We start from the raw sequence: 461,373 nt of genomic DNA on the forward strand, positions 1-461,373 counted from the left end.
TTGTTATCGATCTCCGCCCAGCCATCGCCGGCGTAGTAACACAACACCTGCCAGTGATTCATCAGATAGTTGGACGCCTTCGCCGTATCGGCCTGGCGCGACAGCGTGGTAAAGGCCCTATCAGTAACGATCGAGATCGTGCTTCGCACCCCTGCCTTCGTTACCCGGCCGGACGCCCCCGGATACAAATATCACCCGCACAGCGCATTGGGATACCGCCAGGCAAGGACAACGATGTCTTCAGCGGTATACCGGTATCAGGTATTGGCAATTCGATTGATGCAGCGTTGCTATCTCCTCTTTGCCTTGCGGATAAAAGCACTCTATATCCGGCCCCTGACGGCGCGTTAATTTCAGCTTTGGCAAATAAGTGTCATACAGCATCAAAATAAAATTCTGCAGGCCGCCCGTATCTCCGTTATAGGTAAATAGCGCGTATTCACCGCCCGCCAGTATTACCGGTTGACCTATGGGGGCATACTTTGGCTGAAGCGCAGTGGTGTAACGGAATATGACTTCCTGTCCCATTTCAGGGCTTTTATTCGGCAGTACATGATTTAGACCAAACAAGACGGACGGTAAGATCCGCGCTTGCTCCAAATAGTGAAACCAAAAATCCGTATGCAAATCGGCGCGAAAAAAAGTGCTATCCCGCCCAAGCGACCCGGTATAGCTGCTGGTGACGCCGTATAACTGCACATCCTGTAAGGTGACATAGGTGAGCGGCGGCATAGTCGCGGCGCCTGGTCGTATCGGAGGACAAATGCCAAACGACGGCCACTCCGTCGTATCGCGGTAAAAGGCGGGCGTTTGGCCAAACTGTTTTTTAAACGCCCGGGTGAAGCTCTGCCGGGAGTCAAAATGATATCTGATGGCAATATCAATAATGGGTAAATCGGTGACGCATAACGCCACCGCTGCCCGGGACAATCTGCGCGCCCGGGTATATGAACCCAGCGTCGTACCGGTTATTCTGGAAAACATACGTTGTAAATGCCATTTTGAATAACCTGATTTACTCGCAATCCGATCCATGATTAATGGCTGATCCAAGTTATTTTCCAACCAGCCCAGCAGGGCAAAAATGATGTGGGAGGGATCCATCGGCATTCCTCATAACACTCATGGGCATAAAAAAACACAAACCGGGTGTCGGACCGATAGCCCCAACCCCCAGGTGGCGCATAAACGATTTAAAAAGATGAGTGTTTATAATGGCTATAACCACCCTGCCAATAATTCTGCTCCAATGACCGGGCAAGGTCCTTTTCCGACATGACCGACGCCACGCCTTCTTCCTGGGCGGTTTTGGCCACCTTAACGGCGATCGCGCGCGATATTTGCTGAATATCATTCACCGGCGGCAGTAGCGGCCCCGCGCCGGTCATCGCCAAAGGCGAAGTGGCCGCCAATGCCTGGCTGGCCGCCATCAGCATGCCATCGGTGACGCGGCTGGCGCCCGATGCAAGAATGCCCAGCCCCAGGCCAGGGAAAATATACGCATTATTGCATTGGGGAATATCATAGCGTCGATCCTGGTAAATCACCGGCGCAAACGGGCTGCCCGTCGCCATCATTGCCGCGCCTTCGGTCCAGGCGAGCACGTCCTGTGGCCGGGCCTCCGCGCGCGATGTCGGATTGGACAGCGGCATAATAATCGGCCGCGGGCAGTGGCGCAGCATTTCGTGCACGATTTCCTCAGTAAACAGCCCTGTCTGGCCGGAGACGCCGATAAGCACACTCGGCTTGGCGTGACGCACCACGTCCAGCAGCGAGACGCTGGGTGTAGTCAGGCCCCAGCCGGCGAGCGAGGAGCGGGCGGTCACCAGCCGGCGCTGGAAATCAAGCAGGTTGGGCATATCGTCGGTCAACAGACCAAATCTATCGACCATAAAGACCTGGGCACGGGCTTCTTTTTCTCCGGCCCCTTCCGCCATCATTTGCGCGATGATATTTTCAGCAATGCCGCAGCCGGCGGAACCCGCCCCGAGGAATACGACCCGGTGATCGCGTAACCGGCCGCCCGCGGCATGGCTGGCGGCGATCAGGGTTCCCAGCGTTACCGCGGCGGTACCCTGGATATCGTCGTTAAAACAGCACAGCGTATGGCGATAACGTTCAAGCAGCGGCATGGCGTTCTTTTGGGCGAAATCCTCGAACTGCAACAAGACGCGGGGCCAGCGGGTATTGACCGCCACGATAAAGGCGTCGATGAAGGCCATATATTCGTCATCGTTTATGCGCGGGTGCCGCCAGCCCATATACAGCGGGTCGTCCAGGCACTGCATATTGTTGGTTCCGACGTCCAGCATGATCGGTAACGTTTGTGCCGGATTAATGCCGCCGCAGGCGGTATATAAAGAGAGCTTGCCGATAGGAATGCCCATGCCGCCAATGCCCTGATCGCCCAACCCGAGAATGCGCTCCCCGTCGGTAACCACAATGATTCTGATATCATGTTTAGAGAAATTCTGCAGCATGTCGTCAATACGATCCCGGTCCGGATAGGCAATAAACAACCCTCTGGCGCGGCGATAGATCGCCGAAAATTGCTCGCAGGCCTCGCCGACCGTTGGGGTGTAAATAATCGGCAGCATTTCGTCAAGATGATAACGCAACAAATTATAAAACAATGTCTCGTTGGTGTCCTGGATATTACGCAAATAGATATGTTTTGAAATATCCCGTTTAAATTGGCAGTATTGAGAATAAGCGCGCTCCGTTTGCTCGCCGATGGTTTCGACCTGATTCGGTAACAGTCCGCAGAGATTGAGGGCGCGACGCTCTTGTTCGGTGAAAGCCGATCCCTTATTCAGCAAGGGATTATCCAGCAGCAATGACCCGGTATAATGTGTGTACAACGTTTTGCACGATGCCATTTCACAACCCTCGCATATAACATCAATAAATACGCTTGTATTTATATTTTTCCACTCACAGCCGGCGAGCAGCTTGGCATAAAGCAGTTGTCCGCACCCGGCTAAAAAACCCATCAGTGGTGACTGTTATAGCATGTCAGGTTGCAACTCTCAGTTAAATTTAATTATTAATATGCATTTTTAACTATTTAAAGTTTTTTAATTAAACAAAGATTAATTAAATTACCAAAAAGATTGTGTGATGAGTAGCGCACACAAATTATACATCTGAGTATAAAATAAAACATTATAATTTTATAATACGTATTTAACGTCAGCTATTTAATCAATAAAACCCATTAACCTCTTATCAGCGCACCGCCAAAACAGCAAGGTGATTATAATGGAAAAAATCGACAAACCAATTGAGAATTATGAAAAAACAGCAACGTCGCCCTCATCGACATTCTTCAGGCAATGCAACGGCGCTGATATCAGTTCGGTGCCGTTGATTCTTTTCATTACCATCGCCAGCATCGTGTTTATTTCCGCCTATTCCAGCTACCTGCCTAAAAATATGATTGGTGGTTTGGCCGTCATTATGACCCTGGGATTTTTGCTGTCGCATATTGGCCGACGGATTCCCGTGCTGCGCGATATTGGCGGCCCAGCCATTCTTTGTCTAATGGTACCGTCGGTAATGGTTTTTTTTGGCGTTTTTAAAATTAATACCCTGGAGACGGTACACCTGTTAATGAAGGAGGCCAACCTGCTGTATTTTGTTATCGCCAGCCTGGTGGTCGGCAGTATCCTCGGCATGAACCGTATTGTCCTGGTGCAAGGCATGATCCGTATGTTTATACCCTTGCTGGCGGGAACCGCAACGGCGGCGATAAGCGGATTGGTGGTGGGTAAATTATTCGGGTATAGCGTTTACCATACTTTTTTCTTTATTATCGTCCCCATCCTGGGCGGCGGGATTGGCGAAGGTATTTTACCCCTTTCCCTGGCTTATTCCGCCATCCTGGGCGCCTCGCCGGATGTTTACGTGGCGCAGTTGGCTCCCGCCGCCGTCGTGGGCAATATTTTCGCTATCGTCTGCGCCGGCGTGCTGGCCCGTTTGGGCACCCGCCGCACTCACTGGAGTGGCGATGGCACATTAATCAGGTCGGCGGCGGAAAATGCCTTGTTTGCCCGAAAAGAAGAAGAACGTCCGGTGGATTTCGCGCTGATGGGCGGCGGTTTATTGATGATTTGCACCTTTTTCATCGTTGGGGGTTTAGTTGAAAAATGGGTTCATATTCCCGGACCGGTATTGATGATTCTGATTGCCGTACTGTGTAAATACGCGCGGGTGATCCCGGCAAAGATGGAGGAAGGAGCCCATAGTTTTTATAAATTTGTATCCACCACACTGGTATGGCCGCTTATGATTGGACTGGGCATGCTGTATGTCCCGCTGGAAAGCGTGGTCGCGGTGTTCTCCCTCGGCTATGTGATCGTCTGTGCCTCGGTGGTCATTTCCATGGGCGTCGTGAGTTTTCTGATTGCGCCTTATCTCAATATGTACCCGATCGAGGCCGCCATCGTCACATGCTGCCACAGCGGACTGGGCGGGACCGGCGACGTTGCCATTCTATCAGCGTCAAACCGCATGTCATTGATGCCGTTCGCCCAGATATCCACCCGGATCGGCGGAGCATCGACGGTCATCGGCGCCACATTACTCCTTGGATGGCTGATCTAGCATCCGCTACCGGGCCTATGCCAACGCCGTTCTCCGCGGGCTTAAAAATAACCTTGCCCACGTCTGATGCCAACATTTCCAAGGCAGGACTCGTTGTTTCTATTTACAAAACTTTAACGTATTTGACACGACTTAAATTGCTTTTTTATTTCAATCTGTTTTATTTGTTGACCAAGGGTAACGCAACCCACGAGGACGATGCCTTATGCGCTGGCGCAACTCAGCCGACAGTTTCGGCCATATCAGCATTGCTATCCACTGGCTGGTGGCGTTGGCCGTTTACGGTATGTTTGCGCTAGGCCTGTGGATGGTGACGCTTGGCTATTATGCGACCTGGTATCATCGCGCGCCCGAACTGCACAAAAGCATCGGCTGTCTCCTGTTCGCCATGATGATCTTACGCCTGATCTGGCGTTTTATTTCCCCGCCGCCCAAACCCCTCAGCCATTACTCGCCGCTGACCCGCGCCGGCGCGGTGCTGGCGCATTGGACTTTATATATCCTGCTCTTCGCCCTGCTTACCAGCGGGTATTTGATTTCCACCGCGGACGGGCAGCCGATAAATGTATTCGGCTGGTTTTCCGTTCCGGCCACCCTGAGCGGCCTGGCGGGGCAAGCCGATTTAGCGGGCGACATCCATTTGTACCTGGCGTGGTGCGTGGTGATCCTGTCGGTATTGCACGGCCTGGCCGCGTTAAAACATCATTTTATCGATGGCGACATCACGCTTAAGCGGATGCTTGGGTATCACCTTCATCAACCTGCGCAATATAAGGAAAAACACCATGCTGAAAAAGACTAGCCTGGGCCTGGCGACGGTCGCGTTATTTTTCGCCTCGGGCATAGCCGTTGCGGCGGAGTATAAAATTGATAAACAGGGCCAGCATGCTTTTATTCAATTCAAGATCAAACATCTTGGCTACAGCTGGCTCTACGGCGGTTTTAGGGATTTTGACGGCGGCTTCACATTCGACGCTGATAATCCCGCCGCCAGCAAGGTGAACGTGGTGATTAACACCGCAAGCGTCGATACCAATCATGCGGAACGCGATAAACATCTCAGGAGCGCGGAGTTCCTCAACGTAGCACAATATCCCCAGGCCACCTTCGCCTCCACGCAGGTGAAAAAAGACGGCGATGAATGGGATATCACCGGCAACCTGACGTTAAACGGCGTGACCAAACCCATTACCCTGGAAGCCAAATTGGTCGGCCAGGGCAACGATCCCTGGGGCGGCTATCGCGCGGGTTTCGAAGCTGAAGGAACCCTGGCGCTAAAAGATTTTAATATCACCACGGATCTGGGTCCGGCCTCGCAGCAGGTGGACGTGCTTATTTCAGTCGAAGGGATCAGGCAGTGACCTGCCGGCCATCCCCGTTTTTTCACCGCCGCCAGGGTTCTCTGCTTTCCAGCGGCGCAATATCCGTCAGAACGACGTGGTTAAGCCGGCATAATAGGCTCGTCCTGGTTCGTTATATGTTAATGCGCCTTCGTTTTCACGATAAATGCGTTTATCCAGCAGATTGCTGATACCGACATTGACCCGGACATTTTTTGTCACATCGTAATTCAGGCCGACGCCCAGCACGGAATAAGCACCCAGTTCTTTGCTGGACAGCGAGCCGACTTCGTTGCGTATGTCCGCGTATTCACGCGGTTTCTGCCGGCCGTACATGGTCCAGGCCGCATTGGCGGACAATTTATCGTTAACCTGCCAGTCCAGCAGGGTATTGATGGTGTATTTGGGAATCACTGATAGCGGATTGCCGGTTTCCTTATTCTCGGAGGTGATCATATAAGTGGCATTGGTACGCCAGTTCAGCGTATCGGGCAGCACCGGTATCGCCAGATTAGCCTCCAGCCCTTCCACCAGCGCCTTGCCGCCATTTTCCCAGCGCAGGATATTGCCGCCGTCCGACGCGGTGCCGATAACATCGGTGCCGGCCACGATTTTATTACGGTAATCGTTACGGAAATAAGTGATGCCGGCGTCATAGCCGTTGGCAGTAAATTCCAGGCCGATCTCTTTGTTGATACTGATTTCCGGGTTTAAGTCATCGTTGCCGAGCAGGTAGCAGGCGCCGGTGGCGACCCCCGCCGGGCAGCCGTTGCCATTGGTGCGCAATAAATACCCTTCGCTTGATTGATACAGATTAGGCGCCTTAAACACCCGGGCGATGCCCGCCTTGAGCTTGAAAAAATCGCCGAGCTCCTGGGACATATTCAGGCTGGGGCTCCAATTGGCGCCGAACTTGCTGTGATAATCGAAACGCAGTCCGGGGATAAGGTCGGTGCCGGGCAGGGCTTCGATATTATCTTCAAAATAGAGCGCGCTTAATTCCGCGCTATTTTTACTGCTGCGCAGCGCGGGATTGCCCGATACACCGCCGATGTTCGCATTGGTCTGGCTGGTGGCATGCATCGATGCCGGGTCGTTCAGCTCTTCGCGGTTCCATTCGGCGCCAAGGGTAGCGGTTTGATCCACCCATAACTTCAGCGGGATATTCAGCTCCGTATTGGCTTTGTAGTTCTCCAGCCGGCTGGTGGAGAAGGTGTCGCTATTGATCATGCCTTCTACGCGTCCCGTCGACCCCTCCATCAGGCGCGTATTATTGGTTTTTTCATAATAGAAGCCGGTGCGGGACTGGCCCCAGTCCCAGACGCCGTTATGGGTCACGCCATAATTCTGGCGGTACATGCGGTTGGTTTCCTCGCCATACAGCGTCGGCACCAGGCTGCTGACGTTACCATTGCTGTACTGGGTATCGCCGGTGTAGATATTGCCCTGGCGGCTGTAGCCGTATTCGAAGTCCATGCTTTGCCGGGGATCGATTTTCCATGATAGCAGCGTGTTGATGTCCTTGTTGCGCACCCCTTCGCGGCCGGCGGCATAGGAGCCATTTTGCTGGGTATTGATATCGGGGCTGTCGGCGTCGGTTTTATTGATATTGCCGTACAATCGCATGGTCAGCACATCGTCGATCAGCGGACCGCTCAGGCTGAAATTGGCCCGTTTGGTGGCGCCTTCCTTATCATCCTCCGGCTGGTTGGTATACAGGGATAACGACCCGTGCCAATCGTTGGTCGGCCGCTTGGTGATAATATTCACCACGCCGCCCGCAGCGCCGGAACCGTAGCGCGCGGCCGCAGGCCCTCTCAACACTTCGATCCGCTCGACCATCTCCACCGGCACCCAGTTGGTATCGCCGCGGGTATCGCGCTCCCCGCGCCAGCTGTAGCGCACCGCATTACGCGACGTGACCGGTTTGCCGTCTATCAGGATCAGCGTATTTTCCGGCCCCATGCCGCGGATATCGATTTGGCGGTTGTTGCCGCGGCTGCCCGAGGCGCTGTTGCCGGTCAAGTTGACGCCGGGCATTTTGCGGATGATATCCGACAGGTCATTTACCGGCGGTTCTTTTTTAATGTCGTCCGCGGTAATAATGGATACGCCGGGCTGCTGTTTCAGCTCCTCTTCGGCCGTGGCCTTGACGACCATCACGTCCTCGCTGTCGGTTTCCCCCGTCGTTTCGGCGCCGGCGCCGCTGCTGAAAATGGCGGTGAATAAAATGGCGAGCGGTCCCATAGTGAAATTTTTAGTTACACACATTTATTATGATCCTATTGCAATTTATATTTTCCCAAGAGAATACGAATAGTAATAAGAATCGTTATCATTGTATATGAATGCGGGAATTCTTCACATTTTCTCCTTAATGTGAAGAACGGTGGTTTTCTGAGCATACCAGTGCGTGAGCCAGGCCGCGCTTTCTGCGACGTCTTGAATGGGGAATGCAAAGCCGGTTGCCGGAGAATATCAGCAGTAATCGGGTAAGCGCCCAGAGCCTGCCACCGCCGCTGGGCAACCCGCAGCGGAAATGCCCCGCTTGCGCCGTGCCTCCGGCACGTCCAGTTCCGGGGCGGGCGGCATATCGGAAAGGGTCAGGCAGGACGCCGTCGCGCCCTGCCGGATATTACTGCAGCGCGATACGCATCACGTCATCCGGGCTGGTGGCTTCCTGCTGGCGGCTGGAAGCCTGCTTTACGCTGACATACAGCGTTTGGCCGTCGGGCGACAGGGCCAGGCTATTCGGGTGCACCGGGGTAGCGATGGTGCGCAGCACGTTATAGGTCTTGGCGTCGATCACGCTCACCTGCCCCGCCTGGCGGTGGGTCACATAGACTTCGTTGCGCACCGGGTTAAACAGCACCGCCAGCGATGCCGGCACGCCGATTTTCGCCAGGATATTACCGTTGCGGGTATCCGCCACCAGCACCTGCGGCTGTTTGGAATCGGTGATAAACGCGCGGTGCGTCGCCGGGTCCAGGCTGAGGTTGAGGAAAAAGTGTTCCGTCGCGGTTTCATCGAGCTTTTTGCGCAGCACCACGTTGTTGGTGACGGTGTCGATGGACAGCAGTTCGTTGTCGGCATTGGTCACGTACAGGCGTTTTGCCGCCGCGTCCAGCGCCAGCCCGGTGCCCATTTTGCCGATATCGTCCAGGGTGGCGCGCAGGGTCAGGGTAGCGCCGTCCACCACCCATATCACGCTGGACTCACCCAGTCCGGCGATATAGAGGGTATTGGTCTCCTGGTCCACCACCAGCTCACGCGGCGCCAGCGGTTTGACGGTGTCAGAACGCTGGCGCCCATCCAGCACCAGCCGGCCTGTTACCGCGCCGGTTTTGGCGTCGATGGCGGTGACGGCGCCGTCGACGGTGTTGCCGAAGTATAGGGTATCGGTCTTGGTATTGATGGCGGCGCCGAAGGGTTTGATATCGTTGTGGATAATCTGGGTGATATCAAGCGTGGCGGGGTCGAGGCGATATACCACCCCGCCTTTGTCCAGCTTGCGGCTTTGCGAGGTGGCCAGGTAAAGCGCGTCGCCTTGCGTGCTGTACGCCATCTCGTAAGCGCCTTTGCCGACGGGTTTGCGCAGCGGCTCCTGTGCCGCCCAGGCCTCCTGGGCCAGGGTAAACAACAGCGCGCCAGCCAGCAGCAGCGCATACGCCGCGCGTGGCCCCGGCCGTCCGCCGGTGGTCGTTATCACGTCCATACTATCTCCATTTCAATGAATTGAGGTTGCCGCCGGGCCAGCGCCAGGCAGCTAAAAGGGGTTTCACATTGCATCAAGAAGCAGCAAGAGCCGGAACGTCATGGCGTCCCGATCTTTATATGAGAATAATAATCATTATTTTTTGAAAAGCACAATGATTTTACCAACCCAATCAGGTGTTTCGTAACGCATTCTGACACCGCAAATGAATGTCACCCGACGCTAAACCGGGCCGTGGCCGCACCCCTTTTATCGCTACCGTCTGCTTTAGCGGCCGGCTTCATTTCACCGTCGGGCGGCCCTGTACGGCGGTGGAAGCCGCGCGGTTCGGCGGTATTCAGCCGGAGATTTTTTTAACGCCGGCGACGTTCCGCGGATATGGGGATTCCTCGGCCGTATCGTCCCGGATTCATCACCGCGATGAAAATGCTGCCGACAACCAGTACGGCGCCCAGCAGCTTGCCCTGATCCAGTTTTTCGCCCAGTATCGCCGCCCCCAACAACACCGCCAGCGCCGGGCTGAGTAGCGACCAGGGAAGGATTTGGTTTACCGGATACTTTTTCAATAACCAGTACCAGAGCGAATAGGATATCAGCGACGAACCCAGCGCGCTGTAGATTATCCCAAGCCAACCCCGCCAGCCCGCCGCCAGGAACAGCGTCAATTGGTGATGCTCCGTTAGGAAGGAACAAAGTGAAACCAGGGGAATGGCAAAAAGCGACAGCCAGCCGGTCATCGCCAGCGGCGGGATCGGCGGCGATCGCTTAATCACAATAGTGGTCACGGCCCATCCGCCGGCGCTTAACAGCAGCAAAGCCGGCCCATGCCATGAATTCAGCGCGGGGCTGCCGGAGAGCACCACCACGCCCGCCACAGCGCCGCAAACACCGATTATCTGCCGCAATGTGAGCCTTTCCTTCAGCCATACCGCCGCCAGCGCCATCGCCATCGGGGTCCCCATCTGTACCAGCACGGCCGCGCTGCCGGCATCGGTATAGCGCATACCGAGCAGCAGCAGTGAAAAGTGAACAAAACCAAAGGTAAATGCCAATAAACACAGTAGCGGGACCTGTTGCCACCGTATTGGATTGAACGGCACCAGTACTGCCGCCACAATCATAAAGCGAACCAACAACATCAGCAGAGGCGGCAGTTCCATCAGGCCGAATTTCATGGCGATCACGTTGAAGGCCCAGCCCGATGCTACCACCAGCAGAATCAGCACATCCTGGAACAGCAGTTTTTTCAACGGTTGACCATAACCGGCGTGCGCCGGTGGTAGTCGCTTTCCCGCTGGAAACAGGCGGCGATGCCCATCAGTCGCTGTTCGCCGCCATCCGGGCCAATCAGCTGCATGCCGATGGGTAAACCCGCACTGTCAAAACCGGCGGGAAGGTTCAGGGCGGGCAGCGCGGCCAGGCTGGCAAGCGCGTTAAAGCGCATATTGCCGGTGAGCACGCTCTCCTCATCATCGCCGATGCGTACCTGCGTCTGGCCTTTCAACGGCGCGGTAAACGGCAGCGTGGGTGCCAGTATCACGTCCACTTGGTTGAATTTTTCCACCATTTGCTGTCGTAATGCGGTGCGATAGCGCTGCGCCTGCAAATACTCCACCGCGCTGATGCCCAGGCCGGCCTGCAACAGCAGGCGGACATCTTCCCCGTACTCCCCGGCCCGGTCCGCCAGCCACGGTGCATGCAGCGCGGCCGGCTCGGCCAGATTGATTAACACCAGGGCATTAACCGCCTGCTCCAGTCCGCTGAACGACAGGGTTTCGCAGCGGCCCCCGGCGGCGCGGAACCAGTCCGTCAAATCATGATAGGCGCGCGCCACGTCCGGCTGTACTTTCTCGCTGTACTCCCCCAGCAGGCCAATGCGCAGGCCGTGCAGATCGGGTAAGGCGGCGGGTACGGTATCGCCGGTCAGCGCACTGAACATCAGCGCGCAGTCTTCGGCATAGCCGGCCAGCGGCCCGACGGTGTCGAGACTGGCGGCCAGCGGGAAAATGCCGTCGGTGGCGATCCGTCCCACGCCCGGGCGCAACCCGGTAACGCCATTCATGGCGGCGGGCAGCCGGATGGACCCGCCGGTATCGGTGCCCAGCGCGCCCAGCGCGCTGCGCACCGCCGCCGCCACGCCCGATCCACCGCTTGAGCCGGCTGGTATGCGGTTGCCATCCCAGGCGTTGCCGCTGGGGCCGTAATGGGGATTATCCGTCGTGCCGCCCCAGGCGAATTCATGCATATTGGTGCTGCCGATGATAATCGCGCCGGCCCGTTTTAACCGCCGCACGACCCCGGCATCGCGCTGCGCCAGCGATCCGGCCAGTATCCGGCTGCCGGCGTGCATCTCCTGCCCCGCCAGGGCGATATTGGCTTTAATGGCGATCGGCATCCCCTGGAGGGGACCGAGATCGTAGCCCTGCTCCAGCAGCGTCTGGCTGGCCTGCGCCACGTTGCGTGCCTGATCGCGATAAAGCGCGTTAAACGCATTCAGATCGCGGGTGGCGGCTTCGCGTGCCAGGCAGGCCTCCAGCAGCTCCGGGAAGCTGAACTGCCGGGCTCGCACCCGGCGTCCGGCTTCGCCCATGGAAAACTCCAACAGGTCGTCCATCAGCCCTCCTCCACGGCCATCGCCGTCGGCGGATGCAGCGGCGAGACCCAGGCGGTGGCCGGCAACAGGGCCGGCGGGAAATGGCACGCGCCGTAGGCGGCCACGCCGGCGGCCCGCTGCGCGCAGTCGCCAAGCAATGGGAGTAATAGCGCGGCATCCGCCGGGGTATAAAGGCTAATCAGCGCCAAACGCGCGGCGATTTCATCATTCATGGCCCAGCTCCTACTGTTTACCCATGGCATCTACCGCCTGCTTGGCTTTGCCGGCCAGTTCGGTATTCACATTGCTGTCGTAGGACGTGGCGGCCGAGGGATAGGCCTTGATGTTTTTGGCATACAGGGCAATGTTCATATTGTTGTCCCACGCTTTTTGCGAGACCAGCACATTCTCCGGATAGCCCTTGGCGTCGATTTCGCGCAGCACCGCGGTGCGCACCAGATCCTTGGGCACATTGGGGAAGTATTTGGCGGCAATCTCCACCGCCCGGTCGGTATTGCTGTAAATAAAGCGCGACGCCATTTCAAAGGCGGTCACCACGCCCTGCGCCTGCGCGGGGTTCTTGTCGATGTAGTCCTGGGTCGTGGTCAGGCTGGAGAACGCAAAGGGAAACCAGTCCTGGTTGGCGGAAAATGAATACACCACATGCAGGCCGTTCTGCTTTTCCGCCATCGAGGTCTGCGGCTCCACCGCCAGCGCATAGTCGGCACGATCGGCCACCACCGCCGGGATTTCATTGCCTATCGCCACATGCACCAGCTTCACATTGCTTAATTTTTGCTGCTTGATCAGATAGCTCATAAATGCCCAGGTGGTGTCGGGCTGCGGACTGGTCACCACCCGCTTATTGGACAAAAAGCTCAGGTTATTTTGCAGCGGCGTGGCGTCCTTGCCGAAGATAAACACCGTCGGCGCGTTTTGCACGCCGGCCACCACGACTCCGCCGCCGCCATTTTCATGGGATTTCGGCACAAACACCGGGTCCTGGATGGAAAAATCCGCCGAACCGCCGATCACCGCCGCCCAGGATTGGGAGCCGCCTCCGCCGGTGCTGATCTTGACCTCAAGGCCCTGCTGTTTAAAAAAGCCCTGTTCCTGCGCGACATACAGCGGCAGGTAGAGCAATGATTGAAAAGCCTGGTTGATGCGCACCGGCGTTTGCGCCGCCGACGCCGACCCCCACACCGCGCCGCACAGTACCGCAGCCAGGGTAAAACTACGTATACGCTTGCTTGTATTCATTTTTCAGGCCCTTTCCCATGAGAGAATCATACGTTCGAGTAAAGCAACTAACCCGTTGAAAATCAGCATCATAACCATCACCAGCACAATACCCGCCAGGACGATATTCATACCGAAATTGGAACTGCCCAGCAGGATCATATGGCCGACGCCGGCGTCGGAGGAGATGTATTCCCCGACGATGGCGCCCACCAGGGCGAAACCGACGTTCAGGCGCAGGCCGGACACGACCCACAGCATGGCGGACGGCACTACCAGCTTGACGAAAATCACCGTGCGCGAGGCATCGAAGGACCGCAGCAGGTTTATCAGGTCGGGGTCGGTGCGCAGGGCGCCCTTATAGGAGGTGGTCAGCGAAACCACCACGCAGGAGAAGGCGACGATAACCACTTTGGACAGCATTTCCGTGCCAAACCAGATGATAGTGATAGGCGCGATGGCCAATACCGGAATGGCGCCGATGGCGGCGATAAAGGGCGCGGCCAGATCGGAAATAAATTTGGAGTACCACAGCAACAATCCCAGGATAGACCCGCCTATCGCGCCGACGACAAAGCCTATCAGCGTCTCGTAGGTGGTGATTTGAATGTCGGCCAGCAGTTCGCCGGACTGGAAGCGCTGCACCAGCACCTCCCACACCATGCTGGGACTGGCGAACAGGAACTTGCTGATGCTGCCGTTGCGTACGCCGATTTCCCAGCCGGCCAGCAGGCCGGCCACTATCAGTATCTGCAACAGCAGCAACGTATAGCGCCTGACGGCCGGGGTACGGAAAAAGGACTCCAGCCGTTCGCTCTTGCGGGACGTGTTCACCCGGGTAGGTTGCGGAATACTGCTCATGATTGCGCCTCGCGAAAAACATTCATATATTGACCGGGGCGGCGCCGATGCTGCGCCAAATCATTTCGTAATACTCATTGAAGCGCGGCGAAAGCCGGCGCTCGGGAATGATCATGCTGTCGGTTTCCAAATCGACCCTTATCTCGTGTACGATTTCGCCCGGCCTGGCTTTCATGACATAGACCCGATCCGAGAGCGTGACCGCCTCCTCGATATCGTGGGTGATAAATATCACCGTCTTTTTCTGCTGTTTCACCACCGTCAGCAGTTCCGACTCCAGCGAGACTTTCAGCGGATAATCCAGCGCCTTATACGCTTCATCCATCAGGATGATTTCGGGCTCGGTAACCATGGTGCGCATTAACGCCACCCGTTGTTTCATGCCGCCGGACAGCTGGGCGGGATATTTATCCTCGTACCCTTCCATGTGGTAAGTACGCAATAAGTCGGCGGCGCGTTCACGGGCGATTTTTTTATTTATTCCCCGCACCTCCAGGCCCAGGATGATGTTCTCCAGCACGGTTCGCCAGGGGAACAGCAGGTCTTTTTGCAGGACATAGCCCAGATCCGGCGAGGGGCTGCCGGTGGTCTCGCGGTTTTTGATAATGATGTGGCCGTCGTCCGGCGCCAGCAGGCCGGTGATAATATTAAACAGCGTGGATTTACCGCAGCCGCTGGGGCCGACAAAGGAGATAAACTCATTTTCATCGGCATGAAAATCCAGGGCATTGAGCACCGCCACCGGCCCCGCGGCCGAGACATAGCTTTTGGAGATGTTAACTGCTTCCAGGGTATGCGGCATGGCGTTATTCCCCCACCTGTCTGGCATGGTAATGGCGGACGGTTAACGGCGGATCGGATGCCCGCACCGGCACATAATCTTTGAGGAAAAAGTACCCCATATACCCTACGCTGCGCGCGCGGGTGATATCCTGCCGGATGTTGACGCTCGCCAGGGCGATGCCCGCCGCATTGCCGGTATCGGCAATAATATTGCCACGCGGATCGATGATGCGGCTGTGGCCGTGATACAGCAGGTTGCCATGGGGACCGTGCAAATTGGATTCCACCATCCAGCATTGATTTTCCATCGCGCGCACCCGGCCGAACAGGGTATAGCTGTCGACCATGGAATCCTGCTCCGGGTCCCGGCTGTCGCCCGCCAGCCCCCAGGCGGTGGGCATGATCATGATATCCGCCCCGTTGAGGGCCAGTTCGCGGGTACTTTCAGGAAACACCTTGTCATAACAAATCAGCATGCCGATGCGGCCGAGCGCCGTATCGAATACCGGGAAACCCTCGCCGGGATAATAAACATGCTTCTCGTCCCCCGGCTGGTGCACTTTGCGATAGCGGCCCACCTCCCCGCCCGGTCCCAGCAGCACCACGGTGTTGAACAGGACTTCCGGGTAACGGGGATGGCGCTCGGTCATGCCCACTACCGCATAGACCTGATGCCGGATCACCGCCTCGCGGATCTGGCCGATGCCCTCCCCGCTTTCGATCACTTCGGCGTTGGCGAATTGCCAGGCCACGTTATCGAAATCCAGACTCAGGGTATCGGTCAGGTAGCCTTGCAAAATTTGCTCGGGAAACACCACCAGCCTGGCGCCGGCGGCGACGGCCTGCGCCAGTAGCGCGAGGATATTGCCGACATTACGCGGCTTGTCATAAAACGCCTGCATGGAAACGGTAGCAATAATGGTTTCGCTCACGTCCTTCTCCCGTAGCTTAATGAATCAACCGCCGCCGGTTTTCCCGGACCCGCGGGTTGCGCTGGTTTTCACATCATGCCGCCTATTTTTCATTTACACCAAAATGTTTTTCTTATAGTAAAAAATAAGCGATCCATGAGAAAATAACGTACACTTCAGCGCTAAGTAGGTACTCAGTATTCCGGAGCGGGCGATGGAGAATAATAGCTACAGTAAAACGGCAGGTATAAGGACCGCGTTGACCACCGAGCAGGATTTCGGCAAACGGATTAAGGCCATGCGGGTGGAACGGCGCTGGACGCTGGAACAGGTGGCGAAAAACTGCGGAGTGTCCATCTCGACGCTGTCAAAGATAGAAAATGGCCAGGTATCGGCCTCCTTCGACACCATCACCAAAATTGCCAACGCCTTCGATTTGTCCTTCAGCGATTTGTTCAGGCAGAACGCGTCGTCCGCAGCAAATGCCCGTCCGCCGGTGGCGGGCCGCCGGACCGTCACCCGCGCGGGAGAAGGATTGGTATTTACCAACGCGCATTACATCTACAATGTGCACGCCGAGGAACTGACCCATAAGGGCATGATCCCAATAGTCATGCAGATTACCGCACGCGAAGCGCCGCCGCAGGACCAATGGTCCTGCCATGAAGGCGAAGAATTTATCTACGCGATCAGCGGGACAACCATTTTGCATACCGCCTGGTATGCCCCGCTTTGCTTATTGCCCGGCGACAGCGCCTACATTGATAGTTCGATGCCGCACGCCTTTGTGACGCAGGGAGAACAAGATGCGTCCATTCTGTCCATTTGCCTTACCGATAAACTGGACTTTGAGCAACATGCAAGCGCCGCGCCGTTATAGCCATTGCGGAACAGCCCATTCCGCACCCGCAAGCCATTGCGCCTATTGGTTTGGCCAACGACGGGCCAGAACAGGTTCCTGCCGGTAAGCCCATCATGATTGCGGACCTTACGTCAGTTCACCAACCAGGACGGTTAGCAACCCGGCCAACGGTAATGAGCGCTTCTGTCGCTGTGTACCACGGGCCTGTCATTATCAGCGAGACACTGTTGAATAAATCGGAATGCAGGCATTTTGGTGTGCAATAAAAAATTAACGATTAAAATTAAATATAAAAACATTTCAAATATTGTCACAAAAAAAATTATTCAGTAATGACCATGTTATAAAGGAAGAAAATATAGCAGTCTGATATTTTAAAAATCCCGATATGTACTGGCGTGAATACTAAAAAAATAATACTTACTCAGGCCCTGAACATACCGAGAGATCGATTATGCTGTACGCCACCGAACTTATTCAAACAGGATTTTATCTCAGCGTTTAACTATCATCATTCAATTGACAGTGATTGTTTGCGAATGCACTATCCCGCGCCTACTTTTCTGCCCCGTCCTGCAACTCAGATCGCGCCACCATGTTGCGGGCGGAATCCGCTGCGGCCTGGACTTGCGAACGCTGGGTGATCAATGAGGACTCAGTCTGTGAGGCCCGTTCTGATGCATTGCTGCGGGCGGAGTCCGCTGCGGCCTGGACCTGCGAACGCTGGTTGCTCAATGAGGATTCAGCCTTTGAGGCGCGCTCTGATGCATTGCTGCGGGCGGAGTCCGCTGCGGCCTGGGCCTGCGAACGCTGACTGCCGAATGAGGACTCAGCCTTTGAGGCGCGTTCTGATGCATTGCTGCGGGCGGAGTCCGCTGCGACCTGGGCCTGCGAACGCTGGTTGCTCAATGAGGACTCAGCCTTTGAGGCGCGTTCTGATGCATTGCTGCGGGCGGAGTCCGCTGCGGCCTGGGCCTGCGAACGCTGACTGCCGAATGAGGACTCAGCCTTTGAGGCGCGTTCTGCGGCATTGCTGCGGGCGGAGTCCGCTGCACTGCGAGCCGAATTACGGGCAGAGTCCGCAGCGGCTCTGGCCGAGCTGGCATCATGCGCCATTGCGGTGCTGACACAACCCGTAACTAGGATAAAACTCAAAAAAAAATGTTTCATATTCATGATGTAATTCCTATGTTATTCGTTTCAGAAACGTCCATCGATAATATAATCCGTAACTGGATTTCTATTATTTATGGTTAGCGATCATGGCAAGGTCTTTATGCCATGGCAGCCATTAAAACAGCAAAAAATAATTTCTACATTTGGAATAATCCTAAATAGTAACCTAGGGTTACTATTTTTTAAAACAGTATTTATAAAATAAAAAATTAATTAAATTGTCATGAAACCGCAATCTGTTCTCCGGTATAGCAGGACTTTTCATCGTAAGCGATGAGATGGTCTTCCCCCTTCTTCACGACAGCATCCATTTCCGCCATGATGAATAAACTTCAATCAGAAGAAAAAGTAACAGGTTTACGAAAGCAAACCTGTCACTATCATTATGACTGCCGTCTTGCAATACGGGGGAAGACCCTATACGTACGCCCAGCGCCGTCTGTTGATTACCCGTCAAGTTGTTGAAAATGATGTCCAGGGTTCGGGGTTCAACCCAAAATCCCCGCGACGCAGAACGCTGAGCTGTTGGCTAACCGAGCTTCCTGCGTATTACCCAGGTACAGGCGATGATTTTCCGCATCAAACGCAGTGGCGAATAAATGCCCGGTCCCGGCGCCTGCCAGCACATTGATAAGCCGCATTCTTTTGGTGAATTGCTGCCGGCATCAGCCGGGTGGCGCACCGTTTTAAACGGCGCGGGGCGTGGCGGATTACCTTCGTCATGTTCCTGATTACCGTTGGCGTTTCTACCTTGGGCAAGGGGGAAGAGACCTTGGATTTTTATGCTATTCTTATCCCCCGGCTGTTCAGTCTGGGCTATAACAGTGGTCGCGTGCGCCGGAGCCGGTATTTCGCTAACCCAGGATATCGGTCTGCGGCTGGTGATGTGCGTGGTGCTGTCCGCCATTGGCCAGGTCAGGCCAGTGCGTTGAGACCCATAAGGGTCCTGAAAGGCATAGGCGCCGGGAAAACGGGCCGAATGGCAACATGCCCGGAACGGTTACCCGTTCCGGGCTAAGGAGTACCGTGATGGATGATAAAGACTGGCTGATTATTCGTACCGTTTATGAATTAAAAAACGTTACCCGCGCCGCCCAATTACTTAATACGTCCCAGCCGGCGCTCAGTTACCGTCTCAAGCAGATTGAGAAAAAGCTGGATGTGCAGCTTTTCGACATGAGCCACAAAAGCCTCACGTTTACTCTGCAAGGAGAACAAATCGCGCACTATGCGGTTAAGGTATTGCAGGACTACCGGGATATGAAAGAAAATTTGCAGCAATGCGGTGACCGGCTGCGCGGAGAAATACGCATTGGCGCTTCCAGCAATTATGCCGCCTACCGGCTGCCAAAGCTGCTGCAAGACTTCATCGCCCAGCATCCCCAGGTGGCGGTGAATGTCACCACCGGCCTGAGTCTGGAAATTTTCCACCAGCTTCAGCGCAATGACGTGCATCTGGCGCTGGTTAAAGACGATCTCAACTGGAAAGAGGGCAAACACATGGTGGATGAAAATTATTTTTTTATCGTTTACCATCGCCCGGTCGACCTGGCGGATCTGCCTCATCTGCCGCAGATCCGCATCAGCCACGGTCCCTATATCAGTACCCTGCTCGATCGCTGGTGGAACGCCAGTTTCTCTGCCCCGCCGCGGGTGGCCATGACGGTGGACAAACTGGAAGTCTGCCTGGAAATGGTCAAACACGGACTGGGTTATGCCATTTTATCCAACTACCTTCCCTTCGATGCCGCGTTGCACCCCTGCCCCATATTCGACGAAGATAATAAGCCGATCACCAATCACACCTGGCTGCTGTACCGGCATCATGCCCTGCACACGCCGCGCCTGGCGCGCTTTATCCAGCTGCTGTCCGCCCCGGCGCCCGCGGCTACAGGCTGCGCAACCTGGCAATTTGCGTCGGATGGTTCCTGAACTGCATATAAAGCGCAACCAGAGTGACCAGACCGATAGCGCCCAGTATCAGCCAGGGCAACGCAGGCGTGGCGGTACGCGTGCCGAAATCATACAGCCAGCCGCCGCCGCTATAGCCAAGGGCCCCGCCGACCGCCGCGCCCATGCGGCTAAAGCCCATGTAGCTGCCTCTGGCGCGATAATCAGACAGCTCCGCGCCCAGCGTTTCGCGCGCCGGTTCGGCGATAAGCGAGCCAAGATAAAACAAGATGACCAGGCTGAACAACACCATAAGCCGGTCCACATACCCGACCAATACCAGGCTGGCGGCCATTAATGCCAGGCCGAAGATCAGCCGTTGCTCCAGACGGAAACGGCGTTCGCTCCAGCGCGCCAATGGATAAAGCAGCAGGAGGGCCATCACCGCGTCAATGGAGTACATCCAGCCCACCGCCGCCGGCGAACCGGCCACCGCCTGTACTGCGATGGGCAACATCAGCATCACCTGCACGTTGAGCGTGTAATAACCGGTCAGGATCATGACATAACGGCGAAACGGCTTGTCGTTAAATGCCCGCGCCATGCCCGACAGAATGGGCGCACGGACGCTGGAAAGCTTGTAATCAGGTAGCTTCCAGGCATTCCAGCCGGCAGCCAGGATAAACATGGCCATACCCGCGAAACAAACGCTTTGGAAGTCATAGGCCATTAATAACCAGCTGCCCAACAGCGCGCCCAGCACCCGGAAAGCGCTGTCTTCAACCATCAGGATCGAGTAAAAGCGCCCGCGCTCGTTGGGGCGTACCAGTTTTATCACCAGCGCCGATCGGCAAGGAGAGAACAGCATGCCGCCAATGGCCGCAAGCGTACAGGCCATCATCAAAATCCAGCCACGATCGGCAAAACCCATCAGGCCCATGCCGGCGGCGCGCAGCAACATGCCGATCACCAGCATCGGTTTAGCGCCAAAATAGTCGGCAATGGCGCCGCCGAGAATACTGGTGCCCGACTGGATAAACTGCCAAATACCCAGCGACACCCCGACTATAACCGCCGGCCAGCCCAATTGTTCGACAAAATGCACCGATAACAGGGGAAAAACCGCCGAAAAGCCCAGTTCCAGCAGCATATTATCAAGGAGTAAAAAGCGCTTTCCTGCACGACGTGCCCGCGCGGTAACTGGAAGCATAAAGTGCCCGTATGAAAAAATCATCCCTATAACAGCCGGTAACCGCGCCTTAGCGTGCGGGAACCAGCCTCATTATTCTCAGCGTTTGGCCAGCGCGATAAGACAAAGCTCGGTGAACAGCACCTGAGCTGTGATTTGTGCGGTGTTCGAGGTGGCATCGTACTGAGGCGCCACTTCCACGACGTCTGCGCCGACGATATTCATGCCGGCCATCGAACGCAGGATTTGTTGTACCTCGCGCGGCGTCAGGCCGCCAACTTCGGGCGTCCCGGTGCCCGGGGCGTAACCGGGGTCAACCGAATCAATATCAAAGGAGATATACACCGGACGATCGCCTATCACTCCTTTGATTTTCTCGATGGCATAGGCGGTGCCTTTTTCCAGGATATCTTCACCATAAATTACGGTCATGCCGGACTCGAGGGAAAACTCGCCGTGGTAGGTGCCGCCGCCGCGGATACCGATTTGCACGCATCGCTCCGGGTCCAGCACGCCGTCCAGCACCGCCTGGCGGAACGGTCCGCCGTGGTGGTATTTCGTGCCGTAAGCACCGGACGTATCGCAGTGGGCATCAAAATGCACACAGGCTACCGGCTGCTTTTTACCTACCGCACGCAGAATGGAATAGGTAATGGAATGATCGCCGCCGACGGTAAGCGGAACCACTCCCGCATCCATCACGCGCAGATAATAGTTTTCAATATCCTGGTGACATTGTTCCAGGCTGCGCGGATTGGTGAAGGCCACATCCCCAACGTCCATCACCTTGAGTACGCCGGCCGGGGCAATATTCAGAATGCGATCGTAAGGCCCTACGCGGCTGACCGAGCGCACCGCCTGCGGACCAAAACGGCAGCCGGGACGGTCGCCGGCGCCCAGATCCATGGGAACGCCGATGATAGCGACATCCAGGCCGGCGAACTGTTGCTGGTAAGCGCCTGCGTCATAGGCCAGGTTGAGGAAGGTCGCCGGGTCGGCCAGCGGCCACCGGCTGTGGCCGGGAGCGCGACTGGCCTCCAGCACTTTTCCCGCGGCGGCGAAATCCGGATTATAAATTTTGCCGTCTTCAATATGATTGCCAAATTTTTCGATCAGTTGTGTCAATTTTTCCTGGTTCATAACAGCCTCTTTCGGGATATACCGACGCAGGGGTGTCGCCAGCCCTACGCCAAACAGATGTTTACACGCCCCGTGGGTGACGCGTTATTTCAAATTACCGCTGAGAAAACATTGCAGCCGTTCGCTTTGGGGATGGGTCAGCACTTCCTGTGGCCGTCCCTGCTCTTCAATTTTTCCCTGGTGCAGGAACAACACCTGGTTTGAGACATGCCGGGCAAAGCCCATCTCATGGGTGACGACGATCATGGTGCGGCCTTCCTCCGCCAACAGTTGCATGACCTTGAGCACCTCACCCACCAATTCCGGGTCCAGGGCGGAGGTTGGCTCGTCAAACAGCATAATGTCGGGTTCCATGGCCAGCGCCCGGGCAATGGCCACGCGCTGCTGTTGGCCGCCGGATAAATGCGAAGGATATTTGTTGGCCATTTGCATCGGTAAGCCCACTTTATCCAGATAAAGTTTAGCCCGTTCATAGGCATCCTTTTTTTGCATACCCAGAACATTGACGGGGGCGAGCATAATATTTTCCAGCGCGGTAAGATGGTTCCATAAATTAAAATGCTGGAATACCATGCTCAGGCGAGTACGGATCTTTTGCAGTATTTTGCCGTCGGCGACTTGCATCCGGCCTTGACGGTCTTTAATTGTTTTTATCAATTTACCGTCAAAAAATATCGCACCGTCATCCGGCCGCTCTAAAAAATTAATACAACGCAGTAGCGTACTTTTGCCCGAACCGCTGGCGCCGATCAGACTGACGACATCACCGGCCTTGGCGCGCAGTGATACGCCACGCAATACCAGATTATCGCCATAACTTTTACTAAAATTATCAACAAAGAGCTTTTCCAATGCCTTGTCCTGTCAAAATAAAAATGTTTTATGTATTCATCGGGCGCATAAATGCCAGCCAGCGACGCTCACCCAGGCGGAATAATGTAATCAGGGCGCATGAAGCCATTAAATAAATCAGTGCCGCAATGCCATAAGCCTGAAAGGACATATACGTCTCGGCATTGACATCCCCCGCCACTTTCAGCACATCAGGCACCGTGGCCGTAAAGGCTATGGCCGTCGCGTGTAACATCAGGATGACTTCATTACTGTAGTAAGGTAAAGCGCGCCGCAGCGCGGAGGGTAGAATAATGGTTCGGTACAGCATATGCCGGCTCATGCCGAATGCCCGCGCCGCTTCAATCTCACCTGGGGAGATAGAGCGGATGGCGCCGGCAAATACTTCTGTGGTAAATGCCGTGGTATTTAAGCCCAGCGCCAGTATGGCGCAATAAAAACCATTGCGGAAAAAGCCATTTAACAGCGGCTGATCGTGCACCCATTGCAAACTGTAGACGCCGGTGTAAATAATCAACAGTTGAATATACAGCGGCGTGCCACGAAAAACATAGGTAAAACACCATACCGGCACTGAGAAAAATTTTATTTTTGAGGCACGCATAATAGATAATGGTAGCGAAAATGAAAACCCCATCAGCAGCGAGGCAACCAATAACCAGAGGGTTATTACCAAACCGGAATATTGGTAGCCATCATGCCAGATATAGGCTTTCCAATAAGTTTGCAGAATTTCAATCATAATCCCGCCTCCCTCACGCCAAGCTCATAACGTTTACTCAAGAGCGCAATCACCACGCCGGATATGCTGGTGACCAGTAAATAGAACAACGCGGCAATCACCAGATAGAAAAAGAGTTGCCCGGATCCTTTACCGACCTCCTGGGCCGCTTTGGTAATATCCGACAGGCCGATTATCGATACCAATGCGGTGGCCTTGACCAGAATAAGCCAGTTATTGCTTAACCCGGGCAGGGCAAAACGCATCATCTGAGGAAACATAATCAAACGAAAACTCTGCCAGCCACCCATGCCGAATGCCTTGGCCGCCTCCATTTGGCCGGCAGGCACCGCCATAATGGAACCGCGAAAGGTCTCGGTGAAATAGGCGCCATAGATAAAACCCAGGGTAATCACGCCGGCGCCGAAGGGATTAATATCGATCTGTTGCCAGCCTAAGGCGTCGGTGGCGTTATTAAGCCCCATTTGCAGGCTGTAAAATACCAGCAGCATAATGGCCAAATCAGGGATACTACGAATGACCGTGGTGTAGAGAGTGGCAATACCGCGCAAGACCAGGCTACCGGATAACTTGGCTACCGCGCCCGCCAGTCCGAGCAGCATTGCCACCGCCAGTGAAGCCAGGGATAGACGGACGGTCATGCCGATACCGGCGAGCAACATATCGCTATAGCCCTGTGGGATCATAAATACCTCGTTTCGCCGGTAATGTTATTGGCCGTAAATATCGATGCTGGGCGGAAAGTATTTGCGGGCTATTTTCTGATAGGTGCCGTCGGCATGCAGTTCCTTTAACGCCTGGTTAATATTGTCGGCCAGCTGTTGGTTATTTTTGTCGACGGCGATAGCCGATTCACCGGTGCCCAGCAGCGGATCCTCGATGGCGTTGCCGGCAAAGCGATAGCCTTTTCCCTTATCCGTGGACAAGAAGCCCAGTTCCCCCTGCACTTCACCGGTAAGCACGGCATCCAGCCGGCCGGAACGAAGGTCGCTATAGGCCAGATCCTGATTGCTATAAGAGATCACTTTTACTCCCGCCGGCGCCCACACTTTTTTAGCAAAAGATTCTACGTTGGTGCCCTGCTCGACACCGACGCTTTTACCGGCCAGACTCGCGGTATCCGAACTGAATCCGGCATCGTCCCTGGCAATAAGACGCGAATGCCCGACATGGACTTTATCGGTGAATAAAAGCTGCTTTTTACGCGCTTCGGTAACGCCGATAGAAGCGAGAATTGCGTCAAATTTTCGCGATTTTAAGGCCGGGATCATGGTAGATATTTCCGTTTCCACCCACTGGCACTTTTTTTGCAATTTGGCGCAGATGGCATTGCCCAGCTCTATTTCGAAACCGGTCATCTGACCGTCGCTGCCGCGATACTCAAAGGGCGCGTAGCCTAATGCCGTGCCGAATCTCAGGATATTATTATCTTGCGCCCAGACAGAGGCGCTCAACAGCGAACACATTAATACTAGTAAAGCGCCTGTGTGTTTCTTACCCGAAAAATTCATAATGCCTCAACCTTTATATTTAATGAGTAATAAAAAACAGCATATAATTTAATTTACCATGCGCTTCGAGCACGGTTAAATATTGCAATCACTATGCCAGCTTTTTTATTTTATAAAATTAAACAAAAACGCTTACTTAACCCTATGAATTATCATTGATTTAAATTAATAAATTAAATTTTCCATGCAACCAATGTTACGATGAATAAAATCTTTTTATTACTGATTTCTTTTTACTATAAAAGAATTTTATTATAAAAATCACCTCCACGACCGCCTGCACTTAATATGTGCGCACCTGCACTTAAATAGCGCCGCTTTTGGTTAATTTCATTTTTAACTTTTTCAAATAACACCATTTCCTTAGCGTTGCGGTGGGTAGCTCACCGCTCGCGGCGCGGATACGCGCCTGGACCACAGTATCCTCAGGCAGTCGTGGCCGTCACATCGCGTTACCCTGGGTAAAAAAGCGCCGAAAACGAGATTTTGCTCACTGAAAACGGCTAACTAAACGTTTAGCTTAACAACATAAACGTTTAGGTCGGTGTGAAAACGGCCATTGAGACCAGAAAATGCCCATGCGAAAAGTCACTATGCGGGACATCAGCCAAGCCACGGGTTTATCCATGTTTACGGTATCCAAGGCGCTTAACGGCGGTGAAGGCGTGTCGGAGGAGAGCCGCAACATGATCCTGCGGACGGCGCGGGAACTGGGTTATGTTCCCAATCGGGCGGCGCAGGAATTGCGCCGGTCCAGCCGGGATTCGGTGGCGGTGATCACCGCCCACGCGTCAAACTCTTATTACCTCAACCTGATGTCCGGCATCCAGCAAACGCTGCGGCCCTCGAACTGGACGGTGGTGGTGGGCGATGTCGCGGTGGACGGCGTGTACGATCCCTGCCTTGAAGACCGGATGATCAAGCGGCTTATCGAGTCGCGCATGGCCGGCGTGATTGCCACGCTGACGCTGAGCCCCGACAACATCAGGCTGCTGGAAACATGGGGGATCCCCATTGTTTTTGTTGACTCGGCCCCCCTGGGTGAAAACAGCCATCCCAGCGTCACCACCGATAACTATAACGCCAGCCTGCTGGTGGGAGACCATCTGGCCGGGCACGGCTATCGCGAATGGCTGTTCCTGATCTATCCGGAAAAATGGACCACGCGCTTTGAGCGCGAACGCGGCATACGCGAAGCGGCCCGCCGCCATGACGCCCGGCTGGTGGTGCTGGAAACCGATAACGACACGCACTCGGCATATGCCATGCTCGGACAGTACCTGGAACAAACCGCGCGGCTGCCGGACGTGCTGATTGCCGGCAACAACCCCTTGCTGCTGGGGGCGTTAAAACTCCTGCAGGACCGCCGGATCGCCATTCCCGCCGACATGGCGCTGGTCGGCTATGACGAATTCGACTGGGCGCCGCTGCTTAACCCACCGCTTACCACCCTGAACGAACACAGCGAAGAGATCGGCCGGCGCGCGGCCGAAATGCTGGTGGCGCTGATCGGTGAGCAAACCGGGCCGCAAAACGCGACGCCCTTGCCCGTATTCCGGCGCGAGTATCAACAGCAGGTACCGGCGGAGCTTATCGTCCGCCAGTCCTGCGGCTGCGGTTTTCCCGCCGCGTCCAAAAAGAAAGAAGAGTCGTAACCGGGCAACGCCTTTGCAGGATGTCCCGGCGCGCTGTACCTACACCTGTGCTATCCAACAATACGTGAAGTGAAGGGGAATCGAATGAAAATAATCCATAAAACATGTCTGTCCGTGGCCGTCGCCGCCGTGGTCGCCGCCACGCTCAGCCTGGCGCCCGCGGTCCAGGCGCAGGCCGCGCCGAAAAAGATCGCCCGCATCGGGTTAATGGTCCAGGACATGTCGAATCCATTTTTTTCCGCCATGACCAAAGGCGGCAAAAAAATGGCCGGCGAGATCGGCGCGACGCTGAACGTCCAGGACGCCCAGCTGGATCTGTCCAACCAGAATACCCAGATCGACGCTTTTATTCAGCAGGGGGTGGATCTGATCGTGATTTCCGCTGTGGATGAATCCGGTATCGAGCCGGCTATCGAACGGGCCAAAGCCGCCGGCATCATTGTGATTGCAGTGGATACCCCGGCCAAAGGGGCGGACGCCGCCGTTATGACCAACGCCGTGCAGGCCGGGGAAAAGTCCTGTGACTACTTATTTACCCAAATGGGCGGCAAGGGGGAAGTACTACTGGTGGACGGTACGCCTATCCAGACCATTATAGATCGCATTAAGGGCTGTAAAAACGTCGCCCAAAAATACCCCGGCATCAAGATTGTCGGGCAACAGTCTTCCCGCAACGATCGGGCCTCCGGCCTGGCGGTGACCACCGATATGCTGACCGCCCACCCCGACGTCACCGGTATTTTCGGCATGAACGACCCCTCAGCCCTGGGCGCCGTGCTGGCGGTGGAACAGGCGGGCAAGGCGGGAGGTATTAAGGTCACAGGCGTCGACGGCAGCCCGGAGGCAGTGGACGAGCTCAAGCGATCAGGCTCGCCCTTTATCGGCACCGCCACGCAGAATCCGGGGGAAATGGTGCACCAGGCCATTAAGATTGCCCAGGATATCGCGGCTGGCAAACCGGTTGCCGCGCGCACCGTTCTTATTCCCAGCGTGCTGGTCACGCGCGACAACGTGGCCGGCTACCCGGGCTGGTAAGCGGCGAAACATCAACACGGGCGGGATGGGCGACGCGGCCTATTCCGCAGGGTGAGGACGATGGCTGACAGAACGGCACACCCCCTTTTACAGCTTGAGGGGATCTCGAAACGCTATGGCGCCACGCTGGCGCTAAATGATGTCCGCTTCGAATTGCGGGCCGGGGAAGTCCACGCCCTGATGGGCGAGAACGGCGCGGGCAAGTCGACGCTGATGAAGATCCTGGCCGGCAATGTGGCGCGCGATAGCGGTCGCATCCTGATCGACGGTAATGCTATCGCTATCCGATCGCCGCGCGATGCGCGCAGCAACGGCATCGCCATCATCCACCAGGAGCTTAACACGGTGCCGGATATGACGGTGGCCGAAAACCTGGCGCTGGGCCAGGAGCCACTGACCCGCCTGGGGTGGCTGGATCGGGAACGGATGTACCGGGAGGCACGGCAAAAACTGGAGCGCATCCAGGCGGATATTGATCCCCGCCAGCCGCTCGGTGCGCTGAGCATCGGCCGGCAGCAGATGGTGGAGATTGCCCGCGCCGTCAGCGAGGATGCGCGCGTCCTGGTGCTTGACGAGCCGACGGCCGCCCTGTCCCGCACTGAAGCGCAGGCGCTCTACGGTATCATTAACCAAATGAGCCGCGCGGGCGTGGGCATGATTTACATCTCGCATCGTATGGAGGAAGTCTGGCAGTTGGCGCATCGCGTCACGGTGTTTCGCGACGGCGGCTGGGTGGGCACCCGGGACATGCGCGATATCTCTCCCGCCGAGGTGGTGCGCATGATGGTGGGGCGGCAAATCATTGATCTTTATCAACATGACGCCCGCGTGCCCGGGGAGGTACTACTGGGTGTGACCGGCCTGGCGGGGGATAAGGTCGGTCCGGTGACTTTTCAGGTACGGGCCGGTGAGGTGGTGTGCATGGCCGGGCTTATCGGCTCGGGGCGGACCGAAATCGGCCGCCTGCTGTTCGGCGCCGACCCGCGCACGGCGGGTACGGTGCGTCTGGCGGGACAGGAAAGCGCCCCCGCCGATCCAACCGCCGCGATTGCCGATGGGATCGGCATGGTATCCGAGGATCGCAAGGCGCAGGGGCTGTTTCTGGACCATTCCGTTGAGCGCAATATCGCGCTCAGCTCGCTTGACCGCTACGTCACCGCCGGCGTGATCAGGCAGGGCGCCGTGCGCGCCGCCGTTACCCAACAGATGGCCCGGCTGCGGCTGCGGCTCAACGCACTCGACCTGCCGGTAAAGGACTTATCCGGCGGCAACCAGCAAAAGGCGGCGCTGGCGCGCTGGCTGCTGCGCGATTCCCGGCTGCTGATCCTTGACGAGCCCACCCGCGGGGTCGACATCGGGGCCAAGCGGGAAATTTATGAGCTTATCGATCAACTGGCCCGGGCCGGAAAAGCGGTGCTGGTGATTTCATCCGATTTACCCGAAGCCATCGGTATCAGCGATCGGCTTCTCGTGATGCGTAACGGACGCATCGTCCATGAAATGTCCTCGGCAACGGCGACGGAAGAGATCGTGATGCTTCACGCCACGGGGACGTTTGCCGGTCAGCCGGAAGAAAGTGAAGGTGGGTAATATGAACAAAGAGAATCCTGTTTCCGCAACGCCGGCCGCCCGGGCGCCGTTTGATTTTGCCCGCTGGTGGGATCGGGTGGGAATTCTGATGGTGTTGCTGGCGCTGGTGCTACTGATGTCGCTGTTCGCCCCGAATTTCAATCGGGTGGACAATCTGCTGAATATCGCCCGCTCCATATCCGTGAACGCGATCCTGGCGGCGGGACTGACTTTTGTGATCCTGACCGGCGGGATTGATTTGTCCGTCGGCTCTATTGTCGCCGTCTCAGGCGTAGTGTCCGTGGTGGCGGCCATGGCCGGCTGGCCGGCACCGGTGGCGATTCTCGCCGGCACCCTCGCCGGAGCCGCCTGCGGGCTTATCAACGGCACGCTGACGGCCTACCTGTCGCTGGCGCCGTTTATTGTTACCCTGGGCACCATGACATTTTTACGCGGACTGGCCTACACCATCACCGAAGGCCAGCCCATTGTGTCAAGCAGCCTGAGCTTTCGCGAACTTGGCAACGGCTACCTGGCCGGCATCCCGATCCCGGTGATCATCATGGCCGTGGTGTATGTGCTGGCGTGGTTTATCCTGGAGCGCACCCGCTACGGGCGCCACCTGTACGCGGTGGGCGGCAATGCCCAGGCGGCGCGCCTGGCCGGGGTGCGAGTCAATCGCATTACCACCTCCGTGTATGTTATTGCCGGCATCTGCTCGGGCCTGGCGGGTATTATCTTTGCGGCGCGGGTTATCTCGGCCCAGCCCACGGCGGGCACCGGTTATGAACTGGACGCCATCGCCGCGGTGGTGCTGGGGGGCACTAGCCTGTCGGGCGGACGCGGACGAATTATCGGCACGCTGATCGGCTCCATTATTCTTGGCGTGCTGAGCACCGGGCTTATCCTCCTCAGCGTCCCCTTCTTCACCCAGCTACTGATCAAAGGAATCGTTATTATCCTGGCGGTGGCCATCGACGGGCTTAAACAGCGCCCGGAGCTGTTCACCTTCTGGCGCCGGCAAAAAACCCCGCCGTCATAACGCCGCCTGGATGTTCCCTTACTCAGTCCGCTGTCGCGGCAGCGGACTCTATGCCTCTTGTTATGGAGACCCTGCATGTCAGATACCATTACCGTCACGGATCCGCTTTCCGGGCAGCGGGTGCATGAACCCGTGATATTCGCCATCGAACGGGATGTTGCCGGCGACCTGTGGCTGGCCGCCACCGACAGTGGCGAGCCGGTGCTCTGCCAGCGGCTCGCCGCCGGTTCAGGCCATGGCCGCACCCGCTTTATCGCTACCGTCAGCTTTACCGGCCGGCTTCGTTTCACCCTCGAGCGGCCCTGTACGGCGGTGGAAGCCGCGCGGTTCGGCGGTATTCAGCCGCTGCCCGGCAAAGAAATTGACTGTTTCGCGCGCCTCGATACCGGCGCCTTCGATCTTGAACTGTGCCGCGGCACCGCCCAGGGGGCGGGTTCATCGAAGTGGGGCATCCGCCATTTCCGCGCCGCCGGGGATGGTTTTGAGTTGCTGCCGTCCGGGAATAACGCCATCGGCGGGTTTTATGGCCCCTTTTTCACTCCGGAAAACGGGCTGATCAACCCCCCCGAACATACCACGGTGGCCATTGAAACCGTGGAATGCGGACCGGTACTGCATCATTACCGCATGCATGGGGTGATCCCCGACGGTCTGCTGCCGGAATTACGCGGCAAGCGCTTTAGCATCGACTGGCAATTTTTTTATAAAACACCCTTCTTTCAGCGCCGCTACCGGGTCGATAGCTTCCAGACCGAGATCAACGGCCGCTCGGTAACCGATAAAATCACTGTCGGCGATGAGTTTGAAGGCGGCCCGGGACAGCTGGTATTTGATCGCTTCGCCGCCTACGGTGGAACGCGCTATCGCGCCGGCGATCCCTACGCCGGGGAACTGGTGGCGATGGTGGCCGATACGGTGGCCAACTCAGCGAATCACAGCCCGAAATTTGAAGAGTTCCGCGCCCGGCTGGCGGATATGGCGTCGGCCCACTGGGATCTCTACTGGCGCCTGTTCTGCGCCTGGGAAAACGTGCTCGACGAAGACGAACTGCGGGACAGGCTGGCCCGGGTAAGAGCCCGCGCGCACGTCAGCGCCGATCTGAATGACCGCCCCTGGGTCTTGACGGACCAGGCGGTGGATGTCTCCGCCATGGCGCATGAAACGATTTTCCCGGGACCGGCCAGCAAAACGGTGGAATACCACCAGGACGCGTGCCGCGCCATGGTCTGGTGGACTTCACGCCCCTCCGGCGCCTTTCAAATTGTGCAGCGCCGCCAGTCCGGCTGGGTGAACTGGGGCAGCAACGGCGAGAATGAATGCCCGGAACTGCCGACCGGGGTGGCGATCAAAACCGCTTACGGTCATTTCGCCGCATGCTGGATGCAAGTTGCCGACCAGCTTGAAACACCGCCGGTGGTCACGGTGGGTGAAGGAGAACGCTGATGATTTTATGTTGCGGCGAAGCGCTGATAGATATGTTGCCCCGCGTTACCGCGGGCGGGGAAGCCGCCTTTCTTCCCTGCCCCGGCGGCGCGGCGTTCAATACCGCGATAGCCCTTGGGCGGCTCGGGGTGCCGACGGGGTTGTTCTCCGGTCTGTCATCCGATTTTATGGGCGGGATACTGCGCGACGCCCTGTCGCGCGCCAATGTCGATGGCACGCATGCGGCCTGCTCCGCGCTCCCGACCACGCTGGCGTTTGCGCAATTGGTTGAGGGCCAGGCGCGCTATACCTTCTATGACGAGAATACCGCGGGCCGCATGCTGACGGAAAGCGATCTGCCGGCCACGCAAGAGGCGACCGCCCTGCTGTTCGGTGGCATTAGCCTGATCGCCGAGCCTTGCGGCAGCGTCTATGAAGCCCTGATGGCGCGTGACGCGCCGCAACGGGTGATGTTCCTCGACCCGAATATCCGCGCCAACTTCATCGCCGACCGGGAGACCTATCTTGCCCGCCTGCAACGCATGATGGCCCTGGCGGATATCGTCAAACTCTCCGACGAGGATTTAGCCTGGTTCGGGGAAAGCGGCAGCGACGAGGAGATTGCCGGCCGCTGGCTGGCGCGCGGTCCAAGCCTGATGGTCATCACCCGCGGCGCTGCCGGCGCCGACGCCTATTCGGCCGCCGCCAGGGTGCATATTCCGGGGGTCAAGGTACCCGTGGTGGATACGGTGGGAGCCGGAGATACGGTAAATGCCGGGATACTGGCCAGCCTGCACGCCCAGGGGTTGCTGACCAAGGCGGCCATTGCCGGACTGAACGAGGAGCAGATGCGCGCCGCGCTGGCGCTCGGGGTTGGCGCGGCCGCGATTACCGTGTCGCGCGCGGGGGCGAATCCGCCTTGGGCTGATGAAGTTGTCGCGTGGTGACACGGCGCCGCGGGGAATGGCCCAGCGCGCGGGACGCATCGTGGCGCTGGCAGGAAAAGCCTCATCTTCGTTTCACCGACTTAGCATGCTGGCATGGCACGAAAAAATCATGCCCGGCCCCCTGATATGCCTGCTCCGCAAACGCTGATACCGCAATCCCTGTCATTGTGCTCCCGGATTTGGACTTCCGGGAGCATTAGCCTGGCGATTTACTCCTTCGCTATCGGCACGGCGTTTTCATCGATTTTGGTCTCGCCCTGAATAGCCGCAATCTTCTTCTCAACGTCTGCGACCTGCTCTTTGCCGTGCAGTAATGTATAGGTCAGATCAAACTGGGTGCTGGCTCCCGACTGCAGTTGCTTAACGCGTTTTTGCTCACGCTCGATGGTGACCGGGTAAGCATAGCTGGTGCCTGGTTCGATACCCGTTACATACCCCTGTTTTACCGTATCGGTATTCTTCCATAACGTCAGCACGGGTAACTGACGGGTATCGAACTGGATGGATGCGCCCTGATCTCCCTCTTTGTTCACGACTGCCGCCAGTGATTGGTGGTTCTGGTCGGATAGCGGCCTGATGTTAAAGACCATTTCATCAAACCCTTTGGTCGGACCGGCAAAGGTTTGCCATGTCTTCAGTCCGTCTTTGGCATAATCGTTAAACGGACTGATACTGGCCATCGGCGCCAGGAAGCGCGCGCCGTTTTCCAGAATCGGCGCGCCGAAATTGCTGTGATAGATAATCTGGTAATCGTGGGGATAATCCGCATGGTTGGTTAAGACGTCATGCAGGCTGAAACTGTTGCTACCGGGCACATAGCGCAGTTCGGTCATGGTCTGCAAATCGGCTTTCTTGAAGGTGCTTTCCTTGATCAGGCCACGAATATGAATTTCATAGGGCGCCGTATCCGCCACCTCCACTTCCACCTGTGAGGCCGGGGTGTTGCCCGCTTTACCATGCAGCGTGTAGATTTGACCGTCTGCGGTAACCGGATGACCGGTCCATTCATAGCCACAGCGGACTATCATTTCATTAAAACCTTCCAGCCAGCCCACCCCATTGCGGCTTTCCAGATTGATAAACGCCGGGTTGACCACCTCTTTGACGGGGGAATCCCAGCCCATTTTCGAACCGAAGCCTTCAACCCGCAGCAGGTTCATCCCGCGGGTTGGACTCAGGGTAATGGTGAGGCCATCTTTGCTGCTGATGACAATCACTTTGCTGCCTTCTTGTTTACCGCCATGCAGCACTTTCTGTTCAATGCTGAACGTCTTATCCTTTACCTTCAGCTCTGTGCTTGAAATCTTCCAGTTTCCCTTTTCAGCGCCCACTTCAGCACTTGTCAGCACCCAGGTTTTAGCCGCGGCATGACCCGAAATCATGACTGCAAGTACCGTTAAAGCCAGTTTAGTTTTCATTTCTCTTCCCTTTTGCTGAATCGATTATTGTTTTGCCTAAGAAAATCTACCGGCAAGCAGGTTAAAGAAATGTGATGAGCTTCACCTGATAGAAAAGTGAGCCAAAAACGCAATAAAAACGGGATTCACATCACAACATCAATGAAATAAGATCGATGCACTACTTTATATTTGCGTTATAAAACAACATTTGCTTTATCGTTTCAGCTATATTGTTACTGAAGTGACCCGGACGTGTGCCCCGGGTAGAAATGACGAGGCGTTAACCAAAAGCGGGTCAGGGATGGTTTAGACTGAACCTGACATACAGGTGTTTCTCTCCCCCCGGGAAAAGTGAACGGGCGCAAAGACTGAGAAGTCCAGCGCCTTTTTCCCCTGTCAGGTCCATTCTTTGTGCCGGCTGACGAATCGGACGTTGATTCGCCAAGCGTAAGCCTTGTAGGCACAGGAACTTCTGTGAGGTTTATCGGTAATGCGGAAAAACAAGGTGCCATTTCTGGTCAGCCGATAAACGTAGCGCCAGGCCGCAGGTCTTGTCAGCCAGCATAAGCCGGTTATTCTTCAGGCGCATGACAGGCACTCACCCGTCTTCCGGCCCGCTTACGGGCACAGGCTCTTTTCGCATCACCAGACATAGAAAAGCCCGCGTCAGTTCCCTGAAACGGGCTTTTTACCAGGCGATCTCTATCGTTGCTGCCGGTCAACAATTTTTATAAGTCGAATCGATCCAGATTCATCACCTTAGTCCAGGCCGCGACAAAGTCTTTAACAAACTTTTCTTTGGCATCACTGCTGGCGTAAACCTCTGCTGATGCACGTAATACGGCATTAGAGCCAAATACCAGGTCGGCGCGCGTTGCACTGTATTTGACCTCGCCACTGGCGCGATAGCGCCCCTCGAATCGTTCACCTGAGGAGTCGATGGCTCTCCATTCAATGGCCATATCCAGTAGATTTACAAAGAAGTCAGTATTAAGTTCACCCAGGTTATTTGTAAACACGCCAAGCTGGCTGCCATCGTAGTTTGTTCCAAGCGCCCGTAAACCCCCGATGAGCACCGTTAATTCCGGCACGGTGAGGGTAAGCTGCTGTGCCTTGTCGATCAGGAGATCCTCAGTCGATGTACTGTCGAAAACACCGCGATAGTTACGGAAACCATCCGCTTTTGGTTTAAGCAATTCGAACATGGCGATATCAGTCTGATCCTGGCGGGCATCCACACGACCTGGGGTGAAAGGCACATCAATCTCAACGCCGGCCGCTTTCGCCGCCCGTTCTACACCGACCACGCCGGCCAGCACGATCACATCCGCCAGGGAAGCTTTTTGCAATGACTGCTGAATGGCTTCCAGCGTGGGCAGGACGCGGGCGGCAATGACGTTCACGTCCCATTCTCTTTGCGGTAGCAGCGCCAGCCGTGCCCCGTTTGCGCCGCCCCGTTTGTCGCCGCCGCGGAAGGTTGATGCCGAAGCCCATGCCACCGAGGCCAGTTCACCGGCGCTCAGGCCGGATGCGGCAATTTTTTCTTTCAGCAGTGCGATATCGGCGCTGGTCGGGTGATATACCGGCAGCGGCAGCGGATCCTGCCAGATTAAGTCTTCTTTTGGCACCTCGGGCCCGATATAACGCGCCTTGGGTCCCATATCCCTGTGAGTCAGCTTGTACCACGCCCGGGCAAAGGCTTCGTTGAAAGCCTGGGGATCGTCATGGAAACGACGCGCTATCTTTTCAAACTCCGGATCGAAACGAAGCGTCAGATCGGTGACCAGCATGGTGGGTTTGCGTTTTTTTTCGGCATCAAAGGCATCAGGAATACTCTGCGGCGCATTGACCGCTTCAAACTGGATAGCGCCCGCCGGACTGCGCGTCTGTACCCACTCATATTTAAACAGATTTTCGAAGAAGTTATGGCTCCACTGCGTTGGCGTCTGCGACCAGATCACTTCCAGACCGGAGGTGATGGCATCAGCCCCGGCACCCGAGCCAAAACTGCTCGCCCAGCCCAGGCCTTGCGCTTCAATAGGCGCGGTTTCAGGGTCAACGCCGACATGGCTGGCGGGACCTGCGCCATGCGTTTTGCCCAGCGTATGGCCGCCGGCGATTAACGCAACGGTCTCTTCATCGTTCATCCCCATATTGCCGAAGGTGGCGCGGATAGCCGGGGCGGCCGAGGCGGGATCACCACTGTGGTTGGGGCCTTCGGGATTGACGTAAATCAGCCCCATTTCCGTTGCGCCCAGCGGCGATTGCGCCAGCGATTCAGGATGGCGGTGTTCAAGCCAGGTTGTCTCGCCGCCCCAGTTCACGTCCAGATCGGGTTCCCATACGTCTTCGCGCCCGGCACCAAAGCCAAAGGTACGGAAACCGGAGTTTTCCAGAGCGACGTTGCCCGCAAGGATATAGAGGTCGGCCCAGGAAATTTTTTGCCCGTATTTTTGCTTCACCGGCCACAGCAAACGGCGCGCCTTGTCGAGGCTGACATTATCTGGCCAGGAGTTCAACGGTGCGAAGCGCTGCTGGCCGCGTCCCGAGCCGCCGCGCCCGTCGACGGCGCGATAAGTCCCGGCGCTATGCCACGCCAAGCGGATGAAAAGACCGATATAACTGCCCCAGTCGGCGGGCCACCAGGGTTGCGACTCAGTGAGCAGCGCTTTCAGGTCGGCTTTGAGCGCGGAGTAATCTAATTTGGCGAATTCCTGGCGGTAATCAAAGGATTCGTCCAACGGGTTAGAGCGGGTTGAGTGCTGATTCAGGAGGTCGACTCTGAGCTGGTTAGGCCACCAGTCCCGATTATGTGTCCCTCCGCCGGATGCCTTATTGGAATTTCCTTCATGAAAAGGGCATTTACTCTCTGATGCTTCTCTTTCTGCTTCAACAATCGGCTTTGCGTCTTTTGCTTCTTCATCAATCGAATTGCTCATGACCATACTCCTTTTATGTATTCTCATTGCTACTCTATACGCGGACTTAACCCAGTCACACCTGTATTACCCTATGTATTTGATAGACCTCTCCATAGGATTACAGCGTTCATTCTTTGGTGTTAATCATGCAAGCGTTCTTTCCCTGCGCCTATATTGCCAGTTAATGGCAAAGGGATTCCCTGCCAGAGACGCAAAATAAGAAAAGCCCAGGCGGATTGATAAATATTGATCAGGGCGGCTTGTTGCCAATATGTTAAATTGCCAGTAAGTAGTATAAGTGTTAGGATATTATATATTTTGTATAATCCGTAGAGGCCCTATGCTGCAGCACGAGAGCATCAGCCATAAAGTTTATGAGCTGCTAAAGCAGGAGATCATTTCCAATCAGCTTAAATCCGGTGAGCGGCTTATCGTTAAAAATCTGAGCGTACGGTTTGGCGTCAGCGGCATACCCGTGAGGGAAGCGCTGTTTCGTCTCGCCGCAGAAAAACTCATTTTACTGGAGCATAACAAAGGATTCCGGGTGGCGGATAAACCCGACGCCCGGGATATTGCCCAGTGGCAGCAGGCGCGCCTGCTGATTGAGCCTGCCATAGCCGACATGGTCCTTATGAATATTACGCCGGATGAAATCGCTTATCTTCGCCAGCTCAATGATTCCATGCGTACCCACCATTATGGTCCCCGGTATGAACAGTACAGTTATTTCATTAATCTTAATGCCGAATTTCATAAGCACATTGTCATTGCGTCACGTAATGATTTAATTATCGAGATGTACGCCACCCTGAACTATGGACCGCAGGTGGGCCGCTTTCACGAGGAGCGCGGCGTGCCTGACCTGCAACTGTTGTGCGATGAGCATGATGAGATTATCGATGCCATAGAGCGGCGGGACGCGGAAATGTATCGCAGTAAATCAGCGGACCACATCATCCTGGGCTTTGACCGCCAAATCTCATACAGCACAGCCCGATAAAACGCGCCCTTTAGTTTCCCTAACGCCGCCGGGCGGGCGTAGGGATAAATCCGCATATTCCTCAGGGCAGGTAGCGCCCGTGGTTTTCCCGGATGGCGTCGAAGATATCCCCGGCCTGTTTTCCGCTAACCAGGCCATCGCGGACGATGGCGGATGAACTGTCTTGGAACGGGATGTAGCCGTGATACTTTGGCCGGACATAGGCATTGGCAACGGTTGAAAACGTGTTGCGGAAAAAGTTGCCCGTCAGTTCGTTGGCATGGTGATCATGCCATGCCCGGACATTGGCGGGCTGTCCGCCGTTTTCAACCACCAGCGTGGACTGTACGCGTTCTGACACATACCGCATGATGTGGTCGATAAGACCAGGCGTTAGCCCGCAATGCACGGAAATCGCCAGCCCGGTCCCGCCCAAAATGGATCCACGCATAGCCGGTTCGCCGCAGTGGGGAATGTCAACGAAGCTGACGGGCCTGCCGTCGTCAGGCGTGGCGTAATTGACATAACCGAAAATGGCGGGACACAGGTCAACACGTCCCTGAGCCATTTCATCCAGCAACCCGATGGGGTTAAGATCAACCAGCCCGGGCTGCTGAGAGGAATAAATCTCCCTCATAAATGTCAGCGCCTGGGCCGCCACCGCCTTATCCAGGACAAAATCATTGCCCAAAAAAAGCGTGCCCCCCAGCGACAGGCTAATGGCATAAAATGTCAAAAGCGCATGAGGTCCGCCCAACGACAGCGCCACCCGTCCCGGGTTTAACCGGCTCAAACGCAGGACTTCCTGCCAGGTGTCCGGCTGGGCCGAGGCGGCCTGCCCGGCCAGCGCGCAAACCTGGGCGGCGGCATCAATGGGAATGGCCCAGTGCCGGCCGTAATACTGGTAACTGTCAAAGGAGGGACCTACGCTGCTGTTACGCAGGAAGGATAACTGCGCCTCGCTTAGAAACGCCTCCAGGGGACGTAAACAGCCTTTCTCCGCCGCTTCACCGATGCCGGGATTATCGACAATCAGGAAATCATATCTCTCGGCGAGCTCATCAATGGGATGGGACTCAAAACCTTCCAGTTTCTGGACAGCCCAGTCCACCTTTACCGCACCGTCTTCTCGCGCCCACGCCTGAAGAGGCCGGTGGCCGCGCGGATGATCCCAGGTTAACCCTTTGAATGTTTTCATTATAATTCCTTTATTAATTAATAAGATACCAAACACTGACCCTGATTCTATCGGTTAGCACGCATAGAAATTTCGATCATCATCACACTTTTTTAAATATTATATATAATATCTAATAAATTTCGCCTAAATTATTTCCATCAATCATCCCCGCCCCGGATGGCGGCGTTTCTGAGAGCAAGAGGTCGTTTTATGTCAATTCTTAAAGGGTATCGGGTACTTGACTGTTCAATTGCGATGGCCGGGCCGTTTGCGGCGCTGCGCATGGGGGATATGGGCGCCGATGTGATTAAAGTCGAGCCGACCTCCGGCGAATGGCAACGCCACACGTCGGCCGGCGCCGCATTTGGAAACGTCATCAACACGTCGTTTCTGTCCCTGAACCGTAACAAGCGCAGCCTGGCCGTGAACCTGAAAGATGAAGAGGGCAAGGCGCTGTTGTATAAGCTGGTTAAAACAGCGGATGTCTTTATTCAAAACTATCGCCCGGGTGTCGCTGCGCGTCTGGGCGTGGACTATGAAACCCTGAAAAAAATAAAACCGGATTTAGTGTATGTTTCAATGTCCGGCTACGGGGAAACCGGTCCCTATTCAAAACGCCCGGGCCAGGATTTACTGTTGCAGTCGCTCAGCGGCGCCATGCTCAGTACCGGTGCGGCCGGTACCCCGCCCCAACCTTCCGGCCAGTACGTGGTCGACGCCATTACCGCGTATACCGCATTTGAAGGGGCGCTGGCGGCGCTCCTTCACCGTGAACGTACCGGCGAAGGCCAGTTGGTCCAGGTCAACATGCTGGATGCGATCATCGCCAACCAGATGCAGGAAATGACCGTATTCACGCAGGGCCGCAAACCGCAGCGCCGCAGCGAAGAACCGCACGGGCACTGTTATATCCGCGCGCCGTATGGTGTGTTTAAAACGGCCGACAGCTATATCACCCTGGTGACGCCGCACCTGCCCACGCTCGGCAAAATCCTCGACGTGCCTGAATTCGACACCATGGAAGATGAAGTCGACGGGCATACATTGCCTCAGCGCGATTTCATTTTCCGGGTGACCCGCGAAAAACTGCGGGAGCGCACCACCAAAGAATGGCGGGCCGCTTTTGATGCGGAAGGACTGTGGAGCAGTGAGGTCTACGGTTATGAAGACGTGGTGCAAGATCCGCAGGTCATTCACAACGAAACCTTCGTCGAATACGACCATCCGAGCGAAGGGAAAGTGAAGACGCCGGGCTTCGCCATTAAATTCAGCAAAACCCCCTCTTCCATCTATCGCCCGACGCCGTTTGTCGGCCAGCATACGGATGAAATCCTGGCCGAACTGGGCTTCACTGAGCAGCAAATCGCCGCCCTGAAGGAAACCGGCACGGTCATCCGCACCAATGGAGAGAAAATCGATGGCTGAGTTCGACTTTGAAATTGATCCCAACGTGCAGTTTACGTTGGCGGACAGCGTCGCCATTATCGCGCTGAATCGCCCGGAAAAACTGAACGCCGTCACCCCCGCCATGTCGGTCGCCATCACGAAACTTGCTTCATGGTGTAACGAAGCGCCTGACGTCCGCGTGGTGGTACTGACGGCAAACGGCCCTAAAGCCTTCTGCTGCGGCAGCGATATCAAAGAGCTGGATTCTTACCCGTCTCCGTGGATCCACCGTATGAAACACGATCACTGCGACGCGATGGCGGAAATCACCAAACCCTCGATCTGCGCGATTAACGGTTACGCCCTCGGGGGCGGCCTGGAGCTGGCTTTGTGCTGTGATATCCGCGTCAGCACCCGTAATGCCCTTTTTGGCGCGCCGGAAATCAAGTTGGGCTGGGTCGGCGGCGGCGGTATGGCGGTGTACCTGAATAAAACCATCGGCGCGTCCCGCGCGTCGCGCATGCTTTACACCGGCGATCCGGTTGACGCCGCCACCGGGCTGGCATGGGGCATCGTTGATGAATTGTTTGAATCGGCCGAAGCGATGATGGCGTCGGTGAAAGCGCTGGCCTCCACTATTGCGTCACGCCCGCCGATTGCGGCCCAGACGGCGAAGCTGAACATGCGCGCCGCGGTCAATATGCCGCTCGACCAGGCTGTTCGCTACGAGCGCGACCTGCGTACCCTATGCTTTTACACCGACGATGCACGGGAAGGTAAAGCCGCGTTTAAAGAAAAACGCACGCCGCATTTCAAAGGGGAATAACGCCTCACTATCCGGTGTCCGTGTTTAGCGGACCCCTTTTACAGCTGAACATCTTATTATCAAACACCCTAATCATCTTTGGTGATGAGGAATAACTATAGCCACAGAACAGGGGAAAACCCTATGAGTCACGCAAAACATCCATCTATGAAAGGGGTAGCAGCCGCCTCCCTGGTCGGCTCTGCGCTGGAATGGTTTGATTATTTCCTTTACGGCACGGCGGCAGCGCTGGTTTTTAATGAAATCATGTTCCCCAAGGGGCATGCAGTTGTGTCTACGTTATTGGCCTTCTCCACACTTGCCCTCGGATTTTTCGTCCGCCCCTTTGGCGCCGTCTATTTTGGCCAATTGGGGGATAAAATCGGCCGGAAAAAAGTGCTGGTGATTACATTATTAATAATGGGGATTGCGACCACGCTGATTGGTTTTGTGCCGACCTATGATTCCGTGGGCCTTTGGGCTCCGGCGATGCTCGTGACCTTGCGGCTGATTCAGGGTTTTGGCGCGGGAGCGGAGTTTGGCGGCGCGGCTATCCTCAGCGCGGAAAGCGCACCACCGCATCGCCGGGGATTTTATTCGTCTTTCCCGGGAGTGGGCGTATATATCGGTCTGTTGCTATCGGCAGGTACGTTTGCTGTACTCACCCAACTGCCAAAAGAGATATTTTTAGCCTGGGCATGGCGGGTGCCGTTTTTGTTCAGCTCTGTGCTGGTGGTCATTGCACTGTTAATTCGTATGAAGGTTTCCGAAACATCAGCGTTTGAGAAACTGTCGACAACCGAGGCCGTCAGCAAGAGCCCGCTGCGTGATCTTGTCCGCACTGAGCGCAGGAGCCTGCTTGTGGTCGCCGGCTCCCAGGTGGCGCAGAGCGGCGTAAGTTATGTCTATCAGACTTTTGTCATTACCTATATCGTCGGCACCCTGCATATGGCATCGTCCGTGGGGCCGATAGCGGTTGCCATCGCGGCAGGCGTAGCCATGTGCACCACGCCGATGTTCGGCGCGATGTCTGACCGGTTTGGGCGCCGCGCCATCTACATGTTCGGCGCCGTTTTTTCAGCTGTCTTCGCCTTCCCCTTTTTCTGGCTGGTGAATACCGGGACCACCTGGGGAGTCATCATCGCCATGACGCTCGGTGTCGGTGTCGGCGTTGCCGCCATGCTCGGCACCCAGGGATCGTTTTTCTCGGAAGTTTTCCCATCGAAAGTGCGCTTTAGCGGATTGTCCCTTGGTCGCGAAATCAGCGCATCCTTGTCAGGCGGCATTGCGCCTTTAGCCGCCGTCGTCCTGTCCAGCATGGCGGGTGGCGCGTCCTGGCCTGTCGCCTGCCTGGCCGTTGCCATGAGTTTGGTTACCGTTGTCGCCGTGGCCTGTGCGCCTGAAACGCATAAATTGGATCTCACTGAATTTACCGATAGTGGAAGCCATGCGCCAGATAATGAAGTCCACTCCGTGGACGCGCGCTATGAGCAGGCCCGGCATTGAAAAAAAATTCACATCCGGGTCTCTTCATTACGGCGCCTCACGGCGCCGTATTCATACTTATTAGCCAGCGGCATAGTGCCGGGCATAGTGCCGGCATAGTGCCGCCATTGAACTCCCTGGGCGCCGCTGGAATCCATCGGCCACTGACCGATCACCCCAGCCGTTGAAGCGCGAGTTCCACAAACCGGCGCAGCTTGGCCGTCATGCGCCGGTCGGCCAGATGAACGAGAGCCAGCGGCCATGCCGGCGTGGCGGTATCGCGCAGCAGCCTGACCAGACGCCCCGCGGCCAGGTCAGCGGCTATTTCGAAATCCGCCAGCAGCGCCACGCCTAAACCCTCCCGCGCCGCCGACAACAATGCGGCGCCGTTATCGGCGACCAAGCGGCCCGATACCTGGACTGGCGGCATGCCGGCGAATTGCCAGCGGTTGCGCGGCGCGCCCTCCCGGAACAGCAGACACGCATGTTGTGCCAGGTCAGCGGGGGTTAGCGGTACGCCATGCTTCGCCAGATAATCGGGCGCGGCACAAACCTGCCTGAAGCAAGGGCGCAGTGACCGCGCAATCAACCCGCTATCCGGCAGGTCGCCGAATCGGAATGCGGCCTCTATGCCCTCCTCGGTCAGGTCAACGATCCGGTCGGTTAGCCGCAGGTCGACCTCCACGTCCGGGTAGAGCCTGAGGTAATCGTGAATGAGCGGCGTGACGACATGGGTGCCGAACGACACAGTGGCGCTAACCCGCAAGCGCCCGGTGGGGCTGCCATGGCGTTCCCGCGCCGCATCTTCCGCCGTCTCGACGCGGGCGAGCACGTCTAAACAGTCGGCGAGGAAGGCCTGTCCCACCTCCGTCAGGTTTTGCCGGCGGGTGGTGCGCTGGATAAGCCTGGTTCCGAGCCGGCGTTCCAAATCCTGAATATGATTCGCCACCATGGTGGGGGACAACCCGCAGACCTTGGCTGCCGCGCTAAAGCTGCCCTTTTGCGCCACGCGGACAAACACGGCCATGCTCTCAAGTCGGTCCATTTCACACTCCTGGTTGGGTCTGTTCGCAGAATTAAGCGGATTATCCAAATGAAAGTGCTCAATTATAGTTCTTGTCTGGGGATTCCGGCGCGGTTGCGCCGATAAATCGTATGAGTAAGACAGCGCAAGGAGAAATGACATGGGCAGGCTTGAGCATAAGGTGGCGTTGATCACGGGCGGCGCGCGCGGACAAGGCGAGGCGGAAGCGCGTTTATTTGTTCAGGAGGGCGCGCGCGTATTCCTTTGCGACGTGCTGGAGGAGGAAGGCCAGGCGCGCGCCGCAGAGATGGGGGCGGGTGCCAGCTTTGCGCGCCTTGACGTGACTGATGCCGGCGCCTGGCAGCGGGTGGTGGCCGAGATCGAGGCACGGACAGGCCAGCTCGACATTCTTATTAACAACGCCGGCGCCAATGTTCGCCATGCCCTCACCCATACGACGCGGGAGGAATGGGAGCGCATGTTGAACGTCAACCTTACCGGGCAGTTTCTCGGCATACAGGCGTGCGCACCCCTGATGAAGCACGGCGGCGGCGGCAGTATTGTCAACCTGGGATCCACCGCCGGCATTATGGGCCATCCGGTCGCTGGCTATTCCACGTCAAAGTGGGGCGTGCGCGGCCTGACCAAATCGGCGGCGATCGAGCTCGCCCCCGCCAACATCCGTGTTAACGCGCTCCATCCCGGCGTCATAGCCACGCCGATGATGGACCCGGCCGGTCCGCTATTTCGCGCGCTGGTCGAGCTGACACCGCTGGGCCGCGCGGGCCGTCCCGAGGAGATGGCAGAAGTGGTTCTGTTTCTCGCCAGCGATGCCGCCAGCTTTATCACCGGCATCGATCTCGCCGCCGATGGCGGCTTCAGCGAACTGGGCACTTACGGCGCGGTGTGGAAGCACCTCCACGCCGCAACCTGACGGACTTTATGGCGCGTTCCATATCAAGCACCGCCGGCATATAGAGGAACGTCCAATGGCGATTGACCACCTACGCCGTTATTTGCTGGCGTGCGCAGACGCCGACCCGGGCCGCGCATCCGCCGCCATTAAGGACAGGTTATTTCCCTTAGCCGATATCGGTTGACTGCGACAGCGCCTGCCATTCGTGCGCGCTGCGGCGAAGCTCGTCTGCGCGCGCCATCAGCGTCTCGAAGGCGTTCGTCCCCGCAGCCCATCGCACCGGCGGCGTTTTATCTTCGGCAAGCCTGACCACGGCCTGGCCAAATTTAACCGGATCTCCGTCCTGGTTATGGTTCGTATTGGCGAGGGCCCCGCGCTTGGCTTGACTCGACTGTTGATAATCATCAACCACGCGATCGCCGAACCTGACCGAGGTTGACTCGAGAAAATCAGTGCGAAAAGGACCCGGATGGATGCAGGTTGCCCTGATCCCGAAAGGTTCAAGTTCGATGCTCAGGGATTCGGACCAGCCCGCGACGGCAAACTTCGTCGCGCAGTAAATGGATGCGCCGTCGAATCCGGTGATGCCGCAGGTCGAAGAGACGGTAATAACATGGCCGGAACGTTGTGCCCGCATTAAGGGCAGCACTGCCCGCGTGACATTGAACACACCGAACCAGCGAGGCGCGGAGGTGGCAAAGCTTGCGCATTTGCGGCAGCGGCCCTTGCCGTCCGCCATCACGCTGGGGGATGGCGGGGCCAAACCCGGCCGAGTCTACAGCCGGCGTTTAATTTTAACCAGCGCGTCAACCAGGCGGTGCCTATCCGCGTCGCTAAGATGGGGCGCATGCAGCAAATTATACATTTCCGCCTTATCCGCTTCACTGAAACCACCGGCGAGCAACCGCTGGCCGATCGAATTGAGTATCACCTTGTCCTGGTCGGCGATGGCCCCTCTGACCTCATCAAGGCTTCTCGGTTGCCATGACGGTTCAGGGCTGGATAACCAGTCAGCCAGATAACGGTATTGAATAGCCTTGGCCACATCCATCTGAGCCTGGATAAAGGGCAGCACAGACTGCGGATCCAGGCCCAGGGCCTTGGCATCTTCCTGGGCCGAAGCCACCACCTTCCGTTCCCGCGCCAGGTCTTCTACGGGCAAGTGATGCTCCGCCTTGTAACCGGCGACATCTTTCATCACCAACAGGCGCTGGTTTATGGCGGACGACAGATGAGGAACCGTCACAGTCGACACCGAGCTGGCGAATACCGCCCCGGCCATGAAAAATGATGATAAAAGCAAAACGATATGGTGCATTTCATTCCTCCCCTGCGACACTTAAGCAAAACAAAAGCATACAACAGAAACAATACCGTACAGTGACAATAGGGGATAATACCTTGACTTTATTGTCGTCTGGTTGCGCTTTGCCGCCAGGGCTGCCCCCGGACGGCGATCGCACGGCCCGTCGCGCCCCAAGATCAGCCCGTCCGCAGGCATTGCCCAAACAGCGTCAATGCGTCTACCTACTAGGGATTATGGCAACACGCTAAAAGATGCATGTATAATGCATCATAAATTTTCCCTCTCTCTAAGGTGTTACCATGCAGTATCGCGATCAGGCCCTTGGCTCTCTTGCTATAACCATTCCGCGCGCCACCCGGCTATTCCGTGAGTACGGTTTGGATTTTTGCTGTGGGGGCAAACAGACCCTGTTGCGGGCCGCCGAAAAACAACTCCTGGACATTGAACTGATTGAAACGCAACTGGCGGCGTTGATGGAGCAGCCCGGTGAAACCCGACCCTGTCAGGACAGCGCCTTGACTGAACTGATTGATCATATCCTGGCGCGCTATCATCAGCGCCACCGGGAACAATTGCCGGAACTGATTTTGATGGCGGAAAAAGTAGAACGGGTACATCAGGATAAACCGGCATGCCCGCGTGGGCTGGCCCGGCAATTGACCCTACTCTGCCGGGATTTGGGGGATCATATGATGAAAGAGGAGCAGGTGCTGTTCCCGATGATTAAGCAGGGAATGGGCGTCCATGCGGCCGGGCCGATTTCCGTCATGGAGCTTGAGCATGACGATGCCGGGCGGCAGCTTGAAATCATCAGTGAATTGACCCATAACGGGACGGCGCCGGCCATGGCTTGTACGACCTGGCGCGCGCTTTATGCAGGCATTAATGAATTTACCGATGATTTAATGGAACATGTTAACCTGGAAAATAATCTGCTGTTTCCCCGGGCGCTGCGCGGAGAATAACACCCTAATCCCGCTGAAGACGGCCACTAGCGGATCGGTAATTCCGGCGGGATAGCGGCTTTATCCGTCTTCACCCGGTTCGATAGCATGACGCCGGAAATGATCACCACAGCGCCGACCCACTGCGCCAGGCCGGCCGGTTCCTTCAGCACAAATACCGACAGGAATACTGTAATAAAGGGGACTAAATTGATAAAAGAGGCCGCTTTGGTCGCCCCGATTTCGTCGATACCTTGATTAAAGAATAAATAAGCCAGCACCGAGCCGCCGATCGACATAAAAATTATCGAGGCAATACTGATAAGGGTGATCCCCCGCCCGGGATAACAAAATGCCACCTGATGATACGCATCAATGAATACCCAAGGTAAAAAAGCCAGGCTGCCGTAGAAGAACAGGAAAAACATCCGCACCATGCCCGGGATGGGAATGTGCCATTTTTTGATTAACACATTATAAACGCCAAAACATAAGGTACTGATTAACAGCATAATATCGCCATAATTGTAGGATGAATCCTGCACACTATGCCAATTGCCGCCGCTGATGGTAATCGCCACCCCCAGGTAGGCAACAATCAATCCCAGCAGTTGCCAGGGTTTAACGCGCTCCATGCCGGATAAAGACGCCATCAGCAGCGTAATCAGCGGGATGGTCGCCTCGATAATGCCGGCATTGAATGCGCTGCTGATATTCAGGCCGTTAAAGTAAAAGTAATAACATAAGGTCACGCCAAAAACAGCCGTGACCAGCATGCGCATATGGGTCACCCAGTTGATATGCAGCAGCTGTTTTTTATTATCAATTAAAATAAAGATGATCGCCGCGGCCAGGAAAAAACGGACAAAGGTGACGAACGAAGGAATAAATACCGCCAGGGCATATTTACCCGCTATTGCCGAACCACCCCAAAAAAAGGCGGAAAGGGATAATGTAATATAGACTTTCATGCGCATGTTATTTGGTCCCATAAAACATGAACAGCTTCTTCATGTTCTCTTCCAGACGTGCAATATAGTTATATTCAGCCCGCAGCAAACGATCGGAGAGGGTGTCCTGGCAGGATAATTCGCTAATCAGGCCCATGACAAACTCCACCGTATCGCCCTGAATCGTGCTGACGTGCTGATCGAAGGCCTTCTCCAGATGGGAGTAACCGGTGATGCCGCAGTAAAATTGCGTCACTTTTATTGCATCGCGAATCTCGCGCAGCATACGGTCTTCCAGGCGAATAATCTCATAGCGGTCGATTATCCGGCGGATGAAAGCGTAGAGCGTGGCCACTTTGTCATCCTTGAAATGATAATTCTCCACATCCCAGGGCACGTGCCGTTCGTGTACCCGCGTCTGGTGATTAAGACGAATACCGGGCAGCGTTTCGGCGCGCGAGGCAATATTCCATAACGACGCCAGCCCGACGCCGTACAAAAACAGCACGCTATTTTGTATTTGCCGCAGCGTCACGTCCTGGAAAAAGGTAATGCAGCCGTTGGTAGACCCGGTCATGCCAAGGGATTTGAGGTAGTGGTAAACCTTACTTGATTCGGAGGGGACGATTTTTTTATTATACAAATCAAGCTGTTCATTATCACCGGCCTCCAGGCCCAAATAGGTGCTGATAAGACCGACGCTTCTTAGATGCAGCAGCAGATCCCGATCCCTGGGTTTGTTGATGTCAACGCTGTCGGCGCGGATAAAGGCGTCCAACGGCAAGGTTAACGATCGCCGCTCCATCTCGTCGCAAAATTCCTCGATCCAGGCGCGGTTTTCTCTGGCCGGCGTCACAAAGGTGGCATCAAAGATATGCAGGTATCCCCGGGTTTGCTTGACCAGCGGTTGCATTGCCGCCATTTCTTTGACGACATTGGCGGGCGAGCGCGCCCGGATGCCCGTAGACTCATTGCCCAGGAAACGCTGCGCGTTGCAAAATACGCACGGGTAAGGACAGCCGCGTTTCATTAAAATGCCGGTTTTGACCGGCCTGGCGGTACGCACGCTTTTCAGCGCAATATCATGGGCCGCGAAACACAGGCCATCGAGATGATTATTCGCCGCCCGGTTGGCGTTAATACGGCACTCGCCGGTCGCCCGGTCCCGCCAGGTGATGCCGGCGACATCGTTAAGCGGAAAGCCGTTGCTGAGGGCGTCGACCATGCGGTGGAAGGTAATCTCCCCTTCTCCCCGGCAAATGGCGTCGATGGACGGATAGGCCGACAGAATGCCGACATCCTCATACGAAACATGCTCGCCGCCCAGGACGATAAAAGGTTTGGGATCGGCAAACAGCGCCAGCCGCTGGCTTATCCTCAACGCCGAATGCAGGGTGGCGTAATTCACGCTAAAGCCGATCAGGGCAAATTTTTCCTGGGCGATCAGCTGGGCCATAGCGCTTTCCGTTAAACCGTCCACCCGCAAATCGTACAGCTCCACGCTATGCCCGCTCGGCCGTAGCTGGGCGGCAATCAGCGCCAGCGCCAGGTTTTCATATTGATCATACAGTTCGCGCATCCCCACGGTTTCCGTCTGCGGATTGATCAGAGCGATCCTCATGCCACCTCCCCTATGGAACAGCAATAAAATGCCATCAAGCCATACCCGCGCAAACGCATTACTCTTCTATACGGCTCACTAATAGGGATATTATGTAATGATATTTACCGGGCTTGATAGGACAGGAAGGGACAAGATGCGTATAAATCATGCCAAAAAAGGCCACCATGTCGTGGCGGTAGCCTACGACCGGCTGCGAACCTTCGAGTTTGGCTGCGTGGTGGAATTTTTTGCCGTGGCGCGCCCGGAACTGAACGTCGACTGGTACCGCTTTACGGTTTGTACCGCTGATAAGCACCTGATCCATGCCGTCGGCGGTATCCGCATGGAGATAGAAGCCGATCTCGATGTGCTGGCCACGGCGGATACGATCATCATACCGGCCTGGCGGGATATCAATGAAACCCCTTCGGAACGCCTGTTGCAAAGCCTGCGTGACGCCTACCGGCGCGGCGCGCGCATTTGCAGCATCTGTACCGGGGTATTTGTGCTGGCGGCGGCCGGCCTGCTGCACGGCAAAAGCGTCACCACCCATTGGCATCACGCCAGGCTGCTGGCGCAACGTTATCCCGATACCATCGTCTTGCCCTCGGCGCTGTATGTTGATCAGGGGCAAATCATGACTTCGGCCGGATCGGCGGCCGGGCTGGATATGCTGATGCATCTGGTCAAGAACGACTATGGCCACCGTGTCGCCAATATGGTGGCGCAGCGTCTGGTGATCCCTTTTCACCGGGAAGGGAGCCAACAGCAGTTAATCAAAACCAAAGTGGTGGAAAAAGGGGAAAACCGCATTGCCTCCCTGGTTGACTGGCTGCGGGGCAACCTGATACTGACCCATACGGTTTCCTCGCTGGCAAAACGCGCCATGATGTCCGAGCGGACGCTGCAACGCCATTTCCAGGAAGCCATGGGACTGCCCGTGATGCAATGGCTGGCGCAGTGCCGGTTGGATTATGCCAGGGAGCTGTTGAGCAGCGGGTCGCTGTCCATCGCGCGCATAGCCGAAGTCTCCGGCCACAGCTCGGAGGCCACGTTTCGCCATCAGTTCAGGCTGCATGAAACGATTTCGCCGACCCAGTTTCGCCGCCAATGCCGGCAAAAATACGGCGCGGCGTCCGCGCATCCCCCGCAATCAGGCGAAGATTTGCCGCGGTAAAACAGGCTGCGCCGGCAGCGATGGGGGGAATGTCGCTATTTCATCAGCCGGCGCCGCTTTACCTGAAGCCATTGAATCCTGCCGACACCGGCAATCTTGTCGCGTATTGCGCGGCGTGGGAAATCAGTAGATCATGCCCTCGCCGAATGCCCCTTCCACCATACATATCCGCGCGGCGAAACCGGCGCCCCGGCGCAGGCTTTCCGCCAGCGTGTCACCCGCGGCATGGGCCAGCAGGAACGCGGTGATAAAAGCGTCTCCGGCGCCAAGGGTATCCACCGGCGTGATCATCTCCGGCGCCTGGCTGAACCAGCGGCTGCCGTCGAACAGCAAAGCGCCCTCGGCTCCGCGGGTGGCGATCGGCAGGCGGCAGCCCGCATGCCGGGCCGCGGCAAGCACTTCCCGGGTTTCCTCCAGGCTGCGGTCCGCGCAGGAGAAAAAGCCGTAATCCAGCCAGCGACACAGCGGCAACGCCCGCTCAATTTCAAAATCATCTGAAAAATCATAGGATAAACGGCCAGGCAGCATGCCAAGCGCCGGCAACAGGGCGTCGGCATAGCTGTAGGCGCTGGTATGCACCAGTGTGAACTGGCCTAGCCAGGGCATATCCTCCAGGGCAAAATCCATGGCTATTTTTTGACGAATGCCGCCGGCGTTGGAGCCGAGAAAGCGGCGCTCCCCCTGTTCGATGGTCAGGCTGGCATGGCCATTTTCGCCGGCCGCCACCAGGCAGCGGGAAATGTCCACTCCCCTCGCCGCCAGCACGCGGCGGATATGCTCCGCCGCCCGATCGTCGCCAAAGACGCCCAGATAGGCGGCCTCGGCCGACAGCAGCCGGGCGTATACGCTGAAGTTAAGCGCGTTCCCCCCGGGATAACCGATGCCGGTATGGGTATAGCGGTCGATAACGTTATCGCCTAGTCCGAGTACTTTCATCATGTCGTCCCTCAGTAGGGCACCTGTCCCATATACCGCCGCGTCTCCAACGGATGCCGCCGCTCATTGGCCAACGCGGCACGGTATTCGCACATCACGCTGTAAAACAGTATCGGGTTAAAATAGTCCACCACGCTTACCGGCATCACGCCCAGGCCCAGTTCCCGGGCATCGATAATTTCCACCTTATCGCCATACCGGCCCAGGAAGGCATGCGCCCGTTCGTCCAGCGCCCGGGTGCGGCCTTCGTTCATCATCAAAATCCAAGGCGTATTGGCATCCGTCACTTCAAACGGACCGTGGAAATACTCGCCGCTGTGGATGGACGCCGCGTTAAGCCACTGCATTTCCATCAGCGAGCAGATGGCAAAGCCATAGGCATGGCCGTAGGACGCTCCGCTGGAAAGAATATAAAAAAGCGACTCCTGCGCATAGCGTTTGGCAAACGCTGCGCTGCGCGCCTGGACCTGACGACGGGCCCGGGCGATAACCCCGTCGATCTGCTCCATGCCGGCCAGGAAATCGGCATAGCCGTCGAAGCCTTCGGTCTGCTGCAACGCCTCGACGCACAGGCTCAGAATCAGCGCCATCGGATTATTGATAACCTGGCTGTCATCGCCCCAGGCATACAGCAGATTGCTGTCGGAGAAATCGATCAGGCCTGCCCGCTCGTTATGGGTCAGGGTGACGGTGGCGCTGCCCCGGCGCTGGGCCAGCTCCGCCGCCGCCACCGACTCGGGGGTATCGCCGCCGTGGGAGCAGACAATCGTCAGCGATTGCCTGCCCAGCGTCTTCGGCGCGGCATGGACAAACTCATTGGCGGTCATCATATAGCTGTGCAGGGTGGTGGATTCGCTATTAAGAAAATAATTAGCCGGGTACATATCCACCAGCGAACCGCCGCAGGCCACCAGGAACACCTGGCGCAGCCCACCCTGCGGGCGGAAACGCTGTTCAATAAGGGAAGAAATAATTGCTGCAGTATTCATAAATTAGTCGCCATACACATTGAAATTAAAATATTTTTTCGCCAGCTGATCATAGGTGCCGTCGCTGCGGATCGCCGCAATGGCGCCGTTGAGCTGTGCCAGCAGCTTGTCGTCCTGCTTACGCACGCCTATACCGGTGCCGGGGCCAAAAATGACATCGTCTTTTACCTGCGGATCGACCAGGCTGAAATTCTTGCCCTGGGGTTTGTTCAACAGCGCGTCGGTCACCACCGTCGCATCATCCAGGGTCGCGTCCAAACGTCCGACCACCAAATCGGCATAGACCGCTTCCGCGCTGGGGTAGGAAACCAGCTCGACCCCCTGATCCTGCCAATGTTTCTTGGCATAGGCCTCGAATACCGACCCCTGCTGCACGCCCAGGCGCTTGCCGCGCAGGGATTCGGCGGTCGGCTTGAGGCCGCTGTCTTTCGCGGCGATCAGATACGCCGGGGTATTGAATAATTTATCGGAGAAGTCGATGGCTTTTTTACGCTCATCGGTGATCGACAGCGAAGAAAGGATGGCGTCGAACTTGCGGGCATGCAGCGCCGGGATCAGGCCATCAAAGCTGTTTTCCACCCACACGCACTTAGCCTGGAGATGAGCGCAGATCGCATTGCCCAAATCAATGTCAAAGCCCTGCAGACTGCCATCCGCGGCTTTCGACTCAAACGGCGGAAAGGTGGCATCGGTGCCGAACCGGATTTGTTGCTGGGCTGATGCCTGGCAGGTGAGCCCCGCCAAAGCCAGGCCGAGGGATAACAGGGCAAGCGTTTTTTTCATCATTTACTCCTGATAAATATACCATAAAATAGACCATACAAGATATACGCCTGCGCCGTGAGATACGCAATTCATTTTTCTGTTTTATGCCGGCCTGACGGGTCGTGATGGCGTGATGGTCTGCTTAATGCCGGCCCTTTATCGCGCGGCGCCGATGAATTTCCGATGACGGAACAACGGCTGAGCGGCTATACTGGCCCCATTGCCCCAGTGTAATCCGGACTAAAAAACAGACCATGAGCGAGCCGAGCGAAGGTAAGCGCCGTCCACGCCGGGCCTATCTGCAGGCCAGGCAGGCATTGCTGAATTTATTGAGCACCCCTGAGTTCAACGATGGCGATCAGATCCCGGCGGAACGGGATCTGGCGGCCCAGTTGGGCATCAGCAGAATGACGCTGCGCAAAATCATTGATGAACTGGTCGCGAGCGGCGTGCTGGAGCGGCGCGGCAACCAGGGCACCTGGCTGACCCATACCACCATAGAGCGCCCGTTGACCCAGGCGATTGAACAGGGTATCAGCAAGATCACCGAGCTTAATGGCGCGGTGCCGGGAAGCAGGCTGATTTATTTCCAGGATACCCAGGCCAGTTCCCGCCTCGCCGCGCTGCTGAAAATCAGCGCCGGCGATCCGCTGGTGATGATTAAACGCCTGCGGCTGGCCGATAGCGAGCCGTTCTGCCTGGAAACCAGCTACCTGCCCCGCGCCATAATCCCGGATCTGACGGCGGAGATGCTGGAGCAGAATGGTTCGCTGTACCGGCTGCTGGCGGAGCGGTATCACATTTTCGGCGTGTCCGACGAGGGCACTATCCGGGTCGGCATCATGAATGAAGAAGAGCAGGCGTTACTGAACGCGCCGCCGGACAGCCCGGCGCTGGTATACCGGGGCGTGATCGCCGACCGTTTTCAGCAGCCGGTGGAATATCTGGTGTCGGTGAATCATCCTCAGCGGGTGTCGTTTCGCATTAGCCACCGCTAGGCCGCCGGGCGCTTGGAAAACGCTGATAACCGCTCCGTTGCCTCGGCTCCCCGCGCCGTTATAAGTGCCGCCGTCATGCCCATTTAGCGCTATGGGCGTTATTTCCTGGATTCCGCAGCCACGCGTTAACCCTGTTAAGTACGCCCCCCGCTGGCTTTAAGGGATTTTATAGCCAGTTTTTTTCCCATTCCGGTTGGCCGGAAAAGCGGTCGGCAAGAAAATCTATCAGCGCCCGGGACTTCTGAGCCAAATATTTTGCCGGGGGATAAACAGCGTAAAGGCCCAGGGGTGGCGCTTCATAATGTCCAAGTACGGGCATGACCTGCCCGTTTTGTAGCGCCTCGCCCGCCACGAAAGCGGGCAGACGGGCAATGCCCATTCCTTCGGTGGCCGCGCGCAGGCAAACTTCCGCATTTGAGAACTTCATTTTCCCTCTGACCGAATGAACGTGTAACTGTTGGTTATCATCCAGAAAAGGCCAGAGAAACGGATCGCGAAAATTGGTGTCCAGAATACAGTTATGATCGGCTAGTTCCCCCCAATGCGAGGGAATGCCGTGATCGTTGAGGTAGTCTCTTGATGCCACCATGACGATACGGATATCACAGAGCTTACGGGCGATGAGACTGCTGTCATCAAGGTTGCCTATACGTAAAGTCAGATCGAAGCCCTCATTGACAACATTCACCAGCCGGTCAGAAAAACTGACATCAAGCTCTATGTCGGGGTAACGGCGGGCAAAAGCGATCAGCGGCGCGGTAAGCTGAGTGGAGCCGAAAGTGACGGGGGCCGACAGCTTCAGCTGGCCGGAGAGACCTTTAGATGCGTTAAGTAAATCTTCATTCAGCGCATCATATTCCGTCAGCAAAGGGCGGATCCGCTCGTAATACGCCAGTCCTAATTCCGTCGGCTGCAGCGAGCGGGTGCTGCGCCTGAACAAAGTAACCGCAAGCGCCTTCTCAAGCCGTGAAATCAGTTTAGAGGCCTGCCCATGGCTGGTAGACAGCCGCTGTGCCGCGGCCGTAAAACTGCCCGTCTCGATCACCGCGATAAACATACGATCACAGTCCAGTCTTTCCATTTTGATTCCGGCAATAAGGCTATCGGTGCGTCACCATAGCAAACAAAGGCCGGCCAGGGGATAAGAACAGATAAAATGATGATGATATAAAGTGCTTTATCCAGGCCGTCGGTTCAGGTCATAAGGCGGGGATAAACCTGCCCCGCCTGCTTTATCTCCGCGTCTCATATCCGTCGAACATGAAAAAGCAGCCTGAGTCAACGCAATGGATAAACGCGCTGATGATCTGATAATTTCCATTTCGGAACAAAACTTGCTCTGAATAATGGGATAATATCCATAATGGAAATAAGGTATCTTCCTCGCATCAACCGACTGAGAGGAAATAACCATGACCGACACGCGTACCGCACCTTATGCCGCCCTGATCATGCGCCTGGCGCTGGGTATCTTGTTTCTGGCCCATTTTAGCCTGAAGTTTTTTGTGTTTACGCCCGCGGGTACGGCCAAATTTTTCGCCTCGCTCGGCCTGCCCGGCGGTCTTGCCTATATTACCATGGCGGTGGAACTGGTGGGAGCCATCGCACTGATTCTGGGCGTGTATACCCGCGTAGTGGCGGTGATCCTTATCCCTATACTACTGGGCGCGATTTTTACCGTTCACGGACCCGCCGGCTTTTTCTTCACCAACCCTAATGGCGGGTGGGAGTTTCCCGCCTTCTGGATTATCGGGCTGATCGTTCTGGCGCTCACTGGCGATGGTAAATATGCGCTTAAACCAACCTTGAGTCAGCGTTAAGGGGAACCCGCATGTTTGTTAATGGAAAATGGACCGCCGAATGGCATCCCGTACAGGCAAAAGATGAGAAAGGCGGATTTGTTCGTCAGGCTTCCAGTTTTCGTCATTGGGTCACCCCCGAGGGGTTGCCGGGCATTACGGGTGACGGCGGTTTCAAGGCCGAGCCGGGGCGCTACCATCTGTACGTGGCGCTGATTTGTCCGTGGGCGTCACGTACCTTAATAGCCAGAAAATTGAAAGGACTGGAGGATGTGGTTAGCCTATCAGTCGTTGAACCCTGGCTTCTTGACGAGGGCTGGCACTTTGGTGATTATCCGGGAGCCAACCGCGATGATCTCAATCAGGTGGAATGGCTGCATCAACTCTATACGCGTGCCGATGCTCACTATACTGGCCGCGCCACCGTGCCGGTGCTGTGGGATAAAAAGAGTCGAACCATTGTCAGTAATGAATCCGCTGATATCGTGCGTATGTTTAACAGCGGCTTCGGGACGCTGGCTCGTTCCGATATCGATCTCTATCCGCCTGAATTTCAGGCGGAGATCGATTTATTAAATGCGGAAATCTATCCGGCGCTGAATAATGGCGTTTACCGGGCTGGATTTGCCACCTCGCAAATCAGCTATCAGGAAGCCTGCAATGATGTTTTCGGTATGCTTGACACATTGGAGAAACGCCTGAGCGACGGGCGTGTTTATCTCACGGGGGATAGGATGACCGAGGCGGATATCCGTCTGTTCGTGACATTGATTCGATTCGACGCGGCTTACCACGGTTTATTTAAATGTAATATCCGCCAGCTTAGGCAATATCAATTTCTTTTCGCGTTTACCCGGCGCCTATTGCAGGTACCGGGCATAAACGAAACCGTTAACATGGATCATATCAAACAGGGATATTATTCCATTAAAGCACTGAATCCCAATGGCATCGTGCCGATGGGGCCAGACTTGCGCGATTATGGTTTTAACGAGGACAAGCTGAAATGAAAAAATTAGTTGTTCTGCTACATGGTGTCGGCAGCTCGGGGGCGGGTATGGAGGGAGTGGCACAGCTTTTACGCCAATTACTGCCTGACGTTATTGTCTCCACGCCCGATGGCACGTCTTCCTTTGCCGGTGGTAACGCCGGTTATCAATGGTTCAGCGTGCAAGACATTACAGAAAATTCCCGGCCACGTCGTATCGCGGAGGCGCGCAGCGCGTTTGACGGGGTTTTAAGGGAGATATTCAGGCAGCATGACTTCGTGCCGGGCGAGGACCAGCTTATTCTCCTCGGTTTTTCCCAGGGCGCTATTATGGCCCTGGACGCATTGGTCACAAACCGGCTGCCACTGATTGCGGTTGTGGCTTTTTCCGGACGCTTATCTTCCCCTGAGCCCTGGAGCGGGCAAATACACGCAAAAGCGCTTCTTATCCATGGGACGTCGGATGCCGTAATACCCTGGCGGGAAAGCGAAAATGCCTGCGTCCGGCTGAGAGATGCGGGTATCGAGGTCGAAACCCTTTTCGAACCCGGGATATCACATACCCTTTCTATATCGGGTATAAAAAAAGCGGCTGAGTATATCGCCCGGCGCTTCAATTTAAACGGGTGATTTGTATTCCCCCAGTGTGTCTGAAAACGTGCCGGACCCGCTCTTTTCTGCTAAGAAGCCTGTCAGAAAACGCAGTGTAGTTTGGCAATATTTTCAGGGAATATTGAGTTACAGGTAAGAAATCTTTAATGAAAATTCCGGTAAATAGCTTTATCAGAGACTAACGAGTTTGATGAAAACGCTTAGACTTGTTTGCCACGAACTTAACATTTAATCCTGTTTTCGCGCTATGCTCACTTAAGGGCCCAGGGGATGAATACTTTTGAGTTTTCCATTAAATCCGAATCGATAAGCTTTCTCTGGCAAGGAGGGGATCGCGCGATAAAAATCCCGGCAGGTTATGCTCATGCCGCCAAACACCTGTTTAAATCAGGAATGCTCACTGCCTATGACCTGGAAATGTTGATTTATCGCATTGAAGAGATGATTGAATCCGATAAAGGTCTATTTCCCGTGAACGGCGGCGCGTTGTGCCAAGATGAATTAATGAAAGAGGTGAGTAGTATTTACCTCGATGGGTCTAACGTCATTTTACCATCAGAGATTGAAGCGGCGTTCAACACGCTGGCTGATAGGTTGTCCTATTCTGCCATTGCTATCCCCCCGGAAAAAGTCCCCAGCCTTACGTATTTTGTCTTTATCAGGGAAATGACGCATCATTTCCACATAGACAAGATAACCATACTATAACCTCATTTAAAGCTCGCATTTAAGGCAACGCTTTTTAGCTGCTTTGGACGTATACACACCTTAATTCGACGGTATCGGCGTTTTGCCCGAATCCAGCGCTTGGGCCTACTATGCAGGTAGTATTTCGTTATTTCGCCAGCCGGATAGCGAGGAATAAGGACGCTATTTCTGCGTCCTTTCCGCAGGGTCTTATAGCGTCGCTATTACTTTAGATTTTCAGGAAAATGAGCCGGCAGTTCATCTGCCGCGCAATTTATTACCGTTTCGTTATCCGCGCCGCAATCGCGAATAAAGGTTATCGTCGCAAATTCGTCTATCACCTCCGTGGGATAGGCTGGGCCTTGTTCGCGTAGCAATGCCATTTCCTGGAGATGATCATTCTGAAAACAAACCGTTTTTTCGGGATGATCAATGACCCAGCGCGGGAAAAATATGGTGCCGTGAAAGATGTTATCTTCCAGATTGGCGATCAGGCTGACATCCGTGCCGGTGGGCTCTGTCCAGGATATTTTATAGACTTTATTGGCGACGCGAACGATAAACGCTTGCTGATCCCTCACCCAGCGATTCCCTACAATCCCGCTATGGATGCGATAGTCAAGAGTAGCGGCGTTTTTGACATAAATTTCATAATTCCAGCCATTATCATAGGTATACACTAAATGTTTGCCGACAAAACCGCTTAAATCGTTCTTATCAAAGGTATTCATACCCTTTTCCTCATCCGTTTTTTTATACTATAAACATTTTATTGTTAGATTAAAAAACGTATTATCAGAACATATTAAACGAAATTTTGGATTGGTTATGGCATTAAAAACCACCCTGGAGCAATGGGAATTATTACAATCCATTGTGCAAGAAGGCAGCTTTGCCAAGGCGGCCGAAAAATTCAACCGCAGCCAGTCGGCCATAAGTTATAAAGTCGGTTTATTGCAGGAACGCCTGGGGCTTCCCCTGTTGACCCTCAACGGGCGTAAGGCGGAGCTGACCAAGGAAGGCTTCTGCCTGCTTGAGCAGGCGAAACCCTTGTTGCGGTCGTTTTACGCGCTGGAAAAACGCGCCTTAATGCTAAAACAAGGCGACAAGATGCGCGTGCGCATGGCTGTTGACAGTATTTTCCCCAAACATCATCTCTTCGGGGCAATGCGCGCCTTTCAGCGCCAGTACCCGGCTATTTGCATCGACCTGATGGAAGTGCTTCGCAGCGAGACCACCGAGCAGCTGATAGCCCGCCAGGCGGATCTCTACCTGGTGACCTGGCGTGACGATCTGACGGCCACAGGTAACAAACTTATTGAACTCACCTTTATGGCGGTGGTCAATGCGTCCCATCCGTTACTGTCGCAGCCCTACCCGATCATGGACAACGCCCTGGCCTCATGGCCGCGTATTGAACTGACCCATATCAGTCAGGATGCGCCGCCAAAAGAAGCCGTTTCCGTGACGGACAGTTGGACATTCACCACCATTGAATCCGCCATAGACGCGGTAGTCCATGGCATCGGCTATGGCTGGTTACCCGTTGAGCATATTAAAAAACAGCTTCAGTCCGGTGAACTTGTCCCCTTACCGCTGATGTATGGCCAGACACGCTCAACCGCCCTTTATCTGGTCATTGACGAAAACAGCAAGGTTTTTGATAACGAGATCAACGCACTGGCCCGGCATCTCTCTTTTTATGCCTCGCAGTCATAGCCTATCCTGCCGCCCTACCTTAGCGGGTTATCGGGAGCAGGATTAAGCGCTGGCCCGTGCAATAAAATGCCAGTTCAACATCACGCGTTCCGCCGGGGCGTCCGGGTTATCAATTTTTTTAAGCAGCAGGGAAACGGCCTGGCGGCCTATTTCCCGCGACGGCTGCTCAATGGTGGTGAGCTGGGGCGACACCATCTCGGCCAGTTCAGAACCGTCAAAACCGACTACCGCGATATCGCGCGGAATGGACAGTCCGGCGGCTTCAATGGCGCGCATGGCGCCCGCCGCCAGCGTATCGGATACGGCAAACACCGCATCCGGGCGCGGATCCGCATCCAGCAATGTTTCCATCGCCGCCTTGCCCGCCCTGCTGCTCAGGTCGCTGGCATACGCAATGGCTTCATAACCGGGGGCCTGCCGGCGCAGTATCGTTTTATAGCCCCGCTCTCTGAGCTGGGCATATTTGTAGCTGAGATCGTGATTGATAAGCGCAATACGACGGCATCCGCGTTTCAGCAAATGCCGGACGGCATGCTCTGCCGCGTCGGTATCATTGATACCGACGCAGGAAACGTTGCCGGCATCGGCATACTCCGCGCACTGTACCCACGGCGTCTGGCCAATCATGGCGCTGAGCTCGGGCAAGGTTGAAAACGCATCCATGGTAATAATGCCATCGACCATTTTGCCCGAAAGCAATCCCAGGCTTGATTTTGACCGTTCGATGTCCGAATTCGAGTTGCATAGCAGGATACGATAGCCGTTTTTTTCCGCTTCTTCTTCAATCCCTTTCACCACCACGGCACAGAAGGGATTGGCGATATTCGAGACCATCACCAGGATCATGGAGCTTCTGGCGGTTCTCAGTTGACGGGCCAGCAGGTTGGGCTGGTAATTGCTGGCGCGGATAGCCGCCAAAACGCGCTCGCGGTTATGGACTTTCACGGTATCACTGTTATTCAGCACCCGGGACACCGTCGCCACCGAGACTCCCGCCAGTTTAGCTATTTTCTGAATCGACATTACGACAACACATCCTGCGGTCATCACCCTATTACCAGAGGCTACCACAGTTTACTTGCGGCATGAATCAAAGCCCGGCGTTTCTGTCTGCGCGCCGGGCGTCCGTTCTCAATCGGCGACGGTAACCCAGCCCTGCTGCCGGTGGCTTTGCACGATGGCATCGATAACGCGCATCACGCCGGCACCCTCATAAAAGGTGGCGAACGGGCTGCAGCCCTTCGCCGGCGCCCGGCCGTCGCGCACGGCGGTATAAAATTGCAGCATCATGTTCTTGAACGCATCCGGCCAGCCTTCAATGTGCCCTCCGGGGAAGTGCGCACTGCGCGCCACGTCGGCGTTCATCAGCCCCGGATCGTCGCAGAGCAACTGGTTGGCCGCCGTTCGATGCCCTATCCACAATTGCTGCGGCGTTTCCTGATCCCAGGCGACGGAAGCATCGCTGCCGTTCACCTCAAAACTCAGCCGGTTTTTTCTGCCCGCGCTGACCTGCGACACACTGAAACAGCCTTTGCTACCGTCGTCAAAGCGGAACAGGACAAACCCCATATCTTCCGTGGTAACCGGGCGGTCTTCGTAACGCGCGTCCTGTTGCCCGGCGGAAAACGTCGAATTGCCCCGCATATTGGCTTTACGTGTTGGCCAGACGGTGGATAAATCCGCCATGACCGCGGTAATCCGCCGGCCGGTGACAAACTGCACCGTGTCGCACCAGTGCGAGCCGATATCCGCCACGGCGCGGGAGCTGCCCCCAAGGGCGGCGTCCACGCGCCAGTTGTAATCGGTCTCCAGCAGCATCCAGTCCTGCAGGTAGCTGCCGTGCGCCGAAAACAACCGGCCCAAGCGCCCGTGGCGCAGCATACTGGCGGCCTGCTGCACCATGGCGAACTGCCGGTAGACGAAACTGACGCCGTGCACCACCCCTGCCTGCTCGGCCATGGCGACCAGTTCGCCCGCCTCAAGGGCGGTCAGGCACAAGGGTTTTTCCGAGAAAACATGTTTGCCGGCGCGCAGGATTTTGCGGTTGATGTCGGCATGCAAATGGTTGGGCGTACAGTTATGCACCACATCGAGTCCAGGATGGGCCAGCAAGTCATCAATGTCGCCGTAAGCATAAGGAACATTCAGCTGCGCCGCTTTGGCCTTGGCGGCGGCCAGCGGCGTATCGCACAGCGCCACCACCTCGACAAATCCCAGCCGGCGGATGGCTTCAATATGGGCAGGGCCGATAAAACCCGTGCCGGCGATACCGACTTTAATCATGAGTAGCATTCTCCCCCAGCCCCAGCATACGGCGCGCGTCTGCGCGGTCCTCATTGCCGGCGGCAAAATCATCAAAAGCCCGGGCGGCGACCGGAATAATATGGCGGCGGATAAAGTCGCCGCCTTCACGGGCGCCGGTTTCGCCGTCCTTCAGGCAGCATTCCCATTCCAACACCGCCCAGCCGTCGAAGTCATACTGGGACAGCTTGCTGAATATTGCTTTAAAATCAATCTGACCGTCGCCCGGAGAGCGGAAACGCCCCGGCCTGTCCATCCAGTTCTGATAGCCGCCGTAAACACCGCTGCGCCCGCTGGCCGCAAATTCCGCATCCTTGACATGGAAGGCTTTGATGCGCGAGTGATACCGATCGATAAATGCCAGATAGTCCATATGCTGCAGATGCAGATGGCTGGGATCGAACAGGATATTACAGCGCGGATGGTTATCCACCAGCGCCAGGAAACGTTCGAACGTGGCGCCGTCGTGCAGGTCCTCGCCCGGATGGATCTCAAAACATACATCAACCCCGTTCTGGTCAAAACAGTCCAGTATCGGCCGCCAGCGCAGCGCCAGTTCATTAAACGCCTCGTCCAGCAGCGTCTGGTTATGCGGCGGCCAGGGATAGAAATACGGCCAGGCCAGCGAGCCGGAAAAGGTGGCGTGCGCCGTTAATCCCAGCTTTGCGGACGCGGCGGCCGCCTGTTCCAACGCCTGGGTCGCCCATGCCCGGCGCGCCCCCGGGTTTCCCCTGACGGTAACAGGAGCAAAGCCATCGAACGCCAGGTCATAGGCGGGGTGGACGGCGATAAGCTGCCCCTCGAGGTGGGTGGAAAGCTCGCTAATGGTCAGTCCGTGGCCAGCCAGTGTTTCCAGGATTTCATCGCAATAGATCTGGCTGGCGGCGGCTTTTTCCAGGTCAAATATCGCCTTGTGATTACAAGGGATCTGCAAGGCGGTATATCCCAGCGAGGCGGCCCACTGCGCCAGCCCGTCAAGCGTATTAAACGGGGGTTGCTTCCCGATAAACTGGGACAAAAAAATGCCCGGACCTTTAATCGTTTTCATTACATCTCCCAAACTCAAACATGCTCTGGCTCTTTATATTTAAAGTAAAAGAAGAAAATTACCGCGATAACGGCGGCGGACACCGCCGGGATCCACCAAAAGGTGACCCACGCCTGCGGCACTGTCTGTCCCGCCACCAGGCGGTTGTAAAGCGCGCCGGAAATCTGCGAACCCAGCAGCATGCCGATGCCATAGGTAAACATGACGATCATGCTCTGCGCCTGCCCTTTGACCTTTGCGCCGGCGACGCGGTCGGTATAGATAAAACCGACGACAAAGAAAAAGTCGTAACACACGCCGTGCAGCAAAATGCCGAGATACAGCAGGAACCGGCCTTCCTCACTGACGCCCAGCGCGAAAAAGGCGTAGCGGACGAACCAGGCCAGCATGCCGATCAGCAGCATGTATTTGACGCCCAGCCGGCGGAACAGCAGGGGGATGACCAGCATAAAAAAGATTTCAGACATCTGGCCGAAGGACATGGCGGTGCTGACATCGCTGATGCCGACATCGGCAAGATATGACGCCGTATAGGCATAGTAGGTGCCCAGCGGTACGGAAATCAGCATGGCGCAGAGCGAGAAAACAAAGAAATGGCGGATTTTCAGCAGCGCGAACGCATCGGCGCAGAACAGATCGCGCAGCGCCAGCGGCTGCCCTTTGGCCGGTGCCGGCGTATGGGGCAACGTCAGGCTGTAAACCGCCAGCAATACCGAGCAGATGCCCGCCACCCAGAAAATATTCACGCTGGCCGACACGCCGGTAACACCAATGAATATGCCCGCGACTATCCAACCGATGGTGCCGAATACGCGCACCACCGGGAAGCTTTTATCGACATTTTTCAGGCTGTGGAAGGCAATATTGTTGCCCAACGCCAGCGTCGGCATAAAACAGAGCGTATAGCCGAACAGCAGGGCAATAAGCAGCGTGCCGTTGCCATCGATCAATGCCTGCGGCACGAACCAGAGGATCGCCGCGCCGGCCAGATTCATCACCGCCATGACTTTCTGGGAAGCAAAAAAGCGATCGACCAGCATGCCCAGCACAAACGGGGACAAAATCGAAGCGATGGGCCCCGCCGAGAACGCGTCGCCAATCAGCAATGACATATTGTGATGCGCCATCACCAGCCCCAGGGTAACCGACCAACTTCCCCAGATAAAAAATTGTAAAAACATCATCAGGGACAGCCGCGGTATCAGGAACCGATGCTGTACTTGGCTGACTTCACTGCTTTCCAGTGTTGACATCATGAGTTGCCTCGCCTTAAAAAGTAATCGATTACAAAACGTGTTTGCACAAAAGTAATCGATTACAAATTAATTTTCCCGCTCTTTATAACAAAATTGCGATTTGAATCACGCTAAAACCCGGTTAAAAACGCCCGGTTCAACGATGGCCAATCCCTTCGAGATAGGCGCAGAACATATCCGCCATGGCGTCGGAATAGGCGGTGATCTCGGCGGCGGTACGGGGACCCGCGGAAAAATGTTTCCCCACGGTACTGAGGGTCGTCATGATCAGGTCGCTTGCCAATGCCCGGGTTGTTAGCGACGCGTTGGGCAGCACCTCCCGCATAAAGGCTTGCACAGTCTGGTCGATCGCCGCCTGGGCCTCCTGCGCCTCGGGGACATCCCGATAGAGGGGTGCGGCATCATTGAGCGCCACGCGCATCTCGGCCTCCTCGCATTCGGAGCGAATAAAGGCGTGCGCTAATATGCGCAAACGCTCCAGCGGCGGTGTCCCGCCATCGTCAAGGATGCGCCGCAGTAATTCCGTAGTTTGCCGCCATTCATCGCTTTGGAGACGAAAAAGGATCGACGCCTTATTCGGGAAATACTGATACACCGATCCAATGCTCACACCGGCCCTTTCGGCAACCCGCGCGGTGGTGAACCGCGGCGCGCCCTCTTCCTTTAAAACCTGAGTAGCCGCTTCGAGAATCGCGGCCACAAGCTCTGCCGAACGCGCCTGCTGGGGTATTTTTCGTGAGGAAATCTGCGGGTTTCGGCGATGGGTCATGGGGGCCCTGGCAACGTGAAGGTGAATGCGAATAGGAAACATGACGAATTAGTCGTATTCTAAAACGCGAGTAATTACTCATATTATCCGGCCGCCGCAAGGCGGTCAACATCAGCCCTACACTATCGGACACTTTTATGATCACCACACTCTCCACCGCTCCGCTGGCTCCCCTGCTGGATCGCCTGTTCAAACAGGCGGACGAGGCGCGCAGTCCGGCCTGGGCGGCAATGGCGCACGAAGAACGCGAACGCTTTATGCACAGCAAGACTGACTATCTCGCGCTCTATGGGCACCTGAAAGACCTCTGGCTGCCGGTCTCGCGCGAAACCGGCACGCTTCTTTATATGCTGGCGCGCAGCGCCAATGCACGCACCATCGTGGAGTTCGGTACGTCGTTCGGCATCTCGACTTTATACCTGGCGGCGGCGCTGCGCGACAACGGCGGCGGCCGGCTTATCACCAGCGAGTTTGAACCGTCTAAGCTGGCGCAGGCGCGCGCGAATCTGACCGCCGGCGGGCTGATCGACCTGGTGGAGATCAGGGCCGGCGACGCGCTCAAAACGCTGGCCGCCGATCTGCCCCCGTCCATCGACCTGCTGTTGCTGGATGGCGCCAAGTCGCTCTATAGCGACATCCTTAACCTGGTCGAAAAGCGGCTGCGGCCGGGGGCGCTCATCGTCGCCGACAATACCGACTACAGCCCCGATTATCTGGCGCGCGTGCGCTCGCCCGCCGGGGGCTACCTGTCCACGCCATTCGCCCAAGACGTGGAATTGTCCATCAAACTCGGTTGAGCATGACTTCCCATGTTTTTCATTCAGGCGATGCCATTACGCCAATATTCATTACCGGCGCCACGGGGTGGCGCTTTGCGGGGATTAATGCATTATGACTGATACGCTTAAGCGGGATCCCGCGCAGAAACGCCTCATGCTGCTGATGGCGATCTTGTTTGTTTCCTATTTGTGCGTGGCCATTCCTCTCCCGGTCATTCCCATATTCGTGACCGGGAAGCTGGGATTCGGCAATGTTTACGCAGGTCTCGGCGTTGGCGTCGCCTTCCTGTCGACGGTATTGACCCGCGGCTATGCCGGCAACCTGGCCGACCGCCGTGGCGCCAGGTATGCGGTCAGGATGGGGCTGGGCTTTTATACGTGCGGGGCGCTCATTTCGTCGGGGGCGGGATTTTTGCCCTACGCCCCCTGGCTTGCGTATCTGGTTCTTATCGCGGGCCGGTTGCTGGTCGGCCTGGGCGAAAGCCTGGCCGGCGTCGGCATTATCCTATGGGGGGTGGGTTTGGTGGGGCCCGCGCGTTCAGGCCAGGTACTGGCCCTGGTCGGCGCCGCCATTTACGGCGCCCTGGCCGTCGGCGGCCCGGTGGGACTGGCGCTGCTGAAATGGTTTGGCTTTTCCAGCACCATGGCTGTGAGCGCGCTGCTCTGCGCCCTGGGCCTGCTGGCGATCTGGCGCGTGGCCGGCGTCGCCCCGTCTGCGCACGGCAAACGCCCCGCCTTTACGAACGTGCTCGGCAGAATCTGGATGCATGGGGTGGTCGTTTGCCTTCAAGGCATTGGATTTGCCGCTATCGGCGCGTTCTTCGCCCTCTATTTCCTGCATCAGGAATGGCATTACGCCGGGCTGGGCCTGACGGCTTTCGGCTGCGGATTCGTCCTGGTCCGCGTGCTATTTGGCCATCTGCCCGATCGCATGGGCGGCCTTCCCGTGGCGCTTGGATCGCTGGCAATCGAAGCCATCGGCCAGATTCTTATCTGGAGCGCGCACGATCCCTCCCTCGCCCTTGCCGGCGCATTCCTTACCGGACTCGGGTGCTCATTGGTCTTTCCGGCCATGGGGCGTGAAGTGGTCCATCTCGTGGAGCCGCATCTGCGCGGCAGCGCCATGGGCGGGTACGCGGCCTTCCAGGATCTCGCCTATGGCTTAACGGGGCCTGTGGCGGGATTTCTGGCGGACCGCGCCGGCTACGGCAGCCTATTTCTGGTCGGCGGGATTGCGGCGGCGATGGGCTTTTTCATCGCGCTTTATCTCTATCGCGCCAATACCGCCGTGGATGCGCGCAACTCCCGCGCGTCGGGAGATTGACCACGTCAGCGCGTGCGCGGGTTATCCCTGCGCATTCGCCTACGGGCCTCCCAGGCCCTGTTGCTTGCAAATGCATTACTCGGGAGCGGTTTCGGGCCTGGCGGGAAACACCGCCGAGAAGAGGTTCAGATAGATTTGCTGCAAACCCTTATGCGTGGTTTGCCGCTGCTGTGTCAAGATACGCAGCATGGTTCCCTCGGTGAGCACCGCCATCAGCTCCGCCAGACTGGCGGCGGCGTCATGGCTCATCTCCGGATAGGCCTGCATTAGCATCTTGCAGCCCTCCCGGAAGAGTACGGCATCAACATCCAGCAGAATGCGGGCAATACGCGGATTGCGCGTCGCTTCCGCCGAGACCTCCAGCATCAGCGCCTGGTTGATTTCCGTCTCATCGCCATCCAAAAGCCGGTGATCCGCCAGCGCTGAAGCCATATGTTCCAGGTTGTTATCGTTATCAAGCATGAGTTGCACCCGATGCTTGACGATACGATGCGCGATTTCTTCGATAATCGCCTCTTTATTGGTGAAATAGCGGTATATCTGGCCGACGCTCAACTGGGATTGCGCCGCGATTTCAGCCATACCGGCGCCATGGAAACCGTGTTTACGAAAGCATAGGCGGGCAGCGGCAATAATCTGATCGCGCCGATCCGCAATTTTCTGTTGCCTGTCGGGCACCAGGGGTTTGTTTTTAGTTGCCATCAGATCTTAATCCTTTACCGGGGCCAGCAATAAATCTAGCGGTAAGCCGGTCTAAAAGGCAATCGCCAGGCGCCGATGATAGCGGACCGGGGGCGGTAAGCGCCAGGGCTACTGTCGCCACCCGCCGCCCAGAACTTTGTACAGGGTAATCTGTTGCTGCAGTAAATCCAGCTGCGTCGTGATTTGCGACTGTTGCGCGCTATAAAGCGAACGCTGAGCCACCAGCACAGACAGATAATTATCCACACCCTGGCGATAACGCATATTCGACGCATCGTAGTTTCGCTGGTTGGCCGCGGTATTCAGCGAACGGGCGTCCAGTTCGTCCTGATAGGTCGACTGGCCGGCCAGGGCGTCCGAGACTTCTTTAAACGCGGTTTGGATGGATTTTTCATAATTCGCCACCTCGATTTTTTGCGAGGTTTTAGCGATATCCAGATTGGCCCGGTTCACGCCGCCATCAAAAATCGGCAGGGTGATTGTCGGCACAAACGACCAGGCCGCGGTCCCGCCTTCCAGCAAATGTCCCAGGCTGCTGCTTGAGGATCCGCCCGCCGCCGTCAGGCTGATGCTTGGGAAAAATGCCGCCCGCGCCGCGCCGATATTGGCGTTAGCCGCTTTCAGGGTATGTTCGGCGGCAATAATATCCGGCCGCCGCGTCAGCAAATCGGACGGCAGGCCGGCCGGTGTCGCCGGGAAACGCCACTCTTTATTCAGGCGGGCATGCTCGGCCAGACCGGCGGGCAGCCCGGTTCCGGCCAGCAGGCGCAGCGCATTGATATCCTGCCGTACCTGGCGGGTATATTGCGCCACATCGGCCTGGGCGCTGCGCACCGTGGTTTCCGCTTGCGCCAAATCCTGCGAGGTGCTGACGCCGGCATCATAGCTGCGTTTGGTCAAATCATAGGATTGTTGCTGGCTGGCGGCGGTCTGTTGCGCCAACAGTAATAATTCATTGTCCGAACACAATGTCAAATATCCCGTCGCCACTTCGGCAATCAGGCTGATTTGCGTCGCCTGCTGCGTCGCCTCGGTCGACAGATAGCTTTCCAGACTTTTGTCGCGCAGACTGCGCACCCGGCCGAAAAAATCCATCTCCCAGGAAGTGACGCCCAGGCTGGCATCGTATTGATGGTAGGTTACCGGCCCGGAGCTTTGGGTCGAATACAGGTTCCCCGGCAAATGTTCCGCCGTTTGACTGGCGGACAAATCTACCGTGGGCAGCAGCGCGGCCCGGTCGATATGGAATTGCGCGCGCGCCGTCTCGACATTCAGCGCCGCTACCCGCAAATCGCGGTTATTGGCTAACGCCAGGCCGATCAGCTGATGCATGGCCGGGTCGGTAAAGAATGTTTGCCAGCGGATATCCGCGCCGTCCGCCGCCTTGCCGCGCTGGCCGGCGGCGTCCCAGTCCGCGGCCACCGGCATTGCCGGCCGGTGGTACGCCGGCTGCAAGGTACAGCCGGCCAGCGCCAGGGAAATCATAACAGGCACAAGAGCCGGAACCAGATAACGTTTATTCATGAGAGGTCGCCTCGGACTGCGATGTTTTTTTGTTTTTACGGGTGAACAGGTTGACCACGACGACATAAAACATCGGCACAAAAAAGATGGCCAGGAAGGTAGCGGTAAGCATGCCGCCCACCACGGCGGTGCCAATGGAATGTTGACTGCCCGATCCGGCGCCATGGGAAATCGTCAATGGCAAAACGCCGAGGATAAACGCCATCGAGGTCATGATAATGGGGCGGATCCGCAGCCTGGCCGCGTCAATGGCAGACTCGACCAGATCTTTGCCCTGCTTTTCATGCAGCTCTTTGGCGAACTCCACAATCAGGATGGCGTTCTTCGCCGCCAGCCCGACCGTGGTCAGCAGCCCGACCTGGAAAAAGACATCGTTTTGTAATCCGCGCAGCAATACCGCGCCGATGGTGCCCAACACGCCAAGCGGTACCACCAGCAGCACCGAAAAAGGTATGGACCAGCTCTCATACAAGGCGGCGAGGCAAAGGAATACCACCAGCACCGAAAGGCTGTACAGGGCCGGCGTCTGCGAGCCGGACAATTGTTCTTCATAAGACAGTCCGTGCCACTGCACGCTGAAGCCCTGCGGCAATTTGGCGGCGATGTCATTGACCGCCTTAACCGCGGCGCCCGAACTCAACCCGCTTGCCGGCGATCCCATAATCTCCACCGCCGAGACGCCGTTGAAACGTTCATAGCGGGGTGAGCCATAGATCCATTTACCGCTGCCGAAAGCCGAGAACGGTACCATCTGGCCGCTGCCGTTGCGGAAATACCATTTATCCAGATCTTCCGGGGTCACGCGCGATGAGGCGTTGCCCTGGATGTAGACCTGCTTGACGCGGTCCTCATACATAAACTGGTTTACATAGGTGGAACCCCAGGCGGCGGACAGCGTATCGTTGATATCGTCCAGGTTCAGGCCCAGCGCGCTGGCGCGCTCGTCATCAATAAGCAGCTGGTACTGCGGTTCGTCCTCCATCCCGTTGGGACGTACCGCCGTCAGGCGTTTATCCTGCGCGGCCAGTTGCAGGAACTGATTACGCGCCGCCATCAAGGCGTCATGGCCTTTGCCGGCGTTATCCTGCAGGTAGAAGTCAAAACCGGTCGCGTTGCCCAGCTCCATCACCGCCGGTGGGATCAGCGCAAAGGCCTTACCGTCTTTTAACGTGGCGAAGTGCTGCATGGCGCGGCCGGCCAGCGCCTGCACCGACAGGTTGCTGCCGCCGCGCTCGCTCCAGTCCTTGAGTTTGACAAACGCCATGGCGCTGTTCTGCCCGCGGCCGGAAAAGCTGAAGCCGTTGGCGGCGAATACCGAACTCACCGAGGCGGATTCCTTGTCCAGCAGATAGTTTTCCATATCCATCAGGACCTGCTGGGTACGCAGCGCGGAGGCGTTGGCCGGCAGGGTCACCTGCATCATCATCACGCCCTGGTCTTCGTCCGGCAGAAAGGACCCGGGAACACGGGTAAACAAATAACCGGTGGCCGCCACAATAAGCAGGTAAACCAGCATAAATACCCCGCGCCGTGAGATAACGCCGCCGACATAGCGGGTGTAATGCACGGTGCCCGAATCAAATTTGCGGTTGAACCAGCCGGAGAAACCGCGCTGCGATCGCTCTCCCGCCGAGGCCCTGAGCAGGGTGGCGCATAATGCCGGCGTGAAAATCAGCGCCATCAGCACCGACAACGCCATGGCCGAAACAATGGTGATGGAGAACTGGCGATAAATAATCCCGGTGGAGCCGCTGAAAAAAGCCATCGGGACCAGCACCGCCGCCAGCACCAGGGCGATGCCAAACAACGCGCCCTGAATTTGCGCCATGGATTTGATGGTGGCGTCTTTCGGCCCGAGCTTTTCTTCGGACATGACCCGCTCGACGTTTTCCACCACCACGATGGCGTCATCCACCAGCAAGCCTATCGCCAGCACCATACCGAACATGGTCAGCGTATTGATCGAGTACCCAAAGGCCGCCAGTATGCCAAACGTACCAAGCAGGACCACGGGCACCACCATGGTGGTGATGAGCGTGGCACGCAGATTTTGTAAAAACAGCAGCATGACGCAGAACACCAGCACAATGGCTTCAAACAAGGTTTTGACCACCTCTTCTATCGAGGCGCTGACCACCGGCGAGGTTTCGTATGGGTATTCGATCCTGACGTTGTCCGGCAGGGAAGACTGCAGACCGGCGATGGTGGCTTTGACCGCTTTGGCGGTATCCAGCACATTGGCGCCGCTGGCCAGCCTTAACGCCATCCCGGATGAAGGCTTGCCGTTAAAAGTTGACGAAATGCTGTAATCTTCCGGCCCCAAATCAATATTGGCGACATCGCGTAAGCGCACCTGCGAGCCATCGGTATTCACCTTAAGCAGGATATCTTCAAACTGTTTCACGCTTTCCAGGCGGGTTTTACCGATAATCGTGGCGCTGAATTTGGCATTCTTTACCGAAGGCAGCCCCCCCAGTTTACCGGAAGAAATTTGCACGTTTTGCCGGGTAATGGCGGTACTGACGTCGCTTGGGATCAAGGAATATTGATACAATTTGGCCGGGTCCAGCCAGATACGCATGGCGTATTCGGAACCCATCACCATAAAGTCGCCCACCCCTTTGGTACGGGCGATGGGGTCTTCCAGTTTGGACACCAGGAGATTGGCCAGATCGGAATCGCTCAATTTGCCGTCTTGCGAAATCAGGCTCACCACCATCATGAAATTGGCCTGATATTTAGCGACCCTCAGCCCTTGGGTGGTCACCTCGGTGGGCAATTGCGACTCCGCCAGCGAAACCTTGTTTTGTACCTGTACCTGCGCGGTATCCGGATCGGTGCCTTGATCGAAGGTCGCGATAATGGTGGCGCTGCCGTCGCTGTTACTTTGCGATTCAAGGTAACGGAGGTTGTCCAGGCCGTTCATTTGCTGTTCGATAACCTGCACCACGGTTTTTTGCGTGGTTTCCGCGCTTGCGCCAGGATAGGTCACGGAAACCGAAATAGCCGGAGGCGCGATATTAGGGTATTGGTTGATCGATAAAGACAAGATGGACAAGCCGCCCGCCAGCATAATGACGATGGCGATGACCCAGGCAAAAATGGGACGTTCGATAAAAAACTTCGACATCTTGTTTCCCCTATTGTGCCGACGGATCGGTCATCGAAGAGTTGTTGCTGCCCGTTGAGGCGACGGCGTTCCGACGTTCGCTGGCGTTAACCTTGATACCGGCGCGGATATTCTGGAGCCCGTCGGTAACGACTTTTTCACCGGCCTGCAGCCCCTGCACCACCAGCCACTCCCCGTCGATCATTTCGCCGGTGGCGACAGTGCGTTGTTCGATGGTGTCATCGGTTTTCACCACATAGACGTAAGGTTTACCTTTGACGTCATGGCCGACCGCTTCCTGGGGAATAAGAATGCCCTGCTCCTGCACGCCCTGGCGCAGGACCGCATGCACAAACATCCCCGGCAGCAGTTCGTTATGCGGGTTGGGGAACGATGCCCGCAGGGTTACCGATCCCGTCCCCTCATCCACCGTCACTTCAGAAAACTCCAGCTTGCCCTCCTGTTGATAGATGCTGCCGTCCTCAAGGGTCAGTTGTACCGCCGCGGCGTTATCGCCGGCCGATTTCAGATGGCCCTGCGCCAGCGCCCGGCGCAAACGCAAAAGATCCTGAGAGGATTCGCTGATATCGACGTACATCGGATCCAGCTGTTGGATGGTGGTCAGATAGCTCGTCTGCCCGCTGGTCACCAAAGCGCCCTCGGTGTATATCGACCGGCCGATATGGCCGGAAATCGGCGCCTTGACCTGGGTGTAATTCAGATTGACCCGCGCGGTTTCCACATCAGCGGCCGCTTCTTTGGCGGCGGCGACCGCATCGTCGTAAACCTGGCCGCTGACGGCGTGGGCTTCCGACAGCGGCTTGTAGCGTTTGGCCAGCGCAGCGGCGTTGGTGAACGTCGCCTGCGCCTTATCATAGGCGGCCTGATACGTGGCGGGGTCGATCTGATATAACGGCTGGCCGGCCTTCACCTCGGCACCCTCGGTGAAAAGCCGCTTCAGGATAATGCCGTCGACCTGCGGCCGGACCTCCGCGCCCTTTACCGCCGTGGTCCTGCCGGGTAATTGGGTGGTAAGTGTTACCGGCTGGGTATGTAGCGTGACAATACTGACTTGCGGTATGGCGGCTGGTTGTCCGGCCGTTGGCGAGGTCGAGTCATCACAGCCGGCAATCAACAAAAACATACTGATAATCAGTAATTTTGGATGCGTCATCGGTTCACTCTTTCAATCGTTATGTTTTGAGAACAATCATTCTCAGAAAGAGTGGATATTACCCTAACGCCGGCCGCGATAACGTAAGGCTTGCGTTAACAATAATGTCAAATTGAATCGCAAAAACACCTTTTTTGCCGTTATGGTATGCCAGGAGGATTAATATCATGGCAAGGAGACGTTTATTTTCGCTGTTTGCCTTGGGGAATATTCAAGCGCACTCATCGAGGCAAAATCTGCCGCCGGCTGTATTAACGATCAACAAGAATAAAGCAGCCGGCATAACGTAACAAAACGGCCAATACCGATAACACGCGGGATGTGGCATTCATATGAGACGGGGTCACTTGCAATGACTTTATCTCATTCCCCGGCTGTTTTATGATGCCGAACCAGCGTCAATACTTTCGGGGGTGGAAACACGTGAGTAAAAGCAAACAGACCGCAAGAAGCGCCTTTTCCCGCCTTGACGCGGCGGATCGCAAGCTCCTCGCCCTGCTGTCGGAGGACGCAACGAGAAGTTACGCCGAGCTGGGCCAGTTAATGCATTTATCGCCGCCCGCCATCCACGAGCGGGCCAAGCGTCTAAGACAGGATGGCGTCATCAAAGGCACCGTCGCCCTCTTGGACGGCAAAAAGCTAGGCCGCCCCTTGCTTGCTTTCGTGCACGTTGACACCAAAAACTGGACAAGTACCCGCCGGATTCTAGAATTTCGCGCCTTTAATGAAGTCGAGGAAATCCACACGGTCACCGGGGAAAGCGCTATCCTGCTCAAGGTCCGCACGCAAGACACTCAGTCCCTGGAGGCATTGCTTGGCAAGATTCATGAAATAGAGGGCGTGTCTTCCACGCATAGCCATATCGCCCTCTCTACCTACCTGGAACGCGGCCCGAGCCCGTTAATGGATGGCGACGACGCGGATTGAAAAAATTGCGGCCGCATTTCCCTGCGTTTTTTTTCAGGCCTGTTCCCAAAGTGCATACAGGCTATTAGGGCTGAAGAATATTCAGGATTTCATGGTCCGGCAAGACACTTAAACAGATGTGCTGCGAACCGCGTTCGTATTTTCGCGCCTCTCGCCTTATACACTTCCTAGCGCCGAATATTATGTGAGAAAATTATATTACCGCAGAATAATGTTCAACCAGCGATAGTGAATGACGATATGGTACCTCTGACCAAGACCGCGATAATACTTTTGGATCCCCTCCCGCTCTGGAAAAAACTGAACGTCACGGCTTTTCTGGCGACAGGCATTGGCGATGCCTCCCCCGAGGCCATGAGCGCGATATATATCGATGCGGATGAGCGGCAATATACCCGACTGTTCGGGCAACCTATAGTCGTATTTTCGGCTTCGCAGGATACGCTGTTACGCGCGCTGCGGGTTGGTCAAGAGAGGGGCCTGACGTGTTCCGCCTATGTGAACGCCATGTTTGATCAATCCCATGGCGAGGAAGGGCGCAGGGTTTTTCGCGCCGAGCACGCGCACAGGCCGGATTTAGTGGGGCTTGCCGTGCGTGGCCCGCGCAAGGATGTCGATAAGGCAATCAAAGGCGCCCGGCTCCATCCGTAAGCACGGGTAAAAATACCGCCGGTGTCACGGGTTCGATGACCGCGTCAATTCCGCCGTGCGTCCCGCGCCCCGCAATGCGATAAAGATGACGATGGCGGTTATTGCCGCGATTGCCGAAAGCACGTCGAGCAGGAGGCTGAACACGCTCTGGTAAATTGCGGTCAGGGCCTCAGGGGAAGACGCGTTGAGGGCGGCATTCGCCCCTGCCAAATCGCCGCCTGCCAGGCGCTGCGCGGCTGCGCTGGCCGATGATGGCGCCTCCGGCAGTAAAGAATCAAACCGGGGGATAAGCAACGCCACAAGCAGCGCGTTTACCATCGCGAGCGCGATGCCTTCACCCGCCACGCGGGTCGTGTTGAAGATGCCCGTCGCCATGCCGGCGCGTTCGCGCGGCACGACGCTGAGGGCGAGCCCGTCCATCAGCCCCCAGGGAAGACTGATGCCGATGCCGATCAGCAGGAGCGGAGCAATCAGCGCCGGGCCGGCCTCGCCGCCCGCCCAGCGGCCCAGCCATAAGAGACCGCAGGCCGACAGCATCAGCCCTGTTCCGCACAGCGCAGCGGAGGATAACCATCGCGTGAGCAGGCCCGCGATGAGCGGCAGGACCAGGAGCGGACCGCAAAGCGCCATCATGATCCATCCGACCTTCAGTTCACTCATGCCATTGATGCCGACGAGCCGGATGGGAAGCAGCACCAGCAGGACCACAAAAGCGTAAGCCGGCGCCGCGGCCAGCAGTTGTACAGCGACGAAACGCGGAATACGGAACAGCGACAGGTCGAGCATCGGCCGCCGCGCGGAGGTTTCTACCAGGACAAAAACGGCGCCGAGGAGCAATGCGCCGGCCAAAGACACAATGACCGGCATAGCCAGCCAGCCGGCCGCCGGCGCGACCAAAATGCCGTTGGTAAGGAAAGCCAGCGCGGCGGTGAAGCTGACGGCGCCTTTCCAGTCGAGGCCTGCGGCGTCGGGATCGCGGGATTCCCGCACCACGCCGGTGCCAAGAAGGAACGCCGCGCCGGCAAGGACCGCCGCCAGGAAAAAGATTGAGCGCCAGCCGAAGATAGCAATCATAAGCCCTGAACTTATCGGCCCGAAGGCCAGGCCGATGCCGAAACTCGTGCCGACCACGCTGAAAGCCCTGATGGCGCCGGGACCGGTGAATTCTTGCGCCAGCGCCGCCATCACGCCGGAGAACGCTAACGCCGACGCGACGCCCTGGGCGGCGCGCAGCAAATCGGCGGTGAACAGGTTTGGCGAGAAGGCAAGCGCGGCCGAAACGATGCACAGGGCGCAGGACCCGCAAAGGAAGATCTTCTTTCGTCCAAAGGTGTCGGCGAGCGCTCCGGCAGCCATCAGGCAGCTGCCAAAGGCGAGCATGAAGGCATTGGAGATCCAGGCGAGTTCCAGCGAACTGCCTTCCAGCGCCCGGCCTAGCGTCGGAATGGCCACGGCCGGCCCGGTGAAGGCGAGCGGGTTCGCCACCGCGATAAGGCAGGCAGACAGGAGTACGCAGGCCTTGCGCAACGCGCCGCCTGAAGTCTGGTTAGTGTTCAAATAAACCTCATTGATGATTTCAGCGTGCCTTTCCGGCGGCGCTGCCGCATAAAATAATGCCATGGAGCTTACGCGATATATTGGCGAATGGGTGTCGCCACAGCGGCGACACCTATGATGCAAGGACGGGGGGCTGGCGAGGAAAGGGAATGTAGGACTGATATCACTTATGAGCATGATGAATAAGTCCTATGAATAATGGTCCCATTGTCATTAATCATCTTTGCCTTATGCTGGCGGTGGCATCCTCGAAAAAGGATTCTCGCTTTTCCCAGCCTTATTCACATCATAATGACCAGCAGGCTGGTCATTATCGTCGGGCATCTATGCTGGAGAAAATAGTCATAAATCGACTGATGATATCCGCCTTACCGTTGGCGCTACTTCCGTCGGCCACTTTTGCTGAGGAAACATCCATGATTGATATTACCAGACACGGCTCCACGCCCGCCGCCAGCGGTCCGGAGAGCTATTTTACCGGCACGGTAAGTATCGACGCGCCATTCCAGGCCACGCCGCCCGCGCGCGTGGGGGGCGCGACCGTCACGTTCCAGCCCGGGGCCCGCACGGCCTGGCATACGCATCCGCTGGGCCAGACGCTGATTGTCACCGCAGGCCAGGGGTGGGTGCAGGAATGGGGGAAGCCGGCCCAGGTCATGAATAAGGGCGATATCATCTGGATACGGCCCGGCGTTAAGCACTGGCACGGTGCGTCGGCCACCTCCGCCATGTCGCATCTCGCCATTGCCGAGTCCCTGGACGGCAAAGCCGTCGACTGGCTGGAAAAAGTCACCGACGAGCAGTATCAGCAGTAAGCCCCGCCATACTATGGCTCGCCTCCCGGCGCGCCATGGCAATACGCGCCCCACGCCTGCCTTGCGATTCTGCTGCGCGCTATCACGATAGTGCGCTTCCCGGGCTTTTCCGTATCACCATCAGGGCGCTGGCCGAGGTGAACAGCGCAATGATCCAGGCCATCGTCCAGGGCGTGCCGTCGCTCAGCCACGCCAGCAACAGGGATGAAATAATCCCGCTCCCGTACTGTAATGAACCCATTAATGCCGAGGCGGATCCCGCCATTCCCGGCACGTCATCCATTGCCGCGGCGGTAGACGTGGCGGCAATAACCCCGTTCATGGAAAAAAAGATAAACACGCTGATGACAATGAGCACGATACCGCCCACCTGCATTTTTGTCGCCAGCGCCAATATCACCGCGGCGGCGGCGGCAATCGAGGTGGCTATTTTCAGCAGCGTGTCCAGTTTGTGGCGCTGCACCAGCTTACGGTTGACGGCGCTGATGGCCATCAGGCCAATCACGTTTATGGCGAACAGCCAGCCATAATGCTGGGGATCAACCTGGTAATAACTGATATAGACAAACGGCGAACCGGTAATAAAGGCATACGCGGCAACATAATAGAAGGTCACGCACAGCGTATAGCGCATGAATGTCCTGTTCTTCAGCAAAGAAACATAATTAGCGAAAGCGCCAGCGAGTGAGGCGTTGATCCGCCGCGCCTGCGGCAGCGTTTCCGGCAGCCACCATAAGGAGATAAACATCAGCGTTCCTATAATGGCCAGTAACCAGAAAATGGCGTGCCAGGACGCCACCCTGATCATCTGTCCGCCGAGCAGCGGACCTGCTATGGGCGCGATGGCCATAATCATCATCAGCGTCGACAACATTTGCGCTGCGCGGGTGCGGGTAAATAAATCCCGGATCATCGCGCGCGCCAGCATCGGTCCAATACAGGCGCCCATCGCCTGGAATACCCGCCAGAAGACGATTTGAGTAATATCACGCGACATGGCGCAGCCTATGGACCCGAGGGTAAACAGCACCATCCCGATAAATAACGGCACCCGGCGCCCCAGGCGATCGCTTATTGGCCCCCAAATAAGCTGTGCTATGGTAAAGCCAATTAAAAAACCGGTGATGGTCAATTCCGCGCTCCCCCGAAGATCGGCTGACATGGCCGGCATCGCGGGTAAATAAATATCTGTCGACAACGAGGTGAATGCCATTAAAGCACTCAGGATGACGATAAATAACAGCCCGGTATTGTGACTTGTGGCGATAAGCACTCGTCTTTCTGTTTTCTTCATAATGTTCTTTTTAGCGTATACGGGAGGTGGCAGAAACCTCATCTTAGCCTTGAACCCTTCCCGGGTAACCTGATGAAAATATAATGTGGCTATGAGTCAGATTCATAAATGGCCGTTTTGGCGCCGAGGGCCGCCATTCGAGCGCTAGCGGCCGTCGCACCCCTGGCCGCCCTTGGCCGGTAAACGCGCCGTTTCAGGTTTACCGCGGTGTTGTTATAGCGCGTGACCCTGGGGACATAAATGATAACAAACGCAATTGCCGATATTCGCAACGGATATCACGCCGGGATAATTTTAAATCGGTTAATATATTAATTCTTTTTACCGCTTGAATTTTATGGTGTTTTTATTACTCTTTACTGAGAGTTTTCTCAAAGTAAAAAAATAACCGGATATGATAAAAGTGGCAATTGCACCTGCCCATTATGAACGGTAATTTGTAAGTGTATTGATAATGAATTAATCGGGAAAATATATCTCAACACTCAATTACGCGTGTTTATTCAGCGCTGAATTTATTGTAAGAATGGATTATTATTTTTTATTTACACATTAACGCAATGCAATAAAATTGACATCGCACGTTGCATCTGGACATATCGCTATTACGCGACATTTAATACACAGCTTATTCAGGTATCTGTTATGACAAAAACCACCCTTTCCATAATGTTGGCCGGTTTTATGCTGCTCGCTTCCGGGTGCGCCTATATTGCTAATTCGCCCGGCACCAAGCCTTCCGTGACGCCGCCAAAGCTGGTAAGCCCACCGGGGCAAAAGCAGTTTTGGAATAATGCTAAACTGTTCGGCCCCGTTCCGGAAATATACCAGAATGAGGGCGATAAAGAATGTGCCGCGCAGGGGAATGGCAAAGCCATCGGTTATCATCCCAATCCAAAAGATTATTATGGCAAGTATTTTGGCAAAAGGGGCTATCTGTGCGCGTTCCATTGACGCCGACCCAGGCCGGTATTCCGGGCCTTGCGGCATCGCGCGGCCCGGCGCGCCCATCTCAACAGCCAGGCCGTATGCTCACCCGCCGCGTGTTTTGCCGCCTTAATCGACAATCTCAATATTCACCAACCGGCTGTCGGCGCGTCCGCGATCGTCGATCGCCCGGATGCGGTAGCGCCCGCTGTTGATGGGCCGCCAATCAAGGGCCGTTTTGCTGGCGGAACTGCCGAGATAGATATCATCGGCAAACCAGTACACCCGGTTGCTGTCGGCATCCGTCACCGCATTAAACGAAATCCGGTCGCGCCCCGGCTGTGATTGCCTCAGGGTATAGGTCGTGTTCTTTAACGGCGACGTAATCCGCGGCGGATTACCGCTGACGTCCACGCCGCCATCCTGGCAGTGATTCGCCGGCGGTTTGCGCTTGGGCAGGCCGGCCTGGGCAAAGACGTTCGCCAGATCCGACGGCCAGAACTCAAACACCTCGGTGCGGGTCTTATCTTCATCGTAAGGCGGGCAGGCCACGTCGCCGGTCAGTTTATCCAGCCGCACCGGACGATACACCGTATCGACCTTGATTGGCGACTTGCCGGGAATAAACCAGGTTTTGCCTGTTTGCCGGCACCACGGCGTCGGTAAATCCCCGCTGGCGAGGCAGATATCGACCCGTTTCAGCTGCTTTGGAAAAGGCTGCTTCGGTTCCTGTAATGAGGGATAACTGGCGTTAATGCCGTCGATTATGTTGAAGAACAGCGGCGCGGCCGCTTGCGCGCCGACAAAGACATTATTGCCGGCGCCGTCGAAATTCCCTTCCCATACCACCAGGACGTAAGGGCCGAAAATCCCGACGCTCCACGCATCGCGAAAGCCCCAAGAGGTGCCGGTTTTCCAGTACACCGGTAACGATGCGGGTTGTTGAGCCAGCGTATCGCCGGGACGGCGGTGTTGGCGCAGCATGTCGAGGGTGATGAAGCTGGCTTGCGCGCTGAGTAACCTGACCGGGGCGGAACGCGGATCGGTTTTTTGCATCCGCAACGCTTGCAGCTCGCCGCGATTCGCCAGTAGCGCATACAGTTTTGCCAGTTCCTGCATCGTCACCTCGCCCCCGCCCAATACCAGCGCGAGGCCATAGTGGTTCTCGCTGTACATATCGGCAATGCCGGAGAGCCGCAGGAACTGATAAAACGACGGCTGCCGGAGCTGCGAAGCGACGAACACGGCGGGAATATTGCGGCTGAAGTTCAGGGCATCCGTCGCGGTGACCGGGCCGAGAAAGCGGCGGTCGAAATTCTCAGGGGCATAGGCGCCAAACGCCGAGGGCACATCCTTGAGGATAGTCATCGGATGCAGCACGCCCTGCTCCAAGCCCAGCGCATAAATAAAGGGTTTGAGCGCCGACCCCGGCGAGCGTTTGGCGTTGGTGCCATTCACCTGTCCCTGAATGCCGCGGTTGTAATAATCCGCCGACCCGGCCAGCGCGCGTATTCCCATATCGCGGGTATCCACCAGCAGCACGGCGGCATTATGGATGCCCCGGCGCTCGTTGCGGGTGATAAACGCGGTTACCTGCCGCTCGACGAGCCGCTGCAAGCCGGCGTCCAGCGTGGTGTCGATGCGGGTATCGGTGCCGATATACCGCTGGTTTTGCTGGCGCAGCTGCTCGATAAAATGCGGCGCGATAAACGGCAGCCGCTCGGGCTGGCGCAGCGCCAGCGGCAGCCTGAACAGCGCGCCCTGGCTGCCGTCGGTGGCGTAGTGCCGCTGCCAGCGCTGGAACAGCCGGTTGCGCGCCTGCGAGAGCAAGGCGCCCAGCACGCCGGCGCCGGCATCGATGCGATAACGCGGCGACTGCGGCAGCACCGCCAGCGTCAGCGCTTCCGGCAAGGTCAGATCTTGCGGCGCCTTGTCGAAATAAATCAGGCTGGCCGCCCCGATGCTCTCTATATTGCGGCCATAGGGGGCGCTGTTCAGGTAGGCTTCGAGAATATCGTGTTTGGAGTAACTCAGTTCCAGCTGCGCCGCGCGCAGGACCTGCATGATTTTGCCCGACGGCGCGCGGGTATTGAGATGCCAGCGCATGCGCGCCAGCTGCATGGTGATGGTCGAGCCGCCCTGCATTTTACCGCCCGCGACATAACTGCGCCAGAACCCCCGCGCCAGGCTGAACGGGTTGAAGCCGGGGTGGAGGTAAAACCAGCGGTCCTCATGCAGCAGCAGGCCTTTGACCGCCAGCGGGGAAACCCGCTCCAGCGGGGTCCATAAACGGTAGCGGTCGTCGCTGGCGAGGGCGATACGCATCAGCGTACCCTGCCGGTCATAGTAGACCGACGATAAAGGTTGCCCCCGGGAAAGCGGCGAATGAGGCCACAACCGGCATGCCAATACCAGCAGCGCCAGTAAAAAAACCGCCATGGCAATGTTTTGCAGCCGGCGTTGCAGGGCGGCGGATAACACGGGAAAGAGGTTCATCTCACTACCCAGGGCGGTTTACGCCCCGGTCCTCCATGGCGGGGCGCTGACCGCGGCATATTATTGTTTAGCCGCCGCGCCGACCAGCAGTTTTTGGCCGCCGACGGACAGCGCCTGGACGTCACGATCATACATGGCCTCGCCATAAGCCGGCGGGATGACAAAGCTGCCGGTGTTGGTGGCTTTGATCTGATAGACAAACTCCTGCGCAACGGGGCCGGCGCTGCCGTAAATAACGACACGATCTTCGCGGATATCGCTGTAATCCGGCGCCCAGGTGGACCCGGAGGCCGCCAGCGGCGATTGCCAGGACGGCGGCGCGTTGGCCTCGCCGTTCTCGTCGGCGTCCCCATCGCCCTGGCCGGACGCCGGTTCCGGCGGCGTTTGCTGCACCACTTCAAATCCGCCCGGCAGCAAATCGACAATCGCCAGATTGCTTTGCCCTTCTTTGGCGTTGGCGCGTATGTTCAGATGCACGCTTACCGTCTGTCCCAGCGTTACCCGGGTTACCGGCTTGCCCTGGTCATCGGTGTAACTGCGGGTGATTTCCAGGCCGCGCGCTATGGCTTTTTCCGGCGCGGCCAGATCGTAGCCGGCCTGCGTCACCACATACCAGGCCGGCGCGTCATGACCATTTTCAACGCGAATCGCTTGCGCATCGGCGGTAAAATCGCCTTTGGCCAGCCACCCCTGCATGCTGGAAATCAGCTTGGGCCCGACCTGTTTATCCGCGCTGATTTGCGTGATTTTCAGCGCGCCCGGTGCCGTGGCCTGTGCCGCCACCTGCGCGGAGTAACTCTCCAGCGCCAGAATACTCATCGCCGATGAATAGGTGGTGTAGCGCTCCTCCTTCAGCGCCCTGATCATATTTTCCAGCACCTGCGGCGGAATCGAGGACACTTTTTCCGGGAAGTGACGGGTGATGAGATACAGTCGCGTCGCGTCCTGTACCAACGGGTCGAAATAAGCCTGGGTCCACCAGGCTTTTCCATATGCGTTGCCCAGTTGCGTCCAGGTCGGCTGCAACAGCGCATTGGCTTCATCGTCCATTTTCAGCAGGCGATAAGCCGACGCCAGATACAGCGCGCCGAGGTCGGTTTTCCAGCTGTCGGGGTACCGCTGCTGTAAAGCGTCCTGTACCGACGCCAGCGAACTGGTGGTGATTTCCCCCTGCCGGGTCAGCAGATAGGACGCCCACGCGCGCAGGCGCAGAGTATACAAGTCGTCATGCTGGTTGGCGGCCAGCGCGCGCAGCGCCGCGTTCGCCTCGTCCAGCATACCGTCCGGCAAGGCATATCCCGCGTCTCTCGCTTCCAGCAGGGCTTGCACCACATACGGGGTTACGAACGGATCGGTTTCCGGCGACGAGCGCCACATGCCGATCGCGCCGCTGCCGTTTTGGCGCGAACGCAGCACCGCCAGCATGTTTTTCAACTGCTTACCGTTTTCCGCCTGGCTTTGATTGCCGTTGATTTCCGGGTGCGCGCCCGCGAGAATCAGCGGAATCGAGCGGCTGACGATCTGCTCGGAACAATAATACGGATAATCCGCCAGATATTGCGACAACCCGCTGGCCAGCACCAGCGGCGAATTGGAGACCGCCGCTTTACGCACCGCGTAAGCATCGAACATCCGGCGCAAACCGGCGATATCCTGGCTGCGGCCGCTCATGCGTCCCATGATGGACTGGGTGCGAAATGGCATGGCCGGACGCACCGAGATACTGAGCGTGCGGCGGCTGGCTTTGCCGGTACCGGCGTCATCCCGCACCTGGGCGTCAAACACCAGCGGCGCATCGCCCGGAACGGCATTGGCGCGCAGGCGGAAGCTGATGGCGCCTTCGTGTTTTTCGGCAAGCTGGAGGTCGCGATCCGCGCCGCCGACCACGCTCATCTGCGGCGGAACCGTGAGATGCACCGCAATCGCCGCAGTTTTGCCGTTCAGTCCTTCGAGGTTATTGCTGACGCCGACGCTGACATCAAATTCATCGCCCGGGGCCACCATCGCCGGGACATTCGGCGTCATGATGACGTTGTCGCGCACGACGGCCGAGGTTTGCGCTTTACCGATTTTATCCGGCGTTACGGAAATCGCCATTACGCGGATTTTGCCGTTGAAGTAATCCGGCACCTGATAATCAAATCGCTTCTCGCCGTTCACGTCGGTAATGCCGGACCAATACGCCACCGGCTTGTCGCGCTGACGTTTGAACGGATTGACGTTAAGATCCAGTCCTTCGCCGCCGTCACCGCCCGGCGCGGCCGCCAGTTGCATCAGCTTGCTGAACTCCGGCAGGATCAGGTCGAGGATTTGCGCGCTCTTAACGCCCAGCTCACGTTTGCTGAAGAAATACTCGAGCGGATCCTTCAGGCGATAACGCGCCACCTGCAAAATGCCCTCGTCGACGGCGAACAGCGCAACCTGCTGCGGGCCGTCGGTAGACACCGTCATCGCCAGGTTTTCGCCCGGTTTAATCACTGCCGGCACCGCGACACCGAGGCTGTTCTGACGCGCCTTGGTGCTGATTTTAAACGGCATGACGCCGTAGCTCAGCGGGCTCATAAAGATTTCATTGGAATTCACATCACGCACAAACTGCACGTTGATGTAGCCGTTACCCTCCATGCCCGCCGGAACGCGGATTTTCTGCACCGAACTGGTGGTATCGGTATGGAACCACTGCCAGCTGTAGACTTTGTCTTTTTCAATGGTTATCAGCCCGCTGCCGGTGTACGGCGCGTTAATCGACACCTCGATGTCCTCCCCCGCCGCGTATTCCGCCTGGTTCAGCTTCAGCGTCAGTTCCGCGTTGCGATCCAGGGCGCGGCTAAGGTTGGCGTTGCCGGCGACGCTATAGGCGATGCGGTTCAGCGCCTTGCCCCGCGCGTCTTCAATCACCAGCACAAAGTCGCCCGGCCGGCCGGTGGCAAGTTTGAGATCGGCGCCCTGCTCGGTCAGCGCCAGCGGCTGTTCAGACAGCCGCACTTCCTTCATTTTCGATTGATATTTATAGACGCCGGAATCCTGCCGGGTCAGCACGGAAATGTATTTCTGCTCGATCAGCGCGGCTTTCAACGCCGGCGGCGCGATCCGCCGGAGCGAAGGGTCGACGGCGATGATATTCAGATGACGGACGGCGTCACGATTGATGTAGCCCAAATCGCCGTCCGCCTTCACCCCGACCAGGTAATCGTACGGCGACACCAGAACGCGCGCCGTGGCCGCGACGGAACGGCCGCCGCCGGCCACAAAGGCTTCCGCTAGCAGTTGCAGTTGATAGGTCGCGTCGGCGTATGACGTTAGATCCAGCGGAATAGCCGCCGCGCCGTTTGCGTCGGTCTGGCGGTCCTCCAGCGCGGTCTCAAACCCATCGCTGTTCTGGCGATCTTCGTAGAACGCGTAGTCCGGGTATTGATCAAAGCTCGGATACATCGGGCGCAGCGTCAGTTTCGACGTGACGCGCCGATCCTGCGCCGGGGTCCCGAACAGGTTCTGCACATCGACATTGGCCCGCAGTTCCGAGGGTTTGACCCAGCCCTGCCGGCGATCCGGCGTCAGCTGTAGTTTCACTTGCAACTGATCCGGCTCGAACGCTTTCACGTTCACCGCGGTATGCCCCAGCAGCGTCGACGACGCGTCGTCTTTGCCGATCAGATACAGATAGACATTCCATTCGCCGGTCGGGGAATTATCGTCGGTGGTATAACTCAGCTCGTTGAAACCGCCGGCGCCCAGCGTCAGCGGAATGGTGCTCATCAGCTTGTCGCGCGGATCGTGGATTTCAGCGCGCACCGGCACGCCGGCCAAGCCGATGCCCCAGTCGGCGGCACGGGTAATCAGGCCGATATGAAAGGTCTCCCCCGGGCGATAAACGCCGCGATCGGAGAACAAATAGCTGTTCAGCGTACGCGGATCGGTCGGGGTTTCTTCCCCGTCGACGTCAAAGCGCGAGAAGTCGAGACCGCGGTCATTGTTGCTATCGGCCGGCAGGAAGGACACATCGCCCTCTTTTTCCACCAGAAACATGACCGGCGCGCGCTCGCTGGTGTAGACATCCAGCGCGGGAAAACGCACGTGGCCGTCGGCGCCGGTGGTCCGGCTCAGCAGCGTGACGCCGTTTTTGGCGATAACCGACACCTTGGCGTTGGCGACCGGCGTACCGCTATGAATCGACTGCACAAATACGTCGCGGGTTTTATCCTGCGCGCGCTTGGCGATAATGCCCAGATCGGTGACGACCACAAAGCGCGAATCCCCCGCCGCGGCCTCCTCTTCGTGCTGGTCATCGTCCTGGTACGGGTTGCCGTCGTCAGCGGCCGGCGTCGCCTGCTTTTTGTTGGGATCCCACTCCGTAAGCGTCAGCAGGAAGACGCCGCGATGCGAGCGCGGATCGGTGGAAAGATAACGGGAGAGATCAACGCCCTGATAATTTACCTCCCCCGGATGGCCGCTGTTCACCGCCGCCTGATAGGTAAAGCGCTCGGTAAAATACTCATCATTCAGGCGGTTGAAATCCGCCGATGAATACTGCCGGCTCTTGAACGACACAATGTGCTGTAGCTGGCTGGGAATCACCCGTTTGATATCGAGACGCAATCCCGGCACGTTACGCGCGGCTAAGCTGATTTGCCTGTCGCCGTTCACCGACAGCAGCGAGCCTTGCGACACAAATTGCAGGGATTTGGGATACTCCGGCACCGGTACGACACGGTAGACTTTTTCCGGCATTTTATAGCCGCCGGCAGAAACCAGAACGTTGTCGATTTCCACCAGCATGGCGCGGTGCGCCGGGGCATCGAAACGAAAGCTGAACTGCGGCTGGAACTCGTTTTCGGCGTCATTAAGCTGGACATCCACGGGCGAGGACTGCGCGAGCACGTTATTTTCAACGTTCCCGATCTCCCAGTTGGCGTAGTCATCCGGGCCGGCGGCGGCGTCTCGATCGTTTGGATTGTGCTGCGGCAGCAGCCAGACTTTCACCGCGCGGCGCAGGTCTTTATCCTTTACCGCATCGCTGAAGGCTAGAATCAACGCGCGCTGGCTGCTGGCGCCATCGGCATCAACGATCTGCGCGCTGGCCTCTTTAACCGCCAGGCTGTAGAGCGTCGGCACGGAAACCGTCGCGCCGCCGGGCTGCGCGGTGGCATTGGACGGCACCGCGGCTTTCACGCCCGCGCCGATGGCGATACGCACCGAACCGCCGTGATCCAGGGTTGCAGCGGTTCGGAGTGCACCCAGGCGTTGAGCTTTTTCTGGTCATAGACCACGGAATAACGCAGTTTCGACCCGGACTTGGCGTTACCTTCGAGCAGATCCAGGGCAATCCGTGTTTCGAAACTGGCGGCATCCACCGGCGCGTTGAACTGAACGTTAAAAATCGCGCTGCGTTTTTGCGCATCCTGCGGGTCCTGAAAATACTCGGCTTCGCCAAGCTGATAGCCGAACGCCGGCGCGCTGAAGGCGTACCGCCTGGTCGCCAGCGTGGTTTGCGGCGCGAGCAGGACGTCCGGGGTGAAATTCACTTCATATCCGGCGCCCATCGGCAGCGGATTTTTCGGCGTGAAGACTAACCTATGGTCGTTCACCCATCGCCACTCGCCGGCGACGGCCGGTTTGAGCGCAATGCCTTTTGCGACGACCTTGCCGACATCGCTCAGCGGCGCGGCGGCGTTGCTGAAATTGAAGATAGCCTGCTGCGGCGCGGCTTTTTGCGCCGCGTAATTCACCGCTTCCGGGCCGCTGACGCTGACGCTGGTTTGCTCAGGCACCATCGGCGCCGATTCGATGAGTTGCGGCCGGTTCAGCCACCAGTGCCAGCCGTAAACGGCCGCGCCCGCGGCGCACAGCAAGACCAGAATCGACAGGCTGACGGCGAGCGGGTGTCTATCCGCCCCGCGTTCCATATGCCCGACGCCGCGCTTGAGTCCACGGGACAGCGCCGTCCACCAGGCAGGGGCGCGCCAGTGGATATTGCCGACTAACGGTTTCATGATGCGGCCGAGCAGACCCAGGAGAAAAGTCAGCGCGCGCAACAGGCCCTTTATCAGTATAAAAGGCAGGCGCAGCAAGAATCTGAGTACATCCATTTGTAGCGATACTCCCCATCCCTATCAGTGTTACTGATACTTTAACTAAAGACAGGGGTAAAAAGTGATTTACGCAGAGTATTTTGGCGGCCGTTCACGTTGATTCTACAAATCGCGCTCTTTTTGTGCCCGCTGCCGGTCATAATATTCATATTCGGCGGCGATGATTTCATCAAGCAACGAATCGACGTCGGCTTTATGGGTATCTTCGGCGAACTGCCCGGTCAGGAGGGTTTCCGGGGTCAATTTACCGTCTTCATATAATGCCCAGATTTCCTTCGCATAGCGGGTTTCCAGCAACCGCGGCGCGAACCGTCCGTAGTATTCGGTCATATTATTTACATCGCGCCCGAACATCGCGGCGGCAAGATTGTTCGCCGCGGCATCGACGGCCTGGGGCAGATCGATAATCACCGGCCCGTCGGCATCCATCAGCACGTTAAATTCGGATAAATCCCCGTGGACGATACCCGCGCACAGCATCCGCACGATATTGCGGATCATGACGGCGAAATCGGCCACCGCCTCTTCTTCCGTCAGGATCACGTCGCTCAAACGCGGCGCGACCACGCCCTCGGCGTCGGTGATAAGCTCCATCAGCAGTACGCCGTCCAGGCAAATATAGGGCTGAGGTACGCGCACGCCGGCTTGCGCCAGGCGGAACAGCGCATTGACTTCCGCCGTCTGCCAGGAGTCTTCCTGCTGTTTGCGTCCGAACTTCGAGCCTTTTTGCATCGCGCGCGCGTTGCGGCTGTTACGGACTTTGCGCCCTTCCTGATATTGCACGGCCTGTTTAAAGCTGCGTTGCGTGGCTTCTTTGTAAACTTTGGCGCAACGAATCTCTTCACCGCATAACACGGTGTAAACGTCGGCCTCTTTGCCGCTGCGCAGGCGACGGACCACTGAGTCTATCAGACCGTCATCCACCAGCGGTTGGATTCTATTTGGAATTTTCATGCAGCCTTGTACCCTATTTCAGCGCTTGAGGGAATGACCGGCGCAATATTCTTGCGCAGCCCGATACCTTTTGCCGCACTGATTAGTAGCATTATCCATTATCTCTTTATGCCCAGATTGACGCCATTATGCCACATTATTTATCGATGCTGGGCGTTATGCGCGCATTCCCCCCACCTGCCGACAAATGTTTCGTCACAAAGCGCACATCGGCGGGACGCCGCGGCGGGGGAATTAACTCAAATCAACGTTTTTGCTGCCGCAGAGCCAGGTGATGATAAAGCCGGCGGCATAGGACACCAGCAGCCCGGCGCTATAGACCATCATCCCGGCATAGATGCCCTGCGCGGACGTCATCAGCGGGATGGTCAGGATACCGGAAGGACCAAAAACGGTATTGAGGCCGACCGGTAATCCCAGATAGGCGACGGCGCCCAGGAAGAACCCGCCGACGGCGCCGCCAAGACAGGCGGTGACAAAAGGTTTTACCCTGGGCAGCGTGACGCCGTAGATCAGGGGCTCGCCAACGCCGAGGATGCCCGGGATAATGGCGCCCTTGATCTGGGCGCGCAGCAGCGAACCCGTTTTCGCCCTGACGTACAGCGCCATTGCCGCCCCCACCTGTCCCCCGCCGGCCATGGCCAGGATTGGAAACAGCGAATTAAACCCCTGGGCATCCATCAGGGCGAAATAAACCGGGACAAAACCCTGGTGAATGCCGAACATCACCGCAAGCAGGAACAGGCCCGCCAGGACGGCGCTGCCGAACGGGTTGCCGTTCAGGTGCAGAAACAGCCATGACATGCCCTTATACAGCGCCCCGCCGGCCGGCATGATCACCACAAAGGTCACCGCCCCCATGATCAGCAGGGTGATGACGGGGGTCAGAATCATATCCAGATTATCGGGCATCACCCTGCGCACCCTGCGCTCGACCCAGGCGCCCATGATGGTGGCGATCAGCACGCCGATAATGCTGCCCCTGGGATCGATGGGCAGGCCAAAGAAGCTGTCGATACCGGAATAATACCCGACCCTGGCGTCCGGGACGTAGCCCAGGACAAACAGCGAGGCGATAATGGCGCCGTTCACTCCCGTGCCGCCAAACGCCTTTTGGGCGTTATGGCCTATCAGGATGCTCAAAAAAGCGAACAGGCCTTTACTGAATACTTTCATATAACCGATGATGCCGATAAGCCAGGCATTGGGCGACGCAACCCCGATAATCAGGCTTTGCTCCAGCAGGGTGGCGATCCCCAGCAGTAATCCGGCGGCGATAAAGCCGGGTATAAGCGGCGTGAAGATGGTGGCGAAGCGGGTGAAAAAGTGATGCAGGGCGCCGCTCTGGCGCGATTTGAGCTGCCTTTTATTCTGCGCGGCGATAGTGATGAGATCGCCTGCGCCCTCGTCGGCCTGCGGCTCCACGCGGCTTAGCGCAGCATTCATGATATCCGCCGCGGTTTGCGCCTTGCCGGGGCCGAGCACGATCTGTAACTGATCATCCCCCTCGATCACCCCCAGCACGCCGGCGATTTTTTTCAGCGCCGCGCCATCGACGCGCGCGCTGTCTTTCAACGTGAGCCGCAGCCGCGTCATGCAGTGGCCGCAAACCGCGATATTATTCCGGCCGCCGACCAGGGCCAGTATCTGTTCAATCATTGCTGTGTTGATTTTCGCCATGCGCATGGACACCTGTGCTGAAAGACCGCCCGGTTAACACCGGTGCCGGGCTTTAGCATCATGCCGCCGTCTGGTGATGCAATCAATTCACCTCATGAACATTTTTGTTCATGCCGCCGCCGCGGTCAGGACATGATCAGGCCGCCGTCGATATTAATGGTTTGCCCGGTCAGGTAGCGGGCGTCGTCGGAGGCTAAAAACGCCACCAATCCGGCGACGTCCGCCGGCTGCCCGGCCCGTTTCAATGGAATGCCGCGTACCCACTCCGCCATCAGTTCGCCTTTACCGTAGCGCTTTTGGTCGGTACTGAGGATTTCGCCCCAGACCCGGTCGTTATACTCCCACATCTCGCTTTCAATAATGCCGGGGCAAAACGCATTGACCGTAATATTATGCGGCGCCAGTTCATGGGCCAGGCTTTGGGTGATGCCGATGACCCCCATTTTGCTGGCGGCATAGTGCGGCGTATAGATAAACCCCTGCCGTCCCTGGCCGGAGGAGGTATTGATCAGGCTGCCGTACCGCTGTTTCACCATGATTTTCGCCGCCTCGCGGCAGCATAACCATACGCCGGTGGTATTTACTGCCAATATGCGCTCAAAATCGCTTTTCGGCATCGAATCAAAATAATCGATGGTGATGACGCCCGCGTTCTGGATGGACACCTCCACCGCGCCGAATTTCTCCAGCGCCTGCCGGTACAGATCCCGCACCTGCGCCTCGTCGGTCACGTCGACCCGCAACGGTAAAATGTCCGCGCCGTACTGTTGCCGCAGCCGATCGGCGGTGGCGAATATCCGTTCGGCGTCCGAGACCATCACCAGATTGGCGCCGTCGCGGGCGAAACGTTCGGCGATGCCGGCGCCGATGCCGCGACAGGCGCCGGTAATCACCACGGTTTTACCACTGAAATCTCGTTTCATCATGTTATCTCCACGTTGTTGGCGACGACATCCTCCGCGCGCCGGAATGGATCCGCGCGTTCAGCCGGCGCGGCGCTTAGCCATGGCTGGCCTCAGACATCGCCTGCTGCGCCGCCTGCTGCTTTTTTTCGTGGCGGCGCATCAGCGTGACCTTGCTTTGCAGCCGCTGCTGGAACTGATCGATTACCACGGCGGTGACGATCACCAGGCCCTTGATCACCATTTGCCAGAATTCGCTGACGCCCATCATCACCAGGCCGTCGGCAAGAAACACGATGACAAAAGCGCCGATAATGGAACCGAACACCCGCCCGCGTCCGCCGGATAGCGCCGTGCCGCCGAGCACCGTGGCGCCGATGGCGTCCATCTCGAACATGTTGCCGGTCATCGGATGGGCGGTTTGCAATTGCGAGGCCACCACCAGTCCCACCAGGGCGGCGCACAGGCCGGAGAAGGCATAGACGAAAATCTTCACTTTCACGATGGGCACGCCGGCCAGGCGCGCCGCCGGCTCGTTGCCGCCGATGGCGTAGATATAGCGTCCCAGCGGCGTTTTTTTAGTCAGGTACATGCCCAGCAATACGATGGCGATCATCAGCCAGATCGGGTTATACACACCCAGCAGGGTGCCGGAACCCAGCGTGGCGAAGCCGGTATTGCCCAGGGCCGCCAGGCCCGACAGGTTGGGAAAGGTTTTGCCGTCGGTGGTGAGCAGCGCCGCGCCACGCGCCACATACATCATGCCCAGGGTGCAGATAAAGGGCGCCACCCCCAGCCGGGTGATCACCACGCCGTTGATCGCGCCGATGACCGTACCGGCAAGCGCCACCACGATAATTGTCTCCACCACGTTTAAAAACAACAGGTTGTCGCCCCATAGCGGGATGCCGAGGGTGAGCAGCGCGCCGCCGATCATGCCGCACATCCCGGCCACCGCGCCGACCGACAGATCGATGCCGCCGGTGAGGATCACAAGCGTCATGCCCACCGCCAGCAGGCCGGTGATGGCGACATGCTGCGTCATAATCAGCAGGTTCGAGGTGGTGATAAAGTTCGGCACCATGGCGCTGAAAAAGCCGATGACGATTAGCAGGGCGATAAAGGTACGCGCCTTGAGCAAATACATATAAACGAGATATTTTCGGCTTTGCATAACCTGTCCTTAATCATGAGGCGTCGAAGCGCGGATAAGCGTTTCCCGGTTTACCCCGGCGCGCGGCAGGTCGGCGGTGATTTTACCGTCGGCCATGACAATGACCCGGTCCGCCAGTTGCATCACTTCGTCCAGTTCGGACGAGGAGAACATCACGGCCAGTCCCTGCTGCGCCATGGCGCCGATCAAATGATACACATCGGTTTTCGCCCCCACGTCGATGCCGCGGGTGGGTTCGTCGAGGAATACCACCTGCGGCTGGGTCAGCAAGGCTTTGCCCAGCACCACCTTTTGCTGGTTGCCCCCGCTCAGGGAGGTGACCGACAGATCGACATCGCTGACTTTGATGGCCAGCGTATCGATCATCCGCCGCACCGCACCGGACTCCTTGTCATTGCGGATCGGCAGCAGCGTTTGCCAAAAGCGTTTGCTGCGCAAACTGGAGAGGGTCATATTGGCTTTGATCGACAGCAACTGCACCAATCCTTCCGCCTGCCGGTCCTCGGGCACCAGCGCCATGCCCAGCGCCAGGCGCCGGCGGAACGAAAGGTGTTCGATGCGCCGGCCGCCGAGGGTTATCTCGCCGGCATCGGGTTTAAACACGCCGAGCAGCGTCTTGAACAGCTCAGTGCGCCCGGCGCCCAGCAGCCCATACACGCCCACCACTTCCCCCCGGTGCAGGGTCAAACCGACGCCGTTAAGGGCGTAGCCGCCATTTTGATGCAGCAGCGTCAGGCCGCGGGCCGCCAGGACCTCCTCCCCTTTCACCGCCGGGCTGTAATCAAAATGCTTGGCTTTTTCCCCCACCATGCTGGCGATGATCCAGGGGATGCTCGCCTGGGCGATTGCGCGCTCGGCGACGAATTTGCCGTCGCGCAAGACCGTAATGCGATCGCCGATGGCCATCAGTTCCTCCAGCCGATGGGAGATATAGATAATGGTGACGCCGCGGCGCTTAAGCTGTTCGATAACGTTGAACAGCACCTTGACCTCGGACTGGCTCAGCGCCGACGTCGGTTCGTCCATGATAAGCACCCGTGTGTCTTTTGACAGCGCGCGGGCGATCTCCACCAACTGCTGGTGGCCGATCGCCAGCTCCTCCAGCGGCGTGAGCGGATCGACATCCAGCTCCAGGCGTTCGAGCAGCGCCTTCGCCAACTGATACTGGTAAGCCACATTGATGCGGCCGCGCTGGAAAAACTCGTTGCCGATAAAAATATTGTCCATTACCGTCATGTTGGGAAACAGATTCAGTTCCTGGAAAATAATGCTGATGCCCAGTTTTTCCGCCTGATGGGTGGAGCCGAGCGCCACCGGCTGGCCGTCGAGCAGGATTTGACCGCTGGTGGGGGTTTCGACGCCGGCCAGCATTTTCATCATGGTGGATTTACCGGCGCCGTTTTCACCGATCAGCACGTTAACCTGGTTGCGGTAGACCCGATAATCAACATTATCGAGCGCCACCACGCCCGGATAGAGCCGCGATACGCCGCGGGTTTCGATAATGACCGGCGCGCCCTGGCGCAGGGAGGCGCGCGGCGTAACCCGATCGTTGACATAATGGGACCGGGGTTCGGCGGCGGCGGTGCGGGGGTTTGCCATGGCGCTCTCCTTATTGCGTAATCTTAACCGGCGTGATGAGCAGCGGCGGTTGCGGCGTATCAAAGGCGCTGAACACCCCGTACACCGTTACTTTGCCGCCGACGGCAAAGGTCTGTTTCGCCACGGTGTTGATGGCCTGCTGGTTAATGGCCTTGCTAAAATCACCAAACAGATTCTGATCGTTAAAGTCGGCATAACTCAGCCCGCGATAGCTGTCGCGCAAATCGGTGCCGCGAAAGGTCGGGCCAATCTGCACGTTGACTTCCCCGGCCGCGTCGTCGCTCTTTATCACTATCTGACCGTTGCGGGAGGCGGTATTCACCTCGCTGATGGCGCCGGTCACCGAGACGGCAAACACGCAGGGATTTTCTTCCTGGCTGCGGTAGCCGAACTGCTGGCAGGCGGCGTCAAAATCCTTGGCATGGCCGATTTGCGTCAGCAGGCTGCCCAACGGCCTGGCGGAGGCGATCACCTGGGGAGCGATTTTCTGGTCGAATAACTGTGCCGCCTTGGCTACATTGGCGTTCGGCGGGTTTTTCAGCTCCGCCAGCTGCCGCTCCGACACGATGCGGCAGCCGGATAACGCCACGGCAACCAGCACCGCCCATAGCATGCGCGTTGACATCCGTTTTATCTCCTTACGCGCCCCGCGCAGCCACGGGGCGCGATACACATCGGTGACGATCGCCGTCGTTATTGCTGATAATTAAAACCGTTCACTTTATCGGCGTTGTTCTGTTTAATCAGAATGCCGCGGAACATGATGCGTTCCTTACCGCTATAGCTGCCTTTTTGCAGATACTGGTCAAGGATTTCCACGCCCTGGGAGGCGATGGCCTGTGCCTGGAGCATGACGCTGGCATAAAGATCACCGGCCTTGATGGCGTCGCGTTCATCGTTGCTGCCGTCAATGCCGACCACGGTGACATCTTTACGGCCCGCGGCTTTGAGCGCCGCTATCGCCCCCAGCGCCACCGGACCGTTGCCGGATATCACGCCTTTGATATCGGGGTGGGCCTGTAAGATACTGTCCATGATACGTTTCCCTTCAAGCAGGTTGCCTTTGGCGTCCTGGCGGGCAATCATTTTCATCTCCGGATACTGGTCGATGACATTGTGAAAAGATTTTGAACGCGTCACGCAATTGTTGTCGGCCAGGTTGCAGGTCAATTCGGCATAACTGCCTTTTTCTCCCATTTTTTCGACGAATTCATTGGCCACATCGGAGCCGGCCTGGAAGTTATTGTGGGTGATCTGCGCCAGCGCCACGCCGTCCACCGGGATTTCCCGGTTGATAAGCACCACCGGCACGCCGGCGTCCTTAGCCTGTTTTACCGCCGCTACGCTTGCCTGCGAGTCGGCGTTATCCAGAATGATGCCCTGCACTTTACGCCCGATAACCAGGCTTATCAGTTCCCCCTGGCGTTTCACATCCTCGCCGTGGGACAGCACCAGGGTTTTGTAGCCCATCGCCTGCGCTTTGGCTTCGGCGCCTTTGGCCTCGGCGGAGTAATAGGGGTTATCAAGGGAATTGACCAAGATGGCGATGGTGCCTTTCTCGGCGGCGAGGGCGTGCGGCAGATAACAACCCGCCATGAGGGCGAACAGGGTAAGATATTTTTTCATGATAAGGTCTCTCGTGGTCATTGTTTTTTTTTACCGTGGGTACAACGGGTGCACAACGTGGTTGGCCTGAATTCGTCCTCCGGCGCGCCGATTACCAAATGGTAAACCCGCCGTCAATCATCAGATCCGCGCCGGTAATCATGTCGCTGCCGTTGCTGGCGAAAAACACGATGGCGGCGGCGATTTCGTCGGTATAGGCAAAGCGTCCCAGCGGGATTAATTTTTTCATCTGCTCCCCTTTCTCCCCGCGCCAGGCTTTCTCGCCCATGGGCGTCAATACGACGGTGGGCGACAGGGTATTGACGTTAATGCGGTGCGGCGCCCACTCTTTCGCCATCACCTTGGTCATGCCCAGCAGGCCGGCTTTGGCCGAGGTATAGGCGCAATGATTATCGATGGCGATGGAGGCGGCCTGGGAGGCGATATTGATGATCTTCCCGCCGCGGCCGCGGGCTATCATGCTGCGGGCGGCGGCCTGCGCGCACAGGAACGGACCGGTCAGGTTTACCGCCAGATGTTGTTGCCATTGGTCGAAGGCGGTGTCGATTGCCGGCTCCAGCTGTACGTAACCGGCGCAGTTCACCAGGATATCGATCTGGCCCCGGCGCTGCTCCACCTGGTCAAACGCCTGCGTGACCTGCGCCGGGTCGCCGACATCGCATTCGATATAGCTGACCCGGTCCTCGCCCAATTCCGCCACCGCCGCGGCTTTGCCCGCGCTGTCGAACGTCGGATAAAGCAGCGCCAGCGTCGCGCCTTTCGCCAGCATCATGCGATTGGCGGCCATGGCGATGCCGCCCAGGCCGCCGGCGACCACCGCCACCTTGCCGGCCAGCGATTGCGCTGGGTCCACGCCATAGCGCAGATTGACGTCATACTGATTATCGTTCATCACGGGTCTCCATGGGTGAAAGGCCGTCGTCACAGCCGGTAAATGATGGCGATTTTCGCGCGCGGGGGTGTTTTAATTCATTTTCGAATAAAACTATATATTGTCATTTTGATCATTTATGAGGCCAGGATCAGGTTTCAAACAAAAACTGAATATGATGACATAAGCTTGTTTTTCAGCGGGTTATAAATTTGATGGCAAAATTGACCCTGATTAACCTGCTGAAATGTAGGATTTTTTAGCTATCTTTTTCCTGTTCATTTTCGAATGAAAATCAAAAAAAAGACAACCGCCGCAACTCGCTTTCGCCTGCGCGCGACGTTACTATTTGCCGGTAAGCCTCGGGGGATGAAATACCGATAGGAGTATCATGATTGAAAAGCAAAAATGAGCAGTGGGCTGATATGCAGCATCGCCGCAGCAAAATACTGGAAATGATAAAAGAAGACGGCACCGTGTCGGTGAAAATGCTTACCGATACCTTTGACCTGACCGAAGCGACGATCCGTTCAGACTTACGCGTGCTGCAGCAGCAAGGCTATATTCAACGCTACCACGGCGGCGCGACGCTGCTGGACGGCAAGCAGAATACCCACGCGCTGCTGCTGGCGCGCCAGACCCAGCTTGGCGAAAAAGACGCCATCGGGCAATTGGCGGCCAGTTTTATCGAGCCGGGCGACACCATTATCCTGGATGCGGGCACCACCACCACGGCTATCGCCAATCATCTGAACCATATCAAAAAGCTGTCGGTCATCACCACCGCCGTCAATATCGCCCTGCAATTAGGCGGCGAGCCGGGGGTGAATATCCTGTTGACCGGCGGTACCTTTAAATTTCCCACCCTGTCGACTTCCGGCGAGAAAGCCGCCAGCTTTTTCGAAAATATGCTGGCGGAAAAACTGTTCCTGGCCACCGCCTGTATTTCACCGCGCGCCGGGCTGAGCTATCCCAGCGAAACGGACATCAAAGTGAAAACGGCGATGATCAATTCGGCCAATACGGTATTTGTGGTGGCGGACTCCACCAAGATCGATAAGGTCTCGATGTTCGCCCTGCCCTGTGAATGGCGCAAGATTCATTATCTGATTACCGACAGCGGCATTACCTCCGACGCAAAAGCCGCTTTCGAAGCCTTGGGCATCCAGGTACTGGTGGCGCAAACCGCCGGCGCGAGATCCTGATGCGCCGGGCGGCAAGCTTAAAGGCAGTCTCAGGTCTCAGGGGAGAATAAAACTGAGGAAAATTGAATGGCCTACGATCTTGGGCATCGTCATGTTATTGGCGTCTACTCGAGCGCTGTTTTTGATTTGACAGGGTCCGACGCGGTATTCAAAAGCCAGGGAGAGGAAGAATACCGGAAATTTCACGAGTTCCAAAGTCAAAAACGTCATGCAGCCGCACAATCCTAGCCCCTTAAAGGAATTTCTTGTCAGGATGGCGAAAATTCAATCCGTGGAAGAAAAGTATAAGATTCTACATCCGGGTTATGAAAATCGCCTGAGAATTTCCATAGTCACCGCCAGGAATGCGCCATCACATGAACGCGCCTTAAACACGTTGAAGAGCTGGGGCGTGATGGCAAATGACGCATTCTTTCTCGGCGGTATTGAAAAAGGCAAGGTATGAGGGGTACTGAAACCACACATTTTTTTCGATGATCGGTCTCCATATCTTCTGACCGCCAGCGCGGTTGTTCCCTCCGTGCATATCCCCTTCGGTGTTATCAATCAAGCAAATTGACGCGATAAGACCTGCCGTACAGGTAAAGACCACTATCACGCGTCCAGATACCTTTGCCGATTCCCGCTCGACGAACGTCCGTATGCGCGGGACCACGCCACTGTCCCGCAGGGTTTTCAATATCACCAGTCCCAAAGACGGTATAAGCGGATGAGATTGAAATTGATGCAAACCACCATTATTTAAACAGGTAGGGTCGCTCTTAGAAGTGTGTTTAGAGGCGCCTTGAAAAGCACCTTTAAAAGACTTAAAACAAGCGAAGCTAACAGGAGACTAAAAATGACCTTTACAATTTTGACCTCTACCGCCGCCAGTATTACTGAGCTAAAACGTAACCCGATGGGGACGGTCGCCGACGGCAGAGGCAACGCAGTGGCTATCCTAAACCATAATGAGCCCGCGTTTTACTGCGTCCCCCCCGAGCTTTACGCTTATTATCGGGAACTGGCGGAAGATGACGAGTTAAACCGGATTGCTGATGAGCGTTTGGTTGACCCTGAGTTTATCAGCGTAAAACTCGATGAATTATGAATTAAAATTTGAAAAGCGGGCGCTAAAGGAGTGGCACAAACTGGGTAATACCGTGCGGGATCAGTTTAAAAAGAAACTTGCCGAGCGCCTTATGCAGCCGCATGTACCTTCAGCTCAGCTGCATTGCAGCAGCAACCGTTATAAAATTAAACTCCGGGCCAGCGGCTACCGGCTGGTTTATGAAGTTAATGATAAGGAAATCCTGTTGCTGTCATCGCTATAGGCAAGCGCGATAACGATGATGTCTATGCTGCGGCCGACAATCGCTGAACATTTTTCTCTTAATGTATCTTCTCAATCCGGTGCAATCAAATTCATAAGGCGAACCGCTATGCGATCAGGTCATGAACCAGGCTGCCGCAGGCTGGAAGATGAGCTCGATAATCAATAGACGCAACTATCACCCGTGGTTCATATAGCTTGATGTTTTGTGCTCTTTACCTCATTTCCTTCGCCACGCCTCTGCCAGAATACCCGACAACAACCTCATGATTTTCCAGGGATGCGGCAATGAGCGATATAGCACTGACGGTCAGTATGCTGGCACTGGTGGCGGTGATAGGGTTATGGATAGGTAACTGGCGTATATACGGCGTGGGTTTGGGTATCGGCGGCGTGCTGTTCGGCGGCATTATCGTCGGCCATTTCGCCCATACGGCGGGACTGAGCCTGAACGGCGATATGCTGAATTTTATCCAGGAATTCGGGCTTATCCTATTTGTGTATACCATCGGCATCCAGGTCGGGCCGGGATTTTTCTCCTCATTACGCGTCTCCGGCCTGCGGCTCAATCTTTTCGCCATGCTGGTGGTGGTGTTGGGGATGCTGCTCGCGGCCCTGATCCATAAAGCGTTTAACGTCCCCCTGCCCGTGGTGCTCGGCGTGTTTGCCGGCGCGATAACCAATACGCCGGCCCTCGGCGCCGGTCAGCAAATTCTCACCGATCTCGGCACCGGTCCCGCCCAGATTAACCAGATGGGCATGGGCTACGCCATGGCCTACCCCTTCGGCATCTGCGGCATCCTGCTGACCATGTGGTTTATTCGCTTTGCATTGCGCATCAATGTCGAGCGCGAGGCGGAACAATTCGATAGCGCCAGCGGCGCCGGCCACGCCCAGCTGCAGACCATGAATATCCGTGTCGTCAACGCCAATCTCGAAGGGCTGGCGATGCAAGAGGTACCGGTGCTCAACAGCAGCGAAATCGTCTGTTCGCGCTTAAAGCGCGGCGAGAGCCTGATTGTCCCGCTGCCGACCACCCTGATTCAACAGGACGATTTGCTGCACCTGGTGGGGTTGAAAAGCGATCTGGAGAAAGCGCGCCTGGTGATCGGCCAGCAGGTGGACACGTCGCTGTCCATGCAGGGCACCGACCTGCGCATGGAGCGGGTGGTGGTCACCAACGAAAAAGTCCTGGGCAAAAAGATCCGCGACCTGAATTTTAAACAGAAATACGATGTGGTGGTTTCCCGCCTGAACCGCGCCGGGGTGGAACTGGTGGCCGGCAGCCATGCCAGTCTGCAGTTCGGCGATATCCTCAACCTGGTGGGCCGGGCGGAGGCAATCAATGCCGTGGCCGCGCTGGTGGGCAACGCACGGCAAAAATTGCAGCAGGTGCAGATGCTGCCGGTGTTTATCGGCATCGGTTTGGGCGTATTGCTGGGCTCGCTGCCGCTGTACGTACCGGGCTTTCCCGCCGCGCTGCGCCTCGGCCTGGCCGGGGGACCGCTGGTGGTGGCGATTATCCTGGGACGCATCGGCAGTATCGGCAAACTCTATTGGTTTATGCCGCCCAGCGCTAACCTGGCGCTGCGCGAGCTGGGCATCGTGCTGTTTCTCTCGGTGGTGGGCCTTAAATCCGGCGGCGGTTTCGTGCACACGCTGATCCAGGGCGACGGCCTGTCGTGGCTGGGCTACGGGATCATCATCACCGCCGTTCCGCTGCTAGGCGTCGGCCTGCTGGCGCGCGTGGTGTTCGGGATGAACTATCTCACCCTTTGCGGCATGCTTGCCGGCTCGATGACCGACCCGCCGGCGCTGGCTTTCGCCAACGCCCTGCATGGCACCAGCGGCGCGGCGGCGCTTTCCTATGCCACGGTTTACCCGATGGTGATGTTCCTGCGCATTCTGTCGCCGCAGCTGCTGGCGCTTATTTTCTGGGTCTGACGGCGCGCCGCCGGCCGGGAGGGACGGGCGTACGCGGCACCCGCGTACGCCTGGCGCGGAGGCTAAACGCGTTACTGATGCGCCTGTCCGGTATTCGGCTCATTGGCCTTATTGGGGTCCTTGCGCTCCACCGTCGACGTCGCGTGGCGCAGTTTTGCCACCGCGTTGGCACTCACCGCCGGCGCGTCATTGCCCCAGGCGCCGCGGATAAAGCTGAGCAGATCCGCCGCCTGTTTGTCGTCCAGGCGCCAGCCGAAGTCCGGCATGGTCAGGCCCGTCACGGCATCCCTGGTGACCGCCATTTTACCGCCATGCAAAACGATGCTGATTAACGACGACGGATCGTCGCTCAACACGACCGGATTGCGCGCCAGCGCCGGGAAAGTTTTGGCATAACCCCGGCCGTCGATACGGTGGCAGGCGGCGCAGTTGTCCATATATTCCTGCGCCCCCGGTTTGCTCATATCGCCCCGGATAAGCGCCGCGGAAGTGACATCATTCGCGTACGGCGCCGGCGCCGCGGCGGACGGCCGCAACGATTTAAGATAGACCGCCATCGCCCGCAAATCCGCGTCATTCAGGTATTGCGTACTGTGTTCCACCACATCCGTCATGGAGCCGAAGGCCGCGCTGGTATCGGTATGGCCGGTTTTCAGGAACATCGCCAGCTCATCCGCCGACCAGCGCCCCAGGCCGTCTTTGCCCGTACCGGTAAGATTGGGCGCATGCCAGCCCTCCAGCGTGCCGCCGGTCAGGTAGGCGTCGTCGGACTGATCCAGCGCCTTCTCCTGGAACGCGATGCCGCGCGGCGTATGGCAGGTGCCGCAATGCTCCAGCCCCTGCACCAGATAGGCGCCCCGGTTCCACTCTTCGCTTTGGCCGCGGTCCGGCTTGAACGCATCATCATCATGAAATACCCAGTTCCAGGCCGCCAGCGGCCAGCGCATATTCAGCGGCCAGGGGATATCGCTGTCGCGATTGGCCTGCTTCACCGCCGGCACCTGCTGCATAAAAAAATCATACAGCGCGTGCATATCTTCATCATTAATCCTGGCGAACGCGGTATAAGGCATGGCCGGGTAGAGGTGATGGCCGTCCTTCGCCACGCCTTCGCGCACCGCTTTGGCAAAATCCTCATAGCGGTAGTCGCCTATACCGGTGTCTTTGTCCGGCGTAATATTCGTGGAGTAAATCGCCCCCAGCGGCGTGGACATTTTCAGCCCGCCGGTAAACGGCTTGCCGCCGGCCGCGGTGTGGCAGGCCACGCAGTCGCCGGCGGTGGCCAGATATTGTCCTTTGCCGGCCGGCGGGCTAACTGCCGCGTTGACCGCGGCCGGCAACAGCGCCAGCGCCAGCAAGGGAAGCGCTGCATTCCATAGAGTGCTCATCTCAGTCCCTTCCCTGTTAAGCCTGGACCAGCGGTCCGGGGTTGGCCAAATACTGCGTGCGAATCGCATTGGCGGCAAATAGCGCGGTGGCGCCGACAATACCGGTGGGGTTATACGACAGGTTCTGCGGGAAACAGCAGGCGCCCAGCACAAACAGGTTGGGGACATCCCAGCTTTGCAGGTACTTGTTCACCACGCTGGTGGCGGGATTATCGCCCATCACCGCGCCGCCGGTGGTATGAGTGGACTGGTAGGGGCGCACGTCGTAGTGGGCGTTCATGCCTTTAAAACCCATTTCGTAATGCTCAGGCCCGATGGCCTTGGCGATTTCCTCCGCCTTGCCGCCGATAAAATGGGTCATTTTCAGCTCGTTCTGCTGCCAGTCAAAGGTCATGCGCAGCAGCGGCTGGCCGTGATGATCTTTATAGGTGGGGTCGAGATCGAGGTAGCACTGTTTATACGGCATCACCGATCCGGACGAACCGACGCTCATGGTGTGCAGGTAATTATCTTTGATCGCCTTCTTCCAGCCGGTTCCCCATTTTGGCGCCTGGTTGGAAATGCTCATCTGCTGGATGGGGCGCCCGCCGGTAATGGTGGCGGAAAGCGTGGCGCCGCCGATGAATCCCAGCCCGCCGTGGTCAAAGTTTTCCGCGTTGAAATCATCGATAAACGTGCCGGTGGCGCCGGTGGCGGCAAAGGGATTGAAATGGGTGTCCGGGTCGAAGAACAACGCGACGCCGCCGTTCATCTGGTAGGCATAGTTACGCCCGACCACGCCTTCGCCAGTGGCGGGATTGTAAGGCTTGCCGATTTTCGACAACAGCAGCAAACGTACGTTGTGCAATTGGAACGCGCTCAGCACCACCAGGCTGGCGGGCTGTTCCACTTCCTGGCCGTTGGCGTCGATATAGGTGACGCCGGTCGCCCGGGTGCCGGCGGCATCGGTATTGACGCGCAGCACATGGCACTGGGTGCGCAGCTCAACGTTTTTATGTTGATAAAGCGCCGGCAGCACGGTGCTTTGCGGCGACGCCTTAGCGTAATTAAAGCAGCCGAAGCGCTCGCAAAAACCGCAGTAGTTGCACACCCCCAACTGAACGCCATAGGGATTGGTATAAGGTTCGCTGCACAGCGCCGCCGGCAGCGGAAACGGATGATAGCCCAGTTCGGTCGTCGCTTTGCTAAACAGCATGCCGGAATACTGTTGCTTGAGCGGCTTGGTCGGATACGGGTTCTGGCGCGGCGCCTCGAAGGGGTTGCCGCCGGCGATTTTTTCGCCCTTGAGATTGCCGGCCTGTCCGGCGGTGCCGCAAATTTTTTCGAACTTATCGAAAAACGGCTCCATCTCCGCGTAGGTAAAGGGATAGTCCTGCACCGTCATATCCTGGGGGATAAAATCCGCGCCGTACCGCTCAATCACGGTGCTGCGCATGCGCAGATCAGCCTCCAGGGGGCGCCACAGCATGCCGTTCCAATGCACACCGGCGCCGCCGACGCCGTCACCCGGCAGGAAGGAGCCAAAACGCCGGTAAGGCAGCGCGGTTTCGCTGGTGGTATGCCGCACGGTTACCGTCTCTTTTGACGCATTCTGAAAGAGCTTTAACCGGATACCGTAGGTCAATTCATCCATTATGCGCGGGTAGGCGAAATCGGGATAGGTATCGCGCTGCTCGCCGCGCTCCAGGGCCAGGATATTCAGGCCGGTTTCCGCCAGTTCCATCGCCATCAGCGAACCGGTCCAGCCGAAACCGACGATAACGATATCGACCGGGTCTTGTTTTATCGCCACGTCAGACGCTCCTTTTCCCTGAAATACTGACCGGTCCCAATGGATAGGGCTTATTGGGGTTGTCCATCGTCTGCTGGTAATCGGCGCGCGCGCCCGGGAACCCAATCAGCTTCCATGACGCCAGCGTTTGATTGCCGCCGTGCATGGGATCGGCCAGGTAACCTTCTTTGGCGTTGTCCAGCAACTGGGCAAAAAACAGCGCGCCCGGCACGTTAGCAAACGTCAGCTTGCCGCTTTCCAATTCGCGCAGCACGGATTCCTGCTGTTGTTGGCTCAGGGCGGCGAATTCTTTGGCAAAGAACTGCCGGCAATGATCGTTGACGGCCTTGATGCCGCGGCGATAGGTATCGCGCGGCGCCAGCGGGGACTGATAACCCAATTCGGGCGCGGCGTCGGCAAAAGGAGGCTGCATATACCAGAGATGGCCGTAACCGTAGGGCAACTCCATTTGCTTATCGATATAAACCGGAACGCCTTCACTTACCGCGCCCGGCCCATATTCATCGGTGGGAATCAGCCGGTCGACGGCGGCCAGGATAAAGCGCCATTCATCATTATTAAAAAAGGTGGGAACGTAGTGGGCGGAAACGCCAGCGGATGTGGCGGTGGTTGCCTGGCCGGCGAAGGAAACAAGGCCGCCCCCCGCCGCGGCCAGGGGAATAATCGACAGCGTTTGTTGCAAAAAACGCCGCCGTGAGGGGATGTCCTCATCGTTTTGCTTGCTCATAGATCTTCCATTAAGGGTGTTAATCAATGTGCTGAGCGCCACCGTCACCAGCCGGTAACGTAGGGCGCTAATAATTATTTGTATGATAATTTTATCGCCAGAATAAGCGGATTTTTTGTCAGCACAAGTTATAAAAATGTTAACTTATGTAAACTTCAAACACAGTTACCGGTAACACTTTTACTTTTTGCAAAATTAATAGATTGATATAAATACTTATTTTTCCCAGCTATCGCTGTGCGGCATGGGTTATTACCAAAACGTGCTATTGGCAAAACCGGTAATCTTGATTTTGGCGACAGGAAGGTTGAGCGGCGAGGATAAGCAGAATAGGAAATCCTTCTTATGTTTCCCCGCGCGGGCTTCGGGAGAGCGCGTGACGTGTGATGCCGGCGGTCACCGCCGGGCTGATGGCGCTATTCGATGCGAAACGCCGTGACAATCATGTGCCGGAGCTGTGCCGGCGGGTAGTCCAGCAGCGCATTTTTGCTGGTGGATTTTTCCAGGCACACCGCCAGTTCTTCCGGGCTGAGCGGCAGGTCGTCCCGCCAGAAAGGGACAATGGCGTTGCGGGTGATAAATTCCAGCAGATAACGTTCCGGGTCGTCCCGACCTGCGGGAAGGACGCTGACGGCCAATGCGGCCATCAGCGCCCGCTGCCGGGGGTGGTCGCTGTCCGCCAGCAGTTGCAGAAACGGCAGCAGCAGCCTGCCGCAGACTTGGCCATGATGGTAGCTGCGCAAGGCGCCGACTTCACCGGCGATGCCGTGGATCACGCCCAGTCCCGCCATGCTCAGCGTCAGCCCGCCCAGGTAGGAGGCCTGCATGATAGCCTCGCGGGCATCGGCGCTGCGGTTTAACGCCGGCCAGGCCCGCAGGAAAAGACGGATACCGGTAAGCGACATTTCGCGCGACAGGCTGCTTGCCGTTTTGGACAGATACGCCTCGAACAGATGGGTGAACGCGTCGATGGCGCAGCAGGCCAGCACCGCATCCGGCGCGCCGGCCAGCAGTTGCGGGTCCAGGATGGCTACCTGCGGCACAAAGTTCGGGTGGCGCAGCGACGCCTTGACTTTATGGGTGCGGGTATCGGTGATCACGGCGTTTTGCGTCGCTTCGCTGCCGGTGCCGGCGGTGGTGGGAATGGCGATTAAGGGCAGCGTAGCGCCGCTCACCTTGGCGTCGCCCACCTTTTCCATATAGCGCAGCGCCGGCAAAGGATGCTCCGCCAGGGCGGCGAACGCCTTGGCGGCATCCAGTACGCTGCCGCCGCCGACGGCGACGATGCGCCGCGCTTTGCCGCGCCAGCGCGCCACCCACCCGTCAATATCCTGCGGCGACGCCTCATGGCCGACGATCTCGGTGCCGGCCAGCAGGGGCGCCAGCGCATCCGCCATCCCGGCATAGACCGCCCCGCCAAGGAACGAGCGGCAGCTGAACAACAGCGTCGGCTGCGGGTCGGCGTGCAGCAGGGGAAGCAGTTGGCTGATACTGCCGGCGCCGAACCAGGTTTGCCGGTTGGCGATCATCAGGCTGGTGGTCATAGAATCTCCTTGGCGGGGGCTAAAACCACAGCATAATCCAGTGCCGCCGGGCAAAACAACGCTTTTCGCCGCCGGGCCTGACAGCCAGGCACGGCGCCAGGCGCCGGCAAATCCGGCGTCAGGCATCCCCGGCGCGGCGGTTTTCCGCCAGGCAGATAAACGAGGCAGCCCGGATAATCTGCTGCGGCCCGCCCTTTGGCGGCCACAGTCCCGCGGCATAGTGTTCCGCGCGTAAACGGGCGCGCTCCTCCAGGCTGGCGAAGGTCCAGATATGCGTGATGCGCGGCGGCCCGTCCAGCGCGTACATATTGATGATCAGATGCGAGGTGTAAGCCTGCGCCGGCGCAAGCGCCTGCGCCCATCCCGCAAGCGTGGGAGACAATCCCCCGGGCTTCAGCCAATAGGTGCGGAATTCATAACAGGCCCCCGGCTGCGCCAGTTGGGACGGCGCGGGCGGCAGGAAAGGAAAAGGCTGATAGCTTTCCATGCTGAGGGCGGTTTGCGCATTTACGATATTAAACGGCGTGCTGTCCAGCTGCGCCCGCCGTCGCTCCCGCCACAATGCCTCTTCTGAGTGAAACTCGCGCAGCAGGAGTAACTGGAACAGCTCGCCAAGCTCGGTACGCCAGAAACCCACCACTCTTCCCCCGGCACCGGGCGCCGTCACCCATGCCCAGGCCCGGGCTGACGCCGTATCAAGTTCCAGCGCCGGCACGGACAGTGTCGTCAGCTCATATAACATAAGTTTTCCAATGGATGTAGTTGATATCCGCGCGGCTGAAAGGATCCTTCCCCACCCTCTCCTTTCCCTGCCGCCGATAGGCCGCCTTGCCGGGAAGGGTCGCGTGGGGAAAGTGTAACCGGCGCCTGGCCGCGGATAAATCCGCATTCGGTTGCGGGTATCGCTACCAGGCGTTGCCAATGCCCGCCCTCCCGCAGAGATCACACTTTCTTTACAAGAAGAATGTCTCCCGGCCGGCAAATTCCGCGGCAGATCGCCAGGCAATACTGCCAAAGGGCAGCGCTTATACCTAAAAGCCGGGCATTTATAAGCAGAGGATTTTTCCCTTTCGCCTGCCGCCGCTTATAATGGCAAGACGAACAACCACGGATTCATTTCCTATTAATCACCTTATTAAGGCAATAAAAATGGATTTACGCAAAACCTCTCTCGCACTGCTGATCGCCGCGATGCTGCCGGCGGGCGGCGCGCTGGCGGCGGCCAACGATGTGCTGGTCTATTGCTCAGAAGCCTCGCCTGAATCGTTCAACCCGCAGATTGCCAGCTCCGGCCCGTCATTTGTCGCCAGCTCGCAGGTGCTGTATAACCGGCTGATCACTTTCCGGGAAAGCGATAATCTGCCCATCCCTTCCCTGGCCGAGGCGTGGACCATCAGTCCCGACGGCAAAACCTATACGTTTACCCTGCGCCAGGGCGTTAAGTTCAACAGCAATAAATATTTCACCCCGACCCGCGACTTTAACGCCGACGACGTTATTTTCTCCGTACTGCGGCAAAAAGACGACAATCACCCTTATCATAACGTGTCCCACGCCGCCTATGAGTACTTTAACGACGTCGGCCTGGGTACCCTTATCCAGGAAGTGAAAAAACTGGACGATCGGCATGTCCAGTTTACCCTGAGCAAACCCGACGCCACGTTCCTGGCCGACTGGGGCATGGACTTTACCTCCATCCTCTCCGCGGAATATGCCGACGCCATGCTGAAGGCCGGCACGCCGGAGCGGGTGGACACCGATCCCATCGGCACCGGCCCGTATAACCTGAAAGACTATAAAGTCGACTCCCTGATCCGCTACGAGGCCAATCCGCATTACTGGCAGGGCGACGTGCCCACCAAACGCCTGATTTTCTCTATTACCCCCAACGTCAGCACGCGTCTGGCCAAGCTTGAGAAAAATGAATGCCAGATTATCCCCGCGCCGAACCCGGTCAATTTTGACCAAATCAAAAGCAATAAAGATCTGGTGCTGCACAGCGTGGACGGCATGAACGTTGGCTACCTGGCCTTTAATACCGCGAAAAAGCCGTTCGATAATGTTCTGGTGCGCCAGGCGTTAAACTATGCGGTGGATAAAAAAGCGATTGTCAACGCGGTATTTCTCGGTTCCGGCACGGTGGCGAAATCGCCCATTCCGCCCAATATGCTCGGTTACGATAAGGATCTCGCCGATTATCCTTATGACCCGGCCAAGGCCAAGGCCTTGCTGAAGCAGGCGGGTTTTGCCCAGGGCTTTACCACGGATTTATGGTCGATGCCGGTGCAGCGCCCGTATAATCCCAACTCCCGCCGCATCGCGGAAATGATCCAGAACGATTGGGCCAAGGTGGGCGTGACGGTAAAAATCATCACTTTCGAATGGGGTGAATACCTTGCCGGCATCCGCAAGGGCGAACACGCCTCCGCGCTGTTCGGCTGGATGTCGGATAACGGCGATCCGGATAATTTCGCCAATGTCCTGCTGGGATGCGACAGTATCAACAGCGGGTCCAACGCGGCGTTCTGGTGTGATAAACAGTATGACGCGCTGATAAAACAGGCCAAGGTCATCAGCGATCCGGCCCAGCGCGCCGCGCTGTATAAACAAGCGCAGGACGTGTTCCATCAACAGGCCCCGTGGGTGCCGCTGGCAAACGGTAAAACCTTTTATGCCACGCGCGCCAATGTCACCGGCTACAGCGTCAGCCTTAACGGCAGTGATTTTTCCAAGGCCAGGCTGAACTAAGAGCGACAGCAACGGCGCGGTCGGGGGCAGGATTCCGGCCGCGCCATGACGGCTAAGGGAACCGCGGCCGTCTTTACGGCAGCACCCGCTTGATGGCGGACTCCAAGTCGTTGATATCGAATTTTGCCACATACGCATCCGCCCCGACCTTGCGCACATGGTCCTCATTGGCGCTGCCCGACAAGGACGAATGGATAATAACGGGAATGTGTTTCAGGAACTCATCGCGTTTGATATTCAGCGTTAGGGTAAAACCGTCCATCTCGGGCATTTCCAGATCGGTTAACACAAACGCGATTTTATCCGTGACAGGTATGCCTTCCGCCCGCGCTTCTTCCGCCATTTTATTGATTTTTTTCCAGGCTTCCAGGCCGGTGACGTGCGTCAGGAAGGGGATGTTCATCATCGTCAGGCCCTGTTCCAGCATCGAACGGGCGACTTTGGAGTCCTCCGCCACAATGGCCACCGCCCCTGGTTTCAGGGTAAAGGTCTGCTTCTTTTCGCTTTCCAGGTGCGCCGTGCGATTGGCGGGAATGATGTCATACAAAATCTGCTCAACATCCAGCACCAGCGCCAGCGGGGTGTCGGTCTTATCATTGTTCAGGCGCGCGATGCTGGTGATATTGCGGCTTCTGACGCCCGCCTCGGCCGCCAGGACCTGGCTCCACTCAAGACGGACGATATCGTCGACGGATTCCACCGCGAAAGCCTGGGTGCTGCGGGCATATTCCGTTACCAGCAAGATATTCAACCCGGTCTTCGGCACGCAGCCGACGATGGCCGGCAAATCGATAACGGGCATAATCTCGCCGCGGATATTCGCCATGCCCATCAGCGGTGACGTCATGCCGGCGGCTTTGGTCAGCTTCGGCATCGGCACTATTTCACGCAGCTTAAACACGTTGATGCCGTACAATTCGGCGTGTTCTTCATCGGGGGGCGACCCCAGGCGGAATAACAGCAGTTCAAATCGGTTCGATGAGGTGAGATTGGTTCTCTCCTCTACCTCTTGTTGAAAATTATCCATACTTTCCCCAATAAAAATAGCGATTGATGCGTGGAAACAAGGCGGTTTGACTGATTCGGAAAATAAAGAATAATTCAACGTATAATGTTATCGGCCGGCGGGGGGAAATACTTAATATTACTGCGGCAGCATAGAAACGGGCGTCGGCGACCTGGCGGCCGTTTAACAGGAACTCGCCGCCAGGCTGGATAAACCCTACCACCATGCGCAGCGTGGTGGTTTTACCGCAGCCGCTGGGCACCAGCCGCTCGCCCGGTGCGATGGCGAGGTTAATGCCCTCCACGGCGCGGCGCCCGCCAGACGACCGGAAAGGATGGACAATCCAGCGCCCCGCCGTCTTGCGGGGCGTCCTGTAGCGGCGCCGGGGGCGACATTTTCCCGCTGCGGTAGCGGAAAACCGCGTCATCGCCGGTCCAGCGGGTGGATAACACCCGCCGCGGCGCGTCCTGGAAATTGCCGGCGGCGCCGTGCAGGGTCAGTCCATGGAACACCAGGCAGTCGCCGGGTTCCAGCGCCCAGCTGATAATCCGGTAGTCTTGCCGCCGCGCTTCAATATCCGGCAGGATGTCCCAGCTGTCGTCGTCGCCCTCGCGCAGTTGGCCGGTGGCGAACCACTGGGGACGGAACCATTTACCCCAGCGGTGCGAGCCGGCGACAAATTCCAGCGCCGTGGCGCGCGTCACGGCGCCGGTGGGCAGCCAAAGGGTGCAAAAGTCATTGCCGTCCACCGGGCTATACGGCTGATCCTGATGCCACAGGGTGCGCTGGGAGGCGCCGGGCATTTTAGCCAGCACATGATCATGCAGGAAATTGATTTTGCCGGACCCTAGAAGGCCGGCGGCGATTTCCTTGGCGGGCGATTCATACACAAATTGCCCGATGGCCGCAATGCGCCGCCAGTTATCGCTGTCCTGGAAAAACAGTTTAGTTTCGGGGTCGGTATAGCGGCCGTGATCGCTGGGCGCGGCGATATTAGCCATGATGCCCTGCTCCACTTTCTCAAGCCATTGGCGGGAAAAGGCCTGGCGGATAATAACGGCGCCATCGCGCTGAAACGCCGCTTTATCCTGGGGTGTGATAGTCAACATATTGCCTCCCGGCTGAATGCGGCGCGCAACCCGCCGCAGGCCGTTTGCGCCGGCAAAAGCGTTCCGGCGGGCTTAACGCGGGCGCGTGGCCATTATTCTCAGACTTTTTCAGGATTCCAACGGCCCGGAAATTCCTGGCCGCCGAGCTGGCGGTTATAGAACATGCCCAGATACCATGGGAAATAGTGATAAGACCAGGCGCACAGGCGATTGCCATATTTCAGAAAAGCGCGCAGCAATTCCTGAAGTTCTTCTTTGGTTTGCGCCGCGGCTACCGCCTCGCGCAAGATACCGGCGTATTCTTCCAACTGATATAACCCGCTGACGCCTAAATAGCTGGAGTAAGGCACGTCGAATTCCCGCAGCGTTTTATTAAAATCCTGCACCGAAAGCGTATTGGTCAGCGTCAGTAACGGGTACATGGTATACATAATATAATCACGCAGCATGCCGTTGGCGAAATCCCAGGCGGTAAAATACTGGCCGTAGGTGCCGGTGGACTCCACCTGTCCCAAACGGATGGCGCGCAGGTCCTCGGGCTCCGTCAACTGGATCCTGTCGGCTTCCGCCAGGAAGCGTTTGGCCGCGTCCGTGGTGGCCGCGGGCTGGCGCGGTACGCCCGGGTGGGCCTGCTTATCATGAGCGGAAACCTCGACAAAAATCTTATCCTTTTGCCAGAAGAGATTATTCCACACCGCCTTGCCCACATCGGGCAGTAAATGACAATATTCCGCCAGCACCTGTCCCAATACCGGCTGGGCCAAAGGCTCCAGGCCGACGCCATATTGAATCGACATTTTATTGCCCGTTGACTGGGAATAACGCAGCCGGCCCACCGGGCAATCGGTAATCATTTCGCGATGGTGCACCGGCGCGCTGCTGACGATGGGCGTCCAGGCATACATGGATGCGCCGGACACAACCGGATGCGCCTGCAGCACTTTAAACGGCAGGTGCTGCCAGAACTCTTCGCACAGCTCGGGGTTCTTTTCATCATTTAATTCAGCGACCACGGTAACGCCCAGGTCGGGCCAGCTTATATCAATTAAACGTCCCATCTTTATTCCTCGTTGGTAAAAATACGTTGTCTTATAATCCACCGCCGGGCGATGTTTATATTTTGTGTAATACCTTATTCAGAAAGGTCCTTGTTCTTGGATTCTCCGGCGCAATAAATATTTTTTGCGGCGGTCCCTGCTCGATAATTTCGCCGCCGTCCATGATGACCACCCGGTCGGCGACATTCCTGGCAAATTCCATCTCATGGGTCACCACGATCATGGTCATGCCCTGGCGCGCCAGGTCCTGCATTACGCTTAACACTTCGCCAATCATTTCGGGATCAAGGGCGCTGGTGGGTTCGTCAAACAGCATGACCTCCGGGTTCATCGCCAGCGCGCGCGCAATCGCTACGCGCTGCTGCTGCCCGCCGGATAATTGCGTGGGGTAATAGGCTAATTTATCCGCCAGGCCCACCCGGGCCAATAATTCCGCGGCGTTGTCGCGCGCCTGTTTTTTATTCATTCTCAGGACGCTTACCGGCGCTTCCATGACGTTTTGCAACGCGGTCATATGTGAAAACAAATTAAAGCGCTGAAAAACCATGCCGATGCGCTGGCGCAGCTTGGCGATATTTTTCTCGCTGTCTTCCTGCATCAGGCCGTTTTTCATGCGGTATCCCATCAGGGCGCCGCCGACGTGGATGGTGCCCTGCTGAATTTTCTCCAACCGGTTGATACAGCGGATAAGCGTGGTTTTTCCCGAACCGGACGGGCCGATAATCACCGTGGTTTCGCCGGTTTTCACCGTCAACGACACATTACGCAGTACCGGCAGTTCGCCATAGAATTTCATTACGTCACGGCAGACGACCGCATCCGGTAGGCTATCTGATTGATTAACGCTCATCGGCAAGCTCCGCTAAAAGGGATGAGGATTTTTTGGCGCGCCGCTTTATGCTCGCCCCTTTTAAATGCCGGTTGAGATTTTTTTCCAACAGCATTTGGATGGCGGTCCAGCACGCGGTCAGCAGCAAATAATAAATAGAGATGCCGAGATAAACCTCAAACGTCATAAAGGTGGCGGCCTGTAATTGCTCCGCGACACGAAACATTTCTGAAACACCGATAATACTGAGCAACGCCGTGGTCTTGAGCATATTATTAAATTGATTGCCTAGCGCGGGGACAATCACCGGGATGGTCTGCGGCAGAATAATGCGCCGCATCAGCAACCGCGGCGGCATGCCCAGCGCTTTGGCGGCCTCGGCCTGGCCGCTGTCGATGGATATAATGCCGGCGCGCGTAATTTCGCTCATATACGCCGCCTCGTGCAGGGCGAAAGACACAATACCCGCGACCACCGCCCCGGAAATCATGAACGGCCCCAACGGCATCACGGCGGGGAAAATATCAAAACCCAGTAAATAGGGCAGGCCAAAATAAATCAGTACCAATTGTACCAATACCGGCGTGCCGCGAAAAAACCAAATATAAAGCTGGTTAAACGCCTTTAATATCCATAAGCGGCTTATTCCTGCCATTGCCAATGTAATACCTAATACCGTGCCAATAAGCTGGGACAGTACAGCGGAAACAATCGTTAATATCAGCCCCTGAAATAAAACGGCTTGCGGATGAAACACAAAATTCAGGAAAAATGGCAGATTAAATTGCATATGAATTTGATTTAGCAAGGTACGCTCCTCACAGCATGGTCGCCCCGCCCCGTCAATCGCAGGGGTGCTCGCTGTCGCACAGGGCTACGCCATGTTCAATACCCCATTTCTGGACGATTTTCGTCATGGCGCCGGATGTATTCAGTTCATCCATTGCCGCCTGGATCGCCTGGCGCAGGTCGGTATTGTTTTTCACCATGGCCACCACCCACGTTTTGGCGGGCACCGGCATATCGACGGTCTGGAATTTATTTTTGGCCTTCGACATGTAAAAATTAATCACCACCGTATCGCCGACCATGGCATCGGCGCGGCCCAGCAGCAAATCATGGAACGCGGCGACGTTGGTGCCCAACGACACCAGGGTAATCGCCGGTTTACCTTCGCTCACCAGTTTGTCGCTTTCCTGCTTGACCACCGACTCATTGCGGCTGCCCATCAACGCCGCCACCCGGCGGCCCGAGAGATCCGCAAACGACGCCAGATGCAGGGGATTTCCCTTGACCACCAGCAGGCCGGACTTTACCCGCCAGTAATCCACCAGCCCATAGCGCTCCGCGCGTTCCGGGGTTTTCCCCAGGCTGGCCATGACCAGGTCGCACTTGCCGGTATCCAGCGCGGCAAAAATACCGGAAAATTGATAATTATCGATCTGGGTTTTCACCCCCAGGGTCTTGCCCAGCGCATTCATAATATCCACCGCGGCGCCGCTGGGTGTTTTGCCGTCCTCGGCCATGCCTTCCGCCGGGGGGTTTTCCAGGTCGGAGCAAAAGGTCAGTTGCCCTTTCGCCTTGATATCCGCCGGTGCGGCGACGGCGGCGTTTGCCCACCCCGGCGCGATGCCGAACGACAGGCTTAACACGGTACCGATAATCAATTGTTTTTTATTCACCCTGCTCTCCCGACACCTTGGTTGCTGTTGATAACGTCGTCACACGAGAATGATATCCAGGCCGTTAACATCTGTTTAACCCGATGAAATTGAACATACCGCCAGCAAAACGGGGCGTCAAGTTATGTATATACAAATAAGATAATTATATGGATGATTTTTGCGCTATTTTAGATAGATTTAAGTTAAATATTTGATTTTTATAAATATTATATTATTATTAGAGTATATACATAAGATATCAAATGTAGTGGCTTTTGACCGGATTGACTTCAGGACGGATAGATTTATATCGTTTGCGGGGGGATCTGCCGCGCCGGTGGGGGTTTGGTTTACGGCTGGTGGTAAGGACTATGTTGCGCCGGTGAAGGTTTCGCTTGCCGTGCGTTTGGTTGTTTTATGTAGTGCCGGGTGCCGGCAAGCGACAAAGAGGCCGTACCGCGACGGCCTCCTTGACCTCCGCGCGTCCGGCAGGTCGCGCGTCGCTGCGCGATGCCTTCCGCCGCCAGTTCCCCCGTTATGCACCGGCCCGGTTAGCGCTCCCGGCGCAACCGGGCCTTTCGCCGCTCCCGGCGGCTCATGCCGGGGTCACAGGCGCCGTCAGCGCGCTCTATGCCGGCCCGACTATCGCTGTCAGTAATAAATAGTAAGAAACAATAGCGCCGCTGTTGATAAGGAGAAGGAAGAGTGAGCCGGGAAGCTGACAATCATTGAGGTAAACAGCCGCAGCATGAAATTACAGCCCGCCAAACCCGGCCTATGCCCTAGTCCCCCGAATCTGTAAGCGTATTAGATACATCGCACCTGGCGCTTTTAATTTAAAGCCGGAAGCGAGCATATGGCATTAGACATTAGACATAGGGCTTTGGGCTTTGGGCTTTGGGCTTTGGGCTTTGGGCATTTAACGTTTAGCATTAGCCATTTGGCTTTGAGCATTTATCGTTTGGCATTAGCCATTAGCCATTAACCATCAGGCTGTAAACTTTATCGCAAAATGAATACTGATACCTTCCCGGTAAGTGCATGCCGCAAGAAACCCAAAAACGCTATTTTACTCACAGGCGATGGTGTTGACCTGGTGCCGGCATAGAGTGCGCCGGCGGCGCACATCGCGGCTGGATGAGCCGCCGGGAGCGGCGAAAGCTAAGGGCCGCGCCGGGAGCGCGTCCCGTGCGGTCCAAAAGCCGGGATGGGTGATGCCGGGAACCGCGCAGCGGCGCACGACCTGCCGGACGCGCGGAGGTCAAGGAGGCCGTCGCGGTACGGCCTCTTTGTCGCTTGCCGGTACCCGGCAACACATACGAACACCTCACGCACGGCAAGCGAAACCTTCGCGAGGCGACATATGCCCTAGCGCACCCTGACGCATGGCACCCTAACGCACGGCAAGCGAAACCTTCGCCGAGGCGATATATGCCCTAGCGCACCCTGACGCAGAGTACCTTAACGCACGGCAAACGAAACCTTCGCCGAGGCGATATATGCCCTAGCGCACCCTGACGCAGGGTACCTTAACGCACGGCAAACGGAACCTTCGCCGAGGCGATATATGCCCTAGCGCACCCTGACGCAGGGTACCTTAACGCACGGCAAGCGAAACCCGCGCCACGGCAACATAAAGCTTACCGCCAACCGCAAACCAAACCCCCACCGGCACAACCTAATCCTTGCCCCAAGGCTCTCCGCCGGCTCCGGCGCGAACTCATCCATAAAGCGGCCATAGCGTCGAAACCCCTTAGCGCAATACGCCAGTATTCAAAACGCGCCGGCGTGTTTAGCGGCAATCTCGTGCCCATACGGATGTGAGCCAAAAACACCGGGAGGGTTTCAGCCCGGGTTGGGCGTATCCCGCTGCAAATTCGCCGGGCTGGGCCCGAAACGCACTAAAAAGCGGTGGCGTTCCCCCGGATAAATCAAGCGCACAAAGGTGATCAGCTCCCCCGACAGCCAGGTGCGCCTGGCAATGGAAATGCACGCCGTGCCGGGCGATACCGATAATTGCCGCGCCAGCACATCGTCGGCGGAAATAGCGCGCAGGGAGTGCTCGCCTTCCGACCAGGGGATATTGCTTAACAACCAGCTGCCGGGCGGCATCTCGATAAACTCCTCCTGCGCCGCTTCCGGCACTACCGCCAGATTGATTTGGCGCGCCTCCAGGGCGAAAGGCAGGTTATCGGCGTAATGCATGACATCGATACATAGCATGCGTGCGTTAACGGGTATGCCGATATGTTCCGCTTCGACCGCGTCGGTAATAGTGCGGATGCCGCGCGACAGCAGCGAAAAACTGTACATGCTGTCGCTGGCCAGGACTTCGGCGCGAATATCCTGAATGGCCAGCAACGGCTCCTCGACACGCGGCATGGCGACGAAAGACCCTTTCCGGCGCTTGCGCACAATCATCCCGGCGGCCACCAGCGTCGACAGCGCTTTATTTACCGTCATTCGCGAGCATTGATAGACCGCCATCAATTCCTGTTCGGTGGGCACCCGATCGCCGGGATGCCACTCGTTGCTGAGGATTTTGTTTTTAATATCGTTCTGGATGCCCTGATGGATGGGCAGGGGTTTGACCCGCGAACGCTTAGGGATGAGCGGACTTGGCTCGGCGTGAGCGGGCGGGGCTTGGTGTAGCGGTGACTCGTTTTTGCTCATAATGGAGGTTTTCCCAAAGTATCAGCGATTAAGTATATACAAAACAAAAAGCAAATTCGCGCTATCATTTTTTCTTATTCATTTTTATCTTCGTTTTATGTATATACATAAAATAAGCCTATATGAACACGGCGTTTCCACCCCGATAAACACATTAATTTACTGTTTTAACGCTGCTTTATCATAGGATATTCGTATGAATATTGATCTGTTTTTCATCATAATGATATTTACATCCCAGTTCTTTATTATATTGTATATACCAATAGACTTCATCAGGGCGCCATTTTCGCCGGGACGCGGCGTCGGCGGCACAAGGGCAAATCGCATGATAAGAGTGGGAGTTGATATCGGCGGCACGTTCACCGACTTTGTCGTCTGGCGCAGCGACGCGCGGCAGGCGCCGTTATATTGTTTTAAAGTGCCCTCCACTCCGCCCCATTTTGCCGAGGGTTTTAAACAGGGCTTCGAGCGGTTATTGTCGGCATTGGCCGTGGGGCCGGAAGAACCGGTGGTGGTCATGCACGGCACCACTGTGAGCACCAACGCCGTGATCGAGCGTTCACAGCCGCCGGTCGCCCTGTTCGTCACCCAGGGATTTCGCGATATCCTGGAACTGCAGCGCCTGCGTCTGCTCGATCCCACCAATCTGCGCGGCACGCGCGGCCTGTCGTTGATCGAGCGTCACCAGGTTTTTGAAATACGCGAACGCATGGCGGCTGACGGCGGCGTTATCGACGCGCTGTCGGCGGAATCGGTGGCCGGCGCGGTGGCGCAGGTGGTGGCCGCCGGGCTCGACAGCATCGCCGTCGCCTATATCAACAGCTATCAGGATCCCCGCCATGAGCGGGAAACGCGCGCATTGATCCGGCGGCTCGCGCCGTCCCTGGATGTCTGCCTGTCCAGCGAGGTGTGGCCGCGCCCCGGCGAATACGAGCGGGCGGTCAATGCGTTGCTTAATGTCTATGTTAAGCCCCGGATGTCCTCATACCTGGGGCAGATTGAACACTACCTGACCAGCCGTCTGCGCCACGTCCAGCTGTTTATCACCCGCTCCAACGGCGGGGCCATGTCCGCGCGCGAGGCGCGCCATTTCCCGGTGCATACGCTCCTGTCAGGCCCCGCTTCCGGGGTAACGGCGGCGCAGCTGATTACCCGCGCGGCGCCGGAGCAGCATTTTCTGACAATGGATATGGGCGGCACCAGCACCGATATTTCCCTGATCCGCGCCGGCATGCCGACGGTGGTGGAGCAAACCGAGGTCGGCGAGTTCCCTCTGACCATGCCGGTTACCGGCATCGAGGCGATAGGCGCCGGCGGCGGTTCCATCGGCCGTTTCGACGGGCCGGTGTTCCGCGTCGGCCCCAAAAGCGCCGGCGCCTGGCCCGGCCCCGCCTGTTTTGCGCGCGGCGGCGCCGAGCCTACCGTGACCGACGCCTACTTATTATGCGGTTATCTGGACGCCGCCACTTTTCTCGGCGGCGAGATGCCCCTGGACACCGCTGCGGCCCGCGCCGCCTTCGCTCCCCTGGCCGCGCGCATGGCCGCGACGGAGACGGACGCGGCCGGCGCCGCCATCGCCATCGCCACCTCCAATATGGTCGCCAGCGTATTGCCTTATCTGGCCCGCCACGGTGTCGATCCGCAGGACGTGACCCTGGTGGCGTTCGGCGGCAACGGCGCCATCCACGGTCCGCTGCTGGCGGCGGAAATCGGCATCCCACGGGTTATCGTGCCCAACAATCCGTCGGTATTCTGCGCCGTGGGCGGCGTGGTCGCCGAACTGACCCATGACACCATCGCCATCGTACAGCAGGGCGCGATGGATACGGCGCGCTTGCAACAGACCTTTGCCGGGCTGGCGGACGCGGCCAGGGCCTGGCTGGCGCGGCAGACCGACCCCGGCAACGTGGTCGCGATCGCCCTGGAGTACTGGGCGGATATGCGCTATCGCGGCCAGTCGTTCCAGATCCCGGTGCGCATTGAGGCGGCCGCCCCAGACGGCATCAGCACCACGCTCGCCGTCGCCGCGTTTCACGCGGAGCATTTACGCTTGCATACCCATGCCGATACGGAGGCGTCCGTTGAATTTATCGAACTGCGGGTGCGGGTGCGCGGCGCGCTGGCCGCGCCGGAAGGCAATGCGGCGACGCGGCCGGCGGGCGGCGGCCGACCCCGCCCCCGCGGCTTCCGGCGGCTGCATATCGGCGCGGCGTTGCTGGAGGATTGCCCGGTTTATGACCGCACCGTATTGGGAGTGGATGCCCAGGTACCGGGGCCGTGCATTATCAGCCAGAGCGACGCCACCGTGCTGGTCCCGCCCTTTTTTACCGCCAGGGTGCATGCCGGCGGCGACATTATCCTGACGCAGGAGCATTGATTGTGGATCCCATCCAAACGGTCATCATGAATAATCGCTTTAACGCCATTGTCGAAGAAGCCTCCGTCACCCTGTATCGCACCGCCCATACCACCTTCGTCAAACTGGTACAGGATTTTCAATGCGGGCTGGCCACGCCGGCGGGCGAAATGTTCGCCTATCCCAGCCACAACGGCGTTAACGCCTTCATTGGCCTGCCGATAGCCGGCGGCCTGCACGGCATCGGCGTAGAACATCTTGAGCCGGGGGATTGCATTATCACCAACGACCCTTTCAGTACCGACGGAATGGTGACGCATATCATGGATGTTTCGATGGTGCGGCCGGTCTTTGTCGGCAACGAGCTGGTGGCCCTGGCCTGGTCGTTCGTGCATGCCTCCGATATCGGCGGCGCGGTGCCGGGCAGTATTTCGCCGGCGTTTACCGAGGTGTTCCAGGAAGGCCTGCGCGTCAGGCCGACCAAACTCTACAAACGTGGACAGCTCGATACCGCCATCCGCAATATCTTTATCGATAACAGCCGCATCGCCGATGAGCTGTGGGGCGACTTCCAGGCCATGATATCGGCGCTGGCCAGTATGGATAAGCGGCTGAATCAACTGTGCCAGCGCTATGGCGTGGCGGCGGTGCGCGCGGGCATGGAAGCGTCCATGGCCCTGGCCGATGCCAAGGCCCGCCAGGTTATACGCCGCATCCCCGACGGGGATTATCCCTTCGCCGATTATGTCGAAGGCATGAGCGAAGGAGATTTTATCCATATCCACGCCGTGATGCGCGTGCGCGACGAGCGCATCGTATTCGACTTCAGCGGCACCGACCCGCAGGTGGCGGCGGCCTTTAACTACGTCACCGGCGCGCGCGCCCACCCCTATACCCTGCAGGCGTTTATCTATTATATCCTGACCCGGGAGCCGGAAGCGCCGCGTAACGCGGGCCTGCTGCGCGCCCTTGAGGTCATCGCCCCGCGCGGCACGGTGATGAACGCCGAATTTCCGGCGGCCGGCGGTTCGCGGGTCACCACCAGCACCCGCGTTTACGACGTCATCCTGGGCTGTCTGAACGCCGCCCTGGCCGACGGTCTCACGGCGGCGGGTCCCGGCATGTCGGGAGTGATCGTGGTTTCCGCCAAAGATCCCCATGGCGAGGGCAATCGCGTCAGCGTGATCAATCCCTTGTGCGGCGGCGGCGGCGGACGTTTCGGCCTCGACGGCACCGACGGGGTGGACTCACGCTCCGGTTATCTGCGCACGGTGCCCGCCGAAACCATCGAGGCCGAAACGGTGATGCGGGTGAAACGGTATGGCCTGGTGACCGACAGCCAGGCGCCCGGCCGCTGGCAGAGCGGCGCCGCCATTGCCATGGAGCTGGAAAATACGGGTCCCGAGGCGGTGATGACGGTGCGCGGCATGAATCGTTTCTATTTTCAGTCCTGGGGCGCGCGGGGTGGGCAATGCGGCCATTTGGGATCCGTATTGCTCAATCCCGGCACCGATGATGAGCGCAATCTGGGCAAGATTGATGTCCTGAAGATGCAACGCCACGACGTGGTGCGCCTGACCTCGCCCTCGGGCGGCGGCTTTGGCGACCCTTTTCTGCGCGATCCGGGCCAGGTTGCCCGCGATGTGCGGCGCGGCCTGGTGTCCGTCTACAACGCCCGGGCCAGTTACGGCGTGGCGGTGGACGACAGCGGCCGGCTCGACCCCGATGCCACCGCGCGGCTGCGCGCCGGGCACAGCAGCGTCGCGCACGGCCTGTTTACGCTTGGGAGCGCGCGCGATCGCCTGGATCGGGTCTGGCCGCGCGAAATCCGGGCGGCGCTGGCCATGAGCCTGATGCGTGAGGAGCGCCGCCTGCGCCAGCCGCTGCGCCTGGCGGTCATTAAACGCCTGACGGCGGAAAACCGGCCGGTCAGCCTGACGATGATGGCCGCGGTTATCGCGGAAGAATTGCAGTACCTCAGGATGCACTGATTTTCCCCATCGCTCCGTTCTCTCATACTGGAGATCAACCATGTGTCATGTTCTCAGGCTTGCCTTGTCAGGCAAAGCGCGCCAATTACGACTGCTGGGCTGCGCCGCGTTATTATCCGTTGCCGGCGGCCTGCCGGCGGTCGCGCTGGCGGATACCGTCAATATTGCCTTTTCCGCCGCGGTGACGACGCTTGATCCGCAGCAGGCCACCGTGGTGCAGACGGATTTAAGCGTCATCAGCCATATCTACTCGCCGCTGGTGATACGCAATCCCGACCTCGGCATTACCGGCGTCGTGGCGCAATCATGGCAGGCTATCGACGACAACACCTGGGACTTCAAGCTGCGCCCGGGCATTACCTTTGCCAACGGCAAGCCGCTGGATGCCGCGGTGGTAAAGTGGAATTTCGATCATTTACTCGATCCCGCGCATAAAACCCGCGTCAAGGAATGGTATAGCCTGATCGATCATGTCGACGTCGTGGCGCCCGACGAGGTGAAAATCATTACGCGCATGCCCTTCCCCGGGCTGGTGGCGCAGCTGAGCATGCTGTTCATGATGGAGCCGTCTTGGACCGCGACGCACGATCCCAGCCGCGAGGCCATGGGCAGCGGCCCGTATCAGCTGGCGGAATACGTGCCGGGCGAACGGGTGGTGCTGACGCCCAACCCCACGTATTTCGGCACCCAGGTTTTCGGCACGCCGGCGCCGCATGACAAAGTCGTGCTGCGTATGATAAGCGAACCGGCGGTACGGGTGTCGGCGTTGCTGGCCGGCGAGCTGGATCTGGCGCTGGATATTCCGCCCACGGATATCGCGCGCATCAACAGCAGCGGCATCGCCCATGCCGGCTGGGGCGAAAGCAGCCGCGCGATGATCATTAAAATGAATAACCTCAAGCCGCCCTTCGCCAACAACCTCAAGCTGCGCCAGGCGATGAACTACGCCATCGATCGCCAGGGCATTATCGACGCCATTTATAACGGTCACGGCGCCATCAGCAAAGGCCAGCTGCTGTCGCCCATGTATTTCGGCTACAACGATAAACTGCAGCCCTACCCCTACGATCCGGACAAGGCGCGCCAGCTTATCGCCGAGTCGGGATTGCCGCAGCCCATTTCCTTTGAACTGCAGGTGCCGCTGGGACGTTATCTGTTAAGCCAGGAAATCGGCCAGGTGATCGCCGCCCAGCTGCAGGAAGTGGGTTTGAACGTCAGCATCAAGGAAATGGAATACGCCAACTGGTCCAACGCCTATACCCGCGGCGATATGGGGCAGGCAGCGTTTTTAGGCCAGGCCTGGCCGACCCTGGACGCCGACGGCCTATTGGGTCTGTATCTGCCCACCGACCCCGGCGCTTACTGGAAGGATGACGTTTTTGCCGGCCTGGTGATGAAAGGCCGCTCAACGGTTGATAAGCAAAAACGCGCCGCCTGGTACCAGCAGGCAACCGAACGGATGCGTGAACAGGCGCCGCTGGTGTTTTTATTTAACCAGCCGCTGACCTATGCCACATCGAAGCGATTCACCTGGCAAACGCGCGGCGACGACTGGGTGCGGGTTTTCGATTTAGTGGCGAAATAAACAGGCGGTGGCGCGTGGCGAAATATATTCTGTCCCGACTGCTGGAAGCCCTGGCGGCGGTATTCGGCCTGGTGACCCTTATTTTCCTGGTGTCGCGTTTACTGGGGGATCCGGTTTCTTTATTGCTTCCCCAGGGCGCCAGCGCCGCCGACCTGCAGGCCCTGCGCGAGCAGCTCGGCCTGCAGCGTCCCTTGCTGGAGCAATATCTGCGTTTTCTCGGCCATGCGCTGGCCGGCGATTTCGGCCAATCCTTTTTTTACCAGCATTCGGCGCTGGGGATTGTGCTGGAACGGATGCCGGCCACGCTGCTGCTGGCGGCGCTTTCCGCGGTGACCGGCATTCTGGCGGGCTGCCTGGCCGGTTTGATTGCCGCGCTTTACCGTAACTCGGTATGGGAGTTCCTGGTGCTGACCTTAGCGATGCTCGGACAGGCCACGCCGGCGTTCTGGCTGGCGATTATGCTGATCCTGGTGTTCTGCGTCGATCTTGGCTGGCTGCCCACCGGCGGCACCGGCAGCCCGCTGCATTTGATTTTACCCACCGCCGTGATGTCTATTTTCGTCGCCGCCAATATCACCCGCCTGTTCCGTTCCAGCCTGCTCGACGTCATGAGCGAGGATTATATCCGCACGGCGCACGCCAAGGGCCTGCCCCCGCGGGTGATCATGACCTGGCATATGGCGCGTAACGCCATGCTGCCGGTGGTCACCATGAGCGGGCTATTGGTGGGCGAAATGCTCGGCGGCTCGGTGGTGGTCGAAACCATTTTTTCCTGGCCGGGGGTCGGCAGGCTGATTGTCGAGGCGGTGGCGAACCGTGATTTTCCCGTGATCCAGGCGGGAGTCATGGTGGTGTCATGCCTGTTCCTGCTGGTCAGCCTGGGGGTGGATTTGCTCTATAGCCTGCTGGACCCGCGCGTGAGGCAAACGCGATGAGCCGCATGAACGTGATGCGCGCCGTGGGACGGCGTATTGGATCGAGCGCCATCGGCGCTGTCGGCTGGCTTATCATGGCGTTATTGCTGCTGGGCGTATTGGCCACCTTCGTGATCCCCCTGCCCAGCCCGGTACACGGCAATCTGGCCCTGCGGCTGGCGCCGCCCACGTACCGCTTTTTTGCGCCGGACGCCCATCCGCTGGGCACCGATCAGTTGGGCCGGGATATGTTGAGCCGGCTGCTGTACGGCAGCAGGGTCTCGATAATGGTGGGGTTTAACGCGGTGTTGATTGGCGGCCTCGTCGGCGTGGCGGTGGGGATGATTTCGGGGTACGCCGGCGGCCTCATCGATCGCCTGCTGATGCGTATTGTCGATATGCAGCTCTCGATACCGCTGATTCTGCTGGCGCTGATCATTATCGCCGCCACCGGTCCCAGCCTGGGCAACCTGATTATCGTCCTGGCCCTGACCAGTTGGATCCGTTATGCCCGCATGGTGCGCGGGCAGGTGCTGGCCCTGCGGCAGAGGGAATTCGTCCTGTCGGCGGTGGCCGTCGGCGCCCGGCCCTGGCATATCCTGCGCTATTACATTTTGCCGAATATCCTGACGCCCATTCTGGTGATCGCCACTCTGGAGTTTTCGCGCGTGATTCTCCTGGAGGCCAGCCTGAGTTTCCTCGGGCTGGGCGTGCAGCCGCCCTGGCCGAGCTGGGGCCGGATGCTGGCGGAGGGGCGCGCGTATATCGCCACCGCCTGGTGGGTCACCACCTTTCCGGGACTGGCGATAGTCGTGACGGTGATGGGCGCCAACTTTACCGGCGACTGGCTGCGCGATTATTTCGATCCCAAACTGAAGTCCGCCGGGGAGTAGCGCCATGCAGCCTTTGCTCGACGTGCGTAATTTAACCGTGGCTGTTCCGGCCGGACGCGGCGCGCCGCCGGTCAGGATTATCGACGATATCAGCTATAGCCTGGAGGATAACCAGACGCTGGGCATCGTCGGCGAAAGCGGCAGCGGCAAGAGCATGCAGGCGCTGGCGATGCTGGGATTATTGCCGCCGCGCAGCCGCGCCCTGGTCCACGGCGAGGTCATGTTCCAGGGGCACAACCTGCTGAGCCTGTCGGATAAAGCGCTGCGCGCCATCCGCGGCGCGCAGATCGGCATGATTTTCCAGGAGCCGATGACCTCGCTTAATCCGGTGCTGACCATTGGCCGGCAACTGGCGGAACCCCTGGTGCATCACCTGGGGATGAGCCATGCCAAGGCGCGCCGGCGCGCCGTCGACCTGCTCGGCCTGGTGGGCATCGCCGACCCCGCGCGGCGCGTCAGGCAGTATCCCTTTCAGTTTTCCGGCGGCATGCGCCAGCGGGTCATGATCGCCATGGCGATTGCCTGCAAACCCAAACTGCTGATTGGCGATGAGCCGACCACCGCCCTGGACGTGACTATCCAGGCGCAGATTATTGCGCTTATCCGCGATCTGCGCGACGAAATGAAGATGTCCATCATTTGGATTACCCATGACATGGGCGTGGTGGCCGCGATGGCGGACAGCATGCAGGTGCTGTATGCCGGCAAGATCATGGAGACGGGACCGGTGGAACGGGTGTTCAGCCAACCCCACAGCGCCTATACCTGGTCGCTGTTGCAATCGATCCCCGGCCGGGGACAGCGTCCCCGGCAACCGCTGTTCCAGATTGCCGGCCAGCCGGTGGATCCGGCGCGGCGACCGCCCGGCGACCCTTTTGCGCCGCGCAATCCGTTCGCCACCGCGCGGTGTTTTCTTGACGCGCCGCCGCTGCGTCCCGTCTCGCCCGATGAACCGCGCCATCGGGTGGCGGCCTGGTACGATTTGCCCCGCTGCCTGGCGGATCTTGATAAGGATAACGCGACATGAACGGCATGCCCCCGAGCGCCCCGCCGCTGCTGCAGGTGGAAGGATTATGCAAAGACTATCCCGCCGGCGCGTCTTTACTGGGCGCGCGCGCCGTGCTCAGGGCGGTTGACGGCGTCAGCTTTACCCTGGCGCGGGGGGAAACCCTCGGGCTGGTGGGCGAGTCCGGCTCGGGCAAAAGCACGGTGGCGCGCTGCGTGATGCAGCTGGAACGGCCGACCGGCGGCCAGGTATTGCTTAACGGCCGCGACCTGGTCGGTATGAGCCAGTCCGCGCTGCGGCCATTGCGCAAGGTGATGCAGATTATTTTCCAGGATCCCTATTCTTCCCTCAATCCACGGATGACGGTCGGCCGTTTTGTCGCGGATCCCATAGTGATCCATGAGGGCAAAATACCCCGTGAGGCGCTTATGCAGCGCGTGCGGGCCCTGTTTGCCAAAGTCGGCCTGGACGCCCGTCATCTCGGCCGCTATCCCCATGAATTTTCCGGCGGCCAGCGCCAGCGCGTCTGCATTGCACGGGCGCTGGCCATGTCGCCGCAGTTGATCGTGGCCGATGAGCCGATAACCGCCCTGGACGTCTCCATCCAGGCCCAAATCATAAACCTGCTGCAACAGCTGCAGGATGAACAGGGGCTGGCGTATCTGTTTATTTCGCACGACCTGGGCATGGTGCGCCATATCTGCCATCGGGTGGCCGTCATGCTGCGCGGTCTGATCGTGGAAACCGGCCCCGCCGAGGCCATTTTTCACGATGCCCGCCACCCTTATACCCAGGCGCTGCTGAGCGCCACCCTGGAAGCCGACCCCGCGCGGGAACGGAGTAAAGCGCGTCTGTTTTTCGACGCCGGCCAGCTTGACGGCAGGGCTCCCGGTTTTATGAAAGAGGTGACCCCGGGCCACTTTGTCAGGGAGTATGGCCACGGCCGCTGAAGAAAAGCCTCGTGCTTATTATTAATTGTATATACATAAATATTAATTGTATATACAATAAACCTGTCCGCGCCGCCGCGCCATAAGGGCCGCCAGCGCACGTTTTAGCGAAAACCATGACAGGAGAACGTAATGAGCTATACCAGCCTGGGGGATGTGATCGATCACGTTCGCAGCCAAACCGCGGCCATGGCCCGCGAGGAGCCCGCGGAGATTTACGCCTTTCGCACCGGAACCCTGGAGAACCAGGCGGGCAGCTACGGCCAGTATTTCGGTACCTGGGATATCGCGGCCGGTATGATGCGCGATTATTCCATGTATACCTATTATCCCTTGCTGCAAATCATTGAAAACCCGGATATCACGCTGCCGCAGTTCTGCTTTATCCTCGACAGTTTCGATCACCCGTACAGCAACTACCTGCGCTACAGCGGATTCCCGCAGCTGGGCAAACTGGCGCTGTCCCTGCGCGAATGGCTGCCGCGGGCGACATCGCGCCAGCAGGCGATAGAGGCGATCCGGGCGTTTTGCATCTATACCGATACGTTTGCCGCCTGGTCGTTCCATTATTTCCCGTGGGGACTGGGCAAGCAGTTTACCTACGCCAACCCCGAGGTGGCCGCGCCCGCCATTGCCGATGCATCCCGGCGAGTGCATATCAAGCCGGGCCGCAAGATCCGCCTGACCTGGCAACCGCTGGATATTACCGTGGATGCCTATCTGGCGGTCCATGAAAATCCGGAGTTATGCCAGGACCTGATGGCGGCCCTGCCTTTTACCGTCCTGCAAGATCACGCCGTGGTCACCGGCGAATCCATGTACGCCTGGTGCCCGCTGGTATCCACCGCGCCGATACAGGTGCGCGAGCGGATCTGCGACGCGCCCAAAGGGCGGCTGCGTTTTTCCCAATCCACCGGCCAGAAATTTATCGTGCAGTACGGACCGACCACCGAGGATCTGGCCCAACCGGTATTGGGAGAGGTCATTCCCGAGCATGCCGATCGCCTGGATAAGGTCGGCGCCGAGGTATGGAAAAGCACCTTTGACACCAAAACCCCCATCTGGCTGACCGTCGAGCTGGTCTGAGCAAGGGCCGACAGGGCGGCTTGCGCCGGCGTTTGCCGGCTGACCAGGCCGCCGCGCTTTGGCCGCGGCGCGGTTGATGTTTTTATTGGCAGGAAAAAACCATGACGATTATATTAAAACCCGGCGCCGTCACGCTGGCTGAACTTGAGTGTATTTACCGGACCGACGAGCCCGTACGGCTGGATCCCGCGATGGAGCCGGCCATTCGCAAGAGCGCGGCGCGCGTAGCGGAAATCGTGCAGGGCGAAGCGGCGGTCTACGGCATCAATACCGGCTTTGGCAAATTGGCCTCGGTGCGTATCCACGCCGACGATGTGGTAACGCTGCAGCGCAACCTGATTTTGTCGCACTGCTGCGGCGTGGGCGACGCGCTGGCCAAACCGGTGGTGCGTCTGATCATGGCGCTGAAACTGATTTCGCTGGGCCGGGGCGCCTCGGGCGTGCGTTATGAGGTTATCGGCCTGATTGAAGCCCTGCTGGCCCACGATATCATGCCCGTGATCCCAAGCCAGGGATCGGTTGGCGCGTCCGGGGATCTGGCGCCGCTGGCGCATATGGTGGCCGCCATGATGGGCGAAGGCGACGCGGAGCTGCGCGGTCAGCGCATGCCGGCGGCGCAGGCGCTGGAGCAGGCGGGCCTGCGGCCTATCATCCTGGCGGCCAAAGAAGGACTGGCCTTGATCAACGGCACCCAAGCGTCCACCGCGCTGGCGTTGAAAGGGCTGTTCGGGGCGCACCGGGCGCTACAGTCGGCGCTGATTTCCGGCGCGCTGGTCACCGATGCGGTCATGGGCTCCACCGCGCCGTTCCATGACGAGATTCACCAGCTGCGCGGCCATCCCGGTCAGATTGATACGGCGCGGGCCCTCAATTGGCTGCTGCGCGGGTCGGAAATCCGCTTAAGCCATCTGGCAAACGACGAGCGGGTGCAGGATCCTTATTGTATCCGCTGCCAGCCGCAGGTGGCCGGCGCGGCCCTGGACCTGATCCGCCAGGTCGCCGTCACGCTCGCGCGCGAAGCGAACGCCGTTACCGACAACCCGCTGCTGTTATCCGATAACAGCGTGGTGTCCGGCGGTAATTTCCACGCGGAGCCGGTGGCTTTCGCCGCCGATATCCTGGCGCTGGCCATTTCCGAGATAGGCGCTATCGCCCAGCGGCGCATCGCCCTGCTGGTCGACCCGGCCATGAGCTTTGGGTTGCCCGCCTTTCTGGTGGCCGCGCCCGGACTGAACTCCGGCATGATGATAGCCGAGGTCACCTCCGCCGCCCTGATGAGCGAAAACAAGCAGATGACGCATCCGGCATCGGTAGACTCCACCCCGACGTCAGCCAATCAGGAAGATCATGTTTCCATGGCCTGCCACGGCGCCATGCGGCTGGGCAGGATGCTGGATAATCTGTACGCCATCCTCGGCATTGAGGTGATGGCCGCCGTACAGGGCCTTGAATTCAGGCTGCCGCTGCGGACCAGCGCGCCATTGGCGATGGCGGCGCGCCGCGTCAGGGAGCAGATTGCGCCGTTGACGGTGGATCGGTATATGGCCGGCGATATCGCCGCCGCGGCGCAGCTGGTGGCCTCCGGCGCGTTGATTGACAGCGTGGGGGACCAGGGGATACTGCCGCCGCTGTGATCCTGCGGCCGTACCGTCATCCCGGCGCTGGGGAAGCCCCGCGCCGGGCGCAGGTTTCACTGCAACCCGCCGGTGTTGCGGCGCTACCCGCATCACTGCGGTTCGGCCGGCGGCACCGCCGCCAGCAGCGCCCGGGTATAGGGATGGGCCGGGGCGGAGAAAATCTGCTCCCGCCCGCCGGTTTCGACTATGCGCCCCTGGTACATCACGGCGATACGCGGCGCCATATAGCGCACCACGCGCAAATCATGGGAGATAAACAGGTAGGCCAGCCCATGCTCCCGCTGCAACTGCTTCAGTAAATTAAGGATCTGCGCCTGTATCGACACGTCCAGGGCCGAGACCGGCTCGTCCAGAATCAGCAGCCGCGGTCTCAGCGCCAGCGCGCGGGCGATGCCGATGCGCTGGCGCTGGCCGCCGGAAAACTCCGCCGGATAACGCTGCGCCAGCGCCGGATCCAGCCCCACCTGGCGCATCAGCGCATAAATCCGTTTTTGCCGCTCGGCGGCGTTGCCGATGCGATGCACGGTAAGCGGCTCGCCGATAATATCAAAAGCGGTCATGCGCCGGTTGAGGGATGCGTAAGGGTCCTGGAAGACGATTTGAAATTCCCGGCACAGCCTGGCGTTGCGCCGCCTGGGCAGGGCGGTAATATCCTCGCCGTCGAACCAGACGCGCCCGGCGGTCGGACGCGTCAGCCCCACCAGCACCGCGCTCAGGGTGGATTTGCCGCAGCCAGACTCGCCCACCAGGCCCAGGGTTTCACCGGCGTTCAGCGTCAAATCCACCCCACTCACCGCCATGACGGCGGCGGCGCGGCGCAAACCGCCGCCTGACGGCGGGTAATGTTTTTCGATGCCCTCCACCCGCAGCAGCGGCGGTGGCGCGGTGGGGCTTGCGAGCGGTATACCTGCGCTTGACATAGGCGATTAGTTCCTCTCCATGAGGACCGGCGCGGCCAGTTCATGGGCAAAATGACAGGCGCTGGCATGCGCGGGATCGGCCCCGTCCGCGCGCAGCGGCGGTATCTGGCCGGCGCAGATCGGGCGCTGCCGGCACAGCTGGCAGCGCGGGCGGAAGGCGCAGCCCGCGGGCAGGCGGGATATCAGCGGCGGCTCGCCCTTGATGGCCGCAAGTATCCGGTCCACGTCGTCGTCCAGGCGCGGAATGCTCTCCAGCAGCGCCCGGGTATAGGGATGGCGCGGCGCGCGGAATATCCGCCCCACCCGCCCTTGTTCGACGATACGGCCGGCATACATCACCAGCACCCGATCGGCGTACTGCGCCACCAGGCCCATATCGTGGGTGATAAGCAACAGCGCCGCGCCGGTCAGCCGGCAGGCGGCGCGCATGCTCGCCATGACCTGGGCCTGCACGGTAACATCCAGGGCGGTGGTCGGCTCGTCGGCGATAATCAGCCGCGGATGGTTTACCAGCGCGATGGCGATCAGGATGCGCTGGCACAGCCCGCCCGACATTTCGTGGGGATAACGTTTCATTTTGTCGGCGGCGTCGCGGATACCCACCAGCGCCAGCACCTCTTCCGCCCGGGCGGCGCGCTGCCGGCGGGTAAGCGAGGGCTGGTGGCGGCGGATGCTTTCGGTAATCTGCCGCCCGATGGTCAGCACCGGGTTAAGCGAGGACATCGGATCCTGGAATATCATGGCGATCTCATCGCCGTACGGCCCGGCGCCCCGCCCCGCCTCCGGCGCCGGTAAATCCCGGCCGTCAAAGCGCATCCTGCCGGCGGCCACCTCGATGCCCGCCGGCAACAGCGACATCAGCGCCAGCGCCGTCAGCGTCTTGCCCGAGCCGGATTCACCGACGATGCACAGGGTTTCGCCGCGTTCGACGCTAAAGGAGATATTATCGATCGCCCGGCAACGTTCCCGGCCGGTGGCGAGATCAACGCTTAGCCCCGTCACCTCCAGCAGCGGCGCCGGGAGTTCATGGCTTGTCATAAGGACCTTCCCAGCGGGTCGAGCGCCTTATGCAGCGCGTCGCCCAGTTGATTCAGCGCCAGTACCAGCACCAGTAACAGCAGGCCGGGTACCACGGCATACAGCGGCGCCGTCGCCAGGTAATCGCGGCTGCTGCTGAGCATCGTTCCCCACGAGGCGGCCGGGGGCTTGATGCCCAGGCCGATAAAAGATAAGGACGCCTCCAGCAAAATGGCGTGGCCTGCCGCCGACGCCAGCTGCGTTATCACCACGCCGATGCTGTTGGGCAGCACATGACGCAGCATGATGCGCCACGGGCCGCTGCCCTGCACCACCGCCGCCTTCACATAGTCAAGCTCGCGCTCGCGCAGCACCGACGCGCGCATCAGGCGCGCAAAAATAGGGATGTTCACCAGCGCCACCGCGATACAGATTTGCGCCAGCCCGGCGCCCAGGATGGCCACCGTCATGACCGCCAGCAAAATGCCGGGATAGGCCAGCAGGATATCGCAGCCCCGCATCAGCAGCGCGTCCAGCCAGCGCGGCCCCATGCCGGCAACCAGTCCCGCCACGATGCCCAGTCCCGCGCCCGCGCTCACGCTGATAAACCCCACCAGCAGGGAGATGCGCGATCCGAACAGCGCCCGGCTGAGCAGATCCCGCGACAGCTCGTCGGTGCCCAGCCAATGGCCGCCGGTACCGGCCGGCACCAGCCGCAGCCCGGCAAACTGGACATCCGGATCGCAAGGCGCCAGCCAGGGGGCCAGCAATGCCGCAAGCGTAATCATCGCCACGCCGCACAGGCCGAACAGGCCGGAGGGCGTGGCGAGCAGCGCCCTTAGCAACCGCAGCCGGCCGGGTCCGGCCGCCGCCGCGCCGCTCGTTTCCACGGCGTCTGCGCTCATCACGCCGCCCCCTTGACCAGGCGGATGCGCGGGTCAACGGCGCCATACAATACATCGACCGCCAGGTTCAGCAGCAGGAAAAACAGCACCAGCACGATCAGGATCCCCTGCACCATGCCGTAATCGCGATTGATAATGGACTGTACCAGCAGGCGCCCGATGCCCGGCCAGGCAAACACCGACTCGATAACCACCGCCCCGCCCAGCATGCGGCCCAGCAGAATGCCGGTCATGGTGACAATCGGCAGCAGCGAATTACGCAGCACATGCCAATAAATGATATGCCCGCGGCTCAGTCCCTTGGCCCGCGCGGTACGGATGTATCCCTCTCCCAGCGTGTCAACCACCGCGCCGCGGGTCGAGCGCACCAGCACCGCCGCGCCGTGCAGCCCAAGCGTCAGGGTAGGCAGCACCAGCGCCTGGGCAAAACCGGCGAACGATTCATCAAGGCTGACAAATCCCCCCGGCGGCAGCCAGCCCAGGGTGACGGCGAACAGCAGGATGGCGAGCATGCCGAACCAGAAATTAGGCGTGGCCACCGCCACGGAGGAAAAGACCGACGCCAGCCAGTCGACGGCTTTGCCCTGCCACAGGCCGGCGGCCAGGCCCAACGGCACCCCCACCGCCAGCGCGCTGAACAGGGCCGTGGCGGCCAGCAGCAGGGAATACGGCAGGCGGCTGAAAATCAGCTCGCTGTTATCGCGATGATAGATATAGGAGACGCCGAAATCGCCGCGCGCCATATGCCCCAGCCAGGCGGCATACTGTACCGGCAACGGCCGGTCGAGGCCATATTCCACCCGGATGCGCTGCACATCCTCCCGGCTTGCGTCCGGCCCGGCAATCAGTTCGGCCGGATCGCCCGGCATGGCGCGCACCACCGCGAACACGATAATGCTTGAGACCAGCAGCACCGGGATCCACTGCATCAGCCGGCGTAGCAGATAGGCGGTCATCGTCTGTTTCTCCTGGTCCGGCTCATGGCTGGAAGGACGCCGCGCTCAGGATCGGCATGCCGTCCAGATTAAAACGCACGCCCGTCAGCCCCTTGGCGGAGGCCCACAGCACCGGCAGCGTCGCCACCGGCAATACCCAGTTTTGCTCCAGCATAAAGCTGTCGATGCGCTGCCAGGCGCGATCGGTTTGTTCATCCGGCGGCCGCGAGGTCACCAGGGCCACATCGTCCTGGTACTGCTGGGATTTGACGCCCACCAGGTTATCGGTGGCGCGGAAAATCACCGCCGACATCAGGATGGTGGACGGACCGCGGCCGGCGCGGGCGTAGACATGGGCCGCCATTTGGAAATCCCCTTTGCGCAGGCGCGATATATAGGCGGCCTCGGACATTTCGACGATATTCACCTTCAGGCCGATGTCGCGCAGCGCGCTTTGCAGCATCTGCGCCATGGCGCCAATCTGCGGCTCGGACTGACTGCGCGACATCAGCGATATTTCCGCCCCGGCGGCGCCCGCCTGCTGGATCAGCTGTTTAGCCTGGGCCAGATCGAAAGTACAGGCGTTTTCATGCCCCGCCGCCTCGCGCTGGCTAAAATGCGGCCAGGGCAGGCATTTCACCCGGGCGTCCGGGCCGGCGATATCATGGGCGATACGCGCGCGATCCAGCGCCAGGCCGATGGCGCGCCGCACTTCGGGCTTATCCAGCGGCGGGGTTCGGGTATTCAGCGTAATATCCAGCACCCGTCCCTCCACGGTGGCGGCGCCGGTGGCGAAACCGGCCGCGGCCAGCTGTTCGGCGGCTTCCCGGTCCAAAGACGGCAAAAAATCCACCGTGCCGGCGCGCAGCTGCATCACCCCGGACTGCTGATCGGGAATCACTTTCAGGGTGATTTTCTTTAGCGCCGGACGCGGCCCCCAGTAGGCCTCGTTACGCACAAACACCGCGTCCTCGCCCGGCAGGTAGCGGCTCAGTTTAAACGGACCGGTGCCGTTGCCGCCGGTTTTGATTTTTTTAGGCGCGCTGCCGTCGATAATAAACGCCAGATCCAGTAAATCGAAGATTGCGTCCGAGGCGCCGGCAAAATGCAGTATCACGGTGCGATCGTCGGGCGTATCGATACTGCCGATCATTTTGGCCAGCGGCAGGATATTGGCGCCGTTAACCGGATCGCGGGCATAGTTCAGGCTGAACGCCACATCCCTGGCGGTAAACGGCCGGCCGTCATGGAACGTCACGCCGTCCGCCAGTTTAAGCGTCAGCGTTTTGCCGTCGTCGGAGCGGGTCCAGGACCGCGCCAGCTCCGGCTGCGGACGGCCGTCGGCATCCAGGCGGATCAGCGTGTTATACAGCAGGTGCGTCAGCACAAAGGTGCCCATGCGCAGTTCCGTCGGGTCAAAGGAGGTGATATCGGCGCTTTGTCCAATCACCAGGGTATCGCGCGCCGCCGCCAGGGCCTTGCCGCCCGCCAATGCCAAGCTTAACAGCAGCGCCAGCAGCAGGCCGCCGGCGCGGACACGGCCGCTGAACATCTTTAATGTCATACTATCCCTCATACTCGCTTCAACGATGGACCAACCAACGGCAATGCGTTATTTGATCAAATTATTGTCTGTTGTTGTCCGAATACTATTGAATAAAGCCGATTTATAACAGAAAATAAGTCCACAGCTCATATGATTTGATCAAATATCGTTATGCGAAAAATAGATAAGTCCCTCCACGACGGCGACCCGGACATTACCGACCGGCTCCGGGACGCCATCATCAACCGGCAGGAGTTCGACGCCGGGGCGCCGCTACGCATCGACGCGCTGGCCACGCGTTTCGGCGTGTCCCATATGCCGATACGGGCGGCGCTGCAGCGGCTGGAAAGCGAAGGGCTGATCGTCGCCCAGCCCAATAAGGGCGCGCGGGTGGCGGCGGTGGATGAGACCTTCGTGGCCGAATTGCTGGATGTGCGCATGTTGATTGAAAGCTACCTGGCGCGCCGCGCCGCCGGGCGCATGACGCCGCAGCGGCTGGAACAATTGGAAACGCTGCGGGCGCGGCACGAGGAGGCGGTTGCCCGCGGCGACGCCGCCGAGGCGCTTACGGCCAACCGCGATTTTCACGCCGCCATTCATCACATTGCCGCCAACCGCGACGCCAGCCTGATTCTCGAGCGGCATTGGCGGCTGATCCGCGCCCTGTGGAAACGCTACGGTTATCAAGCCGACCGTTTTGCCGGCGTGGTGGCCGATCACCGGCTACTGCTGGCGGCCTTCGCCGCCGGCGACGGTGAAGCGGCGGCGGCCGTAACCGCCGCCCATACCGCGCGCGCAAAGCTGGTGCTGCTCAACCGGATGCGTGAGCATGCCCCGCCCGCGGACGGGTCGCAAACCTTTGACGCCGCCACGAAGGAACCCCATGAATAATTCGCGCATCGCCGCGCTGGAACTGGTGCATTGTCCGGTCACGACCAAAACCACCTGGTCATTTATCCGCCTGGCGCGGGCGGACGGCGCATGCGGCTGGGGCGAGGCCAGCTGGGTGCGTGAGCCGGGCGCGCTCGACGCCTGCCATGACGCCGCCCGGCGATATCTGCTGGGACAGCCCTGGGAGGCGCTTGCCGCCTATATTGCCCGGGAAACCCACGGCGTACCCCAGGCGGCGATGGCCAGCGCCCTGGAACAGGCGATGTGGGATATCCGGGGCAAGGATAGGGGCGACTATGCGGCATCGCTGGCGGGCGGCGGCTACCGCACCCGCATCCCGTTGTATGCCAATATCAATCGCAGCATCGTCCAGCGCGACGGGGCGGGTTTCGCCCGGGCGGCGCAGCATGCGCGCGCGGCGGGGTTTAACCGTATCAAGATAGCGCCTTTCGACGGCCTGACCCCCGATATCCGCCTGACGCCGCTGGGCCGGCGGCGGCTGGAGGATGGGCTGGCGCGCGTGGCGGCCACCCGCGCGGCCATCGGTCCCGCCGCCGAGCTGTATGTGGATTGCCACTGGCGCTTCGACCCGCCGGGCGCGTCGGCGGTATTACCGGAACTGGCGGCGCTTGGCGTCAGCTGGTTCGAGTGCCCGCTGGCGGAAACGCCGGAAAATATCCCCGCCCTGAAACACCTGCGCGGCGCAGCCAATACCCTGGGCATGCGCCTGGCCGGCCTGGAGGAGCTGACGCATCCCGCCGCGTTTCTTCCCTGGCTCGCCGCCGGCGCTTACGATGTGGTGATGCCGGATGTCAAATATGCGCGCGGCATCACCGGCGTGCTGGAGGTGGCAACGCTTGCGGCCGCCCACGGCGCCGGCTGCGCGCCGCATAACCCCAGCGGACCGATTGCGCATGCCGCCAGCCTGGTGGCCTGCGCCATCAGCGAGGGCATTGAACAGTTGGAGCATCAATTTGATGAAACGCCGGCCTTCTGGCGCCTGGCGGCCGCCGATTTCCCGCGCCCGGCGAACGGGGCCAGCCTGACGCCCACGCTTGCGGGGCTGGGCACGGCGCTCAGGCGGTAAATGGCGGGCCGGGTGCCGTATCACCGGCGGCCCGCCCCGTTCAGGAGGCGATGCCCAGGCCGACGATATTGGCCGCCAGAATAATCACCATCGCGCCGAGGCTCAGCACCCGCACCGGTTTTTTGCCCACGGCCAGCCACTCTTTGAGCAGCAGGCCGACGATGCCGCCGCACAGCACATAAAAGCTCATATGCAGCATCCAGCTGACATAACGGTATTGTTCCGGAATATTGGCGTGTCCCCAGGCATAGAAGAAAAATTGCAGATACCACATGACGCCGCCGAGGATGGCGAACAGCGCATTGGCTATCAGCAGGGATTTCCCCACGGATAAATCCGCTTTTATCGACAGTTCGGGCCTGGTGGCCAACCGGAAAAAACAGTAGGCCAGATTGACGATGGCCCCGCCGCCCATGATGATCACATAGCTGGGCAGCGCCACGTACAGCGGGCTGATGCCGATATTTTTGGCGGCGATATGCATCGGCACCGCGGCATCCATGGCAAAGGACATGCCGGCGGAGAAGATCCCGCACAGCACGGCCAGGATCAGGCCCTTCTTAAGACTGAACTCCTGCGCGCTGACGCCGAGCGCTTTTTCCTTCATTACCCCGGCATAGCTGACGATGCCGACGCCTATCAGGGCGACGAACACGCCCAGCAAGGTGATCTGGCCGCCGGTCGAGCCGGCCATGGCGCCGAACTTCCCTTGCAGGATAGGCGTCATCAGCGTACCGACAATCAGGGTGATGCCGATGGCAATGCCGATCCCCATGGACATGCCGAGATAACGCATCGTCAGGCCGTAATTAACATTTCCCACGCCCCACATGGCGCCAAACAGAAATACCGGCAGCAATGTCGACCAGGAAAACGCGCCAAAATAGCCCCAGAAATCGGGGAGCAGGATGGCGCTGACGGTCCAGGGCAACACCACCCAGGAAAAGAACCCGCCCAGCGACCACATGGTCTCCCAGCTCCAGCGCCGGACCTGCTTGAACGGCGCGTAAAAACAGGCGGCGGAAGCGGCGCCGACGAAATGCCATAATATACCGAGGAAAATTGAGCTGCCCATTTACAATTCCTTAGAAAATAATTTGCATAAAGTGATAGGGACACATGCCGGAAAATGAATGCCAATGTAATTTTGTATTCTAAGCATCGGACTGAGCCTTACCTTCATATCCACGCCATTCAGATCGTCACCCTGGCACGCATATAAAGAGGGATGTGATGAGTATCACAAAAACATAATTGATTTATTTGCGGCAGGTTCTCATAAGCTTATTTTTTATCGCTCAAAAAACAATGTATTATTAATAAAAAAATCGGCACGACGTTTCATTTTTTTTATTATTCGCGCTCATTTATCGACAACAATCTTAATTATCGTAAAATAAAGTACATAATTTATGCCATGCTCATTTAAATTAATGTGTTGTTTTTAAATCTAAAAATAATAAAAGCGTTCTTTTTTAAGGCTGAATTTTTCACACCTATAACCGATTTTTACCCCTCCCGCGGCATCTTTACATGATTGCCATCTTTTGTCCGGTACTGGCAATGGGCGGAAGGTCCTGGGGCGGCGCTTGCGTTACGATACCGGCAAAGATCAATCCACAGGCGATATATCGCCTGTTATTACGCCATGCGCATAAAACAAGACGTGTTACTTCTTACTAACAATTCTGAAATCAACCGAAGGTTATCATTATGACTAATCGTATGATCCTAAATCAAACCGCCTATTTTGGCCGGGGCGCTATTTCGCATATTATCGATGAAGCAAAGGCCCACGGTTATAAAAAGGCGCTGATTGTTACCGACCAGGAGTTAATCCGCGTTAAGGTGGCCACCCGGGTATTCGCGTTACTTGATCAAGCGGGTTTTGCCTTCGACGTTTTTGATGAAGTGATGCCAAACCCCACGGTCTCCGTCGTCAAACGCGGCGTAAGCGCCTTTAAAGCGGCCCAGGCGGATTTCCTTATCGCCATCGGCGGCGGTTCGCCGCAGGATACCAGCAAGGCCATCGGCATTATCATCGCTAATCCCGGCTTCGCCGATGTGCTTAGCCTGGAAGGCGTGGCCGCCACCACCGCGGCCAGCGTACCGGTGATCGCCATACCCACCACGGCCGGCACCGCGGCCGAAGTAACGATTAACTACGTGATTACCGATGAGGACAAACGGCGTAAATTCGTCTGTGTCGATCCCCACGATATTCCTCTGGTGGCGATTATCGACCCGGACATGATGTCCAGCATGCCCGCGTCCCTGAAAGCCGCCACCGGCGTAGATGCCTTGACGCACGCCATTGAGGGCTACACCACCCGGGCGGCCTGGGAACTCACCGATATGTTTCACCTGAAGGCCATCGAAATCATCGCCCGCTCGCTGCGCGCGTCGGTTCAGGGCGATGCCAGGGGCGTGGACGACATGGCGTTGGGGCAATATATCGCCGGCATGGGATTTTCCAACGTCGGCCTGGGGCTGGTGCACGGCATGGCGCATCCGCTGGGGGCGTATTACAACACCCCGCACGGCGTCGCCAATGCCATTCTTCTGCCGCATATTATGGTATACAACGCGGCGCAAACCGGTGAAAAATTCCGGGCGATCGCCGTGGCGATGGGCGTTGAAAACGCGGCCGCCATGCCGCTTGAGCAGGCGAGGACGGCGGCCATCGACGCGGTGAAGGCGCTTTGCCGCGAGGTGGGCATTCCCGCGCGGCTGCGCGAAGTCGGCCTGAGGGAACAGGACATCCCGGCGCTGGCGCAGGCGGCGCTTGACGACGTCTGTACCGGCGGCAACCCCCGGCAAACCAGCCTGGAGGATATCAAGGCGTTATATCAGGCCATCTTCTAATCTCCCTCCGTCCCGGTAAAGACCTTGCCGGCGCGGCGGGAAGACATCCCCGCCGCCCGGTTTCCCCACTCCCCCGGGTCGTTTCTACCGGCTGAAAATCATTTTTGCGCCCTGGATCACAGTATGGTTTCGCAGTGAGAATCTAACATTAGGTAATCGATTACCTAATGCGAATAAACATGCAAAAACCCATAGCTATCCGTGATGTCGCCCAGGCGGCGGGCGTCTCCACCGCCACGGTATCACGTTATATGAACGGCAAGTTTCATGCGATGAGCGCGGACACCCGATTGCGCATTGAAAGCGTGATTGACGCTATGGGCTATAAACCGAACGATGTGGCGCGCACGCTGCGCAGCACCAAAAGCAACACCATCGCGGTGATCGTGTCCGATATCCTCAATCCCTATTCCATCGCCATCCTGCAAGGGATCGAGGAAGCCTGCGCGGCGTTCGGCTATACCATATTCGTCTGCAATTCCAGGGAACTGCCGGTAAAGGAGAAAGAATTTATCGAGATGATGCTGGCGAAACGGGTCGACGGTTTTGTGATAAATACCACCGGCGGCAATGATGGTCTTATCGCCAGCCTGGCCGAGCGGACCCCCGTGGTGCTGGTTGGACGTAAAATCAGCCAGGGGGCGGTGCAGGCCATTACCGTGAATAACGCGCAGGGCATGGCCCTGGCGGTGGATCATTTGCGGGCGCAGGGCTGCCGTTCCCTGGCATTGCTCAGCCCGCCCACCACCGGGATCAGCCCGCGCATGGAACGCGTTGAGGCTTTCCGCACGCACGCCGCCCGCGCCGGGGCCGACGGCATCATCAGCGATATCCAGATTATCGGCCGTGTCCAGGTCGAGCCGGTCGCCGACGCCCTGCAACATATCATGGCGCGGCGCGACCCGCGGCAACGGCTGGGCATTATCGCCACCAACGGCATGCTGGCGCTGGCGGTGCTCAAGGCCGCCAAGGTCCTGGGATATGCCATTCCCGCCGATTTCCTGTTTATCGGTTTTGACGATACCGAATGGGCCTCGGTCAGTGATCCCAGCCTGACGGTGGTCGCGCAACCGACCTACGAGGTCGGCGCCGCCGCGGCGAAAAGACTGATCGCCCATTTGATTAAAAAAGAACCGCAAAATGGACCGGACGCCATTGAATTACCGGTGAAACTGATCCCGAGAGACTCAACCCTGACTTAATTTTTACCGCCAGGGTAATCGATTACCCTGCTGGACCGGAGGCAGCGATGCACATTCAAGATATCAAGACTTACGTGGTGGTACAAAAACTGGATACACAGTTCGGCATGTCCCAGTGGTTATGGGATAGCCGGGCCAGCTGCCTGTTGGAAATCATCACCGACGAGGGCGTGATCGGCTGGGGCGAGTGTTTTGGCCCGGCCAGGGCCAACGCCGCGCTGATCAATGAATTATTCGCCCCGCTGCTGATCGGGCAGGATCCGCTGCAGCGCGCGCCGTTATGGGAAAACCTCTACAACCGCACCCGAGAATTCGGCCGCAAAGGCATCGCGGTTTCCGCGCTGTCCGGTATCGATATCGCCCTATGGGATATCGCCGGCAAAATCATGGGGCAGCCTATCGCGGCATTGCTGGGCGGCGGCGCCGCGGTGCCGGTCACCGCCTATGCGTCGTCTTTTTATTATTCCAGCGACGCGCGCTATACGCTGGAGAAAGACGCCGACGAGGCGCTGAACCAGGGATACCAGGCCTTCAAAATGAAAGTGGGCGGCCTGGGGCTTCGCCAGGATGCGCAACGGGTGGCGCGGGTGCGGCAGTTGATCGGCCCCGATGCCGGCCTGGCGGTGGATGCCAATCGCGCCTATACCGCGCGCGAGGCCATCCAGTTGGGCAGGATGATTGAAGAACAGGACATCTCCTGGTTCGAGGAGCCGGTGCTGCCGGATGATTTCACCGGCTATCGCGAGGTGAGAAGCGCGCTGCATATGCGCATCGCCGGCGGCGAATCGGAATTTACCCGCTTTGGCTTCCGGCCGTTCCTGGAACAACGCTGCGTGGACATCGCCCAGCCGGATGTCGCCGCCTGCGGCGGCCTGGGCGAAGCGTGGCATATCGCCGTGATGGCCACCGCCTTCGGCGTTGATTGTTATCCCCATCTATGGGGTTCCGCCATCTCCTTGGCCGCCACGCTGCATTTAATCTCCGCCATTCCGGTGGCGGTGCCATCGATGGTAAAGGCGCGGCCGCTGCTGGAGCTGGATCGGGCGCCCAACGTCTTTCGCGAACAGCTTTCCGACTTAGTCATCGGGCCGTCGATGCCGGTGCCGGATAAACCGGGGCTGGGCATTGAAATCGACCGGAGCCTTATCCGGCGCTACGCGCAATAACACGGCCGGCACGTTCGCCAGGCCACGTCACCCTACGATGGAATCATTAAAATAAACACAGAATGGGACAGGATATGAGTCATGCAAAATGGTACCGGATCGGCGGCACATTGATGATTGGGCTATTTGTCGCTTATCTCGATCGTTCAAACCTCTCCATTGCGCTGCCCGGCATGGAACGCGATCTGGGTTTTTCCGGCGCGGCGACCAAAAGCCTGGCATTAACCGGCTTTCTTATCGGCTATGCGGTGGCGAATTTTTTCGGCGGCTTCCTTACCTACAAACTGAACCCCAAAACCACCATTGTCAGCATGGTGCTGATCTGGTCGCTGGCCCAGGTGATGACCGCCTGGGTCACCTCGCCCACGCTGTTGATTATCTACCGCATTATTCTCGGCATCGCGGAAGGCATTTACTGGCCGCAGCAATTCCGTTTCGCCCGCGCCTGGTTTACCACAGATGAAATCACGCGCGGCACCAATCTTATCCAGTTTTACGGCCAGTTCCTGGCGCTGGCGCTGGGGTTTCTGATCCTGACGCCCATTTACGACGCCCTGGGCTGGGAATGGATTTTTTATATCACCGGCGGGCTGGGCCTGGCGATCGTGGTGCCGCTATTTTTGCTTTTCCTGAAAAACGCACCGGATGGCGGCAGCGGGGCGGCGGCCGAAGAGGCGCGTCCCGCCGGGAAACTGACTTTCCAGGCGCTCGGCGGTTATCCCTTCCTGTTATTGATATTCAGTTATTTCGCCAACGGCATGCTGTTTTGGGGCATTACGCTGTTTATTCCGATGCTGGTTCATTCGCTGGGCTTTACCGGCCTGTGGCAGGGGTTTGCCAGTTCCCTGCCCTATATGCTGGCGATTGTGTTCGCCATTCCGATGGCCTATATCAGCGATCGTACCCAGAAACGCGGGCTGATCGCCGCCTCGGGACTGGCCGTCGCCGGCATACTGCTGGTCATGTTGCCCGTTATTGATAATCCGGTGGCGAAAATGGCGTTGATTACCCTGGCCATCGCCTATTTCACCAGCAGCTACACCACCAATATCTGGTCGATTATCACCTCAAGCGTCCAGCCCGAAGCGGTAGGCCCGGCGGCCGGGGTGATTAACGGCATCGGCGCGGGCGGCGGCGGCACCACCGCCGGTTTTGTCGTCGGCGTGCTGTACAGCAACACCGGCTCCTATCTGGCGGGATTCAGCGTTATCGGCGCGGTAGCCATCCTGGGCGGGCTGGCCGTCTATCTTTATACCAAAATCCAGCGCACGGACGTGAGCGCGCAATAACGTGGCCACGCGCCCATCCGCCTTTGCCGCCGTCAATGCGCCGGGGGCGCCGCCGCCGGCTTGGTTATTTTCTTCATCAGCGGCACCATGGCGGTGGCGATGATAAAGCACCACATGATCGCCATAAACGTATCGCTGAAGGTTAACGTGCGCGCCTCGCGGTAAGCCAGCGACCACAGCTGGCGCAACGCGGCGGCGGCGGCGGAGGACGGATCGTAGCCGAGCCGGGTAAATTGCCCGGCCAGCGTATCCAGCATGGCGTTCATCGCCTCGTTGGACGCCGTCAGGGATTCCGCCAGGCGGGAATAATGCAGGTTGGTGCGATCGTTGAGCAACGTCGCGCACCAGGCAATGCCGATGGCGCCGCCCAGGTTGCGCATCAGGTTGAAGAGCCCCGAGGCCATTTTCAGTCGTTCCGGCGCCAGGCTGCCCAGGGTCAGCGTGACGACCGGGGCGACGGAAAACTGCTGCGCCATGCCGCGGAACGCCTGGGGTATCAGCAGTTCCCGCGCCCCCCAGTCATGGGTAATCGGCATAAAATTCCACATGGAGAAAGCAAAGCAGGCAAGGCCGAACATCAGCAGCCAGCGCAGATCGATACGGTTGGCTAAAAAGGAATAAACCGGAATGGACAGGACCTGGAAGATGCCGGTGGAAAATACCGCCATACCGATCTGCAGCGCGCTGAATCCCCGGACCTGGCCGAGGAACAGCGGCGTCAGGTAGATAGTGGCGAAGAGGCCGACGCCGGTGATAAAGGAGAAAAAACAGCCAAGGGCGAAGTTGCGCTCTTTTAACGCGCGCAGATCGACAATCGGCCGGGCAAAGGTTAGCGAGCGCCAGAGAAACAATACGCCCGCCACGGCGGAAATCCAGGCGGTGGCCAGGATAACGCCATCACTAAACCAATCCCAGCGCGGCCCCTCCTCCAAGGTGTACTCAAGGCAGCCCAGGCAGAGCGCCAGCAGCACAATGCCAAGGTAATCGGCGCCGCGCAGCAGCGCCAGGTTGGCGCGGTCAATCCTGACCATAAGCGGCACGGCGACGGCAACAAAAATCCCCGGCACTAAATTGATAAAAAAGAGCCAGTGCCAGGAATAGTTTTCGGTAATCCAGCCGCCCACCGTCGGCCCAAGCGTCGGCGCCAGCGACGCGATGCCGCCGACGGTGGCGGCGGCGAACACCCGCTGCGGCCCGGCAAAAAAGATAAAGGCGGTGGTAAACACCAGCGGGATCATCGAACCGCCGAGAAATCCCTGCATCGCCCGGAACAGAATCATGCTCTGGATATTCCACGCCCAGCCGCACAGCAGGCTCGATAAGGTAAAGCCAATGGCGGAAACGCAGAACAGCCAGCGGGTCGACATCACATGCGCCAGCCAGCCCGAAAGCGGTATGACGATGATCTCGGCGATCAGATAGGCGGTCTGGACCCAGACGGTTTCATCGGTGCCCGCCGACAGGCCGCCGCCGATATCCTTTAACGACGCCGAGACAATTTGTATATCCAGCAAGGCGATGAACATGCCGACGCACATGGTGGCAAAGGCGAAGATACGGGTGGGCAGCGTCATGCCGGCCGGCAGGGCCGCCACCGATGAATGCGCGGCCGGCGCGGCGGCGGCGCTCACGGGCGTTCCGCTTCGCGGCTGTCGATGGCGGCGGTTACCGACAGCCCCGGGCGCAGCAGGCCCAGCGTGCCGTCGTCGCGGTCAAGATTGATGCGCACCGGGACGCGCTGGACGATTTTGGTGAAATTGCCGGTGGCGTTTTCCGTCGGCAGCACGCTGAACTGCGCGCCGGTCGCCGGCGCCAGGCTGCTGACCGTACCGTGGAACACCCGCCCGGGCTGGATATCGGCCCGCACCGTGGCGCGCTGTCCCGGCCGCATATCCGCCAGCTGATCTTCTTTAAAATTGGCGTCCACCCACAAGCCCGTGGCCGGGATAATGACCAACAGCTGGCTGCCGGCGCCGGCCCAGGCGCCCAACCTGGCCCGCCGGTTGCCCACCACGCCGTTTATCGGCGCGCGGATCTGGCTGTACTCCACATTAAGCCGCGCGAGATCGCGGCCGGCAACGGCCTGATCCAGCGCGGCCTTGATCTGGCCTTTTTCGCTATCGGTGACCGCCAGCTGACGCTGTGCCGCCAGGAGCGCCGCGCGGGCCTGCTGGCCATCAGCCACCGCCTGCCGGTAGTCGGCCTCGGCTTTTTGCAGGCTTTGCACGGAGACGGCGGCGGACATCTGCAGTTTTTGGTAGCGATCCAGGTCATGGCGGGTGCGTTCCGTTTGCGCGTCGTAACCGGCGATGGCGGCCTTGGCCTGCTCGATCAGCGCTTCCTTTAAACTGCGCGTCGAGGCCAGATTGACCAGCGCGGCCTGCTGCGCGGCGATTTCGCTTTCCGTTTTCGCCAGTTCGGCCCGGTAATCCCGATCGTCAAGGCGCACCAGCACATCGCCGGCATGCACCGCCTGGTTATCGGTGACCTCGACGCTTGCGACATATCCCGCCACTTTGGCGCTGATGGTGGTGATGTCGCCGCCGATATACGCATCGTCGGTGGTCTGCACAAAGCGGCTTTGAGTCCACCAAAAATAGCCGTAACCGGTAAGTATCGCCGCACCGGCCGTCAAGGCCATAAGCATCAGGACGCGGCTTTTTTTCATGCCGCGCGGCGGCGCGTCGCTTGCGCTGAGAGGCGTGTTCATCGGGCTATCCTGTTAAGCACATTTTTTAGCGGGCGGGTTAAAACGCAGGTTGTCATCCCCGGTCGTTTTTTTTAGCTGCAAAAATGCCATGCGGTAGCGCATTTGCTCGCTGGCCACCGGTCCCGGGCCTACCCGATAGGCCGCGTCGGTCATTTTTTCACCGGTTACGGCATCCACCAGTATCGGCTGCGCCGGCACGTTGGTTTCCCGGTTGACCAGCTGTGTCGCGATGCCTTCGGGGGCGAAATGGGCGTTGCCCCAGGCCAGCAACGCCCATAATACCGGCCGGAAATCGCGTCCGGCCTCGGTCAGGTGATATTCGTGGCGGGGAGGCTTATCGCTGTACTGCCTGCGCTCCAGCAGGCCGTTTTCCACCAGTTCGGTTAACCGGCGCGTCAGCATATTGGGGGCGATCTTCAGACTGGCCTCGAATTCATAAAACCGCGTCAGGCCGTAGAAGGCGTCGCGCAGGATCAGCATGCTCCACCATTCCCCTACCCGTCCCAGGCTGCGGGCGATGGGACAGGGCATGGCGCTGAAATCGGTCTTGGTCATGGGCGGGTGCTCCGGCTGGTAACTATCAAGTTGAAAGTAGCATACCGCCAGTGACTATCATCATGCAAGTCTATGCCTAAAAAAAGGCCCATAGGGTATAGTCAAAGCGGGCACTCTCGCGCTGCATGCCGCGCGTAGGGTTTTTGACCGGCCGCCGGCGCGGCATTCTCAATCAAGGCAGGTGTTGCATGTCAGATCATCAGCATAGCGTTTCCCAAGCCGCCACCCTGCGCGTCTGCCGCCCCTGGCCCGGGATCATGGCCTTTTACGACGGGCGCATCCCCCATAAGAGACTTTACGGCGCGCAAGCTAACTGGCTCGATGACGGCGCCTTCTCTCTCGGCACCGCCACCTACGCCATCATCGCGGGCCACGAGGCGGCGGTGTACGATACCCACATGACGCTCGATCACGCCGCGGCGATCCGCGCCATCCTGGAAGAAGAGGGCGTCACCGCCATCAGGGTGATCATGAGCCATTGGCATACCGATCATGTCGCGGGCAACGCGGCGTTCGCCGATTGCGAAATCATCGCCTGCGACCTGACCCGGCAATTGCTGATAGAACACCGCGAAGAGCTGGAAAACGGCGCCCCGCCCATTACGCCGCTGGTCCTGCCCACCACCACCTTTACCGATAGCCTGGACCTGACCGTCGGCGCCCTCTCCCTGGAGCTGCGCCAGTTCGATATCCACAGCGCGGACGGCCTGGTGGTGCGCATCCCTTCGCTGGGGCTGCTGTTGGCCGGCGACACGCTGGAGGATACCCTGACCTATGTCGCCGAACCCGGACGGCTCGCGATACACCTGCGCGAGCTGGCCCGCCTCGGCCAGTGGGATTTCCAGCGGATCCTGCCGAACCACGGCCGCTTAGAGATGATTGCCGCCGGCGGCTACCCGCGCGACCTGATCGCCGCCACGCAGCGGTATGTGGAACAGCTGCTCCGGCTGCCGGCACACCCGGAATTAGCCGCTTTGCCGCTGGTGGAGTTTGCCGCCGCCTCGCTGGCGACCGGCGCGGTGGCCTGGTTCGAACCCTATGAGGCGGTGCACCGGCATAATATCGCCAGCGTGCTGAAGGCGGCCGGCGCCGATTGCCGGCCACAGCCTGGCTGAGTGAGGATCAGCCGCGCGGGAGTTCGCCGCGATTTTCGCGGCAAGGCGGCTGCGGCGCGCGGCTGGACTGCCGCGGGTGGACGTCACGCCGGTTTGCCCGCCGCCATCAGACCAGGGCGATCAGTTCGCGCCGCTGCCGCGGCGTCAGCGCCGGTCCGGTCGCCGCCGCCGCGTTTTCCGCCATGTACCTGGGATTGCCCGTGCCCGGTATGGCGCAGGTGACGGCGGGATTGGCGAGCACGAACTTCAGCGCCAGCTGCGCCCAGGACGCGGCGCCGGCGTCTGCGGCCCAGCCGGGCAGCGGCGTCGCCCCCAGGCGCCTGAGCAGCCCCCCGCCGCCAAACGGCGTGTTGCAGATAACGGCCACCCCTTTGTCACGCGCCAGGGGGAGCAGCCGTTGTTCGGCCGCGCGATCGTCCAGGGCATAGTTAATCTGCAGAAAATCCAGCGGCGTGGCGTTGATGACGCTCTCCAGCGCATCGTACGCCGCGGAGGTATAGTGCGTGACGCCGATATAGCGAATGCGTCCCGCCGCTTTCATCGCGCGCAGGGTGGGCAGGTGCGTTTGCCAGTCCAGCAGATTATGGATTTGCATCAGATCGATGCGATCGGTTTGCAGTAAACGGAACGACGCCTCCATTTGCCGGATGCCGGCCTCGCGTCCGGAGGTCCATACCTTGGTGGCGAGAAAGGCCCGGGGCCGCAGCCGCCGCGCCCCCAGCAGTTCGCCGGTGGTGCGCTCCGCCCGGCCGTACATGGGCGAACTGTCGATAACCGTGCCGCCGGCGGCAAACAACGCATCCAGCACCGCGGGAAGCCGCGCATACTGACTGTCGCCGGGCGCGACATCAAAGCCGCGATAGGTGCCAAGGCCGATAACCGGCAGCGCTTCGCGCGAGGAAGGGATAGGACGGGTCGGCATAGGCGATGCTCCTGGCGAAGGCGGCCGCGGGGATACCGGCGGCGCGCCGAATGAAACCCTTGCGCCCAGGGTGCTCCAGGCCGCCCATCCGGCGCCGAGGCGCAAGAGCCGGCGGCGGGATAACGGCGCCATCGTCAGCCCGCCAGGCCGGGATACCGCCCGGGCGCGATAGACGGCGCACGCCGCAAGGCGCGGCAGGCCCCGGCGTAGCCTGGTGATAGAGATTGACCGCCGATACCCAGGTCGAGCCGTTTTTGCATCCCACGATCCCCCCTACTGTTTGCCCGCCGTTATTACCGCATATAGCTTATCGTATTACTATAAGCCGGCGCCAGCCGACATAACGGCAATAGCGGGTGCATCATCCCTTTAGACTTACCGGCAATTGTAATATATTCAGCTAAGCTATTTGATAAAACGGTCAATATCCTATGTCGCTCACCCATATCCTCCATGCCGGTCAGCCGGTAAATCAGCAGATTTACCGTTTCCTGCGCCAGGAGATTGTCACCTGCATAATCCCGCCGGGTTCGCTGCTTTCCGAAAAAGAAATCTCCGCGCGGTTTAATGTCTCGCGCCAACCCGTGCGCGAAGCTTTTATTAAACTGGCGGAAACCGGGCTGGTCCAGGTATTGCCCCAGCGCGGCACCTTTGTGCGTAAAATCTCCGCCAGGCTGGTGGAGGACGGGCGTTTTATCCGTGAATCGCTGGAAAGCGCCGTGGTACGCCGCGCCGCCAGGCAGGCCCGCCCGGAGTATCTTGAGCGGCTGGAATATAATCTGGAGCTGCAATCGCGCTCGGCGCAAAAAAACGATAGCTTTGAGTTCCTGCGGCTTGATGATGATTTTCACCGGCTTATCGCCGGCAGCATTGATTGCGCCCTCGCCTGGGAAACGGTGGAAAATATCAAGGCGGCGATGGACCGGGTGCGTTTTCTGACCTTAAGCGAAGTCTCGCCGCCGGACCGGCTTATCGAACAGCATCATCATATTCTCCGCGCCATTAAAGCCAAAGACGCCGACGCCGCCGAACAGGCGATGCGCCTCCATTTGCAGGAAATGATTTTCTCCATTACGCCTATTAGCGAGCGCAACGGCGAATGGTTTGAGGATGACTGAATAGCGCGTCATGGGCGTACGGAACGCGGCCGGTGCTACCGGCCGCGGGGATGGCGGGATGAGAAACAGCGGCGCGCGGCGCCGGGAATCCGCCCGGCCGCCGCGGCGCATTAGCCCTTTACGCCGTCTCCGGCGCGGTCGCCGGCGCCACTTCCGGCACGGTATCAGGCCAGACCTTATCATAACTATAGCCGGTCAGGTCTTCGACGACGGCCCGGGTGCGCGGGTCGACCTGGCGTTTATCGCCGTTGTTCTTCAGCCGCTCGATGTCCTGCACCAGAATGGTATGGGTGCGTTTATTCAGTCTGAACGTCAGCGCGACGCACAGCGCCAGCACCAGCAGGCCGCCGGTGCCGATAAACAGCAGCATGGCGATGGTCGTTACCGCCTGCGGGGACTGCACGGCGCTGCCGGTAATAAACCCCCCTTCCTGCAAAATCACGCCGACAAAAAAGGTGGCGATGGCAACACTTGTCTTGCGGGAAAAGGTCATCACCGCGGCAAACAGCCCTTCGCGGCGTTTTTTGGTCACCATCTCGTCGATATCGGGAATAAACGGAAAGACGTTCCAGGGGGTAAATTCCAACAGGCAGCGTCCTATCTGGTAGGTGATGGCGATAGCGTAAAGCATCAGGACCTTGGCCGGCGGATTATTCAGGTACACCGCAAGCAGCGCCCCCAGGCAAACCAGCATAATGGTATAGCCGCAAATATACAGGCGGGAGGGACCGTATTTAATAATCGCCATGCCCGCCAATAACGTCACCGGCAGGCCGATAATACTCAGGGAAAGCAGGCCCGCGGCAAATGACGCGGAGACGCTCAGGCAATACACGCAGAAAAAGACAAAGACGGTATTAAAGATATCCTTGGCGGTAAAAGACAGCAGGTAAATGGCGATATGTTTACGAAAAGCGCGTATTTTCAGCGTCGAGCCATACTCTATCCATAGCCGGCCAAAGCGCTTTAATTGATCGCCAACGCTGTGTTTATCGGTGGATTTGGCGCGATCCAGATCCGCCAGCATGGCCGGCGTCAGCGCCCGCTCCCAGGTCACGCTATACGAGACCATGATGCATACCGCGAACAGCACGGCAAAAAACAGGCCGTTAACCAAATAGGCCGTAGGGTTGTTTTCCCCGAAATGGCCAATCAGCAATCCCGGAATGAAGGTTGCCAGGAACGTGCCCATCGCCGAGAGGAACATGCGGCAGGTCGATAATTTGGTGCGCTGGTTAAAGTCCTTGGTCATTTCCGACGGCAGGGTTTCCCAGGGGATCAGCACCATCGCGGCAATGATTTCAAATAATAAATACACCGACAGATAAAACCAATAATTCATGCCGTTAAGCCACAATAAGGCATAGACCAGCATGAGCGGCGAACCGATTAATAAAAAGAAGCGCCGGCGGCCAAATTTTTTACCAAAATAGTTTTTGTAAAAATGGTCGGTAAAACTTCCCATAAACAGGCTGACGATAGCATCGACAATACGCGCGATACCCACAATCGACGCCGCCTGTATCGGCGACAGGCCGACAAAGGTCGTATAGTAGAACAACAGCCAGGCGCCGATAACGGTAAACGCCCCCCCGCCCATGATATCGGTAAGGCCATAGCCGATACCGATAGGTATTGTGACTTTCCTCGACATAACGTTAAGCCTCTATTTTAAATTTTATGCGGCGAGACAATAGATAATTATTCGCTGCATTTAAAAAATGACGATAAAGTCAAAAATAATATTATGTCTCAAATATTAAATCTGACTCATGCAATAACAGCGATCGCTAAAAATCAAAATAAACCTTGGCATTCTGATAACAAATATTACCGATAAGTTTTTCCAGCAAGGCCTGGTCGGCGGGAATATGTCCCGCCGTGACCCACTCGCCAATCAGATCACATAAAATGCGGCGAAAATAATCATGCCGGGTGTAGGAAATAAAGCTGCGCGAGTCGGTAAGCATACCGACAAAATTCATTAACAGTCCGTGGTCGGCCAGCGTGGTCAGCTGGCGGATCATGCCGCGCCGGGTATCGTTAAACCACCAGCCGGCGCCGAACTGCATGTTCGATTTAACCCCGCCCCCGGTTTGGAAATTGGCCAGCGTGGAGGCCACCACGTCATTGAGCGACGGATCCAGGTTATAAACGATGATTTTCGGCAGGGCGTCCCGTTGCGCCATGGCGTCGAACAGCCGGTTAAGATGCGGCGCGATGTCGGACTGATCGCAAATGGAATCGTAACCGACATTCGCGCCGAGCTGCTGAAACATGCGGGTATTGGCGTTACGCAGCGCGCCAAAATGGATCTGCATGGTCCAGCCGCGTTTGGCGTAAAAGCCGGCCAGCGCCAGCAGCACCGCGGATTGGTAACGGACCTGGTCGTCGCCCGCGAGCGCGTCGCCCGCCCTTTTCCGCTGGAACAGCGCTTCCTGTTCCATTGGCGTGGACGGTAAATAGGCAATACGCGTCAGGCCGTGATCGGAAAGCCTGCCGCCATGCTGGTGGAAATAGCCGACGCGGGCATCCAGCGCCGCCAGGTAGTCGTCAAAACGGTGAATGGCGGCGCCGTTGAGTTGCTCAAGACGGGCGATAAAGCGCCGGAAGACGTCGCCGTCGGCCTCCAGCGCCTCGTCGGGCCTGAACGTCGGCAGCACCCGGGTGGCAAAATCCGCGTCATCGCGCAACGCCTGATGGTATTCCAGGGAATCGGTCGGGGCATCGGTGGTACAAATGACCTCGACATTGGATTGACGTATCAATCCGCGCGGTGAAAACGATGGCTGTTGCAATAGCGGATTGACCCGATCCCAAACGCCCCGCCAGTTTTGACCGTTCAGGGGCTCGGTGATACCGAAATAGAATTTAAGCTCCAGATGGGTCCAGTGGTAGAGCGGATTGCCGACACAAGCCTCGACGGTCTGCGCCCAGGCCTGGAATTTTTCCATCGCACAGGCGTTGCCGGTAATGAATTCCTCGGGTATGCCGTTGGCGCGCATGGCGCGCCATTTATAATGATCCCCGGCCAGCCAGAGTTCGGTCAGGTTGGCAAAAGAACGATCCTCGGCGATAACCCGGGGATCAAGATGGCAGTGGTAGTCGATAATAGGCGCAAGCGCGGCGACCTGATGATAAAGCTCGCGCGCGCAATCGCTCTTTAACAAAAAATCCCGGTCGATAAATGCCATTTCACACCTGCTGATGATAAACAATGCGCACTACCATACTAGATGGTTCAACATAGTGTTTTGAACGCAGTCACACTTCTTGGGCAGGCGGGAAAATATCCCTATCGCGGCTCCGGTTATGACGAAACCTCTCTTAGCGCGCGCATTACGATAAGCCCCCGCCGGCGCAGCGGCGCAGGCCGTCCCGGGGCTGTTTTGTTAGCCAAATGCCATTATTCAGGCGCTTTTTAAGCTAAAATAGCGTCATCAGGGCAGTGAATGCCCGGCTGGCCCTGCGCTGACATGGGCTGAATCTTGTGCCTTTCTCCTCCACCTCTCCAGGGAGTTTTCATCATGACCACAAAAAAGATTTTGCTGCTGGTCGGCGATTACGTCGAAGATTATGAAGCCATGGTGCCGTTCCAGGCATTGCAGATGCTGGGCCATCGCGTGGACGCCGTCTGCCCCGATAAAGGCAAGGGCGAATACGTGCTGACCGCGATCCATGATTTTGACGGCGCGCAGACCTATAGCGAGAAACCGGGCCATCGCTTTGTGCTTAACGCCGATTTTGCCGCCGCGCGGGCGCAGGACTATGACGCCCTGGTGATCCCGGGCGGCCGGGCGCCGGAATATCTGCGGCTCAATCCCGCGGTGATCGCCTTGGTGCAGGAATTTGACGCCGCCGATAAACCCATTGCCGCCGTATGCCACGGACCGCAGATCCTGGCGGCGGCCGGCGTGCTGAAGGGCCGCACCTGCAGCGCCTACCCGGCCTGCGCGCCCGAGATTCGCCTGGGGGGCGGCCAGTATGCCGATATCGGCGTCGATCAGGCCTGGGTGGACGATAACCTGGTCACCGCGCCGGCCTGGCCCGCCCACCCGCAATGGCTGGCAAAATTCGTCGAGCTGCTCGGCCGCTAGCCCTAGCCCCTGAGGCGCTACCGGCGCCATGCCGGCCGCGCCTCAGTCGATTTCTCCGCGGATAATTTCGGCCAGCAGCGCGGCCCGCAGCGGGATATCGGCGATAATGATATGTTCATGGCGGGCATGGATGCCGGCCCCGGTGGCGCCCAGGCCGTCAAGGGTGGCGATGCCCAGCGCGGAGGTGAAATTGCCGTCGCTGCCGCCGCCCACCGCCTTGCCCGCCAGCGCGACGCCCAGCCGTTGCGCGGCGCGTTGCGCCTGGCTAAACAAGGCCATGTTTTGCGGCGTTTGTTCCATCGGCGGCCGGGACATGCCGCCGGTTATCTCGATGCTGATCCCCGGCAGTGTCGCGCAGATGCCGTGAATCGCCGCCAGCAGGCGTTCCGCCTCCGCCATATGCGTGACGCGCAAATCCACGCCAAGGTAGGCCTGGTCGGCCACCACGTTGATTTTGCCGCCGCCCTGCGCCGCCCCGACGTTAACCGTGGTGCCCATCTGCGGCGCGTTCAGGCTGTGCAGATACAGGATTTGATGCGCCATTTCCTGGATGGCGCTGACGCCCTCCTCCGGATTATTGCCGGCATGGGCGGCGCGTCCAGTAATCCTGATATCAAAGCGGCCCACGCCCTTGCGGGCGATTTTCGCCTCATGGGTATGGGCGACGGCCGGTTCCGCCACCAGCACGCGATCGGCGCCGGCCGCCTGCCGCTCTATCCATTGACGCGAGCTGGGGCTGCCCAGCTCCTCATCCGACGGGCATATAAAGACGACCCGTTGGCCGTGCAGCAACCCGCATTGTTGCAAGGCGCGCACCGCCCAGATCGCCTGGACCAGTCCCGCTTTCATATCCAGCACGCCGGGACCGAAAAGCTTGCCGTCCCGTTCAGCCATCTCCAGTTCGTCGAGTTCCCACACGGTATCGAAGTGGCCGAGAATGCAGGTCAGCCCGGGCCCCTCGCCGACGGAAAAGGACAGGTGATCGCCCAGCGTCTCCTGCCGGTATACCTGCGCGTCCGCGCCCAGGCGCTCGACCGCCATGCTTTGCAGCACCGCGCCGCACCGGTCCACCGCGGCTTTATTTAACGACGGCGACTGCGCCTGTACCAGGCGCTTGATATCGCCAAGGAGTTCGCAAGCGTGTCGTTGCAGGTAGTCATAGGGGGTTGGCATGGGTCGGTTTCCTGTCCGGGAGAGCGGGTGGGTGATGACGGATATCTATAACGTACTCTGCATCACATTTCCATACCGGTGTGAGTGAGAACGGCGCAAGCGCCCGCGCGATGGCGGCGACGGCATGGCCAAGACCACCGCCGCTGACCCGTACGGCGTTGCCGCTGGGTTTTATCGTCCTCTTCTCCAGGGCTAATGATGGCGCAGGCCGCTGCGCAGGGTTTCGCCATAGGCCAGCGCGGCGATGAGCGACGCGCCGGCGGCGGCGATGACAAACCAGGCGGGCGACTGCAAATCCCCGGTGGCGCTCACCAGCCAGGTGGCGATAAAAGGCGCGGTACCCCCCAGCAGGGTGACGGGAATATTCAGGCTGACGGACAGCCCGGTATAGCGGATGCGGGTAGGCATGATTTCCGCCATGGCGCAGAGCGCGGTGGCCGAATGCGGGGCAAACGCCAGGCTCATCAGGCACAGCCCCAGCACCGTCTGGTTAAAATTGCCGGCGTTAAGCAGATGAAACGCCGGATAAGTGACCAGCGCAATGGCCAGCGAACTGGCGATCATCAGCGGGCGCCGGCCGATGATATCGCTCAGCCAGGCGAACCCGGGCAGCAGGCAGCAATAGAACGCCAGACTGTACAGATTGGCGCGCTGCGCCTGCGCCAGGGAGAACCCCAGCACCACCGACAGATAGGTGGGCGAATAAATATAATAGATATAAATACAGGCGGAAGGCGCCGCGATCAGCCCCATGCCGATCAGGATGGCGCGCCATTCCTGGCGTAATCCCGTCAGCAGCGGCGCTTTTTCCACCCCGGCGGATTTTTTCACCTTGGCGAAATGCGGCGTTTCCTCCAGCTTCAGGCGCAGATAAAGCCCGACGAATCCCAGGGGCAGCCCCGCCAGGAACGGCAGGCGCCAGCCCCAGGCATGCAGGTCTTCGGCGGACAGCAGGGCGGTCAGCGCCGTCGCCACCCCGCCGCCGGCCAGCAGCGCCAGGCCGATGGTGAAAGTCTGCCAGCCGGTATATAGCCCCCGCCGGTGCGGCGGCGCGTATTCGGAAATAAACGACGTGGCGCCGCCGTATTCGCCGCCCACCGAGATTCCCTGGATCAAGCGGGCCAGCGTCAGGATCACCGGCGCGGCCAGGCCGATGGTGTCGTAGGTCGGCATTAAACCGATGACCGTGGTGGAGCCGGCTATCAGCATAATCGCAATCGACAGCGGTATTTTGCGGCCGTAGCGATCGCCCAGATGGCCGAAGATAATACCGCCCAGGGGACGGGAGGCGTAGCTGATGGCAAACACCGCAAAGGTGAGCAGCAGGCTGGCGGCCTGGTTTTCCGCCGGGAAAAACAGCCGGGCGATCACCGAGGCGAAATAGCCGTAAATCACAAAGTCAAAATACTCGATGAAATTACCGATGCAGGCGGCGACCAGCGCCCGTTTATGCTGCGCGGTCACCCGCGGCGCATACTGCGCCGTGATAATTTTTGAACTCATGGTGCATCTCCTCCAGGGGGATGGGATCAGGCCACGGTGCCGCCGCCGTCTACGACCAGCGACGCGCCGTTAATATGACTGGACGCCGGTGACAGTAAAAACGACACCATCTGCGCCACATCGTCGGGGGTGCCGTACGGCGCCGTCGTCGCCCGTTTGATGCCGCCGCCCGGCGCCTGTTCGGCCGCCATGCGATCGATGGCCTCGATCATGGCGGTTTGCGTGGGACCGGGCAGTACGGCGTTGACCCGCACTTGGCTGCCGACGCATTCCAGCGCGCTGCTCCTGACCAGGCCCAGCACCGCGTGTTTACTGGCGACATAACCGGCCATATTGGCACGGCCGCGTATCGCCGACGTGGAGGCGATGGCCACGAAACTGCCGCCCTGCCGGCGCAGCAGCGGCAACGCGTACTTCAGGCAATAAAAGGTGCCGCAGGTATTTACCGCCAGCACCTGGCGAAACATGTCGCCGGGGTAGTCGCTTATCTCCCGCACGGCGCCCGCCATGCCCGCGCAGCTGACAAACCCCTGGCATCCGCCGTAGAGACGGGCGGCGGCGCCGGCCAGCGCCGCCACATCGCGCTCGCTGCCGATATCGCCGGCCACAGCCGTCGTTTCGGCGCCGAGCGACGCGCACGCGCGCCGGCACGCCTCAAGCGCCTGCGCCTCCTGTTCCGCCAGCACCAGGCGCCATCCCTGCCGCGCCAGGGTTAACGCCACCGCGCGGCCGATGCCGCCGCCCGCGCCGGTAATAATCGCCACCGGATCTGTCATCATGGTGCTCTCCGCGATCAGGGATAAAGACGCGCCAGCAGGCGGCGATCTTCCACGGCGAACCCGCCGCCATACACATCCGAGGTCATGAAATGCGCGCTCAGCACCTCAGGCTCCAGCGCCGCGATGGGATCAAACGGGCTGGCGTGCAATGTCCAGTCGATATGGCCGCGTACCGGCGCCGAATAGCGCAGCGGCGTGCGGCGATAGACCACATCGGCATAGGCGGTGGCCGGTTTTTCCGGATCGGGCAGGCGGCGCACATGGATTTCGCCCGCCGGCTGTTCCGCCTCGTCGGTGAGCAGCACCAGCGGCGCCGCGGCGTCGGGAGTAAAATGGAAATCCGCCAGCGGCACGTTGCGCCGCCGCACCCAGCCGCTGATTCGGCCGTCGTCGGTTTCACGGAAGGCGTAGTGGGTATCCTTTTTGGTGTAGCCGAACAGCTCGCGGCCGGCGCAGATGCCCATCGGGTCGCTGCAATACATGAAGATATGGGTTTGGGTAAACAACGACTGGTAACGCACCGGCACCGTGACCATCAAATCAAACATTTCCCCGCTGTGTAGTGCCAGGGTATGGCCGGGCGAAAGCATAAAACGGAACGCCACCCGGTCGTTGACCAGTTCGAAAGGGGTATCGCGCAGCAACGCCTCTACCTTGCGCCGTTCGACCCGGGTCACCACTTCCAGCGTGCGCAGCGGACATTCCCATTCCACGGGGTAGGCCGGCGCGTAGGGAGGATTGACGCCGCTGTCGGGATGCATTTTGTAATCGCCAAACATATAACACTCCTTTCCAGGATCCAGGGTTGATGTTCAGGGCGCCTCGGCGATGGACCGAAGCGCGGGGGTACGCGGCGCCGGCGCCGAGGCGACGGCAGGCCAGGGATAATCGACAATGGCGTCCGGACCAAGCTGCTCGAGGGCGGTGACGCCGCACAGCGCCATGGTCGCTTCCAGCTCCTTGCGCAGTATGTCAAGGCACAGGGCCACGCCCTGCTCGCCCAGGGCGCCGAGACCGTACAGAAAAGCGCGTCCGATCATCACGCTGTCCGCCCCCAATGCCAGGGCGCGCAGCATGTCCTGGCCGCTGCGGATGCCGCCGTCCATGATGATTTCGCCGGCTTCCCCGACGCTGTCGGCAATCGCCCGCAGCGCGCTGATGCTGGACGGCGCGCCGTCCAGTTGCCTGCCGCCGTGGTTGGAAACGACAATGGCGTCGGCGCCGGCGCCGAACGCCCGGCGGGCGTCGCCGGCGTCCATGATGCCTTTAACAATCAGCCTGCCGCCCCAGCGCTGCTTCACCCAGTCGATATCGTCCCAGGTAACGGTACGGTCGAACTGACGGCTGACCCACTCGGCAAAACCCAGGGTATCGGTGACTCCCCGCGCATGGCCGACGATATTGCCGAACGTCCGGCGCGGCGTTCTGAGCATGGCGGCGCACCAGCGCGGGCGCGACAGCATGGACAGGATGCCGGACGCGGTCAGCGCCGGCGGCACCGACAGGCCGTTGCGGATATCCTTATGGCGCTGCCCCTGGATCGGCAAATCCAGCGTCAGCACCAGGGCGGAACAGCTTGCCGCGCGGGCGCGGGCGATCAGATCGGCGATAAACCCCCGATCCTTCATCATATACAGCTGTAGCCAGAACGGCTGCGCGAGCCGGGCGGCCAGATCCTCGATGCTGCAGATGCTGACGGTGGACAGGGTGTAGGGCACGCCGGCCGCCGCCGCCGCGCGGGCGGCCAGAATTTCGCCATCCGGCCAGATCATGCCGGTCAGGCCGGCGGGCGCCAGCGCCAGCGGCAGCGCGGCCGGCTGACCCAAAATGGTGGCGCGGGTACTGATATCGGCGACATTGCGCCCGACCTGCTGGCGGAAATGCAGCCGCGCCAGATCGAGGCTATTGGCGCGGTAGGTGGACTCGGTCCAGGATCCGCTGTCGACATAATCGTAAAATAATCCCGGCACGCGCCGCCGTGCCAGGCGGCGGAGATCGTCCACGCAGGTGATGACCGGCTTCATAAGCCCGCCCCGGCCGCGACGACGGGATTATCCTGCTCGCCCAGCCCGCCGATGCCCGCCCTTACCCGCTGGCCGGGCGCCAGATAGACCGGCGGCCGTAATCCCATGCCCACGCCCGCCGGGGTGCCGGTGGCGATAATATCCCCCGCCTGCAGGCTCATAAACCGGCTGACATAGGCCAGCAGTTCCGCCACGCCGAAAATCATATCGCGGGTGGAGCCGTCTTGGCGGCGCACGCCGTCCACCTCCAGCCACAGCGGGAGATCCTGCACGTCGGTAATCTCATCCGGCGTCACCAGATACGGCCCGAGGGGCGCAAAAGTATCGGCGCATTTGCCTTTATCCCACTGGCCGCCGCGCTCCAGCTGATAGGCGCGCTCCGACACATCGTTGAACAGGCAGTAGCCCGCCACGTGTTCCATCACCCGCCCCGGCTCCAGGTAACGTCCGTCCTGGCCGATAACAATCCCCAGCTCCACTTCCCAGTCGACCTTGGCCGCCCCGGGAGGAATTTCGATCGCGTCAAAAGGACCGGTGATGGCGCTGGCCGCTTTTAAAAACAGGATAGGCTCGGTGGGCAACGCCATCCCGGCCTCCCGGGCGTGGTCGCGATAATTCAGTCCGACGCAAATGATTTTACCCACCCCGGCGATACAGGGCCCCAAACGCGCCTGCGCCGGAACCCGCGGCAATGTGCGCGCATCCAGGCCGTGCAGCCGCCGCAGCTGGCCGGAGGAAAGCGCGGCCCCGCGCCAGTCGTCGATTACGCCGCCCAGATCGCGCCGCTCTCCCTGACGGTCAATCATGCCGGGCCGTTCCCGCCCGGCGTCTCCCCACCGAAATATCTTCATCCGTCTTCCCCTTGCCCGGCCATCACCGGCTGGCGACGGCGCAGGCATTAATATGTACTTTGCATACAAAACACATTTACTTAAGGCGAAATGCATCAACATGTCAAAAAAAAGTTAACGAAATGATAAATCCGTCACTTTTTATGCCCTGGATGTGAGAGCGATCACGTAAGGAGTTTGATGCGTTGGGACGGCATAATGAAAAACGATGCCGCTAGCCGATGGCGGCGATTTGATTGTGATATGCTGATAAACAGGTACTCATTGAAATGATTAAGCTATGTCGGAATCTACGGATAAACACTCTATTCAGCATCGCGCCTATCAGCTGTTGAAATCCATGATCGACGACGGCCGGCTCTCTCCGGGCGAAAGACTGCTGGAGGTGCATGTGGCCAAGGCGTTCGGCATCAGCCGTTCCCCGGCGCGCCATGCGCTGAAAAGACTCTGCGAGCAACAGCTTATCCAGGAAGTCGAGGGGCGCGGTTATGAAGTGGCCGGCGCGCGCGCGACGGACGGCGTGGCGCACCATGCCAATCTGGATATGATCAAAATCCCGGCCGTAGCGCGCTGGGAAAGCATGTACGGCCAGCTGGAACAGGCGCTGTGCGCCAGTATTATTTTCACGTCCGTGCGTATTATCGAAGAACGCGTGGCGGAACATTTTAACGTTAGCCGCACGGTGGTAAGGGATGTGCTGGCCCGGATGCACAGCGTCGGGCTGGTCAGCAAAGACGCGCCCGGCCGCTGGATTGCGCCCCAGGTGACGCCGGAACGAACGCATCATCTCTACGAAATCCGCTGGCTGCTCGAGCCGCCGGCCCTGCTGCAGGCCGCGCCCCGGGCGCCAAGGCTTCATATGGAGCAGGCGCGCAACCGGGTAAAACAATCGCTGGGCGGCTTTCCGCGCGACGGGTTTAACATGGATGTGGTCGAAAACGATTTGCACGACATTTTATTGTCGTATTGCCCCAATAAAGAGATCCTGCAGACGCTGGCGCGCACACGGATTTTATTTGTTCCCACCCGCTATTTATTTGATCCGGTGCTGCAAATCCCGCTATCGTTAATCGAGGATGCCCTGCACGAGCACCTGCACATCTACGATCTGCTGCTGGCCCATGACCATCAGGGGGCGGCGGATACCCTGTGCCGCCATCTCCAGCGTGCGGATGAACGCTGGCTGCAGCGGTTCAGCAGCGCTTTCGGGCTGCCCAAGGTGCAAATTCCCGCCTATCTGGTGCCGCTGTGACGTCCGGGCCCCTTTTTCGCTGACCTCCCGGCCGCGTCGCCGGGACGTCGGTACGGGGATCTCTTTTTATCACGGCTTACACCGTGGCAACCGGCGTGACGGGCGAGCCTACCGCGCCCGGCAGCCGCAATGGCGGCGCGGTCAGCAAGAACGCGTGGCGTTGATGGGCGCAAAGCCAATCGGCGAGTTCGCTTAAATGCCACAGCTCGCCCAGGTAAACGCCCAGCCGGAACAGGCACAGATCGTGCAGGGGATGCGAGGGATAAAAATCCTGGTGCAACGGGCGCGCCGGCAATATTTCCACGGCCGGATTGTCGGCGATTAACGCTACCACGCCGCATTCTGCAACCCATTGGCGCAGCGCCGGATCGCCGCCGTCCAGGCCGGCAAAATGATGTGCGAGATAATCCGCGTCCGGGGCGCCGCCCATGGCAAATATAGCCTCATCCATACCGGTACGGAAACACACCATATCCCCGGGCCGGATGACGATATTGTCCGCCGCCAGGATCTGTTGCAGCTGCGCATAGCCAAAGGCAAAGCGCCGGATGCCGAAATGCTTTTTGATGTCGATCATCACCGCCCGGCCCTGGACGCCATGCCGCGCCATATTTTCAATACCCAGCCGCTTTGCGCCCTGGTGGCCGCCCTGGCCGCAGCCGCAGCCGCAGCCGGGCCGGAAATCACGCTCGCCGATGATATCCACACCGGCGCGGTAGCCGTTATAGAACACCATTTCGGGCGTGCCGTCGCCGCGCACGTCGAACCATTGGCCCATATGCGCCAGGCTGTCCCACTGCGTGGAATATTGCAGCGCCAGCGTCACGCTGTCGTCGCAGATAATATCGGTCAGGCGAGCGTCATCGCGCGACAGCGGATAGGTCATGTTGGGATGCTCGCCGCGCCGCGTGGCGTTAAGCCTGGGCGGCGGCCGCCTGGGATTCATCGCCGTGCCGCCGGGCAGATCCAGCGGCAGGCTCAGGCAAAAGGTGCGACCGGTTTTTACCTCGGCCACGCCCTCGCGCACTTTCTCAGGCGTCAGCAAATTAAGCCGGCCCAATTGATCGTCGGGGCCAAAATCGCCCCAGGTGGCGTATTCCGGACGCCGGGTCCAACGCGTTTGTTCGCTCATCGTCCTCTCCTTACGCCTGCGGGGTTAAGCGCATCGGCTCGACCCTGGGCAGCCACACGGCATAAATCAACGCGCCGAACAGCCCCACGATCCCCGCCAACACCAGGGGAATCACAAAAGAATGGGTAAACTGCATCAGCACGCCTATCAGTATCGGTGAAATAATGCCGGCGAGATTGGCCGCCATATTCTGGATGCCGCCGATGGTGGCGACATTGGCGCGGTTGGGGGCCACGTCCGAGGGCAGCGCCCATAGCGCCGCCGAGGCGAAGGTCGCGGCAAAGTTGGCGAAGCAGAGCGCGGACAGCGCCAGGGTGACGGTAGGTGAAAAAGCGGCCAGGCCAATCACCGAGCTGCCCAGCATACCGCCCACCAGCGGAATTTTACGCGCCACCGACAGCGAAACGCCGCGCCTTACCAGGCTGTCCGATAGCAGCCCCCCGCACCAGCCGCCGACAATGGCGGCGATACCGGGCAACATGCCCAGCAGGCCGAACTTCATCAGCGAAAGATGGAAGGTTTCCACCAGATAGGTGGGAAACCAGGTAAAAAAGAAATAGGAAACAAAGTTGATACAGAAAAAGCCGGCCATCATGGCCTGCACGGTACGCTGCGCCATGAGCTGGCGCACGCTCATCGGCGCGCCGGTGGCCTGCTCCTGGTTGGCCTCGATAAACGCCACCTCCTCCCGCGACACCGTGCCGTGCTGGCGGGGGTCGCGATACCACAGGTACCAGCCTGCCGCCCAGATGACGGCCACCAGGCCGGAAATGACAAAGGTCATGCGCCAGCCCACCCCGGCTATCAGGAACGAGATCAACGGGATAGCCAGGGTGCCGCCGATTTTGCTGCCGTTATTAAAGGTGGCGGCGGCAAAACTGCGCTCCTGGCGCGGAAACCAGCGGGTGACGGTCGCCGCGCTGGCGGGATAGCTGGGGGCCTCGACGGCGCCGAGCACAAAACGGAACCCCACCAGGGCGCCGATGCCGTGCGCCAGGCCGCAGGCGGCGGTGGCCAGGCCCCAGCCCAGGCTGCTGATGGCGAAGGTTACCCGCGGTCCCCACTTATCCACCAGCCAGCCGCCGGGCAGTTGAAATAACACATAGCTCCAGAAAAAGGCGGACAACAGCAGGCCGCTGTCGGTGCTGGATAAATGCAATTCCTCCGACATAAACGGCATCGCCACGCTCATGGCGGCGCGATCGATATAATTGATCGCGATGCCGACGGACAGTACGGTGAGAATAAGAAAGCGCATTTTTCCCATAGCCCTCGCGTTAACGACGGTCTCGGGCATAGCCGCGCTGTTATTGGAATCAAGCGACATAAAGCCTCCATAACATGATGGTTAACGGCAGGTATCCGAACACACATCATCGCGCCGGCGGCGGCCGGGCGATGATGTGCGGCAGGCTAGGCACGGCTGCCCAGGGACACCGGCCGTTTGCCCGCCGGGGCGTCTTCGACGATGGGCTCCACCTTCCCCATCAGGAACAGGTAGTTGATAATGCCGAGCACCACCAGCCCGGCGGAGAACACCAGCGCAAAGGTAAACGAGCCGGTGGCCGCCACGATGGCGCCGGTCACGATGGGACCGATGGCGCCCCCGAGGTTGGAGACGGTATTTTGCAGGCCGGCGACGATGGAGACGCTGTTTTTCGGCGCCACATCGCCGGGCAGCGCCCAGACCTGCGAAGCCGCGACGGTGGTGCCGGATTTCGCCACGCACAGCAGCAGCACGGTCATGAAAATGGAATCCGTAAACGGGGCGAAACCGATGCACAGCGCCATCAGCAGGCCGACTGTCAGGAACAGCTTGCGCGTGGCGGTCAATGACAGGCGCCCGCTCTCCACCACGCGATCCGAGGCCCAGCCGGCGACCACTTCAATCACCATGCCGCAGATCAGCGGCAGCGCGGCCACCATGCCCATCTTGATAAAATCCATGCCCTTTTCCTGCACCAGATAGGTCGGCAGCCAGGTGATAAAGAAATAGGAGGTATAGTTTATGGTGAAAAAGCCCAGGCACATGGCCCAGATATTGCGATAGCGCAGCAGCTTGTACCACCGCATCGGCAGCACGGATTTGTCGCCGTGTTTCTGCACCTGTCCGTCCAGGATATAGCTGACTTCCTGCGCGCTGATGCGTTTATGATCCGCCGGGTTTTCGGTATAGATGAAATACCAGGCGATCACCCACAGTATGCCGATGCCGCCGATGATCATAAACGTCAGCCGCCAGTCCACCATATAAATCATCCATACGATAAGCGGCATGGCCACGGCGCCGCCGAACTTCGAGGCGCTGTCGAACAGGCCGGAGACGGTGGCGCGTTCCTTATCGGGGAACCAGCGCGCGGTAATGCCGGCGTTGCTGGGATACGCCGCGGCCTCGCCGACGCCCAATGCCAGGCGCAGCGCCAGCAGGGATTTAAACCCGGTGGCCAGCCCCATGACCGAGGTGGCGATGGACCACCAGGCCACCGCCAGGCCGAGCCCCTTTTTCTGGCCGAAACGGTCGGCAAACCAGCCGGCCGGAATTTGCAGCAGCGAATAAGACCAGAAAAACGCAGCCATGATAAAGCCCATCATTTCCGCGTTCAGGCTGAGTTCTTTGATCAGGTGCGGCGCAGCGGCGGAGAGTACGGTGCGATCAATATAGTTAATGGCAATGGCCAGCCACATCAGTCCGGCGACCCACCAGCGAATGCGCGATTTAGCAGCTATTGTATTCATCGTCAACGAGCCTGTAGAGGAGAGGTTTAAGTCGCCGGATAACGTATTATCCGGCATTGCATACCAGGCGGCGGCCGCGCCCGTTATTTTTCGACGCCGTTATAGCGCGTTCATGATATTCACCGGCCGCTCATGCTGGCAGACGCACTGGATAATCTGCTGTACGCAGCGTTCGCCGATGGCGCTGATGGCGCCGTCGGTATAGCCGGCGATATGGGATGTCGGCAGGAAATTAGCCAGCGTAAACAGCGGATGGGCGGCCAGCGGCTCCTGGGTAAACACATCGGCGGCCGCGCCGGCGATGACCCCGTCGCTGAGCGCCGCATACAGGTCCTGTTCGTTAACCACGCCGCCGCGCGCCACGTTGATCAGGAACGCCGAGGACTTCATGCGCTTGATGCGCGCCGCGTCGAATAAATTGCGCGTCTCATCGGTCAGCGGCGTATGCAGGGTAATAAAATCGCTTTCGGCGGTCAGCCTGTCCAGCGTGACGAATTCGACGCCGTGTTCGGCGGCAAAACGTTCGTCCGGGTAAAAATCAAACGCCAGCACGCGCATAGCGAATCCCCGCGCCCGCAGGGCCACCTGCTTGCCGATATTGCCCAGGCCGACAATGCCTAAGGTCTTGCCGTAGACGTCGGTGGCAAAAATACGCGGCCAATCGCCCGCGCGCGTGCCGGCCACCGCCTGCGTCACCTGGCGCGCGCCGCTCAGCATCAGGGAAAAGGCAAAGTCGGCGACGGCATGCTTATTGGCGTCGGGTACGTTGGTGACGTAAATGCCGCGCGCGCGCGTGGCGTCCAGATCGATATTATCGACGCCGACGCCATGTTTGCAGACGATCTTCAGGCCGGGCGCCGCGTCGAGCAACGCGGCGTTGACCTCGGTAAAGGCGACGATCATCGCCACCGTGTCCGCCAGATGCGGCTCAAGGGCGGCAAGGGGCGCGTCCGCGGGTAACATTATCAGTTCAAAACCCTGTGCTAGCAGCCGGTCGATGGGGGAAGCATCGTATTTGGCAAACGAGGGCGAGGTGCAGATCACTTTCATCGTAGCGTCCTGGTAGGTCACAAGGCGGCACCCGGGTGCCGCGCCGCCATCACTGCAGATATTGATTCACGATCTGGCGAATCTTCTGCTCCTGTTCCGCGCTGAACCGGACGGCGTAACGGCTTTCGCCCACGTCATGGCCCATCAGCGCCACCGCTTTTTTCACCGCCGCCGGAGAAAAGGCCACGCTGTAAAGATCGGTGCGCAACCCTGTCACGTTTTCCTGCGCCCGGCGCGAACCCGCGATATCGCCGGTACGGAACAATGACCAGATGGCGTTGATTTCACGGGGCGCGACGTTGGCCAGCCCGGAAATACAGGCGGTGCAGCCGTCGACAAACCCCTGGTGAATCAGGGAGTCAGGGCCGTTCAGCACGTTAAAACCGTCGATGTCCGCGGCGACTGCCAGGAAACCACTCAGGCTTTCGTAGCTGCCCGCGCTGTCCTTGATACCGATAATATTGGGGTGCTGCGCCAGGGCGCGCACGGTATCCGGCTGTAACGTATTGCCGGTGCGCGCCGGAATATTGTAGAGGAATACCGGCACCTCGAGGGCGTCCGCCACCGCCCGGTAGTGAGACATTAATTCATCCTGTTTCAGCGGCACAAAATACGGCGTGATCACCGAAACCGCGTCGACCCCCAGTTTGGCCACCTGCCGGCCAAGGCGAATGGTATCGCGCGTGGATATTTCACCGATATGGGCCACCACCGCCGCCTGGCCCGCCGTTTCATCGACGCAGGTTTCGGTAACCGCCAGCTTTTCACGCTCGTTAAGCACGAAGAACTCGCCGTTGGTGCCGCCGCAGAAAATCCCGTTGCCGGCGTCCAGCTGGCGCCGGATCTGCGCGCGCATCGCCTTGGGATGGTATTCGCCTTGAGGGTCGAAGGTGGTGACGATGGCGGTCAGTACGCCTTGAATAGTGTGGTTCATAATATCCTCTTGATTAATCAATAATTCTTTTGCGGAAATAACGCCAGGTAGATGCCGCGGACATCCGCCGCGCTCACGGGCGCGGGGACATTTTTCATCAGCCGCTGTACATCCAGCGCCGCCGTCACCAGATAAGAGAGATTATCGGCGGCGATCCCCAGCTCATCCAGGCTGGCGGGAAGCCGCAGACGTTTTACCAGCGCGGCGAAATAGTCCACCAGCGCGTGTGATTTCTCTTCCTCGTTAAGCGACGTATCGGCCGTGGGCAGCAGATCGTAGGCCCGGACGAATTTCTTTACCGCCGCCGGCCGTACGAAGCGCATGCAGGGAGCGAGCAGGATAGCGTTGGCCACGCCGTGCGGAATATGGTACTTGCCGCCCAACGGGTAGGACATGGCGTGGACCAAATGGGTGCCGGCGTGGGCAATCGCCGCGCCGCCGTAATAGGATGCCCACAGCATATCCAGACGCGCTCCCAGGTTGGCGGGCTCGGCCACCGCGGTTTCCAGGCTGGCGAACAGTTTTTTCAGGCCGATCAGGGCATAGTTATCGCTGACCGGGTTGGCGACGGTGGCGGTAAAACATTCGATTAAGTGGCATAACGCATCGATGCCGGTGGAGGCGGCGATATGCGCGGGCATGCTGGTGGTGAGTTCCGGCGCCAGCGCCACGATATCGGGCAGCATGATCGGCGAAATGATGCCGACTTTGGTCTCTTGTTCCGGAATGGCCAGTATGGCGTTGGGCGTGGCTTCCGAGCCGGTGCCGGCGGTGGTGGGGATCAGCATCGAGGCGACGCGGGCGCGCGGTTTTTCGCCGGCCAGCAGCGCGTCAAGCGTCGGCGCGCCGGGCACGCACAGCACCGACAACAGTTTCGCCACATCCAGCACGCTGCCGCCGCCGATGCCGATAACCATATCGACGTCCCGCACCTCCAGCGACGCCAGGATGCGCGCGACGTCATGCTGACTCGGCTCCGGCGGCACGCTGTCGATAATATCCACCCGGCGGTCCGGGCTGCGCGCCTGTGCCATCACCGCGCGCACCGCGGGTATGGCGGCGATATTTTTATCCGTCACCAGCAGCACGCGCCGCTTATCCTTAATAATGTAGCCGATGTCGCTAAGCGCCTGGTAACCGCTGATAACGGTGCTATTGATATTCATTAATCCCGCCTCGCCTCCGACGCCCTGTTCTGATGTCGTTATATTGATTATATTTTGTCATTTTGACCGCATTACTCTTGCCTGTCTTGGCTATTTTATAGGTTATATGCGCCATGATTACCTTGATCATGCTCACATTTAATCAATTATGATTTTATATAATCACAAACAATCATTTTGTCGCCGGCGGGGTAAGCGCCGGGTCAATGGCCTGCGGAGGGTGGTAACGAAAAAGGCCAGCGGGAACGCTGGCGGGCGATATTGACGTGACAGGGTGTCACTTTTTAATCCGGCCCGGGGTCGGCCGGCGTTCAACGTCTATAAAGGAAAGATCCAGACCTGCCCGGCGGGCAATGACAGCCGGCACAGCCCGTCGCGCGCGGCGGTATCGCCATAGGCGCGCACCGGTATGCCCTCGGCGGCGGTGCGGAACAGGTATTCCCAGCGGTTGCCAAGGTACATGCGGGTCAGCAGCGGCAGTGAAAGCGTATTATCCCCGGCATCGGCGGCCCCGTCGGCAAAGCGTACCTGTTCCACCCGGATAACGGCCGCCGCCTCCTGCCCGACCGCCAGCCCCGCGCCGGCGCCGCCCCACAGCGACCAGTCCTGGCCGTCGATGCGCGCCCGCCCCTCGCGCAGTTCCATCACGCGGCCGTTCAGGCGGTTGTTGCTGCCCATAAACTCGGCGGTAAACAGGGTCGCCGGCGCGCCGTACATTTCCTGCGGGGTGCCCTGCTGCTCTATCCTGCCGTTATTGAGCAATAAAATCCGGTCTGAAATGGCCATCGCCTCGTGCTGGTCATGGGTGACCATCAGCGCCGACAGGCCGAGCCGGATAATCAGCTCGCGCAGGAACACCCGCGCCTCCTCGCGCAGTTTGGCGTCCAGGTTGGAGAGCGGTTCGTCGAGCAGGATAATGGGCGGGTTATAGACCAGCGCCCGGCCGATGGCCACCCGCTGTTGCTGTCCGCCCGAGAGCTGGTGGGGGTGGCGTTGGCCCAGATGCCCCAGGCCCAGCTGATCGAGTACCGCCTGCACGCGGCGGGTCAGCTCCGCGGACGGCACCTTACGCAGTTTAAGGGGGTAAGCGACGTTGTCGAATACCGTTTTGTGCGGCCAGAGCGCGTAGGACTGGAATACCAGCCCCAGGTTGCGTTCCTCCGCCGGCAGCTCGACGCCGGCGGCGCCGTCGTACAGCAGGGTATCGCCGATGGCGATGCGGCCCTCGGTGGGTTTTTCCAGCCCGGCCACCGCCCGCAGCAGGGTGGTCTTGCCGCTGCCTGAAGGCCCCAGCAGCGACACCACCTCCCCCTGCGCCAGCTGCATCGATACCCCGCGCAAAACCGAATTATCGCCGTACTTCAGGTGCAGGTTCTCCACCGACAGCTCAATCATACATTTTCACTCCAAAACGTAAGGCGACGCCCAGTCCGAGCACGACAATCAAAATATTGATAAACGACAGCGCCGCCACGATGTCGATGGCCCCCGCCGCCCACAACGACACCAGCATCGAACCGATGGTTTCGGTGCCGGGGGAGAGCAGGTATACGCCGGTGGAATATTCACGCTCGAAGATCAGGAACATCAGCAGCCAGGAGCCGATCAGGCCGTGGCGGGATAACGGAATGGTGACATGGCGGGTGACCTGGCCCTGGCTCGCGCCGGTGCTGCGCGCGGCTTCTTCCAGCTCCGGCCCCACCTGCAGCAGCGTCGAGGAGATCAGCCGCAGCCCGTACGCCATCCAAACCACCGTGTATGCCAGCCATACGCTGAAAATGGTGTTGCGCAAGGATCGCAGCCAGACGATAAAATGCTCGCGCAGCCCGTCGGCAAACGGCAGCGCCGACAATAATCCGTCTTTCAGGGAGCGATCCAGCCACATGGGAATAAACAGGAACACCCATAAAAACGCCAGCCCCGCGAGCAGGCCGGGCACGGCCCTGGGCACCAGCACGCTGTAATCCATAAAACGGGTGACGCCGTCCGGTTTGCGATGCAGCGCCAGGCCGATAAACAGATAACACATTACCGCGATGGCGCCGCCAATCACGCCGATGCTGATGGAATTGACAATGGCGCGCATCAGATTGGTCTGCCCGAGGATGAGGCGGAATGTCTTGAGCGACAGCTGCGCCCAAATATCCACCCCCACCCCCCAGTTGGTGATAAACGCGCGCAGCATGACGCCCGCCAGCGGTACGCCGATGGTGACCGTCAGCCACGCCACCACCACCACGCCCGCCACCCAGCGCCATTTACCCAACGGCAGCAGCCTGGCCTGCGCGGCTTTGCCTTTGACGGTGACAAAGCGGTTCGCGGTGCGCATCAGCCGCCGCTGCAGCATGACCAGGGGCACGGTGAGGCAAATCAGCACTACCGCCACCGCCGCCATCAGATGATAGGACGGCGTGCCGAGCTTATTGGTCAGTTGGAACAGATAGGTGGCCAGCACCAGGTTGCCTTCGGGATCGCCGAGCACCAGCATCAGGCCGAACACTTCCAGCCCGAGGAAAAACAGCAGCACGCAGGCGTAGAGGATCGCCGGGCGCACCATCGGCAGGCTGACCGAGAGCATCACCTGCAGCGGGGTGGCGCCCACCGTGCGCGCCGCCTCCTCCACATCCGATCCCACGCTCCTGAGCGCCGAGGAAATGTACAGATAGGCGTGCGGCACGTGGGTCAGACCGGCAATGACCACGATGCTGCTCATGGCGTAGATATCCCACGGAATAAAGCCCACCAGGCTTTGCGCCCAGAGCGAGAAAAAGCCTACCGGCCCCGCCGCCACCACGTATCCGAACGCCAGCACCATCGGCGAGACAAACACCGGCACCAGGATCAGCGGCTCGATAAACCGGCGGCCCGGCAGGTCGGTCCTGATCATCAGGAACGCCAGGATGCCGCCGAGCGGGATGGCGATGGCCACCAGGCCGAAGGCCAGGATAAAGCCGTTGCGCAGGGCTTTATAGAAGTCGGGATCGGTGAAGATAAAGCGGAACGCCCCCAGGCTGAACACCTTTGAGGGTGAAAAGAACGGGGCGGACAGGAAGCTTTGGATAATGATAAATGACAGCGGTACATAGATAACCAGCGCGGTTAACAGCACGACCACGCCTCTCGGCAAACGCCGCCAGGTAGTGCGCAATGTCTTCATAATGATCCCTGACGGCCGGTTATTTGTTCACCGCGGCGCGGAATTGTTTGATGAACTCCAGCCGTTTATTTTGTTCCAGGTATTCCAGCAGGGTTTCATCTACCGGGATCGGCTTGAGCGCGCCGCCCAATTTTTTGGTCATGCCGTCAAGATCGTTGTCGCCGGCGATATCATTGCGCAGCGAGGTAATATCGGCCTTATTGGCCAGTACGTCCTGCCCTTGCGGCGACAGGACATAATCCAGCCAGAGTTTGGCGGCATTTTTATTTTGCGCCTCGCTGCTGATGAACATGACCCGCGAGAGCACCAGGATATAGTCGTTGGGATAAGAAACGCCCATGGAGGGGTCGGTCTTGATGCGGGCGTCGGCATAGGATCCGAGGATGTTATAGCCGATCAGGTTTTCCCCGGAGGAGACCCGTTCCAGCATGGTGCCGGTGGACGACTGTACCGACAATCCTCCTTTGGCCGTCTGGGCCAGGGTGTCGAAGTAATGCGGGTCGGCCTTCATATCCTGTACCGACAGCATGAATCCGAGGGCGGATTTTTCGATGTCGTAGGTGGTGACCTTGTTTTTGAATCGATCCGGCTGGCTTTGGATTAATTTGGCCAGCGCGGCATGGGACGCGGGAACTTCATTGGCCGCAATCAGCCGTTTGTTGTAGATAAATACCAGCGGTTCGAAGGTGGTACCATAGGCCTTTTCCTTCCATACCGACCATTTGGGCAGGTTTTTCACTTCCGGCGAGGCGTATTGCAGCGCATAGTCGGTGGCCAGTTTGAGCGCGGTATCCATGGACGAGCTCCAGATAACGTCGCCGCTGTTGCCGCCCGCCGCCTGCTCGCTGATATACCGGTTATACAGTTCGGTGCTGTTCATATCGTTATATTCCACTTTTATTCCGGGATACGCCGCCTCGAATCCCTGGATCAGGGGCCCCGCGGCCTGGGTATCGGTTGTGGAATAGATAACAACCTTGCCTTCCTTTTTCGCGCCGTCCACCACTTGCTGGTAGCCGGCCGGGTAGCCCGCCGGCAGCGCCAGTGCCGGGGCGGCTGCGCCCAGTAAAACAGCCATACCGACCATAGGAATACTGAATTTCGTCGACATGCGTTATGTCCCATAACAATTATTGTAAGAAAAATTAACATATAGTTAAAGAATCCACCGGCGCAATAGCGCCTTTTCGTTATCTTCTTAATTTGTGAGTAGGCGCATATAAAAAAATTGCGCGGCGGTGAGGGGGGACTGCACCATTTTGAGGCGCGCCGGCGGGGCGTAGATCGCGGACGGAGGAGACCGCCGGCCAGGTGCGGGCCGGCGGGAAGCGTGGCTTAGAGGGCGGGGATCATGCCGCCGTCGACGCGGATTACGCCGCCGGTCATATAAGAGGCCTGGCGGCTGGCGAGGAATGCCGCCACCGCGCCGTATTCTTCGGGTTTGCCGTAGCGACCGGCCGGGATCGTCGCCGCGCTTTTAGCCGCTATCTGTTCGACGCTGAGGTCTTCCCGTGCGGCGCGGGCGGCGTCCAGCTGCCCTACCCGTCGGGTGGCGATGCGGCCCGGCACCATGACGTTTACCGTGATGCCGTCGCGGGCCACTTCAGCGGCGAGGGTTTTCGACCAGCCGGCCAGCGCGAGGCGTAGGGTGTTGGAGATGCCGAGATTGGCAATGGGCGCCACGATGCCGGACGAGGTGCTGGTGATAATGCGGCCCCAGCCCGCCGCGCGCATGTCCGGCAACACTTTGTCGGTCAGCAGGATGAGCGATCCGACCATGGCGGAAAACTGGGCGTTCCAGAGTTCCGGCGCCACGCCCGCGGCCCCGCTGGGCTGTGGGCCGCCGGAGTTATTGACCAGGATGGCTACCGGCCCGAGGGCGGCGCGGATATCGGCCAGGACGGCGTCAAAGGCGTCCTGGCGGGTGAGATCCAGTGTCCAGGCGCGGGCGCTGCCGCCCTGCGCGTTAATCAGCGCCACGGTTTCATCAAGCGTGTTTTGCGTGCGTCCGCAGACCGCCACCTTGGCGCCTTCCGCCGCCAATGCCAGCGCGATGGCGCGCCCGAGGCCGCCGCCCGCGCCGCTGACCAGCGCTACGCGCCCCTGAATGCCAAAATCCATTACCGACTCCTGTTTGATTGAAATAATGATTTAACAGCGGTGTATTCCGCCTGGTGTTAGCGCAATGTTGGCGTGCCATGGGGCGCTTGGTCGGGCGGGAATACCACGCCCGATTCGACCCCATTGGCACGGTCTCCCTTGAACACGTCTGCTTTGAGCCCGGTGTTGGCGGGCTTACCATGCCATGGGGCTCGGTTTGGCGGGAATACCACGCCCGATTCGACCCCATTGGCACGCTCTCCCTTGAACACGTCTGCTTTGAGCCCGGTGTTGGCGGGCCTACCGTGCCATGGGGTGCTCGGTCGGGCGGGAACACCACGCCCGATTCGACCCCATTGGCACGCTCTCCCTTGAACACGTCTGCTTTGAACCCGGTGTTGGCGGGCCTACCGTGCCATGGGGCTCGGTTTGGCGGGAACACCACGCCCGATTCGACCCCATTGGCACGGTCTCCCTTGAACACGTCTGCTTTGAGCCCTGCGTTGGCGGGCTTACCATGCCATGGGGCTCGGTTTGGCGGGAATACCACGCCCGATTCGGCCCCATTGGCACGCTCTCCCTTGAACACGTCTGCTTTGAGCCCGGTGTTGGCGGGCCTACCGTGCCATGGGGTGCTCGGTCGGGCGGGAACACCACGCCCGATTCGACCCCATTGGCACGCTCTCCCTTGAACACGTCTGCTTTGAGCCCGGTGTTGGCGGGCTTACCATGTCATGGGGCTCGGTTTGGCGGGAATACCACGCCTGATTCGACCCCATTGGCACGCTCTCCCTTGAACACGTCTGCTTTGAGCCCGGTGTTGGCGGGCCTACCGTGCCATGGGGTGCTCGGTCGGGCGGGAACACCACGCCCGATTCGACCCCATTGGCACGCTCTCCCTTGAACACGTCTGCTTTGAGCCCGCTGTTGGCGGGCCTACCATGCCATGGGACGCTCGGTCGGGCGGGAACACCACGCCCGATTCGACCCCATTGGCACGCTCTCCCTTGAACACGTCTGCTTTGAGCCCGGTGTTGGCAGGCCTACCGTGCCATGGGGCTCGGTTTGGCGGGAACACCACGCCCGATTCGACCCCATTGGCACGCTCTCCCTTGAACACGTCTGCTTTGAGCCCGGTGTTGGCGGGCCTACCGTGCCATGGGGCTCGGTTTGGCGGGAACACCACGCCCGATTCGACCCCATTGGCACGCTCTCCCTTGAACACGTCTGCTTTGAGCCCGGTGTTGGCGGGCCGCCTTAATCCGGCTTACTGCTTTTACTGACCTTGGTGCGTCCGTTTTCGTAGGCGGATTGCAGATGACGGCGCATGATTTCCGCGGCTTCGGCCATGTGTCCTTCCAGGACGGCGTCGATGATCGCCACATGTTCGCCGCACCATTCGCGCACCCGCTGCTTATTGGTATAGCTGCCAAATTCCAGCAGACGACGCAGACGGTTCTGCTGTACGATGGCCTGCAGGATAAAAATATTGCCGCTTAATTCCGCCAGCGTTTCATGGAAGCTGGCGTCGGTGTCGAAAATCTGCCGCCCGTCGACGCTTAAGATATCCGGGTGTGAAATCAGGAACATATGCTGCTGGCGCAGGCGCCTGAGCGTGTTTTTATCCGCCTGGAAGCCGGGGGACAGCAGCGCGCCCGGCTCAATCATCAGCCGGAACCGGTAACCGTTGCTGAACGCCACGTCGGTATTGAGCGTCGGCAGGAACGACCAGCCGTGGCCTTTATTGCGCGCAATCAGTCCGTCCTCGGACAAGCGCAGCAGCGTGCGCGCCAGGACATTGCGATCGACGTCATAGCGCTGCGAGATCTCGGTTTGGGTCAGGGATTCCGGCAGTTTGCCGGCGATACGGTCCCGGACCAGCTGTTCATACAGGTCTTGATCGCTGCTGGCGGGTACATCAATGCTGATGCGCTGGATTTCATCATAGGGCTTAACCAGGAAAAATCCCTGGTTGCGCCGCGTTTCGATGATGCCCAGTTCGCACAGCAGTTTCATGGCCGCGCGCACCGGGGTGCGGGAGACGCCCGCCATATCCGCCAGTTGCTGTTCGCGCAGGTGATGCCCCGGCTCGAATTTCGCCTCGCGTATCAGATCCAGGATTTGATTTGCCAGTCGCCGTCCGCTGGCCGTCGCCGTTTGAGTCATGGAGTGCCGCATCCAAAAAGTATTTGTTGCATACTATTATACAATAACCCATTAAACAATAACACCTTCAAATAGCGTGCAAGCCCTTATATAGTGCAGAATGTGCACCAAAAAAGAGCCTTGACAACCCCTTTCAATTGTATTTAATGATACACAAAGAGCAATTACGCTCATCACCCCCGGAGCCTGACATGTCTAAAAACCTGTTTTTGCGTCGCTATGCCGTCGTTACCCTGGCCGCGTTATGTCTGGGCGCCCCCCTGATGAGCCAGGCGGCGCCTGAGCTGGTCAGTAAGGGCGAGCTGACCTATGGCACCGCCGCCACCTTTATGCCGTTTGAATACATGAAGGACGGCAAGCTGACCGGCTTTGATATCGACCTGATCAACGCCCTGTCGGCCAAGCTGGCGTTGAAACCGCAGCCGATGTCCATGGAGTTCAAGGGATTGATCCCGGCATTGCAGGGTAAGCGTCTGGATATCATCAACTCGGCGATGTATATCAACCCGGTGCGTTCCGAGCAGGTGGAATTTGTGCCTTACCTGAAAATCGGCAGCCGGGTGGTGGTCGCCAAGGGCAATCCGGAGAAGATTACCGGCCGCGACCTGTCGCTGTGCGGCAAGAGCATCGCCGTGACCCTCGGCGGCATTGAGGAAAGCCAGGCGCGCGTGAGCAGCAAAGCGTGCCAGGACGGCGGCAAGGCGGCCATTAACGTCATGACCTTCCCGGCGGCCACCGACTCGGCGGTGGCGGTGGCGCAAAAGCGGGCCGATGCTGAATTTCTTTCCACCCCGGGCGCCGTGGCGCTGCTGAGCGAAAAAGGCGATACCTTCGAAACCACCGGCGATGAATTCGAGGCCGATACCCATATCGGCATTGCGCTGCGCAAAGGCGACGCGCAGATGAAAACCCTGATTGAAACCGGCCTGAAAGAACTTGTTGCCGACGGCACCTACCAGAAATTGATCGCGAAATGGCAGTTCCCGGCGTCGGTGGCTATTTTTTGATCATCACCACGTTTTCCGACCGGTCCCGGCGTTTAAGGAAAGTCCATGTCCCTTGATCTTGTTTGGCAGTACCTGCTCTCCCCGGCGTTCTTCCAGGGCGCGTTAATGACCCTGCTGTTGACGGTGTGCTCGTTGTTTTTCGGCATCATCATGGGATTGGTGCTGGCCCTGTTACAGGAATCCCGGTTACGTATCTGCACGGGGCTGGCCTTCTTTTATCTCTGGCTGTTTCGCGGCACGCCGGTGCTGTTCCAAATCATTTTTGTCTATAACGTCCTGCCCGGTTTCGGCGTGCGGTTCTCGGCGTTTACCTGCGCGATCCTGGCGCTGTCGCTGAACGAGGGCGCGTATATGGCCGAAATCCTGCGCTCCGGATTGCAGGCGGTACGCAGCGGACAGCGCACCGCGGGCATGGCGCTGGGCATGACCGGCGGGCAGATCATGCGCAAGATCGTGCTGCCGCAGGCGGCGCGGATTGTGTTGCCGCCGATGGGCAACCAGATGATCAGCATGCTCAAGTCCAGCGCCCTGGTCTCGGTGATTGCGGTGCAGGAACTGCTTCTTATCGCCAACCAGACCGCCAGCGCCAGCTTCCGCTATTTCGAGGCCCTGTGCGCCGCCGGTATCTATTATCTGGTGCTGACCACCCTCTTTATGTTGGGCCAGGCCTGGCTGGAGCGTTACCTCGACCCGAAAAAACGCAGAAAGCCGGCGTTGTCATTCACCGAACGCCTGCTGCGCGGCAGTACCGGCACGACACACTGAGGGAAAAATGATGAAAAGCACAAAACCGGTTCTGGAGATCATCGGCGTCGATAAACATTTCGGCGCGCAGCATGTGCTGAAAAACTGTTCGCTTAACGTGGCCGAGGGCGACACCGTGGTGCTGATAGGCCCCTCCGGCTCGGGCAAATCCACCCTGCTGCGCTGCGTCAACCTGCTGGAACCCATCGAAGGCGGCGCCATTTTTTTCCGCAACCAGGATATTACCCATGCCGATATCAAGCCGCACCGGCTGCGCCAGGACATCGGCATGGTGTTTCAAAGCTATGAGCTGTTTTCCCATCTCACCGCCGCGGAAAACATTATGCTCGCGCCGATGACGGTGCGCGGCGTCAGCCGCGCCGAGGCCCAGGCCCAGGCGCTGGAACTGCTGGGCAAGGTGCGCATACCGGACAAGGCCGACGCGTTTCCCGACGAGCTGTCCGGCGGCCAGCAGCAGCGGGTGGCCATTGCCCGCGCCCTGGCGATGAAACCCAAGCTGATGCTGTTCGACGAGCCGACCTCGGCGCTGGATCCGGAAATGATCCGCGAGGTGCTCGACGTCATGGCCGATCTGAGCGCCGAGGGCATGACCAGTATCGTGGTCACCCACGAGATGGGGTTTGCCCGGCGCGCCGCCAACCATATCGTTTTTATGGAAAACGGCGAAATCATTGAAAACGCCCCGAGCGGGAAGTTTTTCGGCGGCGATGTGAGCGAGCGGGCGCAGCGCTTCCTCGACCAGATATTGCACTGATAGTTAGTGCCAATCATGCATGCCCTCGTCAGGGCGTTTATTCACCTCAGGAGATGTCGATGAGTCTTTCATCGCCCGATATCGGCAGGATGAAACGCGATCTTGCCGCGCTGGTCGCAATCAATACCGAAAACCCGCCGGGGCGCGAGCGCGAAGCGGCGGAACATATCAGCCGGCTGCTGGCCGATGCCGGTTTTGACCTGACGCTTAGCGAATACCTCCCTGGCCGCACCAATGTCATTGCGCGCCTGGAAAATGGCGCCGGTCCCTGCTTCGCCTTTAACACCCATATCGATGTGGTGCCGGCGGGCGACGGCTGGAGCCAGGATCCGTTTACGCTTACCGAGCGCGACGGCAAATTGTATGGCCGCGGCTCCTGCGACGCCAAAGGGCCGCTGGTGGCGATGCTTGAGGCGATGCGCATGCTGGCGGCGCATCGCGACGGCTGGCGCGGCACCCTGATGGGGATTTTCGTCGCCGACGAGGAGGTGGCCAGCGAAGGCGCCAAATTCTACGTGCGCGAGGCGCCGGCGAAAATCGACTACGCGGTGATTGGCGAACCGACCTCTAACAGCACTTATTCCGCCCATAAAGGCAGCCTGCGTCCGCTGGTGCGGGTGCACGGCGTTACCGCGCACTCCGGCACGCCGGAGCTGGGCGAAAACGCCATCTTCCGCGCGGCGCAGCTGCTGGGTCTGGTGGAACATGCCCACGAACACAGCGTGCGCTGCCATTGCCACCCGCTGGTGGGATCCGCCAGCCTGACGGTGACGCGCATCAACGGCGGCCATGCGGATAACGTGCTGCCGGACAGCTGCGAGCTGCTGCTGGACCGGCGCATGGTGCCGGGGGAAGACGAAGAGCAGGTTAAACAAGAGATCCGCGATCTGCTTACGCTGGCGCGGGAAAAGTTCGGCGTGCGCAGCGACATCGTCACCTTTAAACCGACCACCGGCGGCGCGACGGAAACCGACTCCGGCGATCCCATCGTACTGGCGGGCCTGGATGCCTGTCGCGCCCACGGCAATGCGGAGCCGGGGCCGTTCGGCTTCCAGGGCGGCTGCGATCTGGTGCATTTTCGCAGTCTCGGCACCAAGGGCATCGTTATCGGCCCGGGATCCCTTGCCGACGCGCACAAACCCGATGAGTTCGTGCCCATCGATGAATTTATTGCCGCCAGCGAGATCTATCGCGACGTGGCGCTGGCGATGATGAGCCGCTAAGGAGCCCGGGTGAAAGCCACTTTGTATCGCGCCGCGCTGCGCTACCCGCATCTACGGCTGTATACCGCCTCCTCGGGCAGCGTGGCGGCGCTGGACGAGCTTTACCTGCTGCTGGAGGATCAGGCCTTCCAGGGCCTGGGCGAGGTGCGGGTGAATATCGCCTACCTGAACGGCTACAGCCCGCAGCAGGTGCTGGACGACGTCCTCCGCTGCCTGCGCCGGCTGGATCTTGCCCTGGACCCCGCGCAACTGCTGGCCGGGCTGGATACCTGGGCGGCAGGAATTCTGGCGCCGACGCGCATGCTGCTTGATGTGGCGCTGCATGACCTGCTTGCCCGGCGCCAAGGCATCAGCGTCGCCGGGTTGCTGGCGCGTCCCCGGGACGCGGGCGGCGCCGTGCCGCCATGCGGGGAAACGGCGCGGGAGCGGCACCCCGTGGCCATTGCGCCGGCGCAGGACGGCGCGTCTTCGCCGGTGGTGAGCTATCGCACTAACCAGACGCTGTTCTGGTCCTCGCGCGAGCAAATGCTGCAACAGGCCGAGGCGTATGTGGACCGGGGTTTCACCGAGTTGAAACTGCGGGTCGGCGTGGCCGGATTTGACCAGGACCTGGACCGCGTCGCCGCCCTGCGCCGCCGTTTTGGCGCCGGGATCAGCCTGGCGGCGGACGCCAACGGCCAGTGGCCGGCGCGCGAGGCCCTGGCGCGCCTGCGGGCCCTGGCCGCCTACGATTTACGTTATATGGAGCAGCCGATTGCCGATGGCGCGGCCGACGACCCGGAACACGGCTACGCGGCGCTGGCCGCCGCCAGCCCGATCCCGCTGATGCTCGACGAAAGCATGAGCAGCGAGGCGGATCTGGCCCGCGTCATCGGCCTGGGCGGCAAGGTTTGGGCGCACCTGAAGCTGGTGAAAATGGGCGGCATCGGCCCGGCCCTTGCCGCCGCGCGGCGGCTTAACGCCGCCGGCGTGCCTTTTATGATAGGCCAAATGAATGAAGGCGCGGCGGCCACCGCCGCCGCGCTGCATGTCGCCTGCGCCTCCCGCCCGGCCTATGCCGAACTGTATGGCGCCGACGGGCTGGGCAACGATCCGGTCGCCGGACTTATCTATCAGCAAGGGCTGGTCTGCAGCCCTTGCGCGTCCGGGTTGGGGGTCGGTTTTGACCCCGCCCGGGCGGAATTCATCCAGGAGTTCTGTAAATGACAAACCCAAGCGCAGTAAACAAGACCCCGTTGCCCGATCTGGGCCGCGTGACGCCGGGCGGCGAATCCGCCTTTGGTGAAGAGGAATACCGCGGACGCGTCGAGCGAGCGCGCGCCCTGCTCACCCAGGCCGGGCTGGACGTCATGGTCATCACCGGTCCGGAAAATATTTTCTATCTCACCGGCCAGCAGACGCCGGGATATTACACCTTTCAGGCCCTGGTGCTGCCGGTGGAGGGCGATCCGGTATTCGTTATCCGCCAGTTGGAATATTTTAACTTTATTTCCAACACCTTTATCCGCGACGCCGCCATTTATACCGACGGCGATAATCCGGTGAATTTTCTGCTGGGCGTGCTGAAGGACCGCGGCTGGACCCGGCGCCGCATCGGCATTGATAAACGCGGCTGGTTTCTGCCGATTGCCGTTTACGAAGCGTTGCAAGCCGAGCTGGGCGTTATCCACGACGCGGCGGGCGTGATTGAACAGCTGCGCGCGGTGAAATCCGCCGCCGAGCTGGAAAAAATGGCCCACGCCGCCCGCTATGTCGACGCGGGCATGCTGGCCGGGCGCGCGGCCATCCGGGCCGGCGCCACCGAGAACGACCTGGTCGCCGCCATGATGGGCGCGGCCATCGCCGCCGGATCCGAATATATGGGCATGGAACCGCTGGTCTCCTCCGGCCCGCGTACCGGCGTGCCGCACGGCACCTGGCGCCGGCGCAAAATCCAGGACGGCGATCCTATCTTCCTGGAAATGGCCGCCACCCACGATCGCTATCACGCGGCGCTGATGCGCTCGGCGTGGCTGGGCAAACCGCCCGCCGTGGCGCTGGAAATGGAAAAAACCTGTCAGGAAGCCCTGCAGGCGGCCCTTGACGCCATCCGCCCCGGCGCCACCTGCGAGGCCCCGCATCTCGCCTGCCAGAAAGTGATCGACCGCGCCGGGTATACCGATAACTTTAAAAAACGCACCGGCTATTCCATCGGCGTGTCGTTCGCGCCGGACTGGGGCGAAGGCGCAATCCTCAGTCTTTACAGCGGCATCACCACCGAACTGCAACCGGGCATGACCTTCCATATTCCGCCCGCGCTGAGAATCTACGGTGAATTCACCGTCGGCGTCAGCGAAACCATTGTGGTGACGGAAACCGGCTGCCGGGCCCTCGGGGCGGTGGACCGGCCGTTATACCGGCTTTAGCCGGGCGCTGTATGCGCCCGCCGGCCAGGCAGGCGCCCGCCAAGGCGGCCAGGCCGCGCCGGCAATGCTCCGCCCCGGCGGCGCAACCTCTCCCACGCGCCCGGCCCCATGGCCGGGCTGCGGTATCGGTTCTTCGTTATCAGGTCAGACAGGAAAGCATAGTTATGAAAGACATCAGTGAAAGCCAGGCACGCCTGCGCGGTATTTTTAATATCACCGTTACCCCGTTTACCGCCGACGGCGCATTTGATTTCGCGGGACTGGCGCGCAATATCGAGCGGGTCATCGGGCTGGGCTACGACGGCGTGCTGATCGGCGGCACCTACGGTGAATTCCCGGCGATGAGCGCCGATGAGCGCGCCCGGTTATTTCGCCACGTCATGGACGTGGTGGGCGACCGGGTGCCGGTGATGCTGTGCAGCGCCGGTTCCGACGCGCGCACGGTGCGCGATTTAACGGCGCTTGCCGGCGAACTGGGCGGCCTGCCGATGGTGACGCCGCCGTTTGTCTCCGAAGTGACCGACGCGCAGATCGTGAGTTTTTTTAAACAAATGGCCCCGCTTTCACGCACCGGCATCCTGGTGTATAACGCGCCGGGCATTGGCATCACGCTGCCGCCGGCGGTACTGGAACAGCTGGCGGATATCGGGGGCGTGGTGGGCATTAAGCAAGGCGATCTGAATCCGACCGCCATCGACCAGATCGCCAACCGCCTCTCCGGCCGCCTGCGGCTGTTCTGCGCCTCCGATCTGGCATTCCTCGGGCCGATGATGTGCGGCTTCGACGGCATCAGCAGCACCAACAGCTGCGCGCTGCCGGAAATCATTCTGGCCGCCTATCGCGCGCTTGAGCGCGGCGACGCCGCCACCGCCCGCGATCTGCATAGCCTGTGGTATCCCTACCGCGCCCTGGCCCGCCGCCACGGCCAGCCGCAACTGGTCAAGGCCGCCATGAACCTGCGCGGCTTCGACGGCGGCCATGTGCGCGCGCCGCTTCTCGATCTGGAAGCGGACGTCATCGCCCAGGTGGCGGCCGAACTGGCGCGCCTGGCCGCCGACCCGCGCGCCGGCGTATCGCCGGCGTTATAGCCGCGCCTCCCGCCGCCGCGCCGCCGCGGTTAAAAACGCCATCAGCAGCGGATGCGGCCGGCGGCGGGAAGACGAGAGCTCGGGGTGGCCCTGTACCCCCAGATAAAATACATGGCGGGTAAATTCTATACCGTCGGTAATGGCGCCGCTGGCATCGGTGGCGCTGAGGCGCAGGCCGGCGATGTCCAGATCCCGCTTCAGCGCCGGGTTAAGGTGGAAACGGTGGTTATAGCGCAGGGTTGACCGGTCGCCGAGCAACTGGTGCATACGGCTGCCGGGCTCGCTCACCATCATATGGTCGCCCAGGCGGTGCCGGGGAAGACCGGCCGTTTCCGCCAGCGGAACAAAGGATTTTACCGGCGCCAGGGGATCGGCCTCGGCCAGATTCACCCCGGTGGAGCCCAGCATGCGCTGGGCCACCGCCGTCGCCATGGTTTGCATGCCCAGGCATAAGCCCAGGGTGGGAACAGCGTTATCCAGGGTATAACGCGCCGCGGTTATCTGCCCGGCCACGTTGGCCATGGCGGCGCCGCCGGGCAACAGGACGCCGTGCGCGCGTTTGAGGATATCGCCGCAAGGCTCCTGCGGCGAGGCAAACAGGATATTAAGCCGCAGCGCCAGGGCGTCGGCGGCATCGCCGAGCGCGGCGACGGCGGCGGGATAGGCCTCCAGCTGATCCCGCCGCGCGCCGAGCAAAACGATGGCCAGCGGCGAAGCGGCGGCCCCGGCCAGGCTGTGGGGCGCGGCGACGGGAGCATCCCGCCCAATGCCCGGGCCGGGGTCGACGGCGGGTAACGCCCCGGTCGGGGCCACGCCAGGCACGATCGCGATAGCGTCGTCAGGGGAAGTTTCCCGCCAGCGGCCAAAGCCGTCGCGGCGCCATTGCCCCCAGGCGCTTTCGATGGCGCCGTTGCGGCGAAAAACCAGGCCCTGGGGCGACATATCCACCCGGATCAGCTGATAGTCCACGGCAAGACGGCTTAGGGCCCGCAGCCGGCCGGGCAACTCGGCCAGCTGCGCCGGACCGAGCGGGATCACCCAGTCCCGTCCGGCCGGCAGGGCGGCCAGTTCAGACCAGCGCTTCGGCGTATCTATGGTGTCGCCGCTCAGGCGTTCGTGCCATATCAGTCCGCTGGTGACCAGCGCGCCGGCGGCTATCGCGTGCTGGCAGGCGTCGGGATAGAGGGCGGTATCCCATGCAATGGCCAGGTGCGCCAGCGGCAGGCGCAGCCGACGCGCCAGGATGGCGGCCATGGCCCCATAGAGCGCCGGTTCCGGCGTGTCGTGCGCAACAAAGAGCAATGTCATGGCGATAAGTCCTTAATGGTCGGAACACGGCAAAAAAAGTCTGGGCAATCCGCCTGGAGACGTGATAGCTTAAATTGATTTTATTGTATCACATAATACAATTTTATTATTTCATAGATAGGGGAAATGATGTCAGCTGAATTACTTGCGCCTCGCTTACGCCGGGTGAGACCATCGCCGACCGCGGCGATTTCCGATCAGGTCCGCGCGCTAACCGCCGCCGGCGTGGATGTGATTAACCTCGGTGAAGGCGAGCTCGACTTCGATACACCGGCGCACATCAAACAGGCAGGCATAGATGCGATTGTACAAGGTGAAACAAAATACACAGCCGTTCCCGGCACGGCGGCCCTGAAAAAAGCCATCATCGCCAAATTCAGCCGCGAAAACGGCGTCGACTACGCGCCCCAGGAGGTCATCGCGGGCAGCGGCGCCAAGCAGCTGATCTTCAATGCCCTGCTGGCGACGGTCTCGGCCGGCGACGAAGTGATCATCCCCGCCCCTTATTGGGTATCCTATCCGGATATGGTGGCGCTGGCCGAAGGCGAAGCCCGCATCGTACCCTGCGCCGAGGCCCACGGCTGGAAACTGCGCCCGGCCGATCTCGCCGCCGCCATTACGGCCAGGACCCGCTGGCTGATACTGAACTCCCCCAACAACCCCACCGGCGCGGTCTACTCGCGCGCCGAGCTGAAGGCGCTGGCCGCGGTGCTGCTCGACAATCCGCAGGTGCTGATCATGGCCGATGATATCTACGAGCATATCTGCCATGCGGCGGGCGAATTCGTTACCCTGGCGCAGGTAGAGCCCCGGCTGAAAGATCGGGTGCTGACGGTAAACGGCGTATCGAAAGGCTATTCGATGACCGGCTGGCGGCTGGGCTATGCCGGCGGCCCGGACTGGCTGGTGGCGGCCATGCAGATATTGCAATCGCAAAGCACCTCCAATCCCAGCTCCATTTCACAGGCCGCGACGGTGGCGGCGCTGGAGCAGGGCCTGGGATTTATGGACGCCTGGATGGCGACCCTGGCCAGGCGCCGCGCCGTCATCATGGCCTGCGTCAATGCCATCGACGGCCTGGCGGCGGCGGTACCGCCGGGGGCATTCTATGTGTTCGCCAACTGCGCCGGCATGATCGGCAAAAAAACACCGGCGGGCGCCACCCTCGCCAGCGACAGCGATTTTGCCGCCTATCTCCTGGACGCCGGCCATGTCGCTACCCTGCAAGGCTCGGCCTTCGGCGCGTCGCCTTACCTGCGCATCGCCTACGCCATCGACGATAGCCGCCTGAGCGAGGCCTGCGAACGCATTACCCGCGCGTGCCGCGCCTTACGCTGAAGACACGGCGCGTCGTCCTCCTTGCCAGCGCCCCGTTGCGCCGGGCGCTGGCTTTATCCCCCGTCCCCGTCCCGGCAAAGGCCGGTTAACCCGCCGGCAGCCGGTCCAGTATCGCCTGGGCGGTGTTCACATCGGTCACCAGGGAATTGATCATGCCCGATCGCACCGCGCCGATAATGCCGGCGGCCTTTTCCGGCGTGGCGGCCACGCCGATGGTCAGCGGCGTGCGCCTGAGCTGTTCCGGCGAGGCGGCGATCATGCGCGCCTCCCCTTCCCAGTGCAGCACCTCGCCGGTCTCGGTCACGTAATGGCGCAGCACGTCGCCGGCGGCCCGGCTCAGCGTCTTTTCATCGGCGATGGCGGTGGTGGATTCGCCGGGTTTGGGCGCATGGGTCAGACCGATGCCGACAATCGCCACATCCAGCCGATCCCATAACGAAATAATATCCTGCACGCTGCGATCGGCGAGAAACGCGTCGCGCAGTTCGGCGGACGATATATAGGGCGCATGCAGGAAATAGGGCTTGCCTTCCATTTGCTCGGCGGCGCGCCGGACGAACTCCGTAATCTGGAAATGGGGGGCGGCCTGCTGCATACCGCCGTTCAGCGCCACGGTCAGGATGCCCGGCAACCGCGGCATGCCCGTCAGTGTCACCTCCCGCACCGCCCTGCCCCAGCCGATGCCCAGCACCGATCCGGCGCCCAGCCCCGCCTGTTCCAGCAGCGACGCCAGCGGCGCGGCCAGCGAGCCCAGGACGTTGGCCGGCGGCGCGTCGACGACAAAGGCCTTTTTTAATCCCAGGCGCTTAATCAGGTCCGCCGTCATATTCTCGGGCGAAGAGAGCGCCACCACCTCGATACGCACGATGCCGGCGGCGCGCGCCTTGTTCAGCAGCCGTGAAATGGTGGCGGTGGAGACATCGAACTTGCGCGCAATTTCCACCTGGGGCATGTCGGACTCGTAATGCAGCTTCGCCACCATATGCATCATGGCGCGAGTAGCTGCAAGATCTTGCAAAATTGGCTCTTTCAGCTTGAAATTCCTTTCTGTAATGTATTACACTCATCTCTGTCGATGGGGAATTATTGCGCAATATGCGGGAAATTGCAATCGTTCCCCAGGGAGAAACCCCTTATAAACCGCAGCATTGGGACCATTTTCTCCCATTTAATCAAGGACGATGATGACAAAGGGTAACAACGTATCACCGCGTTTTTTGTCTGTAATAAATTTCAGGTAAAGGAGAAATTCATGTCAAAAATGTCCACCTCAGAATTACGCAGCTATCAACAAATCTGTGGCAGCAACGGCGCCATGTTGGTTATCGCCTGCGATCAGCGAGGTGCCATGCGCAGCCTGCTATCCAACGATCCCGCCCGGCAGGCGCAGATTTCCGAACACGAACTGGGACTGATCAAGGCCGATATCACCCGTTACCTGGCAAGCAAGGCGTCATGCGTGCTGGTCGATCCGGTCTGCGCCGTGCCGCAGCTGGTGGACGACGGCATCATTGCGCGCGACACGGCGCTGCTGATAGGCCTCGACGCCTCCGGGTTCGACACCACGCCCGAAGGCTACCGGCTGTCGCGGCTGGTTGACCATATCAACGCCCGGCGGGTGCGCGAGCTCGGCGCCACCGGCGGCAAGATCATGGTGTATCTGCGCTCGGATCGCGCCGGGGCGAACCAGCACAATATCGCTATACTGCGCCGATGCATCGAGGATTTCACCCGCGAGGATTTATTGTTGGTGGTTGAGTTCCTGACGTATAAACTCGATGATGAAACGGACGAGGAATATAAGCAGAAAATCCCGGAGCTTATCTATGGCGGCACGAAAATCTGCCTGGAATGCGGGGCCAAGGTGCTGAAATTACCCTATCCCGGTTCGCCGCAGGCCTGTGCGGACATCACCCGGCTTGCCGGCGACGTGCCCTGGGCCGTGCTCTCGGCGGGCGTCGATCACGCCACCTTCCTGACCCAGGTGGCGGACGCCATGAGCAAGGGCGCCTCCGGCGTCATTGCGGGCCGTTCGTTATGGAAAGATTGTATTTCCCTGGACCGTGAGGCCACCCGGCAAAAACTGGAAACACTGGCTATTCCCCGGCTGAACGAAATTCAGGCTGTGATTAAACAATATTTTCACGCGACCCGGCCGACGAGAGACGCGTTAACGGAGCAGGTAAAACATGTCTGACAAGGGCGCGGCGACCGACAGCATCCGGTTTTCTCCTGCTAATGGCGCCCAGGCGTCGCATCAGGACCGGCCGGAAAGTGACAACGGCAAGCGGATTATCATGATCAACGGTATCCCCGCCTCCGGTAAAAGCACCCTCGCCGCAGGCCTCTCCCGGCAGTCCGGCTGGCTTTCGTTATCCCTGGACGGGATCAAAAACCCGTTTCTGCAGCATCTGGGCGGTGTCGACCGCACGATGAACCGTACCCTTGGCAAAGCCAGTTACCAGGCCGTCTGGTCCATCGTGGCGCAGGCCCCGGCGGGAAGCACCTTTATCATAGACGCCTGGTTTGGCTTCCAGCCCCGGGAGCTATTAGCGCATTATCTGGCGCACGCCGGCGTGACGCGCCTGGTCGAAGTGTGGTGCCGGATTTCCGCGCAACTGGCGGCCGCCCGCTATGCCGCGCGCCTGGCGGACAGATTGCCCGGCCATCCCGGCGCGGAATATCTACCCGAACTGCGGGCGCTGGCGGAACGCGCCGGACCGATGGCATTAGGGCCGGTCTTTAGCGTCGACCAGGACCAACCGCAGGATACCCGCGTTATTTACGACTGGATAATGCAAACATTGCCGCGCGCCGCGGTGATATAACCACAAACTGTAAGGAGATAACTCACACCTGACCGAATATAATAGAACATTGCTGCTTAAAAAGGCCTTCTTCATATATAAAGAAAGCCCGTAATAGTATTTGGCATTATTTTTCAAGACAACTCTTTATTATTATTTACAATATTGTAGAAATAGATAAAGATGGATCACAGTTTTTATAAGGAAACAGAAACATACTAGTATATATCTATACCTAGCTAAAAAGGGTCTTTATGTTAACGGACTGGATTAACGAAAGTAACGTTCGCTTAATTAATCAGGCGAAAGACTGGCAAAGCGCAGTGGCGTTATCGGTGCAGCCGCTTATCGATCAGCATGCGGTTGAGAGCCGTTATCTCCAGGCTATTTACGCCATGCATGAACAAATAGGCCCTTACTATGTCTTGGGCGAAGGCATTGCCATGCCCCATGCCCGGCCGGAGGAAGGGGTAATTAAAACCGCCTTGTCCTTGGTTATCGTTTCGCAAGGCGTGACCTTCGGCAGCGAAGATAACGATCCGGTGTACGTTATTTTTGCCCTGGCGGCCGTCGACAGCCATTCACATATTGAAATGATTGCGAGCCTGTCAAAATTATTTTGCGATGAGGAGGCGGTAAATACCTTAAAACATGCGCGGGATGAACAAGAGATTTTGGCCATACTGCGCCATTTTTAACGTATCACCCTAAGGGGCGATAACCATCAACCCAGGCGGCCATCAACGCCGGTGGGCCAGGCGCATGGCCGGTTAATGGCTATTCAGGATGGGCAGGCCGCAGGCTGTCCGCCGGAAGCGGTATTGAGCTATCGTCATCGGCGTCATGCCGGCCCGATGGCGGCGGTTACCCTACAGATGAATCACTTAAGGAACCTGTATTATGAAAAAATTATCAATTCTGGCGGTATGCGGGGCGGGACTGGGCAGCAGTTTTGCGTGCGAAATGAGTATTGAGGCCGCGTTGAAAGATCTGGGCGTGGATGCCGATTTGTCTCATTGTGATATTTCCAGCGCCACGTCAAGCAGGGCGGATATAATAATGACCGGCGAAAACTTCCGATCACAGTTCCAGCATTATACGATAAATGCCACTATTATTTACCTTAAAAGATTGGTTGATAAAAACGAAATAAAAGAAAAACTAACGCCAGTATTACAGGAAAAAGGCTACCTGGCTTGATATTGATTGATTGATAATCCGATTGTTGCAAACCCTACAGGGGACTTATTATGTCTTTCCTCCATTTTATTGTCAACGATGTGCTCGGCCAGGCGTCGATACTGATATCATTGATCGCCATGATTGGGCTTATCGCGCAAAAAAAGAGCCCCGGCCAGGTTATTACCGGCACGCTTAAAACGCTATTAGGTTTTTTAGTCCTGCTGTCCGGCGCCAATATTATCGTCACTGCGTTAAACTTCCTCGGCGATGTATTCCAGAAAGGATTCCATATGCGCGGGGTGGTCACCGACGTGGGTTCCATTGCCGGCATCGCCCAACAAACCCTGGGACGGGAAACCGCCCTGATCATGGTTCTGGCGTTTGTAATTAATATTCTTATCGCCCGTTTCACCCGTTATAAATATATTTTCCTCACCGGCCAGGCCTCGCTCTGGATGGCCACGGTATGCTCGGTTATCGGTTACATGGGCGGGCTGCGGGGGACGGAATTAATCCTTATCGGCGGCGTTATCGCCGGCGTCATGGCGGTCGGCATGCCGGTGCTGGCGCAGCCCATTGTGCGCAAGATAACGGGGTCGGACGATATTGCGCTGGGCCATTTCTGCACTATTGGTTATATCGTGCAGGCCGGCGTGGCGAAGCTCACCGGCGATGTCAGCAAAAGTACCGAGGATCTGGAGCTGCCCCAGTCGTTTTCCTTTCTCCAGGATACGTATCTCTCCATGATGGTGGTGATGATCCCGGTCTACCTGATTCCGTCCATCGCCGCGGGCCCCTTGGTGATCGCCCCTTATGCCCACGGCGTTAACTACCTGGTCTATGCCTTCCTGCAATCGGTACAGTTCGTGGTCGGGGTTTATGTCCTGCTGGCGGGCGTCAGGCTGCTGCTGGCGGAAATCGTACCGGCGTTTCGCGGCATCGCGCTGCGCATCGTGCCCAACGCCATTCCGGCGCTGGACTGCCCGGTGCTGTTCCCCTATGCCCCCAACGCGGTGATTATCGGTTTTATTTCCACCACCATCGGCTCGGTTATCGGCATGTTCCTGTTCCCAAGCATGGGACTGGCGATGATCCTGCCGGGCATGCTGACCAATTTTTTTGCCGGCGGCACCGCGGGTATTTTCGGCAATGCCGTCGGCGGACGGCGCGGCGCCATCATCGGCGGCGTGTTCCATGGGTTGTTTATTACCCTGCTGCCCGCGTTGCTATTGCCCCTGCTCGGGCAGTATGGGTTTTCCAACGTCACGTTCAGTGATTCGGATGTCATCAGCGTCGGACTGGTGTTCGGCCATATTCTTAACTTTTTCCATTAACCGTACGCGGAGGATCCATGGTCTCGTCTATTGATACTATCCTGGCGCAGGGGCTGGCGCCGAAAGAATGCGCCAAAGCGCTTAACGAACTGGGCAAGACGCTGTTTGAGCGGCAGGACACGGACGCCGCCATCGCCTGCTGGGAAAAGAGCGTCGCGTGCTACGGCAAGCCCGGCCCCGCCCAGGCGCATCTGATGAAAGCCTACAACCTGAAACGGCGCCAGTGCTCGGAGCGCGGCGACAGCGCGGGCATCGAGGCGTTTTCCCAGAAAATCGATGCGCTGATGCAGCAAAGCAAGGACGCCATCCGTTATGGTTTTTAACCGCCGGCGGCCCTGACGTCAAAATAACCCTGCCGGGACGGCGGCGCGTCCCGGCGGGCAGTTGCCGTTCCCTGTCCGCGCGCGACATCAATAGCTGAATGCCAATTATTCCGCTTTGCCGTCAATTTAACAAAATGATTTCACTTCTCTTTTTTTTTGTTGATCTACATCATACCTGTATTCATCCACACTCGCATTATTGCCCATACGGAATATATTATTATTATCTGAATGTATGGCATCATTAGAAGAATCAAATTAATTAGTGTGCTTAATTTAGTTAATTAAAAATTTTCAGTTATTTTAATTATTAAAGTCAATTAAATATCCCGCTGCGTTTTGTTGATTTTAATGCAATGTCCGATGAGCAGGAGAATAAAGTGCAAACCTTTAATGCCGATATCGTCATCGTCGGGGCGGGGGGCGCGGGTTTACGCGCCGCCATTGCCGCCGCGCAGGCCCATCCCAACCTGACTATCGCCCTGGTATCGAAAGTATACCCCATGCGCAGCCATACCGTGGCCGCCGAGGGCGGGTCCGCCGCCGTCACCCAGGATCATGACTCTTTTGACTCCCATTTCCACGATACCGTCTCCGGCGGCGACTGGCTGTGCGAGCAGGACGTGGTCGATCATTTTGTCCGCCACTGCCCGGAGGAGATGACCCAGCTTGAACTGTGGGGCTGCCCCTGGAGCCGCAAGCCCGACGGCCGGGTGAACGTCAGGCGTTTCGGCGGGATGAAAATCGAACGTACCTGGTTCGCCGCCGATAAAACCGGTTTCCATATTCTGCATACGCTGTTCCAGACCTCGCTGAAATATCCGCAGATCAAGCGCTTCGACGAGCACTTCGTGCTGGATATCCTGGTGGACGACGGCCAGGCGCGCGGACTGGTGGCCATCAATATGATGGAAGGCACGCGCATCTGCATCCGCGCCAACGCCGTGGTCATGGCCACCGGCGGCGCCGGCCGCGTTTATCGCTATAACACCAACGGCGGCATCGTCACCGGCGACGGTATGGGCATCGCCCTGCGTCACGGCGTGCCGCTGCGCGATATGGAGTTTGTTCAGTACCACCCCACCGGCCTGCCCGGCTCCGGCATCCTGATAACCGAAGGCTGCCGCGGCGAAGGCGGCATCATGGTTAATAAAGACGGCTATCGCTATTTGCAGGACTACGGCATGGGGCCCGAAACGCCGCTGGGCCATCCGGAAAACAAATATATGGAACTGGGTCCGCGCGATAAGCTGTCCCAGGCGTTCTGGCACGAATGGCGCGCCGGGCGCACCATCGCCACGCCGCGCGGCGACGTGGTCTATCTCGACCTGCGCCATTTGGGCGAGAAAAAGCTGTTGGAACGGCTGCCGTTTATCTGTGAACTGTCGAAAGCCTATGTCGGCGTCGATCCGGTGAAGGATCCCATCCCGGTACGCCCCACCGCCCATTACACCATGGGCGGCATTGAAACCGATCAGCAATGCGAAACGCGCATCCGCGGTCTGTTTGCCGTCGGCGAATGCTCCTCGGTGGGCCTGCACGGCGCCAACCGTCTCGGCTCCAATTCCCTGGCCGAGCTGGTGGTGTTCGGCCGCCTGGCGGGCGAACAGGCCGCGGCCAGCGCGGCGGCCGCGCCGGCCGCCAATAACGCCGTCCTCGACGCCCAGGCGCGGGACGTGGAAACCACCCTGCAACGCCTGATGGACCAGCGGGGCAATGAAAAATGGTCGGCCATCCGCGACGAGATGGGCCTGTCGATGGAAGAAGGCTGCGGCATCTACCGTACGCCGGAGCTGATGCAAAAAACCATGGATAAGCTGGCCGAGCTGAAAGAGCGGTTTAAACGGGTTACCATTACCGATACCTCCAGCGTGTTTAATACCGATCTGCTCTACACCATTGAGTTGGGCAACGGACTGGAGGTGGCCGACTGCATGGCGCATTCGGCGTTCCACCGCCGGGAATCGCGCGGCGCCCACCAGCGGCTCGATGAGGGCTGTACCGAGCGCGACGACGTGAATTTCCTCAAGCATACCCTGGCGTTTTATAATCCCGACGGCGCGCCGCGTCTGGAATACAGCGACGTGAAGATCACCACCCTGCCGCCGGCCAAACGGATGTACGGCGGCGAGGGCGCCGCGGCCGCGGTACAGGATAAAAAGGATAAGGAGCAGGCCAATGGCTGAGATGAACACGCTGAAGCTTGAGGTAATGCGTTATAACCCCGAGCAGGATCAGGCCCCCCATCCCGTGGTGTACGACGTGCCTTATGACGCGCAAACCTCGCTGCTGGACGCGCTGGGTTATATCAAGGATAACCTGGAGCCGGACCTGTCCTTCCGCTGGTCGTGCCGGATGGCCATTTGCGGGTCCTGCGGCATGATGGTGGACAATGTGCCGAAGCTGGCCTGTAAAACCTTTTTGCGCGAATATCCCCACGGCATGAAGGTCAAGGCCCTGGGCCACTTCCCCATCGAGCGCGATCTGGTGGTGGACATGACCCATTTTATCGAGAGCCTGGAGGCGATTAAGCCCTATATCATCGGCAATAACCGCCAGCCGTCGGAAGGCACCAACCTGCAGACCCCGGCGCAGATGGCCAAATACCATCAGTTCAGCGGCTGCATCAACTGCGGCTTATGTTATGCCGCCTGTCCGCAGTTCGGGCTGAATCCGGAGTTTATCGGCCCGGCGGCCATTACGCTTGCGCACCGGTACAATCTGGATAACCGCGACCACGGCAAAAAGGAGCGGATGGCGCAGCTGAACGGCGAAAACGGCGTCTGGAGCTGCACGTTCGTCGGCTACTGCTCGGAGGTGTGTCCCAAACATGTGGATCCCGCCGCCGCCATTCAGCAGGGCAAAGTGGCGAGCACCCAGGACTTTATGATCGCCATGCTGAAACCTCGCTAAGGGAGTGATTAACATGATAACAACCAAACGCAAGCCCTACGTTCGCAGCATGCCGGCCAACTGGTGGCAGAAGCTGGGGTTCTACCGTTTTTATATGCTGCGCGAAGGCACCGCCGTACCGGCGGTCTGGTTCAGCCTGGAACTGATCTACGGACTGTATGCGCTGAAGGCCGGCGAGGCGAACTGGGACGGGTTTGTGCATTTCCTGCAAAACCCGGTGGTGCTGGCGCTTAACCTGCTGACGCTGCTGGCGGCGCTGCTGCATACCAAAACCTGGTTTGAGCTGGCGCCCAAGGCCACTGTGCTGGTCGTCAAGGATGAAAAGGTCGGTCCGGCGCCGTTTATCGCCACGCTTTGGGGCGTTACGCTGGTGGTGACGGTGGTGATACTGGCCGTGGCCCTTGTCGTTTAATCAGGAGAACGCTATGAATCAAAATCCGAAACGCGCCGATGAACCGGTTTTCTGGAGCCTGTTCGGCGCCGGCGGCATGTGGAGCGCCATCGTCGCGCCGGTGATAATCCTGCTGGTGGCCTTTTTGCTGCCGCTGGGCTGGTATCCGGGCGAGGCGCTCAGCTATCCGCGGGTGCTCGCGTTCAGCCATACCCTGATAGGCCGCCTGTTCTGGCTGCTGATGATTGTCCTGCCGCTGTGGTGCGGGCTGCATCGCATTTATCACTGCACGCATGACCTGAAAATTCATGTGCCGGCCGGCAAATGGGTGTTTTACGGACTGGCCGCCATCCTGACCGTGGTGACTCTGGTGGGCATTTTTTAACCAGGGCAAGTTAACCTACCCCCTATCCGCACGTTAATCAGCAACGCCCCGCCACCCGTATCCCGGGTGGCGGGGCGTTGCCGTTATCGGGCGTTGTTTTTAGCCCACTACCCGCCGCTTCCCATCCTGTCTCATTTCGTCGAGCTCCAGGCCGACCATTTGCATGGACTGCAATGCCGCCAGCGTCTCGCGCGCCTCCTGCTCATCGAGCAGGCTCATGGCGAATCCCACATGGACCAATACCCACTGGCCGACCAGCGCGGCGGGTTCGCCTTCGCATACCAGGGCGATATTTACCGCGCGCTGCACGCCGCAGACCTCGATACAGGCCGGCTGGTGAATATCGGCCCCGACGGCCACGATCTTACCGGGAATGCCTATGCACATACTCTCTCCAAGGGATATTACTCCAGCTCCAGCTGCCTGACGCGCAGGCTGTCGCCGCCGTTAACCTGCAACGCGTGACCGCCGCAGCGCGGGCAGCCCGCGCCATGGTGCGTTATCTCGACGGCGGCGCCGCATGACCAGCACCAGGCCGGCGCCGGCCGCACGTCAAGGTGCAGCGCGCTGCCTTCGGCCAGCGTGCCGCGGCACACCGTGCCGAACGAAAAACGCAGGGCGCTTTCCTCGATGCACGACAGCGCGCCCAGTTCCAGCCAGACCCCGGTCACCCGCCGCGCCCCGTGCGAGCGGGCCTGCTGGTCAATCAGCGCCAGCGCCTCGTAGCACAGGGAAAGCTCATGCATCCGGGGCGCCGCCCCGGCCGCGGGTGAGCCAGGCGCGGCGATCGGCGTCCGGCGGGCTGTCGCCGTCACGCACCGGCAACGACAACGCCATTTTCACGCAGTGTTCCGCCAGGGCGACCGCCCCGGCGCCGGTCAGCCCGGCATCCAGCGGCGACATCAGGGAACAGGAGAGATAGGGCCTCCGGCCCGCCAGCTCGCCGCTGATAAAGGTGACATTGCCGCACGGCAACGCCAGCGCCCGCCGCGCGCCGTTTTCCATCGGCGGCCATTCCTGGCCCGGCCCCGGCAATACCCACAGGCTCAGCATCCAGGGGGTCAGCAGGCATCCCAGCCACTGCTGTTCAAACAGGGTGAAACCGCAGGCGCGCACCGGCACCGCCGGACGGAAAAACGGCAAATCGCGCATGCGCTCATCGGCGATGCGCCGGAACAGCGGCTCCAGCCACGACGCGGGCGCGTCGCCGACGGCAGCCGCGGCCTCATTAGCCCTTGTCCGGGCGGGAGGATCTTCATACCGCGGCATGGGTATCTCCCTTATCAGAAGGGTCATTATCGTCGGGCCGGGAAAAGGGGCCGGCGTCAGCGCCGGGGGGCGCGTCGCTGGCTTCCCGCGCCGACACGGTCACGCCGCTTTGCTCCAGCGCGGCAATCACCTGCCCCAGCGCCGGTTCCACCGCCCGCGCCACGCAATCGGTCAGGCCGATGCGCATGGTCAGCGCTTGCGGCTCCACGCCCACCAGGGTCAGGCGGCGCGGAAACGCGTCCAGCAGGCGCAGCGCCATCAGCGCATCGGCCAGTCCCAGCTGATGCGGCGACAGCTTTTGCGTCAGGAACGCGGGCACCTCATCGTCGCGCAGCACCACCACCGCGCCGGGGGCATGGCCGGCGAGCACCGCGTCGGCCACGATCAGATGATCGCGGCCGGACAGGGTTTCCAGCAGCTCCATGCCCGAGGTGCCGCCGTCCAGGATGTCGATGGCGGGCGTGAACCGGTAACGGCGCGCCAACGCTTCAACGATGCGCACCCCCACCGCTTCATCGCTCAGCAGCAGGTTGCCGATACCCAGCACCAGAATACGCATCACAGCACCTTTACCCGGTTCACTTCCCGGCCGGTCGCGTCCACCAGGTGCACGGCGCATGACATGCAGGGGTCGAAGGAATGGATGGTGCGCACCACTTCCAGCGGCCGGGCGGCGTCGGCCACCGGCGTGCCCACCAGCGACTGCTCGTAAGGCCCCGGCACGTCCTGCCCGTTGCGCGGGCCGGCGTTCCAGGTGGAGGGGACCACCGCCTGGTAATTGGCAATCTTGCCGTCCCTGATAACCACCCAGTGCGACAGCATGCCGCGCGGCATTTCGCCGAAGCCTACGCCGCGCAGTTCCTTATCCAGCGGAATGTCCGGCTTGATAAAGGTCTGGTGATCGCCCCGGCCGATATTGTCCACCAGCAGTTGCCACATCACGCTCAGCGAGTCTTTCAGCACGCAGCAGTGCACGGTGCGGCCGATGACCCGCCCCAGGGTGGAATGCAGATCGGCCTCGCGCAACGTGTTGCCGGTAAGATGGCGATAGGCGGCGCCAAGCTGCGAAAAGTGGGTTTGCGCGCCCTCGTGGCCCGCCGCCAGCCCGCACAGCAGCCAGGCCAGCGGACCGACCTCCACCGTCTGGCCGTAGAATATCGGTGATTTTACCCAGGAATATTTACCGTCCTCCTGCCAGCCGGTGTACTGCGGCCGGGTACGGCCCTCCCAGGGGGCCAGCGGCTCGTCGTCCTGGTACCAGGCATGTTTGGCGCTTTCCTGGATGCCGTCCATCAGGAACGGGTCGGTATGGCTGGCGATGGGGCGGAAGCGGGCGGCGTCGCCGTCCTCCAGATAACCGCCCGTCAGCCAAAAGGTCTCGCCCTTGCCATCCAGCGGCAGCTCCGGCACGCTCAGGTAATGCCGCGCCCCGCGCCCCAGCGTCAGCCACTGTGGATAGTGGGCGGCGATCACCACGCAGTCGACTTTATACACCTGCTCGATAAAGTCGCCCAGCCGGTCGATAAAGGTTTTGACATACATCAGCCGTTCCAGGTTCAGCACGCTGGGCATATCCGGGTTGATAGCGTTGGCGACGCCGCCGACGGCCAGGTTCTGGATATGCGGCGTTTTGCCGCCCAGCATGGCGACGATGCGGTTGGCGTCGCGCTGGCATTCCAGCGCCTGCAGGTAATGGGCCACCGCAATCAGGTTGACTTCCGGCGGCAGCGCCATGGCCGGATGCCCCCAATAACCGTTGGCGAAAATGCCCAGTTGACCGCTGGCCACCAGATCCTTGATCTTTTGCTGTACCCTGGCGAACTCCGCCGCGCTGTTCAGCGACCAGGTGGACAGGCCTTTGAGCAGCGTTTCGGCTTTCACCGGATCCGCCTTGAGCGCCGAGGTAATATCCACCCAGTCCAGGGCCGACAACTGGTAAAAATGCACGATATGATCGTGGATGCTGTGGGCCGCCAGGATCAGGTTGCGGATATACTGGGCGTTCACCGGCACGCTCATGCCCAGGGCGTGTTCCACCGCGCGAACCGAGGCGATGGCGTGCACCGTGGTGCACACCCCGCAGATACGCTGGACAATCATCCAGGCGTCGCGCGGATCGCGGCCCTGGAGAATTTCTTCCATGCCGCGCCACATGGTGCCCGACGACCAGGCCTTGACCACTTTTCCCTGTTCAATTTCGCAATCAATACGCAGGTGGCCCTCGATACGGGTAACAGGATCAATGGTGATGCGTTGGCTCATGCTCTACCTCAATCGGACGATCGTGATGGCGGTCCGCCGTCCCGGACAGGACCGGCAACAGGCGAATCAACATTATGTAAGCACAGACTTCGATAGCGACGAAGCCCACTGAAATCAGGATTTCACCCACGGCGGGGAAATAGCGGTAACCGCCGCCGGGATTGAAGGCGATCAGGGAATAATCCAGGCGCCACAGCGCCGCGCCCGACAGCATGCACAGCCCGCCGATAAACAGCGCGCGGGCGTCCCGGCGGCAGCGTCGCAGGCAGAGCATCAGCAACGGCGCCAGCATCAGGCCGATTTCCGCCCAGAACAGCGCGGCATAGCGATCGCCCGCCCATAAATAGCCGGTCTTGCCGCGCCAGATCACTTCCGCAAAGCGCAGCAGGATGAAGATCGTCAGGAAAACGGCGATAATGCGCGTCAGGCGCGTGAACAGCGGCGTTTCGTCCGCTCCGCGGCCCGCAAGCCCCGCCCGCACCAGCGAACCTTCAAACACCACCATCGAAAACCCCATGATAAAGGCGGTCAGCAGCGAAAACAGCGGCAGCATTTCGTAGCTTTGCCACAGGGGATGCACCTTGATGCCGGCGGCAATCATCAGCGACCCCATGGAGGATTGATGCATGGTGGGCAGCAGAACGCCCAGCGACAGGATCAGGAACATCCCTTTATCGAGCCATTTGCGCGGGGCGTGCCATCCCCACTTTTCACACAGTACCGGCGCGAACTCGAGCGCCATGATGCCGATGTAGATGGTCATGCATACCGCGGTTTCAAACAATACCGACGAGGTATTGAAATAGCCGGGAAGATAAAAGTACGGCAGGTTCCAGTAGCGGCCGACGTCGATGGTGATGGACAGCCCGCCCAGCGAATAGCCGAACAGGCTGGCCAGCAGCGCCGGACGCATCAGCGGGTGGAATTCGCCGCGGTTGAAGACGTAGACCGCCCAGGCCAGCGCCCACCCGCCGCAGGCCAGGCCGGTGCCCACCAGCAGGTCGAAGGCAATCCACAGGCCCCAGGGATAACCGCCGTTCAGGTTGGCCACCGAGCCGATGCCGAACAGCAGTCGCCTGAGGATAAGCCCCGCGCACAGTATCACCAGCGGCGCCAGGTACATAATGGGCCTGGCGAACAGACGTCCGCCCAGCGGGCTGGCCTTATGCATCGTCATGATTATTCTCTCCTGGTGGCGCTACGCGCGTCGTTTTGGCGCCTGACGCCTCCCGCCCGCCCGGCGCATCGTCGCCGGCCGCGCCGGATAGATCAGGCCCGGCGGCCTTATCGTCGCCGTCGTGTCCGTCGCGGGTATTGCGCCGCACCAGCAGCGCCAGCCCGGCAAATACCGCCAGCGGCAATACCATGCCTTTATACAGCGAATGCTGGATATGCTCCGAGCGCGCGCCGGTGGACAACTCCGCCAGCGCCGGCAGGTCGAGGTTTTGGTACGGCACCCCGGCCAGCACCAGCACCTGGGTGCCGCCGCCTTCTTTCTCGCCGTAGATATGCGGTTCATACCGCGGCAGGGCGCGCGCATAGCGATCCCCATCCCCAAGGGTCTGGCGGGGATACAGATATTCAACGCCCGGGGTCAGCGCCAGACGCTGGCGGGCTTCGGCCAGCAGCGCTTCCCTGGTGCCGAAAATCACCGCGCCGGTGGGACAGACCTCGACGCATCCGGGCAAGCCGCCGTTATCCAGCCGGGCGACGCCGGGCTGGTTGCACAGCTCGCATTTATGGATTTGGCCCAGCGGATTGTCATAATCGTATTTCGGCACGTTAAACGGACAGGCCACCATGCAATAACGGCAGCCGGTGCAAATATCGGCGTTGTAGTGCACCACGCCGGTCGTGGGGTGTTTTTTCAGCGCGGACACCGGACAGACCGATACGCAGTTCGGATCTACGCAGTGCATGCATTGCTTTTTGATATAGGCGTAGCCGTCCTGGGCCTGATCCTTATTTTTGCCGGTGCCGGAGGTCCACACCTGGATAATATTGTTGGTATACGGGCTGAGCTTGTCATTATCCGACCAGGTGGCCGCGCCGCCGGCATAGGTTTTCCCCGCGGCTGGCCTGGGAGAATGATTGACCTGCTGGCATTTTGTCACGCAGGCCTGGCAGCCCACGCAGAGCGTGGAATCGTACAGCATGCCCAGCGCGCCCGGAATGGGCGGTTTATTCTGCGCCTGCGCCAGCGCGGCGGCGGGTACGCCCGCCAGCAAGGCCCCGGCGCAGGTCAGTTTAAAAAAATGACGTCGGTTCACGGCTCACTCCTCCCGGGACGAAGCGTCGGTCCGATCCCGGCGCTGTTTATTCTGCGCCCGGCCCAGTTCACGCACCGTCATCAGGCCGACGCCCGCCACCACCCCCAGCACGCCGCCGATAAGGCCGGTGGCGGTGGCGGAGCGCGGCGCCCCTTCCGGCTGATGGACGGCGGGTTTTTCCGCCCTGGGGGTGGGGTTTTCCACATTCGCCAATTGGAAAATCCCCTTGGTAAAGCCGATGCCCTGCTCATTGCAGCCATAACAGGGATGGCCGATGCCCACCGGCCAGATACCGCCGCCCACATCGCAAAACTCTAGGGTCGGGCAGTTGCCGTAGGTCTCCGGTCCTTTACAGCCCAGATGGTACAGACACCACCCCTGGCGATGCCCCTCGTCGCCGAATTCCCGGGCAAAACGCCCCGCGTCGAAATGCGGCCGCCGTTCACAGTTTTCATGAATCAGACGGCCATAGGCAAAGGTGGGCCGCCCGGCGGCGTCAAGCGCCGGCGCGCGCCCCCAGGTAATGATATGGGCCACCGTCGCCAGGAAATTATGTGGATTGGGCGGGCAGCCCGGGATATTGATAATGGTTTTGCCCGGCAGGGCCTGCTGCAGGCTGACCGCCCCGGTGGGATTGCTGCCCGAGGCCGGCACGCCGCCCCAGGCGGAACAGGACCCGATGGCGATAATGGCGGCGGCGCCCTCGGCGCATTCACGGATATGCTCGACAATAGGTTTGCCGGCCACCATGCAGTACACGCCGCCGTCCTTGAGCGGGATGGAACCGTCCACCACCAGCACATATTTGCCGCGGTACCGCTCCACCGCGCGCTGCTTATTGTCCTCGGCCTGGGCGCCGAAGGCGGCGGAGAGCACCTCATGGTATTCCAGGGAAATATCGTTAAGCAGCAGGTGTTCCAGCGTCGGATGCGTCGCGCGCAGCAGGGACTCGGTGCAGCCGGTGCATTCCTGGGCGCCGATCCAGATAACCGGCGGCCGCGTCGGCTGCGCCAGGGAGCGGGCCATTTCGCCGGCCGCGCGGCTGCTCAGGCCCATGGTGGCGGCCAGGGCGGCGCACAGTTTTAAAAAGGTACGGCGATCAACCCCCGGGGGAGTAATGCGGGTATTCATAGTGGTTTTGGGCCTCTTACATGGCAACGCTGCTCAAGCACGGCTGCGTCATTGAGACCCTGAAATTATTATGAGAGGGTTAAATTGATCTCTATCAATTTAGGGCCAAATGACAATTTATATTTTTATTATTTGTGACCAAGAACATTTTTAACCAATATTATTTCAAAATGTTTACTCTAAAATTTTACTTTATTTGTTTTTTGTTAGGCTGGACCTCTATGCATTATATTTCCACGACGCACGCCATTAAATAACTATTCTGTTATTTTATTAAGTAAAATAATCCTCTACCGGAGATTATTTTCAGCCACGGCATAATCAGGCGCTGGTTTTATGCGCGCCCGCCGCTATTTTTGCCGGGAGTGTGAAGCAGACCCGCGTCAGAAGCAAGCAGAGTCTTTACCATCTTATTCATGGCGCGGCGTAATGATAACGGCAGCAAAATACCCCTCCTTCAGCCTTATTTTGTCGTATCATCCCGGGCAAGACGATTGGCGAACACGGAGAACACATGGCCAGAGACACCCGCAAAGCGCCGCTGACATTGAGCACCTCCGTCATTCTCATGGTATCGGGTGTCATCGTTTCCGTGCTGGTGGTGGTCCATATGCTGTTTTTCAGCCAGATAAGCGAACTGGCCGAGAACAACGTGCGGGATAAAGCCTTCGCCATCGCCCGCACCCTGGCGCAGGATCCCGAGGTGGTGCAGGGCCTGGGCGGCCAGGGCAATCCGGGCGCCATTCAGCAGGTGGCCGAAGCCGCGCGGATACGCAACGACCTGTTTTTTGTCGTGGTCACCGATATGAACCGGATACGTTATTCGCATCCGAATGCCGAACTGCTGGGTAAACTCTATGTCGGCGACGATATACTGCCGGCGCTCCAGGCGCGGGAACACCAGGCGATTAACCAGGGCACGCTGGGGCGGGCGCTGCGTATCTATACCCCGGTCTATAACGCCGCGCAGCGGCAAATCGGCGTGGTGGCGATTGGCATTTCACTGGATACGGTACAGACCATCGTCAACGGCAACCGCTGGAACCTGCTGTGGACCGCGCTTATCGGCGCCGCCGTGGGCGGTATCGGCACCTGGCTGCTGGTCAAGGCGCTCAAGCGCATCATGCTGGGATTCGAACCCCATGAAATCGCGCAACTGTTCGAGGAGCGCAACGCCATGCTGCAATCGGTCAAGGAAGGGGTGATTGCCGTCAACGCCGACGGCCAGATTACGCTTATCAACGACGAGGCCAAACGGCTGTTCAAACAGCACGGCCCCTGGGAAAACCTGCTGCTGGACGCGGCAAGCAAGAATTGGCCGGCGCAGCTCTATTTACGCAACGTGCTGCAAACCGGCAAGCCCCAGCGCGACCGGGAAAGCCATATCAACGGCAGCGTGCTGCTGACCAATACCGTGCCGGTGATCGTGGGCGAGGACATCGTCGGCGCTATTGCCACGTTTCGCGATAAAACCGAGGTGGCGCGCCTGCTCGAGCGTCTGGACGGCATGTCGGCCTATGCCGATACCCTGCGGGTGCAATCCCACGAATTTATGAACAAGCTGCATGTGATTCTCGGCATGCTGCATTTAAAAAGCTACCAGGCGCTGGAATCCTATATCCTGAAAACGGCCAATAATTATCAAAATGAAATCGGCACCCTGATTCGTATCGTCAAATCGCCGGTGATCGCCGGTTTCCTGCTCGGTAAGATTAACCGCGCCCGCGACCTTGATATCGGCCTGGTGATTACCGAGGACAGCTGGCTGCCCGATACCGATGATAACGACACCACCGCCTGCCTTATCACCGTATTGGGCAATGTGATTGAAAATGCCATGGATGCCCTGTCCGAGAGCGAAAAAGGCACGATCACCGTCAGTTTCCTCTATCGGGATGATATGCTGCTGCAGTGCACGGTGAGCGACGACGGCCCCGGTATCGACCCGGCCGTGGGGAACACGGTCTACCAGCGCGGTTTTTCCACCAAAGGCACCGGCCGCGGCATCGGCCTTTATCTTGCCCGGGAAGGCGTGGAACGGCTGGGCGGATGGATGGAATTTACGTCTGAACCGGGGGTGAGCACCCGCTTCGACATCACTTTGCCATATCGGATAAAAACGGGGTAACCCTATGATAAATACTCTGATTGTCGACGATGACGCCATGGTGGCCGAATTAAACAAATGCTACCTGAGCCAGGTCAGCGGGTTTCAATACCACGCCACCGCCTCCACCCTGCAGCAGGCGCGGTCGCTGCTGATGGCGGCCGGGGATAAAATTGATTTGGTGCTGCTGGATATTTATATGCAGCAGGATAACGGCTTGGATCTGCTGCCCATCATCCGTGAAATCAGCGAGCAAACCGATGTCTTGATTATTTCCTCGGCCACCGATGTCGGCACGGTGAAAAAAGCGTTCAAATACGGCGTGGTGGATTATCTTATCAAGCCCTTTCAGTTCGCCCGTTTTGAACAGGCGCTGGTCAGCTACCGCGAGGAGGTCAATTTACTCGACCTGCGCGAAAACTGCGCGCAGTCCGATATCGACCATTTAATTCACCATAAAACCGCCGACGCCGATCACGGCCATAAAAAATTGCCCAAAGGCCTGACCGTTATTACCCTGCGCACCATCGGCGAGTGGATTGAGCAAAGCAAGGATCGGGAATTTTCCACCGAGATGCTGGCCAACGCCATCAACATTTCCAAGGTCTCCTGCCGCAAATACCTGATATATTTGGCGGAGGCGGATATTCTTACCACCACCATTTTTTACGGCTCCATGGGGCGCCCGGTCTATTTTTATCGCTTATTGCCGGAAAAACTGGAGGCGCTGCGCCAGTGTTTCCAGTAAATGCCGCCCGCCGCATCATACCGGTGCGGCGGCGGCGGGTTTCGCCAGCAATAGTGTTTAATTCCCGCCCTTAAATCAAATTAATTATTTCACATCATAAGCATTAACATCTAAACAACAATATGATTTGCCTAAATAAGATTGGCTATAACATAAAAATATTAAATCATATTATTAACTAAAAAAAGCATCGGTATGTGATTCAGCACAATCATTGTGGTTTTAAACGGAGTTATTTGTTAAGCAGTGAATTTAAATAAAGTTATTAAACAAAGGAAAAGTACAAATGGCATTTTTTATTCAACTGGCCGTTATTCTGGCCTGTCTGTTATACGGCGCCAGAAAGGGCGGTATCGCCCTCGGCCTCCTGGGCGGTATCGGGCTGGTTATCCTGGTCTTCGTCTTCCATCTCGAACCCGGTAAACCCCCGGTCGACGTCATGCTGGTTATTATCGCCGTGGTCGCCGCCTCCGCCACCCTGCAAGCCTCCGGCGGCCTGGACGTCATGCTGCAAATCGCCGAGCGACTCCTGCGGCGCAACCCCAAATACGTCTCCATCGTCGCCCCCTTCGTCACCTGCTGCCTGACCATCCTCTGCGGCACCGGCCATGTGGTCTACACCATTTTGCCCATCATCTACGACGTGGCGATTAAAAATAATATCCGCCCCGAACGCCCCATGGCCGCCAGCTCCGTCGGCGCCCAGATGGGCATTATCGCCAGCCCCGTGTCGGTCGCGGTGGTCTCCCTGGTGGCCATGCTCGGCAATGTGTCTTTTAACGGCCGCCACCTCGACTTCCTCGACCTGCTGGCCATCACCGTTCCCTCCACCCTGTGCGGCATCCTGGCCATCGGCATTTTCAGCTGGTTTCGCGGCAAGGACCTGGATAAGGACGAGGTGTTCCAGAAATTTATCGCCGACCCCGAAAACCGCCACTATGTCTACGGCGATACCGCCACCCTGCTCAACCAGAAGCTGCCGCGCAGCAACTGGGTGGCGATGTGGATTTTCCTCGCCACCATCGCCGTCGTCGCGCTGCTCGGCGCGATGCCGCAGCTGCTGCCGGTGTTCGGCGGCAAACGGCTGTCGATGGTATTGGTTATCCAGATGTGCATGCTGTTTTCCGGCGCCCTGATTATCATCGCCACCAAGACCAACCCGGCGGCCATCTCGAAAAACGAAGTCTTCCGCTCCGGCATGATTGCCATCGTGGCGGTCTACGGCATCGCCTGGATGGCGGAAACCATCTTCGGCGCGCACCTGGCCGAAATCGAAGCCAGCCTCGGCGCCATTATCAAGGTCCATCCCTGGGCCTACGCGCTGGCGCTGCTGGTGGTCTCGAAGTTCGTCAACTCCCAGGCCGCGGCGCTGGCGGCGATTGTGCCCCTGGCCCTGGCCATCGGCGTCGACCCGGCCTATATCGTCGCCTCGGCGCCCGCCTGCTACGGCTATTATATCCTGCCGACCTATCCCAGCGACCTGGCGGCTATCCAGTTTGACCGTTCCGGCACCACCCATATCGGCAAGTATGTCATCAACCACAGCTTTATCCTGGTGGGCCTGCTTGGCGTGGGCGTCTCCAGCCTTGTCGGCTGGATCCTGGCCGCCGCCTACGGCTTTTTATAAACACGACTCGCATCGCGCGGCGCGGCGGATGGAACACCCGCCGCGCGATTTATTTTTGTTTATCGCATAAGGATCACATTATGGAAAATATCCGCACTGAAAAAGACTCCATGGGCGCCGTCGAAGTGCCCGCCGACCGGCTATGGGGGGCGCAGACCCAGCGCTCGCTGGAGCATTTCCGCATTTCGCAGGAAAAGATGCCGGCGGAGCTTATCGCTGCGCTGGCCATGACCAAACGCGCCGCCGCCCAGGTGAACCTGGACCTGGGCCTGCTGGCCCGCGACAAGGCGCAGGCCATTATCACCGCCGCCGACGAAGTGCTGGCGGGAAAGCATCCGCAGGAGTTTCCGCTGTCCATCTGGCAAACCGGCTCGGGGACCCAGACCAATATGAATATGAACGAGGTGCTGGCCAACCGCGCCAGCGAACTGTTGGGCGGGGAGCGCGGCGATACGCGCCTGGTGCATCCCAATGACGATGTCAATAAAAGCCAGAGCTCGAACGACGTGTTCCCCACCGCGCAGCATGTGGCGGCGGTGATTGCCCTGCGCACTCAATTATTGCCGCAGCTGGCTACGCTGCGGGCGTGCCTGGAACAAAAGGCCGAAGCATTCAGCGACGTGGTGAAAATCGGGCGCACCCATTTGCAGGACGCCACCCCGCTGACCCTGGGACAGGAAATTTCCGGATGGGCGGCAATGCTCGGCCACAGCGCGCGGCATATCGAGGCGACGGTACCGCATCTGAGCGAACTGGCGCTGGGCGGCACGGCGGTGGGCACCGGCCTTAACACCCATCCGGAATATGCCGTACGGGTGGCGAAGGCCCTGGCGGAGCTGACCGGGCAGCCGTTTGTCACCGCACCGAATAAGTTCGAGGCGCTCGGCTCTTGCGACGCCCTGGTACAAGGACACGGGGCGCTCAAAGGACTGGCCGCGTCGCTGTTCAAAATCGCCAACGACGTGCGCTGGCTCGCCTCCGGGCCGCGCTGCGGCATCGGCGAAATCGCCATCCCGGAAAACGAGCCCGGCAGCTCGATTATGCCCGGCAAGGTCAACCCCACCCAATGCGAGGCCATGACCATGCTGTGCGCCCAGGTTATGGCCAATGATGTGGCGGTGAACTTTGGCGGCGCGTCGGGCAATTTTGAACTGAACGTCTTCCGGCCGCTTATCTCGCATAATATGCTGCAATCCATCCGCCTGCTGGCCGACGGCATCAGCAGCTTTACCCGGCACTGCGCCGGCGGCATCGAACCCAATCGGGCACGCATCAGCCAACTGCTGAATGAATCGCTGATGCTGGTCACCGCGCTCAATACCCATATCGGGTATGACAAAGCGGCCGAGATTGCCAAAAAAGCCCATAAAGAGGGGCTGACGCTAAAAGCGTCGGCGCTGAAACTGGGCTATGTCTCAGAGACGGAGTTCGACCAATGGGTACGGCCCGAGGCGATGATCGGCAGCTCCGTTAAATAGGCCCGCGCGGCGCTTTCCCTGTAAAGCGTTTAAACTGATGTTCCCGCCGCCCGGCGTCCGGGTGGCGGATTTTTCCCCTGATAATGATTAAACCCGCGGAGGGTTGCGCTTGCGGCTTATGCTGTGGGGCGGGGTTTCGTTTGCCGTGCGTTAGGGGACCATGCGTCAGGGGGCGCTAGGGCATTCGCTTGCCGTGCGCTAGGGCATATGTCGCCTCGGCGAAGGTTTCGCTTGCCGTGCGTTCGGCGGTTATATGGAATGCCGGGTGCCGGCAAGCGACAAAGAGGCCGTACCGCGACGGCCTCCTTGACCTCCGCGCGCCCGGCAGATCGCGCGTCGCTGCGCGATACCTTCCGACGCCCGTTCCCCCGTTATGCACCGGCCCGTTATGCGCTCCCGGCGCAACGGGCCTTTCGCCGCTCCCAGCGGCTCATGCCGGGGGCACAGGCGCCGTCAGCGCGCTTTATGCCGGTCCACATGTCGCTGTTCGCACGGCATATTATGTAGCAATAGCGGCGCTGTTGTTTTGGATAAGGTCTGGCGTCGGAATGCGATTGACCGTTATGGAATACACCGGGTATGGAATGTATCTGACACAACGAAAAGTTGGACATATAGTCATACAGTCATGCAGTCATGCAGTAAGGCCATCATCATTCATCATTCAACTTTAAGCTTAAGTTTTAGCAATAAGCATTACGCTTTCAGCCATTAGCCATTAACCATCAGGCTGTAAACTTTAGCGCAAAATGAATACTGATACCTTTCCCGGTAAGTGCATGCCGCAAGAAACCCAAAAACGCTATTTTACTCACAGGCGATGGTGTTGACGTGGTGCCGGCATAGAGTGCGCCGGCGGCGCACATCGCGGCTGGATGAGCCGCCGGGAGCGGCGAAAGCTAAGGGCCGCGCCGGGAGCGCGTCCCGTGCGGTCCACAAAGCCGGGATGGGTGATGCCGGGCACCGCGCAGCGGCGCACGATCTGCCGGACGCGCGGAGGTCAAGGAGGCCGTCGCGGTACGGCCTCTTTGTCGCTTGCCGGCGCCCGGCACTGCATATAACCACCTCACGCACGGCAAGCGAAACCTTCGCCGAGGTGACATATGCCTAGCGCACCCTGACGCATGGCAAGCGAAACCCGCGCCACGGCAGCATAAAACGCCCCACAAGCCACAAGCGAAACCCCCACCGCAGCACCATAAACCACCCCCCAAGCCGCAAACGCCCCCCGCCGCATTGCCCCGCGTCCCTGCTTTCGGCCCGCGCTAAACGTCCGCCGACATTGCCCCGAGCCAACGAGCCAACGAGCCAACGAGCCAACGAGCCAATAAAGTAAGTAATCGCGCTTTTTATTTTCGTTTATTGTTCGTTATTGTTCTTTATCACACAAATCCTGTCCATTTTATGCGTTAATCCTACTATAACCATCCGCTCACTAGGGGATTAATCTATGGGAGAGAATATGAGCAACCGTTATTCCCATGAGGAGACGGACGTCATTATCATCGGCGGCGGCGCCACCGGGGCGGGGATCGCACGCGACTGCGCCCTGCGCGGGCTGCGGTGCCTGTTGCTCGAGCGCGACGATATCGCCGCCGGCGCCACCGGCCACAACCACGGCCTGCTGCACAGCGGCGCGCGTTACGCTGTCACAGACAGCGAATCCGCCCGCGAATGCATCGAAGAAAACCGCATCCTCAAACGTATCGCCCATCACTGCGTCGAGGCCACCGACGGCCTGTTTATCACCCTGCCGCAGGATTCGCTGGCGTATCAGCAACGATTTATCGCCGCCTGCCTGGATGCCGGCATCGAGGCGCAGGCCATCGATCCGCAGCTGGCCCTCAGGCAGGAACCGGCGGTCAATCCGGCGCTTATCGGCGCGGTGCGGGTGCCGGACGGCACCGTCGATCCGTTTCGCCTGACCACCGCCAATATGATCGACGCGCGCGAGCATGGCGCGCGTTTTTTAACCTACCACAGCGTCACGGGGCTTATCCGCCAGGGCGATCGGGTGCGCGGCGTGCGCGCGTTCGACCATGCCTGCGGCCAGACACATGATATTTACGCGCCGGTGGTCGTCAACGCCGCGGGGATCTGGGGACAGCATATCGCCGAATACGCCGACCTGCGCATCCGCATGTTCCCGGCCAAGGGCGCGCTGCTGATTCTCGGACACCGCATCAACAACCTGGTCATTAACCGCTGCCGCGCCCCGGCCGATGCCGATATCCTGGTGCCGGGCGATACCATTTCCCTCATCGGCACCACCTCCACCCGCGTCGATTACGGCGATATCGACCGGCTGACGGTCACCCCCGACGAGGTTGACCTGTTGCTGCGCGAAGGCGCGCTGCTGGCGCCGCGCCTGGCGCACACGCGCGTGCTGCGCGCCTATGCCGGCGTGCGGCCGCTGGTGGCCAGCGACGACGATCCTTCCGGGCGCAACGTCAGCCGCGGCATTGTCCTGCTGGACCATGCCAAACGCGACGGCTTGGAGGGCTTTATCACCATTACCGGCGGCAAGCTGATGACCTATCGCCTGATGGCCGAATGGGCGACGGATACGGTCTGCGCCAAGCTGGGCATCACCGTGCCCTGCACCACGGCGCAGCACGCCCTGCCCGGATCCAGGAAACCGGCGCAAGAGGCCGGGCGCGCCGCCGGCCCGCTGTCCGCCAGCATCTCCGGCTCCGCCGTTTATCGCCACGGCGATCGCGCCAACCAGGTACTGTGGGGCGACCGCCAGGCCAACAGCCTGGTCTGCGAATGCGAGGCGGTCACGGCGGGAGAAGTCCGCTACGCGGTGGAGGCCCTGAACGTCAATAACCTCACCGACCTGCGCCGCCGCACGCGCGTCGGCATGGGCACCTGCCAGGGCGAGCTGTGCGCCTGCCGCGCCGCCGGGCTGTTAACCCGTCTTAACGTCGCCACCCCGCGCCAGTCCATCGGCCAGCTGTCGGCGTTCCTGAATGAGCGCTGGAAAGGCATCAGGCCGGTGGCCTGGGGAGACGCGCTGCGCGAAAGCGAATTTACCAGTTGGGTCTATCGTGGCCTGTGCGGTTTGGACGGCGATGCCCGTCACGCCGCCCGGGACGATAGCCAAAAGAACACGGAGGCCGATGATGGAATTTGATGCCGTGGTAATTGGCGGCGGCCTGGCCGGGCTTAGCTGCGCCGTCAGTCTGGCGGAACAAGGCCACCGTACGGCGGTAGTCAGCGCCGGGCAAAGCGCGCTGTATTTCTCTTCCGGCTCGCTGGATCTGCTGTCGCGCCTGCCGGACGGCACGCCGGTGGCGTCCCCCCCCGACGCGCTGGCGGCGCTGGCGGAACAGGCGCCGCAGCATCCCTATAGCCTGCTGGGCGCGCGCGAGGTCATGGCCCGGGCCGCGGACGCGCAGGCGCTGCTGGCCCGTTGCGACATTGCGCTGACGGGCCGGGCGCAGCATAACCATCAGCGCATTACGCCGCTGGGCACCCGCAAGGCGAGCTGGCTCAGTCCCGAAGAGGTGCCGGTAACGCCCTGGGACGGCATCCTGCCCTGGCAAAGAGTGGCGGTGATAGACATCGAGGGTTTTCTGGATTTCGAGGCCAGCATCGCCGCCGCCTCCCTCGCGGCGGAGCAAGGCATACATGCCGTTGTGGCCTGCCTGCGCCTGCCCGCGCTCGACCGGCTGCGCGCCAATCCCAGTGAATTTCGCGCGGTTAATATCGCCAGGGTACTGGATTTGCCTGAGAATATCCCGGCCCTGGCCGCCGAGCTTGAACGCCTGGCGGGGGACGCGCAATGCCTTATTCTGCCGGCCTGTATCGGACTGGACTCGCCGCAGCCGCTTGAACGGCTGCGCGGACTCGTCAATCGGCCAATCTACCTGCTGCCGACCCTGCCGCCCTCGCTGTTAGGCATCCGGTTGTTCCAGGCGCTGCGCCGGCGCCTTAACCGGCTGGGCGGCGTCTTTATGCCGGGCGACAAGGTATTGAAGGCGCGGTTCGCGGGCCGGCGCATCATCAGCGTTTCCACCCGCAACCACGCCGATATCCCGGTGCGCGCGCGCCAGGTGGTGCTGGCCAGCGGCAGTTTTTTCAGCAATGGACTGGCGTCCACCCATGAGCGGGTCTATGAACCGGTGTTTGGTCTGGACATGTTTGGCGACGGGGAGCGGGATACCTGGAGCCGCGCCGATTTTTTCGCCCCCCAGCCCTATCTGCAGTTCGGGGTTAAAACCGATGACCGCCTGCGGGCGCTGCTTGGCGGTGAACCGCTGGAAAACCTGTATGCCGTCGGCGCGGTGCTTGGCGGCTATGACCCGTTAAGCCAGGGCTGCGGCGCGGGGGTTTCTTTGGTAAGCGCGCTGCACGCCGCGGGAAGGATCGCCGTTACGCTTGAGGAAAATCATGAGCCTGCCCTTTGATAACAGCTTTGAGAGCTGCCTGAAATGTACCGTTTGCACCACCTATTGCCCGGTATCACGGGTCAATCCGCTGTATCCCGGGCCGAAGCAGGCGGGGCCGGACGGCGAACGGCTGCGCCTGAAGGATCCGACGCTGTACGACGACGCGCTGAAATATTGCTCCAACTGCAAGCGCTGCGAGGTGGCCTGTCCGTCCGAGGTACGCATCGGCGATATTATCCAGCGGGCCAAGGCCCGCTACAGCACGCGCAAACCCAGCCTGCGCGACGCCATCCTCAGCCATACCGACATCATGGGATCCCTTTCCACCCCCCTGGCGCCGGTGGTGAATATGGCCACCGGACTGAAACCGGTGCGGCGGCTGCTGGATAAAACGTTAAAAATCGACCATCGCCGCCAGTTGCCGACATACTCATTCGGCACCTTCCGCCGCTGGTACCGCCAGGAGGCCGATATCCAGCGGCAGTATGCCGAACGGGTGGCTTTTTTCCACGGCTGTTTCGTCAATTACAACCACCCGCAGCTGGGCAAGGATTTGATCAGGGTGCTGAACGCCATGGATATCGGGGTGCAGCTGTTAAAACGCGAGAAATGCTGCGGCGTGCCGCTTATCGCCAACGGCTTTATCGCCCAGGCGCAAAAACAGGCGCGGGTCAACGCCGCCTCGCTTGAACACGCGGTGCTGGAGCACGGCATGGCGGTGGTGGGCACCTCGTCCAGCTGCATCCATGCCCTGCGCGAGGAGTATCCCCATCTGCTGGACGTGGATACGTCGGCGGTGCGCGAGCGTGTCGAGCTGGCCACCCGCTATATCTACCGCCGGCTCGAGGCGGGCAAAACGCTTGACCTGAAGCCGCTGCGGCTGCGGGTGGCCTACCACACCCCCTGCCATATGGAAAAAATGGGCTGGGCGCTGTATACCCTGGAACTGCTCAGGCGCATCCCCGGCCTCGACCTGGTGGTGCTGGACTCGCAGTGCTGCGGCATCGCCGGCACCTACGGTTTCAAATCGGAGAATTATGCCACCGCGCAGGATATCGGCGCCCCGTTGTTCCAGCAGATCGAACGCAGCGGCGTCGACCTGGTGATGACCGACTGCGAAACCTGCAAGTGGCAAATCGAGATGTCCACCGGCAAGCCCTGCGAGCATCCGATAACGCTGCTGGCCCGCGCGCTGGCCTGACCTCCCCGGCCGCGCCGGGGATCGGGGGGTTACCGATGGCCGCCCCAACCGATCGCCGCATGCCGGGCGGTTGCGGGCGGCGCCTTCCCGCCTCTGGGCCAGGCGCATATATTCCCGCACCCGGTTGCTGACAATGTCACCGCCGGCCGATTACCGCCGGCTTTGCATCCCATGATTTGATAACACAAGAATATATTCATTAAAAAAAATTGTTATTTAAAATTCATTGCTTGTTTCGGCTTAAGATACCCATGAATAAATGCGTTAAAATTATCCCCCCCGGACCAGGCAGCCTATATCGGCATGCCCGCCGTAAAGTTTTAATACCATTAATAGCGCAATTACAATTGATTACCCTATGGATACCAGTAACTACCTATTCAGTGAAAAAATCTGATTATTGCCGTAATATCCAATACCTTGCTGAATGCCGCTTAAGTTTTTTTTATTAATTTCCTTTAAAGCAGTGAATTATAATATTTATGACGAGATCACAAAACCTAATATTTAACGTTCCGTTTATTAAAAAAAAGGCGTTATTATTTTATCTCCCAATGGTGCTTCCTGTGTCTGCTTGATGCGCTTCCGCCCTGGCCGCGGGATGAAAAAGGCCAGGGCAACACACCCTTATCTCCGGTATGCAGGCAGTGGCGCGGGCTCACGTCCGTATTAAATAAAAATATTTTATAAGGTATCCCTCCGATGAAATATACCCTACTAGCAGTGATGATCCCGGCCCTGCTCGCGTCGGGGGCCGCAAGCGCGGCCGAAGTATTTAACAAAGACGGCAATAAACTGGATATGTACGGTAAAGTCGACGGCCTGCATTATTTCGCCGGTGATGACGGCTATGCATCCGATGGCGATCAGTCCTATGTGCGTTTCGGTTTTAAAGGCGAAACCCAAATCAATGATCAGGTCACCGGCTTTGGCCAATGGGAATATAATATACAAGCTAACAAAACCGAGGGCGGCAATGATGCCACCGACGGCACCAAAACCCGTTTGGGTTTTGCCGGCTTGAAATTTGCCGATTACGGTTCATTTGACTATGGCCGTAATTACGGCGTGGTGTACGATGCCCTGGGCTGGACGGATATGCTGCCGGAGTTCGGCGGCGAAACCGCTTACTCCGATAACTTCATGGTCGGCCGTACCACGGGTGTTGCCACCTACCGTAATACCAATTTCTTCGGCCTGGTCGACGGCCTGGGTTTTGCCCTGCAATACCAGGGTAAAAACGATCGGTCGGATATCGCCCGCGCGAACGGCGACGGCTACGGCGGTTCAATTTCGTATATGTCGCCCATCGGTGTCGGCATTGTCGGCGCCTACTCCTCCTCGGATCGCACCAATAGCCAGAATCTTGCTCCCTACGGCCAGGGCAAGCGCGCGGAACAGTGGGCGACGTCGCTGAAATATGACGCCAATAATATCTATCTTGCCGCCACCTATGGCGAAACGCGCAGGGCCACCTATATCAACGGCACAACCCCGGCCGGCGTCGGGGTGACGGGTTTTGCCAACCAGACTCAGGATATCCTGCTGGTGGCGCAATATCAGTTCGACTTCGGTCTGCGTCCGTCCATCGGCTATACCAAGTCCAAAGCGAAGGACGTCGAAGGCATCGGCAATGTTGACTTGATTAAATACTATGAAGTCGGCGCCACCTATTACTTCAACAAGAACATGTCGACCTATGTCGATTATATCATTAACCGTATTTACGAGGACAACCAGCTAAGCCGTAACCGCGGCAACGTCGTGGCGCTGGGCCTGGTATATCAGTTCTAGCCGGCCCGTAAGACACGCACATCCGGTTACGCCGCCGGTCCCTGTACTGGCATGACGTCGGCGGCGGCAGTCTGCAGAATGGGGATCAGGTAATCACAGTGGATTTCGCCGCTGCCGTCATCGTTACTGGATGACGGCCAGCGGTGGAAACGTTCGATATCATAGCCGTCGCGCCGCACCATGCGCATCAGCGGCAGGCAGACACTGTAGAGATCCATAATAAATCCCTGCAGCCCCCCGGCCGGCCCCAGGTAGGTAAACAAGGCATAATCGCCGGCGTTCAATGAAAGTTCCTGCAGATTATCGCTTTTGACCGGCAAAAACGCCGGTTCGGCGGCGGTGGTATAAAACACTTCGTTTTCACCGTTCTTATCAACGGCGGGACGCGAGTAGCACAGGCCGTAAACCACCGGCGGGCTGCTTTGCGCCTCTTCCAGGAAAGTGCGCCAGAACTGCGCGCGCAGCTCGGCACGGTGACGGCTTAACTGCTCCAGCGTGCAGGTGTAGCTGCGGGTAATGCCTTCCAGCCTCAGCGCCGGCAGCATAACGATTTCAGCCGGGGCATAGGCGCAGGAGGCGCGGCCTATCGGCGGCTGGATGCCGAAAAAATCCCAGCGCAACGAACGCCGGTAAAAGGCCGGCGTTTGCTGGAACTGCTTTTTAAACGCGCGGGTAAAGGTTTGCTGTGATTCAAAATGATATTGCAGCGCAATGTCCGCCAGCGACCGGCTGGTGAGACGCAGCGCCATGGCGGCATGGGACAGACGCCGGGCGCGGATATACGCGCCGAGCACCTGGCCCGTCGTCTCTTTGAATTTTCGCTGCAAATGCCATTTGGAATAACCCGACCTGGCGGCTACGTCGTCCAGCGATAGGGGTTTGTCCAACTGCTCTTCCAGCCAGGCCAGCAAATCGCCAATAATCCCGGATCGGTTCATAAAAAACCTTATGCCTCAAAATCTTTATATCGCGGTAGAATCCCCGATAAAAGAGAAATAACTAAAGCGATTATTCCCTGTTTAATCCCAAGATTCTATCTATTATTTTATTCATTAATCATGCTGTTATGACAGTTAATGCTTTTTTTGACGCGACATGCAGCGACTTTACATAAAATGACAATTCTCGCCTGAGATATAAGCAGTGTTAAATCTTTCGCGTGAACTATAAATGCTATTTTTGACCTTAAATGGCAATTGCCATACTATTAGGAATCTTTTTAACATATTGTGCCAAAATTATCCTCTGGTGCCTTTTTTAACGTTTGATGCTATTATCCACATAATAACAAATAGTTACTTTTAATAATATATTGAAAAACCATCCTGTATAAAAATGTCATTTTTAGCCGTAAGTGTTATTTTTGACATTTAGTGTCATATAACTTTTATATATTAATTGCAAACCAACGTCTTTGATTACAATAGTTAAACACCGATCACAAAATTTCATATTTTGCGTTTCGCTTTTTAAATAAATAGCGTTAATATTTCTTCTCCCATTGGTGCTTCCTGTGTCTACTCGATGCGCTTCCGCCTTGGCCACGGGATGAAAAAGGCCAAGGCAACAAATCCTTATCTCCAGTGTTCAGGCAGTGGCGCGGGCACAGGCCCGTATTAAATAAAAATACTTTATAAGGTATCATTTCGATGAAATATAGCATCCTTGCAGTGATGATCCCGGCTTTGTTAGCGTCGGGAGTAGCCAGCGCGGCTGAGGTGTATAATAAAGACGGCAATAAACTGGATTTGTACGGCAAAGTGGACGGTCTGCATTACTTTGCCGATGACGATGGCTACGCGTCCGACGGCGATCAGTCTTATGTGCGTTTCGGCTTCAAAGGCGAGACACAAATCAACGATCAGCTGACCGGTTATGGCCAATGGGAATATAACATCCAGGCTAACAAAACCGAGGGCGGCGACGATGCCACCGACGGCACCAAAACCCGTTTGGGTTTTGCCGGCTTGAAATTTGCCGATTACGGTTCATTTGACTACGGCCGTAATTACGGCGTGGTGTACGATGCCCTGGGCTGGACGGATATGCTGCCGGAGTTCGGTGGTGAAACCGCCTACACCGATAACTTTATGGTCGGCCGTACCACGGGTGTTGCCACCTACCGTAATACCAATTTCTTCGGCCTGGTCGACGGCCTGGGTTTTGCCCTGCAGTACCAGGGTAAAAACGATCGGTCGGATATCGCCCGCTCGAACGGCGACGGCTACGGCGGTTCAATTTCGTATATTTCGCCCATCGGTGTCGGCGTTGTCGGCGCTTACTCTTCCTCGGATCGCACCGATAGCCAGAACCTGGCCACCGTTGGCCAGGGCGACCGTGCCGAACAGTGGGCGACCTCACTGAAATATGACGCCAACAACCTTTATCTGGCCGCCACTTATGGCGAAACCCGTAACGCCACCTATATCGACGGCACGACCCCGGCCGGCGTCGACGTGGTGGGCTTTGCCAACAAAACCCAGGATTTCCTGCTGGTGGCGCAATATCAGTTCGACTTCGGTCTGCGTCCGTCCATCGGCTATACCCAGTCCAAGGCTAAGGACGTTGAAGGCATCGGCGACGTTGACTTGATTAAATACTACGAAGTCGGCGCCACCTATTACTTCAACAAGAACATGTCGACCTATGTTGATTACATTATCAACCGCATCGACGACGATAACTCCCTTGGCGTCAACAGCGGCGACGTTGTGGCCCTGGGCCTGGTTTATCAGTTCTGATTCAAGTGTCGCATTATCGACGGCCCGCAGCGATGCGGGCCGTTTTTTTTCCATTGTTGCGATCCCGCTATTCGTTTATCTCTAACCGTTTAAGCGGACCGACGATAAAAAGATAGGCGCAGGTGCCGGTGATGCCCATCAATCCGACGTACAAAATGGCGTAATCAAACGAACCGGTGGCCGACAGGATATAGCCAATCAGCAACGGCGTGATAATACTGGCGATATTACCGAAAAAATTAAACAATCCGCCGGCAATGCCCAGCACTTCCTTGGGGGATGTGTCGCTTAATATGCACCAGCCCAAATTGCCGAATCCCTTGGCAAAAAACGCCACGCTCATGACAAACACCACGACAATATCAGAACTCACAAAATTGGCGCCGACGATCGCGCTTGAAAGCACCATCCCTGCCATGATGGGCGTTTTACGCGCAAAAGTCAGGCTGCATCCTCTCCTGAGCAGGTAATCTGAAAACAATCCGCCCAGGATACCGCCGATAAAACCGGCCACGGCGGGAATGGACGCCACCATTCCCACTTTGATAATGGTCATACCCCGCGCCTGGTAAAGATAGGTGGGAAACCAGGTCAGAAAAAACCAGGTAATCGACGTGAGGCAGAACTGGCCGATATACACCCCCACCATCATTCGGTTGCAAACCAGCGCCTTGACATGCCGCATGTTGATTGCCGAGGCGTTACGCGCCGCGCTCAGATCGGGAATACCGCCGCCGGAACGGATATAGTCTATCTCGGCGGCGTTAACGTCCCGATGCCGCACCGGATCGCGCACATACCACAGCCAGGCGAGACCGATGGCGATGCCGGCGCTGCCAATATAATAAAAAATATAATGCCAACTCAGCGTTTGTAGGATCCAGGTCATCAGGGGCGTAAAAAGCGCCAGGGAAATATATTGCGCCGCGGAATAAATGGACGTGGCGAACGCGCGTTCCTTATTGGGAAACCATTGCACCGTCAGGCGACTATTGGCCGGAAACGCCGGTGCCTCCACCGCGCCCATCAGGAAGCGCAGGACAAACAGAATAATAAACGGCGAGGTAAACAAATAGACGTAACCCTGTAACACCGTAATCGCCGACCAGACGATCAGGGCAACGCCATAGACTAACCTCGCCCCCAGTTTATCCAGCACCCAGCCGCCCGGGATCTGCATCAGTACATACGCCCAGCCAAACGCCGAAAACGCCCACCCCATAGTGCTGGCGTCAAAACCCAGTTCCTTACTCATAAATGGAGCGGCAACGGACAGGGTGGCCCGATCGACATAATTAAACACCGTGGCCAGAAAGATAAAGCCCAGGATGATAAACCGAATATTGGATTTTTTTACCTTAGCGACTGCCTTGTTTTCCAATGACATGTGGGTATGCTCCCATGGTTATTTTTTTGCTGTAGGGTACGTTTCGGCGTGATTAACAATCCCTTTTATCGATGGTAGCCCGCGCGACAGTCCATGCGGCGGATTGCTCATGCAGCGTAAAACCCAGTCCAGGTCGGTCAGGTACCATCATATGGCCATCGCGGATGATAAAGCGTTCGTTAAATACAGGCTCAAGCCATTCGAAATGTTCGACCCAGGTTTCATGGGCGTAGGCGGCGGCCAGATGCAGGTGAATTTCCATGACAAAATGCGGCGCCATCATAAGGCCGCGGTTTTCGGCCAGCGCGGCTATTTTCAAAAAGGGGGTAATGCCGCCGATGCGCGGGGCATCGTGCATCAGTAAATCAACCGCACCGGTATTGATATACTCGGCCACTTCATTGACGCTGGTGAGCATTTCGCCGGTGCCGACAGGCGTAATCAACTGTGCCGACAGCGCTCCGTGTCCCTCGACGTCATAGGCGTCAAGCGGTTCTTCTATCCACTGCAGTTCGAACTGCTCCAGCGCCTTTCCCATGCGCAGGGCGGTGGCGCGATCCCATTGCTGATTGGCATCCACCATCAGCGGCACGTCATCCCCCAGCGCCTTGCGCACCTGCTCGACGCGACGCAGATCCAGCCTGCGGTCAGGATGCCCCACTTTCATTTTGATGCCGCCCATACCGCGCGCCAGGGACTGTGCCGACTTGTCGATGATTTCCTCCACCGAGGCCTGTAAATAGCCGCCTGAGGTGTTATAACACCGCACTTCATCGCGATGGGCGCCCAGGAGCTTGGCTAGCGTTAGTCCGGCCCGTTTAGCCTTCAGATCCCATAGCGCCGTGTCCATGGCCGCAATGGCTTGGGTCGCCACGCCGCTGCGCCCGACAGATGCCCCGGCCCAGATCAGCTTGCTCCACAGGCGGGCGATATCGTTGGGATCCTCGCCGATTAATGCCGGCGCCACCTCCCTGGCATGGGCAAACTGCGCCGGCGCGCCGGTACGTAGCGTATAGGTAAAGCCCAGTCCGCTGAAGCCCTGCTCGGTGTCGATTTGCGCAAACAGTAACGCCACGTCCTTTAAGGCTTTCTGCCGCCCGGTAAGGACTTTGGCATCGCTGACCGCAATGTTTAACGGCACGTTGACGGAGGATAATGTAATACTGCGGATATGATCGGATGAAGGGCGCTGGCCCCCGATGATGTGTTGCGCCATGGTTTTTCCTTGCTAGGTGGGTAAAAACACGCGCCGGCGTGGACGAATCACGGATGAGGCCATGACGGTCAAGAATAAAACTGACGTGACGTCATCAAAGTGTCCCGTATCGCACGTTTTTCCAGCGGCTCCAGCTGTTATCTTGTCCCGGGCGACTAATACTGTCTATTTCATTCAGGGCATGGATTAATACGGGAATTGAATCAATGTTTGAGTTAGGCCAGTTACGCTGCTTCACCACGGTGGCGATGGAATTGAGCTTCAGGCGGGCCGCGGAGCGGTTAAATATGACCCAGCCGCCGCTCAGCCGGCAGATACAATTGCTGGAACATCAGTTGGGAGTGCAACTCTTTGAACGCACTACCCGTTCCGTCATCCTGACACCGGCGGGAAGGGCCTTTTTTATCGAGGCCAATTATTTACTGGAACGTGCGCAAAGCGCCGTCGCCAATGTCAAACGGATCGCGCTGGGCGAGATCGGTGCTATTACTATCAGTTTCGTATCTTGCGCGGTATATGAATTCCTGCCGGGGGTGATCAACCGGGTGAAGTTAAGCCACCCGCAAATTGATATCAACCTGCGGGAGATGCCCACCACCGAGCAGCTGGAGGGAGTACGGTTACGTCAGGTCGATATCGGCATAGTACGCGCCGGCCACAGCCGGCACGGCTACCTATGCGAAAGCCTGCTAAAGGAACCCTTTGTCCTGGCCGTGCCGCGCGGCCATCCGCTGGCCTTGGCAGAGAAGATAGTACCGCGGGATCTGGATCGGCAACCTTTTATCACGTATGCGCTTTCGTCCTGGCAGCCTTTTTATGAACTCTTCGCCGGTGTATTCAGGGCAAACGACGTCCAGCCCCGCTACGTACACCAAATCGGCTCTACCGTCACCATTCTGTCACTGGTAAACGGGGGCATGGGGCTAGCGCTGGTTCCGGCCTGCGCCGCGCGTATTCGTTTTGAAAATGTGGTATTCAGGGAAATCGAGCTGGGTGAACGCATATTTAGCGAACTGTCGCTTATCTGGCGCGACGATAATGATAACCCGGTTTTGCCGGTGTTGCTGGACGCGCTGCGCCGCACGGTGGATGGCTCAGCGCCATGGCGAATGGCTAAGGCCGCCGCCGCGCATGGCCCTGGCGCCGAGGTTCATTACCGGGGCTAGCCTTTGATTTCCCGCTCGTTGTCCCCGTCCAATTGGCCGCTGCGGGAGATATCGCCAAGCAGTTGCTCCAGTTTTTCCTCCGACAGCGGTTTGGAAAATAAGAACCCCTGCAGCTGGGTACAGCCGGCGTCCACCAGAAATTGCTGCTGCTCGGGCGTCTCCACCCCTTCGGCAATCACCTCGAGGTTCAGTTTTACCCCCAGGTGGGAGACGGCGGTGACGATGGCGGCGGTGTCCTTTAACTGGGTGACGAACTGCACGAAGGAACGATCGATTTTTACGCTGTCGACGACGATATCTTTCAGCAGGCTGAGGCTGGAATAACCGGTGCCGAAATCATCCAGGGAAATCCGCACCCCCGCCTCGCGCAGCAGGACCAGTTGATGTTTGCTGTTGGCATCGGAATTCATGATGGCCGTTTCGGTAAGTTCCAGCTCCAGGCGTTCCGGCGGGAAACGCAGCTCGGCCAGCAGCGCCAGCACCATACGGGCGAATCCGCCGTCGCGCAGCTGAATAGGCGACACGTTGACCGACAGCGATAAATCGCCCCAGCGCAGCATCTCGCGGCACGCCTGGCGCAGAATAAACTTGCCCAGGGGAATAATCAGCCCGGTTTCCTCGGCCAGGGGCACGAACTGCACCGGGGAAATTTCGCCCAGCTCCTCGTCATGCCACCGCGCCAGCGCCTCTACGCCGATAATATGGTTGTCGGCGGCGCGAATCAGCGGTTGGTAGGCGCAGGTAATATCCCGGCCCGACGACAGGGCGTTGGCCAGCGCCTTTTCCATGCGCCGCTTGCTGCTCAGGCTGGCGTCGAGCGACTCGGAATAGAAACAGTGCACGTTTTTACCCTGCCGTTTCGCCTCATACAGGGCGGCGTCCGCCTTGCGCAGCAGTTCGCCGGCGGTGATAACCGCCTCGGTAATCACCGTCACGCCCACCGATACCGTGACAAAAGGCGACGCGCCGGTCAGCGTAAACGGCGTTTGCGTCAGGTTGACGATCCGGCGGCACAAGTCTTCCGCCTGGGCGCTCGCGAGGGGGTTATCGGTGAGCAGGGAAAACTCGTCGCCGCCCATCCTGGCGACCAAGCTTGCCTCCGGCGCCACGCCCTGCAGCCGGCGGGCAAATTCGCACAGCACAAAGTCCCCGGCCTGGTGGCCGTAGGTATCGTTAATATTTTTAAAACCGTCGAGATCCATCAGCAGCAGCAGGCCGCCGGCATGCTTGCCGACCCCGGGCACCACCACCTGGTTGAGCTGTTCATAAAGCGCGGTGCGGTTGTGCAGTCCGGTCAGGATATCATGGTAGGCCAGGTAACGGGTCTGGGCCTCGGATTCGCGCAGGATGGTAATATCATTGAGCGAGACCAGCACATAGGGCACGTCATGAAAGATAATGCGCGAGCAGCGCACCATCATCGACGTCTGCCCATTGTTCCGGTTCAGCATCTGATGTTCGTATTCCACGTCTTCACCGGTTTCCAGAACGTAACGATCCCGCTCGGTAATGATGTCCACCAGCTTATCGTCAAGGCCGGCCAGCGGAGAATGCCCCAGCATCTCCCCCGGCGATTTACCGAATAATTCGCAGGCTTTGCGATTCAGGAACACCACCCGCTGCTGTTCATCTTTCAGGAATGTGGCGTCAGGCAGCGCGTTCAATACCGCCTGGCAGACTGCAAGATTATTAAACATGGCATGGGCATCCCGTATGAATCGGTACCCCAAGATTAGCAGATTTGTCCCTGCCTGCGCACAAGTTTACCGCCGGTGTCCCCGCGCTCACGAGACGATATGATCGGACGCGCGGTGTCGCCGCCAGGAAAGCGGGCGGCGCTCCCGGCCTGAGCGCGCCCCGGCGACAAACAGCTCCGCCCGATCCGGACGCGTCCGCGTCAGGATGGCGCGGCGGTGGCGGCCGCGGACGGCGTTTCCCGCCCGTCGGCTTCCTCGTCCCACAGATCGCCCATGGCCAGCTCCAGGCGTTTAAACAACCGGTAGCGGGTGGAATGGAAAGCGTGCAAAGCCTCGTCCGGCAGGTAGCCGGTCGGGGTAAGGGTGACCGCGTGGGCCACGCCCGCCGACATATCGGCATAGACTCCCACCCCGACCCCGGCGCAAATCGCCGCGCCCAGCGCGCCGGTTTCGCTACAGTCCGCCACCCGAATCGGGATGCCCAGCACATTGGCGAACATTTGCGGCCAGATGCAGCTGCGCGCCGCGCCGCCCGAGAGGGTCGCCCGCGTAAAGGGGATACCCGCGGCGCGCAGCCGGTCGATATGAGCGCGATGGGCGAAGGTGACGCCTTCAAACAGCGCAAACAGCATATCGGCGCGGGTATGCCAGCCGTTCAGGCCGTAAAAACCGGCTTTCGCCGGGCCGTCCTTGCGCCCGGAGTAGAGATAGGGATGGTATAACGGCAACTGGACGCTGGGCTTGACCGCCGCGACGCTGGCGCTGCAGCGCGCCGCGCCGCCGCCGTCGCGGCCGTCGTCGAACTCGCGGATAAACCAGTCCAGGTTGGCGGCGGAGGTGGCGCTGGCTTCGATGGCCATATAGCGGTCCCGCTCAATAATGGAATTCATAAATACCGGGCGCCGGTAATTTGGCGCGTCCACGACCACCTGGTTGATGCTCCAGGTGCCGGCGACTATGGACGCCTCGCCGGTATGCACCACCCCAGAGCCGATGGCGCTGGCCACCACGTCGAAAATGCCCGCCACCACCGGGATGCCGCGCGGCAGGCCGGTAAGCCGCGCCGCCCGCGCGGTGACATGTCCCCTGATATCGCAGGATTCACGCAGCGCCGGCAGCAGCGGCAGCGCATCGGCCAGATCATAAAGCGCCATCAGTTCGGCATCATATTGGCGGGTGCGGTAATTGAGCAGGCCCGATCCCGCCGCGTCCGAGACCTCGCCCGACGCGACGCCGCTTAAGAAATGGCCGATCACGTCTTTGGCAAACAGCACCGTGCCGATGCGCCGGTACAGATCCGGGGCATGGCGCTTCAGCCAGCTGAGCAGCACCGGCGTGGCCGCGGCCCAGGGCTTTTGCAGGCAGCATTGATAAATGGCCCCGGCAAGGCCCGCCTGTTCCAGTTCCCGCACCAGGCCGGCGGCCCGGCTGTCGATGGACTGAATGCCGATAAGCGGCTCCCCTGCCTGATCGAGCGCATACAGGCCGTTGCCGTGACCCGCCGCGCCCACGGCGATAACCTTACGCGGATCAACGGCTGCGCGCGCCAGGCAATCGCGGATCGCCTGCGTTGCGCCCTGGTAGATATCCGCCAGCGGACGTTCGGCGTAGCCGGGGCGGGGTTGATGTGTGGCGCCGCCGCGCTCCGCCACCGCCAGCACCCGGCCGCGCAGGTCGAACAGCACGGCTTTGATCATGGTATTACCGGCATCTATACCTAACAGACATGCGTCCATATAACGTCTCCACAGAGAAGGGTACGATGGCGCACGGCTTAAGCGCCGGAACCGGCCTGGCCGCGCCGGTAGATCTCAAACGCGGTGGGACCGTCGGCGCCCTGGTGGATAATGGCCATCAGGGCCCTGACCACCTGGGCGGGATTACTGTGCTGGTACACGTTGCGGCCATAGACCATGCCGCTGGCGCCCTGGGCCATCAGGCCGGCGGTTTTTTCCAGCACCGTCTCCAGCCGGCCCTTGCCGCCGCCGCGAACCAGCGTCGGGCAGCGGGCGGCCTGCACCACGCGGTGGAAATCCTCCACCCGGTCGGTGGGATCGGCCTTGACGATATCGGCCCCCAGTTCCCGGGCCAGGCGCACCAGCGGCACGATTTTCTCCACATCGCCAATCGAGGCGTAGGCGGCGCCCTGCCCGGCCGGGGCCATCACCAGCGGCTCTATCATCAGCGGCATGGCGTATTTATCGCAGGCATGGCGCAGGCGGCCGATATTTTCCACGCACTGGCGGAAAATGCCCGGTTCGTCGGGGATCATATACAGGTTAACCACCACCGCCGCCGCGTCCAGTCGCAGCGCGGCCAGGATCGGCTCCTCCGGATTGTGCAACACCGCCCACATCTCGCGATGGCGCGCGCTGTTGTAGGCGTTGCCCACGTCGGCGCGCATCACCAGCGCCGGCTTGCCGGGCTGGTCGACCCCGGCCAGCAGATCGGCCTGGCCGTAATTAACCTGGATGGCGTCCGGCCCGGCGGCGACCAGGCTGGCCATCACGGCGGGCATATCCTCCAGGCCGACGAGGAAATCCGGCTCGTTGGCGATACCGTGATCGATGGCCACGTCCAGGCAACGCCCCTGGCGGAACAGACGGCTCATGCGGGCTTTAGGATTGAATGACATCGTGCGCTCCTTGGGCGGATGGATGGGGGATGGGTTGCGGCGCGGGCGCTGCCAGCCGCGCCAGGCCGTGACGCCCGGCAAGGCTCTCCAGGGCGGCGGCAAGGCTGGCGCGCCGTTCATCGTCGCTTAAGCCCAGCGCCTGCGCCACGATTTCCGTGACTTCGGCGACAAGCTCAGGGGTCAGTTCGCCGGCGATGGCCATGGCGGTGCGGCGCACCAGCACATCTTCCGGCCTCACCACCTGCTCGCGGGCGATCAGGAAGCGCAGCTCATTGACCGTATAGCCGGGATGATGGCGCAGCGGACGATCGGGCGTTCGGGTGACGAAATCCAGCAGCGCGGTCACGCGGCCGCCGTAACGGGATACCCATTGGGCCACCCGCGCCGCATCGCTATGATAATGCGCCGCCAGTTCCCCGATCCAGGCCGGTCGCTCCGCCTGGCCGGGTAAATCCCGGCCGCCGCCGATGGCCAGGTCTTCCGTCGTCACCCGGCGCCGCTCGCCCAGGTGGCGCAGCGCCAGATCCGCCGCCTGGGCGCCGAAGGCGCGGAAAGTGGTCCACTTCCCGCCCACCAGGCACAGGGTGGTAAACGGCCGCCCGGGCGCAGGGGGAATGACCTTAAGGGAGTGATTGCGGGAAATGCGGCCGTTCACGGTGGTATCGCTCACCGGCAGGGGACGGATGCCGCAAAAGGTATACAGGATCTCCTCGTCGGCGATGGCGATACGCGGAAAGACAAAGCGCAGCGAGTCGAGGATATAGCGCTTTTCATCCTCCGCGCAAATCACGTCGTCCGGATCGTCGGTGCGGATATCCGTAGACCCGACCAGCACATTGCCGAAGTAGGGAAACAGAATGCATACCCGCCCCTCCTGGTTTTCGTAATACACCATGCCGCCGTTTAACGCCGCCAGCAGCCGGGCGTTGCGCACGATAAGATGCGACCCCTTGGTGCCGCCGATAAGCCGCGGCGCCGGGGCCGCGGGGCTCAGCACCCCGTTAAGCCGGTCAATCCAGGCGCCGGTGGCGTTGATCACCAGTTCCGGCGCCAGGGTAAAGGTTTCGCCGCTCTGGCCGTCGCGCAGGGTCACCACGCCGTCGTCCATGCCCGCCAGGCTAAGATAATTGATCGCCAGCGCCTGCGGATTGGCCCGTTCGCTGTCCTCGATAAGTTCGATCCCCAGCCGCTCCGGATAGTTGATCCAGGCGTCATAATAGGTGGCGCTGCATTTGACCCAATCGTTGAATTCCGGCCATTGGCGACGGGTTTCGCCGCCGCCCGTCAGCCGATGGCGTGGCATGGCGCCCTGCGCGCGCGTATACAGATCGTAGAGCGAAAGGCCGGCCTTGATCACCATGGCCCCCCGGCGCGACGGCCGCTCGGTCAGGCCGACAAAGCGCTTGCCGGCGTTCACCAATCCGGAACAGTAGGAATCAATGGGCACAGTGGTGCGCAGCGGCATTACATAGTGCGGGGCGTTTTTCAGCAGCCGGTCGCGCTCGACCACCGATTCCTTGACCAGGGCAAACTCACCGGTCTCAAGATAACGCAGCCCACCGTGGATCATGCGCGACAGCGCTCCGCTGGCCGCCTGGCACCAGTCCCCCTGCTCCACCAGAATGGCGGGAATGCCCTGCAGCGCCAGTTCGCGGAAGGTACTGATGCCGTTAATGCCGCCGCCGACGATCAGCACCGGCGTCGCGCGGCGGCGGCGCAGCTCGGCCAGGCGCCCGGCGCGGTCGGACAGGGTCGCCGCCTGCGGGTCTTCCGTGGAATTCGTGCTGTTTAACATGCTGCCTCCTGTTGAGGATCCGGCGACGACAGTTCGATAATGCCCGCGGCGGTGGATTCATCGGTGACGATGCCCTTGAGATAGCGTCCGCGCAGCACGCTGCTGGCCGGTTCGATTTTATCGCTGCCCGCCGCCACGGCAAACGAAAAGGGAATATGCCGCAGTTCTTCCAGGGTCAGGCTCACCAGCCGCTGGTTATCGGCAAAACAGGCGGGCTGTCCCTGCGCGTCCAGCAGATGCGCCAGCACCTCGCTGCGCGCCCCGCTGGTCTCGACGCTGGCTTGAGCATGCCGCACCGATGGGTTTAAATCATAATAACTGGAGCTGGAGGCATGGATCGATCCCAGGCCGACGATGGCGATATCGGCTTCGCGCGCCTGCTGCAACACCTGATGCACCTGGCTGACCTCCATCAGCATTTGCCGCTGCGCAGGCGTATCGGCAAAGAGCGGCGCGTGGATTTGATACGCCTTGCCGCCAAGTTTGGCCGCCAGTTCGGACGCCACATGGTTGACGTCGGTATAGTGTTTGCCCTGCACACAGCCCAGGGCGGGCACCACGTCGACGCGAAACCGGCGCGGCGTGGACAGGGCGTCCACCATGGCGCTGACGCCCTTGCCGCCGGTGAGGGCAATGGTATCGCCGTCCTTGACGCGGCTGAGCAGGAAATCCGCCGCCGCCGCGCCCACCACGTGCAAATCGGCGTCGTCGCCGCCTGTCACGTTGGGCGCCACCACCACGTCCTGCAGTCCGCCGATGCGCGCCAGATCCCGCTCCAGCTGATGGGCGGAAAGAAACGGCGAGCGGATGGTAATCTCCACCATGCCTGTGTCCCTGCCCTGGCGGATCATCCGGTTAACGGTGGCCACCGATAAATGGGTGTGTTCCGCTATCTCCGACTGCTTTTTACCGTCCAGGTAATACATCACCAGTACCCGGTAGATCTGGCGCGTCAGGGTAAACGACGGCGGCTCGATAAAATTATCCATTAACATCACTCCCGGAATCGCGAAGTAGAGAAACGATCAGGCGCTGCGGTATTTATTCATAATATGATCCATTGACACCGCCGCCAGCAATATCAGGCCTTTAATCAAATCCTGCCAGTAAACCGAGACATTGATCAGGATTAACGAACTGGTGACGATGGACAGCAGGGCCACGCCCAACACCGCGCCGAGGATAGAGCCGGTGCCGCCCTTCAGGCTGGCGCCGCCGATCACCGCCGCCGCTATCACGTTCAGCTCCATGCCCACGCCAAAGGTCGGGGTCGCGGAACCCAGGCGCGCCATATAGATAATGCCGGCAAGACCCGCCAGGGTGGAGGTCAGCACCGTCACCAGCAGCTTGATTTTATTCACGCGGATACCGGAATACGCCGCGGCCCGCTCATTGCTGCCGGTATAAAACACCTTGCGGAACGCCGCGGCCTTGCGCAGCAGGAAATCGAACGCCACCACCAGGATAAAGAACAGGATAATCACAAACGGAACGCCCGATACCGTGCCCTGGCCGACAAACTTAAACGTGGCGGGCAAGGTAAACAGCGACAGCGGCGTGCCCTGGGTGATAATCATGCACAGCCCGCGCACGATAACCATGGCGGCCAGCGAGGCGATAAAATGGCTCAGCCCGATCCGCGTGACGGTCAGTCCCATCAGCAGGCCCACCAGCGCCGCCGCGGCGATGCCGGCCAGGCTTGCCGTCCAGGGGTCCAGCCCCGACAGGAACAACTGCCCCGCCACCACCATCGACAGGCAAACCACCGACCCCACGGACAAATCGATGCCGCCGACAATCAGCAGGATGGTCATGCCCACCACCACGATACCCTCGATGGAAAACGACAGCAGCATCGCCTTCATATTGGCCCAGGTCAGAAAATAGGGCGACGTGAAGCTCATAATCATGAAAATCAGCATGATGATTACCGTCAGGCCCACTTCCCGCTGCCGGAAAACCGCGCCGAACCAGCGCAGGGGCGCTTTGACGCCTTTTGCCGATAATAAAAACGTGTTAATGGTCATGGCGTTACCTCTTACGTTACCGCGCTACCCTGTCGTTAAGCCGCCGCGCCGGCGGCGAGACGCATGATATTCTCTTCCGTCAGCATATTGCCCGCGACCTCGCCGCCGATACGGCCCTCATGCACCACCAGCACCCGATCGCACAGCCCGATTAATTCCGGCAGTTCGGATGAAATCACCACCAGCGCCACCCCGCTTTCCGCCAGCAGATGCAAAATCTGGTAAATTTCCGCCTTGGCGCTGATATCCACCCCGCGCGTCGGTTCATCGAGAAACAGAATGGCGGGCTTGACCGACAGCACTTTGGCCAGCGCCACCTTTTGCTGGTTGCCGCCTGAAAGCGAGGACACCGGATCGCCGGGCCGGCCTTTTTTCAGCCACACCTCCCGCCCCAGCCTCTCTGCCTGCCGCCGTTCGGCGTCCCGGCTGAGCAGGCCATAGCGGCCGCAGACGGCGGCGATATCCAGCGATGAAATATTCCAATCGATAGGCATATCGACAAACAATCCCGCCGCTTTGCGGTCTTCCGACAGATAAGCCATGCCCAGGCGCACGGCATCGGCATAATGGCGCAGCCGAACCGCCCCGCCGTTTACCGACACCGTGCCGCGCTTGAGGGCATCGATGGCGCAAATAGCCTGGGCGATTTCGGTGCGCCCGGACCCCATCAGGCCGCCGATGCCCAGGATTTCCCCTGGCCGCAGCTGGAAGGAAATATCGAAGAACCGCCGATCGTCGGAGAGCCCCTCGACCGCCAGCACCGGCGCCAGATGCCGGCAGTCCGCGCGCTTGGGCGGGTACAGGCGGGTCAGTTCGCGCCCCACCAGCCGGGTAATCACCTGGTCCGGCGTCAGCGCGTCGAGGTTTTCACAGCCCACAGTCCGGCCGTCGCGCATAATGGTGACCCGCTGGCACAGCGAGAAGATTTCGGCCATGCGGTGGCTGATGTAAATCACCGCCATGCCCTGCGCGCGCAGTTGGCGAACGATGGCGAACAGCCGCTGCGCCTCGGGCTCGGTCAGCGCCGCGGTCGGTTCGTCCAGAATCAGAATGCGGCAGTCAAGCGTCAGCGCCTTGGCGATTTCCACCAGCTGCTGCTGCGATAAGGGCAGGCTACCGACACGGGCGGTTACCGGGATCGGCGCCAGCCTGTCCATCACCGCCTGGGCCTGGCGGCGCAATGCGCCATGATTGATCCAGGACTTTCCCGACCCGTTGATATGGGCCATATAAATATTTTCATAAATGGAAATATCAGGGCACAGGGCGATTTCCTGGTGAACCAGACCGATGCCCAGCTGCTGGGCGTCGGCGGGAGAGTGGATCGCAACCGGCCGCTCATTCACCCAGATGCGACCGGCATCGGGTTTGATGATGCCGTCGATGATATTCATCAGGGTGGATTTTCCCGCGCCGTTTTCTCCCGCCAGGGCGTGGATTTCCCCGGCCGCCAGGGCAAACTCGACGTTATCCAATGCCTTGACGGGGCCAAAGGATTTGCTGATGCCGCTAAGCCGTAAAGCTAGGGGTGCTGACATGGCCTCTCCCTCAGGGTTAAACGTAATGACATGGCGAACTTCCCGCGCGTGAACGCGTCGCAGACAACCGGCGCGCCACGCGCCGGCGTGGCGGGTACCCTACTCATTAATTCCTTTGGTGCCCCGGCGTTTCAAATAGCCGTCCCAGCGGAAATCATCGGCGTTATCTTTGGTGACCACGGCATAGCCGTTATCCAGCAAGGGGAAGGAAAAGGGGTTGGCGCCGGTGCGTTTGGCATCATTCATCGGATCGATCAGGTCAGGATGCGCCGCCAGGAACAGCGTCATAAATCCCATATAGCCCTGCACCCCCTGGTTGGGATCGATGGCGGCGAACACCTGGCCCGCCTTGATCATATCCAGCACCTTGGCGTTCACGTCCACCGTTATCACCTTAACCTTACCGCCGTTTTCCACCACCGCCTGGGCGGCGCCGATGGCGGAACTGGCTTCCGGCATAAACAGCACCGACAGGTTGGGATGCGCCTGCAGGATAGACAGTACGGCGTTGTAGGCTTTCGACGGATCCTGATTGGTCGCCGCGCGGCCCACCAGTTTGATATCCGGGTAATGGGTTTTCATTTCGTCGATAAAGGCGCTGACCCGCCGGTCGTGATTGTCCTGGCCGGGATTTTCCAGCACCGCGTACTCCCCTTTGCCGTTAATGGCTTTGCCCATCAGGTCGGCGGCGGCGCGGCCTTCGCGAAAGTTATCGGAGGTAATATACGCGACGCGTTTGCTGTTGGGCGAATCGGCGGCAAAGGTCACCACCGGGATGCCGGCCTCCGCCGCCCGGTTAATCGGCTCGATAAAGGGATCGGGGTTCATCGGATGCAAAAAAATGCCGGCCGGTTTTTGCGCCAGTACCTGTTCAAAGCTGGCCAACTGCTGGTTGACGTCATACGCCGGCGTGCCGCCATACACCGTTTTACAGCCCAGCTGGTGCGCCGCCTGTTTGAACATCTCATACACCGGAAACCAATACTCCACGCCGGTGACCATCACATTCATATAATAGGTTTCGCCCGGCTTGCAGCGAAACTGGGGGCCGTCGTCAGCCGCAGCCTGGGCGCCGCCGACCAGGGCGGCAAGAAAAAGGGTCAACGCAAGCAGGTGTTTTATCATGGTATTTCCCCGGAAAACGATGGGTTGGCCTGGCTCAGCCGCGACGGCGAAACAACAACGGAACCACGAGCCCGGGAATCGCTGTAATTTATTTCATAAGAAAGAAATAAATTACACCGCTATGTATAGATAATGTGAAAAAAATGTTCAAGAAAGGGTTGATTTCTGATGCGTGAAGCGTGAGAGAGGTCAAAAAGACGTGCGGAAATGTGATGTCACGCAAGTCTGCCGAGGGTGGCCGCGACCCTGGCGCCACACCGGAGCGGCCGCGCCGCGCACCATAAAGGCGCCCACGCACCTTAATGGTGCGGCGACGGCACGCTTATGGTGCCGCCGTCCGCGCAACCGATTACGTTTTTGCTGCGGCAAATTTAGAATTACCTATATAATGCGCCTGCTTCACCCATTGCCGCCTTTGGCATGCGGTTGCAATAGTGGCATAGCGATTGCTTTGGCTGTGCAGACAACTTCAATGAGAAAACTCCCATGTTAGAAAAACTATTTCAATTAAAGGCCCATCGTACCAACGTACGAACCGAAATTCTGGCCGGGCTGACCACCTTTTTGGCAATGGCATATATTCTGTTTGTTAACCCGTCGATCCTGAGCGCCACCGGTATGGATAAAGGCTCGGTGTTTGTCGCCACCTGTCTGGCCGCCGCCATCGGTTCGGCGCTGATGGGCTTTATCGCCAACTACCCGATCGCGCTGGCGCCGGGCATGGGGCTAAACGCGTTCTTTACCTATACCGTGGTTTTACATATGGGTTATACCTGGCAGATTGCGCTGGGAGCGGTGTTTTTATCGGCGCTGATTTTCTTCGCGCTGTCGATTTTCAAGATCCGCGAGTGGATCATCACCAGCATTCCGTTGCCGCTGCGCTCGGGCATTGCCGCCGGGATTGGGTTATTCCTGGCCATTATCGCCCTTGAAGGCGCCGGCATCGTGGTCGCCAATCCGGCCACCCTGGTGGGCCTGGGCGATTTAGGCAAAGCGGGTCCGCTGTTCGCCATGTTGGGGTTTGTGCTGATTGTAGTGCTGGAAGCCCGCCGGGTGCCCGGCGCGGTGCTGATCGGCATCCTGGCGGTGACGTTCCTGTCCATCGCCATGGGTTACAGCCAATTTTTCGGCGTGATCTCCATGCCGCCGTCCATTGCGCCGACCTTTTTGCAGCTTGATATTCGCGGCGCGCTGAATATTTCCCTGGTAAGCGTGGTGTTCGCGTTCCTGTTCGTGGACGTGTTCGATAATTCCGGCACCCTGATAGGCGTAACCAAACGCGCCGGCCTGACCGACGAGGCGGGCAATATCCCGCGCATGGGTAAAGCGCTCATCGCCGACAGCGCCGCCGCGCTGTTCGGCTCGCTGCTCGGCACCTCCACCACCACCAGTTATATCGAGTCGGCAGCGGGCGTCAGCGCCGGCGGCCGTACCGGCCTGACCGCTATCGTGGTGGGCATCCTGTTTCTGCTCAGCCTGTTCTTCGCGCCGCTGGCCTCCAGCGTGCCGGCATTCGCCACCGCGCCCGCCCTGCTGTTTATCGCGGTGCTGATGACCTCGGGCCTGGCGGAAATCGACTGGAAGGACATCACCGTCGCGGCGCCCGTCACCGTCACCGCGCTGACCATGCCGCTGACCTACTCTATCGCCAACGGCATCGCCTTCGGCTTTATCACCTGGACGGTGGTAAAACTGCTGGCCGGACGCACCCGCGACCTGAACGCGGCGCTGATCGTGCTGTCAATTCTGTTTGTGATTAAGCTGGGCTGGCTCAGCGCCTGATTATCGTCTTCCCTCTACCCCGCCGGCGCCCGCCCGCGGGGTATTTTTTTGCCGTGATTCGGCCCGCCTGGGCATTATTTCGCCGCCGTTGCCGGTTCGGCGCTGCGCGCATCGCCAGGGACAATCGGAGCATGTATGCTGAACCCCGGCGCCGAACAGGCCCACAGATACAGCGAGGCGGTGGTGCCGTAAGGCGAATAGCGGCGGCGATAGCGTTCGAAGCGCTCGCGGGGCAGTTCCTTATGGCGGTACAGATTCATCATGCCGCGACGAATGGCCAGATCGCCCCAGCTCAGGATATCGGGCCTGCCGAGCGCAAAAATCATCAGCATTTCCGCCGTCCAGACCCCGATGCCCGGCAGGCGCGACAGGGTGGCGATCACTTCCGGGTCCGGGCGGGACGGCAGCGCCGCCAGATCCAGCTCGCCGCTCATGGCGGCGGTGGCGGCGCCCTTGATATAGAGCGCTTTTTTCATGGTCATGCCGCAGGACTGGATTTGCTCCGCGGTCAGGCTTTCCATGGCGGCGGGGGTAATGGCGCCCGCCAGCAGCGCCAGGCGGGCGTTTACCGTCAGGCCGGCCTTGGTGGAAATCTGCTGGTCGACAATATTCCTGACCAGGGCCGCGAACAGGTCCGGCATCAGGGGCCGCTCAATCATCCCGATGCGCTCGATGGCCTGCGCCATGCGTTTATCCCTTTTTGCCAGCCAGGACAGCTCTTTGGTGCCGTATTCAAATTTGTCCATAACGTCGCTCAATAGGTCTGGGTGAGGGAAACAGGGTCGCGTATAAGAATACCATTTTGTTAATCAGGCCATAATTCATTTAAAATTGTTAAACTGCGGCGGCATCGAGGCCGTGTGCCGGGTCACGTAACCCTTTTTCTCGAGGTAAAATGCATGAAACCACGTAAGGTGATGATTATCGGCGCGGGCAATGTCGGCTCTTCCGCTGCATATGCCCTGCTCAACCAGCAGTTTTGCGAGGAGATCATCCTGGTGGATTTAAACCAACAGCTGGTTGAAGGCCATCGCAAGGATCTGGCGGATGCGGCGGCATATATGCCCAGCCGTATCGTTATCAGCACCCGGCCGGCAACCGACTGCGCGGATGTCGATATCGCGGTGATTACCGTGTCCGGCGGCGGCCTGAAACCGGGGCAAACGCGGCTGGACGAGCTGGACGGCACCGCGCGCATCGTCGGCAACATCGTGCCGGAGATGATGCGCAACGGCTTCAAGGGAATTTTCCTCATCGCCACCAACCCGTGCGATATCATTACCTATCAGGTGTGGAAGCTGTCCGGCTTGCCGCGGCATCAGGTGCTGGGCACCGGCGTTTGGCTGGACACCACGCGTTTACGGCGCATCCTGGCGGAACAACTGGATATCGCCGCGCAAAGCGTGGACGCCTTTATCCTTGGCGAGCATGGCGATACGCAATTCCCGGTGTGGTCGCACTGCTCGGTATACGGCATGCCGCTTAATGAATACAGCCGGTTGAAAACCGGTCATGAGCTGGATTTCCCGGCGCTCGGCGAGCGGACGCGTCAGTTGGGTTTTGAAATCTATGCCCAAAAGGGCTGCACCGAATATGGCGTCGCCGGCACCATTACCGAAATTTGCCGCAACGTATTCACCAGCAGCCATCGCGCCCTGACGGTTTCCTGCGTGCTCGACGGCGAATATGGCAAGCAGGGCCTGGCGATCGGCGTACCGGCGGTATTGGCGCAGCGCGGCGTGGCGCAGATTATCGAGCTGGATTTAAATGAAGTGGAGCAGCGTCAGTTTGATGATTCGGCGGCGGCGATCAAAAAGAATATCCAGCGGCTGGCGGTGGTGCACCATTGACGGGGCGCGCCCTGCCACACGCCGGCCTAAAACCTGGCGATGGCGGGCGCGCCCCGTGCGCTTGCCTTGCAACGCGGCTTTGGGCGCGGCGTTTATTTTTGGCCCAGGCGCAGCAAGCGCCTGATTGCCCGCTTTACCCGTTGTTTTATATCGCTCTTGATAAAGCGGTAAACGCTGCGATCGCCCGGCTCCTGACGTTGGCACAGTTTATCCTTGTTTACCGCCCTGATATTGCCGGCGCCAAAAGCGTGCTGATGATACGCACAGGGACATTGCACGGCTAAACCGCTCGTGGCGCAATCCGGGACCGGGCAAAACGGATTTGCCGTCTGCGCCGCCGGAGACCATGGCCCTTGGTAATAAACAGGTAAAACGGGTTGGATCAGCGGTGCTGATTTCCTGGCATTCTCCATGGATTGAAATAATATTATTATTGTAAATAATAATAAAATCGGGCGAATAATAATACCGATTTGATATTTCCTGATAGTCATGAAATAACTTACCTGCGTTTTGCGTATGCCGTTGTCGGCTCCCTTTCCGTCAGAAACAGGCTCTGATTGCGGGAGATGCTTCTTCCATCCTTTGCTGGTAAATAGCTCGCCACTGTTAATGGATCATAATTAACTATCATTAAGTAACCATCATTAAGTAACTATCATTAAGCATACGGTCTTTATAATAAAACAAGGTCAATCATACACACCATAACCATTGTATATATGATTATGTTTAATCTGTTATACTATTATCCCGTTAATCTACAATATTATTCAGGCTAGGGGAACCTTGCAATGGTGAAGCGGCGCATTTCCTCAGCGACAATCATAAAATTGAGCGTATGTTATCATTATATTTTTTATTCTTAGGAATTTTATTTATTGAACGAGGATTATTATTTTTTATTGAATGAATACGTTGTTTCAATTTTTTATTGCCGGCGGTAAAAAAAGCCGGTCCGCCGGCGGCGATTCAGGTTGCCACGGGCGGACCGGCATCAGAACGATCAGATGTGTTTACCCGCCTCAGGGGCGCCTGCGGCCATAGCCTTGACTTCGCCGATGGCTTTTAATTTTTTGGACAGTTCGCGACGCTCTTTCGACAGCTCGGCGTTTTTGATGATGTAATCATCCACGCGATCCTCATAGTCGGTGCGCATGCTGGCGATGATGGCCTGCACTTCCTCGATGGTCATGCCCGGCTTGAGATAGTCGCTCAGATTGTCCAGCAGCAGGACACGCTTCTGGTTATCGCGGATTTTTTTCTCGTTATCGGCTATTTCACGCTGCAACTTGTTTTTACGGCGAAACATTCGCACAAACTCCAGGACATCCTGGAATGAAGGCTTGATGTGATCCATGTCAATTTCCTTGCTGAAGTCATAGGTTGAAAACGGTGCGCAAACGCATAGTCATTACCTTACAGAGTAGCAGCTATCCGGTGCAATGGCATTTCACTATGTTACCCGTTTTTACCGCCGGGCCATAATTCATTCTTCCTGTTGCGGCAATGGCTTACGCAACGCCTGACACAGCAGCCGCGCCAACTGCTCCAGCTGTTGCGTCAGCTTCAGGCTCAGCCAGACGTAGCCGAATATCGGCGCCTCCACCTCGTTACGCTGGCTGGCCTGCTCCATTAATAATTTGAGCTCGGCGGCGATGACCGCCAGTTCGCCGCTATTGGCGACAATCGGCGCCGGATTGCCCTGGCGCAGCGCGTCGGCGAGGGTCACCAGCGCGCGCAGGGTTACCCTTTGCGTACTGCGCAGGGTGGTGGCGTTGAGCAGGATAAAGTGGCTCTCGCGCGAGGCCCACCAGGCGTCGATTTGCAGTTCCAGTACGCAGACGATATTACGGCTGAGATCCTGGATGGCGTCGAACACGTCTTTGGCTACCGCGCTTTCCTTGCTGGCCGGCGTCACCAGGGTGCCCGTTTTGCTGACATCGGCCAGCAGTTTTTTCAGGCGCCCGTCCAGGCGGGGGCGTTCGATGATATTGGGCGAAAGGTAGGCGGCGTAGATTTTGCTGAGGGCAATCAGGCCGAAACTCATCTTCATGCGCCAGTGAATAAACGCCCGCTGCGGGTAGATGCTGGTAAACAACAGCGCCAGCAGCGAACCGATAATCACATCCCCGCTGCGCCACAAGGCGGTTTGCATATCCCCCGCCCCGGCGCCGCATACCACCGCCAGGGTGATGCCGATAAGCAACGCCAGGTAGGGACGCTTGCCAAGCGTCAGGTAACCGCAGATAAACATCACCAGGCCGCACCATATCAGCATCAGCGGCAGGGAATACAGCTCCAGCCGCAGGCCGATAAGCCCCGACGCGGCGCCAAAAACGGTGCCGATAATGCGCTGAACCGCCCGCTGCAGGACATTGCCCCAAAAGGAAATCGGCCCCATTACCACCACCAGCGTGATCAGCGGCCAGGTGCCCTCCGGAATATCCAGCAGACGGATAATCATAAAGGTCAGCACAAAAGCCAGGCCGATGCGCAGGCCGTGGGCAATGCGGTAATGCTGGTAAATGGTATGTTCTAGTGAGGAAATCTGTCTGTCCAAACGCACGGGAAATCGACCTGGCAAAAACGAAGCGGGATAGGTAGTTTAATGAAATTAACTACTTTTCACATCAATAATTAGTCTTCCATATTTCAAATTGTAACCATGGCGCTACAAACAACTCTTTTCTATAAGGGTAGGGTTATCCCGCTATAATGCTACATAACATAAAAATATTATTAATCATAAGGTTCGTCTCGACGCACGCCGTGTGGCGAGCGGTTTTGCAGACGCCCCCGGCATCCGGTCAGGCCGCCAGGCAAAACCCGCGGCGTCAAGAAGCCTGTCTAATTCACTTACATCTTTTTACCGGGGGGCTAAACGCATCCCGTCGGATTTTGATGCGTTAATTCAAGCAGATAAATCTAATGCTCACATTTCTGCTCCGCAGCCGGCCTGTGTTGCCGGAGCGGTAGGAACCGGTACCATTGCAAAGTTACGTAATTGTTAGCAACATATTCATAATTTGCTATCGAGAAGAATCCTTTATAGTTATGGGGTTTACGACCCCGGCTTAGCCGGTCGTTTACCGCAGATAACAGTGCGGGGCCTGCACAGGCACGCCACAATAAGAGACGGGAAGCACATATGCGCAAAAGAAAAAAAACGCTGCCGGGGGTAACCCGCAGGCAGCTTCTTTCCTATTCCGCCGCGACCTTGGCCATCGGCGCGGGCGTAAGCGCCAAGGCGGCCACCCTCGCCGGCGCGCCGGGCTGGCAGCCCTTCGCGCACAACCCGACGGAAACCTTTGCCGACCAGGGCTGGCTGTTTTTTAACGATAAGGAAGTGGCGACGCTTGAAGCCATGGTCGAGCGGTTTATCCCCGCCGACGAGCTCAGCGTCAGCGGCAAAGACGCCGGATGCGTGGTATTCATCGACCGTCAGATGAAAGGGTTTTACGGCACCTTCTCCCGGCTTTACCGTGAAGGCCCTTTTCAGGAGGGCACCCCCGAGCAGGGCGACCAATCCCCCCTGGTGCCCCAGCAGCGTTACCGCATCGGCCTGGCCGATTTGGATGAGTATTGCCGCAGCACCTATCAGAAAGCCTTTCACGAACTTCCGCCCGAACAGCGCGATAACATTCTGACCGGTCTGGAAAAAGGGGATATCAAACTGGCCAATATCGACGCCAAACTGTTTTTCAAACAGGTGCTGGACAACACCATGGAAGGCTTTTTCGCCGACCCGATGTACGGCGGCAACCGCGATATGGTGTCATGGAAAATGATTGGTTTTCCGGGCGCGCGGTACGACTACCGCGATCTTATCGAACAGCATAATCAGGATCTTCATTTAACGCCGGTAAGCATTGGCGGCAGTGAGCAATGGAAAACCAAGGGATAACACCATTATGGCAAAGAAACTCCCCAAAACCGATGTGGTGGTGATTGGTCTGGGCTGGGCGGGGGCGATTATCGCCAATGAACTGACCGACGCCGGCCTGGAAGTCATTGCCATCGAACGCGGCCCGTGGCGCGATACCGCGCGGGATTTTAACGTCGCCTCGGTGACCGACGAGCTGCGCTATAACCGCAGCCAGGAACTGATGCTGCGCACCAAACAAAATACCATTACCGTACGCAACGATCCGTCGCAAACCGCCCTGCCCATGCGCAGTTGGGGATCGTTTCATCCTGGTAACGGCACCGGCGGCGCAGGCAACCATTGGGCGGGCATCACATTCCGCTTCCAGCCGGAAGAATTCCGCCTGAAAAGCCATCTGCTGGAACGCTACGGCGCCGACGCCATGCCAAAAGAACTGACCCTGCAGGACTGGGGCACCGATTGGCAAGAGATGGAGCCGTTTTATATGCAATTCGAGCGGCTGGCGGGCACCTCGGGCTATGCGTCCAATGTCAATGGCACCCGGCGCGACGGCGGCAACCCCTATGAGGGCATGCGCTCCGGCGAGTATCCCACGCCGCCGATGAAGCAGCCCTACGGCCCGACGCTGTTTGCCGAAGCCGCCCGAAACCTGGGCTATAAAGCCTTTCCGGTTCCCTCCTCCCTGGTATCGCAGGCGTATACCAACCCCCTGGGCGTGACCATGGGCCCCTGCACCTACTGCGGTTTTTGCACCAACTACGGCTGCGCCAACTATTCCAAGGCCAGCGCCATAACCACCGTGCTGCCGGTACTGGTGCGCAAAGACAATTTCTCCGCCCTGACCAACAGCGAAGTCATGAAAGTCACCCTCGACTCCACGGGCAAACGTGCCACCGGCGTGGTCTATATTGATTCCTCCGGCGATGAATGGGAACAACCCGCCGACCTGGTCATCGTCACGGCATTTACCTTTGAAAACGTGCGCCTGATGTTGTTATCCGGCGTGGGAAAACCCTACGATCCGGTGACCAATACCGGCACCACCGGCCGCAACTACGCCTACCAAACCGCCAATTCGGTACAGCTGTTTTTTGATAATAAAAACTTTAATCCGTTTATCGGCGCCGGGGCGGTCGGCATGGGCATCGATGATTTCAATAACGACAATTTCGATCATACCGGCCTGGGCTTTTTCGGCGGCGGCAGCATCCGCGTCACGCCCATCGGCGCAGCGCCTATCGCCTATCACCCCACCCCGCCCAGCGCGCCGACCTGGGGCAGCGAGTTCAAGCGCCAGGTCAAGAAAAACTACCTGAGCAGCATGAGCATTGGCTGCGAGGCCAGCAGCTACAGCACGCGCACCAATTACCTGTCCCTGGATCCCAATTATAAAGATCCTCTGGGCCGGCCCTTGCTGCGCGTGACTTTCGATTTCTCCCCCAACGATCTGAAGATGGCCGCGTATTGCACCGGCAAAGTCGGCGAGATCGCCAAGGCGATGAATCCGCGGGAATACTATATGCGCCCAATGAAGGGCCACTGGAATTCGGCGCCCTATCAGTCATCCCATATCGTCGGCGGCTTTGTTATGGGAAGCGATCCCGCCAACAGCTCGGTAAACAAACACCTGCAGGTCTGGGATGTGCCCAACCTGTTTGTGGTCGGCGCTTCCGCCTTCCCGCAGAATCCCGGCTATAACCCCACCGGCACCGTGGGGGCGCTGGCCTTCAAGGCCGCCTACGCCATTCGCCACTACTACCTGCAACGCCCCGGGGAGATGATCACCGCATGAAAAAGCTGATTTCATTTTACGCCGGCCTGCTGGCGCTGGCCGCCTGGACGGGACATGCCCAGGCGCAGCCGGAGTATGATCAGGTGGAAAAGGGCCGCTACCTTGCGGTGGTGGGCGATTGTACCGCCTGCCATACCACGGATGCCGCCAAACCCTTTGCCGGCGGGTTCCGTATCGACACGCCATTCGGCGCCCTGCTGGGCGCCAATATCACGCCGGATGTGGAAACCGGCATCGGCAAATGGACGTTTGATGATTTCCAGCGGGCCATGTCGGAAGGGATAGGCCATGGCGGCAAACGTCTCTACGGCGCGATGCCGTTTACCGCCTATACCAAAATGAGCCGCGAGGACAATCAGGCGCTGTGGGCCTACCTGCAAACCCTCCAGCCCATTTACCACCCCGTGGAAACCAATCAGCTGCCGTTTCCGTTTAACATTCGCACCAGCCTGATTGCCTGGAACTGGCTGAATTTCACTAAGGGCGTCTACACCCCCGACCCGACCCAATCCGCCGCATGGAATCGCGGCGCCTATCTGGTGGAAGGCCCCGGTCACTGCGGCACCTGCCATACGCCCAAGAACCTGCTGGGCGGCGACAAGAACGACAATTTCCTGCAGGGCAACAGCCTGGGGGCATGGTGGGCCCCCGATATTACCAATAACGCGCATACCGGCATCGGCGCATGGAGCGAAGAGGATCTGATAGCCTACCTGCGCACCGGCGTCAACCGTTTCGATATCGCCTCCGGCCCGATGGCGGAAGAGGTGGAACACTCTTCCCAGCATTGGCATGACGCGGACCTCAAGGCGGTGGCGGTCTACCTGAAGGCGGGCAAGGCCTCAACGGACAAGGCGCCCGCGGCCCTGGCCGCCGATGACAGCCGGATGGTGGCGGGCAAGGCCATTTATTTCGATCGCTGCTCGGCCTGCCATAACTCCTCCGGCACCGGCGAGGCCAATATTTTCCCGCGCCTGGCCGACAATCCGCTCATCCGCGCGCCCAACGCCGCTTCGCTGATAAACGTGGTGCTGGCCGGCAGCCGCGCGGGCGCCACCGACAGCCGTCCCACCGCGCCCGCCATGCCCAGCTTCGCCTGGAACCTGGATGACGCCCAGGTGGCGAATGTCCTGACCTATATCCGCAACAGCTGGGGCAACGCCGCGGCGCCGGTCAACGCCGACGACGTCAAGGAGATGCGCAAAACGCTGCGGCCCTGAGGCGCGGCGCCCTTCATCGTACGGGCAGAGCCGGCCGCAGCGCCGGCTTCGCCCATTTCATGGCAATGCTTGTTAATTTTATTTAATTACTTAATTCTTTATTCATATTTGCATTAATTGAATAACAAACTAATGTGCCAGGTTTATTTTGTCAAAAAACAACTTATTTACTGATAACTCTTATCCGTATAAATTCATGTTAATATTAAGTTATAAATAAAATAATTTTAACGCTATTTTAATTTCATATTAATTAATGGGTTAACGATAAAATAGATCCTTTTTTTCAGACCCCACTGTGATAGTTTTTATTTATGGGCTAAGATAACGAATAGTTCTTGGTAAAGCCGATTATCTAGCCCATTTTTCACGAAATAGGTTTTGCCGCCTTTATTTATACCTCTTAAATGATATACCTGGATATATGATAAACATCTCACGTTCTTTAGCCTGGAGATTAGTTTTCCTGCTAAGTGGTTTATTCTGGCTCTGTGTTATCGGCCTGTTCGCCTGGATTTAAATAGCGGACGGAACCGCCCGCGCCGGCGATCGGCGCGGGCCGGCCCCGTTATTTCATCAGCGGCAAGGCCTGATAAGGCACTTCCGTATCGCTGCGTTTATCCAGCCGGTAGGCCTGGTAGGCCGAACGTAAGCCGAATAACAAAATGCTGATCATCACAAAGATAAACAGCGCGGTCAGCCCGGCGTTCAGCTGATTATTGAATACCAGCCGTCCCATTTCCTCCATGGTTTTGGCCGGTGCGATTATCTGATTCTGGTCGATGCCCGCCTGGTATTTACGCGCCAGCGCAAGAAACCCCACCCGCGGGTCGCCGGACAGGATTTTCATCAGCCCGGCGGTGGTGGTGCACACCAATAAGAACGCCATCGGCACGCCGGCCACCCAGGCGTAGACATGGCGTTTCATCTTGAACAGCACGACAAAACACAGGGTCAGCGCCATGGCCGCCAGCATCTGGTTGGCGATGCCGAACAGCGGCCACAGGGTATTGATGCCCCCCAGCGGATCCACAACGCCCTGGTAAAGGAAATACCCCCAGGCGGCCACGCACAGCGCGGTGGCGATGATATTGGCCGCCAGCGAATCGGTGCGCCTGAGCGACGGCACCGCCACGCCCAGCAGATCCTGCAGCATAAACCGTCCGGCGCGGGTGCCGGCATCCACCGCGGTGAGAATAAACAGCGCTTCGAACAGAATGGCGAAATGATACCAGAACGCCATGCTGATACTGCTCACGGCCTGGCTGAGGATATGCGCCATGCCGACCGCCAGGGTAGGCGCGCCGCCCGCCCGGGACACGATGCTGGTTTCGCCCACCGATTGCGCGTAGTCGGTCAGCATCTGCGGGGTGATCTCAAATCCCCAGCCGCTGACCGCCGCCGCCGCCGCTTCCACCGTCGTGCCGCCCAGCGCCGCCGCCGGACTGTTCATGGCAAAATAAATGCCCGGATCGATAACCGACGCGGCAATCAGCGCCATGATGGCGACGAAGGATTCCATCAACATGCCGCCATAGCCGATAAAAGCCGCCTGGGTCTCGTTTTCCAGCATCTTGGGCGTGGTGCCCGAGGCAATCAGCGCATGGAAGCCCGACACCGCGCCGCAGGCGATGGTAATAAACAGGAAAGGAAACAGCGTACCCGACCATACCGGCCCGGTGCCGTCGATAAAACGGGTCATGGACGGCATTTCCAGCGTCGGGGCGATAAACACGATGCCGATCGCCAGCCCGACGATGGTGCCGATTTTCAGGAACGTGGACAAATAATCCCGCGGGGCCAGCAGCAGCCAGACCGGCAGGATGGACGCCACGCCGCCGTAGATAATCAAGGTCCAGGTCAGCTGTTTACCGTCCAGGGTAAAGAAAGGCGCCAGCGTGGGGCTGCGGGAGATATCGCCGCCGTAGATAATGGCGGCCATCAGCACGATAAAGCCGATGATCGAGATCTCGCCAATTTTACCCGGCCGGATAAAACGCAGGTAGATGCCCATGAAAATCGCCAGCGGGATGGTACAGCCCACGGTAAACGCGCCCCACGGACTGTTGGTCAGGGCTTTAACCACGATAAGCGCCAATACCGCCAGGATAATTATCATGATCATAAAAGTGCCGAATAACGCAATCACCCCGGGAACCGCGCCCAGTTCCTGTTTGATTAAGTCGCCAAGCGATCGTCCGTCCCGCCGCGTCGACACAAACAGCACCATGAAATCCTGCACCGCGCCCGCCAGCACCACGCCCGCCAGGATCCAGATCATGCCGGGGAGATACCCCATCTGCGCCGCCAGAACCGGACCGACCAGGGGACCGGCGCCGGCAATGGCGGCAAAGTGATGCCCAAACAGCACATATTTATTCGTGGGGACGTAATCCAGTCCGTCGTTATGGCGATAGGCCGGCGTCATGCGCGTCGCGTCCAGCCGCAGCACGCGGCTGGCGATAAAGCGGCTGTAATAGCGATAGGCAATCAGATAAACCGCCACCGCCACCACCAGGATCCACAACGCGTTAATTTTTTCGCCGTTATGCAAGGCGATAACGCCCATCCCAAAAGCGCCCGCAACGGCAACCAACACCCAAACCAGATGGGAAGCAATGTTTCGCATACACCCGCTCCTTGATAATGTATTAGCTAACTGAATAAAACGCTGTGCAGGAATGACTGAAATGTTTTATTACTATTTCTCATAACATTGCTTAAACCGTTTTGACAGACGCAATTTTCATAAATGTGATCCGCCAGGAAAGCTTGAACTATCTCTTACTGAAAATCAGACATCGGCTATAATTGTGCGCGCCCAAATATCACCCGTCCCCCGCCACCGGCGGCACGGCGCGCCTTGGCGGCGCTGGTGATAAACCTACTCGGGGGGCTGATGGCGGCATGGCGGCATGACGTAATTAAGATATGTCGCGGCGGTTAAACCGTACGCAAGGGCCGTGAAAAGTCCAGGCGCCACCCAGCCGGCGGCAGCCATGGCGGGGTAATCTATTCCCACTCCGGCGTGCCGTTATCCCAGGCAGACTATTTTTTATTGTTAAAACGCTTGTGCACCAATAACGCGGCAATAGCCGGAACGCCGAACACCAGCGCCAGCACCGGCAGTTCTTCCAGCAGCGTATAACCGGCGCGGAACACACCCACGCCCAGGTTGGCCAGGGAGATGACCAGCCACAGCACCATAAAAGCCTTTACCGCCGTCGCTATGGCCGGGCGGCCGACAAAATGCGCGCTATAGGTAAACAGGCCGAGCAATGCCAGGCCAACCACCACGATAATTAATGTATGCATGCGGTATTATCCATAAAAGGTCCATAAGCACTGTTTAATCACCATCGCGGCTACCGCTTCGGTTCCCGGTGCAAACCGCCATGATACTGGCTATCCCGGTACGAATGGCGCGCGCTTGGTGACCTGGGACGACGCCCGGCAGGCGGGACAATCGCAGGACATCTCGCGTGCGCAATTATCCGTTCATGTTCACCATAATCCCAACTTTCAGGTTGGGCGACGGCTTCATCCAATCGGTAAGCGCATGCTAGTGGCGCATATTCAGCAAGCGTTGGTCTATGCGATTTACGGCTATCGCCGGGCATGTGTCCTCCAGTCTCCCCAGTCAGAGGCTGAAGGCCTCACCCCGATGAATGCAAAACGGGCGTAGCGATATTTGCGTAATAACAGGGTGTGCTTGAGCGGAAAGCGCCATAAATATGATGGAGCATAATGATATCAGCAAAATGCCAACCCCGGGTAACCGGGCAACGGTATTGACTCTGGAAAGGATGCTGGAAGACTCGAAAGAGAACCCGCTGGATAGCGCGTTAGTTACCGCACGCCCAGAGAATATCAACACCGGCGCATTATTACATACGCTTCAGTCAGGGTCTAGCCAATGATCATTGCCAGACTTATGCAGCATTGATAACAAAGTTATAGCCGCTAATTAACACGCCGCCTTCAATGGTTAAAAAAACACCATTGTCCAACAAAATCCTTATCATTCATATTGTTGAAATAAAAAATCAATCATCATTCTTCTTCTTCATTTTGATGATTTATTGATAATAAAGTGATACCATAATTGTTACATGTTAATTTAATCAAGCGTAACGGTATCGATGAGATGGCTAAGCTTTTTTTTGAACCTTCATCAGTTCAATTTTATAAATATTGCTTGGTAGGATTAATAAATACTGCAGTCACTGCTGTTGTCATATTTGCCCTAATGGCAATAGGCACAAATATGTACCTGGCCAATTTTTCTGGCTATGTTGTGGGTATTCTCTTCAGTTATTTTATCAATAGCATATTCACTTTCAGTCAACAAATAACTGGCTACAGGATGCTAAAATTCGCCCTCGGTTGTTTGTTATCGTATATCGTCAATGTTGTTATCATCAAACTTGTACTTTTCATCATTCCGGATTCTATTTATGTTGTACAACTATTTGGGATGATTGCATATACTATTACTGGTTTTATCATTAACAAAATTTGGGTTATGAAATGAAGACCTTTAGAAAATGTCCCTCACTAGATATAGTCGTGCCTTGCTATAATGAAACCGAGGCATTCCCTTTTTGTCTGGCTGAATTAAGAAATATCATCAATCGGTTAAAAAACAGAGAGTTAATTTCATCACAAAGTGGCATTTTATTTGTCGATGATGGCAGTAAAGATGATACTTGGCGTCTTATCTCTGAGTCTTGCCAAGGTCATGATAACGTAAAAGGTATAAAATTATCCCGCAATAAAGGACATCAGGTTGCCCTTATCGCAGGTTTGGGAAAATCTGAGGCAGACATTGTTGTCAGTATCGATGCCGACCTGCAAGATGATACTAATGCTATTGAGGATATGGTAGTTAAGTACCATGAAGGATTCGATGTAGTCTACGGTGTCAGAAACAATCGACAATCAGATACTTTTCTTAAAAAAAATACTGCGTTACTATTTTATAAGCTCATGTCATTCATGGGTGTTAATCAAATTCAAAATCATGCTGATTTTAGGCTATTATCCAGAGTGGCCCTTAACGCCTTACTGGATTACCGCGAAGAAAATATTTATATCCGGGGTTTAATCCCAATGCTTGGTTTTCCTTCGACACAAGTTTTTTATTCACGAAGTAGTAGAGTTGCGGGCGAGTCTAAGTATCCATTGAAAAAAATGCTATCTCTTGCTGTTGAGGGCATTACTTCATTAACTATAACGCCCTTAAGAATGATTGCAGTGTTTGGATTATTTATAGCGGCCCTTTCAACCCTGGCAGGTATCTATGCTATCACTGAAAAATTATTAGGTCGTACAGTTGATGGCTGGGCGTCAGTAATGATAGGGGTATTTTTTCTTGGCGGCGTACAGATGCTATCTCTTGGCGTTATTGGGGAATATATAGGAAAAATATACGTCGAGACCAAACGCAGGCCAAAGTTCTTTATTTCTGAGGAAAAAGGTTATAACGATGTTAAATAATAAAACGAAATGTTTAATACTGAACCTATTAGCATTTATTATATTATCAGTCATCTATGCATATATTGCAAAAATAATCCCTTTAAATTCTGATGGAGCTTCTATTCTTCTGGAAGGTAAAGATTTAGGCCAGGGTAATTTCTTTTTACAAGACTGGCATCTTTCTACCGAAACCTATTTTTTTACTGATGTTATTTTTTATGGTATTTTCACTAAGATTTTTGGTTATCACATTTGGCAATGGTATGTTATACCCGGTATTCTGTACGCTGCAACAAGTATCGCCGCAATAAATTTGATAAAGGTAAAAGCGAAATCAAATATTTGGTTGCCCTTTGCAGTATTCGCTGTTCCCGGTGGCTTTATCGCCACAATAGCAGTAAGACCTTGTATACATATCGGCACTTATGTAGCCATATTAATCACATATTTGTTAATTGATCATTATCAGCGCCCCGGCAAAAAAAGCATTACGCTGAAAATCATCCTGCCTTTTGCATTTGCACTGATATTATTCAGTGACAGAATTTCCCTATACCTTTTATTTATACCTGTTTTTATTTCCTTTATTGTAGATGTGCTTAAGGGAGAAAAATGGCGTAATGCTGACATTCTAATTTTCGCACTGATCGGCTACTTTTTTAGCAAGGTAATAGCAAAATTATTCCTGCTAATGAATGGATTTCATCTTCCCGGCACGACACTGCCTGCGTTTGTTGAATTTGATAAAATTTTTAATAATATTTATTTATTTGTATTATGCTCGCTTCACTTTTTTGATGCGATGTTTTTCGGCAAACCCATACAAGACACAAGCGCAATTTTTAACTTACTGCATTTTTTATTATTTTTAGCATTATTAGTAGGCGTTGTAAAAGTTGCAAAGAATATCAAAACATTGTCTTTTGTCGATTGTTCACTTATGGTGGCAGGAATAACGCTTAGTGTTGCCTTTCTCGCAAGCAATATGCCTATTGATTTAGCCTCAGGCCGCTATTTATTCCCTGTCTATGTGTTTATGTCGATACTGGTCGGGCGAAACATCGTCCTGACTAAACGATGGCAAGCGCTGTTTATTTTTATCACCATCGTTTTGGCGATAAACACCCTACATGGATACAGGCACCAACATGCTGCCCGTACAGTACAAGTCGAAATACGTGAAACGCTTCAGAAGAATGGCCTAACCCGTGGTTTTGCGACTTTCTGGTATGCTTCTGAAACGGCGGCGCTAGGTGATATTATCATTGCGCCGGTAAATGATAATATTGATCCCTATCTATGGCTGACAAAAAATTCATGGTATGACGCCGGGAATAACTTCGTCATAGCTGAAAATAATCATATAGAACAAATTGCCCGGCAAAAATTTGGCATGCCCGATCGCGTGATTGAAGTCAGAGACTGTAAAATAATGGTATGGAATCATGTAATTAGCCTTAAATAATTACGAATCAGGCGGGTTCTCCTTTGCGGAGGGCCGCCTATCTTTACTTTTCTCTGATGTGACATGCAGACTTTCCGCAAGCTGTTCTGATAAGCCACTGAATTGTAGTGTAAGTAGATCGTTTTTAGTTTCACGCATTTTTTGAGATTTCAGGATCTTCAGCCATCAGCCGGTACTCTTCCGGCGCCAGGTTGTTCAGGGATTCATGAGGCCGCTCGCTATTATATTCAGTACTTAATTCAGTGTCCTGAACAAATAAAAATCCAGTATTTCTGTCCGGTACGTCCGGTTAAACGATTCGATAAACGCATTCTGTGTCGGCTTGCCCGGCCTGATAAATTCCAGTATCACGCTATGCTCTGCCGTCCAGTGCGCCAGCGTAAGCAATATCAGTTCCGGACCGTGGTATAAGCGTAACAGTACAGCAGAGGTACATGAAGCATACTGACAAACTCTTCCAAGACCCGCAGGATCTGAGATTCGGTGAAACGCGTTTTTTCATGAGGAGCCTTCCGTTAATTGTATTTTAACCAGAGAACGCCATTACGCGGGAAGGCTAAATTCAGGGGGACTACAGGTGTTACCACGGCCTCATAAGTGATTGCCGTGTCTTGGGTTGGCGGGACAAGCCCTACTATTGATTTCCCCGGCACCACAATTACGTGAAGTTTCGCTATTAAAGCATCTTGGGTACAATAGTGCCGGTGACCCCATACTGTATCGCCCTTGCGCCGTTAACCGAGCCGCACCATCCCGGCTGCCACAGCGGTTTCCAGTGCCAAACGCGGTGATTCGCCGGTCATCCCGGTAGGGTTTAGCGGTTAATCATGACATAATACGCCGATAAAGCCGATGATAACGATCGGCGCTATCCACCCAACCGGACTTTTGACCATCGTGGCTACTACTCCCAAGCAACCGAGCTTTCTGGTGCATGATTACGAAACCTTCGGCAAACATCCGGCGCTGGATCGGCCCGCCCAGTTCGCGGGGATCCGCGCCGGGCTGGACTTCGAACCGCTGGAAGAGCCCCAGGTATTTTTCTGCAAACCGGCCGACGACTACCTGCCCGATCCCGAGGCGGTGCTGATTACCGGCATCACGCCGCAGCAGGCCGCCCGCGAGGGCGTCTGCGAAGCGGAATTCGCCAGGCGGATCCATGGGTTGTTCAGCGTGCCGGATACCTGCATTCTCGGTTACAACAATATCCGTTTCGATGACGAAGTGACGCGCAATATTTTTTACCGCAATTTCTACGATCCCTACGCCTACAGCTGGCGCCAGGGCAATACGCGCTGGGACCTGCTGGACGTGATGCGCGCCTGCTACGCGCTGCGTCCCGGGGGCATCAACTGGCCGCTTAATGATGACGGTTTGCCGAGCTTTCGCCTGGAGCACCTTACCCGCGCCAACGGCGTTGAACACGCCAACGCCCATGACGCCATGGCCGATGTCCACGCCACGCTTGCCATGGCGAAGCTGGCCCGACAGGCGCAGCCGAAGCTGTTCGAGTATCTCTACCAGCATCGCGGCAAGCAAAAGCTGAAAAGCCTGGTGGATATCGCCGCCATGAAACCGCTGGTCCATGTTTCGGGCATGTTTGGCGCCGGGCGCGGCAATACCAGCTGGATTGCGCCGTTGGCCTGGCACCCGGAGAACCAAAACGCCCTGATCGTCTGCGACCTGGCCGGCGATATGGAGGTACTTCTGGATCTCAGCGCCGATGAATTGCGTACCCGCCTTTATACGCGGCGCGATAAGCTCGGCGAACTGTCCGCGGTGCCGATTAAACTGGTGCATATCAATAAATGCCCGGTGCTGGCGCCCGCCAGTACCCTGCGCCCGGAGGATGCGGAACGCCTGGGGATTGACCGCGAGCGCTGCCTGCAAAACCTGCAGGTGCTGCGCCGGCACGCCGGCGTGCGGGAAAAAGTGGTGGCGCTGTATGCCGAAGCCGAGCCCTTTGCCGGATCCGATAACGTCGACGCCCAGCTGTACGATGGTTTTTTCAGCGATGCCGACCGCGCGGCCATGGATATTATCCTGGCAACCGATCCCGTTAACCTGCCGGCGCTGGATATCAGTTTTGTCGACCCGCGCCTTGCCCCGCTGCTGTTTCGCTATCGGGCGCGTAACTTTCCCCACACCCTCGATGACGGTGAACAGCAACGCTGGCTGGCATACCGCAAAGGATTATTTACCCCGGAAACGCTGCAAGCCTATGTGGAAAACCTGGAACGGCTCTATGCCGAACATGCCGGCGATGAGCAAAAAACCCGCCTCCTGAAGGCGCTGTTTGATTATATGCAACAGCTTTAATAAACTGACATTAACTTTATAACCGGCTATGTTTCACCCTAGCCTGAAGTATAAACACCAGAGAGATTAGGAATGAAAAAAAGTGGGCAACGGGGTTACAGCATTTGGCTGCACCCTTCCTTTTTTGCAATAAATATTATATTGGGTATGATATTAAGTTATCATTTTGTGATGATTAACTTCAGTGCGGACAATGATGTCGCCAATTCAATTATCGTTTGGCATGAAATCCAGCTTCATGGTTTTTCGGTGTTATCCCAGTGGCGGCCCACGGTGGATAACTGGTACTTATCCACCTACCCTATTCATTTCCTGCTGTTTAAACTTACAGGATCCACTTCAATATCCATTATTAAATTTATTGAAATTTCCCAAGTTTTTTTAGCCGCGGTGATATCATCCTTAATCTGTTTTCACAAAACCCGCAGCCGTTACGCCTTTTTGTTGATTCCATTCTTCTGCGGTTTATCCGTATTTGCTTACAGTGTAGCCTATATTTCACATCCTTTTTCCCATAACCTGACTAATTTGTATGGGCTGGCATGCGTTTATCTGTATATTGTTAAACCGCAACAATTTAGTTTTCCTTATGAGATTGGACTCTGTGCGCTGATAATTATAGCCTCTGTTTCGGATCCCTGGTTTCAGGCGGCCTATTTTCTGCCATTATTTTTGACCAGTCTCTATTCTGGTTTTATCGCCAGGACGCAGCCCAAAAAATATGTTATTCCGTTATTTATTACCGGCATTATCCTTTTTACACATATTATTGAACGACTTCTTCATTTACCGGTGGCCCGTTTCACGCTGGGCGCGCCTGAACAGATGCTGGCAAATGCCTATTGGTTTCTGGTGGGCGTGGGGGGCAGCCTGAATGTCTTTTTTATCCAGACAGATAATCTAAAGATAATTTCGGCCATTATCCTTATTCTCCTCTACTTTTATACCCTTATCACTATGGCCAAGCATGATAGTCTAGATAGGGTTATCTTTCTTTCCCTGGCTGGCATTACCTCGGCTTTTATTTTAAGCAGTGTCCCCGGGGCCTCCTATAGCGCGCGTTTTTTTGTCAACATTGTCTATCTGGCCATTATCGCTATCTTCACCAGCGCGGTGTATCGCATGCACAAACCGCTGTTGGGCTTCCTAGGCATTCTGTTTTTGTCTGGTATCTACTCCCATTGGCAGGTTGCCGCTAATGGACAGGATCGGTCCATGAGCGAATTGCGCGCTTTTCTGGAAAAAAACGATCTATCTTACGGTTTCGGCCCCTATTGGGACGCCAAAACGCTGGCGCTCGCTTGGGATACCCAGTGGAAAATACTGATACGCCCAATCGACTTCGATAAAGTCACCGGGCTAATGCTACGCGGCGGCCGGTCGCAAACGTTTAACTATTGGTATATACCTGAAACCAACGATAAGCCGCAAAGGCAGTTTATCGCCGTGGCCAAAGGCGGCGAGGAATGTCCGGATTTGCAGCTATGTCTTGACGGCATTGTAAGGCAATTCGGTGAGCCTGAGGAAAAACTCAGCTTTAACAACCTGTTATTTTATGTGTACAACCGCCCTATCATCACCTACTCCGCGCCGGAGCTTGCCTCCGCCGGCGAACTTCGTTTCGGCTGGAAACACAGTGATTATATTTGGCAAGGCTGGAGAAAATCCTCGGAGCCGGACTATCGCTGGACCGAAGGACTAACGGCGCGGATGGCCTTTCATAAAGCGGCACCCTGGCGGCGAGGCGTTTTTACCCTAGCGGCATCAACCAATCAACCGGTCAAAGGGGCAATTTACTACCGTGATAAAAAAATCAAAGACCTCGATTTACCGCCAGGGGATCAGCGCATTCAGTTTGCCATTGATAATATTGACAGTGATGACGGCAATATCGCTATCAAAATCGCATTCGATGCGCTGAAAAGTCCACGCGACCTGGGTACCGGGCGGGAACGGGAAAAACTGGGTCTGGCCGTTAACAGGATAAGTTATCAGTTTGATTAACAATCAGGCGTTCTTCAGCATCCAGTCGATTTCCGTTGGCGTCACCAACTGCTCGAAATGGCTGAGTTCTGCGTGCTTGCAGGCATGATAAACCCGGCAAAAACGCGCGCCCAGTAATTCCTGCAGGCGCGTGCTCTCCCGAAACGCCCGCAGTGCCTCGCTTTGCCGCAGCGGCAGCGGCGCGCCCTGGTGTTCATCGCCGCCGTTGCCGGTAATTTCCTCCGGCAGCGGCGGCGGGTTATCCAGGCCGTGCAGCATGCCCGCCAGCGCCGCGGCCAGCGCCAGATAAGGATTGACGTCCGCGCCCGGCACCCGGTATTCCACCCGGTGGTTATCGCCATCGCTACAGGGAATGCGCAGCGCCACGGTACGATTGTTATAGCCCCAATTGGCCCGCACAGGCACATACATGCCGTGCTGAAAGCGCCGGAATGCGTTAACGTTGGGCGCCAGCAGCGCCATGGAAGCCGGCATTAAATCGAGCATGCCGGCCAGGGCGTCGCACATCAGGCCGGCATGACGGCCGCAGCCGTCGGACAGCACATTGTTACCCTGCCCGTCGCGCAGGCTCAGATGGATATGCAATCCGCTGCCCGCAAACGCCTCGTAGGGTTTGGCCATAAATGTGGCCTGCATGCCATGGTTTTCCGCCACCAGCCGCACCAGCCGCTTTAACTGCAGGGCCTGGTCGCAGACGGTAAGCGGGTTATCGCCATGGTGAAGGTTAATCTCGAACTGGCCGGGGCTGGACTCCGCCACGGCGCCGGCGGCGGGCAAGCCCTGCAGGCAGGCAAGCCGGTCGATATCGTTGAGCACCGGGGCAAAAAGGTCGAGATTATCCAGCGAATACACCTGGCTTTGGGTATGGCGATCGCCGGTTCCCGGCGCGCAGGGCGGCTGCAGCCGGCCCGCCGCGTCGCGCGCGCGATCCACCAGGTAGAATTCCAGTTCCACCGCCGCCACCGGGCTAAAGCCGCGCGCGCGCAACTGCTGCCACACCCGATTGAGAACATTGCGCGGCTCGACGTCAAAAGGCGCGCCGTCCTCATCAAGCATGGTCAGCAGCAGTTGGGCGGTTGAATCGGGATCGGCGGCGGATGGCGCCAGGGTACCGGCGACCGGCACGCAGACATGATCGGGCTCGCCTTTTTCCTGCCCCAGCCCGGCATCCTCCACCGTGTGGCCGTAAAGGTTGATGGCAAACAGCGACGCGGGGAAATAGCATCCGTTTTCAATCGTGGAAAGTTCGGCCAGCGGGATGCGTTTACCGCGGAAACCGCCGTTAAGATCGGTGAGGAAAATATCGACTTGCTGCGTTTGGGGGTGGCGTGCCAGGTAAGCGGCGATCTCACGCTGGAACGCGCTGGTTCGCTGCCCGTCGGCGAGCATTGCGCGCCGCGCCGGCGTATCCATCTGCTGCGCGGGCCGCGTCCTGAGGACATCTATTGCTAGGTGGTTGTGCATAGTTTACCCGCTGAAACATCCCTTTTGCATAACATTGGCGGACAGCAAACCGGCAGGCGCGATATTGCGCCTGCTCTAAAAACATAGCGCCAAGGCCGTTTTTTGGCAAATCCGGCTTTTAACCACATCCCGTCTTTAGCCAATCAGGCCCTGACGCCCCCGCCCGGCTCACGACAGGCGCATCGGCATCAGGGCCGGATCCGGATACAGGTATTCAAACCCCAGCTCGCGGCAAATCCGGCTGCCGTCGATGGTTTTACCGCTATCCTGCGCCCGGCCATCGCCGGCCTCGTCGGCCAGGTATTCCGGCGGGGTCAATGCCAGTTCCCGCGCCCTGGCCGGATAATAATCGCGCTTTGCCGGATGGCGCGGCGCGCAGATATTATAGATATGCCCACCTTTAGGCAGCTTGAGCAGCAGCTCAATGGCGGCGATGACATCGGACTGATGCACCAGGTTAACGCCGTGCGACCCGCCCGGCAACGCGGTCTTGCCCGCCAGGAACCGGCCGGGATGGCGGCTCGGCCCCACCAGCCCGGCAAGGCGCAGGATATCCACCGACGTATTGGGCAGGCGATGCAGCCAGCGCTCCAGCTCCACCAGGCACGCGCCCGCGGGCGTTACCGGCGCCAGCGGGCTGTCTTCGCGCAGCAGGCCCGCCGTATCGCCATACACGGCGGTGGAACTGGTGAAGATAATGCGCGGCACGGCAAACGCCAGGGCGCTGTCGACCACCTGCTGCACCGCCAGCAAATAGTCGTCAGCGCGCTCCACAGTACGGCCCGCCGGCAGGGTAATAATCAAAGCGTCCACCTGGAACAGCGCCGCCAGGTCGTCCTGCTCGGCGTTGATTTCCGGCGTCAGGACCAGCGGATAGCACTCCACGCCGCACATCCTGGCCGCCTCGACGCCGTCCGGCGTGGTTTTAGTGCCGGCCACCCGATATCCCTTGGCAAGCAGCGATAACGCCAGCGGCATTCCCAGCCAGCCTAAACCCACTATGGCGATTTTTTTCATATATGCTTCTCCCTCAGGCGTCTGGTACGTTAAGGCGTGATCTTCTGCAAAACCGACCGCGCGGGCCCGCGCCCCACAGAAAGAAAATAGTTGCATTTGCCACTAAAGATCGTTAGTTTTGATTTAAAGACGGCCTACCCTGGTCATGCTACTACTGTACTCGCTACAAATGTAATGCTACGTATGTAATTTTCAGCGCGACAGTACAACCTAGACTGCTCAACCCAGTACAACGGAAATTATGATGAACAACGTTCTGTTTAACCACCATCATCACCATCACCCTGACTAGTCTTTCAGGCGTTTGGTGCTGGAAGACATAATATCTTCCAGTGGCGCAGAATGTAAGAGAGAGCCCTCGGAAGATATCTTCCGAGGGTTTTTTTTTGGGCTTAACACATTTTATTTCAGGCAGAGGACAGTATCTTGGACAAATCACGGTTACGGATAGCGATGCAAAAATCAGGCAGGCTGAGCACGGATACGCAGCAGCTGCTTGAACATTGCGGCATTAAAATCAATCTGCAGCAACAACGCCTGCTGGCCTTTGCGGAAAATATGCCCATAGATATTATGCGGGTGCGCGACGACGATATCCCCGGCCTGGTGATGGACGGCGTGGTGGATCTGGGCATCATCGGTGAAAACGTGCTGGAGGAAGAGCTGCTTAATCGCCGCGCCCAGGGCGAGGATCCGCATTATTACATGCTGCGGCGCCTGGATTTCGGCGGCTGCCGCCTGTCGCTGGCCCTGCCGCTGGATGAACCCTTTACGGGTCCCCAATGCCTGCAGGGCAAACGCATCGCCACCTCCTATCCGCACCTGCTTAAGCAATACCTGGACAAACTCGGCATCAACTTTAAGTCATGTCTGCTCAACGGTTCCGTGGAAGTCGCGCCGCGCGCCGGCCTGGCGGACGCCATTTGCGATTTGGTCTCCACCGGCGCAACCCTTGAGGCCAACGGCCTGCGGGAAGTGGAAGTGATATACCGCTCCAAGGCCTGCCTGATTCAAAGCGACGTCGAACTGCCGCCGGCCAAACAGGCGCTGATCGATAAGCTGATGATCCGCATCCAGGGGGTTATCCAGGCGCGCGAATCCAAATATATTATGCTGCACGCCCCGGCCGAACGCCTGGACGAGATCGTGGCCCTGCTGCCGGGCGCGGAACGCCCCACCATTTTGCCCCTGGCCGGCGATAAACACCGCGTCGCCATGCATATGGTCAGCAGTGAAACCCTGTTTTGGGAAACCATGGAAAACCTGAAAGCCCTCGGCGCCAGCTCAATCCTGGTGCTGCCGATTGAAAAGATGATGGAGTAAGCGGCCGATGACCACCTCCCCTTTTTCCACGCCGGTACGCTGGGACGACTGCTCGGCCGGCCAACAGGCCGCGTTGCTGGCCCGTCCCGCGGTGGCGGAGTCCGATCGCATCAGCAGCGCCGTCGGCGAGATTATCGATAGCGTCCGCCAGGGCGGCGACCAGGCCATCAAAGCGTTTAACCTGCGGTTCGACCATATCGCCACGGCGGAATTACGCGTCAGCGATCTGGCCATCCGCCAGGCCGCCGATCGCCTGTCGCCCGCGGTAAAACAGGCCATGGCGACGGCGGTGGCCAATATCGACTGCTTCCACCGCGCCCAGCAGCTGCCGCCGGTGGATGTGGAAACGCAGCCCGGCGTGCGCTGCCGCCAGCTCACCCGTCCCGTGGCGTCGGTGGGTCTCTATATTCCCGGCGGCTCCGCGCCGCTGCCCTCGACGGTATTGATGCTGGCCACGCCCGCGCGCATCGCCGGCTGCCGCCGGGTGATCCTCTGTTCGCCGCCGCCGATTGCCGATGAAATCCTCTATGCGGCGCAACTATGCGGCGTGCAGGACGTCTTCCAGGTGGGCGGCGCCCAGGCCATCGCCGCCATGGGGTTCGGCAGCGAATCGATTCCGAAAGTGGATAAAATCTTCGGTCCCGGCAACGCCTGGGTGACCGAGGCCAAGCGCCAGATAAGCCAACGCGCCGGCGGGGCCGCCATTGATATGCCCGCCGGTCCGTCCGAAGTGCTGGTTATCGCCGACAGCGGCGCCACGCCGGCGTTTATCGCCGCCGACCTGCTCTCGCAGGCGGAGCACGGCCCGGATTCGCAGGTGATCCTGCTGACCCCCGACGCGGCCATCGCCGAAGCCGTGGCGCTGGAAACGGACGCACAGCTTGCCCTGCTTTCCCGCGCCGCCATCGCTCGTCAGGCGCTCAGCGCCAGCCGCTTGATCATAGCCCGCGACCTGGCCCAATGCGTGGCCATCAGCAACCGCTACGGGCCTGAGCATCTGATTATCCAGACCCGGGACGCCGAAAGCCTGGTGGCCGACATCACCAATGCCGGCTCGGTGTTCCTGGGCGACTGGTCGCCGGAATCCGCCGGCGACTATGCCTCCGGCACCAATCATGTCCTGCCGACCTATGGCTATACCAACACCTATTCCAGCCTGGGCCTGGCGGACTTCCAAAAACGCATGACGGTACAGGCGCTGACGCCGCAGGGCCTGCTGGGGCTGGCCCCCACTATTGAGATCCTCGCGCAGGCGGAGCAGCTCACCGCACATAAAAACGCCGTTACGCTGCGTGTCGCCGCGCTCAACCAGGCCCAGGCCGCCTCATCCACCCCTGCGCCGTTAACGGCCGATAAGGAGCAATAATGTCCATCAGCCAACTGGCGCGCGCCAATGTACTGGCGCTCGAGCCTTACCAATCGGCGCGCCGCCTCGGCGGCAAAGGGGATGTCTGGCTTAACGCCAATGAATATCCGCTGCCCCCGACGATTGAACCGCGTCCCGGCAACCTCAACCGCTATCCCGACTGCCAGCCGGCGGGGGTCATTAACAGTTACGCCGCCTATGCGGGGCTGCAGCCGGATCAGGTATTGGCCTGCCGCGGCGCCGATGAAGCCATCGAACTGCTGATCCGCGCGTTTTGCGAGCCGGGCCGGGATGCCATCCTGTTTTGTCCGCCCACCTACGGCATGTACAGCGTCAGCGCCGAAACCTTCGGCGTAGCCCGGCGCACCGTGCCGGCGCGCGACGACTGGCAGTTGGATCTGCCGGCCATCGAGGCGCAGATGGATGGCGTCAAGCTGGTTTATATCTGCAGCCCCAATAATCCCACCGGCAATATTATCCGCCCGGACGATATCAAGCGCCTGCTGGAAGCGGCCCGGGGACGCGCGCTGGTGGTGGCCGATGAGGCCTATATCGAGTTTTGCCCGCAGGCGACGCTGGCCGGCTGGCTGGCCGACTACCCGCATCTGGTTATCCTGCGCACCTTGTCCAAGGCGTTTGCCCTGGCCGGGCTGCGCTGCGGCTTCACCCTGGCCGGCGCGGACGTGATCCAGCTGCTATTAAAAGTGATTGCCCCCTACCCTTTGCCGCTGCCGGTGGCGGATATCGCCGAACAGGCTCTCAGCGCCGACGGACTGGCGCTGATGCGCGCCCGGGTGGCGGAGATCGCCGCCACCCGCCAATGGCTGGCCGCGGCCCTGCTGGAATGCGCTTGCGTGCTGGACGTCTATCCCAGCGCCAGCAACTACCTGCTGGCGCGCTTTGACCCGGCAAGCGGCGCCTTCAAGGCATTGTGGGATCAGGGCATTATCCTGCGCAACCAGAGCGCCCAGCCCGGCCTGCGGGACTGTCTGCGCATTACCATCGGTACCCGCGGCGAATGCGAGCGGGTGGTTAACGCCCTGCGCGCGCTGCGCAGCGACGTCGACGTTTCCCGCAAGGAGGCCATGTGAGCCAGAAACTGCTGTTTATCGATCGCGACGGCACCCTGATAAGCGAGCCGCCGGAAGATTTTCAGGTGGATCGCCTGGATAAGCTGGCCCTGGAACCCAACGTTATTCCCGCGCTGCTGGATCTGCAAAAGGCCGGTTTTCGCCTGGTCATGATCACCAACCAGGACGGCCTGGGCACCGCCAGCTTTCCCCAGGCGGATTTCGATGCGCCGCATAACCTGATGATGCAGATTTTCCGCTCCCAGGGCATCGTGTTTGACGACGTGCTGATTTGCCCCCACCTGCCGTCTGACGGCTGCGACTGCCGCAAGCCGCTCACCGGCCTGGTAACCGGCTACCTGGAGGACGGCCGCATCGATACCGCCAATAGCTACGTGATTGGCGATCGCGAAAGCGATATCGCGCTGGCGCATAATATGGGCATCAATGGGCTGCGCTATCACTCCGAGACCCTGGGCTGGCAGGCGATTGCCGACCTGCTCACCCGCCGCGATCGCCATGCCCACGTCAAGCGCGTCACCAAGGAGACGGATATCGATGTGCAGGTCTGGCTGGATCGCGAGGGGGGCAGCAAGATCAATACCGGCGTCGGCTTTTTCGACCACATGCTGGATCAGATCGCCACCCACGGCGGTTTTCGCATGAATATCGCGGTCAAGGGCGATTTGTATATCGACGATCACCATACGGTGGAAGATACCGCCCTGGCGCTCGGCGAGGCGATTAACCAGGCGCTGGGGGATAAACGCGGCATCGGCCGGTTCGGTTATATGCTGCCGATGGACGAATGCCTGGCGCGCTGCGCGCTGGATATATCCGGGCGCCCGCACCTGGAATATAAAGCGGAGTATACTTATCAGCGCGTCGGTGATTTAAGCACTGAAATGGTCGAGCACTTTTTCCGCTCGCTGTCTTATGCCATGGCCTGCACCCTACACCTGAAAACCAAAGGCAAAAACGATCATCACCGCGTCGAAAGCCTGTTCAAGGTCTTTGGCCGCACGCTGCGCCAGGCTATCCGCGTGCAAGGCAACACCCTGCCCAGTTCGAAAGGAGTGCTGTGATGAAGGTCGTGATACTTGATACCGGTTGCGCCAATCTGTTCTCGGTTACCGCCGCGGTGCGCCGGCTCGGCTACCAGCCCATGGTCAGCCGCGATACCGATATCGTGCTGCATGCGGACAAGCTGTTCCTGCCCGGCGTCGGCACCGCCCGGGCGGCGATGGATCAATTGCGTGAGCGCGGCCTGATTGAGCTTATCAAGGCCTGCACCCAGCCGGTATTGGGCATCTGCCTCGGCATGCAGTTGCTGGGCCGCGAAAGCGCCGAGAACGGCGGCATCACGACGCTTGGCATTATCGACGCCCCGATCGACAAAATGACCGATTTTGGCCTGCCCCTGCCCCATATGGGCTGGAACCAGGTGCATCCCCATCATGACAACCGGCTGTTTCGCGGCATCGGCGACGGCAGCTACTTCTATTTTGTCCATAGCTACGCCATGCCCCTGTGCGCCGCCACCATAGCCCAGACCCATTATGGCGAGCCGTTTACCGCGGCGGTGGAGCAGGATAATTTTTTCGGCGTGCAGTTCCATCCTGAACGCTCCGGCGCCGCGGGCGCTCAACTGCTGAAGAATTTTCTGGAGATGTAAACGGTGATTATTCCCGCGTTGGATTTAATAAATGGCGAAGTGGTGCGGCTGCATCAGGGCGATTACGGCCGCCAGCGCCAATACGGCGGCGATCCCCTCGCCCGTCTGCAGCAGTATGTCGGGCAGGGCGCGCAGCTTTTGCATCTGGTGGACCTTACCGGCGCCAAAGACCCCGCGGCCCGCCAGATCCCGTTGCTGAAAACCCTGCTGGCCGGCGTTCGGCCCACGCCGGTGCAGATTGGCGGCGGCATCCGCACGGCGGAGGATGTGGCGGCATTGCTGGATGCCGGCGCCACCCGCGTGGTGGTGGGCTCCACCGCCATCCGCCAGCCGCGCGAGGTACAGCGCTGGTTTGAGCGTTTTGGTCCCGATGCCCTGGTATTGGCCCTGGACGTACGCATCGACCGTGACGGACAGCGCGAGGTGGCGGTCAGCGGCTGGCAGGAAAATTCCGGCATGACCCTGGAGCAGGCGATTGGCGAGTATCAGCCCTTCGGCCTCAAGCACGTACTCTGTACCGATATTTCCCGCGACGGCACCCTGGGCGGCTCGAATGTGGCGCTTTACCAGGATATCTGCCGCGCCTGGCCCGCTATCGCCTTCCAATCCTCCGGCGGCATCGGCTGCCTGGAGGATATCGCCCGGCTGCGCGGCACCGGCGTCCAGGGCGTGATCGTCGGCCGCGCGCTGCTGGAAGACAAATTTACCGTTGAGGAGGCTATCGCATGCTGGCAAAACGTATAATTCCCTGCCTGGACGTGCGCGCCGGCCAGGTGGTGAAAGGGGTACAGTTCCGTAATCATGAAATTATCGGCGATATCGTGCCCCTGGCCCGGCGTTATGCCGAGGAAGGCGCGGACGAGCTGGTATTTTACGATATCACCGCCTCCGCGGACGATCGTGTGGTGGACCAGAGCTGGGTGGAACGGGTAGCGGAAGTGATTGATATCCCGTTTTGCGTCGCCGGCGGCATTAAAACCCTGGAGCAGGCGGGCCGTATCCTGTCGTTCGGCGCCGATAAGATTTCCATTAACTCGCCGGCGCTGGCGGATCCCGACCTGATAAGCCGCCTGGCGGACCGGTTCGGCGTACAGTGCATCGTGGTCGGCGTCGACACCTGGCATGACGGCGGCACCGATCGTTACCTGGTCAATCAATATACCGGTGACGAAACCCGCACCCGGGTGACGACATGGGAAACGCCCGACTGGGTGACGGAAGCGCAAAAACGCGGCGCCGGCGAAATTGTGCTCAATATGATGAACCAGGACGGCGTGCGCAACGGGTATGACCTGAAACAGCTCCGGCTGATCCGCGGGCTGTGCCGTGTGCCGCTGATCGCTTCCGGCGGCGCGGGCGCGCCCGAACACTTCCTTGAGGCGTTTCGCGACGCCGACGTGGACGGCGCGCTGGCGGCCTCGGTATTCCATAAGCAGATAATTAATATTGGCGAGTTAAAAACCTTTCTCGCACAACAGGGAGTAGAGATCAGATGTTAACCACACAGCAGCGCGACCAGTTGGATTGGGATAAAACAAATCAAATGATGCCCGCCATTGTCCAGCACGCCATTTCCGGTGAAGTATTGATGATGGGGTATATGAACCCCCAGGCCCTGCAGGCAACCGAGGACACCGGCAAGGTGACTTTTTTTTCCCGCAGCAAGCAGCGCCTGTGGACCAAGGGCGAAAGCTCCGGCAACGTCCTGCACGTGGTGGGCATCTATCCCGACTGCGATGGGGATACCCTGCTGATCCTGGCCAACCCCGACGGCCCCACCTGCCATACCGGCGCCAGCAGCTGCTTTTATCCGGCCGCCACCGACTGGGGTTTCCTGCATAACCTGGAAACCCTGCTGGCGCAAAGGAAAACCGCCGACCCGGAAAGCTCCTACACCGCCCGGCTGTATGCCAGCGGCACCAAACGCATCGCCCAGAAGGTGGGAGAAGAAGGCGTGGAAACCGCCCTGGCGGCCACGGTGCACGACCGTGAAGAACTGACCAACGAGGCGGCGGACCTGGTTTATCACCTGCTGGTGCTGCTGCAGGATCAGGATCTGGATTTAAGCCGGGTTATCGGCCGGCTGCGCGAGCGGCATCAATAACCGCTCCAGCAAGCCGCCCGGCGGCAGATAAGGCGTATTATGTGCCCCCGCTCATTGATCGGGGGTATGTAAAACCGCGGTGAATCGTTACCACTTTTTAAAAAACTTGCTAATCTGTTTTTCAAACCGCTTAGCTTCACCTTCTATCTTCGATGCATCAATACGCGCAGCTTCCTTCCCTATCTGCTCTAAAATACGGTTAGCTTCATGTTTTAACTTCTCTTTATCCAGCGATTTTATTTGACCATGAATACGCGAGGCTTCCCGCAATACCTTTTGCCCCAAAGAAAAAGAGGTCGCTGATCCGGCCGGTTTATTGCCGGCATCATTAGCTGCGGCCGCTTCAGGACGGGTGGCGTCATCCGGGTATTCGTTCCTTACCCTTTGCAAATAAGCGCCAATATCATTAAATAATGCTTCATCGATATCTTCGCCTCCCCGGCTATTATCTATACGCGCAAGCAGACCCTCGGGCAACGGCCGCTGGGAAGCATTGGCGACCCCGGTCAGCTTATCGCGCAGAGATGAAAAAAATGCATTATTGTCTGAATTCGTTGATACACTGTGCTGAATAGGTGCATCATTACTTTTAGGAACTAAACTATCATAAATCATTGTAAACTCCTTATTTATAATATATTAAACTAAAAATATTGCTGATAAGTTTACCTGGCATGCTTAGAGCAAATACGTTCGTTAATTGAATCATTATCAGCATGATTATCCGGCGCTAACTTTAAACAAATCGTCAATATGACAGGTAAATCTGAATCAAATATGAAACGCCTCTTTATCCCTTGGCGGCGCCATTGCTGCATGGATAACATCGCCGTCGTGACCGGGCTAGATTCACTTTCAGCGCCGGCTACGATGGTTAAGGCTGCGGCGTTAGCCTTCATGGCGCGGCGCTGCCCGATTCTGAACTGCCGCGCAGCGAAGGCGAGGCTGGGAACAGTTTTTTGTAGCTGGGAGGCGGTGTGTAGCTGGGAGGCGGTGAATCGCCCTTAATGTTCTTGAGTTCAGGAACGGCCGGGAATCCCGCATCCAAAGGGTGTGGATAAGAAGGAACTAAACTGAGCGGCGGTCCATGGCGGTTCGACGCGAACGACAGCGCGCTGAACCCCCCTGACGTTGGCGCCGGCCCGGCTATCAGGGTATTATCCGTCTTTCGCGTGATGGGGCCAAAACCGCAACAGTATAACCAACTTGGCATCTGATACTCCTGATGATTGAGACACAAAAAAACACAGTCTAAGAACATTACGGATGTGTTATTTTCCACCGAGCACAACGACCGCGATCGGTTTGAATTTATGATACCGGGCCGCCGCCACGGGTAATGCTTCCGTCATTTTTGGATTATATTTACAAGCTATTTCGTCAAAAAACCGCAGATTATTGCGATTAATTTTATTATTCATTAGTCCGTGGCAATATAACTCCGAATTATCAGGAAGCAGTAAAATTATCCTGAATATTCACTTCTTTTTCATCCGGTTTAATGAATTTGTTGAAAAATGATTAAGGTATTTTCACTTCATTATCACGACCTATTGATACTGCATTTAGGGCTTTATTAAGGGGCAACCTTTTCGCGTATTCTTGACATAAAAATGGTAGAATAGGTTAATTATTCATTTATACCTAAGTACACCGCCATGCGTTAATCAATCGGATTGCCACCTGATGATTAAGCCTGGGCAAAAGAATATGGGGCAGTTGATACTTAAGTTCACGGAAGATCCTCAATCTTCCGTCCAGGGGCAGGGTTAATACCGCCGCAAGCAATGCATCCAATGCCGGTAATATATGCCCCGGGCAGAGATGAAGAACGTCAAGCGACAGCTCTGCCAGTATGGCTTCCCGGGTCCGCCGGCGATAGCTTACCGTCAGCGCCAGCAACCCCAGCATAATCTCACCTCGATCCCGCTGCCGCAATAGCCTGAAATGGTAAAGGATATTTTCGCCGACATGCTCACGGCATACCGTCGACAGCACCGGCCCCTTACGTAACAGGTCTTTGCAGGCATCGGCCAGGGCGCAGGCGGATAATCCCCGCAGGCGGTAATAACTGAGCGCCGTCCAGCCCTGGTTTTGTAGTGAATCCGGCCAGGCGTCGATAATCTGGCTAAGACGCTGATATAGCCATTCCGCCGCCGCCTCGTCCGGCGGGCTCACCCTTTCAATGATACGCAAAACCGGCGCCAGCTGGTAGTGAGGAGGAAACGCGGCCAGGACACCCGGGGTGTCGTCACTGCCCATCAGCATTTTCACACGCGGATAACCGCACCGGCGCGCCAGGCTGCGGGTTAGAATAATGCTATCCCGCTGCGTTTTCAGCCGCTCATATAATGTTTTATTAACGCAGGATAATCTGAGTAAATCCCCAGGCGAGAGAGAATGGCCGATACGCGTTAAAAGCTCCATGGATAAGGTATCCAGGCCCTGCGGGCGCGCCTCGCCTGCGGCCTCAAGCGACGGCGCCATGCGCAGCGCCTGGGAGCATCGGTTGGCAACGGCATTGATTCCCCGTGCCAGCGCGCCGGGAATGCAGCTCCCGGATGAGAACGCGTTGGCAACGCCCGGCGGGGCAACAGATTCAGGCTCACTTGGGGAATGACAGCATAATAGCGAACGCAGCATGGCATGTTCCTCTTTATGATTGGCAAGGTTAGCCCGTTTTTTATGGTAGCGGCAGGTATATTTACGCTATGCGGCGGCGCTTTGCATCCGGCCTGCGCGACAGAAGTTAATTCTAGAACCCCCCTCGATTCTTCAGGAAGCAAACATAAAAAAACCGCCCGGTTTCGCGGACGGTTTACGATGACATCACGACGGTGCCTATGCCCTACACCGCCGGGTTACAGACGGCTTACACCGGCACCCAGCACAGTGGTTTGCCGGGCAGTCTTATTCCAGCCATTCGGTATGGAACACGCCGTCCTTGTCGGTGCGCTTATAGGTATGCGCGCCGAAATAGTCGCGCTGCGCCTGGATAAGGTTAGCGGGCAATACCGCCGAGCGATAGCTGTCGTAATAGGCGATGGCGGCCGACAGGGTCGGGGTCGGAATGCCGTGCTGTACCGCATAGGCCACCACGTCGCGCAACGCCTGCTGATAATCGTCGGCCACCTTTTTAAAGTAAGGCGCCAGCAGCAGATTGGCGATGTCGGCGTTTTCGGCATAGGCGTCGGTGATTTTCTGCAGGAACTGCGCGCGGATAATGCAACCGGCACGGAAGATCTTGGCGATCTCGCCGTAGTTCAGGTTCCAGTTATTTTCTTGCGACGCGGCTTTCAACTGGGAAAACCCTTGGGCATAAGAGACGATTTTACCCAGATAGAGCGCCCGGCGGACTTTCTCGGTAAATTCTTTTTTATCACCGCTAAAGGCTTGCGGCGCGGGACCGGACAATACTTTCGCGGCGGCGACGCGCTGATCTTTTAGCGACGACAGATAGCGGGCGAACACGGACTCGGTAATCAGGCTTAACGGTTCGCCCAGATCCAGCGAACTCTGGCTGGTCCATTTGCCGGTCCCTTTATTGGCGGCCTCATCAAGGATAACATCGACCAGGTAGTTACCCTCTTCATCTTTCTTGGTGAAGATATCTTTGGTGATGTCGATCAGATAGCTATTCAGCTCGCCCTTGTTCCATTCGCTGAAGGTGGAGGCCAACTCGTCATTGCTCAGGCCCAGGGCATTCTTAAGCAGCGCATACGCCTCCGCGATCAGCTGCATATCGCCATATTCGATGCCGTTATGCACCATTTTAACATAATGACCGGCGCCGTCCGGACCGATATAGGCCACGCAGGCTTCGCCTTCGGCGCGCGCGGCGATTTTCTCCAGTATCGGGGCCACCAGGTCGTAAGCGGCTTTTTGCCCGCCGGGCATGATGGAAGGGCCTTTCAGGGCGCCCTCCTCACCACCGGAAACGCCGGTGCCGATAAAATTGAACCCTTCCGCGGACAGCTCGCGGTTACGGCGAATGGTATCGCGATAGAAAGTGTTGCCGCCGTCAATCAGGATATCGCCTTTTTCCAGGTAGGGTTTCAGCGAGTCGATGGTTTTATCGGTGCCTTCGCCGGCTTTGACCATCAGCAGGATGCGCCGCGGTTTTTCCAGTGAATTGACAAATTCTTCCAGGCTGTAGTAAGGCACCAGATTCTTATCGGCATTCTCGGCGATCACTTCTTCCGTCTTTTCGCGCGAACGGTTGAAGATGGAAACGCTATAACCGCGGCTTTCAATGTTCAGCGCCAGATTGCGCCCCATTACCGCCATACCGACTACGCCGATCTGTTGTGTGGACATTAAGCAACTCCTGTCTGAAGTATGTGTCTTAAGTATGAACCACCTGCGGCCGCACGTTGGCCGGCAGGTTATAAAATGTGGATGATATGTTAACCCAGCTTTACGGGCGACGGGTAGTTATTGGTGCGATAGTCACTGTTCGTTACGCATTCCATGCCAACATAACGGTGCGGCTGGCTTGCCGCCGCGAGCGTGTATGACATGCCAGAAAACGTCTACAGTAAAGAACGATACAAACTGATATAACTCTCGACCATTTTCGCCGAGGTAAACATCGCATCGAAACGCTCCCGGGCGTTGTCGCCATAACGCCGCGCCAGTACAGGATTATGCCAGAGCTGCCGCATGGCATCGGCCAACTCCTCGGGATCGGTAGGACGAACCGCCAAGCCGGTCTCATGGTGAATATTAACAAACGTGGTGCCGGTACCTATCTCGCACGTAATCATAGGCTTGGCAAACATTGCCCCCTCCAGCAGAGTAATACCGAAGGCTTCTGAGCGCAGATGGGATGGAAAGACGATACCGTAGCATAACGTAAGCAAAGCAATCTTATCCTTATCCGGCAGCGCACCGAGAAAATGAATATTTCTCAGCCCCAGTTGCGCCGCTTGTTGCTTCAACTCGCCTTCCATGGGACCGACGCCGACCAGCACCACCGGATAACCGCTGATTTTAGCCGCGACCAACAAAGTTTGCAGGCCCTTGTAATAACGAAACGCACCGATGAACAAAAAGAAAGGCCCGCCGATACGGGATCGCCATGCCTCAAGCAGCTCATCCCTGGCCGGCGGATACGACGCCGGATCCAAACCAAAGGGGATAACGCTTATTTTAGGCAAAAAGCGCTGCAAAACAGGGCTACTGTCCACATAGTTTGGCGATGACGCCACGATACGGTCAACGCTGGTCAGAAAACGGTTCATTAACGGCCGGTAAAGCTGCAGCATCGCCTTTTGTTTGACGATATCGGAATGGTAGGTCACGACAGTCGGCTTTTTAATTCCGGCGACAAAATGCATTATATCCATAAATGGAAAGGGAAAATGGTAATGAATAATATCCGCCCCGGCGGCAAGGGCCTTAAAATGACCAATCGCTTTATAGGAAAAAGGCGTGGAAGCGAACTGCCAGCTGATGGCGCTATAGGCGACATGGTGGCGGTAAAACGGCTTGCTATCACTGGACCCGTTTGGACTAAGCGCCAGAACGGTTGATGATATGCCGCTGGCAAACGCCCCTTCACTTAATTGGAAGATCACCTGTTCAATTCCCCCGTAAGAATCGGGATAATAGGTTTTATAAAGGTGAAGTATTTTCAACATAACAGGATTCAGACCTTCCGGTAGGCTTCAATCGTTTCCGCAGCACAACGCTGCCATGAAAATTGCCGCGCGCGCGCCAGGCCGGCGGCTATCGCACTCGCGCGTTGATGTTCATCTTCAAGGCTGGTGCCAAGAGCCAGAGTCAATGCGTCCACATCCAGCGGGTCAAACATACTGGCGGCGTCGCCGGCCACTTCCGGCAAAGAGGCGGCGTTGGAGCAGACCACGGGAACCCCGGAGGCCATTGCCTCAAGCACCGGCAGGCCGAAACCTTCGTATAGTGACGGAAAGGCAAACACCCGCGCCGCCGCAAATAATAAGGGCAGGTCGTGGTTAGGGAGATAACCTAAATAATGCAGCCACCCCTGGCGCTGGCCACGTTCAAAGCGCCGATGCACCTCCTCGCTGCCCCAGCCCTGGTAGCCGCAAAGCACCAACGGATAGCGCATCCTTACCTCTTGCGGCAACCGTTCATAGGCGGTAAGCAGCGTGGCGATATTCTTCCTCGGCTCGATGGTGCCGGTAAACAGGGTATATCCCTGCTCGGTCAGGCCAAGCCTTGTCAGCAGCGGCTGCAACTGCGCGCTTTCCCTGGGATAAAATTCCGCGCTACAGGCCAAATAGGTCGTATCGATTTTTTCACTGGGGTAATTAAAATAGTTGGCTAGTTCATGTTTGGAAAAATCAGACACAGTGATGACGCGACTGGCGCGCTTTAGGCTGGCCTGCATAGCTTTATGCATGTAACGAACCCGCTCGCGGGGATGGTATTGCGGGCAGGTAAAAATCGAAATGTCGTGGAACGTGGTTACTGCGCGGTCAAGGCCGGCGGGCAGATAGTAATTCGGGCTATGATAAATATAATCGCGGTAATCGCGCAACGCTCTCTTTTGCATCAAAGGGTAAAGATGCTGGTAGACTTCAATCAATGTTGCACGTTTTTTTAGCCATTCTTTCAGCGGACTCGACGGCAGCGCTTTATCGGCATGATCGGGCAATGCATCGACCACCTTCAGGTTGTTGAAATATTTCAATTCACTGATAGCACTGCTTTGTTGCAATTGTTTCAGTAATTCCAACGCGTAACGGCACACCCCGGTAAGGGGATACTTGATGGCATCGGTGGAAAACATAATTTTCACTATGATTATTTCCATTCTCATCTATGGATACAAAACCGATGCGATACGCTTTATACCCGCACCCTATAGAATTTAAACGTACTCCCGCCTGCGCCCTAAGCCACTGGCGGGACAGTACAGTGGCTGTTTATTTTCCAGCCGGTCGTAATAATGGCAGTTTATTTAATAACAGCCGTGTGTCCTGCGGAAGGTTAAGCCCGGCAGCATTCAACGCGCAAACGTTAAGGTAAGGGTTTGCCATCACCTCTTCAGCACATTCCTTTAACCACAACCGCAGTTGATCGGCCTGATGATCAGAAGCACAAATGATACCGTCGGTATGCCTCGCCAGGGCGCTCAATACAGGGCGGTTGTTCGTCTGCCGGTCGGCATCGGCATCGGCATCCGCAGCGTTGATAAAAATCTCCTGTTCCTGAAGAAGGCAATAAACCGTTGTGCCGACGCGCCTCAACGTATCCCACTGTTGAGTATTCAGGGGAAAAACGCCGTTGGCCGGCACGTTGACCAGCACAATATCGTCTTTTTTTAATAAAATGGGCTCATCATCCCCCCAATCATGCCCCTGATGAGCAGCCTGGTAGCGATTTGCATAATGATAGTATCCCGCCTCATTGCAACTGATGGCCCTGACCTGATAACCAGGGACATTGCCAGCCAGCAGGCTTGCCGTCAGCGCTTCTAACGGCGCCGGCGCTGCAGCTGTGGTAAGCGGTTGCAAAAAGCGTGATACATCTATCGCTAATTGCCGCTGGTGCTGGCTGAAATTATTGCGTGCAATAGCCCATGCCGTGCCGAGTTTATCCGTATCACTGAGGTGATGCGTTTTCGACATCATGCGATTAAGGATATCATCCGTCGATTGCTCAGGCGTGCCGTCAAAGACTCGAAACATTTTTGGCGTATTCATTATGTGCGCAAAACTATCCCAGGCAATATGGGCGGTACGATCCCATGAAAACAAGCCAGACTGGGTCAGGGCATGCTTTTTAAGCGCCAAGAAAAAATCCTCATCCGTCAGAGCGCGTTCCATTACTGCCTTAATGGCATTGACATCATTTGGATCAAACATCGCCTCTGACCAGCCGATCACTTCCGGCAAACTGGTAGCGTTAGAGCTCAGCGTGGCCGCACCGCAACTCATGGCCTCCAGGGGAGGTAACCCAAATCCTTCGTGCAGCGACGGGAAAACAAACAATTTACAGGTGTTATATAAGGCTATCAAATCACTATCAGGCAAATAGCCGGTAAATACAATTTGGTTAGGCTTGATACCATATTTTTCCACCATCTCAAGCGTACGTTCTAAATCGTAGGGGCGGATCTTACACGCCATCACCAAGGGATAACGATCTCGCAATTCCTCGGACAACATGCCAAATGCCTGAAGTAATGCATTAATGTTTTTACGCGGCTCGATCATAGCGAGCGTAAGCAGATATTCATCGGGTAAATTATAACGTTCTTTTAATCGGGCCCTGGCTTGGCTATCTAACTCCAGGCGGCAAAATTCAGGTTCAACCGCTGATGAAATATTAAAAATTCGTTTATGATCGATGGACGTGAAGCGTTTAACCTCATCAGCTGCAGAATTAGAAATCGCAAAAATCGCATCCGCATATTCATATTCATGCAAACGTTCAAGGTAAAAGCCTCTGAAATTAGCGTCAGCAAGATACACTTCTTTATTAAGGTATGGTATTAAATCATGGCATACGCAAATGGTACGCCATTTTACCGGAAAGTCAGGAATAGAGACAATATAGTCATCAACATGGCCTTCAAAGAAACTGATAACAAAAACAATATCAGGATTAATGTTGGCAATCGCAATATTACGGCACTCTTCCGCCGTTTGATGACGCCATTGATTTTCAGCATGGCAAGCGACCACTGGTCCATGGGCTGAAAAAGTAAATATTTCCTCGGCAGGTAATATATCTTGATAAAGATGCCGTGTTTCTTCAATGTTATCAATAGGAAAAATACCGTTAACCAGTATACTTACTCGATTTTCACCGGCATTGCGTATGATTGCCCGGCTCATGGCCAAAGTACTGCGTCCTATACCCCGAAATTTGCTTTGTGTTTGCAATCCCTGCACGTCAATAAGAATATGCATTTAATCAACCTTCTTTATTATCGTTTTTTAATTTATTGAATATAATTTGTACCTGCCGCGGCACGTTTTTTAGATCGATTAACTGCGATTGTAGTTGCGTTTTAACGATTTCATTATTAATTGCCTGCTCAACGATCACCGGCTCGATAGCTTCGGGGTAGATACGGCGATAAAGACGGAGCGCTGCATTATATGCTCCTATTTTATTAAGCATTATTCTCAAGCGGGATTTCATGACCGGCCGCTGTTGAATACGGTAAAATGCCGCTTTCAGTATTCGTCTGATGGCATGCTTGCTACGTTGCTTAGCGCCATACTGGCGCAACAAATGATACTGGTTGCCGGCGTAGCGATAAGGGAATGTGAAACGCCAGGAGTTACTTTGGGTTATCGCTTCAAGGCGATGGGCCAAATCCTGATTGATCGCCGATAACTGTTTGATTTGCTGTTCTTCGCCAGCAATGATATCACTTAGTTTGTCGTTGCGTTCCCCTGCAGCAGTAAGCATCTCAGCAAAGCGCATGTTGATATTTTGTGTTTCAGTCAATAAATCGCGCAGACTGTCGCTGGCTTTGCCGCTTTGCGCTGCGTTGAGGCTTTCTTTCTCGGCCAGTTTCTGTTGGATATAAGCATATTCTTGACTCAAATCGAAAATTTTCTGCTCCGACATTTCACCATTACTGTGAAGCGTAGCAAGTATTTCATCAACAAATGGGATCCGTTCATCCAAAGCCGTTTTACACTCGGCGATCCCCTTGCGCATTTCCTGTGCCAGCAATTCGACGCGGACATCCTGTTGATCAATGCGCTCAGCTAACGATAGTTCCATATCGTGTAAATGTATTTGATACATTTGCATCCCTCTTTCAACCGCAGCAATCCATTGATTAAAACCGTAATTATCCGTTGTGGGTGCAGGCAAAGACACGCGTGATTGCAGTAATGCCAGCATAGTCTCGAAGGACCATTGTGCTTTAGGCAACTGCCACACTGCGTACAGCCAATTATCATACGGCTCCGGCAGGTTAAAAGGGCTTAGCGCAAAGGGCCGGGAAAAATTAATTTTAATTTCCGGCGGGTTAAATATTTCATTAACCAGAATAAAAAACGCCAGAAAAGGATCATGGGGCCAGACGCAATCGGTCTTTTCAGTCGCGACTGAACCCAAATCGATCAGACGCGCTTCACTGTTATCGTTAACCAGTATATTCCAACTACGCACATCATCATGATACAAACCGGCCTGTTCGAGGGCGGTAAGTTGAACCAAAAGAGAATTGAGCAGCGTCTCATGATTGAGGGGCGCACGGCGGCTCAATAAATCCAGCAACAGCTCTCCAGACAATCGCTCCATCATAAGCCAGCCATCGTATTCGCTGATGCCACCGCCAAGAAATTCCGGTGCGGGAAAACCCGCCGGCGGTTGCTTTAAAAAAGCGCTTTCGCTGGCTATCTCATCACGATTGCGTTGGCTTTCCATAGCGGAAAGTTTGCTGCCTTTAATATCAAAGTTAAAAACCTTACAAACAAAATCATGCCCAAAATAATAACGCCGGCTTCCTTTATGGGCCCCCTGCGCCGCTTTATAGGGCCAGTCGCGCCACTCAGTAAAGAGGGCAAAAATATCATCCAGGATGATATATTTATTACTTACAACATATAAAGGACGGGTGATGCTCGAAAGATGAGTATCGAAACTTGTCAACTGATGATAAAAAGCGCAATCCGCGATGAGTTCGCGTGCATCTTCAGGCTGAGAGGGACCCCAGTACAACGGTTCATCGCGCAGCGCCAACTCCAGTATAAGGGCCTCGGAGCAATCCGCCAGCCGTTTCAACCAGGCCTTGACCTTATCCACACCGTGTAAATGTACGATATGATGAAAGACGCTCAGTCCGGTAACGAGGTCATAATCACCGGGCGAGAGCGCATCAATAACATCCTCGATACGCCCTACCTCGAACGACACCTTGAGTTGAGGGTTTTCCGCGGCCAGGGCGAGGCACAAGTCGATATTTTGCTGCTGGAAATCAATCCCCTTCACACTGGCGCCTTTGGCGGCCAGGCTTAAGCAGAAAAATCCCTGGGCACAGCCTAAATCCAGTACCCGCAGCGGACGCCCCAGTTTTGCCGATAAGTGTTCATACACCCCATCGATAACCTTTAAACGATCAAAACAATTCCTGGACGCTTCCTGAGCACATTCCGGGTGACCATAAATTGCCTGATATACTTCGGGGAGCTCAGACACAAGTAGCTGTATGCGTTTCTCTGTCGTTGTCATCTGGTTCGATCCAATTAACAAATTTCGAATGTTGATTCAAGGTCAATTACGCCCCAAAATTCAATATTCCGTCCAACATGCAGTATTATCGAATCATAACGACGGTCAAGGGGAACGACTTCCCCTTGAGGATGACCGGACGATACGCCGCAGGATAAGAGATAATCACCTTGATTCAGGTTCATCGGAAAGCTGAATTTATAAACCCTGACATCGCCGGCTTTGACTGAAATCGTAGTTACGCGCCCGCGGGAACTCAAATATGAATTGCTACCATATAAAAACAACCCCTCGAGACTTTTGATTAGAATACCTAAAACCACATTATCAAAATCTTGCTCAAAAGCGACTTTGAAATAAAAGTCTGTTTGAGTATTGCTTTCAATACTAGAGGGATAACTAATACCCCCCGCGCGAATATCGTAATCTATAATTTTGGCACCACCCTGCCCCCAGCGGTATTCTTCCGCGCGGTAACCGTGACGGGATGAAAACAGATCGGCTAAGTTATCGCCAGTGGGCGTATTGAGGCTAAACAGCGTCTCGGGGCTATCTGCAGTCTCAGGGACACCATTTTTGGCAACAGATTTGCCGAACAATTCGTCGAAATAACGATTGGTGACATCGCGGGAAGGTCCATCCATTTCAATGGAGCCATTTTTGAGAAAAATAGCGCGGTCGCAATGTTTAACGATATCCCCCGCGCTATGGGAGACCAACAGCAACGTGGTACCTTGTTTTTTGTAACCGGCAATACGTTCATAACATTTCGCCTGGAAACGCGAGTCGCCGACAGAGAGCGCTTCATCAACGATCAAAATATCCGGACGGGATGCGGTGGCTACGGCAAAGGCCAATCGCATTTGCATGCCGCTTGAGTAGATGCGTACCGGCTGATCGATATATTCGCCAATATCGGCGAACTTCTCGATTTCCGGCATCAGATTATTGATATCGTTGCGGTTATACCCCATCATAAGACCTGACATATAGACATTTTGGCGTCCGGTGAAGTCTGGATGAAAGCCCATGCCTAATTCAAGCAAGGCCGCAACTCTGCCATTGATGTTAATCTCTCCGCAGGTCGGCTGCGTTGTGCCGGTTAGTAATTTTAGCAGCGTGCTTTTGCCGGCGCCGTTAACCCCAACGATACCTACAGCCTCTCCGGCTTCAATAGAAAAAGAAATATCCTTGAGCACCCATTTTTTTTGGTGGCGTTCCTTAGCTGCCGGATCAAGTTTTTCTATCAGCCGCAACCATTTGGAAGAGTAATATTTGTAGGCCTTGCCTACATTATGTACGGAAATAATGGTCATTATAACTCATCCACAATATCGGCCGAATGCTTCTTAAACATACGCCAACCGATAAAAAACAGCACTAAAGACACAATCGTTACCGGTAGCAACGTCAACCATTCAGGGCTTTTATGATAGAGCAGTATATTTTGATAAGACCCGATAATCACCGCCATAGGGTTATACACCAATGCCTCTCTAACCCAATCCGGTAGGGTTTTACTAACATAAACGATAGGGGTAAACCAAAACCAGAATTGCAAAATAATGTTAACAAACTGACCGACATCGCGCACAAAAACATTCATGACCCCCAAGATAACACCAAGCCCGACGGCAAACACCATCTGCAATAATAATATGGGGATAACATTAAAAAACACCAGGCCAGGAAAGTTGCCTGTACAAACCAAGAAAATAATAAATAAACCGAAAATAATCAAAAAATTAATAAAAGCGGATGCCGAGACAATTATCGGTAAGCAAATACGTGGAAAGCTAAGCTTCTTTAAAATATTAGCATTGGTAAGAAATATGTTAACCAGCCCATTCAGGGTTTCGGTAAATAAACCCCAAGTCAACACCCCTGAGCATAAATAAATACTGTAGGCAAAAGGACCGCTGATATCCGGCAGTTTTGCTTTCATCAATTCGGAAAAGATCAGGGTATAAACAGAAATCATCGCTACCGGCTGTAAAATGAGCCATAGCGCGCCCAAAAAGCTGCGCTGATAACGGGACTGAAAGTCGCGCTTGATACTGTCTATAATGAACCCTCGATAGCGGGCGACGCCACCGATCAGACCGTTCAGCATTGGCTGTCACCATTGAGCAACGTCATGATTTCAGTGGTCTTCGCTTCCATCAATGCCGCATCACCTCTGGCCTCCACATTCAAACGCACCACGGGTTCAGTATTAGATGTTCTTAGATTGAAACGCCACTGGGCAAACTCCAGACTCAGGCCATCGGTTTTATCAATATGCAACGCGGTCGGAGCGTATTTTTGTTCAATGCCGGCAATAACCGCCTGAGAATTATTCAATTTCAAATTGATCTCGCCGGAAGCCGGATAGGCCCGCATCCGATCACTCACCAGTTCGCTCAGCGACTGGCCTTTTACCGCCACCAGCTCCGCCACCAGTAGCCAGGGGATCATACCACTGTCGCAATATGAGAAGTCGCGGAAATAATGATGGGCGCTCATTTCTCCGCCATAAATAGCGTCTTCCTTGCGCATGCGTTCTTTAATGAACGCGTGGCCGGTCTTGGACATGACCGGCTTGCCACCGGCTCCGGTAACAATATCAATAGTGTTCCAGGTGAGACGCGGATCGTGAATAATCTTCGCCCCAGGCTGTTTTTTCAAGAAAGCCTCAGCCAGAAGGCCGACAATATAATAGCCCTCAATGAAACGTCCATCGCCGTCAAACATGAAACAGCGATCGAAATCACCGTCGAACGCTATGCCAAAATCAGCACCCGAAAGTTTGACCGCATCGGTTGTATCCTGACGGCATTCGGGTAAAAGCGGGTTGGGGATCCCATTAGGGAAATTGCCATCCGCCTGATGATGAACTTTAATAAATTCCACAGGGACACCCGCGAGGCGGAAGCGGTTTTCGATACCGTCGATAACGCGCCCTGCTGCGCCATTGCCTGAGTTAACAACCAGCTTCATAGGACGAACAAAATTTTTCGGATCGATATAACCCATTAGATGCGATATATAATCATTAAGGATATCGATTTTTTTATAGCCGCCCCTTTTTGCCGCATCCACCGGCGGAAATTTATTCTCCTGGGCCAGCCGCTGGATATCATGCAGACCGGTATCGCCACTAATCGGTTTAGCCTTGTCGCGCACCAGCTTCATGCCATTATAATCCATGGGATTATGACTGGCTGTCACTTCGATACCGCCGTCTACGCCAAGGTGGAAGGTCGCAAAATAGATTTCTTCCGTACCGCTCACACCAATATCCAGCACTGCCGTACCAGCGTCCCGCAGCCCTTCGGCCAACGCATGTTTAAGTGATTCGCTGGTCAGGCGTACATCGCCGCCCAGAACCATGGTGCGGGGGTGCAAAAACTCGCCATAAGCGCGGCCGATACGATAAGCGATGTCGTCGTTAAGCTCAGCACCCAGTTTCCCGCGGATGTCATAAGCTTTAAAACAAGATAGAGCAGACATGTTTTCCTCAAATTTCCAGATCGGCCATTGATTATGGTCTTGATTTAGTTAAATAAACTTGTGGGATGAGCACCCTCTCGCCCCCAGGCAACCAACGGCGGTCTGCGGCTCATAGGCCGGTCCAGGCGACGCGGACACAGTTCAGGGGGCAAATTATACATCAGTCGTCAAATCGGGCTAACCTTACCTCGCTTATCAAAGCTAACTTCGGATAGTTCCGAAGAAGTATCCCGGGCTGCGAAATCTTTATGAAAATGCCCGGCCGTAATTCAGCGGCCTATGATAACAGGAAGTGATATCGCATTTCCTCCGGAGAATAAGCACGAATGATTAAATTATAGCCATAAACGCTGGTTAACCTGCACGGACCGATGGGTTTTAACCGGCAAAGGCGGCGTTATTTCTTGTCGTAGTAGCGAAATCTTGGCGGGGAAACCGGTTGCGGGTTTACAAAAAAGCTTTTGGTGCCCTTGCCCGCACATTGATTAGTCTCAGATACGCACTGCGCGACCCTAATGGATCGCGCAGTGACGTTTGCCTTAACGGCCTGGCAATCTCATAATGTTACCGAAACAAACTTCAGCAACGGCCATACAGGTCTTTAATACGAATAATATCATCCTCACCCAAATAGGCGCCGGACTGGATTTCCAGTAATTCCAAGGGGATTTTGCCGGGGTTTTCCAGCATGTGCGTGGCGCCGATGGGAATAAAGGTCGACTGGTTTTCAGTTATCAGGTAAGTCTTATCATCAAGGGTAACCTTGGCGGTGCCCGCTAAGATCACCCAATGCTCGGCCCGATGATGATGCATCTGCTGCGAAAACACGCCGCCTGGCTTGACTGTCAAACGATTGACCTTATAACGCGGCTGGCTGACCACATTGTCATTACGTCCCCACGGATGGTATGACTCCCGGTGGCGACGATATTCACTGCGAGCATGTGTTTTAAGATAATCGACGGCTTTTTTCACGTCCTGCACTTTCGATTTATCCACAATCAGCACCGCATCCTTGGTATTGACAATCACCAGGTTTTCGACGCCTATGGCCGCGACCAGTTTTTCATCGGTATTGATATAACAGTTGTTAACGTTATGCAAGAAAATGTCCCCGGTCAGGACATTGCTATTTTCGTCCTTGTCGTTAACTTCCCACAACGCCGACCATGAGCCCACATCACTCCAGCCGGCATCCAGCGGCACGACGATAGCTTCACTGGTTTTTTCCATCACCGCATAATCCACCGAATCATCCGGGCAGGCAAAAAAAGCATCTTTATCAACACGGATAAATTCCTGCTCAGAATCCTGTTCCGGCGCGGCAAATGCTTTTTGACAGGCAGCCAGAATATCCGGACGGAATTTACCCAATTCAGCTAAATATTGCCGGGCCCGGAACATAAACATGCCGCTGTTCCAATAATATTCGCCAGTGCCAATGTATTCCTCGGCGGTAGCCAAATCGGGTTTTTCAACAAAACGATGGACGTTGAACACCTTGTCGCTTTCGCTACCGATTTTTTCACCCCGGTGAATATAACCGTAACCGGTCTCAGGGCCGGTGGGGACAATACCGAAAGTGACGAGTTTCCCCGCGATGGCGAAGGGCATAGCGCTCTTTATCGCCTGATGAAAGGCCGGAACATTCTCGATAACATGGTCGGCCGCCAGAACCAGTAACAAGGGATCGTCGCCGCTCGCCACGGCGCTCAGGGCCGCCAACGCTATCGCCGGCGCGGTGTTGCGGCCCACGGGCTCAAGAATAATATTGCGCGCTAACTGATTAATCTGGCGCAGTTGCTCCGCCACTAAAAACCGGTGTTCTTCATTACAAATAACCAACGGCTCGCGGGCATTGATGCCAGCCAGTCGGGACACAGTGCTTTGCAGCATTGACTGTTTACCGTGCAATGTCAGGAACTGCTTTGGATACAGCTCTCTGGACATTGGCCATAAACGGCTGCCGGTGCCGCCAGCCATAATAATTGGAAGTAACATTTTTTTCCCTAGAGTATGCAATAAGTTACCGTAACAGAACCGCGGCAACGTCATTCTTTATTGAAAGCCAAAAGTTGGTGCCGACATACCAGCCGCCATGGGATTCACCCTCCGGAAGTTAGTATATTTTCATAATAAATAATATCATAATGATTAGTACTACTTAATAACAATACCAATAAACAAGGTAAAATATTCAGGCTCACAGTGATTTTGGTTTTGCCCGCCAGGCGTGTTACAAGGCACGGGTATCATCACTCCCCTCGTTCGCCGACTATCTGAATCAAATACTGCCCATACTCGGTTTTACTCATTAACCGCGCCTCCTCCAGTACCTGTTGCTTATCCAGCCAGCCTTTATTAAAAGCAATCTCCTCCAGGCAGGCGACTTTAAACCCCTGGCGTTTCTCAATGGTATGGATAAACGCCGAGGCTTCGATCAGGCTTTCATGCGTGCCGGTATCCAGCCAGGCATAACCACGGCCGAGCAGTTCAATATTCAACTGTCCCTTTTGCAGGTAGAACTCATTCAGCGCGGTTATCTCCAATTCGCCCCGTTTCGAGGGGGTGACCCGCTTAGCCAGTTCCACCACCTGCTCATCATAAAAATACAGCCCGGTTATAGCCCAATTAGACTTCGGCTTAAGGGGTTTCTCTTCCAGCGACAGCACACGGTACTGGTCATCGAACTCAAGCACGCCAAAACGCTCCGGATCGGCGACATGATAACCAAATACCGTGGCGCCGGTCACCTGCGCCTTGGCATGCTCCAGCTTGGCGACAAAGTTCTGGCCGAAAAACACATTATCACCCAGCACCATGGCGCACCGCCCGCCGGCGATAAACTTTTCGCCGATGATAAAGGCCTGGGCCAGCCCGTCGGGGCTTGGCTGCTCGGCATAGGAAAAATTAAGACCAAACCGGCTACCGTCCCCCAGCAACCGCTGAAAAGAATGCATGTCCTCCGGGGTGGTGATAATCAAAATATCACGGATGCCCGCCAGCATTAATACCGAAATGGGATGATAAATCATCGGCTTATCATATAACGGCAATAATTGCTTCGATACGCCGCGGGTAATGGGATACAGCCGGGTCCCCGTACCGCCGGCCAGCACTATTCCTTTCATCAGCTCACCTTTCCTTATCTATCTGCTTAATCCCAGCCGTTCACCGCGATACGACCCGTCCAGCACATGCTGCCACCAGGTTTGGTTATGCAAATACCAGGCAACGGTTTTGCGGATGCCGCTCTCGAAGGTTTCATGCGGGCGCCACCCCAATTCGCGCATGATTTTGGCGCCATCTATGGCGTAGCGCAGATCATGGCCGGGGCGATCGGCAACAAAAGCAATCAGCTCTTCATAATGACCTATCCCCGCCGGTTTATCGGGCATTAACTCATCCAGTAAACGGCAGATGGTACGCACCACATCAATATTCCTGCGCTCATTATGCCCACCGATATTATACGTCTCGCCCACCACGCCTTGAGTAACCACAAGATACAGTGCCCGGGCGTGATCCTCCACATATAACCAGTCGCGGATTTGCGCGCCATCGCCATAGACCGGCAGGGGCTTGCCGGCAATAGCGTTAAGAATGGTCAGCGGGATCAGTTTTTCCGGGAAGTGATAAGGACCGTAGTTGTTGGAACAGTTAGTGATCAGAGCCGGCAGGCCATAGGTGCGATGCCACGCCCGCACCAAATGATCGCTGGAGGCCTTGGAGGCGGAATAGGGACTGCTGGGGGCATAAGGCGTGGTCTCGGTAAACGGCTCATCGCCGCCGGGCAAATCACCGTAGACTTCATCGGTAGAGATATGATGGAAGCGAAAAGCGGATTGGCGGGCGGCACTCAACCCCAACCAATACTGACGGGCGGACTCCAGCAGGGTGTAGGTGCCGATAATATTGGTTTGCATGAACGCAGCTGGCCCGTCAATGGACCTATCCACATGGCTTTCCGCCGCCAAATGCATCACCACATCCGGCTGATATTGCGCAAAAACCCGGTCCAGGCCCGCGCGATCGCAGATGTTTACCCGTTCAAATGCATAGCGCGAGTCATTGCTGACAGGTGCCAGGGAATCAAGATTGCCGGCATAGGTAAGGCAGTCCACTACAACGACCTGATCATGAGTATGACGTATAATCTGCCGTACGACGGCGGAACCGATAAAACCGGCTCCGCCGGTAATTAAAATTTTCATGTCGCAACATTCCATAAAGCCCGGCAACGGGATGCGTAATATTATCATACCCACCGAAGTCAGGTTAATGTTACGCCATGGCGTTTCCCAGGGAACTGCATGCGGAAAAGCGATCATGCATTGCGTCTTCACCTATACAGAAATTCTGAAATGTTGAAAAGTAAGCCTTAATACATCATTCCCCATATGATTCTTACTTTTAACAGTCTGGATTGGTGATAAAATACCCTACCGTTTTTTACATGGACATCGTTATGACCAGGTGGTGGTACATTGCAAACGATATCCAGCACGGTCCGGTAACCTTACCGACGCTAAAACGGCTGTTAAAACGCCACGTGCTTTGCGCGCAAAGTATTGTCTGGCGCGAGGGATTTAATCATTGGACCCGGTTGGACGCCACGCCTGAGTTAAAACCTTTGCTTAAGGCGACTCCGCCGCCCCTGCCCCGGGTAAACAATACGGCGCTCGCTGTCAAAACATGGTCTCAAGCAGGTCGGTCCAATGTTTCCCTTACGCCCAGCACACGTCAGCGCAGACATTGGCTAAGTTGGGCGCTGCCAGCCTGCTGTTTAGCACTTGCGGCATACTCCTTTTTCCCGCTGCCGCGCATGACCCAAATAATGCTTGGGGCCAAAACCTTTACCTCATCCCTCAACGGCCCGTCGTCCGCCAAAACACCCGGGTTTGCAGATGCGGCCACGGAAGACACCCAATGGCAAAACCCCGTCACTTTAAAAAAAGCCGATTTAGCGGGATGGACGGTCAGGCCCCTGTCCTCCGACAAAGGCAGCGTCGCCAGCTCGTTTGTCAGCGAGAATGCGGTGGTCAATTTCAGTGTTGCCGAAGCCAAAAATCAAACTTTAAATACCCTGGTTAATTATCTTAAGACAAATGAATCAGCTTTACGCTTTATCAATCAGGGCACTTACGGCCATACAGGCAGTCTGCCTAACTGGACCGGCATCGCCACCAGCACCGACGATCATGATAAAAGCTACGTGGTCCACGTCACCAATGCTCCCGATGGGTATGGCATTCTGATTGCGGCGATCAATCAGCAGACGACCAGCAGCGTCAGTCGGCTTGAGACATTGATGGCGCAGTTGGACCAGACGTTTAAGGGCAACTGACTGGAATGTATGCTGTTGGGTATTTTAGTATTTATATCTTTTCTCCCATAACAAAGGGCTGATAGGCCAATATATATCCGAACATAATTGAGCAGACTTTATTACCAAAACCCCATATTTTACCGATACTATTATCTGATCGCCAGTCAGAAATCAGTATTCCGCGAGCCATTGCCACCTATTGTGAACGCTAGAGAAGCGGTACATGTACCACCGATTGGAACATACTCCACGCGATGATAATGAGCCTTGTCCTTTATTTTTCCTGAGAACATGGATACAATAATTCCTATGTTCTGGGGGGGGAATCGAATTATTTATTTTTTTTAGCCATATTTTAAGTCTCTCATAAAAACACTAACATGAGGAATGGAATATTTTGTTTACATTACCAACAAAAGAGCACCAGCCAATTCTATATATAATGACAAAATATAAAAATTTCTAATTTAGACTTCGCATTAAAAACAAATTATTAGATCCCTGATCATATAAAATTTTCATATATCAATAAATCGTTGATTTTCTTTTAAGATCAATAATAGCAATTATCGGTGCTTTGAGCCATCCTCTGATTCAGTGACTGGATAAATTACTTATTCAGCATTTTCCTCTCTGTATTAACAATTGCCACCCCATATTGAAAATTTGAATGAAGGTGATGGAGGCTAATATGAAACGTTATTCACCGGAAGGTAAAACCGTTGTATTGGCAAAATTACTGTCGCCTTACAATATGACAGTCTCCTCTTTGGCCCAACAAGAAGGGGTTTCTTACGCAACCACGTATAATTTGCGTAATCACGCTAGATTGGACGGGAAAATTGGTTCCCGGAAGCCAATAAATCACTGAATAAAAGTTGAGCGGCCCCGTTTCGCTGTCATTGTTGAAATTGCAACGCTAAGTGAAGCAGAATTAGAAGAATTCTGTCGTCACAAAGGATTCTATCCGCGGCAAATCGCGCAGTACAATCTGGCTTTAATTGCACAGGATCGCGATAGCCACACAAATAAACTCCAGTCAAATCAATACTCTAAATACAACAAAAAACTTAAACGCAAGTTGGAGCGAAAAGATAAAGCTTGTGAGGTGTCGAAGCCTTGCTGGTATTGCGAAAAACGCTCAATCGCTACGACTAGATGGAGAACGACTAACATCTGACAGAAAACTTATGCAATTTATCTAAGGGATATGTGAAGCGATGGATCTGGGTGCGCGTCTGACTCCGGCCTGTCATGAAGTTAGTATCAGCCTTATGCTCTGGAAACGATGGCACAGGCAGGTAAAATCAGTGGATTACCGTCGCGTGACCGAAACCGCTAACAAATTCAACCAGACCAAAGGATCAGCAGATACTGACGGTATGCAACCAGCCGGAATATGCCAGCCCGACACCCGCGCGGACCGCTCCGTGTCTGGCGGATAATGGAATATCTCAGGCTAGCGAATTAACAATTTTTCCGCCCTGCTCAGATTTATAATCGTGACCGTAGCCGAGCATCGGTGATCAACAGCACGCCGCCCCCCTTACATGTCTTAGCGGAATGCCAGGTCTGAACCTGGCATGTGACGTGGTCAGCGCCGTGAGTCCATGATCGTTATTTTTATTCGTCCCTGATAGACGACATTTTTAATAGAAAAATTGTTGGTTCCGAAGTCCATGAACAGGAAATGGCGAACATGCCTGAGTTTTATTGCATCGTACCGTATTGCGCGAGCGGTGCATCTATGAAGTCTCAGACGTTAAAGACAAAACTGGAAGAACTGCTCACCAATTCGCACAGTCGGCCGTCAGTCAATAACGTTAAGCCGTATGTGGGGTCGCTGTTCAGAACGTTAAAATGCGCCCCCTCATGACAGTCAACCGGCTTCGCCAATAGGGAAGAAGCCAGGCAATGGTTCGGGGCCGGGCGCTTTAGTCGATGGTATAATCAAGAGCATCGGCATAGCGCCACCGACTATCTGACGCCGAAATAAAGCCCTCGGGGACAAGAAGTTATCCTGCTGGCAAACAGAAAAGCAGTATATGAGGAGATAAGATAGCCAGGAAAACCTATCTGGAAGATGGTCAAAACAATGCCGACAATGCCAACGTGTTGATGTAGTGATGTTGAATCCGTATAAACCACATTAATCATTAGAAAAAGCAGCCTGGAAACTCATTAAGGGTGACAACTTCCTTGACAGCTACCAAGGGGCTTTAACGTGGACAAAAAGCCCAGGGGGAACAGGATTTCCTTCAGATGCTCTGGGAGGAGATCCAATTCAGAGATCATCTTCAACAAGCTGATGGATAATTAACTGACTGCAATGCGTATGCTTACCTGAGATGGGGAAACACATTGTTTATAAAGAGGAAAAAAAACGCCTCGATTTCGAGATACATAAGATCAGATGAGAAAATGTAAATTTTTGTTCAACAAAATCAACGAATAAGTCAATTTACGTCAAACATTGTAAATTATCTGTTTATTTATCTCACTTTTTATGGCTACAATCGTATCAACTTCACTTTGTCAAGTGACAAGAGAAGATTAACCAAGAGAACATAAATATGTAGCAAGTTGCAGTATAATATACCATCAATCAACTTATGGTAGACGAATATGCTGAGAAAAATAGACAGTCTTCAATATTTAAGGGCGTTAGCTGCAGTATTAGTAGTAATAAATCACTTATGGCCTGAGGGGAAAATATCGTCAACCCTTGGGTTTAACCATATTGGAGGCATAGGGGTTGATTTATTTTTTATTATAAGCGGCTTTATAATGGGCCATACTATAAGCGAAAAAATAGTTAACAAAAAATTAGATTCTTTAAATTTCATAAAAAAGAGGATCACACGAATCTATCCAATTTATTTGGTGATAACTATCCCTCTACTTATAATATATTTTTTGAAAAGCATCACATCCGGTACAGAAATTTCATTATATATGGTAGTTGGAAATATTTTGCTTTTACCCTCTTTCACAAATGACCCTAACTATAAAATGTTAATTCCTGTCGCATGGACGTTATGTTATGAAATGTTTTTTTATATAATATATGGAATTTCCATCTTATTATCAAGCAAAAAAAATGACGTTATCTTAATATCTTCAATTCTTATATTATTTACATTTGCATTTGATAATATTTTTGGTTTTAAAGGCGCGCGCCTACATTGGGTAAACTTCAGTTATATGTTAGGGGACTCCTTGCTCATAAATTTTATAATTGGGGGCGTTTTGTATATAATCGCAAACAAAACAAGCAGAGTGGTTTTCAAAATACAACATTCTGTAATATTTGCTATATTAACCCTAATCATATCAATGACATTATTATCCGGGGCAGGGATTGGGAGATTTTTTACTTTTGGAATACCAGCATCTATAATTGTCTTTATGTTCATAAAATCTGACACAAGTAAAATAGATATGGGTATGAATAAATTTCTAATAACATTAGGTAATGCCTCTTATAGTATATATTTAATTCATTACTTATTCAAACCTTTATTTCCAATACTTACAACGACTGTTGGAATCAGTCATGATATTGTTGGAATCTTACTAGTGTTGGCGGCTCTTTTAACTGGCACTATATTTTATCGAAAAATAGAAATACCATTGATGCGCATGTTGACCAAAAGAAAAGCTTTACTATCTGGTGTGGTGTAATTCTTAGCGCACGAATCACATATTTATCATAATTATTTAACTTTATTTGCTGAGTATATTTTATCTCATTAAGATTAATATTGTACAAAAGAACTTAGGTCGACTTGGCAAGTCTAAAAGAGTTTACCGGATATACCGATTATTAAAGCTGAATCTTAGGCGCAGGCGTAAGGAAAGAATACGATTACCTAACAGGCATCTCCAACATTTGGTCATTACACAAGACAAGAAATGAACCACTGCTGGCCAATTGATTTTATGCGTAATGCCTTGATAAATGGGAGAAGGTTCCGTCGATTTAATGTAGTCGATGATTCAAATTGGGAGGCACAGACAATCGAAAATGATGCAAATATTCCGGCTCAACGTGTCGTACGTATAATGTTGGACCAACTTAGCAGTGAGAGAAGTTATCTGGCCTTTATTCTAAGTGACGATGTCCCAGAATTCACCGCCGTTACCATAGCTGAATGGGCCGAGCATCACAGTGCTATGCTTGATTTTACCCAGCCTGACAGACCAATGCGAGATGGGTTTATCGAGCAATTTAATAAAATTCTGCAAGCAAAAAAAATCAATTTATATCTGTTTCGGACGATATCATAAGTTTGATTTTTAAACGTAATCATGCGCACAGAATATTATGAAGAACGGCCACACTACTTACTCGTACAGAAATATGGTATGCCACCAGATATTTACACACAGCAAAAGCTAGCCAGAAATCCTCATTGGAGATGTTACTAAAAACTGAGAGGATAATAAAACCAAAGCTTCTAAGTAGTTAGTCTGGAATCGTCATCAATTTTACTTAACAATAAGAGTCGCAAAAAAATCACATATTGACGCCAAAAAACATAAGATTATTCTTAATTATATAAATCACTATTTACCGTATAAATCAGGGGGTATAAGATTCGCGTATAACTATTTCTTGACGGAATCCTTACAAATGAAAAATCGGAAGATTTGGGTCGATTATGCTAAGGCTTTAGGAATAACCTTAGTTGTCATTGGCCATGTAAACAGAGGATTAATGAACGCGAGAATTGATACAAATACGCATATAAGCAAAATGATTGACAATTATATTTATTCATTCCACATGCCGCTGTTTTTCTTTTTAGCTGCACTTTTTTTCAGTAAATCATTCGAAAGAAGTGGACCGTCCAGTTTTGTTGCTAATAAGGCCAAAGTACTATTGTACCCATATATTATTTGGTCTTTATTACAAGGTGGTATTGAAGTTTTACTTTCGCATTATACAAATACAAAAACAGATATTTCGGATGTAATTAATCTTTTTCAACCAAGAGCCCAATTTTGGTTTCTTTATGCTTTATTTATGGTATTTATGGTATCACTGTTACTCAGATCTATCTCAAATAATAAAAGAGTGGATTTATTTATATTATTACTATCATTGTGTTTATACTTAGTAAAAAACAACCTCACAAACAATTATCATTTAAATTACGTCACAAATAATCTTTTTTTCTTCTACCTTGGTATCGTAGCAGTAGATTATCGGGAAAACATTTCCAAAATTAAAATCAACTTCGTTGTTGCTTTTACTTCTTTGCTGGCATTCCTTGCTTTATGTTACTATTTTCATAACATAAACCATATAAATTTAGAACGAGACGTATTAGCATCATTGATTTTAGCATTAGCTGGAATTTTCACTTGTATTAGTATTTCATTATCCTTATCTGAAATTCTTGAGAGCAAAACATTACTTCTAATAGGTGAGCTTAGCATGCCTATATATTTACTCCATATTATTGCTGGTAGTGGAACGAGAGTTATGCTAACAAAATTAACTTCACTAACAAATTACCATATTCATTTACTCTTAGGGTTGCTTGCAGGCATTGTCATTCCAATAATTATTTATAAAATATCAAAAAAATATCACTTCATGTTTTTGTTCGAATTTCCTAGCTTTTATAAAGATATCCCTATAAGCAAAACACAAAAATACTGATATTTATCATGAAGTTATTTGAAAGAAAAGCATTTAGGAAGATAAATATTTGTATGCCGATACCATTTATTTATAATACTGTGGTTGATTTTACTAGAAATAGTCAACAAAATCACAAAAAGGGGAATGCTTATTTTAGAAAAATAGTGAATGGATGGAACTCATTAAAATACTTAAACAGTAAAACATTAATATAAATTATTTTTATCATATACGTTCATTATAATATTCAACGATATTTTCTCTTGGCGACGAATTTTAGAAAAAGTAATATTGGAATTGAAGCCTGCCAAAAAAAACAGGCCTCAATGGTTTTGGCGTATTTTAGTCAGAGTTTATACCCGTTAGGATTTTTTTCCTGCCAGTTCCAGGTATCTCGCATCATGCAATCTAGATCTCTAGCAACCGACCAGCCAAGCTCGTTTTTAGCCAACGATGCATCAGCCCAGAATGCCGCCAAATCCCCATCGCGCCTAGGCACGATATCATAAGGTATGGTCTTGCCTGCGGCCTTCTCAAAGGCATGCACCATCTGCAGCACTGATGACCCCACCCCTCCGCCAAGATTATAAGCTTTATAACCTTTAATCTCTGCCAGATGATCCAATGCCTTTAGGTGCCCGTCGGCCAAATCCATAACATGGATATAGTCACGTACACAGGTGCCGTCTTCGGTGGGATAGTCATTGCCAAAAATCTTGAGCTTTTCCAGGCGCCCTACCGCAACCTGGGCGATAAAGGGCAACAAATTATTGGGTATGCCGTTTGGATCCTCACCAATTCGCCCAGACTCGTGGGCGCCCACCGGGTTAAAATAGCGCAAAGCAATGATGGAAAACTGCGGTTCAGCCTTGGCAAAATCTGCTAGTACCTGTTCCACCATCACTTTTGAGGTACCATATGGACTGGTAGTGCCTCCGATCGGAGTAGTTTCGATATAAGGCACCGGCGCATTTTCACCGTAAACAGTGGCGGACGAACTAAAGATAAAATTATGCACGCCTGCACGTCGCATCTCTTCCAACAATACTAGCGTACCGGAGACGTTATTCTGATAATACTCCAGCGGCATGCGAGATGATTCCCCTACCGCCTTGAGACCTGCAAAGTGGATCACCGCGCTAATGTCGTGATCATCGAATATGCGCTGCAGGCAATCAGGATCGCGCACGTCCCCCTGGTAGAAAATAATATCTTTATCTGCCAGTTCTGACACACGATCCAGAGATATCTCGGAGGCGTTGCAGAGATTATCCAGCACCACCACGTCGTCCCCACGCTCGAGTAACGACAATACCGTGTGGGAGCCGATGTAGCCGGCTCCCCCCGTGACAAGAATCGCCATACAATCTCCTTGGATAACTTTAAGTGCAGCTAAACACTAAATTCTACAGCAGGCTTTTGATCTTCTCGCGGAAATCTTTGCCCCATTTCTCGTTACGCAGGCCATAGGTAACAAACGCCTGCATATAGCCCAGTTTTCTGCCACAGTTAAAGCTTTTACCGGTCAGGTAAAGCGCATCTACCGGCTGATGATTCACCAGGGAGGCGATAGCATCAGTCAACTGGATGCGGCCCCAGGCGCCCGGCTCGGTTTTTTCCAGCAATGGCCAGATATCCGCTGATAGCACATAGCGCCCCACCGCCGCCAAATCCGAATCTATCGTGCTCAGGTCTTGAGGCTTTTCAATGAAGGACTGAATAAGCGCATGGTCGCCCGGTTCAGAGACATCCTCATTGCAACTGATAACGGAATACTCGGGCAGATGTTCGCGCGGTATGGACTGAACCAACACCTGGCTATGGCCGTTTTCATGGAAGCGTTTAACCATTGAGGCCAGGTTTTCAGTACGGTTATTATAAGTCGAGTCATCCAGCAGGATATCCGGCAATACAACCACAAACGGCGAGTCGCCCAACATTGGCTTTGCAGACAGGATGGCATGACCCAACCCCAGAGGTTCCCCCTGGCGCACGTTCATGATGGTCAGGCCTTTGGGGCAGATCGCCTGTACTTCGGCTAACAAGGTATTTTTTACCCGCGCTTCGAGTAATGCTTCCAATTCATAAGAGGTATCGAAATGGTTTTCAATGGCGTTTTTTGAGGCATGCGTGACTAAGACGATTTCTTTGATGCCTGCCGCCGCGCACTCTTCCACCAGGTACTGGATCATCGGTTTGTCGACGATGGGCAGCATCTCTTTAGGAATGGCCTTAGTTGCCGGTAGCATATGCATACCCAGACCGGCAACGGGGATAACAGCTTTTAATGTTTTCATTCAATAATTACCCAGAATAAGAAGAGACGTCACTCGTTGAAGTTAGTAACAATCATAGCACCTGCTGCCAGGATCTGATTACTCGCTTCTCAGAATATCGAGCAGTGCTGCGGTTTTTTCGCGCATAAGGCCTGGGTTGCCCCTGCTCTCGACATTCAACCGTACCACGGGCTCGGTATTGGAACTGCGCAGATTAAAGCGCCAGTCCGCAAACTCCACGCTGATACCGTCCGTATGGTCGACATTAAGCGCCTCTTTTGAATAGGCGTCCAATACGCGTTGGATAGCCGTTTTAGGATCTTTGATAGAACTATTGATTTCACCCGATGCCGGATAGGCCGACATGCGATCGTTGACGAGTTCGCCAAGGGTTTTATTTTTGATATTCAGTAGTTCCGCAACCAGCAGCCAGGGGATCATACCGCTGTCACAGTAGGCAAAATCGCGGAAGTAATGATGAGCGCTCATTTCCCCACCGTAGATAGCGTCTTCCTTACGCATACGCTCTTTAATAAAAGCGTGCCCGGTTTTAGACATAACAGGCGTACCACCCGCCTTTGACACGATATCCATGGTGTTCCAGCTCAGGCGAGGATCGTGGATGATTTTGCTACCAGGGTGTTTTTCCAGGAAGGCGGCAGCCAAGAGGCCCACAATATAATAGCCTTCTATAAAGTTACCTTGTTCATCAAAGAGGAAACACCGGTCAAAATCACCATCAAAGGCGATGCCTATATCCGCGCCAGCTTTTTTAACGCCATCAGTAGTATCCTGGCGACATTCCGGCAGCAATGGGTTAGGTATACCATTGGGAAAGTTACCGTCAGGCTGGTGATGAATCTTAATGAAATCAACCGGCGCGCCGGCACTCTTGAAACGCTGTTCAATAGCATCAACCACATGCCCCGCAGCACCATTGCCCGAATTGATGGCTAACGTCATTGGGCGGGTGAAACTGGCCAGGTCGATATACCCCATCAGGTGATCGATGTAGGCCTCAAGGATGGATATTTGGCGGTAGCTACCACGCGTATCCGGTTCGACTGATGCAAAGGAATTTTCTTCCGCCAAACGTTGGATATCGCGCAGGCCGGTATCACCACTGATGGGACGCGAGTTTTCCCGCACCAGTTTCATACCGTTATAGTTAAGGGGATTGTGGCTGGCGGTAACTTCTATGCCACCATCGACGCCTAAATGAAAAGTGGCAAAATAGATTTCCTCTGTGCCGCTGACACCGATATCCAACACATCTGTACCCGCATCTCGCAGGCCATTGGCCAATGCCAATTTTAACGACTCGCTGGTCAGGCGCACATCACCGCCCACTACCATCGTTTTAGGTTTAAGAAATTCACCATAGGCCCGGCCAATACGGTAGGCAATATCTTCGTTGAGTTCATCACCGAGTTTTCCGCGGATATCGTAAGCTTTAAAACAAGAAAGTGTTGTCATAAATCCCCTCAAATTTTTATCAAAGACTATAATGATCTTTTATTCGTATAATGTCGTCTTCACCAAGATAAGATCCTGATTGTATTTCTAAGAGCTCCAAAGGAATCTTTCCGGGGTTCTCAAGCATATGGATAGCACCTACTGGAATAAAGGTAGACTGATTTTCAGTAATCAGATAAGTTTTTTCATCGAGAGTAATACGTGCTGTACCCGACAACACTACCCAGTGTTCTGCGCGATGATGATGCATCTGTAGAGAAAACATACCGCCGGGTTTGACGCTAATACGATTTACATTGAATCGCGCTTCGTTAACTACAATATCACTACGGCCCCACGGCCTGTAGGATTCCCGGTGGCGCCTATATTCACTTCTGGCGCTGCTTTTTAAATATTCAACAATTTTTTTTACATCCTGCACTTTCGATTTATCAACAACTAAGACAGCATCCTTAGTATTAACAATCACTAAATTATCCACACCGATAGCTGCGACCAACTTTTCATCGGTATTGATATAACAATTATTTGTGTCATGTAAAAAAACATCACCTGTTAGGGCGTTGCTATTGATATCCTTCTCGTTCACTTCCCATAAGGCGGACCAGGAACCGACATCGCTCCAGCCAGCGTTAAGCGGGACCACGATCGCCTCTGACGTTTTCTCCATTACTGCATAATCGATCGAATCATCAGGACAAGCTAAGAAAGCATCTTTCTTAACCCTGATAAAATCTTGTTCAACATCGGGCTCGGGTGTTTCAATCGCTTTTTCACAAGCAGCTAAAATATCGGGGCGGTATTTACCTAACTCACTCAAATACTGTTTTGCACTGAATAGAAACATTCCGCTATTCCAGTAATACTCACCGCAAGCCAAATATTCAAGTGCCGTCGTAAGATCAGGCTTTTCAACAAACCGATGAACTTTATATGCATTCGGGTCATCATTATTAACTGAGTCTCCGCGCTGAATATATCCATATCCTGTTTCTGGCCCGGTAGGTACTATACCAAAAGTGACCAAACTCCCTGCCAACGCATAAGGAATCGCAAGATTTATCGCTTGATGAAAGGCGCCGATATCTTCAATTACGTGATCCGCCGCCAGCACTAGCAATAAGGGATTCTCTCCTTTTGATGTTGCGCTTAAAGCTGCTAGTGCAATTGCTGGTGCCGTATTACGGCCCACTGGCTCTAAAATGATGTTACCTGCAAGGTGATCAATCTGCCGTAACTGTTCAGCAACCAAAAAGCGATGTTCTTCATTACAAATTACTAGCGGTTCTCTAGTATCCATCCCTTCCAATCGCGTCAACGTCTCCTGGAGCATTGAAAGTTTACCATGCAGCTTTAGAAATTGTTTAGGATAAAGCTCACGTGACATTGGCCAAAGGCGACTACCGGTACCGCCAGCCATGATAACAGGAAGTAACATTAACTTTCCTTATAATCGATTGATAGATAAACATCTTTAGAGCACACTAAGAAGATGTTGCTGAATCCAAGAGATGGTCAAAAGCGAATTAAAAACATTCATAACAAATATTGGTTTTTTAGCGAAAAAAGACAAAAGCTTATTTTTGATGAATAGTATAAAAAAATGAAAATCTAAATGGCTGGCTAAATTACTAACATTATAATTTAATATTTTTTAAGATTATCATAACTTGAAGAAGCAAGTTAAAAAGCCGCTATTATTTTTACTTGAAAAAAAATAATTACCATTTTTTAACTAATTTGCTCACCACAAGTCATATGGAAAAGAATTAATTAATCCCTTTTGTATATTACTAAAATCAAAGGTAGGTAAAGGATTCAACTTGAATGCTTCTTCAATAGTTTTAGCGATAGGATACGCCTCGCGATATGTGCCATTATAATAATCATTATACTTGAATATTGACTCACCACTGTTAGAATTCAGAAATATTGCAGGAATTCCGTAAGCTTCAGCTATGATAATACCATGCAACGAACTTGAGATGACAAAACCACTATTTACAATTTCAGTAGTAAAACTGATTGCACCCTGTCTCGGAGAACAGAGATTATCTTTATAAGCAGAGTAACGACTGAAATCCTCATTCATATGCGGAATAATCAAAAGGTCTTTTCGCTTGGTCTCATCAACAAGTAATTCTCTATTAAAAAATAGTGGTAAAAGAAGCCCTGGATCACCATAAACTTCTGGCACCGGTATCCCACGAGACATAAGAAAATTTCTAGTTAATGGCCCTCGTACCGAACGCACATCTAATGTCGAAAATTTAATATTTTTAGCGGGAATTTTCCCATTAATTCCCGTTCCCCATATACAATCATTATCTTGCGCAAAATGCATAACGGAACCAATCGACAAAAGTTTATTTTTGGCCGATACTTTATCAATCATTTCCTTATCTTTGAGAATCAACATTTGTTGAACAATTATTTTTGCCAAATGATCCCCAGCATTTTGCTGGCCATCTACTGGTTCCCACCAAAAAACTTTATTTTTAATATCATTTTTACTATGGAAATTGAATTTAAACATTTTCATTAATTACCTTATCGACACATTGTAATATAGAGCAAAAATTCCACTTCGGGAAAAAAAATTAATCATAAAAATAGAATGTATGCTATCAAAAAAAATAAAACACATTTAATGTAAAAACAAAACCGATTGATATTAAAAATTTAATGAAGAACGATCGACAATGATTATTTTAACCGTGATAAATTGGCACAAAAAACCTTAATCCATTTAATAATTACCTTAGAATAGTTACTATAAATGCAACTAAATCAAAAACTCATTCAATAAAAGATCCTTTAAGAGAAACGAGTCAATAAAGATCATATTTACATTTTTTATAATTATTTTAGAATTATAATATTACTTTTTTCCAAAAAAATCGCGTTTCGCGGTCTCGCTAATGAATCTAAGCTTAAGAATATTTTTCAACAAACTAAATGGATGGAAAAGTACTGATCGGTTTAGAAAATATTTGTGGAGCAGACTAGGTGTCATACTATGTGATCCTGCATGGGCAACACGATAAACTGCGCCACGAAAAGGAAGCGAAGAAAGTGGGGTTTGGCGATCTTTCAAAATCTCACGTATCCTAATATGGCTACCCAACATTGTTTTAATCCACTCAATTGACGCTGCATCGTAGCTTTCAGGCAACCCATAATGGTCAGAACGTATGATTAAAGATGTACCGCATAGGTGGTTAAAATCATTATGCTCATATAAAAATTTTCCACCATCATCCCAGACGTAACCTTTATCTATCGTCCACCCATTTGAATCTTGATGTTTCGCGACATGATCTACTATATGGGAGCTCACAAAATCATCATCGTCAACGATCATAAAAAAACGGCTATCGCGCGCATGAAGCATGCCTTTAAGAACTCTCCGCCCTTTATCAACTCGAAACGCATCTAAAAAATCATTTTTATCTCCTCCAGCTTTTTCATGCATAACATTAGGAGGAAACGATACACGAACCACTTCAAACTTGTCGGGGAGTTGAGGAAGATTAGCTCCGTCATTAGCAACTATTATCCCCCGCCAATCCGGGTGGTTCTGATTAGAAATAGAGCGTATGGTTTGTGAGAGATTCTCCATAAGTCTCCGCCAGTCTCGGGCATTATCTTGATGACGAACTGGGATTATAAATGTTACCAAAGTCATATAATTTTGCTCTGCTAAATAAATTGAATTTATGAAACTGACGAAATAATCATGAGAAAGATTTTGCTTGTTTGCGTGCCCAATTGACACCATCACTGAGTGATTCTGCTTTATAAGATAATTCTGTACCGCCTGAAAAAGCAGACATAAAGCGCTGAATTTTTCCATAGCTATTGTCTAATACGGCATGGGGTCTACCAATAAGCAACGAGCAAATATGGACATGCAGTCGATCTGTTACAATAGCTTGACCACGCGATATTTGCCTAATTCCACGTTGAAAACGATTATGAGCAGCGGCATCTAATGTATTAAGTCTTAATTCATTAAATTTTAGACCTTTTAAAGCAGTAATCGCACCTTCAATTTTTGAATTACGCACACTTGACGCAGACTCAGTGATCCAATCTTCTACAGGTATATTAGTAAGTATAGAAGTATCAACATTAGCAACTTTTTCTTTATCTTCCCTTAGCATTGCTAGTACCGGGTACTCAGGAGCGGCAGGTTTAATTGCCCCTATACAAAAAGCCATATCAGGACAAAGGTGCACTTCACATTCAAAATTATTTTTTGCAAATTCGAACGACTCGACATCACGAACTAGAAGTACAAAATTTCCGTGCTTTTTAATGATTTTTGCCGTCTCAGCCATCCTTGCGCTAGATTTGTAATGTATGGACTGCGGGAATTGAATAATTTTTCTTTTAGGCAACAATTCCAATATTTTTTCTCGAAAATCCTGATGGGATTCCCAAATATCTCCGAAATTTCCACCACCATGAATGAATATGGGCCCAGTAGGAACCGATTTTTCAAGCGATCTTCTTGAAAAATCTTTCATGCGCGAAATATAATCAGGCCGTTTATTAAATCTATCTTTGAGATAAGCCATCTCACCCAGCCAAATTGCCGAATCGCCACAGTTTTTGATATCAGGGAAATCCAAAATTGCAAGCGGTTCTTCTTTTGATATATATTTACTTAGACAATCATGTGTCATATTTTTGAGTTTATTAATCAAATCCAGGTTTGATTGCGGGGCCATTTCTTTTCTCCATAATGATAATGTGCAATGTAACTAAAAAATTAAGTTATAAATTTTATTCTTTCTTCTAAGGCATCAGTGTGCATCTTACTCAAGTAGATATTTCCATTATACTTTCAGACCATCTTGATAATAAATTCCTCTATTATATTTCAGATGCGTAAAAAAAATTAAAGCGCTAACTAATAATATTTCAATTAAGATAGAATGCATTTTATAATTTTATATATTTTTGAAAGCAATTCAATCAAACAAAAACAGAATACTGCTTATTCTGACAATTGGGAATTAATACAATTAATTATCCCTTTGAAAGTTAAAAAAAGGAACGGATACCACCATATCTCCGCTTTATAAAAAATAAAGCTGACACTGAATATACAAATGTCCCAACAATGACCATGAACACAACTGAATATATCGGCTGCAATAAAAGTTTATTGAAAAAGTTCATCGACAAATAGATAACACAAGACATTAAAATTGTGGAAACAGAAGGTATAAATATTGGGCGGAATTGTTCATTAATATTTATATTCAAGATCCGTTTCATTAATCCAACACCGACAGGTACGGTAACAATCACTCGGAGAATAGACCAAGCCAAAAGAGTTAGAAGAAGCGTTTGATCTTTAGTAACGAAGGCAGCAATTAGGGTGGTCGAAGCTGAAATTACCGAAAGGTACATAAATCGTTTAGATTCACCTACCGCTTTCATTGCCGTACCAACAAATTTTCTGCTAAACATGATTGCATTCATTACACATATTATTTGTATTATAGGTATTGCCGGGTTCCATTTTTCACCAAGTACTAATGGAGTCCAATAAGAACAAGTAAACGCAGCGCCAACAAACGCAGGCATGGACACCAAATTAAAAATTTCCGTTACCTTGCAAAACGATTTTTTTAGTAATTCGGAATCATGCTGAACAGAAGAGAATACTGGTAATGCGAGCCGACTTATAACAGTATTGAGTATATTCAAGATAGCATCAGTTAAACGTGAAGCCATGTTAAATAATCCAAGCGCATACGTACCATGAAACGTAAATATCAAAAGACTAAATACTCTAGAAAGGACTATCCACAAAAGGTTTTCAACCATCACATAAAACCCAAACTTAATTAGCTCAACAAAATCTTTATGAGAGTATTTAGTTAATGCTGGAATATATTTTTTCCCAGCAATAAAAATAAGAATTGTCGCTAATGACACTTGGAATAAATTTGCAAATGTAATACTCCAAACCCCATAATTATGCAGAGCTAAAGGTATAGCGACTGCAAAAAAAAGGATTCTCGAAAGAATTGTTCGTTTTGTGAAAGCGCTCATTTCTAAATTTCTTAATAGCAATGCTGTTGGAACAGTACTGGCAATATTAAGAGCTGCGCCAAGCCCCTCGAAGGGCAATATTAGCGCAATCGTTTTCTCATGAGAATAGTAGTAAAAAAAGACTGCGACAATAATAGAAAGTACAAACGTAATTAATGCTAAAAATAAACTTCCTTTGAGTGCAGATGCTATATGTGAATTAGATATATCTTTCTTTTGAATAACTGCTTCAGTCAAGCCAAGTCCTAAAAGCAGCTGTAAAATGAATGCAATTATTTGCGCAGTGGCTATTTGGCCATAATCTTCTGGCCGCAAAATCCTTGCCAAGAAGACAATTGAAAGAATGCTCAATAGAGAGGTGGATAGCGCTTCTATAGCTGCCCATATTGCAGCAATCTTTATGGTTTTATTATTCAAGATTAACTCTCTCATACCAGATGATTCTAAAAAATATGCCAAATGACTAACTTTAGATAAGATACAAGCGCAATTTGGCATCGCAATCTCAACCAGAATCCCCAACAATAAGATAATTGAATTATCAATGCTGAAATATTTATTTTACAAAAGAAAAAACTCGGAACAAGTTTTCAAAATATCGTTACTAGTGTGTAATACTAAATTGAAACGTTACTTTTTATCTATAAAAGAAATTAATTTTTCTTTAATTACATCATCGCCAAAAAGATTCATTATATTATTTACGGTCTCTTCATCATAAGGAATAAAATTTGGAATTTTCGAAAGACCTTCACACATGTCGGTTACTGATTCAAAACATACAACTACATTCTTACCAAGAACCGATTCAGCCCATTTTAAAAATGGTGTCTGAACAGAAATCACTCTAGCACCCATTGATAAAGCATAAAAAAAACTTCCGCTTACTATCATATCTGGATCAGAATGAGAAATTATTACACCTTCAGTGGAAGCAATTAACTTACGTGCATCATCGTCATTGATAAAACCAGCCATAACAGTAACATTAGAAGGACTTATTTCCTTTAATTCATCAATGTAACGCGTATCTTCGTAGCCACCAGCTACTAAAAGTTTTTTTCCTAATGGAAAGATTTCAATTAATCGTTCAAGTCTTTTATAAGGTACAATCCTTCCAAAAGCAATGAATGTATTTGTCTGCATATGGGGTGAGGCAACAGAAACAAGTGGCTTAGAATATAGTGGATGCGGAACATATTTATAATACGCATCTGCAGCGATTGGAGAATGAACTATCCCGTAGTCGCAATACTTTACTAAAATATGCATCCATTTTTTTGCTTTTTCAATATTAGTTACATTAATTTCATGCGGATAAAAGTTATGTTTGACATAAAATACTTTTTCTGATCTAATATTAATAAGTAATAATTTAATAAATGTTTTGCATATGTTTTTGACAGTTACTTTACCTTCCATGTCAATTAAATCTGATTCAAGCCAGTTAACTATGGTTAAGTTATAACGATTGCGATTGAAATTTAGAAATGAGAAAATCTCGAATTTAGTGTCGTATTCGTAAACTTTTCCTATCGAGGAAAGAATGTTGCTAAAGTTTTTTGTATAGTCATTTACACCTTTAGCTTTTGGATAAAAAGCAATTCTGAAATCCATAAAAAATCCCATTTATATTACTTTTAGCATACAAGTTTGCAGGAATATGCATTTTAAAACATCATTACAAACTTAGGGTGATGAATTATGCACATAGTCAAAGACGGCTTATTATACTACCCCTAAGAAACCTTTAAATCGTCATTTTATATTTTTACGATACAAATAGTATACGGATAATCATCAGCTAAATTTAGTTGTTATAGATCATTGAAGCAAAATAATGTCGGCGTTCAATTTATAATGATAAAAACAGGCTTATCTTTCGTGCAAACCTGACAAATTTGTTGCGGATTATAGTTAGCAACATTCACTACCAATTCGGTTCCTGTCAATTTGAACGAAGAGTCCAATTTGTCGCCTAAAGCTGTCATTACAGTGAGAGAATTTATTGCGCCTTTATATGGCATTTTGAATGAGAATTTTTTATCATTTACAGTATTATCATTTATAAAAGGTATTATAATTTGTTTATTCTCCCCCACACTAAAAGCAAAAAGCGATGCTTTGTTATGGCCAGAATTACTTCGTGATAAATTATCAACCGGATAATTTTCTGATAATTTTATTTTATTATCTCCAAAAACCTGATATAGCGCAGTTAACTCCTGACCATGACTAGTCAAAACATTTTGTTTATTAGAGTTAACAGTGAATAAAGCTTTTCCCCCATCTTTCCCTGTTGCCCATGCTGGATACCAAAAAACCTTATATCGATTATCAGACATGTCATGTTTGAGAGCCCAATCCAACATACGAATATAATTTTTTGACAGAAAGAGAGGAGTCGTTCTAAAGCCAAATTCTGTTTGCCAAATTCCATAAACTTTTTTATTCTGAATAAAATTATCATATAAATACTGAAATTCTTTATCTGTGCCATAATGAAAATCTATAATATCAGTATATTTCCATGCATCGTTGTGATTTAAGGCATTTTTGAATTCATGGATCGGATTTGATAATGGCCATCCACCGAAAACGACTTTGGCATTTTTTCCGCGTATAATTTTGGCAGCCGGGATATAAATTTTATCAATAAAATCATTTGTTGAGCCTAACCAATAGCTGGCTTTAATTGTTGGTTCATTCCAAATTTGAAAAAATTTAATTCCATATGAAGGGTTAGAATATCTGGTAACTGCAGCATCAACAAATTTCAACCATGCATCATAATCATTTGGAGGAGAGGATATTTTTCTTGAAATGCTTTGTGTCCAAGCAGGCGTATATGCAAGGACCGGCAAAACTTGTAAACCTTGCTTATTAGCCTGAGTCACAAATGTATCAAACTTAGCCCAGTTATATGTTCCTTTTTCTTTTTCAATATTAGACCAGGATAAATCCATTCTGACCCATCCGATGCCCATTTTTTTCGCCTGTCCATCTGGCGGGATATAATTTACGCCAGATGCATCTCTAAGGAATAATTCCGCAGAATGACTGAGTATTGTAGTGCACATCAGTGATGCAAAAAGACTAATTGATAACCATTTTTTTATAGGCATAATATATCTCTTATTTGTGTTAGATACTTCCTTAAAACATCTAATAAGCCCCGTCTTTTTTGAGCACTATTTTTACAGTCTTAAATAATATGGCAATGTCATTCCATAATGACCAGTTTTTGACATACCATGCATCAAAATAGACACGCGTTTCATAATCTACATCACTGCGCCCGCTGACTTGCCAAAGTCCAGTCATTCCAGGTTTAGCCATAAGATAATAGTCAACATCTCCTGCATAACGTTCCAGCTCCTCTTCAATTACTGGCCTAGGCCCTACAAGACTCATATTACCTTCTAAAACATTCCAGAGTTGTGGTAGTTCATCCAAGCTAGTTTTTCTCAGGAAAGCACCTATTTTGGTTACACGCGGATCATTTTTTAATTTAAAATCTCGTTCCCATTCAGTTCTGACATTGATATCTGACGCCAGAAGTTTTTCTAAAACTTCTTTTGAATTAACGACCATAGATCGAAATTTATAGCATTTAAATTTGGCGCCATTCATACCTACACGCTCGTGTCCATAAAATATTGGCCCTTTATCTTTTGCCACCATCTTCATTATTATTAATAGTATTGGTGCTAAAAAAAGAAGTATTAGGACACAACCAAAAATATCAAAGGCCCTTTTTATGAATCTCGATGTCCTTTTGGCCAAGTTATTGCTGACTCGCAATATCATGACCTCATGACTAAAAATAAATGACATATCTGTGCCATAAAGCGGCACTCCACGTAATGTGGGTATAACAGATACAGAACGGCAGTTATTTTTTGCTAAAAATTTAAGCCAATAATCCCTCACTAAATTTTGCTCATATTCTAAGGCAACGATGAATTGAGTGTTAGCGGGGTCAGTGGCATTCCATAATGCTTCTTCTGATTTAATAAGAGGGATAGTATCCACAGGCGAGGATTTGCTATCATCAATACTATAAAACCCCTCTACCCTAAAGCCTAATACTTCCTCGCTTTGCAAAGCTTGATATGCCTCATAAGCGTTTTTTCCGTTACCAATAATAATAGTTTGTTTAAGCCACCAACCGAATATATTTAAAACTCGTTTAACCAGAGATCTGCCTAAGGGGACGAGTACCATTACCAATAGCCATGCAACCAACCATATATATCTTGATAATTCTTCTTTTGCAAATCCAACTAATGCTAGGCTGATAACTGAAAAAATAAGCAAAGTCCGAAAGATTTCTTTTAACTCAAACCAGAATGGTTTTCGGTAGGTATAATGTCTTAAGCGCACCCAGAACCACCCAACACAAACTACTGAGAGGAGTAAATGGATTGAGGTAAACGTTTTAACTTCAAATGCTTCAAGGAAATTATCTTTTTTAAAAAACTGATGAATTATCCATATGGCTATATAAGCAGAAAGATTAAAAAATATGAAATCAGACGCAGCCAAAAACGCTTTGGAGCCATATGTTTTTAGGCTTATATATTTTGCAGACATTTTATATCTCTTTGTGTTATAAGCTATTTAAACTTATGAAGGCAAGGATTGTCATGGTTTTACAATTAAATTTAAGTAAATTTCATATTTTCAAATTGCGCCCATTTATCTTCTACAAAATCTTTAAATTCATTTATAAATCTTTCATCAGAAAATCTATTAGCATTTTTTCTGCATGCTTCAGACGTTATCTCTGGCCTTACTATTTCAAAGCGGTTAACGGCATCTATAATCGAATCTTCTGTTTGTTCATCAAAAAAAATCCCCGTAGGATCTTCACGGCCAACCGGGATTACCGTTTCTAGCGCCCCACCTCTACCAAAGGCAATAACTGGCGTTCCGCATGCTTGCGCTTCTACAGGGATAATCCCAAAGTCTTCCTCTGCAGCAAATACAAATGCTTTAGCATGAGACATTTTTTCTTTCAAAATTTCAAAATCTTGATAACCTAGCAATGTAATATTTTTAGCCGCAACTTTTTTTACCATTTCGTACTGTGGCCCTTCACCAATAACCACTAGCGCTTTATCCGGCATTTTGTTAAACGCTCTGACAATTAAATCAATTTTTTTATACGGAACCATTCGTGATGCTGTGAAATAATAATTTTCTTTTTCATTGATGCTTTCAAAATCATTAACTGCAACATTGGGATATATAACATCAGCTTTTTTGTTATAAACTTTATGAATTCGTCTGGCGATATATTTTGAGTTTGCAATAAAATAATCTACCCCAGCAGCAGTACGGTAATCCCACAATCGGATTCTATGTAATATCCATCTAGCAAGGCAGCTTTTCAATCCTTTTTCAAGCTTACTTTCTTTTAGATATTGTCCTTGCATGTCCCACGCATAGCGTATTGGAGTATGACAATAGCAAATATGTAATTGGTTAGGACCTGTAATAATACCTTTAGCAACAGCATGACTGCTACTTATTACAAGGTCATATCCATTCATATCAAATTGCTCAATCGCTAATGGCATTAAAGGTAAGTAACTTCTATATTTACTCTTAGCAAAGGGTAGTCTCTGAATAAAAGATGTTTTGACGATTTTATTACTAATTAATGCGCGGTTTTTATCATCTAAAAAATCTACCAAACTGAATAAATCTGCATGTGGATATATACTTATTATTTTTTCTAAAACTTTTTCTCCCCCACCAGGATTTACTAACCAATCATGAATTATTGCTATTTTACGTTTATTAATCATTTCTTCCCCTAATTATTATGACATATATACTTCTTTCAGCTTCTTTTGGAAGGTACAGAACATAAACTCCTGTTCATGTAAAATATAATTTTTACCAGTATTATTCTTAAGATTTTCGATTTTGTTATCAAACTCATATATCAAGTCACTATTTTGATAAGAAAAAAAAGCATAATATTTGGTAAGAGCAGCCATCTCTTTCATACCACCGTATTCTGGAACTAATATCGGCAGACCGGCTTTTGCTGATTCGATAATTGACAAAGGAGCATTTTCAACCCATAGCGAAGGCAATACAAATATATCGTAAAGGGTAATTAATGTTGGCAATTCTTCTCTTTTTTTAAAGCCATGGAAAAAAAGTTTAACGCCTCGCCTTAAACCTTTCTCCTTGAGCAAATGCAATTCTTCTCCTTCACCAAATATGTGTAACTCATAGTTACCAGCAGAATTTTCATTCAATAAATCAATGAACGCTGAAATCCCTTTTTCTTCAGTAACTCTGCCCATAAACACAAATTTGGTAGTTACATTTGATGCTGTAGGGTAAGTATAATTATCTTTATCATTCCTAATATAGGATGAAAAATCAATTGGATTTCTTATCAAATATGTATTTTGCTTAATTCCATAATTTCTAAATAACTTAATCAAATAATTACTGGGAGAAATTATGACATCAATTACTTCTTGTAAATGAAATATTTTATAGTTTATATAAAATTGCAATATCTTAAGCAATGAATGTGAAATTGAACGATGATCATATCGAAAAAAAATATTTTGCTCCTTCACTTCTTCATTCATATTAATTCGTTTATGGTTCCTAAAGTGCTGAAAGCCACTATTTGGGCAAATTAAATGATAGTCATGGGCAGTGAATATTATTTTGCAATTGTTTTTTTTCTTATATCTTTTAATCGCGAATAAAATGCTTGGACTTAAATAATGATAATAGTTTTGCAAGTGTATGATATCTGGTTTAATGACGCTGAGATTTTTATATAGCTTAAAAAAATTATTAAATGAAAATATATAGCTGAGTGGAGAAGTTTTGCCATTAGATATAAATAGCTTGTTTTCAAAGCCTAAATTATTTGCTGCTTTAATGGTATCCCTCAATACTGCTTCAGCCCCACCCCCATTAATTGAATCAGCAATATGAAGAATTTTTATTTTCATAGTTTCATCTTTTTTGATCATATTAAGGCCGGTAAATTATCTGCTTTATAAATGGAAATGTAGTATTAATTTTATTTTTACAATACATTTTGAATGTATCGCCATTAAAATGCGATAATAGTTCTGAAATGGTGATATCTTGTTTTCGATTTACTTTATCTTGGAAAAAAAGGCTAGCAAGGTTCGCTTCATTCATTAAGTAGCCATGTTTTTTTATGAACATTTCATAACCCTGTTTGGCCTTTGGAGAGTCGCTAATACGGCCTTCTTCATGATCTATATTCAATTGATATGTATAAGCCTCAAGTTTAAAACCGCTGCCATACTCTTTACACATTCTTAACCAAGCATCATAGTCTTGCCATGAAGGTAGGGATACATCAAAACCACCTAATTCCCTTATCAAGGAAGTTTCAGTAAATATCTGATTCCCAACATAATTCCTATTTAACATGTCATCTAATGTAATAACTCCCGCTTTCATTGGTTGTTTGAATTTTCCTTTCTTGGTTTTAGTAACATGTCCGGCACACAGGAAAGCATATTTACTTTTCTCAGTTGCGTTAACAAATATATCTATTCTGCTTGGCAAAAATTCATCGTCATCATCTAGGCCAGTTATATATTTTCCATCAGCCATCTCAATTAAACGATTTCGAGAAAAACATGCACCTTTAGGTTCTTCATTTTTAACGCATATAAAGTCACTGAATTTATTTTTATATTTTTCGATTACTTGATAATAGCTTTTTTGAGAACCGTCGTCGCAAACAAGAACCTGTAGATTTTTATAATTTTGTTCACACAAAGAATTTAAAGCGCGGTCAAGGAAATCTGGTCTGTTATGCGTTGGTATATAGACACTGACAGCTTCTTGCATATTAACCCACCTCTAAATATTAATTGAGCACCTTCAGTTAATACTTTTCTCTTTACAGTATTTAACATATGCCATCCCGAAAAATAAAAAGAAAGGAAGCATTTGCGATGGTGTAGTTATTCTATGTTCTGTCGCTGACGAAAAAATACATGTCCAAAAAGCAATTGCTAAGGCATTACCTAATTTATTATCAGCTATTGTTATCTCTACGATTTTTTTTCTTATTTCATTAAATAAAAGAATAAACAAGCCCAGACCTACAATACCTAATTCTCCTAAAATATTAAACAGAGAGTTGTGTGCATGGGCGTCAGAGTGTGCAATAACTTGGCCTTCCTTTATCGATAAAAAATGTGGTATTACAGTCACATATTGATAATATCGATCGTCATAGCTGCCAAATCCTGTACCAACTATGGGAGAGTGTAAAAAATTGTCCCATGCCCTTGGCCATAAATAAAATATCCGCGTGATAAAAGTATTAGCCCTTTGGAAATCAATCATTAATCCTTGCACTGGGACTTGGTCGCTGGCATAAACTTGCCCGGTATAAAGCCAACTATCATAGGTATACATTACTATTGCAATTTGCACGAATAAAAATGCTATAAAAACAACTGCTGGCCTTTTGAATTTTATAAAATAATACCCCACCGCACAAATCAGGGCTAGAATACTTCCTCGAGAATCAGTTGCATTAAGCAAAAATAAAAAAACTAGCGTATAAAATGCATATGGCCATTTACGTTCTGTAAGAAAAAAGCCAACTGCCAGCCCACCAACCACTGAGTAAAAACCGCCCGCAGCATTATGGGAAATAAATAGCAGGTGATGTACTCCGCCAATTTCGGTTGGCATAATTACGTACGCTATAGCTGATATTAAGGTAAAAAAGGGGAATATCAACCTTTTGATTTTTGATAAATCAAAATTGATATTCATTGGCATAAAAATAAAAACGAATAGGACTAGATAGCTGATTATAAAATTTCCATCACGTCTATAAAAGTCAAAGTCTGTAAAAGAGGTTGGATCATAAAGTGCAGTAGATAAAAGAACGTAAACAAACAATAGAATTAAATATAATTCTATTTTTGAAATTTGTGGGTAGTTGCTTTTATAAAAAAGTGTAATTAACGCCAAGGGGAGTAGTAAAATTACGGCAACACTGACAGGTACATAATTTGTTATCGAAAAAATTACCGAAAGCAAAACTATGATTTTAATTATATTTGTCACGCTAATTCCTTTTCATCATCTGATGAAACCGGTCCGATTTCCAGATCGGTAACCTGATTAGCACCTGAGTTTGTAGCGGCCAATAGGCCGCCAATATCATGCTTATCAATCTTTTTTACTTTCATATGAATACTGATAATATCCGTAATTATCATTTCCATATGATGCATATGCGCGCCTAACTATTGCGTTAAGGATGACCCCTTTCGTTTCAATGCCATTCTGCTCTAGCCTGCGTATACTAACTTCTACTTGTTTAACAGTGTTCTCTTCAAAGCGCGCAACGAGCAATGTTGTTCCGCAATGACTCCCAATAATTCCAGCATCTGTCACAGCTAAAACTGGAGGGGTATCGACGATGACGATATCATATCGACTATCCGCCCACTCCAAAAGCTCCTGCATGCGTTTATTCATCAATAGCTCTGAAGGGTTAGGTGGTATTTGTCCTCGTGGTATAACACTTAGGCCTGGCACTTTTGGTACATCGTAAAGGACCTCAGTATGCGCAAACTGACCTGATAGCAAATTTGAAAGCCCTTTATTATTACTGCCAACATTCATGATCGAATGCAGATAGCCTTTTCTCATATCGGCATCAATCAGCAATACTTTTTGTCCCGCTTGCGCTAAAACAGCTGCCAAATTACTGCTAATAAAGGACTTACCAATTCCAGGGCTGATGCCTGATATCATCAGAGTTTTGTTTTTTGCCTCCATCATCGCGAAATGTAGGCTTGTTCGCAAACTTCTTATGGCCTCGATGGCAAGATCTGTAGGATTACCGGTTGCGAGAAGTTCGCTACTTTTTATATCTTTATTCCCGCGACTTAAAACCTTCTTATCCGCATTTTTTTGCCATTCTGAAAGAGGAATACTTGAATAAACATTTATTCCATTAGCTTCAAGAGCCTCTGGACCTTCTATTCCTTTGTGCAATGCTCTTCTCACCAAGAGATATGCTGAAGATAGAAAAGCACCTAAGATTATAAAGACGAGCAAAATAATCATTTTTTGTGGCGCAACCGGACTTAAACGGGTTACCGCAGGGTCGATTATTCTAACGCTGCCAACTGCACTGGCTTTCGCTATATTGAGCTCTTGCTGCCGATTCAATAACTGCATATAAACTTGCTGATTGACTTGCACATCACGATTCAACCGCAAAATATCTTGCTGAGTTTGAGGCAATGACTCAACTCTTTTATTAAGTCTTTCTTTCTCTTTAAGAAGAACAGCTTTCTTTTCAAGTAAAGCGCGATAAGCTGGATGATCTGGCGTATAAAGCTTAGAGATATCAGTTTCTTTGAAAGTAAGTTCGTTAATTTGCCCATCAAGCTGGACTATAGTATCTAAAACAGATTTTGCTTCGATTGATAGGTCAACAGAATCATTACTACGCCGAAAATCATTTAATTTATTTTCAGCAGTATTCAGTTTATCGCTGATTTGAGGTAATTGTTGGTTTATAAAGGCTAAGCTCTTTGCTGCCACCTCGGTCTTACGGGTGATATTCTGAAGAACATAGTTTTCCGAAATACTTTCTAAAATAACAGTCGCGCGAGCAGGATCAGTATTATCATAACTTAAACCTAATACTCCTGTATTTAACCCTTTATCCGCTATATTCAGAACGCCTACAATGCCATTGTAAATGCTTAGAAAAGGCCGTTTAGTAATTGTGTATTCAGTATTAGGACTATCATTTAGCGAATCGACCAGAATAGTTATTCCTTGGCCGCTTATTGCTTGACCCGCAATACCATGAATAACGGTACTCCCCTTACCATCAGTAAGAATATATTCTTTATCGTTAGCAACTTTAAGTGTAAACGGTTTATTTAGCAAAGTATCAGGCACTTGGAATATACTTATTGCCGGTCCCGTGCTGGTATCTCCTGCGATTTTTGCGTAAGCATACCCAATGACAGGTAAGTAATTTTTTGTTACCGTAGTGTCAAGGTTTAAATCATTAATTGTCTTACCAATGACCATGCGGGATAACATTAATTGGATTTCAGTTGCTGAGGTGGGTGGTGCGTTAGGTAAGGCTGCACTGATAGAATCAAGTAATGAAGCTTGGGGATCCTTTTCTACTTGAATTACGGCGTCTGATCTATACGTAGGAGGAGTAATTAAGATGTAGATGAGGGAAAGCGCAGCAAATAGAAGCGTGATAGCAACGATTAGCCACTTACCATCGACCAGAGTACCTACAATACGTCCTATATCTATTTCATCGCTGTTACCAATTGATAACGCGGGTTTATTTTTATCAATCATTGCGGTCCTTGATTAGCGATTTAGTGCCTGAGCCCATTTCTGTGCAGCATCCTCAAGCAGTTGATAGACATACTGGAAAGCTTCTCGACTTTTTTTGTATGGATCAGGGATTTCTTTCGAAACCCAATGACCGAATAGCATCACTTTGCCTCTCGCTTCAGGAGCTATTTTACAAACCTCGTCTACGTGCCTTTTTTCCATAACTAGAATTAAATCATAATCTTGACAAAGCTTCTGGGTAAGTTGACGTGCAGAGTGCCCCTCCAATGAAAGCTGTTGAGTGAAAGCCACTTCAATTGCGACTCCATCTGCTCCCTGTCCGGTCAATGCTTGAACACCCGCTGAACTTATTGTTTTATCAGGCAAGTATTTTTTAAGCAATCTTTCACCCATTGGCGAACGGCATATATTACCTGTGCAAACGACCAGTATTTTATCGAACATATATCATTCAGACCATACACCTGCATTGCGAGTGCCATCGGAAACACTACGAACGCCGCTGATTGTTGGCACTAGTTGCCCAATAACTCTATTCCAGCGAGTAATTGGCGCTGTTGTAACATATACCATATCATAAGGCTGCAGTTTAAATTCAGTGCCGAGTATCAATGATGTCGCATCTGATAAGTCAAGTTGATAAACATTTGCCAGTTTTGTACTTTGTCCCCCAGATCGAATAGGGCGAATAACGAATATTCCCGTCGCATCTGAAGTCGTTTGACTTAAGCCGTTAGCATTGCCTAAAGCTTCAGTAAGGGTCATCCCGCTTCTATCCATTTTCAGCGTGGATTGTTTGCCCACTTCTCCCATAACGAACACTTTAAGATCGTCATTACGAGGGATAAACAGGATATCTCCAGGATAGAGCAGATGGTTTTGTTTCAAATCCCCATTCTGCATTAACGCTTGCAGAGATATCGTTTGCTCCTTGCCGTTATGAGTCAATACAACATTTCGCCAATCAGCATCAGTAGTTAAACCGCCAGCTTTATTAACGGCATCAAGTATAGTCAATGGCACGTTAGTAATAGCCTGCTCACCTGATTTGCTTACTTCACCCGTAACGTAGGCCTTTTGCGACCTGAATGTAGCAATATTCACATCAACCTGGGGGCTCTCAATGTACTGAGCAAGCCTTCCTGATATCTCGGTTCTGACCTCTGTTACTGTCCTACCAGCGACTTTTACTTTCCCAATATAAGGGTAAAAGATTGTGCCGTCTGAATGCACCCAATTCCCTGCATCACTCGCGCTACGATATGTCCCGGAGGGGGTGGTTAGCTCAGGATGATCCCATACCGTTACGCTCAGGACATCACCGACGCCAATCCGATACTCATAGTTTTGTAGTTCTTGATCAAGTGAAGTGTTGTTTTGCGCAATGACCGGCTTTGATCGTAACTGATCAATCAAAGAGGGGGTCATGGGAAAAACATTCACGTACTTGCCGATATCAAAATCTGAATCATCTGATTTTATTACTGTTTTGCCACGCGTTGTCATATTTGAACCAGGTACAACTGTACATCCGCTGATCAGCACAACCGACACCAAAAGCGGCATCAACTTAAGTTTTGTTTTCATCATTGAGTTATCATCACTATCGCTGTTGCTCGGGTAAAAAGCGTATCCATGTCTTTGGTTATCGCCTTACGCAAGGATGTTAATGCCAAAAAGCCCCAAAACTTAGCGCTGTTCCTCTTTTCACTTACTATGCCCTGCCTGTTCGCTATCACGGCCTCACTTTGAAACGCACAGCACTTAAATAGCGGTACAACTAATTGACCAAAAATAGCAGATAAATTCAACTATAAACCTTATTCTCTAACTCAAATTTGATCCGGTAATCAATTACGAACCGCCAGATCCTACACTTGTCCCTGTTCAGCATAGAGAATAGCCGCTTCTTTTGAGGAATGCTGGATTTGTCAGCAAAAAACAGCAGAATTTCTTCTGAGTAACAAATTTATTTATCGCTAAAGCTTTTATCCCATCGGCCGATACCCATGAACATTCAATTCCAGTCAAAGGACAGGTCATTTTTTAGCCAATATTGTGTCTTTAAGTACTACCGCTAAACCGAAGCCATAGGCACATTGCCTATTGATGACATTGACATGGCGCGCACGTTTATCGGTTGACTGATCAGATCACAGTTTGATTACCGGTCCGTTTGAGGCTGGGGGATATACTTGTGCCTTGGTTACGTAAAAACACGCTACCGCCCTTGGCTTGTAGCTACCAATGCACTGGTGGTCTTTTTTATCGGATTCCGGTCGTTTTTAGGTCAAAATCTGCAGGGGTACACGTGTCTTTGTGCGCGGTCAGTCACAAAACCGCACTTTCCATGCCTATCTTTTGACCAAAAACAATATAATTGGCACAACATATGCCTCATCATTGTTATACTAATTATTAATTATCTCTTTACAAGGTTTCGATGACCCCTGCGCCACGTTTTAGGAATAAGACTACCCTCAGGTTTGTTGCGCCAAGACGGCAATTGCCTATAATTTCACCACTTCCGCGGTTTATGCTTGCGATCTGCTTGAGAAATAACAATTTCTTATCCAGCATACTCTTTAAGCGAAGCGCATCCATTTAGCAGCTTATTAACATTAATAAAGCAACTAGATAATAACCAGTTTGAGTTAGTTCAACCTGCAAGTCAGTGATAGGTGTTGCATATTAATTAATGATGCTAATGTTTTGTCCATATATCATTTTTATCCCTTTGAAGCTCCATCACCTCTCTGTTATCGCCGCCGGATGTAATGATCGGTTGAGTTTTGCTGCGTTACCTCCCATCATTCCCCTGAGACAGTCTTTGATATAGGTAAAGTAACGATTATGGAATGGATCGCCGATCCGACGATTTGGGCAGGCCTGGCGACGCTTATCGTGCTGGAGCTGGTGTTGGGCATCGACAATCTGGTGTTTATCGCCATCCTGGCGGAGAAGCTGCCGCCGAGCCTGCGGGATCGGGCAAGGATAGTGGGCCTGGCGTTTGCGCTGCTGATGCGTTTGGCGCTGCTGGCGTCGATGTCATGGCTGGTGTCGTTGACCGCACCGCTGTTTAGCGTCTCCGGACACCCCTTTAGCGCCCGCGACCTTATTATGCTGGCCGGTGGTGTGTTTTTGATCTTCAAAGCCACCATGGAGCTTAACGAGCGTCTGGAAGGCAAGGATGAAGAGACGCAGACACAGCGCAAGGGCGCGCGCTTTTGGCCGGTCGTCACGCAAATCGTGATCCTGGATGCGGTGTTCTCCATAGATTCGGTGATTACCGCGGTGGGCATGGTGGATCAGTTGGCGGTGATGATGGCGGCGGTGGCGGTGGCCATTGGCGTGATGATGCTGGCCAGCAAGACGCTGACCCGTTTTATCAACGCCCATCCCACCATTGTGATCCTGTGTTTAAGTTTTCTGCTGATGATTGGTTTTAGCCTGGTGGCGGATGGCTTTGGTTATCATATTCCCAAAGGCTATCTGTACGCCGCCATCGGCTTCTCGGTGGCCATAGAGGCGTTGAACCAGCTGGCGCAGTTTAACCGGCGGCGGTTTTTATCCTCCAGCGTGCCGTTGCGCCAGCGTACCGCCGAGGCGGTACTGCGCATGCTGAATGGCAAACACGAAGAAGCGCAGCTGGACGCGCAGACCTCCTCCCTGATTGCCGACAGCGACGGCGAGGGCCAGGAGGTGTTTAACGAGCAGGAGCGGCGCATGATTGAGCGGGTGTTGGGCATGGCCCAGCGCACCGTGAGCAGCGTGATGACCTCGCGTCATGATATCGAGCATATCGATTTGCGCGATCCGCCCGAGGTGATAATCCCGCTGCTGGAAAATAACCAGCATACGCGGCTGGTGATTACCGAGGACAGCGCGTCCAATGAGCCGTTGGGCGTGGTGCACGTTATCGACCTGCTAACCCAGCAGCTGCGCAATGAGCCGCTGAATCTGCGCGCGCTGATCCGCCAGCCGCTGGTGTTTCCCGAACAGCTGTCGCTGCTGCTGGCGCTGGAGCAGTTTCGCGAGGCGCATACCCATTTTGCGTTTATCGTCGATGAGTTCGGGTCGGTGGAAGGTATTATCACCCTGAGCGATGTGATGGAGACCATTGCCGGTAACCTGCCGCTGGAAAACGAAGAGATCGACCCGCGTCATGATATCGTGCAGCATGATGACGGCACCCTGACGGTGAATGGGTACCTGCCGCTGGAGGATTTGGTCGGCTATATCGGTATTCCGCTGGAAGAGCGGCGGGAATACCATACCCTGGCGGGATTACTGATGGAGCATACACAGGCGATCCCCAAGGAAGGCGATACCTTGAGTATTGATAATTATCTGTTTGAGATTCTGGAAGTAGAGAGCCACCGGATATTAAAGGTACGCATCACCCCCGAAACCTTACCTGAATACGAAGTCTGAGAATACGCGGCGGCGCGGGGGCTTAGCCATGACAAGCCTTAGCTCCCGCGTTCCGTTTGTCCCCTGCCCCGTTACAACTTATCCAGCAGTTTTTGCACGTTTTTGTTCTGCGGGTGATCCTGGTTTTTCTGCGCCCAGGCGTCCAGGCGTTTCTTTAGCTCGTCCTGCAAGCGGTCTCGCAGCAACTGGTCGACGTGCAGCTGATAGCTGAGGCTGTCCCAGGGGCCGTAGACGCGCAGCGGGATGGCGGTATTGACCAGCGCCTCGGTCAGCTGCGGCTCGCCTTGCCAGCCCTTGAGCACCCGGATATTGAGGTTCACGTCGCACTGCCTGCCGGGCAGGTCGAGCACGCCGGTGCCAGCCAGCGACATCAGGTCCGAGTCTCCCGCCAGATTGTTCAGCCGCAGATTGCCCCGCTCGAGCGTGGCGTCGGCGGTAAGCTGTTTTACCGCTGAGTAGGTCTCGTTGCGCTCTTGCGCCGTGACATTATTATTGGTGCGCTCGACGGCCCGTTGAATCAGCTGTTGGATATTCAATCCTTCCAGGCGGGCATCATCGAGCTGCATCCGGCCTTTGCCGCTCCAGTTTTCGGCAAAATCCCGGAAACTGAAGGTCTGTCCGGTCAATTGCCCGTCCACGGATAGCCGTCCGGTCAGGGTCTGCGGCAGGGCAAATGCCTGCAGCAGCGGTCCCAGCGCCACCTGTTTTAAGCTTGGGTTTAATTCAAAACGGGGCCTGGCGCCGGTGGTATCCACCGTGCCCGGCAGGCTGAATTCGCCGTCGCCCAGTTTTCCGCCCAGGGTATTGATCGACAGATGGCCGCGGCGGTTATCCGCCTGGGTTTTAAAGCCGGTGATATTGAGCCCGTGGTAGATAACCTGATCCGCCGTGAGGTTAAGCTGGCCGTTGAAATCATTCAATACCGCCAGCGGCTGTTCCTCTTTACCGATGGCGGCGATGACCGGCTTGGCGCTGTGGCGATGGCTTTGCGTGTCATTGCCGCCACCGGCGTTGATGCCCAGCAGCGTGTCCAGGTTCAGGCGCTTGGCGGTGAGGTCGAGCTGATAAACCGGCGCGTCGCCCAGTTTGGCGCTGGCCTGGCCCGCCAGCTCGCTGTCGTTGGCGCTGAAGGACATGTTGCTTAATTCGACGGTCTGGTTGGTGGCGGAATAGTCGGCGCTGAATTTACCCTGCCCTTTGATGCCCTCGGCCGGTAACCCTTGGCCGTGGAGTTCATAGTTAAAACGGTCAAGGCTGGCGGCCAGCTGGCGCGGGTAGTGGCTCAGGTCAGCTTTGCCGCTGAGGGAGACCGCCACGTCGCGCTGATCGCGGTTAATGCGGCTGGAGAAGGTGATATTGGCCAGCCGCGCCGCCGTTTGCTCCACATCCAGGTTGAAATCGCGCAGGTTGATTTGTTCGTTTGGCTCCCGTTGCCAGATAAGCAGGCTGTCGGTCACCTTTAAACTGGCGATATCGTAGGACCATCCTGAGTGCGGCGTCAGGTCGGGCGTGCCGGCGGGCGCAATGGGCGCATTTTCCGGCCGGCGGGCTTCGCTGTCGGGCGTGATGGTAATGACGGCCCCCTTCAGCAGTACCTGTTTTACCGAGAGCTGATGGGACAGCAGCGGCCAGAGCTGGACATCAAGGCGCATATTTTCGGCGCTGACCACCGGCACGGCGGCGCCGGGCGCGGTGAGCGTCATGCGTCCGGCCAGGATGCTGAGCTGCGGCCAGACGTGCCAGCGCAGATCGCCGTCCAGGCGCAGCCGGTAGCCGCTGCGCTGCTCAACCTTGGTGACCATATAATTACGAAAGTCATTGGGATTGATCAGCAACACCAGCGCAGTAGTGCCTGCCACCAAAACCGCCAGCAAAATAACCAGCGTCGTCAGAAATCGTCTCATGCCATCCTCAAAAAAGTCTGCGCCATACAGTTCGTCTGACGGAATTAATCCTCATCAATCCGGCTGGCCACCGCGCCCTGTTGGTTGCGGTACTTCGCATCCTCGCGGCGATTATACGGCCGCGCGGCATGGCCGCTCAGCGGCTCGAAACTCAGCGCGCCGATAAGCATACCCGGACGCAGCGCCAGCGGCAGCTTACCTGAATTATAGAACTCCAGCACGATCCTACCCTGCCAGCCGGGATCGATGCGGTGCGCGGTCACATGCACCATCAGCCCGAGGCGCGCCAGGGACGAGCGGCCGTCCAGCCAGCCGACCAGGTTATCCGGCAGGGTGACTGATTCAAGGGTGACCGCCAGCGCCAGTTCGGCGGGATGCAAAAAGAAGGCGCCGCCTTCCGGCAACACGATTTCATCGCTCATGACGCGATCGAGCGCGGCCGAGACTTCTTCCTTAGGGCCGCTGAGGTCGATAAAGGCCGCGGTATGGCCCTGGAACACCCGGAATTGATTGCCCAGGCGCACATCGACCGTGGCGCCGTTAATCCGTTCCACCGGCGGACGCGGGCTGATATCCAGCCTGCCGTCGTCCAGCCAAGCTTCAATATCGCTGTCGCACAGTCTCATCGTTATTTCTCCATAAGCGTTCTGGGGGTCGTAGCGCCGGCGGCGCCGTGAACCCTACCCGCCTGCGTTAGGGGGATTATTCAAAAAACTGACTGATTTTTGCCTTCAGGATATCGATGGCAATACGGTTCTTTCCCCCGCGGGGTACAATAATATCGGCGTATTGCTTGGAAGGCTCGATAAACTGCAGGAACATCGGGCGTACCGTTTTCTGATATTGCTCCATCACCGAATCCATGGCGCGGCCCCGTTCGTTGACGTCGCGCTTCATGCGCCGCAACAGGCATATATCCAGCGGCGTATCGACGAAAATCGAAAAATTCATCTCCGTGCGCAGCCGCAGGTCGGTCAGCAGCAGTATGCCTTCCAGGATAATCACCTTCTTGGGACGCAGATGGATGGTCTCAGGCCGGCGGGTGTGCTCGACATAGCTGTAGACCGGCATTTCGATAGCCTGGCCCGCCTTGAGCATCTGCAGATGCTGGAACAGCAGGCTGTGATCCATGGCGCTGGGATGATCATAATTGGTCTTGACCCGCTCGCTCATGGTCAGGTGGCTTTGATCCTGATAATAGCTGTCTTCTGGGATAATGCCGATATGTTCGTCGCCGACCTGCTCACAAAGTTCCTGGTACAACGTGCTGGCTATCAGGCTTTTCCCGGAGGCGGAGGCGCCGGCGATGCCGATAATGACGCACTGGTGAGGCTTGTCAGTCATACAATAAATGGCCTGGTGTTATAAAGATGAAGGGCTGCGCCGGGGCGCATTTGACGCGGCAATTATAGAGTGCGGGAGAAACGGATGCCAGCAATAGCGTTTATCTGACGTGGCTTTACGCGGTTTAGACCGATGATTACCGCGATTTATGTCACACTTTTAAGATAATTCATGCTGGAGAGGGGCCGGAAGTTTGCGTAAGGTATATACAGCGGCATTTTTAATCTACTTTCGAGCGGTATTGGATGAATTGGCATTGGTTGACGTTTTTTGGCGATAGCATGCTGTTGCTCCCCTGCGCGGTTATTATCGTTATGTTGCTGCTGTGGAAAGCCGATACCCGGCGCACCAGCCTGCAGTGGCTGCTGCTGTTCGCTACCGCGGGCGCCGTGGTCGTGATATCGAAACTGGCTTTTATGGGCTGGGGCGTCGGCAGCAGAATGTATGATTTTACCGGTTTCAGCGGCCATTCGGCGCTCTCCGCCAGTATCTGGCCGGTGATGATCTGGATTTTGACCAGCCGCGCCTCCCGCGGCTGGCGGCTGGCGGCGGTGTGTTTCGGTTATCTGCTGGCGCTGGCCGTGGGATTTTCCCGCGTGGTTATTCATGCCCATTCGGTTTCCGAGGTGATCGCCGGGCTGGCCTTGGGTTTTACCATCAGTACCTCGTTCCTGCTGATGCAGTATTCCCGCCGGACCGCTATCCGCCCCCTCTCCTACGGGCAACTGAGCGCGGTGCTGCTGCTGCCGCTGCTGCTGGTCGTCCAGGGGAAAAAAGCGCCGACCCAGGGATTGCTGGAGCAGATAGCCTTGACGGTGGCGCCCATCGAGCGGGTGTATACGCGCGCGGATTTGCACGGCAAGGGGCGGCTGGCGTTGCCGGATACCGTGCAGATCACCCCGCAGTAAGCCCTTTATCCGCTATGAAGCCCATGGCCGCATCGCCCTGGGCGGCCTGTTGCAATGCCGTTTATTCCACGTGTTCTCAGCATGAAATGCGGCTTTCATGCCACCTCGCCCGCCGGCGCTGCAGCGGCGGCAGGGTATTTCACGTTCCCTTCTGGGGTATCGGCGCGCCGTTTCATTCTTCTTCCCTGTTTATGCCTGTTCGCATCCCGGGAATTCCCCGCTGGTAATTAAATCGTGATCCGCTTCAAATTTTTATCATGAGGTGATAGATCGCCGATGGAACCGGTTCCATACTCTTCTCAGCGTATTTGCCGCGCCGGCTGCCAGGTTTGCCCTGTCGGCGCCCGCCCGGATGCCACCCTGTATTGATGTCTTGAGGAGTATCTTTTATGTCCAGCAACCCTATCCCTACTGACTACGACCAGACCCTGGACGTGGTGACCTTCGGCGAAGCGATGGCCATGTTTGTCGCCACCGCCGGCGGTGAATTGCACACGGTGAGCCAATATGTCCGCCGCGCGGCCGGCGCCGAACTGAATGTCGCTATCGGCCTGGCGCGCCTGGGGCTGAAATCCGGCTGGGTGAGCCGTCTGGGCAACGATTCTTTCGGACGTTTTATTCTGGATACCCTTGATGCGGAGCAGGTGGACCGCCGTGCGGTCACCCTGGATACGGCCTACCCTACCGGCTTTCAGCTGAAATCCAAAGCGGAGGATGGAACCGATCCCACCGTTGAGTACTTCCGTAAGGGCTCGGCCGCCAGCCGGCTCTCCACGGCGGATTTTGATGAGCAATACTTCGGCGGCGCCCGGCATCTGCATCTCAGCGGCGTGGCGGCGGCGCTGTCGCCGGAATCTTATCAGCTGGCCGCCCATGCGGCGCAGTGGATGAGGCAGCGCGGCAAGACTATCTCCTTTGACCCTAACCTGCGCCCGGTGTTATGGCGCTCGCGGGAAGAGATGGTATCCCGCCTGAATGCGCTGGCGTTCAGCGCGGATTATGTGCTGCCGGGAATTAAGGAAGGCCTGATCCTGACCGGCCACGAAAGTCCTGAGGCGATTGCGGATTTTTACCTGGCGCACGGTGTGCGGGCGGTGGTGATCAAGACCGGCGCGGACGGCGCGTATTATAAAACCGACGCCGGTGCTGAGGGCGTGGTGCCAGCGGTGCGGGTGGTTAACGTGGTGGATACCGTGGGTGCCGGCGACGGTTTTGCGGTGGGCGTGGTTAGCGCCCTGCTGGAGGGGCTGACGCTTGATAAGGCGATTGTGCGCGGCAACCATATCGGCGCGCTGGCCATCCAGGTTATCGGCGACAGCGAAGGATTGCCGGATCGCCGGCAGCTGGCGCGGGCCATGGCGGATAGTACCGCCGGCGCACTGACGGCGTAAAGGACGTCACCAGACCGCGCGACACGCCGTGCGGCTGCCGGAGGTAATGCACCTGCGGGTCAAACCGGCCCCACCGTCGCGCCCCTGCCGCCGGGCAGGCGCCGCTGTGCCCCGGGAGCTGCCCGGGGCAGAGACATACGGCTCCGTCCGGCAATCCGGGCGCGGCTGATAACCAATTGCAAAAGGAATCGTTATGAAACCCAACGTCGTCCTGTATAAAACTATTCCCGCCGATCAACTGGCGCGGCTGCAGGCTGCTTTTAACCTGACCCGATTCGACAGCATCACCGACGCCAACCGGCAAGAGGTCATAGCCGCCCTGCGCCATGCTCAGGGCCTGATCGGCGCCAGCCATCCCATCGGCAACGAATTGCTTGATGCCGCGCCCGGATTGCGCGCCATTTCCACCATTTCGGTGGGCTATGATCAGTTCAGCGTGCCGGAACTGACGCGCCGGGGCATTACCCTGATGCATACCCCGGGCGTATTGACCGAAACCACCGCCGACACCATTTTCACCCTGATCCTGACCAGCGCCCGGCGCGCCGTGGAGCTGGCGGAGCTGGTGAAGCGCGGGGAATGGCGGCGCAGCATCGGCGAGGAATATTACGGCACCGACGTCAACGGCAAGACCATCGGCATCCTCGGCATGGGCCGTATCGGGTATGCGGTGGCCAAACGCGCGCATCTGGGATTCGGCATGCCGGTAATGTATTACAATGATAAGGTGAACGAACAGGCGGAGAGCCTGCTCCATGCCCGCCGCGCTACCCTGGATCAGGTGCTGGCCGAGGCGGATTTTGTCTGCGTGGTGCTGCCGCTATTGCCGGAAACCGAGAAATTGATCGGTTACGCCGAAATCAGCAAGATGAAGCCGGGCGCCATCCTGATTAACGGTTCGCGCGGTAAAATCATCAATGAGCCGGAGCTGATACGCGCCCTGCAAGACGGCGTGATACGCGGCGCCGGGCTGGATGTGTTCGAGCAGGAGCCGCTGCCGGCCACCTCGCCTCTCCTGGCGCTGCCCAACGTGGTGGCGCTGCCGCATATCGGTTCGGCAACGCATGAAACACGCCACGCCATGGTGGCCTGCGCGGTGGACAACCTGATTGCCGCGCTGGCGGGCGATGTGACTCAAAACTGCGTTAATCCTGGGGCGTTGCGCAACGTGGCAGCTACTGGCAATGAATTTAAGGGAATGTAACGACAATCCCGATCAATCCCCGCCCCTGGCGGCGGGGCAACTGGCCGTCACAGCCAGGGATTTAATAACGTTACGCCGGTTAATCCGAAATCTTTCGTGTTGCGGGTAACAAGCGTAAGACGGTTCGTTATGGCGGTTGCTGCGATTAATGAGTCTGTCATACATTTAGGGTCAGGGACATGCATTTTGGCACAGCATAGCGCTACAGCGGCATCAACTGCCAGGATCCTGTCATGAAAACCTTTTATTACTGTATGCTCAAACCAAGACCGCAATTTGACCGCTTGCGTTAAATCTTTCCTTTCTTTTAGTAAGATACCTTTTTCAATTTCCATAATAACTAATGCGGAAGTATACATTTCATAGTGTTCGTTACTTGCCGCCCATTCCCTGACGTTGGGATCAGCTTTATCCCCCTTAAAAAGCTCGGATATCACATTGGTATCTAACAGAAACATATTAAAACTCAACAGGCCTTGCTTGAATGTGTGCGCGTTCCGTTTCTAGATCGAACGATTCACCATCGGGGGGAGACAGCGCGTCAAGAATACTTTTACGCCCCCCCGTGATACTGCGGTAGGCTTCTTCGCTCAGCAGAACATGGGTTATTTTGTTGCGGGATTTTATAAACACCGGACCTTTGACAGCATCCCGTTTTGCTTTGGTAATGTTTTGATTGAGTTCCCGACTTGATATGTAGGTTACGCTCATCTTATCACCCCCTCATAACACAGCGTATGTAGTAACATTACTACATTACCGTTACCCGAGCAAGTAAGGAAGATAGCCTCACCGGCGACGTCAAGGGCAGGAACCGTTGGTCCGGCACGTCATCCATTTTTATCACCCCGTGCCGGCCATAACACATAAGCAGGATTATTCTGCCCTTATAATGCCTTAAACGATATCTCGGTGGGGATAACCTCGCCCTGCCAGTACAGCTGCGCCGCCACCTGTCCCGCCAGTTGGCGGTAGAGCTCGGTGAACTCGCTGTCCGGCCGGCTGACCACCGTCGGCTGGCCACGGTCCAGATCTTCGCGCAGGCTGATATGCAGCGGCAGTTGCCCCAGCAGCGCGCAGTGGTACTGCTCGGCGAGTTTTTCGGCGCCGCCGGTGCCGAAGATGGCCTCCAGGTGACCGCAGTGGCTGCAGATATGCACGCTCATATTTTCCACGATACCGAGCACCGGCACGCCGACCTTTTCAAACATCACGATACCTTTGCGCGCGTCGGCCAGCGCGATATCCTGCGGCGTGGTCACCACCAGCGCGCCGGTGACCGGGATATTCTGCGCCAGCGTCAGCTGGATATCGCCGGTGCCCGGAGGCATATCCAGCACCAGGTAATCCAGCTCCGGCCACAGGGTGTCGTTAAGCAGCTGCAGCAGCGCCTTGCTGGCCATCGGCCCGCGCCAGACCATGGCGTTATCTTCCGTTACCATATACCCGATGGAGTTGGTGGCCAGGCCGTGCGCCATGATGGGGGCCATATGCTGGCCGTCCGGCGACGTGGGGCGTTCCTCGGTGGTGCCGAGCATGGCGGGAATCGACGGGCCGTAGATATCCGCGTCCAGCAGGCCGACGCGGGCGCCCTCGGCGGCCAGCGCCAGCGCCAGGTTAACCGCGGTGCTGGATTTGCCGACGCCGCCCTTGCCGGAGCTGACGGCAATCAGGTTGCGCACGTTTTTTACCCCGGGTTGATCCTTGACCCGCTTGAGCGTGGCGATATTGTGGGCCAGCGTCCAGTCGATGGCCCGCGCCCCGGTGACGCGCAGCAGGTCCGCGCTGGCGGATTCCTTCAGCTCCTCAAAGGCGCTGTGCCAGGCGAAGGGCATGATTAGTTCGATATGCAGCGTGCCGTCCAGCAGCGCGCAGTGGTTCAGCGCCTTGAGTTCGGCCAGGCCGCGTTTGAGCGTGGGGTGCTTGAAGCGGGCGAGCACCTTGGCGACCTGGGCGCGCAGCACCTCGGGAGTAGACTGTTCGGGTGATGGAGGATTCATCACGGCTCCTTAATTTCTCATTCTGGGGGTGGTAACCGATGCCCATAGCATAACAGAACTGGCGGCGCTTGTTTACGTGAGGTGTCGCTATCGGTTACCATCGAAACTCTTTATTTCATCTGATAAAAGCACATTCCCAACATGACTCAAGTCGCGAAAAAAATATTGGTAACCTGTGCGTTACCATACGCTAACGGTTCAATTCATCTCGGCCATATGCTGGAGCATATCCAGGCAGATATTTGGGTCCGTTTTCAGCGAATGCGCGGCAATCAGGTTTATTTCATCTGCGCCGATGACGCGCACGGCACGCCGATCATGCTTAAGGCCCAGCAGCTCGGCATCGCGCCGGAAAAAATGATCGATGAAGTGAACCAGGAGCATCAGAAGGATTTTGCCGGTTTCGGCGTCAGCTATGATAACTACCACTCGACGCACAGTGATGAAAACCGCGAGCTGTCGACGCTGATTTACCATCGGCTGAAAGATAACGGCTATATCAAGACCCGCACCATTTCCCAGCTGTTCGACCCGGAAAAAGAAATGTTCCTGCCGGACCGGTTTGTCAAGGGCACCTGCCCGAAGTGCAAATCCCCCGATCAGTACGGCGACAACTGCGAAGTGTGCGGCGCCACCTACAGCCCGACCGATTTAATCGATCCTAAATCGGCGGTGTCCGGCGCCACGCCGGTGATGAAGGAGTCGGAACACTTCTTCTTCGACCTGCCGGCCTTCAGCGATATGCTGAAAGCCTGGACCCGCTCCGGCGCGCTGCAGGAGCAGGTGGCCAACAAAATGCAGGAATGGTTTGAATCCGGCCTGCAGCAGTGGGATATCTCCCGCGACGCGCCCTACTTCGGCTTTGAAGTGCCGGATGCGCCGGGCAAGTATTTCTACGTCTGGCTGGACGCGCCCATCGGTTATATGGGGTCGTTCAAGAACCTGTGCGACAAACGCGGCGACATTGATTTCAACGAATACTGGCGCGTGGGTTCCGATGCCGAGCTGTATCATTTTATCGGCAAGGATATCGTCTATTTCCATAGCCTGTTCTGGCCGGCGATGCTTGAAGGCAGCGATTTCCGCAAGCCGACCAATTTGTTTGTCCACGGCTATGTGACGGTGAACGGCGCCAAGATGTCGAAATCGCGCGGTACTTTTATCAAGGCCAGCACCTATCTTAAGCATCTTGACGCGGATTGCCTGCGTTATTATTACGCCGCCAAGCTGTCGTCGCATATTGATGACATCGACCTGAACCTGGAAGACTTCGTTCAGCGGGTTAACGCCGATATCGTCAATAAGGTGGTTAACCTGGCCTCGCGCAACGCCGGTTTTATCGCCAAGCGCTTTGACGGCCGTCTGGCCGATACCCTGGCCGACCCGGCGCTGTACCAGACCTTTACCGATGCCGCCGTCGGCATCGCCGAAGCGTTCAACGCCCGTGAATCCTCGCGCGCCATCCGCGAAATCATGGCGCTGGCCGACCTGGCCAACCGCTATGTGGACGAGCAGGCGCCCTGGGTGGTGGCGAAAGCGGAGGGACGCGAGGGGGATCTGCAGGACATCTGCTCAATGGGCATTAACCTGTTCCGCGTGCTGATGACCTATCTCAAGCCGGTGCTGCCGTCGCTGGCGGAACGCGCCGAGGCGTTCCTGAACGTGCGGCTTGACTGGGACGGCATCCACACGCCGCTCACGGGCCATAGGGTTACGACCTTCAAGGCGCTGTTCAGCCGTATCGATCCCGCGCACGTGGCGAATATGGTTAACGAATCCAGGGAAGAAGCGGATGCCGCCGGCGCCAAGGCCGCCGTCGCCGGTCCGCTGGCGGATGAGCCGCTGCTTGAGACCATCGCCTTTGACGATTTCGCCAAGGTGGATATGCGCATTGCGCTTATCAAGCGCGCCGAGCTGGTGGATGGATCGGATAAGCTGCTGAAGCTGACGTTGGATATCGGCGGCGAAACCCGCCAGGTGTTTTCCGGCATCCGCGCGGCCTATCCCGATCCGCAGGCGCTGGAGGGCCGCCTGACGGTGATGGTGGCCAACCTGGCGCCGCGCAAGATGCGGTTTGGCGTCTCCCAGGGCATGGTGATGGCGGCGGGACCGGGCGGCAGCGATATATTCCTGCTTAGCCCCGACGCCGGCGCCCTGCCGGGCATGGCGGTTAAATAATTCCTTAAGCAAGGTGTAAAACCGGGTCGCGGTACTCTGCGGCGACCCGGCAGATTTTCCGTGTAAAAACCCCCCTTTTGGCAGCAGCCTAATACCTTCATTTCGTTATCAATTTAACTCCACATGGTGCGCAATTTAGATTAAGGTTGGGTGTACGCCTTATTATTTATCATGAGAAAATTGGTCATGAAAGGATTCCCGCCCATTATCCGGCTGTTGTTAATCACATCGTTAATATTAACCATCGGCCGCGGGCTGACGCTGCCGTTTATCGCCATCTACCTGTCCAGGCAGGGCGGCATGCCGCCGGGAAAAATCGGCCTGGTGCTGGGTATGGGGCTGACGCTGGGCATTATCTTTAGCCTGTATGGCGGCTATCTGGTGGACCGGTTTAATAAAAATCGCCTGATTATTTGCGCCATCATGGTATTTGCCCTGGCGTTTTTTCTGCTGCCGCTCGGCGGGGGCGCTTTGTTGCCGATGATTATACTGGTGGCGCTGATTAATTCGGCGTACAGCCTGTACTCCATTACCCTGAAGGCCAGTATTGCCGAATGGCTGACCGTTGAGCGGCGCATCAAGGCGTTTTCCGCTAATTACACCCTGATCAACGTCGGCTGGGCCATCGGCCCGCCGCTGAGCGTGTTATTGGCGAAAAGCAGCGCCGTGCTGCCGTTTTATTTATCCGGCGTTCTGGCCGCCGCGGCCACGCTGACCCTGGCGCTGCTGCTGCCGCGCTATGGCCGCCCGCCGGCCCAGGCGGATGATAACGTGGCGGCGGTAACGGAAAAAATCAACTTCCGCACAACCCTGGACGTGCTGCGCCACGATAAGCGGCTGATCTTTTTTACCCTGGGAGGCGCACTCGGCAGCCTGGTATGCAGTCAGTTCGCCAGCTGTATTTCGCAATACCTGATGGTGGAGTTCGACGCTGTGTTTGCTTATCGGGTGGTGGGGATTATTCTGCCGGTCAACGCCGCTATCGTCATCACCCTGCAATATGCCGTCAGCCGTAATATCCGCCGCGAGACCCTGATGCCGTGGCTATTACTGGGCAGCCTGTTTTTTATTATTGGCCTACTGGGCTTTATGCTGGCGGGCAATGCCCTGCCGCTATGGATGATCGCGGTTGCCCTGTTTTCGCTGGGGGAGATTATTATTATCCCGGTGGAATATATGTTTATCGACTTTATCGCGCCGGCGCATTTAAAAGGCAGTTATTACGGCATGCAAAACCTGGGTAATCTCGGGGGCGCCGCCAATCCGCTTCTCACCGGCGCCATCTTGACCTATGCACCGCCGGTCTCGCTGTTTATGGTCTTGATACTTGCCACGCTGCTTAGCCTGTGGTTATTCCACCGCGGGTTTCACCACACCCGCCGCGCCGCCGTAACAACACATTCTTTGTGATTGAGTCCCGGTTTTGGCCGGGAAAGTGAAGAAAGCATGTGATTATCCGTCCGCCAGACCGCGCAGGCAGGCCGCAATTGAATGGTCCAGAGCTATAGCGCGGTTTTAAAGCCGGCATACAGCACGGCGACGACGGGGTTTTGTTTGCGGCATGGTTTATATTGCCCTGGGGAGGGCGTTTGCGCCATGGCCTATGTCGCCCTGAGGGGCGTTTGCGCCATGGCCTATGTCGCCCCGAGGGGCGTTTGCGCCATGGCCTATGTCGCCCCGAGGGGCGTTTGCGCCATGGCCTATGTCGCCCCGAGGGGCGTTTGCAGCATGGCCTATGTCGCCCCGAGGGGCGTTTGCAGCATGGCCTATGTCGCCCCGAGGGGCGTTTGCGCCATGGCCTATGTCGCCCCGAGGGGCGTTTGCGCCATGGCCTATGTTGCCCCGAGGGGCGTTTGCAGCATGGCCTATGTCGCCCCGAGGGGCGTTTGCAGCATGGCCTATGTCGCCCCGAGGGGCGTTTGCAGCATGGCCTATGTCGCCCCGAGGGGGTTTCGCTTGCCATGCGTGAGGTGTTCATAGGTAGTGCCGGGCGCCGGCAAGCGACAAAGAGGCCGTACCGCGACGGCCTCCTTGACCTCCGCGCGCCCGGCAGATCGCGCGTCGCTGCGCGATACCTTCCGACGCCAGTTCCCCCGTTATGCACCGGCCCGGTTAGCGCTCCCGGCGCCACCGGGCCTTTCGCCGCTCCCGGCGGCTCATGCCGGGGGCACAGGCGCCGTCAGCGCGCTTTATGCCGGTCCACATGTCGCTGTTGGCCATGCGTTTTATGAAGTGGCTGCGGCGCTGTTGCTTAGGATAGAGACTTGCGCCGGGATGGGATTGACCATTATGGGAGGCAATGGCTATGGAATGCAGCTGACACAGAGAAAAGTTGGACATGCAGTCATGCAGTCATGCAGTAAGGCGTTCATCATTCAACTTTATGCTTAAGTTTTAACAGTAAGCATTAAGCCATTAAGCCATTAAGCCATTAAGCCATTAGCCATCAAACTGTAAGCTTTAGCGCAAAATGAATACTGATACCTTTCCCGGTAAGTGCATGCCGCAAGAAACCCAAAAATGCTATTTTACTCACAGGCGATGGTGTTGACCTGGTGCCGGCATAGAGTGCGCCGGCGGCGCACATCGCGGCTGGATGAGCCGCCGGGAGCGGCGAAAGCTAAGGGCCGCGCCGGGAGCGCGTCCCGTGCGGTCCAAAAGCCGGGATGGGTGATGCCGGGAACCGCGCAGCGGCGCACGATCTGCCGGAAGCCCGGGGTCCCGGGGCGGGGGCGACTGCCCGCCCCGGGTCGATTGCCCGCACGGTGCGGCATAAAATCCGCCTCGCATGGCAAGCGAAACCTTCTCCCATGCCAATAAACACGCCCCGCCCAAGCAAAACTCTCCCTCATGCCAACAAACGCGCCCGCCCAGGCAAAACCTACCCCCATGCCAACAAACTCGCCCGCCCAGGCAAAACCTACCCCCATGCCAATAAACGCGCCCGCCCAGGCAAAACTTACCCCCATGCCAACAAACGCGCCCGCCCAGGCAAAACCTTCCCCCATGCCAGTAAACACCCCTAGGCAAGCTCAACCCCCTGCCCAGCCGTAGTCCCACCAACCGCAATGCCCCTTAAATTACCCCGCTCCTGACCAGCGCGCTCCTTACCTTCTCCTTCAGCTCTTCCGTAAGCGGCGACGCCGGCCAAAGCGAATTCACCGAAATATCCACCCCGGTCAGCTTAATGGCGTATTTCACCACGTTATAGAACGGCAAATCATAATTGTACAATTCCGGAATATACGACAGGCGCTGCTGCAGCTTGACCGCCTGGGCATAATCCTGTTCCTGCCAGGCCCGGTAGATGCCGCAGGTCAACTGCGGGGCAAAATTCGCGCTGGCCGGAATACAGCCGTCGCCGCCGAGTATCAGGGTGCCGAACAGATATTCGTCATAGCCGGAAAATACGGCAAAATCCGGACGCACGGGTTTAACCGCGTGGATGGTTTCCCGAATATGGTTAAGGGTATCCACCGTATCCTTAAGGCCGACGATATTCGCGCAGGTCTCCGCCAGCCGACGGATCACCGCCACCGGAATCGATTGGCCGGTCAGCCCCGGGAAGTTATAGATGATAATCGGCAGGCTTAGCGCGTCGGACAAATGCTTATAATGCAGATAAAGATTTTCCTCGCTCAGCGGATTGTAAAACGGATTTACCGCCACCACCCCATCGGCGCCAATCTTCTGTGCGTGCAGGCCGTAACGGATGGCCTCGCGGGTACCGGAATGGGCAATGCCGATTAAAACCGGTTTACGCTTGTTGACGTAATTAACGCAGAACTCCGCCGTCTGCAGGCGCAACGCTTCCGACATATGGGCAAACTCACCGGCGCTTCCCAGGAAAAACAGGCCGTTGACGTCAGAGGCAATCAGACTGTCCAGCAGTTTCGCCATGCTGTCTTCATCGAGTTGCTCATCGGCGGTAAAAAGGGTGGGAACGGGCGGAATAACACCATAAAAACGTGGAATAGCCATAGTAAAAACCTCTTCTGATCGCGAACACGCCTGACGAGGATCCTTCGTCGGCAAATGAATCTACTTTGTTAACAGTTTGGCCGGGAGATTGCCGTGCGATAAGTCATACATTTAAATCCGCCTTGGTCACGGCACGATTTTTACCGGCATAGCTGATAAGCTGGCCCGGTCATTTCATCGGACGAACCGTGAGCGGTGGCACGGTGTCAGAATTAATTGTATGATAAACGCGATTAGAAATAAGGTTGAGATAATGCGCAATATCATCGTAAACGGCTGGGCCTTTATTCGCGCCTTTGCCTTGATTTACCTGTGCCTGTTCGTCGGTGATTTCCTTTCCACGCTGTTGCCGATTACCATTCCGGGCAGTATCCTGGGCATGCTGATCCTGTTTATCCTGCTCTGTCTGCAACTGCTGCCGCCGTTATGGCTCAAGCCCGGCTGTCATCTGCTGATCCGCTATATGGCGTTGTTGTTCGTGCCGATAGGCGTGGGCGTGATGAACTATTACCACGAGCTGTCGTCGCAGTTCGGCCCGCTGGTGGTGTCTTGCGTTATCAGTACTCTGATTGTAATGGTGGTGGTGGGCTATAGCTCGCATTACATCCACCGTGAACGTCCGGTGGCCGGCCAGCCGCGCCCCCCTGAGGATCAATAATGTTAGCCAATTTCTGGTGGTCGCTGCCGCTTACGCTTGCGGTATTTTTTGGCGCCAGGCGGCTGGCGGCGAAATTTCGCATGGCGCTGCTCAATCCGCTGCTGATTTCCATGGTGGTGATTATCCCGCTGCTGTTGCTCACCGGCATTCCCTACGCGCGTTATTTTGCCGGCAGTAAAATTCTCAACGACCTGCTGCAACCGGCGGTGGTGGCGTTGGCCTTCCCGCTGTATGAACAACTGCACCAGATCCGCGCGCGCTGGAAATCCATTATCAGCATCTGTTTTGTCGGCAGCGTTACCGCCATGGTCAGCGGCACCGCCATCGCGTTGTGGATGGGCGCCACGCCGGAGATTGCCGCCTCGATCCTGCCTAAATCGGTGACCACGCCGATTGCCATGGCGGTGGCGCAGTCCATTAACGGTATTCCGGCCATCAGCGCGGTATGCGTGATTTTTGTCGGTATCCTGGGCGCGGTATTCGGCCATACGCTGTTCAGGCTGCTGGGTATCACCACCAAAGCCTCCCGGGGCCTGGCCATGGGCACCGCGTCCCATGCGCTCGGCACCGCCCGCTGCGCCGAGATGGATTTTCAGGAAGGCGCGTTCAGTTCCCTGGCATTGGTGATCTGCGGCATTATCACCTCGCTTATCGCGCCGTTCCTGTTCCCGCTGCTGCTACGGGCGTTCGGCTGATCTCGCCGCGCCGGCATCCGTCCGGGCTGATGCGATAATTTGCTTGACCCGCCGGCGACCCGTCCAGGCTGATGCGATAATGTGCTTGACCCGGTCGTCGCCGGCAACCGCCAGGCCGCACGATAAGATATTGATCATATTTATTTAAGCCTACAACGTCTAAAATGATCCCATAATAAATGCTCAGGGAATCATTATGCACGCACGGTTTACCCCCTCACTGGACGCCCTGGCACCGGCCCTGCGGTCCGCGCTGGCGCATGAACTGGACCAGGCCGATTTCAGCGGCTGGCTAAGCGCCGCCCAGGCCGCCAGCCTGATGCGGGCCGGCGGGATGGACGAAGACGCCTTATGCTTCGCGCTGCTGCCCCTGGCCGCCGCCTGCGCCCTGGCGCCGGTCTCGCGGTTTAATGTCGGGGCGGTGGCGCGCGGCGTTAGCGGCAACCTCTATTTCGGCGCCAATATGGAATTTATCGGCGCGCCGCTGCAGCAAACGGTGCATGCCGAGCAAAGCGCCATCAATCATGCCTGGCTGCGCGGTGAAAAACGCCTGCGCGGCATCAGCGTCAACTACACGCCATGCGGCCATTGCCGGCAGTTTATGAACGAGCTGAACAGCGGCACCGACCTGATGATTTACCTGCCCGACCGTTCGCCCGCCACGCTGGGCAATTATCTGCCCGACGCGTTCGGCCCGCGCGATCTGGCCATTCATACCCTGCTGATGGACGGCGTGGATCATCAGTACGGCATGATGGCGCCCAATGGGCGCGGCGCCAGGGCGGTGAAATCGCCAGGGGCGCGCGCGGATAGGCTTTACGCCGCGGCGCAAGGCGCGGACCCGGCCCAGGCGGCGTCCGGACGGCCCGCAGCCGGCAGCCCGGGGAAAGGCGCCGAGAGCGTCAACGATCCCCTGGCGCAGCAGGCGTTGCAGGCCGCAAACCAGAGCCACGCGCCTTATAGTCAGGCGCATAGCGCGGTGGCGCTGCAAACGGCGGATGGGCGCATTTTTGCCGGCCGCTATGCGGAAAACGCAGCGTTTAATCCCAGCCTGCCGCCGCTGCAGTCGGCGCTGATATTACTGAATATGGCCGGCGCCGACTGCGCGACCCTGCAGCGCGCGGTACTGCTGGAACGTGAAGGCGCGCCTTTTTCGCAGTGGGACGCGACGCGATCGACGCTGACGGCGCTGGGCTGCGGCGAGATCTCCAGGTATTGGCTGACATAAGCCCCTTTCCCGCCGATAACGTCTTCGACGGCGGCGCTGCGTTGCCGCCGGGCGGCGCCGATCGGGGCCGGCTGGAGTATCCAATTATTTATAAGTTAATCATTAAATAACAAATTACCAATGAAAACATGCATCCTTCGCCACAATCTTTTATCCTTTTGGAATCTTTTGCGAAGCGATGGGAAAAGTCATGGAATTGGAACACGAAAGCAAGCGTCCCCTCTATATCCCCCATGCGGGTCCGGTACTGCTGGAATTTCCGCTACTGAATAAAGGCAGCGCGTTTACCATTGAGGAGCGCGATAACTTTAACCTGCATGGCCTGCTGCCGGAAGCGGTGGAGAGCATTGAGGAGCAAACCGAACGCGCCTGGCGGCAGTATCAGGACTTTACCAGCGATATCGATAAGCATATCTACCTGCGCAATATTCAGGATACCAATGAAACGCTGTTCTACCGTCTGCTGGACGGTCATCTGAGCGAGATGCTGCCGATTATCTACACGCCGACCGTGGGCGAGGCCTGCGAGCATTTTTCCGATATCTACCGTCGCGCCCGGGGGTTGTTCATCTCCTACGGTAACCGCGACAAAATCGATGATATGCTGCAAAACGCCACCAAACAGAATGTAAAAGTGATTGTGGTCACCGACGGCGAACGCATCCTGGGCCTGGGCGATCAGGGTATCGGCGGCATGGGCATTCCCATCGGCAAGCTGTCGCTGTACACCGCCTGCGGCGGCATCAGCCCGGCCTATACCCTGCCGGTGGTGCTGGATGCCGGCACCAACAATCCCCAGCGTCTTAACGATCCCCTATATATGGGCTGGCGCCATCCGCGCATTACCGGCGAGGAGTATGATCAGTTCGTCGACGCCTTTATCCAGGCGGTGAAGCGCCGCTGGCCCGATGTGCTGTTGCAGTTCGAGGATTTTGCCCAGAAAAACGCCACCCCCCTGCTTAACCGCTATCGCGACGAACTGTGCTGCTTTAACGATGATATCCAGGGCACCGCTGCGGTAACCCTGGGCTGCCTGCTGGCCGCCAGCCACGCCGCCGGCAGCCGTCTGCGCGATCAGACCGTGGTGTTCCTGGGCGCCGGCTCCGCCGGCTGCGGTATCGCCGAACAGATCGTCGCGGAGATGCGCACCGAGGGCCTGAGCGAGGACCAGGCGCGCGCGCGGGTGCTAATGGTCGACCGTTTCGGCTTGTTAACCGATAAGCTGGCCAACCTGCTGGATTTCCAGAGCCGCCTGGTGCAGCACAGCGACCAGATTGCCGATTGGCGACTGGACAGCGACACGATTTCGCTGATGGATGTGGTGCGCAACGCCAGGCCGACGGTGCTGATCGGTGTTTCCGGCCAGCCTGGCCTGTTCAGCGAGGAGATTATCCGCGAGATGCACGCTCACTGCCCGCGTCCCATCGTCATGCCGTTGTCCAATCCCACCTCCCGGGTAGAGGCCACGCCGGAAGACGTGATTCGCTGGACCGACGGCGCGGCGCTGGTGGCCACCGGCAGTCCGTTTGCGCCGGTGCGCTATAAAGACCGGGTTTATCCTATCGCCCAGTGCAACAACGCCTATATTTTTCCGGGCATCGGCCTGGGCGTCCTGGCCTCGGGCGCGACGCGGGTGACGGAAGCCATGCTTATCGCCGCCAGCCGCGCCCTGGCCGACTGTTCGCCGCTGGTTAACGGCGCCGATGGGGCGCTGTTGCCGGATATCAACGATATCCAGGGCGTGTCGAGAGTGATCGCCATGGAAGTCGGCAAGGCGGCGCAGGTGCACGGCGTGGCGATGGTCACGCCGGAGGAGGTGCTGTCCATCGCCATCGAGCACAATTTCTGGCATCCGCAGTATCGCCACTACCGGCGCACGCCGTTCTGACGCGCCTCAACAAATTGTCACATTGGGCGTATTCAGCCGCCACGCTCCTTGCTTCGGCCGGGCAGGTAAAGTAGCCTTGGGCAATGACTTTGCGGCAGGATAGGTTAAGGCTTACGGCATGTGGAAGCGCCTGATATATTCCCTGATTATTATCGCGGGCGTTTTGCTGTTAACGGCATTCGGACTGGATCGCTGGATCAGTTGGAAAACCGCGCCTTATATCTATGAAGATCTGCAACTGCTGCCCCACCGCCAGGTGGGCGTGGTGCTGGGTACCGCCAAATACTACCGCGCCGGCGTCATTAACCAGTATTATCTCTATCGCATCCAGGGCGCGCTTAACGTCTACAATAGCGGCAAGGCCAACTATCTGCTGCTAAGCGGCGACAACGCGCTGCAAAGCTATAACGAGCCGGTCACCATGCGCCGCGACCTGATTGCCCACGGCATGCCCGCCGGCGACATCGTGCTCGACTACGCCGGCTTTCGTACCCTTGATTCGATCATCCGCACGCGCAAGGTCTTCGACACCAACGATTTCACCATTATCACCCAGCGCTTTCATTGCGAAAGGGCGCTGTTTATCGCCATGCGCATGGGTATCCAGGCCCAGTGTTTCGCCGTGCCCTCGCCCAAGAATATGTTCTCGGTCCGGCTGCGGGAAATCGGCGCCCGCCTTGGCGCCCTGTCGGACTTGTACCTTATGAAACGCGAACCCCGCTTCCTGGGGCCGCAAATCCCCATTCCCGCGCCGCACGAAATTCCCGAGGGCACCCAAGGCTACCCGGCGGTATCACCGGAGCAACTGCTTGAAACCCAGCCCAAACCCGAACCGAACAACGATATCAGCGATCGTCTGCCGGATATGCGCTAACCGCACCAGACCCTACCTATTAGTGCGAAACGCACCTGACTGAGGGGTTGCCGCCCCGATAACGACCCGGTCCCTTGTCCTACCGCCGTAGGTTCCCGCCGGTAGGCCGATGGGTGGTTTAGCATTGAAAATGAACAAATAATCGCCAATATTCCTAAAATAAAGACCAATGGCACGGATACCTCATCAACCGGCTCGTAAACAGTCAACTCTCTGCTAGATTTTAAGATGAAAAATTCACAATCTAATTAACGTTCATCAGAGGAGATTATAATGATTAAAAATATAGTGGTTTCAGTGGTTTTCAGCTGCGCTTCGCTGTTTTTACTGACCGCCTGCTCATCCAATCAGGCGATAAAAACCACCGACGGCAGGACCATCGTCACCGATGGTAAACCACAGATTGATGATGATACCGGCCTCGTTTCTTACAAAAACGCCGAGACCGGCAAAACCGAGCAGATTAATCGCGATCAGGTTAAATCCATGGGCGAATTGGATAACTAATAGCGGAGGCGGGGTTTATATCGCCTGGGGAGGGTTTCGCGCTCGCCAGCGAAACTCTCACCGAGGGCCACAACAGCCCTTTTTGACAGCAAGCCTGGGCCGCATTTGCCTTTTTATCATAAAATTCTGGTATTTCAGAACGACAATTCAACCGTAAATGAACATTTCGGCAGGAATGTGAAAGCGCTCGGAGAGTGCTTTTATATGATGTACAGTCAATGCACGCCGTCCGTTCAGTATGTTGCTTACGTTGGATTTAGAACCTAATTCACTCTCAAGATCCGCCGCTTTGAGTCCAAGCTGATCCATAATCGTGCGCAAAACTGCAATTCCACCTGGTATCCCGTCAAGCGCTTTGTTTAATTCAGCGAACTCCGGCGCACTGCTCTCATATTCGGCGATTTTTGCCGCTAGCGGTTCAAACAACGGATTATCAAGCTCGTCGTGGTCGATCAGGTACTCAATCAACTCCAGCGCCTGGTGGTATTCCGTTTCACTTTTGTTGCCCGTCATCAGGGGGATAATTTTCACGACGTTCCCAAATGCGGAAATTATGCCTTCGGCACTGGCGGCATTGAGTTGATTTTTACCATAGAGCGTAGTCATTCTTTATGCTCCCGATAATATTTTGTCAATTTGTCATAGTCGGCATGACTGGCGATATGCTTGATGAAAACCTTTTGCAATTGAAAATCGATAAACGCGATGATCCGTAGCGTATTTCCTGATACATCAATCACCCACCACTTCTCCCGATACTTAAAATTGTCTAGAGAAGATATCGCCTTTTTCATCGACTCCGGGCTGCTGAAACTGCCTTTTTCCAATGTCATTAGCAGATCAACAAGTGCAGTAGCGCTATTGGGGAATTCCGCCCGCGCCTCGTTGAACGGCAGCCTGCTGATAACGTGCAATCGTTTTGCCTCCCAGCATGACGTTTTCAACTTGAAAACATTCTAGTCTCTTCTCTGTACGTTTTCAAGATGAAAATACGTAAGCGCGGGGCCATTGACAACCCCGCACCTACGCCTGAGGCTGCTATTTCTTCTTCGCGTATTTCAGTGAATCCAGCGCCACCGCAAAGATAATAATCGCCCCTTTAATAATGTACTGCCAATAAGGATTTACGCCGATATAGGTCAGCCCATAGTTGATAACCGTAAAGATAATTACCCCCGTCACCACCCCCGCCACCGTGCCGACCCCGCCGGCGAACGATACCCCGCCCACCACGCAGGCCGCAATGGCGTCCAGCTCGTACATAAAGCCCAGGTTATTGGTGGCGCTGCCGATACGCCCGGCTTCCAGCATACCGCCGAAGGCATAGAACACCCCGGACAGGGCATAAATCATAATCAGGTTCAGCGGCACATTGACGCCGGAAACCTTGGCCGCTTCCGGATTGCCGCCGATGGCGAAGATATTTTTACCGAAGCGGGTCTTGGTCCAGATCACCCAGACAAACAGAATGGCAAACACCGCGTAAAACGTAATATAGGAAAGCTTAAAATCGCCGAAGCGCAGGAACCCTTGGGTAAAGGTGGAAAAATGGGAATCAAAGCCGGCGATGGGCGAGGCGCCGACAATATCGTAATACAGCGAGTTGACGCCATACACGATGATCATAGTACCCAGAGTGGTAATAAAAGGCGTCACATTAAGATAAGCAATCACCACGCCGTTAATCAGGCCGATAAAAGCGCCGATCACGCATACCGTCAGGATAACCACCGGGATCGGCAGGGTTTGCATATCCGGAAAGACTTTATTGACGTTTTCCATTGATTGCAGCAGGGTCGCCGAGACCACCGCCGCCAGCCCCACCTGGCGCCCGGCCGACAGGTCGGTGCCCTGGGTGACAATCAGCCCCGCCACGCCGAGCGCGATAATAATACGCACCGATGACTGGGTCAGGATATTACTTAAGTTTATCAGGCTTAAAAAAGTCGGATCCTGAAAAATGATAATAGCCAGCAGTACCAATAACACCACATAAATGCCGCCCTCTTTTAAATAAGTGAGCATGCTTTTCTTATTCAACACATTCATAATAAGAACCCTATAAAATTAAAGATGCACGGAAGCAAGACGTAAAATTTCGTTTTGCGAAGTTTGTTTCGTTTCCACAATCCCCGCCATCAGACCGTTACTCATTACCAGTATCCGGTCGGTAATCCCCAGGAGTTCCGGCATCTCGGACGAAATAATAATAATGCCCTTACCGCGTTTCGCCAGCTCGGTAATTAATTGATAAATTTCAAATTTAGCCCCGACATCAATCCCGCGCGTCGGTTCGTCCAGCAGCAGGATTTCCGGTTGGGTCAATAACCAGCGGCCGATAATCACTTTTTGCTGGTTGCCGCCCGACAACGAACCGATATTGGTCTGATGGCCCGGCGTTTTTACCCGCATGGAATCGATAACCCATTGGATATCGCTTTTCATGCGCGAATTATCCAGCAGCCCGATTTTGTTTTTATAATTGCGGATATTGGAAATCAGCGAATTAAAGCCGACATCCAGATAGGCGTAGATACCGGTGGCCCGCCGCTCCTCGGTCACCAGGGCAAAACCGTTGTTGATCGCCTCGTTGGCGCTGTTGTTTTTGATGGTCTTGCCATGCAGGATGATGGTGCCGGTCACTTTTTCGCGAATGCCGAACAGGGTTTCGACAATATCGGTGCGCCGGGCGCCCACCAGGCCCGCGATGCCGAGAATCTCCCCTTTGCGCAAGTCGAAGGAGATATTGCGGATCGACGGCTGGCGCAGCGAGGTCAGGTTTTTCACCTCCAGGATCACCTCGCCCGGTTCGCCTTCGCGCGTGGGGAAGCGCTGGCTGAGCGAACGCCCCACCATCATGGAGATAATCTTGTCCATGGTCAGGCCTTCCACCTGTTGGGTGGCAATCCACTGGCCGTCGCGCAGGATGGTGATTTCATCGCACAGCTGGAAAATTTCCTCCAGCTTATGGGAAATATAAACAATGCCGCACCCGCGCGCCTTGAGCTTGCGGATAATACTGAACAGATGATTGACCTCGCGTTCGGTCAACGACGAGGTCGGTTCATCCATGATGACGATTTTGGCATTATAGGAAAACGCCTTGGCAATCTCGATCATCTGCATTTGCGACACTGACAGGGTGGCCACTTTATCATAGGGATCGATATTAATGTCCAACTCGTCAAATATGGCCTTGGTGTCGGCGTACATCTTTTTGTGATCGACAAACAGGCCTTTGCGCGGATAACGCCCAAGCCACATATTGTCCATGACGGTACGCTGTAATACCAGGTTCAGTTCCTGATGCACCATGGAAACGCCATGTTCCAGCGCCTCTTTGGAACTTTTGAAATCGATTTCCTTTCCCTGGAAAATAATACTACCGGAATCTTTTTTATAAATGCCGAACAGGCACTTCAATAACGTGGATTTACCCGCGCCGTTTTCGCCCATCAAGGCATGGACGGAGTGGGAGTGCACCTTGAGGTTCACATTATCCAATGCTTTGACGCCAGGAAATGATTTACTGATGTTGTTCATTTCCAGCAGCCATTCGCCTGGCTGTTCGGTCGTAATATCGGCCATAGTTATACCCGGCTAGGATAAGACAGAAAAATCCCCCCTCGGGCGTCAGGCCCAATGGGGGGAGTGGGGATTATTTCTTAATAAACTGCGTTAAATTATCTTTATCGACGCCGACATAGGGGATGCGGACGACTTTATTATCCAGTTTCCAGTTGGTGCCTTCCGCCGCCGGTTTGCCGTCGGCCAGGTTTTTCGCCAGGTCGAAGGTGGCCTTGGCCTGGTTGTCGGCATCGTTCAGCACGGTGCCGGCCATAGCGCCGGATTTAACCATCGCCAGCGCTTCAGGCAGGGCATCGACGCCGAATACCGGAATGGCCGATTTATTGTGGGCTTTCAGCGCTTCCACCGCGCCCATGGCCATGGCGTCGTTATTGGCGATCACCACTTCAATCTTGTTGGCGTTCGGACCCGACATCCAGGCATCGGTTTTATCCTTGGCCTGGGCGGTATCCCACATGGCGGTATCCAGCTGCAGCTGCTGTACCTTGATCTTTTCCTGGTCGGTCAGGGTCTTGACCACATAGGCGGTGCGCGCTTCGGCATCGGGATGTCCCGGCTCGCCTTTAAGCAGCACATATTGAATCACGCCGTCTTTATTCAAATCCCATTCCGGATGCGCCTTCCAGTGCTTGGCGATAAGCTCGCCCTGGATAATGCCCGACTGCTTGGATTCGGTACCGACGTAATAGGCCTTGTCATAGCTGTCCAGGTCTTTACGGCTGGGTTCTTTGTTGTAAAACACCACGGGAATATTGGCGCCGCGCGCTTTTTCGATAATCACCGGCGCGGCGGCGGGGTCGACCAGGTTAATCGCCAGGGCCTTGACGCCCTTGGCAATCAATACGTCCACCTGGTCGTTTTGTTTTGACTGGTCATTTTGCGAGTCATTCATCAGCAGTTGCACGCCTTTGGCTTCTTTGGCGTCTTTTTCTATTGCCTTGCGCACCACCGACATGAAGTTATCGTCATATTTATAAATAGTTACCCCAATGCGGGTATCGGCGGCATGAGCGGCGACGGACAGCAACAGGCCGGTTGCCAGAGCGGTAAGGGTTAATGCCTTCTTATTCATTAGTTTCTCCGGAAATAGGTAGGTTTACTCAAAGGCAGACAAATTCCTTCCGTGGTTTTACCGACATCCCTGTACGAAAAGCCCTCGCGATGTTGACCTGATAGCATCGTGAGGGAATAACACCATTAGCATAGAGGGATCAATGTTAAGAAACTGTGAATATTCTCACAGTTTGGAAGCGGTTACATCTCATCTTCTGATGACGACGCGATCGCCGCCACGTTTTTCCAGGGCGCCACGGAATGGCGGCGCACCAGCGTCGGCATAAACAGGTGCGTTTGCTTCTCGTCGATGCGCCCCGCCGTGCCCAGCAGCGCCAGCTCGGTGGCGGCGACCGCCATGGCGAAGATGGGGTAGCGCACCGTGGTAAGATTGGGGCTGGTATAGCGGGAGATGGGAATATCGTCGAACCCCACCACCGAAAATTGCGTCGGCACCGCGATACCGTTTTCTTTCAGCGTCGCCAGGGCCCCCACCGCCATGCCGTCGTTATAGACAAACACCGCCGTCAGCTGCTGGTTGCGCCCCAGCAGCTCCACCATCGCCTCCTCGCCGCCCTGCAGGTCCGGCGAGCTGAACGCCTGCCAGCTTTGCGGCGGCGCGATCCCCTCCTCCGCCATGGCCTGCAGGTAGCCCTGGCGCCGCTGCCGCTCATCCTCGATGGGATGGTTGGAACCGATATAGCCAATCTGCCGGTGCCCCTGCTTGAGCAGGGTACGGGTGGCCATCAGGGCGCCGCTGACGTTGTCCAGCCCCACGCAGCGGTGCTCAAAGCCCGGCAGGATGCGGTTAATCAACACCATGCCCGGCTCGCGCACCATAAAGGGGATCATCTCTTCGTCGGACAGGATCTTGGCGTGGACCACCAGCGCGCTGCAGCGCTGGCGGATCAGCACTTCAATGGCATGGCGCTCTTTATCCGCCTGGTGGTAGCTGTTGTTGATCAGGACGTTTTTTTTATGCCGCTGCGCCACGGTGTCCACCGCTTTCACCAGCGCGCCGAAAAACGGATCGGATACGTCCATAACCACCACGCCGATGGTGTCGCTGATTTGCGTGGCCAGCGCCTGCGCATTGGCGTTAGGCCGGTAACCCAGTTCCTTGACCGCTTTCATCACCTTGTCGCGCGCTTCCTTGCTGGCGATAGCGCTATCGTTTAATACCCGTGACACCGTTGCCACCGATACCCCGGCCAACCGCGCCACATCACGAATAGTGATCATCTCATCCCCTGTTAATGGTGCTTTTCGCCCAGGTATTCTCGACCAAACCGGCGGACATTGATGGTTTATGCCCTCCTGACGCTCCTGATTGTCATAACACTTATGAAACATAAAGCGCTATCCTAACCGGTTTAATCGCAACACAGCGTGAATCAGGTCACAGGACCGGAACCGTTTACATACATTATTGGCATTTTATCTGCCAGGCGCTTTCGCACGCATTGGCCGGAGGGGAAGGATCGGTGGGGGGATACTTGATGGATGTTGTAACTATTTAGGGGCTTTTTTTTGTTATTTCACCCTATCCTATCACGAAATACTTAATCATCGCGGCGGCGGCGGTGTTTTTTCGCCCGGGAGTAAAATGACAGCGACCAGGCGCTGACCACCGAAACCAGCACAAAGGAGGCATTGATAAGCAGCACTATGTAGCAGGCGGCGGCCGGGCTGGATGCGTCGATGCGGCTGAAAACCGTCGCCGCGGCGGCAAGCGTGCCCGCCAGGCTGAGGATGATATACAAAAACGCCTTATTCCACGCCAGGTGCGCGTAACCACTGGCCAGCAACGCCAGGATAAACAGGTTATACAGCCAGGGGGCGGACGCGTCGGATAGCATGGCGGTCTCCTAGGCCGGTTCGGTTAGGAACAGGCGGGCGATGGTGCCGGAGTGGTCGTCGCGGTTGACCAGCTCGAAGCGGCCGTTGTGCAGCTGCGCAATGCGGGTGACAATACTTAATCCCAGGCCGATGCCGTTATAGCGCTGATCCATGCGCACGAATTCCTTCGTCAGTTCCACCGCTTTCGCCGGGTCGACGCCCGGCCCTTCGTCAATCACCTGAAGCTGGATGCCGTCAGCGCCGTCATGCGTGAGCCGCACGACGATAATACTGTCCGCCGGGCTGTAGCGGTGGGCGTTTTCCACCAGGTTGCGCAGCAGCAGCCGCATCAGGATGGCATTGCCCTGGAAAATGATTTCCGTTTCCGGCAGCAGCCAGCGTATCCGCTGTCCGCGCTGTTCCACCATCTCGTCCAGTTCGCTTTGCTGCGGGATGATAACGTCGTCCCTGAACCTGACCGTTTGGTAATGGCCGGAGGAAAAATCGTGGCGAATGCGCGCCAGCAGCAGCAGCTGTTCCACGGTATAGGACATATTGTCCACCCGCTCGATAAGCGGCTGGCAGTCGATACCGTACTGCTTTTCCTGTACCTCCAGGTGCAGCCGGATGCCGGAAAGCGGCGTGCGTAATTCATGGGCCACGTCGGAGGTAAACTGCCGGTCCTGCTGCAAGGTGGTATTCAGCCGGAACAACAGCTGGTTAAGGCTGCGGGTGACGGCGATCACCTCGCGGATATTGCCGAGCTCCGGCAGCGGCTCAAAGTTTTCCGCGCCGCGCGATCCCAGCGCGTCCTGCAGGCGCGAGAGCGGCTGGGTTATCCAGTTCACCGCCTGGAAGCAGAAGAACAGCGTGAACATAATCATCATCAGCGACGGCACGCTGAGCGCGGCGATGGCCTCGCGTATTTCCTGGTTAACGTGCTCGTTACGCACGCTCTCCGCCAGGGTACGGTTGACCAGCAGGTCGATTTGTTCTTTGCTTTCGTGCCATAACCAGATAACGGTAATCAGCTGGCAACACAGCAGGATAATGCCCAGCACCACGATAAGCCGCCAGCGCATGCTGGTCATCGGACCGTCGGCGGCTTTCATGACGGCTCCCCTGCCGCGGTTTTGGTCAGCAGGTAACCGAATCCGCGCAGGGTGCGGATACGATCCTTGCCGATTTTCGCCCGCAGATTATGAATATGGACCTCGAGCGAGTTGGACGAGGGGTCGTCATCCCAGTTATACAGATCCTGATGGAGGATTTCGCGGTGGATGCGATGCCCCGCCCGCAGCATCAGCCGGGAAAGAATGGCGAATTCCTTCGGCGTCAGTTCGATAATCTTGCCGTCCAGGGTCACTTCGTGGCTGTTCAGGTCGAGTGAAATATTATCCACCCACAGCTGATTGTTACTTTTGCCCTGATGGCGGCGGATAATGGCGCGCACCCGGGCCAGCAGCTCGCTGAGGGCAAAAGGCTTGACCAGGTAATCGTCCGCCCCCAGGTTTAGACCGTGCACCCGTTCATCGATGCCATCGCGCGCGGTCAGGATCAGCACCGGCACGTCGTTTCCCGCCTTGCGCCACAGATTCAGCAGCGACATGCCGTCACCGTCCGGCAGGCCCAGGTCGAGTATTGCCAGGCTGTAGGCGGTGCTGTCCATCAGATGTTCCGCGTCGCGCAGATTACCCGCGCAGTCGCTGGCGTAGCCTTCCTGCTGCAGGGCCATTCGCAGGCCGTCCTGCAATAACTTATCGTCTTCGATGATCAGAATTTTCATTGCTGCGCATCCCGGCAAGGTTGTAAAACATCAAGATCCGGCTGATAGAGTTGCGTTTTGACATCGGTCAGTCCAAGCAACGTAGAGAAGAGATTATCGTGTGAGTAGGCCTGTCGTTTTGCCCGGTCTCGCAGGCAGTCTTCCCGGACGGCATGCGCCTGGATATAGTCGGGCGACAGCCAAATCAGCATCGGGATATGGGTTTGCTGGGCCGGTGCCACGGCGTAGGGCATGCCGTGCAGATAGATACCGTTCTCGCCCAGGGATTCGCCGTGATCTGACAGATAGACCAGGGCGGTATTGAACCTATCGCCATGAGCTTGCAGCAATTTTATGGTCTTATCAAGCATGTCGTCTATATAGACAATAGTATTGTCATAAGTGTTAACCAGCGCCTGGTTCGAACAGGTTTGAATCTCGTTGGTGTCGCAGGTGGGGGCAAAGGCGGCGGCGGTTTTCGGGTAGCGCTGGTAATAAGTCGGGCCGTGGCTGCCCATGGTATGCAGCACGATAACCGTATCCTTGGTGCGCGCGTTGATGTAGCCGTCCAGGTTGCGCAGCAGGGCTTCGTCCAGGCAGACGCCTTCGGCGCAGAGTTCGGGTAGATGCCAGGTGCTGAGCTGTTCGGTGGGCACCCGCAGGCAGACATCCTTGCAGCCGCCGTCGTTTTCCCGCCACAGCACATCCACCTGCGCCCGCTGGATGATATCCAGCGCGTTGCTTTGGCTGTCGGCTTTTTCGCCGTCATACTGCCTGCGCGTCATGCCGGAAAACATGCAGGGTACCGATACCGCCGTGGCGGTGCCGCAGGACGAGGTGTCCGGAAAATAGATGACGTTGTCCGCCGCCAGCTTGGGGTTGGTCAGTTGGCCGTAGCCGCCCAGCGAAAAATCCTGCGCGCGGGAGGTCTCGCCCACCACCACGATGATCAGGTTCTTTTTATGATTGTCATGAATCGCGGGGACAATATGCGCGTCCTGGCCGCGCTCGGTGAAGGGCATTTTCTTGACGTAATCATGCTTGTAATAGGAATAGCCGCCGAGCGCCATATCGCTGGGGACCAGGTTTTTCACCAGCTGCTGGTTATTGCGCATCAGCGAAGCGTAGTCTTTATAAAAGAAAGAGGCCACCAGCGCGATAACACAGAGCGATACCAGGACATTCAGGAAATGCAGCCCGATATTCGACCAGGAAAACGCCACCGGCCTGACCTTGATCCACAACACCAGCAGCGAGGGCAAAATACCGAAGACGATCAGATACAGCGCCAGGCGCGGCGTCAGCAGGGCGACGCTTTCCACAAGCGTGGTGTCAAGGGTGTTCTGGACCATGCCCCGATCGATAATAATGCCGTACGCCTGCATAAAATACTGCGCCAGGGCGTCGCTGAAAAACAATAGGATGACGATGGGCTTGCGGATATAAGGCAGCAGGATCACGCTGAATAATACATTGAGCGCGAACAACAGGGTAACGGGCATGCTGATAAAAAACAGTAAGTTGTAACCTACTGATATATCGACGAGCTGCAGGACTTTTCTAAAATAAACGATATTCTGGAAAAAAGTAATGACCAGCGCCACGATAATATTAAAAAACCACGGGCTGACCGTGGGGCGCGGCGCCTCTTTCACAATATTAAACCACATATTCAGGCTAGCTCAGGGAAATATTAGCGCCAGTTAACCATGAAAAAATTAACCTAACCTTAAGCGGGCACATGCTTTGATGAATGATTAAAGTAATGGCGCACTCTCCCGGCAATCCCGCCTCCGCCAGGGTTAATGGATAACGATGCCCCGCCGCGGGGAAGGACCTTAGTCCGCCGCGCGCGCCGGGGCGCCGGCGGTCAGCCGGGTGAGGCGGCGCCATGTCCATTCCATCGGCCCCTGGGGGAAAAACCGCAGCCACAGGGTGGAAAACAGGATATTGGCCAGCCAGACGGGGGGCACCAGCAGCAGCAGGCCGGCGCGGCCGAGGGACATAAACAGGCCGAACTGGTTAAACACCAGGGTGCACAGCAGTGTTTGCAGCAGGTAGTTGCTCAGCGCCATGCGTCCGACGTTACTCACCCAGCGCACGACGCGCAGGCCGCCGATGGCCGGCCAGAAGCCGTAGCACAGCGCCACGTAGCCGAGCGCCTGGAACGGGGCGCCCAGCTCGCGGGGAATTTGCAGCAGGAACGCGCACCAGTGATAAGCCCAGCCCGATTGCCACTGCGCCACCACCGACGGCAGGTTTATCGCCAGCCCCAGGGGAATAAGCCAGGACGCCATGGCGCGGTAGTGGGCGGGACTTCTGTTGCCCGCCAGCCAGCCGCTGCGCATCAGCCCGGCGCCAATCAGCATGGCGCCGGCCAGCAGCCAGCCGTACTGGGCCGCCAGCGACATCAGGCTCGATTGCAATAACGCCAGGCGCACGCTCCAGGCTTCGGGACCGCCGGTGGTTTGCCAGTAGTATTCGTAAATGCGATCGGCCACGCCGGGCAGCCAGAACCGCCCCGGCGCGGCGCCGGCCAGCATCGCCTGCATCAGAACCAGGATGCCGAGGCCGATGGCGTACAGGGCGATGCCGGCGCCGATCAGGCGTCCGGACGATATATCGTGGCGAATGGCGCCCAGGCACAGCAGCCCCACCAGGCCGTAATCCAGCAGGATATCGCCGTCCCAGAAAAAGATGGCGTGGATCAGGCCAAAGGCCATTAGCCAAAACAGCCGCGAGCGTATCCAGCGGCCGCCGCGCGGCAGCAGCATTTGCAGGCCGGCGCCGAACAGCAGGGCGAACAGGGTCATGAACTTGACCTGCGCCACCATGTCCATCACGGCCCAGGTCCAGGCATCGGCCAGGGAAGGCGCGCCCATAAACGCCGGATTGAGATAGGCCGCCTTCGGCAGGCCGAAGGCGGTAATATTCATCAGCAGGATGCCGAGAATCGCCATCCCCCGCGCGCAGTCCAGCATGGCGATGCGCTCGCGCATGGGCAACCTCTTTTATCAGGCGGCGCGCACCGCGCCGTAACGCATATCAGCGCCGCATCAGCCGTTGTGGTGGCGTACGGCCCGTAAAAATTCCTGGCGCGTATTCTGGCTGGATTTAAACAATCCGCCCAGGGACGTGGTGGTGGTGGCGCTGGTGGCGTCGCGGATGCCGCGCGCTTTCACGCAGTAATGCACCGCGTCGATGGACACCGCCACGTTCAGGGTGCCGAGCAGGGTTTGCAGCGCCACCAGGATTTGCTGGGTCAGACGCTCCTGCACCTGCGGGCGCTGGGCGAAAAACTGCACGATGCGGTTGATTTTGGATAAGCCAATCACGCTGTCCTTCGGGATATAGGCCACGGTGGCCTTGCCGTCGATAATCACGAAGTGGTGTTCGCAGGTGCTGGTCAGGGTGATATCCCGTACCGTGACCATTTCATCCACCTTCATCTTGTTTTGAATCAGGGTGATTTTGGGGAAATTGGCGTAATCCAGGCCGGAAAAAATTTCATCAACGTACATCTTGGCAATCCGGTGCGGCGTTTCCGCCAGGCTGTCGTCGGATAAATCCAGGTTAAGCAGGTTCATTATGGCGGTCATGTGCTCGGCAATTTGCCGTTTGCGGGTTTCCCCGTCCAGCACTTCCCCGCGCAGGGGCGTTTCGAGGCCGCGCGTCATTAAGGCTTCATGCACCAATGCGGCTTCTGTTGTCAGCGATAGCATACTTTTTCTTCTCCGGCAGGCCTGGCTGCTCTTGATCTCATCACGTCAAGATGCGCCCCCACTCTAGTAGAGAGCGCCGCGTTTATCCAGTGAATGTGTTGCATGCGCCATGAAATTTTTACCGGCTTTACCGCATCGCCGCCTGTGACTAACCGTTCAGGGCTGACGCCATGCCAGCGCGCCCGCGAGCGCCAGGGCGGCCACCGCCGTCATCAGCGCCGGCTCCAGCCGGCCGGTCAGGCTGCTGGCCAGCGCGGAGAGCATGGGGCCGATAAGCTGCCCGACCGCGTAGCCGCAGGTGAGCAGGCCGGTCATGAAGCGCATATGATCCGGCGCCTGGCGGCGGGAGCAGACCAGCGTCAATTGCACCGCGCTCAAAAAGCCGCCGCCGGTGAGCACCGCGCCCGCCATCAGGCCGGCGACGCCGGGCATGGCGATCATCAGGCCGACGCCGAGCGTTTGCGCCCAGAGGGTCAGCGCCAGCCGCTGGCCGGCGCGCAGGCGATGGCGCGTCAGAATGCCGACCCCAATGCCCGCCATGCTGGCGGCGCCGAACACCGGCCAGATCCAGTGGCCGGTCTCGCTGCCGGGAAACCGCGCGGCCGCCATCTGCGCCAGAAAGGTGGCCGGCAGGATATAACCGAAACCCGCCAGGGAGTAGCTCCAGACCAGGCTTTTCAGCCGTGGCGTCAGCGCCGGCCTGGCGGCGTCCGGGCCCTGGCGCGTCAGCGCGCCGCCTCTGGGCAGATGCGCGCTGATAAGCGCCACCAGCAGCAGCGCCGTAACGCCATAGACCAGCCAGGCGCCCGCGGCGTGGATATCCAGGCGATGCATGACCAGCGCCAGCAGGCCGCTGACCATGATGCCGGCGCCGGGACCGGCGAACACCGCGGCACTGAGCGCCGGGCGACGTAGTTGTACCAGCCGGTCGCCGGTCCAGGCCGCCACCAGCACCATTGCCCATCCGCTGGCCGCGCCCGCCAGCAAACGCAGCAGGCAGTGCGCAAGCAGGCTGTGGGTGACGGCGCAGAGCAGCGTGATGGCCACCGTCCCCCACAGCCCAAGCCACAGCCGTATTTCCAGCCCCCTGCCCGCGCGCATGGCGTCATAAGCGCCCACCAGGTAGCCCAGGTAATTACAGGCCGCCACCACCCCCGCCCCGGTAAGGGTTAACTGCCCCGCGCTTATCATCAGCGGTACCTGCGGCGTAAAGGCGAAACGGCCGATACCCATCGCCACCAACAGTGCCAGAAAGCCGCTCAGGGCCACTTTTATCGCCATACCTTCTCCACAAGAAATATTCATCTTGCCAATAGCATGCACGATCACTAAACTCACGAAAAATGAATAATCAAGACCAACTTACTGACAAATAGAGAACACATGGATCTGACCCAGCTGAAAATGTTCTGCGCCGCCGCCGATACCGGTTCGCTGGCGCGCGCCGCCGAGCAGTTGCATCGCGTGCCGTCCAACCTGACCACCCGGCTGCGGCAGCTGGAGCGGGAATTGGGAACCGATCTGTTTATCCGCGAAAAACAGCGCCTGCGGCTCTCGCCCATGGGGCATAATTTCCTGGGCTACGCCACGCGGATCCTGGCGCTGAGCGAAGAGGCCATCAGCATGACCCACGCCGGGGAACCGACGGGCAATTTTGCCCTCGGCTCCATGGAAAGCACGGCGGCCATCCGCCTGCCCGCGCTGCTGGCCACCTATCATCAGCGTTTTCCCCGGGTGTCGTTGTCGCTGGCGACCGGATCCTCGGGGGAGCTGGTGGACGGCGTGCGCGCCGGCACCCTGGCCGCCGCCCTGGTGGACGGTCCGGTGAACTATGCTGAAATAGAAGGTTGCTACAGCTTCGCCGAGACGCTGGTATTGATTGCCGCGCTCGATCAGCCGCCGATCGACAGCCCGGCGGAGATTGCCGGCAAGACGTTGTTCGCCTTTCGCCCCAGCTGTTCTTACCGCCGGCGCTTTGAAGCGTGGTTTGCACAGCAGGGCGTGGCGCCCGGTCCGATCCTGGAAATTCAGTCGTATCATACCATGCTGGCCTGCGTCGCCAGCGGCGCCGGCGTAGCCATGCTGCCGCTGACGGTGCTGCGTCAATTACCGGATCGGCGGCGGGTGTCGGTGCATGAACTGCCGGCGCCCACCGCCGATGTGGCGACGTGGCTTATCTGGCGCGCCGATGCGTTCAGCCCCAACGTGGCGGCGCTGAAAAAACTGATTATCGAACAATACCCGCCCGCGCCCGGGAACGGGTGTGCGGTTAACGATGTGGTCCTGGAGAATATGTGATGGATGCGATGCCTGAGTGTATTGATGAGCACCGGCTGTTCGGCGGCCGGCAATGCCGTTTTCGCCATCGTGCGGCGAGTACCGGCGGCCTGATGACCTATAGCCTGTTCGTGCCGCCCGCCGATCGGCACGCGGCGCCGCCGCATATGGTGTTCTGGCTGTCGGGACTGACCTGCAGCGATGAGAATTTTTCGCAGAAAAGCGGCGCCCAGCGGGTGGCAGCCGAGCTGAACCTGTTGCTGGTGATGCCGGATACCAGCCCCCGAGGCGCGGATGTGCCGGATGACGAGGCGTATGATCTGGGCCAGGGCGCGGGGTTTTACGTTAACGCCACGCGGCAACCCTGGGCCGGGCAATTCCGGATGTTTGATTATGTGGCCGAAGAGTTGCCGGCGCTGGTGCGACGGCAGTTTGCGGTAAGCGGCCGGCAGGCGATCATGGGGCATTCCATGGGCGGCCACGGCGCGCTGATGCTGGCGTTGCGTTTCCCGGGGCGGTTTACTTCGGTGTCGGCGTTTGCGCCTATTGTCAATCCGGCGGAGGTGCCCTGGGGGCGCAAGGCGTTTAGCCACTACCTGGGAGATAACGCGCAGGCGTGGCGGGAATACGATAGCTGTGTCCTGCTGGCGGGGGATGCGGCCAGGCCATTGCCGATACTGATAGATCAGGGCGATGCCGATCAGTTTCTGGCGACGCAGCTGCAGCCCGAGAAGTTTGCGGATCTGGCGCGGCGGCGGGACTGGCCGTTAACGTTGCGCATCCAGCCGGGTTATGATCACAGCTATTTTTTCATCGCCAGTTTTATCGAGGATCATCTGCGCTTTCACGCGCTGCATCTTAACCGTTAACGCCCGTCCACTGTGAATCCGCCGACAGCGAGCCTGGCGAAACGGGGGCGTCCGGTGCCCCGAAACGCCGTGGCTGCTTCGGCCTCATAGGCACGCTTTCCCTTTTACCCGCCATGCTTACGCTGCCGCACCGGCGGCGACAGCCTCGACGTCGCGCAGCGCCTGCAGCACAATAGCCTCGTTTAAAGCGATCGGCACCAGATGGATGGATTCTCCCGGCTGGAGCGTGCGGGCAATGAGCTGGCCGACGGCGTCGCGGTCGTTGATATCCACGCGCATGGCCGCCAGCGACGTCGGCAGGCCGAAGCGGCTCCAGGCGGCGCTGAGCGCGCGCAGGACGTCATGTTGTCCCAGCAGGGCGCACTGGACCAGGATGCCGTAGGCGACTTTGGTGCCATGCAAAAAGGACGCGGTGGCGGGCAGCGCCGTTAAGCCGTTATGGACCGCGTGCGCGGCCGCCACCCGCGTGTAGCGTTCGCCCAGGCCGCCCACCATGCCGCCGGCGGCGATAATGGCGTCCACCACATCAAGAAAATCCTGGCTTAGCTCGCCCCGGTCCAGCGCCGTCAGCGCCGCGGCGCTTTGGTTGAGCAGCACATCGCGCGCCGCCAGCGCGGTCTGGAGCCCCAGGCGTACGGTAAGCGGCAGTTTTTCCGGTTCGGCACTGAGCACCACCGCCTCATACCATTTCGCCAGCGTATCGCCGATGCCCGCCAGCAGGTAATCTTTCGGCGCCGCCAGGATAATGCGCGGCTCCACCAGTACCAGGTGGTTGGCATCGGCGAAGATTTCAAAGCGCAGGGCTTGCCCGGCGTCGTCGTACCAGACCGAGAGCGGCGTCCAGGCGGCGCAGGTGGCGGCGATGGTGGGGATAGCCACCAGCGGGATGCCCAGGCGACGGGCCACCACCTTGGCGGTATCCAGCACCGCCCCGCCGCCGACGCCTATCACCACACGGCGGTCGCCGCCGGCCCGGCGCGCCAGATCCGCAACGTCGCGCTCGCTGCAATGGCCGGCAAAACCGATGCGCACCGCGCCGGGGGCGTCAAAGGACGCCGGCAGGTAGGCGCGCGCCGCCGCCAGCGCCCGTTCGCCGTAAATCCAGACCGCGTTCGCCAGCACGTCCGCAGGATAGAAATGGACCAGCTGTTCGATGGCGCCGGGGTAGGAATAGTAATTATCGGGAGATACCTGTACACGGATTGCGTATGACATGCCTTGGCCTGTATAAAACCGCGCGCCGTGCGAACTGACCTAGCCGACCCGGCCCGCGCTGGAATGGGAAGAATATCTTATTGGGTATCCGGGCAATGGGTAAGCATTTTTTCGGCATATAAAAAGCCAATCGCGCTATAAACCCAGGCCGGCGCGCCGCCCGGGATCACCCGAGGGGACGACGCGCGCGACAGGCCGGGCGGACGGTGGGCGCATCATTCGCCGTCCCGCGGCTCAGCTCTCCGAGCGCAGGGGCGCGGGCGCTGCTGCGGCGTCCTGGCGTTCAGCGGCATCGGGCCGGGCGGGGAAAATCATCTCCCGATAAGGCACCAGGCGCGAGCCGTGGCTCCATTTGTAACCCAGCCAGATAACCAGGAACAGCGGGATGCCGATATAGGTGGCGGTGACGCTGTACCAGTCGATGCGATCCTGTAAAAACGCCTGGTAGTTTTGCCCGAGCGTGATAAGCAGGCACAGCACAAAGGCGAAAATCGGCCCCAGGGGAAAAAAGCCCGAGATATACGGCAGGTCGCTGAGCCGGCGGCCCTGGATGATATACCCTTTACGAAAGCGGTAATGGCTGATGGCGATGCCCAGCCAGGCGATAAAGCCGGTCATGCCGGAGGTATTAAGCAGCCACAGGTAGACCGTCTGGTTGCCGTACATCGAGGTCAGAAAGCACAGGCCGGCCATGATGGTGGTCAGGTAGAGCGCGTTGCGCGGCACCCCGCCCCGGGATAACTTGGCGAAGATTTTCGGCGCCTTGCCTTCGCAGGCCAGCATATACAGCATGCGGGTGGAGGCATACATGCCGGAGTTGCCGGCCGAAAGCACGGCGGTCAGGATCACCGCGTTCATTACGGCGGCGGCGGAGAGCAAACCGGCGTTGCGGAACACCAGCGTAAACGGACTGACGGTAATATCCTTGACGTCGTTGCGCAGCAGGTTCGGGTCGGTATAGGGGATGATCAGGCTGATGATCAGGATGGCCAGCACGTAGAACAGCAGGATACGCCAGAACACCTGGCGCACCGCGCGCGGAATATTCTTGCCCGGATCGGCGGACTCGCCGGCGGCGACGCCGATAAGCTCGGTGCCCTGGAAAGAGAAACCGACAATCATCGCCACCCCGATCATCGCCGGGAACCCGCCGGCGAAAGGCGCGTCCCCCACCTGCCAGTTATGCCAGCCCGCACCCTCGCCGCCGCGCAGGATACCGGCAATCATCAGTACGCCCACGGCGATAAATATCACCACCGTGACCACTTTGATCAGTGAAAACCAGTATTCCGCCTCGCCGAAGCCCTTGACCGAAATGGCGTTAAGCAAAAACATAATGGCAAGGAATATGGCGCTCCAGATCCAGCCGGGCACCGTGGGGAACCAGTAGTTCATTACCAACTGCGAGGCCACCAGATCGACGGCGATGGTCACCGCCCAGTTGTACCAGTAGTTCCAGCCCAGCGCAAAACCGAACCCTTCCTCGACGTAGCGCGCGCCGTAGGTGGCGAACGAGCCGGATACCGGCATGTAGGCCGCCAGTTCGCCCAGGCTGGTCATCAGGAAATAAACCATCAGGCCTATCAGGATATAGGAGAGCAGCGCGCCGCCGGGACCCGCCTGGGAGATGGTCGCCCCGGAGGCGACAAACAGCCCGGTGCCGATGGAGCCGCCGATGGCGATCATGGTCAGGTGGCGTGCCTTAAGTTCACGCCGCAGGCCCGGCGCGGCCTGGGGTTCGATGCGGTTTTGCAACATGGTTGTTCAGTCTGTCCGTACAAAAATCGAGGGCGGATTGTAACAAATCAGGCGGCGGGGGATAGCGCAACGCGCCGGTTATAAGAGACCTTCATGATCGGCAGGGAATTATAAGCAATACGGCGGAAGATTGCCGCTTTTTGCCGCGGCCGCCGGTCCGGGACGGTGGCGCGACATCGCCGGACGCTCAGCGCGGGAGCATGTCGAACCGGCGGCAGTAGTCCTGGAAACGAGCCAGCGCCTGGGAAAGGTGTTTTTGCCGGTGATGCACCAGGTAAAGCGTGCGCATCAGCGGCGGCAGCGGCAGATCCAGCGTAACCAGGGTGCCGAGCGCCAGCGCCTCCGCCACCACCCGCCGCGACAGGCAACTGATGCCCAGGCCGTGGCGCACCGCGTGCTTGATGGCTTCCGAATTGCCGAGTTCCATGACCGGCAGAAAGCTTGGCAGCCGGGCCAGCAGCAGGTAATCGACGATTTCCCGGGTGCCCGATCCCTGCTCGCGCAGGATCCAGGGCGCGCCGGCCAGCTCCGCCAGCGCCAGCCGGCGTCCCGCCAGCGGATTATCCGGCGCGGCAAACGCCACCAGCTCATCCTGCAGCCAGGGCTGGGTAACCAGATCCGGATTGTGGCTCGGCCCTTCAATCAAGCCCAGGTCGACGCGAAAATCAATGACGGCATTTACCACGTCCTGGCTGTTGCCCACCTGCAGCTCCAGCGAGGTGTCGGGATAATCGCGGCGATAGCCGGCAATCAATTCCGGCAGGATATAGTTGCCGATGGTGCTGCTGGCGAACAGGCGCAGCGCGCCGTTGCCGCCATGGAACAATTGCTCGATTTCCATCACCCGCTCCAGCAGCGCCATCGCCTTGGGATACAGCAGGCGGCCGTGCTCGTTAATCGCCAGCCGTTTGCCCACCCGATCGAACAGCTGCAGGTTCAGCTGGCTTTCCAGCTCGGTCAGCGCCGCGCTGACGGCGGACTGGGACAACGCCAGCGCCAGGGCGGCCTGGATGGTGGAGCCGCTTTTAACCACTTCGGTAAAGACTTCAAGCTGGCGCAGGGTGATATGCATCAGATACGGGTTCCTTGGCGTGACGCTTAACCACTAATAACGATAGGTTATAAACATATAATCAATTTCTCTTTTATGCCAGCGCCCATTACCCTGTTTTTATCCGGGAATAGAGGAGCGAAACGATGTTATCCCTGCGCCATGAAAAGTTATTACCCCCGATCCGCCTGGCCGGGCGCCGCCTGTCCGGGCTGTTGCTGGCGGCGGCCATTACCCTGGCGGCCATACGCGCCGGCGACCTGCCCGCCGTTGCCGGCCTGGGGCTTGGCGCACTGACGCTGGCGATACTGGCGGGCATGGTGCTGGGCAATATCATCACGCCGGCCTGGCTTCATCAGTGTGACCCCGGCGTGCAGTTCGCCCGGCAGCGGCTGCTGCGCCTGGGCATTATCCTGTATGGTTTTCGCCTGACTTTCCAGCAAATCGGCGCTGTCGGCGCCACCGGGGTGGTGATTGATGTGCTGATGCTGTCCTCGACCTTTTTGCTGGCCTGCCGGCTGGGATGCCGGGGGCTGGGGCTGGACCGGCAGACCGCCATGCTTATCGGCGCCGGCAGCAGCATCTGCGGCGCGGCGGCGGTGCTGGCCACCGCGCCGGTGCTGAAAGCGGATGCGGATAAAACCGCCGTGGCGGTGGCGACGGTGGTGCTGTTCGGCACCGCCGCCCTCTTTCTCTATCCGGCGCTGTTTGCGCTGAATGCGCATTATCACTGGCTGAGCGTCAGCGCCACCGCCTTCGGTATTTATACCGGTTCCACCCTGCACGAGGTGGCGCAGGTGGTGGCGGCGGGCCATGCCGTCGGTCCGGAGGCGGAAAACGCGGCGGTGATCAGCAAAATGATCCGGGTGATGCTGCTGGCCCCGTTCCTGCTGCTGCTGTCGGCCTGGCTGCGGCGGCGCACGCCAGGGGCCTATGGCCCGGCCGGCGCCCCCCTCGCGTTTCCCTGGTTTGCCCTGGGATTTATCGCGGTGGCCGGCGTGAACTCGTTGCAGCTGTTGCCGCCACGGCTTATCGCGGCCATCACCACCCTGGATACCTGGCTGCTGGCCATGGCAATGGCCGCCCTGGGGCTGACCACGCATATCGGGGCGCTTAAACGCGCCGGGCTGCGGCCGCTGCTGCTGGCGCTGGCGTTGTTTCTCTGGCTGATGGCGGGCGGCGCCCTGGTGAACGCCGCCGTACAGCGCCTGCTGGGCTAAAAGGGATGTTTTTTTCCCTTTCGGGCGTTTTAGCGGCATTATCAGTGCGATAATAACGTCAAAAAGGAGAAGACATGAAGTATATAGGTGCCCATGTAAGCGCGGCGGGCGGCGCGGACCAGGCGGTTATCCGCGCCCACGAACTGGACGCGACGGCGTTTGCGTTATTTACCAAAAACCAGCGGCAATGGAAAGCGGCGGAACTGAGCGACGAGGATTGCGAAAAATTTCGCGCCGCCTGCGCGAAATATGATTTTTCTCCCGATCAGATCCTGCCCCACGACAGTTACCTGATTAACCTGGGACACCCGGTGGCGGACGCGCTGGAAAAATCCCGTGACGCCTTTATCGACGAACTGACCCGCTGCCAGCAGTTGGGGCTGACGCGGCTGAATTTCCATCCCGGCAGCCATTTACAGCAAATTGACGAGGAAACCTGCCTGGCGCGCATCGCCGAGTCGATTAACATCGCGCTGGAACGCACCCAGGGCGTGACGGCGGTGATCGAGAACACCGCCGGCCAGGGCAGTAACCTGGGGTTTCGCTTTGAACACCTGGCGGCGATTATCGACGGGGTAGAGGATAAAAGCCGCGTGGGCGTGTGCATCGATACCTGCCACGCCTTTGCCGCCGGCTACGATTTACGTACCGAGGATGCCTGCAGCCATACCTTTAGCCAGTTTGAGCATATCGTCGGCTTTTCCTACCTGCGCGGCATGCATCTGAACGACGCCAAAAGCGCGTTCAACAGCCGGGTGGATCGCCATCACAGCCTGGGGGAAGGCAATATCGGCAAAACCGCGTTCGAGTGGATCATGGCCGATCAGCGCTTTAACGCTATCCCGATGATCCTGGAGACCGTTGAGCCGGCGATCTGGGCGCAGGAAATCGCCTGGCTGAAATCCCTGGACCCGGATCGGCGCGAAGCCTAACGGTCCCGGCCGGCGATCGGCAATGCGCGGCGCCGGACCGCACAAGCCCGGGCGCCGGCACCGGCGAAGTTGCGTTAGCGCCGGTTGCGCACCACCTGGTAGCGCCGCGTCAGGTATTCCACCGGCGCGCTCCAGATATGCACCAGCCGGCAGAACGGAAACAGCACGAACAGCGTCATGCCGAGGATCATATGCAGCCGGTAGATAACCGCCACGCCCTCAAGGTGCGCCGACGCGCCGGGGTGGAAAGTGACCACCGCCTGCGCCCAGCCCACCAGCTTCATCATCTCCGCACCGTCCATATGCCTGCCGGATACCGGAATGGTGAGCAGCCCGAGGATCACCTGGACCACCAGCAGGGTCAGGATCAGGATATCCCCGACGCTCGAGGTGGCGCGGATGCGCGGATTAAGCAACCGGCGTTTTAATAGCAGGCCCCCGCCCACCAGGGTCAGGATGCCGCAAACGCCCCCCGCCCCCATCGCCATTTTCTGCTTTAGCGCTACGGACAAAAACGGCTCATAGACCCAGTGCGGCGTCAGCAGGCCGAACAGATGACCGAAAAAAATACCCAGGATGCCGATATGGAACAGATTGGACGCCAGGCGCATCCCTTTTTTATCCAGCATCTGGCTGGAGCCGGCGCGCCAGCTGTACTGGCCATAATCGTAGCGCAGCCAGCTGCCGGCCAGGAAGATGGTGCCGGCTACATAGGGATAGATATCAAAAAAGAACAGATTGAGAAACGACATGGCTAGTCTCCTTTCTTATCGGTGGCGCGCCGGGGCGCGTCAACCGCGGCGCCGCTGTGCGCGCGGCCGCGGGCCGGGCCGGGAGCGGCGCTGAAATCACTGCTCAGGTACTGCGGGATCACCGCGCCGGCAAACCGGCGCTGATGGCGGACCTGTTCGCCGGAGGCGCAGTCCGGCGGGGCGAGGAATTTGACCTGTTCCTCCTCCCAGACCGCGTCCAGCGCCGCCGGGGTATCGTCCCGCACCTCAAGGGCGACGTTGTTATCCAGGCTGGCGCCGCGCAACTCGCTGCCGGAGATCGCCAGCAGCATGTCGAACAGCAGGGCATAATGGTTAGACCGCGCCCGCAGCCGGGCGCCGAGCAGCGCCAGGATGGGCGCGATATCCGCCAGACCCTCGCGGCCCGCCGCCTGGTCGCGGCTGGAGAGATATTCCAGATAGAGCGGCAGGAAATCAGGCAGTTCGCGGCTGTCCAGCGCCAGGCCGGCCGCCCGGTACTGCGCCAGCAAATCCACCATCGCCTGGCCGCGATCGCGCGATTCGCCGTGCACATGCTCGAAGAGCAGCAGCGAGGTGGCGCGGCCGCGATCGAACAGGCCGCAGTAAGCCTCCTGCGCGTCGAGCAGCGGTTGGGCGCAAAAATCGCCGATAAACCCGATCAGGCGGGCCGCCTGCCGCAGGGTTAATTCCCCGGCGCCGCCCAACGCCGCGATCAGCTCCTCCCGCGCGGCCCAAAGGGGCTCGTCCGGATAATCCAATAAACGTCCGATAATCTTCAGGCTAATCATGGGGGGTGCCGCCGGTTTTTACGCTGACGTCAATGGCGTCGATGCGCTTGCTGTTAAACAGATTAAAACGGGTATTGCTGCCGTGGCAGCCGTCGCCGAAGCTGAAACCGCAGCCCTTGCTTTCCGGGAACGCGTCGCGGGCCAGCTCGCGGTGGCTAGAGGGGATGACAAAGCGGTCCTCATAGTTGGCGATGGCCAGGTAGCGGTACATTTCCCGCGCCTGGGCCTCGGACAGGCCGACCTGCTCCAGCGCGCTGGTGTCCACCCGGCCCTCCACCGTTTCGGCGCGCTTATAGTGGCGCATCGCCAGCAGGCGACGCAGCGCCAGCAGCACCGGAGCGGTATCGCCGGCGGTGAGCAGGTTGGCCAGGTACTGCACCGGGATGCGCAGGCTTTCCACGTCCGGCAGCACGCCGCTGTGCGGTAAGGCGCCCGCGTCGTCGGCGGACTGGATGGGCGACAGCGGCGGCACGTACCAGACCATCGGCAGCGTGCGGTATTCCGGATGCAGCGGCAGCGCCAGCTTCCAGTCTATGGCCAGCTTATAGACCGGTGATTTCTGCGCCGCCTCGATCACCCCCTGGGGAATACCGTCCGCCAACGCCTGCGCCACCACCGCCTGATCCTGCGGGTCGAGGAAGATATCCAGCTGGCTTTGGTAGAGATCCCGCTCCTGCCCGGCGGCGGCGGCCTGTTCTATCCGATCGGCGTCGTACAGCAGCACGCCCAGGTAGCGGATGCGCCCGACGCAGGTCTCCGAGCAGACGGTCGGCTGGCCGGCCTCGATGCGCGGATAGCAGAAAATGCATTTTTCCGACTTGCCGCTTTTCCAGTTGAAGTAGATTTTTTTATAGGGACAGCCGGTCAGGCACATGCGCCAGCCCCGGCAGCGCTCCTGGTCGATAAGCACGATACCGTCCTCTTCGCGCTTGTAGATGGCCCCGCTCGGGCAGGTGGCCACGCAGGCCGGGTTCAGGCAATGCTCGCACAGGCGCGGCAGGTACATCATAAAGGTGTGTTCAAACTGGCCGTACATGGCCGTTTGCATATGCTCGAAGTTTTTGTCCCTGGCGCGATGCTCGAATTCGCCGCCGAGGATCTCCTCCCAATTGGGGCCGCCGGTGATTTTTTTCATCCGCCGCCCGGTAATCAGCGAACGGGGACGGGCGACGGGCTGGTGCTTGCCCGCCGCCGCGGTGTGCAGATGCTGGTAGTCGTAATCAAAGGGTTCATAATAATCGTCGATTTCCGGCGCGTGGGGATTGGCGAAAATGTTCGCCAATATGCCCACCCTGCCGCCCATGCGCGGCTGCAGCCTGCCGTTGATCTTACGGATCCAGCCGCCCCGCCATTTATCCTGGTCCTCCCAGGCGTGGGGGTAACCTATGCCCGGTTTGCTTTCGACGTTATTGAACCAGGCGTATTCCATGCCTTCGCGGCTGGTCCAGACGTTTTTGCAGGTCACTGAGCAGGTGTGGCAGCCGATACATTTGTCGAGGTTCAGCACCATGCCGACCTGGGAACGGATTTTCATTGTGCTTTCTCCTGCGGGCGGTGGGTGCCGGCGAGCGCATTGCCCTGCGCATCATCGTTATGTTCGTCGTCCAGCCAGTCGATACGGTCCATTTTGCGCACCACCACGAACTCGTCGCGGTTGGAGCCGACGGTGCCGTAATAATTAAAGCCGTAGGCCAGCTGGGCATAACCGCCAATCATATGGGTGGGCTTGGGACAGACCCGCGTAACGGAGTTATGGATACCGCCGCGCTGGCCGGTGATTTCCGAGCCGGGAATATTCACGATGCGCTCCTGGGCGTGGTACATCATGGTCATGCCCGCCGGCACGCGCTGGCTGACCACCGCGCGGGCAATCAGCGCCCCGTTGGCGTTGAACGCCTCGATCCAGTCGTTATCGATGATGCTCAGCTCGCGGGCGTCGTCTTCGCTCAGCCAGACAATCGGCCCGCCGCGCGACAGGGTCAGCATCAGCAGGTTGTCGCTGAAGGTGGAGTGAATGCCCCATTTCTGGTGCGGCGTGAGGAAGTTCAGCGCTTTTTCCGGGTTGCCGTTGGGCTTGGCGTTAAGCAGCGGCGCCGCGGCGCGGGTATCAATGGGCGGGCGGTACACCAGCAGGCTTTCGCCAAAGGCGCGCATCCATTCATGATCCTGGTACAGCTGCTGGCGGCCGGAGAGCGTGCGCCAGGGGATAAGCTCATGCACATTGGTATAACCGGCGCTGTAGGAGACATGCTCATCCTCCAGCCCAGACCAAGTGGGGCTGCTGATAATCTTGCGCGGCTGGGCCTGCACGTCGCGAAAACGGATTTTCTCGTCTTCCTTGTTCAGCGCCAGATGACGGTGATCGCGCCCGGTCATGACGCCCAGCGCCGCCCAGGCTTTTACCGCCACCTGGCCGTTGGTCTCCGGCGCCAGCGATAAAATCACCTCGGCGGCGTCGATGGCGGTATTGATATTGGGACGGCCGGCGGCGGCCCCCGTGGTTTTGGTCAGGTTGAGTTTTTTCAGGAAATCAATTTCCACCTGGGTGTTCCAGCCGATGCCTTTACCGCCGTTGCCAAGCTTGTCCAGCAACGGTCCAAGGGAGGTAAAACGCTCATAGGTATTCGGGTAATCCCGTTCCACCACCATGATATGCGGCGCGGTTTTACCGGGGATCAGCTCGCATTCCCCTTTTTTCCAGTCCTCCACGCCCAGCGGCTGGGCCAGTTCGGCGGCGGAATCGTGCTGGATAGGCAGGGTCACCACGTCGGTCTCCAGGCCCAGGTGCCCCTGGCAGACGCGCGAAAACGCCGCGGCGATGCCTTTATAGATCTCCCAGTCGCTTTTCGAATCCCAGGCCGGGTCCACCGCCGCCGACAGCGGATGGATAAAGGGATGCATATCGGACGTATTCAGATCGTCTTTTTCATACCAGGTGGCGGTGGGCAGCACGATATCGGAATACAGGCAGGTGCTGGACATGCGGAAATCCAGGGTCACCACCAGATCCAGTTTGCCTTCGCCGCCCTGCTCCCGCCATTCCACTTCTTCCGGCATAACGCCGCCCTGGCGCCCCAGATCCTCGCCCTGGATACCGTTTTCGGTGCCCAGCAGGTATTTGAGCATATATTCATGGCCCTTGCCCGACGAGCCGAGCAGGTTGGAGCGCCAGACGAACAGGTTGCGCGGGAAATTCTGCGGCGCGTCGGGCTGCTCGGCGGCAAAACGCAGCGCCCCGCTTTTCAGGCCGGCCACGGTATAGTCCACCGGCGACAGGCCGGCATCCCGCGCTTTGGCGGCGATATGCAGCGGATTGACGTTCAGCTGCGGCGCGGAAGGCAGCCAGCCCATGCGCTCGGCGCGCACGTTAAAGTCGATCAGGCTGCCGGTAAAGCGCGCGGGGTCCGCCAGCGGCGACAGCAGTTCCTGCGGCGCCAGGGTTTCATAGCGCCATTGGCTGGAGTGATTATAGAAAAACGAGGTGCTGTTCATATGGCGCGGCGGACGTTGCCAGTCCAGGCCGAACGCCAGCGGCAGCCAGCCGGTCTGCGGCCGCAGCTTTTCCTGACCGACGTAGTGCGCCCAGCCGCCGCCGCTCTGGCCCACGCAGCCGCAAAACACCAGCATATTGATCAGGCCCCGGTAGCTCATGTCCATGTGATACCAGTGATTTAGCCCGGCGCCGACGATAATCATCGAACGGCCGTGGGTTTTATCGGCGTTATCGGCGAATTCGCGCGCGATGCGGGCGATATTGTGCCGCGACACGCCGGTGATCTTCTCCGCCCAGGCCGGGGTATAGGCCTTGATATCGTCGTAATCGCGCGCGCAGTTGTCGTCGCCCAGTCCGCGATCGAGGCCGTAGTTGGCCAGCATTAAATCGTAGATGCTGGTCACCAGCGCCTCGCCGCCGCCGGCAAGCGTAAGGCGCTTGACCGGCAGTTTATGCAACAGGATATCGTTGAGCGGCACCGGGCTGAAATGCTCGCTGGGCGTGCCGCCAAAGTACGGGAACCCCACCTCCACCACCTGGTCGTGGCGGCCCAGCAGGCTGAGCTGTAATTTCACCTCCTGCCCGCTGCCGCCGTCGCGCTGCTCCAGGTTCCATTTGCCCTGCTCGCCCCAGCGAAAGCCGATCGCCCCCTGCGGCGCCGTCAGCCCGCCGGTGTTTTCATCAATGGCCACGGTCTTCCACTGCGGGTTATTGTCCTGCCCCAGGCCGTCCACCAAATCGGCGGCGCGCAGCAGGCGGCCGGCGGCGTAAAATCCCTGGGGCCGGGGTTCGAGCAGCACCAGCATCGGCAGGTCGCTGTAGCGCCTGACATAATCGAGGAAATAGCTGCTTTGCCGCTGCAGGTAAAACTCGCGCAAAATCACATGGCCCATCGCCAGCGCCATGGCGCTGTCGGTGCCCTGTTTCGGGCTGAGCCATTGGTCGCACAGCTTGGCGATTTCGGCGTAATCGGGCGTCACCGCCACGGTCTTGGTGCCTTTATAGCGGGCCTCAGTAAAAAAGTGGGCGTCCGGGGTGCGTGTTTGCGGCACGTTGGAGCCCCAGGCGATGATATACGATGAGTTATACCAGTCGGCGGATTCCGGCACGTCGGTTTGCTCGCCCCAGGTCATCGGCGAGGCCGGCGGCAGATCGCAATACCAGTCGTAGAAACTCAGGCAGACGCCGCCTATCAGGGAAAGATAGCGCGCGCCGGCGGCATAGGAAATCATCGACATGGCCGGGATCGGCGAAAAACCGATAATGCGATCCGGGCCATAGGTCTTGGCGGTATAGACATTGGCGGCGGCGATCAGCTCATTCACCTCGGCCCAGCTGGAGCGGATAAAGCCGCCGCGTCCGCGCGCCTGCTTATAGGCCCGGGTGGCCGCCGCGTCGCTCATGATGGCGGCCCAGGCGTCCACGGGATCGGCGTGCCGCGCGCGGGCTTCGCGCCAAAGGGTGAGCAGCAGCTTGCGCATCAGCGGATACTTCAGCCGGTTGGCGCTGTAGAGGTACCAGGAATAGCTTGCTCCCCGGGGACAGCCGCGCGGCTCATGGTTCGGCAGATCCGGGCGGGTGCGCGGATAATCGGTCTGCTGGGTTTCCCAGGTGACCAGCCCGCTTTTGACATAAATTTTCCAGCTGCATGAACCGGTGCAGTTTACCCCATGGGTGGAGCGCACGATCTTGTCATGCTGCCAGCGGCTGCGGTAGCCTTCCTCCCAGTCGCGATTGGTGTTCATCGCCTGGCCGTGCCCGTCGGCAAAGGTCTGGTCCAGTTGTTTGAAATAACGGAACCGGTCGAGAAAATGGCTCATCGGATGTTCTCCTGCAAGACAGGTCCCGTGGACCTGCGGTCAAAATACGAGCCCGGACGCCGCGCAATCGCCGGCGCCCAGGTCCTCAGCGTGGTTTTTTGGTCGCCATGCCGCGATGGAGGTTGCGGCCGTAAACCAGCCACGTGACCAGCACGCACACCACATAAAACGCCAGGAATACTTTCATCGCGCCGGCCGGCGAACCGGTCAGGGCCAGCGAGGTGCCGAAAGCCTGGGGAATAAAAAATCCCCCCGCCGCGCCGATGGCGGAGATAAAGCCCAGCGAGGCGGCGGATTCCGTGGCCGCTTCGCGCTGCGCCTCGTCGTCGCTGCCGCCCCGCGCCTTGACCCGGTCCAGGGTAAGCTTGCGCAGGATCACCGCGATCATCTGGAAGGTGGAGCCGCTGCCGAGCCCCGCCGTCAGAAACAGCAGCATAAATACGGTGAAAAAAGCGGCGAACGAGCCGTCCTGTCCATTGGACGGCAGGGTCAGGAACAGCAGAGCGGCAAACAGGGCCATCAGCACAAAGTTGACCAGGGTCACGCGGATGCCGCCCAGCCGATCGGACAGCGCTCCGCCGGCCGAACGCGCCAGCGCGCCGATCAGCGGACCAAAAAAGGCGTAATGCAGGATCTGCACCGCGGGAAATTGAGTCTTCGACAGCATGGCGAAACCGGCGGAAAAGCCGATAAACGAACCGAAGGTCGCCAGGTAGAGAAAACTCAGGACCCACATATGGCCGCGCTTGAGCACCACCATTTGCTTACTCAGGGACGCCTTGGCGGTAGCCAGATCGTTCATGCCGAACCAGGCCGCCACGGCGGCAATCAGCAGCAGCGGCACCCACATCCAGGCGGCGTTTTCCAGAAATAGCCGGCTGCCGTCCGCCAGCACCCGCCCGGTGCCGCCAAAGACGGCGAACAGCGACGTGGAGATGACCAGCGGCGCGACCAGTTGCATCACGCTGACGCCCAGGTTGCCCATGCCGCCGTTCAACCCCAGCGCCCCGCCCTGGCGGGCCTTGGGGAAAAAGAAGCTGATATTGGCCATGCTGGAGGCGAAGTTGGCGCCGGCAAAGCCGCACAGCAGGGCGATGGCGATAAATACGCCGTAGGGCGTCAGCGGGTCCTGTACCGCCACGCCCAGCCACAGGCAGGGGATCACCAGAAACAGCGTGCTGATGGCCGTCCAGCGCCGCCCGCCCACCAAAGGCACCATAAAGGAGTAGGGCACCCGCAGAATGGCGCCCGACACCGCCGGCAGCGCGGTAAGCAGAAACAGCCGATCGGTGGAAAAATTAAATCCCACTTTATTCAGGTTGACCGCCACGGCGCTGAACAGCATCCAGACGCAAAACGACAGCAGCAGGCAATAAATGGAGATCCAGAGATTGCGGCGGGCCACCGGCTGGCCGCGGGTGCGCCAGAACTCGGGCTGTTCCGGCTGCCAATCCTCGATTACGGCGCCCCGGCGGCGTGGTGCGGCGTCTGAACGGGAAAGTAGAGTCATAAAGTCCTCGGGCATGTAGGGGGATTCGTTGTGATATCCGCCACCCTAGGCAAGGCGGGGACGGGCGAACTTGATGCAAATCAAGGGATAACCCGTTAGCCGGCGCGGCGTCCGGCCGGTCCTATCATTTGTAAGTAGTGCTTTTTTTCCGGCAAGGCCCTATGATTCATCAGGTTATGGCCCGGCCACGAAGAGAGGGGTAACCCCCGCCCCGCTCACGGCTATTTGTGGGTACTCCTAAAGGGGTATAGGGTTAACGCCGGGGATCGGGAACAATGGCCCCATCCGCCGCTCGCCTGCGCTTGACCTGGGAACGCTGCCTTATGATCAAAGCTCTTTTCGCGCCGTTATCCATCGTCCAGCAGGTGGCGCTGCTGATGCTGCTGTCGGGCATATTGGGCATCGGCGGCATGAGCCTGTCGTTATGGATGGCGCAAAGCATGCAAGGCAACGCCCATGCCATCAATAAGGCCGGCTCGCTGCGCATGCAAAGCTACCGGCTGTTGTCGCGCGTGCCGCTGGATCAAAGCAGCGACCCCTTGCTCGCCGAACTGGAACGGGACCAGTTAAGCGACGATCTGCGCCAGCCGGTGAAGCGCGAAGGCCTGACCCCGCAGTACCTGGATTTGCGCGACCATTGGCACGGCACGCTTAAGCCGCTGCTGCTGCGGGCGCAGCGCCCCGCGGACGCCGCCCGGGGCGTTGCGGAGTTCGTGCGCCGGCTGGATGCGCTGGTGTCGGATCTCGATCGCAATACCGAGCGCCGGCTGGCGCTGGTGGCCCTGGTGCAGAAAATCATCATCGCCCTGACCCTGCTGGTGCTGACCGGCACCATCCTTTACCTGCGCCGCCGGCTGCTGCGTCCCTGGCGGCGCCTGCTCAACCAGGCCAGAGCGGTAAGCCGCGGCGATTTTAGCCAGCGCTATCCGCTACCGGCCGGCGCTGAACCGGGCGGATATCATGAAATGGATCAGCTGGGCTTTACCCTGAACAGTATGTCGCAGTCGCTGTCGCAGATGTATACCGAGCTGGAGCAGCGGATCGCGGACAGCACCGCCGATTTGCGGCAAAAAAACCGCGTGCTGGATTTTCTCTATCGCGCCAGCCGGCAATTGCATACCGGCGCGCCTTTGCCCGGCCGCCTGCGACCGGTGCTGGAGGAATTGCAGACCCTGATCCCCTTGCGGGAAATCCAGATCCGGCTCTATGAAAACGATCGCGATCCCGGACTGAACGACATCCAGGCAGACGGCGAGGCGGCGGCGAACGATGCCGCACAACCGGTAAACGACGGGGCGGCACCGCCGGATGCCGGGGCGACAGCGATACAGGGCGGGATGGCCGACACCGCGGGCGGACCCGCGCCTGTCGATACGGCGCGGATTGCCGCCCGTCCGCCGGCGCCCGACTTAAGTGAAGCCGGGACGGAGCAGCTCAGCTGGCGCCTGCACGATAAATTAGGTCAATACGGCGTGATGCTGGCTGCGTATCCGCCGCGCCACAGGCTGGATGATACGCAGCGCCGGCTGGTGGCCACGCTTGTCGAACAGCTGACCAGCACCCTGGCGCTGGAACGCCAGGCCGAGCATCAGCAGCAGCTGATGCTGATGGCCGAGCGCACGGCCATTGCCGGCGAACTGCACGACAGCATCGCCCAGTCGCTCTCCTGCCTGAAGCTGCAAATAGGCGTCCTGCAAATGCAAAATACGCACGCCGCGCCTGAAAATCAGCTGCTGATGCAGCAAATGCGCGACGAGCTTAATACCGCCTACCGCCAGCTGCGCGAGCTGCTGACCACCTTTCGCCTGCGCCAGACGGAGCCGGGCCTGCGCGCGGCGCTGCAAACCACGGTGGAGGAATTTTCGGCGCGGCTGGGGTTCGCCGTCGAGTTCATCTATCGGCTGCCGGCGCAAGCCGTCTCGTCCCATCAGGCCATCCACCTGACGCAGATCGCGCGCGAAGCGTTAACCAATATCGTCAAACACGCCGGCGCCAGCCGGGTGACGCTTACCGCCGACCTGGAGGCGGATGCGCTGGTACTCAGCATCCGTGACAACGGCCGCGGCCTGCCGGAGGAACATCAGCGCCAGCATCATTACGGCGTGGTTATCATGCAGGATCGCGCCAGGAACCTGCACGGCGACTGCCGGGTGGCGAATCTCCCCGGCGGCGGCGCCGAAGTACGGGTAACCGTGCCGCGGCAACCGGCATCATCCTATTAACAGGAACAGACCATGAGCGAATCCGACGTCGCCACGATTTTATTGATTGACGATCACCCGATGCTGCGCAGCGGCGTGCGGGCGCTTATCGGCATGGACCCCGGCCTGAAAGTGGTTGCCGAAGCCGCCAACGGCGAGCAGGGGGTGCTGTTGGCCGAAACGCTGGATCCGGATTTGATCCTGCTCGATTTAAAGATGCCGGGCATGAGCGGGCTGGATACGCTGGACTGCCTGCGCCGGCTGCCCCTTTCCGGGCGCATCGTCGTATTCAGCGTCTCGAACCATCAGGACGATGTGATTACCGCCCTGAAACGCGGCGCCGATGGTTACCTGCTGAAAGATATGGAGCCGGAAGATCTGCTGGCGGCCATCCGCCAGGCCGCGGCGGGCAGGATGGTATTAAGCGAGGCGCTGATGCCGGTGCTGGCGGCCGGCCTGCGCGATGACCGTCCCGGCGGCGCGCGGGATAGCGGGCAGTTGACGCCGCGCGAGCGCGATATCCTGAAGCTTATCGCCCACGGCCTGCCGAATAAAACCATCGCCCGCAGGCTCGATATCAGTGAAAGTACCGTGAAGGTACATGTGAAACATCTGCTGAAAAAAATGGGGTTGAAGTCACGGGTGGAGGCGGCGGTATGGGCGCTGCAAAGCAAGGTGTTCTGACGTGGCATTATAAAAAACGCCCCGCGCGGGGCGTAAAAGAAGCATCGGCGCCCCGGAGCATTGAGCCCCGGGATGCCGGGCCGGCTTAGGCCAGCGCTTTCGCCAGTTCGGCGTCCGGACGTTTCAGTACCGAGTACATCACGCCCAGCAACAGGGTGCCCGCCGCGATGGCGACCAGGTAACTGAGCACCGGCGTAATGGCGCCCGGGATCAGCAGCACAAACATACCGCCGTGCGGCGCCATCAGCTTGGCGCCGAAGAACATCGACAGCGCGCCGGTGACGGCGCCGGAGATCATGGCAAGCGGGATCACCCGGAACGGATCGCGCGCGGCGAAGGGTATCGCGCCTTCGGAGATAAAGCACAGCCCGAGCACAAACGCGGCCTTGCCGGCCTCCCGTTCCGGTTTATCGAACTTATTGCGCGCCAGCAGGGTGGCGACCGCGATGCCCAGCGGCGGCACCATGCCGGCGGCCATAATCGCCGCCATCGGCGCATAGGTTTGCGTACTCAGCAAGGCGACGCCAAAGGCATAGGCGGCTTTGTTGATCGGCCCGCCCATATCGCTGCACATCATGGCGCCGAGGATGGCGCCCAGCAGTACGGCGTTGGCGGTGCCCATCGACTGCAGCCAGTTGGTCAGGCCGGTCAGGATCCTGGCCACCGGCGTGCCCACCACATAGATCATCACCAGACCGGTCACCAGGCTGGCGATTAACGGTATGATCAGTATCGGTTTCAGCGCCGCCATGCTTTGCGGCAAAGGCAATTTGGTGCTGATAAGCCTGGCCACGTAGCCGGCCAGAAAACCGGCGATAATACCGCCGATAAATCCGGCGCCGGTGCTGACCGCCAGCATACCGCCCACCAGGCCCGGCGTCAGGCCCGGACGGTCGGCGATGGAGAAGGCGATAAAGCCCGCCAGCACCGGTACCATCAGGGCGAACGCCGATTTACCGCCGATGGTCATCAGCGCCGAAGCCAGGGTTCCCGGCTGTTCAAAGGCATGGATGCCGAAAACAAAGGATAACGCGATGCACAGGCCGCCGGCCACCACCATCGGCAGCATATAGGAAACACCGGTCAGCAGATGGCGATACGGACCGGGAGAGGCTTTTTTGGTCTCGCCGGATTCAGTATTGCCGCCCTGCGCGGACGGCTGGTACACCTTGGCCTCCACCACCGCCTTATCCAGTTCCTGGGCGGTTTTTTTCAGCGCCAGGCCGGTACTGGTGCGATACATCGGTTTGCCGGCGAACTTGCTCAGATCCACCTCTATATCGGCGGCCACGATCACCAGGTCCGCCTGCTGCACTTCCTCGGCGGTGATGGCATTACCCGCCCCCACCGAGCCGCGGGTCTCCACCTTCACCCACCAGCCGCGTTTTTTGGCTTCGCCATCGATGGCTTCCGCCGCCATATAGGTGTGCGCCACGCCGGTCGGGCAGGCGGTGATGGCCACCAGCCGTTTGGGTCCGGTGGCGGCAAGCGCCGCCGCGGGCGCGGTGTCCGCCGGCGCCTGGTACAGGCTGGCCTCGGTCTTGGCGCGGGCGAGGAAAGCTTCCGGCTGGCTGGCCGCCTGGGACGGTTCGCCGGTAAACACCCGCTTGCCGTTCAGGGCGGCATCGGGGGTAAGGCCGCCCACCGCCACCACCAGTTCGGCGTCGGCGGCGGAGTCAACCAGGGTCAAACCCGCTTTCGGCGCGGCATCGACCAATATTTTTTTCACCAGGTGGCATCGTGCCTGCCCCAGCGAGCTGTCTATTTTCAGCAGCGTTTTCATTGTGCCTCCAACTGGTCATTAAACGGTTTTAAATCCACTCGGGCCATCATGGCGGCCAGCTGCGGCCGATCGGTGATGCCGACATTGCTTTGACTGACCGCCAAAGCCGCCACGGCGGTCGCCAGGCGTAACGTATGTTCACTGGACTCGCGCATCAGCAGGCCATAGATCAGGCCGCCGACCATGGAATCGCCGGCGCCGACGGTGCTGACCACTTCACAGGCCGGCGGCTTGGCCAGCCAGGCGCCCGAGGCGTTGACCCACAGCGCGCCTTCGGCGCCCAGTGAAATCACCACATGGGCGATGCCCTGCTCGCGCAGCGCATGGGCGGCCACCACCACGTCGGCCAGGGTGGGCAGCTTGCGGCCGGCCCAGATTTCCAACTCGCGCCGGTTGGGCTTGACCAGCCAGGGCGCGGCTTTCAGCCCGGCCACCAGCGCTTCGCGGCTGCTGTCGAAAATAATGCAGGGGCAGTGGCTGCGCAGCTTGATCATCCATTCGGTAAAGGCTTCCGGCGGCACGCCTGCCGGCAGGCTGCCGCTGACCGCCACCATATCGAACTGGCCCAGCCAGGTCAGCGAATCGTTGACAAAGCGTTCCCAGTCCTGCGGCGTGACGTTAAATCCGGAAAAATTGAAATCGGTCACGTCTCCCTGCTTCTCGGTCAGCTTGACGTTGATGCGGGTACGCCCCTGCACGACCTGGAAACGGTTGGCAATGCCCAGATCGCTGAACAGCAGTTGGAAACCGTCCTGGTTTTCCTTGCCGAGAAAGCCGCCAACGGTGACGTCGATGCCAAGATCCTTCAACACCTTGGCGACGTTTATCCCTTTTCCCGCCGCGTGCAGTCCGGTCGTTTGCACCAGGTTAACCTCCCCGCGTTCAATTTCGGGGCAATAGCCGACCAGGTCGTAAGCCGGGTTCAGCGTAATGGTGGCGACGCGTCTGCTCATGCCGCGCCCTCCCCGAGTCCCGCGGCAATCGCCGCGCCGATGGCTTGCAGCGCCTGTTCGGCGTCGGCGCCTTCAGCGGTGAAACGCAGGCGATGGCCGCTCTTCACGCCCAGGGCCACCACTTTCATCAGGCTGCGTCCATTGGCCGGTTTGCCGGACCCGTCCAGGTTGGTGACGGTAATGACGCTGTCGAACTGTTTGATCACGTTCACCAGGGCGGTGCCGGGGCGGGCGTGCAGGCCATGCTCGTTACGCACCACGAATTCCGCGCTTAATACCCCATCCGTCGCCGCGGCTTCGCCGCTGAGCAGGGCCAGCAGGGCGGGAGCGTCGGCGGTCAGCAGGCGGCTCGCCTCGCCGGCCAGCAGCAGGTCGCCGATGACGTTCAGCACGTCAAGCGGCCGATCGTCTGCCATGGCGACGGTAATCAGCAGCGCCACGCTTTCACCGTCCTCGACAAATGCCGTCGCCGGGCGACTGATCGCCACTGCGCTGGCCAGGTTGCCGCGCGTGCTGTCGTTCAGCCAGACGCCCTGCCCCAGGTTCAGCGGGCGGCCGCTGATGACATCGCTGACGAACCCGACGTCCACCGCGCCCGCCAGCTGCAGGCGGCCGGCATTGAGCGCCTTGAGGGTGACCATGTCGCCGGCGGGGACGCCCAGGGCCATCAGGGAGATATCGAACAGGAACGGCGCCGGCTGCTTTTCACCCGTCAGCGCGGCGCGCAGTTCTTCGGCCGACGTGGTGCTCGCCAGGCGCGCCGCCACGGCATCGTCGCTTAAGACATGGGTCAGCTGGCGCAGCAGCGCGAGATGCTCGTCGGAGCGCGCGGCGATGCCGATCACCACATAAGCCGTCTGGCCCTCGCCCCAGTCAATCCCCTGCGGAAACTGAAATACCTGCACGCCGGTGTTCAGCACCAGGTCGCGGGTATCCGTGGTACCGTGCGGGATGGCGATGCCGTTGCCTAAAAAAGTGGACGTCTGCTGCTCGCGCTTCATCATGCCGTCCACATACCCGGCGTCGACATAACCTGCCTGCGTCATGGCCGCGGCGATCTGGGCGATGGCCTCCGTCTTGCTCTGCGCCTGGGCGCCGAGATGAATATCTTTTAATGACAAATCAAACATATCTCTCCTCGCTTGCTGATATTGCTAATATTGAATCGATTCAGCTTCGATACACACCAACAGCGGGATGGTCCGGCGCACCGCCTGTCTAATCACGCTGAAACGTTTCAATAAAGTCTCCGACGTTGGCGACGTGATTGCAAGCGCCGGTCGACTATTCCTGTCGGATCTTTGAAGCGCCGCACAGTTTATCGTTATTCAGGCACGTCCCGGCCCGCCGGGACGGCTTTTGCTGACGCGCTGCTGAAGACCCCATCCCCCATGCCCGCCGCGGCCTGACCAGGGCCGCCCGCGCAGCGATCCGGCGGCGCGTCTTGCCGCCGGCCGACGTCATGCTGAAGTGGATTTATTTTCGCCGCCGGCTGTTGTTTTTCGCCAACAGGCGTATTATTCGGGCGTCCATTTGTCCTGATCCCGATGCCATTATCATGCACACGCCTATCGCCCTCCCGCGGCGCCTTCCGGATATGACCGCCCCGGCCTTTCTGGTTATCGCTTTTCTCTCCGGCATCGCCGGCGCACTGCAGTTGCCGACCCTGAGCCTGTTCCTGTCCACGGAAGTGGCGGCCCGGCCCTTTATGGTGGGCCTGTTCTATACCGGCAGCGCGGTGATAGGCATCGCGGTCAGCCAGTTCCTGGCCGGCCGGTCGGATAAAAAAGGCGATCGTAAACGGCTGATCCTGCAATGCTGCCTGCTGGGCGCGGCGGGCTGCGTGCTGTTTGCCTTTAACCGCAGTTATTTTGTCCTGCTGGCCTGCGGCGTGTTATTGACCAGCTTCGGTTCCACCGCCAACCCGCAGATGTTCGCCCTGGCGCGCGAACATGCCGAGCAGACGGGGCGCGAGGCGGTCATGTTCAGTTCGGTAATGCGCGCGCAGGTGTCCCTGGCCTGGGTCATCGGACCGCCGCTGGCCTTTGCCCTGGCGCTGGGCTTTGGTTTCAAAGTGATGTATATGATGGCCGCCGTCACCTTCGTGGCCTGCGGCGCGCTGGTCTGGCTGGCGCTGCCGTCGATGCGCAAATCGGCGCTGAAAACCGCCGCGGTGCTGGAGGCGCCCCGCCGCAACCGCCGCGACGCGATGCTGCTGTTCGCCGCCTGCACGCTGATGTGGACCTGCAACTGCATGTACCTGATCAATATGCCGCTCTATCTCATCCACGAGCTGCAGCTGCCTGAAAAACTGGCCGGAATGCTGATGGGCACCGCCGCGGGCCTGGAGATCCCGACCATGCTGGTGGCCGGCTATGTGTCCAGGCGCTTTGGCAACCGACTGCTGATGCGCATCGCCGTCGGCGCCGGGCTGCTGTTTTACCTGGGGTTGCTGGTGTTTACCGCCCCTATGGCGCTGCTGGCGCTGCAGTCGCTGAACGCGGTGTTTATCGGCATTCTGGCCGGCATCGGCATGATCTATTTTCAGGATCTGATGCCGGGCCAGGCCGGCGCCGCCACCACGCTGTTTACCAATACCGGACGGGTGGGCTGGATTATCGCCGGTTCGGCCGCCGGGCTTATTGCGGAAATCTGGCAGTACCATACGGTGTTTTTTGTGGCGCTGCTAATGATTGCCGGCGCCGGTTATTGCATGTGGCGCATTCGTGATGTAGATTCGCCGCTGCCCCGCGACACGCACTTTTCCCCCTTGCCTGAAGGCCCGGGCAACGGTAACGTGTCGCCATAGACTCCGATACAATTATACAGGTCCACTTTGATGGCTAGAGCAAACGAAATTAAGCGCGGCATGGCGGTAAATTACAACGGCAAACTCCTGCTGGTAAAAGACATTGATATCCAGAGCCCAAGCGCGCGCGGGGCCAGTACGCTGTATAAGATGCGGTTTTCCGACGTCCGCACCGGCCTGAAGGTGGAAGAGCGCTTTAAGGGCGACGATATCCTCGAGACCATCAACCTGGTGCGCCGCTCGGTGACGTTTTCCTATATCGACGGCGAAGAATATGTCTTTATGGACGACGAGGACTATACCCCGTACCTGTTCAAGAAAGACCAGATAGAAGACGAACTGCTGTTTATCCCCGAAGGCGGCATCCCCGGCATGCAGGTGCTGACCCTGGAAGGCCAGGTGCTGGCGCTGGAATTGCCGCAAACGGTGGATCTGGAGATTATCGAAACCACGCCCGGCATCAAAGGCGCGTCGGCCAGCGCCCGCACCAAGCCGGCGCTGATGAGCACCGGCCTGACCGTCTCGGTGCCGGAATACCTGAACAGCGGCGAAAAGATCCGTATTCACGTGGCGGAACGTCGCTATATGAGCCGCGCCGACTAACCATTTCCAGGCCAACGGCCAGACGGGGTGCATCATCATGGCGACCCTTGCCTCGCATCACCTTCCCGCCGGGGTGCAACAGCCCGGCTACGATCGCGGCCTGCTTAAGAGCCGCATCGTACATATCGGTTTCGGCGCGTTTCACCGCGCCCATCAGGCGGTAATGACCGATCGGGCGCTTAACGCCGTTGGCGGCGATTGGGGCATCTGCGAGGTCAGCCTGCACAGCGCCGGTTTATTGCAGGCGCTGCGCGCCCAGGATCATCTGTTTACCGTGCTGGAAAAAGACGGCGCCGGCAGGCAGGCGCACGTTATCGGCGCGGTCCGCGAGTCGGTTATCGCGGCAGAGGTCGGCATCGCGGCGGTGCTGGAAAAGCTGGCCGAGCCGCAGGTGGCCGTCGTCTCGCTGACCATTACCGAAAAAGGCTATTGCATCGAGCCGGACAGCGGCGAGCTGGACCGCGCCAATCCGCGCGTCCAGGCGGATATCCTGCATCCCGGGGCGCCTGGCACCGTGCCGGGCATTCTGGTGGAGGCGCTGCGCCTGCGCTATGCGCGCGGCCTCGCGCCGCTGACCCTGCTGTCGTGCGACAATATTCCCGGCAACGGCCAGGTGCTCAGGCGGGCGGTGCTGGGCCTGGCCCAGGCCAGGGATCCGCTGCTGGCGGCATGGATCGGGGAACAGGTGTCGTTTCCGGCCACCATGGTCGACCGTATCGTGCCCGCCGCCACGGAAGAAACGCTGGCTGAGATTGCCGCCCTTATCGGCGTGGCGGACCCCTGCGCCATCGCCTGCGAACCCTTTATCCAATGGGTTATCGAGGATAATTTTGTTGCCGGCCGGCCGGACTGGCAGGCGGCGGGCGCGCAGTTTGTCCCCAACGTCGCGCCGTATGAAGAAATGAAGCTGCGCATGCTGAACGGCAGCCATTCCTTTCTGGCCTGGCTCGGCTATCTGGCCGGCTACCAGCATATCAGCGACTGCATGGCGGACCCGGGCTACCACGCCGCCGTGGCCGCGATGATGGCGCAGGAACAGGCGCCCACCCTGCGCCTGGGCGCCGGGGAAGTGGACCTCGCCGCCTACGCCGCGCAGTTGCTGGCGCGCTTCGCCAATCCGGCGCTGAAACACCGCACCTGGCAGATTGCCATGGACGGCACGCAAAAGCTGCCGCAGCGCATGCTGGACCCGGTGCGCTGGCATATCGCCCACGGCGACGGCTATCCCCTGCTGGCGCTGGGCATCGCAGGCTGGATGCGTTATGTGGGCGGCCGCGACGATCTCGGCGCGCCTATTGATATCCGCGATCCGCTGAGCGACGAGCTGCGGCGCATCGTCGACCACAGCCCCGACGGCGAGCCGCGGGTGCTGGCGCTGTTGGCGCTGCGTTCGGTATTCGGCGCGGATCTGTCCGCCAGCCCCGCCTTTGCCGCCGCCGTCACCGCGGCTTATCTCGCGCTGGCGCGGGACGGCGCCAAAGCGACGGTGGCCGCCGCCCTCTCCCCGGCCGCCCGGGGACGACCATGACCGCCCGCACCACCCTGATTACCGGTTTTCTCGGCAGCGGTAAAACCACTACCCTCTTGCATCTGCTGGCGCAAAAACCGGCCGGCGAACGCTGGGCGGTCCTGGTGAATGAATTTGGCGAGATTGGCGTCGACGGCGCGCTCCTGGCCGACAGCGGCGCAGTGCTCAAGGAAATTCCCGGCGGCTGCATGTGCTGCGTCAACGGCCTGCCCATGCAGGTGGGATTAAATACCCTGTTGCAGCGCAACACCCCCGATCGGCTGCTGATCGAGCCGACCGGGCTTGGCCATCCCAAACAAATCCTCTCTTTGCTCACCTCGCCGGTATATGAAAACTGGCTGACCCTGCGCGCCACCCTGTGCCTGCTGGACGCGCGCCAGCTCGGCGACGCACGTTACCGCGACAATGAAAACTTCCGCGACCAGCTGGCCGCCGCCGATGTCATTATCGCCAACAAGCAGGACAGCTACCAGCCGCAGGATCGCGTGCTGCTGGACGAGTGGGCCGCCGGGCACGGCGATGGACGCCAAATAGTCGACGCCGTCCAGGGCCGGGTGCCGCTGTCATTGCTGGACCTGCCGCGCCTGAACGCGCGCGAACTGCCCGACGGCGCCCACCATCACGCCCCCCCGGCGCCCAAGGCGGGACTCGCGGCGCTGCGGCTGCCGGGCAATACCGGCTGGCGGCGTGCGCTGAACCAGGGCCAGGGCTACCAGTCCTGCGGCTGGATTTTTGACGGCGCCACCACCTTCGATACCATCGGCCTGCTGGAGTGGGCGCGGCTGGCGCCGGTGGAACGGGTCAAGGCCGTGGTACGCATCCCCGAAGGCACCCTGCAGGTCAACCGCCAGGGCCAGGACTTGCGCATCGAGACTCTGCCCGCACCGCCGCCCGACAGCCGGATTGAATTGATCAATCCCGCCCCGGCGGATTGGAACGCGCTGCAAACGGCTTTGTTGAAGATTCGTTTAAATTAGCAGGAATACTATAATCACCTTAATTTAGTCACTTGTTTTATAGGTGCTGAGTCATGCGTCGCTTACCTGCCGTTATTTTGCTCAATATCCTGGGCATCGCGCTTTTTGTCTCATGGTACCTGCCTTCGCACCACGGATTCTGGTCGCGGCTGGATACGGCGATCTTCATGTTTTTTAATCATATCGCCGCCAACAGCCACGCTTATGCCGTATTCCTGGCCGTCACCAACTATCGCGCGTTCGATATCACCTCCCTGCTGGCGATGGGCCTGCTTTACCTCCACTACCTGTTGCGCACCCCGCCGGATCGGCGCTATCAATTGATAAGCCTCGGCATCGTCATGCTGCTTTCGGCGCTGGTGCTTAACCAGCTGGGGCACCTGCTGCCGGTCAGCCGCCCCAGCCCGACGCTGTTTTTCCAAAATGAGGACGGCGTGGTGCGCGTGTCGCAATTTAGCCGCATTCCCACCAAGGACGCTTCCATGGATAGCTTTCCGGGCGACCACGGCATGATGCTGATGATTTTTGCCGCCTATATGCTGCGCTATTTCGGCGGCCGGGCGTTTGCCTGCGGCATGGCTATCGTGGTGCTGTTCTCCCTGCCCCGGGTGATGATTGGCGCGCACTGGTTCAGCGATATCGCGGTGGGATCGCTGTCGGTGGTGCTGGTCGGCCTGAGTTGGTGGCTGATGACGGATGCCAGCGATAAGGCGGTGAGCTGGTTTAACCAGCGCTTGCCGGGCGTGCGCGACCGGCGATATCAATAGGAATTAATTATAGCGGGGGCGGCCTGTGACGGCGTCCGGCGGTCGCCACGTTACGGGAAGGTTGCGGGATCGCCGGCCCCCGGGCGGCGACAATGCCCGCCCGCCGCCATTCCCGGCAAACGGCGGGGCTTTTTGATCCAATTCTTAACGTTTAATTTAATACTATTTCACATCACCAAAAGTTATAAAATAGTCGATAAAAATCCTCGCTTTCCCTTATTCATTACGGTACCCTCGAATTCGCTGTACTTATACACTGATATTTTCCCGCTAATAAAAATGTGTGAGTAATACCACACAATGCAGGAATAACGGTTGGTCAATCAGTATTTGCGCATTATTCTCGATTCGCTCGGTATTTTATAGCGGCACCGTCGCTAAGGACTTTAAGGGATAACACTTATAATGGTCAAATCTCAACCTATTTTGAGATATGTGCTGCGGTTAATCCCCGCAGTGGCGGCGGCAGTTATGCTTTCCGCCTGTAGTTCTCATGGCAGTCAACAAACAGCTGAGATGCATGCAGTCAACGATAAAAGTGATTTTTTACTGCAAGCCTCTCAGGATCAATTCGAAGATATGGTCCGTAATGTCGATGTGAAGACGAAAATTATGGATCAATATGCCGTATGGAAAGGCGTTCGGTATCGCCTGGGCGGCAGCTCTAAACGTGGTATAGATTGTTCGGCTTTTGTACAGCAAACGTTCCATGAACAGTTTGGCCTGGAATTGCCGCGCTCAAGCAGCGAGCAGCAGGGTATTGGCGCTAAAATCCAGCGCACCAAGCTGCGTCCAGGAGATCTGGTCGTGTTCCATGCCGGTTCCACCGGGCGCCATATGGGGATTTACCTGGGCAACGATCAGTTTGTCCACGCATCCACCACCAGCGGCGTCACCATTTCCAGCCTATCGGAAACCTACTGGAACAAGCGTTATCGGGAAGCACGGCGGGTATTAACCGGCGGCGCCAAGGGGCAGATGACCACGGCAATGCGCGGCAACAGCAACTCCTGATAATTAACGGTTATTATTTAAATGTCCTGAATGCCGAACGAGATAAAAGCCGCCTGCCCGGGCGGTTTTTTTTTGACCATTATTAAAGATTTGTATATCTGTTTTTTTGCTTAATACATATTCTTCGAAGCTCATCACTATTCTCGCCGCTATATTCCCAGCTCCTTAACATATTTGCCTGCATGTTATCAACATATTAATTATTATAATCCGCGTCATTTGTCCGTTTGCCGTTATGCTACCGGCGGCCAGCCCGCCCGCGATTGCGCCATATCGGCTAATTATTAAGCACGATAATATATCAGTTAAGGCAATATATGGGCGCAACATCCCATGCCCGCGGCCGCGCTAATTACGGCCGGCGCGCCGTTATCTCCCGTTCCAGCCACGCCAGCGAGGCAAACCCCTCGGCGGCGATGCGCTGCGGCGTTTCCCGCTGATACCGGTCGCTGAAAATTTCCAGCGACCAGATGCCCCGGTACCCTGCCGCCGCCACTTGGCGCGCAAAACCGGCGACATCCAGGATGCCCTGGCCCGGAAAACAGCGATGATGCCGGCTCCAGGCGTCTACCGGCTGCGACGGCCGCGGGCGCGGCGCGGCATCGGCCATCTGCACGTAAAAGATTTTTTCCGCCGGGATGTGCGCCAGGCCGTCGAGGTTATCCGCCAGGGCCAGGATATGAAAGCTGTCCAGCGCCAGGCCCAGGTTGGGCATGGCGACGGTGCTGACCCGCTCCCAGGCCTGGCGGTAATGATGCACATGGCGCCCCCAGGCCAGGGCCTCATAACAGATGGCGCAGCCATAACGCTGCGCCAACTCGGCCAGGCGCAGCAGATCGCCGTTTTGCGCCTCTTCGTCCGCCAGGGCATCCTGGTCCACCGAACTGCATACCAGCAATTGCCGGCATCCCAGTTCTGCCATGGCGTCAAACATGCGCCCGGCCTCGGCCAGCACGCCGGCGCGGCCGGCCGCGGGCGCCCCGTCGGCGTTGCGCAGCGGCTGCAGCAGCACCGCCTCAAGATCGAGCGCGTCGAGCAGCCGTTTAACGTCGCGCGCGGTACCGGGGAAGCGTTGCAGATCGTCGTCAAACAGTTCCACGGCGTCAAACCCCGCCCGGGCGATGGCCTCAAGCTTTTCCGGCAGGCTGCCGGCCATGGATAGGGTAGCAATGGACTTGCGCACCGTCGTCCTCCTGATTAAAGGGTGTATGGCTTAATAATCTGATTGATAATTTTGACATTAATGGCAAAAAAACCGTTAATGGCATTGTTTTAGGCATTAGTATAATAGACAGCCTTCAGCGGCTTGCCCTTTCAATACTATTTGGTGTTATCCCAGGAGCGTAACCTGATGTTTCCACGTGTTTGGATTGCGCTGATTCTCAGCGTCGTCTGCCTCGGCCCGCGCGCCGACACTATTGACACTATTAATGAAAGCTACGCTTTTGCGCTATTGGGCCAGCCGAAATACCCCAGCGACTTCAGCCATTTTGATTACGTCAACCCCGCCGCGCCCAAGGGCGGCGCCATAACCCTGGCGGCCATCGGCACCTTTGACAATTTTAACCGTTTTGCCCTGCGCGGCTCGGCGGCGATGCGCACCGACCAGCTCTATGACGGTTTATTTATCACCTCGGACGATGAGATGGGCAGCTATTATCCCCTGGTGGCGGAATCGGCGCGCTATCCCAGCGATTTTTCCTGGATGGAGGTGTCCATCAATCCCCAGGCGCAGTATCACAACCATCAGCCCATCACCGCCCGGGACGTGGCCTTCACCTTCGGCAAATTCATGACCGAAGGGGTGCCGCAATTTCGTATTTATTACAAAGGCGTCACGGTAAAAGCCATCGCGCCGCTCACGGTACGCTACGAGTTTCCCAAACCCGATAAAGAGATGCTGCTGGGCCTGCTGACCTTGCCGATTATGCCGGAAAGCTATTGGCAGCATCACAAACTCGGCGACCCGCTGACCTCGCCGCCGCCGGCCAGCGGGCCTTACCGCATTACGTCCTGGCGTACCGGGCAGTATGTCACCTACTCGCGTGTCCGCGATTATTGGGCGGCCAACCTGCCGGTCAACCGCGGCCGTAATAATTTTGACAGCATCCGTTATGATTATTACCTGGACGACAACGTGGCGCTGGAAGCGTTTAAAGCCGGCGCGTTTGATTTGCGCATCGAAAGCTCGCCCAAGCTGTGGGCCACGCAGTACCACGGCGGCAACGTGGAACGCGGCTATATCATCAAGCAGGAAATACCCAACGATGCGCCGGTCGCAACGCCCTGGCTGGCATTTAATATCCAGCGCCCGCTGTTCGCCGACCGGCGGGTGCGCGAGGCGCTGACGCTGGCGTTTGATTTTGAATGGATGAACAAGGCGCTGTTTTACCAGGGGTACCAGCGGGTCGACAGCTATTTCATCAATACCGACTATGCGGCGCGGGACTATCCCGGCGTGGACGAACTGGCGGTGCTGGCGCCGCTGAAAGGCCAGGTGCCGCCGGAGGTGTTTACCGAACGCTACCAGCCGCCGGTATCGGACGGCAGCGGTTATGACCGCAAAAACCTGCTTAAGGCGCTTGGGCTGTTAAAGCAGGCCGGCTGGGAATTAAAGGACCAGCAATTGGTCAACGTCAAAACCGGCAAGCCGTTTGCCTTTGAAATGATGCTGATGAGCGGCAGCAACAGCAGCAATTACATCCTGCCCTTCCAGCACAACCTGCAGCGCCTGGGCATACAGATGACGTTGCGTCAGGTGGACAGCGCGCAGTTTACCAACCGCCTGCGCAAACGTGATTTTGATATGATGCCGTCAAGCTATGCCGCCTTCCCCTACCCCAGCGGCGATTTGCAAATCCTGTGGGGCAGCGCCTATGTGGAATCCAGCTATAACCGCCCCGGCGTCAAGGATCCGGCGGTTGACCGCCTGATCAACGAAATCGTGCGCCACCAGGGCGACGAAAAAGCGCTGCTGCCCCTGGGGCGGGCGCTGGACCGGGTGCTGACCTGGAATTATTTTATGATTCCCCAGTGGTTTTCCCATCAGACCCGTCTGGCCTATTGGGATAAATTCGCCATGCCGGCCGTTAAACCCACCTATGCGCTGGGTTTCGATACCTGGTGGTATGATGTCAACCGGGCGGCCAGGCTGCCCGCGGAACGACGCTGACGCCGGCCGCGGCCGCCCGGTGCGTCCTGCGTCTGACTATCGACAAAGCTCTAAGGGAGGAGCCGCTTGCTAACCTATTTGTTACGCCGTTTATTGCTGGTGATCCCGACGCTTTGGGCCATCATTACCCTGAACTTCTTTATCGTGCAAATTGCCCCCGGCGGACCGGTGGATCAGGCCATCGCCGCCATTGAGATGGGCCAGCAAAGCGGCTTCAGCGCCGGGCACAGTGACCCCGCCGCCCGCGTGCAAACGCTGCACGGCGGCCAGATCGGCGACAGCCAGTACCGCGGCGCGCGGGGCCTGGATCCGGAGGTGATTGCGGAGATTACCCGGCGCTACGGCTTCGATAAACCGCTGCATGAGCGCTATTTCACCATGCTGTGGAACTATGTGCGCTTTGATTTTGGCGACAGCCTGTTTCGCGGCGCCACGGTAATGCATTTGATCAGGGAAAGCATGCCGGTCTCCATTACCCTCGGCTTGTGGAGCACGCTTATCATCTATCTGGTGTCGATCCCGCTCGGCATCAAAAAAGCGGTGCGCAGCGGCAGCGCCTTCGACGTCTGGAGCAGCACGCTTATCATCATCGGCTACGCGATCCCGGCCTTCTTGTTCGCCATACTGCTGATTGTGCTGTTCGCCGGCGGCAGCTATCTGGACTGGTTCCCGTTGCGCGGTCTGGTCTCGAGCCATTTCGACAGCCTGCCGTGGTATAAAAAAATCACCGATTATCTTTGGCATATCACGCTGCCGGTGCTGGCCACGGTGATTGGCGGATTCGCCACCCTGACCATGTTGACTAAAAACGCGTTCCTGGACGAGATCCGCAAGCAATACGTCACCACCGCGCGCGCCAAGGGGCTGACGGAAAACCAGATCCTCTACCGCCATGTGTTTCGCAACGCCATGCTGCTGGTGATAGCCGGTTTCCCCGCCACCTTTATCAGCATGTTTTTTACCGGTTCGCTGCTGATTGAGGTGATGTTTTCCCTTAACGGCCTGGGGCTGCTGGGGTACGACGCCACCCTGCAACGGGATTACCCGGTCATGTTCGGCACGTTATATATCTTTACCCTGATCGGCCTGCTGCTCAATATCCTCAGCGATATGACCTATACGCTGGTCGACCCGCGCATTGATTTCGAGGGCCGCCAATGAGACTGAGTTCCGTCAACCAGGCGCGCTGGGCGCGTTTTCGCCGCAACCGCCGGGGCTACTGGTCGTTATGGCTATTTCTGCTGCTGTTTATCCTGAGCCTCGCCTCGGAGCTGGTGGCCAACGACAAGCCCCTGCTGGTGCGCTACCAGGGACAATTTTATTCGCCGCTGCTGTTTAACTACAGCGAGACCACCTTCGGCGGCGAGCTGGCGACCAGGACCGATTACCGCGATCCCTATATCGCCGGGCGGCTGGCCGCGCACGGCTGGGCGATATGGGCGCCGGTACGCTATGACTACCGCACCATTAACTTCGCCACCGCCCGGCCCTTCCCGTCGCCGCCAAGCCGGCAGAACTGGCTGGGTACCGACAGCACCGGCAAGGATGTGCTGGCCAACTTATTGTATGGCTTCCGGCTGTCGATGCTGTTCGGCCTGGCGCTGACCCTGCTTTCAAGCGTTATCGGCATTATCGTCGGCGCCAGCCAGGGCTATTACGGCGGCCGGCTGGACCTGTGGGGACAGCGCTTTATCGAGGTCTGGTCCGGCATGCCGACGCTGTTTTTGATTATTTTATTATCAAGCGTCGTGCCGCCGGACTTCGGGTGGCTGCTGGCCATTACCGTGCTGTTCGGCTGGATGGGCCTGGTGGGCGTGGTGCGCGCCGAATTCCTGCGCGCCCGTAATTTCGACTATATCCGCGCCGCCCAGGCCATGGGGGTCAGCGATCGGATGATCATGCTGCGCCATATGCTGCCCAATGCCATGGTGGCGACGCTGACCTTCCTGCCCTTTATCCTGTGCGGGTCCATTACCACGCTGACCTCGCTGGATTTTCTCGGTTTCGGCCTGCCCATCGGCTCGCCGTCCCTGGGCAACCTGTTGCTGGAAGGCAAAAATAACCTCCAGGCGCCGTGGCTCGGCATTACCGCTTTTGTCACGCTGGCCCTGGTGCTGTCATTACTGATTTTTATCGGCGAAGCGGTGCGCGACGCCTTTGACCCCAGCAAGGCGCATTAACCTATGACCACGCCATTGTTAGAAATCAAGGAACTGAGCGTCGCCTTTGGCCAGGGCAATCAAACCCGGCAGGTGGTGGATAAGGTGACGCTGGCGCTTAACGCCGGCGAAACGCTGGCGCTGGTAGGCGAATCCGGTTCGGGCAAAAGCGTTACCGCCCTGTCGGTCCTGCGCCTGCTGCCCCAGCCGCAGGTGTGCTACCCCCATGGCGATATCCTGTTCGCCGGCAAGAGCCTGCTGCATGCCCCAGACGCAACGCTCAGGCGCGTGCGCGGCAATGACATCGCCATGATCTTCCAGGAACCGATGTCGTCGCTTAACCCGCTGCACAGCGTGGAAAAACAGCTGCTGGAGGTGCTGGCGCTGCATCGGGACATGCGCGGCGCCGAAGCCCGCGCCGAAGTGCTGGCCAGCCTCGATCGGGTGGGCATCCGCCAGGCCAAATCCCGGCTGCGGGATTTCCCCCACCAGCTCTCCGGCGGCGAACGCCAGCGGGTGATGATCGCCATGGCCCTGCTCACCCGGCCCAAACTGCTGATTGCCGACGAGCCGACCACCGCGCTGGACGTAACGGTACAGGCGCAGATCCTGGCATTGCTGACCGACCTGCGCCGGGAGATGGGCATGGCGCTGCTGTTTATCACCCATAACCTGAATATCGTGCGCCGTTTGGCGGACAACGTGGCGGTGATGCAGGAAGGCAAATGCGTGGAGATCGGCGGGCGCGACGCCCTCTTCAGCGCGCCGCAACACCCTTATACCCGCCGTTTGCTGGCGGCGGAGCCGGGAGGCGAGCCGCTGCCGGTGCCGCCGGGGGCGCCGGCGCTGCTGCGGGTCGCTAATCTGGGCGTGACCTTTTCCGGGCGCCAGGGGCTGTTTCGCCGCCAGGCGGCGCAAAAAAGCGCCGTACGCGGGGTGTCATTTAGCCTGCGGCGCGGCGAAAGCCTGGGATTGGTGGGCGAATCCGGCTCAGGCAAAAGCACCACGGCGCTGGCGGTGCTGCGGTTGCTGAAATCCGACGGCGAGATCTGGTTTGACGGCCAGCCGCTGCATCAGTTTAACCGGCGCGGCATGCTGCCGCTGCGCCGCCGTATCCAGGTGGTGTTCCAGGACCCGAACTCGGCGCTGAATCCCCGGCTGACGGTGGCGCAAATCGTGGTGGAGGGGCTGCGCGTGCATCATCATTTTTCGGCGCAGGAACAGGACCGGCGGGTGATTGCCGCGCTAAGCGAAGTGGGGCTCGATCCCGACACCCGCCATCGTTACCCCGACGAATTTTCCGGCGGGCAGCGCCAGCGCATCGCCATCGCCCGGGCGCTGATTTTGCAGCCGGACGTGGTAATCCTCGATGAACCCACCTCGTCGCTGGACAGATCGGTGCAGGCGCAGATCCTGCAATTGCTGAAATCACTGCAGGAAAAACACCAGCTGACCTACCTGTTTATCAGCCACGATCTGCAGGTGGTGCGGGCAATGTGTCATCAGGTGATGGTACTGCGGGAAGGGGAAGTCGTGGAACAGGGAGCCTGCCTGCAGGTGTTCGACGCACCCTCAGCGGAGTATACCCGCCAGTTGCTGCTGGCGGCCGGGTAAGCGCGGCGCGCCCGGGTACTGGTCTTAAGAATAGTACGATGCCGACGCGGGCTCGGCGATGGCCACGCCCATGTTTTTCAGCCGGCACAGGCCGGTGCATTCATCGTCACGGTGCAAAAACAGGCAAGGCTGCCCTTCGCATTCCAGCACCGAGCAGGTGACCTGGATTTCCACCAGGGAACGCGCCAGTTCCCGCATCACTTCCCACGCCGTATCGCCTTCATGGCTTAACAGCGTCAGGCCAATCAGGTCGTTATCGTCGCAATCACCGGCGGATATCGGTTCGACTTTGATGCCGCTAAACCCATTCAGCCAGCGGTAATATTGTGGCAAACGATGCACCACGGATAACTGTAGATTTGTCACTCCACGTCCCCAGACGATTAAACTACTTAGTAACAATTTTATCACAATACTATAATATTAGCGTGACATTAGCAGTCAATATGTTCATAAAAACAGCATAGATAACTTTGAAATGAGAGACAGATCTCTTTTCGGCCTATATGTACCGCGTTAAACGCCGTAGCACAACTGTTTTTTATGCATTTGCATAACTTTAACTGAGCTTATTATTTACATTTTGCGAACAAAAAAATGCCACGGGAGGAAGGATAGGATGCGCTCCCGCCGTCGCGGCGGGTAAAGGGGACGGCGGTTCACAGGAAAATCGACATGCACGCCGGCGCAGGGCAGCCGCGCCGGCAAAGCGGCAGAAGGGGGAAAACCGCCGGCGTTATGCCAGCAGCGACTGCGCCAGATAGCCGTCCTGGCGCTCGACCCCCGGCAGGGCAAAAAAGTAGCCCCCGCCGATGGGCTGGATGTATTCTTCCAGCGCCTCGCCGTTAAGCCTGCGCTGCACGGCGAGAAACCCCTGCTCCAGATCCTGCTGGAAGCAGACGAACAACAATCCCATATCCAGCTGGCCGGAGCGGGAAACGCCCAGGGAATAGCTATAGCCCCGGCGCAGCATCAGGTTGCCTTGGGTGGCGGGCGTACGGGGATTGGCCAGACGCATATGGGCATCGAGCGGGATGACCTTGCCCTGCGGATCGCGGCTGTAGTCGGGCACATCATGTTCATTGGCCATGCCCAGCGGCGCGCCGGTGCGCTTATCACGGCCGAAGATGGTCTGCTGCTCGTGCAGCGGCGTACGATCCCAGGACTCGACGTGAAAGCGGATAATGCGCACCGCCTGGTAACTGCCGTTTACCGCCCAGGCGGGTTCATCCGTACCGGCGCCGACCCAGATTACCCGATCCATCAGGCCGGGGTCGCGGGTATCCGGATTGCCGGTGCCGTCCTTGAAGCCCAGCAAATTAATCGGTGTCTCCTTGCCCCGGCTGCGCGCCGCGCTGGCGGAAATAAAGCCTTCGCGCTTCCAGCGCACGCTCAGCAGATCCGGGGTATGTTTAATGATATCCCGCAGCGCATGAATCACCGTGTCACTGCCGTTGGCGCAAATTTGCAACAGCAGATCGCCATGGCATAAATCAGCGTCCAGCGCATCGTTGGCAAAACGCGTCATCTTTTGCAGCCGCCGGGGTTTCAGCGCGGCGAGGCCGAAACGATCGTCAAACAACGAGTCGCCCACCGCCACCGTGATGGTCAGGTTATCCGGGGCGATATGCTCGCCCAGAATGCCGGAGTCCATCGGCGGCAATTTATCATCCACCGCCGGCGCCTGCCCGCCGGTGGTTAAAAATGCAATCCTCTCGGTCAGCACGCGAAACAACCGCCGCAGATCGTCCTTATCTCCGGCCAGCACGTCAAACGCCACCAGCATCATGGCCGCCTGCTGCGGCGTGGTGATGCCGGCCTGCCGGGGTCCGTAAAACGGCTGGCGCTGCCAGCGCTCGTCGGGTGACAAGGTGCCGGGGGAATGCTCATCGGGAGCAGGAGCCGGCGCCGCCGCCGCGCCGCGCAACGCCAGGGCGCCGCCGAGGGCGCCAAGCCCCTTCAGCCAGCGGCGCCGTGATGGCGACGCCGCCTTACCGCTGTTTTTATCTTTATCAGCACTCATCAGGCGCTCAACCCTACTCCAGCCCCAGCACGCCGCGCAGCAGCGCCAGATCTTCCGCCAGGGCGGTGATCGGGCCTTTGAGCGCGGTGCGATCGGCATCGGTCAGCTTGTCATAAGACGCAAAGCCGTCTTTATTACGGTATTTCATCAGGACGTTATCCACCTTGGCAAAGTTACCGTCAATTTTCGCCAGCAGCGGCGCATCGGCTTTTTGCAGCAGCGGGCGCAGCAGGTTGACGATTTTTTGCGATCCGTCGATATTGGCCTGGAAATCGGAAAGATCGGTACGGCTGTAACGGTCTTCCTCGCCGCTGATCTTACTGGAGGCCACCTCCTCAATCAGTCCGGCGGCGCCGCCGACCACTTTACTCGGCGGGAAGGTCAGGTCGCCGATGCGTTTTTGCAGATCCTGGGTATCTTTATACAATTGATCGGCAAACGGGGCGGTGCCGGCCGTGGTTTTATCGCTGAAGAGGATTTTTTCCAGCCGGTGGAAACCGGTGAATTTCGGGTCGGCGGATTTCTGCTCGAAATCATCTTCGCGGGCATCAATACTGCCGTCCAGATCCGAGAACAGTTCGGCGATAGGCTCGATACGCTCGTAATACACGCGGGTGGGGGCAAACAGCTTCTGCGCGGTGGCCAGATCGCCTTTCTTCACCGCATCGGTAAAGGTCTTGGTATGGGAGACAAGCTCGCCGACCTGTTGCAGCACATAGACTTTATAATCGGCAATCGGCCCCACCAGCGCCATGGCATCCGGTTTCGCCGCGCCCGCGCCGCCGTCCGCCGAAACCGTCAGCTTGCCCTTCGGATTGCTCAGCAGGCCGCAGGTCATATCGTATTCCCCCGGCTCCAGGGTGGCGGTCATCTTCTGGGTAAAGCCCGGCGCCACGTTCTCGCGCTCCTCGACCACCATCACGCCCTTGAGGATTTCCCACTCCAGCCCTTTCTGGCTGGCGTTATGAATAATAAACTGCGTTTTGCCCGGTTTAACGTTCAGCGCCATCGGATCGCACTGCTTATCGTTAACGGTAATCTTGACCTGAGGAATATCGGCCGCCAGCGCGGGCCAGCCCCATGCCGACAGCACCGGCGCCACCAGTAAGGCGGCAGGAAGAATGCGGCGACGGAAGCGTTGCATATTGGACATTTTTTTTACCCTGAATAGTGGAACAATTTAATGGATTTTATCCGGCGACACGTGTCGTCCGGTTGCCCCGCGCAGGCAGGAAAAACATCACCAGGGCCGGCACCAGGTATAACAAATACACGGCCACTTCACTGACGGTGGGCGCTTCCTGATAACCCAGCAGCCCCTCAAGCAAGGTGCCGAACAACGATTGGGTGGATAGGGTGGCGCTGAAATCAAATGCGATTGCCTGGAAACCATTCCATAATCCCGCTTCGTGGAAAGCGCGAATTGCCCCGGCCGCCAGCCCCGCGGCCACAAACAGAATAAACAGGCTGGTCCATTTGAAAAACTTCTCCATGCGCAGGCGGATGCCGCCGTAATACATCAGCATCCCCAAGACGATGGCGCAGGCCAATCCCAACACCGCGCCGATGGGCGCCTCGATGCCTACGTCCTGCTGAAACGCCGCCAGCAAAAAAAACACCGATTCCAACCCCTCGCGGGCCACGGCAAAAAACACCATGCCCACCAGCGCCCAGCCCTGCCCGCGGGCATTGCTGAGCGCCTGATCGACGGCGCTTTCCAGCTGGGCTTTAATCGAGCGGGACATCTTGCGCATCCAGAACACCATCCAGGTCAGGATGAGGACCGCCAGCACCGCCACGATGCCCTCGAACAGTTCCTGTTGCTTTTGCGGAAATTCGCCGGTGGTTTCGTTAATGACGACACCCACCGCCAGGCACAACAGCGCCGCGCTTAGCACGCCCACCCACACCGCTTTTAGCCAGCGGCCGCGGCCGGTCTTTTTCAGATAGCCGGCGATAAGGCTCACGATCAGCGCCGCCTCGAGACCCTCACGCAGCATAATCAGAAAAGGCACAAACATACCCATCACCTCGATGCTTTTGGGGGCGAGAAAAAGTAAAGAAACGTCAATTAAAACGATATTGATTATCATTACGAGGAAAAGAAAAACAAGCGCAGATTTGCGACTATTTGTAACCGATGCGCTACAAAAGGTTTCAGGATAAATAAAAGGTAAAGGGGGCGTCAGGGGTTAAGTGGTCTCGGTGAGGGTTTTGTTTGCTGTGCCTTGGTTTGCCTTATGGCAGGGTTTATGTCGCCTCGGCGAGGGTTTCGCTTACTGTGTCTTGTCTTGGCTTGTGGCAGGGTTTATGTCGCCTCGGCGAAGGTTTCGCTTGCTGTGCCTTGGCTTGCCTTGTGGCAGGGTTTATGTCGCCTCGGCGCGGGTTTCGCTTACTGTGTCTTGGCTTGCCTTGTGGCAGGGTTTATGTCACCTCGGCGCGGGTTTCGCTTGCTGTGTCTTGGTTTGCCTTGTGGCAGGGTTTATGCCGCCTCGGCGAAGGTTTCGCTTGCTGTGTCTTGGTTTGCCTTGTGGCAGGGTTTATGTCACCTCGGCGCGGGTTTCGCTTGCTGTGTCTTGGTTTGCCTTGTGGCAGGGTTTATGTCGCCTCGGCGCGGGTTTCGCTTGCTGTATCTTGGCTTGCCTTGTGGCAGGGTTTATGTCGCCTCGGCGCGGGTTTCGCTTACTGTGTCTTGGCTTGCCTTGTGGCAGGGTTTATGTCACCTCGGCGCGGGTTTCGCTTGCTGTGTCTTGGTTTGCCTTGTGGCAGGGTTTATGTCGCCTCGGCGCGGGTTTCGCTTGCCGTGCGTTCGGCGGTTATATGGAATGCCGGGTGCCGGCAAGCGACAAAGAGGCCGTACCGCGACGGCCTCCTTGACCTCCGCGCGTCCGGCAGATCGTGCGCCGCTGCGCGGTTCCCGGCATCACGCATCCCGGCTTTGGGACCGCACGGGACGCGCTCCCGGCGCGGCCCTTAGCTTTCGCCGCTCCCGGCGGCTCATCCAGCCGGGATGCGCGCTGCCGGCGCACTCTATGCCGGCACCACGTCAACACCATCGTCTGTGAGTAAAATAGCGTTTTTTGGTAGTAAGTAATATGCACGTACCGGGAAAAATATCGGTATTAATTTTGGGTTAACTTAAATTAGCTTGGCTTAGTTTAGTTTAGCTAAGATTTGCGGCCAGCTACCTACTCTCACTGTGGCGGGTTTATGCCCGGCTACGTGGTTGTCTGACCATAATTTCCGGCGGTATGAGACGCTGGCCGTATGACTGCTGACGGTGTAAATGTTGGCTGCATCGCATGATGTATGACTGATAATTGCCGGCTGCCGACTGCATGTATATTTGCATGTATGACTGACCTGTCGCGGTGCCTTTTGCATTGCACAATGATTAGCCGCTTCTCTGTCTGCTGTACCTTCCACTAAACCCACAGCGGCGCCGATGCCCTATACATCACAGCGCTGGCCGCGACAGATATCCCGGCATAAAGCGCGCTGACGGCGCCGGTGGCCCCGGCATGAGCCGCCGGGAGCGGCGAAAGGCCCGTTGCGCCGGGAGCGCATAACGGGCCGGTGCATCACGGGGACATTGGCGGCGGAAGGCATCGCGCAGCGACGCGCGACCTGCCGGGCGCGCGGAGGTCAAGGAGGCCGTCGCGGTACGGCCTCTTTGTCGCTTGCCGGCATCCGGCAATACCTATGAACACCTCACGCACGGCAAGCGAAACCTTCGCCGAGGCGACATAAGCCCTGACGCACGCTAACGCAAAGCAGGCGAAACCCTTGCCGTGGCGATATAAGCCCTGACGCACGCTAACGCAAAGCAGGCGAAACCCTTGCCGAGGCGTCATAAGCCCTGACGCACGCTAACGCAAAGCAGGCGAAACCCTTGCCGAGGCGACATAAGCCCTGACGCACGCTAACGCAAAGCAGGCGAAACCCTTGCCGAGGCGACATAAGCCCTGACGCACACTAACGCAAAGCAGGCGAAACCCTTGCCGAGGCGTCATAAGCCCTGACGCACGCTAACGCAAAGCAGGCGAAGCCCTCGCCGGGGCGACATTTATCTTCACGGAAGCCCAATATTGCCAGGACGGCGATCGTTAAACCTACACAAGATGTGTAAAAGGGAGAGCGTGCCAATGGGGTCGAATCGGCGTGGTGTTCCCGCCCAACAGAGCACCCCATGGCACGGTAAGCCCGCCAACACCAAACCCAAAACAGAAGTGTTAAGGGAGAACGTGCCAACGCCCGGCGTGTGAAAAGGAAAACGCTATGACGCGGTACGCGCCGCCCGCCGCGGACGGCTGGCATACAGATAACACAACATCGCGCTGATGGTGCAAAACGCCATGGACAATACCATCGGCCAGGCGCTGGAAAACGTCGCCAGCGACAACAACGCACCGATTACCGCGCCCACGCCGAACCGCAGCGTTCCCGCCAGCGACGAGGCGGTACCGGCCATATGCGGAAAATCATCCAGGATCACGGCCATGCCGTTGGACGTCACCATCGCCACGCAGCCGACAAACACCGCCACGCCGATAACCAACGGCCAGAACCCCAGGTTCATGCCGCAAACGATCAACAGCCAGATACCCATCAGCAACTGGATAAACAACCCGAAACGGAACATCTTCTGCGCCCCGAAATGCCTCACGCTCCGGCTGTTGATAAGCGTCATGATAAACAAAAACAAGACGTTAAGGGCAAAATAATAACCGAAATTCTGCGGCGAAACGCCGTTAAGATTGATATAGACAAACGGCCCGGCGCTCAGGAACGAAAACATCCCGGCAAAGGAAAAACCGCTGGCCAGCATATAGCTGAACACCCGCTTATGGCGAAACAACGCGCCGAAGTTGCCGATGGTGGTGCGCAGATTAAACTTTTGCCGCCGCTCCCTGGGCAGCGTTTCCCGGATATACAGCATCACCAGCACGGTGGCCACCAGCGCCGTCAGGCTCATGATCCAGAAAATGGCATGCCAGTTAAACACCACCAGCAGCACGCCGCCGATGATGGGAGCCAGCAGCGGCGCCACCGTCATCACCAGCACCACAAACGACATCATGCGTGAAAAATCATCCTTGGTGAACATATCGCGCATCAGCGCATTGATCACCACGCTCGCGGCGGCGGCGGACAGACCATGCAAGAAACGCATATTGATCAGCTGCTCCACCGATTGCGACAGCGCGCAAGCCGCGGCGGCGACGGCAAAAAAGAACGTGCCGAACAGAATCACCGGCTTACGGCCCAGGCTATCGGCCAACGGCCCGTAAAACAGCTGGCCGATGGAAAACCCCAGCACATAGGCGCTCAGGGTCATCTGCACGCTCCCCGCGCCGACGCCGAACTCCGAGGCAATCAGCGGCATGGCCGGCAAATACATATCGATAGCCAATGGCATCAGCATCGACAATAAACCCAGGATGACGATTAAACCGATATGGGATGTCCGGTCTGCTTGCACGTTGTACGACTCCTCGTTCATGCCTTTATCAATCCTGCACGGCCGGCGGACGCACCGCCCGCCGTCGTTGTCACGGACGTGCCGGCGCGCCTATGCCGGCGATTTCATCGGCGGTCAGCGCGCGGTATTGGCCGGGTTCCAGATCCGCATCCAGCACGATGGCGCCGACACGTTCGCGATGCAGCGCCACCACATGGTTACCCACCGCGGCGAACATTCTTTTCACCTGATGATAACGCCCTTCGCTGATGGTCAGGCGCACTTCGCGCTCGGCAAGCTGCTCAAGCTGCGCGGGCCGGGTCGGCAGTTTTTCGCCGTGAAGCATCACCCCTTCGGTAAACTGACGCGCGATATCCCCGTCCAGCGGATCCTCAAGCGTCACCAAATAGGTCTTTTCACAGTGATGTTTAGGCGAGGTGATCCAGTGGGACCACTGGCCGTCGTCGGTCATCAACACCAGGCCGGTGGTATCGATGTCCAGACGTCCGGCGGCGTGCAGCTTGTCCGGCACCGGTTCGTCCATAAAATACAGCACGGTGGGATGATCGGGATCGTCGGTTGAGCACACATAGCCCTGGGGTTTGTGCAGCATAAAATAGCGCGGGGCAAGTATCTGGTGCAGGACCCGATCGTCAAAGCGCACTTCATGTTGCGCCAGCAGTTGGAACGCGCCCTGTTTCACCGTATCACCGTCGACGGTCACCCGCTTGGCGCGCAGTTCCCGTTGCACCAGCGCCCGGCTGATACCTAACTGTTGAGATAAAAATTTGTCCAGTCGCATTAACGTCGTTTTGCCTGTAATCTTGGAAAGCGCCCGGCAACGATGCTCCACCCGCCCGGTAAGGGAGGCGCGCGGCCGGACCAAATGGCCCGAATCCGCTATCGTGCGGGAAAGGCGGCGAATGCCGCATATGCTTATAAAGTGAAATCACAGTATAACGGGGCTTGCCTGCCGAGCATAGCCGACAACGAGATTCATTTAGAGATGTCCTTCACCCTACGTCCTTATCAGCGCGACGCAGTCAACGCGGCGGTGGATCATTTTCGCCGCCACGACGAACCGGCGGTGATCGTGCTGCCCACCGGCGCCGGCAAAAGCCTGGTGATCGCCGAGCTGGCGCGCCTGGCGCGCGGCCGGGTTCTGGTCCTGGCCCACGTCAAGGAACTGGTGGCGCAAAACCATGAAAAATTCCAGGCGCTGGGACTGGAGGCGGATATCTTCGCCGCCGGTCTGCAGCAGCGGGACAGCCGGGGCAAAGTGGTGTTCGGCAGCGTACAGTCCGTTGCGCGCAACCTGGATCAGTTCGACAGCGCGTTCTCATTGCTGATTATCGATGAATGCCACCGGCTCGGCGACGGCGACGACAGCCAATATCAGCAGGTCATCCGCCATCTGCGCCTCGCCCGGCCGGCGCTGCGCATCCTGGGACTGACCGCCACGCCCTTCCGCCTCGGCAAGGGATGGATATACCAATACCACCATCACGGCATGGTGCGCGGCGACGAGCGCAGTTTCTTTCGCGACTGCGTCTATGAGCTGCCGCTGCACTATATGATCAAACACGGCTTCCTGGTGCCGCCGGAGCGCCTGGATATGCCGGTGCTGCATTACGACTTCAGCCGCCTGTCGCCCAATATCAACGGCTACTATGCCGAGTCGGAGCTGAATACCGAAGTACGGCGGCAAAACCGCATCACGCCGCTTATCGTCGGCCAGATACAGGAGTACGCGGCGGATAAGCGCGGCGTGATGATCTTTGCCGCGACGGTAGAACATGCCCGCGAAGTCCTCGGCCTGCTGCCGCCCGCGCAGGCGGCGCTTATCAGCGCCGAAACGCCCCAGGCGGATCGCGACCGGCTGATCGACGCCTTCCGCCGGCAATCGCTACGCTACGTGGTTAACGTGGCGGTGCTGACCACCGGTTTTGACGCTCCCCATGTGGATATGATCGCCATCTTGCGGCCCACCGAGTCGGTCGGCCTGTACCAGCAGATTGTCGGGCGCGGACTCCGGCTCTATCCCGGCAAGACCCGATGCCTGATTCTCGACTATGCCGGCAACGGCCACGATCTATTTTCTCCCGAGATAGGCCAGGCCAAACCGGCCGGAACCGGCACGCCGGTCCAGGTATTCTGCCCGCTCTGCGGCTTTGCCAATATGTTCTGGGGCAAAACCACGCCGGAGGGCGAAGTCATTGAACACTACGGCCGCCGCTGCCAGGGTTTCGAGGAACAGGAAGATGGCGAACGCCGCCAATGCGATTTTCGCTTCCGCTGCAAGATCTGTCCGGACTGCGGCGCCGAAAACGATATCGCCGCCAGGCGCTGCCACGAATGCGATAAAATCCTGGTGGATCCGGACGATATGCTCAAGGCGGCGCTGCGGCTCAAGGACGCGCTGGTGCTGCGCTGCAGCGGCATGACGCTTGACTGCGGGGGCGACGGCAAAGGCGAATGGCTGCGCATCACCTACCATGATGAGGACGGCGCCGAGGTCGCCGAGCGTTTCCGGCTGCATACGCCGCCCCAGCGGCGGGTGTTCGAGCACCGTTTTCTGCGTCTGCACCAGCGGGCGCCGGGGGTGCCCTTTCCCTGGCAAACCGCCGCCGATATCCAGCGCGCGGCGGACCGGCTGCGCGCGCCGGATTTTGTCGTCGCGCGCCGCCAGGGCGCGTTCTGGCAGGTAAGGGAAAAGATTTTCGACTACCAGGGCCGTTATCGCCTGGCCCACGAATTGCGCGGCTGACGGGGTTTTATTTGCCCCGCCGGGGTATTTCCGGTAGAATTCCGCCCGCTTTACTTTAAAGCACGTCTATCCAACCTGCTGCTGGGTCGCCTGTAGCGGGGTTACTTTTTTAAGTATCGAGAAAATACATGTTAATTATTAATGCAGAAGTGCGTAAAGATCAGGGTAAGGGTGCGAGCCGCCGCCTGCGTCTAGCGAATAAGTTTCCTGCTATCGTTTATGGTGGCACCGAAGCGCCGGTCTCTATCGAGATGGACCACGAAATCGTGCTGAATACCCAAACCAAACCGGGTTTCTATAGCGACGTATTATCACTGGTTATCGACGGCGCCGAAACTCAGGTTAAGGTTCAGGCGGTACAACGCCATCCGTTCAAACCGAAACTGACTCATATCGACTTTGTCCGCGTTTAATCGCGACTAACCGATACGATAAAAGGACGCCGCTTACGCGGCGTTTTTTTTTGCCCCATGGCGCGGTAGGCCCGCCAACACCGGACTCATAGCAAACGTGTTCAAGGGAGACCGTGCCGATGGGGTTGAATCGGGCGTGGTTTTCCGCCCGACCGAAGCCCCATGGCGCGGTAGGCCCGCCAACACCGGGCTCATAGCAAACGTATTCAAGGGAGACCGTGCCGATGGGGTTGAATCGGGCGTGGTTTTCCGCCCGACCGAGGCCCCATGGCGCGGTAGGCCCGCCAACACCGGGCTCATAGCAAACGTATTCAAGGGAGACCGTGCCGATGGGGTTGAATCGGGCGTGGTTTTCCGCCCGACCGAGGCCCCATGGCGCGGTAGGCCCGCCAACACCGGGCTCATAGCAAACGTGTTCAAGGGAGACCGTGCCGATGGGGTTGAATCGGGCGTGGTTTTCCGCCCGACCGAGGCCCCATGGCGCGGTAGGCCCGCCAACACCGTACTCACAGCAAACGTATTCAAGGGAGACCGTGCCGATGGGGTTGAATCGGGCGTGGTTTTCCGCCCGACCGAGGCCCCATGGCGCGGTAGGCCCGCCGACACCGTACGTTAGCTTCCGCCGTTCTGGCGACGGGTAAGCTGATCGCGCAGGTTCGGCGGCGTACCTTTGATGGTCAGGGTATCGGTGGCGGGGTCCCAGAAAATACGCTCGCCCAACAGCTGCGCGTCAAAATTCAGCGTAACGCCGCCGCCGCTGCCGGCATACTTGGTCAACTGGCGCAGGGTGCCGCGGTCGGCCGGAAAACTCTCCTCCAGCTCATACCCCGCCCCGCTGGCAAACGCCTGAAAGGTTTTATCGCCCACCGGCGGCAGGGTCCCGGACAGCTCGGCCACCGCGATCTCCTCGCCGGACGACAGCTGATCCTTACAGTAGCTGTATACCTGCTGGCGCACATTCTGCCGCTCGCTTTTATCAAGCTGGGCATCGGCGCAATAATCATCCACCGCCTGCAACAGCCCGCGATTCTGCGCTTTGGCGTCCAGCCCTTCGCTGGCGGCGAGGAAATCCATAAAAAAGTCGGACACCTTACGGCCCACTCGTCCCTTCAGGAACGTCAGATAGCGCGCAGACTGCGGATTGGTATCCCATTCGGTCAGATCGATACGCGCCACGATATCCGCATGGTTTATATCCAGATAATGGGTACTGCTGATATCAAGCTGTTCATTCACCCGCATACTGCTCAGGCTGTTCAACACCGCGATCAACAGATATTCCACCGCCAGGTAGCGGTACTGACAAAACAAAACGACGCCGCCCTCGGCAAAAGGATATTTGGCCAGTTCGTCGCGCAGCCTGCCGGTGGCGGCGCGGGTAAACGCCAGGAAGTCTTCATCGCCCTTACGGCAGCTGCGCAGCGCCGACGCCAGCTCGCTGCCTTCGTTAAACAGACCATAGGCTTTGTTTTTCGCGCTATATACCCGGTGCAGTTCCGCCATCATCTCCGCCACCGCCGCGCTGGGGGACAAAAGCGAATCGCGCAATACCAGTTCCAGCGTTTGCTCGTCGCGTTTGATAAGCTGATGCAATGCTATCTGGTCAATATCCAGACTCATGATTTATTCTCCTTCGGGCCAGGTGCGTATTCAAACACTGAATAGCCCGCAGCTCAACCGGTGTTGCGCTGGCACAGCACATTGCGCAGGGGCGCCCCGGCTGAAAAGCGATAAAAAAGCGGAAAAAGCGGAGTTGATACGGTAAGATAGCGGACTTTAACAGATTACTAAGAATATATTATGCCGCAAGCATCCCGTTATAGCGACGAAGAGGTTGAAGCATTGCTGGGCGAACTGTCGGCGGTGCTGGAAAAGCACCGTACGCCAACCGATTTGTCGCTGATGGTATTGGGTAATATGATTACTCATGTGATCAACACCAGCGTGGCGCCGGAACAGCGCAAAACCCTGGCAAACTCCTTCGGCGAGGCGCTGCTCTCCTCCGTCCGGACTCACGATACGCATTAATGAGCTGCCAAGACTGATTTATGGTGACAAATAGCCAGCGCTACCGTGACAAAGTTTCCCAAATGATCAGTTGGGGTCACTGGTTCGCCCTTTTCAACATCCTGCTTAGCCTTGGGCTCGGCAGCCGCTATCTTTTTGTCGCCGACTGGCCCGGCTCGCTGCTGGGCCGCGTTTTCGCGTTCACCAGCTGGCTCGGCCACTTTAGTTTTATCGTTTTTACCCTTTACCTGCTGATTATCTTCCCGCTGACCTTTGTAGTGATGTCGCAGCGACTGCTGCGCTTTCTGTCGGCCATTATCGCCACCGCCGGGCTGACGCTGCTGCTGGTGGATACCGAGGTATTTACCCGTTTCCACCTCCACCTTAATCCGGTGGTCTGGGAACTGGTGGTCAACCCCGACGAAGGTGAGCTGGCGCGCGACTGGCAGCTGATGTTTATCGGCATCCCCATCATCTTCCTGGTGGAAATGCTCTTCGGCACCTGGTCATGGCAAAAGCTGCGCAGCCTTAACCGGCGTAAAATCGGCAAGCCCGTGGCTATCGTGCTTATCTGCGCCTTTTTCGCCTCGCACATTATCTATATCTGGGCGGACGCCAATTTCTACCGGCCGATTACCATGCAGCGCTCCAACCTGCCGCTATCCTACCCCATGACCGCGCGCCGCTTCCTGGAGCGGCACGGCCTGCTGGATGCGCAGGAATACGAGCGTCGCCTGGTGCAGCAGGGCAATCCCGAGGCGGTGGCGGTGGAATACCCGTTAAGCCCGCTGCAATTCCAGAATAAAGGCAGCGGATATAACCTGCTGATCATCGCCACCGGCGCCCTGCGCAACGATACCGTCGACCAACAGATGCCGACGTTAAAGCAGTTCGCCGCCGACAACGTGCGTTTCACCAACCATTTCAGCACCGGCAATCATGCGGATACCGGGCTGTTCGGGCTGTTTTACGGCATTTCGTCTTCTTATATGGACGGCATCCTGGCGGCGCGCAAGACCTCGGTATTATTCGATGCGCTCGGCAAGCAGGGCTATCAGCTGGGCCTGTTCTCATCCAACGGCTTCGGCAGCCCGCTGGACAGGCAGGCGCTGCTGACCGATTTCAGCCTGCCGGAGCCGGTCAGCCAGCCCGACAGTCAGACCGCCCAGCAATGGCAACAGTGGCGCGCGGCGTCCACCGGCGATGCGCCCTGGTATTCTTACGTGGAATTCAACGGCACGGATATCAACGCCGGCCTGAATAACAAGCCCAACCTGGCGGAGCATTACCAGCAGGGCGCTCAGCGCCTGGACGGCTATATCGGCCAGATTATCGCCACCCTGCGCGCCAGGGGAGACCTGGAGCATACGGTGGTAGTGATTACCGCCGCCAACGGGCTGGAGCTCAACGATCGCAAGAACGGCCATCGGGAAGCCGGCACACGCCTTAACCGATACCAGCTGCAGGTGCCGCTTATCATCCACTGGCCGGGCACCCCGCCGCAGGTGGTGACCAAGCTGACCTACCACAACGATGTCACCGCCACGCTGATGCAGCGCCTGCTGCATGTCGCCACCGATGCCAGCGACTATACCCAGGGCGAGGATCTGTTTGCGCCAAGGCGGAGCAACGATTGGGTGGTCAGCGGCGATAACGGCACGCTGGTTATCAATACGCCGACCCAGAGCATCGTGCTGCAAAGCAACGGTGATTACCGCACCTACGATCTTAATGGCGACGTTATTCATAACGCCAAACCGCAGCTGGCGCTGCTTTTGCAGGTACTGACGGACGAAAAACGCTTTATTGCCAATTAACTGCTTAAATCTAAAGCAGTCAATTCAATGGGCTATTGCAATCAACGCAGGACAAGGTAGTATAGGCGCCCATGCAGTCGGCATGTAGCGCAGCCTGGTAGCGCACCGTCATGGGGTGTCGGGGGTCGGAGGTTCGAATCCTCTCATGCCGACCAATCATCCTGAAGAAAACCAACCACTTGTGGTTGGTTTTTTTTCGTCTGCATTTTGCTTGGGGTAAAATGGGGGAAAAACCAGGGAAAAACCGCACCATTTTCTATACTTCAAATACCCTCCTCCTTATAAGCTGATCTCTATGTGCGGACGATTTGCCCAGATCGAAACCAGAGAACAATATCTCGAATCACTTAAGCCTGACGTCGAATTCGTTGGCGCCCTCGATGGCGAGCCAATCGGACGCTACAACGTTGCGCCAGGCACCCGCGTTCTACTGTTAAACCAGCGCGATGATAAATTGCACCTCGACCCCGTAATGTGGGGATATCAGCCGGCTTGGGCCAAAGAAGCTGGCCGCCCTCCCCTCATCAACGCGCGCGTCGAGACGGCGGCTACGGGGCGCATGTTTAAGCCACTTTGGAATACTGGGCGCGCACTGGTCATGGCAGACGGCTGGTACGAATGGAAGAAAGATCCGGACGACGCAAAAATTAAACAGCCGTATTTCATTTATCATGAAAGCAAGGCTCCTATATTCTTTGCGGCTATAGGTCGATTTCATCCCGACGCCCTGGATGCGCCGGATGACGATGGATTTGTTATCATCACTGCGGCCAGTGACAAGGGCTTGGTCGATATCCATGACCGCCGGCCGCTGGTTATGACGAGAGAGGCTTCCCTCGAATGGCTATCACCCGAGATAACGCCGGAACGCGCCGAAGAACTGGCACATGATTTCGCCATACCGGCAGATGAATTTTCTTTTCACCCTGTCGCTAAGGCCGTGGGGAATATTCACAACGACAACGCAGGGATCATCAAACGCATCGATAACCCTGTCGTTTGAGTTGCATCACTTTGCTTTCACGATCGGCAAATCCTTGTATCTGGTCGTGTACGCCGGCGAGAGAAGCGCCCGCTTCATTTGCCACGCCTGCTGTATGCCCTGCCCCGCAAACCAGACCTTACCTTTCCCAGAGTGATTAATCCCATCCAGTACACGCATGAGCGCTTCGCTGTTGGCCCGCGGTTTATATTCATCGAATAGAGCCAACTGCGCTACTCCGATGCTATAAAAATCCCCCAACATCACACCGGCTTTCTGATAGCGCATGCCAGGCAAGAAAATTCTGTCCAGGCACTCCATAGCGACGCGGATAATGTCGCGGGTGTCATTGCTCGGGATGGTGAGACTTCCGGTCGCCTGGTTGCCATAATAGGGCTCATCCACCGCAAACGGACTTGTTTTGATGAAGACAGAAATTTTCTTGCAGTACTGACGTTCGCCCCGCAGTTTCTCCGCCGCTCGCTCGGCATAAGCACAGACCGCCTCGCGCACCATCTGGTAGGTGGTGGCCCGTTCCCCGAACGACCTCGAGCTGATGATCTCTTGTTTGGTTGGCGCAAACTCTTCCATCGCCATGCATGATTCGCCATTGAGTTCCCGAACCGTGCGCTCCAGCACAACGCTGAAATGCTTGCGGATAAATGGCGGGTGGCTATCAGCCAGCTGCAAGGTGGTAAAAATACCCATTCCATTTAGCTTTTTCGAAATCCGCCGGCCAACGCCCCAGACTTCCTCCACCGGCATCAGCGCCATCAGCTTACGCTGGCGCAGCGGAGAGGACAGATCCACCACGCCGCCGGTTTTGCTCCATTGCTTAGCGGCATGATTGGCGAGCTTGGCCAGCGTTTTTGTTGGGGCAATGCCTACGCCAACGGTCAGCTTTGTGCGCTGCTTTACCCTTTCGCGTACATCTCGCCCAAACTGCTCCAGGCTCATGCAATTGCTGACCCCGGACAGGTTCATGAAAGCCTCATCAATGGAGTAAATCTCAATTGATGGCGCCATCTCCTCCAGGGTGGTCATGACCCGGTTTGACATGTCGGCATACAGCGCGTAATTGCTGGAAAACACATGCACGCAGTGTTTCCGTACGATGTCTTTAATCTCGAAAAAAGGGTTCCCGGTTTTGAAGCCGAGCTTTTTTGCTTCAGCCGAACGCGCTATTACGCAGCCGTCATTGTTACTGAGAACGATGACCGGCTTACCTTGCAGGTCAGGACGAAATACTGTCTCGCAGGATGCGTAAAACGAGTTCACATCCGCCAGGGCAAACATGGTCAGGGTGCCGAGTGAATGATAAACGTCACCACGCCGAATATCTCGACATTGTCCTCTAAACGTATTGTGATGGCCTGATAAGCCGTATTCATGGGTAATAGGCGTGGCGTCGGGGTGAGTTGCAATTGCTTGACAGTAAATTCACCGTCTACTGCCGCGATAACAATTTGCCCATGCTGTGCCGTGAGAGCGCTGTCTACGATTAGCATGTCGCCCTCGTTGATAAACCCCTCGATCATCGAGTCGCCGGTTACCCTGACAAAATAGGTCGCAGCTGGATGGCTCACACATAACTGATTCAAATCTATACGGTTTTCAATGTAATCTTGGGCTGGGCTGGGAAAGCCAGCGGGCACCCGCTCCAAAAAAAGTGGGAGGGGAATTACTTCGGCAAGTTCAACGGCCCGATAAAAAATCATGTTCGCATACTCAAATGGATCATCACTGTTATTTTATACAGTATATGCACGCCATGCGGATATTGTGAAGCGAAGCGGGAGAGGAAAATCGTAGGGCGTTGAGCGGAAGGGAAATTTAGTTTTGCGGCGCGTTTCGCAAGAATGTCGCGCCGGTTTGATGGAGGCCGATTGGTTCGGTACAGTGCGCGTGTACTTCCAAAGGGCCAGGGAAGGCCCGACCTAAAGCGTGATATTCCTAGTTAGATGGTTATTCCACTTAAAGCTTGGAGTGCCCTGGATTCTGTATACGCCTTTGCGGCCTGCTTATCTGTGCATGCGCCATTATACGCTCCAAACTCTGCAATACGAAGTGCGGGGCTAGCCCCTGATATTGCCGAGGAGTTAGGAGCATATCCTACACGTAAAGGCGTTGTTCTCACCCTCGCCGCTAAATCATGCGGGATCTGAGTGACATCCTTTGTCAAAACGCCTTTATAACCGGAATAAATAGTTGCAGTATATGAAACTGGATCAATCACCATCATACGAAAAACGAAATCACCCTTTTCAACATTCTGTTGAGCATTTTGTAAACCAGTTCTGTTAGCGCTAGGAGTTGAATCCCAATAAACATATCCTGTTGCATACATCCCGTTAATTTGTGTATCTCCACTACCACGCGGGTATCGCTCCAAAAAATATGTCCCATATCCTGAACCGGTTGTATTTTGAGAGCCATCATTAAAAGGGATCGCGTTTAGAATATCATAAGTCAGGTCACCTTGTTTATGAACTGAGTAGATGCTAATGGCCTCGGTTGCTAATACATTTGTTTCAAGACCGTTGGTTTTCGTAACAAAAACACCCTCATCATCAAAGGTGACATTACCTGTACTTGTTCCGGCTAGGTTAAATAGAGCACCCGCCCCACTTATATCAACTAAACTGGCTATTGACCTTTTAAAATTCCCCTTTATCAATAAAGGAGGCATTTCAATAGAGGGAGTGAAAAGCTTTATTGAATTCGGATTAGTAATTATTCCGCTTCCGGCAATAATAGTCGTCATATTATTTCACCCATAGTCTTGCTAATTCGTAAGTTTTTCCCATGAAAAACTGGTCAGTGTAAACCGTTATGTCAGCATTTAACCTTCCCTGAATAAGCTCCGGGTATCGTAAAGAAAGGAACCCACCCCACCCACCCCCAGTAACTGGCTCTTGATCATTAGATAAGCCAGCTATGTTCTTGAACCAAACGGGATCGTATACGCCGTGAATAGTGGTTTCTATCAATAGAAATAATTTTGAGCTTCTATTGTATAAATCCTCTCCTTTTTGTATTGCCAACTCACACATCATTATCAAAGGTTCTAGTGCGAAACTATGATAATAAAGTACACGTTTCAACCTGTCTAGTTCAGTTGTCAAGGTCCCATCTTCTTGTATGCGGTTCATTGCTAAATCATATTGATTTAGAGAAAATGTTTTAAATTCTTCTATGCCGGTAACGAGATAAAGCGCATACACGGAGGCGGCGCACCAGTATGCGTGATTATTTGTTTTAGCAGAATATCCATCAAAATCAAGTATCATGGTATTGCCGAGGTCAGTAAACCAATCAATAATTTCCCTTCTCAACTCAAAGTTTATTTCATTTTTCCCTATAAAATAACAAATTGCAAAGTTTGCGACTCGCCAGTGTCTCTCATATGATGCGCCAGGATTACCTGACCCATTTCTTATTACCATCGAACGGCGCATAGCCCACTCATACAACCACTCCGCAGCCTGCCTGCCTGAAGCGGCATCACCTCTCACTGCGTAATCCAAAGACATGCCATAAAGACCTATATTGAAATCGTTTAAATCTTTTAGCATGATAGGTCTCATGAACGCGTTTGGATTTGGCGTTGCATTATCTGCCAGATATATCCCTGGTGGGTTAAGGTGATATACAGGACTTGGATGTTCTATTAACTCACAAATATTGGTTTTAATATGACCGTTTTTATAAAAAACTGTCCAAGGTGTCACCCCATCGGTTTGGTCACCAATAACCATGGCAATATAAGGATCAAAAATTATTTCTGATGTATCGTGCGAAACCCCCCCGCCATAAAATTTACCTCGTTCATCTGAATAAACGTTACCAAACCCATCTGAACCAGCCATGCCATTTATTATTTTTCTTCCATTTGGTAAAAATATATCGTCGCCTTTTATAACAGATTGTCCAAGAATATCCATATCAGATTGAACCGCATCCACTGCTCCTTTGCCAAGTGCCTCAATTCTTACTACAGCTACGCCGTTCACGTTCTCGAATGTCTTATATGAAATATCCGCGCCGCTTCCATACCCTACCGTGAAGATCTGGCCGTTAGTGGTATTGGCCAGCCCCGTGGCCTCGTCAGGTTGAAGGTTGCCAGAGGTGATAGCAGATTGGGCGGCTGTGACGGTTATGTCTCGGGCTGCGAGTGTTTCGTCCCGGGCAGCCAGAGAGGCAGTGCGCATTTCTTCAACTGTGGCGACAATAGCGGGGGTGAGTTCTGTCTCTCCAGGTGCTGTTAGAAAATCATTTAACGTCCCAGCAGTTGAATCGGCATACACCGCTATGGTGCCTACCTTTTCGTAAGGCTGGCCAAAAGCCTCGATCATAACCTCGTGCGTGCCGACTTCGACAGATAAGGAATAACTGCCGTCGCTGCCAGTGACCGAAGTTGAAGGGGCCAGTTGAACAACTGCCGATGATGTTTTCACCGCGCGAAGCTGTATTGTTACACCCGAGCGCGGGTCCCCATTTGGGCCGATAAGTTTGCCACTGATAGTTACTGCCATTTATTTCTCCCAATAAAAAATCCGCCGAAGCGGATTTCTCTTTGTCGTCAATGAAATCAGGACCAACTGTTATTTCGTTTACGGCATGCTATGAATATCGCTGGCCCGGCGTAGGCGTCATGAGTACCACCCCCGCCGGTAGTTTTGGTCACTTTGAGACTCATCGTCTTAGCCTGCCCTTGCGGCACATCCACCGTCCAGGCTCCCGAGGTGCCGTTGTAATCGGTATTGCCACCACCTAACGCATTAGCATTGGTTTTGAACGTGATGACAGAAACACCGTCAACAAATATTTCTGCCTTTAACTCGATATAGGCGTTTCCGTCACCTCCCTGCGGGCTGGTTGATGCCCAGGCATTTAAGGGGAAAATAACAGACAATGTTCTGTCGATATAATTATCAGGATTTAATGTTTTGGTGTAATTGCCCTCATGGCTTGACGAGCCGGACGGTGTACTGACGTTTATATCCATGGACGTCATTACGGCAAGGTCACCCTCAAGATGGTTGGCATAAACGGTGCCGTTGAAATAGCCGTCCGTTGCCTCAATGCGCCCTTTGAATAAACCATCCGTGGCATAAACTGTTCCCCGCACCGTAACATCATTGAATTCTGAGCTGCCATCCTTACCGATATGCCAACCTGATTGACCCGCTACCCAGTTGTTTGACTGGATGTAATCGCCGATCTTGGCGTTGGTGATAGTTCCGTCTTTGATAAAGGCGATATTCATAAACACCTGGCCGCCATCAATGGCAAAGGGTACCGAGGTCACGCCATTGGTTTGATTAAGCACAGCGAAACGGTCGGCCAAAATCAGCACCTGGCTTTGCATGCCTGACGGGGTGTTCTCTACCCCTACCCCGATCCCGGCCAGGTATTGCTTGCCGTCCTGAGTGGCACCGACCTTTACCGACCACATGTTTTTTAACTCTCGGGCATCCTGGATGGGCGCCAATAAATCCTGGCCCAGCTGCGTATCAGTGATCTGCCCCTTCAGGTAATCCAGAATTTCAGAGGCATCGCTACTGGATGCGCCATTAATCCAGTTTGTCCATGGCCCCTGATTACCTGTTTTGTCCACCAGCCGGCCTTTAAACCAGAAGGATTTGCCGGCGGCAAGGCCGGTCATGGTGTGGGAGTTTTGCGGGTAGGCGTAGTCCCCCAGGAGCGATGAACCATCATCCGATCCTTGGGTGTTGATCCAAATCTCCGTTTTCTGCGTATCCTCGGCGCCGGCCGGGAATTGCCAGGACAGCGCAATGCCAAATACCTGGCCGGTGGCGGTAAAGCTGGCCAGCGCCGGCGGATTACCCTCTTTGCCGTTCAGTTGTGTTTCAAGAGCGTTTGCCCATACGCTGGAAATCTCCGAGGCATTTATTGCCCTCACGCGCGCCTGGTAACGGCCAGCATATATCCCGGTCACCTCAAAACCCTGCGCGGAGGTGCGCGGCCCAGTTATCCAGTTGCCGTTGTCTTTACGCCATTCAGATTCATAGGCAATCGCGCTGTCTGCTTTATCCCATGTTACCCGCATCGTGGTGACCGCCAGGCCCTGGGCGATAGCGGTAAAGCTGCTGATCACCACATTTGACGGCGGCGGCTGGACGCCAGGGGGGATAACCGTAACCGGCCGATCTTCTATCCGCGCGCCGGTATCGATGCGCGCAAATTTATTCGGATCGTACTCTATGGCGGTAATATCGAACGACACTCCATCGTCACCCGCGGTAATGCCAGTGACGCGAAACAGCTGCAGGGCCAGGTTGGTGGCATCTACAGCCCAGACACATTCCGGCTCCGGTGTTTCTGAATAGCCCGTGGTAACGGTGACGACCTTGCCGGATACCGACGAAATGGTGCGCCCTTCGGATTTGCCGCTGGGCAAATTAATAATCAGCCGTTCCCCAACGGCTGCTGAAGAAACACGGTCAAGGGTTATATTACGCCCAGCTGCAGCGCTGATTCGTCCACCGAGTGGCCGGCCAGCGAGCATTTCGTCAGCAATACCGATGATATAACCCGGCAATGGGATTTTACCGTCCAACCCCACGGTGAAGGACACCACGCGGTCCTTGTCGTTGGTTTCCAGTACCCAATCACCGCGCCTTATCGACTCCGTTTGGCGGATACAGCCTATAGCGGTGATATCGGCCTGCTTAATGCCGTAGCGCCTAATCAAGGCTTTTTTAAACACCGGCTGCACCGCGTCCTGATAACCATTTGCCGGGTCTGACCACGAAACCATGGCCGTACTGTAATGGGTTTTCTCGCTGGCGCTGGCGTAAGTGAATTTTCCGTCTTTAACATTCGCCCGGGTAATTGCGTAATCCATGTCCCGCGGCATATCTGCCAACACGTTCATTTGATTGTTGGCCCAGAACATCATGCCGCGAAAAACAGCCACCAGGTCATTGAGGACGGTCCACGCTTCCTCCTGAGATTGAATATAAACGTCGCAGAGAAAACGCGGTTCAGTCGCCCCACCACCACGGCCATCGGGCACCAACTGATCGCAATATTGAGCAATCGTATACAGGTCCCATTTGGTGTAATAGAGATTGGCAGCGGTGATCCGTTCGCCCAGGCCAAAACGTTCAGCCATTAGAATGTCATAAGCCACCCAGGCAGGATTGTTTGACCAGGCCCATTTAAACGTGCCGTCCCAGGTTCCGCTGTAAGTGCGAGCAACAGGGTCATAGGTTGTCGGCACCCGGATAATGCGCATTTTGGGTTCGGATGAAACCACTGGGATATTTTGAAATTGGCTGGCGTCGAACTGAATAAACAACAACGCCGTTTCGGGATAGCGTAGCTTGGCGTCGATCACTTCTGTTATGGCTTCGATCACCATGGTGTCGGCAATAAGGTTACTGGATGAATTGGCAGTAAGACGACGGACGCGGATTTGCCAGCCAGTGGTTGCCGCAGGTAGATCAATGCGATGGCTACGCTCGTAAGTGGTCGTGGTTTTTCCATCGACCGCAGTATTCAGCACTTCCTGATATGCTCCACCATCTGTGGCTACATCTACCGCATATTGGATCCGGTAGCCCACCACATCGCCGTTGCTTTTTTGCTGTTGCAAAGAAGACCAGGAGAAACGCAAGCGCACAGCACTTAGCTCGGTATTGGTCACAGCCCGGATCCATGGCGTCTGGTTGGTCAGTTCCAGAGCAACGGCAGTTTCGTTTTCGACATCAGGCATACCGGCGATATAGGACTGGTCCGGCGTTCCGGAGCGAAACTCCCATTGCACCCCGGGAAAATTTATTGTGCCGTCGGCGCTTTGGATCGGGGTTCCATCAAGTTGAATTTTTGTGCCGTCCAGGTCACCCAGCCACTCCCCCTCGCCAAGCGCAAACAGCATTTTGGCATAGGAGGTGGATTGCAGTGAGTCGGGGGACTCAACCGGCGTGTGGGTGCTGGCACTACCGCCTTTCTGACCTTCGATTGATGGCATGTTTTCTCCGGGCATAAAAAAAGCCCGCCGAAGCGAGCCGATAGCTGATCAAATATCAGGATTAACCTTTGGTTACGTAAGGTTTATGTTAAGGATTCAGCCCGCCCATACGTTCACATGGGCGCACCTTGCCAGAGAGATGGCTGAAAACCTCTGAGTTAAAAAAGGCAAAACTTATGACGGAACAAGAGAAAGAAGATTTGCGAATATTACAAGTGCGGGTTGGAGCCGCTGAATATGTAATTCGTTTATTATGTAGTCAACATCCTGAGGGTGAAAGGAAATTTTTAGCACAATTAATTAATCAAGAAAAAAATAAATGGAGTGTATCTAATCCATTAATTACTGAGATTATGGATCAAGCCTTATCTTTGATAGCTCAGCAAAAATGATGCATCGGCGGCCTTCAATGTGGCCGCTTTCATCATTCTATGCACTTGCTCATTCTCATTCTTGGCTTTTTTTATCTGAATTCTAATTTCCGTCACTTCTTTTTCAAGCGCGGCAATACGTTGTGATTCGTTCATATTTGCTCCTGAATTTAAACTTGATTACTGTTGATCTTCCGCGTAGATTCCGGCTGAAATGATGGCCCCCCCAATACGGCGTTTGCCATAGCCAATGGGTACCGGGTTGCCTTGAGCGATTGAATTTACCGGGCCACCAAAGGCGTAGCTGGGCTTATTGTCAGGATCCTGCCGACTTGCCAGTCCGCTCTGCTGGGGTGAAAGCATCTGGACAACGCCGCCAACCATCATTGCCACGCCAGCTGGAACTAAAGCAAGGCTTGCTCCACCAGTAAATCCCGATAAAGCATATCCAGCGACCACAAGAACGGCACCAAGTATCGTCTGAAATAATCCCGCCCGCTTGCTGCCAATAATAATTGGCACGATCCTAATTTCATCATCGCCCACACCGAAATCCAATTCATCTTTACTAATATTTTTCTTTCCTTTAAATACTGAAAAGGTTAGCCCACGATCTTTAGCCGTCATCAAAAACCGCTCAAAGCCAGGAAGCACCGTACAGCATGCTTTAATTGCTTCCTGCGTTGTATTAACTGATAAATTAATTATTCCTTTATTTGCCTTCGTAAACTTTTTCAATGATCCATAAAGGTGAATGGTTTTCAACTCTGACATAATTCCTCCATTAAAAAAGGCCATGGTTAAATGGCCTTTTAATAATATGGTAGCAAATCAAAAATAGGTTATAAGCTCGTTGGTCTGATATCTAATCCGGCGTTAGTGCCACCAGATATTCTAAACTTCTGGACATCACCTTTACTAACTTCAGTTGATGATTCTTTTATAGGCTGTCCGATTTGATACTTACATAAACCCCCACCTAACGGATCGCCAGAGATGCCAATAATATGACGTCCAGGCTCAACATAAAATTTACCTATCTCAGAAGTATTAATCCGAGCGGCCGTTTTACCATCAATAAGAATTGATACAAAACACCCTCCCCCTGATAAGAAGCCACTATCGCGGCTTATTATAATCGTTGCGCTGCTATCACTTTTATTCTGAAATCCTAGGGCGCGCTCTGTAGGTATCGACGTAACATTGTCAGATGTGGTGGGGCTTGTAGAGCATCCTGTAATTGCAAAAAATATTGCAGCCAAGATTAGGTTAGTGTTTCTCTTCATTATGGCTCCCTCGAACGATGATTCAAGGATAATAGCAATAAATTATCCCTTATGGCGAAGGGTTGTAATCGTTCTTTCATGCCAGTATCCCCCATAAGGGACTTTGCCGCTCAACTTGCCGTACATATGGTGCAGCATCAGCCCATCGCCCAGGTAAACGCCGGCGTGGTTTGGCTCATCCGCGCGCACCTGCATGATGATCACGTCACCGGGTTGCAATGCACCTTCCGTGGGCACGAAGCCCGCTTCAGCATAGTTTTTCATGTAGAGGTTTTCACCACGGTCCCACCAGCCATCAGAGCGCTCAAAATTGGGCAGTTCTATGCCTCGCTCCAGTTTGTACCAGTCTCGGATGATGGCGTAGCAGTCCCAGATGCCATGCACGAACGGGCGCCCCTCCAGCGGCTTTATTCCTTCAGCGGGCATAATCTCACGCACGTCGCCTTCCGGCCAACTCGCGATAATCCAAGGGACCTGTAATAGATCGCATTGCGCCAGGTCGAGCTGCGACGGTTGCGTGGTGGCGTCGGGATGACTGTGGGCCACCGCGATAATGACACCGGCATCTTCCGCTGCCGCATATTCTTCGGGGGCAATCCTGAATTGTTCACCGTTTTCTGGCGCGGTATTGGTGCATGGGAGGTAAGTTTGCTTCCGGCCGTTCTGAATAACCAGGCCGCAACACTCCGCCGGATAGGTTTGCTCGGCATGAGCCAGCAGCGATTTGATGATATGTTTTCGCATCCTTACCTCTTCAGTAGCGCGGACCCGGGGAAACCACCGAAAGGTAATTCCGCCGTGGCGCCAAAACGCAATTTGCATGACGTCATCAGGCCACCGCAGGCATCCTTTGACGGATCATCCACCGGGTTGTCATCAATATCGAAATAGGCCGAACCTGTGTAGCCGCATTCCGGGCCTCGGTAACGGTTTCGGATGCACCAGGTGCAAAGGCTATGAATTTGCCGCGTCGGGATCATAATGCCCTGCAGATCGGCGGGACTGGAAAGCGCGAACTGTATTTGCTCGTCGTTCTCCATGGTCTTGCTGTCTATATACCAAACGTCGAGCTTTTCCTCGCTTGGATTGGCGTTCAGGTTTCCTTCCGGGAAGTTCCTTGCATCCAGGTAATGCGCGAACGTGGTGTGCTTGATGACTTTGGCTTTTGCCAGATTCTGATAGGCCAGGCACATTGAAGAAATGGTGCCGTCCAGATTGGCCACGGCTAATGATGGTGATGGCGCGCTGCCGTCGCTCGTTACTTCCTCACCGGTGATTTGAGTCGGCCAGGCTTTATACTCGATGCCCTGCCACCAGATTGATTTTGCCGGCAGCGCAGCCGGATCACCGCCGGCGGCATTCAATTCGTCTTCGGTAAATGGAATGGCATGGTTATGGAAATAAAGCTGCGGGCCGTCGAATGCCGTGCCGTCCACTTCAAAAAGCACGACTTTGCTACCCGGCTCTAATTTTTGCAGGTCACTGTTGATAGACACGTTTTGCCCTTATGGATGAAAAGCAGTTTCGAAAGTGGCGGTCAACTGATACATAGGCTTACCGCGGGAGTTATTCCCCAGCGCGGTAACCTGATGGGTTTTGCAAATATACAATCCCAACTCAAATAGCGGATTCCGCCACTGGAATGCGATGTAACCCTTATGAGAACGGATAAAATTGCGGATCGGAGAAATGTAATCCCAATCCCCGACAAACGTCAGTGGCCAGCTATCAGACTCACCATTAATTCCGTCGCCGGAACGCTGGGTATAGCCATCCCCAAATTGCGTTTCCCGCACGCGGAGGGTGACTTCCCCCACGGGATTGATGCGCGCGGGAAAGTTAAAAGTGTCGATCATATCCGCCCCTTGATAGCCCGGCTAATGACACCGTTTTGCCCCAGATCTCTATCACGCAGCGCGCGGTACCGCTGATCGACAAACGCGCCGATCTCGCTACCGAATTGCTCCCATCCCGTGCTGCTTTGGGTTGTGGTATTGCCATTGTTATCAATACTGATATAGACCTGGGGCGCGCTGCCGGCGCCGGCGGTAACATTGCCACCACCTACTGCCCTTACTCCCAGTGAACCATCTGCTGTTCGGGTCAGAGGCATAATAGCCTCTTCACCGGCTTCCCCCATAAGGCCGGCGCCTTTGGCAAACGCAAACAGCGTTGGTTGATTGACGATACTATTGCTATACGCGCTCAGGCTGGGCGAGCTGTAGGCGCCGCCCTTGGCGTTCAGGCTCAGATTACTGTAGGCACCGGTATTGAATGCGGTTGATGTTGATGCGCCAGCAGTACTACCACCGAAATAGCTGCTCACGCCGCTGACGATTGAGCCGAAAAGACTGCTGCCGGAGTTGCCCTGGCCAGCCATTTGGACAACCGCCATTTGCAGAGCGACTTTTTCGAGAATCTGGAGCACGGATATGCCCCAAGACTTCCACGAACCTTTATTGCCCTCCAGCATCGAGGTAACGCTGGTAAAAGCACCATCCAGCGTACTGGTGACGCCCTGCGACACCGTGCCAGCAATATCGGTTATATTGTCCAGCCAATTCCGATACCCCCTGGTGGCGCCGGCCATCCAGTCAGCTTCAGCATCCGAGGTAGCCTGGTATTTTTTATTCAACGCATCCAGCGCGGCAGAGCGCGCCGCAATCGCTGCTGCGCCCTGGTCAGTTTTATCGAATACGCGCTGCACTTCCTGCCGGTCATTAAAATATTGACGGCCCCGATCACTCATTCCACGCGTTTGGGTTGTAAGGGCCGCATCATCCTGATATTTCCGGGCGGCATCGCGCAGATCCTTAAGTGCGTCGATTTGCTCGCGCTGCTTACGGACATTTTCATCCGCTCGCTGGGTCCATATAGCCAACTCTTCAGAAGAGGCACGGATAGCCTTGCGCTGCTCGTCTGTCCATTTTGTCCCGGCCTGATGCGCCGCGGCATACAAATCTGCTGCCTTCTCCCCCTGGGTGGCACGCACCTGCTGAACCTCAGTCGCAACACTCAGATCGGCCATTTTGCGGGAGTACTGCTCCGCCTGGCTGGCCGCCTCCCTGACTGCTTTGTTCTGGGAGGAAGTAGCAGCAGTATCGACCTTTTTGGCCGCGGCCGAGGCAGCATCCTTTTGCGCGGCCTGGTCTTTGTTATTGATATAAGTGGTATAAAGCGCGCCGGTTAATTTCAGGTCTTGCGCTTCATAGACAAATTGCTGATGCTGTTTTGCCAGGCCGGAAAGGCTTGCCAGCTCATTATCCCGCCGGGATCGCTCAACTGCGGTGGCTTGTTGAGGGGTTGCCGATGCAGTTGATACCACAGGCCCCTGATACGCACCCGCTCCGAATCCGGCGCGCTGGGTAAGAAGGTTATTACCCAGCGACATCAGCCGGTTAAATTCCGAATAAGCCCCGTTCATCATGAGCGTGGACTGATACAGGCTGTTTTCGTTGGCGGCCTGCTGGCGCACCAAGTCAATGCGCTGTTGCTCCGTCGCGTTCAGGGCAGCCAGCGTTTTATCGTGCTCCGCGCGCATCTGGCGCAGCCGATCTTCTTCGGTGGCCAGTTTTCCCATGATGGTGTCGATACCGGATTGCAAGTCCGTGGTATTGACGCCCGGGGAGGGATTCTGGAGCTGCTTTTGATAAAACGCGATGGTGCTGGTAAGGCTATTGACCTTATCTTGCTGATCTTCTATCAGGTCAGTTTGCGCTTTAAGCGAGGCACGAATTTTATCGCCGGTGTCAGCCACACCGGAGAGCGATAAAGTGCTTAATTTGGCTTTGATGCCATCCAGGGATTTGGCATATTCCAGCGCGGACGCCGTAGCCTGTTCCTGCTGCTGGTACATCGTGTACCAGGCGCCGGCCCCTAATAATACTGCGCCTGGTATTCCCCCAACCAATGAGAGAAGCCCGGACACGCCTGCCCCGATGCGGCTGGTAACAGAAGTCAGGTTATTGAGTCCCGTTTCGGATAAGGCAACAGCCCGATTCGACTGCACAAGAGCCGTATTAGCGGCAATCATCGCGCCGCGTTTTTCGATCAGGTTTTGCGTCGCCAGCATTGACGCATTCGTGCCTTTAGCGACATTGGCTTCAGCCAGCGCCAGGTTATAGGCAGATAACGCGGCGCCGGCATCTGCTACAGCCTTGCGTTGTGTTTGCGCGGCGGCATAGACCTGGGCGCTGGCAATGCTGACCTGGGCTTTGTAGTTCTCCAGCAGCTTACCAGTGGCGGTGCCGATACTGCCCGCCATGTTGCCAAAGTAACGCGCAGCACCGATGGCCACCAGCGTGCCGGTGACGTTGGCCACTGTGCCCATATTGGCGGCGAGAGCATCAAGCGCGCCGGACAACTCCGTGGATGCGCCTACGGCATTATTTTCTTCCCCCACCCAAGCTTCGAAGGAATTTTCGACCTTTTGAGCTGAACCGCTTATCGATGCCGGTAAAGTGGCAAACTCTTTTCGCAACTGCTCAACGTTGGTCAGCAGCGGGATAATTTTATCCGTCGTCAACTGGCCGTTGTTCGCCATGGCGCGCAGACCGCCAACAGTCGTATTCAGCCCCGCAGCCAATAATTTAGCCAGGCGGCCGCCATTCTCCATGATGGCGTTGAATTCTTCACCACGCAGGACACCGGATCCAATCGCCTGGCTTAACTGCGTAATAACGGAGCTGGCTTCCTCAGTACTTGCGCCAGACAGCTTCAGCGACGTAGCGACGGTTTCTGTCACTTTTGCTACATCGGACGAAGCATATCCCGCGTCTCGCATGGACTGCGCGATACGGGCGTAAAGGTTGGTGTTCGCCTGGATGGTTGTGCCGGTACGCTGGCTGATAGCCATCAACTGGGTTTGCGCGGTTGCAAAATCCTGCGAGGATGTGGACGCCAGGCGTAGGCGGCCGCTTAACTGGTTCCACGTATCCGCATACCCGATAAGCTCACGCACGGCAAAAGCACCGGCAAAGGCACCAGCCATACCGGTTGCGGACGCTTTGACGGATGCCAGTTGCGAGTTCAGTTCAGCAAGGGCGCGCTGGGTTTCCCGTGTGGCCGCCGCTGCCTGGCGGCCGCCGTTCTGCATTGTTTTGTAATAATCGGCCCCCATACGGCTGGCGCGGGCGATCTCGGTCTGGAACGAACTGGAATTGGCCGAGATTTTAATAATCAGTTCGCGCAGCGTAGCCATTTTTCACCCATAAAAAAACCGCCGAAAGGCGGTGATTAACCTGCAAGATTACTCAGAAACGCTTCAAAGGCGGCGGTATCGCCGCCGCCGTCCGTGGTCTTGTTTTCTCCCCAGTGCAAAATGACATCCTGAAGAGAAACCTTTCCGCCCTGCGAGTTGAACGTGGCGGCGGCGATCTGGGCCGCCTGTATATCGCCGCGGATATCGCCAATAGGGCTGCGGCGGTCATACTCGATCCACATCTTAAGCTCGCTGGCCGACATGGCGCGCTCCAGTTCCCCAAGTGTCCGCCCCAGCCGCAGCGCCAGCGACATCATGAAAAAGTTGAGGGGGTCAGCTACTTTTTTTCGGTTTCTTCCTGCGTCAGACCGAGTTTAAGTGCCTTGGCCAGCAGGCGGGCATGGACGGGACCGTAAATGCCTTGCACCAGCTCGGTGTCTGCCTCTGAAAATACCGGCTGATCGTCTTCATCAAGCAGCACGTCAATAAACAGGACAACATCCGCCTGGATATTGCGGTGCGTTTTTTGAGACTCGGTTAATTTTGTCTCCTCTTCCCCTTCCGGGGCTTCTGGATTAATGATCGATCGCCACTTCGCCCAGGCTGGGCCGGAGGGTTCCCGGATTTTGACCTTAGCGTTTTCCCATTCTGGTACCGTTTCCGTGGCAGTGCGGAAACCAGCAAGCGGAGCAAGCACCTGTTCGCGTAGCGATAGTGTTTTCTTTGCCATGAGTTATTTTTCTCTTAATGATGATTAAGGGTGGAAGCGGACCGGCGGCAATAAATCTTAAGGAGCGACAGGGGCGGCAATAGACACAGGCTTGCCCTTCAGGCGAAGGGAGAACGTAGCCGCGACCACCCCCGACGTCTCAGACGTCCAGGTATGTTGGCGTACCTCAGAGATAAAGCTGAAGCCATTCCCCGACGGAAATACCACCTTAAAAGCGTAGGTTTCGTCATTGTCATACGCCGTGCGCAGTGCATCCTGAGCCGGGTTGCGGTAAAAATTTCCCGACAGGGATACCTCCGCCGGTGCCGGCAGGCCATTGATATTTTCCGTTTCCGTTGAACACAGGGTAGTAATATCAATGTCTGATTTCTGTCCAGCGGTGAACCCGATTTGCTTAATGGTGCATTCCAAATCCAGCATTACGGCATCTGCGGCGGTCTCGGCGGTAGCAGGTAACGAAGAAATGGAAATTTTGGTACCCTGCGTTTTTTCGGCAAGAGCTGTCATGGTTTTCTCCAGGCATAAAAAAACCGCCATTCGGCGGCATGATGTTAAATAGGTAGGCTACTGCCAGATCTGCACTTCAAGCGTGGCGCGGTATAGTGCGGTGTCAGGCTCATAGTCTTGTAGCTCCATGAGATCCACCGGCAATAATGGTTCAATGCGGTTGCGCGCCTGCTGGCGAATAGCCCGGGCCTCGTCAATGCTTTGCGCATAGACATCAATTTGCAGGGATGATGCCGACGCGCCCTGACCACATAACACCTGGTCATACGTTGTGGACGGCAGGATAAAAATCACATAGGGCACAACAGTACCCAGCGGCGCGACGTAGGGAAATACCTGACCGTCAGCCAATGGTCCCAGGAGGGTGTACGCTTCGGCTTCAGTCATTTTGACAGCACCCTATCGATTGCCCGGTTTAGTTCGGCAAATGCCGCTTCCGCTGCAGCTCGTTCCCGCGCATCAAATGCCGGTCGGATAAAAGGATGCGACTGCAATTTCGAGGTGCCTAGTTCGATAAAACGCCAGTAAAAAGCATTATTTCGATTTTTGGCCTTCATCGAGTTATCGCTGTTACCTGTCCGGGGATTGGTACCGCGCACATGCACCCCGGAAACGATACCGCCATCCCGATCGCGCTGGGTAATCACCACGATATTTCTCGCCAGTTTTCCGCTACGCTTCGGCGCTCGCTTTACGGCTTCGTCTTTAAATACGGTCGCGCCGGCGCGGGTTGCGTCGCGCATCACCTTGCGGTTTTCTGCCTTACTGAGCGCCTCCAGTTCCTTACCGATATCCAGCAGGCCGGAGAAATCGAGATTTGTATCGATCACTTTTTCACCCCTTTTTTACACAGCAATTCCAACCGGGTGCCGTTCTCGGCGGTGATTACAGATTCGATATCATAAATCTCGCCGTGGCCGGTCGGCGGCCGGTGCTCAATCCGATTTGCGCTGGTAATTGGCACCGCCGCGTAACGGCGCATCCAGATCCGCACTGTCGTTTCCGATTGTTCAGCCCCGGAATTTAGTAACTCGCTACCGGAAATATCCGTCACCTCGGCGCGCACAGAGGTAACATCCTCCCAGCCAGTAGCCGGTTGCCCAGAAGGAAGCCGACCGGTTGCCGGCCGCTGGATGGTCACCCGGTGCCGCATTCTCCCCGCTTTCATAGGCCATAGATCCTGTAAGGTTGCAGTAGTGCATCTACGGCAAAATCCAATGATGCGCTGGCGTTGTTGGTGCCGACCACTACAGCCTCACGGTTGGCATACCAATGGCCGATCAGCAGCAACATTGCCGTTTCGATATCTTCGCCATACAGCAAGGCGTCTTCGTCGGCCTGGTACAGCGGATCATCTGCGGATTCATATAAGCGGCGCTGGGTATAATTCTCCACATAGAGAGCCGCCGCCTTAATGCGGGCTTGCAGCCAGGCATCATCTTCGGTGAATTCCGGCTCGATATTGCAGTGGTGCTTTACCTGTTCAGCCGTTAGCATGGCGTCACCTTATTTGGTTTTCGCCTTAGCCTTAGCATCAGCCTCGGCCGGCGCATTTTCCTCAGCAGGTCCAGTTTCAACCGGTTTTTCTGCCGGTACGTCAGCCGCCACCTCAGTGACCGCCTCGGCATAACCCTTTTTGATCAACTCCCGGCCGTGCTGTTCGAGCGTTTCAAACTCCTGGCCCGCCAGCACAACATCACGGTTTAAATAAATGGGCTTTATCGCTGTCATTTTCATGATTCAATCCAGAAAAAAGCAGCCCGGAGGCTGCTATAAGTTAGTGGGATTATTCGCCGGAAACCGGTACCGTGAAATTGCCATAAATAAAGGCTTCCGGGCGATAAGTCGCCAGCGCCAGACGTTCTTCACAACGAATCGAAATCATGTTCTTTTCAAAGTCGTCGGCGTTTTCCGTACTGATCACCACATTGGCTTCTTCACGGTCAAAGATTTGCGCCGCGCTCCGGAACGCCCCGCACAGGAATTTACCCTGGAACGCCGCGGCCTCGGTGGCCACCACCGGCATACCCCACAAAGTAGGGCCAGTAAGCGCCGCCGGATTGGACAGAATATAGCGGCCCAGCGTGTCTTTGGTCAGTTCGATCTTGGCCCAGTCGATAAAGTGCAGGACATGGCCGTCGCAGGGCACGCGCGCCAGTTGAACCTGCAGCATAGCCAGGCGCAAATCATCGATCCCGTTTTGCTGGGCAACCTCGAATGCAGGCGCATACGCGGTGGCCTGCGGCACAATGCCGTCGAGATGCGCGCCAGTGCCGTCGCCAAACAGGATTTCCTGCTCTTCAACATATTTCAGGCCGTAGCGCAGTTCCGCATCAACGGTAGTCTGCAGGGCCGGCATATCATCCAGGATCTGCTTGGCCGCCTTGAACATGTGCGCAATGGTGCGTACCGGCGTGATTTTCTCAGCAAAGGCAATATCGCTATACGGCTTAGCGGTGTTTTCCGGCACTGCCTTGGCGTTATTGGTGAAGCCCGTTTGCTGTACCCAGTAAATGGTATTGGAGATAGTGCGGCCTGGCGCGATCAGATCCCGGATAAACAGGCGCTGTTTCAGCCGTTCCAGAATACCGGGTTGACGATCCACCGGAACAATCTGCCCAGGGATGTTTACCGACAATAGCGCGGCATTCACCGGGATATTGACGCGCTTACCTCCTTCGATGCTGGCGGCAAATGCCTTCAGCGCTTCGGAGCTGACCACGGTCGAACCGATGGTTTCGATAACCGTTTTGGCGTTCGCTAGCGGCATTTGCGCCACATGCTGCTCCAGATCACCCAGCGCCGCCTTGAGGGTTTTTTCCGCTTCGCGCAGCGCATTAAGTTCAACCGCCATTTTATCAACGGATTCTTTCGTCTGGGCGGACAACTGGCCGGAGTTCCGTGCCTCAGCAAGGGCTTCCTCCGCCTTCGTGTTGAATTTTCCGGTCGCATCTTCGATGCTTGCCGTGACTTTTTTCAGCAGATCATTTACTTCAGACATAGTGTCTCCAGAATTATTGGCACGCCGCCGTCAGGCCGCTTAAAGCAGCTTTCAGACTGGCTAAGGTTTCATTTTCGATATTGGTAGCGCTCGGCGTACCGGAGGTATCGGGCTCAGCGCCTGGCGTGAGCCCCGTTAAAGCTTTCAGTAATTTGCGGCGCTCGGTGCGCGGGGTGTTGGCCTTTGCCAGTAACGCATCCAGTTTGCGCAGCGCGGCGGCGGGACTGTTGTCTCCGTCCTGGATTTCGTCGGCGGGCAGTAGCCGATCGGCAAAGCCTTTTTCCACCGCATCGCTGCCGGCGATATAGGTTTCGTTATCCATCATATCGGCCACATCATCGGCGGCGAGGCCACTACGGGCGACATAGATATCCCCCATGGCTCGGTCGAACGGCTCCATATCCGCCGCGGCGCGCTGCAGGTCGTTGCGATTGCCCATCACCACCACCCAGCAGTTGTGGATCATCAGGAACGCCCCGCGCCCGATTTGCACCTCGTCGCCGGCCATGGCAATAATCGACGCGGCGGAGGCGGCGATACCCAGCACTTTTACCGTCACTTTGCCGCTGTATTCGCGCAGCAGGTTGTAAATCGCCAGGCCCTCGAACATATCGCCGCCCGGGGAATTGATATTGACCGTGACGTCTTCGCCATCCATTGATCGCAGCACGCCGGCGATGCGCTTAGCGGTGACGCCCTCGCCCCCCCAGTCCTTGCCGATCACGTCAAACATGGAAATGGCGTTATCTGTGCTGTCGGCCGCTTTCAGCCCGCCATTCCAGCGGTCCACCGCACCCGGCACCAGCTCACAGGAAACCCGCGCGCAGGGGCGCCCCGCCGGCGCAGCCGGAAGGCTTTTAATTGTCATGAGATTTACTCCAGATTAAGCGACTCGGGTCTTGTCCTGATTTTGCGGGGTAGTCTGACGCTCGGGGAACAGCCAGGATTCCAGGGCCGCGCGGGCACGCTCGCCGCTGGCCACGTTATCCTTACCAAGCTGATCAAGCGGAGTCAGGTTCAATTGCACCGTATAGATATCACCGCCATCGATGGGCGGCAGGTTTTCCAGGCGCCGGACGTCGTTACGGCTCATCCAGCCATTTTGTAATGCCGTAGTGTAGAAGGCCGAACGCCCGGCGCTGTCCGCGCGTAGCAACCCTTCAACAGAGAATTCAGCAAAATAATCCTCATCGTCGTTCAATAAGCACCGGGAAATTTCCTGCTCGATATTGACCAGCAACGGGCGCAGCGTATTCGTCAGGAACAGCAGGTTCATCCCTTCCACGCTGGACGCCCAGCTGCTTTGTTTATCCACATGCCCCACCATAAACGGCGGCACCCGGAACCACCGGCAAATTTCCTCGATACTGAACGCCCGGCTTTCCAGCAGTTGCGCTGATTCCGGGTTCATGGTCACGTTTTGATAGGTGAGTTTATTTTCCAGTACCATCAATTTGCCGGCGTTTTTTGAGCCGGCGAAGGTCTGGAGGCTCTTACGGAGCCGTTCACGCTGTTCTTTGGTTAACGCGGTTTCCGATGATAGAAAACCGGTACTCTGCAGCCCGTTTTCAAATATTTTGGCCGCTGACTCATCCACCGCCAGCGCCGCGCCGAACACATCCCGCCCGGTATGCATCGGCATCATGCCGCAGACACCATCCAGGCCAAAGCCGCGGATATGCATCATGCGATCGGTGGGGATAATTCGTTTATTGCCGTTCTCGGTATAGGTATATTCCAGCATGCCGCTATCGAGCCGCTTCACCAGCATGTTTTGCGGCAAGAGCGGATTCAAGGAAACCACTTTCGAGCCTATCATCAGCTTTTCGACAAACGCATTACCGCGCAGACAGATGCTGGCCACCACCATCAGCATAAAGCGCGAGGGGGTCATTTCCAGATTGGGGCGCCGGCACAGGACTTTATAAGCCGGGTGATCCTGCGCCAGCTTGCGCGAACCATCCGCCTCGCGCCGGTAGACTTTCAGCGGCAGCGTTGACGTGGATTCACTGAGCAGCCGCACACAGGCCCATACCGCCGCCAGGGCCATGGCCTTATCGGCGGTCACTACCTTGCCGCTGCTACTGGTTCCATACAATTCCTGCCAGAAAGTGCCATTCGTCAGGCTGATCGGCACGCCCAGCCAATTAAGGAGCGTGGATTTTATCCGCCCCGGTTTGTTGTTCCGTGCCATCAGGTACCTACTATGATTGGGTCATCAAAGAAACCATCCAGATCGCCTTCTTCCTCGATCTCCGCATCCTCGGCGGCGCCGATAGCCATCGCCGACGCAACAACGCCATCGATTCGCCCGGTGCTTTTCTTCTTGGCGAAAATGCGATTATCCTTTTGGTCAGCTTCAAGCACCGCCGAAGCGGCATTCCAGCGCAAGCAGGGATTACGGCGAATGATGATCGTTTTGTCGTTCAGTTTTTCTTCAAAGACTTCGATTGACCGCGGCATCCACAGCCCTGATCCCTGCGCTTTGAAATAACCCTGTCCGTGCGGTATAAGCACAACGCTGACGGATTCTTTCTCCAGCTCCGGTTCCAGGTATTTAATGCGGTACTGGTCAAACGCGAGGCACCGGATATTAAACATGGCCGTCAACTCGCCGATACGCACCGCCACGAAGCCATAGTTCACCGCCTTGCCGGGCGGCGCGTGGACATAACCGTCGCGCACCCAGCTGTCATAAGGCACATGGTCAGTCTTGGCGCGGTCCAGCATCGTGTCTTTTGGTGTCCAGAACTCCACGAATAATTTGCGCTGTTTGGGGAAAAACAACGCCAGCGCGGTAAGGTCGCGGGAACCTGAAAGATCCAGGCCGCCATAGCATTCCTCGCCCTGTAACTCTTCCAGGGCATAATCCCCTTCACAGCTCATCCAGGTATCGCTGTTAATCCAGGGATCGGCGGCTTCCACCCATTGGCAGAAATTGAGCCGGCGGACCGTGCTTTCTTTCGAGGGCATGCCGCGCGCCTGGGTAACCTGCTCACGCAGATATTTCAGCTCGAAGGTATACCCCAGAGAAGGATTGGCCTTTGGCCAGCAAGCTTCGTCCTTAAAAGGATCGTCGTCTTCGTCCAGCGAGCAAATAAAGCTGAAAAAACTGTCATCGACTAAATCACCGGCAGCTACTTTGCGGCCATATTCGTGGTACTCAAAGCAGACGCTGGTTTTATCGTGGCCGCTGTTGGTTATAAGAAATATCAGCGCCTGGCGCCGTCCTTTGGTGCCAGCGCGCATCATCTCCACAACCTGATTGGTTTTGTGCTCGTGTACTTCATCGATCAGCGCGCCATGCGGGCGCGGTCCGGACTGGCCGTCGTCCGAACTGATGGGTTTAAAGAAGGAACCGGATTGCAGAAATGCCAGATTCCATTCTTTGCCTGCCCCGCCCGACTTTGTTATGCGCTTCGTAAGGGCTGGAGATTGGTCCACCATGGTGACCGCATCCCGGAACAAGATCATGGCCTGGTCTTTTTTGGTTGCCGCGGCATAAACCTCAGCACGTGGCTCCTGGTCAGCCATCAGCAGATACAGGCCAATGCCGCCGGCTAGGGGTGATTTTCCGGAGCCTTTACCAGATTCGATATAGCTCATGCGAAAACGCCGGGTGCCGTCCGGGCCTTTCCAGCCGAATAACGATCCGGCGATGAAGCATTGCCAGGGTAAAAGGATAAATGGCTGTCCTTCATGCTCGCCGCCGTTGAGCTTCAGCACTTTGGCGAAGAAATCTATTACCCTCGTGACTGCTTCAACATCCCAGACCAATCCGCGCTTTGGTCCTTCCTCCAGATCGCGCAGATGCCGTGTGCATGCGGCGCGAATATCAGGACCGGCCAGGATCTTCCCGGCCGTTACATCCAAAGCATATTGTGTTGCCGGGTCAGCCGAAGAACCGTTCGAGCGGGTCTTTTTCTTTTTTACCGCCATCGACCTTTACCTTTGTCCTTGCCGCCGGCGTGAGACCGAACTCAATTAAATACCCTTTGAAACGGCGATCCGCATCGGCTAATTGTCCCACTGCGGGGTGCCCCTTAATCAGAAACCCGCCGTCAGTTTCCACTGTATAGGTGTTCCCTTCTGTATCAATTTGATTACGTAGACGGAGGATCTCTGCATACAGATCGCAAAGGCGTTCCAATGCCATGGTATCGGCAACAGTCAATACGCCCATTTGATCAAGCAGCAAGGTCAGTCGGCCCCAAGCAGCCTTGCCCCAATCGGACAAATACGCTGGCGGGCTTGGGATTTCCCTTGGGGGCTTCGGTTCGTCTTCGTTAAGAGGACGCTTGCCCGGGTTACCGGTGACGATCTTCAAGTGTGTTGGTTTTGGTCGGCGTCCAGCCATGGAAAACCTCCCAAAAAAAAGTTTTCATTTCGCGGTTGTGCACAAAAAGCAGGCTGCTCGGTCCTCAGGAGGCTAAGCCCTGAACTTTCGACCCGCCCTCCCCGTTGAGAATGGCTCTCATTTGATGCCGGTGATAAACGTTTTCATTTGCGCCAATGTGAATTGGGATCGAGTGGTATGCCATCCTCGGTGCATCCCGGCATGATGCCGCTCTTCTCCATGCGCTGCTTGGTAGAGTCGTGATGCTGTTTACATAGCGATTGCCAGTTCTTTCGGTCCCAGAAGAGTTTTTGCGCTTTGGTAATAGCCTCGGCATTGCCGGATTGCAGCGCGTCCTTAAGTCGGTGGGCAACGATGTGATCAACAATAGCAGCGGCCACGACTCGGCCCTGCCGCTTACACATGACACAGAGTGGATGCTCACGCAGGAAAGCCAGGCGCATCCGGTCCCACTTGCTGCCGTAGATGCGTTGTTCTTTCATGCTATTTCCAGCATATCAAGAGCCGCCATCGACACTCCCCAAGTTGAGCTGAAAGGAATTGATGATGGCTTTACATGCATAATATTGACCGCCTGCTTCCAAATGCTTTTAATACCATTCAGTCGTAGAAAATGGTGTAACTGCCTGAATCTAAACTACTGTCATCTTTGTGAATGCTATAGCATTATTTAGAGCTGCCTAACCATTGCCAATATACAGGGCTTGCTGACTTATACGCACTCATCGCAAAAATAACTGAAATGGACCGTTTCTATGATTCAGGTAAAAAAACTTCATTAAATTCATTACGCTGTTTTCGCATTGATACTCAATACATATCACAATAAAAAAGCCCCGCTAGTGCGAGGCTGACTGAACATAATAAAAAGTCTTTCGGGCGGTTAGATTTTTCTTACTGACCAATCGTATACCATGTTTCGCCGCTTTTGACTTGCAAGAAGGCATAGGTAAATGTCTGGTTTTGTGTGTCAATGCTAGTTATGACACCGCCACTGGGCGGAACATATTCACCATTTGTGGCTTTCCCAAAAGTATTTGCACTCAGACGAACACCCTCAATTTTAGTTTCCATAGTTCCCCCTTTCGTAAATAACCAACATACTTAGCTCAATCAAATATAGCAAGTTTTCCGTGGGGGCTTGTGCATTATCAGACTCACTCGTAAATGCACATTTCAAGGCAATCTCAAAAGATTGCGTTCGCAATGAATTTTATATTAGAAACCAACATGCCTGCTTATAATCCAGTTGTACATGAGTTATCTAGCTACATCTGAACAGTTAGCCTCCACCGCCTTGTCATGAGCCAGGATGTCCTTTTTAGTACGCGGGTCGAGTGTTTTAATATCGTCAGGCGTTAGGCGGATGATCCTTACCCAACTGCACGCCGTATCAACGACTACCGTCTTTGTCTGAGGGGTAGGAGTATTTTGCGAGCAACTCGCTATCAACATCAGCGTCAGACATATGGTTAACGTTTTCCTGAACATTGGCGGCCTCAGTTGTTACGGTAGTTTGCCGGGTGGCCATATCCTGAATGGTCTGCTTTTCTTCCTCGACCTTCTCGACCTTTGCGACGTTCTCAGCCGTAGCCTTTCCTTTCGAATGTCCAAGGCCAAATGCAGTTGCGATAATGCCCACCAGCGCGGCCAAACCTGCGCCAATCACGGACAAGTGGGAGAATATCCAGGCGATTATAACTGTCATAGTCTTGACCCTTCTTGTGGTGGGGGTGGCGGCGGCGCGTCGGTGGCGATTTTCTTGTTGATGGAATTGGCGCCAAGGGCAATACCCATGTAGGCAACAAACATCCATTCAGAGAGTTGGAGGTTGTAGGCGTACCAAGCAACAATGCCGGTAGCCACCAGGAAACCCAACGTTGCATGAGTCTTGCTCATGGATATTGACCCATCGCCTGAACTGCGCAGGATATCGAGAATTGACATTACGCCACCCTATTGGCAAGCCAGCCATAGACAAACGTCTCGTTGGCGGCCCGGCTTTCAGCCAGTTCGATGTATTTCGCACCCTGCAGGCAATTAAGCGAGCGCAACATGATCACGAGGCTGTTTGTGCCGCGGGACGAAAGGTACGTTTTCAGCGCGGTGATAGTACGCGGACCTACCTGTCCATCAGCAATCAGATCCGGATATAGCTTGCCCTGATTGTTCATCGCGTTAAGGCTTCGCTGAAGAAACTTAGCCGCGACCGATGGCCCCATGTTTACGCCGGTATCCGTCAGTTCCACAGCAATCGGCATAGAGACCTGGGCGACCTGATCGAACCGTGGGCCAGTCCAGTAGTCGGCGTCCAAGATGGCGATGGCCTGCAGCCGGGTCAGATTCTTCATATCGCCGGTGTAGCCATGTGCGCGAGCAGTTGTTTGCGTGATACCCCAATTTGTCGGGCCACCAGCATCGTCAGGGTTATCAACGTAGCCGCCTTCCCTGCCGATAATCTCGTTGAAAATATCGTCTTTGGTCATTTGTCATTGTCCTCTACGGCCTGCTTGACCTTATCAGCTGTCTTGTCAGGCAACTGAGCGATCGCTTTATCGCGGGCCTCTGCGCGCTGGGCGAACTGCGCTTGTGCAATGCAATAGCCACTCACTACCCCGCCGAGGTGTATGCCCAGCGCTACGCAGAACAACAAAACCAGCATTCGCCAGGTGATGGTCAGTTCGCTGTTTTTGAATTCGAGGTGAATCATCGGGCGGCTCCCAATTCAGAACGTAAGCGTGAAAGCTCTTCTGACATCGTTTTATTAACGGCGGTCAGCTCGTCAACTTTGCGGGTTAAATAGATCTGCGAGCTTTGAATAATCTGCAGTTCAGCTTTCGTCGCGGCGAGGTCTTGATAATATTGCCGGATCAGTTCATCTTTCTTTTCAATCTCGACATCACGAGCCTTGAGGTCGGCATTGCGTGCTTCCAATGCTATCTCCAGTCGGTCGATATATTTACCCTGTTTTTCCAGAGTGTCCGACCACTGTTTATCGTTCGTGATGAGAGCCTTGCTGCTTGACAGGAATCTGCGGCCAAAAGCTGCGTAACCTCCAGCACCGAATATGATCGAAATGAATCCGCCTATAGCCGTTTCTTTGGAAAATACTGAAGACACCAAGGCATTCCAATCCATAGCAGGCTCGTTATTTACCCGGTCACCCGGTGTATGTGGGTAAAAGCAGTCCACCAGCCAGGATGGCAAGGAAAATACTGGGCGGACCGAAAATGAAAAGCTCTTTGTCAAAGGCACTCAGAAGCATGCCTATTGCAGAGAGCTACTTTTTGGATGAATGATCAGCCCACAGATTAGTCACACTGACCACCACTGTGGCTCACCCCTGAAAGGTTCTGTGGTTGAAGTACGCCGAGCGTGGCGCGGGAATAAAAAAAGCCGCCTGGTTAGGCAGCCTCATTTCGGTAAAACATCGGTACGTTTATTTAACTGACGTCATTTCGATCTCTTTGCGGGTCTTCAGGAAACGCTCTTCCTCCAGTTCAACCCCTATCGATTTTCTTCCAAGCGCTATTGCGGCTTTTACCATTGCCCCGGACCCCATAAAGAAATCGGCCACCACATCGCCTGGCCGACTGCTGGCCTGGATAATATGTCGCATCATGTCGGCCGGCTTTTCGCAGGGATGCTTGCCCGGGTACGATTGTACCGGCGGGAACGTCCAGACATCGGTATAAGGGACTTCTTTCGTTACTGCGAACGGTCGGCGCAGATTCTGATATTGCTGGCGCAATTCGCCGTATTCCTCTACCAGTCTGGAGTAGGTCTCGCTCAGCGCATCATAACGTTCACGCAAAGAACAATGAAGCCCCGCCAGCGGGCAAGCTAAACCGGCGGCGAGCGCCTTTTTAGCGAACAGCTTTTGCAACGCGGCGTATTGCTCTGGTTTCGGTAGTTGCCACTGACTTTCGGAAAACCAGTGAGAACACATCTGCGTGCCGGTTGCCGCGTTGATTTCCGCAGCTGAAATATTCAGGGCAGCGCGGGCATTGCGAAAGTAATCAATTAGGGGCTTAAATACCTGGGCTTTGAGCTCCTTGCATTTACTCGCGTACCCCACTTGGCCCTTTGCATATCCCTCTGCGCCATAATGACCAGCGAATATGATCCGCTCCGTTGCAGGGAAGAAAGATCGCAGATCTTCTTTGCGACAACCTTTCCACTGCCCAGATGGTTTCGCCCATATGATGTGGTTGAACACGTCGAAGCGTTGGCGCACCAGCAATTCGGTATCTGACGCCAGGCGCGAGCCGCAAAACAGATACATGCTGCCAGCCGGTTTCAGTACTCGCCAAAACTCCACCAGCATGTCGTCCAGCCAGGCCAGATAATCTTCAACACTATCCCACTGCCGATCCCATGCGAGCGCTTTAACCCGGTAGTACGGCGGGTCGGTGGCAATCAGATCGATGGAGTTATCAGGAAGCGTTTTGATGTAGCTGAGGGAATCCGCGTGAACGAGCTTAGCACTGTTTAAATTAACAGTATTTTTCATAGACCAGAAGCGTCCTTTTTGATAGGCTCACTTTGCTGTGTGCACATCAGCAGTGGGCCTTGGTTCGCTTGTGATCCCCGATACAGGCGAATGGCGGTTTTGGTGTTAGCGCACCATCACCGCCGCCCATTTCACAAAGAAAAAGCCACACCTGAGTGCGGCTCTTGAAATCAAAAATCTGGCATTGTTGACAAAAATATTCAGCGATAAAGGCATAATATATTATTTAAACTTAGGATAAGATTGCATTTCAATTGCCACGCAATGCGTTAATCAGCATAAGCCTCAAATTTATTAGATTTTATTATTTCTAATCAATGACCATTTGGAGGAACATGCCACACCATCCGTCCATCCTCTTGATTTTCAATTATTTTCGCTGCTGAACTATTGCCGAATGTATGCATAAAACTATGATGAATAGTCAAAACCAAGTCTTGGAGGTCTTGATTGCTTTCCATAGCTGTTATGTTTAGACCGATTTGCAACGCTTTATCAATATGAATATGACGTGCATGGGCAAATGTTGAGGAATGATTATTCAAGCTAGCACAGATAGCTTCTGCCTTAGTGTGGGCGTCGGCATCCCCATCAAACATGCCAGTGACCAACCAATCGCTAACGATCGTTGTTGCCCATTGGATAGCTTTTTGGCATTCACCAATAAATGTTGGATTTAGCTTCGAAAGAGTAAACTGCCAATATGCTGCTGACGCCGGATTTTTTAAAATATCCTGCAAAGCATTTTGTGACTCTTCAAGCACTCCATGAGCAGGAACGCCCCCAACTTGAGGATCGAACGGGCCTATGTTTGATTGTTTCCCCATGATAATTTCCTTTGCACAACATGCAAGCATAGTGCCTGCAGACATAGAAATCATAGGAACAAATGCTCTGATATTTTTACCAAATTTCGCACGAAGATAATACCCAATTGATTCTAGTGCAGCTATATCCCCGCCAGGTGTATGCAATATCAAATCAAGGCCCAATTCCGGATTTAATCCATGAATTGCAGCCATGAACCCATTTTTATCATCATCTGTCATGGATATAAGGTGTTGATTTGACTGGGAATTTTTCTGTAGAAATCCTGAATAATACGCTATTACATTCCGACCTGTCAGTTGTGACATTTCTTTAATATATTTGCTTCTAACAGTATCAAAAGGGCTTTTTTGGGCGAGAACAGCCATCTCGCCCATAACCTTGTTCCAATTAGGCATGATTTATTTTTCTAATATGTATACATCTGATAAGTATTGGAATTTTTCTGATTTTGGGTGTTTTCACTGAGTTTTGAACCAGTTGAATACATAACACCTTTTTGCTCTACTATGTTGGGTGAAGAACTCATAACACGTCGGCCAAAATCATCCGAGCTTTCGTTCGGCATATATTCTGCCGGTTTGATCTCATATTTGGTATACAGTTCAGATATATTCATTAGGAACCCCTCTAGCCACAACATGTAGTGCCAGAAAAGCCGAGCAGACACAACATGTAGTGTCCACCGACCATTAAAGACGAAAAAACCTCCTTAAAGGAGGTACTTTTTATGAAACTTATCGATTTAATATAGAGCCTTTCAGGGGTAACTGGCAACTAAATTTGCGTGACATTTGTAGCTTTTCGAGCATGAAAAAAGATAACTTGGATATTCTACGTTGTTAGAAGGACATTTGATAAACTATCTAACTACCCGAGGCGAGTGTGCAAAAAAAAACAAGCCTCATGCATTTCAAGTTGTGCAACCGCTGACTCCAAGCAGTACATTGAAGCTCAACGCTGTGTCCACCCTTTTTTGACTTCGAAAGCCCGCCCTAACTTTAAGCCATCGGGAAGGATTGCCCAGGTTACATAAAAATCATGAGAAGTCAGTTCGCTACCAGACCAGTCATAGATTCCGATATAACAATCATCGTCTTTATCCACCCGGATTTCCCCGATGTGCCAGCCATCGCATGGGTTGTATACGATCACCTCAACATCATGCATGTCTTCTGTTGGTTTTTCGCTAGCAGGGCGGAAAATCAATTGCTCGGAACGGCACTCAGCCATTTGAACTCCAGAAAAAGCAAAACCCCGCCGTGGCGAGGTTTTGGTTATTTAAAAAATTGGCATAATATCTAATATACTCTTAATATCGCCGATAAAGTTGATTTTTGCAAGTATTATGATGCTAAGTTTCTGTAACGTGCATCACTTCTTTTAGATAAAATCGCTCCTAGTGCCGATATATCAAGCTCGTCGCATAACACAATGAGCGAGTTCCAGTGCTGCCTGTAGTTTTTGGACCAGTTGTCTGGCTTTACCCCCACCAGCTCAGATAGCCGTTTGCTGGTATACGGATTGCGAAACATATCCCAATGCCCGGCGCTTTCCTGAGCCGCTAGCCATACCAATGACGCCAAGCGGCCGCGCATTTTTTCGGTTACCTTTTTGCCCACCAGCTGTTTTTGAAACTCGTCCCAGATAAATTGGCAGATCGTAACCTGATGCCCATAGTCCAAGTCATACCCATAGCAATACCGGATCCATGCTTCCTGATATGGTTCAAGCTCGCCTATAGCCCGGCGCCAGGAGCTATAGGAATAGGTAATGGGGTCAATCGGCGGGAATGGTTGCTTTCTGTTACGCGTTTCCGGGCAGTAAATAGGATCAGTGTCTGCACACACCCTCCTGTCGCCTAGCTCTATTACCCGCGGCCGCTTGCGCTTATACCGCGTGGAATGGGTCATCGGAGAATCCTCAAATGCAGCTAGTTGTCCTTTTGTAGCAGTGCGTATGTCAGCAAGCGCCGTTGAAACACGTTCCCGGATGTAATCAAAATTCAGCATTGCCCACTCTCCACTTTCTTATTTTTTGCCGGTGGCAATCACGCCTATCGCCAGGGCTCTGTCCAAAACACGCATCAGCATTACTGGCTGGGTGTCGTGCTCTTGTTCAAATGTCCGCATATCCCTATGCAGCTCGTCGTGGCAGCGCCTGCACAGCGGTATCACGAATAGGTCATGCGCTTTCGTTCCCATCCCACCCTGGCCGTAGCCGATGATGTGATGGGGATCATCTGACGGGTTGCCGCATCCCTCGCACGGCTGCGACTTTACCCACCGGGTATATTGCTCATTCACCCAGCGACGGCGCTTCGGCCGCAACATGAATGATTCCGGCGTTTCCGGATCTATTTTCAAGGCCAGCACCTGTTTTGCGGTTTCCTCCAGAACGTCGGTGGCCCGCCGTAACGGCTCTATATCGGATTCCCTCATAACGGATTTATGGGATTCCGGCTCCGGCCATTTCAACACCCTCCGCGCCGGCATTTCTGGCATTGCTGAAATAACGCTGTATAGGGAGGCCCACCAGCAAAGCTCAGGCAAAGTGATTTGATGATGCTCAGGAAACATAAACGCAATACGGGCTTTATCCAGAATCCACTCGGACAGGTTGCGCGCGGCTATCTCCTCCAGTTTATCCAGCGCCATATCCCTGAATGCATGGTCATGGTGCCAGCACAGCCGAACCGCGCCAGGTCCGTAGCGGCGTATTGTCATGTTCGGATCGTGATATTCGTCATTTGGCCACTGACATGTATCCGCGCGCAATGTAAGCCATTCATCAAGCGAAGCAACGCCACCCGCCGCGGCTATGACCCGGGCGTCAGTAAAAAACGCCACCAGCGTGGAATCGTCTGCAAGCGTCTGACTGGTATCAGCCATCCCACCGGTGGGGAGGGTTTTCATAAAGTCTGGTTCATTGCTGATCAACACTCGGCCTGCGGTGAACATCGGCAATAGCTCATTACCGGGCCTGAATAAAACCAAACCCAGCTCGCGCTGCAGGCAGGGAGTTAATAAAGCCCTCATGCTGTTATCTCCCTGATCGTTATCTCGGCCTTGCCGCCGGTGGTGACCTCTCCCCATCGCGCCGAAAGCTGTTTAACCTGGCTGTCGTCTACCCATATGCCGGCATGCGTCAGCGCATCGAACAGCGCTTTAAAGCAATTATCCAGATCCCGGCGTGCGCGGTTGGGAGGGTATAGCACCAGATCGATACTCACATCATGGCGCAACGCCTTTGGGATCCGGCGTAACTGCTCTAGAACTGACGCAAAAACATCGTTTCGATACCGGCGCCCGTCAGCACTGATTAAATGCCGGCCAGCCAGCGGCCCCTTATTCGGGGCGCGCCAGTAGCTGTTCACGCTGGGCGGAAATGGCAAGACCAATATCATGCAGCCTCCTCGGCTTTGGCCCGGCACAACTCCGGCAGGTTAGCGCGCACCAGCGCTTCAGCGAATGGCGGCGGTACCGCGTTGCCGCAGCGCGCGACCTGCTTATCTTTGGCGTATTTGGTGCCCTTGTAGTCTTGATCGATGATGTACCATGATGGGAAGCCCTGGGCGGCGTATAGCTCGTGGGGTTGCAGCATGCGCATGCCGATATCCACGATCTGATAATCAACGCCGGCGACCGTCACCAAGCCAAATCGATCATTAGACGTCACGGTATGCAGAGGATCGGTCATGGCGCAGCCGTCTTTATCTGTGCCGTAATACTTCAGCAGAAAGGCGCGAACCTCGCCTATGTGCAGTCCGCCGGCGGTGATGGTCGGCAAAGGCTCGGTGACAGGCTGGCCGTCTTTGCAGGTTCCGCGCAATTTAATCAGATGGGACGTGACCAGGGCAGAATCGGCTTTTGCTGTTACGGTTTGCACTGGTTCGCTGATGTCTCGCGGGCGGCTTTGTCCGGCCCGGCCGCCACATCCCACCAGTTGCGCGGATACCAGGGCATGGTGATCAACCGTTGTGACTGTATGCGCCGGCTCAGCCAGATCCGCGCCGGCCCCGGTATAATTTCCGCCGTAGTGTTTGGCAAGAAATGCCGATACAACCTGGCTTTTACCTCCACCGCCCGCCGTGATAGTACCGCTGGGCTCATCGGCGACATGGCCGACGCTGTTGCCGAATTGCCGGGCAATGATCGGGGCCACCAGAAGATGTTCGGCTTTACTGGTCACAGTGGTGAGCGGGCCTTCCGGGCTGTAGGCCATGCGGTCGCCACCGAAACCTGTCTGACCTATACGGGCGATAACCGGTGCCACTACGCAGGAATGGTTGGTATTGCATAGCGTATGCAAAGGCTGTTCTATCGACCGGGGTTTTGCCTGATATTTTGGGCCTCCAGCGCCTGCTATTACCGGGCTGACAAGCGCATAGCCATGGGTTTTTGTTATGGTCTTCAGCGGCTCATCAATGGACTGGCCCCGGAAACAATCATAAGAACCGTCTTTGGTGGAGTGGTTGCACTTAACGATAAACGGCGTCGGGTTATCAATAACGAAGCGCTGGATGCCGCGCGCGATCCGTTTAAGCGTGTTCTCTGCCAGCGGCCGCTTGCGCTCGAATATGCTCGGGCATGGTAGGGACCAGTCTATGATTTCCGCCGCGGTGCGCCATGGTTTGAGTTTCCCGCTCTGGACCTCCAGTGATTTTGGATTGCCATGAGTCGGTACCGGCCAGGCTATAGCCGCGTCATCGCAACGCATTACCATGAAAAATCGCTCCCTGATCGTTGGAGTACCAAGATCGCTGGCGCGGAGCTCACGGAACTCAACGGTATAGCCCAGCCCGGCCACCAGCCGAAGGCGGTCTTCACTGTCCGCAGCAATTCCGAGGATTTCGCAACATTCGTCCAATGCCGGATGATTGGCGGCTACGCCGGTCGTCAGCATCGCTACGAACGCCGCGAATGTTTCTCCCGCCCGAGCCGGGTCCGGGTGCTGTGTACCGTCATCAGCGGTCAGCAGCGGCCCCCAGGTTTTAAACTCTTTGACGTTTTCCAGAATCATTACCCGTGGACGTGATTTGAGCCCCCAGCGCAGAGCAATCCAGGCAAGGCCCCTTATTTCTTTTTTTACGGGCGTGCTACCTTTGGCCTTACTGAAATGACGGCAGTCAGGCGAGAACCAAGCCAGCGCTACCGGCCTGCCGCTACAGGCCACAACCGGATCGACATCGAAAACTGATTCGCAATAATGCAGCGTGTCCGGATGGTTCGTGCTGTGCATGTCGATCGCGTTCTGGTCGTGATTAATGGCAATATCGACGCTCCGGCCGATCGCCATTTCAATACCCGTTGACGCGCCGCCGCCACCGGCAAAATTATCTACGATTATTTCCTTCATACTGTTGCTCCCATGGCTGCGCTGAGTGAAGCGATTTGCTGAATAATGGAGGCTGACGGGAGGCCATCCAGCTTCATGCGGTTAATGTGATGGCGGATTTTGTTCTGCAATTCTGGGGGAAGTGTCTCAGCAACCGGCACCTGGTCGAAGAGGAAATGCACCTCTGCAGGCCATACTCGGTTATCCGTTTCCGATACTGGAATCATTTGTGGAATATTTTGGGGTGGGTTTAGGCGTGATGCCATCCAATGCATTTGTGCCAGCGCCGTTTCGCCGCGGGCGATCAAATCGTCACGATTGACGTACCCCATAGCCGGGCCGGTCCACGTTTTATCGAATACCGCGATGGCTCCGGCAAAAAACGCACCGGTGGGCACCTGTTGTTCGTCTGATGGTTTGAACCAGACAGGAACGTCAAAACCGACACGACCACGGATGAATGAAATATGGTCGGCCTGCTCCGGCCACCAAACTTCGGACGTGGCAGCTTTAATGAGGAAGACGAACCGCCCGCCCCGTTCCCGCATTTCCGCGGCGTAAGCCAGGATGTACCGCATGCCGGTAATGTACTGGCCGTCGTGCTGGCTGGCGCGGGAGTACGGCGGGTTGGCGAACGCGGCCCCGTTGAGCTCCGCCAGCCGGGCTGACCAATCCTGCGCCAGCGCATTATCCTCGGCAGTGTAATAGGCTTCGCATTTTGCGTTGCTCTCATCGGCAAACAGATCCAGAACCAGCGGGCCGAACATGGCGTTTATTCCCCAAAACAAAGCATCCGGCGTGCGCCACTGGTCGCCTATTTCCTTGAGCTTATGGACGGGCGCAGACTTTATAGCGTCCAGTGCTTGGGCGTAGACGGCCTTGGTGATATTCGTCATACCACAGTTCCTTCCGCCATATCGATTAGCTTTGCTTCTTGAATTCCAGAATAATCGCCGCAAAACAGATTGCCATAGGTGATGCAATGTGCCCGGCGCGCGGCCAATGCATCACGTTGCTTCTCTTGTGTATGAGGTGTTATATCAAGGACTGTTAACCATTGGCGCGCCGCACGGCGCCACAAATGAGACGCTTCGAGCTGTTTGGCCCGGGCGATTTCCTTTTCCAGACGTGTTGTCATGATGCTGCCCCCAGAGTTGCGGCCACCAGCCGGTAGAAATGAACGGTTTTAAGCGTTTGCGGATCTTTGATAGCCAGGCGCTCTTTCTTCAGGCCATGAATTTCCGGCTTAACCTCGCGCAGTCGCGCGCTGATTGCCGCTTGTGTGTCGGCCACGCCGTACATCTGCAGCACCAGCAGTTCCAGATCGCGCAGGGTGCGCCACGTTGGGCCGGCGGCAGCATGCAAGACGCGATTAAATTGCGATTCATGTTCTTTCATGCAGCCGGCCAGGATCAGGCGGCGGATGCCGGCGTTAATATCGGCACGTTCGAATTCGTCTACGGAAATCGTCAGTTTCATGCTGCTTTACCCCCATTCAGGCGCTGGCTGCACTCAGCCCATATTTTGTTCCAGGTGATCTTTGCGAAGTCGGCGCGCATGGATTTGACGCTTGCGCCGTCGGCCTCTTTTCGTGCGGCGGTTTCAATGTCGCTTTTGGATTTATTGTCCAGGGTGAGCCTGAAATACCGCTTGTAGGCGGCTTCCCGCTCGGCGTTGTCACCTGCAGATGCTTTTTTGCCCCACTCGGCGCGCGGCGGTCGGCCGGCTGTTTGCCATTTGGTCGCCGACTGGAGATAACCGGGAAACTTGGTCGGCTGGAATAGTGTGGACGGGCGCAGATAATCCGTCATTTTCAGATCTTCACCCCACTTCTCGACGCTGTAGTCAACCACCAGCATCAAGTCGGCCATGGTGAAATCTTCCCGCAGCCGGGCGCGGATGTTGTCCAGGGATGATTTGCTGATCTGGTACTTCGAGCCGGTTGTTCGGTTCAAGTGGGCCAGAACTTGTTTAGCATGATCGGTTATTTCGATTTCAGGGTCGGGCGCCACCGGCGGCTGACAAGGAGGTTTTATATCTGATGGATCAGGTGTTGATCTTAATGACGGATCGGGTCCAGATTCTGGACCGTCAAAACCCGGCTTTTCGCCTAAATCTGAACGTTCAGGATTTGAACCTTCAGATTTTGAACGTTCAGAATCTGAAGGTTCAGAATCTGGACGGTGAGAATCAGCCGCGGCGGCAGCACTGCGTAGCTTTGCAACGTTCAACCGATAAACGTTTGTCTCGTTGCGATTGCCTTTGCGGCGGCGTTCCTGTTTGCTCAGCCAGCCGGCTTTTTCGAGTTCTCCTATGGCGGTGATAACGGTGCTTCGCCCTGCCCCAATCTGACGGGCAATAGTCTCAACACCGGGCCAGCAAATGCCCTCATCGCTGGAGAAATCCGCCAGGCGCGCCATGATCATCAGTTTGGCGCCCCGGATACCGGCATTCGCGCAGCCATCCCAGACCCAGCTGGATAACTTAACGCTCATACCAACCTCGTGAATTTATTCTTGAATTCTTTAACCGGCAGCGCGCATTCATGGGCATATCCATCTCGCATGAAGATGACGCGGTTTTTGTCGGGGTCCCATCCAACGACGTGCACCCGAATCCCATATCTATCCCTGTAAACGCGATCCACATTGACGCGATGGTCAGCCATAACACGACCTCCCCCTGCTCGTTGAATGCGCGCCAGGCGGTTTCCAGATCTACCCGTTCCGTCACCGGCTGGTAGTTGGCGGGCTGGCCCGGCTGATTTAAGATGAAGTCATACGCAAAGGGCTGACTCCGGTCGGAATTAACGAAAGGTCGGCAGCGGAATTGCCTGCCACCAGCGTTTGCCGGTACACTGTTCATGCGTTGATTACTCCACAATATGTTTTCTCCGCGCCGACGCCCTGGGCTGCACACTCGGGGCGTCAACTTTTCTGACCTGGTCATTTGCGCGATCCTTTCTTGCGGCCAAACAGCGCCAGGATTGCCCTGATTTCCTCCTCGCGCGCTGCCAGATGTTTGGCATGGTGTATTTCAATATCCGCCGCTTCCCCTTCATCGATTACCCCGTCCGCCAATGCCTTTTGGATAATTAAATCGACCTGCCCACGTTCGGCGGCTGTCCTGATGCTTTTCTGAAAAAGCTCCACCTGGTCCAGCTCTTCAAACTTGGGGACGTCAACATGCATTCCGCCGCGGCGCCGGGAGAAATACTCAGCCAGGAGTGAAGTGCCAGAAATATCCTCCATGGCCTCCAGTTCGTGGTGCTCGAAGAAGCGGCAACCGTTTTTCTCGTAAAGGTTGTTGTTGAATTGGGTGGTGGTCATGCCCAGGGCACCAGCCATGGCAGACCGGCCGCCTGGATAGGCTTTACACATTGCTTTGACGGTTTCTTTGATATCTACCATGTTGATTTTCCTTTGGTAGTTAGTTCTGGCCTTTTAAATCTGTATTCTTTGCATACAACGAGGGGTTATAGATAAGTGCCCCTTTGGTGCGATATGCAGCTTCGGTGGCCCTGCCTTTGGGTATCAATTGGCCCGGTCGTTTTCTCCATTGGTAAAATGCTTCAGGGGAAACGCCGAAAAATGCAGCAATTTTTAGCGGGTCACCGAAATACTTTTCCAAATCGGTAGTAGTCATAACGCCTCCATCCTAAAAGTATTTAGATATTATTAGCTAATTTAATTTTGGTCAATAAAAACTAAGATTATTTAGGTTTTATTTTGAGGGCTAATCCGTGGTTACTCTAGGACAGCGTGTAAAGACGCTTAGGAAGGATCGTAAACTTACCCAATCACAGGTGGGTAAAGCCTTGGGCGTTAGCGACGTCACAATAGGATATTGGGAAAGGGATCTGAATGAGCCAGGCGGGAAATCGCTGACAAATTTAGCAAGGTATTTCGGGGTTAGCGAAGAGTATCTCCTCTATGGCAAAAATGAGGAATCAAACGTTATGCCCGCATCTTTAGGTACCACCAGCATACCCATCATAAGTTTCGTGCAGGCTGGGGCTTGGAGTGCGGAGAGCGATGCCCGCAGCCTCGAAGGGAACGTTGATTATATACTTACTGACCAGAAATTATCTCCGAGCTCGTTTGCGTTGCGTCTGAAGGGCCGGTCAATGGAACCAGAGTTTACCGAGGGTGACATCATCATTGTCGATCCCGAGATAGGTCCTATACCCGGTGATTATGTTGTCGCAAAAAATGGTTCTCACGAGGCAACCTTCAAGAAATATCGGTCGCGTGGCATAGACGCCAAAGGCGATGAAATCTTTGAATTGGTCCCTCTGAATCCAGATTTTCCCACTAAAAGTTCTCAAACAGAATCCATCTCGATCATAGGTGTTATGGTCGAACACCGTCGTTTCAGACGTCGTTAATCACTCCCTTCGTCCGCCGTCAGCGGACAAATAATTAATAAACTAAATATGTTTAGTTTTATGCTTGACGTTTAAACTAAATTATTTTAGATTTTAATCATTCGGAACCAAGTGCAGGACAGGTTATGGAAAATCTCGCAAAGCTCGGATGGAAGTGGTGGGCAACCTTAATCGGGATTCTGGCCTTTGCTGTTGTCTGCAATGTGCCTTGGGAATTGATGTAGCTGACCAGATCCCATAACAGGCAAGAGCATTAACGCAGGTTGGCATGTTCGGGGGCGTTCATGATTAACCTGCAGTGCTCTTACCGTTGTGGTGATCAGGGGATTATCGGGATATCCCTCCCGGTAGCCGGTTCGACACCGGCCGCCCACTTATACACCGAGAGAGAACGCCCTTCGGGGCACGTTGTACCGCGGCGGATGGCCTGGATACCCGCGGAATGTATACAGGCCCGACCGGTCCCCGTTAACGGACCACCACAATCAAAGAGCGCGGGCGTGCAAAACCGTATCCGACTGGCGCAAGGCTAAACTTCCGGCCTAGATACATCAATCCCAATGATGGCGCCATAAAGTGGGAAGTTCGCTCTTTTTGATTGTGGTGAATGTGCGGGCTTGTGCCCATGGAAGCCTGCTGGCCGGGATCAGCTCCGGCCACCACAAACCGATCACTGTTGGAGGTGATGTTGTATTGCTGTGTGTAGTCCTTTGGCGGTGGTGTCAGCTCTTCAACTCAAAAGGGGTGAAGATAATGTTCTAGCTGGCATTTCCGCCCTTTTTTCTCGCCTGCATAGGCAAGGGACTCTGCCCTGCCCTATGTATGTGGAGTATCACCGCGGCGTGTGCAGCGCCGCTATCAACGAGGGGTTAGCCCATGTCTGAACCAAATAATATTACCAATGTTCCAGACTTTTTTTCTGAATTAGACGCCGGAATTTTTGAAAACAAATTTGCTGCAGCTCTGAATGACGCCGCGCTCGGCGCGCTCAATAACGGCGGCAAGGCCAAAGTGGTCCTGACCTTTGATATTGAACGGCTGAATAATTCAATCGAAGAAAAACGGGTCCGGATTAAACACCGGCTCAGTTTTACCACCCCCACCCCGCGCGGGAAAACTTCCGAGGAAGACACTACCGAAACCCCGATGTACGTCGGCAAGCGCGGGAAACTCACCATCCTGCAGGAAGACCAGGGACAGCTTTTCACTATCACCGGCCAGCCTGACGGCAAGCTCAATAACCAATAATTCATAAATTCATTTATCGAAGGACTCAACACATGTCGCAATCTATAGACGCAAGCGCCATCACCCAGATCCGGGATATGTCCCTGACCGGCGAACTGGTAGGAGATTTGACCAAAGCTGATTGCCCGGTTGTCGCTGTTCCGGATGGTGTAAAGCTTCAAAGCCTCGAATATCTCCAAAATGGCCGCTTCCGCTTTCGTGGCAAAATGGCTACCGCCAGCGTTCCTGACTTTGTTCGTTATTGCAAAGAGTATGAAGGCGCCGGCGTGCGTTGCTTCATAAATGCCGACGCTATGGCTGCTGTCACTATTTTCAATCTTGGCACCCTGACGGAACCGGGACATGCAGATAATACCGCGCGCCTGAAACTGGAAAAGACCGCGCCTTTTTCCTCACTGCTGGAAATCGACGGCCGTAAGGAGGGCCAGAAAGAGCTGGCAGAATGGCTGGAAGACTGGAACGAATATTTACTGGCTTTCACCGCTGACGGTGAAGTGCTGGACATTAAAAAAGCGGTCGCCGGCGTTCGGCAGATTACGATCGAATCCATGACCAGCCAGGATCATGAGGAAAATGATTTTAGCGGTAAGCGTTCTCTGATGCAGAGCGTTGAGGCAAAGAGCAAAGTCACCATGCCGGCGGCATTTGAATTTAAGTGCATCCCTTTCGAGGGCCTGGCCGAGCGCCGAATCCGTCTGCGCTACAGCGTCTTGACCGGCGGCGATGCGCCGGTGCTGGTCTTGCGGATTGTCCAGCTGGAAGCCGTAATGGAGCAAATCGCCAGCGAGTTCCGCGATCTGCTTGTGGCTCAGTTTGACGGCACCAGCGTCGAAACCTTTATCGGTGAATTTTCCGCTTAATGTAGTGATGCCCCATCCGGGGCATTTAATAAAAACAATCTTAATTGTTGCCTCCTGGCAAGGGCTTCGCTCATCCGAAGCCCGACCGCGTGCAGGCGGATAATGTGGAGTAATAACATGATTAATACCATTGTCATTGATACCGAGGATTTGGATCTAACACCCTCAGCGGTAATTTTGTCGATCGGCGGTTTTGCCTTTGATGTTACCGACATTAGCGATACACAATCTGCTATTTTTCAGATTGTCCAGGATCCTGAACTGGCGGAATATTCCGCCCGGGCGTTCTACGGTTTAGTTGACGTGTTTGATCAACTGATGATGTGCCGGACCGTTAGCCTGGGGACGCAGGAATGGTGGAGAAAACAAGGGGAGGATGCCCACGAGGCGTTGCTCGGCGAACGCCATAGCCTGGGCTCACAACTGCTGAACCTCAGTAGCTGGATTGCACAACACCGAGAGGCACGCATCTTTTTTCGTGGTACCGACTTTGATGGATCGATTCTTGAGCACGCTTACCGGATGTGCGGGATGGAATGCCCGTGGCGTTACAACGGTAAGCGTGACGTTCGGACTTATATCGATGCGATGACCCGCGGAATGCGGGGTTACCTGAAAGACCACCAGCCTTGTTTTTCAATGATCAAACATAACGCCCTTCATGATGCCATGAACGACGCTGAACAGATGGCTATTGCTTATCAACTCAACAGCCAGGCGGTGGCCAATGTTTAACGCAGAAATTTTGGCCCAGGTGCTGGCGATGAAGGAAAGCGGAGAACTAAATAGAATGGCTGGCAGCGGCATAGCCGGAATACTCGCACAGTTCGCCCTGACGGCGCTGACGGCTGAACGTGACGCCAAATTATATGGCGTCGGTTTTATAGTAAAGGGAGAAAGAGTTAACCCGCAAGATGTCGTCATTATCCATAACACCCCGCCCACAGTCGGCAACGTGCCTGATTATTTTCTAACTGTCATGGAGGAAGTTTTATCCATATCAGATCGCAAGCACGACGCATGGGACCGCGCTAAAGCAGCTATCGCAACCTGCCGTGCCTCCCCGCAGCTGATACCTGCAAGGATCAAGTTGCCAGCGGCATTCAACGTCAAGATGGGCGGTGATAAAGCTACCCGGGCAATGTTCCAGGGCATGAATATGATGCGTGAGGACTGCATAAAGGTTTTGCGCGCCGCCGGTATCGAGGTGGAGGAATAACGTGGAAATTGATTACGCCAACCTGAAAGCAGACTACGCCGCGGCGCTTGCCGCCGGCGATAAGCTGTATCTCGGTACAGAATGCACCAAGCCAGGCCACGGCCGCGTGCGTTATGTTAGTGGCCGGTCATGCCGGGAATGCACGCGCGAAAAATGCGTCCGGCGCCATCTGCGAGATCGATCGAGCAGGACAGATCAGGAAGGGTTTACCAGGCGGGCATTCATCCTCGGAGATCCAAACCGCATCACGCAAAAATCTATATCTGTCCATCCGGATAAAGTGGAGGAAAAGCCATGACAAATAACAAATTAATGAAAGCGAGAATCTGGGGCGAGCGTGAATTTGAGAAAGGCTCTATTCCTGATACTCGTACGATCAAGCGCTGGGTAGAAGATGGTTTATTACGCGGAAAAATCGTTGATAGCTCAGTATGGATTTTTTCTTCTGAACGATGGGGTGTTGATTCCCATGTATCCCATCAAGTGAAATTATTAATTAAGGAATGATTATGGCAGCGAGACCGCGCCGGCGAGAATATAGGCATCTCCCTGACTATCTTTACTTTGATAAGGATAAAGGCGCTTATAGATTTACGTTAATAACCGGCAAAAAGAAAGACCTAGGTTCGGACCGCGCGGTCGCGATAGCTATAGCTCGTGAATATAACGCTATCATGCGTACTAGTACCCCTATCTCTATAACTTCTTTAATTAAGGAGTCAGGCGGCGCGCATGGGGAATCAGAAGCATTTGCCCACCATGCTCAAGCTCTTTTTGAGCGTGCAGTTATAGACGAGAAACCCGCAGCCAGTACTTTGGCGGACTGGCAAAATGATCTTGTTAGAGTAAAAGAATATTTTTGTGAAATACCCGCAAGTGATATTGAATTAGAGCATGTTAACGGTTTTATACAGCAATATCATTCTGACGCTTCAGCCAATGTTCAAAATAGAAAAATAAGCTTTTTAAGCAAACTTTTTAGTTACGCAATGGATGAATCTTTGATGATGGATAATCCGGCGACACGAAAAAAAATGCGGCGTGTTGATAGCAAAAAAAGGCGCCGGTTGTCTTTAGATGATTTCCGGCGGATGCATGACGCTGCGGCTCCATGGTTAAGAACAGCAATGGATCTGGCATTGCAAACTACCCAGGCGCGTCTGGAAGTTTCACGCATAAAATACAGCATACGTGAGCCAAAAGAAGGTGTATGCGGGTGCGTTTGGTATGACATTCCACTTAATGGAATATTCGGTATGCTCTACATACACCGGCAAAAGGTTAAAGACAAAGAAGCCTCACATGTAGCGATACCCATTGGTGAAGCATTGAAAACGATCATAGACGATAGCCGTGATAACATCGCCAGCCCGTATGTAGTCCATCGTTTACCCAAGAAAAACAGCAATCCAATAAGCAAAGAAGTTTATCACCCAACACAAATCGCACCGGACTACCTCAGCCGTTCCTTTTCCAGCTTACGAGATAAGATCGGAGTGGCTTCTACATATCCGTTGCTTGAGCGACCTACATTCCATGAGATCCGAGCTTTAGCGGCTCATTTGTTCAAGATGCAGGGTCTGGATCCCCAGGCGCGCATGGCGCATAGCGATGCCAAATCGACAAAGGTTTACACCCAGAATCATGTGGATTGGGTGGAAGTACCGCATGCCGAAATCAGGATAAAAGGGTAGGGAAAAACGTACCCTAACTTATTGATGTATATGAGGTCAATTTTGCAAAGTAAGTACTGTTTGTTTATACAGTCAAATGGCATGGAAGCCAGGCGGGGCGCGGCCTGCGCGCATTTTTGAATGGGGTCATGGGGTGTCGGGGGTCGGAGGTTCGAATCCTCTCATGCCGACCAATCATCCTGAAGAAAACCAACCACTTGTGGTTGGTTTTTTTTTCGTCTGAAGCGTGGTTGAAAAGCCAAGCGGCGGCTTAAGCGCGGGCGCCGGGTCTGGCGCGGGTCTTTATAAACATGATTGCCTGCCCTCCTCGTCTTCCCGTTTCATTCTCGCGCGAATGCCACCCTCAATGCGCAGGGTCTCCGCCATAGGCTCATAGATAGCCCCTTGCGTAGCGGCCACCGGCGGGGCTTTATGAACTTCGCGGTCGGCGATGTCCGCTGACAGCCGCTCGGTCAAATCCGGGAACAGATGATGGGAAATATTGGAGGAACCGGCCTTCCAGCCGACGGGCGTTTCTTCCTGTGGATTGACGCAGGCCCCGACGATGGCATCCACCACCAGCGCGGGATCGTCCATCGCCGCCATGCGCGGCGCATGGCCGCTGTAATTGGCGGCATGCAACCACCAGGGCGTATCCACCGCCCAGGGCATTATGGTCGCCACCTTGATATTGGCGGCGCTGCCATCCAGACGCAGCTCTTCGTTGAGCGTGCGGCTGAGGCTCAGCACCGCGGCCTTGGAGGCGGCATAGGATGCCTGATAGGCCAGGGGCACTTCGCTGTCGATCGACCCGGTGTTTATCAGGGTGCCGAACCCCTGCATGCGAAATTGCCGGATTGCCGCGTGGGCGCCAAACAGGAGCCCTTTCAGGTTAACGTCGATAATGCGCGCATGATCCGCCGGCGGAATATCCCAGAATAGCCCCAGGGCGCCGATACCGACGTTATTGATCCAGATATCGATGCCGCCAAACCCTTCCAGCGCCGTCTGGGCCAGATGCTCGACGTCGGCGGCGTCACTGACATCGGTCCGCACCGCCAGCGCCGCGCCGCCGGTGGACCTGATGTGTGCGGCCAGATCTTCCAGCGCCGCCTCCCGCCTTGCAGCAAGCACGACGTTCGCGCCCAGTTGCGCGAGTTTAAGCGCCGTTCCCCGGCCAAAACCGCTGGATGCGCCGGCGATGACGACGGTCTTCCCCTTGAGATCGTGCTGGTGTGCTGACATGATGGATATCTCCATTTAATTAGCGCGCTTACCCAAAATGGGGAAATCCATCTCCCTGACCTGGAACCCTGGCCAGGGGACATAGTGCCGCGCGGAAGGCTATACCGATAGGTTCGCAATGGAATACGTCGGGATAGCCTCAATATAGTTGAAGATACTGCAGCGGGCAAAACCGTGGTTGTGACGCCCACCACCGCCACGCGGCGGCGTTAGGGTTATTGCATGCTGGCGGCTATCGTCTCGACATTGTGTTTAAAGGCCGCCTCGTAGGTCGTCGCGGGCCCGCCGGCTTTCGATAACGATTCCGGATACAGTTCGCCACCCGGCTGCGCGCCGCTGGCGGCCGCCACCTGCTTCACCAGGCGCGGGTCGGTTTGATTTTCAATAAAGTAGGTTTTGATATGCTTTTCCTTAATCTGCCTGATCAAGCCGGCGACGTCGCTGGCGCTGGCTTCGGCTTCAGTGGAGAAACCGACCGGGGCGAGGAACTCCACGCCATACTCGGCGCCGAAATAACCAAAAGCATCGTGGCTGGTAATCACTTTACGTTTGTCCGCCGGGATGGCGGCGAAGGTGCTTTTTGCCCAGCTGTCCAGCTTTTCCAGTTTTTGTATATAAGCGCTCCCTTGCCGGCGAAAATAATCCGCATCCTCAGGATCCGCGGCAATCAACGCCTGCATAACATTGCGGGCATAAACTGCGCCGTTTTTGGCGCTGTTCCATGCATGAGGGTCGGTGACGGTTTTGCCTTCCTCTTCCATGTTGCGCGTGTTTACGCCCGTGGACGCGGTAATGATCTTGCCCTTATAGCCTGACGCCGTGATCAGGCGATCCATCCATCCTTCCATCCCCAGGCCGCTGACAAACACGACGTCGGCTTTATTTAACGCCTGGCTGTCTTTCGGCGCCGGCTCAAAACTGTGGGGATCGCCATCCGGGCCCACCAGGCTGGTCACGGTGACATGATCCCCGCCAACCTGTTTTACGATATCGGCCAGTACGGAAAAACTGGCTACCGTATCGACCGTTTTGGCCAACACGGCGGGGCTCGACACCATCATGGCCACCGCTAATGGTAGGGTTAAACGATTCAATTTTCTCTCCTTGCTGATAAACGCGCGCTATAAACGCCAGTTATTGTTACTTTATAACATAACATGTAGCGCGATTTGCTGGCAAGACTTAACGCCGGCGGTCATCATTTATTCAGCTATAGAAAGCCAAAAAAGATATTTTTATTTTTATTACATGCGTAATAAGGTGGTTGCGCATATGTAATGGCGCTGTATTTATTTTGAGATATTTTGTATTGGCAGAATATGATGATTGTTTCAAGGAGCTGTAATGAATGTTATTACCCTGGCCGGTAGTCCGCGTTCGCCCTCGCGTTCGGCGGCGCTGTTGACTATCGCCCAGCGCTGGCTGGAGGGACGGGGTATTAAGGTTACCCCCTGGAATGTGTTTAATTTTAACGCGGAAGATTTGCTGTACGCGCATTTCGACAGCCCCGCGCTCAATGACTTTGTCAGGCAGCTTGCCGGAGCCGATGGCGTGATTATCAGCACGCCTATTTATAAAGCCTCGTTCAGCGGCGCGCTGAAAACCCTGCTGGATCTGCTGCCGGAGCGCGCGTTCGAGCATAAAGTGGTGTTGCCGCTGGCCACCGGCGGCTCGGCAGGGCATATGCTGGCGCTGGATTATGCCCTCAAGCCGGTGCTTAACGCGCTGAAAGCCCAGGAGATCCTGCACGGCGTTTTCTCAGAAGACAGCCAAATCACCCGCTACGATGGCGATCCGTTGTTAAGCGCCGCGCTTGAAGGCAGATTGCTGGAATCCCTGGAGACCTTTACCCGCGCACTGGAAAGGCAATCGCAATTCAGCCCCTTGCATATCTCATCCGCCTCGTAGGCCTCGGCAGCGGCCGCTGACAGGCGCGACGTGGAGAATAGAGTAAACCTTATGAAATTAGCTTGGTTTAATGACGGTAAACACCCCATATCCTTATTTTTAACGGGAGGATAAGCGATGCAGGGGAGAATTGGCTATATAGGCTGGCGGCTGTTCCAGATTTTGCCCACCACGTTTACCATTGTGCTGTTGGCCTTTGTGTTAATGAAATTAGCGCCCGGGGATGTTATTGATGTCGTGGCGGGAGAATCAGGCGGGGCCACGCCGGAATATATGGCGGAAATGCGTGAATTATATGGGCTGAATATTCCGATCTGGCAGCAGTTTATTCATTATCTCGAGTCGCTGGCGCATTTCGACCTGGGCTATTCCTTTCGGGAAAACACGCCCGTTGCCGATTTAATCCTCAGCCGGTTGTCCGCGACCATTACCCTGTCGTTGACGGCGATTATTTTCGCCCTGTTGGTTGGCGTGTTGCTGGGCATTATTGCCGCGCGCTACCGCGGTTCCTTCTTGGACGGGCTGATCTCGGTTTTTTCCACCATCGGTTTTGCCACGCCTTTATTCTGGATTGGCTTGTTGCTGATCGTCGTATTTTCCATTAATTTGCGCTGGTTTCCGGTGAGCGGCATCGCCACCGTCGGCGCCGACTACGCCAGTCAGGTCTATTACCTGCTGGACGTAGCAAGGCATTTGATCCTGCCGGCGTTATCGCTGAGCCTGTTCTTTCTGTCGATGTATGTCCGCATCACCCGTTCCTCAATGCTGGAAGTCTATGGACAGGACTTTGTGCGCACGGCCAGGGCCAAAGGATTAAGCGAATGGCGGGTATTATTCGGCCATATCCTGCGTAATGCCGCGCTGCCGATTATTACCATTACCGGCCTGGAAATCGGCGGACTGCTCAGCGGTTCGGTGGTGGTGGAAACCGTCTTCGGCTGGCCGGGTATCGGCCGGCTGGCCTACGACGCGGTATTTTCCCGCGACCTCAACCTGCTGCTGGGCATTTTCTTGCTCAGCTCCTTTCTGGTGGTGCTGATGAATCTGCTGGTGGATTTGATCTATGTCGCGCTGGATCCGCGCATCGGGAGACGCCGCCCATGATATCTCGCGGTTTTCGCGCGCGGCTGGCCCGCTCATATTCCACGCAGATTGGCCTGCTGTTATTGTTGCTGATCCTGTGCGGCGCGGCGGCGGCGTCCTATTTTTTCCCCGGCGACCCGCGCAATATGGTCGGCAGCCCGACGATTTGGCCCGGCGCCGATGCCCGGTTTCCCCTCGGTACCGACATGATGGGCCGCGATATGCTTTCCGGCCTGCTGTATGGCGCCCGCACCTCGCTGATGATCGGCCTGTTCGCCACCGCGCTTTCCGTGGTGCTCGGTATTGTCATCGGCGTGATCGCGGGTTATTTCGGCGCATCCTGGGTTGACGATATCCTGATGCGCCTGACCGAAGTGTTCCTGACCATGCCGCGCTTACTCTTTGCCATCGCCCTGGTGATGGTGCTGGGTCCCTCGACATTCAGCATTTCCCTGGCGCTGGGCGCGACCTCCTGGCCGCAAATCGCGCGCCTGGTGCGCGGCGAGGCGCTGCGCGTGCGCGAAATGGAGTTCGTGCGCGCCGCCGCCACCATCGGGCTTGGACACCTGCGCATCATCACCCGCCATGTCTTGCCCAACAGCATCGCGCCGGTGATGGTGGCCTCGTCGGTACTGGTGGCGCAGGTTATTTTATCCGAGGCGTCGTTATCCTTTCTCGGGCTTGGCGATCCCAGCGTGGTGACCTGGGGGGGCATGGTCGGCTCAGGGCGCGAGGTGCTGCGTACCGCCTGGTATATGACCGCCCTGCCCGGCCTGGCTATTTTCGTGACCGTTATGGGCTTTATGCTGATAGGCAACGGCCTGAACGATATTTATAACCCACGCCTGCATAGGAAGTAGATTACGATGGCAACAGAAGAGAAACCGACCGCCGCCGTCGACGGACCGATACCGCTCAAGCTACTTGACGTGCGGGATTTACGTATTGGTTTTAATGGCGAAGAGATTGTGCACGGCATTTCTTTTCATATTAAGCCGCATGAAAAGGTCGCCCTGGTGGGCGAGTCCGGATCGGGTAAAAGCGTGAGCGCCATGAGTTTATTACACCTGATCCCCGGCGCCAGCGTGTCCGGACAGGCGCTGTATGGCAATACCGATCTGCTCAAGCTGCCCGAGGCGGACGTACGCGCCGTCAGCGGCAAGGATATTTCGATGATTTTCCAGGAGCCGATGACGGCGCTTAATCCCCTGCATCGGGTCGGGGAACAGATTGCCGAAGTTTACCGGCTAAAGCGGCGGATGGGCCGTAAGGACGCCTGGGAGCATGCCGTGGCCCGGCTCGCGGAAACCGGCATCGCCGAGCCGGAACGGCGCGCCAATGCCTATCCGCACCAGCTTTCCGGCGGGCAGCGCCAGCGCGCCATGATAGCCATGGCGCTGGCCGGCGAGCCCAAACTGCTGCTGGCTGACGAACCGACCACCGCGCTGGATGTGACCCTGCGGCTGCAAATCCTTGAACTGTTGTCCGCTTTGCAGCGCAAGAACGGCTTATCCATCCTGCTTATTACCCACGACCTGCACCTGGTGCGCCGTTTCGCCGATCGGGTCATTGTCATGGAAGCCGGCAATATCGTGGAAGTCGCCCCGACCGAACAGCTGTTCCAGGCGCCAAAACATCCCTACACCCGTCAGTTGATCAACAGCCGTCCGCAACGGGACATCGGCGCCGTCGCCGCAGACGACGCCGGGCAGCACCCGCGCCTGGAGGGCAAAGACCTGCAGATAAGCTACCCGGTTTCGCATCCGGGAATAGGCAACTGGTTCCGGCGCCACCGATTCCAGGCGGTCAAAAATGCCGACTTCGTGTTGCGGCGCGGACAAACCCTGGGCGTTATCGGCGAGTCCGGTTCAGGCAAAAGCACGCTGGCCGCCGCGGTGCTGGGACTGATGGATCATGAAGGCTCGCTGCTTATCGACGGCATGTCGTGGCAGCAGGCCAATGCGCACTCTTCCCTGGCGCGCCGGTCGCAACGGCGCAAAATACAGGCGGTATTCCAAGACCCCTTCTCTTCCCTGTCCCCGCGCCTGAATATTGCCCAGGTGGTGGGCGAAGGCCTGCATTTCCATCATCCCGAACTGTCGGCGCGGGAGCGGGAGCGGCGTATTACCGCGATCCTCGGCGAGGTGGGTCTTAACGAAACCCAGTTTCCGGGGCTGCTGCACCGGTATCCCCATGAATTTTCGGGCGGCCAGCGCCAGCGCATCGCCATTGCGCGGGCGCTGATTATCAACCCCGATATTCTGGTGCTGGACGAGCCTACCAGCGCTCTGGACGTTACCATCCAGCGGCAAATCATTACCCTGCTGCAGCGACAGCAGCGCGCGCATGGTCTGAGCTATCTGATCATTACCCATGATGTGGCGGTGGTGGCCGCCATGGCGCACCGGATTATCGTCATGAAGGAGGGTAACGTGGTCGAGGCGGGGGACGCCATGACCCTGCTGAACGCCCCGGTCCATCCCTACACGCGCAGCCTGATCCTGGCGGCGGCCTGATACCCGGCACGCGCATGGCGCCAGGGGCGGGCGCCTGCCCCGCTGGCCGGCGTGTACCTAAAAAACGGGGTGCTGCCCGCCGTCCACCGAGATAAATGCCCCGACCACATAACTGGCGCGTTCGCTGGCCAGGAACAACACCACGTCGGCAACTTCCTCGGGACGGCCGAAACGGCGCAGCGGCAGTCCGCCGCTGAGCCGGCTTAGCGCCTCTCCGGACGTTATCCCCAAGCGCCGGGCTTCATGATCGACGGTCTGATCAATGCGATCGGTTAAGGTATAGCCCGGATTGACGGCATTAAGCCGGATGCCGTAACGCGCGTAATACTGTCCGAGTCCCAGGGTGGACAACAGCAGCGCCGCATTGGCCGCCCCGCCCGCCACATGCGACGGATGCGGCACCCGCGCGCCGGTGCCGATAATATTGACCACGGCGCCTACCTGGCGCGCCGGCGCGCCGGCGCCCGCGGCCTGCGCCACCCAGCGTTTGAGTACCGCGTCCTGGGCGTGGATATAGGTATAATATTTGGCGTCCATGGCGGCATGCCAGGCGGCGCTGTCGAGGGATTCCGGCGGGTTGCGGCGCGCGGCGCCCGCGCTGTTCACCAGGATATCAATCGGCCCCAACTGCCGGGCCAGCTGTTCGACGGCGGCCTCCGCCTCATCGCTGTGGCTAAGATCGGCACGCGCCACGGCAATCTCCGGCCCGTCATCCGCCAGCGCCAGCCGCGCCTGCGCCAGATTGCGCGTATCCCGCGATACGATGCCCACCCGCGCGCCCTCGCGCAAAAAAGCCCGGGCGACGGCCAGGCCGATGCCTTTGCTGCCGCCGGTGACCAGCACCACTTTCCCCGCTAATCCGAGTTCCATAACCCCGCTCCTTAAATTTTTGTATTGATCGGCGGCAGTATGCCGTTTAAATAAAAATCCCCCACCGCCCGCGCCTTATACGCCACGGGATCGTGGGTGGTATGGGTACGCGCGTTGCGCCAGTGTCGGTCAAGGTTAAGCGCCGTCGAGGTCGCCGAGGCGCCGCCAAGACGGTAGATCATTTCGCTCACCCTGACGGCGGCCTCGGAAGTGGCGTATTTCGCCTCCGCCACCGCAATCGACGCCTCCCCCAGCAGGCGATCGCTCGCCTCGCTGCCGGCCCATTGTGCCGCCAGGGCGTGGTCCAGCGCTTGCGCCCCGCGCTCAAGCAGGGTTTCCGCACCGTGCGCGATAATGGCCATTTCACCGACGGTATGCAGCACATACGGATCGGCGGTGGCGCCGCTGACGCCGCTTTCGCGTAGCGCGCGCGCCTGGTTACGCCCGTAAGCGCAGGCGTCCTCCAGGGCCGCCCGGGCGATGCCGGCGTCGATGGCGGCATGGATCAGCTGCGCGAATCCCCCTTCATGGGTGCGGCGCTGGCCATAGGCGGGAATGCGTAAGATCTCCCCCTCGGCGATAAGCACATTGTCAAACACCGTGGTGCCGCTGGCGGTGGTGCGCTGTCCCATGCCGTCCCAGTCGTCGCTGACGGTCACGCCGGGGCGATCCACCGGGACGAACACCGCCGCCCGGCCCCCCTCCTCATGCACCGCCGTGACCAGAATAAGGCTGGAGAACAGACTGCCGGTGCTGTAATACTTGCGCCCGCGCAGGCGCCACTCCCCATTTTCCCGCGTCAGCCGGGTGGCCACGTCGCCGATAAAGGCGCCGTCACGTTCGGCGGCGGCGTTGCCCATCATTGCCCCCCGCAGCACCCGATCGAAGTAGTGCCGCTGCTGCGCGGCGCTGCCATATAACCGCAGTTTTTCCAGATTGGCGAATTGCGGCGCGATCGCCTGGGCGATATTGGGATCGCCCGCCGCCAGCAGGCATATCACGCGGGAAAAAGTCGTCAAGTCAGCTTCCAGGCCGCCGTATTCCCGCGGTACCCGCATCGACAGCAGCCCGCTTTGCCGCAGCGCGCGGATTTCCTCGTGGGGCAAGGCCCGCTGGCTATCGCGCCGCGCCGCGCCGGCGGCGAAACGCAGCCTGAATTGCTCCGCCGCCGCGATAAGCCCGGACATATCGTCTTCTCGCCCGCCTGGGCGCAAGGCGTGTTGCTGGTCATGGTCTGTCGGCATACCTGTTCCTTAATAATGATCGCGCGCCGCATAGCGGCTGGCCGGGCGCGCCAGACCCATAATCTCCCGGGTGCTCGCGCCCTGATAGCGCCGGCGATATACCCCGCGCCGCTGCAGCTCGGGCACCACCAGGTCGACAAAATCCGCCAGGCCTCCGGGCAGCCAGCCCGGCATGATATTAAACCCGTCCGCGCCGCCCTCCTGGAACCAGGCGGTCATCATATCGGCGATATCCGCCGCGGTGCCGGTAAGCACCGGATGGCCCCGGGCGATGGCCACCTGCAAATATAAATCACGGATGGTGAGGTTATCGCGCCGGGCGATATGCCGGAGCAGCGCGATCCTGCTGTTGGCGCCCTCCCCGCCGGCCGCCGGCAGGTCGGGCAACGGCCCGTCCAGGGGATAACCGGACAGGTCGATGCCGCCCAGATGGTGCTCAAGCTGCGCCAGGCCAACCTCGGGGTGGATAAGCGATTGCAGATAATCGAATTTTTCCTGCGCCTCGCCCCGGGTGCGGCCCACCACCGGAAACAATCCCGGCAAAATACGCAGCGCGCGCGCCGATCGCCCCGCCGCCCGCGCCTGGCTCTTTAACTGGCCATAAAACGATTGCGCGTCCGCCAGGGTGGTCTGCGCGGTATAGATAACCTCGCCCACACTGGCGCCGAGCGCCATGCCGGCCACCGATGAACCGGCCTGCACCAGCAGGGGGTGGCCCTGCGGCGGCCGGGCGATGTTCAGGGGACCGCGCACGCTGAAAAATTCGCCCCGGTGGTCCAGGGCATGCAGTCCTTCCGGCCGGAAATAGACGCCCGCGTCCCGCTCGGCCACGATGGCATCATCATCCCAGCTGTCCCACAGGCCGCGCACCACGTCGACAAACTCCCCGGCGCGGCGGTAGCGCTCCCCGGCGGGCGGGATGGACCCGGCGCCGAAATTTTCCGCCTCCGCATCGCTTGAGGAGGTGACGATATTCCATCCCGCCCGGCCGCCGCTCAGGAAATCGAGCGAGGCGAATTTGCGGGCGATATGGAAAGGCTCGTTAAAGGTGGTCGACGCCGTGGCGATAAGCCCGATATGCCGTGACGTCTGGCTCAGGGCCGACAGCAGCGTTATGGGTTCAAAATGCGCCTTTGGCCCCCGCCCAAGGCGTTCGGCCGAACGGTCGCGGATGGCCAGGCCGTCAGCGAGGAAGAACAGGTCGAACAGACCGCGTTCGGCGATCTCCGCCACCTGCCGGTAGTGGGCGAAATCCATCGGCCCCAGGGGATTAACCTGTTGGTGGCGCCAGCTGGCCAGATGCCGGCCGGTCATCTCGACAAACACGCCGAGGTTCATTTCATGCCGCGCCGCGCCGCTCATGCTGGCGCTCCCGTCGCCCGGCCGGCATAACGGTTGGCCGGCCGCGCCAGCCCCAGATGGTCGCGCAGGGTAGCGCCGGTATACTCGTGGCGAAACAAGCCGCGCCGGCGCAGTTCCGGCACCACCTGGTCGATAAATTCCAGCAGGCCGCCGGGCAGCCAGGGCGCCATGATATTAAAGCCGTCCGCCCCGCCGCCGGTAAACCGTTCCTCCAACTGGTCGGCAATTTGCGCCGCCGTGCCGAAAATCGCCCAATGGCCGCGCGTGCCGGTGACATGCCAGTAGAGCTGGCGGATGGTCAGATTTTCACGCCGGGCGAACGCCGCCAGCAGCCCCTGCCGGCTCTGGTTTCCCTGCGTCGGCGGCAGTTCCGGCAGCGGCCCGTCGATGGGGTAGGACGACAGATCGACGCCGCCCAGGTGGCGGGCCAGGACCGGCCAGCCGATTTCCGGGTCGACCCATGACTGCAATTGCTCGAATTTTTCCCGGGCATGAGACTCGGACTCGCCGATAATAGGGAATACGCCCGGCATGATTTGCAACTGATCGGGATGGCGCCCGTAAGCCGCCATCTTCTGTTTAACGCTGCGGTAAAACGTCCGCGCATCCTCAAGCGTTCGCTGGGCGGTAAAAATCACCTCGGCCCGGCGCGCGGCCAGGTCCTGCCCGTCGTGCGACGACCCCGCCTGCACCAGCACCGGCTGCCCCTGGACCGGGCGCGAGATATTCAGCGGGCCCCGCACCTTAAAAAACCGCCCCTGGTGATCCAGCACATGCAGTTTGCGCGGGTCGAAAAAATGCCCCGTCGCTTTATCATTGAGCAGCGCGTCGTCTTCCCAGCTGTCCCATAATCCCTGCACCACGTCCACGAACTCCTGGGCGCGCTGGTAGCGCAGGCCGTGCTCCATAACCTCGTCACGATTAAAATTCAGCGCCTCGCCCAGCGTCCAGGAGGTCACCACGTTCCAGCCCGCCCGTCCCCCGCTGATATGATCGAGCGAAGCGAACTTGCGCGCGACATTGAACGGCTCGTTATAGCTGGTGGAGGCGGTGGCCACCAGCCCGATTTTTTCGGTTACCATCGCCAGGGCGGACAGCAGGGTGAGCGGTTCATAGTTCACCGTGCGCGTCGTTCGGCCGATATATTCGTCCTCCTCGTACTGGAAAGTCATCTGATCGCCTAAGAAAATCATATCAAACTTGGCCGCTTCGGCCCGGCGGGCCAGCAGTTTGAAATGCTCCAGGTTCATGCCGGCGTTAACCGGGGCGTCGGGATGCCGCCAGGCGCCGATGTGATGGCCGACATCCTGTAAAAACGCGCCCAGGCGCAGCTGTTTTTTCTGTTGTGTCAAGGTTAGCGCTCCGCTTGTTTACCCTGCTTCCACCCGCCCCCATCAGTCATACATGGTGATGGGGGGCGGCGTCTGGTTAAGGTAATAATTGCCGACCACGCGATAGCGGTGATTGATCGGGTCGTGGGTAGTATGGGTGCGTGCGTTGCGCCAGTGGCGGTCAAAGTTGTTCTCACGCAGCGTCGCGGAAGAGCCGCCGACCTCGTAAATCAGCTCCGCCGCCCTGAGGGCGGCGCCGTTGCAGACGATTTTCGCCTCGGCCGTGGCGATGGAGCCGTCTATCAGCTTCTGCTCCAGTTCATCCCCGGTCTCGCCGCCGTGCCAGGCGGACGCCGCGGTGTCCACCAGCGCGGCGGCGCGCAGCAGGGCCGCCTCGGCGCCATGCGCGTGGGCGATGATATTGCCGATGGTATGCTGGACAAACCAATCGTCGACGGAGCGCTGTACCCCGGAATCGGCGCGCGGCCGCGCGCCGCGATGCGCCCAGGCCACGGCGTCGTCCAGAACCGCCAGAGCGATGCCCACCTCAATGGTGGAATGCAGCATTTGCGTGGCCGCCGGCTGGTAGTTGCGCTTTTTGCCCTCGTCGCTGGTGTAGAACATCACCTCCTCGTCCGCCACCGCGACATCCAGGAATTCGGTGGTGCCGCTGGCGGTTAACCGTTGCCCCATGCCGTCCCAATCGTCGTGCTGCACAATGCCCGGCCGGGCGCGGGGCACAAACGCCGAAACTGTGTCGCCGCGATCATCCTTAGCGGTAACCCGCAGTCGATCCGCCATCAGGCCCCCGGTGCTGTAGAATTTTTTACCGCGCAAACGCAGCCCCTGCGGCGTTTGCACCAGCCGGGTGGTCATCTCCGCCACGAACTGCCCGCCGCGTTCGCCGGTCGCGCCGCTGATTAAATCGCCGTGCAGCAACCCGTGGAAATAACGCGCCTGCTGGGCGGCGGTGCCCGTCAGGCGAATACGCTCCACCGAGGTGAAATGCGGGATCAGCACCTGGGCCACGTTGGGATCGCCCTTCGCCAGCAGGATGACGATGCGCGCCAGTTCCGCATAAGACAGTTCGGGCCCGCCATAGGCCCCGGGCACCCGCGCCGCGCCGATACCCGCCCGCAGCACCCAGTCCAGTTCCGCATGGGGCAGAATACGTTCCTTGTCCCGTCTCGAGGCGTCGGCCGCCAGCCTGGCGCCGAGTTCCGCCGCCCGGGTTATCACATCGCCGGCGCGGGTATCAATCCCGGCGACCGCTTCGGCAAATCGGCCGGCCGGCCCGGCGTCGATGGTGGAAGAAGATAAAGACATAAAGACCCTCGCTTGGGACCGTTAAGTGGTGGCATCAACGCCGTCGCCATCAGGGCTGTTCGGCGATCCAGGCGTCGCGAAAACCGGAGTGCGCGCCCGCCGGGGAAAAATCCAGTCCGTGCAATTTACGGTTGTATACCGTGAAAAAAGGCGCTTCCATTACCGGAAGCAACGGTAAATCAGTCAGGGTTTGCCGTTGAAACTGACCAATAATGGCGATGCGCCGTTGTGGATCGACCTCATTTTGATAGGCGGCTATCAGCCGGTCCGTTTCCGGGCTGGAGTACGCGAACGCATTGGCGTAGGGCACCCCCGGGGATTGTGCTTTGGAGTCAAACACCCGCGTCAACCCCATTTGCGGGTCGAGCATCACGCCGAAGCCCTGGAAAATAATATCGAAGTCATAGTCCGAATAGACTTTTTTCAGGAACGTGGCGTTATCCAGCGGTGAGAACGCGAGATCGATACCGATCTTGCTGAATTCCTGGCGCAAAAACTCTCCCGCCAGCAGGAACTGGCCGGAGCTGGGATCGGTATACAGACGCAGGGTGAAACGCTTGCCGCCGGCTTTCACCGGATAACCCGCCTCGTCCAGTAATTTACCCGCTTTCGCCACGTCGTAATCATAACGGGGAATATCGTCCGTATAGAACCGGGTCAGGGATGCGGGCACCACGCTGTATTCCGGCTTGCTTTGCCCATACCAGACGGTATCGATTAACCGCTGGCGATCGATGATATGGGCGATAGCCTGCCGCACTTTCACATTGGATAAAACAGCCGATCGCAGGTTAAAGCCTATAAAATAGGTCTGCGCGGCATAGGCATAGCCGCGGGATTCAAATTTGAGCTCGGGATTTTTTTTCAGGCGCG

General features: G+C 56.6%; 399 protein-coding genes, 2 tRNA genes, 8 pseudogenes and 1 other annotated feature (2 of these 410 only partly in view). Of the genes and pseudogenes, 158 read left to right on the forward strand and 251 right to left on the reverse strand.

Going from position 1 to position 461,373, the window contains the following annotated elements:
- The 3 genes from ACL2XQ_RS15740 to ACL2XQ_RS15750 form a co-directional block, all read right to left on the reverse strand.
- Positions 1–188: the beginning of an IS66 family transposase gene (locus tag ACL2XQ_RS15740; protein WP_413739406.1), read on the reverse strand. It extends 211 nt beyond the left edge of the window; only the first 188 of its 399 coding nucleotides appear in the window; it begins with the start codon at positions 186–188; its stop codon lies off the left edge, out of view.
- 52 nt (positions 189–240) lie between these two features.
- Positions 241–1,104 carry a helix-turn-helix domain-containing protein gene (locus ACL2XQ_RS15745; RefSeq protein ID WP_413739407.1) on the reverse strand — a complete coding sequence of 288 codons (864 nt, stop codon included), beginning with the start codon at positions 1,102–1,104 and terminating at the stop codon, positions 241–243.
- Between the two features lie 89 nt (positions 1,105–1,193).
- A complete protein-coding gene (locus tag ACL2XQ_RS15750) occupies positions 1,194–2,879 on the reverse strand; it encodes an NAD-dependent malic enzyme (protein ID WP_413739408.1) in 1,686 nt (561 codons plus the stop codon).
- Between the two features lie 382 nt (positions 2,880–3,261).
- Here ACL2XQ_RS15750 and ACL2XQ_RS15755 point away from each other — a divergent pair, with 382 nt between their 5' ends.
- The 3 genes from ACL2XQ_RS15755 (at position 3,262) to ACL2XQ_RS15765 (ending at position 5,966) form a co-directional block, all read left to right on the forward strand.
- A complete protein-coding gene (locus ACL2XQ_RS15755; protein WP_410014595.1) occupies positions 3,262–4,605 on the forward strand; it encodes a 2-hydroxycarboxylate transporter family protein in 1,344 nt (447 codons plus the stop codon).
- A 205-nt stretch (positions 4,606–4,810) separates the two neighbouring features.
- Positions 4,811–5,407, forward strand: a complete 597-nt coding sequence (locus ACL2XQ_RS15760) for a cytochrome b (protein ID WP_413723120.1) — start codon at positions 4,811–4,813, stop codon at positions 5,405–5,407.
- The gene (locus tag ACL2XQ_RS15765) at positions 5,394–5,966 is read left to right on the forward strand and encodes a YceI family protein (RefSeq protein ID WP_413723459.1); all 573 of its coding nucleotides are present in this window, start codon (positions 5,394–5,396) and stop codon (positions 5,964–5,966) included. The genes ACL2XQ_RS15760 and ACL2XQ_RS15765 overlap by 14 nt, the downstream gene beginning before the upstream one ends.
- A gap of 66 nt (positions 5,967–6,032) precedes the next feature.
- Here the strand turns inward: ACL2XQ_RS15765 and ACL2XQ_RS15770 are convergent, their stop codons facing one another.
- The 9 genes from ACL2XQ_RS15770 to ACL2XQ_RS15810 all read right to left on the reverse strand — a co-directional run bounded on the left by ACL2XQ_RS15770 (position 6,033) and on the right by ACL2XQ_RS15810 (position 16,068).
- Complete coding sequence (locus ACL2XQ_RS15770) at positions 6,033–8,216, reverse strand: TonB-dependent siderophore receptor (protein WP_413723121.1); 2,184 nt, start codon at positions 8,214–8,216, stop codon at positions 6,033–6,035.
- A gap of 364 nt (positions 8,217–8,580) precedes the next feature.
- On the reverse strand, positions 8,581–9,660 hold the full coding sequence (locus ACL2XQ_RS15775; protein ID WP_413739409.1) for a YncE family protein: 1,080 nt from the start codon (positions 9,658–9,660) through the stop codon (positions 8,581–8,583).
- Positions 9,661–10,013: 353 nt separating this feature from the next.
- Positions 10,014–10,901, reverse strand: coding sequence for a DMT family transporter (locus ACL2XQ_RS15780; RefSeq protein WP_410016791.1), 888 nt, complete (start codon positions 10,899–10,901; stop codon positions 10,014–10,016).
- A gap of 5 nt (positions 10,902–10,906) precedes the next feature.
- Positions 10,907–12,274 (reverse strand): amidase, encoded by a 1,368-nt coding sequence (locus tag ACL2XQ_RS15785; RefSeq protein WP_413739410.1) that lies wholly within the window; start codon positions 12,272–12,274, stop codon positions 10,907–10,909.
- A complete protein-coding gene (locus ACL2XQ_RS15790) occupies positions 12,274–12,486 on the reverse strand; it encodes a hypothetical protein (RefSeq protein WP_413739411.1) in 213 nt (70 codons plus the stop codon). Before ACL2XQ_RS15790 ends, ACL2XQ_RS15785 begins: the two co-directional genes overlap by 1 nt.
- A 10-nt stretch (positions 12,487–12,496) precedes the next feature.
- Positions 12,497–13,513, reverse strand: a complete 1,017-nt coding sequence (locus ACL2XQ_RS15795) for an ABC transporter substrate-binding protein (protein ID WP_410014589.1) — start codon at positions 13,511–13,513, stop codon at positions 12,497–12,499.
- Positions 13,514–13,516: 3 nt separating this feature from the next.
- Positions 13,517–14,353 carry an ABC transporter permease gene (locus ACL2XQ_RS15800; protein WP_413723123.1) on the reverse strand — a complete coding sequence of 279 codons (837 nt, stop codon included), beginning with the start codon at positions 14,351–14,353 and terminating at the stop codon, positions 13,517–13,519.
- 22 nt (positions 14,354–14,375) lie between these two features.
- Positions 14,376–15,155: an ABC transporter ATP-binding protein gene (locus tag ACL2XQ_RS15805; protein WP_410014587.1), complete on the reverse strand. Its 780-nt coding sequence runs from the start codon at positions 15,153–15,155 to the stop codon at positions 14,376–14,378.
- Between the two features lie 4 nt (positions 15,156–15,159).
- Complete coding sequence (locus ACL2XQ_RS15810) at positions 15,160–16,068, reverse strand: carbon-nitrogen hydrolase family protein (protein WP_413723124.1); 909 nt, start codon at positions 16,066–16,068, stop codon at positions 15,160–15,162.
- Between the two features lie 193 nt (positions 16,069–16,261).
- Here ACL2XQ_RS15810 and ACL2XQ_RS15815 point away from each other — a divergent pair, with 193 nt between their 5' ends.
- Positions 16,262–16,927, forward strand: a complete 666-nt coding sequence (locus ACL2XQ_RS15815) for a helix-turn-helix domain-containing protein (protein WP_410014585.1) — start codon at positions 16,262–16,264, stop codon at positions 16,925–16,927.
- Positions 16,928–17,464: 537 nt separating this feature from the next.
- Here the strand turns inward: ACL2XQ_RS15815 and ACL2XQ_RS15820 are convergent.
- On the reverse strand, positions 17,465–18,085 hold the full coding sequence (locus ACL2XQ_RS15820; RefSeq protein ID WP_413739412.1) for a hypothetical protein: 621 nt from the start codon (positions 18,083–18,085) through the stop codon (positions 17,465–17,467).
- A gap of 673 nt (positions 18,086–18,758) precedes the next feature.
- Between ACL2XQ_RS15820 and ACL2XQ_RS15825 the strand changes: the two are divergent.
- The 3 genes and pseudogenes from ACL2XQ_RS15825 to ACL2XQ_RS15835 all read left to right on the forward strand — a co-directional run.
- A pseudogene (locus tag ACL2XQ_RS15825) lies at positions 18,759–18,851 on the forward strand (hypothetical protein); the annotation flags it as partial.
- Positions 18,852–18,867: 16 nt separating this feature from the next.
- Positions 18,868–19,017, forward strand: coding sequence for a hypothetical protein (locus ACL2XQ_RS15830; RefSeq protein WP_413723553.1), 150 nt, complete (start codon positions 18,868–18,870; stop codon positions 19,015–19,017).
- Between the two features lie 97 nt (positions 19,018–19,114).
- A complete protein-coding gene (locus tag ACL2XQ_RS15835; RefSeq protein WP_413723126.1) occupies positions 19,115–20,017 on the forward strand; it encodes a LysR family transcriptional regulator in 903 nt (300 codons plus the stop codon).
- Here ACL2XQ_RS15835 and mdtH read toward each other — a convergent pair.
- From mdtH to ACL2XQ_RS15865, 6 genes are all read right to left on the reverse strand, one after another.
- A complete protein-coding gene (gene mdtH, locus ACL2XQ_RS15840) occupies positions 19,974–21,185 on the reverse strand; it encodes a multidrug efflux MFS transporter MdtH (protein WP_410014582.1) in 1,212 nt (403 codons plus the stop codon). The genes ACL2XQ_RS15835 and mdtH overlap by 44 nt on opposite strands.
- A gap of 78 nt (positions 21,186–21,263) precedes the next feature.
- The gene (gene speB, locus ACL2XQ_RS15845) at positions 21,264–22,304 is read right to left on the reverse strand and encodes an agmatinase (protein WP_410014581.1); all 1,041 of its coding nucleotides are present in this window, start codon (positions 22,302–22,304) and stop codon (positions 21,264–21,266) included.
- 84 nt (positions 22,305–22,388) lie between these two features.
- Positions 22,389–23,156 carry an ABC transporter ATP-binding protein gene (locus ACL2XQ_RS15850; RefSeq protein ID WP_410014580.1) on the reverse strand — a complete coding sequence of 256 codons (768 nt, stop codon included), beginning with the start codon at positions 23,154–23,156 and terminating at the stop codon, positions 22,389–22,391.
- Positions 23,157–23,184: 28 nt separating this feature from the next.
- Positions 23,185–23,898, reverse strand: a complete 714-nt coding sequence (locus ACL2XQ_RS15855; protein ID WP_410014579.1) for an ABC transporter permease — start codon at positions 23,896–23,898, stop codon at positions 23,185–23,187.
- The gene (locus ACL2XQ_RS15860) at positions 23,895–24,581 is read right to left on the reverse strand and encodes an ABC transporter permease (protein WP_410016789.1); all 687 of its coding nucleotides are present in this window, start codon (positions 24,579–24,581) and stop codon (positions 23,895–23,897) included. The genes ACL2XQ_RS15855 and ACL2XQ_RS15860 overlap by 4 nt, the downstream gene beginning before the upstream one ends.
- 27 nt (positions 24,582–24,608) lie before the next feature.
- Positions 24,609–25,352 (reverse strand): transporter substrate-binding domain-containing protein, encoded by a 744-nt coding sequence (locus ACL2XQ_RS15865; protein WP_413723127.1) that lies wholly within the window; start codon positions 25,350–25,352, stop codon positions 24,609–24,611.
- Between the two features lie 635 nt (positions 25,353–25,987).
- Between ACL2XQ_RS15865 and ACL2XQ_RS15870 the strand changes: the two genes are divergently transcribed.
- The 6 genes from ACL2XQ_RS15870 to ACL2XQ_RS15895 all read left to right on the forward strand — a co-directional run bounded on the left by ACL2XQ_RS15870 (position 25,988) and on the right by ACL2XQ_RS15895 (position 33,079).
- Positions 25,988–27,064, forward strand: a complete 1,077-nt coding sequence (locus ACL2XQ_RS15870; protein WP_410014577.1) for a LacI family DNA-binding transcriptional regulator — start codon at positions 25,988–25,990, stop codon at positions 27,062–27,064.
- A gap of 84 nt (positions 27,065–27,148) precedes the next feature.
- Positions 27,149–28,099: an ABC transporter substrate-binding protein gene (locus tag ACL2XQ_RS15875; protein ID WP_410014576.1), complete on the forward strand. Its 951-nt coding sequence runs from the start codon at positions 27,149–27,151 to the stop codon at positions 28,097–28,099.
- Between the two features lie 60 nt (positions 28,100–28,159).
- Positions 28,160–29,689, forward strand: coding sequence for a sugar ABC transporter ATP-binding protein (locus tag ACL2XQ_RS15880; RefSeq protein ID WP_413723128.1), 1,530 nt, complete (start codon positions 28,160–28,162; stop codon positions 29,687–29,689).
- Position 29,690: 1 nt separating this feature from the next.
- Entirely contained in the window at positions 29,691–30,710 is a 1,020-nt protein-coding gene (locus ACL2XQ_RS15885) for an ABC transporter permease subunit (protein ID WP_410014574.1), read from the forward strand.
- 75 nt (positions 30,711–30,785) lie between these two features.
- Entirely contained in the window at positions 30,786–32,153 is a 1,368-nt protein-coding gene (locus tag ACL2XQ_RS15890; protein WP_413723129.1) for a hypothetical protein, read from the forward strand.
- Positions 32,153–33,079 carry a carbohydrate kinase family protein gene (locus ACL2XQ_RS15895; RefSeq protein ID WP_410014572.1) on the forward strand — a complete coding sequence of 309 codons (927 nt, stop codon included), beginning with the start codon at positions 32,153–32,155 and terminating at the stop codon, positions 33,077–33,079. Before ACL2XQ_RS15890 ends, ACL2XQ_RS15895 begins: the two co-directional genes overlap by 1 nt.
- Before the next feature lie 209 nt (positions 33,080–33,288).
- On the opposite strand, the gene ACL2XQ_RS15900 is transcribed toward ACL2XQ_RS15895, so the two are convergent.
- Both ACL2XQ_RS15900 and katG read right to left on the reverse strand, forming a co-directional pair.
- Entirely contained in the window at positions 33,289–34,497 is a 1,209-nt protein-coding gene (locus ACL2XQ_RS15900) for an aldose 1-epimerase family protein (RefSeq protein ID WP_413739413.1), read from the reverse strand.
- Positions 34,498–35,207: 710 nt separating this feature from the next.
- On the reverse strand, positions 35,208–37,418 hold the full coding sequence (gene katG, locus ACL2XQ_RS15905) for a catalase/peroxidase HPI (RefSeq protein ID WP_413728119.1): 2,211 nt from the start codon (positions 37,416–37,418) through the stop codon (positions 35,208–35,210).
- Positions 37,419–37,740: 322 nt separating this feature from the next.
- Between katG and ACL2XQ_RS15910 the strand changes: the two genes are divergently transcribed.
- The gene (locus ACL2XQ_RS15910) at positions 37,741–38,400 is read left to right on the forward strand and encodes a GntR family transcriptional regulator (RefSeq protein ID WP_413739414.1); all 660 of its coding nucleotides are present in this window, start codon (positions 37,741–37,743) and stop codon (positions 38,398–38,400) included.
- Between the two features lie 61 nt (positions 38,401–38,461).
- On the opposite strand, the gene ACL2XQ_RS15915 is transcribed toward ACL2XQ_RS15910, so the two are convergent.
- A complete protein-coding gene (locus ACL2XQ_RS15915) occupies positions 38,462–39,577 on the reverse strand; it encodes a hypothetical protein (RefSeq protein ID WP_410014568.1) in 1,116 nt (371 codons plus the stop codon).
- Between the two features lie 192 nt (positions 39,578–39,769).
- Here ACL2XQ_RS15915 and ACL2XQ_RS15920 point away from each other — a divergent pair, with 192 nt between their 5' ends.
- The 3 genes from ACL2XQ_RS15920 (at position 39,770) to ACL2XQ_RS15930 (ending at position 43,256) form a co-directional block, all read left to right on the forward strand.
- Complete coding sequence (locus ACL2XQ_RS15920) at positions 39,770–40,984, forward strand: CaiB/BaiF CoA transferase family protein (RefSeq protein WP_410014567.1); 1,215 nt, start codon at positions 39,770–39,772, stop codon at positions 40,982–40,984.
- Positions 40,977–41,771 carry an enoyl-CoA hydratase/isomerase family protein gene (locus ACL2XQ_RS15925; protein WP_413739415.1) on the forward strand — a complete coding sequence of 265 codons (795 nt, stop codon included), beginning with the start codon at positions 40,977–40,979 and terminating at the stop codon, positions 41,769–41,771. The genes ACL2XQ_RS15920 and ACL2XQ_RS15925 overlap by 8 nt, the downstream gene beginning before the upstream one ends.
- 123 nt (positions 41,772–41,894) lie before the next feature.
- Positions 41,895–43,256, forward strand: a complete 1,362-nt coding sequence (locus ACL2XQ_RS15930) for an MFS transporter (protein WP_413723131.1) — start codon at positions 41,895–41,897, stop codon at positions 43,254–43,256.
- Positions 43,257–43,407: 151 nt separating this feature from the next.
- On the opposite strand, the gene ACL2XQ_RS15935 is transcribed toward ACL2XQ_RS15930, so the two are convergent.
- Entirely contained in the window at positions 43,408–44,280 is an 873-nt protein-coding gene (locus ACL2XQ_RS15935; RefSeq protein WP_410014564.1) for a LysR substrate-binding domain-containing protein, read from the reverse strand.
- 139 nt (positions 44,281–44,419) lie between these two features.
- Between ACL2XQ_RS15935 and ACL2XQ_RS15940 the strand changes: the two genes are divergently transcribed.
- Positions 44,420–45,193: an SDR family NAD(P)-dependent oxidoreductase gene (locus tag ACL2XQ_RS15940; RefSeq protein WP_413739416.1), complete on the forward strand. Its 774-nt coding sequence runs from the start codon at positions 44,420–44,422 to the stop codon at positions 45,191–45,193.
- A gap of 148 nt (positions 45,194–45,341) precedes the next feature.
- Here the strand turns inward: ACL2XQ_RS15940 and ACL2XQ_RS15945 are convergent, their stop codons facing one another.
- Together ACL2XQ_RS15945 and ACL2XQ_RS15950 are read right to left on the reverse strand one after the other, a co-directional pair.
- Positions 45,342–45,914 (reverse strand): SDR family NAD(P)-dependent oxidoreductase, encoded by a 573-nt coding sequence (locus ACL2XQ_RS15945; RefSeq protein WP_410014562.1) that lies wholly within the window; start codon positions 45,912–45,914, stop codon positions 45,342–45,344.
- A gap of 36 nt (positions 45,915–45,950) precedes the next feature.
- The gene (locus ACL2XQ_RS15950; protein ID WP_413728118.1) at positions 45,951–46,493 is read right to left on the reverse strand and encodes a chorismate mutase; all 543 of its coding nucleotides are present in this window, start codon (positions 46,491–46,493) and stop codon (positions 45,951–45,953) included.
- A gap of 287 nt (positions 46,494–46,780) precedes the next feature.
- On the opposite strand from ACL2XQ_RS15950, the gene ytfE reads away from it, so the two are divergent.
- Positions 46,781–47,446 carry an iron-sulfur cluster repair protein YtfE gene (ytfE, locus tag ACL2XQ_RS15955; protein WP_413739417.1) on the forward strand — a complete coding sequence of 222 codons (666 nt, stop codon included), beginning with the start codon at positions 46,781–46,783 and terminating at the stop codon, positions 47,444–47,446.
- A 26-nt stretch (positions 47,447–47,472) separates the two neighbouring features.
- Here ytfE and ACL2XQ_RS15960 read toward each other — a convergent pair whose 3' ends face one another.
- On the reverse strand, positions 47,473–48,396 hold the full coding sequence (locus ACL2XQ_RS15960; protein WP_410014559.1) for a DMT family transporter: 924 nt from the start codon (positions 48,394–48,396) through the stop codon (positions 47,473–47,475).
- 7 nt (positions 48,397–48,403) lie between these two features.
- Positions 48,404–49,996 (reverse strand): B12-binding domain-containing radical SAM protein, encoded by a 1,593-nt coding sequence (locus ACL2XQ_RS15965; protein ID WP_413739418.1) that lies wholly within the window; start codon positions 49,994–49,996, stop codon positions 48,404–48,406.
- Between the two features lie 136 nt (positions 49,997–50,132).
- Between ACL2XQ_RS15965 and ftrA the strand changes: the two genes are divergently transcribed.
- A complete protein-coding gene (gene ftrA, locus ACL2XQ_RS15970; protein WP_410014557.1) occupies positions 50,133–51,155 on the forward strand; it encodes a transcriptional regulator FtrA in 1,023 nt (340 codons plus the stop codon).
- 123 nt (positions 51,156–51,278) lie between these two features.
- On the opposite strand, the gene ACL2XQ_RS15975 is transcribed toward ftrA, so the two are convergent.
- Genes ACL2XQ_RS15975 through ACL2XQ_RS15985 form a run of 3 tightly spaced genes read right to left on the reverse strand, consistent with a single transcriptional unit; the run spans position 51,279 to position 53,863 of the window.
- Complete coding sequence (locus ACL2XQ_RS15975; protein ID WP_413731035.1) at positions 51,279–52,091, reverse strand: PfkB family carbohydrate kinase; 813 nt, start codon at positions 52,089–52,091, stop codon at positions 51,279–51,281.
- Between the two features lie 11 nt (positions 52,092–52,102).
- Positions 52,103–53,080: an SIS domain-containing protein gene (locus ACL2XQ_RS15980; protein ID WP_410014556.1), complete on the reverse strand. Its 978-nt coding sequence runs from the start codon at positions 53,078–53,080 to the stop codon at positions 52,103–52,105.
- A 3-nt stretch (positions 53,081–53,083) separates the two neighbouring features.
- Positions 53,084–53,863 carry an ABC transporter substrate-binding protein gene (locus ACL2XQ_RS15985; RefSeq protein WP_410016787.1) on the reverse strand — a complete coding sequence of 260 codons (780 nt, stop codon included), beginning with the start codon at positions 53,861–53,863 and terminating at the stop codon, positions 53,084–53,086.
- A gap of 236 nt (positions 53,864–54,099) precedes the next feature.
- Between ACL2XQ_RS15985 and ACL2XQ_RS15990 the strand changes: the two genes are divergently transcribed.
- Positions 54,100–54,843: a GntR family transcriptional regulator gene (locus tag ACL2XQ_RS15990; RefSeq protein ID WP_413723138.1), complete on the forward strand. Its 744-nt coding sequence runs from the start codon at positions 54,100–54,102 to the stop codon at positions 54,841–54,843.
- 166 nt (positions 54,844–55,009) lie between these two features.
- Here ACL2XQ_RS15990 and ACL2XQ_RS15995 read toward each other — a convergent pair whose 3' ends face one another.
- Complete coding sequence (locus tag ACL2XQ_RS15995) at positions 55,010–55,924, reverse strand: LysR substrate-binding domain-containing protein (RefSeq protein WP_413739419.1); 915 nt, start codon at positions 55,922–55,924, stop codon at positions 55,010–55,012.
- A gap of 331 nt (positions 55,925–56,255) precedes the next feature.
- On the opposite strand from ACL2XQ_RS15995, the gene ACL2XQ_RS16000 reads away from it, so the two are divergent.
- The 4 genes from ACL2XQ_RS16000 to ACL2XQ_RS16015 all read left to right on the forward strand — a co-directional run bounded on the left by ACL2XQ_RS16000 (position 56,256) and on the right by ACL2XQ_RS16015 (position 58,950).
- Positions 56,256–56,663 carry a DoxX family protein gene (locus tag ACL2XQ_RS16000; protein ID WP_413723139.1) on the forward strand — a complete coding sequence of 136 codons (408 nt, stop codon included), beginning with the start codon at positions 56,256–56,258 and terminating at the stop codon, positions 56,661–56,663.
- A gap of 11 nt (positions 56,664–56,674) precedes the next feature.
- Positions 56,675–57,652, forward strand: coding sequence for a glutathione S-transferase family protein (locus ACL2XQ_RS16005; protein WP_413739421.1), 978 nt, complete (start codon positions 56,675–56,677; stop codon positions 57,650–57,652).
- The gene (locus ACL2XQ_RS16010) at positions 57,649–58,260 is read left to right on the forward strand and encodes an alpha/beta hydrolase (protein WP_413739422.1); all 612 of its coding nucleotides are present in this window, start codon (positions 57,649–57,651) and stop codon (positions 58,258–58,260) included. Before ACL2XQ_RS16005 ends, ACL2XQ_RS16010 begins: the two co-directional genes overlap by 4 nt.
- 252 nt (positions 58,261–58,512) lie before the next feature.
- Entirely contained in the window at positions 58,513–58,950 is a 438-nt protein-coding gene (locus ACL2XQ_RS16015) for a hypothetical protein (RefSeq protein WP_413732534.1), read from the forward strand.
- A 203-nt stretch (positions 58,951–59,153) separates the two neighbouring features.
- Here the strand turns inward: ACL2XQ_RS16015 and ACL2XQ_RS16020 are convergent, their stop codons facing one another.
- The gene (locus tag ACL2XQ_RS16020) at positions 59,154–59,660 is read right to left on the reverse strand and encodes a phenolic acid decarboxylase (protein WP_413723143.1); all 507 of its coding nucleotides are present in this window, start codon (positions 59,658–59,660) and stop codon (positions 59,154–59,156) included.
- A 97-nt stretch (positions 59,661–59,757) separates the two neighbouring features.
- Between ACL2XQ_RS16020 and ACL2XQ_RS16025 the strand changes: the two genes are divergently transcribed.
- On the forward strand, positions 59,758–60,648 hold the full coding sequence (locus tag ACL2XQ_RS16025; protein ID WP_413723144.1) for a LysR family transcriptional regulator: 891 nt from the start codon (positions 59,758–59,760) through the stop codon (positions 60,646–60,648).
- A 42-nt stretch (positions 60,649–60,690) separates the two neighbouring features.
- Here ACL2XQ_RS16025 and ACL2XQ_RS16030 read toward each other — a convergent pair whose 3' ends face one another.
- From ACL2XQ_RS16030 to ACL2XQ_RS16050, 5 genes are all read right to left on the reverse strand, one after another.
- On the reverse strand, positions 60,691–61,671 hold the full coding sequence (locus ACL2XQ_RS16030) for a LacI family DNA-binding transcriptional regulator (RefSeq protein ID WP_410014535.1): 981 nt from the start codon (positions 61,669–61,671) through the stop codon (positions 60,691–60,693).
- 108 nt (positions 61,672–61,779) lie between these two features.
- Positions 61,780–62,931: a Gfo/Idh/MocA family protein gene (locus ACL2XQ_RS16035; RefSeq protein ID WP_413739423.1), complete on the reverse strand. Its 1,152-nt coding sequence runs from the start codon at positions 62,929–62,931 to the stop codon at positions 61,780–61,782.
- The gene (locus ACL2XQ_RS16040) at positions 62,924–63,997 is read right to left on the reverse strand and encodes a sugar phosphate isomerase/epimerase family protein (protein WP_413739425.1); all 1,074 of its coding nucleotides are present in this window, start codon (positions 63,995–63,997) and stop codon (positions 62,924–62,926) included. Before ACL2XQ_RS16040 ends, ACL2XQ_RS16035 begins: the two co-directional genes overlap by 8 nt.
- A 14-nt stretch (positions 63,998–64,011) precedes the next feature.
- Entirely contained in the window at positions 64,012–65,253 is a 1,242-nt protein-coding gene (locus tag ACL2XQ_RS16045) for an MFS transporter (RefSeq protein ID WP_413723148.1), read from the reverse strand.
- 136 nt (positions 65,254–65,389) lie between these two features.
- Positions 65,390–66,022, reverse strand: a complete 633-nt coding sequence (locus ACL2XQ_RS16050) for a TetR family transcriptional regulator (RefSeq protein WP_413729892.1) — start codon at positions 66,020–66,022, stop codon at positions 65,390–65,392.
- Positions 66,023–66,159: 137 nt separating this feature from the next.
- On the opposite strand from ACL2XQ_RS16050, the gene ACL2XQ_RS16055 reads away from it, so the two are divergent.
- Together ACL2XQ_RS16055 and ACL2XQ_RS16060 are read left to right on the forward strand one after the other, a co-directional pair.
- Positions 66,160–66,819 carry an O-methyltransferase gene (locus ACL2XQ_RS16055; protein WP_413723149.1) on the forward strand — a complete coding sequence of 220 codons (660 nt, stop codon included), beginning with the start codon at positions 66,160–66,162 and terminating at the stop codon, positions 66,817–66,819.
- A 94-nt stretch (positions 66,820–66,913) separates the two neighbouring features.
- The gene (locus ACL2XQ_RS16060; RefSeq protein WP_413723150.1) at positions 66,914–68,125 is read left to right on the forward strand and encodes an MFS transporter; all 1,212 of its coding nucleotides are present in this window, start codon (positions 66,914–66,916) and stop codon (positions 68,123–68,125) included.
- A gap of 75 nt (positions 68,126–68,200) precedes the next feature.
- Here ACL2XQ_RS16060 and ACL2XQ_RS16065 read toward each other — a convergent pair whose 3' ends face one another.
- The 4 genes from ACL2XQ_RS16065 to ACL2XQ_RS16080 all read right to left on the reverse strand — a co-directional run bounded on the left by ACL2XQ_RS16065 (position 68,201) and on the right by ACL2XQ_RS16080 (position 74,634).
- Entirely contained in the window at positions 68,201–68,827 is a 627-nt protein-coding gene (locus ACL2XQ_RS16065; RefSeq protein ID WP_410014528.1) for a TetR/AcrR family transcriptional regulator, read from the reverse strand.
- A 108-nt stretch (positions 68,828–68,935) separates the two neighbouring features.
- Positions 68,936–70,351, reverse strand: a complete 1,416-nt coding sequence (locus ACL2XQ_RS16070) for an efflux transporter outer membrane subunit (protein WP_413723151.1) — start codon at positions 70,349–70,351, stop codon at positions 68,936–68,938.
- Entirely contained in the window at positions 70,344–73,481 is a 3,138-nt protein-coding gene (locus tag ACL2XQ_RS16075) for an efflux RND transporter permease subunit (protein ID WP_413739426.1), read from the reverse strand. Before ACL2XQ_RS16075 ends, ACL2XQ_RS16070 begins: the two co-directional genes overlap by 8 nt.
- 10 nt (positions 73,482–73,491) lie before the next feature.
- Entirely contained in the window at positions 73,492–74,634 is a 1,143-nt protein-coding gene (locus tag ACL2XQ_RS16080; RefSeq protein ID WP_413739427.1) for an efflux RND transporter periplasmic adaptor subunit, read from the reverse strand.
- A gap of 423 nt (positions 74,635–75,057) precedes the next feature.
- Between ACL2XQ_RS16080 and ACL2XQ_RS16085 the strand changes: the two genes are divergently transcribed.
- Both ACL2XQ_RS16085 and ACL2XQ_RS16090 read left to right on the forward strand, forming a co-directional pair.
- On the forward strand, positions 75,058–75,561 hold the full coding sequence (locus tag ACL2XQ_RS16085) for an Lrp/AsnC family transcriptional regulator (RefSeq protein ID WP_413728101.1): 504 nt from the start codon (positions 75,058–75,060) through the stop codon (positions 75,559–75,561).
- A 228-nt stretch (positions 75,562–75,789) separates the two neighbouring features.
- Positions 75,790–76,212, forward strand: coding sequence for a DUF2000 family protein (locus ACL2XQ_RS16090; protein WP_413739428.1), 423 nt, complete (start codon positions 75,790–75,792; stop codon positions 76,210–76,212).
- 24 nt (positions 76,213–76,236) lie between these two features.
- On the opposite strand, the gene ACL2XQ_RS16095 is transcribed toward ACL2XQ_RS16090, so the two are convergent.
- Positions 76,237–77,832: an MFS transporter gene (locus tag ACL2XQ_RS16095; RefSeq protein ID WP_413739429.1), complete on the reverse strand. Its 1,596-nt coding sequence runs from the start codon at positions 77,830–77,832 to the stop codon at positions 76,237–76,239.
- A gap of 356 nt (positions 77,833–78,188) precedes the next feature.
- Between ACL2XQ_RS16095 and ACL2XQ_RS16100 the strand changes: the two genes are divergently transcribed.
- Entirely contained in the window at positions 78,189–78,584 is a 396-nt protein-coding gene (locus tag ACL2XQ_RS16100; protein ID WP_410016785.1) for a cupin domain-containing protein, read from the forward strand.
- 82 nt (positions 78,585–78,666) lie between these two features.
- Here ACL2XQ_RS16100 and ACL2XQ_RS16105 read toward each other — a convergent pair whose 3' ends face one another.
- Positions 78,667–79,878, reverse strand: a complete 1,212-nt coding sequence (locus ACL2XQ_RS16105) for a multidrug effflux MFS transporter (RefSeq protein ID WP_410014522.1) — start codon at positions 79,876–79,878, stop codon at positions 78,667–78,669.
- 645 nt (positions 79,879–80,523) lie between these two features.
- Here ACL2XQ_RS16105 and ACL2XQ_RS16110 point away from each other — a divergent pair.
- Complete coding sequence (locus ACL2XQ_RS16110) at positions 80,524–80,832, forward strand: hypothetical protein (RefSeq protein ID WP_413739430.1); 309 nt, start codon at positions 80,524–80,526, stop codon at positions 80,830–80,832.
- Between the two features lie 102 nt (positions 80,833–80,934).
- On the opposite strand, the gene pbpC is transcribed toward ACL2XQ_RS16110, so the two are convergent.
- The 10 genes and pseudogenes from pbpC to ACL2XQ_RS16160 all read right to left on the reverse strand — a co-directional run bounded on the left by pbpC (position 80,935) and on the right by ACL2XQ_RS16160 (position 98,220).
- A complete protein-coding gene (pbpC, locus tag ACL2XQ_RS16115; RefSeq protein ID WP_413739431.1) occupies positions 80,935–83,301 on the reverse strand; it encodes a penicillin-binding protein 1C in 2,367 nt (788 codons plus the stop codon).
- A gap of 60 nt (positions 83,302–83,361) precedes the next feature.
- Positions 83,362–89,387 (reverse strand): annotated as a pseudogene (locus ACL2XQ_RS16120) (alpha-2-macroglobulin family protein).
- Positions 89,388–89,492: 105 nt separating this feature from the next.
- Positions 89,493–90,344 (reverse strand): PA4780 family RIO1-like protein kinase, encoded by an 852-nt coding sequence (locus tag ACL2XQ_RS16125; RefSeq protein ID WP_410014518.1) that lies wholly within the window; start codon positions 90,342–90,344, stop codon positions 89,493–89,495.
- A 234-nt stretch (positions 90,345–90,578) separates the two neighbouring features.
- Positions 90,579–92,024, reverse strand: a complete 1,446-nt coding sequence (murP, locus tag ACL2XQ_RS16130) for a PTS N-acetylmuramic acid transporter subunit IIBC (RefSeq protein ID WP_413732511.1) — start codon at positions 92,022–92,024, stop codon at positions 90,579–90,581.
- A gap of 125 nt (positions 92,025–92,149) precedes the next feature.
- Complete coding sequence (locus tag ACL2XQ_RS16135; RefSeq protein ID WP_413723464.1) at positions 92,150–92,947, reverse strand: SDR family oxidoreductase; 798 nt, start codon at positions 92,945–92,947, stop codon at positions 92,150–92,152.
- Between the two features lie 76 nt (positions 92,948–93,023).
- Entirely contained in the window at positions 93,024–94,100 is a 1,077-nt protein-coding gene (locus ACL2XQ_RS16140; RefSeq protein WP_410014516.1) for an ABC transporter permease, read from the reverse strand.
- Positions 94,101–94,109: 9 nt separating this feature from the next.
- Complete coding sequence (locus ACL2XQ_RS16145) at positions 94,110–95,702, reverse strand: sugar ABC transporter ATP-binding protein (RefSeq protein ID WP_413739432.1); 1,593 nt, start codon at positions 95,700–95,702, stop codon at positions 94,110–94,112.
- Between the two features lie 10 nt (positions 95,703–95,712).
- A complete protein-coding gene (locus ACL2XQ_RS16150) occupies positions 95,713–96,327 on the reverse strand; it encodes a DUF2291 family protein (protein WP_413729878.1) in 615 nt (204 codons plus the stop codon).
- Between the two features lie 68 nt (positions 96,328–96,395).
- Positions 96,396–97,328, reverse strand: a complete 933-nt coding sequence (locus ACL2XQ_RS16155; protein WP_413729877.1) for a D-ribose ABC transporter substrate-binding protein — start codon at positions 97,326–97,328, stop codon at positions 96,396–96,398.
- A 91-nt stretch (positions 97,329–97,419) separates the two neighbouring features.
- Entirely contained in the window at positions 97,420–98,220 is an 801-nt protein-coding gene (locus ACL2XQ_RS16160; RefSeq protein WP_413739433.1) for a GolD/DthD family dehydrogenase, read from the reverse strand.
- A 374-nt stretch (positions 98,221–98,594) separates the two neighbouring features.
- Between ACL2XQ_RS16160 and ACL2XQ_RS16165 the strand changes: the two genes are divergently transcribed.
- The 6 genes and pseudogenes from ACL2XQ_RS16165 to ACL2XQ_RS16190 all read left to right on the forward strand — a co-directional run bounded on the left by ACL2XQ_RS16165 (position 98,595) and on the right by ACL2XQ_RS16190 (position 102,660).
- Positions 98,595–99,404 carry a DeoR/GlpR family DNA-binding transcription regulator gene (locus tag ACL2XQ_RS16165; RefSeq protein ID WP_410014512.1) on the forward strand — a complete coding sequence of 270 codons (810 nt, stop codon included), beginning with the start codon at positions 98,595–98,597 and terminating at the stop codon, positions 99,402–99,404.
- 66 nt (positions 99,405–99,470) lie between these two features.
- Positions 99,471–99,632: a 5'-nucleotidase gene (locus ACL2XQ_RS16170; RefSeq protein ID WP_413739434.1), complete on the forward strand. Its 162-nt coding sequence runs from the start codon at positions 99,471–99,473 to the stop codon at positions 99,630–99,632.
- Positions 99,613–99,963: pseudogene (locus ACL2XQ_RS16175) on the forward strand (5'-nucleotidase). Before ACL2XQ_RS16170 ends, ACL2XQ_RS16175 begins: the two are co-directional and overlap by 20 nt.
- 279 nt (positions 99,964–100,242) lie before the next feature.
- Positions 100,243–100,494 carry a type II toxin-antitoxin system Phd/YefM family antitoxin gene (locus ACL2XQ_RS16180; RefSeq protein WP_413739435.1) on the forward strand — a complete coding sequence of 84 codons (252 nt, stop codon included), beginning with the start codon at positions 100,243–100,245 and terminating at the stop codon, positions 100,492–100,494.
- Positions 100,484–100,764, forward strand: a pseudogene (locus tag ACL2XQ_RS16185) (type II toxin-antitoxin system RelE family toxin). The gene ACL2XQ_RS16180 and the pseudogene ACL2XQ_RS16185 overlap by 11 nt, the downstream one beginning before the upstream one ends.
- Positions 100,765–101,004: 240 nt before the next feature.
- Positions 101,005–102,660, forward strand: coding sequence for a putative transporter (locus tag ACL2XQ_RS16190; RefSeq protein ID WP_410014510.1), 1,656 nt, complete (start codon positions 101,005–101,007; stop codon positions 102,658–102,660).
- Between the two features lie 71 nt (positions 102,661–102,731).
- On the opposite strand, the gene ACL2XQ_RS16195 is transcribed toward ACL2XQ_RS16190, so the two are convergent.
- From ACL2XQ_RS16195 to ACL2XQ_RS16215, 5 genes are all read right to left on the reverse strand, one after another.
- Positions 102,732–104,048, reverse strand: a complete 1,317-nt coding sequence (locus ACL2XQ_RS16195; protein WP_413739436.1) for a c-type cytochrome — start codon at positions 104,046–104,048, stop codon at positions 102,732–102,734.
- 16 nt (positions 104,049–104,064) lie between these two features.
- Positions 104,065–105,840, reverse strand: coding sequence for a GMC family oxidoreductase (locus ACL2XQ_RS16200; RefSeq protein ID WP_413723164.1), 1,776 nt, complete (start codon positions 105,838–105,840; stop codon positions 104,065–104,067).
- A gap of 1 nt (position 105,841) precedes the next feature.
- The gene (locus ACL2XQ_RS16205) at positions 105,842–106,567 is read right to left on the reverse strand and encodes a gluconate 2-dehydrogenase subunit 3 family protein (protein ID WP_410014507.1); all 726 of its coding nucleotides are present in this window, start codon (positions 106,565–106,567) and stop codon (positions 105,842–105,844) included.
- Positions 106,568–106,983: 416 nt separating this feature from the next.
- Positions 106,984–108,111 (reverse strand): iron-containing alcohol dehydrogenase, encoded by a 1,128-nt coding sequence (locus ACL2XQ_RS16210; protein ID WP_413739437.1) that lies wholly within the window; start codon positions 108,109–108,111, stop codon positions 106,984–106,986.
- Positions 108,112–108,229: 118 nt separating this feature from the next.
- Positions 108,230–108,853 (reverse strand): NIPSNAP family protein, encoded by a 624-nt coding sequence (locus tag ACL2XQ_RS16215; RefSeq protein ID WP_410014505.1) that lies wholly within the window; start codon positions 108,851–108,853, stop codon positions 108,230–108,232.
- A gap of 407 nt (positions 108,854–109,260) precedes the next feature.
- Between ACL2XQ_RS16215 and ACL2XQ_RS16220 the strand changes: the two genes are divergently transcribed.
- The gene (locus ACL2XQ_RS16220; protein ID WP_413723167.1) at positions 109,261–110,859 is read left to right on the forward strand and encodes an ABC transporter substrate-binding protein; all 1,599 of its coding nucleotides are present in this window, start codon (positions 109,261–109,263) and stop codon (positions 110,857–110,859) included.
- A 73-nt stretch (positions 110,860–110,932) separates the two neighbouring features.
- On the opposite strand, the gene ACL2XQ_RS16225 is transcribed toward ACL2XQ_RS16220, so the two are convergent.
- The 8 genes from ACL2XQ_RS16225 to hutC all read right to left on the reverse strand — a co-directional run bounded on the left by ACL2XQ_RS16225 (position 110,933) and on the right by hutC (position 119,198).
- Positions 110,933–111,886 (reverse strand): chemotaxis protein, encoded by a 954-nt coding sequence (locus ACL2XQ_RS16225; RefSeq protein ID WP_410014503.1) that lies wholly within the window; start codon positions 111,884–111,886, stop codon positions 110,933–110,935.
- Positions 111,879–112,169 carry an ATP-binding cassette domain-containing protein gene (locus tag ACL2XQ_RS16230; RefSeq protein WP_410014502.1) on the reverse strand — a complete coding sequence of 97 codons (291 nt, stop codon included), beginning with the start codon at positions 112,167–112,169 and terminating at the stop codon, positions 111,879–111,881. Before ACL2XQ_RS16230 ends, ACL2XQ_RS16225 begins: the two co-directional genes overlap by 8 nt.
- Entirely contained in the window at positions 112,156–112,974 is an 819-nt protein-coding gene (locus tag ACL2XQ_RS16235; protein WP_410014501.1) for a phytanoyl-CoA dioxygenase family protein, read from the reverse strand. The genes ACL2XQ_RS16230 and ACL2XQ_RS16235 overlap by 14 nt, the downstream gene beginning before the upstream one ends.
- 98 nt (positions 112,975–113,072) lie before the next feature.
- Positions 113,073–114,032, reverse strand: a complete 960-nt coding sequence (locus ACL2XQ_RS16240) for a hypothetical protein (protein WP_410014500.1) — start codon at positions 114,030–114,032, stop codon at positions 113,073–113,075.
- A gap of 55 nt (positions 114,033–114,087) precedes the next feature.
- A complete protein-coding gene (locus tag ACL2XQ_RS16245) occupies positions 114,088–114,882 on the reverse strand; it encodes an amino acid ABC transporter ATP-binding protein (RefSeq protein ID WP_410014499.1) in 795 nt (264 codons plus the stop codon).
- Complete coding sequence (locus tag ACL2XQ_RS16250) at positions 114,872–115,669, reverse strand: amino acid ABC transporter permease (RefSeq protein ID WP_410014498.1); 798 nt, start codon at positions 115,667–115,669, stop codon at positions 114,872–114,874. Before ACL2XQ_RS16250 ends, ACL2XQ_RS16245 begins: the two co-directional genes overlap by 11 nt.
- Before the next feature lie 34 nt (positions 115,670–115,703).
- A complete protein-coding gene (locus ACL2XQ_RS16255; RefSeq protein ID WP_413723169.1) occupies positions 115,704–116,543 on the reverse strand; it encodes an ABC transporter substrate-binding protein in 840 nt (279 codons plus the stop codon).
- Positions 116,544–118,370: 1,827 nt separating this feature from the next.
- A complete protein-coding gene (hutC, locus tag ACL2XQ_RS16260) occupies positions 118,371–119,198 on the reverse strand; it encodes a histidine utilization repressor (protein WP_410014496.1) in 828 nt (275 codons plus the stop codon).
- A gap of 328 nt (positions 119,199–119,526) precedes the next feature.
- Between hutC and ACL2XQ_RS16265 the strand changes: the two genes are divergently transcribed.
- The 9 genes from ACL2XQ_RS16265 (at position 119,527) to hutH (ending at position 131,616) form a co-directional block, all read left to right on the forward strand.
- Positions 119,527–121,578 (forward strand): hydantoinase/oxoprolinase family protein, encoded by a 2,052-nt coding sequence (locus ACL2XQ_RS16265; protein WP_413739438.1) that lies wholly within the window; start codon positions 119,527–119,529, stop codon positions 121,576–121,578.
- A 2-nt stretch (positions 121,579–121,580) separates the two neighbouring features.
- A complete protein-coding gene (locus tag ACL2XQ_RS16270; protein ID WP_413739439.1) occupies positions 121,581–123,548 on the forward strand; it encodes a hydantoinase B/oxoprolinase family protein in 1,968 nt (655 codons plus the stop codon).
- 40 nt (positions 123,549–123,588) lie between these two features.
- Entirely contained in the window at positions 123,589–125,133 is a 1,545-nt protein-coding gene (locus ACL2XQ_RS16275) for an ABC transporter substrate-binding protein (protein ID WP_413732490.1), read from the forward strand.
- A gap of 14 nt (positions 125,134–125,147) precedes the next feature.
- On the forward strand, positions 125,148–126,068 hold the full coding sequence (locus ACL2XQ_RS16280; RefSeq protein ID WP_413728081.1) for an ABC transporter permease: 921 nt from the start codon (positions 125,148–125,150) through the stop codon (positions 126,066–126,068).
- Positions 126,065–126,940, forward strand: coding sequence for an ABC transporter permease (locus tag ACL2XQ_RS16285; protein ID WP_413728080.1), 876 nt, complete (start codon positions 126,065–126,067; stop codon positions 126,938–126,940). Before ACL2XQ_RS16280 ends, ACL2XQ_RS16285 begins: the two co-directional genes overlap by 4 nt.
- A gap of 4 nt (positions 126,941–126,944) precedes the next feature.
- Positions 126,945–127,967: an ABC transporter ATP-binding protein gene (locus tag ACL2XQ_RS16290; RefSeq protein ID WP_410014490.1), complete on the forward strand. Its 1,023-nt coding sequence runs from the start codon at positions 126,945–126,947 to the stop codon at positions 127,965–127,967.
- Complete coding sequence (locus ACL2XQ_RS16295) at positions 127,964–128,896, forward strand: ABC transporter ATP-binding protein (protein WP_413739440.1); 933 nt, start codon at positions 127,964–127,966, stop codon at positions 128,894–128,896. The genes ACL2XQ_RS16290 and ACL2XQ_RS16295 overlap by 4 nt, the downstream gene beginning before the upstream one ends.
- Positions 128,897–129,028: 132 nt before the next feature.
- Entirely contained in the window at positions 129,029–129,982 is a 954-nt protein-coding gene (locus ACL2XQ_RS16300) for a hypothetical protein (RefSeq protein ID WP_413728078.1), read from the forward strand.
- 101 nt (positions 129,983–130,083) lie between these two features.
- Entirely contained in the window at positions 130,084–131,616 is a 1,533-nt protein-coding gene (hutH, locus tag ACL2XQ_RS16305) for a histidine ammonia-lyase (RefSeq protein ID WP_413739441.1), read from the forward strand.
- A 92-nt stretch (positions 131,617–131,708) separates the two neighbouring features.
- Here hutH and ACL2XQ_RS16310 read toward each other — a convergent pair whose 3' ends face one another.
- The 5 genes from ACL2XQ_RS16310 to ACL2XQ_RS16330 are packed head-to-tail and all read right to left on the reverse strand — an operon-like array spanning position 131,709 to position 136,960.
- On the reverse strand, positions 131,709–132,539 hold the full coding sequence (locus ACL2XQ_RS16310) for an ABC transporter ATP-binding protein (protein WP_413728076.1): 831 nt from the start codon (positions 132,537–132,539) through the stop codon (positions 131,709–131,711).
- 6 nt (positions 132,540–132,545) lie between these two features.
- Positions 132,546–133,577 (reverse strand): ABC transporter ATP-binding protein, encoded by a 1,032-nt coding sequence (locus tag ACL2XQ_RS16315; protein WP_413728075.1) that lies wholly within the window; start codon positions 133,575–133,577, stop codon positions 132,546–132,548.
- Positions 133,574–134,461, reverse strand: a complete 888-nt coding sequence (locus ACL2XQ_RS16320; protein WP_413728074.1) for an ABC transporter permease — start codon at positions 134,459–134,461, stop codon at positions 133,574–133,576. Before ACL2XQ_RS16320 ends, ACL2XQ_RS16315 begins: the two co-directional genes overlap by 4 nt.
- Positions 134,461–135,417, reverse strand: coding sequence for an ABC transporter permease (locus tag ACL2XQ_RS16325; RefSeq protein WP_410014483.1), 957 nt, complete (start codon positions 135,415–135,417; stop codon positions 134,461–134,463). The genes ACL2XQ_RS16320 and ACL2XQ_RS16325 overlap by 1 nt, the downstream gene beginning before the upstream one ends.
- Before the next feature lie 22 nt (positions 135,418–135,439).
- Positions 135,440–136,960, reverse strand: coding sequence for an ABC transporter substrate-binding protein (locus tag ACL2XQ_RS16330; protein WP_413739442.1), 1,521 nt, complete (start codon positions 136,958–136,960; stop codon positions 135,440–135,442).
- Between the two features lie 153 nt (positions 136,961–137,113).
- On the opposite strand from ACL2XQ_RS16330, the gene ACL2XQ_RS16335 reads away from it, so the two are divergent.
- A complete protein-coding gene (locus ACL2XQ_RS16335) occupies positions 137,114–137,833 on the forward strand; it encodes a GntR family transcriptional regulator (RefSeq protein WP_413739443.1) in 720 nt (239 codons plus the stop codon).
- Complete coding sequence (locus ACL2XQ_RS16340) at positions 137,826–138,920, forward strand: mandelate racemase/muconate lactonizing enzyme family protein (RefSeq protein ID WP_413739444.1); 1,095 nt, start codon at positions 137,826–137,828, stop codon at positions 138,918–138,920. The genes ACL2XQ_RS16335 and ACL2XQ_RS16340 overlap by 8 nt, the downstream gene beginning before the upstream one ends.
- Before the next feature lie 40 nt (positions 138,921–138,960).
- Here the strand turns inward: ACL2XQ_RS16340 and rhaT are convergent, their stop codons facing one another.
- Complete coding sequence (gene rhaT / locus ACL2XQ_RS16345; RefSeq protein WP_413723184.1) at positions 138,961–139,995, reverse strand: L-rhamnose/proton symporter RhaT; 1,035 nt, start codon at positions 139,993–139,995, stop codon at positions 138,961–138,963.
- A 638-nt stretch (positions 139,996–140,633) separates the two neighbouring features.
- Between rhaT and fucO the strand changes: the two genes are divergently transcribed.
- From fucO to ACL2XQ_RS16365, 4 genes are all read left to right on the forward strand, one after another.
- Positions 140,634–141,785 (forward strand): lactaldehyde reductase, encoded by a 1,152-nt coding sequence (gene fucO, locus ACL2XQ_RS16350; protein WP_410014479.1) that lies wholly within the window; start codon positions 140,634–140,636, stop codon positions 141,783–141,785.
- Positions 141,786–141,964: 179 nt separating this feature from the next.
- Positions 141,965–142,987: a LacI family DNA-binding transcriptional regulator gene (locus ACL2XQ_RS16355; protein ID WP_410014472.1), complete on the forward strand. Its 1,023-nt coding sequence runs from the start codon at positions 141,965–141,967 to the stop codon at positions 142,985–142,987.
- 47 nt (positions 142,988–143,034) lie between these two features.
- Positions 143,035–144,153: a mandelate racemase/muconate lactonizing enzyme family protein gene (locus ACL2XQ_RS16360; protein WP_413739445.1), complete on the forward strand. Its 1,119-nt coding sequence runs from the start codon at positions 143,035–143,037 to the stop codon at positions 144,151–144,153.
- A 74-nt stretch (positions 144,154–144,227) separates the two neighbouring features.
- Positions 144,228–145,442, forward strand: coding sequence for an MFS transporter (locus ACL2XQ_RS16365; RefSeq protein WP_413739446.1), 1,215 nt, complete (start codon positions 144,228–144,230; stop codon positions 145,440–145,442).
- 32 nt (positions 145,443–145,474) lie between these two features.
- On the opposite strand, the gene ACL2XQ_RS16370 is transcribed toward ACL2XQ_RS16365, so the two are convergent.
- The 3 genes from ACL2XQ_RS16370 to ACL2XQ_RS16380 are packed head-to-tail and all read right to left on the reverse strand — an operon-like array spanning position 145,475 to position 148,707.
- A complete protein-coding gene (locus tag ACL2XQ_RS16370) occupies positions 145,475–147,016 on the reverse strand; it encodes a DHA2 family efflux MFS transporter permease subunit (protein ID WP_413731033.1) in 1,542 nt (513 codons plus the stop codon).
- A 53-nt stretch (positions 147,017–147,069) separates the two neighbouring features.
- Positions 147,070–148,152: an HlyD family secretion protein gene (locus ACL2XQ_RS16375; protein ID WP_413739447.1), complete on the reverse strand. Its 1,083-nt coding sequence runs from the start codon at positions 148,150–148,152 to the stop codon at positions 147,070–147,072.
- Positions 148,153–148,164: 12 nt separating this feature from the next.
- Positions 148,165–148,707 carry a winged helix-turn-helix transcriptional regulator gene (locus tag ACL2XQ_RS16380; protein ID WP_413739448.1) on the reverse strand — a complete coding sequence of 181 codons (543 nt, stop codon included), beginning with the start codon at positions 148,705–148,707 and terminating at the stop codon, positions 148,165–148,167.
- A 188-nt stretch (positions 148,708–148,895) separates the two neighbouring features.
- On the opposite strand from ACL2XQ_RS16380, the gene ACL2XQ_RS16385 reads away from it, so the two are divergent.
- On the forward strand, positions 148,896–149,822 hold the full coding sequence (locus ACL2XQ_RS16385) for an MBL fold metallo-hydrolase (protein WP_413739449.1): 927 nt from the start codon (positions 148,896–148,898) through the stop codon (positions 149,820–149,822).
- 106 nt (positions 149,823–149,928) lie between these two features.
- Here the strand turns inward: ACL2XQ_RS16385 and ACL2XQ_RS16390 are convergent, their stop codons facing one another.
- A complete protein-coding gene (locus tag ACL2XQ_RS16390) occupies positions 149,929–150,744 on the reverse strand; it encodes an aldo/keto reductase (RefSeq protein WP_413739450.1) in 816 nt (271 codons plus the stop codon).
- A gap of 431 nt (positions 150,745–151,175) precedes the next feature.
- On the opposite strand from ACL2XQ_RS16390, the gene ACL2XQ_RS16395 reads away from it, so the two are divergent.
- Positions 151,176–151,862: a GntR family transcriptional regulator gene (locus tag ACL2XQ_RS16395; protein ID WP_410014465.1), complete on the forward strand. Its 687-nt coding sequence runs from the start codon at positions 151,176–151,178 to the stop codon at positions 151,860–151,862.
- 118 nt (positions 151,863–151,980) lie between these two features.
- Here ACL2XQ_RS16395 and ACL2XQ_RS16400 read toward each other — a convergent pair whose 3' ends face one another.
- A complete protein-coding gene (locus tag ACL2XQ_RS16400) occupies positions 151,981–153,516 on the reverse strand; it encodes an MFS transporter (protein ID WP_413739451.1) in 1,536 nt (511 codons plus the stop codon).
- A gap of 136 nt (positions 153,517–153,652) precedes the next feature.
- Complete coding sequence (uxaC, locus tag ACL2XQ_RS16405) at positions 153,653–155,056, reverse strand: glucuronate isomerase (protein WP_413739452.1); 1,404 nt, start codon at positions 155,054–155,056, stop codon at positions 153,653–153,655.
- Positions 155,057–155,389: 333 nt separating this feature from the next.
- Here uxaC and ACL2XQ_RS16410 point away from each other — a divergent pair, with 333 nt between their 5' ends.
- The gene (locus ACL2XQ_RS16410) at positions 155,390–155,959 is read left to right on the forward strand and encodes a DJ-1/PfpI family protein (protein WP_410014462.1); all 570 of its coding nucleotides are present in this window, start codon (positions 155,390–155,392) and stop codon (positions 155,957–155,959) included.
- Positions 155,960–156,001: 42 nt separating this feature from the next.
- Here ACL2XQ_RS16410 and ACL2XQ_RS16415 read toward each other — a convergent pair whose 3' ends face one another.
- The 6 genes from ACL2XQ_RS16415 to ACL2XQ_RS16440 form a co-directional block, all read right to left on the reverse strand.
- Positions 156,002–157,132, reverse strand: a complete 1,131-nt coding sequence (locus ACL2XQ_RS16415) for a M20 family metallopeptidase (protein ID WP_413739453.1) — start codon at positions 157,130–157,132, stop codon at positions 156,002–156,004.
- Between the two features lie 192 nt (positions 157,133–157,324).
- Positions 157,325–158,635, reverse strand: a complete 1,311-nt coding sequence (locus ACL2XQ_RS16420) for an MFS transporter (RefSeq protein ID WP_410014460.1) — start codon at positions 158,633–158,635, stop codon at positions 157,325–157,327.
- 26 nt (positions 158,636–158,661) lie between these two features.
- Entirely contained in the window at positions 158,662–159,414 is a 753-nt protein-coding gene (locus tag ACL2XQ_RS16425; RefSeq protein ID WP_410014459.1) for an SDR family NAD(P)-dependent oxidoreductase, read from the reverse strand.
- A gap of 14 nt (positions 159,415–159,428) precedes the next feature.
- Complete coding sequence (locus tag ACL2XQ_RS16430) at positions 159,429–160,193, reverse strand: acetoacetate decarboxylase family protein (RefSeq protein WP_410014458.1); 765 nt, start codon at positions 160,191–160,193, stop codon at positions 159,429–159,431.
- A gap of 33 nt (positions 160,194–160,226) precedes the next feature.
- A complete protein-coding gene (locus ACL2XQ_RS16435; protein ID WP_413739454.1) occupies positions 160,227–161,438 on the reverse strand; it encodes an alpha-hydroxy acid oxidase in 1,212 nt (403 codons plus the stop codon).
- On the reverse strand, positions 161,435–162,289 hold the full coding sequence (locus ACL2XQ_RS16440) for a fumarylacetoacetate hydrolase family protein (protein ID WP_413723195.1): 855 nt from the start codon (positions 162,287–162,289) through the stop codon (positions 161,435–161,437). The genes ACL2XQ_RS16435 and ACL2XQ_RS16440 overlap by 4 nt, the downstream gene beginning before the upstream one ends.
- A 280-nt stretch (positions 162,290–162,569) precedes the next feature.
- Here ACL2XQ_RS16440 and ACL2XQ_RS16445 point away from each other — a divergent pair, with 280 nt between their 5' ends.
- On the forward strand, positions 162,570–163,541 hold the full coding sequence (locus tag ACL2XQ_RS16445; RefSeq protein WP_410014455.1) for a GntR family transcriptional regulator: 972 nt from the start codon (positions 162,570–162,572) through the stop codon (positions 163,539–163,541).
- 76 nt (positions 163,542–163,617) lie between these two features.
- Here the strand turns inward: ACL2XQ_RS16445 and ACL2XQ_RS16450 are convergent, their stop codons facing one another.
- The 11 genes from ACL2XQ_RS16450 to ACL2XQ_RS16500 all read right to left on the reverse strand — a co-directional run bounded on the left by ACL2XQ_RS16450 (position 163,618) and on the right by ACL2XQ_RS16500 (position 177,982).
- Entirely contained in the window at positions 163,618–164,673 is a 1,056-nt protein-coding gene (locus ACL2XQ_RS16450) for a cyclase family protein (RefSeq protein WP_413739455.1), read from the reverse strand.
- 10 nt (positions 164,674–164,683) lie between these two features.
- Positions 164,684–166,000, reverse strand: a complete 1,317-nt coding sequence (locus tag ACL2XQ_RS16455; RefSeq protein ID WP_410014453.1) for an MFS transporter — start codon at positions 165,998–166,000, stop codon at positions 164,684–164,686.
- A gap of 86 nt (positions 166,001–166,086) precedes the next feature.
- On the reverse strand, positions 166,087–167,409 hold the full coding sequence (locus ACL2XQ_RS16460; protein WP_413739456.1) for an MFS transporter: 1,323 nt from the start codon (positions 167,407–167,409) through the stop codon (positions 166,087–166,089).
- 99 nt (positions 167,410–167,508) lie between these two features.
- The gene (locus ACL2XQ_RS16465; RefSeq protein ID WP_413739457.1) at positions 167,509–168,459 is read right to left on the reverse strand and encodes a phosphoglycerate dehydrogenase; all 951 of its coding nucleotides are present in this window, start codon (positions 168,457–168,459) and stop codon (positions 167,509–167,511) included.
- A 49-nt stretch (positions 168,460–168,508) separates the two neighbouring features.
- On the reverse strand, positions 168,509–169,393 hold the full coding sequence (locus ACL2XQ_RS16470; RefSeq protein ID WP_413739458.1) for a dihydrodipicolinate synthase family protein: 885 nt from the start codon (positions 169,391–169,393) through the stop codon (positions 168,509–168,511).
- Positions 169,394–169,410: 17 nt separating this feature from the next.
- Positions 169,411–170,559, reverse strand: a complete 1,149-nt coding sequence (locus ACL2XQ_RS16475) for an iron-containing alcohol dehydrogenase (protein ID WP_413739459.1) — start codon at positions 170,557–170,559, stop codon at positions 169,411–169,413.
- A 318-nt stretch (positions 170,560–170,877) separates the two neighbouring features.
- On the reverse strand, positions 170,878–171,954 hold the full coding sequence (locus ACL2XQ_RS16480; RefSeq protein ID WP_410014448.1) for an ABC transporter ATP-binding protein: 1,077 nt from the start codon (positions 171,952–171,954) through the stop codon (positions 170,878–170,880).
- Positions 171,947–173,716, reverse strand: a complete 1,770-nt coding sequence (locus ACL2XQ_RS16485; RefSeq protein ID WP_413739460.1) for an ABC transporter permease — start codon at positions 173,714–173,716, stop codon at positions 171,947–171,949. The genes ACL2XQ_RS16480 and ACL2XQ_RS16485 overlap by 8 nt, the downstream gene beginning before the upstream one ends.
- 19 nt (positions 173,717–173,735) lie before the next feature.
- Positions 173,736–174,803, reverse strand: a complete 1,068-nt coding sequence (locus tag ACL2XQ_RS16490) for an ABC transporter substrate-binding protein (protein ID WP_410016781.1) — start codon at positions 174,801–174,803, stop codon at positions 173,736–173,738.
- Positions 174,804–175,051: 248 nt separating this feature from the next.
- Entirely contained in the window at positions 175,052–175,837 is a 786-nt protein-coding gene (locus tag ACL2XQ_RS16495; protein ID WP_413739461.1) for an SDR family oxidoreductase, read from the reverse strand.
- 1,236 nt (positions 175,838–177,073) lie between these two features.
- The gene (locus tag ACL2XQ_RS16500; RefSeq protein WP_410014445.1) at positions 177,074–177,982 is read right to left on the reverse strand and encodes a GntR family transcriptional regulator; all 909 of its coding nucleotides are present in this window, start codon (positions 177,980–177,982) and stop codon (positions 177,074–177,076) included.
- 191 nt (positions 177,983–178,173) lie between these two features.
- Here ACL2XQ_RS16500 and ACL2XQ_RS16505 point away from each other — a divergent pair, with 191 nt between their 5' ends.
- The 7 genes from ACL2XQ_RS16505 (at position 178,174) to ACL2XQ_RS16535 (ending at position 185,224) form a co-directional block, all read left to right on the forward strand.
- The gene (locus tag ACL2XQ_RS16505) at positions 178,174–178,989 is read left to right on the forward strand and encodes an ABC transporter substrate-binding protein (protein WP_410014444.1); all 816 of its coding nucleotides are present in this window, start codon (positions 178,174–178,176) and stop codon (positions 178,987–178,989) included.
- 45 nt (positions 178,990–179,034) lie between these two features.
- Complete coding sequence (locus ACL2XQ_RS16510) at positions 179,035–179,754, forward strand: amino acid ABC transporter permease (RefSeq protein ID WP_410014443.1); 720 nt, start codon at positions 179,035–179,037, stop codon at positions 179,752–179,754.
- Between the two features lie 10 nt (positions 179,755–179,764).
- Entirely contained in the window at positions 179,765–180,508 is a 744-nt protein-coding gene (locus ACL2XQ_RS16515; protein ID WP_413740527.1) for an amino acid ABC transporter ATP-binding protein, read from the forward strand.
- A 59-nt stretch (positions 180,509–180,567) separates the two neighbouring features.
- The gene (locus ACL2XQ_RS16520; RefSeq protein ID WP_410014442.1) at positions 180,568–181,731 is read left to right on the forward strand and encodes a M20 family metallopeptidase; all 1,164 of its coding nucleotides are present in this window, start codon (positions 180,568–180,570) and stop codon (positions 181,729–181,731) included.
- 9 nt (positions 181,732–181,740) lie between these two features.
- Positions 181,741–182,937 carry a mandelate racemase/muconate lactonizing enzyme family protein gene (locus tag ACL2XQ_RS16525; RefSeq protein ID WP_413739462.1) on the forward strand — a complete coding sequence of 399 codons (1,197 nt, stop codon included), beginning with the start codon at positions 181,741–181,743 and terminating at the stop codon, positions 182,935–182,937.
- Positions 182,934–184,136, forward strand: coding sequence for a M24 family metallopeptidase (locus ACL2XQ_RS16530; protein WP_410014440.1), 1,203 nt, complete (start codon positions 182,934–182,936; stop codon positions 184,134–184,136). Before ACL2XQ_RS16525 ends, ACL2XQ_RS16530 begins: the two co-directional genes overlap by 4 nt.
- 164 nt (positions 184,137–184,300) lie before the next feature.
- Positions 184,301–185,224 carry a dihydrodipicolinate synthase family protein gene (locus ACL2XQ_RS16535; RefSeq protein ID WP_410014439.1) on the forward strand — a complete coding sequence of 308 codons (924 nt, stop codon included), beginning with the start codon at positions 184,301–184,303 and terminating at the stop codon, positions 185,222–185,224.
- Here the strand turns inward: ACL2XQ_RS16535 and ACL2XQ_RS16540 are convergent.
- Positions 185,219–186,532 (reverse strand): glutamine amidotransferase-related protein, encoded by a 1,314-nt coding sequence (locus tag ACL2XQ_RS16540; RefSeq protein ID WP_413739463.1) that lies wholly within the window; start codon positions 186,530–186,532, stop codon positions 185,219–185,221. The two genes, ACL2XQ_RS16535 and ACL2XQ_RS16540, sit on opposite strands and share 6 nt — an antisense overlap.
- A 129-nt stretch (positions 186,533–186,661) precedes the next feature.
- Here ACL2XQ_RS16540 and ACL2XQ_RS16545 point away from each other — a divergent pair, with 129 nt between their 5' ends.
- Entirely contained in the window at positions 186,662–187,870 is a 1,209-nt protein-coding gene (locus ACL2XQ_RS16545; protein ID WP_410016779.1) for an aminotransferase class I/II-fold pyridoxal phosphate-dependent enzyme, read from the forward strand.
- Between the two features lie 85 nt (positions 187,871–187,955).
- On the opposite strand, the gene ACL2XQ_RS16550 is transcribed toward ACL2XQ_RS16545, so the two are convergent.
- Positions 187,956–188,888 carry a sugar-binding transcriptional regulator gene (locus ACL2XQ_RS16550; protein ID WP_410014437.1) on the reverse strand — a complete coding sequence of 311 codons (933 nt, stop codon included), beginning with the start codon at positions 188,886–188,888 and terminating at the stop codon, positions 187,956–187,958.
- Positions 188,889–189,122: 234 nt separating this feature from the next.
- Here ACL2XQ_RS16550 and ACL2XQ_RS16555 point away from each other — a divergent pair, with 234 nt between their 5' ends.
- The 10 genes from ACL2XQ_RS16555 (at position 189,123) to frdD (ending at position 197,205) form a co-directional block, all read left to right on the forward strand.
- On the forward strand, positions 189,123–190,067 hold the full coding sequence (locus tag ACL2XQ_RS16555; RefSeq protein WP_410014436.1) for a tagatose-bisphosphate aldolase: 945 nt from the start codon (positions 189,123–189,125) through the stop codon (positions 190,065–190,067).
- A 100-nt stretch (positions 190,068–190,167) separates the two neighbouring features.
- On the forward strand, positions 190,168–190,698 hold the full coding sequence (locus ACL2XQ_RS16560; protein WP_413733187.1) for an AAA family ATPase: 531 nt from the start codon (positions 190,168–190,170) through the stop codon (positions 190,696–190,698).
- Positions 190,699–190,931: 233 nt separating this feature from the next.
- Positions 190,932–191,375: a PTS sugar transporter subunit IIA gene (locus ACL2XQ_RS16565; RefSeq protein ID WP_410014435.1), complete on the forward strand. Its 444-nt coding sequence runs from the start codon at positions 190,932–190,934 to the stop codon at positions 191,373–191,375.
- 202 nt (positions 191,376–191,577) lie between these two features.
- Entirely contained in the window at positions 191,578–191,877 is a 300-nt protein-coding gene (locus ACL2XQ_RS16570; RefSeq protein WP_410014434.1) for a PTS sugar transporter subunit IIB, read from the forward strand.
- A 50-nt stretch (positions 191,878–191,927) separates the two neighbouring features.
- Complete coding sequence (locus ACL2XQ_RS16575) at positions 191,928–193,193, forward strand: PTS sugar transporter subunit IIC (protein WP_413739464.1); 1,266 nt, start codon at positions 191,928–191,930, stop codon at positions 193,191–193,193.
- 17 nt (positions 193,194–193,210) lie between these two features.
- Positions 193,211–193,516 (forward strand): hypothetical protein, encoded by a 306-nt coding sequence (locus tag ACL2XQ_RS16580; protein WP_413729837.1) that lies wholly within the window; start codon positions 193,211–193,213, stop codon positions 193,514–193,516.
- Positions 193,517–193,896: 380 nt separating this feature from the next.
- Positions 193,897–195,702 carry a fumarate reductase (quinol) flavoprotein subunit gene (gene frdA / locus ACL2XQ_RS16585; protein ID WP_410014431.1) on the forward strand — a complete coding sequence of 602 codons (1,806 nt, stop codon included), beginning with the start codon at positions 193,897–193,899 and terminating at the stop codon, positions 195,700–195,702.
- A complete protein-coding gene (locus tag ACL2XQ_RS16590; protein WP_413732460.1) occupies positions 195,695–196,429 on the forward strand; it encodes a succinate dehydrogenase/fumarate reductase iron-sulfur subunit in 735 nt (244 codons plus the stop codon). Before frdA ends, ACL2XQ_RS16590 begins: the two co-directional genes overlap by 8 nt.
- Before the next feature lie 16 nt (positions 196,430–196,445).
- Complete coding sequence (frdC, locus tag ACL2XQ_RS16595) at positions 196,446–196,841, forward strand: fumarate reductase subunit FrdC (RefSeq protein WP_410016777.1); 396 nt, start codon at positions 196,446–196,448, stop codon at positions 196,839–196,841.
- A gap of 13 nt (positions 196,842–196,854) precedes the next feature.
- Entirely contained in the window at positions 196,855–197,205 is a 351-nt protein-coding gene (frdD, locus tag ACL2XQ_RS16600) for a fumarate reductase subunit FrdD (RefSeq protein WP_410014429.1), read from the forward strand.
- Positions 197,206–197,304: 99 nt separating this feature from the next.
- On the opposite strand, the gene hybG is transcribed toward frdD, so the two are convergent.
- Genes hybG through hybO form a run of 8 tightly spaced genes read right to left on the reverse strand, consistent with a single transcriptional unit; the run spans position 197,305 to position 204,137 of the window.
- Positions 197,305–197,592, reverse strand: coding sequence for a hydrogenase maturation factor HybG (gene hybG / locus ACL2XQ_RS16605; protein ID WP_410014428.1), 288 nt, complete (start codon positions 197,590–197,592; stop codon positions 197,305–197,307).
- 17 nt (positions 197,593–197,609) lie between these two features.
- Positions 197,610–197,951 (reverse strand): hydrogenase maturation nickel metallochaperone HypA, encoded by a 342-nt coding sequence (gene hypA, locus ACL2XQ_RS16610; protein WP_413739465.1) that lies wholly within the window; start codon positions 197,949–197,951, stop codon positions 197,610–197,612.
- A complete protein-coding gene (gene hybE, locus ACL2XQ_RS16615; protein WP_413728049.1) occupies positions 197,944–198,474 on the reverse strand; it encodes a hydrogenase-2 assembly chaperone in 531 nt (176 codons plus the stop codon). Before hybE ends, hypA begins: the two co-directional genes overlap by 8 nt.
- Positions 198,461–199,033 (reverse strand): HyaD/HybD family hydrogenase maturation endopeptidase, encoded by a 573-nt coding sequence (locus tag ACL2XQ_RS16620; RefSeq protein ID WP_413732457.1) that lies wholly within the window; start codon positions 199,031–199,033, stop codon positions 198,461–198,463. Before ACL2XQ_RS16620 ends, hybE begins: the two co-directional genes overlap by 14 nt.
- Entirely contained in the window at positions 199,033–200,736 is a 1,704-nt protein-coding gene (hybC, locus tag ACL2XQ_RS16625; protein ID WP_410014424.1) for a hydrogenase 2 large subunit, read from the reverse strand. Before hybC ends, ACL2XQ_RS16620 begins: the two co-directional genes overlap by 1 nt.
- On the reverse strand, positions 200,714–201,913 hold the full coding sequence (gene hybB / locus ACL2XQ_RS16630) for a Ni/Fe-hydrogenase cytochrome b subunit (protein ID WP_413723207.1): 1,200 nt from the start codon (positions 201,911–201,913) through the stop codon (positions 200,714–200,716). Before hybB ends, hybC begins: the two co-directional genes overlap by 23 nt.
- Positions 201,900–203,006: a hydrogenase 2 operon protein HybA gene (hybA, locus tag ACL2XQ_RS16635; protein ID WP_413723208.1), complete on the reverse strand. Its 1,107-nt coding sequence runs from the start codon at positions 203,004–203,006 to the stop codon at positions 201,900–201,902. Before hybA ends, hybB begins: the two co-directional genes overlap by 14 nt.
- A 3-nt stretch (positions 203,007–203,009) precedes the next feature.
- Positions 203,010–204,137, reverse strand: a complete 1,128-nt coding sequence (hybO, locus tag ACL2XQ_RS16640; RefSeq protein WP_410014421.1) for a hydrogenase 2 small subunit — start codon at positions 204,135–204,137, stop codon at positions 203,010–203,012.
- Positions 204,138–204,651: 514 nt separating this feature from the next.
- Between hybO and ACL2XQ_RS16645 the strand changes: the two genes are divergently transcribed.
- From ACL2XQ_RS16645 to ompF (ACL2XQ_RS16680), 8 genes are all read left to right on the forward strand, one after another.
- Positions 204,652–206,265: a sensor histidine kinase gene (locus ACL2XQ_RS16645; RefSeq protein ID WP_410014420.1), complete on the forward strand. Its 1,614-nt coding sequence runs from the start codon at positions 204,652–204,654 to the stop codon at positions 206,263–206,265.
- A gap of 4 nt (positions 206,266–206,269) precedes the next feature.
- Entirely contained in the window at positions 206,270–206,992 is a 723-nt protein-coding gene (gene dcuR, locus ACL2XQ_RS16650) for a two-component system response regulator DcuR (RefSeq protein WP_410014419.1), read from the forward strand.
- A 286-nt stretch (positions 206,993–207,278) separates the two neighbouring features.
- On the forward strand, positions 207,279–208,619 hold the full coding sequence (locus ACL2XQ_RS16655; RefSeq protein WP_410014418.1) for an anaerobic C4-dicarboxylate transporter: 1,341 nt from the start codon (positions 207,279–207,281) through the stop codon (positions 208,617–208,619).
- Positions 208,620–208,699: 80 nt separating this feature from the next.
- Positions 208,700–210,097: a class II fumarate hydratase gene (gene fumC / locus ACL2XQ_RS16660; protein WP_413723209.1), complete on the forward strand. Its 1,398-nt coding sequence runs from the start codon at positions 208,700–208,702 to the stop codon at positions 210,095–210,097.
- Between the two features lie 1,462 nt (positions 210,098–211,559).
- Positions 211,560–213,233, forward strand: coding sequence for an anaerobic glycerol-3-phosphate dehydrogenase subunit A (glpA, locus tag ACL2XQ_RS16665; protein ID WP_410014416.1), 1,674 nt, complete (start codon positions 211,560–211,562; stop codon positions 213,231–213,233).
- Entirely contained in the window at positions 213,223–214,509 is a 1,287-nt protein-coding gene (glpB, locus tag ACL2XQ_RS16670) for a glycerol-3-phosphate dehydrogenase subunit GlpB (RefSeq protein ID WP_410016776.1), read from the forward strand. Before glpA ends, glpB begins: the two co-directional genes overlap by 11 nt.
- On the forward strand, positions 214,493–215,692 hold the full coding sequence (gene glpC, locus ACL2XQ_RS16675) for an anaerobic glycerol-3-phosphate dehydrogenase subunit GlpC (protein ID WP_413739466.1): 1,200 nt from the start codon (positions 214,493–214,495) through the stop codon (positions 215,690–215,692). The genes glpB and glpC overlap by 17 nt, the downstream gene beginning before the upstream one ends.
- A gap of 702 nt (positions 215,693–216,394) precedes the next feature.
- Positions 216,395–217,486, forward strand: a complete 1,092-nt coding sequence (ompF, locus tag ACL2XQ_RS16680; protein ID WP_410014414.1) for a porin OmpF — start codon at positions 216,395–216,397, stop codon at positions 217,484–217,486.
- Positions 217,487–217,512: 26 nt separating this feature from the next.
- Here the strand turns inward: ompF (ACL2XQ_RS16680) and robA are convergent, their stop codons facing one another.
- Entirely contained in the window at positions 217,513–218,424 is a 912-nt protein-coding gene (gene robA / locus ACL2XQ_RS16685) for an MDR efflux pump AcrAB transcriptional activator RobA (protein WP_410014413.1), read from the reverse strand.
- Positions 218,425–219,135: 711 nt separating this feature from the next.
- On the opposite strand from robA, the gene ompF (ACL2XQ_RS16690) reads away from it, so the two are divergent.
- Positions 219,136–220,227, forward strand: a complete 1,092-nt coding sequence (ompF, locus tag ACL2XQ_RS16690; RefSeq protein WP_410014412.1) for a porin OmpF — start codon at positions 219,136–219,138, stop codon at positions 220,225–220,227.
- 67 nt (positions 220,228–220,294) lie between these two features.
- Here the strand turns inward: ompF (ACL2XQ_RS16690) and ACL2XQ_RS16695 are convergent, their stop codons facing one another.
- Positions 220,295–221,614 carry an MFS transporter gene (locus ACL2XQ_RS16695; RefSeq protein ID WP_413723212.1) on the reverse strand — a complete coding sequence of 440 codons (1,320 nt, stop codon included), beginning with the start codon at positions 221,612–221,614 and terminating at the stop codon, positions 220,295–220,297.
- A 52-nt stretch (positions 221,615–221,666) separates the two neighbouring features.
- Positions 221,667–222,830 (reverse strand): L-talarate/galactarate dehydratase, encoded by a 1,164-nt coding sequence (locus ACL2XQ_RS16700; protein ID WP_413739467.1) that lies wholly within the window; start codon positions 222,828–222,830, stop codon positions 221,667–221,669.
- A gap of 206 nt (positions 222,831–223,036) precedes the next feature.
- On the opposite strand from ACL2XQ_RS16700, the gene ACL2XQ_RS16705 reads away from it, so the two are divergent.
- Complete coding sequence (locus tag ACL2XQ_RS16705; RefSeq protein WP_413723214.1) at positions 223,037–223,996, forward strand: LysR family transcriptional regulator; 960 nt, start codon at positions 223,037–223,039, stop codon at positions 223,994–223,996.
- On the opposite strand, the gene ACL2XQ_RS16710 is transcribed toward ACL2XQ_RS16705, so the two are convergent.
- The 8 genes from ACL2XQ_RS16710 to ACL2XQ_RS16745 all read right to left on the reverse strand — a co-directional run bounded on the left by ACL2XQ_RS16710 (position 223,993) and on the right by ACL2XQ_RS16745 (position 234,813).
- Positions 223,993–225,693 (reverse strand): EAL domain-containing protein, encoded by a 1,701-nt coding sequence (locus ACL2XQ_RS16710; RefSeq protein WP_413723215.1) that lies wholly within the window; start codon positions 225,691–225,693, stop codon positions 223,993–223,995. The two genes, ACL2XQ_RS16705 and ACL2XQ_RS16710, sit on opposite strands and share 4 nt — an antisense overlap.
- A 200-nt stretch (positions 225,694–225,893) precedes the next feature.
- Positions 225,894–227,429: an FGGY-family carbohydrate kinase gene (locus ACL2XQ_RS16715; protein WP_410014410.1), complete on the reverse strand. Its 1,536-nt coding sequence runs from the start codon at positions 227,427–227,429 to the stop codon at positions 225,894–225,896.
- A 38-nt stretch (positions 227,430–227,467) separates the two neighbouring features.
- Positions 227,468–228,328: a class I fructose-bisphosphate aldolase gene (locus tag ACL2XQ_RS16720; protein WP_410014409.1), complete on the reverse strand. Its 861-nt coding sequence runs from the start codon at positions 228,326–228,328 to the stop codon at positions 227,468–227,470.
- A complete protein-coding gene (locus ACL2XQ_RS16725) occupies positions 228,312–230,123 on the reverse strand; it encodes a glycerol-3-phosphate dehydrogenase/oxidase (RefSeq protein ID WP_413739468.1) in 1,812 nt (603 codons plus the stop codon). Before ACL2XQ_RS16725 ends, ACL2XQ_RS16720 begins: the two co-directional genes overlap by 17 nt.
- Positions 230,117–231,112: a sugar-binding transcriptional regulator gene (locus tag ACL2XQ_RS16730; RefSeq protein WP_413723218.1), complete on the reverse strand. Its 996-nt coding sequence runs from the start codon at positions 231,110–231,112 to the stop codon at positions 230,117–230,119. Before ACL2XQ_RS16730 ends, ACL2XQ_RS16725 begins: the two co-directional genes overlap by 7 nt.
- Positions 231,113–231,148: 36 nt before the next feature.
- The gene (locus ACL2XQ_RS16735; RefSeq protein WP_413723219.1) at positions 231,149–232,150 is read right to left on the reverse strand and encodes an ABC transporter permease; all 1,002 of its coding nucleotides are present in this window, start codon (positions 232,148–232,150) and stop codon (positions 231,149–231,151) included.
- Between the two features lie 35 nt (positions 232,151–232,185).
- On the reverse strand, positions 232,186–233,688 hold the full coding sequence (locus tag ACL2XQ_RS16740) for a sugar ABC transporter ATP-binding protein (RefSeq protein WP_413739469.1): 1,503 nt from the start codon (positions 233,686–233,688) through the stop codon (positions 232,186–232,188).
- A 99-nt stretch (positions 233,689–233,787) separates the two neighbouring features.
- Positions 233,788–234,813 carry a substrate-binding domain-containing protein gene (locus ACL2XQ_RS16745; protein ID WP_410014404.1) on the reverse strand — a complete coding sequence of 342 codons (1,026 nt, stop codon included), beginning with the start codon at positions 234,811–234,813 and terminating at the stop codon, positions 233,788–233,790.
- Between the two features lie 486 nt (positions 234,814–235,299).
- Between ACL2XQ_RS16745 and ACL2XQ_RS16750 the strand changes: the two genes are divergently transcribed.
- On the forward strand, positions 235,300–236,595 hold the full coding sequence (locus tag ACL2XQ_RS16750; RefSeq protein ID WP_410014403.1) for an NCS2 family permease: 1,296 nt from the start codon (positions 235,300–235,302) through the stop codon (positions 236,593–236,595).
- 152 nt (positions 236,596–236,747) lie between these two features.
- On the opposite strand, the pseudogene ACL2XQ_RS16755 reads toward ACL2XQ_RS16750, so the two are convergent.
- A pseudogene (locus tag ACL2XQ_RS16755) lies at positions 236,748–237,341 on the reverse strand (DNA-3-methyladenine glycosylase family protein); the annotation flags it as partial.
- A gap of 153 nt (positions 237,342–237,494) precedes the next feature.
- Between ACL2XQ_RS16755 and ACL2XQ_RS16760 the strand changes: the two are divergent.
- Complete coding sequence (locus ACL2XQ_RS16760; RefSeq protein ID WP_413723221.1) at positions 237,495–238,445, forward strand: L-lactate dehydrogenase; 951 nt, start codon at positions 237,495–237,497, stop codon at positions 238,443–238,445.
- A 98-nt stretch (positions 238,446–238,543) separates the two neighbouring features.
- Positions 238,544–238,729: a hypothetical protein gene (locus ACL2XQ_RS16765; protein WP_410014401.1), complete on the forward strand. Its 186-nt coding sequence runs from the start codon at positions 238,544–238,546 to the stop codon at positions 238,727–238,729.
- Between the two features lie 722 nt (positions 238,730–239,451).
- On the opposite strand, the gene ACL2XQ_RS16770 is transcribed toward ACL2XQ_RS16765, so the two are convergent.
- Positions 239,452–239,805, reverse strand: a complete 354-nt coding sequence (locus ACL2XQ_RS16770) for a DUF496 family protein (RefSeq protein WP_410014400.1) — start codon at positions 239,803–239,805, stop codon at positions 239,452–239,454.
- 129 nt (positions 239,806–239,934) lie between these two features.
- The gene (locus ACL2XQ_RS16775; protein ID WP_410014399.1) at positions 239,935–241,014 is read right to left on the reverse strand and encodes an FUSC family protein; all 1,080 of its coding nucleotides are present in this window, start codon (positions 241,012–241,014) and stop codon (positions 239,935–239,937) included.
- 582 nt (positions 241,015–241,596) lie between these two features.
- Between ACL2XQ_RS16775 and ACL2XQ_RS16780 the strand changes: the two genes are divergently transcribed.
- Genes ACL2XQ_RS16780 through ACL2XQ_RS16790 form a run of 3 tightly spaced genes read left to right on the forward strand, consistent with a single transcriptional unit; the run spans position 241,597 to position 245,346 of the window.
- Positions 241,597–242,352, forward strand: a complete 756-nt coding sequence (locus tag ACL2XQ_RS16780) for a gluconate 2-dehydrogenase subunit 3 family protein (RefSeq protein ID WP_413723223.1) — start codon at positions 241,597–241,599, stop codon at positions 242,350–242,352.
- Between the two features lie 7 nt (positions 242,353–242,359).
- Entirely contained in the window at positions 242,360–244,126 is a 1,767-nt protein-coding gene (locus tag ACL2XQ_RS16785; RefSeq protein WP_410014397.1) for a GMC family oxidoreductase, read from the forward strand.
- Positions 244,123–245,346, forward strand: a complete 1,224-nt coding sequence (locus tag ACL2XQ_RS16790) for a c-type cytochrome (RefSeq protein ID WP_413739470.1) — start codon at positions 244,123–244,125, stop codon at positions 245,344–245,346. The genes ACL2XQ_RS16785 and ACL2XQ_RS16790 overlap by 4 nt, the downstream gene beginning before the upstream one ends.
- 568 nt (positions 245,347–245,914) lie before the next feature.
- Here the strand turns inward: ACL2XQ_RS16790 and ACL2XQ_RS16795 are convergent.
- Both ACL2XQ_RS16795 and ACL2XQ_RS16800 read right to left on the reverse strand, forming a co-directional pair.
- The gene (locus ACL2XQ_RS16795; RefSeq protein ID WP_413723225.1) at positions 245,915–247,975 is read right to left on the reverse strand and encodes a carbon starvation CstA family protein; all 2,061 of its coding nucleotides are present in this window, start codon (positions 247,973–247,975) and stop codon (positions 245,915–245,917) included.
- Positions 247,976–248,394: 419 nt separating this feature from the next.
- Positions 248,395–248,661 (reverse strand): hypothetical protein, encoded by a 267-nt coding sequence (locus tag ACL2XQ_RS16800; RefSeq protein WP_413739471.1) that lies wholly within the window; start codon positions 248,659–248,661, stop codon positions 248,395–248,397.
- Between the two features lie 832 nt (positions 248,662–249,493).
- Between ACL2XQ_RS16800 and ACL2XQ_RS16805 the strand changes: the two genes are divergently transcribed.
- The 3 genes from ACL2XQ_RS16805 to ACL2XQ_RS16815 are packed head-to-tail and all read left to right on the forward strand — an operon-like array spanning position 249,494 to position 252,292.
- Entirely contained in the window at positions 249,494–249,880 is a 387-nt protein-coding gene (locus ACL2XQ_RS16805) for a GtrA family protein (RefSeq protein WP_413723226.1), read from the forward strand.
- Positions 249,877–250,845: a glycosyltransferase family 2 protein gene (locus ACL2XQ_RS16810; RefSeq protein WP_413732451.1), complete on the forward strand. Its 969-nt coding sequence runs from the start codon at positions 249,877–249,879 to the stop codon at positions 250,843–250,845. The genes ACL2XQ_RS16805 and ACL2XQ_RS16810 overlap by 4 nt, the downstream gene beginning before the upstream one ends.
- Entirely contained in the window at positions 250,835–252,292 is a 1,458-nt protein-coding gene (locus ACL2XQ_RS16815) for a hypothetical protein (RefSeq protein WP_413723228.1), read from the forward strand. Before ACL2XQ_RS16810 ends, ACL2XQ_RS16815 begins: the two co-directional genes overlap by 11 nt.
- Positions 252,293–252,422: 130 nt before the next feature.
- On the opposite strand, the pseudogene ACL2XQ_RS16820 reads toward ACL2XQ_RS16815, so the two are convergent.
- Positions 252,423–252,712 (reverse strand): annotated as a pseudogene (locus tag ACL2XQ_RS16820) (integrase core domain-containing protein); the annotation flags it as partial.
- Positions 252,713–253,144: 432 nt separating this feature from the next.
- On the opposite strand from ACL2XQ_RS16820, the gene sbcB reads away from it, so the two are divergent.
- Together sbcB and ACL2XQ_RS16830 are read left to right on the forward strand one after the other, a co-directional pair.
- Entirely contained in the window at positions 253,145–254,611 is a 1,467-nt protein-coding gene (gene sbcB, locus ACL2XQ_RS16825) for an exodeoxyribonuclease I (RefSeq protein ID WP_413723229.1), read from the forward strand.
- Between the two features lie 72 nt (positions 254,612–254,683).
- On the forward strand, positions 254,684–256,615 hold the full coding sequence (locus ACL2XQ_RS16830; protein ID WP_413739472.1) for a hypothetical protein: 1,932 nt from the start codon (positions 254,684–254,686) through the stop codon (positions 256,613–256,615).
- A gap of 3 nt (positions 256,616–256,618) precedes the next feature.
- On the opposite strand, the gene ACL2XQ_RS16835 is transcribed toward ACL2XQ_RS16830, so the two are convergent.
- Positions 256,619–258,028, reverse strand: coding sequence for a glutamine synthetase family protein (locus tag ACL2XQ_RS16835; RefSeq protein ID WP_413740528.1), 1,410 nt, complete (start codon positions 258,026–258,028; stop codon positions 256,619–256,621).
- 219 nt (positions 258,029–258,247) lie between these two features.
- Positions 258,248–259,096 (reverse strand): SDR family oxidoreductase, encoded by an 849-nt coding sequence (locus ACL2XQ_RS16840; RefSeq protein WP_413739473.1) that lies wholly within the window; start codon positions 259,094–259,096, stop codon positions 258,248–258,250.
- A gap of 267 nt (positions 259,097–259,363) precedes the next feature.
- Positions 259,364–259,484: a sequence feature (His leader region), on the forward strand.
- A gap of 35 nt (positions 259,485–259,519) precedes the next feature.
- On the opposite strand from ACL2XQ_RS16840, the gene hisG reads away from it, so the two are divergent.
- The 8 genes from hisG to hisIE are packed head-to-tail and all read left to right on the forward strand — an operon-like array spanning position 259,520 to position 266,634.
- A complete protein-coding gene (hisG, locus tag ACL2XQ_RS16845) occupies positions 259,520–260,419 on the forward strand; it encodes an ATP phosphoribosyltransferase (protein ID WP_410016774.1) in 900 nt (299 codons plus the stop codon).
- Positions 260,420–260,426: 7 nt separating this feature from the next.
- Positions 260,427–261,785: a histidinol dehydrogenase gene (hisD, locus tag ACL2XQ_RS16850; protein ID WP_410014390.1), complete on the forward strand. Its 1,359-nt coding sequence runs from the start codon at positions 260,427–260,429 to the stop codon at positions 261,783–261,785.
- Positions 261,785–262,876, forward strand: a complete 1,092-nt coding sequence (gene hisC / locus ACL2XQ_RS16855; RefSeq protein WP_410014389.1) for a histidinol-phosphate transaminase — start codon at positions 261,785–261,787, stop codon at positions 262,874–262,876. Before hisD ends, hisC begins: the two co-directional genes overlap by 1 nt.
- Positions 262,873–263,940 (forward strand): bifunctional histidinol-phosphatase/imidazoleglycerol-phosphate dehydratase HisB, encoded by a 1,068-nt coding sequence (hisB, locus tag ACL2XQ_RS16860; protein WP_413739474.1) that lies wholly within the window; start codon positions 262,873–262,875, stop codon positions 263,938–263,940. The genes hisC and hisB overlap by 4 nt, the downstream gene beginning before the upstream one ends.
- Positions 263,940–264,530 (forward strand): imidazole glycerol phosphate synthase subunit HisH, encoded by a 591-nt coding sequence (gene hisH, locus ACL2XQ_RS16865; protein WP_413739475.1) that lies wholly within the window; start codon positions 263,940–263,942, stop codon positions 264,528–264,530. Before hisB ends, hisH begins: the two co-directional genes overlap by 1 nt.
- Before the next feature lie 3 nt (positions 264,531–264,533).
- A complete protein-coding gene (hisA, locus tag ACL2XQ_RS16870; RefSeq protein ID WP_413728027.1) occupies positions 264,534–265,274 on the forward strand; it encodes a 1-(5-phosphoribosyl)-5-[(5-phosphoribosylamino)methylideneamino]imidazole-4-carboxamide isomerase in 741 nt (246 codons plus the stop codon).
- Positions 265,256–266,029 (forward strand): imidazole glycerol phosphate synthase subunit HisF, encoded by a 774-nt coding sequence (gene hisF, locus ACL2XQ_RS16875; protein WP_413739476.1) that lies wholly within the window; start codon positions 265,256–265,258, stop codon positions 266,027–266,029. Before hisA ends, hisF begins: the two co-directional genes overlap by 19 nt.
- On the forward strand, positions 266,023–266,634 hold the full coding sequence (gene hisIE, locus ACL2XQ_RS16880; RefSeq protein WP_410014384.1) for a bifunctional phosphoribosyl-AMP cyclohydrolase/phosphoribosyl-ATP diphosphatase HisIE: 612 nt from the start codon (positions 266,023–266,025) through the stop codon (positions 266,632–266,634). The genes hisF and hisIE overlap by 7 nt, the downstream gene beginning before the upstream one ends.
- A gap of 87 nt (positions 266,635–266,721) precedes the next feature.
- On the opposite strand, the gene ACL2XQ_RS16885 is transcribed toward hisIE, so the two are convergent.
- From ACL2XQ_RS16885 to rfbB, 14 genes are all read right to left on the reverse strand, one after another.
- Entirely contained in the window at positions 266,722–267,249 is a 528-nt protein-coding gene (locus ACL2XQ_RS16885) for a hypothetical protein (RefSeq protein WP_413732443.1), read from the reverse strand.
- 50 nt (positions 267,250–267,299) lie between these two features.
- Complete coding sequence (locus tag ACL2XQ_RS16890; RefSeq protein ID WP_413728025.1) at positions 267,300–267,533, reverse strand: hypothetical protein; 234 nt, start codon at positions 267,531–267,533, stop codon at positions 267,300–267,302.
- Positions 267,534–268,278: 745 nt separating this feature from the next.
- Entirely contained in the window at positions 268,279–269,277 is a 999-nt protein-coding gene (locus tag ACL2XQ_RS16895) for a hypothetical protein (RefSeq protein ID WP_413739477.1), read from the reverse strand.
- A gap of 267 nt (positions 269,278–269,544) precedes the next feature.
- The gene (gene gndA, locus ACL2XQ_RS16900; RefSeq protein ID WP_413739478.1) at positions 269,545–270,951 is read right to left on the reverse strand and encodes an NADP-dependent phosphogluconate dehydrogenase; all 1,407 of its coding nucleotides are present in this window, start codon (positions 270,949–270,951) and stop codon (positions 269,545–269,547) included.
- A gap of 215 nt (positions 270,952–271,166) precedes the next feature.
- Positions 271,167–272,276: a glycosyltransferase family 4 protein gene (locus tag ACL2XQ_RS16905; RefSeq protein WP_413723235.1), complete on the reverse strand. Its 1,110-nt coding sequence runs from the start codon at positions 272,274–272,276 to the stop codon at positions 271,167–271,169.
- Between the two features lie 8 nt (positions 272,277–272,284).
- Positions 272,285–273,418 (reverse strand): glycosyltransferase family 4 protein, encoded by a 1,134-nt coding sequence (locus tag ACL2XQ_RS16910; RefSeq protein WP_413723236.1) that lies wholly within the window; start codon positions 273,416–273,418, stop codon positions 272,285–272,287.
- A 127-nt stretch (positions 273,419–273,545) separates the two neighbouring features.
- Positions 273,546–275,537, reverse strand: a complete 1,992-nt coding sequence (locus ACL2XQ_RS16915; protein ID WP_413723237.1) for a glycosyltransferase family 4 protein — start codon at positions 275,535–275,537, stop codon at positions 273,546–273,548.
- 4 nt (positions 275,538–275,541) lie between these two features.
- Positions 275,542–277,821: a methyltransferase domain-containing protein gene (locus ACL2XQ_RS16920; protein WP_413723238.1), complete on the reverse strand. Its 2,280-nt coding sequence runs from the start codon at positions 277,819–277,821 to the stop codon at positions 275,542–275,544.
- A gap of 14 nt (positions 277,822–277,835) precedes the next feature.
- Positions 277,836–279,137, reverse strand: a complete 1,302-nt coding sequence (locus ACL2XQ_RS16925) for an ABC transporter ATP-binding protein (RefSeq protein WP_413723239.1) — start codon at positions 279,135–279,137, stop codon at positions 277,836–277,838.
- Entirely contained in the window at positions 279,137–279,934 is a 798-nt protein-coding gene (locus ACL2XQ_RS16930) for an ABC transporter permease (RefSeq protein WP_413723240.1), read from the reverse strand. Before ACL2XQ_RS16930 ends, ACL2XQ_RS16925 begins: the two co-directional genes overlap by 1 nt.
- Complete coding sequence (gene cpsG, locus ACL2XQ_RS16935; RefSeq protein ID WP_413723241.1) at positions 279,928–281,313, reverse strand: phosphomannomutase CpsG; 1,386 nt, start codon at positions 281,311–281,313, stop codon at positions 279,928–279,930. The genes ACL2XQ_RS16930 and cpsG (ACL2XQ_RS16935) overlap by 7 nt, the downstream gene beginning before the upstream one ends.
- 579 nt (positions 281,314–281,892) lie before the next feature.
- Positions 281,893–283,314: a mannose-1-phosphate guanylyltransferase/mannose-6-phosphate isomerase gene (locus tag ACL2XQ_RS16940; protein ID WP_413723242.1), complete on the reverse strand. Its 1,422-nt coding sequence runs from the start codon at positions 283,312–283,314 to the stop codon at positions 281,893–281,895.
- Between the two features lie 254 nt (positions 283,315–283,568).
- Entirely contained in the window at positions 283,569–284,444 is an 876-nt protein-coding gene (gene rfbA, locus ACL2XQ_RS16945; protein WP_413739479.1) for a glucose-1-phosphate thymidylyltransferase RfbA, read from the reverse strand.
- A gap of 18 nt (positions 284,445–284,462) precedes the next feature.
- Positions 284,463–285,527 (reverse strand): dTDP-glucose 4,6-dehydratase, encoded by a 1,065-nt coding sequence (gene rfbB, locus ACL2XQ_RS16950; protein WP_413739480.1) that lies wholly within the window; start codon positions 285,525–285,527, stop codon positions 284,463–284,465.
- Between the two features lie 254 nt (positions 285,528–285,781).
- Here rfbB and ACL2XQ_RS16955 point away from each other — a divergent pair, with 254 nt between their 5' ends.
- The 5 genes and pseudogenes from ACL2XQ_RS16955 (at position 285,782) to ACL2XQ_RS16975 (ending at position 292,313) form a co-directional block, all read left to right on the forward strand.
- Entirely contained in the window at positions 285,782–286,660 is an 879-nt protein-coding gene (locus ACL2XQ_RS16955) for a DUF4339 domain-containing protein (RefSeq protein WP_413739481.1), read from the forward strand.
- Between the two features lie 673 nt (positions 286,661–287,333).
- Entirely contained in the window at positions 287,334–287,513 is a 180-nt protein-coding gene (locus tag ACL2XQ_RS16960; protein WP_413739482.1) for a transposase, read from the forward strand.
- A gap of 1,754 nt (positions 287,514–289,267) precedes the next feature.
- On the forward strand, positions 289,268–290,326 hold the full coding sequence (locus ACL2XQ_RS16965) for an acyltransferase family protein (RefSeq protein ID WP_413732426.1): 1,059 nt from the start codon (positions 289,268–289,270) through the stop codon (positions 290,324–290,326).
- Between the two features lie 88 nt (positions 290,327–290,414).
- Positions 290,415–291,073: pseudogene (locus ACL2XQ_RS16970) on the forward strand (IS3 family transposase); the annotation flags it as partial.
- Between the two features lie 205 nt (positions 291,074–291,278).
- Positions 291,279–292,313: an acyltransferase family protein gene (locus ACL2XQ_RS16975; RefSeq protein WP_413732424.1), complete on the forward strand. Its 1,035-nt coding sequence runs from the start codon at positions 291,279–291,281 to the stop codon at positions 292,311–292,313.
- Between the two features lie 328 nt (positions 292,314–292,641).
- Here ACL2XQ_RS16975 and galE read toward each other — a convergent pair whose 3' ends face one another.
- From galE to ACL2XQ_RS17065, 18 genes are all read right to left on the reverse strand, one after another.
- Positions 292,642–293,658, reverse strand: coding sequence for a UDP-glucose 4-epimerase GalE (gene galE / locus ACL2XQ_RS16980; protein ID WP_413739483.1), 1,017 nt, complete (start codon positions 293,656–293,658; stop codon positions 292,642–292,644).
- A 43-nt stretch (positions 293,659–293,701) separates the two neighbouring features.
- Positions 293,702–294,592: a sugar phosphate nucleotidyltransferase gene (locus tag ACL2XQ_RS16985; RefSeq protein ID WP_410014361.1), complete on the reverse strand. Its 891-nt coding sequence runs from the start codon at positions 294,590–294,592 to the stop codon at positions 293,702–293,704.
- Between the two features lie 78 nt (positions 294,593–294,670).
- The gene (cpsG, locus tag ACL2XQ_RS16990; RefSeq protein ID WP_413732419.1) at positions 294,671–296,047 is read right to left on the reverse strand and encodes a phosphomannomutase CpsG; all 1,377 of its coding nucleotides are present in this window, start codon (positions 296,045–296,047) and stop codon (positions 294,671–294,673) included.
- Between the two features lie 19 nt (positions 296,048–296,066).
- Positions 296,067–297,485 (reverse strand): mannose-1-phosphate guanylyltransferase/mannose-6-phosphate isomerase, encoded by a 1,419-nt coding sequence (locus tag ACL2XQ_RS16995; RefSeq protein WP_413732418.1) that lies wholly within the window; start codon positions 297,483–297,485, stop codon positions 296,067–296,069.
- Positions 297,486–297,791: 306 nt separating this feature from the next.
- Positions 297,792–298,589, reverse strand: a complete 798-nt coding sequence (locus ACL2XQ_RS17000) for a polysaccharide pyruvyl transferase family protein (protein ID WP_413732416.1) — start codon at positions 298,587–298,589, stop codon at positions 297,792–297,794.
- Between the two features lie 339 nt (positions 298,590–298,928).
- Positions 298,929–299,669 carry a hypothetical protein gene (locus tag ACL2XQ_RS17005; RefSeq protein ID WP_413732414.1) on the reverse strand — a complete coding sequence of 247 codons (741 nt, stop codon included), beginning with the start codon at positions 299,667–299,669 and terminating at the stop codon, positions 298,929–298,931.
- A gap of 115 nt (positions 299,670–299,784) precedes the next feature.
- Positions 299,785–300,783 (reverse strand): polysaccharide pyruvyl transferase family protein, encoded by a 999-nt coding sequence (locus ACL2XQ_RS17010; protein WP_413732413.1) that lies wholly within the window; start codon positions 300,781–300,783, stop codon positions 299,785–299,787.
- Positions 300,784–301,099: 316 nt separating this feature from the next.
- The gene (locus ACL2XQ_RS17015; RefSeq protein ID WP_413739484.1) at positions 301,100–302,536 is read right to left on the reverse strand and encodes an oligosaccharide flippase family protein; all 1,437 of its coding nucleotides are present in this window, start codon (positions 302,534–302,536) and stop codon (positions 301,100–301,102) included.
- A 213-nt stretch (positions 302,537–302,749) separates the two neighbouring features.
- Complete coding sequence (locus ACL2XQ_RS17020) at positions 302,750–303,736, reverse strand: hypothetical protein (protein WP_413739485.1); 987 nt, start codon at positions 303,734–303,736, stop codon at positions 302,750–302,752.
- 233 nt (positions 303,737–303,969) lie between these two features.
- Positions 303,970–305,244 carry a GH39 family glycosyl hydrolase gene (locus tag ACL2XQ_RS17025; protein WP_413732409.1) on the reverse strand — a complete coding sequence of 425 codons (1,275 nt, stop codon included), beginning with the start codon at positions 305,242–305,244 and terminating at the stop codon, positions 303,970–303,972.
- 40 nt (positions 305,245–305,284) lie between these two features.
- Positions 305,285–306,715, reverse strand: coding sequence for an undecaprenyl-phosphate galactose phosphotransferase WbaP (gene wbaP / locus ACL2XQ_RS17030; RefSeq protein WP_413732408.1), 1,431 nt, complete (start codon positions 306,713–306,715; stop codon positions 305,285–305,287).
- A gap of 71 nt (positions 306,716–306,786) precedes the next feature.
- Positions 306,787–307,935 carry a glycosyltransferase family 4 protein gene (locus ACL2XQ_RS17035; protein ID WP_413732407.1) on the reverse strand — a complete coding sequence of 383 codons (1,149 nt, stop codon included), beginning with the start codon at positions 307,933–307,935 and terminating at the stop codon, positions 306,787–306,789.
- A gap of 15 nt (positions 307,936–307,950) precedes the next feature.
- Entirely contained in the window at positions 307,951–309,138 is a 1,188-nt protein-coding gene (locus ACL2XQ_RS17040; RefSeq protein WP_413732406.1) for a glycosyltransferase, read from the reverse strand.
- A gap of 1 nt (position 309,139) precedes the next feature.
- Positions 309,140–309,997 carry a glycosyltransferase gene (locus tag ACL2XQ_RS17045; RefSeq protein ID WP_413739486.1) on the reverse strand — a complete coding sequence of 286 codons (858 nt, stop codon included), beginning with the start codon at positions 309,995–309,997 and terminating at the stop codon, positions 309,140–309,142.
- Positions 309,998–310,030: 33 nt separating this feature from the next.
- Positions 310,031–311,236: an O-antigen ligase family protein gene (locus ACL2XQ_RS17050; RefSeq protein WP_413732404.1), complete on the reverse strand. Its 1,206-nt coding sequence runs from the start codon at positions 311,234–311,236 to the stop codon at positions 310,031–310,033.
- A gap of 105 nt (positions 311,237–311,341) precedes the next feature.
- Positions 311,342–313,519: a polysaccharide biosynthesis tyrosine autokinase gene (locus tag ACL2XQ_RS17055; protein WP_413732403.1), complete on the reverse strand. Its 2,178-nt coding sequence runs from the start codon at positions 313,517–313,519 to the stop codon at positions 311,342–311,344.
- A gap of 12 nt (positions 313,520–313,531) precedes the next feature.
- The gene (locus tag ACL2XQ_RS17060) at positions 313,532–313,963 is read right to left on the reverse strand and encodes a protein tyrosine phosphatase (RefSeq protein WP_413732402.1); all 432 of its coding nucleotides are present in this window, start codon (positions 313,961–313,963) and stop codon (positions 313,532–313,534) included.
- A 3-nt stretch (positions 313,964–313,966) separates the two neighbouring features.
- Positions 313,967–315,109: a polysaccharide export protein gene (locus ACL2XQ_RS17065; RefSeq protein WP_413732400.1), complete on the reverse strand. Its 1,143-nt coding sequence runs from the start codon at positions 315,107–315,109 to the stop codon at positions 313,967–313,969.
- Between the two features lie 1,263 nt (positions 315,110–316,372).
- Here ACL2XQ_RS17065 and ACL2XQ_RS17070 point away from each other — a divergent pair.
- Positions 316,373–317,953 carry a TerC family protein gene (locus ACL2XQ_RS17070; RefSeq protein WP_413739487.1) on the forward strand — a complete coding sequence of 527 codons (1,581 nt, stop codon included), beginning with the start codon at positions 316,373–316,375 and terminating at the stop codon, positions 317,951–317,953.
- A gap of 71 nt (positions 317,954–318,024) precedes the next feature.
- On the opposite strand, the gene asmA is transcribed toward ACL2XQ_RS17070, so the two are convergent.
- The 3 genes from asmA to udk form a co-directional block, all read right to left on the reverse strand.
- Positions 318,025–319,857: an outer membrane assembly protein AsmA gene (gene asmA, locus ACL2XQ_RS17075; RefSeq protein WP_413739488.1), complete on the reverse strand. Its 1,833-nt coding sequence runs from the start codon at positions 319,855–319,857 to the stop codon at positions 318,025–318,027.
- A 44-nt stretch (positions 319,858–319,901) separates the two neighbouring features.
- Positions 319,902–320,483: a dCTP deaminase gene (gene dcd / locus ACL2XQ_RS17080; protein WP_410014346.1), complete on the reverse strand. Its 582-nt coding sequence runs from the start codon at positions 320,481–320,483 to the stop codon at positions 319,902–319,904.
- A gap of 76 nt (positions 320,484–320,559) precedes the next feature.
- Entirely contained in the window at positions 320,560–321,201 is a 642-nt protein-coding gene (gene udk / locus ACL2XQ_RS17085; RefSeq protein WP_410014345.1) for a uridine kinase, read from the reverse strand.
- A 245-nt stretch (positions 321,202–321,446) separates the two neighbouring features.
- Here udk and ACL2XQ_RS17090 point away from each other — a divergent pair, with 245 nt between their 5' ends.
- From ACL2XQ_RS17090 to ACL2XQ_RS17100, 3 genes are all read left to right on the forward strand, one after another.
- Complete coding sequence (locus ACL2XQ_RS17090) at positions 321,447–322,109, forward strand: phosphatase PAP2 family protein (protein ID WP_410014344.1); 663 nt, start codon at positions 321,447–321,449, stop codon at positions 322,107–322,109.
- 389 nt (positions 322,110–322,498) lie between these two features.
- Positions 322,499–323,500: a sugar kinase gene (locus tag ACL2XQ_RS17095; RefSeq protein ID WP_413739489.1), complete on the forward strand. Its 1,002-nt coding sequence runs from the start codon at positions 322,499–322,501 to the stop codon at positions 323,498–323,500.
- 193 nt (positions 323,501–323,693) lie between these two features.
- Positions 323,694–324,704 carry an NAD(P)-dependent oxidoreductase gene (locus ACL2XQ_RS17100; protein ID WP_413739490.1) on the forward strand — a complete coding sequence of 337 codons (1,011 nt, stop codon included), beginning with the start codon at positions 323,694–323,696 and terminating at the stop codon, positions 324,702–324,704.
- Between the two features lie 47 nt (positions 324,705–324,751).
- On the opposite strand, the gene ACL2XQ_RS17105 is transcribed toward ACL2XQ_RS17100, so the two are convergent.
- From ACL2XQ_RS17105 to apbC, 3 genes are all read right to left on the reverse strand, one after another.
- Positions 324,752–325,162, reverse strand: coding sequence for a type II toxin-antitoxin system VapC family toxin (locus ACL2XQ_RS17105; RefSeq protein WP_410014341.1), 411 nt, complete (start codon positions 325,160–325,162; stop codon positions 324,752–324,754).
- 1 nt (position 325,163) lies between these two features.
- A complete protein-coding gene (locus ACL2XQ_RS17110; protein WP_410014340.1) occupies positions 325,164–325,415 on the reverse strand; it encodes a type II toxin-antitoxin system Phd/YefM family antitoxin in 252 nt (83 codons plus the stop codon).
- A gap of 176 nt (positions 325,416–325,591) precedes the next feature.
- Complete coding sequence (gene apbC / locus ACL2XQ_RS17115) at positions 325,592–326,704, reverse strand: iron-sulfur cluster carrier protein ApbC (RefSeq protein WP_410014339.1); 1,113 nt, start codon at positions 326,702–326,704, stop codon at positions 325,592–325,594.
- A 141-nt stretch (positions 326,705–326,845) separates the two neighbouring features.
- Between apbC and metG the strand changes: the two genes are divergently transcribed.
- Positions 326,846–328,882: a methionine--tRNA ligase gene (metG, locus tag ACL2XQ_RS17120; RefSeq protein ID WP_413723263.1), complete on the forward strand. Its 2,037-nt coding sequence runs from the start codon at positions 326,846–326,848 to the stop codon at positions 328,880–328,882.
- A 186-nt stretch (positions 328,883–329,068) separates the two neighbouring features.
- Positions 329,069–330,292 carry an MFS transporter gene (locus tag ACL2XQ_RS17125; protein ID WP_413739491.1) on the forward strand — a complete coding sequence of 408 codons (1,224 nt, stop codon included), beginning with the start codon at positions 329,069–329,071 and terminating at the stop codon, positions 330,290–330,292.
- A gap of 1,665 nt (positions 330,293–331,957) precedes the next feature.
- Here the strand turns inward: ACL2XQ_RS17125 and ACL2XQ_RS17130 are convergent.
- A complete protein-coding gene (locus ACL2XQ_RS17130) occupies positions 331,958–332,863 on the reverse strand; it encodes a dihydrodipicolinate synthase family protein (protein WP_410014336.1) in 906 nt (301 codons plus the stop codon).
- Positions 332,864–333,116: 253 nt separating this feature from the next.
- Here ACL2XQ_RS17130 and ACL2XQ_RS17135 point away from each other — a divergent pair, with 253 nt between their 5' ends.
- The 6 genes from ACL2XQ_RS17135 to ACL2XQ_RS17160 all read left to right on the forward strand — a co-directional run bounded on the left by ACL2XQ_RS17135 (position 333,117) and on the right by ACL2XQ_RS17160 (position 338,713).
- The gene (locus ACL2XQ_RS17135) at positions 333,117–333,521 is read left to right on the forward strand and encodes a CidA/LrgA family protein (protein WP_410014335.1); all 405 of its coding nucleotides are present in this window, start codon (positions 333,117–333,119) and stop codon (positions 333,519–333,521) included.
- On the forward strand, positions 333,521–334,216 hold the full coding sequence (locus ACL2XQ_RS17140; protein WP_410014334.1) for a CidB/LrgB family autolysis modulator: 696 nt from the start codon (positions 333,521–333,523) through the stop codon (positions 334,214–334,216). The genes ACL2XQ_RS17135 and ACL2XQ_RS17140 overlap by 1 nt, the downstream gene beginning before the upstream one ends.
- 196 nt (positions 334,217–334,412) lie before the next feature.
- Positions 334,413–335,444: a cytidine deaminase gene (gene cdd / locus ACL2XQ_RS17145; RefSeq protein WP_413739492.1), complete on the forward strand. Its 1,032-nt coding sequence runs from the start codon at positions 334,413–334,415 to the stop codon at positions 335,442–335,444.
- Between the two features lie 190 nt (positions 335,445–335,634).
- Positions 335,635–337,332, forward strand: a complete 1,698-nt coding sequence (locus tag ACL2XQ_RS17150; RefSeq protein ID WP_410014332.1) for an NAD-dependent malic enzyme — start codon at positions 335,635–335,637, stop codon at positions 337,330–337,332.
- 118 nt (positions 337,333–337,450) lie between these two features.
- Positions 337,451–338,206 carry an outer membrane permeability protein SanA gene (sanA, locus tag ACL2XQ_RS17155; RefSeq protein ID WP_410014331.1) on the forward strand — a complete coding sequence of 252 codons (756 nt, stop codon included), beginning with the start codon at positions 337,451–337,453 and terminating at the stop codon, positions 338,204–338,206.
- A 273-nt stretch (positions 338,207–338,479) separates the two neighbouring features.
- Positions 338,480–338,713: a YgdI/YgdR family lipoprotein gene (locus ACL2XQ_RS17160; RefSeq protein ID WP_410014330.1), complete on the forward strand. Its 234-nt coding sequence runs from the start codon at positions 338,480–338,482 to the stop codon at positions 338,711–338,713.
- Between the two features lie 147 nt (positions 338,714–338,860).
- Here ACL2XQ_RS17160 and ACL2XQ_RS17165 read toward each other — a convergent pair whose 3' ends face one another.
- The 13 genes from ACL2XQ_RS17165 to ACL2XQ_RS17225 all read right to left on the reverse strand — a co-directional run bounded on the left by ACL2XQ_RS17165 (position 338,861) and on the right by ACL2XQ_RS17225 (position 351,961).
- The gene (locus ACL2XQ_RS17165) at positions 338,861–339,319 is read right to left on the reverse strand and encodes a helix-turn-helix domain-containing protein (protein ID WP_413739493.1); all 459 of its coding nucleotides are present in this window, start codon (positions 339,317–339,319) and stop codon (positions 338,861–338,863) included.
- Entirely contained in the window at positions 339,316–339,627 is a 312-nt protein-coding gene (locus ACL2XQ_RS17170) for a type II toxin-antitoxin system HigB family toxin (protein WP_410014328.1), read from the reverse strand. The genes ACL2XQ_RS17165 and ACL2XQ_RS17170 overlap by 4 nt, the downstream gene beginning before the upstream one ends.
- A gap of 124 nt (positions 339,628–339,751) precedes the next feature.
- On the reverse strand, positions 339,752–340,762 hold the full coding sequence (gene mglC / locus ACL2XQ_RS17175) for a galactose/methyl galactoside ABC transporter permease MglC (RefSeq protein WP_410014327.1): 1,011 nt from the start codon (positions 340,760–340,762) through the stop codon (positions 339,752–339,754).
- A gap of 18 nt (positions 340,763–340,780) precedes the next feature.
- A complete protein-coding gene (gene mglA / locus ACL2XQ_RS17180) occupies positions 340,781–342,301 on the reverse strand; it encodes a galactose/methyl galactoside ABC transporter ATP-binding protein MglA (protein ID WP_410014326.1) in 1,521 nt (506 codons plus the stop codon).
- Between the two features lie 70 nt (positions 342,302–342,371).
- Positions 342,372–343,373 carry a galactose/glucose ABC transporter substrate-binding protein MglB gene (mglB, locus tag ACL2XQ_RS17185; protein WP_410014325.1) on the reverse strand — a complete coding sequence of 334 codons (1,002 nt, stop codon included), beginning with the start codon at positions 343,371–343,373 and terminating at the stop codon, positions 342,372–342,374.
- A 182-nt stretch (positions 343,374–343,555) separates the two neighbouring features.
- Positions 343,556–344,596, reverse strand: a complete 1,041-nt coding sequence (gene galS, locus ACL2XQ_RS17190) for an HTH-type transcriptional regulator GalS (protein WP_410014324.1) — start codon at positions 344,594–344,596, stop codon at positions 343,556–343,558.
- A 320-nt stretch (positions 344,597–344,916) separates the two neighbouring features.
- Positions 344,917–345,213: a hypothetical protein gene (locus ACL2XQ_RS17195; RefSeq protein WP_410014323.1), complete on the reverse strand. Its 297-nt coding sequence runs from the start codon at positions 345,211–345,213 to the stop codon at positions 344,917–344,919.
- A 9-nt stretch (positions 345,214–345,222) separates the two neighbouring features.
- Complete coding sequence (pmrB, locus tag ACL2XQ_RS17200) at positions 345,223–346,305, reverse strand: two-component system sensor histidine kinase PmrB (RefSeq protein ID WP_410014322.1); 1,083 nt, start codon at positions 346,303–346,305, stop codon at positions 345,223–345,225.
- A complete protein-coding gene (pmrA, locus tag ACL2XQ_RS17205) occupies positions 346,302–346,979 on the reverse strand; it encodes a two-component system response regulator PmrA (RefSeq protein WP_410014321.1) in 678 nt (225 codons plus the stop codon). The genes pmrB and pmrA overlap by 4 nt, the downstream gene beginning before the upstream one ends.
- Positions 346,976–348,628 (reverse strand): phosphoethanolamine transferase EptA, encoded by a 1,653-nt coding sequence (gene eptA / locus ACL2XQ_RS17210; protein ID WP_413739494.1) that lies wholly within the window; start codon positions 348,626–348,628, stop codon positions 346,976–346,978. The genes pmrA and eptA overlap by 4 nt, the downstream gene beginning before the upstream one ends.
- A 168-nt stretch (positions 348,629–348,796) precedes the next feature.
- Positions 348,797–349,957 carry a DUF418 domain-containing protein YeiB gene (yeiB, locus tag ACL2XQ_RS17215; RefSeq protein ID WP_413739495.1) on the reverse strand — a complete coding sequence of 387 codons (1,161 nt, stop codon included), beginning with the start codon at positions 349,955–349,957 and terminating at the stop codon, positions 348,797–348,799.
- Between the two features lie 57 nt (positions 349,958–350,014).
- Positions 350,015–350,680, reverse strand: coding sequence for a GTP cyclohydrolase I FolE (gene folE, locus ACL2XQ_RS17220; RefSeq protein WP_162368522.1), 666 nt, complete (start codon positions 350,678–350,680; stop codon positions 350,015–350,017).
- 156 nt (positions 350,681–350,836) lie between these two features.
- Positions 350,837–351,961, reverse strand: a complete 1,125-nt coding sequence (locus ACL2XQ_RS17225) for a YbfB/YjiJ family MFS transporter (protein WP_413739496.1) — start codon at positions 351,959–351,961, stop codon at positions 350,837–350,839.
- Between the two features lie 102 nt (positions 351,962–352,063).
- Here ACL2XQ_RS17225 and ptrR point away from each other — a divergent pair, with 102 nt between their 5' ends.
- Positions 352,064–352,978, forward strand: coding sequence for a putrescine utilization regulator PtrR (ptrR, locus tag ACL2XQ_RS17230; RefSeq protein WP_410014317.1), 915 nt, complete (start codon positions 352,064–352,066; stop codon positions 352,976–352,978).
- Positions 352,978–353,826 carry an S-formylglutathione hydrolase gene (gene fghA / locus ACL2XQ_RS17235; RefSeq protein WP_413739497.1) on the forward strand — a complete coding sequence of 283 codons (849 nt, stop codon included), beginning with the start codon at positions 352,978–352,980 and terminating at the stop codon, positions 353,824–353,826. The genes ptrR and fghA overlap by 1 nt, the downstream gene beginning before the upstream one ends.
- 117 nt (positions 353,827–353,943) lie before the next feature.
- On the opposite strand, the gene ACL2XQ_RS17240 is transcribed toward fghA, so the two are convergent.
- From ACL2XQ_RS17240 to yieE, 3 genes are all read right to left on the reverse strand, one after another.
- Positions 353,944–355,041, reverse strand: a complete 1,098-nt coding sequence (locus ACL2XQ_RS17240) for an oxidoreductase (RefSeq protein WP_413727989.1) — start codon at positions 355,039–355,041, stop codon at positions 353,944–353,946.
- 234 nt (positions 355,042–355,275) lie between these two features.
- A complete protein-coding gene (locus ACL2XQ_RS17245) occupies positions 355,276–356,799 on the reverse strand; it encodes an amino acid permease (protein WP_410014314.1) in 1,524 nt (507 codons plus the stop codon).
- A gap of 187 nt (positions 356,800–356,986) precedes the next feature.
- Positions 356,987–357,871: a DNA-binding transcriptional regulator YeiE gene (yieE, locus tag ACL2XQ_RS17250; protein WP_413729778.1), complete on the reverse strand. Its 885-nt coding sequence runs from the start codon at positions 357,869–357,871 to the stop codon at positions 356,987–356,989.
- 125 nt (positions 357,872–357,996) lie between these two features.
- Between yieE and ACL2XQ_RS17255 the strand changes: the two genes are divergently transcribed.
- Both ACL2XQ_RS17255 and nfo read left to right on the forward strand, forming a co-directional pair.
- Positions 357,997–359,070 carry a YeiH family protein gene (locus tag ACL2XQ_RS17255; protein ID WP_413739498.1) on the forward strand — a complete coding sequence of 358 codons (1,074 nt, stop codon included), beginning with the start codon at positions 357,997–357,999 and terminating at the stop codon, positions 359,068–359,070.
- Positions 359,071–359,144: 74 nt separating this feature from the next.
- Complete coding sequence (nfo, locus tag ACL2XQ_RS17260; protein ID WP_410014311.1) at positions 359,145–360,002, forward strand: deoxyribonuclease IV; 858 nt, start codon at positions 359,145–359,147, stop codon at positions 360,000–360,002.
- A gap of 74 nt (positions 360,003–360,076) precedes the next feature.
- On the opposite strand, the gene narI is transcribed toward nfo, so the two are convergent.
- From narI to ACL2XQ_RS17285, 5 genes are all read right to left on the reverse strand, one after another.
- Complete coding sequence (narI, locus tag ACL2XQ_RS17265; protein WP_410014310.1) at positions 360,077–360,754, reverse strand: respiratory nitrate reductase subunit gamma; 678 nt, start codon at positions 360,752–360,754, stop codon at positions 360,077–360,079.
- A gap of 2 nt (positions 360,755–360,756) precedes the next feature.
- Positions 360,757–361,542 (reverse strand): nitrate reductase molybdenum cofactor assembly chaperone, encoded by a 786-nt coding sequence (gene narJ, locus ACL2XQ_RS17270; protein ID WP_413739499.1) that lies wholly within the window; start codon positions 361,540–361,542, stop codon positions 360,757–360,759.
- Positions 361,535–363,076, reverse strand: coding sequence for a nitrate reductase subunit beta (gene narH, locus ACL2XQ_RS17275; RefSeq protein WP_413739500.1), 1,542 nt, complete (start codon positions 363,074–363,076; stop codon positions 361,535–361,537). The genes narJ and narH overlap by 8 nt, the downstream gene beginning before the upstream one ends.
- A complete protein-coding gene (locus ACL2XQ_RS17280; RefSeq protein ID WP_410014307.1) occupies positions 363,073–366,855 on the reverse strand; it encodes a nitrate reductase subunit alpha in 3,783 nt (1,260 codons plus the stop codon). Before ACL2XQ_RS17280 ends, narH begins: the two co-directional genes overlap by 4 nt.
- Positions 366,856–366,940: 85 nt before the next feature.
- Entirely contained in the window at positions 366,941–368,365 is a 1,425-nt protein-coding gene (locus ACL2XQ_RS17285; protein WP_413729772.1) for a NarK family nitrate/nitrite MFS transporter, read from the reverse strand.
- A gap of 326 nt (positions 368,366–368,691) precedes the next feature.
- On the opposite strand from ACL2XQ_RS17285, the gene ACL2XQ_RS17290 reads away from it, so the two are divergent.
- Together ACL2XQ_RS17290 and narL are read left to right on the forward strand one after the other, a co-directional pair.
- Positions 368,692–370,587 carry an ATP-binding protein gene (locus ACL2XQ_RS17290; protein ID WP_413740529.1) on the forward strand — a complete coding sequence of 632 codons (1,896 nt, stop codon included), beginning with the start codon at positions 368,692–368,694 and terminating at the stop codon, positions 370,585–370,587.
- A 12-nt stretch (positions 370,588–370,599) separates the two neighbouring features.
- Positions 370,600–371,250 carry a two-component system response regulator NarL gene (gene narL / locus ACL2XQ_RS17295; RefSeq protein ID WP_413723280.1) on the forward strand — a complete coding sequence of 217 codons (651 nt, stop codon included), beginning with the start codon at positions 370,600–370,602 and terminating at the stop codon, positions 371,248–371,250.
- 85 nt (positions 371,251–371,335) lie between these two features.
- Here the strand turns inward: narL and fruA are convergent, their stop codons facing one another.
- The 3 genes from fruA to fruB are packed head-to-tail and all read right to left on the reverse strand — an operon-like array spanning position 371,336 to position 375,116.
- Positions 371,336–373,033: a PTS fructose transporter subunit IIBC gene (fruA, locus tag ACL2XQ_RS17300; RefSeq protein ID WP_410014304.1), complete on the reverse strand. Its 1,698-nt coding sequence runs from the start codon at positions 373,031–373,033 to the stop codon at positions 371,336–371,338.
- Positions 373,030–373,986 carry a 1-phosphofructokinase gene (gene fruK / locus ACL2XQ_RS17305; protein WP_162368505.1) on the reverse strand — a complete coding sequence of 319 codons (957 nt, stop codon included), beginning with the start codon at positions 373,984–373,986 and terminating at the stop codon, positions 373,030–373,032. The genes fruA and fruK overlap by 4 nt, the downstream gene beginning before the upstream one ends.
- Positions 373,983–375,116 (reverse strand): fused PTS fructose transporter subunit IIA/HPr protein, encoded by a 1,134-nt coding sequence (fruB, locus tag ACL2XQ_RS17310; protein WP_413739501.1) that lies wholly within the window; start codon positions 375,114–375,116, stop codon positions 373,983–373,985. The genes fruK and fruB overlap by 4 nt, the downstream gene beginning before the upstream one ends.
- A gap of 428 nt (positions 375,117–375,544) precedes the next feature.
- Here fruB and ACL2XQ_RS17315 point away from each other — a divergent pair, with 428 nt between their 5' ends.
- From ACL2XQ_RS17315 to mepS, 6 genes are all read left to right on the forward strand, one after another.
- Positions 375,545–376,795, forward strand: coding sequence for a sugar efflux transporter (locus ACL2XQ_RS17315; RefSeq protein ID WP_413723472.1), 1,251 nt, complete (start codon positions 375,545–375,547; stop codon positions 376,793–376,795).
- A 30-nt stretch (positions 376,796–376,825) separates the two neighbouring features.
- Positions 376,826–377,398: an elongation factor P-like protein YeiP gene (gene yeiP, locus ACL2XQ_RS17320; RefSeq protein WP_410014302.1), complete on the forward strand. Its 573-nt coding sequence runs from the start codon at positions 376,826–376,828 to the stop codon at positions 377,396–377,398.
- 37 nt (positions 377,399–377,435) lie between these two features.
- Complete coding sequence (locus tag ACL2XQ_RS17325; RefSeq protein ID WP_413732378.1) at positions 377,436–378,926, forward strand: mannitol dehydrogenase family protein; 1,491 nt, start codon at positions 377,436–377,438, stop codon at positions 378,924–378,926.
- Complete coding sequence (locus ACL2XQ_RS17330; protein ID WP_410014300.1) at positions 378,923–379,903, forward strand: CobW family GTP-binding protein; 981 nt, start codon at positions 378,923–378,925, stop codon at positions 379,901–379,903. The genes ACL2XQ_RS17325 and ACL2XQ_RS17330 overlap by 4 nt, the downstream gene beginning before the upstream one ends.
- Before the next feature lie 53 nt (positions 379,904–379,956).
- The gene (locus tag ACL2XQ_RS17335; RefSeq protein WP_413739502.1) at positions 379,957–380,670 is read left to right on the forward strand and encodes a phosphatase PAP2 family protein; all 714 of its coding nucleotides are present in this window, start codon (positions 379,957–379,959) and stop codon (positions 380,668–380,670) included.
- 405 nt (positions 380,671–381,075) lie between these two features.
- On the forward strand, positions 381,076–381,684 hold the full coding sequence (gene mepS, locus ACL2XQ_RS17340; protein WP_413723286.1) for a bifunctional murein DD-endopeptidase/murein LD-carboxypeptidase: 609 nt from the start codon (positions 381,076–381,078) through the stop codon (positions 381,682–381,684).
- Positions 381,685–382,036: 352 nt separating this feature from the next.
- On the opposite strand, the gene ACL2XQ_RS17345 is transcribed toward mepS, so the two are convergent.
- Entirely contained in the window at positions 382,037–382,867 is an 831-nt protein-coding gene (locus ACL2XQ_RS17345) for a sugar phosphate isomerase/epimerase family protein (protein WP_410014297.1), read from the reverse strand.
- A 168-nt stretch (positions 382,868–383,035) separates the two neighbouring features.
- On the opposite strand from ACL2XQ_RS17345, the gene ACL2XQ_RS17350 reads away from it, so the two are divergent.
- The 4 genes from ACL2XQ_RS17350 to yejF all read left to right on the forward strand — a co-directional run bounded on the left by ACL2XQ_RS17350 (position 383,036) and on the right by yejF (position 388,629).
- Complete coding sequence (locus ACL2XQ_RS17350) at positions 383,036–384,856, forward strand: extracellular solute-binding protein (RefSeq protein ID WP_410014296.1); 1,821 nt, start codon at positions 383,036–383,038, stop codon at positions 384,854–384,856.
- Positions 384,857–384,922: 66 nt separating this feature from the next.
- Positions 384,923–386,017 (forward strand): microcin C ABC transporter permease YejB, encoded by a 1,095-nt coding sequence (locus tag ACL2XQ_RS17355; protein ID WP_410014295.1) that lies wholly within the window; start codon positions 384,923–384,925, stop codon positions 386,015–386,017.
- Positions 386,014–387,036, forward strand: a complete 1,023-nt coding sequence (locus ACL2XQ_RS17360) for an ABC transporter permease (RefSeq protein WP_410014294.1) — start codon at positions 386,014–386,016, stop codon at positions 387,034–387,036. The genes ACL2XQ_RS17355 and ACL2XQ_RS17360 overlap by 4 nt, the downstream gene beginning before the upstream one ends.
- A gap of 3 nt (positions 387,037–387,039) precedes the next feature.
- Complete coding sequence (yejF, locus tag ACL2XQ_RS17365; RefSeq protein ID WP_413739503.1) at positions 387,040–388,629, forward strand: microcin C ABC transporter ATP-binding protein YejF; 1,590 nt, start codon at positions 387,040–387,042, stop codon at positions 388,627–388,629.
- Between the two features lie 24 nt (positions 388,630–388,653).
- Here the strand turns inward: yejF and ACL2XQ_RS17370 are convergent, their stop codons facing one another.
- The 6 genes from ACL2XQ_RS17370 to rsuA form a co-directional block, all read right to left on the reverse strand.
- On the reverse strand, positions 388,654–388,995 hold the full coding sequence (locus ACL2XQ_RS17370; protein WP_410014292.1) for a YejG family protein: 342 nt from the start codon (positions 388,993–388,995) through the stop codon (positions 388,654–388,656).
- A 370-nt stretch (positions 388,996–389,365) separates the two neighbouring features.
- Positions 389,366–390,652, reverse strand: coding sequence for an iron uptake transporter deferrochelatase/peroxidase subunit (efeB, locus tag ACL2XQ_RS17375; RefSeq protein WP_410014291.1), 1,287 nt, complete (start codon positions 390,650–390,652; stop codon positions 389,366–389,368).
- A gap of 13 nt (positions 390,653–390,665) precedes the next feature.
- The gene (gene efeO / locus ACL2XQ_RS17380) at positions 390,666–391,805 is read right to left on the reverse strand and encodes an iron uptake system protein EfeO (protein WP_410014290.1); all 1,140 of its coding nucleotides are present in this window, start codon (positions 391,803–391,805) and stop codon (positions 390,666–390,668) included.
- 37 nt (positions 391,806–391,842) lie between these two features.
- On the reverse strand, positions 391,843–392,673 hold the full coding sequence (gene efeU / locus ACL2XQ_RS17385; RefSeq protein WP_410014289.1) for an iron uptake transporter permease EfeU: 831 nt from the start codon (positions 392,671–392,673) through the stop codon (positions 391,843–391,845).
- Positions 392,674–394,928: 2,255 nt separating this feature from the next.
- Positions 394,929–396,134 carry a Bcr/CflA family multidrug efflux MFS transporter gene (locus ACL2XQ_RS17390; protein ID WP_410016770.1) on the reverse strand — a complete coding sequence of 402 codons (1,206 nt, stop codon included), beginning with the start codon at positions 396,132–396,134 and terminating at the stop codon, positions 394,929–394,931.
- A gap of 70 nt (positions 396,135–396,204) precedes the next feature.
- Positions 396,205–396,915: a 16S rRNA pseudouridine(516) synthase RsuA gene (gene rsuA, locus ACL2XQ_RS17395; RefSeq protein WP_410014288.1), complete on the reverse strand. Its 711-nt coding sequence runs from the start codon at positions 396,913–396,915 to the stop codon at positions 396,205–396,207.
- Between the two features lie 204 nt (positions 396,916–397,119).
- Between rsuA and ACL2XQ_RS17400 the strand changes: the two genes are divergently transcribed.
- Together ACL2XQ_RS17400 and rplY are read left to right on the forward strand one after the other, a co-directional pair.
- Positions 397,120–398,880 carry a DEAD/DEAH box helicase gene (locus tag ACL2XQ_RS17400; RefSeq protein ID WP_410014287.1) on the forward strand — a complete coding sequence of 587 codons (1,761 nt, stop codon included), beginning with the start codon at positions 397,120–397,122 and terminating at the stop codon, positions 398,878–398,880.
- Positions 398,881–399,008: 128 nt separating this feature from the next.
- Positions 399,009–399,293, forward strand: a complete 285-nt coding sequence (rplY, locus tag ACL2XQ_RS17405; RefSeq protein ID WP_410014286.1) for a 50S ribosomal protein L25 — start codon at positions 399,009–399,011, stop codon at positions 399,291–399,293.
- Between the two features lie 612 nt (positions 399,294–399,905).
- On the opposite strand, the gene yejK is transcribed toward rplY, so the two are convergent.
- Positions 399,906–400,913, reverse strand: coding sequence for a nucleoid-associated protein YejK (gene yejK, locus ACL2XQ_RS17410; RefSeq protein WP_410014285.1), 1,008 nt, complete (start codon positions 400,911–400,913; stop codon positions 399,906–399,908).
- A gap of 180 nt (positions 400,914–401,093) precedes the next feature.
- Here yejK and ACL2XQ_RS17415 point away from each other — a divergent pair, with 180 nt between their 5' ends.
- From ACL2XQ_RS17415 to ACL2XQ_RS17430, 4 genes are all read left to right on the forward strand, one after another.
- On the forward strand, positions 401,094–401,321 hold the full coding sequence (locus ACL2XQ_RS17415; protein ID WP_410014284.1) for a YejL family protein: 228 nt from the start codon (positions 401,094–401,096) through the stop codon (positions 401,319–401,321).
- A 20-nt stretch (positions 401,322–401,341) separates the two neighbouring features.
- On the forward strand, positions 401,342–403,117 hold the full coding sequence (gene yejM / locus ACL2XQ_RS17420; protein WP_410014283.1) for an LPS biosynthesis-modulating metalloenzyme YejM: 1,776 nt from the start codon (positions 401,342–401,344) through the stop codon (positions 403,115–403,117).
- A 78-nt stretch (positions 403,118–403,195) separates the two neighbouring features.
- Positions 403,196–403,272: transfer RNA gene (locus tag ACL2XQ_RS17425), tRNA-Pro, on the forward strand.
- Positions 403,273–403,412: 140 nt separating this feature from the next.
- A complete protein-coding gene (locus ACL2XQ_RS17430) occupies positions 403,413–404,120 on the forward strand; it encodes an SOS response-associated peptidase family protein (protein ID WP_413732370.1) in 708 nt (235 codons plus the stop codon).
- A gap of 6 nt (positions 404,121–404,126) precedes the next feature.
- On the opposite strand, the gene umuC is transcribed toward ACL2XQ_RS17430, so the two are convergent.
- The 5 genes from umuC to ACL2XQ_RS17455 form a co-directional block, all read right to left on the reverse strand.
- Positions 404,127–405,395 (reverse strand): translesion error-prone DNA polymerase V subunit UmuC, encoded by a 1,269-nt coding sequence (umuC, locus tag ACL2XQ_RS17435; RefSeq protein ID WP_413732368.1) that lies wholly within the window; start codon positions 405,393–405,395, stop codon positions 404,127–404,129.
- A 2-nt stretch (positions 405,396–405,397) separates the two neighbouring features.
- Positions 405,398–405,817, reverse strand: coding sequence for a translesion error-prone DNA polymerase V autoproteolytic subunit (umuD, locus tag ACL2XQ_RS17440; RefSeq protein ID WP_413732366.1), 420 nt, complete (start codon positions 405,815–405,817; stop codon positions 405,398–405,400).
- Positions 405,818–406,056: 239 nt separating this feature from the next.
- On the reverse strand, positions 406,057–406,863 hold the full coding sequence (locus ACL2XQ_RS17445; RefSeq protein WP_413732365.1) for a hypothetical protein: 807 nt from the start codon (positions 406,861–406,863) through the stop codon (positions 406,057–406,059).
- 1 nt (position 406,864) lies between these two features.
- Complete coding sequence (locus ACL2XQ_RS17450) at positions 406,865–408,634, reverse strand: prophage tail fiber N-terminal domain-containing protein (RefSeq protein WP_413732364.1); 1,770 nt, start codon at positions 408,632–408,634, stop codon at positions 406,865–406,867.
- A 56-nt stretch (positions 408,635–408,690) separates the two neighbouring features.
- Positions 408,691–412,098, reverse strand: coding sequence for a phage tail protein (locus ACL2XQ_RS17455; protein WP_413732362.1), 3,408 nt, complete (start codon positions 412,096–412,098; stop codon positions 408,691–408,693).
- 176 nt (positions 412,099–412,274) lie between these two features.
- Here ACL2XQ_RS17455 and ACL2XQ_RS17460 point away from each other — a divergent pair, with 176 nt between their 5' ends.
- Positions 412,275–412,490, forward strand: coding sequence for a hypothetical protein (locus ACL2XQ_RS17460; RefSeq protein WP_413732361.1), 216 nt, complete (start codon positions 412,275–412,277; stop codon positions 412,488–412,490).
- Here the strand turns inward: ACL2XQ_RS17460 and ACL2XQ_RS17465 are convergent.
- The 43 genes and pseudogenes from ACL2XQ_RS17465 to ACL2XQ_RS17675 all read right to left on the reverse strand — a co-directional run bounded on the left by ACL2XQ_RS17465 (position 412,464) and on the right by ACL2XQ_RS17675 (position 441,873).
- Entirely contained in the window at positions 412,464–412,625 is a 162-nt protein-coding gene (locus ACL2XQ_RS17465) for a hypothetical protein (RefSeq protein WP_413732360.1), read from the reverse strand. The genes ACL2XQ_RS17460 and ACL2XQ_RS17465 overlap by 27 nt on opposite strands.
- 24 nt (positions 412,626–412,649) lie before the next feature.
- Positions 412,650–413,243: a tail assembly protein gene (locus tag ACL2XQ_RS17470; protein ID WP_413732358.1), complete on the reverse strand. Its 594-nt coding sequence runs from the start codon at positions 413,241–413,243 to the stop codon at positions 412,650–412,652.
- Positions 413,244–413,311: 68 nt separating this feature from the next.
- Positions 413,312–413,755: a hypothetical protein gene (locus ACL2XQ_RS17475; protein ID WP_413732356.1), complete on the reverse strand. Its 444-nt coding sequence runs from the start codon at positions 413,753–413,755 to the stop codon at positions 413,312–413,314.
- A gap of 42 nt (positions 413,756–413,797) precedes the next feature.
- Positions 413,798–414,499 (reverse strand): C40 family peptidase, encoded by a 702-nt coding sequence (locus ACL2XQ_RS17480; protein WP_413732354.1) that lies wholly within the window; start codon positions 414,497–414,499, stop codon positions 413,798–413,800.
- 2 nt (positions 414,500–414,501) lie between these two features.
- Complete coding sequence (locus ACL2XQ_RS17485) at positions 414,502–415,251, reverse strand: phage minor tail protein L (RefSeq protein ID WP_413732352.1); 750 nt, start codon at positions 415,249–415,251, stop codon at positions 414,502–414,504.
- A gap of 9 nt (positions 415,252–415,260) precedes the next feature.
- Complete coding sequence (locus ACL2XQ_RS17490) at positions 415,261–415,611, reverse strand: phage tail protein (protein ID WP_413732350.1); 351 nt, start codon at positions 415,609–415,611, stop codon at positions 415,261–415,263.
- Entirely contained in the window at positions 415,608–418,955 is a 3,348-nt protein-coding gene (locus ACL2XQ_RS17495; RefSeq protein WP_413732348.1) for a phage tail tape measure protein, read from the reverse strand. Before ACL2XQ_RS17495 ends, ACL2XQ_RS17490 begins: the two co-directional genes overlap by 4 nt.
- A gap of 35 nt (positions 418,956–418,990) precedes the next feature.
- Complete coding sequence (locus ACL2XQ_RS17500) at positions 418,991–419,269, reverse strand: DUF4035 domain-containing protein (protein WP_413733180.1); 279 nt, start codon at positions 419,267–419,269, stop codon at positions 418,991–418,993.
- Positions 419,270–419,292: 23 nt separating this feature from the next.
- Positions 419,293–419,685 (reverse strand): phage tail assembly chaperone, encoded by a 393-nt coding sequence (locus ACL2XQ_RS17505; RefSeq protein WP_413732347.1) that lies wholly within the window; start codon positions 419,683–419,685, stop codon positions 419,293–419,295.
- A gap of 78 nt (positions 419,686–419,763) precedes the next feature.
- A pseudogene (locus ACL2XQ_RS17510) lies at positions 419,764–420,192 on the reverse strand (phage tail protein); the annotation flags it as partial.
- 57 nt (positions 420,193–420,249) lie between these two features.
- Positions 420,250–420,579, reverse strand: a complete 330-nt coding sequence (locus ACL2XQ_RS17515) for a DUF3168 domain-containing protein (RefSeq protein WP_413732345.1) — start codon at positions 420,577–420,579, stop codon at positions 420,250–420,252.
- On the reverse strand, positions 420,576–421,022 hold the full coding sequence (locus ACL2XQ_RS17520; RefSeq protein WP_413732344.1) for an HK97-gp10 family putative phage morphogenesis protein: 447 nt from the start codon (positions 421,020–421,022) through the stop codon (positions 420,576–420,578). Before ACL2XQ_RS17520 ends, ACL2XQ_RS17515 begins: the two co-directional genes overlap by 4 nt.
- On the reverse strand, positions 421,019–421,360 hold the full coding sequence (locus tag ACL2XQ_RS17525) for a phage head closure protein (RefSeq protein ID WP_413732342.1): 342 nt from the start codon (positions 421,358–421,360) through the stop codon (positions 421,019–421,021). The genes ACL2XQ_RS17520 and ACL2XQ_RS17525 overlap by 4 nt, the downstream gene beginning before the upstream one ends.
- Positions 421,357–421,689: a head-tail connector protein gene (locus ACL2XQ_RS17530; RefSeq protein ID WP_413732341.1), complete on the reverse strand. Its 333-nt coding sequence runs from the start codon at positions 421,687–421,689 to the stop codon at positions 421,357–421,359. The genes ACL2XQ_RS17525 and ACL2XQ_RS17530 overlap by 4 nt, the downstream gene beginning before the upstream one ends.
- Positions 421,690–421,698: 9 nt before the next feature.
- On the reverse strand, positions 421,699–421,929 hold the full coding sequence (locus ACL2XQ_RS17535) for a hypothetical protein (protein ID WP_413732339.1): 231 nt from the start codon (positions 421,927–421,929) through the stop codon (positions 421,699–421,701).
- A gap of 49 nt (positions 421,930–421,978) precedes the next feature.
- Complete coding sequence (locus tag ACL2XQ_RS17540; protein WP_413732338.1) at positions 421,979–423,193, reverse strand: phage major capsid protein; 1,215 nt, start codon at positions 423,191–423,193, stop codon at positions 421,979–421,981.
- 13 nt (positions 423,194–423,206) lie between these two features.
- On the reverse strand, positions 423,207–424,061 hold the full coding sequence (locus ACL2XQ_RS17545) for a head maturation protease, ClpP-related (RefSeq protein ID WP_413732336.1): 855 nt from the start codon (positions 424,059–424,061) through the stop codon (positions 423,207–423,209).
- 15 nt (positions 424,062–424,076) lie between these two features.
- Positions 424,077–425,387, reverse strand: a complete 1,311-nt coding sequence (locus ACL2XQ_RS17550; RefSeq protein WP_413732334.1) for a phage portal protein — start codon at positions 425,385–425,387, stop codon at positions 424,077–424,079.
- Positions 425,387–427,132: a terminase large subunit gene (locus ACL2XQ_RS17555; RefSeq protein WP_413732332.1), complete on the reverse strand. Its 1,746-nt coding sequence runs from the start codon at positions 427,130–427,132 to the stop codon at positions 425,387–425,389. Before ACL2XQ_RS17555 ends, ACL2XQ_RS17550 begins: the two co-directional genes overlap by 1 nt.
- Positions 427,086–427,550, reverse strand: a complete 465-nt coding sequence (locus tag ACL2XQ_RS17560; protein ID WP_413732330.1) for a phage terminase small subunit P27 family — start codon at positions 427,548–427,550, stop codon at positions 427,086–427,088. The genes ACL2XQ_RS17555 and ACL2XQ_RS17560 overlap by 47 nt, the downstream gene beginning before the upstream one ends.
- Before the next feature lie 143 nt (positions 427,551–427,693).
- Positions 427,694–428,032, reverse strand: coding sequence for an HNH endonuclease signature motif containing protein (locus tag ACL2XQ_RS17565; protein ID WP_413732329.1), 339 nt, complete (start codon positions 428,030–428,032; stop codon positions 427,694–427,696).
- A 412-nt stretch (positions 428,033–428,444) separates the two neighbouring features.
- Positions 428,445–428,624, reverse strand: a complete 180-nt coding sequence (locus ACL2XQ_RS17570; RefSeq protein ID WP_413732327.1) for a hypothetical protein — start codon at positions 428,622–428,624, stop codon at positions 428,445–428,447.
- Between the two features lie 186 nt (positions 428,625–428,810).
- The gene (locus tag ACL2XQ_RS17575; protein ID WP_413733179.1) at positions 428,811–429,005 is read right to left on the reverse strand and encodes a hypothetical protein; all 195 of its coding nucleotides are present in this window, start codon (positions 429,003–429,005) and stop codon (positions 428,811–428,813) included.
- Complete coding sequence (locus ACL2XQ_RS17580) at positions 428,944–429,258, reverse strand: hypothetical protein (protein ID WP_413733272.1); 315 nt, start codon at positions 429,256–429,258, stop codon at positions 428,944–428,946. The genes ACL2XQ_RS17575 and ACL2XQ_RS17580 overlap by 62 nt, the downstream gene beginning before the upstream one ends.
- A complete protein-coding gene (locus ACL2XQ_RS17585; RefSeq protein WP_413732325.1) occupies positions 429,255–429,497 on the reverse strand; it encodes a hypothetical protein in 243 nt (80 codons plus the stop codon). Before ACL2XQ_RS17585 ends, ACL2XQ_RS17580 begins: the two co-directional genes overlap by 4 nt.
- Positions 429,497–430,036 carry a glycoside hydrolase family 108 protein gene (locus tag ACL2XQ_RS17590; RefSeq protein WP_413732323.1) on the reverse strand — a complete coding sequence of 180 codons (540 nt, stop codon included), beginning with the start codon at positions 430,034–430,036 and terminating at the stop codon, positions 429,497–429,499. The genes ACL2XQ_RS17585 and ACL2XQ_RS17590 overlap by 1 nt, the downstream gene beginning before the upstream one ends.
- The gene (locus ACL2XQ_RS17595; protein WP_413722677.1) at positions 430,033–430,260 is read right to left on the reverse strand and encodes a hypothetical protein; all 228 of its coding nucleotides are present in this window, start codon (positions 430,258–430,260) and stop codon (positions 430,033–430,035) included. The genes ACL2XQ_RS17590 and ACL2XQ_RS17595 overlap by 4 nt, the downstream gene beginning before the upstream one ends.
- The gene (locus ACL2XQ_RS17600) at positions 430,257–430,688 is read right to left on the reverse strand and encodes a hypothetical protein (RefSeq protein WP_413722676.1); all 432 of its coding nucleotides are present in this window, start codon (positions 430,686–430,688) and stop codon (positions 430,257–430,259) included. Before ACL2XQ_RS17600 ends, ACL2XQ_RS17595 begins: the two co-directional genes overlap by 4 nt.
- 301 nt (positions 430,689–430,989) lie before the next feature.
- Positions 430,990–432,063: a DNA-methyltransferase gene (locus ACL2XQ_RS17605; RefSeq protein WP_413732321.1), complete on the reverse strand. Its 1,074-nt coding sequence runs from the start codon at positions 432,061–432,063 to the stop codon at positions 430,990–430,992.
- A 314-nt stretch (positions 432,064–432,377) separates the two neighbouring features.
- Positions 432,378–433,268, reverse strand: coding sequence for an SDH family Clp fold serine proteinase (locus tag ACL2XQ_RS17610; protein WP_413739504.1), 891 nt, complete (start codon positions 433,266–433,268; stop codon positions 432,378–432,380).
- Between the two features lie 32 nt (positions 433,269–433,300).
- Entirely contained in the window at positions 433,301–433,510 is a 210-nt protein-coding gene (locus ACL2XQ_RS17615) for a hypothetical protein (protein WP_413732319.1), read from the reverse strand.
- Positions 433,511–433,845: 335 nt separating this feature from the next.
- The gene (locus ACL2XQ_RS17620; RefSeq protein ID WP_413732318.1) at positions 433,846–434,124 is read right to left on the reverse strand and encodes a hypothetical protein; all 279 of its coding nucleotides are present in this window, start codon (positions 434,122–434,124) and stop codon (positions 433,846–433,848) included.
- 113 nt (positions 434,125–434,237) lie between these two features.
- A complete protein-coding gene (locus ACL2XQ_RS17625; protein ID WP_413732316.1) occupies positions 434,238–434,903 on the reverse strand; it encodes a bacteriophage antitermination protein Q in 666 nt (221 codons plus the stop codon).
- Between the two features lie 18 nt (positions 434,904–434,921).
- Positions 434,922–435,929, reverse strand: coding sequence for a DUF968 domain-containing protein (locus ACL2XQ_RS17630; protein WP_413732314.1), 1,008 nt, complete (start codon positions 435,927–435,929; stop codon positions 434,922–434,924).
- On the reverse strand, positions 435,926–436,297 hold the full coding sequence (locus tag ACL2XQ_RS17635; RefSeq protein WP_413732312.1) for a RusA family crossover junction endodeoxyribonuclease: 372 nt from the start codon (positions 436,295–436,297) through the stop codon (positions 435,926–435,928). Before ACL2XQ_RS17635 ends, ACL2XQ_RS17630 begins: the two co-directional genes overlap by 4 nt.
- Positions 436,294–438,249: a DNA cytosine methyltransferase gene (locus ACL2XQ_RS17640; RefSeq protein ID WP_413732310.1), complete on the reverse strand. Its 1,956-nt coding sequence runs from the start codon at positions 438,247–438,249 to the stop codon at positions 436,294–436,296. The genes ACL2XQ_RS17635 and ACL2XQ_RS17640 overlap by 4 nt, the downstream gene beginning before the upstream one ends.
- Positions 438,246–439,124 (reverse strand): phage N-6-adenine-methyltransferase, encoded by an 879-nt coding sequence (locus ACL2XQ_RS17645; protein ID WP_413732309.1) that lies wholly within the window; start codon positions 439,122–439,124, stop codon positions 438,246–438,248. The genes ACL2XQ_RS17640 and ACL2XQ_RS17645 overlap by 4 nt, the downstream gene beginning before the upstream one ends.
- Positions 439,121–439,366 (reverse strand): PerC family transcriptional regulator, encoded by a 246-nt coding sequence (locus tag ACL2XQ_RS17650; protein WP_413732308.1) that lies wholly within the window; start codon positions 439,364–439,366, stop codon positions 439,121–439,123. The genes ACL2XQ_RS17645 and ACL2XQ_RS17650 overlap by 4 nt, the downstream gene beginning before the upstream one ends.
- Complete coding sequence (locus ACL2XQ_RS17655) at positions 439,363–439,707, reverse strand: hypothetical protein (RefSeq protein WP_413732306.1); 345 nt, start codon at positions 439,705–439,707, stop codon at positions 439,363–439,365. Before ACL2XQ_RS17655 ends, ACL2XQ_RS17650 begins: the two co-directional genes overlap by 4 nt.
- Entirely contained in the window at positions 439,704–440,723 is a 1,020-nt protein-coding gene (locus ACL2XQ_RS17660) for a conserved phage C-terminal domain-containing protein (protein ID WP_413732305.1), read from the reverse strand. Before ACL2XQ_RS17660 ends, ACL2XQ_RS17655 begins: the two co-directional genes overlap by 4 nt.
- Entirely contained in the window at positions 440,720–440,896 is a 177-nt protein-coding gene (locus ACL2XQ_RS17665; protein ID WP_413722665.1) for a DUF4222 domain-containing protein, read from the reverse strand. Before ACL2XQ_RS17665 ends, ACL2XQ_RS17660 begins: the two co-directional genes overlap by 4 nt.
- A 277-nt stretch (positions 440,897–441,173) precedes the next feature.
- On the reverse strand, positions 441,174–441,638 hold the full coding sequence (locus ACL2XQ_RS17670) for a YmfL family putative regulatory protein (RefSeq protein ID WP_413732303.1): 465 nt from the start codon (positions 441,636–441,638) through the stop codon (positions 441,174–441,176).
- 19 nt (positions 441,639–441,657) lie between these two features.
- Positions 441,658–441,873 carry a Cro/CI family transcriptional regulator gene (locus ACL2XQ_RS17675; RefSeq protein WP_413732302.1) on the reverse strand — a complete coding sequence of 72 codons (216 nt, stop codon included), beginning with the start codon at positions 441,871–441,873 and terminating at the stop codon, positions 441,658–441,660.
- Between the two features lie 97 nt (positions 441,874–441,970).
- Here ACL2XQ_RS17675 and ACL2XQ_RS17680 point away from each other — a divergent pair, with 97 nt between their 5' ends.
- The 9 genes from ACL2XQ_RS17680 (at position 441,971) to ACL2XQ_RS17720 (ending at position 447,809) form a co-directional block, all read left to right on the forward strand.
- Positions 441,971–442,615, forward strand: a complete 645-nt coding sequence (locus ACL2XQ_RS17680) for a LexA family protein (protein ID WP_413732301.1) — start codon at positions 441,971–441,973, stop codon at positions 442,613–442,615.
- 876 nt (positions 442,616–443,491) lie between these two features.
- Positions 443,492–443,863 carry a hypothetical protein gene (locus tag ACL2XQ_RS17685; RefSeq protein WP_413722661.1) on the forward strand — a complete coding sequence of 124 codons (372 nt, stop codon included), beginning with the start codon at positions 443,492–443,494 and terminating at the stop codon, positions 443,861–443,863.
- 32 nt (positions 443,864–443,895) lie between these two features.
- Positions 443,896–444,723: a YfdQ family protein gene (locus ACL2XQ_RS17690; RefSeq protein ID WP_413732299.1), complete on the forward strand. Its 828-nt coding sequence runs from the start codon at positions 443,896–443,898 to the stop codon at positions 444,721–444,723.
- A gap of 117 nt (positions 444,724–444,840) precedes the next feature.
- Positions 444,841–445,458, forward strand: coding sequence for a 3'-5' exonuclease (locus ACL2XQ_RS17695; protein WP_413732298.1), 618 nt, complete (start codon positions 444,841–444,843; stop codon positions 445,456–445,458).
- Complete coding sequence (locus ACL2XQ_RS17700; protein ID WP_413732297.1) at positions 445,451–445,942, forward strand: hypothetical protein; 492 nt, start codon at positions 445,451–445,453, stop codon at positions 445,940–445,942. Before ACL2XQ_RS17695 ends, ACL2XQ_RS17700 begins: the two co-directional genes overlap by 8 nt.
- A gap of 1 nt (position 445,943) precedes the next feature.
- Entirely contained in the window at positions 445,944–446,240 is a 297-nt protein-coding gene (locus ACL2XQ_RS17705) for a hypothetical protein (RefSeq protein WP_413732296.1), read from the forward strand.
- Positions 446,237–446,449 carry a hypothetical protein gene (locus ACL2XQ_RS17710; RefSeq protein WP_413732295.1) on the forward strand — a complete coding sequence of 71 codons (213 nt, stop codon included), beginning with the start codon at positions 446,237–446,239 and terminating at the stop codon, positions 446,447–446,449. The genes ACL2XQ_RS17705 and ACL2XQ_RS17710 overlap by 4 nt, the downstream gene beginning before the upstream one ends.
- A gap of 2 nt (positions 446,450–446,451) precedes the next feature.
- Complete coding sequence (locus tag ACL2XQ_RS17715; protein ID WP_413739505.1) at positions 446,452–447,636, forward strand: phage integrase Arm DNA-binding domain-containing protein; 1,185 nt, start codon at positions 446,452–446,454, stop codon at positions 447,634–447,636.
- Positions 447,637–447,713: 77 nt separating this feature from the next.
- Positions 447,714–447,809: transfer RNA gene (locus ACL2XQ_RS17720), tRNA-OTHER, on the forward strand.
- A gap of 109 nt (positions 447,810–447,918) precedes the next feature.
- On the opposite strand, the gene ACL2XQ_RS17725 is transcribed toward ACL2XQ_RS17720, so the two are convergent.
- On the reverse strand, positions 447,919–448,860 hold the full coding sequence (locus ACL2XQ_RS17725; protein ID WP_413739506.1) for an SDR family NAD(P)-dependent oxidoreductase: 942 nt from the start codon (positions 448,858–448,860) through the stop codon (positions 447,919–447,921).
- A gap of 215 nt (positions 448,861–449,075) precedes the next feature.
- Positions 449,076–449,921, reverse strand: coding sequence for a metal ABC transporter substrate-binding protein (locus ACL2XQ_RS17730; protein WP_410016769.1), 846 nt, complete (start codon positions 449,919–449,921; stop codon positions 449,076–449,078).
- A 283-nt stretch (positions 449,922–450,204) separates the two neighbouring features.
- On the opposite strand from ACL2XQ_RS17730, the gene ssuE reads away from it, so the two are divergent.
- The 4 genes from ssuE (at position 450,205) to ACL2XQ_RS17750 (ending at position 454,367) form a co-directional block, all read left to right on the forward strand.
- The gene (ssuE, locus tag ACL2XQ_RS17735) at positions 450,205–450,768 is read left to right on the forward strand and encodes an NADPH-dependent FMN reductase (RefSeq protein ID WP_413723295.1); all 564 of its coding nucleotides are present in this window, start codon (positions 450,205–450,207) and stop codon (positions 450,766–450,768) included.
- Between the two features lie 117 nt (positions 450,769–450,885).
- On the forward strand, positions 450,886–451,872 hold the full coding sequence (locus tag ACL2XQ_RS17740; RefSeq protein ID WP_413739507.1) for an ABC transporter permease: 987 nt from the start codon (positions 450,886–450,888) through the stop codon (positions 451,870–451,872).
- On the forward strand, positions 451,869–452,711 hold the full coding sequence (locus tag ACL2XQ_RS17745) for an ABC transporter permease (RefSeq protein ID WP_410014279.1): 843 nt from the start codon (positions 451,869–451,871) through the stop codon (positions 452,709–452,711). The genes ACL2XQ_RS17740 and ACL2XQ_RS17745 overlap by 4 nt, the downstream gene beginning before the upstream one ends.
- Positions 452,712–452,717: 6 nt before the next feature.
- Positions 452,718–454,367 carry an ABC transporter ATP-binding protein gene (locus ACL2XQ_RS17750; protein WP_410014278.1) on the forward strand — a complete coding sequence of 550 codons (1,650 nt, stop codon included), beginning with the start codon at positions 452,718–452,720 and terminating at the stop codon, positions 454,365–454,367.
- 57 nt (positions 454,368–454,424) lie between these two features.
- Here the strand turns inward: ACL2XQ_RS17750 and ACL2XQ_RS17755 are convergent, their stop codons facing one another.
- The 6 genes in view from ACL2XQ_RS17755 to ACL2XQ_RS17780 are tightly spaced (at most 49 nt apart) and all read right to left on the reverse strand, a layout consistent with a single transcriptional unit that may run on beyond the window.
- On the reverse strand, positions 454,425–455,237 hold the full coding sequence (locus ACL2XQ_RS17755) for an SDR family oxidoreductase (protein WP_413727973.1): 813 nt from the start codon (positions 455,235–455,237) through the stop codon (positions 454,425–454,427).
- A gap of 11 nt (positions 455,238–455,248) precedes the next feature.
- Positions 455,249–456,481 (reverse strand): acyl-CoA dehydrogenase family protein, encoded by a 1,233-nt coding sequence (locus tag ACL2XQ_RS17760; protein WP_410014276.1) that lies wholly within the window; start codon positions 456,479–456,481, stop codon positions 455,249–455,251.
- 9 nt (positions 456,482–456,490) lie between these two features.
- Positions 456,491–457,843 (reverse strand): LLM class flavin-dependent oxidoreductase, encoded by a 1,353-nt coding sequence (locus ACL2XQ_RS17765; protein WP_413739509.1) that lies wholly within the window; start codon positions 457,841–457,843, stop codon positions 456,491–456,493.
- Positions 457,840–459,195: an LLM class flavin-dependent oxidoreductase gene (locus ACL2XQ_RS17770; protein ID WP_410014274.1), complete on the reverse strand. Its 1,356-nt coding sequence runs from the start codon at positions 459,193–459,195 to the stop codon at positions 457,840–457,842. The genes ACL2XQ_RS17765 and ACL2XQ_RS17770 overlap by 4 nt, the downstream gene beginning before the upstream one ends.
- Before the next feature lie 42 nt (positions 459,196–459,237).
- Positions 459,238–460,500 carry an acyl-CoA dehydrogenase family protein gene (locus tag ACL2XQ_RS17775; RefSeq protein ID WP_410014273.1) on the reverse strand — a complete coding sequence of 421 codons (1,263 nt, stop codon included), beginning with the start codon at positions 460,498–460,500 and terminating at the stop codon, positions 459,238–459,240.
- Positions 460,501–460,549: 49 nt separating this feature from the next.
- On the reverse strand, positions 460,550–461,373 hold the 3' portion of the coding sequence (locus ACL2XQ_RS17780) for an ABC transporter substrate-binding protein (protein WP_413727969.1). Its footprint extends 781 nt past the window's final position; only the last 824 of its 1,605 coding nucleotides appear in the window; its start codon lies off the right edge, out of view — the gene reads right to left on this strand; it ends in the stop codon at positions 460,550–460,552.

This window comes from Sodalis sp. RH14, assembly GCF_047324285.1.
GTDB lineage: Bacteria > Pseudomonadota > Gammaproteobacteria > Enterobacterales > Enterobacteriaceae > Acerihabitans.

What these genes read in the sequence shown, in the direction of transcription:
- ACL2XQ_RS15745 (WP_413739407.1), bottom strand. Translation starts at nt 1,104, where the DNA reads ATGGATCCCTCCCACATCATTTTTGCCCTGCTGGGCTGGTTGGAAAAT.
- ACL2XQ_RS15750 (WP_413739408.1), bottom strand. Translation starts at nt 2,879, where the DNA reads ATGGCATCGTGCAAAACGTTGTACACACATTATACCGGGTCATTGCTG.
- ACL2XQ_RS15755 (WP_410014595.1), top strand. Translation starts at nt 3,262, where the DNA reads ATGGAAAAAATCGACAAACCAATTGAGAATTATGAAAAAACAGCAACG.
- ACL2XQ_RS15760 (WP_413723120.1), top strand. Translation starts at nt 4,811, where the DNA reads ATGCGCTGGCGCAACTCAGCCGACAGTTTCGGCCATATCAGCATTGCT.
- ACL2XQ_RS15770 (WP_413723121.1), bottom strand. Translation starts at nt 8,216, where the DNA reads ATGTGTGTAACTAAAAATTTCACTATGGGACCGCTCGCCATTTTATTC.
- ACL2XQ_RS15775 (WP_413739409.1), bottom strand. Translation starts at nt 9,660, where the DNA reads ATGGACGTGATAACGACCACCGGCGGACGGCCGGGGCCACGCGCGGCG.
- ACL2XQ_RS15785 (WP_413739410.1), bottom strand. Translation starts at nt 12,274, where the DNA reads ATGGACGACCTGTTGGAGTTTTCCATGGGCGAAGCCGGACGCCGGGTG.
- ACL2XQ_RS15790 (WP_413739411.1), bottom strand. Translation starts at nt 12,486, where the DNA reads ATGAATGATGAAATCGCCGCGCGTTTGGCGCTGATTAGCCTTTATACC.
- ACL2XQ_RS15795 (WP_410014589.1), bottom strand. Translation starts at nt 13,513, where the DNA reads ATGAATACAAGCAAGCGTATACGTAGTTTTACCCTGGCTGCGGTACTG.
- ACL2XQ_RS15800 (WP_413723123.1), bottom strand. Translation starts at nt 14,353, where the DNA reads ATGAGCAGTATTCCGCAACCTACCCGGGTGAACACGTCCCGCAAGAGC.
- ACL2XQ_RS15805 (WP_410014587.1), bottom strand. Translation starts at nt 15,155, where the DNA reads ATGCCGCATACCCTGGAAGCAGTTAACATCTCCAAAAGCTATGTCTCG.
- ACL2XQ_RS15815 (WP_410014585.1), top strand. Translation starts at nt 16,262, where the DNA reads ATGGAGAATAATAGCTACAGTAAAACGGCAGGTATAAGGACCGCGTTG.
- ACL2XQ_RS15820 (WP_413739412.1), bottom strand. Translation starts at nt 18,085, where the DNA reads ATGAATATGAAACATTTTTTTTTGAGTTTTATCCTAGTTACGGGTTGT.
- ACL2XQ_RS15830 (WP_413723553.1), top strand. Translation starts at nt 18,868, where the DNA reads ATGCTATTCTTATCCCCCGGCTGTTCAGTCTGGGCTATAACAGTGGTC.
- ACL2XQ_RS15835 (WP_413723126.1), top strand. Translation starts at nt 19,115, where the DNA reads ATGGATGATAAAGACTGGCTGATTATTCGTACCGTTTATGAATTAAAA.
- mdtH (WP_410014582.1), bottom strand. Translation starts at nt 21,185, where the DNA reads ATGCTTCCAGTTACCGCGCGGGCACGTCGTGCAGGAAAGCGCTTTTTA.
- speB (WP_410014581.1), bottom strand. Translation starts at nt 22,304, where the DNA reads ATGAACCAGGAAAAATTGACACAACTGATCGAAAAATTTGGCAATCAT.
- ACL2XQ_RS15855 (WP_410014579.1), bottom strand. Translation starts at nt 23,898, where the DNA reads ATGATTGAAATTCTGCAAACTTATTGGAAAGCCTATATCTGGCATGAT.
- ACL2XQ_RS15870 (WP_410014577.1), top strand. Translation starts at nt 25,988, where the DNA reads ATGCGAAAAGTCACTATGCGGGACATCAGCCAAGCCACGGGTTTATCC.
- ACL2XQ_RS15875 (WP_410014576.1), top strand. Translation starts at nt 27,149, where the DNA reads ATGAAAATAATCCATAAAACATGTCTGTCCGTGGCCGTCGCCGCCGTG.
- ACL2XQ_RS15880 (WP_413723128.1), top strand. Translation starts at nt 28,160, where the DNA reads ATGGCTGACAGAACGGCACACCCCCTTTTACAGCTTGAGGGGATCTCG.
- ACL2XQ_RS15885 (WP_410014574.1), top strand. Translation starts at nt 29,691, where the DNA reads ATGAACAAAGAGAATCCTGTTTCCGCAACGCCGGCCGCCCGGGCGCCG.
- ACL2XQ_RS15890 (WP_413723129.1), top strand. Translation starts at nt 30,786, where the DNA reads ATGTCAGATACCATTACCGTCACGGATCCGCTTTCCGGGCAGCGGGTG.
- ACL2XQ_RS15895 (WP_410014572.1), top strand. Translation starts at nt 32,153, where the DNA reads ATGATTTTATGTTGCGGCGAAGCGCTGATAGATATGTTGCCCCGCGTT.
- ACL2XQ_RS15900 (WP_413739413.1), bottom strand. Translation starts at nt 34,497, where the DNA reads ATGAAAACTAAACTGGCTTTAACGGTACTTGCAGTCATGATTTCGGGT.
- katG (WP_413728119.1), bottom strand. Translation starts at nt 37,418, where the DNA reads ATGAGCAATTCGATTGATGAAGAAGCAAAAGACGCAAAGCCGATTGTT.
- ACL2XQ_RS15910 (WP_413739414.1), top strand. Translation starts at nt 37,741, where the DNA reads ATGCTGCAGCACGAGAGCATCAGCCATAAAGTTTATGAGCTGCTAAAG.
- ACL2XQ_RS15915 (WP_410014568.1), bottom strand. Translation starts at nt 39,577, where the DNA reads ATGAAAACATTCAAAGGGTTAACCTGGGATCATCCGCGCGGCCACCGG.
- ACL2XQ_RS15920 (WP_410014567.1), top strand. Translation starts at nt 39,770, where the DNA reads ATGTCAATTCTTAAAGGGTATCGGGTACTTGACTGTTCAATTGCGATG.
- ACL2XQ_RS15925 (WP_413739415.1), top strand. Translation starts at nt 40,977, where the DNA reads ATGGCTGAGTTCGACTTTGAAATTGATCCCAACGTGCAGTTTACGTTG.
- ACL2XQ_RS15930 (WP_413723131.1), top strand. Translation starts at nt 41,895, where the DNA reads ATGAGTCACGCAAAACATCCATCTATGAAAGGGGTAGCAGCCGCCTCC.
- ACL2XQ_RS15935 (WP_410014564.1), bottom strand. Translation starts at nt 44,280, where the DNA reads ATGGACCGACTTGAGAGCATGGCCGTGTTTGTCCGCGTGGCGCAAAAG.
- ACL2XQ_RS15940 (WP_413739416.1), top strand. Translation starts at nt 44,420, where the DNA reads ATGGGCAGGCTTGAGCATAAGGTGGCGTTGATCACGGGCGGCGCGCGC.
- ACL2XQ_RS15945 (WP_410014562.1), bottom strand. Translation starts at nt 45,914, where the DNA reads ATGGCGGACGGCAAGGGCCGCTGCCGCAAATGCGCAAGCTTTGCCACC.
- ACL2XQ_RS15950 (WP_413728118.1), bottom strand. Translation starts at nt 46,493, where the DNA reads ATGCACCATATCGTTTTGCTTTTATCATCATTTTTCATGGCCGGGGCG.
- ytfE (WP_413739417.1), top strand. Translation starts at nt 46,781, where the DNA reads ATGCAGTATCGCGATCAGGCCCTTGGCTCTCTTGCTATAACCATTCCG.
- ACL2XQ_RS15960 (WP_410014559.1), bottom strand. Translation starts at nt 48,396, where the DNA reads ATGAAAGTCTATATTACATTATCCCTTTCCGCCTTTTTTTGGGGTGGT.
- ACL2XQ_RS15965 (WP_413739418.1), bottom strand. Translation starts at nt 49,996, where the DNA reads ATGAGGATCGCTCTGATCAATCCGCAGACGGAAACCGTGGGGATGCGC.
- ftrA (WP_410014557.1), top strand. Translation starts at nt 50,133, where the DNA reads ATGCGTATAAATCATGCCAAAAAAGGCCACCATGTCGTGGCGGTAGCC.
- ACL2XQ_RS15975 (WP_413731035.1), bottom strand. Translation starts at nt 52,091, where the DNA reads ATGAAAGTACTCGGACTAGGCGATAACGTTATCGACCGCTATACCCAT.
- ACL2XQ_RS15980 (WP_410014556.1), bottom strand. Translation starts at nt 53,080, where the DNA reads ATGAATACTGCAGCAATTATTTCTTCCCTTATTGAACAGCGTTTCCGC.
- ACL2XQ_RS15985 (WP_410016787.1), bottom strand. Translation starts at nt 53,863, where the DNA reads ATGAAAAAAACGCTTGCCCTGTTATCCCTCGGCCTGGCTTTGGCGGGG.
- ACL2XQ_RS15990 (WP_413723138.1), top strand. Translation starts at nt 54,100, where the DNA reads ATGAGCGAGCCGAGCGAAGGTAAGCGCCGTCCACGCCGGGCCTATCTG.
- ACL2XQ_RS15995 (WP_413739419.1), bottom strand. Translation starts at nt 55,924, where the DNA reads ATGGAAAGACTGGACTGTGATCGTATGTTTATCGCGGTGATCGAGACG.
- ACL2XQ_RS16000 (WP_413723139.1), top strand. Translation starts at nt 56,256, where the DNA reads ATGACCGACACGCGTACCGCACCTTATGCCGCCCTGATCATGCGCCTG.
- ACL2XQ_RS16005 (WP_413739421.1), top strand. Translation starts at nt 56,675, where the DNA reads ATGTTTGTTAATGGAAAATGGACCGCCGAATGGCATCCCGTACAGGCA.
- ACL2XQ_RS16010 (WP_413739422.1), top strand. Translation starts at nt 57,649, where the DNA reads ATGAAAAAATTAGTTGTTCTGCTACATGGTGTCGGCAGCTCGGGGGCG.
- ACL2XQ_RS16015 (WP_413732534.1), top strand. Translation starts at nt 58,513, where the DNA reads ATGAATACTTTTGAGTTTTCCATTAAATCCGAATCGATAAGCTTTCTC.
- ACL2XQ_RS16020 (WP_413723143.1), bottom strand. Translation starts at nt 59,660, where the DNA reads ATGAATACCTTTGATAAGAACGATTTAAGCGGTTTTGTCGGCAAACAT.
- ACL2XQ_RS16025 (WP_413723144.1), top strand. Translation starts at nt 59,758, where the DNA reads ATGGCATTAAAAACCACCCTGGAGCAATGGGAATTATTACAATCCATT.
- ACL2XQ_RS16030 (WP_410014535.1), bottom strand. Translation starts at nt 61,671, where the DNA reads ATGTCGATTCAGAAAATAGCTAAACTGGCGGGAGTCTCGGTGGCGACG.
- ACL2XQ_RS16035 (WP_413739423.1), bottom strand. Translation starts at nt 62,931, where the DNA reads ATGATTAAAGTCGGTATCGCCGGCACGGGTTTTATCGGCCCTGCCCAT.
- ACL2XQ_RS16040 (WP_413739425.1), bottom strand. Translation starts at nt 63,997, where the DNA reads ATGAAAACGATTAAAGGTCCGGGCATTTTTTTGTCCCAGTTTATCGGG.
- ACL2XQ_RS16045 (WP_413723148.1), bottom strand. Translation starts at nt 65,253, where the DNA reads ATGATGTCAACACTGGAAAGCAGTGAAGTCAGCCAAGTACAGCATCGG.
- ACL2XQ_RS16050 (WP_413729892.1), bottom strand. Translation starts at nt 66,022, where the DNA reads ATGACCCATCGCCGAAACCCGCAGATTTCCTCACGAAAAATACCCCAG.
- ACL2XQ_RS16055 (WP_413723149.1), top strand. Translation starts at nt 66,160, where the DNA reads ATGATCACCACACTCTCCACCGCTCCGCTGGCTCCCCTGCTGGATCGC.
- ACL2XQ_RS16060 (WP_413723150.1), top strand. Translation starts at nt 66,914, where the DNA reads ATGACTGATACGCTTAAGCGGGATCCCGCGCAGAAACGCCTCATGCTG.
- ACL2XQ_RS16065 (WP_410014528.1), bottom strand. Translation starts at nt 68,827, where the DNA reads ATGGCAACTAAAAACAAACCCCTGGTGCCCGACAGGCAACAGAAAATT.
- ACL2XQ_RS16070 (WP_413723151.1), bottom strand. Translation starts at nt 70,351, where the DNA reads ATGAATAAACGTTATCTGGTTCCGGCTCTTGTGCCTGTTATGATTTCC.
- ACL2XQ_RS16075 (WP_413739426.1), bottom strand. Translation starts at nt 73,481, where the DNA reads ATGTCGAAGTTTTTTATCGAACGTCCCATTTTTGCCTGGGTCATCGCC.
- ACL2XQ_RS16080 (WP_413739427.1), bottom strand. Translation starts at nt 74,634, where the DNA reads ATGACGCATCCAAAATTACTGATTATCAGTATGTTTTTGTTGATTGCC.
- ACL2XQ_RS16095 (WP_413739429.1), bottom strand. Translation starts at nt 77,832, where the DNA reads ATGGCATTATTTTATGCGGCAGCGCCGCCGGAAAGGCACGCTGAAATC.
- ACL2XQ_RS16105 (WP_410014522.1), bottom strand. Translation starts at nt 79,878, where the DNA reads ATGAAGAAAACAGAAAGACGAGTGCTTATCGCCACAAGTCACAATACC.
- ACL2XQ_RS16110 (WP_413739430.1), top strand. Translation starts at nt 80,524, where the DNA reads ATGACAAAAACCACCCTTTCCATAATGTTGGCCGGTTTTATGCTGCTC.
- pbpC (WP_413739431.1), bottom strand. Translation starts at nt 83,301, where the DNA reads ATGAACCTCTTTCCCGTGTTATCCGCCGCCCTGCAACGCCGGCTGCAA.
- ACL2XQ_RS16125 (WP_410014518.1), bottom strand. Translation starts at nt 90,344, where the DNA reads ATGAAAATTCCAAATAGAATCCAACCGCTGGTGGATGACGGTCTGATA.
- murP (WP_413732511.1), bottom strand. Translation starts at nt 92,024, where the DNA reads ATGGCGAAAATCAACACAGCAATGATTGAACAGATACTGGCCCTGGTC.
- ACL2XQ_RS16135 (WP_413723464.1), bottom strand. Translation starts at nt 92,947, where the DNA reads ATGAAACGAGATTTCAGTGGTAAAACCGTGGTGATTACCGGCGCCTGT.
- ACL2XQ_RS16140 (WP_410014516.1), bottom strand. Translation starts at nt 94,100, where the DNA reads ATGCAAAGCCGAAAATATCTCGTTTATATGTATTTGCTCAAGGCGCGT.
- ACL2XQ_RS16145 (WP_413739432.1), bottom strand. Translation starts at nt 95,702, where the DNA reads ATGGCAAACCCCCGCACCGCCGCCGCCGAACCCCGGTCCCATTATGTC.
- ACL2XQ_RS16150 (WP_413729878.1), bottom strand. Translation starts at nt 96,327, where the DNA reads ATGTCAACGCGCATGCTATGGGCGGTGCTGGTTGCCGTGGCGTTATCC.
- ACL2XQ_RS16155 (WP_413729877.1), bottom strand. Translation starts at nt 97,328, where the DNA reads ATGAAAAAATATCTTACCCTGTTCGCCCTCATGGCGGGTTGTTATCTG.
- ACL2XQ_RS16160 (WP_413739433.1), bottom strand. Translation starts at nt 98,220, where the DNA reads ATGAACGATAATCAGTATGACGTCAATCTGCGCTATGGCGTGGACCCA.
- ACL2XQ_RS16170 (WP_413739434.1), top strand. Translation starts at nt 99,471, where the DNA reads ATGGCCTACGATCTTGGGCATCGTCATGTTATTGGCGTCTACTCGAGC.
- ACL2XQ_RS16180 (WP_413739435.1), top strand. Translation starts at nt 100,243, where the DNA reads ATGACCTTTACAATTTTGACCTCTACCGCCGCCAGTATTACTGAGCTA.
- ACL2XQ_RS16190 (WP_410014510.1), top strand. Translation starts at nt 101,005, where the DNA reads ATGAGCGATATAGCACTGACGGTCAGTATGCTGGCACTGGTGGCGGTG.
- ACL2XQ_RS16195 (WP_413739436.1), bottom strand. Translation starts at nt 104,048, where the DNA reads ATGAGCACTCTATGGAATGCAGCGCTTCCCTTGCTGGCGCTGGCGCTG.
- ACL2XQ_RS16205 (WP_410014507.1), bottom strand. Translation starts at nt 106,567, where the DNA reads ATGAGCAAGCAAAACGATGAGGACATCCCCTCACGGCGGCGTTTTTTG.
- ACL2XQ_RS16210 (WP_413739437.1), bottom strand. Translation starts at nt 108,111, where the DNA reads ATGACCACCAGCCTGATGATCGCCAACCGGCAAACCTGGTTCGGCGCC.
- ACL2XQ_RS16215 (WP_410014505.1), bottom strand. Translation starts at nt 108,853, where the DNA reads ATGTTATATGAGCTGACGACACTGTCCGTGCCGGCGCTGGAACTTGAT.
- ACL2XQ_RS16220 (WP_413723167.1), top strand. Translation starts at nt 109,261, where the DNA reads ATGGATTTACGCAAAACCTCTCTCGCACTGCTGATCGCCGCGATGCTG.
- ACL2XQ_RS16225 (WP_410014503.1), bottom strand. Translation starts at nt 111,886, where the DNA reads ATGGATAATTTTCAACAAGAGGTAGAGGAGAGAACCAATCTCACCTCA.
- ACL2XQ_RS16235 (WP_410014501.1), bottom strand. Translation starts at nt 112,974, where the DNA reads ATGTTGACTATCACACCCCAGGATAAAGCGGCGTTTCAGCGCGATGGC.
- ACL2XQ_RS16240 (WP_410014500.1), bottom strand. Translation starts at nt 114,032, where the DNA reads ATGGGACGTTTAATTGATATAAGCTGGCCCGACCTGGGCGTTACCGTG.
- ACL2XQ_RS16245 (WP_410014499.1), bottom strand. Translation starts at nt 114,882, where the DNA reads ATGAGCGTTAATCAATCAGATAGCCTACCGGATGCGGTCGTCTGCCGT.
- hutC (WP_410014496.1), bottom strand. Translation starts at nt 119,198, where the DNA reads ATGAGCAAAAACGAGTCACCGCTACACCAAGCCCCGCCCGCTCACGCC.
- ACL2XQ_RS16265 (WP_413739438.1), top strand. Translation starts at nt 119,527, where the DNA reads ATGATAAGAGTGGGAGTTGATATCGGCGGCACGTTCACCGACTTTGTC.
- ACL2XQ_RS16275 (WP_413732490.1), top strand. Translation starts at nt 123,589, where the DNA reads ATGTGTCATGTTCTCAGGCTTGCCTTGTCAGGCAAAGCGCGCCAATTA.
- ACL2XQ_RS16285 (WP_413728080.1), top strand. Translation starts at nt 126,065, where the DNA reads ATGAGCCGCATGAACGTGATGCGCGCCGTGGGACGGCGTATTGGATCG.
- ACL2XQ_RS16290 (WP_410014490.1), top strand. Translation starts at nt 126,945, where the DNA reads ATGCAGCCTTTGCTCGACGTGCGTAATTTAACCGTGGCTGTTCCGGCC.
- ACL2XQ_RS16295 (WP_413739440.1), top strand. Translation starts at nt 127,964, where the DNA reads ATGAACGGCATGCCCCCGAGCGCCCCGCCGCTGCTGCAGGTGGAAGGA.
- ACL2XQ_RS16300 (WP_413728078.1), top strand. Translation starts at nt 129,029, where the DNA reads ATGAGCTATACCAGCCTGGGGGATGTGATCGATCACGTTCGCAGCCAA.
- hutH (WP_413739441.1), top strand. Translation starts at nt 130,084, where the DNA reads ATGACGATTATATTAAAACCCGGCGCCGTCACGCTGGCTGAACTTGAG.
- ACL2XQ_RS16310 (WP_413728076.1), bottom strand. Translation starts at nt 132,539, where the DNA reads ATGTCAAGCGCAGGTATACCGCTCGCAAGCCCCACCGCGCCACCGCCG.
- ACL2XQ_RS16315 (WP_413728075.1), bottom strand. Translation starts at nt 133,577, where the DNA reads ATGACAAGCCATGAACTCCCGGCGCCGCTGCTGGAGGTGACGGGGCTA.
- ACL2XQ_RS16320 (WP_413728074.1), bottom strand. Translation starts at nt 134,461, where the DNA reads ATGAGCGCAGACGCCGTGGAAACGAGCGGCGCGGCGGCGGCCGGACCC.
- ACL2XQ_RS16325 (WP_410014483.1), bottom strand. Translation starts at nt 135,417, where the DNA reads ATGACCGCCTATCTGCTACGCCGGCTGATGCAGTGGATCCCGGTGCTG.
- ACL2XQ_RS16330 (WP_413739442.1), bottom strand. Translation starts at nt 136,960, where the DNA reads ATGACATTAAAGATGTTCAGCGGCCGTGTCCGCGCCGGCGGCCTGCTG.
- ACL2XQ_RS16335 (WP_413739443.1), top strand. Translation starts at nt 137,114, where the DNA reads ATGCGAAAAATAGATAAGTCCCTCCACGACGGCGACCCGGACATTACC.
- ACL2XQ_RS16340 (WP_413739444.1), top strand. Translation starts at nt 137,826, where the DNA reads ATGAATAATTCGCGCATCGCCGCGCTGGAACTGGTGCATTGTCCGGTC.
- rhaT (WP_413723184.1), bottom strand. Translation starts at nt 139,995, where the DNA reads ATGGGCAGCTCAATTTTCCTCGGTATATTATGGCATTTCGTCGGCGCC.
- fucO (WP_410014479.1), top strand. Translation starts at nt 140,634, where the DNA reads ATGACTAATCGTATGATCCTAAATCAAACCGCCTATTTTGGCCGGGGC.
- ACL2XQ_RS16355 (WP_410014472.1), top strand. Translation starts at nt 141,965, where the DNA reads ATGCAAAAACCCATAGCTATCCGTGATGTCGCCCAGGCGGCGGGCGTC.
- ACL2XQ_RS16360 (WP_413739445.1), top strand. Translation starts at nt 143,035, where the DNA reads ATGCACATTCAAGATATCAAGACTTACGTGGTGGTACAAAAACTGGAT.
- ACL2XQ_RS16365 (WP_413739446.1), top strand. Translation starts at nt 144,228, where the DNA reads ATGAGTCATGCAAAATGGTACCGGATCGGCGGCACATTGATGATTGGG.
- ACL2XQ_RS16370 (WP_413731033.1), bottom strand. Translation starts at nt 147,016, where the DNA reads ATGACGCTGCCCACCCGTATCTTCGCCTTTGCCACCATGTGCGTCGGC.
- ACL2XQ_RS16375 (WP_413739447.1), bottom strand. Translation starts at nt 148,152, where the DNA reads ATGAACACGCCTCTCAGCGCAAGCGACGCGCCGCCGCGCGGCATGAAA.
- ACL2XQ_RS16380 (WP_413739448.1), bottom strand. Translation starts at nt 148,707, where the DNA reads ATGACCAAGACCGATTTCAGCGCCATGCCCTGTCCCATCGCCCGCAGC.
- ACL2XQ_RS16385 (WP_413739449.1), top strand. Translation starts at nt 148,896, where the DNA reads ATGTCAGATCATCAGCATAGCGTTTCCCAAGCCGCCACCCTGCGCGTC.
- ACL2XQ_RS16390 (WP_413739450.1), bottom strand. Translation starts at nt 150,744, where the DNA reads ATGCCGACCCGTCCTATCCCTTCCTCGCGCGAAGCGCTGCCGGTTATC.
- ACL2XQ_RS16395 (WP_410014465.1), top strand. Translation starts at nt 151,176, where the DNA reads ATGTCGCTCACCCATATCCTCCATGCCGGTCAGCCGGTAAATCAGCAG.
- ACL2XQ_RS16400 (WP_413739451.1), bottom strand. Translation starts at nt 153,516, where the DNA reads ATGTCGAGGAAAGTCACAATACCTATCGGTATCGGCTATGGCCTTACC.
- uxaC (WP_413739452.1), bottom strand. Translation starts at nt 155,056, where the DNA reads ATGGCATTTATCGACCGGGATTTTTTGTTAAAGAGCGATTGCGCGCGC.
- ACL2XQ_RS16410 (WP_410014462.1), top strand. Translation starts at nt 155,390, where the DNA reads ATGACCACAAAAAAGATTTTGCTGCTGGTCGGCGATTACGTCGAAGAT.
- ACL2XQ_RS16415 (WP_413739453.1), bottom strand. Translation starts at nt 157,132, where the DNA reads ATGCCAACCCCCTATGACTACCTGCAACGACACGCTTGCGAACTCCTT.
- ACL2XQ_RS16420 (WP_410014460.1), bottom strand. Translation starts at nt 158,635, where the DNA reads ATGAGTTCAAAAATTATCACGGCGCAGTATGCGCCGCGGGTGACCGCG.
- ACL2XQ_RS16425 (WP_410014459.1), bottom strand. Translation starts at nt 159,414, where the DNA reads ATGATGACAGATCCGGTGGCGATTATTACCGGCGCGGGCGGCGGCATC.
- ACL2XQ_RS16430 (WP_410014458.1), bottom strand. Translation starts at nt 160,193, where the DNA reads ATGTTTGGCGATTACAAAATGCATCCCGACAGCGGCGTCAATCCTCCC.
- ACL2XQ_RS16435 (WP_413739454.1), bottom strand. Translation starts at nt 161,438, where the DNA reads ATGAAGCCGGTCATCACCTGCGTGGACGATCTCCGCCGCCTGGCACGG.
- ACL2XQ_RS16440 (WP_413723195.1), bottom strand. Translation starts at nt 162,289, where the DNA reads ATGAAGATATTTCGGTGGGGAGACGCCGGGCGGGAACGGCCCGGCATG.
- ACL2XQ_RS16445 (WP_410014455.1), top strand. Translation starts at nt 162,570, where the DNA reads ATGTCGGAATCTACGGATAAACACTCTATTCAGCATCGCGCCTATCAG.
- ACL2XQ_RS16450 (WP_413739455.1), bottom strand. Translation starts at nt 164,673, where the DNA reads ATGAGCGAACAAACGCGTTGGACCCGGCGTCCGGAATACGCCACCTGG.
- ACL2XQ_RS16455 (WP_410014453.1), bottom strand. Translation starts at nt 166,000, where the DNA reads ATGTCGCTTGATTCCAATAACAGCGCGGCTATGCCCGAGACCGTCGTT.
- ACL2XQ_RS16460 (WP_413739456.1), bottom strand. Translation starts at nt 167,409, where the DNA reads ATGAATACAATAGCTGCTAAATCGCGCATTCGCTGGTGGGTCGCCGGA.
- ACL2XQ_RS16465 (WP_413739457.1), bottom strand. Translation starts at nt 168,459, where the DNA reads ATGAAAGTGATCTGCACCTCGCCCTCGTTTGCCAAATACGATGCTTCC.
- ACL2XQ_RS16470 (WP_413739458.1), bottom strand. Translation starts at nt 169,393, where the DNA reads ATGAACCACACTATTCAAGGCGTACTGACCGCCATCGTCACCACCTTC.
- ACL2XQ_RS16475 (WP_413739459.1), bottom strand. Translation starts at nt 170,559, where the DNA reads ATGAATATCAATAGCACCGTTATCAGCGGTTACCAGGCGCTTAGCGAC.
- ACL2XQ_RS16480 (WP_410014448.1), bottom strand. Translation starts at nt 171,954, where the DNA reads ATGATTGAGCTGTCGGTGGAGAACCTGCACCTGAAGTACGGCGATAAT.
- ACL2XQ_RS16485 (WP_413739460.1), bottom strand. Translation starts at nt 173,716, where the DNA reads ATGAAGACATTGCGCACTACCTGGCGGCGTTTGCCGAGAGGCGTGGTC.
- ACL2XQ_RS16490 (WP_410016781.1), bottom strand. Translation starts at nt 174,803, where the DNA reads ATGGTCGGTATGGCTGTTTTACTGGGCGCAGCCGCCCCGGCACTGGCG.
- ACL2XQ_RS16495 (WP_413739461.1), bottom strand. Translation starts at nt 175,837, where the DNA reads ATGGATTTTGGCATTCAGGGGCGCGTAGCGCTGGTCAGCGGCGCGGGC.
- ACL2XQ_RS16500 (WP_410014445.1), bottom strand. Translation starts at nt 177,982, where the DNA reads ATGACTCAAACGGCGACGGCCAGCGGACGGCGACTGGCAAATCAAATC.
- ACL2XQ_RS16505 (WP_410014444.1), top strand. Translation starts at nt 178,174, where the DNA reads ATGTCTAAAAACCTGTTTTTGCGTCGCTATGCCGTCGTTACCCTGGCC.
- ACL2XQ_RS16510 (WP_410014443.1), top strand. Translation starts at nt 179,035, where the DNA reads ATGTCCCTTGATCTTGTTTGGCAGTACCTGCTCTCCCCGGCGTTCTTC.
- ACL2XQ_RS16515 (WP_413740527.1), top strand. Translation starts at nt 179,765, where the DNA reads ATGAAAAGCACAAAACCGGTTCTGGAGATCATCGGCGTCGATAAACAT.
- ACL2XQ_RS16520 (WP_410014442.1), top strand. Translation starts at nt 180,568, where the DNA reads ATGAGTCTTTCATCGCCCGATATCGGCAGGATGAAACGCGATCTTGCC.
- ACL2XQ_RS16530 (WP_410014440.1), top strand. Translation starts at nt 182,934, where the DNA reads ATGACAAACCCAAGCGCAGTAAACAAGACCCCGTTGCCCGATCTGGGC.
- ACL2XQ_RS16535 (WP_410014439.1), top strand. Translation starts at nt 184,301, where the DNA reads ATGAAAGACATCAGTGAAAGCCAGGCACGCCTGCGCGGTATTTTTAAT.
- ACL2XQ_RS16540 (WP_413739463.1), bottom strand. Translation starts at nt 186,532, where the DNA reads ATGACATTGCTCTTTGTTGCGCACGACACGCCGGAACCGGCGCTCTAT.
- ACL2XQ_RS16545 (WP_410016779.1), top strand. Translation starts at nt 186,662, where the DNA reads ATGTCAGCTGAATTACTTGCGCCTCGCTTACGCCGGGTGAGACCATCG.
- ACL2XQ_RS16555 (WP_410014436.1), top strand. Translation starts at nt 189,123, where the DNA reads ATGTCAAAAATGTCCACCTCAGAATTACGCAGCTATCAACAAATCTGT.
- ACL2XQ_RS16560 (WP_413733187.1), top strand. Translation starts at nt 190,168, where the DNA reads ATGATCAACGGTATCCCCGCCTCCGGTAAAAGCACCCTCGCCGCAGGC.
- ACL2XQ_RS16565 (WP_410014435.1), top strand. Translation starts at nt 190,932, where the DNA reads ATGTTAACGGACTGGATTAACGAAAGTAACGTTCGCTTAATTAATCAG.
- ACL2XQ_RS16570 (WP_410014434.1), top strand. Translation starts at nt 191,578, where the DNA reads ATGAAAAAATTATCAATTCTGGCGGTATGCGGGGCGGGACTGGGCAGC.
- ACL2XQ_RS16575 (WP_413739464.1), top strand. Translation starts at nt 191,928, where the DNA reads ATGTCTTTCCTCCATTTTATTGTCAACGATGTGCTCGGCCAGGCGTCG.
- ACL2XQ_RS16580 (WP_413729837.1), top strand. Translation starts at nt 193,211, where the DNA reads ATGGTCTCGTCTATTGATACTATCCTGGCGCAGGGGCTGGCGCCGAAA.
- ACL2XQ_RS16590 (WP_413732460.1), top strand. Translation starts at nt 195,695, where the DNA reads ATGGCTGAGATGAACACGCTGAAGCTTGAGGTAATGCGTTATAACCCC.
- frdD (WP_410014429.1), top strand. Translation starts at nt 196,855, where the DNA reads ATGAATCAAAATCCGAAACGCGCCGATGAACCGGTTTTCTGGAGCCTG.
- hybG (WP_410014428.1), bottom strand. Translation starts at nt 197,592, where the DNA reads ATGTGCATAGGCATTCCCGGTAAGATCGTGGCCGTCGGGGCCGATATT.
- hypA (WP_413739465.1), bottom strand. Translation starts at nt 197,951, where the DNA reads ATGCATGAGCTTTCCCTGTGCTACGAGGCGCTGGCGCTGATTGACCAG.
- hybE (WP_413728049.1), bottom strand. Translation starts at nt 198,474, where the DNA reads ATGCCGCGGTATGAAGATCCTCCCGCCCGGACAAGGGCTAATGAGGCC.
- ACL2XQ_RS16620 (WP_413732457.1), bottom strand. Translation starts at nt 199,033, where the DNA reads ATGCGTATTCTGGTGCTGGGTATCGGCAACCTGCTGCTGAGCGATGAA.
- hybC (WP_410014424.1), bottom strand. Translation starts at nt 200,736, where the DNA reads ATGAGCCAACGCATCACCATTGATCCTGTTACCCGTATCGAGGGCCAC.
- hybB (WP_413723207.1), bottom strand. Translation starts at nt 201,913, where the DNA reads ATGACGATGCATAAGGCCAGCCCGCTGGGCGGACGTCTGTTCGCCAGG.
- hybO (WP_410014421.1), bottom strand. Translation starts at nt 204,137, where the DNA reads ATGAATACCCGCATTACTCCCCCGGGGGTTGATCGCCGTACCTTTTTA.
- ACL2XQ_RS16645 (WP_410014420.1), top strand. Translation starts at nt 204,652, where the DNA reads ATGGCCAGAGACACCCGCAAAGCGCCGCTGACATTGAGCACCTCCGTC.
- dcuR (WP_410014419.1), top strand. Translation starts at nt 206,270, where the DNA reads ATGATAAATACTCTGATTGTCGACGATGACGCCATGGTGGCCGAATTA.
- ACL2XQ_RS16655 (WP_410014418.1), top strand. Translation starts at nt 207,279, where the DNA reads ATGGCATTTTTTATTCAACTGGCCGTTATTCTGGCCTGTCTGTTATAC.
- fumC (WP_413723209.1), top strand. Translation starts at nt 208,700, where the DNA reads ATGGAAAATATCCGCACTGAAAAAGACTCCATGGGCGCCGTCGAAGTG.
- glpA (WP_410014416.1), top strand. Translation starts at nt 211,560, where the DNA reads ATGAGCAACCGTTATTCCCATGAGGAGACGGACGTCATTATCATCGGC.
- glpB (WP_410016776.1), top strand. Translation starts at nt 213,223, where the DNA reads ATGGAATTTGATGCCGTGGTAATTGGCGGCGGCCTGGCCGGGCTTAGC.
- glpC (WP_413739466.1), top strand. Translation starts at nt 214,493, where the DNA reads ATGAGCCTGCCCTTTGATAACAGCTTTGAGAGCTGCCTGAAATGTACC.
- ompF (WP_410014414.1), top strand. Translation starts at nt 216,395, where the DNA reads ATGAAATATACCCTACTAGCAGTGATGATCCCGGCCCTGCTCGCGTCG.
- robA (WP_410014413.1), bottom strand. Translation starts at nt 218,424, where the DNA reads ATGAACCGATCCGGGATTATTGGCGATTTGCTGGCCTGGCTGGAAGAG.
- ompF (WP_410014412.1), top strand. Translation starts at nt 219,136, where the DNA reads ATGAAATATAGCATCCTTGCAGTGATGATCCCGGCTTTGTTAGCGTCG.
- ACL2XQ_RS16695 (WP_413723212.1), bottom strand. Translation starts at nt 221,614, where the DNA reads ATGTCATTGGAAAACAAGGCAGTCGCTAAGGTAAAAAAATCCAATATT.
- ACL2XQ_RS16700 (WP_413739467.1), bottom strand. Translation starts at nt 222,830, where the DNA reads ATGGCGCAACACATCATCGGGGGCCAGCGCCCTTCATCCGATCATATC.
- ACL2XQ_RS16705 (WP_413723214.1), top strand. Translation starts at nt 223,037, where the DNA reads ATGTTTGAGTTAGGCCAGTTACGCTGCTTCACCACGGTGGCGATGGAA.
- ACL2XQ_RS16710 (WP_413723215.1), bottom strand. Translation starts at nt 225,693, where the DNA reads ATGTTTAATAATCTTGCAGTCTGCCAGGCGGTATTGAACGCGCTGCCT.
- ACL2XQ_RS16715 (WP_410014410.1), bottom strand. Translation starts at nt 227,429, where the DNA reads ATGGACGCATGTCTGTTAGGTATAGATGCCGGTAATACCATGATCAAA.
- ACL2XQ_RS16720 (WP_410014409.1), bottom strand. Translation starts at nt 228,328, where the DNA reads ATGTCATTCAATCCTAAAGCCCGCATGAGCCGTCTGTTCCGCCAGGGG.
- ACL2XQ_RS16725 (WP_413739468.1), bottom strand. Translation starts at nt 230,123, where the DNA reads ATGTTAAACAGCACGAATTCCACGGAAGACCCGCAGGCGGCGACCCTG.
- ACL2XQ_RS16730 (WP_413723218.1), bottom strand. Translation starts at nt 231,112, where the DNA reads ATGGATAATTTTATCGAGCCGCCGTCGTTTACCCTGACGCGCCAGATC.
- ACL2XQ_RS16735 (WP_413723219.1), bottom strand. Translation starts at nt 232,150, where the DNA reads ATGACCATTAACACGTTTTTATTATCGGCAAAAGGCGTCAAAGCGCCC.
- ACL2XQ_RS16740 (WP_413739469.1), bottom strand. Translation starts at nt 233,688, where the DNA reads ATGTCAGCACCCCTAGCTTTACGGCTTAGCGGCATCAGCAAATCCTTT.
- ACL2XQ_RS16745 (WP_410014404.1), bottom strand. Translation starts at nt 234,813, where the DNA reads ATGATAAAACACCTGCTTGCGTTGACCCTTTTTCTTGCCGCCCTGGTC.
- ACL2XQ_RS16750 (WP_410014403.1), top strand. Translation starts at nt 235,300, where the DNA reads ATGTTAGAAAAACTATTTCAATTAAAGGCCCATCGTACCAACGTACGA.
- ACL2XQ_RS16760 (WP_413723221.1), top strand. Translation starts at nt 237,495, where the DNA reads ATGAAACCACGTAAGGTGATGATTATCGGCGCGGGCAATGTCGGCTCT.
- ACL2XQ_RS16770 (WP_410014400.1), bottom strand. Translation starts at nt 239,805, where the DNA reads ATGGATCACATCAAGCCTTCATTCCAGGATGTCCTGGAGTTTGTGCGA.
- ACL2XQ_RS16780 (WP_413723223.1), top strand. Translation starts at nt 241,597, where the DNA reads ATGCGCAAAAGAAAAAAAACGCTGCCGGGGGTAACCCGCAGGCAGCTT.
- ACL2XQ_RS16785 (WP_410014397.1), top strand. Translation starts at nt 242,360, where the DNA reads ATGGCAAAGAAACTCCCCAAAACCGATGTGGTGGTGATTGGTCTGGGC.
- ACL2XQ_RS16790 (WP_413739470.1), top strand. Translation starts at nt 244,123, where the DNA reads ATGAAAAAGCTGATTTCATTTTACGCCGGCCTGCTGGCGCTGGCCGCC.
- ACL2XQ_RS16795 (WP_413723225.1), bottom strand. Translation starts at nt 247,975, where the DNA reads ATGCGAAACATTGCTTCCCATCTGGTTTGGGTGTTGGTTGCCGTTGCG.
- ACL2XQ_RS16800 (WP_413739471.1), bottom strand. Translation starts at nt 248,661, where the DNA reads ATGCATACATTAATTATCGTGGTGGTTGGCCTGGCATTGCTCGGCCTG.
- ACL2XQ_RS16805 (WP_413723226.1), top strand. Translation starts at nt 249,494, where the DNA reads ATGGCTAAGCTTTTTTTTGAACCTTCATCAGTTCAATTTTATAAATAT.
- ACL2XQ_RS16810 (WP_413732451.1), top strand. Translation starts at nt 249,877, where the DNA reads ATGAAGACCTTTAGAAAATGTCCCTCACTAGATATAGTCGTGCCTTGC.
- ACL2XQ_RS16815 (WP_413723228.1), top strand. Translation starts at nt 250,835, where the DNA reads ATGTTAAATAATAAAACGAAATGTTTAATACTGAACCTATTAGCATTT.
- sbcB (WP_413723229.1), top strand. Translation starts at nt 253,145, where the DNA reads ATGATAACGATCGGCGCTATCCACCCAACCGGACTTTTGACCATCGTG.
- ACL2XQ_RS16830 (WP_413739472.1), top strand. Translation starts at nt 254,684, where the DNA reads ATGAAAAAAAGTGGGCAACGGGGTTACAGCATTTGGCTGCACCCTTCC.
- ACL2XQ_RS16835 (WP_413740528.1), bottom strand. Translation starts at nt 258,028, where the DNA reads ATGGATACGCCGGCGCGGCGCGCAATGCTCGCCGACGGGCAGCGAACC.
- ACL2XQ_RS16840 (WP_413739473.1), bottom strand. Translation starts at nt 259,096, where the DNA reads ATGAAAAAAATCGCCATAGTGGGTTTAGGCTGGCTGGGAATGCCGCTG.
- hisD (WP_410014390.1), top strand. Translation starts at nt 260,427, where the DNA reads ATGACCACCTCCCCTTTTTCCACGCCGGTACGCTGGGACGACTGCTCG.
- hisC (WP_410014389.1), top strand. Translation starts at nt 261,785, where the DNA reads ATGTCCATCAGCCAACTGGCGCGCGCCAATGTACTGGCGCTCGAGCCT.
- hisH (WP_413739475.1), top strand. Translation starts at nt 263,940, where the DNA reads ATGAAGGTCGTGATACTTGATACCGGTTGCGCCAATCTGTTCTCGGTT.
- hisF (WP_413739476.1), top strand. Translation starts at nt 265,256, where the DNA reads ATGCTGGCAAAACGTATAATTCCCTGCCTGGACGTGCGCGCCGGCCAG.
- hisIE (WP_410014384.1), top strand. Translation starts at nt 266,023, where the DNA reads ATGTTAACCACACAGCAGCGCGACCAGTTGGATTGGGATAAAACAAAT.
- ACL2XQ_RS16885 (WP_413732443.1), bottom strand. Translation starts at nt 267,249, where the DNA reads ATGATTTATGATAGTTTAGTTCCTAAAAGTAATGATGCACCTATTCAG.
- ACL2XQ_RS16890 (WP_413728025.1), bottom strand. Translation starts at nt 267,533, where the DNA reads ATGAAGGCTAACGCCGCAGCCTTAACCATCGTAGCCGGCGCTGAAAGT.
- ACL2XQ_RS16895 (WP_413739477.1), bottom strand. Translation starts at nt 269,277, where the DNA reads ATGCTGCGTTCGCTATTATGCTGTCATTCCCCAAGTGAGCCTGAATCT.
- gndA (WP_413739478.1), bottom strand. Translation starts at nt 270,951, where the DNA reads ATGTCCACACAACAGATCGGCGTAGTCGGTATGGCGGTAATGGGGCGC.
- ACL2XQ_RS16905 (WP_413723235.1), bottom strand. Translation starts at nt 272,276, where the DNA reads ATGTTGAAAATACTTCACCTTTATAAAACCTATTATCCCGATTCTTAC.
- ACL2XQ_RS16915 (WP_413723237.1), bottom strand. Translation starts at nt 275,537, where the DNA reads ATGCATATTCTTATTGACGTGCAGGGATTGCAAACACAAAGCAAATTT.
- ACL2XQ_RS16920 (WP_413723238.1), bottom strand. Translation starts at nt 277,821, where the DNA reads ATGACAACGACAGAGAAACGCATACAGCTACTTGTGTCTGAGCTCCCC.
- ACL2XQ_RS16925 (WP_413723239.1), bottom strand. Translation starts at nt 279,137, where the DNA reads ATGACCATTATTTCCGTACATAATGTAGGCAAGGCCTACAAATATTAC.
- ACL2XQ_RS16930 (WP_413723240.1), bottom strand. Translation starts at nt 279,934, where the DNA reads ATGCTGAACGGTCTGATCGGTGGCGTCGCCCGCTATCGAGGGTTCATT.
- cpsG (WP_413723241.1), bottom strand. Translation starts at nt 281,313, where the DNA reads ATGTCTGCTCTATCTTGTTTTAAAGCTTATGACATCCGCGGGAAACTG.
- ACL2XQ_RS16940 (WP_413723242.1), bottom strand. Translation starts at nt 283,314, where the DNA reads ATGTTACTTCCAATTATTATGGCTGGCGGCACCGGCAGCCGTTTATGG.
- rfbA (WP_413739479.1), bottom strand. Translation starts at nt 284,444, where the DNA reads ATGAAAGGAATAGTGCTGGCCGGCGGTACGGGGACCCGGCTGTATCCC.
- rfbB (WP_413739480.1), bottom strand. Translation starts at nt 285,527, where the DNA reads ATGAAAATTTTAATTACCGGCGGAGCCGGTTTTATCGGTTCCGCCGTC.
- ACL2XQ_RS16955 (WP_413739481.1), top strand. Translation starts at nt 285,782, where the DNA reads ATGACCAGGTGGTGGTACATTGCAAACGATATCCAGCACGGTCCGGTA.
- ACL2XQ_RS16960 (WP_413739482.1), top strand. Translation starts at nt 287,334, where the DNA reads ATGAAACGTTATTCACCGGAAGGTAAAACCGTTGTATTGGCAAAATTA.
- ACL2XQ_RS16965 (WP_413732426.1), top strand. Translation starts at nt 289,268, where the DNA reads ATGCTGAGAAAAATAGACAGTCTTCAATATTTAAGGGCGTTAGCTGCA.
- ACL2XQ_RS16975 (WP_413732424.1), top strand. Translation starts at nt 291,279, where the DNA reads ATGAAAAATCGGAAGATTTGGGTCGATTATGCTAAGGCTTTAGGAATA.
- galE (WP_413739483.1), bottom strand. Translation starts at nt 293,658, where the DNA reads ATGGCGATTCTTGTCACGGGGGGAGCCGGCTACATCGGCTCCCACACG.
- ACL2XQ_RS16985 (WP_410014361.1), bottom strand. Translation starts at nt 294,592, where the DNA reads ATGAAAACATTAAAAGCTGTTATCCCCGTTGCCGGTCTGGGTATGCAT.
- cpsG (WP_413732419.1), bottom strand. Translation starts at nt 296,047, where the DNA reads ATGACAACACTTTCTTGTTTTAAAGCTTACGATATCCGCGGAAAACTC.
- ACL2XQ_RS16995 (WP_413732418.1), bottom strand. Translation starts at nt 297,485, where the DNA reads ATGTTACTTCCTGTTATCATGGCTGGCGGTACCGGTAGTCGCCTTTGG.
- ACL2XQ_RS17000 (WP_413732416.1), bottom strand. Translation starts at nt 298,589, where the DNA reads ATGAAAATGTTTAAATTCAATTTCCATAGTAAAAATGATATTAAAAAT.
- ACL2XQ_RS17005 (WP_413732414.1), bottom strand. Translation starts at nt 299,669, where the DNA reads ATGGAGAATCTCTCACAAACCATACGCTCTATTTCTAATCAGAACCAC.
- ACL2XQ_RS17010 (WP_413732413.1), bottom strand. Translation starts at nt 300,783, where the DNA reads ATGGCCCCGCAATCAAACCTGGATTTGATTAATAAACTCAAAAATATG.
- ACL2XQ_RS17020 (WP_413739485.1), bottom strand. Translation starts at nt 303,736, where the DNA reads ATGGATTTCAGAATTGCTTTTTATCCAAAAGCTAAAGGTGTAAATGAC.
- ACL2XQ_RS17025 (WP_413732409.1), bottom strand. Translation starts at nt 305,244, where the DNA reads ATGCCTATAAAAAAATGGTTATCAATTAGTCTTTTTGCATCACTGATG.
- wbaP (WP_413732408.1), bottom strand. Translation starts at nt 306,715, where the DNA reads ATGTCTGCAAAATATATAAGCCTAAAAACATATGGCTCCAAAGCGTTT.
- ACL2XQ_RS17035 (WP_413732407.1), bottom strand. Translation starts at nt 307,935, where the DNA reads ATGATTAATAAACGTAAAATAGCAATAATTCATGATTGGTTAGTAAAT.
- ACL2XQ_RS17040 (WP_413732406.1), bottom strand. Translation starts at nt 309,138, where the DNA reads ATGATCAAAAAAGATGAAACTATGAAAATAAAAATTCTTCATATTGCT.
- ACL2XQ_RS17045 (WP_413739486.1), bottom strand. Translation starts at nt 309,997, where the DNA reads ATGCAAGAAGCTGTCAGTGTCTATATACCAACGCATAACAGACCAGAT.
- ACL2XQ_RS17055 (WP_413732403.1), bottom strand. Translation starts at nt 313,519, where the DNA reads ATGATTGATAAAAATAAACCCGCGTTATCAATTGGTAACAGCGATGAA.
- ACL2XQ_RS17060 (WP_413732402.1), bottom strand. Translation starts at nt 313,963, where the DNA reads ATGTTCGATAAAATACTGGTCGTTTGCACAGGTAATATATGCCGTTCG.
- ACL2XQ_RS17065 (WP_413732400.1), bottom strand. Translation starts at nt 315,109, where the DNA reads ATGATGAAAACAAAACTTAAGTTGATGCCGCTTTTGGTGTCGGTTGTG.
- ACL2XQ_RS17070 (WP_413739487.1), top strand. Translation starts at nt 316,373, where the DNA reads ATGGAATGGATCGCCGATCCGACGATTTGGGCAGGCCTGGCGACGCTT.
- asmA (WP_413739488.1), bottom strand. Translation starts at nt 319,857, where the DNA reads ATGAGACGATTTCTGACGACGCTGGTTATTTTGCTGGCGGTTTTGGTG.
- dcd (WP_410014346.1), bottom strand. Translation starts at nt 320,483, where the DNA reads ATGAGACTGTGCGACAGCGATATTGAAGCTTGGCTGGACGACGGCAGG.
- udk (WP_410014345.1), bottom strand. Translation starts at nt 321,201, where the DNA reads ATGACTGACAAGCCTCACCAGTGCGTCATTATCGGCATCGCCGGCGCC.
- ACL2XQ_RS17090 (WP_410014344.1), top strand. Translation starts at nt 321,447, where the DNA reads ATGAATTGGCATTGGTTGACGTTTTTTGGCGATAGCATGCTGTTGCTC.
- ACL2XQ_RS17095 (WP_413739489.1), top strand. Translation starts at nt 322,499, where the DNA reads ATGTCCAGCAACCCTATCCCTACTGACTACGACCAGACCCTGGACGTG.
- ACL2XQ_RS17100 (WP_413739490.1), top strand. Translation starts at nt 323,694, where the DNA reads ATGAAACCCAACGTCGTCCTGTATAAAACTATTCCCGCCGATCAACTG.
- ACL2XQ_RS17105 (WP_410014341.1), bottom strand. Translation starts at nt 325,162, where the DNA reads ATGTTTCTGTTAGATACCAATGTGATATCCGAGCTTTTTAAGGGGGAT.
- ACL2XQ_RS17110 (WP_410014340.1), bottom strand. Translation starts at nt 325,415, where the DNA reads ATGAGCGTAACCTACATATCAAGTCGGGAACTCAATCAAAACATTACC.
- apbC (WP_410014339.1), bottom strand. Translation starts at nt 326,704, where the DNA reads ATGAATCCTCCATCACCCGAACAGTCTACTCCCGAGGTGCTGCGCGCC.
- metG (WP_413723263.1), top strand. Translation starts at nt 326,846, where the DNA reads ATGACTCAAGTCGCGAAAAAAATATTGGTAACCTGTGCGTTACCATAC.
- ACL2XQ_RS17125 (WP_413739491.1), top strand. Translation starts at nt 329,069, where the DNA reads ATGAAAGGATTCCCGCCCATTATCCGGCTGTTGTTAATCACATCGTTA.
- ACL2XQ_RS17130 (WP_410014336.1), bottom strand. Translation starts at nt 332,863, where the DNA reads ATGGCTATTCCACGTTTTTATGGTGTTATTCCGCCCGTTCCCACCCTT.
- ACL2XQ_RS17135 (WP_410014335.1), top strand. Translation starts at nt 333,117, where the DNA reads ATGCGCAATATCATCGTAAACGGCTGGGCCTTTATTCGCGCCTTTGCC.
- ACL2XQ_RS17140 (WP_410014334.1), top strand. Translation starts at nt 333,521, where the DNA reads ATGTTAGCCAATTTCTGGTGGTCGCTGCCGCTTACGCTTGCGGTATTT.
- cdd (WP_413739492.1), top strand. Translation starts at nt 334,413, where the DNA reads ATGCACGCACGGTTTACCCCCTCACTGGACGCCCTGGCACCGGCCCTG.
- ACL2XQ_RS17150 (WP_410014332.1), top strand. Translation starts at nt 335,635, where the DNA reads ATGGAATTGGAACACGAAAGCAAGCGTCCCCTCTATATCCCCCATGCG.
- sanA (WP_410014331.1), top strand. Translation starts at nt 337,451, where the DNA reads ATGTGGAAGCGCCTGATATATTCCCTGATTATTATCGCGGGCGTTTTG.
- ACL2XQ_RS17160 (WP_410014330.1), top strand. Translation starts at nt 338,480, where the DNA reads ATGATTAAAAATATAGTGGTTTCAGTGGTTTTCAGCTGCGCTTCGCTG.
- ACL2XQ_RS17165 (WP_413739493.1), bottom strand. Translation starts at nt 339,319, where the DNA reads ATGACTACGCTCTATGGTAAAAATCAACTCAATGCCGCCAGTGCCGAA.
- mglC (WP_410014327.1), bottom strand. Translation starts at nt 340,762, where the DNA reads ATGAATGTGTTGAATAAGAAAAGCATGCTCACTTATTTAAAAGAGGGC.
- mglA (WP_410014326.1), bottom strand. Translation starts at nt 342,301, where the DNA reads ATGGCCGATATTACGACCGAACAGCCAGGCGAATGGCTGCTGGAAATG.
- mglB (WP_410014325.1), bottom strand. Translation starts at nt 343,373, where the DNA reads ATGAATAAGAAGGCATTAACCCTTACCGCTCTGGCAACCGGCCTGTTG.
- galS (WP_410014324.1), bottom strand. Translation starts at nt 344,596, where the DNA reads ATGATCACTATTCGTGATGTGGCGCGGTTGGCCGGGGTATCGGTGGCA.
- ACL2XQ_RS17195 (WP_410014323.1), bottom strand. Translation starts at nt 345,213, where the DNA reads ATGCTATCCGACGCGTCCGCCCCCTGGCTGTATAACCTGTTTATCCTG.
- pmrB (WP_410014322.1), bottom strand. Translation starts at nt 346,305, where the DNA reads ATGAAAGCCGCCGACGGTCCGATGACCAGCATGCGCTGGCGGCTTATC.
- pmrA (WP_410014321.1), bottom strand. Translation starts at nt 346,979, where the DNA reads ATGAAAATTCTGATCATCGAAGACGATAAGTTATTGCAGGACGGCCTG.
- eptA (WP_413739494.1), bottom strand. Translation starts at nt 348,628, where the DNA reads ATGTGGTTTAATATTGTGAAAGAGGCGCCGCGCCCCACGGTCAGCCCG.
- yeiB (WP_413739495.1), bottom strand. Translation starts at nt 349,957, where the DNA reads ATGCGCGAGCGCATCGCCATGCTGGACTGCGCGCGGGGGATGGCGATT.
- folE (WP_162368522.1), bottom strand. Translation starts at nt 350,680, where the DNA reads ATGCTATCGCTGACAACAGAAGCCGCATTGGTGCATGAAGCCTTAATG.
- ACL2XQ_RS17225 (WP_413739496.1), bottom strand. Translation starts at nt 351,961, where the DNA reads ATGGCGATAAAAGTGGCCCTGAGCGGCTTTCTGGCACTGTTGGTGGCG.
- ptrR (WP_410014317.1), top strand. Translation starts at nt 352,064, where the DNA reads ATGGATCTGACCCAGCTGAAAATGTTCTGCGCCGCCGCCGATACCGGT.
- fghA (WP_413739497.1), top strand. Translation starts at nt 352,978, where the DNA reads ATGGATGCGATGCCTGAGTGTATTGATGAGCACCGGCTGTTCGGCGGC.
- ACL2XQ_RS17240 (WP_413727989.1), bottom strand. Translation starts at nt 355,041, where the DNA reads ATGTCATACGCAATCCGTGTACAGGTATCTCCCGATAATTACTATTCC.
- ACL2XQ_RS17245 (WP_410014314.1), bottom strand. Translation starts at nt 356,799, where the DNA reads ATGTTGCAAAACCGCATCGAACCCCAGGCCGCGCCGGGCCTGCGGCGT.
- yieE (WP_413729778.1), bottom strand. Translation starts at nt 357,871, where the DNA reads ATGCATATCACCCTGCGCCAGCTTGAAGTCTTTACCGAAGTGGTTAAA.
- ACL2XQ_RS17255 (WP_413739498.1), top strand. Translation starts at nt 357,997, where the DNA reads ATGTTATCCCTGCGCCATGAAAAGTTATTACCCCCGATCCGCCTGGCC.
- nfo (WP_410014311.1), top strand. Translation starts at nt 359,145, where the DNA reads ATGAAGTATATAGGTGCCCATGTAAGCGCGGCGGGCGGCGCGGACCAG.
- narI (WP_410014310.1), bottom strand. Translation starts at nt 360,754, where the DNA reads ATGTCGTTTCTCAATCTGTTCTTTTTTGATATCTATCCCTATGTAGCC.
- narJ (WP_413739499.1), bottom strand. Translation starts at nt 361,542, where the DNA reads ATGATTAGCCTGAAGATTATCGGACGTTTATTGGATTATCCGGACGAG.
- narH (WP_413739500.1), bottom strand. Translation starts at nt 363,076, where the DNA reads ATGAAAATCCGTTCCCAGGTCGGCATGGTGCTGAACCTCGACAAATGT.
- ACL2XQ_RS17280 (WP_410014307.1), bottom strand. Translation starts at nt 366,855, where the DNA reads ATGAGCCATTTTCTCGACCGGTTCCGTTATTTCAAACAACTGGACCAG.
- ACL2XQ_RS17285 (WP_413729772.1), bottom strand. Translation starts at nt 368,365, where the DNA reads ATGACTCTACTTTCCCGTTCAGACGCCGCACCACGCCGCCGGGGCGCC.
- narL (WP_413723280.1), top strand. Translation starts at nt 370,600, where the DNA reads ATGAGCGAATCCGACGTCGCCACGATTTTATTGATTGACGATCACCCG.
- fruA (WP_410014304.1), bottom strand. Translation starts at nt 373,033, where the DNA reads ATGAAAACGCTGCTGAAAATAGACAGCTCGCTGGGGCAGGCACGATGC.
- fruK (WP_162368505.1), bottom strand. Translation starts at nt 373,986, where the DNA reads ATGAGCAGACGCGTCGCCACCATTACGCTGAACCCGGCTTACGACCTG.
- fruB (WP_413739501.1), bottom strand. Translation starts at nt 375,116, where the DNA reads ATGTTTGATTTGTCATTAAAAGATATTCATCTCGGCGCCCAGGCGCAG.
- ACL2XQ_RS17315 (WP_413723472.1), top strand. Translation starts at nt 375,545, where the DNA reads ATGCACACGCCTATCGCCCTCCCGCGGCGCCTTCCGGATATGACCGCC.
- yeiP (WP_410014302.1), top strand. Translation starts at nt 376,826, where the DNA reads ATGGCTAGAGCAAACGAAATTAAGCGCGGCATGGCGGTAAATTACAAC.
- ACL2XQ_RS17325 (WP_413732378.1), top strand. Translation starts at nt 377,436, where the DNA reads ATGGCGACCCTTGCCTCGCATCACCTTCCCGCCGGGGTGCAACAGCCC.
- ACL2XQ_RS17330 (WP_410014300.1), top strand. Translation starts at nt 378,923, where the DNA reads ATGACCGCCCGCACCACCCTGATTACCGGTTTTCTCGGCAGCGGTAAA.
- ACL2XQ_RS17335 (WP_413739502.1), top strand. Translation starts at nt 379,957, where the DNA reads ATGCGTCGCTTACCTGCCGTTATTTTGCTCAATATCCTGGGCATCGCG.
- mepS (WP_413723286.1), top strand. Translation starts at nt 381,076, where the DNA reads ATGGTCAAATCTCAACCTATTTTGAGATATGTGCTGCGGTTAATCCCC.
- ACL2XQ_RS17350 (WP_410014296.1), top strand. Translation starts at nt 383,036, where the DNA reads ATGTTTCCACGTGTTTGGATTGCGCTGATTCTCAGCGTCGTCTGCCTC.
- ACL2XQ_RS17360 (WP_410014294.1), top strand. Translation starts at nt 386,014, where the DNA reads ATGAGACTGAGTTCCGTCAACCAGGCGCGCTGGGCGCGTTTTCGCCGC.
- yejF (WP_413739503.1), top strand. Translation starts at nt 387,040, where the DNA reads ATGACCACGCCATTGTTAGAAATCAAGGAACTGAGCGTCGCCTTTGGC.
- efeB (WP_410014291.1), bottom strand. Translation starts at nt 390,652, where the DNA reads ATGAGTGCTGATAAAGATAAAAACAGCGGTAAGGCGGCGTCGCCATCA.
- efeO (WP_410014290.1), bottom strand. Translation starts at nt 391,805, where the DNA reads ATGTCCAATATGCAACGCTTCCGTCGCCGCATTCTTCCTGCCGCCTTA.
- efeU (WP_410014289.1), bottom strand. Translation starts at nt 392,673, where the DNA reads ATGTTTGTGCCTTTTCTGATTATGCTGCGTGAGGGTCTCGAGGCGGCG.
- rsuA (WP_410014288.1), bottom strand. Translation starts at nt 396,915, where the DNA reads ATGCGACTGGACAAATTTTTATCTCAACAGTTAGGTATCAGCCGGGCG.
- ACL2XQ_RS17400 (WP_410014287.1), top strand. Translation starts at nt 397,120, where the DNA reads ATGTCCTTCACCCTACGTCCTTATCAGCGCGACGCAGTCAACGCGGCG.
- rplY (WP_410014286.1), top strand. Translation starts at nt 399,009, where the DNA reads ATGTTAATTATTAATGCAGAAGTGCGTAAAGATCAGGGTAAGGGTGCG.
- yejK (WP_410014285.1), bottom strand. Translation starts at nt 400,913, where the DNA reads ATGAGTCTGGATATTGACCAGATAGCATTGCATCAGCTTATCAAACGC.
- ACL2XQ_RS17415 (WP_410014284.1), top strand. Translation starts at nt 401,094, where the DNA reads ATGCCGCAAGCATCCCGTTATAGCGACGAAGAGGTTGAAGCATTGCTG.
- yejM (WP_410014283.1), top strand. Translation starts at nt 401,342, where the DNA reads ATGGTGACAAATAGCCAGCGCTACCGTGACAAAGTTTCCCAAATGATC.
- ACL2XQ_RS17430 (WP_413732370.1), top strand. Translation starts at nt 403,413, where the DNA reads ATGTGCGGACGATTTGCCCAGATCGAAACCAGAGAACAATATCTCGAA.
- umuC (WP_413732368.1), bottom strand. Translation starts at nt 405,395, where the DNA reads ATGTTTGCCCTGGCGGATGTGAACTCGTTTTACGCATCCTGCGAGACA.
- umuD (WP_413732366.1), bottom strand. Translation starts at nt 405,817, where the DNA reads ATGATTTTTTATCGGGCCGTTGAACTTGCCGAAGTAATTCCCCTCCCA.
- ACL2XQ_RS17445 (WP_413732365.1), bottom strand. Translation starts at nt 406,863, where the DNA reads ATGACGACTATTATTGCCGGAAGCGGAATAATTACTAATCCGAATTCA.
- ACL2XQ_RS17450 (WP_413732364.1), bottom strand. Translation starts at nt 408,634, where the DNA reads ATGGCAGTAACTATCAGTGGCAAACTTATCGGCCCAAATGGGGACCCG.
- ACL2XQ_RS17455 (WP_413732362.1), bottom strand. Translation starts at nt 412,098, where the DNA reads ATGCCATCAATCGAAGGTCAGAAAGGCGGTAGTGCCAGCACCCACACG.
- ACL2XQ_RS17460 (WP_413732361.1), top strand. Translation starts at nt 412,275, where the DNA reads ATGACGGAACAAGAGAAAGAAGATTTGCGAATATTACAAGTGCGGGTT.
- ACL2XQ_RS17465 (WP_413732360.1), bottom strand. Translation starts at nt 412,625, where the DNA reads ATGAACGAATCACAACGTATTGCCGCGCTTGAAAAAGAAGTGACGGAA.
- ACL2XQ_RS17470 (WP_413732358.1), bottom strand. Translation starts at nt 413,243, where the DNA reads ATGTCAGAGTTGAAAACCATTCACCTTTATGGATCATTGAAAAAGTTT.
- ACL2XQ_RS17475 (WP_413732356.1), bottom strand. Translation starts at nt 413,755, where the DNA reads ATGAAGAGAAACACTAACCTAATCTTGGCTGCAATATTTTTTGCAATT.
- ACL2XQ_RS17480 (WP_413732354.1), bottom strand. Translation starts at nt 414,499, where the DNA reads ATGCGAAAACATATCATCAAATCGCTGCTGGCTCATGCCGAGCAAACC.
- ACL2XQ_RS17490 (WP_413732350.1), bottom strand. Translation starts at nt 415,611, where the DNA reads ATGATCGACACTTTTAACTTTCCCGCGCGCATCAATCCCGTGGGGGAA.
- ACL2XQ_RS17495 (WP_413732348.1), bottom strand. Translation starts at nt 418,955, where the DNA reads ATGGCTACGCTGCGCGAACTGATTATTAAAATCTCGGCCAATTCCAGT.
- ACL2XQ_RS17500 (WP_413733180.1), bottom strand. Translation starts at nt 419,269, where the DNA reads ATGTCGCTGGCGCTGCGGCTGGGGCGGACACTTGGGGAACTGGAGCGC.
- ACL2XQ_RS17505 (WP_413732347.1), bottom strand. Translation starts at nt 419,685, where the DNA reads ATGGCAAAGAAAACACTATCGCTACGCGAACAGGTGCTTGCTCCGCTT.
- ACL2XQ_RS17515 (WP_413732345.1), bottom strand. Translation starts at nt 420,579, where the DNA reads ATGACTGAAGCCGAAGCGTACACCCTCCTGGGACCATTGGCTGACGGT.
- ACL2XQ_RS17525 (WP_413732342.1), bottom strand. Translation starts at nt 421,360, where the DNA reads ATGAAAGCGGGGAGAATGCGGCACCGGGTGACCATCCAGCGGCCGGCA.
- ACL2XQ_RS17530 (WP_413732341.1), bottom strand. Translation starts at nt 421,689, where the DNA reads ATGCTAACGGCTGAACAGGTAAAGCACCACTGCAATATCGAGCCGGAA.
- ACL2XQ_RS17535 (WP_413732339.1), bottom strand. Translation starts at nt 421,929, where the DNA reads ATGAAAATGACAGCGATAAAGCCCATTTATTTAAACCGTGATGTTGTG.
- ACL2XQ_RS17540 (WP_413732338.1), bottom strand. Translation starts at nt 423,193, where the DNA reads ATGTCTGAAGTAAATGATCTGCTGAAAAAAGTCACGGCAAGCATCGAA.
- ACL2XQ_RS17545 (WP_413732336.1), bottom strand. Translation starts at nt 424,061, where the DNA reads ATGACAATTAAAAGCCTTCCGGCTGCGCCGGCGGGGCGCCCCTGCGCG.
- ACL2XQ_RS17550 (WP_413732334.1), bottom strand. Translation starts at nt 425,387, where the DNA reads ATGGCACGGAACAACAAACCGGGGCGGATAAAATCCACGCTCCTTAAT.
- ACL2XQ_RS17555 (WP_413732332.1), bottom strand. Translation starts at nt 427,132, where the DNA reads ATGGCGGTAAAAAAGAAAAAGACCCGCTCGAACGGTTCTTCGGCTGAC.
- ACL2XQ_RS17560 (WP_413732330.1), bottom strand. Translation starts at nt 427,550, where the DNA reads ATGGCTGGACGCCGACCAAAACCAACACACTTGAAGATCGTCACCGGT.
- ACL2XQ_RS17565 (WP_413732329.1), bottom strand. Translation starts at nt 428,032, where the DNA reads ATGAAAGAACAACGCATCTACGGCAGCAAGTGGGACCGGATGCGCCTG.
- ACL2XQ_RS17570 (WP_413732327.1), bottom strand. Translation starts at nt 428,624, where the DNA reads ATGGAAACTAAAATTGAGGGTGTTCGTCTGAGTGCAAATACTTTTGGG.
- ACL2XQ_RS17575 (WP_413733179.1), bottom strand. Translation starts at nt 429,005, where the DNA reads ATGTTGATAGCGAGTTGCTCGCAAAATACTCCTACCCCTCAGACAAAG.
- ACL2XQ_RS17580 (WP_413733272.1), bottom strand. Translation starts at nt 429,258, where the DNA reads ATGACAGTTATAATCGCCTGGATATTCTCCCACTTGTCCGTGATTGGC.
- ACL2XQ_RS17585 (WP_413732325.1), bottom strand. Translation starts at nt 429,497, where the DNA reads ATGTCAATTCTCGATATCCTGCGCAGTTCAGGCGATGGGTCAATATCC.
- ACL2XQ_RS17590 (WP_413732323.1), bottom strand. Translation starts at nt 430,036, where the DNA reads ATGACCAAAGACGATATTTTCAACGAGATTATCGGCAGGGAAGGCGGC.
- ACL2XQ_RS17595 (WP_413722677.1), bottom strand. Translation starts at nt 430,260, where the DNA reads ATGATTCACCTCGAATTCAAAAACAGCGAACTGACCATCACCTGGCGA.
- ACL2XQ_RS17600 (WP_413722676.1), bottom strand. Translation starts at nt 430,688, where the DNA reads ATGGATTGGAATGCCTTGGTGTCTTCAGTATTTTCCAAAGAAACGGCT.
- ACL2XQ_RS17605 (WP_413732321.1), bottom strand. Translation starts at nt 432,063, where the DNA reads ATGAAAAATACTGTTAATTTAAACAGTGCTAAGCTCGTTCACGCGGAT.
- ACL2XQ_RS17610 (WP_413739504.1), bottom strand. Translation starts at nt 433,268, where the DNA reads ATGGGCGAGATGGCTGTTCTCGCCCAAAAAAGCCCTTTTGATACTGTT.
- ACL2XQ_RS17615 (WP_413732319.1), bottom strand. Translation starts at nt 433,510, where the DNA reads ATGAATATATCTGAACTGTATACCAAATATGAGATCAAACCGGCAGAA.
- ACL2XQ_RS17620 (WP_413732318.1), bottom strand. Translation starts at nt 434,124, where the DNA reads ATGGCTGAGTGCCGTTCCGAGCAATTGATTTTCCGCCCTGCTAGCGAA.
- ACL2XQ_RS17625 (WP_413732316.1), bottom strand. Translation starts at nt 434,903, where the DNA reads ATGCTGAATTTTGATTACATCCGGGAACGTGTTTCAACGGCGCTTGCT.
- ACL2XQ_RS17630 (WP_413732314.1), bottom strand. Translation starts at nt 435,929, where the DNA reads ATGAGGGCTTTATTAACTCCCTGCCTGCAGCGCGAGCTGGGTTTGGTT.
- ACL2XQ_RS17635 (WP_413732312.1), bottom strand. Translation starts at nt 436,297, where the DNA reads ATGATATTGGTCTTGCCATTTCCGCCCAGCGTGAACAGCTACTGGCGC.
- ACL2XQ_RS17640 (WP_413732310.1), bottom strand. Translation starts at nt 438,249, where the DNA reads ATGAAGGAAATAATCGTAGATAATTTTGCCGGTGGCGGCGGCGCGTCA.
- ACL2XQ_RS17645 (WP_413732309.1), bottom strand. Translation starts at nt 439,124, where the DNA reads ATGACGAATATCACCAAGGCCGTCTACGCCCAAGCACTGGACGCTATA.
- ACL2XQ_RS17650 (WP_413732308.1), bottom strand. Translation starts at nt 439,366, where the DNA reads ATGACAACACGTCTGGAAAAGGAAATCGCCCGGGCCAAACAGCTCGAA.
- ACL2XQ_RS17655 (WP_413732306.1), bottom strand. Translation starts at nt 439,707, where the DNA reads ATGAAACTGACGATTTCCGTAGACGAATTCGAACGTGCCGATATTAAC.
- ACL2XQ_RS17660 (WP_413732305.1), bottom strand. Translation starts at nt 440,723, where the DNA reads ATGAGCGTTAAGTTATCCAGCTGGGTCTGGGATGGCTGCGCGAATGCC.
- ACL2XQ_RS17665 (WP_413722665.1), bottom strand. Translation starts at nt 440,896, where the DNA reads ATGGCTGACCATCGCGTCAATGTGGATCGCGTTTACAGGGATAGATAT.
- ACL2XQ_RS17670 (WP_413732303.1), bottom strand. Translation starts at nt 441,638, where the DNA reads ATGGTAGATATCAAAGAAACCGTCAAAGCAATGTGTAAAGCCTATCCA.
- ACL2XQ_RS17675 (WP_413732302.1), bottom strand. Translation starts at nt 441,873, where the DNA reads ATGACTACTACCGATTTGGAAAAGTATTTCGGTGACCCGCTAAAAATT.
- ACL2XQ_RS17685 (WP_413722661.1), top strand. Translation starts at nt 443,492, where the DNA reads ATGTCTGAACCAAATAATATTACCAATGTTCCAGACTTTTTTTCTGAA.
- ACL2XQ_RS17690 (WP_413732299.1), top strand. Translation starts at nt 443,896, where the DNA reads ATGTCGCAATCTATAGACGCAAGCGCCATCACCCAGATCCGGGATATG.
- ACL2XQ_RS17695 (WP_413732298.1), top strand. Translation starts at nt 444,841, where the DNA reads ATGATTAATACCATTGTCATTGATACCGAGGATTTGGATCTAACACCC.
- ACL2XQ_RS17700 (WP_413732297.1), top strand. Translation starts at nt 445,451, where the DNA reads ATGTTTAACGCAGAAATTTTGGCCCAGGTGCTGGCGATGAAGGAAAGC.
- ACL2XQ_RS17710 (WP_413732295.1), top strand. Translation starts at nt 446,237, where the DNA reads ATGACAAATAACAAATTAATGAAAGCGAGAATCTGGGGCGAGCGTGAA.
- ACL2XQ_RS17715 (WP_413739505.1), top strand. Translation starts at nt 446,452, where the DNA reads ATGGCAGCGAGACCGCGCCGGCGAGAATATAGGCATCTCCCTGACTAT.
- ACL2XQ_RS17725 (WP_413739506.1), bottom strand. Translation starts at nt 448,860, where the DNA reads ATGTCAGCACACCAGCACGATCTCAAGGGGAAGACCGTCGTCATCGCC.
- ACL2XQ_RS17730 (WP_410016769.1), bottom strand. Translation starts at nt 449,921, where the DNA reads ATGATGGTGTCGAGCCCCGCCGTGTTGGCCAAAACGGTCGATACGGTA.
- ssuE (WP_413723295.1), top strand. Translation starts at nt 450,205, where the DNA reads ATGAATGTTATTACCCTGGCCGGTAGTCCGCGTTCGCCCTCGCGTTCG.
- ACL2XQ_RS17740 (WP_413739507.1), top strand. Translation starts at nt 450,886, where the DNA reads ATGCAGGGGAGAATTGGCTATATAGGCTGGCGGCTGTTCCAGATTTTG.
- ACL2XQ_RS17745 (WP_410014279.1), top strand. Translation starts at nt 451,869, where the DNA reads ATGATATCTCGCGGTTTTCGCGCGCGGCTGGCCCGCTCATATTCCACG.
- ACL2XQ_RS17750 (WP_410014278.1), top strand. Translation starts at nt 452,718, where the DNA reads ATGGCAACAGAAGAGAAACCGACCGCCGCCGTCGACGGACCGATACCG.
- ACL2XQ_RS17755 (WP_413727973.1), bottom strand. Translation starts at nt 455,237, where the DNA reads ATGGAACTCGGATTAGCGGGGAAAGTGGTGCTGGTCACCGGCGGCAGC.
- ACL2XQ_RS17760 (WP_410014276.1), bottom strand. Translation starts at nt 456,481, where the DNA reads ATGCCGACAGACCATGACCAGCAACACGCCTTGCGCCCAGGCGGGCGA.
- ACL2XQ_RS17765 (WP_413739509.1), bottom strand. Translation starts at nt 457,843, where the DNA reads ATGAGCGGCGCGGCGCGGCATGAAATGAACCTCGGCGTGTTTGTCGAG.
- ACL2XQ_RS17775 (WP_410014273.1), bottom strand. Translation starts at nt 460,500, where the DNA reads ATGTCTTTATCTTCTTCCACCATCGACGCCGGGCCGGCCGGCCGATTT.